The organism is Pseudofrankia inefficax (assembly GCF_000166135.1).
Taxonomy (GTDB): Bacteria; Actinomycetota; Actinomycetes; order Frankiales; family Frankiaceae; genus Pseudofrankia; species Pseudofrankia inefficax.
The window spans coordinates 458,573-919,945 of sequence record NC_014666.1; the positions used below are offsets into that span (position 1 = coordinate 458,573).

The following is a 461,373-nucleotide window of genomic DNA, read 5'->3' on the forward strand; positions in this document are numbered from 1 at the left end:
CAGCGCGGGCACGCTCGACCGGTCGGTGCCGCCCAAGCGGGTGTTCCGCAACCTCGACCTCGACCGGACGATCTGGAAGAACCTCCCGAACTGGAGCCCCGAGGACCAGCGCCTCTACGTCGACCGCCTCTACTACCGGCAGACCGCCCGGCGCACCACGCCGGCCAAGATGATCGTCGTCGTCGACCAGTCCGGCTCGATGGTCGACTCGATGGTGAACTGCACGATCCTGGCTTCGATCTTCGCCGGCCTGCCCAGGGTGGACGTCCATCTGATCGCGTACGACACCCGCGCGCTCGACCTCACACCCTGGGTGAACGACCCGTTCGAGGTGCTGCTGCGGACGAAGCTCGGCGGTGGCAACGACGGACCCGTCGCCATGGAGATGGCTCGTCCCAAGATCAGCGATCCACGTAACACCGTGATGGTGTGGATCTCGGACTTCTACGAGTTCGACCGGTCCCAGCCGCTGTTCGAGGCGATCGAGTCGCTGCATCGCGGCGGCGTCCGGTTCATCCCGGTCGGCTCGGTGAACAGCTCCGGCCGCGGCAGCGTCAACCCATGGTTCCGGGAGCGGTTCAAGGACCTGGGCACGCCGGTGATCTCGGGCCATATTCGCAAGCTCGTCGCCGAGCTCAAGAACTTCGTCGCCTGAGGCACGCGCCCCGGCCCTGACCTTCCTTGACTCACCCTGACTGGAGATCCGCGCATGACCGCCGAGATGCTGCGTGCCCCCGCCGAGGTCAAGTACGCCGCCGAGCTGGACTGGCTGGAGTCCGTCGACGGCGGGCCGAGGCCGTACTCGTGGCGGCTGAGCCCGCGGATGGTCCGGCTGTTCGTGCTCGGCTCGCGTCCGGCTGACGGCCTCGACCGGGACGTCGACCAGAAGTGGTTCGGTGACCCGAGCCTCGTCGAGCGAGCGATCGTCACCCTTGCGTCTGACCGCGGCCTGCTGCTGATCGGCGATCCCGGCACCGGCAAGAGCTGGCTCGCCGAGCTGCTCGCCGCCGCGATCAGCCGGGACTCGACGCTGGTCGTCCAGGGCACGGCCGGCACCACCGAGGACCACATCAAGTACTCGTGGAACGTCTCGATGGTGATCGCCAAGGGGCAGTCCAGGGAGTCGATGATCCCGTCGCCGATCATGACGGCGATGGAGCGTGGCGTGATCGGCCGGTTCGAGGAGCTGACCCGCTCGACGAGTGACGTGCAGGACGCGCTGATCTCGATCCTCTCCGAGAAGTACGTGTCGATTCCTGAACTGGACACCGACAGCATCGCGTTCGCGAAACCCGGCTTTTCGATCATCGCGACCGCGAACAGCCGGGACCGGGGCGTCAACGAGCTCTCCTCTGCACTCAAGCGGCGGTTCAACTTCATTCGCATCCCCGTCGTTACGAACAAGCGCAGCGAGGCCGACATCGTTCGGTTCCGCACCGCCGAGCTGCTGCGCCGCCATGAGATCGACCTGGACGTGCCGCCGACGCTGCTCGACATCCTGCTGCAGAGCTTCGCCGACCTCCGGGCGGCGTCCGCGGCCGCGACCAGCGACGACGAGAGGCTTGAGTCGGCGCTGTCGACGGCCGAGCAGATCGGTGTGCTCGAGGACGCGATCCTGCACAGCCGGTTCTTCGGGGATCGGGCGCTGACCGCCGGCACGCTCGCCGGCTCGCTGGTCGGTTCGCTCGCCCGGCGCAGTCCGGAGGATCTGGCAATTCTCAACAAGTACTGGCACGGCGTCGTAGAGCCGCGCAGCAAGTCCGACGGCGGGCTGTGGCCGGACTTCCTCGAAGGTGGCCGCCAGGCGATTGCCACCCTCTCGTGACGGTGTCGCCCGAGCTGGCGGAGCCGGCCGACGTCGCGTCGTTCGAGCAGCTCAGAGCGCGACTGGTCGAAGCGGCCGGCGCCTTCGCGGCGGACTCGGCCGCGCTGGCCGAGATCACGACCGGGCTCGTCGACGACGTCTCCTGGATGTTGCGGGAGCCGTTGGAGATCTTCCCGGTCTGCCACCACTCGCCAGCATCAGCGCTGGCGATGAGCCGGCGGCTGCGGGAGAAGCGGCCGCGGGTCATCTACCTGGAACTGTGTGAGGATCTGCGGCCGTTGCTCGGCGAGCTGCGCAACTGCCGGCTCCCCGTCGCGGTGCAGGCCTTCGCGCACGAGCTGGCCGGGTTCCCGACCGGTTGGGGTCCGCTCAGCGTCGTCGCGCCGCTCACCGAGGCGTCGGCCGAGTACCAGGCGATCGCGTACGCCCTGGACACCCCGGGAGTCGAGCTGGTCCTGGTCGACTGGTCGGCCGACCACGTCTTCCAGTGGGAAGCCCAGTCTGACGGGGCGACGGCGCCGGCAGGTCCGGACGATGCCGAGGGCCGGCCCGTCGACCCCGACCGGGCCGAGGAGGCGGCCCTGCACGGCGACGCCGTCGGTATCGAGATCGGTGACCTGCGGCCCCGGTTCGCCGAGCTGGAGGCGTTCCTGCTCGCGCATGGGCGGGTGCGGCACTGGTCCGAGTGGTGGGACCAGTACGCCGAACAGCCGCTTCTCGACGCCGACTATGGCGTCTACCGGCAGGCGATGGCGCTGATCGGGAGTCTGTTCCGCCGCCTGCGCCCGGGCGGTCCCGACGACCGGCTGGCCCGGGACGAGGAACGCGAGCGCCACATGTGGACTCGTATCCGTGAGCATCTGGCCAACTCTGGCGTCGACCGGTCAGATTGTCTGTACGTCTGCGGTGCGTTCCATGCCGTCAGCCGTGTGCCCGAGTTCGGCACGCTGCACGCGGCCGAACCGGCACCATTTCCGGAGCCATCGGTGCTGGCGAATCCTGCCCGGGAGACTGGGCTGGCCGAGCCCGCTGGCTACAGGATTCGGCCGGTGACGGCCACCTCCTGGCTGTACGGCTTGATTCCGTCGAGCCATTCGGCGATCGAAGCGCAGTTCGGGCTGGCCGGAGGATCGGTCTCGATCGCGCAGGCGACTTGGGCGAAGGCGCTCCAGCGTTCGGGAGCCACGCCGTTTCGGCTCGCTGGTAAGCCGGGCGAAGCCGGGCCGGGCAAGCGGCCGTCGGCCCGTGCCCCCCGTTCGGCGAAGGCAGGTTCCACTGGCAAAGACGGGTCCCGCGCGGCCTTGCTCGGCGGGCCGGCCACCGGCGCGCCCAGGGGCGGCGAGGCGGACGCTGGCCAGGCAGGTCTCGGCAGCGGGCCGACCGAGGTCTACATCGACCGGCTAGCCGGTTTCCTCGAACGGCCGCCAGCGCTGGACGCGCTCGACGAGGCGGAGTTGCTCGGCTGGAGTGTCGACATCGTCCGGCTCGCGCGGCGCGGTGGCTATCTCGCCAGCACCGCCGACGCGATCGCCGTATTCGAGACGTCGATCCTGCTCGCCGGGCTGCGCAACAGGGCCCGGCCCACGCCGTACGACTTCCAGGACGCGGCCGTCACCTGCATCGAGAAGGACGTCGTTCCTGGCCGCCGGGACGTGCGCCGGCTGTGCGAGATCCTGCTCGGTGGCGACCGCGTCGGTCAGGTCGGCTACGACGCCCTGCCTCCGCTGGCTCGCGACGTTCTGGACCGGCTAGCTCCGCTGGGCCTCGACCTTGAGAAACGCACCGTCCAACGCGCACTGCTCGACCTGACGGCGCGCCCAGAGCTGGCCGCCTGCTCGCGGCTGCTGTGGATGCTGCGTTACCTGCTGCCCGACGGGGCCATCCGGCCGATTCTCGGTGTCCGGCGGCTCGGCGAGACCTCGCCACAGGAGAGCTGGGACCTGGCGATCGGCCGCCACCAGCGAGCGATCATCGAGCTGGGCTACGAGGCCGTCACCGTCGAGCAGGCACTGGAGCAGCGGCTGCGTAAGGCGGTCTGGGCTCCGGACGCAACGGCGTCCCGCGCGCTCGCCGCGGTCGAGGACGCCATCCTGTTCCTGGGCGGCCGTCGCCTCGCCGACGAGCTCGGCGCTCGCGCCGTCGAGCTGCTCACCGCCGAACGGACCGTCGACGACGCGCCTGAGGTGCTGCGCCGCATCCGTCGGCTGCTCGACTACTACCGAGTCAACGGGCCAAGCCTGCCGGGATGGTGCGAAGAATTCGTCAAGGGCGGCTACGCCCACTACTGCACCCTGCTGCCGACGGCATTCGCCGCCGAGGACGTCGGTGTTCGCCAGGTCGCGTCGATGCTCGGGTTCCTGCTGACGATGGAGAACCTCGCCCTGGCACTCGGCTGCGACCGCGCCCAGCTGGACCTGGCCGTGCGCCAGTCGCATCCTGAGGCTCCGGACCGGGTGGCCCTCCTCTGGGCGGCGCAGTCGCGGCTTGGCCAGCTGTCCATGTACGAGCTGCGGGTTCGTTGCGACGACCTCATCGCAAACCCGCTGGTCATCCCGACATTCCCGCGCTATCTCGTGGGTTTCGTGCAGGCGGTCGAGCCAGTACCGGGGCTGGCCGCGTTCGTCGTCGAGGTGATCTCCAAGGCGTTCGCCAGCCTGCCCGACGCGGTGCTGCTTCCGTGGCTGCCGACGCTGATCGCGGCCTTGCGGAAGGACGCCGCCGACCACGTCTCGACGCTCGTCCGGGAGGCGGCCCGCACCTTCCCCTCCGGCCTCCCGGACCTGGACGCCTGGACGCCACCATGGTCGGAGCGCTCGCCGGTGGCTGGGCCGACGAGCGCCGCGGCCAGCTCGAACGTCGGCTCGTCGCCCGCTGGCACCGTGCGCCGCCCGACCGCCCCGACGGTGGTGACCCTGCTCGGCCGATACCCGGCTGCCACCGACGCGGTGGCCGCGTTGCTGGGAGTTACCGGCGAGTGGTCGGCGATCACCGCGACCAGGCACGAGCAACCTGTCGAATGGTCTGACCGAGCCGGCCGGAGCACGAACACCGTCGCGGCGCTTCTGGCCACCCATCCGGCGACCGCCGCCGCCGTGCACGGCCTGATCACGGGCTCGGCTTGAAGGTTCGAGACTGGGTCGAGAGCTAGCCGGCCTGCGCGTCGCCGGGAAGCGCGAAGACGCCCGGCGAGAGGACGACGGCGAGACCGTCGTCCAAGAGGCCGCGCAACGCGCGGTCGCGCTGGATGGGCTCGTCCCAGGCTGCGTCGAGCAGCGTCGCGTGGACCGGCCCGTCCGCCTCGCGCAGCACCGCGAGCAGACGGCCGCGGACCTGGCGGTCGGTTCCGGCGTAGCCCTGCGGCTTGCGGGCCGGGCCGTCGGCCGGCGGGCTGCCGGCGAGCAGCCAGGCGCACCGCTCCCGCACCGGACAGCCCGCGCACCGCGGTGCCCGGGCGACGCAGACGAGCGCCCCGAGCTCCATGAACGCGGCGCTGGCCCGGGCCGCCGTCTCCGCGTCGGCCGGCAGCAGATCCTCGACGAGGGCGAGATCCTTCCGGCTCACGGCAACTGGTCCTTCGGCCCGGCCCTCGATGGCCCGAGCGACCAGACGGCGGACGTTCACGTCGATCACCGGCTGCCGCTGTCGGAAGGCGAACGCTGTCACCGCCCGCGCGGTGTAGGTGCCGATGCCTGGCAGGGCGAGCAGATCATCCAGGTTGTCCGGGACCGCGCCGCCATGCCGTTCGACGATCGCGGTGGCCGCCTGGTGCAGGCGCAGGGCCCGACGCGGGTAGCCGAGCCTGCCCCACATCCGCACCGCCTCACCCGAGGGCTCGGCGGCGAGGGCGGCCGGATCGGGCCATCTGGCGAGCCAGGCCTCGTAGACCGGCAGCACCCGGTTGACCGGCGTCTGCTGCAGCATGACCTCGCTGACCAGCACCGCCCACGGCCCGGCCTCGGGCCGCCGCCAGGGGAGCTCCCGCGCGACCAGGCCAAACCACTCCAGCACCGGCTCGGCGAACGGTCGCTCGCCGTCCTCGGTCTTGTGAGCGCCGCCGAAGGTACCGGCGGCATCCCCGACGAGGCCGGCGGCTGGCAGGTGAGCGACGGCGGCGTCGGTGCGTCCGTCCTGGTTACCGTTCATCGTTTGCCATCGTGCCAGTACGCCCTGGGCCGGCCGGCAGGCCCTTGGCTCGGCCGGCGGGCGGTTGACTAGTCCGTCGACCGATCCGGCTGAGGTGGTCAACCCGACCCGTCGCCGATAGATAGATACGGACAAACAAGCCAAATCATGGCAATCCGAATATAGAACTCGCGAACATTCCGCCATCGGACGTCGCCTGCCGCTTCTTGATCGCCGTTTGAGCCCTCGGGTGGTTGCGATCGAGGCGTCTTTACGACCCATGGAGGGCCGAAACGGCGATCAAGAATGGGCTCTCCGGCGGGCCACGGCGTGGTGCGGTTCCGGTGTTGGCCGCGGCTCGGGGGTGCTAGGCGTAGCGCTCCAGGATGGAGGATTCGGCCAGGCGGGACAGGCCTTCGCGGACGGCCTTGGCGCGGGTCTCGCCCACGCCCTCGACAGCCTGGAGGTCGTCGACACCGGCGGCTAGCAGCTTCTGCAGCGTGGTGAAGTGGTCGACCAGGCGGTCGACGATCAGCCGGGGCAGGCGGGGGATCTTGGCGAGCATCCGGTAGCCCCGGGGGCTGATCTGGCGGTCCAGGGCATCCGCGCCCGAGCCGAAGCCGAGCGCGCGGGCCAGCGCCGTCAGGTCCAGCAGATCGGTGGCGGACATCGCGGCCAGGTCGGTGAGCACCTCGGCCGGGGAGCCGACCTTCGCGCCGACGGGCTGGTAGTCGCGCACCGTCAGCTCACGCTCGGTCTCGACGCCGGCCATCAGCTCCTCGAGCTGGAGCGACAGCAGCCGGCCGTCGGTGCCGAGCTCGACGACGTAGCCCTCGATCTCGTCCGCGATCCGGCGGACCATCTCGAGGCGCTGCAGCACCGAGATCGCGTCCCGGACGGTGACCAGGTCCTCGATCTCCAGCGCGGACAGCGTGCCCGCGACCTCGTCGAGGCGCTGCTTGTAGCGCTCCAGGGTCGCCAGCGCCTGGTTCGCCCGGGAGAGGATCGCGGCCGAGTCATCCAGCACGTAGCGGCGGCCGCCGACGTACAGCGCGATGATCCGCATCGACTGGCTCACCGAGATCACCGGCAGGGCGGTCTGGCGGGCCACCCGTTCGGCGGTGCGATGGCGGGTGCCGGACTCCTCGGTCGGGATCGTCGGGTCGGGCACCAGGTGGACCGCGGCCCGCACGATCCGGTTCAGGTCGGTGGAGACGACGATGGCGCCGTCCATCTTGGCCAGTTCGCGCAGGCGGGTCGCGGAGAACTCGACGTCCAGCTGGAAGCCGCCGGTGCAGACCCCCTCCACGACCTTGTCGTGGCCGAGGACGATCAGCGCGCCGGTGTGGCCGCGGAGGATGCGCTCGAGGCCGTCCCGAAAGGGGGTTCCCGGCGCCACCGCGGCGAGCGTGGTCCGGAAGGCCTCATCCCCGGGTGGTCCTGCCATCAGGTTCCTCTACTCCCTACCGAGACCCTCGGGACGACCCACTTTGTCTCGTCGACCGAAGGGTGATCTCCTGCCGCGGTGGTAATCGTATCCAGGCGCTCGGTACCACTACGGACGGCCTCCGACTCGGGTACTCCGGCGGGCCGCTGAACATCGGGCTGAATGCGCTGTTTGTGGTGACCTACAGGCTGTACGGAGCTCGTCGCTCGAGGATTTCCAGGCCTGTTCATCACGGGCGGGGGCGGACGGGTAACGGGAAGCCCACTAGAAGTACGGCGAGCGGGGTTGTTGCCCCGTCCTTCTCGCTATCCGTCGTACATGTTCGCGATCGCGGCATTGAGATCTGTCGCCTCGGTGACAGTCATGCCCTCCGGGACCAGCCCGGACAGGCGAGGGACGAGCGCGCGGCGGAACCCGAGACGCGCGGCGGCGGCGAGGCGGCGCTCGATGCCGCTGACCGAGCGGATCTCGCCGGTCAGCCCGACCTCGCCGAGGGCGATGAGGTCCGACGGGACGCCTCGGTCCTGGGCGGAGCTCACCATGGCCAGCGCGACGGCCAGGTCGGCGGCCGGCTCGTGCAGCTTCACCCCTCCGACCGACGCGGTGAAGATGTCCGCGCCGCCGAGCATCCCGAAGCCCGAGCGCTTCTGCAGCACCGCGGTGATCATCGCGACCCTGGAGCCGTCGAGCCCGGAGACGGCCCGCCTGGGCGGCGGGGGCGCGGGCGCGCCCGCGCCCCCGCGCCCGTAGCTCTGCGGTGCCACCAGCGCCTGCACCTCCGCGACCAGAGGCCTGCGTCCCTCCACCATGACCGTCACGCAGACGCCGGGCACGGCGCTCGCCGTCGCGCCCCGGGACAGGAACAGCCCGCTCGGATCGGCGATGCCCCAGATCCCGTTCTCGTTCATCTCGAAGCAGCCGACCTCGTCGGTCGGCCCATACCGGTTCTTGACGGAACGGATCATCCGAAGGGCGGTCTGCTGGTCACCCTCGAAATGCAGCACCACGTCGACGAGGTGCTCCAACAGCCGCGGCCCGGCCACCGAGCCGTCCTTCGTCACGTGCCCGACCAGGATCGTCGCCAGGCCCAGTGCCTTGGCCGCGCGGATCAGCGCCGCCGCGACCTCGCGGACCTGCGTGACGCCTCCGGCGACACCGTCCACCCCTGCGGCGGAGATCGTCTGCACCGAGTCGACGACCAGCAGCGTCGGCTGGACCTCCTCGACGTGACCGAGCAGCGCGCCGAGGTCGGTCTCGGCCGCGAGCCACAGGTCGGCGTGCAGGGTGCCCGTGCGCCCGGCCCGTAGCCGCACCTGGGCGACAGACTCCTCACCGGTGACGACGAGGGCCCGGTGGCCGGCCTGGGCACTGCGCGCCGCGACCTCCAGCAACAGCGTCGACTTGCCGACCCCGGGCTCGCCGGCGAGCAGGATGACGGCGCCGGGGACCACGCCACCGCCGAGCACCCGGTCGAGCTCGTCGACCCCGGTCGATCTGCGGGCGGCGGGCGACGGGTCGACCTCGGTGACCGGCTTGGCCGGCGTCGTCACCGTCGCCGGGGCGGTCGCGCCAGAACCCGCGACGGCGGCCCGGCGCGGCGGGGCCTTCTGCGCCTCGAGCGTGCTCCACGCCTGGCAGCGCGGGCATCGCCCGGCCCACCGGATCGACTCGGCCCCGCACTCGCTGCAGCGGAAGCCGCCGTCGGCCCGCGACCGGCCGGACGCGCCGCCGGCCGCCCGCCTGCTCGCCGACCCACTGCCGCTGGCCGACGCATTGCCGCTGGAACCCACAACCGCCATGCCGCTGACCGTAGCCGTCGGGTCCGACATGTCTGGCCGGCGCGGGCTCGGCCGATGCCACAAGCCGCTCGGCCCGCTCAGATGGCTGGCACGCCGCCAGGTCTGGCCGATACCGGGCCGGTCTGAGTCGTGCGCCGTCCGGCGCGTTCGGTCGACGAACTATCGACGGTGGCCCGCCAGCCCCGCCGGCGCTGAGCCGGCCGGAGCGGTGAGCGGCCCGGCCTGTTCAGCCGGCTGGGCCGCTCACGGCGTGCCGTGGGTTCAGGGAGTGGCGGTGACCGTCGGCGCGACGGTCGGGACGAGCCCGGTCGTCGCCGAGGCGCCGGCGGTCGGCGTCACGCCCGTGAGGGCCGTCCCGGTTGCCGTCGGGGTCGCGGCCGCGGTGGTGGCCGCGGCGGTCACCGACGGCGCGGCGGACGCGCCCGGCAGCGGTGCCTCGACCGGCACGTCCAGGGTGACGGCGCCCGCCTTGGCGAACGTGAAGGTCACCTTGGTCGCGGTGCCGATCGGCAGGTTCTTCTTCAGGCCGGTCAGCGTCGGGGCCGAGCCGTTGGCGATGTAGATCTGGCCGCCGGCCGGCGCCAGGGTCGCCGGGCTGCCCGGGGTGCCCCCGGTCGCGTCCGGCGACGAGATGGCGACCAGCGCGTCGTCCTGGCTTCCGCCGTTGAACAGGGCGGAGATCACCTGGGCGTCGCCGCCCTGGCTGACCGGGCCGGCCACGTAGACGTTGCGCAGGTTGATCGTGCCGACGGCACCGTTGGCGGTGTTCGTCGTCGTGCGCGCGAGGTTCGTCATCGCGTCGTTGCCGCTGGCGCACGCCGCGAGCGCGGGAGCGCCGAGCAGCGCGGCGGCGGCCAGCATCACCGCGCCACGCCGCAACGGATGGGCCGCGGCCCCCTCCCGTGTCTGGCCGTGCATGGCCGCGACGGCGGGCGAGGTGGGCAGGGCGGGCGAAACGACGGGACGGCGCGGGAAGGCTATGCTGCGCGCCCCCAGACGGCGGCTCACGGCTCGGTGACTCCTGTCGTGCGGGCGCCGGCACCCGGTCGGGCGCCCACGCTGGTCCAGTGGTGCAGCCGCGGGACCTTCCGGGCCGGTGCCACGGCCGCGCGGGGGGCGCCTTGGGCTGCTCGGCGCTAAGACTAGCCACCTGTTATCCGCACGCGCCTCGCGCTGGCGCTTCCAACGGGCGCGGTGTGATCCCAACCTCCCCGCCGGGGGGCAAAACTGACCCGGTGTGCCTCCCAGCTACCCCCGTGTCACCGTCTGGCAGACCGGGCGAGCGGGGCCCCGCCTAGCGCCAGGGGGGAGCAGGCCGGGTGGACCCTGGTGCCGGGTGGACCCTGGCGCTGGGCGGACTCCGGCCCGTGGGAGCGGCGCTGGACCCGGAACGGCGCTGGACCGGGCGAATCACGCACGGTGGTTGGGACGGCCAGGATCCGGGGCCACCAGGTCGGACTCAGCCCGGTGTGGCTCGGCGGGGTGGGGCTTGCCCGTCTGCCCCGCGTGCTCGGCGGCGTCAGCCATGCCTGGTGGGGCGATTGCCGGGCTTGGAGCGGCTCGGTCTGGGGGGCCGGCGGGATTCATTCCAGGCTGATTGCCGCCGCCGTGGATCGTCCTGTTCCCATGACCGGTCGATGACGTCGACCGATCAAGAAGCGAGCGGGCGACCGGATCCCGCGATGCTGGCTGACCAGTGGTTGGTCGGCGCGGCACAGAAATCCTGGTTTTGTCAACCACCTCGCTACACCCCGCAACCGTATTGCCGGCGCGTTCGGGGCTTGGGCTCGACGTCGCGCTCGTCTCGGGAATGTGACGCGCCGAAGTGTTCGCCGTGTTCGAGATCTCCGCGGCGTGCCGAGCGGCCGTGGGGGGATCCAGCTGCGACGGTGTAGGCGTCGGCCGAGCGGCGGTCCGCCTGGCCAGGGCGGACCGGGGCGTTGGCTGTCCCGACCGGTGTGGCGCGCGTTTCAGCAGGTCGGGGCCGAGATCGGACAGTTCGGTCAGTTCGGCCGGTGGTCCGAGACCCCTCGACGCGAGGCCGCGCCGGGGGGTGTTCGTGGTCTGCGGAGAGTGGTCAGAACGCTCCGGTGCGCCGGCCCGCGGCCGCTACTGGATCAACGCGACCCAGCATGCGTCTGACCTGCAGCGATGCGTGCGTGTTACGCTGGTAGAGGCGGAAGGGGCACGTGACACATGGCTTTCCAAGTCGGCGAGACCGTCGTTTACCCGCATCACGGGGCTGCTCTCATCGATGCGATTGAAACGCGCGTCATCAAAGGTGAAGAGAAACTCTATCTCGTGCTCAAGGTGGCTCAGGGCGACCTGACCGTGCGCGTACCGGCCGACAACATCGGCATGGTCGGCGTACGCGATGTCGTCGGCCAGGATGGGCTCGAGCGCGTCTTCGAGGTGCTGCGCGCGCCGCACACCGAGGAGCCGACCAACTGGTCGCGTCGGTACAAGGCCAACCTCGAGAAGCTGGCCTCCGGCGATGTCAACAAGGTCGCCGAGGTCGTCCGCGACCTGTGGCGGCGGGACCGCGAGCGCGGGCTGTCCGCCGGCGAGAAGCGGATGCTGAGCAAGGCCCGCCAGATTCTCGTCAGCGAACTGGCCCTCGCCGAGGGCACCAACGAGGACAAGGCCGAGGCGATGCTCGACGAGGTGCTTGCTGGTTGACGGATGAACCGTGCTCGCTGCCCTTCGGGCGGGTTCCCGGTTCGTCGATCAGCTGATGTCTGCCCCGGGGGGATGACTCTCGGACCTCCAGATGTCGGGCTTCGCTCGACCGCTCGGGCGTGAATAGTGGGACGCGGGTCACCTTCCGCCGGCATGGCCGACGGTAGGTGACCCGCGTGTCGTTTCGGGCGCCTTCGGCGAGGTCGGCTTCTCGGAAGCTCCGAGGGCCCGACTTCGACGACCCTCGGCCTCCGCGCGGTGGCGCATCCCGCGCCACAGGCGTGCGCTATGGCCGGGCCCGCGCACCTGATCGTGGTTTCGGCCCTCCTGCGGTCGTCAACCCGGCCGGTTAGCGACCGCGGGAGGGCATAACCGGCGATCAAGCCTTCGGTGACAACGCGGTGATCACGCGATCGGCGCCGATTCCGGTTCTGTTGGGTCGTCCGGCTGTCGGCTGGATTGGTCGGCGGCTTCCGTGGCTCGTTGCTGTTTGTGGGCGGATTTCGGTCCTGGGGTGGGCTGGCGTCCCGCCGGTGGTGGCCCGGGCGAAGCCGCTGGTGGCGGGTGGCGTGGCGGGTGGCAATGAGCTGGGGGGTTCGGCGTTTGTGGCGGGCGGGGGTGGCCGGTAGGTTCGGCTCACGTTTATCGGGTCGTCCGGTTCGGGGCGGCCGGCGGTCTGTCTGGTGGACTGGATGCTGGTGAGGTCTGAGATCGAGCGAGGACAGCGGTGACCGGGCCGGAGGCGCGGGTCGCTGTCGTGGTCCCGGCCGCGGGGCGTGGGGAACGACTGGGCGGCGGCGTGCCGAAGGCGCTGCGGCCGCTGGGTGGCCGGCCCATGCTCGTGCACGCCGTGCAGGCGCTGGCCGCGGCCGACCTGGTGTCGCAGATCGTCGTCGCCGCTCCGCCGACCCTGGTCGAGGTGGTCAGCCGGCTGCTGGGCCCGGACGTCCGGGTGCTGGCCGGCGGCGCCGAGCGGGTCGATTCGGTGCGCGGCGCGCTGCGGGCCCTCGACGACGACATCCGGGTCGTGCTGGTGCATGACGCGGCACGTCCGTTGACCCCTCCGTCGCTGGTCGACGCGGTCGCCGCGGCGGTGCTCGGCGGCCAGCCAGCGGTCATCCCGGTGCTGCCGGTCGCCGACACCGTCAAGGAGGTCGACGCCCAGGGCCGGGTGCTGCGCACGCCGACGCGGGATGGCCTGCGCGCGGTGCAGACTCCGCAGGGCTTCCGTCGTGAGGTGCTGGAGGCCGCCTACGCCAACTCCGACGACGGCCCGGCGGTGACCGACGACGCGGGCCTGGTGGAGCGGCTGGGGGTGCCGGTGACGACCATCCCCGGCGCCGAGGAGGCGTTCAAGGTCACCCGGCCGATCGACCTCGTCTTCGCCGAGGCTCTGCTGGCCCGCCGCCCGCTGGCCGAGTCGGGACGGTCCTGATGGCCGCCGGTGTGACGCCGGCGACGGCCGCCGCGATCGCGCTGCCCCGGGTGGGGGTCGGTGTCGACGTCCATCCGTTCGAACAGGGCCGGCCGTGCTGGGTCGCCTGCCTGCAGTGGGACGGCGAGACCGGTCTGGCCGGTCATTCTGACGGTGACGTGGCCGCGCACGCGGCCTGTGACGCGCTGCTGATCGCGTCCGGGCTCGGCGATCTTGGCAAGGTCTTCGGCACCGATCGTCCCGAGTGGTCCGGCGCGTCCGGCGCGGCGCTGCTCGGCGAGACGGCCCGGCTCCTCGCCGAGGACGGCTGGACGATCGGCAACGTCGCGGTCCAGGTCGTCGGCAACCGGCCGCGGATGGCCAAGCGCCGCGACGAGGCCGCGGCGGCCATGGCCACCGCGCTCGGTGGCGCGGTGGTCAGCGTCTCCGCGACGACGACGGACGGCCTGGGTCTCACCGGCCGCGGCGAGGGACTCGCGGCCATCGCGACGGCCCTTGTCGCCCGCCTCGCCGGCTGAGCCGGCGCGTCTCGGCGGCTGAGCCGGCGTGCGTCTCCGCGGCTGAGCGAGGGCCCGCCGACTCACCGCGACGGGCCAGATGCCAGGCTGGCATCGGGTCGTCGCGTTTCGCCGGTTCGACGGTGGAATCGTTGGCCTGATCGCGATTCGCGGCGCGGCGGGACTTCAGGAGCGTGTATGGGTGAACGGCTGCCGGAAAAGGTCAGGACGCTGGCGGACGCGCCGACCTACGTGACCTTGGCGACGTTGCAGTCGGACGGGTCACCACGGCTTACGGTGCTGTGGATCGAGCGGGACGGCGACGACCTGTTGCTCTCGACGGTGCGCGGCCGGGCCAAGGAGCGCGACATCGACCGAGATCCGCGCGTCGCCCTCATGTTCCTCGACCAGCACGACCCGTATTCCTACGTGGAGATCCGCGGCACGGCGACCCTGACCGAGGAGGGCGGCCGCGACCTGATCGACCGCCTGGCCGTCAAGTACACCGGCGAGCCCTACAAGTGGGACGGCCCGGACGCCATCCGCGTGGTCATCCGCATAAGCCCCACCCGCGTCCTCACCACCGGCTGACCCGACCCCGCGCCTGCCACCCGAGCGCAACCTGCCACCCGAGCGCGGCCTGGCTCCGAGCGCAATCTGGCCACGGTGCCAAGGCTGAACGAGCATCGGCCCAGATTTCCGGGCCCTGGACATCGAGTGCCGGAGGGCGCAAACCGCCCGACAGCGATCGTCGAGCGGGCGCGCAAGCGCCCTTCGAGACGATCGCCGCTACTCTTGACAGATGAGCCTGCACCTCTACGACACGCGTACGCGGCGCGTGCGGCCTTTTGAGCCGCTGCGCCCCGGCCACGTGGGCGTCTACGTGTGTGGGCCGACCGTTCAGTCCGCTCCGCACGTCGGCCATCTGCGTTCGGCGGTCGCGTTCGACCTGCTGCGACGCTGGCTGCTCGAGTCCGGCTACGCCGTCACCTACGTGCAGAACGTCACGGACATCGATGACAAGATCATCGTCAACGCGGACCGGGAAGGCGTCTCGGTCTGGGAGCTCGCGACCCGGGAGACCAGGTCGTTCGACGACGCCTACCGGGCCGTCGGCATCCTGCCGCCGACGATCCAGCCCCGCGCGACCGGCCACATCCCGGAGATGTTCGCCCTGATCGGCGAGCTGATGGCGGCGGGCTACGCCTACGAGGGCGACGGGTCCGTGTGGTTCCGGGTCGGCCGGTTCGGCGACTACGGCGCTCTGTCCAACCAGCGGCCGGACGCCATGCAGGCCTCGGCGGAGGTCGAGGCGGGCAAGGAGGACCCGCGCGACTTCGCGCTGTGGAAGGCGGCGAGGCCGGGCGAGCCGGCCTGGGACTCGCCGTGGGGCTCCGGGCGGCCCGGCTGGCACCTCGAGTGCTCGGCGATGGCCGGCAAGTACCTGGGTGACGTCTTCGACATCCACGGCGGCGGGCTGGACCTCGTGTTCCCGCATCACGAGAACGAACGGGCGCAGACGGTCTGCGCGTCCGCGGCGCGGGCCCATGACGGGTCAGGCGAGCCGGAGATGGCCCGGTACTGGATGCACGTCGGGCTGCTGACCACCGGTGGCACGAAGATGTCCAAGTCGCTGGGCAACTCGTTCTTCGTGACCGATGCGCTGGCCCAGGTTCGCCCGCAGGTGCTGCGCTACCACCTGTTGTCGGCGCACTACCGCTCGTCGTTGGAGTACAGCCCCGACGCGCTCGCCGAGTCGGCCGCCGGGTACGGCCGGGTGGAGACCTTCGTCCGCAACGCCCTGGACATCCTCGGCAGCCCGGAGGAGGCCGCCTCGCTCGCCGCGGAGGCATCGCCCGCGGCCGCGCCGCGCCCGGCCAAGAGCCGGGGAAAGGGCCGGCCGCAGGGCCGGGCCGCTGCCGGGCCAGCTGGCACGGCGTCTCCGGCGGCGGCCTGGGCGGCCTTCTCCGCCGCGCTGGACGACGACCTCGGGGTCAGCCGTGCGCTCGCCGCGCTGTTCGGGGCCGTGGCCGAGGGGAACCTCGTGCTGTCGAAGACCCACAGAGGGGAGCTCGCCGGTTGGCTGGTCGTCGTCCGCCGGATGCTGACCGTCCTCGGGCTCGACCCGGTGAAGCAGTGGCCGGCCGCCGGTGGCCAGGTGCGCGCGGCGCTGGACGGCGTCATGGAGATCGTGCGGGACCTGCGTTCGTCGGCCCGGGCCCGCCTCGACTACGCCGAGGCCGACTCGATCCGCGACCGCCTGCGCGACGCCGGCATCATCGTCGACGACACCGGCGAGGGCCAACGCTGGCACCTCGCCTGAACCACCAACCCGCCTGAACCACCAAAGGTAAAGGCCTCCACCCAGCTGGGTGGAGGCCTTTACCTTTTGGTTCGACTAACGGGCGCGGATGGTGATGCGGGTCCAGGCGCCCAGGTAGACGCGGTCGCCGTCCTGCAGCGGGACCGGCCCGTGGGGCTCGATCGGCTCCGGCTCGTCGTTCAGCCGGGTGCCGTTGGTCGAGCCCGGGTCCAGCAGCGCGTAGCCGCCGTCCGGCTGCCGCTCGAAGACCGCGTGCGCGCGCGAGATACCCGGGTCCTCCGGGGCGCCCGACAGGTCGATCTCCGGGTGGATGCCGCGGGACTCGCTGCGCCGGCCGACCAGCAGCCGCGGCCCGGACAGCGGGAACACCCGGCGCGGGTAGAACGACGGGAACGGGACCCGGTGGTCGTCGCCGCTGTCGTAGTAGTCCCGCTCGGCCTCGACGACGGCCTCCCAGGTGGTCGCGACCGGTGCGCCGCCTCCACCGTTCCAGTTGGCCGCGTTCCCGGTGATGACCGGCTCGCCGTAACCGCCGTCGACCGGTGGGTCGGTCTGGCGGCGGCCGGACCCGGCCGGGCCGGCACCCGGCATGTGCCCGGTGGTGAAGTCCAGGCCGCAGTTCTCGCAGAACCGAGCGCCGGGCTCGTAGTAGGCACGGCAGTTCGGGCACTGCGGGTACCGGCCGGCCGCGCGGGCACCACCCCGGTCGGCCACGCCGAGCGGGTCGGAGTCGTAGCCGCGTCCGCCGTCGCCGGCCGCCGCGTCCCGGCCGCCGCGCCCGCCGCCGTAGCCGTCACGGTCGTCCCGGCCGCCGCGCGCGTAGGCGGTCTCGCCGCCGTCACGGCCGTACTGGTCGCCGCCACGGCCGCCGAAGTCGTCCCGGCCGCCGCGCGATGACTGGTACCCGTCGGCATCGGCGGGAGCGCCGCGCCCACCGCCGTCGCGGCCGCCACGGCCATAGCCGGCGTCCGGGTCGTCCCGCCCACCGCGGGCTCCGCCGGCCTCCCGGCCCTCGAAGCCCTCGGCGGCGCGGCCATCCCGGCCGCCCCGAGGCGACCCGTAGCCGCTCTGGTCGTAGGAATCGGCGCCGTAGGACGACCGCGCCGGGCGGTCGTCATAGCCGGCTCCGAAACCGCTGTCGTACTGCTCCCCGCCGTACGGGTCGCCGCCGCGCGGCGTACCGCGACCGGCTGGCTCACCCCCGCGACGGATGCCTAGGGGGTCGTACCCGGCACCAGTGCCACCGCCGCCGCCGCCGCGACCCGAGCCGCCCCCGTAGGAGCCGACGGGCGCGCCACGGTCGTCAGACCGGTAGCCGTAACTGTCCTGACCACTCGTGATGCGGAGGCCGCACTGATCGCAGTAGTCGGGATCCTGGGACAGGTGCCCCTCCGGGCAGCGTGCGCTCACCTGATCACCTTCACCCGGACGGTCCTGGCCGGCCCTGCGACGGGAAGGCCCCCGTCACTCTGGCCGACCTCGATTCCTCTGACGAACCGTACCCGTTGTTGGATTGTCGATCTGCACCGGCATCTGTAGTAGCCGACGGGTTGCCTTGTTGCCCGCTGAGATGTCATAGCCCCTGCCGGCCTCGTGACGGACGCCGCCAGGTCAGCCGCCGGAACGGCCTCTAGTGTCGCAGTGGCCTTCCGGCGACCAACACTGGCCCACCCGTGCTCACCCGCACAGCCGGCCAGGTGACCTCCGGGTGACTGGCCTCTCAACGGTCCACGCGTGCCGTGATCACGGTGATGTTGTCGTGCCCACCCTGGTCGATCGCGAACTCGATGAGGTGGCGCCCGACCTCGACGGCCGTGGCGTCCGGTGGCAGCTGGTTGACGATGGCCGCCATGACGTCGGGCCGGGACGCGTAGTTCCACAGGCCGTCGCTGCAGACCAGGATCGTCGCGGGCGCCTCGATCGGGAAGACGGCCGTGTGCGGGGCCACGTCCTCGGCGTCGCCGCCGAGCCAACGGGTCAACGTGTGCGCCCTGCGGTGGGTCTCGGCCTCGGAGGCCGGGATGAGGCCGGCGCGGGCCGCCTCCGCCGCCCAGGTGTCGTCCGCGGACAGCCGCTCCGACCAGCGTGGGCCCAGCAGGTACACCCGGCTGTCGCCGACCCAGCCGATGGTCACCGTCCTGGGGCCGCCCGCGACCGGCGGCGAGATGATGGCCGCGGCGATCGTGCACGACGGTGCCATCCGGCCCTCCGCCGCGCTGAGCTGGGCGATCATGTCCTGGGCCGCGTGCACCGCGTGGTGCAGCGCCAGCTCCGCCTCTTCCGGGCCGAAGCCGCCGACGACCGCGGCCGGCAGCGTCACCGGGTCGTGGTAGTCGTCCTCGTCTCCCGGTTCCAGGACGTCGAGCACGTCACCGGGCCGGCCGACCGGGACCGCCCGGCCCGGGCCGTGCGCGCGCACCGCGTCGGCCAGGATCGTGGTCGCCGTCGCGGCCGCGGCCGCTGACGCCTCGCCGGAGCCCGGCGTCGTCGACACGCCGTCGCAGACGACGGCGATCATCGTCCCGAACACCTCGGCGACGCCCATGGCGTCCTCGTTGGTGGCGTGCCGGACGCCGCGGTCGCAGACCCCGGCGATCTGTCCGAGGTCTTTCTCCCGGTGATCCGAGTCGCCGCTGACCACTGGTGGGCCCTGCAGCGCGAAGCCGCAGGAGTCGCAGTACCGCGCGTCGCCGTAGAGGACGACGGCGCAGCGCGGGCAGCGGTTCGTGCGCTCGTCGATCAGGGACCGTCCTCTCTCCGGCATGCCGCGTTCAGGCAGGTCGTAGCCGGACCCGCCGTCGTAAGACCCGCCGTGATAGCCGGATCCGCCGACGTCGTAGCTTCCAGCGGCGTCGTGCTCCACGGTCATCCCGTTCTCAATCGGCGGACCAGGCGCCGCTCCGGGGCCCACCGCGACTCGCGGCGCAGCTGCCCGGGGCGCGGCGAGCAGGAGTTCCCGGCCCGGCGTCCCATACGTCGACTCTCTTGGCATCTCACGGTCGGGAGTTCCAGCGCGCGGGTGCCGCGCGGCCGGGCGGGGGATGGCAAAGCCGTCGGCGGCCGGCCCCCGCCGCGGCCAGACGGCGTGCGCGCCACCATTGTCGTGCCTCCCGACCGTCGCGGTTGATCCGGCGTCTCTCCGACCAGCCCGGGGAGCCGGGGCAGTCAGGGGAGAATCTTCGCAGCATAGGCCCAGGTCCGTCGATGGCCGCGATCAACCGGCGGGAATCCGTTGATGCAAGCGCGGTTTCGTTCCGCTTCCCGGTGCAGTCACGCTCGTTCGTGCGCCCACGGACACGTGCGCTGTGGACGGACGGTGGGCCCGCGGGCCGCGCTGGCATGTCGCCAATGATTACTGATCGTGGCGGAGATAGGCAATTTCTCCGGTATGCCCCGGGCCACGGTGGCCGACCGAGGCCGGGCGCCACCCGACCGAGGGCTGCCGGCGCGGGCTGACGGGCCCGGCCGGGGCGCCCCGGGTGACCGGCCGGGTAGCCTTGTGATTTCTAGGCTTGACGACGAAGGGTGACCCGACGATGGCGACGGCACGGCGGGGTGGGGGAGGCGTGGCGCGCGGCGGCCAGGGCGGCCGGGCGGCGAAGGCCGGCTCGCACCGCAAGGGCGCGTCGATCGGAAGCGGTGGCCAGCGGCGCCGGGCTCTGGAAGGCAAGGGCGCGACGCCGCCAGCCGAGATGCGCAAGGGCCACCCGGCGCAGCGGCGCGCGAACGCGGCGGCGCGGTCCGAGACCACGAGCACCCGTGCCGGGTCGACCGCGCGGCCAACCGGTGCCCGCGACGGTGGTCCGGCGCGGGCCGGCCACACGGGTCAGCGTGACGGTGGTCCGGCGCGGGCGGGCAACACCGGTCAGCGCGACGGGGCCGCCACCGGTCGCGGCGGGCCGGCTGGCCGGCGCCCCGGGGAGACCGACGAGCTCGTCGTCGGGCGTAACGCGGTCGTCGAGGCGCTAAGGGCCGGTATCCCGGCCGCGACGCTGTACGTCGCCGGAGGACTTGAGTTCGACGAGCGCCTGACCGAGGCCCGCAAGCTCGCCGGCCGAGCCGGCATGGCGGTCGTGGACATCGGCCGCTTCGAGCTGGACCGCCTCTGCGGGGTGGCGCCGCACCAGGGGCTCGCGCTGGTGGTCCCGCCGTTCCGGTACGCGCACCCCGACGACCTGTTGGCGCGGGCGCGGGCGAGCGACCCTGGCCTGCTGGTCGCGCTCGACGGGGTGACCGACCCGCGCAACCTCGGCGCCGTCGTCCGCTCCGCCGCCGCGTTCGGGGCGCAGGGCGTCGTCGTGCCCGAGCGGCGCGCCGCCGGGATGACCGCGGCGGCCTGGAAGACCTCCGCCGGAGCCGCGGCGCGGCTGCCGGTGGCCCGGGCCACCAACCTGAACCGGACGCTGCGGTCGTACGCCGACGGCGGCCTGGTCGTCGTCGGGCTCGCCGCGAACGCGGACGTCAGCCTCGACGACCTGGCGGCCGCGACCGACCCGATCGTGCTCGTGATCGGCTCGGAGGGTCGTGGCCTGTCCCGGCTGGTCGGGGAGAACTGCGATCTGCTGGTCCGGATTCCGATGGCCGGCGAGGTCGAGTCGCTCAACGCGGGGGTCGCGGCCGGCGTCGCTCTCGCCGAGATCGCGCGCCGCCGCCGCCAGACGTCCTGACGCCGGCGGCGGCACTGCGGGCGCCGGGCCTCAGGACCCGTTGTTCCAGCACGGGTGGTGGGCGGCGCCGGAGGTGGCGTCCGCGTCCTGCTGGGTCGCGCTGAGGGTCACCACGCCCGGGTTGGCGCCGGACTGGCAGGCGACGAGGGCCGAGAGCATGCGGGGCGCCGAGACGGCGGCACTGGCCGGAGTGGCCGCGGCCATGCCGGCGCTCACGCTGGCTACGACCGCCGAGGCGAACACGGCGACGCGGGCTCGTCGACAGAGGCGTTTCATCGCACTGGACACGAAGATTCCTTTCCACGGCTACAGGAATACGCCGGCGGATCCCGGCCCGCTGACCGCCCGCGGCTGGCGCGCGTAGCGCCTCTCACGGCCACGGCTGGCTCGGATCAGGGGTGCCCGCACCTCGGGGGAGCTGGGTGCCGAGCACCACGCGTCTCACGATGCCGGACGAATTCCACGGCGCAAAACCAGAGATCCGTGGTGACCCACCTCACGTCGTGGGTGCGCGGTTGGTTCCACACATCGCCCTGGGGGAATAACCGGAATCCGGCGCGGACCGTGGCCGGGTGCGTTGTCTTCGCATTCCCGGCCACTGCCGGTGGTGATCCGGATACGCCATTCTCCGCGGCGCGCCGGCTCGGTCGCGCATTGTCGAAGAACGTGACAACCGTCATAGATCGATTGCCATTCCCGGGCTAATCCGTTCGACCCGGGCAAATCGTCCGTCCGGTCTCGGTGACCTGCGCGAACGGTCAGCCGCCGGCCGCCAGCGACTCGGCCACGCGGATGCGGACGCAGCGGAACTGGGTCGGAGCGTCCTCCAGCACCCGGCGACGCGGGTCGGGGACCGTCAGGAACGGGTCGGCGACCAGCGACCGCAGCGGCGCGAGCCGTGGGTCCTGGAGGACCTGCCCGACCGCGCGCCGCTCGCCTCCGACGATCATGGCAGCGAGCCCGGGGACCGCGGGCAGCAGCAGCCCGGCCGCTGTGTCCGCCGCCGCGCCGAGCGCCACCCGGACCTGCCCCTCGCGGCGTCGGGCGAACCGCTGCTGCGACCAGCCGCCCGCGGAGCTGCGCCCGTGCACCTGCCGGGAGCCGACCTTCGAGGCCACCAGGCGGTCGCCCTCGAACACCCCGGCCGCATACCCGCCGAGCCGGACCAGCAGCACGCCGACCCGTCGCTCGACGCCGGCGTGCGCGGCCAGTGCTGCCCCGGGTGCCGTGCCGGGTTCGACGGCCAGCGGTGGAAGGGGGACCTGGCAGTCGGCGACGGCACCGTCCGCGGCGGTGGCGACGATCGTCACAGGGGAGATCGTCCAGGTCAGCGAGCCGTGCCGCTCGGCGAACCGGTCCAGCCAGCCGGCCACCCGCTCGGGCGCGACGTTCACCCAGCGCCCGCCGCCAGCGGCGGGAAGTCCAGGGCTCACCGCCACATCTTGACCGACCAGCGCCATGGCCGCGCCGGCCACCTACCTGGACCGCGGCCTGTCGATCTGCCGAATTGTCCTATTTTTGTGGTGGGTGGGACTTTCGGCTCATAGTGTTCGCCCTGAAATCGCCACCGGATCACAGGGCGTCGGACGTCACGGGAACTGTCCCCTTTGGTCGCGCACCAGTCGAACGCTGAGGCGCACCACCCGCTCGACCGCGACGCCGGGGCGGGGACGCATGGGTCACGGAAATGGCAGCGGCACGGCCGACCGGCAGTCTGGTCGACCCTGGCGGCAGGACGGCGCGCGCGAAGGCGCCACCGGCCGCCCACTGGGCGCGGCCTCCGCCAGCCGCGCCCGGGGTTATCGAGCTGGCCCCGATCCGGACCTCGAGGTCTGGGATGCCGAGATCGTCGACGAGCCGTGGGATCCGGCCGTCGCCCGCTCCGCCGAGGACGTCGAGATCATCGACGCCGCCACGCTCGACGCGATCGCCCAACGGCTGCGCGCCGCCGCCGGACCCAGCGCTGACGAACCCGTCGTCAGCCGCGCGCCCGCGCCGGACCCCGAACACCCGAGGCCGCCAGCCGAGGCGACCGGCCCGGTCCCGCGCCCGGCCTCGTCGGCGGCCCGGCGGCGGCATCGACCCCAGCCGGCCTGGCGGACCGGACTGGAGCGGCTGACCGCACAGGTGACGGCGATCGCGGCCCCGAGCCGCCTCGGGCGTGTCTTTCCGGCCGGCGGGACGCACGGGCGTCGCGGCGGGCGGGCTCCGCTGGCCGCCGTGGCCGGCGCCGTCGTGCTGCTGCTGGTGGTGGCGGGCCTCGCGATCGTCCTTTTCGGCCACCATTCCGGCTCCCGGACCGGTGCCACCGAGGGACGTGGCAGCGCCGGCCAGAGCGGCGGCGTCGACCTGGCGCCGGGTGGCCTCGCGCTCGCCGACGGCCCGGGAAGCCTGGCCGGCGCCGGCGCCGGCGGGAGCGGACCGGTCGGCGGGCAGGGCGCCGAGCAGGTGTCCGGCGTCCAGGCCGAACCCGTGCAGGGCCTGGGTGTGGGCGCGACCCCCGATCTCGCCACCACGGCGGCGCCCGATGTCGCCCGGACCACCGCTGGACCGACAGCCGGGGCCTCGGCCCGTCCGTCGTCCGGGGCCAGCGCCGCACCGTCCTCGCCGCCGACGGCCACGCCGACCGCACCGCGGTGCTACCGGGGCGGCCCGATCACGTCGCTCCTGCTCGCCGTCGTGGGCGTGCGCTCCTGCTGAACCGCCAAGCTGACCCAGCCGGGCTAAGAGAGCCGCCTCGCGGCTGGCAGCCGGAGCTCAGAGCGGCGGGATCCGCGCCGCGAGGTCGCGGAGATAGCGGTGCATCCCGTCGTAGGCGGCGACCGGCGGCAGGTAGGCCTTGGCGATCTTGGCGAGTGCGCTGTAGTTGACGTCGACCACGTTGGCCAGCGGGGCCTCGCTGATCTGGCTGAGCAACTGGTAACTGTCGAGCGTCTCCAGCCCGTACAGCTCCGACAGCCAGGTGACCATCTCCACCTGGCCGATCCGCCAGGCGTCCTCCAACGGCCGGCTTGAGCCGACGGTGATGAAGTGCGTGTCGCTTTCCAGCCGCGGCCATTGTGGCGCCCGGCCTTTGACGAGCTCCACGATCAGGGTCACGTCCATGGCGCCTTCTACAGCCGTGCCGCAGGCCTCGCCTTCACCCTGCCGGTAGTGCCCATCTCCGATGGAGAACAGCGCCCCATCGACGTTGACTCCGAGATAGCAGGTCGCGCCGGCCCGCATTTCCGGGGTGTCCATGTTCCCGCCAAACCGGTCCGGGACCAGCGCCGATCTGGCCTCCATAGCGGCCGGTGCGACGCCGACGGTGCCCAGCATGGGTGACATCGGCAGATCAACCTGGAACTCGCTGGACAGAGCGGTGAATGTGACCGTGCTCTTCGCCCGGTCGACCTCGTAGATCCAGGTGCGTTCCGGCAACGGCGGCGCGAGCGTGGCGGTGCGGTCCGTGCCGGTCAGGCCCCCGAAGAACGGGATCGTCGACGACGCGCCCCAGCCTCGGGCCGGGGTGAGCTCGACCAGGTGCAGCACGAGCGTGTCGCCGGGTTCGGCGCCCTCGACGTAGAACGGCCCCGTCTGTGGGTTGACGAACGGCATCGTCAGCGAACTGCTCGGCAGGTCGGAGGTCGTGCGCAGGCGCCCACCGAAGGCGTCCTCGGTCCACAGCCGCAGCACGGTGCCCGGCTTCACCGTCCGGATCGGGGCCACCCCGCCGAAGGTCCACGCGAACTGCGCGGGCCGCGGCCGGAACTCGACGACCTCCACGGTCGGCCTCCCTGCGTCCAGGCGCCCCGCTCCGGTGGCAACCGGCCAGCTGGGCAGCGCCGGCCCGAATCTAGGACGCCGCCGTTACGGTTCCGCTACGAGCTTCCCAACCGCGGCCGGTCCGGATCGGCCGACTGCCGCCGGCCGCCGGTTCTGTCGGAGGCGCACGGCATGCTGGCGTCGTGATCCCACCGGACGTCGCGATGCGGCGGGTGGCCGCGCAGCTGCTGGCCAGCCCGCTGCCGGCCCGGCCCACGGCCGCGCAGCGGGTGCGGACCGTCGTCCAGGTCGTCGGGCACGTGCTCGCGGTGCAGGCGCAGGACCTGCGCGGGCTGCGCCTCGCCATCCGGTCCCGGGCCGCCGGGCTGACCGTCGCGGACGTCGACCGTGCCTTCGCCGAGCGCCGACTCGTCGTGACCTGGCTGAACCGGGGCACCCTGCACCTGGTCCGGGCCGAGGACTACGGCTGGCTGCACGCGCTGACCGCGCCCCGTCAGGAGGTGAACGTCCGTCGCCGGCTTGGCGAGGAGGGCGTGTCACCCGCCGAGGCCGAGCGCGGCGTGGCCCTCGTCGAACGGGCGCTGGCCGACGACGGCCCACTGTCGCGAGCCCAGCTTCGGGACCGGCTCGCCGCGGCGGGTATTCCGGTCGCCGGGCAGGCGCTGATCCACATCCTGGGACTGGCGAGCCTGCGCGGGCTGCTGGTCCGCGGCCCGATCGTCGGGTCCGAACAGGCCTACGTCCTGGTCCGCGACTGGCTCGGCCCGGTGGCCGCAACCTCGGACGCACTCGACGCCGCGCCGCTGGCCGCCGTCGACGAGTCCCGGACGCCGCTGCCCGCGCAGGACGAGACTGGCGGAACGGAGAGTGACCGCGACACGGCGTTGGTGCGGCTCGCGGTGCGTTATCTCGCCGCTCACGGCCCGGCCGGCGAACGTGATCTGGCGAGCTGGTCCGGGCTGCCGCTGACCGACGCGCGCCGTGGGCTGGCCCTCGCCGCCGGCTCCGGCCTTACCGAGCCGATCGGTACCGAGCCGCTCGGTGCCGGGCTGGTGGACCTGGCTGGCCGCCCGCGCGGCCTGGGCGACCTGCCCTGGGACGAGGTAAGCCCGGATTCTCTGCCCACTCGGCTGCTCGGCCCGTTCGATCCGATCCTGCACGGCTGGGCGGCCCGCGACTGGGTGACCGGCCCATACCGCTCGATAGTCACCGTCAACGGCATCTTCCGCGCCATCGCGCTCGTGGCCGGCCGGGCGGCGGGCACCTGGACGATGCCGGCGGGCCAGGTGAGCCTCGCGTTGTTCGAGCCGCTGCCCGCGGCCGTCGAGCTGGCCCTGCGGGCGGAATCGTCAGATGTCCGACGTTTCCTCGCCGGCGACCCGGGCCTGGCTGCCGGCTGACCTAGGGGATTTCTGGCGGGTGCGTCTGCACCGGGGGTGCCGGCTCTATTACCGACGGACGCAGCCGTCGGCACCTTGGAGCGGTCTTGGCCGCCACCCCGCGGCCTGCCGTCTGCCCACCAGTAGGGTGCGGCCCTGAGGTTACCGCCCATACAGGGTGTTACCGACCCAGCGTCATTTCCTGTCCGATACCGGGACGATGCTCCTCCCGGCGGCCGGATGGGCCTGGCGCCGGCCCGCGCCGGCGTCTCGGAACGAGGAGGCCGGTGTGCGCTCTGAGTCGATGGTCGACATGCATGCGGGAGGCCGGCCGCTGAGCCGGATGGACCGCTACATGCTCGATTTCCAGCGGGCCTATCCGACCCGGCCGGTCAGCGTCACCTGTTACCTGCTGCGCGTGTCCGGAGCGCCGGATCTCGACGCGGTGCGGGCGGCGGTGCTGGAGCGCGTCGAGGCGTTTCCCGCCCTCACCGAGCGCCTCGTGGAGCGCCGTGGCCGCGCCCCGCGCTGGGAGCCGGGCGGTGGGATCGACGTGGCCAGCCAGGTGCGGGAGTACCGGCTGCCGGCGGACGCGACCGAGGACGACCTGCGGGCGATGGCCGCGCGGCTGTCCTCGATCGTGACGCCACTGGACCGGCCGGCGTGGGAGGTCGGCCTGGTCACCAGCCCCGGCGCCGATGACGTCCATGTCTTCTTCCGCTCCAGCCACGTCTGGGTGGACGGCCTCTCGCAGACCCGGGTGCTCACCTGTCTGTTCGGCGACCAGACGGCGCCGGCGCCCTGGGTCCGGACCGGGCGGCTGACGGCCCGCACGCTGGCGTCCGCCGCGGTGCGCCAGGCCACCACCTGGTCCGGGCCGTCCGCCGCGCCCGCGGCTCTCACCGAGCCGAGCGACGGGACCTGCACCGTGCACTGGGCGCATACCGACCTCGAACGGTTGCGCACGCTCGGCAAGGTCTACGGCGGCTCCGTCAACGACGTCTACCTGGTCACCGTGGGCGGGGCGATCGGCGCCTGGTCGGCTCCCGTCGGCCAGCGGCCGGTGCAGGCGGTGCTCTCGGTCAGCACCCGGCGCCCCGCGGAGCGAGCCGTGCTCGGCAACGCCTTCGTGGCCACCCGGGTCGCCTTGCCGACAGAGCCGGCCCCCCCGTCCGAGCGGTTCGCGATGATGCGCCAGCAGACCTCGTACTACAAGGGGGACTCGAACGCGGCCCTCGCCGAGCGCTTCTGGTCCGACCGGGTGCCCAGCCGGTTCGGGCACGCGACGATCGGTGGCGGTCAGGAGCTTCGCCGGGCCGCGGTCAACACGACGAACCTGGGTCCGATTCCCGGGCCGCTGACGGTCGCCGGAGCCCCGGTCACCGCGGCGCTGCCGGTGCCGGCCGTGCGCGAGGGGCGCCGGCAGGTGCTCGTCACGCTTGGTGGCGTGGGACGGACGGCCACCGTCGGCTTCACCGTGCCAGCACCACGCGGCGCCGAACTGGCCGGCCTGTGGCTGACCGAGATCGAGAATTTGGAGCGTGCCGCCGGCATCGTCCCGGTACCGGACCAGCACCTGCCTACGCTGGCTGGCGGACTGGAGACCCGCTGATCCGGATAGGACCCAGGTCGGCCGGTTCTGTCCCGGTTTGAGCTACCTGCGAGGATCGGATGGCGGGACCGACCGTTCTGCGCCGCTGGTCGAGGAGGGACGGGACGTGGTCGTGGAGTCCAGAGTGGCGGTATCCACGGCGTCGGCGTCCACGGTGACGAGGGCCGAAGCAATGGAGTCAAGAGCGGTGGATCCCAGCGTGATGGAGTCCAGCGCGGGCGCGGCGGCGGGCCGGACCGCTCGGTTCGGCGCGAGCGCGCAGTATGCGCTGCTGGCGGGCCCGCTGCTGACGATGCTCGACTCGTCGATCGTCAACGTGGCCGTCGAGCCGATCTCCCGCCAGACCCACACGTCGCTGCCGACGGTCCAGTGGATCATCAGCGGCTACCTGCTCGCCCTCGGCGCCGGGCTCGCGCTCACCTCGTATCTGGCCCGACGGTTTGGCACCATTCCCGCCTACACCGGGTTCCTCGCCGCGTTCACCGTGACGTCGGCGCTGTGCGCGGCCGCGCCGGGCACGGGTGTCCTCATCGCCGCCCGGGTGCTGCAGGGCCTGGCCGGGGCGCCGCTCGTCCCGTTGGCGATGTCGATGCTGCTCGGTGGATCCGGCGGGGCGAAGAGCCGGATGTCCCCGGCGGCCGGCATCCTGCTCTTCCTCGGCCCGGCGCTGGGCCCGAGCCTCGGCGGCCTGCTGCTGGGCGCCGTGAGCGGCGGGGACGGCTGGCGGGTGCTGTTCCTGATCAACGTGCCGATCGGCGCGCTGGCCATCGCCGCGGCCCGCCGGCTGCCGGCCGGCGTCAGCCCCCCGCCGCAGCCCGCTGCCCGGCCCGACCCGGTCGGACTGCTCCTGCTCGTCGCCGGGCTGGTCGGCGTGCTCTACGGCGTCGACCGCATCACCCGGGGCTCGTGGACGCCGCCCATGACCTGGGGTCCGGTGATCGGTGGCGTGGTCGTCCTCGTCCTCTACACGCTGCGGTCGCGCAGCGTGGAGCACCCCGCGCTCGACCTCTCGATCCTGCGCGACCGCAGCGTGGCACTGGCGTTCACGCTGTGTGGGACGGCGTCGGTGGCGGCGTGGTCGATCGTGTTCGTCGTGCCGGTCTTCCTCGAGTCGGCGCAGGGCCACTCCGCGCTGATGACCGGCGTCGCGCTGCTGCCGCAGGGGATCGTGACCGGGCTGAGCACGCTGGCCGGCGCGAGCGCTGGCGAGAAGATCGGCGTCCGGCCGACCGTGCTCGGTGGCTTCGCGTTGCTGGTGGTGGCGAGCGCCGGGCTGTTCGTCCTCGGCGACCAGACCCCGCTGTGGCTCACCGCGCTGATCCTCGCGGCCCGCGCGGGAGCGGTCGGCCTCACCATCACCCCGCTGGTGCTGGTGGCGACCGAGCCGTTGCGGCCGGAGCAGCAGGCGGACGCGAACACCGCGTTCAACGTCGTGCAGCGCATCCTCGGGTCGTTCGGGATCGGTCTCGTCGCGACCCTGTTCACCCGGCGGTCCGCCCACGCTGGAGCGGTTCCGGCGCTGCACACGGTTGCCCTGGTCATCACGGTGCTCGCCGGCCTCTCGACGTTCGCCGCCTTCTACCTCCCTCGGCCGCGCCGCTCAGGCGACGTCAGTCCTGTCGCGCTGCACTAGCGGTCGTAGGGGCGGGCGACCGGCGTAGCCGGCGCAGCGAGCGCGCGGCGAGGAACGCGAGCGGCACCGTCACGACCAGCACGACCGCGACCTGCGTCAGTCCGAGTGTCGTCAGGGTGGAGCGGGTGGCGTCGGCGGGCGTCAGGCGTGTCCAGAGCAGACTTGCCGCCCGCGTCGCCAGCACCACCGGCGCGATCAGAGCAAGGGCCAGCGCCGAAGCCGCGCCCTGACCTGCGGACCGGCGCGCGCGGCTGCTGAGATGGATGGCCGCGGCCGCCAGGAACGCGGCCGCGTAGATGGCCGGTTCGTCGACCAGGAGCCCACCGCCGAGGCGGGCGGCCGCGGCGCCGATCGTGCCGGCGAGTAGCGCGACATACGCGGCCATCCACCGGACGGGACGGCGGACTGGCGGGGCGTCGCGGTGAAAGCCGGCGACCAGAGCCACCACCGGGACGACGTTGAGCAGGATCGAGGCGACGAGCGTGCTCGCCTGAACGTCGACCGTCGGCTGGCCGTCGCGCAACGTCCACGCGTCGGCGAGGACGCGCAGCGCGGCGGGCAGGACGGCGATCAGGCCCAGCCCTCGGGCGATCCGCCGGTATCCGAGCAGGACCGCGCCGAACGCGGGAATCCAGACGAACCCTGCGTTCCACTGCTCGCGCCAGCCGATGTGGATACCGAACGCGGCCGGGTAGCCAGCCGGTGGCGCGAACCCGGGAATCCGGTCGTTGACCCAAAGCTGGCTCAGCACGTTGAGCGTCGCGAGGACGGCGTGGACAAGAAGTCCCGCGAGGGCGATCAGCCGGACAGCGTCCCCCCAGACCACGCTCGTGGGAGATGCTCCGGCTCCGCCCAGGCGGGAACGGACGAGGTCGACGCGCAGCCGGACAGCCAGCAGGACGACGCTGCCGACCTCGGGCCAGCTCGGCAGGGCGAACTCCGCGACGTCGGGGTCGTCGAGGTCCGTCACGCTGGACAGGAAGGTGGCGACCATGTCGTCTTCCCACAGCTGCCGGTAGCCGCGGGGGAGGACTTTCAGCACGGCGCGGTAGCGCTGTTCGAGCGGAGTCACGCGGACCCACCGGTGCCCGCGGGCCGTAGCGCGCGGAGCCGTCGCGAGGCGACCTGCGCGTTGGCCTCCTGCCGGCCGGCCTCCGCCGCCAGCGCCTCGCTGCCCGGCTCGGTCAGCCGGTAGTAGCGGCGCAGCCTGCCCTGCTGGATCTCTTCCCGGTCCAGCGCGACCAGACCGTCGGCGACGAGGCGTTCCAGCACCCCGTAGAGCGTGCCTACCTTGAGCTGCACCCTGCCCTGGGAGAGGTCCCTGACCTCGCCGACGATGCCGTAGCCGTGCCTGGGCGCCCCGACCAGCGCGGTCAGGACGAAGAAGGCGGGCTCGGTCATGGTTCGCCCGGTAGTCATGGCTGATATATATCGGCTGCCAGGATATTAGGCAACCGTGGATCCGGACCTGACCGCTCTCGCCAAGTGGCGTGCAATTTGCAAGACTGTGGCGGGCGATGCACGGGGGTGTCGCCCCGGCCCTGGGCTGTGCGGTTTCGAGGCGGTCGTCTTGCTGATCACGGTGTGGGTTGCGGCGCCGGCCGGGGTTCGGCGGTGAGCACCCGGGTGCGTCGCTGGGCGGGGCCGGCGGCGTTGGTCGCACTGCTGGTCGCCGGTGTCGCCGCCCTGGTGGCAGGCTCCGCGCAGGGCGTCGCGGCGCGGTCGGTGAGCCTGGATGACGTCTCCGCCTGGCTGCTGTCTCCGGCGGTCGGTGAAGCCGAGCTGGTCGACGGGAACAGCGGGGCGGTGGTCACGCGCGTCGAGCTCGGCGTAGGCGCGCTGACGGGGACCCAGTCCGGGACCGGCGAGTTCGTCGCGGACAGCGCCACCGGCAAGCTCCGCCGGATCGACGGGGCGACCTACCGGGTCTCCGCGCCCGCGACGTTCGGGAAGCCGGGCGAGGCGCTGGGGGTCTACCCGGCGGGCGAGACGGTGTTCGCCGTCGATCAGCCGACCGGGTTGGTCAGCCTGCTGGACCCGCGAACGCTGGCGGTCCGCCAGACCTACTCGCTGGCCGCGAAGGTGGCCGCCGGGGGGATCGTCACCCAGGGGGCCGACGTGCTGTGGGCCGTCGGCGCGACCACCGGGGACCTCGAACGGGTGGACGGTTCGGGCACGACCATCGTGCGGCACGCCGTCGACCCGGCCCGCACCACGCTGGTCACGGCCGCCGGCCTGCCGGTCGCGGTCGACCTGACCGCCCGCCAGGTGGTCAGGCTCGGCTCCCGCGGGGTCACCGGCGCCGGGACCTGCGTCGACGTCGCCGCCACCGACTCCAGCGTCCAGGTCGTCGGCTCGGCCGATCGGCCGGCGGTCTACGCCGTCAGTGGGAGCCGTGGCGTTCTGCTGGTCAGCGACCTGGCGACCGGGCGTTGCGGCGACGCGGTCAACCTCGGGGTGGCGGGGCATCGGCTCGGGCAGCCGCGCGAGGCCGCGGGCCGGGTGTTCGTCCCCGACTACACCTCCGGCCAGGTGCTGGTCGTCGACGTGACCGCCGGGCGGGTGATCGCCGATCCGACCGTGATGCCGCCCTCGACGGCGTTCGAACTGCGGGACGAGGGCGCTGTCGTGTTCTACAACGATCCCGCGACGGCGAAGGCCGGGGTGATCTCGCTCGACGGGGCGATCCGTCCGATCGAGAAGTACAGCCCGGCCACGGTCGGCACCGCCCCCGGCGGCCCGGCAAGCCTCGCCGGCAAGCTCCCGAGTGACGCGGCGGGTGGCTCCCAGCCACCGACCGGCGGCACCAGCCCGCCGTCAGGCGTCCAGCCGACCGCCGTGCCTACGCGCCCCGCCGCCACGCGGCCGCAGCGTCCGACGGCCCCCTTGACGACGATCCCGCCCGTGGGCGCCGGCCCCGCGGTCGCCTCGAACGACGGCCGGACAGCGCCCACCACCTCGACCACTACCGAGGCGCCGGCCACCGGTGGCGGGGCGCCGACCGTGCGGATCGCGGTCTCCGCGCCACAGGCTCGGGTCGGCACGGCACTGACGATGCAGGCGGTGCTGGTCGCCGCCGACGGGACGGTCACGGCCGGCAAGCTCGCACAGGTGTCGTGGTCGTTCGGCGACGGGGGCTCGGCGACGGGCTCCCAGGTCACGCACGCCTGGACGGCGAGCGGCGTCTACACGGTGTCGGCCGACGTTCGCCTCACCGACGGCACCTCGGCCGCGCCGGTCACCAGCGTCACGGTGGTCGCGCCCAACGTGCCGCCGGTGACGACGCCCCCGGTGACAAACCCGCCGGTGACAGTTCCGCCCGTCACGACACCCCCGACGACGAAGCCCGCGGTGTCCCCGTTGAAGGCCGTGCTGTCGGCCAACAAGGGCAGCTGCACCCAGGACAGCGCGAACGTCACGGTCGACGCCTCCGGTTCGGCGGGCGGTTCCGGTCCCCTGACCTATGCGTTCGACTTCGGCGACGGGACGACGGCCGGCCCGGCCTCGGCGGCGACCGTGGAGCATGGGTACTCGCAGACCGGACCGTTCACGGTGACAGTGACGATCACTGACGCGACAGGGGCCTCAGCGAAGGCGACCGCCACGGCCACGCTGCTACATCTCGCCGCGAGCGCGACGTCGGTGACCGTCGGGCAGTCCGTCACCCTCACGGGCACCGGCGTCTGCGCCGGGGCCAGCCTCGACCTGAACATCGGCGCTCAGTACGCCGGCGGGACCTCCACCAGCGGAAACATCGGACACAACGTCCATGAGCCCAACCCGTACACGTCCACCTGGGGCACCGGGACGACCACCGTCTCCGCGCACTGGTCGGAGTCCGATCCCTATTCGGACTCCAACCGCCTCACGATCACCGTCACCGACCCGGCGCCCCCGCCACCGCTACAGGTCACCGCAAGCTCGACGTCGATCACTCTCGGCCAGTCCGTGACCCTTACGGCGACGGGCGGCGTCCACGGCAGCGATGGCACGTATTCGTGGTACGGGGCGAATCCCAGCGGCCTCGGCACCAGTCTGTGCGGCACGACGGCAAGCTGCACCACCACGCCCGACACCACCGGCACCTGGAAGTACTCGGTCCAGGTCTACGACAACGCGGGCAACCGCGCGGAGTCCAACCAGCTCGCGGTGACCGTCAGCCCATAGCGGGGCCCCGGCTGTGGGCTGACCCGGTCAGGGCCTCGCGAGGACCTCGCCGTGCGGGATCGTGATCGCCGCTGCCGGGGTGGCCGCCCAGTCCCGCCACGCCCGGGAGATCCGCTCCAGGTCCTCCTGGCTGGCCAGGCCGCGGGCCAGCGCCTGGCCGGCCATGTCGGAGCGCAGGATCCGTTCGGCCCACATCTCGCCCCACCAGCGCCGGTCGGCGTCGGACTCGTATACCCAGTGACCGGTGGTCGCCGTGACGTCGGTGAAGCCCGCCTCCCGCGCCCAGCCGGCGAGGTGACGTCCCGCGTCGGGCTCCCCGCCGTTGGCCCGGGCCGCGCGCAGGTACAGGTCCAGCCACTCGTCCAGCTCGGGCGGCCGCGGCGTCCAGTCGAAGTCGCTGTAACTGCTGTCCCGGACGGCCACCACGCCGCCCGGCCGGCATACCCGGCGCATCTCACGCAGTGCCAGCACCGGATCGGCCACGTGCTGGAGGACCTGGTGGGCGTGCACGACGTCGAAGGAGTCGTCCGGGAACCGCAGGGCGTGCACGTCCGCGACCGCGAAGGTGATGGTGTGCGCGCCGCGTCGGGCCGCCTCCGCCCTGGGGAGCTCGAGCACGGACTCGCTGACCTCGACCGCCGTCACCTGGCCCGGTGCCACGCGCTCGGCCAGGTCGACGGTGATCGTGCCCGGCCCTGCGCCCACATCGAGCAGCGTCATCCCGGGCCGCAACGCCGGCAGCAGGTACGCGGCCGAGTTCTCGGCCGTCCGCCAGCGGTGCGAGCGCAGCACCGACTCGTGGTGGCCGTGCGTGTAGGTGTTGGACGGAGTCGCCATCTGGTCCGCCTTTCGGTGCCGGTCGAGCTATCCAGTGACGACGGTATCCCATATGTCAATACTGCTGTCTCAGAATATGAGACGTAGTGGTTGGCGGGGTGCTACGGCATTCCCGGGCCCCGGCTCGGGTCGGCGCCGCTTTAGGTCAGGATTCGACCGGAATCGGCCCTACGGTTCCGGGCATGACGACGTTGCCTGACCTGCGGCCGTTTCGGATCGACGTCCCGCGGCGCGACCTTGACGATCTCCGCACCCGGCTGGCCGCCGCCCGTTGGCCGGCCGAGGTGACCGGCGCCGGCTCCGACTACGGCATGCCGCTCGGGGTGGTCCAGCGGCTGGCCAACCGCTGGAGCTCCGGCTACGACTGGCGGGCGCAGGAGGCCCGGCTCAACGAGATCCCACAGTTCACGACGACCATCGACGGGCAGAACATTCACTTCCTGCACGTGCGGTCCGGCGAGCCGGGAGCGCTGCCTCTCCTGCTCCTGCACGGCTGGCCAAGCTCGGTGGCGGAGTTCCTCGGGATGATCGGGCCACTGACAGATCCGCGCGGCCACGGCGGTGGCTCCGCGCCGGCCTTCGACATCGTGGTGCCCTCGCTGCCCGGCTACGGCTTTTCCGGCCCTGTCACCGAGCCGGGCTGGGACAGCGCACGGATGGCCCGCGCGTTCGCCACGTTGATGGAACGGCTGGGCTATCGGCGGTGGGGCGCGGTCGGCGGCGACGCCGGCGCGCTGGTCGGGCGGGAGCTCGGCATTCTCGCCCCGGCGGGCCTGGTCGGGGTGCACCTTCTGCAGATCTTCGCGTTCCCGTCCGGCGATCCGGCGGAGCTGGCCGCGTTGTCGGAGGCGGACCGGGCGAGTCTGTCCGGCAGCACCGCGGACTTCCAGAGCAAGGCGGGCTACCAGAAGATCCAGCAGACCCGGCCGCAGACTCTGGGGTACGGACTCACCGACTCGCCGATCGGCCAGCTGGCCTGGAACGCCGAACTGTGGACCGGCTGGGGTGACTACGCCGACTACCTCGATGTCGACACCTACCTCACTCACGTGAGCATTTACTGGTTCACCCGGACCGGTGTGTCCAGCGCGCGGCACTACTACGAGGACGCGCACTCCGGCGCCGGCTACCGCGAGCTGCCGAACAAGGTGCCGACCGCCGTCGCGGTGTTCCCTGAGGACTACCGGACCGTGCGGGCCTTCGCGGAGCGGGCGAACAACGTCGTCCGCTACCGGGAGTTCGACCGAGGCGGGCACTTCGCCTACACCACCGACCCGGACCTGGTCGTCGACGACCTTCGCCAGTTCTTCGCCGACCTCGACTGAACCCACCTTCGGGACGGCGGCCGACACGGCGGGCGCGCCCGACCGGCGTCTGGGCGGGACGGATGGGCGCCGGGCCGGGACTGTGAGCTAGCCAACGCCGTGCGGGAAATTCCGTCCGGTGGTGCGGGAATGCCCGGTGCCGACGCTTCGACCGGGTGGGCGGAGATATCCCCAAAAATCGGGCAGATGCGAATCGCCAAGGTTTTCGTCCGCGCGCGAACGGTTAGATTAGGCCAATGTTCGGCCCATCCTGTCTACAGATCATTCCTACGGTTGGATTAGCGCTGCCTGGTTTCTTCTCGTCCGACCCTTTTAGTCGCGGGACGCCCGATATGGAGGGCGTGCGATGAGCAGGCTGAGGCGAGGGCGATGGGTGAGCGACCTGGCGCCGGTGGAGGCTCGGGAGCGGGACGCGGGCCGGTCGCGGCGTCGGCTGACGGCCTGGGCGCTCGTGGGGGCCATCGGGCTGGCCTCGGCCGGCGTGGCTGAGGCCGCGGGGCCGGCGCTGGCGACCGAGCCGCCGCCGGCTGCCGCCCCCGCACCGGCTCGGGCCGGTGCTCCGGCTCCGACGACGGCTCCGGCTGCCGCCCACGCTCCGGCTGCCGTACCGGCTCAGGGGTCGGCAGGTGCTTCCGGGGCCGCCCGGCAGCGGCCCGCCTACACCGTGCACCGGGTTCTTCCGAACGCGCCGGCCAACGCGATCGCGCTGACCTTCGATGACGGGCCGGACCCGACCTGGACGCCGCAGGTGCTCGCGCTGCTGCGGCAGTACGACGTGCGGGCGACCTTCTGCATCGTCGGGCGACAGGCACGCGCCTACCCGGACCTGGTCCGGCGGATCGTCGCCGAGGGGCACGCGATCTGCAACCACAGCATGACGCACCCCCTGCCGTTCTCGCACCGGTCCGCAGCCGCGATCGACGCGGAGATCGGTGGCGCCCAGTCCGCGATCACCGCCGCCGCCGGCACCGCTCCGCGCCTGTTCCGTGCGCCGGGCGGCGACTGGTCGCCGCCCGTGTTCAGCGCCGAGGCCAGCCGAGGCCTGACCCCGGTCGCCTGGAACGTCGACCCCAGGGACTGGTCCCGCCCCGGAACGCAGAAGATCGTCACCAGCCTGTTGGCGGCGAAGCCCGGGGACATCCTGCTCTGCCATGACGGCGACGGGGAACACCCGGCCGGCGTGGACCGGTCGGAGACGGTCCAGGCACTGCGGACGGTCCTGCCGCAGCTGAAGAGCAGGGGCCTGACCTTCGTGACCCTGTGACGCCGGCGACGTCTGCCCGGCGTCCTGATCGCTGTTTTCGCCCTCGGATGGTTACGAAACCTGCTGGGTCATGACCATCAGAGGGCCGAAACGGCGATCACGGGGACGCCGGAACCGGGCGAACCCCGTCGGAGACGACTCCTAGGTCAGCAGCCTCTCCGACTGGGGGTCGTAGCAGATCAGGTCCATCGATCTGGCGAGCCCGGCCGCGTAGGCGGCCACCTCGTCGGCCATGCTCCACGCGACGCAGAGGTAGAGGAACGGCCCGGCGGGCTCGGGCGTGACCGACCACGGGCCGGTCTCCTCATCCGGCCACCGACGAGACAACGCCTCGACGTACGCGATGATGCGCTCCGTCGGGGGTGCCTCGGCTTCCTCCTCGTCATAGCGCTGGACCAGGTCGTCGAAGGCGCGCCCGGCGGCCGGATCGTCCGCCGGCCGCTCGCCTTCCCAGATGGCGAGGTCGAAGCTCATGGCGACAGTCTGCCGCCCGGGTGCGACATTTCGGACCCCTGCCGGGCGCCAGAACTGAGTCGCCGACGCTGACCTGCGGTTTCACCCGGCTCGACGTAAACAACGGCATTCGGCTCCGTCGAGTCCTACCTCAGGTCGTCCGCACGCACCTTCTGACGATCATGGGGTATGACTGGGCTCCTTTGCCTGGCTTGCGCCGGCAGGGCGGGTGCTGGGCCTACCCCGGTGGTTCGAGTACGAGCAGTGGGATCTCGCGTGTGGTGCTGGCGCGGTACTCGGGAAAATGTGGCCACGCCGCGTCGGCTGTCTCCCACAGTGCGGCCTTCTCGGGCCCGGCTGCCTCCCGGGCGACCATCGACCTGAGCGTGTCGCCGTCGCGGACCAAAACCAATGGGTTCGCAATCAGGTTGTGATACCAGGAGGGATGGTTTGGCGCTCCTCCGTAGGAGGCCACCACGAGGTAGCCGGGACCGAGCTCGATCCTCATGACCGGTGTCTTGCGCAGTTTCCCGGATCTGGCGCCGCGATGGGTGAGGATTACGACGGGCCTGCCCTCCAGGGTCCCACCCTCCCGGCCGTCGGTCGCCTCGTAGAGCGCGACCTGGTCTCGAACCGAGGGAAACAGGCTGGGAACGTAGTCGTCTGGCTGCGTCACGGCTGTGCTCCCTAGAACTTCGGGCCGAGGAGGAAGCCGCCGGTCGCGTCGATGAACTGACCCGTGATCCACCGTGCGTCGGGCGAGGCGAGAAACGCGACGACGTCAGCGATGTCGGCCGGCTGGCCGAGCCGGTTGAACGCCGACCAGGACGCTGCCAGCTCGTTCATTCGAGGGTCGGACAGAAAGAACGCGATGTCGGTCTCGACGATGCCAGGCTCGACGGAGTTGACCGTGATGTTGCGTGGCCCCAGTTCCAGGGCGAGGGTGCGTGTCAGGGCGTTGAGCGCGCCCTTGGTCATCGCGTAGGCGACGAGCATGGGCGTCGCCAGCCGGGCGGCGCCCGACGAGATATTGATGACGCGGCCACCTTCGCGCAGCCGGTCGAGGCCGTGCTGGAGGATGAAGAACGGCGCCTTGGCGTTCACGGCGAAGACCTCGTCGAAGGTCTTGTCCTCGACGTCGGTGACGGTGGCGTAAAGAGCGATGCCGGCGTTGTTGACGATGACGTCCACCGCTGGCGAGTCGGTGTGTGCCCGGATGGCGTCATCGAAGGCGGACCACAGCGCTTCCGCGTCTCCCGCGTGGCCGAGGTGCGTCCGCAGCGCGAAGGCCCGGCCCCCGGCTGCGGTGATGGTGTCGACCGTGTCCTTGGCGGCGGCCTCGTTGCTCCCGTAGTGCACCGCGACCAGGGCGCCCTCGCGGGCCAGTCGCAGGGCGACGGCCCGGCCGATCCCGCGGCTCGCCCCGGTCACCAGGGCTGTCTTCGCTGCCAACGTACCCATGCTCGGCCTCTTCTCTAGCGTCCGCTACAAAACCAACGTAGCAGGTTCTGTAGCGCCCGCTATAGACTGTCGGCATGGACAGATCGCGTGGAGGACGGCCTCGGGAGTTCGACCGGGACGCCGCCCTCGAGCGCGCGGTCGCGCTGTTCTGGGAGCGGGGCTACGAGACGACCTCGATCGCTGACCTCACCGCCGGGATGAACATCGGGCCGCCGAGCCTGTACGCGGCCTTCGGCAGCAAGCGGGCGTTGTTCGACGAGGTCGTCGAGGCCTACTGCCAGCAGTACCGAGCCTTCATGGTGCTGGCCTTCACCGAGGAGCCGACGTTCCGGCGTGGCCTGGAACGGCTGCTGCGCGAGGCCGCCGCGGCCTACACGCAGCCCGACCGGCCGCCCGGCTGCCTCGTCGTCAGCGCGGCGGTCAACTGCGCCTCGGCCGAGGTCGCCGAGGCGCTCCAGGGGCTGCGTAACTCGGGAGTCGACCAGCTTGAGCGCCTTGCCGCCGCCGCGGTCCGTGCCGGCGAGCTACCCCCGGGCCTCGACGCGCGGGCCCTGGCCGTGTTCACCGGGGTGGTCCTTCAGGGCATGGCGCTGCGGGCCCGCGACGGAGCCGACCGGCGAGAGCTGGAGTCCACCGCCATGATCGCGTTTGAGGCCTGGCCGTGGCCGGCGGCCTGACCTGGACCGGAGCCTCGGTCGGTCGCGGGGAGCGTTTTCCGTGGCGCCGGTATGCCGGGATCGCCGTGGTTCCCTCCGAGGGGATACCGGCGCAACCTGTTGTGGCCCACGAAGTAGTCTCACCCAAAGCAGCCAAATGACTCCGGCCACCGACCGTCGTCGATAGCGTTTGGCGTGCCCTGTTGACCACCTGTCGGCCGCCAGACGGCGGCGCTGGCCCCTGACTGGCGGAACGATGACTGGCTGGGACTTCACGTCGGCTGCCTCTGACGACTCGCCGGGCGGTGCGCTCCCGGATCTGCGGACCGACCGGCCGACGCCGGCGCGGATGTACGACTACTTCCTCGGCGGCAAGGACAACTTCGACGTCGACCGGGAGGCCGCGGCGAAGGTCGACGCCGCGCTCGGGCGCACGGTGACCTATGACGTCGTCTGGGAGAACCGGCGTTTCCTGCAGCGGGCGACCCGCTACCTCGCCGCCGCCGGCATCGACCAGTTCCTCGACATCGGCACCGGGCTGCCCACCCAGGGCAACGTCCACGAGATCGCCAAGCAGGTCGTCGCCGCCCCGCGGGTGGTCTACGTCGACAACGACCCGATCGTGGCGGTGCACGGCCGTGCGCTCCTGGCCAGCGACCACACGACGACGATCATCACCGCGGACGCGCGGGAGCCGGCCGGAATCCTCACCCATCCCGACATGACGGCGCTGCTGGACCTCTCCAGGCCCGTCGCCGTCCTGCTGGTCGCCCTGTTCCACTTCATCCAGGACCACGAGAACCCGGCCGGTCTGCTGGCCGAGTTCATGGACGCGGTCCCGTCGGGCTCCTACCTGGTCCTGTCGCACCTGACGACGGACGGGCCGCCGGCCGAGGGCGTCGCCCGGACCGAGGCGGCCTATCAGAACGCCACGTCACCGATGACCTTCCGGCCGCGTGCCACGATCGCGAGCTACTTCGACGGCCTCGACCTGGTCGAGCCCGGCCTCGTGCGCCCCTGGCAGTGGCACCCCGGCGACGACGACAGCCCGCGGACCGACTGGCTGTACGCGGGCGTCGCCCGCAAGCCGTGACCCGGCGCGTCAGCCGTCACCGTCGGTGCCAAGCGCGACGGCCCGGCCGATGAGGTAGCGCCGCTCGGGGATGCTCGCGGTCAGCGCCGCGGCCTGCCGGTAGTCGGCCGCGGCCGCGTCCCGGTCGCCCGCCCGCTGCCTGAGGTGTGCCCGGGTGGCCAGAATCCGGTGGCTTCGCGCCAGGCGGCCGTCGGTCTCCAGCGAACTGACGATGTCGAGCCCGGCCGCGGGCCCGTGCACCATCGCGACCGCGACCGCCCGGTTCAGCGTCGTCATCGGGTTCGGCGCGGCGCGCTCCAGCAGGTCGTACAGGGCCAGGATCTGCGGCCAGTCGGTCTCGTCCATCGTGGGCGCCTCGACATACACAGCCGCGATCGCCGCCTGGAGCTGGTATGGCCCGACCTTGCCGACGGGCAGCACCTGGGAGATCAGGGCTAGACCCTCGGCGATCAATGCTGAGGTCCACAGCGACCGATCCTGCTCGGCCAGCGGGACCAGGGAGCCGTCACCGCGCGTGCGCGCCGGGCGTCGCGCGTCGGTCAGCAGCATCAGGGCCAGGAGCCCCGCCGTCTCACCGTCCGCGGGCAGCAGCCGGCGCAGCAGGCGGGTGAGCCGGATGGCCTCGTCCGACAGGCTCGGCACCATCAGGTCGGCGCCCGTGGTCGCGGTGTAACCCTCGTTGAAGATGAGGTAGAGGACGTGCTGCACCGTGCTCAGCCGTTCGCCCGCCGCCCGCCCGGGCATCTCCAGGCGCCGCCCGCCCGCCTCGATCGTCGCCTTCGCGCGGCTGATGCGTTGCGCCATCGTGGTTTCGGGCACAAGGAATGCCCCGGCGATCTGGGTCGTCGTCAGCCCGCCCACGGCGCGCAACGTCAGCGCGATCTGACTCGGCGTGGACAGCGACGGATGGCAGCACAGGAAGAACAGCTCCAACGAGTCGTCGTGCTGGCCAGCCTCGTGGAGACCGGCGAGCGCCTGCGACTGCGGCGTCGAGGCGTACGCCGCCTCCTCCCGCCGGCGCCGCGAGCCGTCCCGGCGTAGCTCGTCGACCAGAACGCGGTACGCGACCGTCTGTAGCCAGCCGCCAGGGTTTTCCGGGATCCCGTCGGTCGGCCACCGCCGCGCTGCCTTCAGCAGCGCCTCCTGGGTGGCGTCCTCGCAGGCGTCGAACCGGCCGTAGCGGCGGGTGAGGACACCGAGGACCTGCGGCGCCAGCTCACGCAGCAGGTCCTCGATGCGTGCATCCGTCATGCGTCAGCCCGAGAAAGGTCAGGCGTCGTTCGCCGACTCGTGCAGGATCGGCCAGACCTCGGTCGGGTTCTGGTCGGCCCAGGGCATCTCCGCCGCGAGCTCGTAGGCCCGCTCCTCGTTCTCCACGTCGACCAGGTAGAAGGTGGCCATGTACTCCTTGGTCTCGAGGAAGGGGCCGGCGGTGACGGTGGGGAGACCGTCCTTGCGCGTCACCAGCCTCGCCGCCGCGGCGTCCGCCAGCCCGTACCCGCCGAGCAGTTCGCCGGTAGCCGCGTACTTCTTGTTGTAGGCGTCCTGCTTGGCGATCTCGCTCGGCCAGTCCTCGGCCGGGATGCTGTCCCACTTCTCCTGGTTGCCGTAGATCATCAGCAGGTACTTCATCGCGGGTTCCTCTCGGCGGTGGTTCGCGGCCCCGGCGGGCCCCCTCGGCGCGGCCGGTGGGCGCGCGCTCACCCAGGAGACGGAGCCACGCCGCCGATCTCGACATGCCTCTCCCGAGCTTTCTCGTGACGGCTCGCGGGATCGATGTCGAGATGTGCCCGGCGGCGCCGTCATCCGGTCGAAGGCACCTCCCCTCGACCGGCCAGGAGAACCGCATGTCCACCTCGTCCATCTCCACCCGTCCCTCCGCCGCGTTTCTCGCGCGCCGGCCTGTCTGGCAGGTCAGCTACCTCGCCGGCCTCGCCGCGAGCGTCGTCGTCGAGCTCTGGGGACTGGCCGCGCGCATCGTCGGCGTGCCGATGAGGGCCGCTGGTCTGGGCTCGCATCACGCCACACCGATCACGGTCGGCATGTTCGCCATGGGAACCATGGTCGTCACGTTCTGGTTCACCTTCGTCGTCGTCCTGATGGCCCGCTTCGCCAAGAGCCCCGCGCGGACCTATCTCCGCACGACGGTGCCGCTGCTCGTCCTCTCGCTCGTCCTGCCGATCACGGCCGCGGACACGGCACTGACGACCGGGCTCACTCTCGCCGCCGCGCATCTGATCGCCGCGGCGATCATCATTCCGACGGTCCGGCGCCGGCTCTCGCAGCCGCGGTGAACGCCGAATCGTTCAGCCGGACGACGCCTTTGGCGCGCGCCACCTCGTTGTTTAGGGAGCAATCACGACGAAGAATCGGGTGTCGGCGATCCTCGCTGCCCACCACTGCTTACCCCCGCTGACCTGTCGCGCCCCGAACTTCCGACGCTGTGCGAGAACTTCATCAATGTCGATCAGAGCGGGCATCACTTCGTGACGGTTCCGCCGCCCGCGGCGCTCGACCGTGACGGCTACTGGTGCGGAGCCGAGCTTTAGACGCGCTGGCCCTGGGTGCCGGTGGCGACGTTCGGCGGACGAGAATCCATCACCGTCACCGAGCGCTATGAAGGGATGTTGCGGGAGTGATATCCCTGGAGGTGCGGCGGTCGTCCCGGTGCTGCCGGCCTGAGCTCCCCGATGTTCCAGCTGATGATCCGGTGCGGATGAAGACGGAGGATCCGCTGGCTGAAGCCGGGGACGAGCGGCGGATCCTGGGCCGTGATCTCGATTCGTCCACGGATCTCGATGCCGCGGCCGGTCTGGCCGATCGGGTTGGGAGTGTCGGACTGGTCGTCGACCACGAACGACACTCGCGGATCTGCCGTGACGTTACGGAATTTCTGGCTCCTGGGCAGCTCGGGGCCGCCGATCTCCACGAGGCGGCTGTCGGGGTTCACCCGGAAGGCGACGGGGTGTGCCTGAGGGGCGCCGTCTGGCCCGATCGACGCCAGACGCCCGAGCGGATGGTCGATCAGGTATTCAAGCTCGGCGTCACTGAAGATCATGCGGCCAGCCTAGAACCTGAAGCAGGCTTGAGGTCAAAGCCTCAGGTCGCCGGTGATGCGCAGGCTTTGGCTGCCGGTGGGCACTCCGCGATCACGAACAGAGCCGTGGCTTGCGTGGTTCCCGCCGACAGGTTGTCTGGCCCGCGGAACGGCCCGGGCTCGGTCACACCCACGTGTTGTGTGGGTGTGACCGAGGCTGGTCAGCGGCCGCGGCGCGCGCTGAACGTCGCGGCGCTGTGGGTCGGTCGCGACCTGGGACGCTCGGAGGACGACGGGCCGGCCTCGTGATCGGCTGAGCTGCCGCGAGCCGTGGCCGCGGCGGGTCGAGACGCGGTGGCCCGGCCGGCGGACGCCGTGGCCCGCCCGCCGCGCTGGCCGCTGGCGGGGCGGCGGCCGCGTCGCCTGCCCGCCCGAGGTGTCGGCTCGGTGCCGCGAGTGCCGGCGGCCGGCCTGCGTTGGGCCGGACTGGTCCTGGTCTCCGGTTCGGCCGTGACCGTGGGGCTGGTGAGCGACCGAACGCCGGGGGCGAGCGTGGAAAGTATCGGGTGATCGGCGGACGCGACCCGGGTGGTCGCCGGCTTGATGCCGGCGGTGCGGGCTAGTTGCGAGACTTCACGCAGCTGATCCGTGGTCGCCAGGGTGATGACGGTGCCACTGTTGCCGGCGCGCGCCGTGCGCCCCGAACGGTGCAGGTATGCCTTGTGGTCGGCCGGCGGATCGGCGTGGATCACGAGGGCCACGTCGTCGACATGGATGCCGCGGGCGGCGATGTCCGTGGCGACCAGCGCCGCGGCCCGGCCCGTCTGGAAGTCGTCGAGGTTGCGGGTGCGGGCGTTCTGGCTCAGGTTGCCGTGCAGTTCGACGGTCGGCACGCCGGCGCGGTTGAGGTGGCGGGCCAGAGCCTTGGCACCATGCTTCGTGCGGGTGAACACGACCGTGCGGCCCGGCGCGCTGGACAGGTCAACAAGGACGGGCAGCCGGCTGTCCCGCTCGACGTGCAGCACATGGTGCGCCATGGTGCCCACCGGCGACTGGGCGGAGTCGGCCTCGTGTACCGCGGGCTTGTTGAGGTACTGGCGGACGAGGGTGTCGATGGCCTTGTCCAGCGTGGCGGAGAACAACATGCGCTGCCCGCCGGACGGGGTCTGGCCGAGCAGCCGGCGTACGGCGGGCAGGAACCCGAGGTCCGCCATGTGGTCGGCCTCGTCCAGCACGGTGATCTTCACCTGGGCCAGCGAGCAGTGCCGCTGCTTGATGAGGTCCTCGAGCCGGCCGGGGCAGGCCACGACGATGTCGACGCCGCGGCGGATCGCGGCGACCTGCGGGTTCTGGCCGACGCCGCCGAACACGGTGCACGAGGTGAGGCCGGCCACCGCGGCGAGCGGTTGCAGCGCCGTGTCGATCTGCGCGGCGAGCTCTCGGGTCGGCGCCAGGATCAGCGCGCGCGGAGCGCCGGCCTGGGCCCGGGGCCCGCCGGACAGCCGGGCGACCACGGGCAGCAGGAACGCGAGTGTCTTGCCGGAGCCGGTGCGGCCCCGGCCGAGAACGTCACGTCCAGCGAGCGCGTCCGGCAGTGTCGCCCGCTGGATGGGGGTGGGGGTCTCGATGGCGAGACGGGTGAGAACGCTGGTCAGGCGCGCGGGCACGCCAAGATCGGTGAACGAAGACAAGAAAGATCGCTATCTGTGCGGGTGTCCCGCCGACAACCGGGGATTCGAGGAACTCGACCGGTTACACGCGGAGCGAAGGCCCGCTGTTGGGCAGCGGGTGCTACGACGCGCGGACAACTCGCGGCAGGAGCTCGACGAGCTGATACGGCCAGCATAGCTGGTCCGCGCGTCGCATCGGGTGCTGACCAGTGCGACCAGGCCGGCGGCGGCCCGCGGGCGACCGCCGATGACCGGGCCAGCGAGCTGAGGACGGCGTGCCCCGATGGGCCGCCGCACCCGGACGACGTCACTGGCGTCCGCCGTCGCAACTACCGCGCGCAGACCTGCCGGTGGCCCCGGCTGGGTCAGTGGGCCGGCGTGGAGGTGGCGCTGGCCGGTGGCGGGTCGGGGGCCGGTCCCCCCAGAAGCAGGTACAGGAGCCCGCCGAGTAGTCCTCGATCGGGCGAGGCCGGGGGAGTGGTCTGGGCTGGGGCGAGACTGGGTGTAACGGTGGCGCTGAGCTCCGTCGCCGGCACGGTGTGACTCACCGTCGTCGACAGGCGCGGCGAGGCTGAGACCTGCGGTGTGATGGTCGCCTGCGGCGCTTCGGCGAGGTTGGTGAGCGTCGGGGCCAGGGACGTGGACACGGCGCCGGTCGCGGCCAGCCCGTGCCGGTGACCGAGGACGAGGAGCAGCGCACCTACGAGGACCAGCAGTGTCGCCACCGCGCCGGCGGCGAGGATCCCGGCCGTCACGCGAGGAACGCGGCCGGCCGGGACCGTGCGGCTGGCTGGGGCGGGGATCTCGAGATCCTCGGTACTGGTCTCCTCGACCAGGTGGGTCCCCGGCTCGCGACCCCGTCGCGCCAGCGTCGTCGCGGCGGCCCTCCGGTAACTACTGATCTCGGCGGCGATGGTGTCGGGGAGCCAGCCTTCGCCGAGCAGGCCACGGTAGGTCGTTGGAACGGTGACGCTGTCGAGCCGTACCGCGAGCTCCATGGACAGCCTGCGACACAGGTCGATGATCTCTTCGCAGCTCGCGCGCTGCGCCGGAGCCTTCGCGAGGCAGCGCGTGAGGACCAGCGGCAGCGGCCACGGAACCTGATCCCAGTCGGGCTCGCCGTACTCGATGCGGTGAAACACGGTGCCGTCGCCGCCGAACGGATAGTCACCCGTCGCCGCGAAATAGGCGGTAGAGCCGAGGGAGAAGATGTCCGACGCACGGCCGACCTGGCCGTTCTCGACCTGCTCCGGCGACATGAACACGGGCGTGCCCACCGCCACTCCGGGCCGGCTGAGCTCTCGGCTCGTGCCCTCGGTCGCCCGGGCCAGACCGAAGTCGATGACCAGCGGCCCTTCCGCCGCGACCATGACATTGCCCGGTTTGAGATCACGGTGGATGACGCCGGCCTGGTGAATGGACTCCAATGCCTCCGCGACCCCGGCGAGCAGCCCGAGCACAGTACGGGCCGGCAACGGGCCAGCGTGCCGGACCGCTGCCGAGAGGTTCGGCGCGGGTATGTACGCCGTGGCGACCCAGGGGCGGGCGGCATCGGGATTGGCGTCGACCACCGGAACGGTGTACGCGCCCTGCACTCGCCGGGCGATGGCGACCTCCGCGGCGAACCGGCGCCGGAAATCGGCGTGGTCGGCGAACTCGGGCCGGATCAGCTTCAACGCGATCGGCCGTCCGGCCCGGCTGGTCGCCAGGAACACCGTGCCCATGCCGCCCTCACCGATCCGAGCGCGCAGCTCATAGCCGCTCACCACGCGCGGATCGGCATCCAGCAGGGGCAGGAAAAGCCGGTCGTTGGTCACCCGCCGTCCTCGGCTGAAAGGAGAATGGCTAGACCCGTCCGGGCTTCCTTGCCCGACGGGATCGGTCCGCGTGGGCGGGATCGTTGGCTCCTCACAGCCGGCTGACGCCCAAGGCCACCGTGGGGTCAACCCGCAGAACGGTCCGTTACCAGTCCGCCGTGGCCTACAGCGCGGCCAGGTCCCATCCAACCGGTCCGAACGGGTATGTCACGGATTGCACTGTATCGAACCCGCCGAGACACTGCTCCGTCGGTCGAAGCCGGGCGCGCCCCGGGCCGCAACGGCGAGCCCGTGGCGTCGTGGTGGCTTGAGCCTCGGCCGCTCCTCGTGCCGCAGCGGGCATGGTTAGCCTCGTCCCGAGACCAGCAAGATCGCTGCTTTCGCCCTCGCGTGGTTGTAACCACACGGGTTTTGTGACCATGCGAGGGCCGAAGTCGCGATCAAGCCACCGAGTTGGCCTCGCCGGACCCGGCACTGGCCACTGTCAGGCCTCCGGCCACCGTCCGAGAGCCTGCCTGACTGCGTCCGCGAGTCTGGCTGACCGCCGCCCGTACCCCGCCCGGTCGCGGCCGGCGGCGCGGCCGGCGGCCAGCCTGCGATCTCGGCGTGCCGTCTCAGGCCCAGCGTTGCTCCGGGACCATGCCACCTCGGGTACCGTGGACGACGATGCCGGTGTGGCGCAATTGGTAGCGCACTCGACTTGTAATCGAAAGGTTAGGGGTTCGAGTCCCCTCACCGGCTCCATCAGCATCGCGCTGGCCTGCGGGTTCGCGATTTCCTCTCAGTGACGATCGAATGTCTCCCGATCCCGTCTACATCTGTCTCCCGTTCTCACTTCCGAAGCCAGCCGAGCGCGAGATGGCAGGCGCCCGCGGTCCGGGGCCGGTCGCGTGGGGAGATCAGGTGGAAAGCCTCGTCGGCCCCGTCCAGGCAGCCTGCTGCCTCGACGAGCAGCTGTTCGCAGGCCCGCGGCTCGTGGAGTATCGCCTGGGCTTCCGCCGCGTGCAGCATGGCCAGACCCGCCAGAATCCCGCTCGCTCCCCGGGTGGCCTTGATGGCCCGGGCGGCGAGCGGCAGGACCGCATCTGGTCGCCGTTCCCCGTAGAGCGCCACGATCGTGGAACGCGGTAACGCCAGACCGTCGATCGTCGGCTTTCCCACCTCGCAGCCTGTCTGCGCGGCTCGATCCAGGTGCAGCTTGGCGCTGGCGTGGTCGCGGCGCTGGGAGGCATCCCACAGCAGCTGGCCCATCAGGATCGACGCCCCGCCTTCGACCACCAGCACCTCACGCCGCACCCGCGCGCCACCGGCCAGACCCCGGAGCTCCGGAGGCCGGAGGGAGGGTCCGCTGAGACACGTCCCAATTCGGCGAGCTCATCCCGCTTCTTCGAACGCGCTGAGCGAGGTCAGCCGGAAGGCTCGGGTTCACGCTGCGTGAGGTTACGCGAACCCAGCTTGGGTACTCACCGTAACCATGACAGCACAGAAAGCGAAGCGCTGGGAGGGTGGGGCGCGGATGAAGCCGCTGGTCCGCCTCGGCATCGGTGTGAGCTGTGCGGTGGCGGTCGCGGGGCTACCCACGCCCGCGCGGGCGGCGTCGGCCCCGACCAGTCGTCCGCCGACGATGGTGATATCCCAGCAGGACCGCACGTGGATGGTCGACTTCGCTCGGGGCAACCGCTTCGAGATCTATAGCGGTGGCCTCGCTGCCCGCAAGGGCGTCCGCCCCGACACCCGCGCGGTGGGCCGGCGGCTCGTATCCGACCACACCACGGCGCTCGCCGCGCTGAAGCAGCTCGCCCTCCAGCTGCGGGTCTCGCTGCCGACCACGCTGTCCGCCGACCAGCAGCGCGAGTTGCGCAAGCTCGGATCGCTGCACGGCATTGCGTTCGACCGCGAGTTCCTCACCTTCGAGATCGCCGATCATCGCAAGGTCATCGGCGCGACGGTCCAGGTCTCCCGGACTGGGACAAACCCACAGGTCAAGGCCTTTGCCCGCCACAACCTACCGACCCTGCGTACTCATCTCAGGTTGGCCCAGGACGCCCTGACGGAACTTCCACCGGTCCACTGACTGCGGCAGCGCTCAGCCGCTTGCACAGTCAGGCGCCCTCAGTCGGTGGCGGACGCGACTGCGCCCGCCACCGACTGAGGGTTGGTCATGTCGAATCCTGGGGAGCCGTTCGGCGGGCTCGGCGGTGACGCGGCCAGAGGCTTCGGGGCGCACTTCGAGCAGGCGCAGAAGATGCAGGCCGCGATGATCGACGCGCAACAGGAGCTCACGACACCTCAGGCGCCGCATTTGAGCTGGGCGAGGCGGGCAGCGAGCACGTCGGCGGGCTCTTCCGGCACCCGCACCTCCGAACACGCCACGAACCCGGAAGGCGGCTGAGACGAGGGCTATACCGCAGCAGCGCATCGACCTCCCGGTCAGGTTCTCGCCAGCGGCCCAGACCCATCCGTAGCCGATCAACGGCGTCGAAGAAGCCGGCGAGGACGGTTGGCGGCATTGAATTTCGACGAGGGTTCTCGACGCCCTCTCCCGGGATATCAGGCGGCTGCTAGCGGGTGTCGGCAGACGACCGTTTGCCGACAAGATCGAACGGTACGCGGGCCTACGGAGCGCGTGGCACAGCGCGAACCGCAGGTACCACGGCACCGCCACCGTGATCGCTCCAGGCGGGAACGGAACCCGGTGAACTCCGAGACCGGGACCGGCAAGCGAACACGGCAGCGACCCATCACTCGATCACGCCCGCCCGTCGAGACCGACCACGATCCCGATCCGCGCAACAGTCCTGTCGTCGGGCATCAGACGGGTTCTGGATCGGTCCCTGCGCAACTTCCCTCGCGTCCCTGTCGGAGTTGTGCCTGCCAACAAATACGTCCGGGTAGGTCAGACGGCATGTTCGTTCGAAGGTCAGAACTCTCTGCGGGGCGCTGCCGGGGATCGGCTGAACCGGTCGTCCGCGAAATCATGGACCGGGCCAAAGCGACCGGCCGCCGACCGTCCTTCCATGTCGCGCTCTGCCGCCCCGGCCAGGCCCGCCCGCTCCGTCGTGCCCGCCCGCTCCGCCCCGTGCCCGCCCGCTCCCGCTCAGGTCAGGACCGGGAACAGGTCGGCCGCGCTCCGACCGGTCGCGGCCTCGATGAAGTCGACCGGCGGTGCCATCTCGGCGAGCAGCGCCGTCGTATGCGCTAGGCCGTCGGCGGGTACGTTCGGCGCCTGGCCAAGCGCGCGATGAAGGTCGAGCAGGTGCACGGTCGCCTCCACGATGCCGATACTGACGGCCTCGTCGAGGCGGAGGATCGCCTGCCCGAAGTAGTCCACGGCGACGGGGCCTAGCTGGCGCGCGGTCGCGATCGCCCGCGGTCCGGCGCTGGCGAACTGCTCGACCATCTGCTCGGTGGTGTACTTGGCCGCGTCCTCGAGGGCACGGGCCGCGGACCAGTCCCGCAGGCGGTTGGCGCTTCCGTCCGGGGTGTTGAAGTCGCGTAGGAGCGCAGCGGCTGTGGCGTGCGTGGGTTCTGCGTCCCGGACCCGGTCGACCAGGCTCGTGAAGGCGAGCGGCCATGATCCGACATGCGCGTACAGGCTCCGCACGTCCCAGGTGCCAAGCCGAGTCGGCCGCACCCAGTGCTCGTCGGCCATCGCCAGGCCGTGTTCCGCCCAGACCGACCAGAGCGTGTCGAGCGTGGTGAGGCGATCCTCGATCGTCATGCCTAGATGCTACTGACGGGCGACGAAACTGCTGGAAAGTAGCCAGGCAAGGACTCGATAGTTGTCAACCGCAGCCGCGAGGACAGCTGAGCCTATCGGCGTGGTGTCCGTGCTGGTGGCGATGGTGGCATTGCCCTTCGGTATCGACGCTACGTACCGGCGAGTCAGCGGCCGGTCAACCGGGGCCTAGCCCGGACCTTTTCGTGTCAGGATCTGCAACCGACTCTGTTCCTGTCGAAAAATGCGTCCGGGCCGGTCAGGCGGCGTGTTGGTATTCGTGCAGAATGCCGGTGCAGCGATCATTTTGATGGATGAGGAGTTGGGTGAGTCGGCCCGGATCGCTGATCGGTTCGGGCGGTGGTTGGAGCGTTCGGGACCGACTCGGCGGCGGCGAGTCCGGCGCGACTCGCGCGTCGGCAAGTCGTCGGTCAATAGCTCGACGTGCGCGTTCGATCGGTTCCGCTCGCACACGACGGCGTACTGCGCGTTGGCGAGGAACAAGGCAGCCTGAATGTCGAAGGCAAATTGGGCCACGTCCTCCTTCGGGTTAATCGCCCCCTCAGCTCGCGCGTCGCGGGTGGCGCCTTCGATACGGGTGGACAGCCGAGCCGCGAAGCCGACCAGCGTCGGGCAGGAGCCTGTCGCCGAAGTCAACGATGCCCGCGAGGGTCCCGTCCGCGACGACGACGTTCGCGGGATGCAAGTCGCCGTGCACCCACATCCGCGGACCCTCCCACTCAGGAGCCGCCACCGCGTCGTCCCACACCGCCCGGATGTCGTCCTCGGCGACGCGGCCGAGGTCCACGGCGTGCAGGAAGCTCTCGAAGCCGTGCGTGCATTTCCTGGGGTGAGCGCCGACCTTGGTAGTGGTGTCGTCGGCGTTCACGGCCTCGCCTGCGGCGATGGCGCACTGGCGTCGACCTTCGCTCCGCCATGCCGCGCGTCGCCACACCGTCACCGTCGAACCCGGACCGGCGCACGACCCGCGGCCTCGTGACGAGACAGGAGAGTCGCCGGGGCGCGGGCAGTCTGGCTGCCGGTGGACGCGACCCGACTCGGCACGCTGAACCAACTCGCCGGCCGCGCCGGCACCCCCAGTTCCGACATCATTGACGCCGACGAGCAAACCCGTTCCCCCTCGGCCCCTGGACGACCGGCCGTGACACGCTCCGGCCACCCCCAGCACCGCCTGCCGAGCGGACTATGCCAGGGCATCGTTCTCCTGACTGCCATGCAACGCGCATGCTCAGGCCGGCAGGGTGAAATAGTGAGCGGCAGCGATGTACTACGCGGGTCCGAGGCGAAAAGGCTGCCGGGGGGTGGCGTGGCGGAGAGGCTCACCGATGAACAGGTGGAGACGCTCGCTCACCTGATCACCGACCCGTTCGCGGCCCGCCAGCTGGTCGCGGCAGCCGGAATCCCCATGGCCGATCAGCCGTGGAGCACGCACTCGCCACGGATGTTCTGGACGGAGGTCTCGGCCGCGTTCGCGAACGGCGCCGCCGTCGACGGAGCTCAGCGCCTACTGACCCTCGCGCGTGACCAGTTTCCCGCCAACATCGTTCTCGCAGGGCCGCCCGTGTTTGCGCCGGCCGGCGCAAACACGTCGCCGCGGCCCGCAGTCTGGAATATTCCGCCGCGACCGGCCCGCTTCGTCGGGCGTGCCGACCTGCTCACCGCACTCGCCGGCCATCTGAGCGTCGGGGGAGATACCCCGGGCATCGCGGCCGTCACCGGGATGGGCGGCGTAGGGAAGACCGCGCTCGCGATCGAGTACGCCCACCGTCAACGATTGGCATTCGACGTCGTCTGGTGGATACCCGCGCAGCGCGCCGAACTCCTGGACACACACCTCGCCGCGCTCGGCCAGCAGCTGGGATTGCCCGCCGACGCGAAACCACTCACGGTCCTCGCGCAGCTGCGGCGCACCGCTGTCACCTGGCTTCTGGTGTTCGACGACGTCGATGACCCTGCGACGGTGATGCCGTATAGGCCGACGGACGGACACGGCCGGATGCTCGTGACTTCCCGGCAGCGGGGGTGGCGCGGCATCGGCGCGGCGATCGACGTCCCGACACTCACGCGCCCCGAGTCGATCGCTCTCCTGACCGGCCACCTCCCCGACGCCGACCCGCCGGCCGCCAACCACGTGGCCGAGCTGCTCGGCGATCTGGCACTCGCTGTCGAGCAGGCCGCGGCCTTCTGCGAGCGAACCGGCATCCCGCTCGTGGACCTGGCCCATCTGCTAGTCGAACGCCTCGATGAGGCGTTGGCCCTCGGCGAAGTCGTCGAACGCCCCGAGGTCACCGTCGCCACGCTCTGGGACCTCTCGGTACGTCGCCTCGCCGCCGAGCAACCCGCGGCGGTCGCCCTGCTGGAACTGCTCGCACTGTGCGCACCCGACCCGCTGCCACTGGACCTGCTCGCCGAGCACGCCGAGCAGCTCAGCGACAGCCGGCTCTCGCACGCTGTCCGCGACCCGCTCACCTGGGCCCGCACGGTCGGCGCCCTCGTCAGCTACAGCCTGGCCACCCGCGACGACACCACCATCTGGGTACACCGCCTCGTCCAGGCCGCGACCCGCCGCCAGATGCACGATGCGCACCAGGAGCACCTTCTCGCCGACCTTCTCGCGCTCCTCGAGGCCGATCTGCCCGAGGACATCACGCTCACTCCGCAGAGCTGGCCTCGCTGGCGGCTGCTGCTCCCACACGTGCGTGCCGCACTGGCCCGGGCGAGCGTCCCCGCTGACCGAAACTGGACCACCGCGCCGTACCCACCAGCCACCCGCGACGCGATCTGCTCACTGTCGGACCGCACGGCGACCTACCTCACCGAGCACGGCCGCCCCACCGAGGCCCTGCCGCTCTACAACCAAAGCCTCGCCATCACAGAGACAATCCATGGCCGCGACAATCCGCGCGCCGCTCCGATCCTCCTTCATCTCGCATCGGCGCTGCGCGTCCTAGGGCGGTACAGGGAGGCCCTACCGCTGAATCAACGCGCCGTGACTCTGACCGAAACCACGTTCGGCACAGAAGACCCCCGGACGGGAGAGGCACGCAACAATCTCGCCGTAACACTAGGTAACCTGGGGCGTTTTGATGAGGCCCTGTCGTCGTACGAGAAGGCGCTTTCTATTGCCGAGGCCACCTATGGTCCCGACGATTTCAGGGTCAGTATTGTCCTGGGCAATATGGCGGGTGCGTTCTACCACCTGAAGCGCACCGACCAGGCGTTGCCGCTGATCAGGCGCGCAGCAGCCATCACCGAGAGCTGCCGTGGACCCGACCATCCTCAGGTCGCGGTCGCCCTGAACATGTTGGCGATGACGCTAACTCACCGACGCCACCACGGCGAGGTCATAGAGCTTTTGCAACGGGTCCTAGCCATCAACGAGGCGGCCTACGGACCCGGCCACCCCGAAGTCGCGGCAAACGTGAACAACCTGGCGCTGACCCTGCGCTATTCCGGACGAGCCGCCGAAGCGCTTCCGCTATTCGATCGGGCCCTGGCAATCTCCGAAGCCACCTTCGGCCCCAACCACCCCGAGGTCGCCCGCACCCAGCACAACCGCGCACTGGCGCTCGCCGACCTCGGACAAACAGCCGAAGCGCTCGCACTCGTGCGCCATGCTCTCACCATCGCGGAAGCCACCTACGGCCCCGAACACCCCTACAGCGCAGAAGCTCGCAACAACCTCGGAATTATCTACATCCGGCACCGGCACCCCTGGCTGCCGCGACTAACCAGAGCCGCGAAGCGCCGCCGCGGACCTGCACGGTCCTGATCTCAACCGCCCCGCCCCGGCGGACGCCCCGCCTCACAGCCCGCCACCGCGCGCCCTGTGGCTGCGTCTCCCCGGCACCGCACCGGCCGCCCGTCCGCCCGCACCGGCTGGCGTTCATCACCACCGACCGTGCGCCTTACAGGAAGTCCCGCCATGCGACTCGACCAGCACGCCGTCCGCTCGCCGACCACTCCCACACGGTGTTCGGCGCAGCGGCGACCCGAGACCAGCAGCGACGCCCGGCCGGCAGCCGCTACGCATCGTGACGGCAAACAGTCTCGATCTTGCGACTCTGCCAGCATCGCGGGCCTGCCCCGGTCCAGAAGGAGCAAGGAGCTCTGGGTGCCGGGCGAGGGGTCCCGCGCGGACTGATCAGCCCAGTGAGGCGGCTGCGGTGCGCAGCTCGTCCAGGGCAGCCAGCGCGTGCTGCGCCAGTCCTGTGCCGTCGTCACGGTCGCCCTCGGACCACCGGGTGTAGCCCCGCTTGAACGCGAGGATCCCCATTTCGCCCGCCAGGTGCGCAGTCGGCTCGGGGACGCCGCGGGCGATGAGCGCCGCCGTCATGGCGGCTGCGAGACCGACACTCTTGAGGGTGTCGCGCTCCTGAAGTTCGGTGCTGGCTGCCACGGCTGCCTTGAGGCGGGGGCCGAGCTCGCGGTTCGCCGGTCCCATCTCGCCCGATGCGCGCTCGAGGCCGGCCGCGACCGCATCGAGCGGGCTGGCGTTCGCGGGCGCCTCGATGATCCCGTCGGCGAGCAGCCTGCTCAGGGTCTCCTGGCCGGCGACCAGGAGTTCGCGCTTGTCGGAGAAGTGCCGGAAGAAGGTGCTCCTGGTCACCCCGGCGCGCTCGGCGATCTGCGCCACCGTGGTGGCGTCGTATCCCTGCTCGGCGAACAGGTCGACGGCCGCGGCAACGAGCCGCTGGGTCGCCCCCGGTTGCCATCGAGCCATGAGTGCATCATAGGTGACGGGACTAGTGTCCCGTCGCTTTGGTACAGTGATGGGACTGTAGTCCCGTTACTTCGGAGAGAGCCTCATGCATGTTTTCGTCACCGGCGGTACCGGCACCATCGGCTCCGCCGTCGTCGCTGAACTGCTCCGCAACGGCCACACGGTTCTCGCCCTGGCCCGCTCGGACGCCTCCGCGCGGACCCTCAAGGACGCCGGCGCAGACCCACTGCGCGGAGAGATCGCAGACCTCGACGTCCTGCGGGCCGGCGCCGCCCAGTCCGACGGCGTGATCAGCCTGGCGTTCAGCCGCGACTACAGCGACCCGGGCACGCTCGCCCAGGCCGTCGCTCAGGAGAGCGCCGCTCTCGCCGCACTGGGCAACGAGCTGACCGGGAGCGGCCGGCCGATCGTCACTGTTTCGGGCACGCCCTGGGTACCGGGCCGCGCCTCCACCGAGGCCGACCCGCTGCCGACCGACGGACCGGTGGGCGGGCGCGGCCGTTCCGTCAACGCGCTGCTGGAGCTGGCCTCGCGCGGTGTGCGGACCTCGGCGGTCCGCATGCCGCGCACCGTGCACAACAAGGGCAGGGGCGGATTCGCCGGCCTGCTGGTCGACCAGGCGCGCCGCACAGCAGTGGCCGGCTACCCGGGCGACGGCACCCAGCGCTGGCCGGCCGTGCACGCTCTGGACGCAGCGGTCCTGTTCCGGCTGGCCCTCGAGTCGGCACCAGCCGGGACGTCCTGGCACGCCGTCGCCGACGAGGGTGACGCGGTGCGAGACATCGCAGCAGTCATCGGCCGCCGCCTGGGCCTGCCGGTCGAGGCGATACCGGAGGGGGACTTCGGTCCGTTCGGCCCGATCTTCGCGATGGACCAGCCGGCGTCCAGTGCCCGCACCCGCGACGCCCTCGGCTGGCATCCGACGCACCCCGGCCTGCTCGAGGACCTGGAGAACATCCAGCCCTGAAGCCTGCGCGAGCTGAGGAAGTCACGGGTGATCCCAGCGCGGGGCGGATCGCTGCCGAGCCGCGGCGACAAGCACCCCGACACCTGCGTTCGACCTGATCCTCTGCGTGTGGGGGTGGTGATGGCCGCGTCCCGCCGGGTGTTGATGATGACGGTGTGCGTGACGTGGACGCCACGTCCGTCACTGGGTCGACGGTGCGGAGGTGCGCGAACCCACGTCAGCCATGTCCTGACCCACCACATCCTGGGAAGTGCCATCGGAACCTGGCAGGCCTGTATTGCGCCTGATGACACCAAGCCTGGGAATCGCCTGGCAGCGCGAGAAACCTGAATCGGGCAGACGTAATGGCGTCTTGCCGGCCGTCGAGGCGTCAACCGTGAGCCTCAAGCGGCTTGACCTCAAGCGCAGTTGAGGTCGGAGCCTAGGAGCCATGACCGCCACCGACGATCCCGCGACGATCGCACCCGGCTCCCGGGTGTTCAGCGACAGCGAACTCAGCTACCTCGCCGGCCAGCGGCTCGGCCGGCTCGCCACCGTGGCGCCCGACAACAGCCCACAGAACTCGCCGGTCGGCTTTCAGGTCCGCCCGGATGGCGTCGTAGAGATCTACGGCTACAACCTCGGCGCCTCCCGCAAGTTCCGCAATGTCGCGGCGACCGGCGTCGTCTCGCTGGTTGTCGACGACATCGCTTCGGTGGATCCGTGGCGGGTGCGGGGAGTCGAGATTCGTGGCACTGCTGCAGCGGTCACGGATATCGAACCGCCTCAGCCGTGGTTGAGCCACGAGGTCATTCGGATCCACCCGCGCCGGGTCCTGTCCTGGGGGCTCGACGCAGACGTCGAAGGCCTGCAGGCGCGCACCATAGCGGCCGACGCCTAGCCCGGCCGAGGAGCGGTCGGCCGATTGGGCCCAGGACTCGGCGCGGACCCAGTCGCGGCCTGTGCGCCGGTGTCGACCTAGGCTGAGATCAGGGACACCCAGCGATCGCAACCGGTCCGGCTGGGTGTCGGCGGCCCTACCGCTCGGCGGGAGCTGATGCGGTCCGCGGCCGCTCTGACACCGACGTCACCAAGGGCAGGCGATGACATGCCGACACCACCCAACCAGCTTGCCGACCGGAACCCGGCGGCCGCGCCCGACGCAGCGCGGTTGGAGGAGGTAAGGCCGGGCGTGCACGCCTGGGTGCAGCCGGACGGGTCCTGGTGGGTCAACAACGCCGGCGCGGTGGGCGGCGCCGAGGGCTTGCTGGTCATCGACACCTGCGCGACCGCGGACCGTACCCAGCGATTTCTCACCGCCCTGGCTGACGCCACCGGTGGCGCCCCGATCCGGCTGGCCGTGAACACGCACCAGCATGGCGACCACACCTACGGCAACAGCCTCCTGCCCGCGGCGACGGTGCTGATCGGCCATGAGGAGATGCGGGAGGGCCTGCGCACCGACTTCATCATCGACGGCTGCCCGGCGTTCTGGGCGCCGGTGCCCGACTGGGGGCCGATCGAGCGACGCCTGCCGGACGTCGCGATCACGGCCTCTACGACGGTGTACGTCGGCGAGCGGCGGGTCGATCTGCTCCACCCCGGCGGCCCGGCTCACACGACCGGCGACCTCGTCGCGTGGCTCCCCGACGACCGCGTCCTGTTCGCCGGTGATCTGGTTTTCGCCGGTCTGACCCCGTTGGTGTTCATGGGCTCGGTCACGGGAGCGCTTGCCGCGGTCGACTGGCTGGCCGACCTGGAGCCTGAGGTGATCGTGCCCGGTCACGGTCCGGTGCTGGTCGGCGGCGAGATCGACCGTGTTCTTAACGAGCACCGGCGGTACTACGAGTTCGTCCTGGCGCTGGCCGAAGGTGGTCTGGCGCGCGGCGCGACGCCGCTTGAGGTCGCGGGCGCCGTGGACCTCGGCGAGTTCGCCGGCTGGGCGGACGCCGAACGACTGGTCCTCAATCTGCATCGCGACTACGCGGATCGCGCCGGACAGGAGATCGACCTGGTCGCGGCGCTGTGCGACGCGGTGACCTGGCTCGGTCACCCCATGCCGACGTCCGTCTGAACGGCGGCGATCCGTGCGTTTCGTGACCTACGTCGATGATGACGGCGACCGCGTCGGTGTAGTCGCCGACGGCCAGGTGCACGCCCTGCCCTCGGGCGTCACGCTGCTGGATCTGCTCCGTGCCGAGGACGGTCTGCGGGAGGCCGGGGAACGGGCGCTCGCGTCGCCCAGTGCCGTGCGGCCGTACTCGGACGTGCGGCTACGCGCCCCGCTGCCCACACCGCCCACCGTCCGCGACTTCATGACCTTCGAGCGGCACCTCGAAGGGGTCCTCCTCCTGGGCGGCGCGACGGTCCCCGAACGGTGGTACGAGGCTCCGGCCTTCTACTTCACCAATCCCTACGCGGTACGCGGCCCGCACGACGACGTGCCGGTGCCGCCCGGCTGCCAGCTTTTCGACCTTGAGCTCGAGGTCGCCGCGGTGGTCGGCCGCACCGGCCGGGACGTGTCCCCGGAGGCGGGCGATTCCTACATCGCGGGGTACACGATCATGAACGACTGGTCGGCGCGGGACCTCCAGTTCGCCGAGATGGAGGTCAGGCTCGGCCCGACGAAAGGCAAGGACACCGCGACCACGCTTGGGCCGATGCTGGTCACGCCGGACGAGCTCCAGGACTGGGCGGCCGGTACCAGCTACGACCTGGCCATGACCGTTGAGATCAACGGCGAGCTGATCGGCGAGGACCGGTTGTCCTCGATGGCGTTCACGTTCGGCGACCTGGTCGCCTACGCCTCCCGTGGCACCGAGGTCCGGCCCGGCGACGTGCTCGGCTCCGGCACGTGCGGCGGAGGGTGCCTGGCCGAGTTGTGGGGTCGAAACGGCTTTGACGCCCATCCACCACTGCGACCCGGCGACCTCGTCACCGTCAGCGTCGAGCAGTTGGGCGCGCTGACCACCCGCATCACGGCCGGGACGGACCCGGTGCCGATCCCAGCGGCCCGACGCCGCGGATGACCGAGGCCGAGCCGGCTCGGTGGGGTGATGATGGGGCTGCGGGAGCACGCCGTGGTCCTGGCCGTGTCGTCGGTTGGCGCCGTGTCGTCGGTTGGCGCGGCTGGGAAACGCGAGCCGCGCCGCTATGGCGCATTCCATCCCGCATGGGTGTATAGCTGACGAGGTAGCCATGCGCCTCGGCGCCGGCAGGAGGTGGGCCCGGTGGGCGACCCGGCAGTGATCGGTCGCGCCGGCCACGTCACCGTCGCGACTCGCGGCCCCGGCGGTGCCGGTGAGGTGCAGGTGAGCGTGCGCGGCGGTGTCGAGACCTACCTCGCCTGGTCCGACGATCCGCTCCCCAAGGGCACCTCTGTCCTCGTGATCGGGACGCGAGGGCCTCGGACCGTCGACGTGGTGCCCTGGACGGACACCCTGGCACTCAAGTCTGATTGCTGACAAAGGGAGCACCTCATGTTCGGCTATCGAGTCCCCGCGCCTGACGAAGCGATGCTGATTTCGGGCGGCAAGCACCGCGGCGAATCTCCGTTCCGGGTCGTCACCGGGCACGGCGGCTTCGTGATGCCGTTCTTCCGCAAGGTGCGTTTTCTCTCGTTGTCGATGTACGAGGCCGAGGTCGCCGAGACCTGCGTGACCCATCAGGGCATCGCGCTGAACGTCCGGGCCGTCATCGCCTTCAAGGTCGCGCCGGACCCCGAGTCCATCGTCGCCGCCGGCCAGCGTTTCCTGTCCGACCAGGACCAGATGTCGGTGCTGGCTGGACGGATCTTCGCCGGCCACCTGCGTTCGATCATCGGCTCGATGACGGTCGAGCAGATCATCCAGGAGCGGCAGAAGCTCGCCACTGAGGTGCTGGACGGCTCCAAGGAGGAGATGGCGCGGATCGGGCTGACCGTCGACGCCCTCCAGATCCAGTCCATCGACGACGGCAGGCTCGGCTATATCGCGGCCATCGCGGCACCGCACAACGCTGCGATCCAGCGGCAGGCCCAGATCGCGCAGGCGCAGGCCAACCAGGCCGCGGCCGAGGCCGAGCAGGAGTCACAGCGCAAGCAGGCCGAATACGCGCGGCAGACCGCGATCGTGCAGGCCCAGTACCGGGCCGAGATCGACAAGGCCCAGGCCGAGGCGGCCCAGGCAGGGCCGCTGGCCACCGCCCAGGTTCAGCGCGACGTCATCGCCGCCCAGACCGAGCTCGCCCAGCGCGCCGCGGACCTGCGCCAGCAGCAGCTTGTCGCCGAGGTCGTCCGGCCGGCCGAGGCGGAGGCCGAGCGGGTGCGCATCCTGGCCCTCGCCGAGGCCGAGAAGATGAAGATCCAGGCCGAGGCCGCCGCGTCGTACAACCGGGTCGCACTCGACCGGATGCTGATCGACCAGCTGCCCGAAATCGTCAAGCAGGCGGCGTCCGGCCTGGCCGGCGCGAACGTCACCGTCCTCAACGGTGCCGAGGGCATCAGCGACATCGCGAGCGGACTCGTCGGCCAGGGCATGGCCATCTTCGAGGCGCTACGGTCCGGCATCGGGCAACCGGACTACGACGGCAAGGCCTCCTCGTCCGAGCTGGGGTGACCGCGAACGGCGGACCTCGTTCGCGGACGCCCGCACGCGGAGTCGGGCGCCGTCACCGCCGTGTATGCCGGCCCACCCGAGGGGTCAGGGCTGTTCGACCACCATCAACGTGTGGCCGGTCGGGTCGCGGAACCAGAACATCGGAGGAACGGGGTCGCCCATGCGCGACACCTCGGCGTCCACATCCACGCCCAGCGCCTTCATCGCGGCGTGGCTGGCGTCGATGTCGTCGGTGGTCAGGGTGATCCCGGTCAGCACGGGTGTCACCTCGCCGGCCCCGGGGGGCGGCGGCGCCAACGCGATGCCGGTCGAGCCCACCGGCGGGTAGAGCTCCACCCACCGGTAGCCGCCGCCGAACGGCGTGTCGGTCCGCTTCTCGAAGCCCAGCGACTCGTAGAAAGCGATCGCGGTGTCCTGCTCCACCGTCGGAACACACACCAGGCTGATCGTGCCGATCCGGGTAGCCGTGAGCGCCATACCGCACCTCCTGAGGTTGTGATGACACCACGTACGACCGGGAGCCACCCCGAAACTCACCGCTGGGCGGCCGACGATTCTCCATCGACCGGTAACCCTTCGTAGGGCACCGCCGAGTGGCCGCGGGCCTCATCGAGTCGCCTAATGCCTTACGGGCTCGCGGCGGTCGAAGGAGCGTTGGCGTCCAGGAAGGCGAGCAGGCGGGCGTTGACGTCGTTGCCGTGGTCGAACCCGGGGCCGTGGCCCACTCCCGGGAGGATCTCGGCCCGGCCGTTCGGCATCAGGGTGACTCGTGCCTGAGCGCGGTCCGGGTGCAGCAGCGGCGAGCGTTCGCCGATCAGGACCAGGGTGGGAGTCCGGATCCTTCGCAGCTCGTCGTCCTGGAGCGGCCGCGGGGCCGGCCGGCGCGTGCGGAACGAGCGGGCGCCGGTGAGCAGGACCTTCCTCAGCTCTGGGACGAGCAGGACCGGGTTGTCCAGGCGGACGGCGAGCCGGCGGCGTAGCGGTCCTGCGGTGAGACCGGCCAGCCCGTTGAGGTACATCTTCCAGAAGAACCGGGCGCCGACCTTCTCCAGGCCACCCGGGTCCAGCGCGGCGACGGTGACCAGTCGGTCGGGACTGTGCAGCGCCTGGTTGAGCGCGAGCCAGCCGCCGTACGAGTGGCCGATGAGATGTGCGCTGCCGATACCGAGCTCCGTGAGGGCCTCGTCGAGCCAGGCCGCGCTGGACGCCGGCTCGTGGATCGGCGCGCGGGCGATGCTGCGGCCCGGATCGCCCAGCGTGTCGAGGGCGACGACCGGGCGTCGCTCGCCGAGCGCGGCGACGAACGGGTACCACTGGACCGCGTTCGAACCCGCGCCGTGCAGGAGCACGATCGGCACCCCGCCCTCGGCGTCGGGAGGGCCGTACCGGTGCACGTGGGTGGTGCCGAAGCGGGTCTCGACGGCAGTCTGCGTCCAGGGCGTGGGCCACAACGCGAACGCCCGGTCGTACGCGGCGAGGAACCGGTCACGCTGGCGGTCACCGCGGAACCGGCCGATGGTCGGATCTTCACGTGTTTTCATGGTACCGTCGTACCACGAAAGGGAGCGATGCCGAAACGTGTCGACCACGACGCCCGACGACGACAGATCGCGGACGCCCTGCTGCGGGTGGCGGCCTCCCGCGGGCTGCACGCCGTGGGGTTCCGCGAGGTAGCGGCCGAGGCCGGGGTGTCGGTCCGGCTGGTGCAGTACTACTTCGAGACGAAGGAGCAACTGTTCCTCTTCGGCCTGCGCCGGGTCGGCGAGCAGTTCGGCGAACGCGTCGCGGCCCAGCTCGCTCCCCCTCTGTCGCAGGGGGCGTCGGCGGGGGAGCGGGCGGGCCGACCCGCGGAATCGGCCCGTGCCCGGATCGAACGGGTCCTGCTGGCGACCATGCCGTTGGACGAGGACAGCCGGCCGCTCTACGTCACCTACACCCAGTACTTCGCGCTCGCCCTCACCGAACCGGGACTCGCGGCCCAGCCCTACACCGGCGACCCGGACATCCTCGCGACCTGGCTGACCGACCAGCTCCGCGGCTGCCAGGGGGCCGGGCTGCTGCCGCCCACCGCCGTACTGACCGACGAGGCCACGGTCCTGCTGGCCCTGACCACTGGCCTGGGCACCGCGCTGCTCGCCGGCACCCGGTCTCCGGCGGAAGCCCGCCAGGCCCTCGCCCACCACCTCGACCGCCTGCTCGGGCCTCCCGTCGGCGTCTCCGTGGACGGAGCGCCTGGGCGCCGTGGATATCGGTGACCCCCGGGCAGAGCCCAGCGGATTTCTGGAGGAGAAGCCTGGGTTAGGCGATCGAGAGTGGGGTAGATCCGAGGCGACGCTCAACATCAACAGGCGGGAAATCGGACAGACGTTCCCCCGCGGTTCCCTCAGCCGATAGCCCACAGCCGATGGCTGAGGACGGCACACGGAAATCGGGGGAAGACACCATGACTCGCTGCGAGAAATGCACATGCGCACACCGCGTCCCGCGTGACCGGGAACGCGACAGGCCACGTCCCGGCGGCGTAGCTCCCGGCCGCCACGCTGGCTTGCCACATGGAGAGTGAGCAGACCGAGGAGTTCTGGATCGCACCCGATCCAGCGGCCATTCGCGACACGCGTCGCGCGGTGCTCCGGCTTTGCCGGGAAACGAACCTCCCCGCCGACACCCGCGAGACCGCCGTCCTGCTCACCAGCGAGACGGTGACGAACGCCATCGTGCATGGTGGTCCACCCGCGCGCCTGGTCATCCGGGTCTCGCCTGGTGTTATCCGCGTCGAGGTCACCGACAGCACCGACCGCCTTCCGGTGGTCGTTCCCGCTCGGCCCGACGCGACGAACGGCCGCGGCATCGGGCTGGTCGACGCGCTCGCCACTCGCTGGGGTGTCCAGCGGCATTCCGGCGGAAAGACCGTGTGGTTCGAGATCTCCCAGGCCTCGTCGCCCAGTCCGCCGCCGCCGTCGACTGGTTGACGGGACCGGCTGGTACCCGGGCCGACGGGTTTCGGGAACTTGAGTGTTTGGGTGGCCCGACAAGGTGGCATAAAGCTTCCGAAATCACGACGGGTGATCGTCGAAAGTGCTTTGTCTACCTGGAGGATCCCGTGGTCTGGACCATCATCTTCTGGCTTTTGCTCGGCCTGGTCGCCGGCGCGATTGCTCGTTTCCTTGTGCCCGGCCGTGACCCGATGGGCTGGGTCGGAACCATCGTCCTCGGCATCGTCGGATCGTTTCTCGGCGGATTCCTCGGTTACCTCATCTTCGGCAAGGACCTCAACGAGGGGGCGCTCCAGCCGTCCGGGATCGTCGGGTCCATCATCGGCGCCATCATCGTGCTGCTGGTCTACCGGGCCGCGACCCACCGCCGCGTCCTTCGCTGACGAGGTATGCGAGACCGATCCCCGTCAGCCCACCCACACGACTGATCGGCCGGCGCGCGCCTCGCGCCAGGCGGCCGGGTCCGTCGGCAACATCCACGCGAAGGGCGGCTGCGGTGCCCTCAAGGCCCCGCAGCCGCCCTTCGCGTGCGCCCGAGGTTCCCGGGCCGGACCAGGTCCGGCGAGAAGGTCTGTAAACGGGCTAACCGGACGGAACGTGGGTAAGGGGCGGGTATGACAACAGTCGACCCGGTGCCGGACCCACGGCCGCCCGAGCCAGTCGAAACGCCGCCCGTCGTCCAGCAGCATGTCGTGCGCTCGACGCGGACGAGTCAGGTCTGGTCGGCGGTAGTTCTGTTCGCCCTCGTCCTCCTGATTCTGCTGATCTTCATTTTGCAGAACGGCCAGCGGGTCAAGGTGTCGTTCCTGGGCTCCCACGGCCACCTGCCACTCGCGGTGGCGATGCTGTTCGCCGCCGTCGCGGGTGCGCTGCTGGTCGCCATTCCGGGAATCGTCCGCATGGTCCAGCTGCGCCGGGTGGCACGTCGTCACCGCGGCGCCGATGGTCCGGCGGCCGGCGAGAACGCATGAGGAGACCCTGAATGGCTGACATCGTCGATCTGGTCTACGCCGATCACGATTGGCTGCGGCGCCAGTTCTTCTACCTCGACTACGCGACCGGCAACGCCGAGTTGACGGCGGTGTGGGAGGCGCTCGCGACCCGGTTGGACACCCACGCGGACGCGGAGGAGACGGTTTTCTACCCGACTCTGCTGAAGAAGGGCGACTCCGGCGATCCTGAGGAGGAGACCGAGGACGCGATCGACGACCACAACAAGATCCGAGCGGCCGTGACGGACGCCCGCTCCCACCGGGTCGGCACCAAGGTCTGGTTCGAGGCGGTCGGCGCGGCCCGGACCGAGAACGGCAAGCACCTCGATGAAGAGGAACGCGAGGCGATCCCGGATTTCATCAAGAGCACCAGCCCCGAACTGCGCCACCAGCTGGCGATGCGGTGGCTCCAGTTCTATGCCGACCACCGGGACGGCGCGGGCGTGAACACGAAGAGCAAGGACGCCGCGGAATACATCGAGGCGAACAGCTGACTCCTTACCTCAGCCCGACGTCCACAGGCGCACCGTCTTGTCCCGGCTGCCGCTGACAAGGGTGTGCCCGTCGGGCGTGAACGCCAGCTTCGTGATCGTGTCGGTGTGGCCGGTCAGCGGGGTGCCGACCGGGCGCGGTGCGGTCGGGTCGGAGATGTCCCAGAACCTGATGGTGCGGTCGGCGCCCGCGGTGGCCAGAACGCGGCCGTCCAGCGTCAACGCGACCGCCCACACCTGGTTGGGCTGACTCGGAGCGGCGAGCAGCCGCGGAACCGACGGCACGGTGATGTCCCACAACCGCACGGCATGGTCGATGCTGCCGGTGATGAGGGTGTGCCCGTCAGGGGTGAAGGCCAGCGACTCGACAGCCTTGACGCCGTTGCCGGACTGGACGGGCAACGTGCCAAGCGGCTGTGGCTGCGCCTGCGGGTTGGAGACGTCCCACAGTCCGACCGAGCCGTCCTGGCCCGCCGTCGCGAGAATCGATCCGTCGGGCGAGAACGCCACGGACCACACCTGGCCGCCGTCGAAGTGGAACGGCTGGCCGGCCATGACCGGTGCCTGCGGGCTGGACACATTCCACACCCGCACCGTGCCGTTGCCGTCGCCGCTGGCGAGCAGGTTCCCGACCGGAGCGAAACCGACCGACCACGCCGGCCCGCCGCCCGCGGCGACGATCGGTGCGCCCAGTCGCCGCGCCGCCCCGGGGTTCGAGACGTCCCACAGCTGGACCGTGCCGTTCCGGCTGCCGCTGGCGAGGGTGCGCCCGCCCGGGGCGAAGGCCGCCGCCATCATCCCGGTCGTGTCACCGGTGGACAGGGACGGCAGCGCTCGCGGCTTCGCGGGCCGCGAGATGTCCCACAGCGTCACCGTGCCGTTCTGGCTGGCGGCCGCGAGGGTGCTGCCGTCGGGCGTGGTGGCCACACCCCACACCTGGTCCTTGGCGTCGGTCAGCCGGTCTCCCAGCGCGCGGAAGTTCCCGCTCGACGACGGCGTACCCGAGACGGACGTCGCTGGCTCGCCGCCTCCGTCACCGCCGCTGCCCTGAAGCGCGAAGGCGGTGACGGCCCCGGCGAGAACGACGACGACCGCCAGGCCGGCGGCGAGGACCGCGCGACGCCGTTGGCGCCGCGGACGGGGCCAGGGGCCCGGGTCCTGGTCGGTCACGTTCGCCGGGACAGCCTGGCGGCCGGGTCCCGGGTCGGCCAGGTGGGTGCCTGCCTCCGACATCCCGGTCGAGGAGCCGGTGTCGCCGCGCGGGCCGTCGTGCGTCGCCGGGCGCGGCGCGGGCGGCGACGCGGTGGCGCTCGCCGGCCGCGGGGTGGGCGGCGGGCCGGTCACCGGCGGTTGAGCGCGGGTGGCCGTCCGGTCCGGGCTGTAGGTGCTCATCTCCGAGGTCGGGGTCGGCGGTGGTGTATGGATCTGCCTGACCGCGTCGCCCAGCTCGGCCGCGGTGGGACGGGCGGCGGGATCCTTGGCCAGCGCGCGGGCGGCGAGCGGCCGCAGCGTGCCCGGGAGGCTGGTGAGGTCCGGGGTCACCTCGAGGACTTGGCGCATGACCTTCGGGATCGTGTCGCCGGCGAACGGGGCGTTGCCGGTGGCGGCGAACACGAGGACCGCGCCCCACGCGTGGATGTCGACGGCGGAGGTGACCCCCTCGTTGAGGACCTGCTCCGGGGCCATGAACGCCGGGGTACCGATGGCGCTCTGGGTGGCCATCGTGGTCGTGTCGAGGGCGCGGGCGATGCCGAAGTCGATGACGCGGGCGCCGAACGGGGACAGCAGGATGTTGCCGGGCTTCAGGTCGCGGTGGATCACGCCGGCGGCGTGGATCGCGCGCAGCGCGTCGGCGACCGCGCCGGCCAGCCACTCCAGCTGGGCCGCCGGCAGCGGCCCGTTGCGGCGGATCCGGTCGGACAGAGTCGGGCCGTCGACGTACTCGGTGACGAGATAGGGGCGGCTGCCCGTGATGTTGACGTCGAGGACCGCGGCCGTATAGGCGTTGTGGACACTCTGCGCGGCCCGCGCCTCGCGGGCGAAACGTTCCCGGAACTCGGCGACGGTAGCCAGCTCGGGGCGGATCACCTTGATCGCCAGCAGCGGCCCGGCCGTGGCCGGCTCCGTCACACTGTTCCCACCGGTGGCGGGATCCGCTGCGCCGGTCTCGGCGGCGGCTCGGCGGCCGAGGTAGACGGTGCCCATGCCGCCGTGCCCGAGCCGGCCCAGCAAGGTGTACGGGCCGAGCTGGTGTGGGTCGAAGTCGTCGAGTGGTTCCACGCCCGCCGGGACCTCGCTCACGTCACCCCCCTGACGCAGCGGGGCACCGCGCATGGCCTCCTGCCGGCGCGGCACCGTCGATACCGGGCCATGTATACCCTATCGATCTTCCCGTCCGGTAGGTCGGTTACGCGACGGGTCCGTCACGCGACGGCGTCCGTGGGGGACGACGCCCCATTTATCTGCCTGTTCCCAGGCAACCGTTCGCGCCCGCCTTGGCCTCTGGTGGGGCGAGGAGGTCGCATGGATATCGAGGACGACGCATTCGATGACTACTTCGTCGCCCGGCTGCCTGGACTGTTGCGCTTCGCCTACCTGCTGACCGGCGATTTCGGTGAGGCGGAGGATCTGACGCAGACCGCGCTCGCGCGCACCTTCCGGGTCTGGAAACGCGTGCGGTCGCACGACCGGCCCGACGCGTACGTGCGACGGGTGATGGTGAACGCGAACGCCCGGCGGTTCCGCCGACGGCGGCCGCACCAGGTCCTCGTGGCCCACCCGCCGGACCGGCCGGGCCGCTCGCCGGAGCTCGGCGCGGTGGAGGACCGCGCCGGCCTGGTCCAGGCGTTGGCCAGCCTGCCGCAGCGGCAGCGCGCTGTCGTGATCCTGCGCTACTGCGACGACCTGGCCGAGACAGAGGTCGCGGCCCTGCTCGGCTGTTCGGTCGGGACGGTCAAGAGCCAGGCGTCGAAGGGACTGGCCAAGCTGCGGACCCACCCGGCCCTGTCCGATCTCGGCCCGTCGTCACGGGCCCTGGCCGCCGCGTCCGGCAGCACCGCGCCCCGCCTCACCGATCCCCGGGTCACCGCGATCAGGAGGGAAGCACAGTGAACGACAGCCCGCGGTCGCGCGAGACGCGACAGACTCTCGAAGCCCCGACCCGCGAGGACGTCGCCGACTGGCTCCGGACGGCGGCGGACCAGGTGAGGGTCCGGCCAACCGCCACCACCTGGGCGGGGACCAAGACGCGGATCGCCCGTGAGCGGCGAAGCCGCACGATCCGGCGGGCCGGCCTGGTCGCCACCGTCGCCGCGGCGGTGATCGCCGTCGCCGTCCTCGGTGTCGGGCCACTCGACCTGCGCCACCGGACGACACCCGCCGGCGGCGCCGAATCGGCGGTGGCCGCCGCGGCGAAGCCGCCGCCACCGGTGCCCATCGAGGTGCCGGGGGCGGCCGGGCAGGCCCCCATCAAGATTCACCTGGTGGACGCGCCCCGTCCCGTGCCGCTGACCGAGGGCCAGAAGGCGACCCTCGTCCGCCGGTGCCAAATTCCTGGCGAATCGCCTGGGATCACCTACCGGGCGTTCGGAGCGTTCCAGGACAAGCAGGGATTCGTCGCCGTCCTCGCGAGCGAGACCCAGTTCCTGGTGTGCACGATCCCTACCGACGCGAACGGCGCCCCCGCCTTCGACCGCGCCACCGCCGACGAAGAGCAGACGGCGTTCGCCTATGAGCAGTACCTGCTGCCATCCACGGCCCCGCTCACCACGTTCTACTACCGGGGTGGCGACTGGGCCCACGCCCGGTACGGCGCCGGGCGGGCAGCTCCGGACGTGGCGATGGTGCTCGCCGTGTTCCCGACCGGCGAGAGCGTCGTAGTCCCCATTCTCGACGGCGGCGTATTCCTGGCCCGGTTCAAGGTCGAGGGCGCGAACTTCCCGGCCTGGGACCAGCACCTGACGTTCTACGCCTTCGACTCCACCGGACAGTTCCTCAGCCGGCTGGACGCGTGGGCGGACCCGCCAGGTGGAGGGTCGGACCTCACCCCGCAGCGGCAGAGCGCGATGGAACAGGCTTGCCTTCAGTCGGCGAGCCAGGCGCCGAACGGGCCGAAGGATCTGGAGGCCAAGGCGGCGCTCCATCCGGCGAGCCTGCCGCTTCCCGCGGGAGCGCCAGGTCGGGAGGGATGGATCCAGGTCTACGTCGGCCCGGTGACCGTCACCTGTACCGGCCCGGCGGACGCGTCCGGGTATTCAGTCCCGGCGACGCTGAAATTCCGGGCCTTCAAGACGGGGCTCACCGGATAGGGCCCCCGCCCGCCGCCGAACTCGACGCCCCCCGCGCCAGCCCGTCCAACGTCTGCCGCGGACGTTGGACGGGCTGGACCTGACCCTCGGATCGACCTCCGGCGGTCCGCGACGTCATCCGCCCGTTCCCGCTGTGATCACGACCACCGCGTACCGGCCTGAATCGCTGTAGAAAGGTCGCTGGGAACACCCACGGCAGCGGAGGTGGCGGGTGAAGCGCGACGGCACGCGCAACGGGCTGGAACCGGCACCGCGGCGGGACCGGGGCACGTTGATCACAGCGCCCGGCCGGGCCGTCGATGGATGACGACCCGTACGTCTGGCCGGGTACGGACTGCCTGCAGAACCTGCTCGGCATCCGGGACCGCGAGGAGTTCCACAAGGCCGAGCACGAGGTCGTGCGCGCCCGCAGGCTCCAGCTCGACACGGCGTTCCTGCCCGGCAACTACGACACGGATCACCTGCGGGGCTTCCACCGCTACCTGTTCCAGGACGTCTACGACTGGGCCGGCCAGTTCCGCCAGGGTGACATCTCCAAGGACGGCCAGCCGTTCACTCCCGGTGGGCAGCTCATCGAACGGCTCGACGCCCTGTTCGAGCGGGTCGCGGCCCGCAAGCTCCTCGTCGGGATGGACTGGGAACCGTTCGTCGGCGGGTTCGCCCTGGTGTACGGCGACCTGAACGCCATCCACCCGTTCCGCGAGGGCAACGGGCGAACCCAGCGCGCGTTCCTGCGCCAGCTCGCCGCGCACGCCGGCTGGACGGTCGACTGGAGCTCGCTCGGCCGCTTCGCGAATGCGCGCGCGTGCGAGCGCTACATGAAAACTGGCAAGCCGCACCATCTGGTGCGGGTCCTCGCCCCCATCATCGTGGCGCGCAACAAGCGCTAACTAAGGGGCGCGTCGCATCTCAGCCTGGGTGTCAAGGGCTGGACGCGCGACGCCGAATGCCGGTCCAGGCTGGGCCGGACCGGCATTCGGCGTGCTCGAAGTGGTGTTGCGCGGTGGTTGCGCGGGTCAGATCGCGGCGGGCTCCAGGATCGGCCGCGTGGTCGTCGCATCCGCTGTCGCCGGGGTGGCGGCGCTGGTCGGCCGGCCGGGGAGGACGAGCCCGGCCAGGGCGCCGGCGACGAGGGCTGCGACGCCGACCCAGAGCGCGGGGGTGATGCCGTTGATGAAGTGCTCCGGGTCGCCGTACCCGCCCCGGCTGGCGAACACCGAGGACAGCACGGCGATGCCGAGGACCCCGCCGAACTCGCGGACCGCGTTGTTGGTGCCGGAGGCGAGACCCTGCTGGTCGGGCCGGACGGAGCCGAGGGCGACGGTGGCGATGGGCACGATGAACAGCGACATGCCCAGACCGGCCAGGGTGAAGGCGGGCACCATCTGGCTGTAGCTCATCCCGGTGCTCATCGTGGCGGCGATCCAGGCCAGGCCGGCCGCCTGCAACAGCAGGCCGGTGACCAGCAGCGGCCGCCCGCCGATCCGGTCGGACAGCGGCCCGGCGAGCGGAGCGATCAGCAGCGGCATGGCGGTCCAGGGCAGGGTGCGCAGGCCGGCCTCAAGCGGCGAGTAGCCGAAGACGTTCTGCAGCGCCTGGGCCAGCAGGAAGATCGCGCCGAACATGCCGACCGAGAACAGGATCGTGGCGACGTTGACGGCGGCGAACCCACGGTTGCGGAACAGGCTCATCGGGAGCATCGGCTGGCCGCCGCGGGCCTCCAGGCGCCGCTCCCAGGCGACGAACGCCGCGACGGCGACGCCGCCGAGGATCAGGCTGGCCAACACCGGCGTACTGGTCCAGCCATGCCCTTCGCCGCGGACCAGGCCAAGGGTGACGCCGAAGAGGCCGGCCGCGCCGACGAGGACGCCCGGCAGGTCGAGCCGGGTGGACGGGCCGCGGGTCTCGTCGAGCCGCCGCAGGGCGAGCGGGATGGCGACGACGCCGATCGGGACGTTCAGCCAGAAGATCCACTGCCAGGCGGCGCCGTCGGTGATGGCTCCGCCGATGAGCGGGCCGAGCGCGACCGCCAGACCGGAGACCGCGCCCCACACGCCGAGGGCGGCGCCCCGGCGGTTCGCGGGGACCGCCGCGGACAGGATCGTCAGGGTGAGCGGCAGGACGAGCGCCGCGCCCGCGCCCTGCACGGCCCGCGCCGCGATGAGGACACCGATGGACGGGGCGAGGGCCGCCGCCGCGCTTCCGGCCGTGAAGACCGTCAGCCCGAGGGTGAAGATCCGGCGGCGGCCCAGCCGGTCGCCGAGGGCCGCGCCGATCAGCAGCAGGACCGCGAACGGCAGCGTATAGGCGTTGACCGTCCATTCCAGGCCTTCGAGGCCCGAGCCGAGGTCGGCCCGGATCTGGGGGAGCGCGAAGGTGACCACCAGATTGTCCAGCGACACCATGAACGCGGCCAGCGAGGTGATGACGAACGTCCAGACGGTTCGAGTCCGTGGGGTGGTCATCGGTCCGCCCTCCTTAGGTAGTGAGTCGTCACTGCATAGCGAGGTCAAAAAAAGGGGGCCAGGCTCGGCCCGATCGAACTGCGCCGCCTGCATGCGTGTTGCGACGGCGACCGCGCGGAGGCCAGCGCGCCGTTCGGTGGCGCGCATCCGGGTCCGACCGGATTCGGCTGTCGTCGCGGGCATGGCAGAAAGGTAGTGGTGACTCACTACCTTTGTCAACGGGTCAGGACCGATCGATCCCGGATCCGCGAGAGCCCAGGGGGCGGTCCCCCTGGGCTCTCGATCGTGGCTCTTGTGTGCTCGCTGCCTCGACGGCTACTGGCTCGACGGCTACTGGCTCGACGGCTACTGGCTCGACGGCTAGGTGTTCTTGCCGCGGCGGCGCTTCTCGCGGCTGACCAGGACGTCCAGGCCGGACTCGTCGGCGGGCGGGTCGGGTGTCGGGGCGCGGTGCAGGGAGTTCGACGTCGAGCGACCGCGGGCGGGGGTGGCCAGCGTCGACGCCGGGGCCGGCGGCGCGGTGGTGGGGTGGACCACCGCCCGGGGGCCGGTCGGGAAGGCGTCGGCGAGGGTCGCCCTGGTCGTGGCGGGGCGGCGGCGCTGCCCGGCCCGGTAGCCCTGGCGCCGGACGATCGGCGTCGTCACCGGATCGGCGGACCGGAAGACCTCGCCCTCGGCGTTAGGACCGGGCTCCCGGCGTCCCGTCCTCGGGGTGGAACTGGCCGCGGGCGCGGAGGGGGTGCCCGCGGCGTTCGGGGCGCCAGACCGGGTGCCACCGGCCCGGCCGGTCGTGGTCCGCCCGTTGGTCGAGCTCGACGCGTGCTGGTCCGTCGCCGCTCGCCGGCCGGACCGGGAGCGGGAGCCGCCCTCGGCCGCCGACCGCCCACTGCCGGCGCGGGCCGGCTGGTGGAACCAGTCGAAGGACGAGTTGCGGCCCCGCAGCGTCGTGTTCTCCGCCTGCACGATCACGAGCAGCGCGGTGGCGAAGGACGCACGGGTCCGGGCCTCCTCGAGCTGGCGTTCCAGCTCGGCGACGTAGGCCGGGTCGATCGGCGCCGCCTCCGGCTCCGGGGACGGGGCGCCGTCGGGGTCCACGGTCGTCCCGAACGCCTGCGTGTGCAGGTCGCGCAGGACGATGAGCTCGCTCGCCCGCAGTGGGTCGGTCGCGGGGAAAAGCAGGTCGACGTAGATCTCGACGACCCGCCATTCGATGGCCTTCTCGCCACGGAGCTGGCGGCTCAGATCCCGCGTCCGGGAACGCTGGATCTTGGTCGGTGCCTGGTCCGACCAGAGCTGGCGGGAAACCATTTCGTAGCTGACCCGATAAGGATTGTTGAGTTCGTTCAGCCGGGTCAGGAGGACTTTCTGCGGCCCATCCTTCAGATCTGGGCGTGGCCCTTTGGGGCGCGCTCCCGAGAGGCTCACCCACACACCGTCCGGGCTGAGGCCGGAAGGCTTGCGGAAGGATGGGTTCGCGGCACTGCGCAGGTCCTTTCTCCGGTCACTTCGCGTGTGCGCCGCCGGCGCGTCAGACGAGGCGATGGGCCTACCGGCGGGCTCCCCGACCACCCGCCCCGGTAGCTGCGAATGATACGGCCAAGGTGCCGCGGATGCGGGGATGTCGGGCATCTGACCATCGGGTTCGTTGCGATGGCAACGATCGGGGGCTATGGTGGCGGGCCGCATCGGCACGCCCGGACCGACCTGCGTGGTTCGGGTTGGTCCACCCCGGATGATGTAGACCGGGTCTCGCGAGCCCATAGCGCCGCGGACGCTCGTCGTCATCTTTCCCCTTTGCCTGCCTGGCATGCCGCGAACGGCCGCGGAACGCTGCAACGCCAGGAAACTCGGCGGTCTGATGCGCGGCAAGGCCGCTCGATCGGGACTCCGGGACAACCTCGCGGCGTCCGGCGCGCAGCCGCCACGGGCCGCGGGTCGCAAGATGCCGTCGCAATCCGCTGGTAAATCGAACGGGTCGGTAGGATTCCGTCGCCGCGGGTCGAAACGGTTTCCGAATCCGACTTCGTGTGACGCGAGTGTGTCGGTTCGCGTGGCGTTGCCCCCACGCGGGCCGGTCCGGTGGCCGGGGATGCGCCCGAGACGCGCGACATGCCGCCGCGGGCCGGCGGCCGGGTTTCCGTCAGGCGCTGCACCTGGCCGTACGGGTCACGGGTCGTGGTTAGAGCGCTGCCCACAGGTCGGTAATGGCGCGGGCGAAATCGGCCGGGGCCTCCTGCGGCGCATTGTGGCCGGCATTGAGCACGCGGTGGGCGACCAGGGCCGGGAAGTGGGGCTCATACGCGGCGCGCGGCTTGGGCGGCTGGACGGTGTCGTGCTCGCCGTCCAGCACGACGGTCGGCACGGTGATCGGGGGCTGGAGCGCCAGGGCGGCTTCGGTCGGCTCGTAGGCCGGGTCGCCGGCGACGAGTCCATAGCGGTGCCGGTAGGAGTGGACGACCACGTCGACGAAGTCGGGATTGTCGAAGGACCGCGCGGACGCGGCGAAGGCGGTCTCCGAGAAGCCCCAGGTCGGGGACCATTCGCGCCACAACTGCCGGGCGAACTCCGACCGGTAGGCGGCCAGGCCTCGTACGCCGCGCTCGCCGTGCAGGTAGTACTGGTACCACAGCCGCCTTTCCAACTCGGGTCGCCGGGGCGTCGACGAGGCCGCGATGTCCTGGATGTTGTAGCCGGTGGCCGTGACCAGCCCGCCCACCCGGCGCGGCCACAGCGCGGAGACGACGCACGCCGCCCGACCGCCCCAGTCGTAGCCGGCGACCAGCGGCGATTCCAGGCCGAGCACGTCGATCAGCGCCAGCAGGTCGTGCGCCAGCGCCGCCTGCTGCCCTGACCGCGGGGTCGAGGCCTGCGTGAACCTGGTCTCCCCGTAGCCGCGCAGGTACGGCACGACCACGTCGGCGCCCTCGGCCGCCAGCAGCCGCGCGACCTCGTCGTAGCACCGGGCGTCGTAGGGGAACCCGTGCAGCAGGACCACCGGCCGGCCGTCGCGGCTGCCGCTGCGCTCGAGTGTCACGTCGAGGACCCCGGCCCGAACCTGGATCCGCTCCGCGCCTGACGCCATCGATTCCCTCCGCGTCCGTGGACCGCCGTGGAGCAGGCCGTCCCCGAGGTGCTCAGCGTCTCAGACCGGTCGCATACCCGGCGAGGCTGACCCGGGGGCGGCGGCCTGGGCCTGCTCGGAGAACGGTCCGGCGCCGTCGAGGCTGCGCAGGAAAGCGCCGACCACCGGCTGCGGGTCGGGACGCCAGACCGCGTACACCCCGACGGTCGGTACCGGGTCGACGAGCCGCACGGCGGCCATGCCAGGGGTCGGCAGCGCCGCGCCGCGCGCCGTGGAGGCGAACCCGACCAGGTCGCGGGTCGTGACGACGAGGCCCGTGGCGCCGGAGTCGTCCACCTCGTCGGCGATGGTCAGCCGGATGCCGCTGAGGTCCGCGGCGGCGAGGATCGCGTCGTGCATCGCCGGGCTCTCGTGCCGGCGGAAGAGCACGCACCGCTGCTCGGCGAGCTCGCGGAACGCGACCTGCCCCCGGTTGACCCACGGATGCCGCCCGCCGACGACGGCGACCAGGGGCACGGTCAGCAGCCGCCGTGACCGCAGCGCGGCGGCGAGCGGCCCGGCGAAGGCGAGCGCGACGTCGAGCTTGCCGTCGGCGAGAGCCGTCAGCTGCGGCCCGCTGCGGGCCTCCCAGAGCTGGGTCGAGATCCTCGGATAATCCGCGTTCAACCGTCGCAGGGTCGGCTCCAGGATTCGCTGCCCGGCGGGGAAGTTGAACCCGATCGAGATCGAGCCGGTCCGTCCGGAGGCGGCTTCCCTGGTCACCCGGACCGCTCGATCGGCCTGATCGAGGAGACGGCGGGCCTCCAGTTCGAAGACGCGGCCGGCGGGTGTCAGCTTCACCTGGTGGGGAGCGCGCTGCACGAGCTCGACGCCGACGGAGCGTTCCAGTCGCTGCAGCTGTTGGCTGAGGGAAGGCTGACCCATATGGAGGCGGGCCGCGGCGCGCCCGAAGTGCAGCTCCTCGGCGATCGCCAGGAAGGCGGCGAGATACCGCAGCTCGAATCTGCTTTCCATGGCACCCTCCCGGGGCCACGCTACCGACCGAATCTAACGCCCGGTGAACGGGACGGGTGACTCCGCGTGCCGCGCGACTTCTTGACGAATGGCCAGGTCAGGGCAATGCGCGGAGCTGCGCGTCGCGTGTCGCATCCGGTGCGGTCCCGGTCGGGGCGAGCGCCCTGATCAGAGCCAGCGCGGCGACGAGGCCAAGCGTCAGCAGGCTGACGACGAATGCCGACCCGTAGATGTCGGCCGACACGAACGTTCTGCCGCCCACGGTGACCTTTCCCGCGGGCGGGGACAGAAAGCACCCGAGCAGTGGAAGGATGGGCGCCGCCCACACCACGCTCGGGAGGGCCCAGTGAGCCCGGGCGGCCGGTGGTGTCCGGGTGGCGGCCTTCTGCTCGACCAGCGCGAAGACCTGCGTGATGATCCAGCCGGTAAGCAGCCACCCGAGAAAGTTCGAGACGGGTACGCCGAAGTAGCCGCCCGGGTGGGTGTACCGGTACCGGGAATCGACCGTCGCGAACACCGCGTCGAAGGCGAAGTCCCAGCCGGTGAGGATCAGCGTCGCGACCAGAGGCGTGGTGAAGCGCTCGAAGCCCACCGACCGGGCCGGCGTGCCGCGTCCGATCACGCAGGCCAGCACCCAGGCGATCCAGCCGTATCCGAAGTAGGCCGACGGCACCACGAGCGGGATATCAAGAAGGCGGGGCCCGCCCGTGTTGTGCACGTAGAAGCCGAACGGGAAGCCGTACGCGACGCTGGTCGCCTCCAGGACGAACCCGACCGCGTAGCTGATCACGAAGAAGGTCCCGATACCGCGCCAGCCCACGGAGAGCGAACCGTGGACGATGCTGAACAGCAGCGCGACGCCGGTCAGCAGGCCCAGCGCGGCGTCGCCGACCGGACCGGTTCCCCCGACCGCCCCTGCCACGGCGGCGACCAGCGCGACGAGCGCCAGGACCCAGGCGGCGGTGACCCGTGGGCCGCCCCGGGTGGGCCCCTTGACCACCTCGGGCGCCGCGCTCTCGTTCGTGCCGACCGCGGCTGGTCCCCCTTGGGCCTCGATAGCCATCCGCTGCGACCTCATCTCACCTGGGATAGATATACATATTTTAGGGCCGGGCTCACGCACAGTCGCGCGTTTGGCGCCCGGCGGCCACGGCGCGGCGGCGCACCGCCAATCCGTCCGTGGGCCTTCGCCCGGCGGCCCGCGACACGCCACGGCCAGACCTGGACAGTCGCCGCAGGGCTGGCGATAGGCTCCAGTCCGCCCGAGCCCAACATCCTCGATAGGCGCTCCGTGTCGAGCCCAACATGTTGTGGTGCGGCGGTCTGGCCTGTCTGGGAATGGTGAACGGGAGGCGCTGGGTGGTCACCGGTACGCAGGAGCGACACATCGCGCGGCAGCGCGCGGCTGTCACCAGGTCCTTCACCGTCGGGGGCGCCCAGGGCTACCTGCTCACCTCGCGGTGCTCGGACGGCACGCCCGCGGACCTGCGACTCATCATGGGCCGGCCCGGCACGACGCTGCATGGCCTGCTCGACACGGTGGCCGTCGCGATCTCGACCGGCCTGCAGACCGGCATCCCGCTGGCCACGTTCGTCCGCCGGTTCGCCGACACGCGGTTCGAGCCCGCCGGGCTCACCGACGATCCGGAGATCCCCGAGGTGACCTCGGTCGTCGACTACGTGGTCCGCCGGCTCGCGCTGGACTACCTGACGCTCGAGGACCGCGTCCCGCTGGACGTCCTCACGCCCCTGGAGCGGGCCGCGACGAGACCACGCCACGCCGGCCCGGTCGGCTGGCGCGCTGGCCGGTCATGATCGGATGGCTTCGAGGTATCCCGGGCTACCTCGCATCCACCCGATCATGGACTAGCGGTGCCCCCAGGGATCTTCGGGAACTCGACCTGACGAGCCGCCGCCAGGACCCCGCCCATACGTCGGCGGGCGGGCGCGCCGGTCTGTGCCGGTCGCGCCCGCCCGCCGAGGGCTTGCTCGTCGTCACACGTTGGGCGCGCCTTCGCCCTTCTGGTGGGCGCCGCGCTCGAGGTGCTCGCGGTAGGCGGCGTCCTGCGCCGCCGTGGTGGTCAGGCCGTCCGCGGCGCGCATCGCCTCTTCGTCGATCGGACCGCCGTCCGCGCCGGTGACGGACTCGTCCCTGCGTCGGCCCTCTTTGGCCTCGGCAAGCGCATCGGGGTTACGGAAGTCGAGGTCGGGGTCCTGGTTCGACATCGAATCAGCTCCTCTTTCCGAAAGGCTGTGCCGGCTGGCTGTGCCCACCTGCCTGCGGACCTTCCCGGCGCCGGTGCCGTCAACCCGGCCGAACCGGTAATTCCGACCACCGGAGCGAGCCATTGACTCGCCGGATCATCCGGCGCATCGTGAACGAATGTTCAGAACGGACGTTCAGAACGAGCGGCCGGGGACCGGGCCGTTCGACGTGGCGGTGATCGGCGGTGGCCCGGCCGGCATGGCGACCGCGCTGCGGCTGCAGGCCGCGGGCGTCTCGACGGTGGTGCTGGAGGCCCATGGCCACGTCGGCGGCTGCGCGGGCTACTACCGCAGGCGGGGCTTCTCGTTCGACGTCGGCGCGACCACGCTCGTCGACTTCGCGCCCGGGGGAGTCGGCGCCGAGCTGATCGAGTCGGTGGGGCTGGGCCCACTGGACGCGCAGGAGCTGCCGGGCTACGTCGCGCACCTGCCCGATCGCCAGGTCGTGCTGCACCGGGACCAGGCGCTGTGGCACGCCGAGCGGCTGCGCGCGCTCGGCGACTCCGACCGCCACCGGCGCTTCTGGGCGCTGCTCGATCGGCTGGCGCGGACGTTCTGGCGGGCGAGCCGGGCCGGGGTGCGCCTCCCGGTCCGGGGGCCGGCCGACGCGCTGCACGACCTGCGCGCCGTCGGCCCGGCCGGCGTGCCGCTCGCGCGTTACATGACCTGGACGCTCGGGGACGCGCTGCGCCGGCACCGCCTGCGCGACGATGCCGCGCTCGTCGGGCTGCTCGCGATGCTGGTCGAGGACACCGTGCACGCGTCCGTCGACGACGCGCCGCTGATCAACGCCGCGCTCGGCGTGACGATCCGGGGCGCCGGGCTCAGCCGCCACGCCGGCGGCATGAGCGGCTTCTGGCGCGCACTCGTGGCGCACTACCGAAGGCTTGGCGGCCAGCTGCGGGCGGGCAGCCCGGTCTCGCGCGTCGACGGCGAGACGGGCGCCTACCGGTTGGCGACCCGGCGGGGCCCGGTCCACGCCCGCCGGATCGTGGCCGCGGTGCCCGCCGCGGCCACGGCCGCGATCTGCGCGGGCCTTCCGGTCGCCGGCCGGCTGCGTCCGTACCTGGACCGTGACGCGGACGCGCTCGGTGGCGCGTGCGTGATGTTCCTGGGCGTGCCCGACGGCGAGGTGGCCGGGCAGGAGCTCACCCACCACCAGTTCCTGCGGTCGTACGACCAGCCGCTGGGCGACGGGAACAACATGTTCCTCTCCGTCTCCGCGGCCGGGGACACCCTCAGCGCGCCGCCGGGCCACCGCGCGGTCATGATCTCCACCCACACCGATCTGGCCGGCTGGGCGGGGCTCGGCCCGGCCGAGTACGAGCAGCGCAAGAAGTGGATCGGCGAGGTGCTCGTCGCCTGCGCGCGGCGTGCCTACCCGGCGCTCGGGGAACGGGCCGTGATCGCCGAGACGGGCACCCCGCGCAGTTACGAACGGTTCGGGTTCCGGCCGGGTGGCGCGGTGGGTGGCGTCCGCCAGCGCCTGGGCAACTCCAACCAGCACGCCATCCCGCACGACCTGGGTGGCCGCGGCCTCTGGCTGGTCGGTGACTCGACCTGGCCTGGCCTCGGCACGGTGGCCTGCGTGCTGGGCAGCCGCATCGTCGCGGACGGGATGCTGCGCGAACGGGGATTCGCCTGACGACGTGTGGCGCGTCCTGAGCGCGCGACTCGCCCCTGACGCCTGGGCGTGCCCGGCGGGGGAGGATCATGCGGTCCGTGGCTGACACCCGCGGGCGCGTCCTCGACGCCACCCTCGCCTGTCTCGTGCGGCACGGCTACGGGGGCACGACGGCGCGGGCGATCGGGCAGGTCGGCGGCTTCGCCCCAGGGGTGATCTACTACCACTTCACCGACCTGGACGACGTCCTGGTGGCAGCCCTGACCACCACCTGCGAGGGGCGCGTCCAGCGTTACCGGGAGGCGCTGGCCGGCATCGACCGGGCCGGTCCGGCGGTGGAGGCGCTGCGCGCGCTCTATTTGGAGGACACCGAGGTCGGGCACATCGCCGCCGTCCAGGAGATCTACGCCGGGGCACGGCCTGGCTCGCGGCTCGCCGCCCAGCTCGCGCTGGAGACCCGCCGGTGGGAGGAGGTCGCCGTCGAGCTGCTCACCACCCTGCTGACCGGCAAGCCGTTCGCCACGGTGATCCGGATGCCCGTGCTCGCGAACGCGGCCGTCGCCTTCTATCTCGGCGCCGAGACGCTCGCCCACCTCGACGACGACTCCACCCGCATGACCGAGTTCTTCGACCAGGCCGCCCGGCTCGCCGTGTACTTCGACCGGATTCCCCGGCTGCGCAAGCGGGGCCAGCAGGCGCTCTGACGCCGGCCGGGCCGGGAGCCGATGCGCTCGCCGGCCGAGTTCTCGTCGCGGCGGGCGAGCGCACCGGCCGTGGCTCAGGACAGCAGCTGGTCCATCTGCTGCGCGCTGATCGGGCTGCCGCACTGCGGCTGGCCGTCGAACAGCGGCACGAACTGCTTGCCGTCCTTGCTGACCTGGACGAAGTAGTAGCAGGGCCTGGGCTGCTTGTAGTTCTGGGAGAGGTCGATGTTGCCGGGGACGAGCCCGGCGCCGTCGTAGTCCCGCACCGCGCGCAGCCCGGCGATGAAGGACTCCCGGGTCGGGCACGGCCCGGCGGCCTTCAGCCCGCGGACGAACAGGTCGGCGGACACGTACCCGTCGGCCCCGCTGTCCTGGTTCGGCGGCTGGATCTCCGGCGAATACTGGTTCATCGCGTCCAGGAAGGTCTTCTGCTCCGGGGTGTTCAGCTGCCACGGCCGGGTCTCGGTCGAGATCAGCGTCCCGGCGAGCGCGGGACCCTCCGTCTGGAGCAGCTTCGGGTCGTAGCCCAAGGGCATGATGACGACCTTGAGCTGGACACCGAGGGCGCGGGCGGCCGGAAGGATGTTGACGGCGGCATCCGGCAGCAGGACCCCGGCAAGAGTGTCGATGTTGTTCTGCTTCAGCTGCTGGGCCATGTTCTGATATCCGGTGCTCTCGGACACCGGGAATTCCTTGACGATCTGCACGTGTGCCGCGGCCAGGCTCGCGCTGTACTGGCGACTGAAGTCGAGCTCGGACTTGCTACCAGTGGTAATGAGCGCGGCGCGCGTTCCACCCTGGGCTCGAATGACGTCGCCGTAAACGGTACTGGAACCGTTACCGAGATAATAGAACGAGAACATGTTGGCCAGGCCTACCCAGCCGGGATCGCTGGCCAGGCCGGTGACCGGAACATTCCGTTGGCCGAGCCAGGCGACCGATCCGGTGGTGGCGCCGGGTGCCTCTATGATCCCGAAGACCTTTTCCTCGTCGACGAGCTGTCTTGCGCCGAGAAGGTTGATGTTCTGGTCCGACGCGTCGTCGCGCCAGGCATACGTGATCTTGCGTCCGTTGACGCCGCCTCGGTCGTTCTCCAAGTCGAGTCGCGCGTCAACCCCGGCCCGGAAGGCCCGCATGCTGCTGGCACCGCTCCCGCTGTCCCCCCACAGCAGGCCTGCCTTGATCTCGGTCTTCGTGACGCCGGGTGCCGAGGTCGAGCAGGAAACGCTGCCCGACGCGGTTCCGTCGCCCTGGCCGCAGGCGGTCAGGGCGACGGCTAAGCTGCTGACGCTGAGTGCCAGCGCGGCAACTCGCCGCGCTGTACTGGGCCTGGGTAACTCCATATCGCCGCTCCTCGATGGGGCCCAATCGCCGCAGGTGCCGTCCGTCGTCCCGCGCTTCATCGAAGCGCATCGACGGTGACTTGACTTTGCGCCGATAGATGGGTATTTGCTGAGTCGCAAAATAGGCCTGACGGGCCGAGGGTCATTGCCGGTGCCGTTGGTGCGACCTGACTACATCTCTATCTCTCGACCGTGGATTCCCGCTCGGGGCCGAAGTGCGTAGCGGCACCTTCGAGCCGGCTGGCGAGCCGGTGGGCCTACACGGATCCCGTCCGCGCCCGGCGCGGCCGCGCGGTCGAGGCCGGGCGCGGGCCACCCGAGCCGGCCGCGCGCGAGTCGTCTCGGCGCCGATCGACCGGCGTGGGGCCGTCACCAGGAGTTTTGTAGTCGGGACGTTTTCCGACATTGCCGGGAGGGTCAAATCGGACTATCAAGGCATCCTGTGACCTTCTACCCACGCAATGCCGCGTTACGTGTTGGCACCTTGTTGGGCGGGCCGGTGCTCGCCGCCGCCGTCCTCACCGCGTCGCCGGCGACGGCCGCGCCGGCGTCGCCCCAGGCGATCCCGCCGATCCTGCTGGCCGGCGACCAGTCGCAGACCGGCGCTGTCGACATCTCCCCGACCGGGGTGGTCGTCGGCACCACCCAGGCCCCACCGCCGGCGAACATCCCCGGCGGGACCTCGCCGAGCACGCCGCTGCGCTGGCTGCCCACCCCGACCGGCTACGTCAAGCAGACGCTCAGCCTGCCGGCCGGCGCCACCAGCGCGACCGTCACGGGCGTCACCGACCTCGGGGAGGCCGGGGGGACGCTGACCACGGCAGCCGGCCAGCAGCCGGTGCGCTGGTCCGTCTCCGGCCTGCAGACCACCGCGCTCGGGCCGCCCGGCAGCTCGACGACCACCGCCGTCGGCCCTGGCCACTGGGCGGTCGAGACCGGTGACACGATCAGCGGCACCGCGACGCTCTTCGCGCGGGACGGCAGCACGACCGCGCTGGCCGGAACGCCGGAGCTGGCGGGCGCCCGGATCGTGACCGCGGTGTCCATCGGCGGCCCCGGCACGGTCCTGCTCGGCGCGATCAGCGGTGTCGGGATGGGCACCACGGGCCGCGCGGTCGTGTGGCGGTCCGGCTCGACGGTGTCGCTGCCGGTGATCTCCGCCTTCTCGATCGGCTCGGCCTGCCTGTCGGCGATCCAGCCGGACGGTTCGGTCGCCTACAGCGGCGTCGTCATCAACCCGGCCCCCGCCCAGGTCATCGGGGTGCATCGCGGCGGCGTCCCCGGTACCGAGGTCGCGCTGCCGACCGGCGGCCGGACGGCGACGCTCGGGTGCTCGCCCGCGGGTGGGCCCGTGGACGCGCTCGCCAGTGACGGCTCCGTGGTCGGTCAGCTGCTCGCCGCTCCCGGACAGCCCGCCGAGGCCGCGCTGTGGCGCGACGGTGCGCTGGTGCCGCTCGGGGTGGCGGCCGGCGAGACCGCCACCACCGCGGCGGCCGTCGCGAGCGGCGGCCGGGTCATCCTGGTCGCGACGACCACGGCCGGCGTTCAGCAGCCCTACCTGTGGACGAACGGCGTCCGCGTCCCGCTGACGCTGCCCGCCGGCTGGACCCTGCGCACCATCGTCAAGTTCACCGACGCCGGCGCCGTCCTGGGAGCCGTTCAGAACGCGGCTGGCGACATTCGTCCCGTCGTCTGGCGCACCCGGGGCTAAGCGCGCGCGAGGGGCCCGGCCGGTCGGCCGGGCCCCTGTGCTCGTCTCTAACCGGTTGGCGCCTCGGCGTGGGTGGTCTCGGTAGGGGCATCAGGTGCCGTCGGCTTTGGCTTCTTCCGAAGCGGGCGACGGGGAAAGCGGCGCGTGTCGCGTGGTCGGGCGTACGGCTCGGTTTTCGCCGGATAGCCGCCGACGATGGCCCGCTGGCGCGCCAGCTCGGCGTCGAACTCCAGCCCGAGCAGGATCGCCAGGTTGGTCAGCCACAGCCAGACCAGGAAGATGATGACCCCGGCCACGGCCCCATAGGTCTTGTTGTACGAGCCGAAGTTGCTGACGTAGAAGGCGAAGGCGGCCGAGGCGACCATCCAGATGGCCAGGGCGAGCACGGTGCCGGGAGTCAGCCATCGAAAGCCCTGATGCCGGACGTTGGGCGCCGCCCAGTACAGGATCGCGATCATCAGGATGACGAAGACGACGAGGACCGGCCATTTGGCGTATGACCACACGTCGACCGCGGTCTGGCCGATACCGAGCGCCGATCCGGCCTGACGGGCCACCTTGCCGCTGAACACCACGATCACGGCGCTCAGGGCGGCCAGGACCATCAGCGCGACGGTCAGCCCGATGCGCAGTGGCGCGATCTTCCAGGCCGGGCGGCCCTCGGGGATGTCGTACACGGCGTTGGCGGCCCGGATGAACGCGGCGACGTAGCCGGACGCCGACCACAGCGCACCGGCGAGGCCGACGATGGCGAGCACACTGCCCGTCCCGGCGCTGCCACGAACGCCGTCGACCGCGCCGCTGACCACGTCCCGCGCCGAGGCCGGCGTCAGGTTCTGCAGGTTGTCCAGGACCGTCGTGGTCGCGGACTGGCCGATCACGCCCAGCAGCGACACCAGGACCAGCAGGGCGGGGAAGATCGCCAGGATGGAGTAATAGGTCAGCGCGGCGGCCCGGTCGGACAGCGCGTCCTCGTTGAACTCGGCGACGGTCCTGCGCAGCACCGCCCACCAGGATCCGGGCCGTAGCTCGGCCAGCCGGTCCGGCTCGGCCTCCTGGACCGCGGCGTCCGGTCCCGTGCCCACCGCGAGCTCGGTGGGCTGGCCGCGCCTTCGCCTGATCAACGCCATGTGGCGGCTTCTACCCCGGCGCCGGCGCGATAACGCGACTGGTCGGAGGGCCCGGCACCATCCGGCGGCTGGTCCCCGGCGGCAGCGGCTTGCCTGGGAGCGACGAGGGCCGCGCCAGCCTCAGTTGGGATACAGGCGGGTGTCCTCGATCTCGGCGATCGTCGCGTGGGGCGGTGGCAGGAACCCGAGCTGGACGACCTGCTCCGGAAACGCGGCGGCGAGCAGCCAGTCGCAGGCGACGTGAGCCCGGTTGGTGCCGGTGCCGAGAGCGAGCAGATGGTAGGTGCGGGTGACGAGGGCGGCCGGCGCACCCGAGAGGTGAAGGCCGAGCGGGTTGGCGACCGCGTCGCCGGCACCGAGGTCGACCACGAACCCGAGATCGCGGTGCCGGTACGGGCTCGCCTTGCCGTAGCCGAGTGAGGCGGCGATGTTGCGGCCGGCGGCGGCGCCCTGCCGGACCGCGTGCTGCGCGGTCTGCCCGGCCGGCGCGCCACCCCTGGTCACGTCGGGGACCGCCGCGGCGTCACCCAGCGCGAACACGCCGGCCGCGCCGGGGACGTTGAGCCTTTCGTCGACGACGAGCCGGCCCTTGCTGGTCTCGGTGCCGACCTTCTCCATCAGCGGGTTGGGGGTGACTCCCGTGCACCAGACGAGGGTGTGGGCCGGCACCGTCTCGCCGTTGCTCAGGGTCACCGAATCCGCGGTGACCCGGGTGACCGACGTCTGCGGCCAGACCTCGACCCCGCGGTCACGCAGGACCTTGAGCGCGCCCGCCCCGAGCGTCTCGTCGAGCTCGGGAAGCACCCGCGGGGCCCGGTCCAGCAGGATCCAGCGCACATCGTCGGCGGCCAGCCGGGGGAAGTACCTGAGCGCGTCGAGGGTGAATCGGCGCATCTGCGCGGCCAGCTCGGTTCCGGTGTAGCCGGCGCCGCAGACGACGAAGGTGCCCCTGGCCCGCCGTTCGGCCGGGTCCGGGCAGGTGCTGGCGTACTCAAGCTGCCGCAGGACGTGGTCGCGCAGGTAGACCGCCTCGGCGAGGTTCTTCAGGCCCAGGCCGTACTGGGCCAGTCCGGGGATGTCGAAGGTGCGGGTGAGCGATCCGGGGGCGAGGACGAGACGGTCCCAGCCGAGCCTGAACGAGCCGTTTCCGTCGACGACGGTGATCGTCCTGGCGGCCGTGTCGACGTCGACGGCGTGCCCGGTCCGCAGCGTCGTGCGCCGCAGCGACGCCCGCAGCGGGATCGCGAGGTGCCGCGGCTCGACCTCGCCGGCGCACACCTGCGGGAGCAGCGACGTGTACAGCAGATGGTCGGTCGGCGAGACCAGCTCCAGGTCGGCGGCGTCGGCAGGCAGCCGCGCCTCCAGGTGGCGCAGCACCCCGAGGCCGGCGAAACCGCCGCCCACGACGACGACGCGCGGCCGCCGGGTGTCCCTCGGCGGGGCACCGCCCGCGCTGCCGTCCTCGGGCCTGGCCGTGACGTCCTGCGCCTGGTCGGCTCCGCGCTGGCGGAGGGCCTCGATCATGCGGGCGGTGCGCGCTAGCGCGACGGAGTTCTTCACGATGCCGCTGTCCTCCTTGTCCGAGGGCGGAGTCGTCCGAGGCCGGAGTCCTCGTGGGGCCGGACCCGATCGGCGCCTACCCGCTGGAGGTGCCCGCACACTCCTGCCGACCCGCGGAGGTCGCTGGGCGCTCTGGCGTCGTCTTGATCGCGGCTTTGGCCCTGGAGTGGTCGTGGCAGGGGCGTTTCCGTCACCACTCCAGGGCCGAAACGGTGATCATGGTCGGTGCGGTGGCCCGTGCCGGCGTTGTCGACCTCCGAGGGACGATCATCGCCTGTGGCCGGCGTCTCTTGCGTGGACATGTGCCACCTCCTATGCGCTTCCGGTGCCCCCGAAAGGCCGCACTATGACTGTTAGCCGGCGAATCGCAGCGATCTCACTGAAAGTGTCCACATGGACACGTAATGCGGTTCGTGTCGGAGTGGTGGCCCGCGCGCCTCGTCGCCTCGCCCGCCGGGCCGGACCCGGGCCGCAAGGGCCGAAATTCCGCCGATTTCGGCTCAACCTCCGTGCCGGGGCTCGCGTTTGTAAGTGAGGCAACCGTGCCCCAGAGGAGGACGCGATGACGATGTCCGACCGATCAGGGAGAAATCTGATCGCCAGTTCTGCGCGAACCAGGTGGAAGAGACGTCTGACCGGGCTGGCCCTGCTTGTCGCCGGCGCCGCCGCGGTGATTCCCGCACAGGGAGCGCTGGCGGCCGGAAACGGGCCCCAGCCGCCTTCTACCCGGGTGGATGCCGCAATCAAGGCCGCCTACCTGCAGGCATTCACCGGTGGTCAGAATCAGGCCCACAATCTCGCCGCGGTCGAGGACGGCCCGGCGCTGGCCAGCACCCTCGCGCTGGCCGAGCAGAACTTCCCGGCGGCCACCAGCCCGTCCCAGGTGACGGTCTCGGGTATCAAGATCAAGGGGCCGGCGAAGGCGGCGTTGCGTTTCGACGTCGTCTACCAGGGCGGTTATGACATCGGCCAGCGGGACGGCACGGCCGTTGTCGTCGACCGTCAGTGGAAGGTCAGCCGGGACACCTTCTGCTCCGTGCTGAGCCTCGCGGGCGCCGTCTGCCCGCCGAAGGCGGGACGTCCGCCCCGCGACCCGGCCGCTGCCCGGCTGGCCATCCAGCAGGCCTATACGCGGGCGTTCACCGGTGGCGAGGACCCGGCCTACAGTCTCGGCGCGGTGGAGGACGGCCCGGCGCTCGCCGGCACGCTGGCGCAGGCGATGCAGAACTTCCCCGGTGCTACGTCGACCGCCGCGGTGACGACCGGCGACATCGTCTTCACCAGTCCGCGCAGTGCGGCGCTCCCGTTCCACATCACCTATCAACAGGGTGCCGACTTCGGCGTGCAGAACGGCACCGCCGTCATCGTCGGTGGCCAGTGGAAGGTCAGCCGGCAGACCTACTGCACCGTGATGGGCTGGGCCGGCGCCACCTGCCCGGCCCCGTGACGCCCCGCCAGGCGTGAGTTGACCGGCGGCGGCCCTCCGGGGTCGCCGCCGGGACGGCGCAAGAAAAAGCGGCGCGACCGTGTGGAACGGTCGCGCCGCCGAATCCCGCATGGGTAGGGCCGCCGTTCGGGCGGCCCTACCCATGCGAGCGGGATTTCCTAGCTGGAGAGCTTCCAGGGACCGTTGGGGTCGCCTGGTGCCTGGTTGCGGGTCCACCACTGGGCGACGTACTTCTTGCCCTGGTATTCGGCGACGTCACCGGTGTTGAAGACGCGTGACGCCGTCCACAGCGCGATGCCGTCGGGCGCGGTCGCGATCTGCTCCCACGGTCCGTTGGGGTCGCCAGGCGTCTGGTTCTGCGTCCACCACATCGCCTGCCAGGTCGAGCCGTTGTAGGTCACCGTGTCGGGGGCGTTGTAGACCTTCGAGGCGCTCCAGGCGGCCGGGAGCGGCGTCGCGGGGAGCGTCAGGCCGACGACGACCGGGTCATGGTCGGAGGCTGCGAACGGATCCGTGCCGTTGAACAGCTGCGTCGCGTTGTAGTTGTAGCGGCTGTACGCGAAGGCCACGGCCTCCTGGGCGTTGATCTGCCACACGTCCGCGCCGGTCACCATCGACAGTGCGGCCGGGTTGGCGAGCACGTGGTCCAGTGAGCCCTCGAGGCTGTTGTACGAGTAGGTCTGCTCCGCCGGGTCGAGCGTGCTGCCCAGGTCGACGTAGCCGGCGCCGTACAGCACCTGCATCGGGTCCTCACCCGTGTAGGCGTTGAAGTCGCCGAGCAGGAAGATCCGGTTCGTGCCGAGGCCCGCCGCCGTCTGCGTGGCGAACGCGCTCAGGTCGGTCACCTGGTGCACGCGGGTGGCGTTGAAAGCGCCCTGGTCGACCGCCGGGGACGAGGTGTCCTCCGCGTCGCCGGGGTAGAGGCCGGTCGCGTCGGCGCCCTTCGACTTCAGGTGGTTGGCCACCACGAGGAACGCGTCCTTGTCGGTGGCGCCGGCCTTCTTGAAGCCCTGCGCGAGCGGCTCCCTGGCGATCGAGAAGGGCTGGCCGTCCGCCGAGTCGCCGGTGAGCACCTTGGCGGCCCCGACCAGGGACACCGCGGCGGGCTTGTAGATGAAGGCGGTCCGGATGACGTCCTGCTGCGCCAGCGGAGGCAGCTGGTCGTCGGGCGGCGACGGGACGAACTCCCACACGTTCGAGCCCGCGGCGGCGTTGAGCGCGCCGACCAGGCCGGCCAGCGTGGTGTCCCGCGGCTCGCCGAACTTGCTGGAGTTCTCCACCTCCTCCAGCGAGACGATGCTCGCCCCGAGCCGGTTGATGCCGGTGACGATCTTCGACTGCTGGCGGGCGAAGCTGGCGTCGTTGGCGGCGCCGCGCGGGCCGGGGCTGCCGTCCGTGCCGGTGCAGGTGTTGACGCCGATCCGGTTGCCCTGCCGGTCCGTGTAGTAGGTGCAGGTGCCGAGACCCATCGAGACGTACTGCTCGCCGGTCATCGAGAAGTAGTTCTCGACGTTGAAGGTCGCCAGCCGGGCGCCGCCGCCGACGTTCGCCGGCTGCGCGTTCCCGGTCCGGGTGTCGCTGAAGGTCGCCACGGCGGCACCGTCGTCGGTGACCTGGGCCGTCGGCTGGAGGTTCCACAGCGAGAACCGGTAGTCCAGGACCAGCGGCTTGTGGAAGGTGACCTTCGCGCCGACGCTGACCGGGTTGGTCGGGGTGAGCCAGGGCAGCGGCGTGTTCGCGTTGGCGCCGGTCGAGTAGTTCACGCTCGACCCGTCGTCCAGGGTGATCATCCGGGCCGCGTTGTCGGCGGCGGCGGACTGGGCCGCGGGGCTGCCGGCGGTGCCGACGTCGGTCGGCTGGCGCAGCGGGGTGTCCCCGGCGGCCAGGGTGAACGAGCCGTACCAGTTGGCGTCGTAGTTGTCCGAGACGGTGAAGTCGCCCTGGGGCGCGATCAGCTCGCCCTCGTGCGCCTCCTTCTGCGCGTCCGTCGAGAGGTCGGACCAGGCGAGCTGGTCGGGCACGACAGCCGGCAGCGGGGTGTCCAGCTGGGTGACGGTCGGGCTGCCGATCTCGGTCTCGCCCTGGAACTCGGACACCTTGCCGGTGACGCGGACGCTCTCGCCGACGGTGACCTGGCCGGCCGAGACCGACCCGAAGACGAACACCGCGTCGGAGGTCCCGGGGGTCGCGTCCTGCGCCGCGGTCCCGCCGGCGCCGCCCGTCTCCAGGAAGAAGCCGTTGAAGCCGCCGGTCGGGTAGGCGGCGGTGACGACGCCCTCGGTGGTCACGGTCTGGCCGGCGAGCGGCGACGTGTCGGTGTTGGTGCCCTGGATCGCCGCGATCGGCGTGACGGTCGGTGCCGCGTCGACGACCTGGACGGTGAACGACACCGAGCCGGTCGCCGCGGTCGAGTCCGTGGCGGTCGCCGTCACGGACGCCGTGCCGGCCGCTGTCGGGGTTCCCGACAGGACGCCCGCCGTGGAGATCGCGAGGCCGGCGGGGAGGCCCGTCGCCGTCCAGGTGTACGGCGCGGTGCCCCCGGAGGCGGCCAGCGTGACGGGGGCGATCGCGGTGCCGACCGTCGCGTTCAGCGTCCCGGGACTGGCGACCGTGACCGTGCCGCCGCCGGTGGCGCCACCGTCACTGGCCGCGTTCTGCGGGGTCGGAGCCGCGACCGAGAAGTCCGCGGCGTTGTTGTCCGTGTCGGTGCCGGCGGCGTCGCGCTGGTAGCTCAGGACGACGGAGTTGCCGGTCGGCGCGGTTCCCTCGGGGGAGTTGCTGGTGCCCCAGCCGATCTTGTCGAGCACCGAGGCGTCGGTGGGCAGCACGCCCGCGGTGCTGGCCGCGAGGAACAGGGTGCCGCCGCCGGCGCCCGGGTTGATGCTGCCGCCGGTGCTGAGGTCCGGGGTGGGCAGCGGAGCGCCGGGGTTGGTCGTCGCGTTGTTGCTGGGCAGCTGGATGAGGAAGTGGCCGTGGGCTGCCACCGTGCCCGACAGCGCGAACACCTGCGCGCCGCTCGGGGTCACCGTGCTGGTGGGGGCGCGGTACTGCAGCGTGTCGCCGGTGAGGGCGACGGGGCTCGCGGTCGGGTTGAACAGCTCGACGAACTTGTTGAGATAGCTCGCTCCCGACGACCCGCCGTTCAGGTAGGCCTCGCTGATCACCAGCCCGGTGGCGCCCGGGTTCGCCAGCGCCGGGGCGGCGAGCGAGACGCTCCCGATACCTGCTGACAGCACGGCGGCTGCTATTCGCCTTCTGGGCACGCGTGGCATGGACCCGGCCTCCCGATAGTCGCGAGTTGGCGCCGCCCGTTGCGCGCGGGCCGATCCAGGACGCTAGGGCCCGGGCCTCGCCCGGCAGAGGACTGAGCCTGAACACCAGATGACGGGTCCCACCACGTTGGCGCAGCGACCCGCCGCCCGGCGAGACACGCCGGTCCTCTCGGGTCCGCGCGGGTGAGCCGGACGGGGCCACGGCCTCGGGCGACGCCGAGACGGAGGGTCCGCTGGCGTACGCGTCACACCCGCACCCGGCGCGCAACCATACCCTCACGTGAGGGTATGGTTGGCGCGTCCGAGGGGACGTGGTCCAGGGTCTCTTTCTCGCCCCGGAGGGCCCGACGCCCGCGGGAACCCCGGTTCACCTGGTGGTGGATCGCGCATGTGCACGCCCGGGCACGCGGTCCCTGTGCTCGGCAGGCTGACGATCGACAGACGGAGACGCTGCGATGACGGAATCCCGGGTACCTGAGGTCAGCATCGGGATTCCGGTGTACAACGGCGCTGACTTCCTCGGGGCGGCGATCGAGTCGCATCTGGCGCAGACGTTCGGTGACTTCGAGCTGGTGATCTCCGACAACGCCTCCACCGACGGAACCCAGGACCTGTGCCGGGCGTACGCCAAGGAGGACTCGCGGATTCGCTACGTGCGCCAGGCGGCGAACATCGGCGCGAACGCGAACTACAACGAGGTCGCCCGGATCTCGCGCGCACCCTTCTTCCGGTGGGCGGCCGACGACGACGTCCTGTTGCCGGAGTATCTGGAACAGACGTACAGACTGCTGAGCAACGACGACGACGCCGTCCTGTGCCACTCGTTCGCCGCGCACATCGACGAGAACGGCAAGCCGCTGGCGCCCGCCGCCGACGGCGTGGGGTTCGTCGACGACAAGGGCACCTACGTCGACGGGCCGGACCCGAACGTCGCCACCCGCAAGATGCGCTCCCCGTACCCGCACGTCCGTTTTCGCGACGTACTGCTGCACACGAAGTGGTGTTTCGAGATCTTCGGCCTGATCCGCCGGGACGTCCTGCTGGCGACCCCGCTGCATCAGAAGTTCTACGGGACCGACCGGGTCCTGCTCGCCGAGCTGGCGCTGCGGGGGACCTGGCGGGTCGTGGAGGAGCCGCTGTGGCAGCGCCGCTCGCACTCCGGGGCGTCGAACAACATGAGCGTCTGGCAGAAGGCTCAGTGGAGTAACCCGGACGCGAAGAAGAGCGTGCTGCCCCCGGTCACCAACATGATCCGGGGATACGCCGACGCCGTGCACCGGCAGCGGTTCCCGATCATCGAGCGGGAGCAGTGCTATGCCGCCATCGGGGTGCTCGCCGTCCAGCCGGACAAGTTCCGCAAGCTCCTGGTGCCCGGTCCGCACAACTACTTCGGCATCGGCAACAAGAAGTCGGACGCCTCGCACCGCCTCTGAGATTCAGGACAGCGATTCAGGACGGCACTGAGGGAGCGGTTCCCGCGGCCGGCTGGTCACAGCCCCCGGACGACGGCCTCGAGGACGGTGTCGAGGGCGCGGGCTCGCTCGTCGTCGGGAAGCTCGCGTAGCGGGCCGTCGATGATCAGGCTCGACAGGCCATGTACGGCCGACCAGGCCACGTACTCGGCGCCGGGTCGGCGTTCGGCTGGGATCGCGCCCACCCGGACCAGCTCGTCGAGCCCGGCGCCGAGCATCTCGTAGGGGCCGAGCCCGCAGTTCCCGACTCCTTCGCCGGGCTGGAACATGTGCGTGGTGCGCGGCACCGCGAACGCCGTCCGGAACCAGCCGGGTTCCGAGGTGGCGAACTCGACGTAGGCGCTGCCGAGCGCCCCGAGCCTGAGCCAGGCGTCCGCCACCGGGTCGCCCTCCAAGGGCACGGCGTCGATCCGGGCCTCCATGAGCTGGGCCAGCTGGCTCATGCATCGTTCGCACACGGCCCGCAGCAGCTCGTCCCGGTCGTCGAAGTGCCGGTAGGCCGCGTTGTGTGAGACCCCGGCGGCCCGCGTCGCCGAGCGCAGCACGACAGCCTCGGGGCCCCCGGTCCGGGCCAGCCCGACCCCGGCCTCGACGAGTGCCTCCCGCAGATGACCGTGGTGGTACGGGCGGCTCGGTTCTTCGGTTGGCATGTTGACAGTGTCCACTCTCCATGCGACTCTTGCCAATGTTGCCGCTGTCAACTTCCAAGGGATGTGGCCCCTGTGCCGTCCATGAGCCCCCGCCGCCGGCTCGCGGTCCTCGTGACCGTCTGCCTGGCCGTCTTCGCGATCAACCTGGACACCACGATCGTCAACGTCGCTCTGCCGGACCTCGCCCGCCAGCTCGGGGCGACCACCAGGGACCTGCAGTGGATCGTCGACGGCTACAACCTGGCCTTCGCCGCCCTCGTGCTCACCGCCGGCTCGATCGGAGACCGGTTCGGCCGGCGGCCGGTGCTGCTCGGCGGGCTCGTCGGCTTCGCGCTGATGAGCGGGATCGGGGCGCTGTGCGACGGCGCCGGCGCGCTGGTGGCGGTGCGCTTCGTCATGGGGGCGTTCGCCGCGCTGATCTTCCCGACGACCCTGTCGATCATCACCAACGCCTACCCCGACCGGGCCGAGCGGGCCAAGGCGATCGGCGTGTGGGGCGCCGTCACCGGCCTCGGCGTCGCGATCGGTCCCGTCACCGGTGGGCTGTTGCTCGCCCACTTCTGGTGGGGCAGCGTCTTCGTCGCGCTCGTCCCGGTCGCCCTGGTCGCGGCCGTGCTCGCGTTCGTGCTGGTGCCGGAGTCCTCCGACCCGGCCGCCGCCCGGCTCGACCTGCCCGGCCTGGTGACGTCCTCGGCCGCCATCGGGCTGCTCGTCTACACGATCATCGAGGCGCCGGACCGCGGCTGGACCTCGGCCCTGACCCTGGGCGGGTTCGCCGTCACCGCCGCCGTCGCGGCCGCGTTCGTCATGCTGGAGCGGCGCCACCCGGCCCCGATGCTCGACGTGTCCCTGTTCCGGACGCCGGCCTTCTCGGCCGCCAGCGGTGCGGTGACCGTCGCGTTCTTCGCGCTCTTCGGGTTCATCTTCCTGATCACGCAGTACTTCCAGTTCATCCGCGGGTTCGGCACCGTCTCGACCGGAGTCCGGATCCTGCCGGTGGCACTCACCATCGCGCTCGGATCGGTGACCGGCACCCTGCTGGCCGGCCGGCTCGGCACCAGGACCATCGTCGTCACCGGTCTGGTGCTGTTCGGCGGCTCGTTCGCGTGGATCGCGGTGTCCAGCACCTACCAGCCGTACCTGCAGATCGCGGCCCAGATGGTTCTCATGGGCACCGGCCTGGGCCTGACCACGGCCCCGGCCACCGAGTCGATCCTCAGCGTGCTGCCCGCCGCGAAGGCCGGTGTCGGGTCGGCGGTCAACGACGCCACCCGCGAGGCCGGGGGCACGCTCGGGGTCGCCGTCATCGGCAGCGTCTTCACCTCGATCTACACCCACCACCTGGCCGGCACGGCGGTCGCCGCGCTGCCGGCCCAGGCGGCGAACGCGGCGCGCGACTCCGTCGGGGCCGCGTTCCAGGTCGCCAGCCAGGCCGGCCCCGCGCTACGGGACCAGCTCGTCTCCGACGTCAACGCGTCGTTCATGAGCGGCCTGCACATCGCCTGCTTCGTCGCGGCCGGCGTCTGCTGGCTGGGCGCTCTCGGCGCGCTCGCGCTGCCCGGCCGCCGGGGCATGCACGCCCCGCAGGCCGAGCCGGCGGTGGCTCCCGAGGCGGCGGCCGCCGTCTGAAGCGCCAGCGGGTTGGTCCGCCTCCCCGGTCAGTGACCGGGGAGGCGGACCACGCTGACGAAGAAGTCGTCGATGTGGCGCACGACGTCGACGAACCGTTCGAAGTCGACGGGCTTCGTGATGTAGGCGTTGGCGTGCAGGTCGTAGCTGCGCAGCACGTCTTCCTCGGCCTCGGACGTGGTCAGCACGACCACCGGGATGCGGCGCAGCTTGTCGTCGGACTTGACCTCGGCCAGCACCTGCCGGCCGTCCTTGAGGGGCAGGTTCAGGTCCAGCAGGATCAGGTCGGGCCGGGGGCTGTCGGCGAACTCACCCTCGCCGCGCAGGAAGCTCAGCGCCTCCACGCCGTCGCTGACGACGTGCAGGTTGTTCTTGACCTTGTAGTCCGCGAACGCCTCCCGGGTCATCAGCACGTCGCCCGGGTCGTCCTCGACGAGGAGCACTTCGATCGGGACAACGGGCTCGGGAAGCGGATTCGTCACGTTGCTCCTTCATGCACGGCGACTTGGCGCGCCGTGTCAGCAATCGCGGGCAAGGTGGGGGCATTGTTCGGGAGTGTCCAACGAAAGGTCGTACCCGACTCCACAGCGGTATCCAACCAGATCGTTCCGCCGTGAAATTCGATGATCTTGCGTACGAGGGCCAGGCCGATGCCGGTTCCGTCGTAGCTTTCCCGGCGGTGCAGGCGTTGGAAGATGACGAAGATCTTCTCGGCGTAGTCGGCCTCGATGCCGATCCCGTTGTCCGAACAGGACAGTTCCCAGGTGCCGGACTGTGCCCCGACGGACTGGGCCACGACGCCGATGTGGATGCGGGGCGTCTCCGTCCCGCGGAACTTGATCGCGTTGCCGATCAGGTTCTGGAACACGGCGGCGAGCAGGGTCGGGTCCCCGGCCACGGTGGGCAGCGGATCGGCGGTGATCTCCGCCTCGGACGCCTCGATCGCCGTGGCGAGGGCCTGCCTGGCCCGGGCCAGCACGTCGCCCAGGTCGACCGGCACGAACTCGTCGGTGGTCCGCCCGACCCGGGAGAACGCCAGCAGGTCGTTGATGAGCTTCTGCATCCGCTTGGCCCCGTCAACGGCGAAGTCGATGTACTGCTGGCCACGCTCGTCGAGCTGGTCGCCGTAGCGCCGTTCGAGCAGCTGGCAGAAGCTGGCCACCTTGCGCAGCGGTTCCTGCAGGTCGTGCGAGGCGACGTAGGCGAACTGCTCCAGATCCCGGTTCGACCGGCGCAACGCGTCGGCCTGCTCCTCCAGCTTGGCCGCCGCCTCCCAGACCGTGCCGAGCTCGTGCACCAGCTGTAGCCGCATGTTCTCCACGCTGTCGGCCAGCGCGGCGAGGTCGGGCGGCCCGGCCCTGGCCACGGTGTGGGCGAGGTCTCCGCCCGCGACCGTGCTGGCGTCCTGGCTGATCCGCTCCAGCGGCCCGGTGACCCAGAGCCGCAGCGAGCGCCCGATGCCACCCATCAGCGCGGCGAACGCGAGCCCGATGACGATCAGGACCGCGATGAGCTGGTGCAGCGTCGAGGTCACCCGGCTGCGGGCGGCCAGTGCCCTGGTCGTCAGAGAGGTGTCGAGGCGGTCGTCGGCCGCTCTGACCGCGTCGAACGACGGCTTGCCGAAGTTCTCCGGGTCGATGGCGCGAGCGGCCGTGAGGTCGCCGCGCCGGGCCGCGGCTGCCACCGGGTCGGCGTACTCCCGGTGCCAGTCCGCGACCGTGGTCCGCAGCGCGCCGAGATCGTCGGAGAGGCCGGGCCGGCCGCCGACGAGCTGGTCGAGCCGGGTCAGGGCAGCGGTCTGCGCCTTGCCGCCGTCGTCGTAGGGCTGCAGCGCGTCGGCCTTGCCGTCCAGGAGGTAGCCGCGCAGGCCGGTTTCCTGGTCCACGAGGCTGGTCATCAGCGTGGCGGCCTGGGTCCGGGCCGGTGAGACGATGTCGGTCCGCTCGTGGATCGCGCGCTCCAGCTGGACCAGGCTGGCGGTCGTGAGGCCGACCCCGGTGAGCAGGATGACCGACGTCACGGTCAGCGCCGCCGCCAGCCGGCGCCGCAGCGGCCAGGACCGGGTGATCGCGCCGAGCCGCCCGCGCCGGCCGGGCCCGGGTGGCGCCACGTCTTCCCGCGTGGGTGGACTCACGGTCGCCTGGTCCGTCACGGTGTCGGCCCCCTCAGCAGCAGCAGCGCGACGTCGTCGGTGAGTGGGCCGCCGTTGCGTCGTTCGATCCGGTCGATGAGGACGTCGGGGAGGTTGTCGTCGCCGGGTGGTGGGTTGATGGTGGCGATCTCGGTGAGGACGCCGTTCCAGCCGAGGCGTTCGCCGGTGGGGCCGTCGCGGCCTTCGAGGAGGCCGTCGGTGGCCAGGAGTAGTTCCCAGCCGGGTGGCAGCGGAACCGTGATCCGCTCGCTGGGTAGGAGGTCGTCGAGCACTCCGAGGGCTGGTCCGACCTCCGTGTCGGGTAGTGCGGTCAGGTGTGGGTGGATCAGCGCGGGTGGTGGGTGGCCGGCGAGGCGCATGGTGAGCGTGGTGCGGTCGGGGGCGATGGCGAGGGTGCAGACGGTGGCGAACAGCTCCTCGTTGGTGCGTTCGCTGGCGAGGACGTCCTGGAGGTAGGTGAGGCGGTCGGGTTCGGGGATGCCGGACAGGACGAGGGTGCGCCAGGCGATGCGCAGGCTGGCGCCGAGTGCGGCCTCGTCCGGTCCGTGGCCGCAGACGTCGCCGAGCAGGACGTGGACGACGTGGTCGGGGGTTTCGACGATGTCGTAGAAGTCGCCGCCGAGGAGGGCTTGGCGGCGTCCGGGTCGGTAGCGGGTGGTGGGGCGTAGGCGGGTGTCGCGTAGTAGTGGGGTGGGGAGCAGGCCGCGTTCGAGGCGGGAGTTCTCCTCGGCGCGTAGTTGTGACTCGTGCAGGTCGCGGGCGGCCTGCTCGGCCGCGCGCCGTTCGATCGCGTACCGCAGCGCCCTGACCAGGGTCTTGCCGTCGGCTTCGCCCTTGACGAGGTAGTCCTGGGCGCCGGCGGCCATGGCCTCGATGCCACGGTGTTCGTCGGCGAGGCCGGTCAGGACGACGATGGCGGCGTCGGGGGCGATCCGGCGCAGCGTCTCCAGGGCGGACAGGCCGTGGCTGTCGGGCAGCCCGAGGTCGAGCAGGATGCAGCGGGCCCCGGCGGCCTTGGTGCGGGCCTCGGCGATCGTCGTGGCGCGCAGGAGCCGGACGGGGGCGGCGGTTTCCTGGAGCAGTTCCTCGACGAGGAAGGCGTCGCCGTCGTCGTCCTCGACCAGCAGGACGGGCCACGCGGTCTGGCTGGGCTCGGCCGCGGCCGGTGCCGGCAGCTCGGCCACGCTCTGCATCGGGCTCGGTGGTCCCTTCCGTGCTCGGTCCGATCTGTCCTGATACCGGGCGGATTGGACCTTTCGGCCCAGTTCCTACCGGCCTGGGCTGGTAGGCCAGCATGACACGCGGTAGCGCGTGTCGTGGCCGCCCTGCGGGAAGATTACGTCCGCCACTCGCCCGGTCAGACCCGCACGATCACGAGTCGGCGCCAGCCCACCGCGGGCCCGTGGTCTCGGCTGACGCGTCACTGGGCGTCCGCCTCGCCTCGCGCGGGCCGCCGGCGCGAGGCGGCTCGGTTTGTCGGACCGGCCCGCTAGCCTCCTGGCCATTCGCCACCGGTCAGGAGGGCAGATGACAACGCCGACCACCCGGCTCGACCGTCCCTACAGCGCGCCCAGTGCCGTCGCCGTCAGCTGGGAGCAGGCCGAGGCCGTGCTGCGTGACGCGGAACTCAGCTGGATCTCCACGGTGAGGCCCGACGGAGGGCCGCACGTGACCCCGCTTGTCGCCGTCTGGCTCGACGGGGCGCTGTACTTCCACACGGGCGCCCAGGAGCAGAAGTACGCCAACCTGCGGGCGAACCCGCGCGTCGTCCTCACCACCGGCGCGGCCACCTGGGATCACGGCATCGACGTGGTGGTCGAGGGCGAGGCCGTCCCCGCCACCGATGAGGCGATCCTCACCCGGCTCGCGGCCGCGTTCGCCACCAAGTGGGACGGCCGCTGGCGGCTCTCCGCCCGCGACGGGCACCTCGTCAACGCCGACATGGGCGGGGTCAGCGAGGCGTTCGAGGTCCGGCCGACGCGGGCGTACGCGCACACCAAGGGTGAGCCGTTCAGCCAGACGACCTATACCTTCTGACCGGCCGCCGCGGCCCGCAGGCGGTCAGCTCCGCGTGCCCGCTCGGCGGCGCGCGGCGATCTAACGGTTTGCCAGGCCGTGACGCGCCCGGGAGTATCCGCCCTATGGGGCATCTGGAAGTGGCGCACGTCGAGTACTACCTGCCGGACGGGCGGGTGCTGTTCTCGGACACGTCCTTCCGGGTGGGTGAAGGCGCGAAGACCGCCCTGGTGGGCGCGAACGGGGCCGGCAAGACGACGCTGCTGCGGCTGCTGGCGGGCGAGCTGAAGCCGCACGGCGGGACGGTCGTGGTCAGCGGCGGGCTCGGCGTCATGCAGCAGTTCGTCGGGTCGGTGCGCGACGAGCGCACGGTTCGCGACCTGCTGGTCTCCGTGGCCGAGCCGCGGGTCCGGGAGGTGGCCGGCCAGGTCGACGCGGCCGAGCTGGCCATGATGGAGCGCGACGACGAGGCGGCCCAGCTGCAGTACGCGCAGGCGCTGAGCGACTGGGCCGAGGTTGGCGGCTACGACGCCGAGACCGTCTGGGACACGTGCACGATGGCCGCGCTCGGCACACCGTACGAGCGGGCGCAGTGGCGCGAGGTCCGGACGCTGTCCGGCGGGGAGCAGAAACGCCTCGTCCTGGAGGCGCTGCTGCGCGGGCCGGACGGGGTGCTGCTGCTAGACGAGCCGGACAACTATCTCGACGTGCCGGGAAAGCGCTGGCTGGAAGAGCAGCTGAAGGCGACGCGCAAGACCGTGCTGTTCGTCTCGCACGACCGGGAGCTGCTGTCCCGCGCCGCCGAGAAGATCGTCAGTGTCGAGCCGAGCCCGGCGGGCTCCGACGTGTGGGTACACGGCGGCAGCTTCGAGACGTACCACGAGGCCCGTCAGCAGCGCTTCGAACGGTTCGAGGAGCTCGGCCGGCGTTGGGACGAGAAGCACGCCCAGCTGAAGCGGCTCGTCGCCGACCTGCAGCAGTACGCGGCGCGCAGCCCCGACATGGCGTCGCGCTATCAGGCGGCGAAGACCAGGCTGCGCAAGTTCGAGGAGATCGGCCCGCCGCCGGAGCCGCCGCGCCGCCAGGACATCCGGATGCGGCTGCGGGGCGGCCGGACCGGGGTCCGCGCGCTGACGTGCGCCGGGCTGGAGCTGACCGGGCTGATGCGCCCGTTCGACCTGGAGGTGTTCTACGGCGAACGGGTCGCGGTTCTCGGCTCGAACGGCTCCGGGAAGTCGCACCTGCTGCGGCTGCTCGCCGGCCAGCCTGTCGCGCACACCGGCCAGTGGAAGCTGGGGGCGCGCGTCGTGCCGGGGCACTTCGCGCAGACGCACGCCCATCCGGAGCTCGCCGGCCACTCCCTCGTCGACATTCTCTGGAAGGACCACGCCAAGAACCGCGGCGGCGCGATGAGCATGCTGCGCCGCTACGAGCTCGAACCGCAGGGCGACCTGCCGTTCGAGAAGCTGTCGGGTGGCCAGCAGGCGCGGTTCCAGATCCTGCTGCTGGAGCTGGCCGGCAGCACCGCCCTGCTGCTCGACGAGCCGACCGACAACCTCGACCTGGAATCCGCCGAGGCGTTGCAGACGGCGCTGGAGTCGTTCGAGGGCACCGTCCTCGCGGTCACCCACGACCGCTGGTTCGCGCGCACCTTCGACCGGTTCCTGGCGTTCGGCATGGACGGCCAGGTCCGGGAGACCGCGGAGCCGGTCTGGGACGAGGGCCGGGTCGAGCGCAGTCGCTGACCTACGCGCTGACCTATGAGGTGGGCTCGACCTGGGCCAGGAAACGGTTGGCCACGGCCTGTTTGGCGTAGCCGGCCGGGTCCCGGACGCAGTCGGGGCACCAGTGCCCGGCGGTGAGGACGAGACGGGGGCTGCCGGTGAACTCGTGCCCGTCGGCGCAGCGCCAGCGCAGCGGGGCCGCGACGTCGCCCGCAGGCAGGTTCTCGGACAGCAGTTCGCCGCCGCGGAAGTCGGCGGCGGCGGCGAAGTCGTCGTCGGTCCAGGCGGCCGGGTCCTTGGACTCGTCATAGCCGTGGTCAAGCAGGCGCGGGGACCGGTCCGGCGCCGGGATCCGGAAGGTGGACCAGTCGCCGATCGCCTCCCAGTCCGCGCGGGAACCGAAGTAGGCCCGAATGCGCGCGTCGTCGTCGGCCCGGATCCACGCCATGGTTCCTCGGGGCTGGCGGGTCAACGGGCCGATCACCAGGTTCTTCACGACCGTCGCCGGGATCCTCCCCGCCAGGCGCACCGAGCGCGGGCACGCCCGGACGGCTCGGGCGAGTGCGTCGTCGACCGTGTCCTGCCGGAACGGCACGAGGGCCTCCAACTCGTCGGAGTCGGTGTACCACTGGCCGTGGAAGTTGCGCGTGGCGAACCAGTCTCGGTCATACCAGCGCCGGATGTCCTTCACCCCGAGGGTGGTGCCCAGCCGGACCAGCATCTCCCAGTTGGTCAGCCGCCAGGCCTCGCCGCCGCCGATGTTGTAGACCCGGCCCCAGAAATGCTCGGGCACCCCGTCCTCGCAGATGTTGGCGAGCAGCCGGGCCGAGTCCTCGGCGGTCGCCCACTCCATCACGCCCGCGAACGGCACGTGGGTCATGATCGCGTCGCGGATCTCCAGCATTCCGGAGTGGAAGATCCCGGTCTGGCGCAGCCACACCCAGCGCGGCAGCCCGGACTCGACCAGGGCCCTCTCGGAGATGATCTTGCTCTGCCCGTACTCGTCGAACTGGGAGACCCGAAGCGGGTCGCCGACCCGGCCCCAGTGGTGCGGCGGGTTCCGGTCGCCGGTCTCGGCCACCGAACCGATCATGACGACGCTGGTCGCGCCGGGATCGGCCTGGGCCTGGACCGCCCTGATGATGTTCCGGGCGCCGCCGACGTTCACCCGGTGGGTGAGCTCCGGCTGGTCGTCGGCCTGCGGGGAGACGATGGCGCCGACATGCAGGACGTAGTCGCTGCCGCGCACACAGCGCTCGACGGCGTCGTAGTCCGTCAGGTCACCCCAGACCACCCGCAGGTTCGGCAGGTCGGCGAACTCGGCGATGGCGGCGCGCTCCCGCCGGGTCGGCAGCACCAGGGCCACGACGTCGAACCGGTCCGCCCGCCCGGCGAACTCGCGCAGGACCCGGCGGCCCCAGTTGCCGGTCGCGCCGGTCAGGAACACCCGCCGTTTTCGGCTCATCCCAGCCCGCTCTCCCCGCTCACCCAGCGACCTCGCGAAGCGGCTCCGCGCCCTCGGCGACCGCGCCGCCGCCTGCTGCTCTCGGGACACCCTGTTCCCGGGGACACCTTCGCACGCGGACACCCCCTCAGGGGCGCCGACCAACCCGCCCGTCACGGTGTCCAGGCGCGAACCGGACCACCCGCGATCCAGCCTCAGCTGACGGAACAACCGTGACGCTGGCGCTGAAACTCCTGCTCGCACCGCTGCTGGTCGTGGCGTCCTCGGTCGCCGGACGGCGGTGGGGGCCGGCGCTGACAGGCACGCTGGTCGCGTTGCCGGTCGTCGCCGGCCCGATCCTGCTCATCACCGACCTCCAGCACGGCCGGCAGTTCGCGGCGCAGGCCGCGAACGCCGCCCTGCTCGGACTGGTGACGCTCGCCTTGTTCGCCGTCGCGTTCGCCCGCGCGTCCCGGTCGCTGGGGTGGAAAGGCAGCCTCACGCTCGCCTGGTGCGCCTGCCTGATCGCCGACCTCGCCCTGTCGTTGCTCGTGGTGCCGCCCCCGATCGGACTGCTTCTCGCGCTGGCGGCGACCGGTGCCGCTGTCGCGGTGATGCCTGCGGCGCACCCGGTCAGCGCAGCGCCGACCCTGCCCAGGCCGCCGGGGTGGGATCTTCCTGGCCGGGCGCTCGCCACAGCCCTTCTCGTTCTTTCGCTCACGGGAGCCGCCGCCACCCTCGGCCCCCGCCTGACCGGCGTGCTCGCGCCGTTTCCCATCGCCACGAGCGTTGTCGCGGCCTTCACGCTGGCCCAGGCCGGCCACCAGCCGACGGCCACACTGCTGCGTGGCGTGCTGCGTGGCCTGGTCGGTTTCGCGGCGTTCTGCTTCCTGGTCGCGGAGCTCGTCGGCCCGGCCGGCACGTTCGTGGCGTTCGCCGCGGCGCTCGCGGCCGCCCTCCTCGTCCAGCTCGTCGTCGCCCAGCTATTGGCACGATCCCGCGGGCGGACCGGTGGGTAATGCGGATGGCTGGGCGCCCGTGACTGGTGCAGCTACGCCATTATCGATCTTCGCTGTCGGTCTCAGCTGCCGGATCCCCTGCCCAACTGGCGATCTTCGTGCAGTTCGGCGACCATCATCGCCGGCTGCGCAGAATAAAAGGGGCAAATCGGGGCATGGGACGCCAATTTCCCTGCGCAACGCGGGATCATTGGGTTTTGGGGGCCGATGATCGCCGGTTGGGCAGGGGAACTTGCGTTGGCGGGGCGGCGCCGGCCTTGCGCTCGGTTCTATTCCGGGCCGGCCGCGGTCTCCGGGCTGGGCGCCGGGACGGCGAGGGTGATGACGATGCCCGTGTCGCCGTAGGGGAAAGGGCCCTTGCCCAGGTGGCCGACCGTGTTGAAGAACTTCGTAATATGCACCATTACGCCGTATTTGGACCGGACCTTGGTCTGGATCGCGTCGAAGTCCGGGCCGGCCTGGGCCAGCTCGGCTGTTCCGTCGACCGGAGTCGTGTCGGCCTTGACACGGCCACGGTTGTCCGAGGGCTGCACCGTCACCCTGGGATTGTTGCGGAGCCGCTTGTACTTGCCGGAGGCGGACGAGGTCCAGAATCCCACCCGGCCGTCGTCGAGCGGCACGATCCAGGTCGGCGTGGAAACGCCGACGCTGTTTTTACGGAAGGTCGTGACCGCCACGTACTTCTCATCGCTGATCGCCATGGCGCCGCAGTCTAGGACCCCGTCTCACCAGGCAGCCGGCAGCCGCGCGAAAGCCGCCGGGTGTCCGTGAAACCACCCTGAGGCCACGGTGAAACCGGTGGGTCCCAGAGTTGTCCCTTGGGCCGGCCACACGGGAGCGGTCCGGAAGGAGCACCTCCATGACAGCCGCCGTCCACGCGCGTGGTCTGGTCAAGACGTTCGGCGACGTGCGCGCAGTCGACGCCATCGACCTTGACATTGGTGAAGGCGAGATCTTCGGCGTCCTCGGTCCCAACGGCGCCGGCAAGACCACGATGCTGAAGATGCTGGCGACGCTGCTGACGATCGACGGCGGCGACGCGTCGATCTTCGGTGTCGACGTTCGCCGCGAGCCCCACCGGGTGCGCCAGCTGGTCGGCGTCACCGGCCAGTACGCCTCCGTCGACGAGAACCTCACCGCCACCGAGAACCTCTGGATGTTCGGGCGCCTGCAGGGCCTGAGCTCGCGCAGGTCCCGCGAGACCGCCGCGGAGCTGCTGGAGCAGTTCGGCCTCACCGACGCGGCGAGCAAGCGGATCTCGCAGTTCTCCGGCGGGATGCGCCGTCGGCTCGACCTGGCCGCGAGCCTGATCACCCGCCCGCCGCTGATCTTCCTCGACGAGCCGACCACCGGCCTCGACCCCCGGACCCGCGGGCAGATGTGGGACACCATTCGCGGCCTGGTCGCCAGCGGCTGCACCGTCCTGCTCACCACCCAGTACCTCGACGAGGCCGACCAGCTCGCCGGCCGGATCGCGGTGATCGACCGCGGCCGCAAGGTGGCCGAGGGCACCCCCGACGAGCTGAAGACCTCGGTGGGCAACCTGACGCTGCGGCTGCGGCTGGCCTCGGGCGCCGACACCTCCCTGGCCACCGACGTGGTGCGCCGGCAGCTCGGCGAGGAGCCGGTCGTCACGCCCGAGGCCGGGCAGCTCAACGTCGCGCTGGAGACGTCCGACCGGGTCGCCGACGTGCTGATCGGGCTGCGCCAGGCCGGCGTCGAGATCGCCTCGGTGGGTGTGGACAAGCCGACGCTCGACGAGGTCTTCCTCGCCCTCACCGGCCACGACGCCGGCGAGGGCGAGCAGCCGGACCCGACCGTGCCCGGCCAGGCGCAGGAGAAGACGCCACAGGAGGTGGCCCGATGACCACGATCACTGCCGAGCCCCGGACCACGATCACGATCGACCCCCGGGAAGCGGTCGCCCGCACCCACCCCCGGGCCACCCCGGTGGACACGCTGCGCCAGACGCTGGTCATGGCCTGGCGGGCCACCAAGAAGATGCGCCGCAACCCGGAGCAGTTCTTCGACGTGACCCTGCAGCCGATCCTGTTCACGGTGATGTTCGCCTACGTCTTCGGCGGGGCGATCTCCGGCAACGTGAAGAGCTACCTGCCGCTGATGATCCCCGGCATCCTCGCCCAGACCGTGCTGACCTGCTGCATGGCCACCGGCGTGCAGCTGCGGGAGGACATGGACAAGGGGGTCTTCGACCGGTTCAAGTCGCTGCCGATGGCCCGGATCGCGCCGTTGGCCGGGCCGATGGTCGCCGACCTGATCCGGTACGCGATCGCCTCGACGCTCACCTTCACGATGGGCATCGCGATCGGCTACCGCCCCGGCGGTGGCGTGCTCGGGGTGGCCGGCGCGATCCTGCTGGCGATCTTCACCGGCTGGTCGCTGGCCTGGGTCTTCACCTTCTTCGGCACCATCGCCCGCAGCGCGCAGAGCGTCCAGGGCATGTCGATGATGATCCTGTTCCCACTGACCTTCCTGTCGAACGCGTTCGTGCCGATCGACACCCTGCCCGGCCCGCTGAAGGCGTTCGTCAAGGTCAACCCGGTCTCGCACCTGGTCTCGGCCGACCGGGACCTGGCCAACCACGCGCACCTGTCCGCCCAGGTGGGCTGGACGCTGGTGGCCTGCCTGGTCGTGATCGCGATCTTCGCCCCGCTGTCGGTGCGCAGCTACAAGCGTCACCTCTAGGCCTTGCGGGCGCTGGCCGCCGAGGTCGCTCCGGGTCCGGATGGCGGGCTCGGAGTGACCTCGGCGGTCCCGCCGTCCCGTCGCGCCGGTCCGCGGTCAGCCGAGCTGGTCGACGGCGCGCCGGGCCTGCGCGACCAGGGCGGGGCCCGGCTGGTCGCCGTACTCCGCGCGCAACGCCGCTATCGAGCCGGGCGCGAGTTCCTCGGCGCAGGGCGCGATCCGGTCCCAGGACATGGTCGGGATCATGCGGCTGTAGGAGAAACGCTCGGCCAGCACCAGCAGGCGCACGGCCTCGGCGGCGGGAACGGCGGACCGCAGCAGCCCCCAGGCGCCAAGCGCGAACAGCGCCATGCCGCAGACCGGGAAGTCGAGAAGGACGTCGTCCAGTCCCAACGCGCTCAACGTCCTGGCACGGCACGTCGCGAACAGCTCGGTGCCGTCGGCCTCGTCACCGGAGGTCCCGTGGTAGGCGAACGCGGTCAGCATGCTCGCGTCCGCGAACAGCAGCCAGGGCTCGACGCCGGTCGACTGGTGGCCCGGGAAGGCGAAGGCGCGCAGGCGCGCGGACGAGGCCCGGTAGGCCGCGAGCCCGGCGGTCGGGTCGCCGCGGGCCAGCGCGATCTCGGCCTCGGCGGGGCCGAGCGCGAGCAGGCCACCGAGGATGGCGTCGGAGCCCTTGAGCTGCTCGATCTCGTCGAGGTAGGCCGACGCCTCGTCGAGGTGTCCGGCCGCCACCTCGGCCAGCGCGACCACCGAATGGAGCTGCACCAGGTCGTCCGTCGCGCCGAGCCGGGCGAGCACCGGAATCGCGGCGCGGGCGTGCGGCACCGCGGTGACCGGACGCCCCAGCTGCATGTGGAGAGCGGCCAGATGGGCGTGCAACATCGCCGCCAGCCAGGGCCCGTCGAAGTCCTCCCGCATCAGGGACAGCGCGCGCTCGGCCCCGTCGATCGCGCTGATCGGGTCACCGGCGTTCTCGTGCAGGTGGCTGCGCCACTGCAGGGCGGCGATCGCCACCGCCGGGTCGGTGGACTCGGCCAGCTCGTCGAGCCGGGTGCCGAACGGCTCGCCGCTGCTCGGGTCGTGCGAGAGGAGAACCGTGACCATCGCGTTGATCCGGGGGTCGCCGTGCTCGTCCGTCCCGAGACGGACGAGCAGGTCGTGGATCGTCGCGTGCGCCTCGCTGGATGCCCCGATCATGGCGTTCTGCCGCACGATCACCAGCGCGGCCCGAGTGGCGTCCGCGAGCTCCGGAGGTGGGACCCAGCCGGCGACGGTCTCGGCGACCGAGCCCGCGAGCACGAACACCCTGGGGTGCTCACCGCGCACGGACCACAGCCCGCCCAGGCCGCACAGCAGCTGGATGGCGGTCTCCGGGTCGGCGGCGGCCAACGCCTGGCGCAGCACGTCGGCCAGGTTGATCTCCTCGGCGTCGAGCGCGTCGATGCCATCGAACTGGTGCGCGCCGAACATCTGCTGGGCCGCCGCGTTCGCGTAGTCGACCGCCCAGGCCCGCAGCGCGGCCAGCGCCTGGTCCTGCTCGCCGGCCTGCGCGAGGCGCATCCGGCCGAACTCACGGACGGTCTCCAGCATCCGGAACCGCACGCCGGCGGCCGTCTCGACCACGGTCAGCAGCGACTGGTCGACGAGCGCCTGCACGGCGCCCAGCGCGTCCGCGCCGAGAACCCGCTCCGCCGCCGTCAGGGTGACCCCGTCCTGGAAGACCGACAGCCAGCGCAGCGCGCGTCGTTCGCGCTCCTCCAGCAGGTTCCAGGACCAGTCGATGACGGCGATCAGGGTGCGGTGCCGGTCCGGCGCGTTCCTGACCCCGCCGCGCAACAGGGCGAACCGGTCCTCCAGCCGCCGGCTGATCTCCTCGACGGACATCACCCGCGCCTTGGCGGCGGCGAGCTCGATGGCCAGTGGGAGACCGTCCAGCCGGGCGGCGATGTCCATCACCGCGTCCACCGGAAGCTGGACGTCGGGCCGCGCCGCGACGGCGCGCTGCCGGAACAGGTCGGCGGACTCCACCGGGCCGAGCTCGCCCAGCGGATAGACCCGCTCCGCGCTGATCGCCAGGGGCGCGCGTGACGTGGTGACCACCCGCAGGTCGGCCGCGGTGGCGACCAGGAACGCGACCAGGTCGGCGACGGCGTCGACAAGGTGCTCGCAGTTGTCGAGGATCAGCAGGCTGGGCGCCGCGTTGAGGTGCTGGGCGATCCGCCCGCGCACGTCGGCGAGCTGCTGGGGGGTCAGCGTCCGGCGCCCGTGCACCGAGTCACGCACCCCCAGCGCGGAACCGACCTCACCGATCACGTCGTCCGGCGAGGTGACGCCGACCAGCCCGACGAAGTGCACGACCGGCTGTTCGGCCGCCCGCCCGAGCGCGTGCGCCAGCCTGGTCTTGCCCAGCCCGCCCGGCCCGACGATCGAGACCACGCGGGAGGTGCCGACCAGTGCCCGCAGCCGTCGGAGGTCGTCCGCGCGCCCGATCAGCGGGCTCGTGTCGTAGTGCAGGCCCACCCGGACCGGCCGGTCGAGGTGGAGCAGCTCGCGGTGCACCCGTTCGAGGGCCTCGCCGGGACTGACGCCGAGCCGCTCGCGCAGCTCGGACCGGTGGCGCTCGTACCGGTCGAGCGCCGCGGTCGTGCCGCGCACCGCCGCCTCGCTGCGCAGCAGGCACGCCAGCGCGGCCTCGTCCGACGGGTCCCGGTCGAACGCCTCGAGGAGACGCGGCAGCGCGGCCTCGTGCTCCCCGGCCAGGCTCAGCACCCGGCCCAGCAGCCCGGCGAGCTCGGCCCGCTGCGCCGTGGCGTCCCGCCGCAGCTCCGCCAACGGGTGGCAGTCCTCGTCCCGTGGCTCCACCAGCGTCTCGGCCAGCGCCATCGCCTCGGCCGCGGTCTCGCGCGCCGCGGCCAGGTCGTCGGCCGCGAGCAGGCGCCGGGCCCGCCGGGTCAGGTCGCCGAGGCGCAGCGCGTCGACCTGTTCGGACGGCACGCCGAGCCGGTAGCCGTGGCCATCGCGCACGACCGCGTCCGGGCCGCACTGCGACCGGGTGCGTGAGATCAGGACCTGCAGTGCCTTGCCGGCGTTCCCGGGCTCGTTCTCGCCCCAGACCACCTCGGCCAGCCGTTCGCTCGGCACGGCCTGGCCTCCGCCGACGACCAGCGCCGCCAACAGCGCCTGCGGACGCTCACCGACCACCGGCCGGCCACGCCAGCGCACGCCGTCGAGAACGGTCAGGACGATCGGCACTCGCCCAGTCTAGGGACGCACGACACGCCGGCGATATAACGCGGGAGCCTGGCAGGACAGGCCTCGTCGCCCGGGATCTCCGGCCAGTACCGGGCCGGCGGTCGGCCATGACCGGATACCGGTACCGGTCAGCGGAGCCGGACGGCGAACTCGTAGGCGTTTCACATGGTGAGGGGATCGGATTCGCAACGTGGGCTGGTGTTCTTGCGCGGCCGGCGCGGAAGGACCAGCGCTGTCCTGGACCGGGAGACCCGCGGTCCCGCGTCGGCTGCCTCCCGGCGGGCGCCCGCCGGGGAATGCCCACTCCCGATCCCGAAGGCAGGCGTCCACTCGTGACCATGCACGCTCCGATCCGTCGAGGTCTCGCCGTGGCCACCGTGGCCGGCGCGGCGCTGCTGCCGCTCGCCGGCTGCCAGCCAGCGGCCTCGTCCTCACTCGCGTCGGCGACGGTGTCGCCCGCGGCCGACTCGGCGACGGCCCAGCCGGCCGACCCGTCGACGGAGGGCTCCAACCTGCCGGCGCCCACGCAGACGGCACCCGTCGCGACCGCGACGGCACTGCCTACGGCGACGCCCGGCACCCCCAGACCCCGAATCCCGGCCGCCCGGGGCACCGGTGGCCCGGGCTCGGAGACCATCACGATCACGTCACCGGTGGCAGTCTCCGGCCATGTCGACACGACAGTGACCTGCGGGGTCACCGGCAACCACTACACGGCCTCGGCGAGTGCCGTGGTGCAGGGCTACACCGTCGCCGAGACCGTGGTCGCGGCGAACTATCACGCGCCGGGCACCTACACGATCCTGGTGACGGTCTCGTTGACCATCCCGGGCGAGGGCCGCTACGTGATCACCGCCGTCCCGGCCAGTGCTCAGATCACCGACACCGGCGGCTCGGTCTCGTTCTCGGCGACGTCCGACAGCGGGCGGACGCTGGCTGGGTCCATCGCGTGGGCCTGCTCGGTCTAGCGGCAGGTGCCGGTGATACCCGACGGACAGCTCGTGGCCGAGCCGGTCGGCGCGACGGTCGGCGGCGCTCGGCGCTGGCGCTGGCTCGTGGCGCTGTCACTCGTCGTCCTGCTCGGCTTGCTGCTGGCCGACCGGCTGCTGGTCGGCGTCGTCGAGGACCGGCTGTCGGCCCGGCTGTCCTGCCTGGGCGCGCTGACCGGAACCCGGACGGTGCACATCGGCGGATTCCCGTTCCTCACCCAGATGGCCGAGGGGCATTACCGGGTGGTGACGGTGACGGCTGACGGCGTCGGCGCGTCGGCCCGGCTGACCGACGTCGACGTGACCTTCCACGACGTCCGAATGCGGCCGTTGGCCGGCCTCGTCGGCCGGTCGGCTCCCGGCTCGATCACGGTCGGCTCGATCTCAGCGCGGGCCACGGTCATGTTTGGCTCGGCGGGCCCTGCCTCCGGACTCGGCGCGGGAGACGCGCTGCTCGACGCGGCCGGCTCGGGGCGACTCGACGAACCGATCGCGCGGTTGGCTGGCCTTCCGTTCCCGGTTCACCTTGACGGCGCCCAGCCTGTGCCGGGCGGGGTGCGGGTCGCGTTGTCGGTCCCGGGCACGGCGATCAGCGGCGTTGGCCGCTGCCAAAGCTAACGGTGTGCCTGCGAAGTCGGCCCGGCGCGTGTCCGCGACCATCCCAGGGCTCAAACGGCGATCAAGGCCGGTCTGATGGACCGCTAACGGGCGCCGGGCCGCTGGGAGGAGGCGAGCGCGTGCAGGGCGCCGAGCACCCCGGCGACGTTCGACCAGGTGGGTGGCGCCGGGTCGGTCAGAGCAGGCCGGTCGACCATGACGACCGGCAGGCCGAGGGCTCGGGCCGCGTCCAGCTTCGCCGCGGTCAGGGCGCCGCCGCTGTCCTTGGTCACCAGGACCCGGACGCCGTGGTCGCGCATCAGCCGGGTCTCGCCCTCGACCGTGTACGGGCCGCGGTCGAGCAGCACGGTGTGCCGGGGCGGCAGCACGTCGGTCGGCGGGTCGACCGCCCTGATCACGTAATGGCGGTAGGGGTCGGCGGCGAACGGCGCGAGCTGGCGGCGGCCGGTGGTGACGAACACGGCGCCACCCGGCGGGCACAGCGCGCGGGCCTGGTCGGCCGCCGTCCGGAGATCCGCGACGCGGTGCCAGCCGTCGCCGGGGCGCTCGGTCCAGCCCGGCCGGGCCAGCCGCACAAGCGGCACACCGGCGCCCGGCGCGGTTGGCGGCGCGTCGTCGGGCGGCCCGACGCACACGGCGACGGCGTGCTCGGACATCGTCGTGGCGAACGGGTGGGTGGCGTCGACGACGACGTCGATCGCGCGGTCGCGCAGGAAGGCGCGCAGCCCGGCGACGCCACCGAAGCCGCCGATCACGATCTCGCCGGCGGGCAGCGCCGGGTCGCGGACCCGGCCGGCGAGCGACGTGGTCACGACCATCCCCGGCTCCGCGACGAGCAGGGCGGCCAGGTCACGGGCCTCCCGGGTACCGCCGAGGATCAGGACACGCACGCGCGGTCTCGTTCCACCGAGTACAGGTGGCTGTCCCGGAAGCCCTCGGCCGCCAGCGCGGCGCCGACGATGATGACCGCGGCCCGGCGAATCCCGGCGGCGCGGACCGCGGGAGCGATGCCGTCGAGCCGGCCGCGCAGCACGACCTGGTCGGGCCGCGACGCCCAGGCGACCACAGCGACCGGGGTGTCCGCGCCGTAGACCGGGAGCAGCTCGGCGACGACCGCCTCGATCCGCTGCACCGACAGGTGGATGACCATCGTCGCCTGGGCGGCGCCGAGTGCCGCGAGCGTCTCCCCGGCGGGCATGGCCGAGGCGTTCTCGCTGGTCCGGGTCAGCACCACGCTCTGCGCGACGCCCGGGACGGTCAGCTCCCGGTTCAGCTCCGCCGCCGCCGCCGCGTACGCGGACACGCCCGGGCAGACGTCGTAGCGGACGCCGGCCGCGTCGAGCCGGCGCATCTGCTCGGCGACGGCGCTGAACACCGACGGGTCGCCGCTGCACAGCCGGGCGACGTCCTGCCCTGCGGCGTCGGCCTCGACGAGGTGGCCGACGATCTCGTCCAGGGTCAGCCGGGCGGTGTCGACCAGCCTGGCACCGGGCGGGCAGTGCGCCAGCACGGCCGGGTCTACGAGGCTGCCGGCGTACAGGCAGACCGGCGAGGCCGCGATCAGGTCACGGGCGCGCAGCGTGATCAGATCGGCCGCGCCGGGCCCGGCGCCGATGAAGTGGACGGTCATCGCGTCGCTCTCTTTTCTTGCGCGGTGTGGACCGGCGCGGTGTGGACCCATTGCGTGACGGGCAGCGCCGGTCGGAACGCGGTGAACGAACCGACCGGCTCGGCATGGGAGATCGCGATCCGGCGCAGCCGGCCGCCGGCGCGGCGGTGCCAGTCGGCGAGCATGGCCTCGGTCTCGATCGTGACCGCGTTGGCGACGAGGCGCCCGCCGGGCCGCAGCGCCGCGAGACAGGTCTCGATGACGCCTGCGACGCTGGCGCCGCCGCCGACGAAGACGGCGTCGGGCCTGGGCAGGCCGGCGAGCGCGGCTGGCGCGCGGCCCTCCACGACGCGTAGTCCGCCCGCCGCGGTGGCGAGGCCCGCGGTCTGTTCGACGGCACCGGCGAGCCGTTCGGCGTTCGCGCGCACATGGGCGGCCCGGTCGGCCCGCGGCTCGATCGCGACCGCTCGGCACCGGCGGTCGGCCCGTAGCCATTCGGTGGTGATGCCGCCGCTGCCGGCCCCGACGTCCCAGAGCAGCTCGCCGGGCGCCGGAGCGAGCGCTGCCAGCGTGACGGCCCGGACCTCCTGCTTCGTCAGCACGCCGTCGGTGGCGAACGTGTCGTCGGGCAGCCCTGGCGCCCGGCTGGCCACCGCCTGGCTCTCGTGCGTCGAGTCCGGCCCGCAGCGGACCGCGACGATGGCGAGCCGGTCGTGTGGCGGTATCCCGGGCCGACCTGGATGGCGCCCGACCCGTTCGCGCGGGCCGCCGAGGCGTTCCAGCACGGTGAGCTCGGCGTCGAGGCCGCGCTCGGCGACCAGCCGACCGACCCGGTCGGCGCCGTCCTCGTCGCCAGTCAGGACCAGCACCCGCGCGTCGGCGCGCAGCTCGGCGCCGACCGCGGCGTACGGCCGGCCGACCGCGCTGACGACGGCGACCTCCTCGACCGGCCAGCCGAGCCGGGCGCAGGCCAGCGAGATCGACGACGGGGCCGGCAGGACCCGGACCTGGCCCGGTCCCAGCGCCCGCGTGAGCGTGCCGCCGACGCCGTAGTGCATCGGGTCGCCGCTGGCGAGGACGGCGACCCGTTGGCCGGCATGGCTGTCGGGCAGCGCCGCCGCGGCGGCAGCCAGGTCGCGGGGCCAGGTCTCCACGGCCCGGACCCGGCCGGCCACGAGGCCCAGCTGCCGGGCGCCGCCGAGCACGACATCCGCGGCGGCGAGCGCCGCCCGGGCCGGTTGGCCGAGACCGTCCCAGCCGTCCTCGCCGATGCCGACCACCGTCACGCCGAACCCGCCGGTCACGCCGAACGCTCCCGAGCCGACGGCGGCTCCTTCGTCGACGGCGCCCCCCTGGACGGGCGCGGGCCCGGTGGGCTCGGGGCTGGCTGGCACAGGGGCGATTGTGCATGGCCGCGCCAGCCGCCGTCGCGCTGATCGCGGGAGCCGGGCCAGCGGGTGTTCGTGGTCACTGTCCCTCGGGCGCCCTCCCATGGCACCATTCCTGCCAGGCGATACGAGGGGAACTCCGGTGCGGCGCTGGGTGCCAAGACCGGGGCGGTCCCGCCACTGTGAGCCGCGGCCGGTCCGGCGCGGTGAGCCAGAACACCTCGATCGCCCGCCCGTGGGCGGCAGTTCCCGGGCCCGTACGAGCGGCAGGCGCGGACACTGCCGGTGCGAGGTGGTGCGCGCGTGCCCCTGTTCCCCTTCAGCGCGATCGTCGGTATGGACGATCTGCGGCTCGCGCTGGTCCTGAACGCGGTCTGCCCCGAGATCGGCGGTGTGCTGGTCCGGGGCGAGAAGGGCACGGCCAAGTCGACGGCGGTGCGCGCGCTCGCCGGCGTGCTGCCGCCGGTCGCGGTGGTGGCCGGCTGCCGGTTCTCCTGCGACCCGGCCCGCCCGGACAAGGAATGCCCCGACGGCCCGCATCCGGCCGCGGCCCCGGCCTCGCACCGGCCGACCCGGCTGTGCGAGCTGCCCGTGGGCGCGACGGAGGACCGCCTGCTCGGCTCCCTCGACATCGAACGGGCGCTGACCGCCGGCGTCGTCATGTTCGAGCCGGGGCTGCTCGCCGCCGCGCACCGGGGCGTCCTCTACGTCGACGAGGTCAACCTGCTGCACGACCATCTGGTCGACCTGCTTCTCGACGCGGCTGCGCTCGGCGTGGCCCACGTCGAGCGTGACGCGGTGTCGGTCCGGCACGCGGCCCGGTTCCTGCTCGTCGGGACGATGAACCCGGAGGAGGGCGAGCTGCGGCCGCAGCTGCTCGACCGGTTCGGACTGACGGTGCAGGTCGCGGCTCCGCGCGAGCCGGCGCTGCGGGCCGAGGTCGTCCGCCGCCGGCTGGCCTTCGACGCCGATCCCGACGCCTTCGCCGCCCGGTACGAGGACGCGGAGCGGGAGCTCTCGGCGCGGATCGCCGCCGCCCGCGCGGCGCTGCCGGCCGTCCGGCTGCCCGACCGGGAACTGACCCGGATCGCCGCCGTCTGCGCCGCGTTCGAGGTCGACGGGCTGCGGGCGGATCTGGTGACCGCGCGGGCCGCGGTCGCGCACGCGGCCTGGGCCGGGCGGGCCGAGGTCACCGAGGACGACGTCCGGGCCGCGGTCGAGCTGGCGCTTCCGCACCGCCGTCGCCGCGACCCGTTCGACGCGCCAGGCCTGGAGCCCGACGCGCTCGACGCCGCACTGGAGGCGGCCCGCAAGGAGCTCGACGCCCTCCCAAGCCAGGACGACGCGGGCCAGGACGATGAGGGCCGGGACGGCCCGAGCGAGGGCCAGGGCCAGGGCGACCAGGACGCGACCCACGACGCGGCGCCACCCACCGGGCCGGACGGCCAGACCGACCTGGACAGCGACCCGGATCCCGGCGGCCCCGGCGGCGGCGTTCCGGCCGCCGGCGCGGACGACGAGGGCCACCCCGCGCCCGAAGGGCAGGCCGGGGACCAGATGGCGCCACCGCCGGCCACCCGGCCGGCGGTAGGCGTGGTCGCGCCCGCGGCGACGTTCCGCGCCCGCCGGCTGGAGGTGCCCGGCGTCGGCGGGGGCGTGCCCGGCCGACGCTCTCGCGCGGCCACCCCGTCCGGCGCCGTGGTCGGCGCCCAGGTCCCGGCCGGCCGGCTGCGTGACCCGCACCTCCTTGCGACGCTGCTGGCGGCGGCGCCGCACCAGTTGGCCCGCGGCCGTGGCGGTCCGGGGCTGCGGCTGCGGCCCGCCGACCTGCGCCAGGCCAGGCGGGAGGGCCGCGAGGGCAACCTCGTGCTGTTCGTCGTCGATGCGTCGGGCTCGATGGCGGCACGGGCGCGGATGGGCGCCGTCAAGGCCGCCGTGCTCTCGCTGCTGCTCGACGCCTACCAGCGCCGCGACAAGATCGGGCTCGTCACGTTCCGCGGCGAGGACGCCCGGCTGGCGCTCCCGCCGACGTCGTCGGTGGACGTGGCGGCGACGCTGCTGGCGGACCTGCCGTCGGGCGGGCGCACTCCGCTCGCCGACGGCCTGCTGCTCGCGCACCGCGTGCTGGCCCGGGAACGGCTGCGCGACCCGAGCCGCCGGCCGTTGCTGGTCGTGCTGACCGACGGCAGGCACACCGCGGGGCCGCGGCCGGGCCCGGCCGCGCGGCTGTTGGCCCGCTCCGGCGTCGCAGCGGTCGTCGTCGACTGTGAGGCGGGACGGGTGCGCCTCGGCCTGGCGGGTGAGCTCGCCGCCACGCTGGGCGCCACGCTGCTCGGGCTCGCCGAGCTGGGCGCGCCCGGCACCGGGCCGGAGGCCGCCGGGCCAGGCGGCGGGCGCGGCAGGCGAGATCCAGCGGGCCTCGACTCCGCCGCCGCCGGCGCCGGGCTCGCGGCCACCGTCCGCGCGCTGCGGGACGCCGCCTGATGGCGCCGCAGGGCCAGGTCGAGAGCGTCCCCGCCGACGGGCTGACCACTCGGCAGCGGCGCAACCGGCCGCTGCTCGTCGTCCACACCGGCGACATGAAGGGCAAGTCGACGGCCGCCTTCGGGCTCGCGCTGCGGGGCTGGAACCAGGGCTGGCCGATCGGCGTGTTCCAGTTCGTCAAGAGCAAGAAATGGAAGGTCGGCGAGGAGAACGCGCTGCTGGCGCTCGGCCGGCTGCACGAGCAGACCGGCGAGGGCGGGTCCGTCGACTGGTTCAAGATGGGCTCCGGCTGGTCCTGGACCCAGCGTGGCCCGCAGGACGACCATGCCGCGGCCGCCGCCGAGGGCTGGGAGCGGATCAAGGCGGACCTCGCCGCGCAGACCTACGGCCTGCTGGTGCTCGACGAGTTCACCTACGTCATGGAGTGGGGCTGGGTCGACGTCGAGGACGTGGTCGAGACGCTGGCCGCGCGCCCCGGCTTCCAGCACGTCGTCATCACCGGCCGCCGGGCCCACCCGCGCCTCATCGAGGTCGCCGACCTGGTCGTCGAGATGACCAAGGTCAAGCACCCGATGGACGCGGGCCAGAAGGGCCAGCGGGGGATCGAGTGGTGACCGTGGGACCGCTCCCCGCGCCGCGAGCGACGCGGCCCCTCGCGCCGCCGGCCGCCGCGCCGGCCGGGCCGTGAGGATCCCGCGGGTCGTCCTCGCCGCGCCCGCCAGCGGCGCCGGCAAGACGTCCATCGCCACCGGTCTGCTCGCGGCCCTGCGGGCCAGGGGGCTCGCCGTCTCGCCGCACAAGGTCGGCCCGGACTACATCGACCCGAGCTACCACGCGCTCGCGGCCGGCCGGCCGGGGCGCAACCTCGACCCCTGGCTCGTCGGCGAACAGCGGGTCGCCCCGCTGTTCCTGCACGGCGCGCTGCATCCCAGGCGGGCCGACGTCGCCGTCGTCGAGGGCGTCATGGGGCTGTTCGACGGGCACGCGACCCGCGCCGGCTTCGGCTCGACGGCGCACGTGGCCACCCTGCTGGCGGCGCCCGTCGTCCTGGTCGTCGACGCGCGGTCGGCCGGGCGGTCGGTCGCGGCGACGGTGCACGGGTTCCGGTCGTTCGACCCGGCCGTGCGGATCGGTGGCGTCGTGCTCAACCAGGTCGGCACCGAGCGGCACGCCGAGATCCTGCGCGCCGCGATGGCCGAGATCGGCATGCCGGTGCTCGGCGTGCTGGGCCGGCGCCCCGACCTGGTCACCCCGTCGCGCCACCTCGGCCTGGTGCCGGCCGCGGAACGCGCCGCGCCGGCCAGGGACGCCGTCGCCGAGCTCGGCGCGGCGGTCGGTTCCGGCCTCGACCTGGACGCGCTGCTCGCGCTCGCCGCGACGGCCCCCGACCTGCCCGCCGAGCCGTGGGACGCGCGGGTCGCCGCCCTGGAGCCCGTCGGGTCGCCGGTGCCCGCCGGGCCGCGCCCGGTGGTCGCGGTCGCGGGCGGGCCGGCCTTCACGTTCGGCTACGCCGAGACCCCCGAGCTGCTCGCCGCAGCCGGTGCCGAGGTCGTCGGCTTCGACCCGACCGTCGACGAGGCGCTGCCAGCCGGCACGTCGGGGCTGATCATCGGCGGCGGGTTCCCGGAGGTGCACGCGGGCGCGCTCGCCGCGAACGCCGCGTTGCGGTCCCGGGTCCGGGCCTTCGCGGCGACCGGCGCCCCCGTCGCCGCGGAGTGCGCCGGGCTGCTCTACCTGAGCAGCGCGCTCGACGGCGCGCCGATGTGCGGGGTGCTCGGCGAGGTGACGGCGGCGATGACGCCGCGCCTGACGCTGGGCTACCGGGAGGCGGCCGCGGTGACCGACTCGGTGCTCGCGGCGCGCGGCACGACCGTGCACGGGCACGAGTTCCACCGCACGGTCGCGACCCCGGCGGCGGGCGGCTCGACCGGCGGCGACGCGCGTCGCGGTGCGGCCCCGGCGTGGCGCTGGCGGGACGCGAGCGGTGTCGAGGTCGCCGAGGGCTTCGTCCGTGGCGCGATCCACGCGTCGTACCTGCACACCCACTGGGCCGGGGTCCCCGGCGCCGCGCACCGCTTCGTCGCCGCCGCCCGCGCGGCCCACCAGACCGAGGCGTTCCGTGCCGCGGGCTGAGCGTCGGCGCGGGGTGGGCCCGGGCGGTGTCGCGGCGGCGATCGTCGCCGGCGCCGTCGCGGACCTCGTCTTCGCCGACCCGGGCCGGTTCCACCCCGTAGCCGGCTATGGCCGGGCCGCGGCCGTGGTCGAGCGGCGCCTCTACGCCGACTCCCGCGCTGCCGGCGCCGGGTTCGTCGCGGTGGCCGTCGGCGGCCCGATGCTCGCCGCCGCCGCGCTGGACCGCCTCGTCCCATCGCGCGCCCGCCCGGTGCTGCTGGCGGCGGCACTGTGGGCCGCGCTCGGCGGGACGTCGCTGCGCCGCGAGGGGGCGGTCATGGCCCGGCTGCTGACCTCCGGTGACCTCCCGGCCAGCCGGGACCGGCTCGGGCACCTGTGCGGGCGCGACCCGAGCGGGCTGGACGAGCCGGAGCTCGCCCGGGCGGCGATCGAGTCGGTCGCGGAGAACACCGCCGACGCGGTGCTCGGCCCGCTGCTGTGGGGGGCGGCGCTCGGCCTGCCCGGCGTCGTCGGCTACCGCGCCGTGAACACCCTCGACGCGATGGTGGGCTACCGGTCGCCGCGCTACCTGCGGTTCGGCTGGGCCGCGGCCCGCCTGGACGACGTCGCGAACCTCGTGCCCGCGCGGCTGTGCGCGGCCCTGACGGCGCTGGTCGCGCCCGTCGTCGGCGGCTCGCCCAGGCAGGCCTGGCGGACGTGGTGGCGCGACGGCGACAACCATCCGAGCCCGAACGCGGGCCAGTGCGAGGCCGCGTTCGCCGGCGCGCTGGGCATCACGCTCGGCGGCACCAACATCTACGACGGCGAGGTCGAGGCCCGCGGCCGCCTCGGCGACGGCGGTCCGGCGGCCGGCGCCGACGTGGCCCGTTCGGCGGACCTCTCCGGTGCGGTGGGCGCCGCCGCCGTCGTCCTCGCCGCGCTCGCGGGCGCGGTCCGGGTGACGGCGCGCCGGGGCGGGTCGTGAGCGGCGCGCTGCTCGTCGCCGGGACCACCTCGGACGCGGGCAAGTCCGTCCTGACCGCGGGCATCTGCCGCTGGCTGGCCCGCCAGGGCGTCCGGGTCGCGCCGTTCAAGGCGCAGAACATGTCGCTGAACTCGTGGGTGACCGCCGACGGCGCCGAGATCGGCCGCGCCCAGGTGATGCAGGCCGCCGCGGCCGGCGTCGAGCCGGAGGGCGCGATGAACCCGGTGCTGCTCAAGCCGGGGGCCGGGCACCGCAGCCAGGTCGTGCTGCGCGGCCGGCCGGTGGCCGAGGCGGGCGCGCTCGACTACCGGGCCCTGAAGGGCCGGCTGTTCACCGAGGTGCTCGCGAGCCTGGCCGACCTGCGCTCCCGGTTCGACGTCGTCATCTGCGAGGGCGCCGGCAGCCCGGCGGAGATCAACCTGCGGGCCGACGACATCGCGAACATGGGCCTGGCCAGGGCCGCGCGGCTGCCGACGCTGGTCGTCGGCGACATCGACCGCGGCGGGGTGTTCGCCGCCATGTTCGGGACGCTGGCCCTGCTGGAGCCGGCCGACCAGGCGCTGGTCGCGGGGTTCGTCGTCAACAAGTTCCGCGGCGAGCGGGCCCTGCTGGAGCCGGGCCTGGGCATGCTGTCGGGCCTGACCGGCCGTCCCGTGCTCGGGGTGCTTCCCTGGCGAGACGGGCTCGGCCTGGACGTGGAGGACTCGCTCGGCCTGCCGGGGCCGGGCGAGACGAGGGGCGACCTCGACGGGACGCTGCGGGTGGCGGCGGTCCGGCTGCCGTTCCTGAGCAACTTCACCGACCTGGACGCGCTGGCGGCCGAGCCCGGCGTCGCGGTCCGGTACGTCGACCGGCCGGAGGACCTCGACGCCGCCGACCTCGTCGTGCTGCCCGGCACCCGCTCGACCGTCGCCGACCTGGCCTGGCTGCGCGGGCGTCGGCTCGACGGCCCGCTCGCCCGCCGGGCCGCGACCGGCCGGCCAGTGCTCGGCGTCTGCGGCGGCTACCAGATGCTCGCCGAGACGATCGTGGACGAGGTGGAGAGCGGCGCCGGCCGCGTCGACGGCCTCGGGCTGCTGCCGGTGACGATCCGCTTCGCCGCGGCCAAGACGCTCGGCCGGCCGGACGGCGTCGCCTACGGCCAGCCCGTGCGTGGCTACGAGATCCACCACGGCGTGGCGTCGGTGCACGGCGGCGAGCCGTTCCTCGACGGCTGCCGGGCCGGCGCGGTCTGGGGCACCACCTGGCACGGCGCCTTCGAGAACGACGGCTTCCGCCGGGCGTTCCTCGCCGACGTCGCGGCCCGGGTGGGTTCACCGTGGCAGCCGCGCGGGGAGGTCTCGTTCGCGGCGGTCCGCGAACGGCGCCTCGACGTGCTCGGCGATCTGGTCGCGGAGCACCTCGACACCGACGCGCTGCTGCGGCTGCTCGCCGACGGCCCACCGGCCGGCCTGCCGTTCATCCCGCCCGGAGCCCCAACGGGCGCCGCCGGGCCGGCCCTCGCCGGTGGGGCTCCAGCCCCGCCTGTTACGGCCGGGCTGCCGGAAGCCGGCCACCTGCGTAGTTCTGTTCCAGACCTGGGGAGCCGACCGTGATCCTGCTGCTGTCGACGTCGGACACCGACCTGTCCTGCGCCCGTGCCTGCGGGGAGGACTACCGGCTGGGCAACCCGGCCCGCCTCGACGTCGCCGACCTGCCGGGGCTGCTCGACGGCGTCGACGTCGTCGTGCTGCGCCTGCTCGGCGGCCGGCGGGCCTGGCCCGAGGGCGTCGACGCGCTGCTGGCCCGGGGCCTGCCGGTTGTGGTTCTCAGCGGCGAGCTGATCCCCGACGCCGAGCTGATGGAGCTGTCCTCGGTGCCCGCCGGGGTGTCCGCGCAGGCGCACGCCTACCTCGCCCACGGCGGCCCGGACAACCTGCGCCAGCTGGCCCGGTTCCTGTCCGACGCGCTGCTGCTCACCGGCCTCGGGTTCGACCCGCCGGTGCCGACCCCCGCCTGGGGGCTGCGTCCCCGCCCGGACACGGCGGCGCCGGACGAGCGCCCGACCGTCGCGATCCTGTACTACCGGGCGCACGAGCTGGCCGGGAACACCGCGTTCGTCGACGCGCTGGCCGACGCCGTCGACGCTGCCGGCGGCCGGGCGGTCCCGGTCTTCTGCGCGTCCCTGCGCACCGCCGACACCGAGCTGCTCGCCGAGCTCGGCCGGGCGGCCACGCTCGTGACGACCGTGCTCGCCGCCGGCGGGGCGGCGCTGGGCGCCATCCCGGCCGAGGTCGGCGCCGGTGGCCGCGACGAGGACTGGGACATCGGCGCGCTCGCCGCCCTGGATGTGCCGATCCTGCAGGCGCTGGCCGTGACGTCGTCGCGGGAGCAGTGGGAGGCCAGCGACGACGGCCTCTCGCCGCTGGACACCGCGACCCAGGTCGCGATCCCCGAGTTCGACGGGCGGATCATCACGGTTCCGTTCTCGTTCAAGGAGATCGACGCCGACGGGCTGAGCCGCTACGTGCCCGACCCGGAGCGGGCGGCCCGGGTCGCCGGCCTCGCGGTGCGCCATGCCCGGCTGCGCCACGTGGCGAACGCCGACAAGCGGATCGCCCTGGTGCTCTCGGCCTACCCGACCAAGCACGCCCGGATCGGCAACGCGGTCGGCCTCGACACCCCGGCCAGCGTGCTCGCCCTGCTCGGCGCGCTGCGCGAGGCCGGCTACGACGTCGGGCCGGAGACCGGCCCCGGCGCGCTGCCCGGCCTCGAAGCCGGTGACGGGGACGCGTTCATCCACGGTCTGATCGCCGCCGGCGGCCAGGACGAGGACTGGCTCACGGCCGAGCACCTGGCCGGCAACCCCGTCCGGGTCCCCGCCGCCGTCTACCGAAGCTGGTTCGCGACGCTGCCGCAGGACCTGCGGTCCGCCGTCGAGCAGCACTGGGGCCCGGCGCCCGGCGACCTGTTCGTGGACCACGGCACCGACCCCGACGGCGAGATCGTGCTCGCGGCCGTCACCGCCGGCAACGTGGTGATCCTCATCCAGCCGCCGCGCGGCTTCGGGCAGAACCCGATCGCGATCTACCACGACCCGGACCTGCCACCGAGCCATCACTACCTGGCCGTCTACCACTGGCTGCGCAACGGCCAGGACGCCGCCGGGTTCGGCGCGCACGCCGTCGTCCACGTCGGCAAGCACGGCAACCTCGAATGGCTGCCCGGCAAGGCGGCGGCGCTGTCGGCGAGCTGCGCCCCGGACGCCGCGCTCGGCGACCTCCCGCTCGTCTACCCGTTCCTCGTCAACGACCCGGGCGAGGGCACCCAGGCCAAGCGACGCGCGCACGCCACGGTGATCGACCACCTCGTCCCGCCGATGGCCCGAGCCGACAGCTACGGCGACATCGCCCGCCTGGAGCGGCTGCTCGACGAGCACGCGCAGATCGCCGCCATGGACCCGGCGAAGCTCCCGGCGATCCGGGCCCAGATCTGGACCCTGATCGAGGCGGCGAAGCTGGACCACGACCTGGGCCTCACCAACCGGCCGCACGACGCCGAGTTCGACGAGTTCATCCTGCACGTCGACGGCTGGCTCTGCGAGATCAAGGACGCCCAGATCCGCGACGGCCTGCACGTCCTCGGGGCCGCGCCGACCGGCGACGCCCGGGTCAACCTGGTGCTGTCGATGCTGCGGGCCCGCCAGCTGTGGGGCGGTGCCGTCGCGCTCCCCGGGCTGCGCCAGGCGCTGGGCCTGGGCTCCGAGGAGGGGACGACCCGCACCGACGCGGTCGAGGCCGTCGCCCGGGAGCTGCTCACCGAGCTGGACGACCGCGACTGGGACCCGGCTGCCGTCGACGAGGTCGTCGCCGAGGTCCTCGGTGTGCCGGCGGAGACGGACGCGATCGACCGGGCCCCCGACGACCCGGACCTGGTGGACCGCGCCGCCGTCGCCGCCGTGCTGACGTTCGCGGCCACCGAGATCGTGCCGAGGCTCGCCCGCACCACCGACGAGATCGACCGGACCCTGCACGCGCTCGCGGGCGGCTTCATCCCGGCCGGGCCGAGTGGCTCGCCGCTGCGCGGGCTGGTCAACGTGCTGCCGACCGGGCGCAACTTCTACGCCGTCGACCCACGCGCGGTCCCCAGCCCGCTGGCCTGGGAGACCGGCCGCGCGATGGCCGACTCGCTGCTCGCCCGCCACCTCGCCGACACGGGGGAGTACCCCCGCTCGGTCGGCCTGTCGGCCTGGGGCACGTCGGCGATGCGGACCTCCGGGGACGACGTCGCGGAGATCCTCGCCCTGCTCGGCGTGACGCCGCTGTGGGACGAGGCGTCCCGGCGGGTGCGCGGCGTCGAGCCGATCCCGCTCGCCGAGCTGGGCCGGCCCCGGATCGACGTCACGGTCCGGATCTCCGGGTTCTTCCGCGACGCGTTCCCGCACGTCGTGGACCTGCTGGACGACGCGATCCGCCTGGTCGCCGACCTGGACGAGGCCCCGGAGGACAACTACGTCCGAGCACACGCCGACGCCGACGCGGCCACCCACGGGGACCGTCGCCGGGCCACGACCAGGATCTTCGGCTCGAAGCCGGGCGCGTACGGCGCCGGTCTGCTGCCGCTGGTCGACTCCGGCACCTGGCACGACGACGCCGACCTGGCCGAGGTCTACGCGGCCTGGGGCGGGTTCGCCTACGGCCGTGGCCTCGCCGGCCGGCCGGCCCGGGACGACATGACGGCGGCCTACCGGCGGATCAGCGTCGCCGTGAAGAACACCGACAGCCTGGAACACGACATCGCCGACTCCGACGACTACTTCCAGTACCACGGCGGCATGATCGCGACCGTCCGCGCGCTGACCGGGCGCGGCCCGCGCGCCTACATCGGCGACTCGACCAGGCCCGACGAGGTACGCACCCGCACGCTCGGCGAGGAGATGGCCCGGGTCGTCCGGGCCCGGGTGGTCAACCCGCGCTGGATCTCCTCGATGCGCCGCCACGGCTACAAGGGCGCCTTCGAGCTCGCCGCCACCGTCGACTACCTGTTCGGCTACGACGCGACGGCAGGTGTGGTGGCCGACTGGATGTACGAGGCCGTGACGGAGGCGTACGTCCTCGACGAGGAGAACCAGAAGTTCCTCACCGACTCGAACCCGTGGGCCCTGCACGGGATCGCGGAACGGCTGCTGGAGGCCGTCGACCGCGGGCTGTGGTCGGCCCCCCGGCCGGAGACCCTGGACGCGCTGCGCGAGGTGTACCTGCGCGCGGAGGGCGACCTGGAAGGGCGGGCCTAGATGGCCGCGGCCCGAGACCGCGTGACCGACCGCTGCCCCGGCGCTCTGGTCCTGCACGAGGCGGCCGACGGTGGCCTGGCCCGGATCCGGCTGCCCGGCGGCCTCATCGCCGGTGGCACCCTGGTCGCGCTCGCTGAGCTGGCCGAGTCGTTCGGTCCGCGGGGCGCCGTCGAGCTGACCTCGCGGGGGAACCTGCAGCTGCGCGGGGTGCCGGCCGGCCGGCACTCGGAGCTGGCCGACCGGGTCGCCGAGCTCGGGCTACTGCCGTCGGCGACCCACGAACGGGTCCGCAACATCGTCGCGGCCCCGTTCGCCGGTCTCGTCGGGACGGCTGGCGGCGCCGGGGATTCGGCGCTTGACGGCCTGGTGCGGGCCCTCGACCTGGGCCTGTGCGCCGACCCGGACCTCGCCGGGCTGTCCGGCCGGTTCCTGTTCGGCCTCGACGACGCCTCCGGGGCGGTCGCCGCCCTGGAGGCGGACGCCTGGGCGGTGCCGCTGGATGCGGGCCGATGGTGGGTCGGCCCCGCCGGGGTCGCGGTCGACGGTCCGGACGTCGTCGGCGAGCTGCTCGCCGCCGCCCGGGGCTTCCTGCGGGCCGCGGTCGACGCGGCCGTCAGCGCCGCGCCGGCCGGCCACCCGATCTGGCGGGTCCGGGACCTGCCGGATGGTGGCGCGGGGCTAGCGGCGGAGCTGCGAGCCGGCCGTCCCGAGGTTGCCCGGCCCGAACCGCCCCCGGGCCGGCGACCGGTGGGGGTGTGGCGTCGCCCGGACGGCGGCCACGCCGCAGCCGCGCTGGTGCCGCTGGGCCGGCTCAGCCGGGCCGGCGCCGAGATGCTCGCGGCCGCGGGCCAGGGGATGGATCCCGCGGCGGTGTCGCTGCGGGTCACGCCGTGGCGGTCGGTCGTCGTGCCGCGCCTCGCCGACCCGGCGTCCTTCGTCCCCGCCGCGCGCCGGGCCGGCCTGGACGCCGAGCCCCAGTCGCTGTGGGCACTGGTCACCGCGTGCGCCGGGCGGCCCGGCTGCGCGAGCGCGCTCGCGGACGTGCGGGCCGACGCGGCCGACGCGGTCGCGGCCGGCCGGCTCACTCCCGCCTTCGCCGCGCGGCCGCTGCCGCCGGGGGCGCGGGCGCACTGGAGCGGGTGCGCCCGCCGGTGTGGCCGTCCAGCCGGGTCATATGTGGATATCGTCGCCGGGCCCGACGGCTACCTGGTCCACGCCGCCGGCGCCGAACCGAAGGAGTCCTCACGATGGTGACCGGCAGCAGCCAGCGCCGCTACGACTACGAGCGCGACGGCGCGGCGATCTACCGGCAGTCGTTCGCGACGATCCGCGCCGAGGCGGAGCTGGCCGACCTCGCGCCCGACCTGGAGCACGTCGTCGTGCGCATGATCCACGCTTGCGGGATGGTGGACCTGCCCGCGGACGTCGAGGCGAGCCCCGGCGTCGTCGGCATCGCCCGGACGGCGCTGCGGGCCGGAGCGCCGGTGCTGTGCGACGCGCAGATGGTGGCCAGCGGGATCACCCGGCGCCGGCTGCCCGCCGCCAACGACATCGTCTGCGCGCTCGGCGACCCGGGCGTCCCGGAGCTGGCCGCCCGGCTCGGCACCACCAGGTCGGCCGCCGCCCTTGAGCTGTGGGCCGACCGGCTCGCCGGCGCCGTCGTCGCGATCGGGAACGCCCCGACGGCACTGTTCCACCTGCTGGAGCTGATCGGCGCGGGTGGGCCGCGCCCGGCCGCCGTCCTGGGGCTGCCGGTCGGCTTCGTGGGCGCGGCCGAGTCCAAGCAGGCCCTCGCCGACAACCCGTTCGGCCTGCCCTTTCTCGTCGTGCACGGCCGGCGGGGCGGCAGCGCGATGACGGTGGCCGCCGTCAACGCGATCGCCTCCGAGGCGCTGTGACCACGCAGCCACCCGCCGCCGGCACGCTCTACGGCGTCGGGGTGGGCCCGGGTGACCCCGAGCTCGTGACGGTGAAGGCCGTTCGGCTGATCGGCGCGGCCCCGGTCGTGGCGTACCACGCGGCGCGGCCCGGGCGGTCGCTGGCCCGGGCGAGCGCGGCGCCGTACCTGCGGCCCGGCGTCGTCGAGGAGGAGCTCGTCTACCCGGTGACCCGCGGTGTCACGCCGCACCCGGGTGGCTACCAGGGTGCGATCGAGGAGTTCTACGAGCGGTCCGCCGACCGCCTGGCCGACCATCTGGCCGCCGGGCGGGACGTCGTGCTGCTCGCCGAGGGCGACCCGACGCTGTACAGCTCCTTCACCCACATGCAGCGCCGGCTGGTCCCGCGGTTCCGGTGCGTGATCGTCCCCGGCGTGACGTCGGTGTCCGCGACCGCCGCCGCGGCGGGCGTCGCGCTGGTCACCGGGGACGAGACGCTCGCCGTGCTCCCGGCGACCACCCGGGCGGACCGGCTGCGCACGCTGGCCGGCACCGCGGACGGGCTCGTGCTGATGAAGGTGCGCGGGGACCTCGGTGGCGTCCGCCAGGCCCTCGCGGACGTGGGCCGGCTGGACGACGCGCTGCTCGTCAGCCGGGCCAGCCGGGAGGGCGAGCGCGTCACGGCGCTGCGCGACCTGGGAGGCTCGGACCAGGACGTCCCGTACATGTCGAGCGTCCTCGTCCCGGGCGCCTCCGCGGCTCGGCCGGCGACGCCAGGTCAGGCCGTGGCCGGCTCGGTCACCGTCGTCGGGCTGGGGCCAGCCGGCGCCGAGTGGCTCACCCCCGAGGCGGCCTGTGCCCTCGCGGCGGCCGACGACGTCGTCGGCTACGAGACCTACCTGCGGCGCGTCCCGCCCCGGCCCGGCCAGCGCCGGCACGGCACGGACAACCGGGTGGAGGCGGAGCGGGCCGCGTTCGCGCTCGACCTGGCCCGGCGGGGGTCCCGGGTCGCCGTCGTGTCGTCCGGGGACCCGGGCGTGTTCGCGATGGCGTCGGCGGTGCTGGAGACCCAGGCCGACGGCGGCTACCAGGACGTGCCGGTGCGCGTGCTGCCCGGGGTCACGGCGGCGAACGCGGTGGCGGCCCGGGTCGGCGCGCCGCTCGGCCACGACTACTGCGTCGTGTCGCTGTCGGACCAGCTCAAGCCGTGGCCACTGGTGCTGCGCCGGCTGCGCGCCGCCGCCGTGGCCGACCTGGTGCTCGCCCTCTACAACCCGGGCTCGAAGACCCGCCGGGCGCACATGGACGAGGTCCGCGCCTGCCTGCTGGAGGCGCGGGGCCCGGACACTCCCGTCGTCGTGGGCCGCGCGGTGGGCGCCGACGGCGAGCGGATCGAGGTCATCCGGCTGGCCGACCTGACCGCCGACCACGTCGACATGCGCACGCTGCTGATCATCGGCTCGTCCCGGACCCGCTGGGACGCCGCGACGGGCGCGGTGTTCACCCCGCGCCACCACGACGGGCTGCCCGGCCCGGTCACCGCCGACGCCGCAGCAGGTACACATCCATGATCCAGCCCTTGCGGGCGCGGGCCGTCTGCTTGGCCGTCGCGATCTCGGCGCCGACCTCGGCGAGCGGGCCGGCGATCGTGATCTCGTCGGCGCCGCCCAGGTAGGCACCCCAGTAGATGTCCCACCGGCTCGCGTCGAGGTCCAGCCAGGCCGTGGCGCCGTCGAGCATGACGACCACCGAGTCCTGGCCGCCCGCCTCGGCGGCCAGGCGCCGCCCGGTGGTGACGTGCACCGCCCCGCCGACCGTGTTGAGCGGGACCCGGTGCCGGGCGGCCAGCACCTGCACGCTGGAGATCCCGGGGATGACGGTCACCGCGACGTCGACCAGGCCGCGTGCCCGGATGTCGTCGAGGATGCGCAGCGAGCTGTCGTACAGCGCCGGGTCACCCCAGACCAGGAACGCGCCCCGGTCTGACTCGCCCAGCTCCGTCAGCAGGGCCCGGGACCAGACCTCGGCGCGGGCGGTGTGCCAGCGGCGCACCTCGGCCTGGTAGTCGTCGGGCGCCCGGTCCCGGTCCGGCTCGCTGACCTCGACGACCCGCAGCCCCGGCCGCGCGTGCCGGGCGCAGATCTCGGCCCGCAGCGCGTTCAGGTCGGCTTTCGCGGGCCCCTTGTCGATCGTGAACAGCACGTCGACGCCGGCCAACGCGGCGCTGGCCTCATGGGTGAGCGAGGCGGGATCGCCGACCCCCATGCCGATCAGCAGCACGGACCGGCGAGGCGGCGCGGCCGGGTCTGCCATGGTCGAGCCGTCGGGGTGGAGGCCGTCTTCAGGTGCTGCGGTGGTCACCGGACCGACGCTAGCGGCCCCTGCCAGGGTGGCGGCCCGCCCAGTGGCACGCCTGGCAGCGAAGCCCCGCCCACCCCGCGGCAGCCCGGCCCGCTCCACTCGGCGTTCATGATCGCCGTTTCAGCCCTCGAATGGTTGTTGCCAGGACCGATTCACGGCCACTTGAGGGCGAAAACAGCGATCTCCGTCGGCCCGGAAATGGGTTGCTGGCGTGGGCGGGGGTGCCTACTGTCTGGCGCGTGAGTCTTCGCCATGAATCGGCCCATGACCGGGAATCCGTGCGAGGCGTTGTCACGCGGGCGTTCGGCGGTGAGCACGGGGAGGTCGTCGCGGATCTCGTGGATGACCTTCGCGCCACCATCTCGCCCGGCACTGGCCTTTCGCTCGTTGCCGAGGATGACGGCGAGATCGTCGGCCACGCGATGTTCACCCGCAGCCTCCTCGACGCGCCGCGGCGGCTGGTCGAGGTCCAGGTCCTCAGCCCGTTGGCGGTCCTGCCCGAGTACCAGAAGCGCGGGCTCGGCTCGGCCCTTGTTCGCCATGGCCTGGAAATCCTCGCCGAGTCCTCGTCGCCACTCGTCTTCCTCGAAGGCGACCCGAGCTACTACCACCGCTTCGGCTTTGTGCCCGGCGGGGGCCTGAACTTCAGAAAGCCGTCGTTGCGCATTCCCGACGCGGGCTTCCAGGTTGTCACGCTCCCGGCCTACCAGCCGTGGATGACGGGAACCCTCGTCTACTCGGAACTGTTCTGGCGGCACGACGCGGTCGGCCTTCGCCAGAACGAGGCCGAGAAAGTCGCCCCGCCCGTTCCGGGGTCCGCGTGATCGCTGTTTCGGCCCTCTGATGGTCGTAACCCGGTCTGTTTCGTAGCCACCCGAGGGCGAAAACGGCGATCAGGGCGACGGTTGGATCTCGGCAGTCACGGGTACCAATTTGCGATCATGGTCTCCGGTGCGATGCGGGCCGACCCTGTCGGGGTGGCGCTAGGTCGGCCGGACAGGTGTGGTCAGACTGCCTCGCATGCGACGGAGAACCGGGCCTGGTGTCTCTTCCGCGGCCGTCTGTGCGGCCGTCTGTGCGGCATTGTTGCTGGTCGGGCTGGCGGGCTGTGGGAGGGCCGGACACCGCGGGGAGGTGACCCGTCGCCTGGTCGTGGACGGCAGAACCCGGACGTTCACGCTGCACCGTCCGGCCGCGGCACCCGCCGGGCGGCTGCTGCCGGTCGTCCTCGCCTTTCACGGCGGCTTCGGCAACGGGTCCGGGATGGCGGGGCTGACCCACCTCGACGCCGTCGCGGACCAGAACGGATTTCTCGCCGTCTACCCCGATGGCTATCAGCGCAGCTGGAACGACGGGCGGGGGAGCACCCCCGCCGACCGGGCCGGCGTCGACGACGTCGCCTTCGTCGCCGCGCTCATCGACGAGCTCGTCCGCGACGAGCGTGCCGACCCGCGGCGGGTGTACGCGACGGGCATCTCCAACGGCGGCATCTTCACCGAACGACTCGGCTGCGAGCTGGCGGACCGGCTCGCGGCGATCGCGCCCGTCGCCGGGCCGATGCCGGCCGATCTCGTCGCCGGCTGCCGTCCGGCTCGCCCGATCGGCGTCCTGGAGATCCACGGCACCGCCGACCCGATCGTCCCCTACTCGGGTGGGCACGTGAACGGACGCGGCGGTGGCGGGCAGGTGGCCTCCGTCGCCGCGACCGGCGAGCTGTGGCGACGGCTCGACGGCTGTGCCGCCCAACCTGACGTTCGCCCGGTGGCCGACCGCGTGTCAGACGGGACTCACCTTTCGGTGGCCACGGCCGTCGGGTGCCCGGACGGCGTCGGCGTCGTCGTGGACAGCTTCACCGGCGCCGGCCACACGTGGCCGAGCGGCCGCCAGTATCTGCCGAAAGCGCTCATCGGCAGGACCAGCCGTCAGCTCGACGCCAGCCGGGCCATCTGGGCCTTCTTTGCCGACTACCACCGTTAGGCGTCGGTTGATTCGTTACTCGGGCTTGGACGGCACGACGGCGTAGCCGAGAATCCGGATGCCCAGGCGCGCGAGGTCCGTGTCGGTCAGACCGGCGGACTGGCCGGCGGCGCGCAGGAACGGCTTCACGTCCGTGGCGTCGACGAGCATCGCGTAGAGGCGCGTCGTGATCCCCGGGTATCCGCCGTAGCTCAGGTTGTAGGGCGGAACCGTGAAGCAGTTCTCATCGGTCGTCGGCAGGTCGTCGCCGGGGTAGAAGCGGCCGTTACCCCGGTTGTGGTCCCTTGTGGAGTCGGTCGTGCTGGGATCGGCCCACGCGGCGAAGACCAGCCGCGAACTGCGCGGGACCGGTCCGCTGAGCCGGCCTCCGAAGGCCAGCGACGGATGCCAGGCCGGGTAGTAGGTGTAGCGCAGCTCGGTGACGCGCAGGCCGGCGGCGTCGGCCCCCGACTGGGCCACCACATCGGCCCTGGTCTGGAGCGGCAGGGAGTAGCAGCCCCTGGCGACGGGGGCCGGGCCGCGCGCCGCCGGGCTCTGGTCGATGCGGGGCGGGCCGATCCCGCCGACCGGCCAGGCCGCGCCGGGACCGCCGGGCCCCAGCGGCGGGGCCTGGCCTGGAAGAACGGGTCCAGGGCCCCCCGCCGGGGCGGCGTTCGTCGCGACCGGAGCGGACGGGGGCGCCGCGTCCCCGCGCACCGCGAAGTAGGTGATCAGCGCGGCGCCGGCGCTCGCGACGAGGGCGATGCCGGCGGCCAGGGACACCGTCCGCCAGGGTCCGGAACCGGACCGTCCCGGCCCCGCCGGCTGGCCCATCCCGGCGCCGCCCCGGGAACCGTCGAGCAGCGGGGAACCGCCGGTGACCCCAGCCAGGTTCGCCTCGGCCGCAGCGATCGGGTCCGCGTCGGTGTCGGTTCCCGCGAGACCGTCACCGGGTCCGGCCGGGTGGGCGTCGTCGTCGGCGGCCAGCGAGGCGCCGGCCCGCTCGGAGCGGGTCCGGACCCGCCGCCAGGCCGCCAGCCAGACGTCCCGGCGATGCGGGTCGTACGCCTCGACGATCAGGGTCAGGGTCTTCGCGGTCAGCCGTCTGCGCTCGTTGCGGACGTCGTTGACGGTGGTCTTGGACAGCCCGGTCCGCCGCTCGACGGCCCGGTCGTAGGAGTCGCCCAGCAGGGCGAGCACGGCGGCGCGCAGCTCGTCCTCGGTCGACACCGACGCGGGGTCTGGCGCCGGCTCCACCTGCGGCTCCGTCATCAGGTCGCGCTCCTTCGTGTCAGGTCCGACGAGACGCCGCCGTCGTCGAGCGCACGCCGCCGGCCGGTCGTCCGGTGCCCGGGTGGCGGACACGAGACGTACCTGTCGCGGGGGATTCTCCCAGTCTGGCCGGCGAAACAGGACGGGACGGGACAGCCGGGACGTCGTGTCGCCCGAAGGAGTGTTGTCGCAGCGTGGCGGGTGGATAACCTCGCTTCGCGGCACGGGGGGCCGCCGGTGGCCGGTCGCCGACCTCGGGAGTCTCGGGGTCGGTGGCCGGCCACGCGGCTTTCCAGCCCCCACCGCGCGAGGTCGCCGCGGGTTCTGGCCCACGGGCACGGCAGCCGGCCGCTCCGCGGCGGTCAGAACTGCTCCGAGGTCAGCCGTTCCGGCAGGATCGGCAGGGGCTCCGGGTAGTCGAGCGCGGCCCGCTCGCGGTCGGGCAGCCGCCACGGCCGGTGGACCTGGCGCCCCGGCAGGCCAGCCAGCTCCGGCACGTGCCGGCGGACGTAGACGCCGTCGGGGTCGAACCGCTCGGCCTGGCGCAGCGGGTTCAGGACGCGCCCTGGCCGGGTGTCGGTGCCGGTACCCGCGACCCACTGCCAGTTGAGGCTGTTGTTCGCCACGTCCGCGTCGAGCAGGTGCTCGGTGTAGTGGGCCGCGCCGGCGCGCCAGTCGAGGCCGAGGGTCTTCGTCAGGAAGCTCGCGGTGATCATCCTGGCCCGGTTCGGCAGCCAGCCCTCGGTCAGCAGCTGGCGCATGCCGGCGTCGACGATGGGGATGCCGGTGTGACCGGAGCGCCAGGCGTCCAGCGCCGCCGGGTCGTCGCGCCAGGTCCGGTGCGCGTCGCGGTAGTCCTCGTGCGCGGCGGCCGGCCGGGCGGCGAGGAGCTGGTGGAAGAAGTCGCGCCAGGCGAGCTGGCGGACGAAGTCGCGGGCGGCGTCGCCTGTTCCGGCCTGGGTCGCCAGCTCCAGGGCCGACAGGCAGCCCAGGTGCAGATAGGGCGACAGTCGGGACGTGGCGTCCGCCGCGAGCTGGTCTCGGCGCTCGTCGTAGACCTCGACGCCCTCGCGCAGCCATTCCTCCGCTCGCCGCCGGCCCACCGTCTCGCCGCCGTGGAAGCCGCCACCCGCGGACTCGCCGCCCGCCGGCCCGCCGATGGGCGGCAGCGCGCCCGGGTCGACCGCCGGCAGCCGGAGACGGGCCGGCGGTGCGATGACGCGTCGCCACCCGGCCGCCTCCCACCGTCGGTGGTAGGCGCCGAAGACGGCGTAGTGGTCCCGGCCGGCCGGGGTCACCCGGCCCGGCGCGACCACGACGTGCGCCTCGTCGTGGCAGTGCAGCGTCCGGCCGCGCTCCGCCAGCGCCGAGCGCAGCGCCGCCTCCCGCCGCTGCGCGTACCCCGAGCAGTCCGCGGCCAGGTGCACCGTGCCGGCGTCGACCTCGTCGGCCACCCGGCACACCTGCTCGACCGGGTCGCCCGCCCGGACCACCAACCGCCCGCCCAGCTCCCGCAGCGAGCGGTCGAGGTCGGCGAGGCTCTCGGCGAGGAACCGCTCGCGGGCGCCGGTCGCGAAGCCGGACCGTGCCATCGCCGCGTCCAGCACGAACAGCGGCACCGTGTGCTCACCCGCCAGGGCGGCCGCGGTGAGCATCGGGTTGTCGTGCACGCGCAGGTCGCGGGTGAAGACGGCGAGCGTCGTCACCACGGCTGGCCCACGGGCGCCGGGCGCTCGGCCGCGGCGGCGACGGTGTGTGCCATCCGGCCCAGGACGAGACCGCGCACCGGAGCGAAGGATTTCCAGCAGAGTTGGCCGAGCAGGCCGTGTGGCTCGAAGATGGCCCGTTGCCGGTAGACGGAGCCCTGGGCGGCGGGGGCGGCGGACAGTTCGAGCCAGGCCCGTCCGGGCAGGCGAAGCTGCGCGCGCAGCCGGAGCCGGCGCGGCCGCTCGGCGTCCTCGACCCGCCAGCCGGAAAGCGGGGCGTCGGCGGCCCCGGCGGGCCGGACCAGCCGGCGGCGCAGGGCCTCGGCAGACCGGGTGACGCGGCCGGGCCGGGCCGCGACCGCCCGCGCGGCGGGGATGACGTGCCGGCCGTTCTCGGCGCCGACGGTCTCGATCACCTGCCACAGCCGCGTCGGGTCCGCGGCCGTGGCCAGCTCGCGTACGTCCTGGTAGACGGTCCCGCCGGACCAGTCCGGGTCGGTCGGCAGCGGGTCGGACGGCGGGAGCGAGCGGGTCCGTGGTGTCGTCGCCCGGGCCCAGCGCGACGGCACGTCGGCCTCCCTGGTCCTGGCCAACGCCAGCGCGACGGCGTCGTCGTAGCCGGTCAGGCCGCTGGCCGGGTCGGGCACGTAGGCGGCGAGGTCGTGGTCGCGGCAGACGACCTCGTGGACGAGTGAGGAGATCAGCGGGACGGCGATGCTGCGCGGGACCGGCGTCACGAGGTTGACCCACTGGGCCGACAGCCACGGGGTGAGCAGCGGGACGGGGACCACGACCCGGCGCGGTAGGCCGGCGACGGTCGCGTAACGGCGCATCATCTCCCAGTACGTCAGGACATCGGGCCCGCCGATGTCAAAGCCACGGTTGACCTCGGCCGGTACCAGTTCGGCCGTCCGGGTCAGGTAGTAGAGCACATCACGGACGGCGATCGGCTGGACGCGCGACCGTACCCAGCGTGGCGTGACCATGGCCGGGAGCCGTTCGGTGAGGTAGCGGAGCATCTCGAAGCTGGCCGAACCCGAGCCGATCACCACCGCGGCCCGCAGCACCACGGTGGGCACCCCGGAGCCGAGCAGCGTCAGCCCGACCTCCTCGCGCGAGGCGAGGTGCGCCGATAGCCGCTGCCCGGCGGGGCTGATCCCGCCCAGATAGATGATCCGGCGGACCCCGGCCTCGCGGGCCGCGCGCGCGACCGTCTGGGCCGCGGCGCGGTCGCGCTCGACGAAGTCCCGTTGGTGCAGGGAGTGCACGAGGTAGTAGAGGACGTCCTGGCCCGCCAGCGCGGCGGCCACCTGGCCCGGGTCGCCGACGTCGGCCGTGACGAGGTCCACCTGGTCCAGCCACGGAGCACCCGCCAGCCGGTCGGGCCTGCGCGCGGCGGCCCGCACGGTGTGTCCTCGGGCGAGCAGCTCGGGGATGAGCCGGCTACCGATATAGCCGGTCGCACCCACCACGACGCATCTCATCCAGCAGTGCTTCCCCCCGCTGGTCGTCTCGACCGTGGCGGGCGGCGGGCCCGAACATTTTGACCGGATTGTTCGCGCACGGACCGGCGCACGGACCGGTAGACCGGGCGCCACCCGGAGTAGACGAGGCGACCGCGCGGTAAACCCCCGGGTGGGAGGTCAGTGCGATGGTGGGGACGGTCGAGTCGGGTGCGCGGGTGATCGAGCCGGACCGCAAGGTCACCGACCTGCTCGACGTCCTGCGCCAACACCTCGGCATGGACGTCGCGGCGCTGGCTATCTGGCAGGACCGGCAACTGGTCGTCCAGCTCTTCGCCGGTGACGGGCGGAGCTTCGGGCTTGTTCCCGGCATAACGATTCGGAATGGCGGCGAACTCTACCGGGACGTGCAGGATGAACGCATCCCCATGGTGTCCGGAAACGCCCATGGATACGCCCGTGCGCGGCATTCCTCCGCGCTGGACGAACTCGACGTCGGTGCCTACGCGATGACGACGCTGACCGACGGGCGCGACGAGCCGTACGGGCTGCTGTTCTGCCTGACGCACGAAGCCTGCCCGACGCTGCAGGAGCGCCACCAGCAGTTCGTCCAGCTCATCGCGACGTTCCTGCGGGACTCCCTGCTCGACCTGCGCGAGATGTGGCAGACCCGGAGCCAGATCTGGTCGGCGATCAGCGACGTCATCGACTCCGGCGGCCCGGGCATGGCGTTCCAGCCCATCGTGCGGCTCGACACGGGCGAGGTCGGTGCCGTCGAGGCCCTGGCCCGGTTCAGCGCCCGCAGTGGCGGCCGGATCCGCACCACCGAGGAATGGTTCCGCGACGCCCGCCTGGTCGGGCTGAGCACGGAGCTCGACCTGGCGGCGATCAGGCGTGCCGTCGCGGTGATTCCCGACCTTCCGCCGGGCCTGAAGCTGGCCGTCAACGCGTCGCCCAGCACGGTCGCCACCGTGCTGGGCGAGTTCGTCAAGGACCTGCCTCACCGTGACCGTCTGATCATCGAGATCACCGAGCACGAGAACTACACCGCCGGGCCCGAGACCGTGCTCGCCGTGGGCCACCTGCGCGACCTGGGTGTTCGCATAGCCATCGATGACGCCGGCACGGGCTATTCCGGCCTGGAGAAGCTCGTCCTGCTCCGGCCGGACGTCATCAAGATCGACCAGGTGCTGACCCGCGGCATCGACGTTGATCCGGCCCGTCGGGCGCTGACCGCCGGGTTGGTCGCGCTCGCGGGGGAGATCGGCGGGACCGTCATCGCCGAGGGAATCGAGACCCGGACGGAGCGGGACGCGATGCTGAGGTCGGGTGTCCACTACGGCCAGGGCTACTACCTCGGCATGCCGTCGCCGTCCTTGGTGCCGCGCACGCCGGCCTGGGTCGGCGTCGGCCCGAGCTGGCGCCGTGCGCCCTGACGGTGGGGCCGCCGGGCGGCGAGCGTGGGGGCACCGCCGCCCGGCGGGTCTCCCGTCTGTCGGCCGGGTCTGGTGGGGGTGAGATCCGGCCAGGCAGTCGCGGGGAGTGCTGTTGGAGCGGTTTCTAACTCTTCGATGCCTCGTCGCCGGCGGCGGCCGCGAGCGCTGCCGTGGCGAGCCTGGTCTGGTGCGTGGTGGTGAAGAAGTCCTGGTCGTTGGCGCGGGGGAACGGGGTCGCCGGGACCGGGACGTCGAGGAACGCGCAGAGCGGGCCCCAGCCCTCGGCCACGTCGAAGATCAGCAGCCGGTCGCCGGGGATCTGGGCGCGGACGGCCTCGATGTGCTCGGCGAAGATCCGCAGGGCGGTCTCCCGGTCCGGGACCTCGCCGCCGAACACGCCGTCCATCGTCACCCTTCTGATCATTGTGATCAGAGGAAGGACTTCCGGCGGAACCTGCGCCGGCACATTCGAGATTGCCCGAAAGACCGTGTTGCACATGCTCTCGTACCACTGCTCCGGATCGCGGAAGGTGAGAATCACCTTGGCTTCCGGGAAGTGCGCCGTGAGCTCCCGCCAGAAACGGGCACCGGGCCAGTCGACGGTCGACCGGTAGCCGTCATAGATGGCATCCCAGTCGACCGGCCTTCCGTCCGCCGCCTGGATCCAGTCGACCGCGGTCTCCCGGTGCGCGATCACCTCGTCGCCGTGGTGACAGGGGCCGAAGCCGAGCTGTTCGAGCGCGGATTTGAGTGACAGTGTTCCGGTCCGCCCGAATCCGACGCCTATGATGTCGAGCATTTTCCTCCTCCTTCGTCCTCCTCATGCGCCAACGCCGCCGGTGGCGATTGTCGCGATGGTAGCGTTTTGGGTGATTAGCTCTGAAAGGCAGGGTTCAGGGGCATCTGTCCGGTGATCCTGTTGGCTTGCCCGAGGGCCGGACCGGCTCGGCGGTGGCGGTGGGGTGTCGGCCGGTTGCCGCTACGAGGTCCTGAGCGAGGCATTCGCCTACGCGGTGGCGGCGGAACGTCGCCAGGCGTCTGCGGCGAGAAGCTCGGCGACCAGGGTCTCGGTGAGCAGCCGGACGCCGTCGTCCTCGTCATGCCGATACCGCAGCGTGTACGCGGCGTCCGGGGCCGGCGCGCCGACGGCGACGACCGTGCTGCCGCGCTCCTTCGTCCACCGGAACAGCTCGGGCTCCCAACGGGAACCGCCGCACAGCAGCAGCCGGTAGTCGGTGGTTTTGGTGAGATAGACGTCGACGTGGCTCCAGTCGCCGGTCTCGCAGGCAACCGCCGGCAGCCGTGGTCCTTCACGCAGCATCAGGGCCGACTGCTGCGCGGACGACAACCGGCGGGCCGGCGCCGCGACATGGGTGCCGTGCGGGCCGAGCAGCAGCTCGGCGGTCGTCGCCAGCCAGGTATCCCGCCGGGCCAGCAGGTCCTCCGTCGCTTCGGCCGCCTTCCCGACCGTCTCCGGCCACGGCGTCCGGCCGGCGAGAGCGGGCAGGGCGAGCAGGGTGGCCAGGGTGTGCTGGAAGGAGCGGCACGCGACGCCGCCCAGCTCCGTGCCGGCGAGCATCGGCACGGCGACGTCGCACGACGACTCCAGCTCGCTGCCGGCCCGGTTGGTCAGCGCGACGAAGGTGACCGCGCCTCCCGGATCGGCGTCCCGCAGCCTGCGGACGGCGTCGAGGGTCTCGGTCGACCCGCCGGACGCGGACACCGCGATCACCAGCGTGCCGGGCCGCGGCCGGGGCAGGAGGTCATTGCTGGCGATCTCGGCGACGGCGGGCGTGCCGGCCGCCCGCAGCCGGGCCGCCACGACACCGCCGGCGTAGTGCGACGAGCCCATCCCGAGCAGCAGGATCGGCCGGTCGGTGTCGACGCCGGCCCACAGGTGGCCGAGCTGGGCCGACAGCTCGCGCAGCCGCGCCGGCTTCGCCTCGAGGTCCGCTTGGAACAGCTCGGCGTCCATCAGGCGTCCTCGGGTCCGGCGGGTGGCGGGAACCGGCGCCGCAGCGCGGCTTCCGGTACGTATCGCCAGCGGGGCAGGTGCCGGTCGGCGTAGGCGAGCTCGCGGCACAGCTGCTGCCAGCCGTACGCCTCCAGCAACGACTCGTCCAGCAGGTCGCCCCGCCCCGCCGAGCCGAGACCGGCCCGGTAGCTGTCGAGGAACTCGGCCTGGACGGACGCGGTCCAGGTGGCGGCCGCGGCGGCGGGCACCTCGGGATTGTGGTGGCACACCACGTGCCCGACGTTCTCCAGCGACAGGAGCATCCCCGCGACGTCGAGCGCGGCCGGCTGCGGCGCGCGGCGCTGGCGCGGGGTCAACGTCGGGTTGCCGTCAAAGTCGATCACGAACAGCGGGCCGCCGGGCGCCCGGAGCAGCTGGCCGACGTGGAAGTCGCCATGGGCGGCGACCAGCGGTGTCCCGGCGGCCTGCCCGAGCGGGCCCAGCGCCGCGGCGATCGAGTCGCGGTGCGCGTCCAGCAGCGGCGAGCTCACCTGACCCAGCAGGTCCTCGGCCGCCTCCAGCCAGGACAGTGCCTCGTCGGGCGACGCCGTCGCCGGGGTCCGGTCGGCCAGCGCGAGGTGCATCGCGGCGGTGAGCGCACCCAGCTCCGCGCCGAACGGCCGGCCCACCCGGCCGTCGCCCTCGTCGCCGCGCGGAACCGGCGCCGCGGCGGGCGGATCTAGGGCCGCGAGCGCGTGCCTGGCCTCGTCGACGCACCAGGTCCAGCCGTCCTCCGCGCCGGGAACGAGATCGTTGACGGTCGCGACCGGCACCCAGTGCCCGTCCGGCGTGCGCCACTCGATCATTCCCCACAGCGCGGGCGTCCGGCTGAACCCGGCCGCGACGAGTCGGCGCAGCCGCTCCGGATCCGGCCCGACCAGCGGTTGGGTCGTCCACTTGACCACGGCGGCCTCGCCGATGATCCAGGACTCGTTGGTCTGGTCGGCCGTGACCCGCCGCTCTGTCGGCTCGAACGGCCGGCTGACCCCGCGAGTAATCCGGAAGCCGTCCGGAACGTCGCCATCGGAGCGCAGCAGCGCGAGCAACGCGACTCCCGCGCCGGGACCGCTGGGCCGGGCCCGCCAGGCGCCATCGACGAGCTCGACGACGAGCGGCAGCGTGGGGGAACCGTCAGCCACGGGCCGCGACGTGATCCAGCCCAACCCGCTCGATGACGTCGGCGCCGGTGCGCAGCCCGTCCCGCCCCCGGATCGCCGCGCCGACCGCGTCCAGCTTGGTACGCAGCGCGGTGTCGGTGAACAGGCGATCGACGGCGCCGGTCAGCTCGTCGTCGGCGAACCCGTAGGTCGGCAGCCGGATGCCGTAGCCACGCTCGTGGACCCGCTGCGCGTTGTCGTACTGGTCCCAGAACAGCGGGAGCAGGATCATCGGCTTGCCGAAGTGCATGCACTCGGTGGTCGTGTTGTTGCCGCCATGAGTGATCACCAGGTCCACCTGCGGGATGATCGTCGTCTGGGGCAGCATCGCGGCGCCGACCATGTTCGGGCCGAGCTTCAGCTCATCGGCCCGGGGGCCCAGGCTGACGATCACCTTGTGCCGGGTGGTGGCGAGAAGGTCGATGAGCCGCTGCATCAGGCCGACGTCGGCGCTCCCCAGCGATCCGAGGGACAGGTACACCAGCGCCTCGTCGGGGCCTCGGAAGGCGAACCGCGCGGGCAGCTCGTAGGCGTCGTCGGTCTCGCGGACGCTGGAGTCGAGGCGGTGCCAGGTGGAGTCGAGCGGCCGCGCGTCCGTGTAGTCGAGCTCGGCCGGGTAGACGTACAGGTTGGCGTGCGTCGAGGTCTCGATGTAGTCCCGCTCCGCCAGCGGCTTCGCGCCCTGAGCCTGCACCCAGTCGTTGAACTCGGCCCACATCGGCTGATGGGTCCGGTCGAACTCGGCGAGGAACGCGTCCCACTGTGACCGGTCGTCCGCGGCGTAGCCGGCGAACGCCGGCGCGACGCCTGCGCCACGGATCTCCAACGGGTTGCAGGACACGATCCGCACGAACGCACCGTCCGCGGTGGTCAGCGCCGGGAACGCGATCACGTTGTCCTCGACCAGCACGTCCGGCCGATGCTCGGCGATGATCGCCTTGAGCTGCGCCTCGCAGTACCTGGCGCCGTCGATGAGTGCCTGGTAGGTCGGCGCGACGAAGGTCTCCAGCTGCTCGATCGTCGGCTTGCGGAACTCGGGCGCGGTCTCGTTGATGAAGTCGATCCAGAACTGCCCGGCGACCTCGGCGCCCTGGTCCGCCTCACCCTGGTCCGTGGCCGGCGGCGCGAGGTCGACGAGCGCCTCGCCGAAGCCGAACGGCGCGAGCTTGCCCTCCCAGGACCGTTCGGCGGCGAAGACGACGGTGTGCCCCCGGTCGAGCAGGACCTTGCCCAGCCCGATGCACTGGTTGGTCGGGCCGTAGGCCGACTCGGGCACGAACAGCACGGTGAGGGGCATCGAACGTCCTCGCTAGCCGGGCGAACGGGCACGACGTCGCTGTCGCGGGCGTCCGGACTGTAGCAAAACCGTGTTTCCGCCCAGGTCAGCCCAGATCGGGCCGGAAAGCCGCTCCTGAGCCGGCTCCGTCCCGCGCGGGAGACGGCTCAGCCGGAGTCTCGATCGCCAGCCGGCGAACGTCAGGGGCGGCGCTGACGGCCTGAGCCTCGGCGGCGGTCTGCGCTTCGGGGACGGTCTTGGCGGCCGCCGTCGGGGTCGACCGTCGGCGCCGGATCAGCCGCACCAGCGTGAACGCCGTCGCGGCGAGGGCCAGCCAGCCGGCGCCGAGGGACCAGCCGGCGAGGACGTCGCTGGGCCAGTGGACGCCGAGGTACACCCGGGACAGGCCGACCGCGGCCGCGAGCACCACGGCCACGAGGCTCACGAGCGCCGTCGCCAGCCTTGACGCCGGTAGCAGCCGCAACAGCAGCAGACCGGCCAGTCCGTAGGCGATCGTCGCCAGGGTCGTGTGGCCGGACGGGAAGGCGTAGCCGTGCGCGCCGGTCAGCCAGACGGCCCTGGGCGGCCGCGGCCGGGCGATCGCGTGGCTGATCGCCAGCCGGACTCCCTGGCCGGCGCCGAGCAGCGCGACCGAGCACAGCGGCAGCACCCAGTTCCGGGTCCGCCACACCACCAGCGCGCCGAGCACGGCCACGACCCCGTAGGTGACCGGCGAGCTGCCCAGCACGGTGATCCCGCGGACGACCGGAGTCAGCCAGGACCGGCGGTAGCCGATGACGTCGTCCAGCAGCCGGGAGTCGGAGGTCGTGGCGCCGGTCGGGCCCTGGACGTTCTCGACGTCCTGGACGAGGCCGCCGAGCAGCCAGCCGCCGGCCACGAGCACCAGCACGGAGACGCTCAGCCAGCGGTCGGGCAGCTTGTCGCCGTGCCGGGCGAGCCAGGACTGCACCCGCTGCGACCTGCGGGCGACCTGGTGAAGCAGGACCAGCACGATCAAGGCGAGCAGCCCACCGGAGATCAGGCTCACCTGGTGCTCGGCCGCCTTGTAGCTGGCGCCCGCGACGTAGCCGATCAGGGCGGACATCGTGACCCAGGCGAGGCCGCCGACGATGTTGTACGGCAGGAAGGTCCGGTAGGGCAGCCGGCTGGTGCCGGCGAGCCCGGGCACGAGCGCGCGCAGCGCCGCGGTGAACCGCCCGATCAGTACCGCCCAGCCGCCGCGGCGGCGCAGCAGCGCCCGGCCCTGCTCCACGTGCTCGGGCTTGACCAGCCGCTTGGGCAGTCGCGCGAGCACCCAGTCGCCGTAGCGGGCGCCGACCTCGTAGCCGATGCTGTCGCCGATCACAGCGCCCAGGGTGCCCACGACGATCACCAGCCAGAGCGGCAGCTTGTGCGCGTGGGCCAGCACCCCGGCGACGATGATCGCGATCTCGCCGGGGAAGACGACGCCGACGAAGATCGACGCCTCCGCGGCGGGCAGCGCGAACGCCACCAGCAGAACCAGCCACGGCGGGAGGTTGATCAGCCCGTCGACGATGCGGCTCACTCGGCTTGACCACCTCTCCCGTCCCGGCGTCTCCCGCCTCGGCCCGGCCAGCGCTCAGCCTGCCACACGCGTGCGACAGGTCGATCTACTACAAACTACTACACCGCTGAGTCTTCGCCGGCCGGCCTCCGGTGTCGGCCGCGACACAGAAGCGGAGGACCTATCTCCGGTTGTGCTAGCGTAACTGAGACAAGATCGTCCGGTTCTGCTGGTGGGACGTGCCAGCGGCCGGATCGACGCCCCCCGGTGATCTCGACCCGAGGACCAGGACATGACCGAGCTGTCTACCCAGTCGGCCCAGCCCGCAGCCCAGGTGCCAGGCCGCGCGCCCACCGCCAGGACCGCGCCCCCGAAGAATGGCCGCGCGAATCTCCACCTGCTCGTCGTCGGCGCTGGCGCGCTCATGGTGTCGCTCTCGCAGTCGGTCCTGATCCCGGTGCTGCCGAGCCTGCCGACCACGCTGCACACGAGCGCGAGCACGGTGGAATGGCTGCTGACCTCGACGCTGCTGGTCGCCGCGGTCGCGGTGCCCGTGATGGGCCGGCTGGCCGACATGTTCGGCAAGCGCCTGCTGCTGCTGGTCGCGCTCGGGACGCTCGTCGTTGGTTCCGTCCTCGACGCCGTGACGAACAACATCCCGATCGTGATCGTCGGTCGGTGCTTCCAGGGCGTGTCGGTGGCGGCAGTTCCGCTCGGGATCAGCCTGCTGACCGTCCTGCTGCCCCGGGAACGGGTGGGCGCGGGGATCGCGACCATCAGCTCGATGCTGGGCGTCGGCGCCGCGGTCGGTCTGCCGCTGTCCGGGCTCGTGGCCCAGCACCTCGGGTATCACTCGCTGTTCTGGTTCATCGGCGCCGGCGGCCTGCTGACCTTCGTCGGCGTGCTCGGCCTCGTGCCGGAGGCCCCGAACCGCAGCGGCGGCCGGGTCGACGTCCTGGGCGCGGTGCTGCTCGGCCTGGGCCTGATGGCGATCATGCTGCCGCTGGCCGAGACCGCGAGCTGGGGCTGGGGGTCGGGCCGGGTCATCGGACTGCTCGTGGCCGGCGCCGTGGTGCTGGTGGTGCTGGGCTGGGTCGAGCTGCGGACCCGCGAGCCGCTCGTCGACATCGTCGCGCTGCGCCGCCGGCCGCTGGTGCTGACGAACATCGCCTCGATGCTGTTCGGGTTCGCGCTGTTCGCCTCGCTGCTCGGCACCGCGTCCTATGTCCAGGCGCCGAGCGAGACCGGCTACGGTTTCGGCGCGTCGATGCTCGTCGGCGGTCTGTGCGTGCTGCCCAGCGGCATCGGCATGCTGCTGCTCGCGCCGGTCTCGGCTCGGCTGGTCGCCTGGCGCGGCGCCGGGCAGACGCTCGCGCTCGGCGCGATCATCGTGGCGGCCGGCTGGGTGGTGCGCATCCTGGTGACCGGCGCGCTGTGGGAGATCATCGTCGGGACGACGGTGGTCGGCATCGGCACCGGGGTCGGCTACGCGGCCATGCCGTCGCTGATCAACAACTTCACCCCGCCGGCGGAGATCGCGGCGGCGAACGGCCTGAACACCCTGTTCCGGGCGGTCGGCAGCTCGCTGGCCAGCGCCATCGGTGGCAGCATCCTCGCTGCGCAGGTCATGCACCTCGGGCCCGCCGCGCTGCCCTCGCTGACCGGCTACCGCATCCTGTTCGGCATCTGCGCCTGCGCCGCCGTCCTCGCCGCGCTCGCCGCCCTCGCGGTCCCGAACCGCCGGGCGGAGGTCTGAGGCCTGAGAACGACCCGAACCCGAAAAAACGGTCGACGCCGACCGGAGGTGTCTGATCAGATCGGGACGTGCCGGCATCGGGTAGTACGGGAATGACCTTGGTGTTCGACGCGGATGACACGCTCTGGTCGAACAACGTCCGGTTCGAGCGGGTCATCCACGACTATCTCGACTGGCTCGCCCACCCGACGTTGGACCGGGACGCGCTGTACGCGCTGCTCCTGGACATCGAGGCGGCGAACACCGTCGCCCACGGCTACGGCACGAAGGTCTTCCTGCGCAGCCTGCACGAGCTGTTCGAGCGCCTGCGGGACCGTCCGGCCGACGAGCGGGAGCGCCGCGAGATCGCCGAGCTCGCCGCCGCGCTGGCGGACCACCGGGTGGAACCGATGCCGGGGGTGGCCGACACGCTGCGCGAGCTGGGCGGGCGGCACCGGCTGGCGCTGCTGACCAAGGGCGCGGTCGACGAGCAGCAGGGCAAGATCGATGCCTCCGGCCTGGCCGGATTCTTCGAGCTCGGCACCCACATCGTCAGGGAGAAGCACGTCGATGCCTACCGGGGGCTCGCCGAGCGGCTGGAGCTGGACCCGACCGGCACCTGGATGATCGGCAACTCGCCGAAGTCCGACATCCTGCCCGCGCGGGCGGCCGGCTGGCGCGCGGTGCACATCCCGGACGAGAACGGCTGGGCGCTGGAGCACGCCGACCTCGACCCCGCCGACCAGGGCGTGCTGCGCCTGCGTTCCTTCCAGGACCTACTGCGCCACTTCTGAGGTCCCGTTCTGAGGTCCCGGCGTGGGCTTCGGGAATCCAGTACATGTGACCTCGTCGAAAGTTGCTCTCGCGTGGGCATAACCGTGCGATGGACCGACTTGGTCTCTACAGACGCTCACCTCAAGGCGCGGCGAGGTGTGCGGCTGGGGGGATGGTCAGTCGTGCCGAGCGCGTCCGACCTGGCCTGAGCCAGGCAACACCGGACACCTGACCGCAGGAGCCGGACATGGCCACTCAGCACCCGCCGCTGCCGGCGGCCACCCGCCGACGTCGCTTTCGCCTCGGGATCGCGCTGCTGGTCAGCTGCGTCGCTCTCGTCGCCTGGATCGCCGACTTGTCCGTCAGCCTGCCGATGCACTACGAGACCGAGGGCTGGCGGCTGGCCTGGACCGGTTACGACGTCGCGGAGCTCGGCGCGCTCGCGACGACGGCCTACTGCGCGCTGCGAGACCGCTGGGCCCTGATCCCCGCCTCGGTGGTCACTGCCACTCTTCTTCTTTGTGACGCCTGGTTCGACATGGCGCTGTCGTCCGGGACCGATGACTTCTTGATCAGCCTGGCGACCGCGCTGCTCGTCGAGATCCCAACGGCGACCGTGCTCCTCCTGGTCGCCTGGCGCCTCACCCGGCGGCTGCGGGACAAGGCGACCGATGCCGTCCAACCGGGCGCGGCGACCCTGGACGTCGCGCTGCGCGACGCGGCGTTCGGGGCCGAGTTGCGCGCGATCCTGGACGGGCCGAGCATCGCCACGCTCGCCATGATCGGCACCGATGGCGAGCCCCATTCGCGCGTCGTGGGGCTGCACCGCGAAGGCGACGCGCTGCTGCTGTCGATCGTGGCCCCGCGGCAGCCGTCCAGTGATCTGGCGAAGGACGCCCAGGTGAGCGTCTCGGTCTTCGATCTGACCAACCCGCGCACCGCCGTCGAGATTCGAGGGATCGCACGGCTCCTCGCGGACGGCGAGCGACCCGGGCCCGTGGCACTCGCGCGCGAAGCCGAGCCCACGCCGACGCCGCTCGCGCGCACGTCGGAACCTCCGGAACTGCTGGATCCGGCGGACCCCTCCGGGATTCGTCTCGTCGCCAGACTCTTCCCCACCGCCATCACCCGCCTGGCGTCCTGACCGGGCCCGGCCCCGTCCCGCCGGGCACATGATCGTGACTTCAGCCCTCGGCTGGTCGTAATCGAGGCCGCTCTACAACCACCCGAGGACCAAATCGGCGATCATGTCCACTGGGCGCCTGGCTAGCGCTTACGGAAGTCCTGGCGGACTGCATCCCCGTGCCGTTCGAACGCGGCCCGTACCGTCATGCCAACCGCTACGTCCTCCGGCGCGCATCCGACGATGTTGCCCACCACCCGCAGATCGTCCTGCTCGGCGAGCTGAACCACGGCGATGACGTAGGGCACCGGCAACGTCGGGTGGAATGGGTGGTGATTGACGGTGAAGGTGAAGACCGTCCCGTCACCGCTCACCGGCTCCACCCCCAACTCGCCCCCGCACGCGGAACAGCGAGCGGCCTCCGGATAGGTCCAGCGCTCACAGGCCAGGCACCGCTGGACCAGCAGCCTGTCGCCCGCGTCGAGCCGCGACGTCGTCATGGGACCCCCAAACATCCGGGCAACGCGAACCGAACCGGTGAGCCGGACGCCGGCTCTCCGACCGTAGGCCCAGCAGGCCCCCCGGGATCCGACGTGGCGGGGTGAACCAGGTCGCTTCCGGTGACCGGGTCACTCTCCAGGTCATAGCGTCGCCCGTATGACGGGACTTCCGGAGCGGCGCGCCATCATCTCCGGCATCGGGATCTCCCGGATCGGCCGGCGCACCGGGATCCCCGGCCTCGACCTGACGGTGGAGGCGTCCCGGCAGGCGATCGCCGACGCGGGCCTGCGACCAGAGGACATCGACGGCGTCGCGACGCTCGGGGACACCCCGGTCAAGGCGGCCTGCGACGCCCTCGGGCTGGCGCCGGACTATCTGGGCGGCGGCATCGACACCGGCGGCCTGCTCTCGCCGGTCATGTCGGCCGTCGTCGCGGTCGGCACCGGGCGGGCCCGGCACGTGCTCGTCTACCGGACGGTTCAGATGATCGGCGGCGCGGTCCTCCCCGACGGCGCGGCGCCGCACCTTGAGGGGGCCGGTCTGGGCCCGACCCCGGACGGCGACTCAGGCTCCGTCTATCCGGCGCGTGACGGCCTGGCCGGCGGGATGGACGAGCTGATGGGCGCACACGCCTACTCGGCCGCGAACTGGCTGGCGATGCACTGCCGCCGGCACATGCACCTGTATGGCACGACGAAGCAGCAGCTCGGCGCCCTCGCCGTCAACAGCCGGCGCAACGCGGGGCTCAACCCGGCGGCCGTGTTCCAGACCCCGATCACGCTGGACGACTACCTGTCGGCCCGGCCCATCTCCGAGCCGTTCGGCCTGCTGGACTGCGACGTGCCCATCGACGGCTCCATCGCGCTGGTGGTATCCGTGGCGGATCACGCGACCGGCTGCGAGCATCCCGTCCAGGTCGAGGCGATGGGCGGCTCGACCGGGCCAGGCGGCTGGTACCTGCGGCCCGACTACCCCAGGATGGCGTCCAGCGACGCCGCGGCGCAGCTGTGGTCGCGGACCGACCTGCGGCCCGCCGACGTCGACTTCGCCGAGCTCTACGACGGCTTCACGTTTCTCGCCCTGGCCTGGCTGGAGGCCTTCGGGTTCTGCGGCGAGGGCGAGTCCGGCCCGTTCGTCGAGGACCCCGGGCGGATCGCCCTGGAGGGCTCGTTCCCGATCAACACCTACGGCGGCCAGCTGTCCGCCGGCCGGATGCACGGCTACTGGATCGTCCACGAGGCGTGCCTCCAGCTGCGCGGGCAGGCGGGCGATCGCCAGCTCGGCCGTCACCGGGTGGCCGCCGTCGGCGCCGGCGGCGGCCCCATCGCCGGCGCGCTGCTCCTGACGGCCCACTAGCTCACGCGGCCCGCCAGCTCACCTCAGGCGCCCAGAGAACTCAGGCGCCCAGAGAACTCAGGCGCCCAGAGAACTCAGGCGCCCGGGGACATCGCCTGGGCGCTGAGCAGGTGCGCGGCGGCGCGGACCTGCGCGATCGCGACGCGCCAGGCGGCGTCCACGATCGAACCGACCGCCTCCGGCGCGGGCCACAGCAGGCAGGACGGCGGCAGGCAGATCCGGTAGGCGAGCGTCCCGGACTTCTCGTGCGCGATCCATGCGCCACAGGTCTGCGCGGGCGCGAGCGTGGAGATCGCGATCAGCGCGGCGGTGAGCTCGGCGTCGTCAGCCGGCCGGCCGGCGCCGCTGGGCACCCCGGCGTCGTCGAACGTCCCGAGGCGGTCGAGCTGCCCCATCCGGCTGAGCTCGCCCAGCCGTTCGAGGTCGCCCGGGCGCAGCAGCCCGGGATCCAGATGGGTGTCGAGGATCATCGTGCCGGCGCCGTAGAACGGGTGATCGCCCGGAGTGGGCGGGGCCAGCCGGGCGATGGTCGCCGGCGCCCGGCGGCCCAGCCCCACCTCGTCGTCGGCCGTGAACGAGAACTCGGGGTCGGCGCCGAGCCCGAACCCGGAGGCCTCGCCGTCCGCCGTGTCCAGTGAGCCGGTGGCCGACGCCTCGGAACGGCTCGCCGGCTGGGTCTCGCCCTGCTCACCCGGGGCCAGCGGCTCGGCCAGCACCAGGAAACCCGTGCCGTGGCCGTCGTCGGCGATCTGGCCGTCGAACAGCAGCCGGCCGAGCGCGTCCCGGACGTGCGCGTCCCGGAACGCGTTGCCGAGGTGACCGGGCACGGTCAGCGGCTTCGCGCCTGGCCGGCCCGGGTCGGGCGGGACGCTGAGATCGGGCAGCCAGGTCCGGCTGCCGGCGGCCAGCGCGGTCAGCAGCAGCGCGAGCGGGCCGCGCAGGCCGTCGAGCGGCGCGTCGAGCCGGGTGACCAGCCGGGGCCGGCTCGGCTCGCTGATCGGCTCGGCCAGCCGAGGCCAGCTCATCAGCTCCTCGTGCACCGGCGGGGTGACCGGCCGGGTCCACTCGACGACGACCGTCTCCGACCGGGCGTCGTCGCCCACCGGGGTCGCGGCCGTGAGCGAGAGGCCGGCGGGGTAGTCGAGGACCGCGCGGAACGCGCCGAACAGCGACGGCAGGCCCGCGGCCAGCTCGGCCACCGTGCGCGTGTCCGAGAGCGGCGCGACCGGCGAGTCCGCCAGGCTGACGAAGACGATCCACTGCTGGTAGCGGACCAGCCGGCCCAGCGCTCCGGCGATCTCGTCCGGGTGGTCGCCGAGCATGGTCTCGGGGAAGAACCAGGTGGTCAGGCAGGGAGCGTCGGTCGCGTCCAGGCCCCACCCGCCGACCACGGTGAGGTCGTCGGCCGAGGTCTCGGCCAGCAGGGCGCGGTTGCGGTCGTTGCACCAGGCGGCCCGTTCGTCGACGTCGCCCGGCAGGTAGTCCAGACAGGTGCGGACCCGGATGCCGAGGCCGAGGTCCTGATGGTCGGTGACGGTCAGCTCGGACCGGCAGCGCGCGGCCGGGCCGGACGGGTCGTAGGTCCTCGTCCACCACTCGGCGGTCAGCGTCCGGCCCGGCTCGTGGCCGGTGACCCGGTGCGGCGGCGCCATCAGCGCGGTCAGCGTGATCGGAAGCACGAGCGGGCGCACGGCGTCGTCGCCGTTCATCGCCTCCTGGGCACCCAGCCGGATGTCCGGCAGGGCGTCGAACAGGATGTCCCGGCTCGGGCGCGGGCCGTTGGTCGGGTGCGCGGACCCCGCCGGGACGGCGCCGCGGGCCGGGCCGCCGAGGCCGACGAGCGCGCTCGCGGCCTCGTCGGCGCGAATCAGCTGGTCCACGGCGACGAGCCGCGCCCAGGACCGGTCCGGCGACCAGAGCGACGGCCCGAGGTGCACCCGGGCGACCGCCTCGACCGTCCCCGCCACCGGGTCGAGCACGAGGGCCGACCGGCCGTCGTCGGCGTTGCGCCGCGCGAGCAGCCGCAGGACGTCGGGGGACGCCGGCACCTTGCTGGCCACCTCGGTCGAGATGCGCAGCGAGCCGGCCCGGCGGTCGTCCGGCGCCGGGCGCGGGGTGACCCGCAGCCGCTGCCGGCCCTGGTAGGGCCACCAGTCGAAGCCGGCCGAGCCCAGCACGGACCACTCGACGTCGGGCCCGACCAGCGAGGCGTACAGCGCGTCCAGGGCCAGGGCCGGCTCGTCGCAGGCGGTCGAGCTGGCGGCGAAGGCGAGGCCGGCCGGCCGGCGCGAGGCCGGGCCGATCGGGTAGCGGTCGGCGGGGGTGAGGTCCTCGCCGGTCAGCAGCACCCGGCGGGCCAGCATCGACGCGCCGGCCGCGGCCAGCAGCACCTCGCGCAGCAGGGTCACCGTCGTGCGGGTGCCCGCGGCCATGACCGCGTTCGGCAGGAAGACCGTCCAGGTCGGTGCGCCGCCGCGCAGCACCCAGGCCCCGACGCCGTGCGCGGCCCCGGGGTCGCGGGCGTCCTGGATGTTGAGCGCCGTCAGCACCCCGGCGACGTCGTCGCTCGGCCGGACGGTGACCGGCGTGCGCATGGTGATCAGGAGGCCCTCGCCGGCCTCGGGACGCGGGTCCTGCCGGCTCGCCAGCACGACGCTGGTCAGCAGCCCGGCCGGGGCCGGCTCCGGCGCGGTCACCACCTCGACCGGACGGTCCTCCGGCGTGAAGAACGGCCCCCAGCTGAACGGGACCTCGCACCGGAAGCCCCGGCCGTCGCCGGCGCCCCAGACCGGGCCGCCGTCGCTCTCCTGGTCGTAGCGCAGCCCGTCGAACGCCGCGAGCAGAGCGCGCCAGAGCGGGGTGTTGTCCGCCTCGGCGCCGGCGTGCAGCAGGTCGTGGTACCGGGTGACGCGGTGGCGGCCCGGGCGGGCCTCGCCGTCGGCGTCGCGGGCGACGAACGGCACGCCGGCGACCTCGTCGTGCAGCCCGTCGCCGAGCGCGGCCACCGCTGTCGCGATCTGGTCGCCGACCGCGGCCACGGCCAGCCGGGCCAGGGCCGCGCCGCCGGGCGCGGTGTCGTCCGCCTCGTCGTCGGAGTCCTCGTCGGGGTCGTCGTCCTCGTCCTCGTCGTCGTCACCCTGCTCGAGACGGCCGACGACGAAGGAGCACGACAGGTACAGCGCGTCCGGGTCGAGGTCGGTGGACTCGTCCAGAAAGGCTTCCAGCGCCAGCCGGTCAGACAGGTCGAGGTCAGCCGACCGGGCCGGCGCTCCGGGCTCCGTGCCCGCCTCGGCGCCGGTTCCAGGCTCGGCTTCCGTCCCTGTCTCGGCTTCGGGGCGCGCCTCGGTTGCCGTTGCCGTCTCGGCCTCGGGGCCCCCATCGGCCCCGGTGGCCGCCGCCCCGGCTTCGGGGCTTGCCTCGGCTGTGGGGCCCGCCTTCGCCTTGGTGGCCGGCGGGATGGTGCCGGCTGGCTCGACCCGTGCCGTCGGTTGGGTCGGGTCGTCGGCCAGGCTGGGGTGATCGGCCGCCTCGTCGTCCTCGTCCTCGTCGGCGTCCGGGTCGGGACGGTCGGGGATGGCCGGCCACGGGCCGGCGATCCAGCGGTTCAGGGTGATCTCGGCGTTCAGCCGCTGGCACAGGGCCCGCGCCCGCGCCGGGTCGCCGATCGTCGAGACCGGTGTGGTGACCCGCAGCACGGCGACGGCGGAGGCCCCGTCGGGCACCGGGAGCAGCTCCAGCAGTGTCCCCAGCTCGCTGTGACGCCAGAGCAGACCGGTGCCGTCCGGGCCCGGGCCGATCCACTCCTCCTCGGCGCCCAGCTGGCTGAGCAGGTGGGTCCGCAGGTCGGCGGCGAGCGGAAGGCCGGTGTTGAACGCGACCGCGTCACTCACCGTTGCCGCCGTGGGAGGCGGGAAGATCGTGCGGGTCCGGCGTGGCGCCCCCGGCCGCCGGGTCGGCCTTGCGCGGCGCAGGCGGACCACCGGCCGTCGGACCACCCGCCGTCGTGCCGTTCGGGGTCGCGCCGCTGTCCTCCGTCGGCGTCGCGGCGGTGAGCTCCCGCGCCCGCGCGATCGCCGCGGTCTCCGACTCCTCGGCCGCGAGTGCCCGGACCGCGTCGGCCACGAGGATCTCGTGCGCCTCGCTGACCGGACCGGAGCCGTCGGCCGCGGCGCGCGCCTCGTCGGTCGCCGGCAGCCGGTCGGTGTCCGCCGCCTGGGTGTCGGTCGCCGCGTGCACGGCGTGCGCCGCCCTGGCCGCCTCGGCGCGGCGGGCCGCGGCCGCCGGGTTGGGCAGCGGCTTGGTCAGACGCGAGCTACGCCAGCCGAACTCGCGCGGCGCGACCAGTTCGTCGCACGGCACCACGGACAGTGCCGTCGGAGTCCACTCGACGACGGCGTCCTGCTCGAACTCGGCGCCGAGCGCGCGGGCCCGTGCCCTGGTCAGGCCGGCGACGGCGATGCTCGTCTGCGCCTGCCGGCCGCCGCCGACCGCGGGCCACGAGGGCAGGCCGGTCGTCGCGACCCGGCCCGCGAGCGCGCGCTGCCGGTTGGCGTTCTCGTGCGGGCGCAGCCGGCGGGAGCGCGGGTTGAACGCGGTGAGTACGTGCACCCGCTCCACGCCGGGGAACGGGAACTCCCCGCTGGCGGTGCCGGCGGGCGCCGAGCGCACGACCACGGTGGTGTCCTCGACGCCGATCTTGACCTCGGCGCACGGGTAGTCGTCGAGCCGGCTTTCGAGATCCGTGGCGGCGCGCAGCCGGGTGAAGGCGTCGTCCAGCCGGGCCACCTCGGGACGGCGGTGGTCCGGGTCGGAGGCCAGCAGCTCCCGACGCCGGGAAAGGTAGGAACGGCAGATGGCCGCGACGGAGGTCTCCGGCTGGGCCCCGAGCAGGGCCAGCAGGTCAGCGCGGGTGGGGTTCGGGCGCTTGGACACGTCAACCTCCGGGGGCCTCGGTGGACCCCCGCGACCGTGCCCGGTTCGGGAGATCCGCGTTACCGCTACCAGTTGTCACCGGCGGCGATCAGGTCGTTCCTGGGGCACCTTGCGCGAAGGTTGCCGGACGGCGAGCCAGGCCTTGACGCAGTCCTCTTGACCACGAGCCAGGTTAGAACCTCCGTATACGTCTCGCAAGATTCAGCCGTCGGTGCCGAGGTCGTTACTGAATGCGTGACAATGCTACCGGCGGGAACCGACGATTCTGGCGCCGTCGCCGGACTCGCTCCCGGCAACCTGCGCCTGACGGACGGCAGCCGCCCGGTAGAAGGACGCGCCTGCCGGCTCGCGCTGCGTCGGCGGCCGAGCGGCTCGACCAGCCGGGCCGGTGTCAGGCCGTCGCCGAGGCGGGCGGAGACGGCGAGGTCGGCCCGGTCGGGGGAGGCGAGGTCGGCGGTGGGGACGGCGAGGTCGGCGGCGAGGTCGGCGAGTCGGCGGCCTTCGCTACCACGAGCGTGACGTTGCTCCCGCGGCCGATCATGGCGCCCGGGGTGGTCGACTGCGTCAGCACGGTGCCGGGCGCGGCGCTGCTCGACTGCTGCGTCACCGTGACGGTCAGGCCGTAGGAGGTCAGCAGCCGCTCGGCGTCGGCGCGCTGGCGGCCCCGCGCGTCCGGCATCGCGACCTGAGTGCTGACCACGGTGATCGTCACCTCGGCGTGCACCGGCACCTTCGAGCCGGGCGCGGGATCGACGGTCTCCACCAGCCCAGCGGTGATGGTCGACGGCCCCGGGTCCTGCCTGACGGTGGCGACCAGCCCGGCCTGCGCGAGGGCGGCCTCGGCGTCGGCCTGGGTCCGGCCGGCGACGTCGGGAACCGCGGTCTGGCCCGGGCCGGTGGACACCGTCAGCGTCACGGTCGCGTTCTTGGCCGTCGTCGTGTTGGCGGCCGGGTCGCTGGCGGTGACCGTGCCGGCCGGTTCCGAGGCGGCGACGGAGGAGATCGCGATGTCGGTGAAACCGGCCTTGTGCAGGGCGTCCTGCGCGTCGTTCGTCGTCATCCCGATCACGTTCGGCACGCTGGCCAGCGACTTCGTGCCGGCCGGCACGACGACCAGGATCGTGACGCTGGACCCAGGCGGAACCTCCACCCCAGCAGCGGGGAAGATCGCCGCCACGTGGCCGGGACTGACGCTCGCCGGCCCGCTGATCGACCGCACGACGACGGTCAGGCCCGCGTCCTGCAGGTTGGACCGCGCGGCGCTGTCGGTGAGCCCGACGACCTGGGGGATCTTGACGGAATCCAGGCCCGCCGAGACGACCAGCGTCACCGTGTCGCTCGCCTCGATCTCGATGCCCTCGCCCGGCTGGACGCTGAGGACGGTGCCCTTCGGCTTGAGGTCGGGCGTCATCTCGAACTGCAGGTGAGCGAAGCCGGCCGCGTGCAGCCGGGCCTCAGCCTCCTTGACGGAGAGGCCCACCAGGTTGTTCGGGATGGTCAGCTGCGCGGCCAGCGTGGCATTGGCGGACCGGCCCGAACTGTCCACCGCGGCCGCGGCCGCCACCCCGACGGCCGCCAGTGCCACGATCACGCTGAAGGCGCTGATCACGGTTGTCCACGGGATCCGGCCGCCGGGCGCGAAGCCCGGGAACCACCGGGCGAGCGCCGCCAGCGGGCCGCGCCTGCGGGGCGGCGGCCAGGTCGACCGGCCTGAGTCGTCGAGGCCGTTCAGCGACAGGGTCTCCAGAGTGCGTCCCGGGCCGCGTGGCGAGTCACCGCGTAGCGTGACCGTCCGCTGGCTGATCCGGTTGACGCCGCCGGAGCCGTCGTCGAAGTCGGCGTACTCCAGGCCGTCGGAGTCCAGACCGGAGGCCGAGTCGAAATCGGTGTAGTCCAGGTCGCGGAAGCCGTGGTCGTCGGAGTCGTCCAGCTCCTCGCCGACGGAGCCGAGTCGGGCCAGGTAGCCGACGGTGAGCTCGGTGCCGTCGTCACCCCAGACACTCAGGTCACCGAAGGTGAAGTCGTCGTTCAGGCCGGCCACGGGTATCGGACCGCTGCCGACCGTCGGCGGGTCCTCGTCGTCGCCGGCCATGTCCGCGCCGGGCTCGCTCACGGCGTCGTCGGCGGGCCCCTGAGAGTCGTCGGCCGTGGCGGAGACGTGTGCCCCGGCGTCGGCCGCGCTGGCACCGTCACCGAGCGTGCCGTCGCCCAGCGAGCTGTCCCCGACCGAGCTGTCGCCCTGCGAGCCGTCCTCGGCCGCGTCGGCCCCCGGCGACCCGGCTGCCGTGCCGGTCCGAGCGGCACTGCCCGCGCCGGTGCCGGCCTGGTCCGCGTTGGCGGCCGGATCTGTGCCGTCCTGGGCCGCGGCGGCCGACACCACGCCCGCGGCCGGGGTGCCCGCGCCGGCGTCAGACGTGTCGGAGCTGGCCGCGTCCGTGCCGTCGGCCGCAGGAACCCCGGTAGCGGCCGCCTCCGCGCCGGCCGAGCTCCCGGCGTCGGCCTCCGACTCCGCACTGGCTGCCGACTCACCTGCGGCCCCGGCGTTCACGGCCGGGGCGTCCTCCCCGAGGCCGCCACCGGACCCGTCGGCGGGCGTCACGGGCTCGGCGGCGCCGCTGCTCGCCGCGTCGGAGCCGGCCGCGTCCGTGCCCGCCGAATCGGCGGCCGGCGCGGCACCGTTCGGTTCGGCACCGTTCGCGGCGGTGCCCGCCTGCGCGAGCGCGCCGCTCTCGGCGGCCACTGGCTCGCTGGCCGGGGGAGTGACCCAGATAGGCGTCGTGGCCCGGATCGTGCTCAGTGCCTGGAGCCGGTTGACGATCTCCGCCGCGGTCGGGCGCTCGGCCGGGTCCCGCCGCATGGCGTCCCGCACGACCTCGGTCAGCCCCTCGTCGAGCCCGTCGAGGTCCGGGTCCGAGTTGACGATCCGGTACAGCACGGCCGGCACCGCTCCGCCGCCGAACGGGCGCCGCCCGGTCGCCGCGAAGATGATCAGGCCGCCCCAGGAGAAGATGTCGGCGGCGGACGTCACCCGCTGGCCGCGAGCCTGCTCCGGGGCCATGAACGCGGGAGTGCCGACGACCAGGTCGCGGGTCACCGCGACGCTGTCCGGCGCCCACGCCACACCGAAGTCGATCACCCGGGGGCCGAACTGCGAGAGCAGGACGTTCGACGGCTTGAGGTCGCGGTGCACCAGGCCGGCCGCGTGGATCACGGTGAGCGCCGAGGCGACGCTGACGGCGACCCGCTCCACGTCGGCCGATCCGAGCGGCCCCCGCCGCGACACCGTCTGGGACAGCGGCGGCCCGTCGACGAACTCCGTCACCAGGTAGGGCGCGCCGTCCGGGGGATCGACGGCGTCGAGCACCTCGGCGGTGCAGTAGCGGGCGACCCGGCGGGCGACCTCGGCCTCACGCCGGAACCGGGCCCGGTACTCGGGGTCGTCGGCCAGCTCGGCGCGCACGATCTTGACGGCGACCCGACGGCCGGTCGGGGATCGGCCCAGGTAGACGGTGCCCATGCCGCCCTCGCCGAGGCGGCGCAGCAGCTGGTAGCCGTCGAGCTCGCGCGGGTCCGACGGGCGCAACGGGCTGCCCGGCAGCTGCGTCGCCCGCGCCGGTGGGCGCGCCAACGCACGCGACGCGCCTCCGCGTGAGTCCACGTCCCCCCCGTTGACCAGAGAAATGTCGGACGGCCGCGCGTCCCACTGTGAGGACGCCCCAGGCGACAGTTTGGTTGTCTTCTGTCGTATACCTGACACGTCCGACAACCCCTGACACCGACTCGCCGGGAGGCCCCCGCCGGCCACGCTGCGTGTCCGACAAGGAGCGTGCGCCGCCGCCGGGGTCGTGCGGAACCGGCCGTGGGTCAGGCCGGTTGGATCATGTCCCAGCGGTTGCCGGCGAGGTCGAGGAAGACCACGACCCGGCCGTACGGCTCGTCGCGCGGCTCACCGAGGAAGGTGACGTTCGCGGCCAGCATCCGCTGGTAGCTCGCCTCGAAGTCGTCGACGTGCAGGAAGAAGCCGACGCGACCGGCCGCCTGGTGACCCACGGCAGCGGACTGCGCCGGCCCGTCGGCACGCGCGAGCAGGATCGAGGTCTCGGCGCCTGGCGGGCGGACCACCACCCAGCGCTTGGGCCGCCCGTCGTTGGTCGTCGCCGGCGAGTCCTCGACCAGCTCGAAGCCGAGCACCTCGGTGAAGAAGACGATCGCGGGGTCGTACTCGTCGACGAGCACCATCACCTGGGCGAGCTTCACCGCACGACCCTAGCCAAAAGGCACCGGGCGGCGCGCGGGTCAGGGAGCGCCGGTGGCCTGGGCGGCGAAGTCGAAGACCAGCCGGTCGGGTTTGGCCAGCTCGGTCACCCGGTAGCCGGCGACGCCCGAGAGGCCGATGCCGAAGTGGACGTAGCCCTCGAAGTCGCCGGCCAGCGCGATCTGCCGCACGGCCGGCAGGCCACCACCGTCGATCGGGCTCGTCACGGTCGGCTGGCCGGCAGCGTCGTGCGCGGCGGCCGGGGTCAGCACGATCTGGAAGAACGCCTGCCCGGCGAGCGCCATCGCGGTGCCCTGGCCTGGCTTGAGCACCTGGTTGACGTACTGCGCGGTGTAGCCCGGCAGCCCGCCGGTGAACTCGAACACCACCCGGTCGAAGCTGAGCCCGTCCGCGATGTCGTGCCCGGCGGTCACGTTGACCAGCTCGGGCGGCGGTGTCGTCGACCGGACCTTGGACGTCGGCCCGCTCGGCCAGGCCGGCGCGCTCGGCGCCTGCGCCTCACTGGGGCTCGGCCGCGGTGTCGCGACCTGGCTGGACGTCGCCGTCGGGCCGCCGCTGGACGTGGCCGGCGTCGAGGGCGCGGCTGAGCCGCCGCTGGAGCAGCCCGCGAGGACGCCGACGACGAGCGCCAGCACGGGCAGAACGGCGCGGGCGCCTGGCCGTCGGGCCGCCAGGACCCGCGTCGCCGGCGCGGTCGGAGGCGGGGAGGCGAGCGAGCGGGTCCGTGAGCTGGTTGACGGCATGACGGCCTCCGACCTGATGCCCGGCCCGCCGAACCGGCGGCTCCCGGGAGCGCTGAGGGTACGCCCGCGGCGGCGCCCATACGGCGGGAATGTCCTCATGCTGACGGCCGCGGCACCGCCGGGCCAGGCCCGGACGGCCCGTCCTCGCCCTACCCTGCGGACCCGGTCTTCGCTCATGGCGCCGCGGCCACCGCGATGACCCGGGTACCGGCCGCGGCGGTCGCCCCGGTCGTGATGGCGTCGCCGAAGGCCTGCGCGCCGCCGGCGGTGTCAAGGAGCCAGTAGCCGCGGCCGCTGGGGGTGGCCGCGATGCCGACGACGGTGCTCGACCCGGACGCCGAGCCGTAGCCGCCGGCGCCACCGTGCGCGCTGACGAGGCCGGCCGCGGTGACCGTCCAGTAGCCGGCCCCGGTCGGTGACGCGGCGATGCCGACGGACCGCTGCGGGCCGGTCGCCGGGCCGGTCGGCTGCGCGCCAGGGGCGATCGCCTCGGCGTCCCCGAACGGGTAGACCCCGCCGGCGGCGTCGAGGAGCCAGTAGCCACCGCCGGTCGGGGTGGCCGCGATGCCGACGACCGGCGCCCCGGGCGCCGAGAGCAGCGACCCGTAGCCGGTCAGCGTGCCGTGCGGGACGACGGTGCCGGTGGCGGTGACCGTCCAGTACCCGCCACCGGTCGGCCCCGCGGCGGCCGCCACGACCGTGCCGGTGCCGGCCGCGGCCGGCACGGCGGGCGCGTCGCCAACCGGTCGGCCGGCGCCGGTGGCGTCGACCAGCCAGTAGCCCCGGCCGGTCGCGGTCGGCGCGATCGCGACAGCGCCGGGGTCGGCGCCGGTGCTGGCGACCGCCTGGGCGGTGCCACGGGCGAGCACCGTGCCGTCGGCGGTGAGCAGCCAGAACCCCGGTGGCCGTGGCGAGCCCTGGTCGGGCGGGGTCGGCGCGTGGCCCGGAGACGGAGTCGGCGTCGCGGGGCCGGTCGGATGGCCTGGCGCGCCGGCCGAGCCGCTGGGCGGACCGGTAGGCGCGGGCGCCGTCGTCGGCTGGGCCGCCGGCGGGTCGGCGGGCCCCGGTGCCCCGTCCCCGGCCTGGTTCGGCGACTGTCCGTCGACGCCCGCCCCGGACGCCGCCTGCGAGCCCCCGGTGCCGACACCACCGCCCGCACCGGCCTGGTCGGTGCCGCCGGTCTGGCCGCCGCCGGGTCCGCCCGAGCCCGTCGGCTCGCCCGGCGTCTGCTGACCGGCGGTCGGCTCCGGCTGTGGCGGGGCCGCGGTGTTGCTGGCCGGCGGCTCGGGCTGGCCGGGGCCCGTCGGCCGGTTCCCGGTCGGCTCGCCGGTCTGCCCACCCGGCTGTCCGCCGCCACGGCCGTTTCCAGCCCCGGTCCGGTCGTCGCCCCGCCCGCCGGTGCCCCGGCCCGTGCCGTCCGCTCGGCCGCCGCCGTCGCCTCGCGTACCGGGTCGGCTGGACGGGGTCCAGCCGGGCCAGATCAGGCCCGGCCGGCCGCCGGACCCCGTGCCGCCTGCCCCCGTGCCGCCGCCCTGGGACGACGACTGGCTGGCCGTCGGCGTCGGGCCGGGTGGCAGCGGGCGCGGGGTGTTCGTGCGGAGGCCTCCCGGCAGGGCCGCGCCGAACTTCAGCAGGGTCCGCCGGCTGGCGCCGTTGACCAGGACGACGGTCGGGCCGGTCTCGTCATTGATCCAGAGCTGGCCGCTCTGGACGTCCAGGCTGATCCGCGACGGGGTGCCGACCGGCGCGACCGGCACCGGCGCGGCGAACCGGGCCGTCTTCGGGTCGAAGTCCCAGACGACGCCGGCATTCGAGTCGGGCACGTAGACCTGGCCGTCGTGGGAGACCGGCGCTCCGACCTGGTGCCCGGCGCCGGTGCCCGTGCCGGTCGCCGCCGCGAGGGCGGACACGTCGACGTCCGCCGCTCCGACGGCCGGCAACGTCGTCGTGCTGACCCGCCCGGTGGCGAGGTCCGCGAGCAGCAACTCGCCGTTCGCCGGCTGGGCGAGCGCCAGGACCTGGCCGTCTGTGCTGGTCGGCAGGAGCAGCCGGGCCGCGGCCCCGGAGGTCGCCGGGGCGTCCGGAAGCCGGATCGCGGCGTCGGCGTGGTCCATCGCGAGGCGGACGACCGTGCCGGCCGTCTGGTCGACGACCACCGCGGACCCGGCGACCGTCGTGACGTCGAGCCGGTCGCCCGCCGGCGCCACCGGAACCGGCGTCCCCGGCGTCCCGGCGCGGACCGGGACGACCGTGCCGGCACTCGCGACCGGCACCCACAGCGTCCCGTCCGGCGTCTGGGCCGCGGTCCCCAGCCCGGCCGGGAAGGTGATCGGCGCGCCGAGCTGGGCCAGCGTGCGCGGGTCGAGGCGGATCACCCGGCCGGTGGCGGCGTCCACCGCGTAGGCGTCCCCGGCCGCGGCGAGCACGACGGCCCCGGGCGGCAGCGCGACCGAGGCGCTGATCGTCAGCAGCGACGGGTCGACCAGCCAGACGGTGCCCGCGAGATCGTCCACGACGATCACGGCTTCGGCCTGGTCCGACGGCCAGCCGGCGCCGAGGTCCGCCGCTGCCCCGGTAGCGGCGGCTCCCGGCGCCCGCGCGGCGGCGGCCGACGGGGTCGGCGTCGTGGCGGACGCCGACGGGCGGGTCCCGGCCGGCCCGGACGGCGCCGCGTCGGTGGGAGCCGCGGCGGCCGGCCGGGCGAAGCCGGTCAGCACGGTCAGCGGGTGCCCGGCCGCGCCGGGGAGCGTCACCGCCGCGTCGGCCTGCCCGGACGGCCCGTTGACGTGGAACAGCAGACCGAGCCGCTCGCTCGCGAGCCAGCCGCCGCCGTCCGACAGCGTCAACGCCACCGAGTGGGAGCCGCGGCCGAGCGCCGCCGCGCCACCGACCGCGACAAGCGCGAGCGCCGCGGCGATCGACGTCAGCCGGCGGGCCCGGCCCGACGGTGCCGGCTCGTCCCGCGGCCCGCCATTCTGTTCGGCGTGCTCGTCGCCGGGCGCCGCGGCCGGACCCGCGAGCGGGCCGAGGCCCGCCAGCCCGCTGGAGCCGGGCGTTCCGACGGGGCCGGCCGAACTGGGCGCGGGCGGTCCGCTTCGCGGTGTGCGGGTCACGGCACGTGTGACGGCCGGCCAGCCAGACGGGTTGCGAGCCGCGCGGGACCAGATGCTCGTCGGTAGCCGGCTCACGGGCGGGAGCTGCCGAAATCACCGAGCGGTCAACTTTCTCGGGCGTCGGAGACAACGAATGCCGGGGCGTCCTCGTCTGAACTGAGCGAACCGACTCGGGCCGCGGGGAAACCCGGCGGGCGCGCACACCGAGCCGGTTCCGGGCGGCTCCCCCCGCCGCCCGTGCGGGCGGGTCGCGCCGGCCGTCCCCCTCGGACGGTGCGACCCGCCTGCCACTCGCGGCGAAGCCGCGCGTCACGTCCGCCGGCCGCCGTGGCCTTCGGTAGCCGACAGCGTTCCCGCGACCCACGCAGCTCCCGCAGCCCACGCAGCTCCCGCAGCCCACGGAGGGAACCGCACCGTGACGATCCCCGGCCCGATCCGCGGTGGCGCCCGATGAGCGCCGAGCTGGACATCTTCGCGACGGCCTTCTCCGACGTGGTCACGAACGTCGAACGGGTGATCCGCGGCAAGCGGGAGGCGATCGAGCTCGCGGTCATCTGCCTGTTCGCGGAGGGCCACCTGCTCGTCGAGGATGTGCCCGGCCTGGGCAAGACCACGCTGGCCCGCAGCCTCGCGGCGTCGGTCAACGCGAGCTCGCACCGGATCCAGTTCACTCCCGACCTGCTGCCCTCCGACATCACCGGCACCACGGTCTACAACCAGCGCCTCGGCGAGTTCGGCTTCCGGCCCGGCCCGGTCTTCGCGAACCTCGTCATCGGCGACGAGATCAACCGGGCGTCCCCGAAGACGCAGTCGGCGCTGCTCGAGGTGATGGAGGAGCGCTACGTCACCGTCGACGGCACCCGCTACCCGGTGCCGCTGCCGTTCATGGTCGTGGCGACGCAGAACCCGGTCGACATGGACGGCACGTACGCGCTCCCGGAGGCCCAGGTCGACCGGTTCCTGATGCGGCTGCGCCTGGGCTACCCGAGCACCGAGGCCGAGCTGGAGATCCTGGAGAGCCGGCAGGTCGGCCGCCGGGTCGAGGACCTGTCCCCGGTGATGCGCGCCGAGGACGTCGTCACCCACAGCGAGCGGACCCTGTCGGTGCACGTGGCCCCGGCGCTGCGCCGCTACATCGTCGACCTGGTCGCCTCGACCCGGCGCATCCCGGACGTGCTGCGCCTCGGCGGGAGCCCGCGGGGCAGCGTCGCCCTGCTGCGGGCCGTCCAGGTGCGCGCCGCCTCGACCGGCCGGGAGTTCGCCACCCCGGACGACGTGAAGGCGCTCGCCGCCCCGGTGCTCGCGCACCGGCTGGTCCTCAGCCCTGAGACGGAGCTGAAGCGGGTCACCGCCGAGGATGTCGTCGCCGAGGTGCTGCGGGCGGTCCCGTCGCCGCGTCGGCTCATCGGCGTCTGACCGGTGGGCGCGGGAGCGGATACGGCGAGCCGACAGGCCCGAGACGAGGCGGCGACGGATGAGGTGCCGTCGACCGGCGTCGCGGCGGTCGCTCTGAGCGCGGACGGACTGGCGCTCGGCGGCCCGGCGGCGGCCCCGAAGGAGGCGCCCGAGCAGCGGCCGACGGTGGTCACCCGGGTCACGCCGTTGGGCGTCGGAGTCCTCGCCACCGCCGTGGTGCTGGCGGCGGGTGCCTTCGTGCTGCGCTACGCCGAGCTCGCGGCCCTCGCCGCGGCGGCCCTCGCCGCGCTGCTGATCGCGGCGTTCGCGGTGGCCCGCCGGCCCCGCCTGCGGGCCACGTTGCGGGTCGGCCCCGCCGGGGTTCCGCGCGGCGAGCCGGCCACGCTCGTCGTCGAGCTGCGCAATCCGCACCGGCGGCCGTCGCCGCGGGTGCGGGTCGAGATCCCGTGGAGCCACGGCGCCCGTGGCGCGGTCCCGGCGGCGGGTGCCGCCGGAACGATCGTCGTGGACGTTCGTCGGCTTGACGGCGCGAGCAGCCGGGCGGTGGAGCTGCCGCTCGACACCCAGCGCCGCGGGGTGGTCGGCTTCGGGCCGGTCCTGGTCCGCCGGTCCGACCCGTTCGGCCTGATCAGCTCGGCGACCTGGCTCGCGGCGGCCGACGTGCTGCGGGTGCGGCCGCGGGCCGTCCCCCTGGGCGCCCCACCGGCCGCCCCCGCCCGTGACCCGGACGGGCGGACCGCCGATGGCGCCGCCGGCGGGGTGATCTTCCACGGGCTGCGCGAGTACGTCAGCGGCGAGGACCTGCGTTTCGTGCACTGGCCGTCCAGCGCCCGGACCGGCGTGCTGATGGTCCGCGAGCACGTCGAGCCGAGCGAGCCGGCGTCGACGGTCGTTCTCGACACCCGGCCGGCGGCCTACCCACCCGGCGAGGTCGGCGCGGACACGTTCGAGGAGGCCGTCGACGTCGCCGCGTCGGTGCTGCTCGGCTGTGCCCGGGAGTCGCTCGGCGTCGTGCTGCTCACCACCGCGGGGGTCCGCCGGTCCGGGCGCGGCCGGGCGCCGGAGACCTACGCGCTGCTCGACGACCTCGCCGAGGTCGACCTGGATCCGGCCGGCACCCTCGACGTGCTGGGCACGGTGCGCCGAGGCGGCGTCGGCACGTTGGTCGTCGTCACCGGCGGCTTCGACGACGGGCAGCTGCGCGCCGTGGCGCCGGTGGTGCACCGCTTCGGCCAGGTGGTGGTCGTGCGGGTCGGTGCCCGCAGCCTCGCGGCGGCCCGGGCCCGGTCCCGGCGGACGCCGGCCGATCGGCCCCGGCTGCGCCGCGCGTCCTCGGCGCCCGACGCCGCGACGCTGCTCGGGCGGTTCGACCTGATCGGCCGGCCCAGCGAGATCGGTACCAGCGTGGCCGGCCGGCTGCGCGTCGTGGACATCCCGGACGCCGCTCGGCTGGCCGAGGTCTGGCCCGTGGGCAGCCGGGGCCGGGCCGCCGGGGTGCGGTCCAACGCCCGAGCCGGCTACTTCGGCGGCGGTGCCGTGTGAGCGGGGGCCGGCGATGACCGGGCCCGAGCGCCCGGACCTGGTGGAGTCCGCGCGGCGCCGGGAACGCCGTGGCAGCTCGCCACGGCGCGCGTCGCCGGTCGGCGGGTCGGTCGACGGGCCCACCTCGCCGACGGTGCCGATCGTGCAACGCTCCGAGGCGGACACGGTGCGTGTCCCGGTGCCGGCGCTGCCCGCGCCGCGGCCTCCGGACGGCCGAGGCAGGTCGGCGCGGAACCCGGCGCCCGAGAGCGGCCGGGAACCCGAAACCCAGGGACCGCGGTCGCGCGGGCCGCGGTCGGGCAGACCCGAGGCGCCCAGGCCGCAACCGCGTACATCGGAGCCGCGTGCATCGGATCCGCGTGCACCGGAGCCGCGTGGGCCCGAGCCGCGTGGGCGAGGCGAGGGTCGGCCGGGAGATGGCGGAGCGGCCGGGCGGGCGGACTCCAACCCGGTACCCCTTGCCCGAGTCCGGCCTGTCCCGGCGCCCGTGCCGGCCGAGCCGGCCGCTCGGCGCGCCACGTCGCTCCTGCTGGTGGTGGCGCTCGCCCTCGTCGACGGGTGGGGGTTCGTCCGGCTTTTCTCGGCAGCCGACCTGCGGCTGCTCGTCCCGGTCGCCGCGGTCGCGCCGGTCCTGCTGGTCGTGGCGGCGTCGTGGGGCCGGCGCCGGCCGGCGCCGTTCGCGCTGTCCGCGTTGCTGTGGACCGTGGGGTTCGTCCTGGTGGCGGCCGCGCTCGTGACGGCAAGGGCCGGGGGGCCGGTGGCCCGGCTCGCGGAGGTCCGGACGGGGGTGCTGGCCGGGCCGACGCGGCTGCTCGACGTCGCCGTGCCGGCACCCGGAGACGCCGACCTGCTGGTGGTGCCATTCCTGGTCACCTGGCTCGCCGCCGCGCTTGGCGCGGAGCTGGTCGTGCGGACCAGGACCCGGCTGCTGCCCGCCTTCCCCGCGCTGCTCGCCCTGCTCGCGGCGACCGCCGCCGCGGTGCCGGGGCAGGGGTCGAACCTCGCCCCGGCGACGGCTCTGGCCGCGGTCGCGGGCCTGCTGGTGCTCGTCCGCCGGCCAGCCGCCCTGACGGGAACCCCCGCCTCAACGGGAAGCGCCGCCCCGACGGGAACAGCGGCCCCGACGGGAACAGCGGTGCCCGGTACGAGCGCCGGCCCGGGTGGCCTGCCGGACCCGGGGCCGCGCTCGACGCGGCTCGCCGACGGCTCCGCGCCGGGACCGGCGGGCGGCGAAGCGACCCCGAGCAAGCCCGAGGACGGCTTGACGCCGGCCCGGCCGACCCGGATCACGCTGGGCCCCGGCCGGCCGTCCCGGCCGCTCGCGGCGGCCCGGGCGCTGGGTGCGCTGACCGTCGTGGTCGCCGCGGCCGTCACGGCCGGCGCGGTGCTGCCCAGCGCCTTCGCGGCCGGCGGCCCGGTGGACCCGCGGGCGTACCGGGCGACGCCGGCCGACCAGGTCGCCGGGCTGAACCCGCTGTCGGCGCTCGCCGGCTGGACCACCCGGCCGGACGACAAGCTGTTCACGGTCCGGCTGACGGGCCAGGCGGCCGGCCCGGTGCCGCTGCGGCTCGCGGTGCTCAGCGACTTCGACGGCGCCAACTGGACCTCGTCCGCGCGCTACACCCGCGCCGGCCAGACCATCCCCGCCGGCCGCGACCAGCCGGCCACCGGTGGCGCGCCGGTCACCCAGGAGCTCACCGTCGCAGGCCTGACCGGAACGCAGCTGCCGACGCTGGACCGCCCCGTCCAGGTCGGCTCGGCCACGGACGCCGGGCTCGCCGCCGATCTGGCCGACGGGCTGCTGCTGCGGACGGCGCCCCTCACGACGGGCGAACACCTCACCGTGGTGTCACGGCCGGCGCCGGCCCGTGCGGTGGCCCAGCTGGCGACGCTGACCAGTGGCACGGCGGCGACCGCCGAGCAGGACGCCGAGTACCTGGCCCTGCCGGCGAACGTCCCGCCGGTGCTGCGGGCCCTGGCCCGGGTCGCCGCCGGCCAGGGCACCGGCCCGTTTCAGCAGGCCGCGCTGCTGCAGCACTACCTGGCGACCAACTTCCAGTTCGACCCGCGGGTGCCGCCCGGCCACTCGCTCGCCCACGTCGAGCACTTCGTCGCCGACACCCGGCGCGGCACGTCGGAGCAGTTCGCCACGACGTTCGTGCTGGCGGCGCGCGTCCTCGGGTTGCCGGCCAGGGTGGTCGTCGGGTTCACCCCGGCCGCGCCTGCCGGGGCGGCGACCGTGACGGTGACCGGACGCCAGGCACTGGCCTGGGCGGAGGTCCGGTTCGACGGCGCCGGCTGGCTGCCGTTCTTCCCGACGCCGTCGGCGGTCGACGCCCGCGGTGCCGCGCTGGCCGGCTCCACCCAGGGTGAGTCCGACGCACAGGCGGCGCTGGTCGACGCGGCCGTTCGCGGTCCGCTGGCCGTGCCGGCGGCCGTGAACCGTCCGGCGGCGACCGCCGCGACGCCATCCGGTCGGGCCGGGCACCTCCGTGGCCTGGTGGAGTGGGTCGCAGCCGGGCTCGGCGCGTTGGCGGCTGGCTACGTCGCGGTCGCGTTGGCGCGGCCAGTGGCGCGTCGCCGCCGACGGCTGTCCGCCCGGCGCTCGCCCCGGGAACGGGTGGTGCTCGCCTGGGAGCATGCCGTTGACGCGCTGCTAGCCGTGGGCGTGCCCGTACCGGTCTCGGCGAGCCCGGCGGAGGTCGTCCAGCTTGGCGCGGACGCCGTCGGGGGCGAGCGTGCCGACGGCAGACGGGCAGGCGCTGCCGGCGCGGGCGCCAGCATGAGCGCGCTGCGCGGTCTCGCGCACCTGGCCACGCTCGCCCTGTTCGGGCCGGATGACGGCGCCGGCCGAACCGGAGCCGGGGCCGTGCTGGTGGCCGGCGCGACCGTGATGCCGGTGCCGGTGCCGGTGCCGGGCACCGGCCCGATCCCCACGCACCGGCATGGCCCGACTCACGCGGCCGGCCGCGCCTCGCGCGGGCTTCCCGCCGGCCGGACCGGACCGCTGGCCCTGCCCGCGGGCCGGACCGGACCGCTGGCCCTGCCTCCTGGCCGGACCGGCCCACTCCCGCTCCCGAGCGGCCGGACCGGCCCGCTCCGGAGTGGCGGGACGGGTATGGGTCCTCGGTCCAATGGCCGGACGGGTCCGGGTCCGGAGCCGGCGGCGAACGGTCGGACGGGCGCGCTCGCGCTGGCCGATGGCCGGCGGACCGGTCCGTTTGGGCTGCCCGCTGGCCGGACGGGCCCGCTGGCGTTGCCGGGTGGACCCGGTGGGGTTGAGCCTTCCGTCGCGGCGGGCGCCGGCGCGACGGGCTGGGACGGCGTGGCCGGTCGTCGGGCGGCCGACGAGGCTCGGCGACTCGCCCTGACGGTCGAGCAGGCGGCCTGGCGGTCGACACCCTGGCGCCGCCGGCTGACCTCGCGGCTTTCGCCCCGGGCGGTTCTCACCGGCCGATGGCCGTCGGCCAGCGGCTGACCGCGCGCCTCGGCTGGAAATGGGGCTCGTCAGAGGCTGACGGGCTCCATGGCGTGCAGGGCGGCCACGGTCGCCGCGTACAGCCTGGACTTGATCACGCCGAGGGCCGGTGACGCCTTGCCGGTGAGCGGGCGGGCGATCTCGATCGCCGTGGTTTCGACCGCGCGTTCCGCCTCGCTGGCGTCCGTGACACCCGCCGCGGCGATCGCGTCGACGATGCCGGCAGCCAGGGCGTCGGCCCCGCCGTACCGGCGACCGGTGACCATCGCCTCGGCCGCGGTCCTTGCTGGCAGTCGTGCGGAGATCAGGCTGGACATCCCGACGGAGAACGGCAGCCGCAGGTCGACCTCGGGCAGGCACCAGAAGCCACGGTCAGCCCGCATCACCTGGAAGTCATGTGCGAGCGAGAGCATCGCGCCCCCGGCGAAGGCATGGCCCTGCAGCGCGGCGACCGTGACCAGCGGCAGCGTCAGGACTCGGGCGAACAGAGCCTGGACGGAACCGAGATAGTCGGTCAGCTCATCGGTGTGGGCGATCATCCAGTCGAGATCCAGCCCATTCGACCAGATCTTGCCGCGAGCGACCGTGACCAGCGCTTTTGGCCCATCCGTCGCCTCGATCTCGGACAGCAGTGCCTCGACCTCGACAAGCCAGTCCTTGGTGAACCGGTTCTCGCCGTCGCCGAGATCCAGCACGTACACCTCGCCGTCGTGCTCCAGCTTCGGCATCGTTGCTCCTCGCCGCGTCGTGGTCCGTCCTGTCATCGTCGCCGATCCGGGTCCGCTCGCCGGTCGATCAGACGTCGACCGTGCGAAATGCCGGCGGCGATCCAGCTTGGGCTTTTCGAACCCGCACCTGCTCGGGTCGACCGATCGACGGGCCTCGCGCCCGGACCGACCGCTACCGAACCCACCGACCTGCCGGCTGCGCCAGTTCGACCACATCCCCCACCCCACGCCCCCAAGCAGCCGCTACCCGACCCCCACCCCCAGCTCCAGCCCTCACGCCCGGCCCCAGCCTCACGCCGGGCCCCAGCTCCAGCCCTCACGCCGGGCCCCCAGCCTTCACGCCGGGCCCCAGCCCTCAACGCCCTCCAGCCCTCGCTTCAGCCCCCCATCCACCCCCGATCGGCCCAATTCCCCTGCGCAGTCAGTGATCAAGTCGAGCCTCGCGCCGCATCGGAACGCCTTGATCACTCGTTGCGCAGGCAATGCGGCGTCTCGTGCCCCAATTTGTCCACTCTTTTCCTGCGCAAGCCTCGATCAAGGTCTAGCAGCATGCTCCGCTGGCCGGCTGATCGGCGTCTGCGCAGGCAAGCCGGCGCCTCGAACCGGCCGGGTCGGGGTGCGCTCGGTTCGACCGGACACACGGTCTCAAATGCGCCGAACCGGTGGAGGCGGCCGTCAAAGCCGAGCTAGGCGGCCGGTAAAGCCCGGCTACTGGCCCGATCTCCGGGTACCTGGCGGAACGAGGCAGGAAAAGCAGGACGAGGCAGGGAGGGGACGATGACGACTCCGACCAGTGCGCCGGCCGGCCGCGGGCAGACCGCCCAGCACGCCGACGCACGCTCCGGCAAGGTCGCCGCCGGGCCGGCTCGCGGTAGGACCGCCGAAGCCGGCGAGGGCGCGACCGACCAGGAGATGACCAGGCAGGTATTCCGGCAGACCGCGTCCGACCGGGCGGTCGAGCCCTTCTTCGAGCGGGAGCGGGATGGCGCCGCCACGGAGGTGGAGGCCGCCAAGGCGGACGCCGACGAGCTCACCTGACCCCCGTCGCCGCTCCGCCGGGCGACGGCCCAGTCGCGGGTTCGTCGCCATACGGCGCTCGGGTCGCGGTTTGGGCTGCGCGAGCCGGGAACGCACCGACAACGAGAAGCCCGACACCGGGTCGGGACCGATGAGGACACTCGACACGCAGGCAGCGACGCGGAACTGACCGTCGGTCGACCGTGCAGGGCACGGGGCTCGTCGGCGGTGGAACCGACCAGGGCCGGGTTCGCGTTCCGGCCCCGCCGGCCGGCTTCGATCCAGGATTGGCGACCGGCCATACCGAGCCGCGCTGCCTGGCACGGCGTCCACGGACACCAGCACCGATCGATGGCCGACGGAGCGGGCAATGTCCCTGGGACCCGCGTCCCAGGTATCCGCGGAAGCCGCCCGACGGCCGCGGACTTCGATTCCTGTGCCGACGAAATCCCAGCCCCCAGCGATCTCGATACCCATAGCCAAGAGGTGATGCAGATGGCGACGAAGACGACGACCGACAAGCTGCGCGCAGGCGTGCCATCGGCGATCGCCAAGTCCGACGACGCGACGGTGGTGGCCTGGAAGAAGGCACACGACGCCGCCGTCAACGAACTCGGGGCGGGCCAGCGGGCGAATCTGGTCGCGTATGCCAAGCTGCGGCACACTCACGAGAAGATCGGTGACCACTGGGAGCACCGGCACGGCGACCCGCCGACGGCGAAGCCCACGGCGACCCGGTCCCGTCAGCCGCGGGCGACGGTCTCGGGCGGCGCCATCAAGCCGCTGGCCGGCAAGTCCGCGCCCGCTCCCAAGGCGACGTCGGCGAAGCGGTCCGGCACGGTCCGGCCGGCCGCGCCGCCGGCCGCGTCGGCTCCTCGCAAGACCGCGAACCCCCGCGCCTCGACGGCGGTCGCGAAGCCGGCGAAGCCCGCGGCCCGCGCGCCGTCCACGCGTCCGGCGGCCAAGCCCGCGGCGCGGGCGAGCTCACCAGCCCGGTCGACAGCCCGCGCGACCTCGGCCACCAGGCCGGCGACGCGTACCAGCCCGACGACCCGGGCCACGAGTGGCAAGTCGGCGGCGGCTGACAAGTCCGGTTCCGCTGGCAGGTCGGCGTCATCCGGCAGGTCCGCGCCGGCCGGCAAATCAGCGTCGGCGAGCAAGCCGGCGCCGGCCGTCACATCCAGGTCGGGGAGCCGGTCCGTATCGGCCCCAAAGCCGGCGTCCGTCCCAAAGTCGGCGTCCGTCCTAAAGTCGGCGTCCGTCCCAAAGTCGGCGTCCGTCCCAAAGTCGGCATCCGTCTCAAAGCCGGGGTCGGCCGCCAAATCCGCACCGGCCGGCAAATCGGTGTCGGCCAGCAAGTCGGTGTCGGCCAGCAAGTCGGGATCGGCCAATAAGGCGGGGTCGGCCAGCAGGCCCGCATCATCCGGTAAGGCTGCATCGGCTGGTAAACCCGCGCCGAGCGAGAGGCCCGCCGCGGCCAGCAAAGCGGCACCCGCTATGAAATCACGGGCATCGACCAGCCCCAGGGCAGCCAGGGGCCAGGCGCCGGCAGCCGTCAAGGTCGTCGAGAAGCCGGTCGTCGTCGAGATCGAGAAGCCGGTTCTCAGGACGAAGGTCATCGCAAAGCCGATTGTCATCGAGGTTGAACGGCCGGTGCTGCGGCAGAAGGTCGTCGAAAAGCCGGTGGTGATCGAGATCGAACGTCCGGTGCTGCGCCGGAAGATTGTCGACCGGCCCTTCGACGTCGAGATCGAGAAGCCGGTCATCCGGCAGAAGGTCGTGGAGCGGCCGGTAGTCATCGAGATCGAGAAGCCGGTGATCACGGAGAAGGTCGTCGAACGGCGGGTGGTAGTCGAGAAGATCGTAGAGAAGCCTGTCTTCAAGGAGAAGATCGTTGAGAAGCCGGTCGTTGTCGAGAAGGTCGTCGAGAAGCCCGTGGTTCGCGAGAAGGTCGTCGAGAAGCCGGCCGGCGGGCCCGGCGTTCGGCCGTCCTCCGGCGTCGGCGCGGATCCGGTTCGCAAGGAGCCGCCGCCCGTCCCGAAGGCTCCGCTGACGGGCGGGGCCCCGGCGCACCTGGCCCCCAGGCCGACGCCACCGCCCCCAGCGGGGCCGAAGCCGGCGGCACCCAAGCCGGCGCCACCGAGGCCGTCGGGGCTCGTCCGGCCGCCTGGCGCGCCGCCCGCACCACTCGCTCCGGAGCTCGCCGCGACCGGCAGGCCGCCCGCCGCCGGCTCTGGCCCTCGGTCTGGTCCGGACCCGAACGCTCCACGGCCTGCTCAGGCGAGTCAGCCGGCCGGCGGTGTGAGCTTCGTGGCTCCGACCGGCGGCGGGCCGCCCGATCGGGGCGGGCCCGCGAGCGGGCGGCTGGATAATTCGACGCCGATCGCCGACCTTCGGTCCGCCGCGCGCGAACTGTCGGTCAACGGCTGGGCCCGGCTGCCGAAGGATGAGCTGGTAGAGGCGATCCGAAAGGTCAACCGACGCTGACCGCGCCGCGGGGCGAGACGGCGACCAAGGCCGACGGTCCGGCCGACCGAACCTGATCCGGCCGGACCGTGGCGTGTTGCGAGCTGGTTTCGCGGGTGGCCGCGCGGTGGCTCCGGGCCGATCCCGCCGATAGGCTCGCAAGGCGACAGGAGGCGGAAGGCCGAGAGTCGTAACGGGGTTGTGGTTGACGGCAGGGGCCATGACTGATCGTTCTGTGTAACGCCAAGTCGTGGTGGACAGGGCGTCGCGTCACGGGACTCCGTTGATCGAAGATGTGGCGCACTTCACGAATACGACCGTGAATGACAGATCGCGTACGGACTGTTTCCGACTGGGCCAGCCGCCGACTGTGACTTGGGTAGCTGGTGGCAGGCCCGCCGTGACCCAACTACACACTGCTAGCCAACTACATACTGTGCCGCTCACACCCGCGCGGGAGAGTCCCGGGCAAACCAGCCTGTGGCGCCGAAGGAGCAAGACCTCCCCACAAACTCTCAGGCACCCAACCGCCGGGTCAGGCAACTCTGGAAAGCGGACGCCTCGCGGTGTCCCGCCGACGGTGCAAGCCGGGCACGGAAGTCCGCCGAGGGCGCCTCAGTCGCGCCCGGGCGGGCCACCGGTCCGGCGAAGCTCTCAGGCCGATGACAGAGGGGGAGACGAGGCGGTCCGCCGCCGTCCGGCCAGAGCCATAGGCCGGCGCGCGGCCGGTGCCGCCGTCTCCCGGGGCGCCCGCCCCGGACCCCGACGTGGAGCCCGGCGCCCGCCGAGTCCCGCCTGACCCACCGGAGTGGCCACCATGACCGAGAACGCCACCGGCACGCCGACGCTGCCGGCCACCTCGTATCCGGTGTTCGCCGATCGGCACATCGGCCCGGATCCCAGCGCTCAGGCCACGATGCTCGCCGAGCTCGGCTACCCGACGCTCGCCGCGCTCACCGACGCCGCCGTCCCGGCCGGCATCCGGTCCGGCGCCCTCGCGCTGCCCACGCCGATCCCGGAGAGCGCGGCGCTCGACGAGCTGCGCGCGTTGGCGGGCCGCAACCGCAGGGTGACCACGATGATCGGCCTGGGCTTCCACCCGGCCGTGATGCCCGGGGTGATCCAGCGCAACGTGCTGGAGAACCCGGCCTGGTACACCGCCTACACCCCGTACCAGCCCGAGATCTCCCAGGGGCGCCTCGAGGCCCTGCTGAACTTCCAGACGATGGTCACCGACCTCACCGGCCTCGCGACCGCGGGGGCCTCGCTGCTGGACGAGTCGACCGCCGCGGCCGAGGCGATGCAGCTCGCCCACCGGGCCGACAAGGCCAAGCGCTCGACCTTCCTGATCGACGCCGACACCCTGCCGCAGACGATCGAGGTCGTGCGCACCAGGGCCGAGGCGCTCGGCCTCGACGTGCACGTCGCCGACCTGCGCGTCGGCCTCAGCCCGATCCCGTCGCCCGCGCCCGGCGAGGGGCCCGTCGAGGCGCTGCCCGCCGAGCCCGGCGAGGAGCCGCAGGAGGCCGCCGGCGCGCTCCCGGCGGACGTGCTCGCCGACACGTTCGGGGTCCTGCTGTCCTACCCGGGCGCGAACGGCGAGGTGCGCGACCTGCGCGGCGTGATCGCCCAGGCCACCGGCCGCCGGATCGTGGTGACGGTCGCCGCCGACCTGCTCGCCCTGACGCTGCTGACCTCGCCAGGCGAGCTTGGGGCGGACATCGCCGTCGGTACCACCCAGCGGTTCGGCCTGCCGGTGATGTTCGGCGGCCCGCACGCGGGTTACCTGGCCGTCCGCAAGGGCCTGGAGCGCAACCTGCCCGGCCGCCTGGTCGGCGTGTCGGTCGACGCCGACGGCAAGCCGGCCTACCGGCTGTCCCTGCAGACCCGTGAGCAGCACATCCGCCGCGAGAAGGCCACCAGCAACATCTGTACCGCCCAGGTGCTGCCGGCCGTGCTCGCCTCGATGTACGCCGTGTACCACGGCCCGGCCGGCCTGGCCGGGATCGCGGCGACGGTCCACGATCACGCGGTGCGGCTCGCCGCCGGGCTGCGCGCCGGGGGCGTGGAGGTCGTCCACGGCTCCTTCTTCGACACCGTGCTCGCCCGGGTGCCCGGCCGCGCGGCGGACGTCGTCGCGGCCGCGCTCGACCACGGCGTCAACCTGCGCCTCGTCGACGGCGACCACGTCGGGATCTCCTGCAACGAGGCGACGCTGGACGCGGACCTCACCGCGGTCTGGTCCGCCTTCGGGGTGGCCGCCCCGGACAGCCAGGCGCAGGGCGCCCTGGCGGTCCCGGCGGAGCTGGTCCGCACGTCGGCCTACCTGGAGCACCCGGTCTTCCACAGCCACCGGTCGGAGACGGCGATGCTGCGCTACCTGCGCCGGCTGTCCGACGTCGACTTCGCCCTCGACCGGGGCATGATCCCGCTCGGCTCGTGCACGATGAAGCTCAACGCCACCGCCGAGATGGCCGCGGTGACCTGGCCCGAGTTCGCCGAGATCCACCCGTTCGCACCGGTGGAGCAGGCCGCCGGCTACCTGGAGATGATCTCGGATCTGGAGCGCTGGCTCGTCGAGGTCACCGGCTACGCGGGCATCTCGCTGCAGCCGAACGCCGGTAGCCAGGGCGAGTTCGCGGGCCTGCTGGCGATCAGCTCGTACCACCGCGACCACACGCCGGCCGGCGCCCCCGCGCGGGATCTCTGCCTGATCCCGTCCTCGGCGCACGGCACGAACGCCGCGAGCGCCGCGATGGCCGGCATGAAGGTCGTCGTCGTCGCCTGTGACGACGACGGCAACGTCGACCTGGCCGACCTGGCGGCCAAGGCCACCCAGCACGCCGAGCGGCTCGCCGCGCTGATGGTCACCTACCCCTCGACGCACGGCGTCTACGAGGAAGGCATCGGCGAGGCCTGCGCGATCGTCCACGCGGCCGGCGGTCTGGTCTACGTCGACGGCGCGAACCTCAACGCGCTCGTCGGCCTGGCCAAGCCGGGTGAGTTCGGCGCCGACGTCAGCCACCTGAACCTGCACAAGACGTTCTGCATCCCGCACGGCGGCGGTGGCCCCGGCGTCGGCCCGGTCGCGGTCGGCGAGAAGCTGCTGCCCTACCTGCCGAACCACCCGCTACGCCCCGAGGCCGGCCCCGCGACCGGTGTGGGCCCGATCTCCGAGGCGCCCTGGGGCTCGGCCGGCATCCTGATGATCCCGTGGGTCTACCTGCGGCTGATGGGTGCCGAGGGCGTCACGGCCGCCACCTCGGTCGCGGTGCTGAACGCCAACTACGTCGCCAGCCGGCTGCGGCCGCACTACCCCGTGCTCTACGCCGGCCAGAACGGCCTGGTCGCGCACGAGTGCATCCTCGACCTGCGCCAGCTCACCAAGGACACCGGCGTGACCGTCGACGACGTCGCCAAGCGCCTGATCGACTACGGGTTCCACGCGCCGACGATGTCGTTCCCCGTCGCCGGAACGCTCATGGTCGAGCCGACCGAGAGCGAGGACCTCGGCGAGATCGACCGGTTCTGCGACGCGATGATCGCGATCCGGGCCGAGGCGGACAAGGTCGCCGACGGCACCTGGCCGAAGGACGACAACCCCCTGCGCAACGCTCCGCACACCGCCGAGATGGTCACCGGCGACGCCTGGGACCACGCCTACCCCCGCTCGGTGGCCGCCTACCCGGTGACGTCGCTGCGCGCGGCGAAGTACTGGCCCCCGGTCCGCCGCATCGACGGCGCCTACGGCGACCGCAACCTCGTCTGTACCTGCCCCCCGCCGGAGGCCTTCGCCACCGACCTGACCCTCACGGATGCCGCCCCCGCGACCCTCCCAGACGCCCGCACCGCCCTCACCCCAGTCGGCGCCGCCGGCTAGCCCCGAAGACACAACGCCAAACCTCCGCGGCTAGGTCGCTCATACCGGAGCGCGGGCGGCTGGGCGCCCTGATTAGCAGCCTTCCATATTCAGGCTATGCTCATGATTCCTGATTATGGAGGACGTCTTGGGTGAGCTCCTGCGTCGTCGCTGGGAGAGCGATCTCGGCGCCGGCATGTCGCGGCGGGATCGAATGTCCTGCGAGTACGACGCCTACCTGCCAGATCCGCTGGTGGCGCGGGAGTTTCGCTTCGACGGGCGGACGGTCGCCGACCTCGTGGACGCGGAGCACGCGATCGTCTCGCTGAACCGGGAGGCCATTGCCCTGCGCGGCACAGAGGTGCTCGCCCGAATGCTGCTGCGGGCGGAGTCCGTCGGCTCGTCCTGGATCGAAGGGCTCGAGGTCGGGGGCCGTCGGGTGCTCCGAGCGGAGGCTGGCCGTGAGCTGGGCGAGCCGGTGACGGACGTGACCGCTTCCGAGGTGCTCGGCAACATCGACGCCATGGCCTACGCGACCGAGCTAGTCAACGTCGGCGACCCGATCACGACGGACGGGCTGCTCGAGATCCACCGGCGCCTGCTCGCCGGCAGCAGGCTACAGGAGCACGGAGGCCGGATCCGGGCCGCTCAGAACTGGATCGGTGGCAGCAGCTACAACCCGTGCGCCGCGGCGTTCGTTCCACCGCCACCGGAGGCCGTCCCCGCGCTGCTGGACGATCTGGCTGCCTTCTGCGTTGAGGACGAACTGCCGGCCGTCGCACAGGCGGCGATCGCACATGCGCAGTTCGAGGCGATCCATCCCTTCGTGGACGGCAACGGGCGAACCGGACGGGCGCTGATCCACATGGTGCTGCGCCGCCGCGGCCTCGCGACGGATGTGCTGCCGCCGGTCTCGCTGATCCTCGCCACCCGGTCGCGGGATTACATCCAGGCGCTGTCCCGTACCCGCTTTGTCGGCCCGGCTGATTCCGAGGAGGCCCGCGCCTCGGCCGACGAGTGGATCTCCCTGTTCGCCGGCGCCTGTATCCGCGCCTGCGCCGACGTGACCGACTTCGAGGCGCGCATCGACGAGATCCAGCGTGGCTGGCGCGAGCGGCTCGGCGAGATCCGACCCGACTCGACACTGGAGCGGCTCCTGGGCCTGCTGCCCGCCGCGCCGGTCCTCACCGTGCAGTCGGCCGCGAGGCTGCTCGGCCGGTCCGCGCAGACGGCCAACCAGGCGGTGAGTCGGCTCGTCGACGCCGGCGTGCTGCGACAGGTGACGGTCGGTCGGCGAAACCGGGCATTCGAGGCCCCGGAGGCCATCGACGCGTTCACCCTCCTGGAACGACGCCTGGCGAGCCCACAGAGCGACACCCTGACCAGCCCACCGACCCGCCGGGTGCCCCGCAGACCGTGAGCGGCCGGTCTGGGGCGGGTGGGGCTGAGGCGGGCATGTGGGGCGCAAGGTTGGGATACTGCTCGCCGCGGCCACTGCGTCGATCTGGGCCGGCGCCCCGACCGGGAACCGTGCGTCGACGCCGTGGGCAAGCCAGCCAGGGCCCTGGCTGGGCTGATCTAGGAGGAGCGCGATGGGCAGCATCATCCAGGGGATCGACGGCGCCAAGGCGCTCGCCGGGCAGGACTGGGGGACGAGCAACTGGGTTGAGGTGACCCAGGAGCAGGTCAACACCTTCGCCGACGCGACCGGTGACCACCAGTGGATCCACGTCGATGTCGAGAAGGCCAAGTCCGGCCCGTTCGGCGGCCCGATCGCCCACGGTTTCCTTACCCTGTCGCTGATCCCGGTGCTGTTCCACGACGTGGTGCAGGTCGAGGGCATCTCGATGGCGGTCAACTACGGGCTGAACAAGGTGCGCTTCCCCGCGCCGGTGCCGGTCGGCTCGAAGCTGCGGGCGCAGATCAAGAACCTCACGGTCGAGGACGTCACCGGCGGCGTCCAGGTCGTCAACCAGGTCACGATCGAGCGCGAGGGCGGCACCAAGCCGGTCTGCGTCGCCGAGTTCATCTCCCGCTACTTCGCTTAGGCGGCGGGCGTCGGGACGGGCGCTTGCGCGTCCGCCCGACGCCCGGGCCCGGAGCGGTCAGCCGATGGCCGCCGGCTCGTCGTCAGTGATCTTCCCGCGCGGTGCCGGCAGGTCGACCGTCTCCGTGGCCGGTGTGGCCTGGTCGCCGTGGAGGTCGATGTGGGGGAGGAGGCGGTCGAGCCAGCCGGGGAGCCACCAGTTGGCGCCGCCGAGCAGGGCCATCGTCGCCGGGACCAGGACCATCCGGATGACGGTCATGTCGACGAGGACCGCGACGGCCATGCCGAGACCGAGCATCTTGACCGTGACGTCCGGGTCCAGCGAGAACCCGGCGAACACCGCGATCATGATGAGGCCGGCGCTGGTGATGACGCGGCCGGTCTTCGCCAGCCCCCGCACGACGCTGCCGCGGGCGTCGCCGGTGGCCTTCCAGTCCTCCCGGATCCGGGAGAGCAGGAACACCTCGTAGTCCATGCTGAGGCCGAACAACACGACGAACATCAGCAGCGGCAGCCAGCTGGACATCGGCACCGCGTGCGGCAGCCCGAGCGCCCGTACTCCCCAGCCCCACTGGAACACGGCGATGATCACGCCGTAGGCGGCGGCGATGGACAGCAGGTTCATCACCGCGGCCTTGAGCGCGACCACCGGCGCCCGGAACATCACCAGCAGGAGCAGCAGCGAGACGCCGACGACGAACCCGACGACCACCCAGATCCGTCCCGCCAGGTACGCGGAGATGTCGGTGAAGGCGGCGGTCCAGCCGGTGATCCTGACGCCGGGCGGCAGCACGTCGGCGCGCAGGTGGCGGACCAGCGCGGACGCCTTCGCGTCGCTCGGGCCGACCGTCGGCTCGGCGACGATCACCGCGGTGGAGCCGTCGGCGGAGACGATCGGAGCCTGGACGTCGGCGATGTCGCCGGTCGTGCGCAGCGTCCGGACGAGCGGGTCGAGCTGGGTCCTCGGTAGCTCCCGCAGGTCCGCCACGATCAGCAGCGGCCCGTTGGCGCCAGGACCGAAGTTGGCCGCGACGAGGTCGTAGGCACGCCGTTGGGTGGTCGAGGTCGGCTGGCTGCCGGCGTCCTGCGGCCAGGTGCGCATCGCCAGCACCGGAGCCGCGAGCGTCAGCAGCAGTACGAGGGCCGCCAGTGCCCAGGGCAGCGGTCGGCGGCCGATCCGCGCGGCCCAGCGAGCGGTCAGCCCCCCGCCGGCCGGGCTCGCGGCACTGGTGTTCTCGGCCTGGCCGGCATTCTCGGCCCGGCCGGTGCTCTCGAGCTGGCCGGGAACGGGTGCCATCATCCTGGCGGCGCGGCGGCGGGCCCGGCGCCCCAGCAGGCGGTGCCCCGCGAGGCCGCACAGCGCCGGGACGAGGGTCAGCGAGGACGTGACGACGGCGACGACCACGACGGCGGTGGTGAATCCCGTCGAGGCGTAGGTGGTCAGCCGGACCAGTCGCAGCCCCATCAGGGCGAGCACCACGGTCGCGCCGGCGAAGACCACCGAGGTGCCGGCGGTCGCGGTGGCGCGCGCGGCGGCCTCGCGGACCGGCAGCCCGGCCCGCAGCCCCTCGACGTGCCGGGTGACCAGGAGCAACGCGTAGTCGATGCCCACCCCGATGCCGACCATCGAGCCGAGCGTCGGCGCGATCGTGCTGACGTCAGTGGCGGCGGCGATCAATGTGATCCCGGCCGAGCCGACGCCGAGACCGAGGAACGCGACGGCGAGTGGCACCCCGGCGGCGATCACCGAGCCGAACGCGGCCAGCAGGATGGCCAGCGCCACCACGATGCCGATCGCCTCGGCCTTCCCGTCGACGGAGTTGATGTTCTCGGAGACCTGGCCGCCGATCTCGGCCCCCAGCCCGGCGGCCCGCGCCGGCGCGAGCGCCGTCTCCAGGTGGTCGAGCGCCTTCTTGCCGCCGACGTCGGTCACCGGGCGGTCGTAGTAGACGGTGATCAGCGCGGTGTCGCCGTCGTCGGACAGCCGCGGCGGGGCGACCAGGTCGACGTACTGGACGCCGCGCAGCCGCCCGCCGACGGCACGCAGCTCGGCGGCGTCGAGCCGGCCGTGCGCGCTGTGCAGCACGACGCGCGCGTCGGCACCGGCGAACTGTGGGAAGCCGGCCCGCAGCAGGTCGGTCCCCTGCTGGGATGGCAACCCAGGGGTGTCGTAGTTGTCCTGCGGCGTTCCGCCGGACAGGCTGGCCAGCCCCAGCGCGAGCACCAGGGCCACAACCCAGGTGCCGATCACCCGCCACGGGTGGGCGGCGCAGGCCCCACCCACTCGGCGCAAGAACCCGGACATCGTCTCGTCCCCTTCTCCGGTTGTCGTCCCGGACATGACGAGCCGGGCCCTCGGACTGTGACGTCCGCACCCGCCACCGGGCAGTCGCCTGCGCGACCGCCGTGCTGCCAGAACACCGACGGTTCTGTCGGCGACCAGACGCGTTCACAGCCCACGTAGCGCGCTGAGTGGTGGCTCACGGACGGCCGGTGGGTTTGCTGGTCCCTAAGGGACTTATTCGAACGTTGAGTGAGCGTACCTGCACAAGAGGGGCCCAAAGGTGTCACATGTTCCTTCCCCGCAGCTATACGAAGAGCGACGACTCGGTACGGTTGGGTTGGAACCTGCGGTTTGCCCACTCCCAGTGGCGAACATTCGCTCCCGGTGGGTAGCGCGCCCGACTGACCCGACACCGGGTCACGGGGACAACGGCCCTCCCGGCCATCAGGAAGACATGCGAAAGGCTGCGCATGGCCCCGGCCCATGACCTACGCCGAGCCCGCCCGGAACCGATGGCGCCGTCGCCGCACTCCGGGCCCGGCCCGGCCGGCAGTCAGCCGCCGAGCCCGGTCGGGCTGACCAGCTCGGCGTCCGCCGCACGCGCCATGATGACGGCGGCCCCGTGGACGGGCTGGCTGTGGCTCGGTTACCTGGGCGCCGGCGCGGTGGCCGCCTTCGGCTACAGCGCGGTCCCGGCCTCCGGCGGCTGGCTGGTCGCGCGGATGGTCGGTGGCTGTGGCATCGGCGCCTCGTCGGTCGTCGCCGTGTTCGTCGGCCTGCGCCGCCACCAGCCGCGGCCGCGCCGGCCCTGGGTGCTCATCGGGCTCTCCCAGCTGCTGTTCACGAGCGCCAGCGTGGTCTTCTACGCCGCCGAGTTCCTGTCGGCTGACCAGCGGATTCTGGGCGTGTCCATCCTGCTGTACCTGGCGCACTACCCGGTCCTGGCCGCCGGGCTGCTGCTGATCGTCCGTCGACGCGCACCCCGCGGTGACCTGCCGGCCCTGCTGGACGGGCTCCTGGTGGCCACCGGAGCGACCACGCTGTCGGTGCTGCACCTGATCGGGCCGGGCCTGCACGAGGACATCCCCCGCCTGGTCACCTGGACCGCGACCGGCTACCCGATCGCCGATCTCGTCCTGCTCACGATCGGGGTCCGGCTCGTCGCCAGTGCGGGCTTCCGGCCGCCCGCGTTCATCCTGCTGAGCGTCAGCCTGTTCGCCATCCTGGCCGCGGACACCGGCTACGGACTAAGGCAGCTGCACGCCATCTACGCGGTCGGTGGCCCGCTCGACGGCATCTGGCTCGCGGGGAGCCTCGCGCTGGGCGCGGCGGCGCTGCATCCGACGATGGCCGGGGTCGCCCAGCCGTCGTCCAGACCTGCCGGGCTGGGCCGCGCCCGGCTGTGTGGGCTTTACCTGGCCGGCATCATCCCGCCGCTCTCGCTGGTCGTCCCGCGTGGGGCCGCCAACGGGGTGACGGAGCTGGTCAGCGCCATAGCCATGGTCATCTCGACGGCCCTCATCATGATCCGGATGAGGTACGCCGAGGTGAGCCAGCGGCGGCTGGCCAACACCGACGTACTCACCGGCCTGTGCACCCGGCGCTTCCTGGAGACGCGGCTCGCGCTCGCCTCGGTCCGGGCCAGCCAGCCGGGCGCCACGCTCGCGCTCCTGCTCATCGACGTGGACCACTTCAAGGCGGTCAACGACCGATTCGGCCATCCGGCCGGCGACCGCGCGCTCGCCGAGGTCGCGCGCCGGCTGCGCGAGGTCGCCCGGTCCGCCGATGTGGTGGCCCGTTACGGCGGCGAGGAGTTCGCGCTGCTCACCACCTACCTGGGCCAGGACGACCTGTACGTGCTCGGCGAGCGGCTGCGCCTCGCGGTCGCCGCGAGCCCGGTCGCCGTCGACGACGGCATCGTGCTGCCGGTCACGGTGTCGGTCGGTGCCGCCGCCACGACGCTGCCGGCCAGCCCGGCCGAGCTGATCGACCGCGCCGACCGCGCGCTCTACGCGGCCAAGTCCGCCGGCCGCGACTGCTGCGTCCTCGCGTCGCCCGCGCCCCAGCCCGACGCGGGCCGGGCCGCGGCCGAGGCCCACTGCTCATCGTCGGCGGCCTGACTCCCGCGCCCCGCTCGCGCCGCGACAGGCCGACAGGCCGCTGCCGTCAGGACGGCGGGGTCGCCAGCGGTGCCTCCAGCGGGCGCCGGCGGATCCGCGGGAGGTAGGGCGTCAGCTCGTCCGGGTCGAACCGGCTCAGTCTGATCGACCACCAGACGGTCCTGACGGAGTCGGCGTCACGGTCCTCTGAGGTCTTGTACGAACCGTCGGGGAACAGCGCCGTCCACCGGTTGCCGGCCAGCCCGAGCATCGTGGCGAGCTCCCGGCTTCCGTCACTCCGGTGACTGTCGCCGACCTGCCACAACCGGGCGGTGCCGTCGGCGCCGCCGGATACCAGCACGTCACCCGCCGCGTTGAACGCGACCGACCGGATCTCCTCGGTATGCCCGGCCAGACGAGCCAGCTCGCTGCCGGTGCCCGGATCCCAGAGCCGGACGATGCCGTCCTCGCCGCCGGCCGCGAGCAGCCGGCCGTCCGGGGCGAAGGCGATGGTCCGTACCCGGCCGCCGTGGCCGACGAGGCGATTGCGCAGCACCCCGGTGGCGGCGTCCCAGATCCGCACCGTGCCCGACCCCGAGCCGCTCGCGAGCAGCTCGCTGTCGGGGGAGAACGCCACCGCGTTGACCCAGTCCGAGTGGCCGACGAGGCGGCGGGCCGCCGCAGCCGACCCGCCACGCGCCCCCACCGCGTCCCAGACGTGCACCGTACCGGTGTCGGTGCCGGCCGCGAGCCGCTCGCCGTCCGGTGAGAACGCGACCGTGAGCACCCGAAGGCCGCCGGCCTTCAAGGTCGCCATCGGATGGCCGGTCCACGGGTTCCAGAGGCCCACGGTCCCGTCGGGATGACCGACCGCGAGGATCGTCGTGTCCGGGGAGAAGGCGAGCGCGCGCACGGGGGTCCGCCTGGTGTTCAGCCGGCGCACCGGCGTGTCCAGGTCGCTTCGGCCGTCGCCGGCCCGGCCGGGGGACAGCTCGTAGATCCGGACCAGGCCGTCACCGCCACCGGCGGCGAGCAGGGTGGCGTCGTCGGTCAGGCTCATCGCGTAGCACCAGGCCTTCTCGCCCGAGCCGATGTGCACCTGGGCGGCGGTCCTGGTGTCCCAGAGCCGCAGCGAGCCGTTCTCGCTGGCGGCGGCGACCAGCGACTGTTCGGGCACGAAGGCCGTGGCGAGCACGTCCGCGGTGCGGCCGGTGAGCAGCGTCCGTCCCGGCGGGGCGCCGTCGGTGACCTTCCAGACCTGGACGGTTCCGTCCCTGGTGCCCGCGATCAACGCCTTCCCCTCGGCGCCGACGAACTCCAGGATCGTCACCCAGCCGCGGGCCGCGCGCAGCGTCGTGCGCAGGCTGTCGCCGGCCAGGTCCCACACCCGGATCGTGCCGTCGTCGGCGCCGATCGCGACGAGCGAGCCACTCGGGTCGAACGCGAGGGCGCGGGCGAAATGATGGTCGCCGCGCCGGCGGCCCACCTCACGCCCGGCGGCGAGGTTCCAGACCCGGGCCGTGTTCTCCCCGTTGACCCAGGCCAGCAGGGTTCCGTCTGGGGAGAAGCGCAGCGTGCGCGCCTGCTCGGTGGGCTTGCCGAGCACCGAGAGGTCGCTGCGGGTGCGCACGTCCCAGAGGCGTACCTCGTCGCCGTAGGCCAGCAGCGTCCCGTCCGGGGAGAACTGCAGCGTCTTGATGCGGTCCGCCGACTTGTGCAGCGTCGCGACCCTGGTCAGCGTGGCCAGGTCCCAGACGTGCACCCTGCCCTCCCAGCAGCCGGTCGCCAGCAGCGAGCCGTCAGGGGAGAACGCGAGCGCGCGCACCCGGCTGGCGTGCCCGACGAAGCTCGCGACCTCCTCGGCCGCGGCGACGTCCCAGAGCTGGATGCCGCCGGCGACGTCGCCCGCCGCGAGCCGCGAGCCGTCGGCGGAGAACGCGACCGCGCGGATCCACTCGCCGCGCCCGCGCAGCACCGCCAGCACGTGCCCGTCGGCGAGGTCCTCCAGCGCGACGTGGTGCCCGGTTCCGTAGGCGAGCAGGTCGTGGGACGGCGAGAGCGCCTGGGTCCAGCGCAGGCCCGAGTCGATGACGACCTCCACGGGGTCGCGGCCCGGGACCGCGGCGGCGGCGAGCTCTGGGGCCGTCCGTGCCCGGTCCGGCGGGGTCGCGCCGAGCAGCGCGGCCCGTTCCCACTTGCTGCCGGTGAGGACGGTGCCGGTCAGGTCGGGGTCGGTGAGGCGGGCCCGGCGCAGGTCGGCGTCGGTGAGGTTCGCGCCGGTCAGCCGCAGGCGGCGGGCGCGGACTCCGGTCAGCCGCGCCCCCGTGAGGTTCGCGCCGGTCAGGTTCGCGTCGTCGAGGTCGGCGTCGGTGAGGTTCGCGCCGGCCAGGTCGGCGTCGCTGAGGTCGAGGCCGGTCAGGTCGGCGCCCTCCAGATGGGCCCCGCCGAGCCGCGCGCCGCGGGCCGCCGTCGGGTCGGCGCGGCGCGCGATCGCGAGCGCGTTCGCCCGGGGCGCCTGGCCGGCCTCCGGCTCGGCCAGAGCTCGCCGCGCCCAGGCTGTCGCCGCGGCGTCACCGGCCACGCCGCGCAGGAAGTCGACCATGAGCGGCGACATCACCCGCGCGCCCAGCACGTCGCCGCCACCGCCCAGGTCGTCGACGTCGGCGAGCCGCTGGGCGGCCGCCGCGGCGACCAGGTACTCCATCACCGACTGGTGGATGAAGGTGAAGCCGCCGTCGTCGGCGCGGACCAGCAGGCTGCCCGAGCCGACCATGTGCGCGGCCTGGCTGGAGTCGAGCTGGCCGGCGTCGACCCGGTCCGTCATCGCGTCGAGGGCCGTGCTGGTCGTCGCGGTGAGCTCTGAGAGGTTGATCACCTGGTCGGTCGTCCGCCAGAGCCGCAGCGCGAGCGCGGTGACGGCCTCCCGGCGCTCGCCGGCCGTCAGCGCCGGCCCGGCGCCGGGCGGGCGGGCCCGGCGTTCCTCGTAGCGCAGCCACTCCTCGATCAGCTCGCCGTACAGGTCCGCTGAGCTGATCACACCGGTTCTGGCCTGGACGGCACGCAGCCGGTTCGTGTCGAGCGACGCGATGAAGCCGAGCATCCGCGGGTTGTGGGACAGCCCGAGCAGGTCCCTGATGTCGTGGATCAGTTCGAGCCGCTCCCGAGCCCGCGCGGCGTCGCCGTGGTGCAGCCGGACGAGGAACTCCTCGATCTGGCGCTCGGTGAAGTCGCCGACCTCGGCGATCCGGCTGGCCGGCAGCAGCTCGACCCGGGCGCCGAGCGCCCCGCGGACCTGGCCGTGGGACAGGAAGTGCTGGGTCCGGCTGGTCACGACGACCTTGGCCTGGCCCTCGACGGCGTCCAGCAGCCGGCCCAGGTGCTCGGCAGCGGTCTCGTAGGTGACCCGCAGCGCGAGCTCGTCGAACCCGTCGAAGAGCAGCACCAGCCGGCCGCGGCGCAGCATGTACCGGAAGACCGACACGTCGACCCGCTGCTCGCCGGAGGCGACCAGGTGGGCCGCGACCAGCTCGTCGACGCTGTGCGCCTTCTCCATCGCGCGCAGGTCGATCAGCAGCGGGATCAGGTGTGGGCGGCGTTCGGGCAGGGTGCGGGCCAGCTCGTGCAGGCAGAACGTCTTGCCGCGGCCGAAGTCGCCCAGGATCAGGACGAACCGCGCCGAGTCGGCGGTCAGCCAGTCGACCAGCTGGCCGAGCAGGTCACCGCCGTCGGGGCCGCTCGCCTGGTCGGTGCTGCCGTCGCCGGTTGGCACCATCCCGTTGAGCGTGCCGTCGAGCATGGTGTCGGCTGGGGTGGTGTCGGCCGGGGCGGCGTCGGTCGGGTCGGCGGTGACCGGGCCGCCGTCGATCACCCGGAACCGCTGCGGCAGGTAGAGCGCCGGCGGGTAGAGCCGGTCCGCGGCCAGCCGGTCGCTCTGCCGGCGCAGGTAGCCGCGCAGGTCCAGCAGGCCCTGGTACTCCACGAAGCTGCGCAGCCGCACACCGCGCACGGACGCCTGGCGGACCAGCTCGTCGGGCGCCGGCAGTGGGCCGCCGTAGACGAGGTCGGAGGTCAGCTGGGGGTCGGTCGCCGCGTACTGGCGGTGCACATGCTCGACGAACCGGTCCACGGCGCTCTCGTCGACGCCGTCCTCGGCGATCCCGACCGGGCGCTGCTCGAACACCGGCCCGTGTGGCACGGTCACCCTCAGGTACTCGGGGGCGACGCCGGTCGGCGAGATTCTGGTGATCGTCGCGCCGGGGGAGGAGAGCTCGGCGATCTCCGCGACCCGGTCGGCGAACGTCTCGCCGCGCCGCGGGCCGGGCCCGTCCGCACTGTCCGGGTCGTCGGTGCGGTGCTCGCCGGTGGGCTTGCGCCCGTTGCTCGAGCGTGCGGCGGCCTTGCCGGCCGAGCCGGGGCCCTCGATGGCCGGTGGCCGGCGGGTTGGGCGGGGGAACGTGGTGGCGGCGTGCTCCCAGCGGGTCCGGTAGGTGACGGTCCCAGCGGCGCCGACCTCCTCGGCGGGCCGCCAGGCGCCGGCCCGGCGGGAGAAGCGCCGGTCCAGCCTGGTCACCTCCGCGCGGCTGATCCGCAGGATCTGGTAGCGCAGCGCGGTGTCGGCGGTGGGCACCGGGTGCGGCGGGTGCGCGCTGATCAGCGTCGTCCCGGAGCGCGGCAGCCGGGTCGGCACCGCCGGCAGCGGGCCGTCCGGCGTCGGCGCGCCGTGCCCGTGCGCGGCGAGCAGGAGGTTGACGTGCCCGCCGAGGATCAGGTCGACCCCGTAGGCGTCGGTCGCCTTCGCCGAGTGGACCCGGTCGGCGGCCAGCGGTGGGTGGTGGCCGACGGCGAGCCGGAACCAGCCGGCGCGCTCGTAGCCGGCGAGCCGGTCGGCGAACCAGCGGGCCTGGGCCTGGCCGACCTCGCCGCGGTCATCCGCCTGCAGGTGGCTCATCGCCATCGTGGAGTTCAGCCCGGCGACGACGAGCCGCAGGTCCGCCATCGGGTAGAGCGTCCACTCCTGCCCCACCGCGAAAGTCCGCTCACCGAGCTCCCGGTAGAGGTTCGCGTGGAAGTCGACGAAGTGCCGCCACTTGCGCCAGTACGGTGCCGTCGGCTCGATCTCCTCGTCCTCGCAGGCGGCGAAGTAGGCGCGGGCGGCCGCGGCGCTCACGTCGCCCCGGCCCGGGACCAGGGCGATCCGGTCGACCGGCAGGCCCAGCCGGTCGGCGAGCAGCGCCAGCCGCACCGCGGCCTGCTCGTACTCGCCACGCCGGCCCTCCAGGGCGACCCCGGTGACCACGACGAGGTCCGGGGTGAGACCGGGGCTGGCGGCGAGCACGGCCAGGTCGTCGAGCAGCGGGGCGCCGAACGGTTCCGGGCCGGTGTCCGGCGCGTGCCCGGGCCGCGTCGGCGCGGCGAGCGCGGGCAGGTGCAGCAGCGTGATCGACGTCCGCTCCCCGCCGCGGTCGGCCGCGGCGAGCGTGGCATCGGCTCGTGGCTCCGGCAGGGCCGGCACCGACGCGGTGAAGCCGGGCGTCGACGCGGTGAATCCGGGCGTCGGCGTGGTGGGGCCGAGAGCCGGCATGGTGGGGCCGAGTGCCTCAGGCGGCCCGGCCATCAGGGCGGGTAGCGCGGCCGCGCCGGCCGGCAGCGCGAGCCGCTGGGCCGGCCCGGCGATCTCGTAGCCCGGGAAGGGCGGCTCGTGCTCCGGCTCGGGCCGGCCGGTCGCCGGCTCGACCAGCCCGCGCAGCACGGTCTGCACCGCCTTCGCGCGGTCCAGGCCGAGCAGCACGATCATGTTGATCGTGCCGAGCAGTGGCGGCAGGTCGCACTGCTCGACCAGCACCGGCAGCAGGAAGCCGTCGCGGGTGTGCGCCAGCCGCATGCCCGCCTGCCATTCCTCCCGCACCCAGGAGGACCGGTCGAGGTAGGCCGGCGAGACGACCGCGATCATCCGGTCGGCCCGGGTGAGCGCGGCGTCTATCTGGTCGACGAAGTTGGCGCCGAGCGGGAACGAGCGCCGGTAGAAGTCGACCTCGTAGCCGGCGTCGCGCAGCACATGATCCAGCCAGCTGCCCCAGCGCTCGTCCGGCCCCGCCACGCTGAGAAAGATCCGCCGCACCTCACCCGCGGTCGGAGCAGACTCTCCCCACACGCCCCGATAGTCCCAGAATCACGCAACCCACAAGGGAAATCGGCAAATGCGTGTCCCAAGAGCCGCGACACCGCCGGCTCCAGCGCTCCGATCAGGAGCCGGCATCGGGTTGCTGGTCCCACCACGGCGGGTCGGGTATCGAGGCGGAAGGGATGTCGGCTGCCGGTGGCTCAGGCCAGGCGGGCCGAGTCGGTGCGTCCTTGTCCGCCTCGCCCGGATCGGCCTGGGCCGGCTCGGGGTCGAACAGGTGATCGTCTCCTGCCACCAGCTCGGCGCGGGGCCGGAAGCCGTCTACGGGGGCACCGCGCTGGGCGCCCTCATCTGCTCGGTCCAGGAAGGCGGCTCCCCGATCGCGTCGGACGCCACGTTCGGTCTCCCGCTGGGCGGCGTCGTAATCGAGGTCGTCGACCCGCTGCTCGTTCCGGCGGAGGCGCCTGAGCCGGTCGACATCGATCTGGGCGCGGCCCTGTTCGAGCTCGCCCTGCAGCTCCTCGAAGCCCGCCGGCGGATGAACGATGACGTTGTCGATCCAGACGACCAGCCCGCTGCCGATCGTGAAGCCGACACCGCGCTTGGCATCGATCAGGTCCTGCACCAGCCGGGCCGAGCCCGGCTCGATCGAGCGCGTGATATCGGAAAGGATCGACCGCGTGATCCGGTCGCAGTGCCCGACGGGGGCGAGCGGGGCTCGCAGGAATTCTATGGGCGAATATATGCACCACCGGGCGGCGACCACCAGGCGGAACCGTGAAGTGTTGGCGGAGCTCGCCGATTCGGTTTCGATGTTCAGCCCGTAGGTCTGATTGTCGACGAAGTAGTAATTACGCCAAATAACCTTGTCCAGCTTCTCGCCTGGCGGTAGCTCCAGAAAGTTCCCCCGGTTGTCGGCGTATACGACGCGCCAGCCCAGCCGGGGCGCAGGCAGGCCGAAGAAGGGGACCGTGTAGCGCGGGCTGACCGGTGAGGCCGGCGCGTTCCAGCCTGGATGATACTGCCAGCCGGTCTGACCGCCGTTCCAGCCACGGGGGTAGTTGTTATAGACCACCGCTGTCTCCGTTCGTGGACCTCTCGATCGTTGCGAGGACGACCTGACACGTGCGTGGCCAGCGTTTCTCCCAGCGGCGGAACTCTCGTTGGAGTCGGTCGAAATCGGCACGGCTGCGCAGCGACTCCCAGACAAGATGCGCGAATGTCGTCCGGGCGAGGTCGTCGTCCGCCTCGGTGTCCGCGGTCCACTGCCGCAGGCAGTCGAGGGCCAGCTGGTTAGTGGCCGGCTCGTCGAGCGCCCGCCGCCACAGCTCAGCGATCCGACGCAGCGTGAGCCGGTCTCCGCGGCCGGGCATGCACAGCGTGAGCAGCGCCGGGCTGCCTTGGCCAGGACTGTCGACTCCAAGGCGGAGATGAAGTGCGAGTCGCAGAAAGGCGAGGATGCCGGCGAACCGCTGGGTCGGCCCGCTGCCGGGCTCGGTCCACACCCCGAGCCGACGCAGCACCGCGTCGGTGGCGCCGCCCGGTCGCGTCGGCCGGTCGGTCTCACCGTGCACGGCGATCAGCGGAGCGGAGAAAATCTCGAAGACACTCAGAGAGACGTTGTCGATCACGTTGAGATCGACGTCCTCGGGATTCTCATCTTCCTCTGCGTCTTCCAGCGGAGCCATCAGATACGCCAGCTGATCGAGCGCGACGTCTGGGTCAAACGGCCCCAGACTCGTTCCCCAGACCCGGATCGCCGCCAGGCGTCTTGCGGGGTGCTGGGTGTGCATCTTCCAGTCGCGGAGCATCTCGATGACCACCGGCGCCAGCCCGGGGCGCCAGTCCAGCGCCAGGCTCAGCGCGGCGGCGACGGCGCCCCGCTGCCAGGGCAGGTCGTCGTCCGCCCACGGCAGGAGCACCCGCAGCAGGATCTCGTCGAAGGACCAGCTGGCCAGCACGCCGACCGCGGCGGCGGCGTGCGCCCGGACCGCTGGGTCGGTGTCCTCGCCCAGCGCCGCCAGCCACCTGAGTAGGACGGAGTGCAGCGCGTCCTGCTCCGTCCAGAGCCAGAACAGAATCCGCGACGGGTAGTTGGCACAGGTGAAGGCCACGACCTCGGTCTCGGTTGAGCCATATCGGGTGGTCTCTGTGCCGACTCTTACCTCGGCGGACGCCGCCGCGAGCCGACCCGACCGCGGCCGGGTGAACAGCGGCTGGCTGGCGTACGGGTCGGATCGCTCGTGCGGAGCGGGGTCGAATCCCCAGGTCTCGAGAGGGGCGGGACGCAGGAAACGACGGGAGGCGATCAGCATTCGGTCTTCGAGATCGCGCGCAAGGCGAGTGACCTTCGCGTAGGGCATTCCATCGAAGACGGCAAGGGCGATTACAAACGCGCGATGTTCCGGGTCCTGCCCAGGCGCCGCCAGCCAGTCCGCGAAGCGGGCCTCGATGAAGTCTGTGACCCATTGCCGCAGCGTGTCGGTTGCCTTCTGCGAGCCTCGCTCGGAACCCTGTTCGGCCCAGATCCGTCCGAGCTGGGCGAGCCCGGCAGCGCTGTAGCCCTCGCCGACCAGCTGGTCTACGAGCCCGCTCAGCTCCGTGCTCTCTCGCGCCTCGTCGAGTACGTCCGGATACGGCCGGCCGAGGCGCCGCGCGGCATGCCGGGCGACCACCCGGATGGCTGGTGGCGGCTCGTCCGCGTCGATGAGAAACTCGTCGAGCTCGTCGCCGAAGACTGTACCCGCGTCGACCGTGACCACCAGGTAGTCGCGGTTCGCGCGAAGCACGTTCGCCAGCCGTTCGAGGTCGCTGCCGCGGAGCAGGCCGGCGCCGTGCGGCGTCGCGACATCAAGAAGAAGGCCCCCCGGCTGCGGATTCTCCTCGTCGCCGGCTGGCCGGAGATGGTCTGAAGTCAGTCCACGCAGGTCGGTGCTGGCATTGAGCCGGCTAATACGGACCTGGGCGACTGCTGCTGGGTGAAGGTCCAGGCCGCGCGGGACGGGCGACGGGGGATGGCCCGACGAGGTCGTGAGGCACTCGTACAGCAAATACTCCGCAGTGGCGGTGCGCCCCCAGCCAGGGGCGGCACGCAGGACCACCAGATGATTGTCCGCCAGCTTCTTGTACAGCTGTCCGTGACAGGGCGCGGCAACGAACGCCCCGACGACCCGGGCCAACTCGGGCTGGCTGATGATTCCAGGGACTCCACCGGAGCCGGCGCCCGCCGCGCCCGCCGTTCCCGTGAACTGGCTCCCGAAGTTGAGGTTGCCACCGGAAACCTTGAAGACGACCCGCGCCGCGTGCAGCGCCGCGCCGAACATCGCGGCAGACTCGGCGCTTTCCCGATCGTTGACCTTGTCTCGGGCCTGTCCCCACGGGTCGGGTCCGCCGTCGGGCTGCGCGCCGCGCTGGTGACCACCAGCCGGCCCACCTTCCGGTCCGGGTGCCGGGTCGCCCCCACCCGCGGGGCCTCCTGGCGGACGACCATCGCCACCTACGGGACGTCCCGCACCGGGCCGCGCGCCGCCGGGACCCCGTAGGTTGTCACCCGCCGCGGGTCGCGCTGGACCGCCGCCAGCCGCCTCGCGGTCCGCCGGGGTCACCGGCGTCCAGACCCGGACGAGGGCCCAGCGGCGCAGGCGGAGTGGTGACGGACTGGCACGCTTTCGACGCCGTGAGTCATACGCACCCCCGTGTTTTTTACGCTGCGGCGCAATGTCAGGATATCGTCCCCGCATCCGAGCGTGACGACTGTGTGGCAGTCAGTCGGAGCCGGGTTGTCCGGCGAGAGGGACGAGAGCGGTGACGCAGCAGCTGTCTGATCTGGAGCTGAGAACGCTCGCCGAGGTCTACTTCGATCGATGGGCCGGGGGGGAGCTCCTCAAGCGGGCCGGCCTTTCACCTGCTGACCAGCCACAGGGTGCCGGGATCGTGCTGGATTTCTGGCGCCAGGTGAACGCCTCGCTCGGCGCCGGCATCCTGGCGGACGGCCGGCGCCGGATCCTCGCCGCCGCGGCGGCCGACTACCCGGCCAATGAGGTCTTCCGGCGTGGGCTCTCGGACGCAGCGACGTCGGGCCGGCCGGGTGGCGATCCGGCTACCCCGGTGTCGCGCGGCGACCTCGCGTCAGAGCCGGACGAGGCCGGCGGCGCCGGCGCAACGCTGCGTGCGGCGCGGATGGAGTTCAAGGTCTCCGGCGGCAACGTCAACTTCGGCCATCAGGGCAGGGTTGTCGGATCCAGCGCGCCGGTCTCGTCCCGTGAGGGCCTAGACGCACGGGCACGGTCGCAGCGGCATCCAGACAGTGGCTCTCCTGACCGGACCGCGCCGGATGTCCTGGTGCTGGCCGACGCGGAGGACGAGAGCTGGGGCCAGTGGGTTGCCTGGCACCTGCACGCCGACGGTTACCGAGTGGAACTCGACGACTGGTCCCAGTACCTCGCTGATCAGGCCGGTCTCCTTCTGGCCGACGCGGTCCGCGCGACAAGCCTGACCATTCTCGTGCGCGGCCATGGGGATCCCGTCTGGTCTGCCTCCTATTTCCAGCTCGCCGGTTTTCAGGAGCTCGCGGTGAAAAAGCGAGGAAGAATCGTCGGCGTGCGCGTCAGCGCCCACGCCGCTGACGTCGTTCCCATGGATGGAGTGACCTTTGTCGATCTAGTCGGGCTGGGTGAGAACGAGTCCGCGGCACGGTTGACGGCGGCGGTTCGTCGCCTGCTCACCGGTTGGGAGCCGACGGCCGTGAAACCGGCCTTCCCTGGTGATGGGCCCTAAGGAACACCTCGGTGCCTCCGGCTGATGCTTGGTCGATAGGTGTGTCCCGTCGTGGTTGTGAATGCTCGGTGAAGGCCGCCATGCGAGGACCGAGTACGTGATCAGATCGATGATCACCGCCGCCGGGCGCGCTCAGGCAATAAGAGAGCGGGCAGAATCCCAGGGTCACGAGGCTGTAGAAGAAGATTTTTCCGTTAGCCCCAGGTCGGGCTCGGCGCTGGGCCTGGGGACGGCGACCGTTTCCGGAGCCGTTGGGCCCGCGGCCGGGCCGCCTTCGCTCAGGCCGATCCGGTTGTGCAGCCGGCGCAGCGGGGCGGGCGCCCACCAGTTGACGTCACCGGCGACCCGCATGAACGCGGGAACCAGAACGCCACGCACCAGGCTCGCGTCCAGGACGATGGCCAGCGCCGTCGCCAGGCCGAACATCTGCATGAACCGGACCGAGCCGGTCGCGAACGCCGCGAAGGTCACGGCGAGCAGCAGGGCGGCGGTGGTGACGATCCGGCCGGTGCGGGCGAGGCCCGCGGCGACGGCCTCGGCGTTCGGGGTGCCGGCGTCGTGCTCCTCCTTGATCCGGGAGAGCAGGAAGACCTCGTAGTCCATCGACAGGCCGAAGGCGATGCAGAACAGCAGCACCGGCATCGAGGTGTCCAGCGGTCCCGGGGTGAAGCCGAACAGGCCGGAGAGGTGCCCGTCCTGGAAGATCCAGACCGAGACGCCCAGGACGGCGCCGAGTACCAGGCCGTTGAGTACCAGCGCCTTCAGCGGGAGCACGACGCTGCCGGTGAACAGGAACAGCAGCACGAACGTCGCCAGCGCGATCAGCCCGATGGCCAGCGGGAGGCGCGAGCCGATCGCGTGCTTACCGTCGACGAGACCGGCCGAGACTCCGCCGACCAGGACCTGGGTGCCGGGTGGCGCGGGCAGCGCGCGGGCGGCGTGGGCCATCCGCTCGCCGCTCGCCGACATCGGGTCGATCGAGGGGACGACCTGCAGGTAGGTCGCGCCGTCGGCCGCGAACCTGGCGTCCGCTGGGCCGGGCGGACTCGTGCGCGCTCCGTGCTGGAAGGCGCCCGCGGCGCTGTCGACGCGGCCGACGCCGGGCAGCCGGGACAGTGCTGCGGCGTAGCTCGTGAGGGTCGCCTCGCTGGTCGGGCCGTTGACGACGATGTTCATCGCCCCGCTGACGTTGGACCCGAAGTCCGCGCGCAGCACGTCGCCGACCTGCCGGCTCGGCGCGGCGTTGAGCACGCGGTCGTCCGGGGTGGCGAAGGAGACGTGCAGCACCGGCGCGGCGAGCAGGAGCAGCAGCGCGACCACCGGCAGGCCGGCGAGCAGCGGCCGGCGCATCACCCTCGTCGCGACGCCCCGCCAGAACGGCGACTCCGTGGCCTCACGCGGGACGTCGCTGGCCGCGCCCCGCTCGGCGGTGCGCTGGCGGCGGACCAGGCCGATCAGCCCCCTGACCGGCAGCGCGTTGACCCTCTCGCCAAGCAGCAGCAGCACCGCCGGCAGCACCAGCACCGCGGTCAGCATCGTGACCAGGGTGACGGCGATGCCGGCGTAGGCCATGGACTTCAGGAAGTACGGCGGGAAGACGAGCATCACGGCTAGCGCGACGATGACGGTCGCGCCGCTGAACAGGATGGTCCGGCCCGCGGTGCGCACGGTCGCGATCACGGCCGCCCGCTTCTGGATGCCGGTGAGGGGCTCCGCGGAACCGCGCCGCACGGCGGCGAGCTCCTCGCGGTAGCGACTGACCATCAGCAGGGCGTAGTCGATGCCGAGGCCCAGGCCCATCGCGGTGGCCAGGTTGACGGCGAAGATCGAGACATCCGTCAGGGAGCCGATCACCGACAGCGCTGCGAAACCGCCGAGGATGCCGATGAGCCCGACGCCCAGCGGCAGCGCCGCAGCGACCACGCCCGCGAACGCGACGACCAGCAGCACCAGCGTGATCGGGATCGCGATGGACTCGGCGGTGCTGAGGTCCTTGGTCACCTGGGCGTTGACGTCCCGGTTGACGCCGGCTCGCCCGCCCGGTCGCACGGTGACCGGGCCGTCGTCGGCGGCCTTCTCGATCTTCGTGGCGACGGCCTTGGCGTGGTCGTCGTCCACCGACGCGACGACGAGCGCCTCACGCCCGTTGGTGGAGCGCAGCGCGGCCCCGGCTCCGGTCCAGTACGAGACGACGCCCCGCACACCGGGCTCCTTGCCGAGCTCGGCCGCCAGTGAACGCCCGGCGGCGGCCACGGCCGGGTCGTCGACGCTGCCCGAGCGGGCGGTGACGAGCAGGACGAGGTTGGGAGTGCCGCCGAAGCGGGTGTCCACCTCGTTCGCCGCGCGGGTCGAGTCGGACTTCGGGTCGTCGAAGCCGTTGGACAGCAGCTTGCCGAACGCGCCGACACCGAGCACCGCGGCGCCGAGGACGAACAGCAGGGCGACGGTCAGGACGATCCGGGGCCGGCCGGTCACACCCCGGGCAAGACGAGCGAACACTGTTGCCTCCTGAGAGCTACACTCGCTGGAGAGAACACTGTTCGCTTGCGTGAGCCCTGTCAATACCGTGAACGCTGGCAATAGAAAAGTTGGGCCCTTGCTGGAAAGATGGCCGAGATGAATCCACTGGCCCCCCGCCGCGAGCGGTTGCGCGCAGCGACGATCGCGGAGATCAAGCAGGCCGCGCGCGACCAGGCCGCCACGGGCGGGGTCGGCGCGATCTCGTTGCGTGGCGTGGCCAAGGCCATGGGGATGGCGCCGTCGGCGCTGTACCGGTACTTCGACAGCCATGACGTGTTGGTCACCGAGCTGTGCGCGGACGCCTTCGCGTCACTCGCGGACGCGCTGGAGGCGGCGTACGTCGTCGAGCGGGACATCGACCATGCCCGCCGGTGGCTGTCGCTCGCCCGTGCCTACCGCCGCTGGGCACACGAGCACGAGACCGAGTACATCCTGCTGTTCGGCCCGCGCTCGACCCTCGACCTGGACGACAAGTCGGGCCGCTGCGGGGCCGAGATGCGCCGGGCGGTCGGCGTGCTGTTCCAGTGCATGATCACGGAGATCGCCGCGGGCGTCATCGACCCGTCCCATCTGGACGCGGGCCTCAAGCCGGAACTGCGGGAGCGGCTGGCGGCCTGGGGGGTCGAGGAGGGCGCGCCGATCTCCTCGGCCGCGCTGGCCGGCTGCCTGATCGTGTGGACCCAGCTGCACGGTTTCCTGTCGCTGGAGCTGTTCGGCCACCTGCCGCCCATTCTCGGGGACGTCTCCGACCTCTACGACCAGCAGATGCTGGACGTGATCGTCCGGATCGGCTACCGCGAGCCCATCGACCTGGCCGCCGTGACGGCCCCCGGCCCGGACCCGGTGACGGTGGCCACCGGGTCCGGGGTCTGAGCCGGTCGGTCTGAGCTGGTCAGGCCGAGGTGCGCATCTTGCGCCCGAGGCTGTCGAGGGCCGCGTGCCGGGCGGCCGCGATCTCCGGCATCCGGGCCTGGTAGGCCGGCGAACTCGCCAGCGGTGGGTAGAAGCCGAGCCGCGGCACGAAGTCGACCTGGTCGTAGCCGGGCGGTCGGCGCAGTGCGTACTGACGACCCGGGAACAGCAGCCCGTAGTCGTCCGCGATCTCGCAGACCGTGGCCAGCGGATCGGTCCGCCGACGCTGGAAGAACGCCTCCAGCACGTCGACCGTGAAACTTATCTCATGAAACTGCTTGACCAGGTCGTGGTAATGCTGGCCGACCTGGTATTTGATCGGCAACTCCACCTGGGCGTATTCCTCCGGCGCCAGCAGGTCCATGGCCAGCACCTTCACGGACGTCTCGACGCCGTAGCCCCGGGAGAACGCCAGCGCGGCGAAGACGTCAGCGTCGAGGGCGAACTCGCCGATCAACGGCTGAACCGTGCTGGTGATGGCCGGAACATAGCCGGACAGCTGCTTCGCGTAGAGCGAGCGCAGCATCTCGGTGGTGCGTCCGCCCGGCTGGCCGCTGCCGGTGAGCCGGGGCGACGCGCCGTTGACGAACATCAGACCCTCGTCCGTGGTCATCGCGGCGGCGAGGCGGCCGACGGTGACTGGGTCGTAGTTCTCCAGGTCCGAGTCGTGGAAGATCAGCCGGCTGCCGAAGGCCAGGTAGGCCAGGCTGCGCATGGCGCCGGCCTTGCCGCCGAACGCCGCGGACTCCGGCCCCGCGTGCCGCGCGAGCACGGCTTCGCCGCGCACCGCCCAGCTCGCGCCGGCTTCCTCGGCGATCTCCACCAGGCCATGCTCGTCACCGTCGGAGGTCGGGTCGACGACGACCCCGATCTCGTCCAGGACGTGCCGGTCCCGCATCCATCGATCTCGGATTCCCGCGATCATGTTGCCCAGGGTGTTGGCGGATTCCGGCCCTCGGGCCGGAATCAGCAGGCTCAGGGTGATGCCCTTCGCGAGCCTGTCCTCCTCGATCGCGTCGAGGTCGAGGGTGGTGGGATCGAGCGTTTGCACGGACGCCCCTCTCTGGTGACCTTGTGTGCCCGGGAACATCCCCCTCCGACCGGCTAACGGGTGAGTCGCATCTGGTGTCGAAACCCTGCTGGCACGGGGGTCGGCCACCAGGTGTGAGTCGCGCCGAACTCCCACCACCCCGCGCCGCGGCACGTGTTACGACAACGTCCGCCTTCGCCCGGCCCAGCGCACTCGTGCGCGGGGCTCGTTGCACCCGCCGACCGAAACAGGCCCTCTCCTTCTGACGGTGCGCTCGTCGACCGTCGCGCGTCGTCGACAACATGCGGAACGTCAAAGTATCCGCTTCGACCCATTGGTCCCAGCCGGGCGCGACGCGGGCAACATCTCTCACAACACAAGCTCGGACCGTTGACGGTCTTGGCACCGTGGTCACCGCATCGTCACGGCTGGACCTCGACTGTCGCGCTTCGTCGCAATGGGACGGCCGTATCCGGAGTTCCGGTGCGCGTTACGGCGTACCCGCCTTGCCTGGATCGATGCGTCCCCGATCGGTGTTCGTCCATCGATCTTCCGTTGATCATTTGATTGTGTCGAGACCCCAGGGCCTTCTTGATGGTCTCCCCGCGACGCCGGGGCACCGAGATCTGACGCCAAGCCGACATCGAGTCGCCACCTGGCGTCCTCTGGGCAACGCGAGACCCCGGCCGCGCCGAGAGGGCGGACCGGGGCTGTCGGAGGCTGCGGCGGCCGGCGCGGAGCTGGTCGGGGTACCGGCGGGGCTCAGGCGGCGGAGACGCCGGGCTTGCCGGGATCGGGTTCGGTGGCCGGAGCGGGAGTGACCACGAGGTCGAACCACAGGTACTTGCCGTGATCGGCCGTGACCGCGCCCCAGCTGCCGGCGAGGGCGTCCAGCACGAGCAGGCCGCGGCCGCCCTCCGAGTCGTCGTCGACGGCGCGCCGCTCGGGCAGTGAGGTCGAGGTGTCGGAGACGGAGGCGTGCACCAGGCCGGGGCGTAGCTCGACCAACAGCCAGACCGGGGGCTGGCCGTACTTCACCGCGTTGGTCACCAGCTCGCTGACGAGCAGCTCGGCGACGGCGGTGGCGTCCTCGTCCAGCCCGGCGCTCCGCAGCGACTCGCGCAGCACGTGGCGCGCGCGCGGGACCGCGGACGGCAGATACGGCAGTTCCGCCAGGATGTGGGTCGCCTGTGGCGTTGTCGAACCTGCCCGGCGCACCACGTCCACCGACACCAGCTCCCCCTTGGACTCCGCGCGCGGTACCGGTGTCATAGCGCACGGGCCGGCGACAGCGTGCCTGAAACCGGAGGGGGTTCCTGCGGCACGCTCATCGACCACCACATCGCAGCGAGGACATCCGGAACGTTGTACCCGGTCAGGACGGTCCGGAAGCATCCGGGAGGATCCGAGTTTCGGTTTCCGCTCCTGACCCGCTCCACCGGCAGTCCGACCACCCGCCGGACGGCCCGGCACGGTCTGCCCGGGTCCGGCCAGCCAGAACGCGGGTGACAATGTCGGCTTCGTCCTGGTAACGCCTTGTCGGCCTTTCGGGAATGACGGTCGGTCATCACCGGCGGGCCACTGACAGCCTCCTACCCCGCTACCCCCCGTCGCAACCACCGGCGCAACATCGCTACGGAGAGTCGCGATCGGTGGACATCTTGCCCGGCAAAACGGGACGCAACGGACCTGATCGCGAATCCCGGCCCGGTACCACCTTTGGGTAGGTGGGTCACTCCTAGTAGCTGCTAGCCGGAGGCCGGGGTGCGCAGGACGACGATCGCGACATCGTCGCGCAGGTTGCCGCCGGCGAACCGGTCGGCCGCCGCCCTGACGCGGTCGGCGATGCCCTGCGCCGAGAGGCCCGCGCAGTCGACGACCGCCTCCAGCAGCCGCTGTTCGCCAAGCAGCTCCCGGCCGGCCCGGGCCTCGACCACGCCGTCGGTGTAGAGCACCAACGCGTCCCCCGAGCACAGCTCGACGTCCACCGACGGGAAGGTCACCTCGTCGTCGTCCAGGACGCCAAGCAGCGTCCCCGGCACGCCGACATACGACGCGGTCCCATCGGCGCGCAGCAGGACCGGCTGGGGGTGGCCGGCCAGGTGCAGCACGAGGTGGACCCCGCGCTGCGTCGGCTCGGCCAGGCTCGCGGTCGCCAGCGTGCAGAACCGCGGCTGGCCGTGTGGGTACGCCGTCGCCGTGTCGCGCAGCGTCCGGTTGAGATCGCCGAGGATCTGGCCGACGGGGGTGGCCTGCCCGGTGAGCAGCCGCAGCACCGCGCGGGCCACTCCGGTCACGGTGGCCGCCTCGGCGCCCTTCCCACAGACGTCGCCGATCGCGACGGTCCAGCCGTTCGGCCCCGGCATCAGGTCGAAGAAGTCGCCGCCGACGTCGAGGCCGGCCGACTGGGCCGCCCCGTAGGCCGCCCCGAGGTCGAGCCCCGGGATCTCGGGCAGTACCGGCGGGCGCAGACCGGCCTGCAGGCCGTCGGCCAGCTCCACCTGCCGGCTGTAGAGCCGGGCGTTGTCCACCGCGAACGCGGCCCGGCGGGCCAGGTCGGCGAGCAGGTCGGCGTCGTCGGCGGTGAAGGAGCCGCCGACGTCGCGGCCGACGGCGACCATGCCCAGGACCCGGCGGCGAGCGCGCAGCACCGCCACGAGGACAGGGCCGTCCGGGGTGCTCACCTGCCGCACCGGGGTGGTGCCCGCGCCACGGACCGCGATCATCAGCGGGCCGGTCAGATCGGTCGCGGTGTCCGACAACGCCGGCTCCGCGGCCTCCTCGGCGTGCGCGACGGCGGCCAGCGTCGGGTTGCCGTCGTCGCGGCGCAGGTACACGGCGCACCAGCGGCCCAGCCGGGGGACCGGCAGGTGGGCCAGCATCGACAGGGTGTGCTCCAGCTCAAGGCTGCCGGCGAGCAGGTCGGACGCCTCGGCCAGGAACGACAGCATCCCGATCCGGCGCTCCTCGGCCTGGCGCATGTCGCCGCCGCCGAGCGCCAGCGCCATCCAGCGGGCCACCAGCTCGACCCGTTCGAGGTCGACCGCGCCCGGCTGGCCGAGGTAGCCCGGCTGCGTCGGGTCCGGCCAGAGCAGCACCTCCCCGAGGGTGTCCTGGGTCGGGTCGAGCGGGATCGCCACCGCCGCCCCGGCGTCGCCCAGGCCGCCCAGCGAGGCGACGACCTCGGGCCGCGGGTCGTCCTGCGACGGCCGGTGCACCAGCCCACCGGTGACCGGCTGGGTGTCGACGAGCTGGGCGAGCAGTTCGGCGACCTCGCCCTCGGCCGTCAGCGCCCGGGCCGTCGACCGGGAGACGATCCGTGGCACCCGAGGGACCGGCCCGGCGGGCGCCTTGTCGAGCAGCACCGGCGCCCGCCTGCCGGGGCCGCCGCCCTCGGCTCCGGTCGTGGCGGTATGGGTCGTGGCGGGGCCGGAGCCGTTCGTGCCGTGGCCGGGTGGGAACGCCGCCGGGGGCGGGGGATCGGTGGGTACCGCGGTCGGCAGGGTCGGGCCCGCGATCGGGTTGGCCGCCGGCACGGCCCCGGCTCGGGCGGCCTCGGCGCCGGTGCGCTCGCCCGATCCGGCCTGCCGCGGCGTCGACGCGGCCACGGTCGCCGTCGACGTGGGCGTGGATGTGTCGAGAGTCACATCGGTGTCAGGCCCGCTTGGGCCGTCCTGGGGGACGTTCCCGCTCCCGGTGAGCGGCTCGCCGGGCTCGTCCGGTGCCGGCTGGGCAGCGGCGGTAAGGCGGAACCACACGCTCTTGCCGCCGGCCCCGTGCGCCGTCCCCCAGCTGCTGGCCAGCGCGTCGACCAGGGCGAGGCCGCGGCCGTCCTCGCGTAGCCCGCCGAGCCCCGACTCGCTGAACGGGTCGTTCGCGCTGTCCGACCCGCCATTGCCCGGCCGGTGCCTGGCCGCCCCGATCCGCACCGGGTGCAGGTCACGGACCTGGATGGTCAGCTCCCCGACGGGCTCGGCGGTGACGTCGACGGTGGCCGGCGTGCCGGCGTGGACGACCACGTTCGTGACCAGCTCGGTGACCAGGAGCAGGGCGGAGTCGAGCGTGTCCTCGTCCACGGTCCCGCGCAGCGCGGAGAGCAGAAAACGGCGAGCGGACCGGGGCGATTCCGCCGCGGGCGGCAGTGTGATGGTGTGGTGGGGTGGCCGTCCGTCCAGCCCTGCGCCGTCCATGTCGGTCAGTCTCTCCTGTGATGTCCCCGGTAAGGCGGATACTGGCGCCGGGTGTGACCTGCCGAGGGACGAATAGCCACCGCCGGTGTGCTGCCGTAGACCCCGAGGAGACAGATGAGCCTCGACCGTGACCACGAAACGCCGGATGCGCGCCAAGATGATGGTGCCTTGCCCGGTTCGTCGACCAGCCCGAAGGCCGGCTCGGCAGTGGCCGGACACCCGGGGACTACGGACGGCGCGCAGCCGGACACCATGACGACCACCAATGGGCCGGCCCCGAACGGCGGCCCGGGCTCGAACGGGGAGCAGGTGGCGGAGGTCCCCGCGGCCGGCAACGGTGTCGCGACGGGCCTGCTCGACCCGCCCGGGGACGGCCTGGGATCGGGCGGCGGCCCCGTCTCCGTCGACATGCTGCTGTCCGACCTGCTCGCCGGGCTCTCGGGCCTGTGCGACGGCGACTTCACCGTCCGGCTCGGGCACCGCGACGGGCTCGGCGGCGAGGTCGCCCGCCGGTTCGACGAGCTCGCGGCGACGCAGGAGCGGCACTCCCGCGAGCTGGAGCGGGTCAGCAACGTGATCCGCCGAGACGGCCGGCTGACGCAGCGGATGGACGACCTGGGCGGCCGGGACGGCTGGCGCAGCATCACCCGCTCGGTGAACTCGCTGATCGACGACCTGGCCCGCCCGACCCACGAGGTCGGCCGGGTCATCGCGGCCGTCGCCGAGGGCGACCTCTCCCAGCACATGCCGCTGGAGATCGCCGGCCAGCCGGTGCGCGGCGAGTTCCTGCGCATCGGCACGACCGTGAACACGATGGTCGACCAGCTGTCGTCGTTCGCCGACGAGGTGACCCGGGTGGCCCGCGAGGTCGGCACCGACGGCGCGCTGGGCGGCCAGGCGAACGTCAAGGGCGTCTCCGGCGTCTGGCGTGACCTGACCGAGTCGGTGAACTCGATGGCGGGCAACCTGACCACCCAGGTCCGCAACATCGCCCTGGTCACCACCGCGGTGGCCCAGGGCGACCTGTCGCAGAAGATCACCGTCGACGCCCAGGGCGAGATCGCCGAGCTGAAGTCGACCGTCAACACGATGGTCGACCAGCTCTCCGCGTTCGCCGACGAGGTCACCCGGGTGGCCAAGGAGGTCGGCACCGAGGGACGGCTCGGCGGTCAGGCCCAGGTCAAGGGCGTCTCGGGCGTCTGGCGGGACCTGACCGACTCGGTCAACGTCATGGCCGGCAACCTGACCACCCAGGTGCGTGGCATCGCCGAGATGGCGGCCGCCGTGCAGCGCGGCGACCTGACCCGCCAGATCACCGTCGACGCCCGCGGCGAGGTCGCGGCGCTGGCGCACACGCTGAACACGATGGTCGACCAGCTCTCGTCGTTCGCCGACGAGGTCACCCGCGTGGCCTGGGAGGTCGGTACCGAGGGCAACCTGGGTGGCCAGGCGCACGTGCGCGGGGTCTCCGGGGTGTGGCGGGATCTGACCGAGTCGGTGAACTCGATGGCGGGCAACCTGACCGCCCAGGTCCGGAACATCGCGCTGGTCGCGAAGGCGGTGGCCGGCGGCGACCTCTCGCAGAAGATCACCGTCACGGCGCAGGGCGAGATCGCCGAGCTCAAGGAAACCCTGAACACGATGGTCGACCAGCTCTCGTCCTTCGCCGACGAGGTGACGAGGGTCGCCCGCGAGGTGGGTACCGAGGGCAACCTCGGCGAGCAGGCGCACGTGCGCGGGGTCTCGGGGGTCTGGCGGGACCTGACCGAGTCGGTGAACTCGATGGCCGGCAACCTGACCGCCCAGGTCCGCAACATCGCGCTCGTGACGACCGCGGTCGCCAACGGCGACCTGTCCCAGAAGATCACCGTCAACGCCGAGGGTGAGATCGCCCGGCTCAAGGACACCGTCAACACGATGGTCGACCAGCTCTCGTCGTTCGCCGACGAGGTCACCCGGGTGGCCCGCGAGGTGGGCACCGAGGGCAAGCTGGGCGGCCAGGCGACGGTCACCGGGGTCGCCGGCACCTGGCGCGACCTGACCGACAACGTCAACCAGCTCGCGTCCACGCTGACCACCCAGCTGCGGGCGATCGGCGACGTGTCCACGGCCGTGACCCGCGGTGACCTGACCCGGTCGATCTCGGTCGAGGCCGAGGGCGAGGTCGCCGAGCTCAAGGACAACATCAACCAGATGATCACCCGGCTGCGCGAGACGACCGATCTCAACGCGCAGCAGGACTGGCTGAAGTCGAACCTGGCCCGGATCGGCAGCAAGATGCAGGGCCAGCGCGACCTGTACGCGGTCTGCCAGATGATCATTTCCGAGATGACCCCGGCGGTGAACGCCCAGCAGGGCACGGTCTACCTGCTCGACTTCATCGAGGGCGACAAGCTGCGCTACGTCGCCGGCTACGGCTCGGTGCCCCGGCGGCGCTCGGACGGCACGTTCCTGTTCGGCGAGGGCCTGATCGGCCAGGCGGCGGTCGAGAAGACCCGGATCCGGGTCGAGAAGGTGCCGCCGGGCTACCTGACGATCCGCAGCGGCCTGGGCAGCGCGCCGCCGAGCGACCTGGTCGTCGTGCCGGTGCTGTTCGAGAACCAGGTGCTCGGCGTGATCGAGCTGGCCAGCTTCACGCCGTTCTCCGACCTGCACCTGACGCTGGTCGACCAGCTCGTCGACACCATCGGCGTCGTGCTCAACACGATCATGGCGAACGCCCGGACGGAGGAGCTGCTGGCCCAGTCGCAGCGCCTCACCCAGGAGCTGCGCAGCCAGTCGGTCGAGCTGCAGCGCACCAACGCGGAGCTGGAGGAGAAGGCCCAGCTCCTGGAGGAGAAGAACACCGAGATCGAGCAGGCCCGCACCGGCCTGGAGGAGAAGGCCGAGCAGCTGGCCCTGTCCTCGCAGTACAAGACCGAGTTCCTGGCCAACATGAGCCACGAGCTGCGGACCCCGCTGAACAGCCTGCTGATCCTGGCGAAGCTGCTGGCCGACAACCAGGACGACAACCTGACCTACCAGCAGATCGAGTTCGCCAGGACGATCCACTCGTCCGGCTCCGAGCTGCTCATGCTGATCAACGACATCCTCGACCTGTCGAAGGTCGAGGCCGGCAAGATGGACGTCGAGGCGACGGCCGTGGGCACCGCGGCCATGTGCGACGCCCTCGCCCAGGCGGTCCGGCCGGTGGCCGAGGTGAAGGGCCTCACGTTCGAGGTCCAGGTCGCGGACGACGTGCCGGCCGAGTTCGTCACCGACGAGCAGCGCATCCAGCAGGTGCTGCGCAACCTGCTGTCGAACGCGGTGAAGTTCACCGACTCCGGCACCGTGCGCCTCGACGTCACGGTCGCCTCGTCCGACGGCCCGTTCATCGTGCCGAGCCTGCGCTCGGCGCCGACGGTGCTGTCGTTCGCCGTCTCCGACACCGGCATCGGGATCGCGACGGACAAGCTGCGCATGATCTTCGAGGCCTTCCAGCAGGCGGACGGGACGACGTCACGGCGCTACGGCGGCACCGGCCTCGGCCTGTCGATCAGCAAGGAGATCGCCCGGCTGCTGGGCGGCTCGATCGCGGTCTCCAGCGTGCTGGGCCAGGGCAGCACGTTCACCCTGTACGTCCCGTCCGTGATGCCCGCCGACCAGCCGTTCTACGGACCGATCCCCGGCGAGCCGGACGACGTGCTGATCATCATCGGCGGTGACGGGGCGCTGTCCACCGCGGGTGTGCCCTACGGGTCACCCCTCCAGGCTCTCGGCAGCGGCACCGGTGGCGATCCGTGGATCGCGGACCCGGCGCAGGCCGCGCCGTTCACGGGGTCCGCGCCGGTGGCGGCGCCCGCTGGGACGCCGGAGCTGGGCGCGCCATGGCACCCGACCGGCGACCTGGTCGGCGCGGGCGCCAGCCGGCCCAAGCTCGAGTCCTCGATACCGGAGCCGGTCGGCACGCCGTTCCTGACCGAGACCTCGCGGCCGCGCCGGGAGCTCGGCCCCGACGAGGTCGACCCGCTGCAGGGCGCGACGGTGCTGGTCGTCGACGACGACGTCCGCAACGTGTTCGCGCTCACCAGCGCGCTGGAGATGTTCGGCATGCGGGTGCAGTACGCGGACAACGGGCACGACGCCATCAGACTGGTGCAGCAGGCGTCGGTCGCGATCAGACTGGTGCTGATGGACGTGATGCTGCCCGGCATGGATGGCAACGAGACGACGTCGACCATCCGCGCGATGCCGGCGTTCGCCGACCTGCCGATTCTGGTGCTGACCGCGAAGGCGATGCCGGGCGATCGGGAGAAGAGCATCTCGGCCGGCGCGAGCGACTACATCACGAAGCCGGTGGACCTCGACCATCTTCTCTCGGTCATGCGTTCCCACATGTCGGACCGTCCCTAGACGGGCGAATCCGTACAAATCGCCTAGGTTTGCTGTCGTTGGCCGACGTGGGCGCTGCCGGCTGGTGAGGTTTGTGAGGGGGCGGTGGTGACCGGTTGGCGGCGATCGGCGATGGTTGGTGTGTCGGCGGCCGGTGGCGGACGATCCTGGCGACCTCATGACACGCGGCTGATACGACGGTGAACACAAACTGGCGAACATGACCTGGCGAACATGACCTGAAGGAGGAGGACGGCGGGTGACCGAGCGGACCGGCGGTCCTGTCGACCCAGGAGGCGGGCCGAGCACGGAACGGCCGCGGAGCAAGATCCTGTTGGTTGACGACCGGCCCGACAACCTGATGGCGCTGGAGGCGATCCTCGCGTCGCTGGACCAGGAGCTCGTCACCGCCTCCTCTGGCGAGGAGGCGCTCAAGCGGCTGCTCGTCGACGACTTCGCGGTGATCCTGCTCGACGTCCAGATGCCCGGCATGGACGGCTTCGAGACGGCCCACCGGATCAAGCAGCGCGGCCGGACCAGGGATACCCCGATCATCTTCCTCACGGCGATCGACCGCGAGCCGCATCATGCCTTCCGCGGCTACGCCGTCGGCGCCGTCGACTACATCGCCAAGCCGTTCGACCCGTGGCTGCTGCGGGCGAAGGTGAGCGTCTTCGTCGAGCTGTTCGAGAAGAACGAACGGCTCGGCGAACTCGTCCACCAGCGCGGCCAGGATTTCGACCTGATGACCGAGGTCGCCGAACGGCTGATCGCGTTGGACGTGCTGCTGGAGGGCGCCCGGGACGCCTCGCCCGAAGAGATCATCGCCGCCGCCGGCGCCGAGGTCCGCGGCCTCGTCGCCCGCATGAGCCCCTTCGCCCGCTCCACCCCGACCACCTGACCCGACTGGCCCGGCGCCCCGCGGCGCTTCGTCGCGCTCAAGATCGCTACTTCGGCCCTCTGGTGGTCGTAAAACCGGCCTGATGACGACCACCAGAGGGTCAGATCGGCGATCACGGGCGGCGGTCCGGTGCGGGAAGGCTGGCCGCGCGGTGTCGTCAGGAGCGGACGAGGCGGGCGATGGCGGCGCTCGCTTCGCGCAGTTTCGCCTCGGCGACCGGCCCGCCCTCGGCGGCGGCGTCCGCGACGCAGTGGCCCAGGTGGTCCTCCAGCAGGCCCAGGGCCACGGACTGCAGGGCGCGGGTCACCGCGGCTACCTGGGTCAGGATGTCGATGCAGTACTTGTCATCGGACACCATCCGCTGCAGCCCGCGGACCTGGCCCTCGACCCGGCGCAGCCGGGCCAGGTAGTCCTCCCGGTGGTGGCTGTAGCCATGCGGGGGCGCCGGTTCCGCGACGGCTGACGTCGCGCCGGCGGCTGGGTCCGCGCCGGGACCGGGCTCCGTGCTGGCGACTGGGTTCTGGCCGGTAGGTGGGTTCCGACCAGCGGTTGGGTCCACCTCGCCGCCCGTGCGCGGGCTCGTCGACATGCCACACCCCGTCCCGATGCCCGTGAGTACCCCCCGAGAGTACGCAGGGACCTCGGAACGGGGTGTGGCACACAGCCGCCGACCGGGGCCGTAGCGTGCCGCGCTCCTCCCGGCCCGGAGAGGTCAGGCGTTGACCGGCGCGCCGACGGACGCCAGCAGGGCGTCCGAGGTCGCGACGGCGCCGAACACGCCACCCTGCATCTTGACCATGTTCAGGGCGGCCAGGTAGTTGCCGTAGTCGGTCGCGCCGGTGCAGTCGGACAGCAGCAGGCACTCGTAGCCGCGGTCGTTCGCGTCCCGCATCGTGGTGTGCACGCAGACGTCGGTGGTGATGCCGGTGAGGATGATGTGCGTGATCCCGGCCCGGTTCAGCACGAGGTTGAGGTCGGTCGCGTAGAAGGAGCCCTTGCCCGGCTTGTCGATGACGACCTCGCCCGGCAGCGGCGCGACCTCGTCGACGATCTCCCAGCCGGGCTCGCCGCGGGTGAGGATCCGGCCCTGCGGGCCCTCGTCGCCGATGCCGGCGCCGATGTTCTTCGAGCGCCACAGCTTGTTCGGCGGGCAGTCGGACAGGTCAGGCCGGTGGCCCTCGCGGGTGTGGATGATGAAGAAGCCGAGCGGGCGCAGCGCCTCGAGCAGCCGCGCGGTCGGGGCGAGCCCGGCCCGGGTGAGCTCCAGGTCGTAGCCCATCGCGTCGACGTAGCCGCCCTTGCCGCAGAAGTCGACCTGCCAGTCGATGTTGATGACGGCGGTCGTCGCGGCGGTGAACGTGCCGTTGTACGGCCAGGCGTAGGGCTCAGCGTCCACCGTGCCGAACACAGCTGGCCCGTTCGTGGCCCCCGATGTCGCAGTCGCGGTCTCGGTGTCGGTCATCGTGGTCCTTTCGCTGGCCCGGCGCTCGCCGGCGGAGATCAGGTCAGCCGAGGCGCCGGATGGGAGTGATCGCCGTTTTCATCCTCAAGTGGTCGTGAATCGGGTCTTCTCGCGACCATTCGAGGGCCAAAACGGCGATCAGGTTTGGGGTCGGAGCGGGCGGCCGGTCGGCCCGCGCCGTCCGGTCCCTGCGTGGGACGGCGACGGCGCGGGCCAGCGGGCGGATCAGGGCAGCCGGGTGGTGGGACCCGGTGGGATCAGGACTTGGGGAGCTGGCCGACGACGCCGTCGACGAAGTAGTCGATGGTGTCCAGCGTCGCGTAGTCCGGCACCGTTCCGGCGGGAATTCGGACTTTTCCGTCCTGGTCGGTGACCGGTCCGACGAACGGCGAGCCGTCCGCGGCCGAGATCTTCGTCTTGGCCGCCGCGATGGCGTCCTTGGTCTCCTGGGTGACCGACGGGCCGAACGGCGACTGGATGAACGGGTTCTCACCGTTCTTGTAGCCGACCCGGTAGTTGGCGTTGTACTTGCTGCCGGTGAACGTGCCGGCCTCCGCCGTCTTCACGATGTCGGTGTAGAGCGGGCCCCAGGCCCACTGCGAACCGGTGAGCCAGCCCTTCGGCGCGAGCGACGAGGCGTCCGCGTGGTAGCCGACGGTGTAGGCGCCCGCGGCCTCGGTGGCCTTGATGACGGTCGCGGTGCAGTCCTGGTGCTGGGTGATGACGTCGACGCCCTGCGACAGCAGGCTCTGGGTGGCCTGCGCCTGCTTGGCCGGGTCACACCAGTTCGACGTGTTGACGGTGTAGGTCTTCGCGGCCGGGTTGACCGACTTCGCGCCGAGCTCGAAGGCGTCGATGTTCGCGATGGTCTGCGGGATCGGGAACGCGTAGACGTAGCCGAGCTTGTTCGTCTTGGTGGCCTTGCCGGCGGCGATACCGGCGAGGTAGACGGGCTCGTACACGGTGCCGAAGTAGGTGCCGACGTTCGCCGTGACCTTGCCGTTGGCGATCACGTTGCCCTGCTGGACGACCACGACGTCCGGGTGCTCGGCCGCGACCTTCAGGGCCGCGTCCAGGTGCCCGTAGCTGGTGGCGAAGATGATTTTCGCGCCCTTCTGGATCATGGAGTCCATGACCCGGGCCGCGTTGTCGTCCTCGGGGACGTTCTCGGCGGTGATCACCTGGAGGTCCGGGAACGCCTTCTTGACCTCCTGGCTGCCCTCGTAGGCGGCCTGGTTGTAGCCGTAGTCGTCCTTCGGGCCGACGAAGATGAAGCCGACGGCCTTGCTGCCCTTGCCGGGCGCCGACGATCCGGACGCCCCGCTGGTGGTGGAGTCGTGCGACGCGGCGCTGCTGCAGCCGGCGGCCGCGAGGGTGAGCGCGGCAGCCAGCGCGGTGCACGCGACTGTCGCACGCCGGAAGCGGAATCTCATGCGAGTGGGTCCTTTCCCATGGCAGGCAGGGAAGTGGGGAGCCGAGAAGCCTCGGCTGTTTGCTGGAAAGCAAAGGCGGGTGCCGGGGACAGGCAGGCACGGACGGGCGGTGGAGGTGCCTGCCCCGGGCGGCTCCGGGGCAGGCGGCGAGAACCGGTTCAGCTCGCGGCTGATCGGTGGGGGAGAGCGGGGTCTAGGTCGTTCTGGTCTCGAAGACGCGGCGCAGCTCGTCCGGAGCGGCCAGCAGCGTGCGTTTCCCGAGGATGGCCAGGACGAGGATCGTGACGACGAACGGGATCGCGTCCAGCGCGAACTGGTTGATCCCGTAGCCGCGGGCCTGGAGCGCTGGGGAGAGCGCCAGCGCGGCGCCGAACAGGTACGAGCCGGCCATCACCCGCAGCGGGTTCCAGGTGGCGAAGATGACCAGCGCCACCGCGATGAAGCCCCGGCCGACGGTCATGTTCTCGAACCAGGCGTTCGAGTAGGCGATCGACAGCTGGGCCCCGCCGAGCCCGCACAGGCCGCCGCCGACGATCACCGAGACGTACCGGACCGCGCTGGTCGAGTAGCCGTGCACCAGCAGCACCTCGGAATGCTCGCCCGCCGTGCGGACCAGCAGGCCGACCCGGCTGCGGTAGAGCACCCACCACACGGCCGGCGCCACGAAGTACGACAGGTACGTCAGTGGGTCATGGTCGAACAGGATCGGCCCCAGCCACGGGATGGACGCCAGGCCCGGCACCTTCCACGGGTTGAGCGCGTGGATCTGCCGGCCCACGTAGGCGGCGCCGAACAGGGAGGTCAGGCCGAGCGCGAAGAACATCACCGTCAGGCCCGACGCGAACTGGTTGGCCTTGCGCGCGATGACCAGGATCGCGTGCACGGCCGACAGCGCCGCCCCGGCGCCGATCCCGGCTAGGACGCCGACCCACGCGCTGCCCGAGGTCGCCGTCGCCGCGTACGCGGCCAGGGCGCCGCCGAGCATGCTGCCCTCGGTGCCGAGGTTGATGACGCCGGCCCGCTCCGAGATGGTCTCGCCGAGCCCGGCGTACATGATCGCCGTCCCACCGCCGACCGCGCCGGACAGCACGTCCACCGCCAGGTTGCTCATCGCGCCGTCCCGTTCTTGCGCCGGGCCGTCCAACCGAGAACGGCGATGAGCACGAGGCCCATGAGGATGTTGACCGTCGCGGCCGGCAGCCCCGAGTCGAGCTGGAGGCTGTCGCCGGCGACCGTGATCGCCGCGAGCGCCACGGCGGCCACGACGACGCTCACCGGGTTGTGGCGGGCGAGCCAGCTCGCGAGGAACGCGATGTAGCCGAAGTTGGTGGTGATGCCGGTGCGCAGCTTGTACTCGACGCCGGCGTAGTGGACCATCCCGCCGAGGCCGGCCAGCGCCCCGCCGACGAGCATCGCCGAGAGCAGCAGCATCGCGACCGGGAGCCCGGCCCGCCGGGCGGCCTCCGGGTTGCCGCCGATCACCCGGAGCCGGAAGCCCCAGGTGGTGTAGCGCAGCAGCGCCCAGACGACGGCCGTCGCGATCAGCGCGAAGACGATCCCGATGTGCACCGACGTGGTGCCGAGGTAGGGCAGTTTCGCGGTGTCGGCCAGCTCCGCCGTGGTCGGCTGCCCGGTGCCGTGCGGGTCCTTCCACGGCGAGTAGATCAGGTAGAGCAGCACGTCGAGCGCGATGTAGTTCAGCAGCAGCGTGCTGACGGCCTCGTTGATCCCCACCGTGAGGCGGAGCACGGCCGCGAGGCCGGCCCAGGCGGCGCCTGCCAGCATGGCCGCGACGGCCATCAGGAGCATGGCGAGGCCGCCGCTGAGCTTGTCCCCGAGGGAGATGCCGATTCCGCCGGCGGCGACCGCGCCGATCACGATCTGGCCCTCGCCGCCGACGTTGACCAGCCCGGCCCGCGCCGGCACGACGACGGCCAGCGCCCCGAGCAGCAGCGGCGCCGCCTTGATGAAGATCTGCTCGATCGACTGCGAGTTGGTGAAGGTCGACGTCCAGACGTTCGCGTAGACGCTGGCCGGGTTCGCGCCCTTGGCCAGCAGGAGCACGGTGAAGATGGCGATCGCGCCGGCGAGCGCGAGCGCCCAGCGGGCCGTCGCGCGCCCGGCGCCCGCGAGTCGGCTCTCAGCCGGCGCGGCCACCACGGGCCCAACCGGGGTGGTCGCCTTCGTGAGGACCGTGCCGCCCTCGTCCGGGCTGAACTGCGCCGGAATCGTGGTGTCGGTCATGACTGCTCGCCCCCCGTCTGAGCGTCCGTCTGGGTGCCGCTCGCGGCCGCGGCGGCGGGTGTGGTGTCGGCTGGCTGGTCGGTCGCCGGCCCGGTCGCGGTCATCAGCGCGCCGAGCTCCTGGCGGTTGGTGGTCGCGGCCGCCACGACGCCGGTCAGCCGGCCGGCGCAGAACACCGCGATCCGGTCGGCGACCGCCATCAGCTCGTCGAGGTCCTCGGAGACCACCAGCAGGCCGGCCCCCTCCGCGCGCCTGGCCAGCAACAGCTCCTGGGTGCGCCGGGTGGTGGCGATGTCCAGGCCCCGGCTCGGGTACGCGGCGACGACCAGCGGCGCCTCGCGGCCCAGCGCCCGGGAGAGCATGACCCGCTGGATGTTGCCGCCGGACAGGTCGGCGACCCGGCGGTGCGCCGGGGCCATCCGCAGCTGGACCTTCTCGTTGATGTCGGTCGTGTGCTTGCCGGCCCGCCGCCAGTCCACGCCGATCCGGCGCAGGAACGCCTTCAGGTGAGACAGGGCCATGTGTTCGAGCACTGTCAGCGTCGGGACCACCGCGTCGTTGACCGGGTCCTCCGGCACGTCAACGGCTCCGGCCGCGATCCCCGCGGTCGGGCCGCCGCGGCCGAGCTCGCGGCCGTTCACCCGGACGGTTCCGGCCGAGACGGACCGGGCGCCCACGGCGACCTCGCACAGCTCGCGCTGGCCGCTGCCGGCCACCCCGGCCACCCCGACGATCTCGCCCGGGTTGACGGTGAGGGTGACGTCCCGCAGCGCGGTGACGCCCCGGTCGCCGAGCGCGCTGACGTCGGTCAGCTCCAGGGCCGGCGGGGCGTCGGAGGTGACGGTCGGCCGCTCGGCCGGGAGCGCGGCGACCGTCTGCCCGACCATCGCCTCGATCAGCTCGGCGTCCGTCATCGGCTTCGGGTCGACCCCGGAGAGCACGACGCGTCCGCCGCGCAGCACGGTCACCCGGTCGGCGATCGCCCGGACCTCGGCGAGCTTGTGGGTGACGATCACGATGCCCAGGCCCTGCGCGCGCAGCCCGTTCACCATCGCGAACAGCGCCTCGACCTCGGTCGGAGCCAGCACGCTCGTCGGCTCGTCGAGGATGACGATCCGGGCCCCCGACATCAGCACCTTGAGGATCTCGGTGCGCTGCCGCTCGCCGATGGACAGGTGCCGCACGAGGGCGGTCGGGTCGACGGCCAGACCGTAGGTCTCGCTCGCCTCGGTGATGCGCCTGCGCAGCTCGGCCTGGCGGATCGTGATCCCGGACGTGGCCAGCGCCAGCGCGTAGTTCTCCGTGACGGTGAACGCGGGCACCAGCCGCAGGTCCTGGAAGACCATGCCGATGCCGAGCGCGCGTGCCTGCGTCGGCGAGCCGACGGCGACCTGCTCGCCGGCGACCCGCAGCTCCCCGGAGTCCGGCTTGTACATGCCGTAGATGAGCTTGAGCAGCGTCGACTTGCCGGCGCCGTTCTCGCCGATGAGGGCGTGCACCTCGCCGGGCCGGACGTCGAAGCTCACGTCGGAGTTGGCGAGCACCTCGCCGAACCGCTTGGTGAAATCGGTGACGCGCAGGAGCGGCTCGGCCGTGGCCGTCTGGCCGTCGGGCGCCGTCGCGGTTACCGCTGACACGGCCGGCTCCCGGTGACGGCGTCGATCCGGCCGCGGCCGCCGGCCCGGCTGTGCGGCCGGTCGGCTGGCGGTCGGGACGGGTTTCCGGCGGCGGGCGGTCGAGGGATTGTTTCGGGCCAACGCCCGAACGTGGCTGACATCGCGACCCTTCTTCTGGCGCCTGTACGTGGCCCAGGAGCGCGTCGGGCGAGGCCAGACCGGATTGCCGGGCAGCCGCCGAGCGCGCGACCGATCAGCCGGCTACCGGGATTTCTGCGTCCGGGCAGCCGACAACGGCGACGAGCAGGGTGGCGATGTCACGGCTTCAGCGCGGCGAGCGGCCTCGGCGGAGCGCCATCTGGGTGATTGCGCTAGCGGCCCGCTTCTCCACGACCTCCATCGACTCGCCGACGTGGTTGCGCAGCTTGCGCACCGCCTCGGGCAGGTCGCCGCCGAGCACCGTCTCGACGATGTCGAGATGCTGCTCAATGGTCATGTGGATGCGGTCTTCGGTGAGGAAGTCGTGCATCCGAACGGGCCGGATCCTGGCGTTGATGGCGTCGAGCATGTTGGCCAGCTCGACGTTGCCAGACGCACGGCAGAGTGTGAGATGGAATCCTTCGTCAAGCGCGACAAAGGAGGGGTCAGGGTCGGGCGGCGCCTGACGCAGCGCCTCCCAGTTCTCGCGCAGCGGTTCCAGCAGCGCGGGGTCGTGCGGGACGCCGGATTCCAGCGCGCGTTCCAGGCTGTGTAGCTCGAGGACGACCCGAATCTCGTAGAGGTCGCGCAGGCCGTCGAGATCCGGCTCGGCCGGGTAGTAGCCCCCGTCCAGCCGCTTCTCGACCAGCCCGTCCCCGGCCAGCCGGGTGAGCGCCTCGCGCACCGGCGTCCGGGAGACCCCGAGCAGGGCCGCGAGCCGCTCCTCGGTCAGCCGGTCGCGGAAGGAGAACTCGCCCGCCATCAGCCGCTGTCGCAGCCCGACGTAGGCGTGTTCCCGCAGGTTGCCGGTCGTGGCGTTGCGGGCCGATGGCGGTCGCGGGGTGAATCGCTCGGTGGGCGCCTGCGCAGTCGACGGCCGCCCCGCGGTCGGTTGCGCACTCGACGGTCGGGCCGTCGGCGGCTGCGTCGGTGTCATGACGCCGAGCATCCGCCATCGAAGACCGACCTGTCGCCGCCGCGTGCCTGATCGAGGCCCGCGCCGGACCGGTCCGGCCGAGCAGCGGCCCCCGAGCGAAGTCGGCCCGACGAGGGCCCACCGCTCGACGACCGCCGGCCCGCCGCCGCGGCGGCGGACGGGAAACTTCGGACACTGCGCAACACCCGTCCCCCCGAATACGAGCCTGTATACAGGCTCGTGTACATGCAGGTGACGGTAAAGATTCCCGTGTTTCCGATCAACCAGCCGATTGTTACGTTCCTGGGTCGGCCCCGCCGGCCCGGGAAGCCGCCCGGACCGGCGGCCCGATGATGTCGAGGGCCCGGCGCGTGGCCACACCGCGCCCGCGGGACGCCCGACGCCGACGGGCTCCCGGTGGGCGACCGGACGGCCCGCATGACGGATGGTCAGGACGAGAGGTGTGACTGTGGGGACGATCACGGCCAGAACGACGCCCGCTCCGTCGTTCCTGCTGCTCCACGGGGCGGCGACCACGGGCGCGATCTGGGCCGGCGTGCGCCGCGCGCTGGGGGACCGACCGGCGTTCGCGCCCGACCGGCCGTCCAGCGGCGATCTCGACAGCGAGCTGGCCGCGGTCCGCGAGGCCGTCGCCCTGGCCGCCGCCGCGACGCCGGCCGCCGCCCGCTCCGTCGACGCCCCCGCGCCGCCCCGGCTGGCCGCGGGCGCGGCCGTCACCACGACCAGGGAGGGGCCGCGGGCAGTCGTGTTCGGCGGGGTGAGCGGTGGCGCGACGCTGGGCCTGGCCGCGCTCGCGACCGGCGTGCCGCTGGCCGCCGCGGTCCTGCACGAGCCGGCCGTCGGCTCGCTGCTGCCGGGGCTGCTCGCGCCGATGGCCGCGGCCTACGCGAGCGGCGGCGTCGCCGCCTTCGCGAGCGCGCTCTACGGTCCCAGCTGGCGGCCGACCGACGGGCCGGCCGATCCCGACGCCGTGGCGCGCGATCTGTCGATGTTCCTGCGCTTCGAACCGGCCGCCCCCGGGCCCACCCCGGGCCCGGTCGTCGTCACGGTCGGCGAGCGCTCACCGGAGATCCGGCACCGCGCGGCGGCGGCGCTGCACCGCGAGCTCGGGCTGGAGGTCCGGGTGCTGGCGGGCTGTGGGCACGCGGCTCACCTTGAGGCCCCGGCTCAGTTCGCCGACCTGCTCGCCGAGATCGCCGCCACGCTGGGCTGACCGCGCCGGCTGGCCGCAGCCGTTGCCCGCGTGACCCGTGCCGCCTGCGCCGGTCCGCCGGGCCGGGTCAGTGGTCGACGTGATGCGGGGGGACGTCGTCGAGCAGCCGGGCGAGGTTGTCGGCCCGCCCGGCGCGCGAGTCCTCGGGGTCGAGCCCGTGCACTGGCTCGTTGTCCCAGTCGAGGTCGCTCGGCCGGAGCCGTGGCCGGGCACCGGCAGCCGCCGACCGAGTGGTGGCCGACGGGCCCGCGGCTTCGCCGGATCCGGGCCCGGGCCCGGGCCCGGATCCGCCGGCGGGGCGGGCGGCGGCATCAACGACAGGGGAGTCGTTACGGGCCTCGTTCTCGCTCGTCATAGTCCGATCCTGCTCATCGCCCGGACGATCCGTCGCGGCGGTTGGCACGGGGATTCCGTCCGGTTGAATTGCTATACCGCAAAACAGTACCTAGCGCCTATCTGGCGTCAGAGCAAAGTGGCTACGATGTCCGCCGTGGACGACGGTGAGCAGTTGGTCGGCATCGGGGACATCGCGTTCCAACTGAAGATCACGCGGCAGGCGGTTGACTACTGGACCCGTAAGGATCCGCGGTTTCCGGATCCGGTGCAGGTCATCAACGCCCCTGCGGGCAGCGGTGCCAAGGGAACGCGGGTCTGGCGCAAGCGCGAGGTCGACGCCTGGATCGTCGAGCACTACCGGCGTCGAAAGCCCTAGCGCGCACTTCCCGCACTCGGCCGCCCTCTTCCGAGAGCCTCGGTGGCTTCGCGTCGTGGCGGCCACAAAGCCGCCCCGCGCGCTCTAAGCGACCGCCGAGACGTCTCCGGGAAGCCGTGCCATCGGCCTTCCCGCTGGCCGTCCGAGGCCTTCTTTGCTTGGCGTCTGACGTCTTTGGTCGACCTGTTAACGGAAGCCCGGCTACCGGTTTAGCTGCTCCGTGGCGGAACGCTGCCTCGAAAGAGGCGCAAAATGTCCCGACTGCGGCATCTGGCTGGATTAGTCTGCCGGCGGCCCACCACGGTCGACCAGGACCGGGTCCCGTGGCGGCGCGGTCGCGAACAGCGGTGCCGAGGCGGTGAGGCCTCGGCCCGTGGCGAGCGGCGGCTGGCGCGGCGGTGGGTCAGGCCGCGCTGGCGGAGGACGTGGCGCTGGTCGAGCCGCTGGTGGCAGGCGCCGCGGCCGGGGCCGGGCTCGTGGTCGACGGCGAGCTGGCGGCGTCGGTCTTCGGCGCCTCCTTGCTCCCGGTGTCGGCCGTGCCGTCCTTCCGCTGCGCGGGCGCGGTCGCCGACGAGCCGGACCGGCTGTCGGTCTTGTAGAACCCGCTGCCCTTGAACACGAGGCCGACCGAGCTGAACACCTTGCGCAACTGGCCCCCGCAGACCGGGCACTCGGTCAGTGCGGCATCGCTGAAGCTCTGCACGGCCTCGAGGTCGTTGCCACAGGCGGTGCAGCGGTACTGGTAAGTGGGCACGGTCTCCCTCGCTGTGTCTATCCGGCCAGGTGCCGGCCTTGTAGATCTGGCCAGTGTCGGACCCGGTCGATCCGGCCGTTTGGCACTCGTAGCTAGCGACTGCCAACTCTAACCGCTCGACCCCCGCTCGCGTTCCGGCTCGGGCCGACGAACCTGTATCCGAACCGTCACACCGAGCCCTGACCAGGCCGGTCTCGGGCCGCAGGCCTGCCGGCCGCGGCTCACTGACCGACCCTCGTACTCATCCCAGGATGCACCGCCACGGCCGCGAGCACTCCGGCGCCCGCGCGGGTGGGCTGTCGTCCTACCGGCAGCGAAGGAGCCTGGTCGGCGTGACGATCACGGAGACGGACCGGTCGTGCGCGGCGACGGGTACCGCCTCGACGATCGCGTGCTCGTCGACGAGGGCGACCAGCGTCGCGGCGTCGCGGACCCGGCGCAGCGCGCGGTCGTAGGAGCCGCCGCCGCGGCCGAGCCGATGGCCGCGCGGGTCGACGGCCACCGCCGGGACCAGGACGACGTCCGCGCTCGCCAGGTCGACCGTCGCGGCCGCCCGTGGTGGCTCCCGGGTGCCCAGCGCGCCCGGCACGAGGGTGCCGGTGTACTCGCGGAAGTCGAGGTCGAGATCGCCGCGCACCGCGGGCAGCAGCACGTGCACGCCGCGCGCGCGCAGCGTGTCCAGCAGGGGCAGCGTGCTGGGCTCGCCGGGCAGGCTCACGAACGCGGCGATCCGGTCGGCCGCGGTGACCTCCGGGAGGGACAGGACGCGGCGCGCGATCTGGGCGCCGTCCGCCGCCTCCTGGGCCCTCGGCTGAGCTCCCGTCTGGATCGACGGGCTCGGTCCGGCCGGTTCGCGGTCCGACGCCGCCCAGGAGCCGGGCAGGCCGATCACCGGGCCCGGCCCGGGACGTGGGCCGACGCCCCTGCGGCAGGCGGCCAGCGCGCGGCGCAGGTCGGATTTCGCGCGGGCGATGGCGTCGTCCGCGTCCTGCTCGCCCACCCGCCAAAGACTGCCCGAAGTCGAGGTCGGGCGGGAGAACTCCGGCCGCGAGGGTCACCGACGACCACGTCGGCGGGATGACCGGATGTCATCCGAGGCCTGTCCGGACCGTGGACGAACGGTCTCGCTGGGCGATCGAACGGGCGGCTCGGCCGGTCGCCAGGCGGGCCGCCGGATGGCCCCGCGCGGCCCGGTGTGGTGTTAACCGATCTGTGCGCCCATGGCTGTGCCGCCGACAGTTGAGCCGACTAAGGTTTCGGCTATGCCAGTGACGAAGGCGGTTATTCCGGCTGCGGGCCTCGGGACCCGGTTCCTTCCGGCGACGAAGGCCGTGCCGAAGGAGATGCTGCCCGTCGTAGACCGCCCGGCCATCGAATACGTGGTCGAAGAGGCCGCCCGCGCCGGCCTGCGGGACGTTCTGCTCGTCACCAGCCGGTCGAAGAAGGCCGTCGAGGACCACTTCGACCGCGATGCGGAGCTGGAGCTGGCGCTGGAGCGCAAGGGCGACGGGGCCCGGCTCGCGCGGGTGCGTGGGTCCGCGGAGCTCGCCGAGGTGCACTCGGTCCGCCAGGGCGCGCCGCGCGGCCTCGGGCACGCCGTGCTGTGCGGCGCCCCGCACGTGGGTGACGAGCCGTTCGCGGTGCTTCTCGGCGACGACCTGATCGATGAGCGGGATCCGCTCCTCGAGGAGATGCTCGCCGTGCAGGAGCGGTTCGGCGGCAGCGTGATCGCGCTGATGGAGGTGCCGGAGGAGGTCGTCTCGCTCTACGGCGTCGCCACCGTGGATCCGGCGCCGGTCGCGGCCGGCGGGCGTTACGAGACCGTCCGCATCCGCGACCTGGTCGAGAAGCCGCCGGCCGACGAGGCGCCGAGCAATCTGGCGATCATCGGCCGCTATGTGCTCGCGCCCAAGGTCTTCGAGGTGCTGCGCCGCACGCCGCCCGGCCGCGGCGGCGAGATCCAGCTGACCGACGCGCTGCGGGAGCTGGCGCAGGCCGCCGACGAGGTCGGCGAGCCCGTGCACGGCGTCGTGTTCACCGGGCGTCGCTACGACACCGGCGACCGGGTCGACTACCTGAAGGCCGTCATCCGGCTGGCCTGCGAGCGGGCCGACCTGGGCCCCGAGATCTACCCGTGGCTGGAGGAGTACGTCGCGAACGGCGGTCCGAAGGCGGACAACTAGTCCGCACCGGACTCACGATTGACCAGCACCCCGCTGGTGGCTCCGCAGCGTGTATGCCCGCCGGGCGCGTGACCTGCTCTCCTAAGACACAACGGGCCGTCGGTATCCCTTGACGCTGGCGGTGCCGGCCGGAACGCTCCGATGTCTGGGACATGCGACAGTCTGTGATGTGTGATCGTTCGGACCGCCAGCGCACCGCGCGGCCGGCCGGTCGTGCCTTGTGACGGACGCCGCGAGAGAGGCCGGTCGCCCAGGCCAGCCACGAAGTTCCGTGGTTCTTCAGGGAGCGGGGCAAGCGCCGATGAAAACGGTCGACGAGCATATTTCGGACATTCTGGAATCCGTCGGGGTACTGCCCGCACGGCGCCTTCCGCTGGCGGCCGCGCATGGTTGCGCCCTGGCCACCGATGTTCGCGCGACAATCGCGCTCCCCGGTTTCGACAACTCGGCGATGGATGGTTACGCGGTGCGCGCCGCGGACGTCGAGCAGGCCAGTCCTGAGTCGCCGGTCCTGCTTCCGGTCACCGGCGAGATCGCCGCGGGTGCCGCGCTTCCGGACCTGGTCGCCCCGGGAACCGCCGTGCGGATCATGACGGGCGCCCCCTTCCCGCCCGGCGCGGACACGGTCATTCAGCTCGAATGGACCGATGGCGGCACCGAGACGGTCGCCGTGCACCGGGCGGCCCGGCGCGGCCTGCACATCCGCCGGGCCGGCGAGGACGTCACCCCCGGCAGCCTGGTGCTCCCGGCCGGCAGCGTGCTCGGGTCCACGCAGATCGGCCTGCTCGCCGCGATCAACGTCGCCCGGCCGCCGGTGCGCCCGCGGCCCCGCGTCGCCGTGCTGTCGACCGGCAGCGAGCTGGTCGCCGTCGGCAACGCCGTCGGCCCCGGCCAGATCGTCGACTCGAACAGCCACGCGGTCGCCGCGGCGGCCCGCGAGGCCGGCTGCGAGGTGCGGCGGCTGACCGGCGTGCCCGACGACCCGGCCCAGTTCGAGGCCGCGCTGCGGGCGATCCTGCCCGAGGTGGACGCGGTCGTGACGACCGGCGGGGTGAGTGTCGGCGCGCACGACGTCGTCAAGGAGGTGCTCGCCGCGACCGGCGAGGTCCGGTTCGAGCGGATCGCCATGCAGCCCGGCCAGCCGCAGGGCTTCGGTGTCATCGACGGCGTCGCCGTCTTCACGCTGCCGGGCAACCCGGTGAGCGCGCTGGTCTCGTTCGAGCTGTTCGTCCGGCCGGCGTTGCGCCGGATGCGCGGCCTCACCGGCCCGGACCGGCCCCGGCCGGTCGTCACCGTGGCCGAGCGGCTCACCTCGCCGCCGGCGAAGCGCTCGTTCCTGCGGGTGCTGGTGGGCCGTGGCGCCGACGGTGGGCTCGTCGCCCAGTCGGCCGGTGGGCAGGGCTCCCATCACCTGTCCGCCGCCGCCGGCGCGAACGCGCTGCTCGTCGTCCCCGAGGACGTGACCGTCGTCGAGCCCGGCGACCAGCTGACCGCCATCCTGCTCGCGGCCGACCCGGCCGACGAGCTGCTCGCCGGCCCGGTGGTCGACGCCGTGCCCGCGGGCGCCGTGGCCCCGCTGGAGGCGAACGTCTAGATGGACGCCCCCGCGCGGCTGACCCACGTCGACGAGACCGGCGCCGCCCGCATGGTCGACGTGTCGGCGAAGGACGTCACCCAGCGGGTGGCCACCGCCGGCGGCCGGCTGCTGGTCAGCCCCGCCGTGGTCGAGCTGCTGCGCGGTGCGGGGATGCCCAAGGGGGACGCGCTGGGCACCGCCCGGATCGCCGGGATCATGGGCGCCAAGCGAACCTCCGACCTGGTGCCGCTGTGCCACCCGCTGCCGATCTCCGGGGTGAGCGTCGAGCTGACCGTGGCCGACGACGCGGTCGACATCGTCGCGACCGTGCGGACCACCGGGCGCACCGGCGTCGAGATGGAGGCACTGACGGCCGTCGCGGTCGCCGGCCTGACGATGCACGACATGGTGAAGGCGGTGGATCCGGCCGCGGAGCTCACCGGCGTCCGGCTGTTGGCCAAGTCGGGCGGCCGCAGCGGAGACTGGCGTCGCGACGAGGCGGCCGGGCACGGTGGGCCGGCCGCGGACCGTGGGCCGGCCGGGGAGAATGGCGCCGCGCCGGCCAACGGGAGGTCGGGCGACCTTCGGGAGGAGACTGGGTGACCGGGCCGGCACAGGTGCCGACTGGCGCGCGGGCCAGCGTCGTCACCGTCTCCGACCGGGCGTCCGCGGGCACGTACGCGGACCGCTCCGGACCGTTGCTCGCGGCCGGGCTCGTCGAGCTCGGCTTCGCCGTCGACGGCCCGGTCGTGGTGCCCGACGAGCGGGGCCGGATCGTCGCGGCGCTGCGCGCGGCCCTGTCCGCCGGCGCGGATCTCGTCGTGACGACCGGTGGCACGGGACTGGCCCCCCGCGACGTCACGCCGGAGGCGACGGCCGAGGTCGTCGAGCGGGACGTTCCAGGCCTCGCCGAGGCGCTGCGGGCCGCGGGCCGGGACAAGGTGCCCACGGCGATGCTCTCGCGCGGCCGGGCGGGCGTCGTCGGCCGGGCGCTGGTGGTGAACCTGCCCGGCTCGACCGGCGGGGTGCGCGACGGTCTCGGCGTGCTCGGCGCGGTCGTCGGCCATGCCCTCGACCAGCTTCGCGGCGGCGACCATCGGCCGTCGGACGGCCCCGGCCCCCAATCCCGGCGGCCGGACCCGAGCCAGTGAACCCGCCCGGCTGGCCCGCGCGGCTGGCCGACGGGCCGGTCGCGGTCCGCCCGCTGCGGATGCGCGACGGGCCGGCGTGGGTGGACGTGCGGCGGCGCAACGGGGACTGGCTCGCGCCCTGGGAGGCCACCCCACCGGGGATGACCGGGATCCGGGTCGGCTGGGCACAGCGCCAGACCCTCGGTGTCTACAGCCAGATGCTGCGTGGCCTGCGCCGGGCGGCCAGGTCCGGCTCGGCGCTGCCGTTCGCGACCGTCTACGGCGGCGCGCTGGTCGGGCAGATCACCGTGTCGACCATCGTGCGCGGCGCCTTCAACAGCGGCCATGTCGGCTACTGGGTCGACCAGGGGCACGCGGGCCGGGGTATCACGCCGACCGCGCTCGCACTCGTCGTCGACCACTGTTTCGGCCCGGCGGGCCTGCACCGGCTGGAGGCGAACGTGCGGCCCGAGAACGCCGCGAGCCGCCGCGTGCTGGAGAAGCTCGGCTTCCGCGAAGAAGGCATGCACCGCCGTTACCTCGCCATCGACGGCCAGTACCGCGACCACGTTGGCTACGCGCTCACCACCGAGGATGTCCCCGAGGGGCTACTGCATCGCTGGCACGCGACTCGCTCCGTCGAAAGACGGCCGTAGCCAAGGGTTCCCGGACGGCGTAGCAACGCGGAGTGAGCCGCCGAATTGAGCCGGCGGAGGTCCGCTGAACGTCGTGGCCGGCGTCGGCCGGCACCTTCGCTTCCCGCCCGGTCAAACGCCAGGTGACGCGGCCCTGGTTGAGCGTCCGGACACCACGGAGTGCTTGACAGGAGTCGCTGTTGCGCGACACGCGGTCTTGTGGTCGGTGACCGGACGGTTTTCCCTCACTAGCGTCAAGCTCGAAATCGGAAACCCACCACCTCCAGGCCGGCAGGACAAGCCGGCAGGTCGGTTGGTTCGACGGAGACCCGGTGGCCCCACCGGTGACGGGTCTCGCGCAGACGTCTGACAGACGAGGAAGGCGGCGGCACATGGCCGGCACTCCCGCGCTCCGTGCGCGTTCGGCGTCGCATTTTCGACGCCGGCACGGTTCGTGGGTGGCGGCCGGAGCTCCGGCCGCGGGCCAGGTGCCGCTGACCGGCGTTGCCCGTGACGTGCCCGGGGCCGATGCCGCCGGGAACGGCGGCCGGGACCCGGTGATCTCCCCGTGAGCGCCCTTATCTGGCTCGCCATCGTCGGCGTTTGGGGATTCGTTCTCATCCCGATGTGGCTACGGCGCCACGACGGCGCGCTTGAGCAGCGATCGGCCGATCGCTTCTCTACCGCGATGCGGGTACTTTCTCGCCGCGGCGGCCGTGCCCAGCCGGAACGGCACCCAGAGACCGACCTCGGCGACGGGTTGGCCGACGAGGACGACGAGGCGGACGACGCCGACGACCTCGAATCGACGATGGAGCTGCAGACGCGGCCCGCCGCCGCGGACGACGCCCCCGACGGACGTCAGGCGACGGCATCTCGCCCGGCCGGCGACCCGAGCGGGCCCACGGCGGGCCGCGTGACGGCTGGCCCGGCGGTGCCTACCCGCGCCGACGTCCCGGTACCCAGCCGCGGCGCTGTCCCCGCGCGCCCGGCCACCCGGTCTCAGGCCGTGGCCCGCGACGCGCGGGGGGAGCAGGACGAGACGGCGCACACGGTCCCCGTCGGCGCGGCCAGGCCGGTGCCGCCGTCCCGGCCCGTCGACCCGGAGCGCCATGCCCTGCTGCGGCTGCGCCGGCAGCGGCTGTACGTGCTGCTCGCCGCCGTGCCGGTCACCGTCGGCCTGGCCATCGGGCTGGCCGGGATGTGGATCGTCGTGCAGGCCCTCGTCGACGTCGGCCTCGGCGCCTACGTCGCGCACCTGCGCCGCTCCGCGCGGACCGAACGCCGGCTGGCCGCGTCGCGGGCCGCCCGTGACCGTCGGATCGCCGCGGATCGCGCCGCCCGCCGCTCGAACTGGGCTGGCCCGGCGCACGGCACGGCCGGGGTCCCCGGCGCTCGGACAGCGGCCAGCCCGGCCCGGGCGACGCCGCCGGCCGCGGTCCGCCAGGGCCGCCCGGCGGACCCCGCCACCGCGGGGCCCGCGGGCCGGCCACACGTGTCGGCGGGAGGCCGGGCCGCGGCGTCTCCCGAGTACGCGCCCGTCCGCCTCTCCGACGACCACGCGGCCCCGCTGTCCTCGGAGGAGCTGGCCACCGCGCGGGCCGAGACCGTCGAGATCGCGACCCCGTCGCCGGCGTTGCCCGTCGCCCCGGAGCCCGCCGCGGTGGACGACGGGTACACCAACAACGTGCGGGTGACGGCGGCCAGGCCGACCGGTCGGCCGACCGTCCGCCCGCCGACGTCGCGGCCCGGCCGGGTCCAGGTCAACCCGCCTGGCACCCACGGCGGCCTCACCGCGCCCCCGCAGCCCGCGGCGGCCGCGCCGGCGGCGACCCCACCAGCCGAGCCCGGGACCGCGCAGGACGGCACACCGACCGACGCCGAAGTCGCGGCGGTCCGCCTCCTGCGCCCGGCCGTGGGCAACTAGCCGCGTCCCGCCGCATCGTCGGGCCAGCGCCGGGCCCGCCAAGGTCGGCCCGTTGGCGTGATCGTCGTCTGGATCGGGAAGTCGGCGCGCGGCGCCCGGTCCCGCGGCGCGCGGGCCACCGCGCCGGCCATGATCGCCGTTTGAGCCCTGGGGTGGTCGTGGAAACGCCTTCGTCACGACCATCTCAGGGCCAAAACCGCGATCTTGCTGGTCTTGGGCCGCGGCCGGCCTCGTCGGCTGCTGGCCTCCGCGATCGCCGGGGCCGCCTGTGAGGAGCGTCGCGTTCGGGTGCGGGCTGTGACCGGGGAGGCGCCCAGGGCCGCCGGCGATCCGGACGTATCCGGCGTCCCGGTCCCGGGCAGCTCCTGGACCTGGGTGTTTCGTGGCGGCTCGGGTGGTTCGTGGCAGGCGCGGCGCGGGCGTCCCGTCGGGAGGCGGCAGCGGCGGCTGTGCATAATGGAGCCGTGACCCACCGTGTGCGGCCCAGCCTCGCGCCACTCGGCGCCGTGGCCAGCGCGCCCTGTCCGCGGTGTTGTCGTTGTCGACGCCCTCGCGTCCGCTGACGCCCGCGCTCTGATCACCGCCGCGGCGCCGTCCTAGCGCCGCCGGCCCCCTCCAGGGGCTGATCCGGCGGGGCGCGAGGGGTTTCGAAGCATCTGACGTAGACCACCCCCGTTCCGCGCGCCCTACCCGTCCCGCGGGCCGGGCAGCCGGATCGGAGTCGTTCCGGCCCGAGCCAGGCACGCCCTGGGCCGTCGTCACGTCGAGCCGAAAGCCCGGTCCTTCCCGCGAGCCCCGCTGCTGGGCCCGTCGCGGCGTTGCCCGAGCCGTTCGGTGACGTGGCCCGGCCGCGGGCGAGGTGCCGGCCGCCCCGGAGCCGAGTCCCGGGACCGGGGGCAGCCGTGGTCGCCCACCCACCATCGAAAGGCAGTCGCCGTGACGTTCGAAGCCTGGCTTGGCCGGCTGCGGAACGACGGATACCTGCTCTGCCCGGCCAGCACCGCCGTACCGGTGGAACTGCGCGCCGTGCGTCCGGACGGCTGGGGTCTGCACCTGCGCTGCCGCGGCGTCCACGTGCGCCTCGGGCTCTACCGGCCCGGCCGCCCGGCCTGGCAGGTGCCGCTGCGCGACCGGCACGTCATCCCCGAGGAGGCCCTGGAGCTCTGGGAGCACCGCCCGCTGCGCCAGGCGGCCGACCCCGGTGCCGGCCTGCCCGCCGGGACCAGGATCGTCTTCACCGGCGCCGAGGACCTTCCTGACCACCAGCTGGTCTTCGACGGCTCCCGGGAGCATGGCTGGCGCGGCCACGAGGCCGGCCTGCTCCGTGCCCCCGCCGCGGCCGAGATCTTCGCGACGCTGCTCGCCGCGGCCGAACCTGAGCTTGACCGCTGGCGCCCGTCGGTGGCCACTGCCGGCGGCCTCCGGCTGTCGCCGGCCTCGCTGTCGGCGGCTGAGGCCGCCCCGCGCAAGGGGGCGGCGGTCCCGTCCGCGCGCGTCGCCGCCTCGGCCCGGCCGACCGTCGCCGCGGGGGCCGACCAGGCCAGATCCTGACCGGTGCGCCCTGGAAAATCCCAGTCCGCCCCGGCCCCACACCCCCTTGCCCGTCCTGTAAGCTGCGAAGTGCTTCAGGGGGTGTAGCTCAGCCTGGTAGAGCGCCTCCCTCGCACGGAGGAGGCCAGGGGTTCGAGTCCCCTCACCTCCACCCCTGATTGCGTGGGCTTTGGCCCTCATCGTCGCCACGTTCCAGTGGCGACGTTTCCATTTCGTGCACAGATTCGTGCACAGCGGGTTTTTCTCCTCCCCCCGGGTCCGGGCCGAAAATGACCCCGGCCACCGGACCAGCTGCCGCCTCGTCCATCCCCGGGATGACATGGCTGTAGATCCGCAGCGTGAAGCCGACATCGGCGTGTCCGGGCCGCTCGCTGACGACCTTGGGGTGAACGCCGGACTTCAGCGCTGCGGTGGCGTAGCTGTGCCGGACGTCGTGCAGCCGGGTCACCGGTAGGCCAGCGGCCCTGACGCGCTTCTGGATCCAGTCGGTGACCGAGTCCGGGTGAATGTCGGTTCCGTCCGGGTGGCAGAACAGCAGCTCGTTGGTGTGCCCGACGTCGGCACGATTCTTCTCCCACCGTTCGATGTGGGTGCGCGGCGCGGCCAGCGTCACCGGGTCCAGCGCGCGCGGGCGTAGCCCGTTCTCGGTCGTCGTGCCCGAGGTCGCCGTCTGCCCGTCGACCACGATCCGCGGGACGTTCGGTACGACCGTGCCGGCGGCCAGGTCGACGTCCTGGCGGCGCAGGCCGACGAGCTCGCCGCGACGCATCCCGGTCGTCACCGCGAGCAGGTAGAGCGCGTAGAGCCGTCCCCGCGGATGTGGGCGACGAACGCCCGTAGCTGCTCCGGCGTGCAGACCGTCGCCGCGCGGCGGCCGACCGACGGGGGCTGGGCCTCCTCGGCGACGTTGCGCGGCAGGTAGCCCCACCGCACCGCGTCCCCGAGGGCCTGGCGCAGCACCCGGTGCACGGTCGCGACCGTCGCGGGCGAGAGGCCCGGGGCCTGCTTGGCGCGGCGGCGTACCCGGCCCTGTTTGAGCAGGTGCCCGTAGAGCAGGTTCAGCCGGACCGGCGTCAGGTCCTGCAACGCCGTCTCGCCGATCACCGGGACCACGTAGGCGTCCTTGCACAGCCGGTACTTCGCCGGCGTTTTGGGCCGCACCGAGTCGGCCGTCGCCGCGCACCACTCGTCAGGACCGTCCTGCGGCCGAGTTGTTTGGGGTGCGCCGGGGGCTCCGTCCCTCGGACCCCGGCATTCCCTCCGGAGGTAGCCGGATTTTCGTGGTCGATCAGGTGTTTGTGATGGTTGGGTTCGCTGGCCCCCTCCGCCGGTCGGGCGCCCGAGCGCTACCCCGGAACCTCCGATCGGTCAAGGGCCGGTAGATCGGCCTCGGGTCCAGTGGGGCGGGCGGCCCTTGCCCGGCCGAGGAACCCGGGGTAGGGCAGAGCCCGCCCGACCGACGGAGGAAGCCAGCTCGGCCTGCCTTTGACAGCCCGGTTCGGTGGGCCGCCTTCGGTAGCCGGGATTTCCATGGGGCGCAGCCCGCCCAATGCGTGGAGGAAGATCCGTCCCAGCGTTCAAGGTCGACAGCGTATGGAATTGACGCTAGCCGACACACCATTAATGACCTTGTCGCAGCGTGGTTCCCTTCCGCCCCGGATGCGCATGGATGGTGTAGGGAGTAACTTGAGGAAGAGGGCGGCCGACCAGTAGCAGTTGATACCCGTAAGGAGACAATTTATGCCTTTCGATGTCAGGGGAAACTGGCAGATAGTCCAGACTAGCGGGCACATAGTGGACATGAATGTCCCTGACGAGAATCCGGATGGAACGTTTGACTACGGCGCGACTGCCCATGAAAAGCTTAGCGGCAATGGCACGCTTAGCGACGCCAGGGCGAGTGATAGCGAGGCCGTCTTCTTGATCTCCTGGTCCAATGGGGCGCGAGGACGGTACTCTGGGCATTTCGACTTCCAGGGCCGGCTTACGGGTGTGTGTCACGATGAAACGCATCCGTCCTCTGTTGCTTCATGGTACGCGAAGAGGGGAAATGGCGATCTGTTCGGGCCGATGTGATTAGCTCGTCCAGTCTTTTCGGTCGCTTCGCTAGGCAAGCGATTTCGGGTGCCCGCAGCTCGCGAGGCGAACAAGCGCCGATAAGGTGCATCCGTCCGCTACGCTTGGTGGTTCGCGAACAAGTCGCGTAATTTTGAGGATCTGTAGTGGCTGCGTCGGCCGCTCCGTCAGCGCATCCCGCCACCGGGCCGTGTAGGCCGTACCCCGGCGCACACGGCCAGGATCGCCCACGGCTCGCCCTCGCGCGCCAGGATGTATCACGATGCCAGCGTGAACGAATCCGTGCACGACGATCCCCGGACTACCCTGACGGGGCGCGACCGCGGGTGTCTGACGACCTCCGACGGCGGGAATCGTGCGGTGGATACTGCGGCTCTATCACGCCGAGCGCCACATGGGCCAACTCGCACGGAGGAGGCCAGGGGTTTCGAGTCCCCTCACCTCCACCCCTGATCATTGTCGAATCCGCGAGCTGTGGTCTTGTGCTTTCTACAGCGGTACGGCTACACCTGTTCACCTGGATTTGCGCAGATCGTAGGATCGAAAAGTGCAGGTAGGACGTTGATCGTGATTCGCCCCTGGAACTTTCGCGCCCCGCTGACCGGCGAGTGGTATTGATCTTCTCCCTCGTCCGGTCGGAGCGGCTGGGAACGGGCAGCTGGTGGCCCAGCGTGCGCCGACTCGGCTGAGTTCTGTTCACCCGGCGCCTTCGGCGGTTGGTAGATGCGGACGGCGAGCGGACGGGCGATGGTGCACCGCCCGGTCGCCAGCCTGCCGGCTCCGTCCTGTTCGTGGACCTTGATCGCTTCAAACGGGTCAACGACGCGTTTGGGCACGTGGCTGGCGACGAACTCCTGAAGATCGGTGCGGCTCGGCTGCGGGAGGGCGCCTGTGCCACCGACACGATTGCGCGTCCCGGTGGCGACGGTTCGCCGTCCTGCTGGGCGGCGCCAGCCCCGAGGGGCCGGTCCGTGTCGCTGAGCGGCTCGCGACCGCGGTGCCCCGGACGGACCCGAACCGTCGAGGGTCTTCCGTAAGCGTGTCCACCACCGTCCGGTCGCCGGTGTCCTAATTGGGGACAGATCGGCGGAGGGAGGACATCCATGCCGGACGGTGGCGCACAGGCGCGCCGTGACGATCGGTCGTTCGAGGAGTTCGTGGCGGAGCGGGGCACGGCGCTACTGCGGACCGCGGTGTACCTGGCCGGTGACCGGCAGGCCGGTGAAGACCTGCTGCAGGACGTGCTGCTGCGTGCCTACGGCCGTTGGGTGAAGGTCGACGAGCCGGAGGCCTATACCCGGCGCGCTTTGGTGAACGCGGCGACGAACCGGCGGCGCGGTTACCGCCGTTCCCGTGAGGACCTCGTCGACCTTTCCGACAGCCCGGTCGAACGGCCGACGCTCCCCGGGGGCAGGGGTGACCTGGCGGGCGTGGTGGGTGACCGACATGACCTGCTTGGCGCCCTGCGCCAGCTCCCGCCCCGGCAGCGGGCAGTGATCGTGCTGCGCTACTTCGACGACCTGACCGAAGCGGAGATAGCGGCACAGCTCGGCTGCCGCCCCGGATCGGTGAAGACCCACGCCGCCCGGGGCATGTCGCGGCTGCGGGAACTGCTCGGAGCGTCGACCGTAGCGGATCGGATGGGCGGGGTAGTAGGTCCTGACCAGGTAAGAGAGGCCTCGGCATGAGCGGCGAGCATCGGCCCACGACAGCTCCACCGGTGGACGACGGGTTCGCGACATGGCTTCGGGCCGCACTTGCGGCGCAGGCCCTGGACATCGAACTGCCCGCGACGGCCGGATCGAGTCTGCTCGCCCGCGCAGGTGCCGGCGACGACCCACGGCTCCGGACAGCACCCGCCGCGAGGTCGCCGCGGCGGCGCTGGGTTGCCACGGCGGTGGTCGCCGCGGCCGTCCTGCTGGTGACCGTGGGCGCGGCCACGCTGCCAAGGGCGCTGCGCGGCCACGGGGACCAGGTGGTCCCCGCCAGCGTGCCGGACATGGTCGCCCCGACGTTCTATGGCGTGCGGGTCGGCTGGCTTCCGGGCGAGGTACAGCTCTACCGCGACTTCCTCAGCGCCGGGATCCAGATCGGAGGCATCGCCACGCCAGGTGAGGCGATGAACATGGAGAGCGCTGAATGGGCCACGCCTGCCGCAATCCGCGCTCGCTCGGATTCCGGCAGCGCGGCGAGCGGCGGATACTCGCTACTCGTGATCCGGGCGGTGGCCAACGGCGGGAACGTGCCCAGCGTCAAAGCCGACACATCGACAGAACAGACGACCACGGTTCGCGGACACATCGCAGTGTGGGCCAGCTCGAGGTCGCCGGGCAACGCCGGGGGCAGCCTGACCTGGACCGTCGACTTCCCCGCCGGCACCGGTGGGAAAGCGACGGACCATGTCTTCGTCCAGGTCCTCGGGCCGGACGAGACCGTCGTGCGCCGGATCGCCGACAACCTGTCGGTCGGCCCGCGCCCGTCGGGTCCCACCGACAAGGCCAGCGCGGTCGCGGCGATGGCAGCCTCGGCCAGCGCCGCGTTCGATGGTGCCAGCGGGGTCGCGATGGCCGACGCGGTCGACGACCCGCAAGCGGTACTCGACGGGATCGGCGCGGCCCTGCGCACGAGACCTGACGCGCTGCATGCGGTCTCCTTCGCGGGCGTCGGCCCCGCCCCGGCGGGCAGCCAGCCGGACCCGCGCATGCCGCAGTCTGTGGTCGTGTTCCTGTCTGACACCGAGGCCCAGCTGTCCGGGGTGTGGATCGGGGGGACTACGAAGGAGGAGCTGGCCCCCGCGACCGTGCCGCCGAATACCACCCCGCCGGGAATGATCGACGCCACGATCCGTTTCACGCTCACATCGCGCGGGTGGAAGGTCGGCCGGGCGTCCTTCTGCGGCGCACTGGTCGGCGTCGTCACCTGCCCCACCAACCCATAGCGGCCGGACCAGGACAGGGGCGAGGGATGCTGGCTCGTCGGCTGCGCAGAGATCGAGCGGCCGGCCGCCGATGTCCTGCGGGCGCGCCAGACCGGGCGATTCGCGCGGACTGGCCGGCCTACCGGACCGCTATGCGACGCCAGACGGTTGATCACTGCGACCCGCCGCGCGGAACCGCGTCGCCGGCCACTCGTCTCGCGGCGGTGCTGGACCGCCGCGCAGGGCGCGGCTCAGCGATCAGCGGGCTGGTGCCGTGTCTGTGCAGGTCGCGGTCCCGCCGACGGCACCGGCGACGCTGATCACCGGGCCCGGCAGAATCGGGTAGCGGTTCGCATTGTGGTCAATCAGGTCCACCAGAGTTGCCAAGTTTGAATCATGATCTTGGCTGTTTTGGTCCCCTGGAGAAGGCGCGCCGTTCGGGTGAACCCCGGGCGGCGTTTTGCTGTGCGCGTTAAGGGGTCCAGCGGCGTGGTGGGTTGGTGTGGTCGTGGCTGCGTGGGTCTGACCGGTCGGCGTCGCCTGGGTGGGCGCTGAGCGTTGATCAGGTGCTCGGTGCCCAGCCTCCGGCCATGATCTCCGTTTAGGCCCTCTCATGGTCGTGGACCGGCCACGGATACAACCATCGGAGGGCGCAAACGGCGATCACCGCGGGTGGCGAACGCCGAGAGGCCCGCCGGAGCGAGTTGGCGCCCGGATAGTTGCGGCAGCGGTGCCTGCGTCGAGCCAGGTGCGGATCGACGTGGCGCGTTCGAAGGACGACTCGACCGGCCCGCCGCCCGGCGGGCCTCTCGGTACGGAGTCGGCTGTCGCGCGGGCCCAGGGTGCCGCCGAAGCGCTGAAGAGGCGTACGGGCGGCTCGTCGGTGGCCGACCGGAGGTCATCGTCCGGGCGCTGTCCCACTCGGCTGTGGGATTGTGGGGGACCTGCTGCCTCGGCCCGGCGAGCCAGGAGAGAATGCGGGCATGTCGGCCACCGCACCAGTGGCGCTGGTAGGCCGTGAGCCCGAGACGGAGCTCCTCGCTGGCCTGCTTGAGCGCATCCGTGATCAGGGCGGCGCGATGCTGGTGCGGGGCGAGGCCGGAATCGGCAAGTCGGCCTTGCTGACCGAAGCGGGCCGGATCGCCGCAGCGGGCGGGATGCGGGTCCTGACGACGGCGGGCGCCGAGTCGGAGGTGCAGCTGGCCTTCGCCGGGCTGCATCGGCTGCTGCGCCCGCTGCTCCCGTACGTCGACGAGCTGCCTGGGCCGCAGAGTGAGGCGATCCTCGCGGCGTTCGCGACGGGCGAGGCCGGAGCCTCGGACTTCTTCCTCATCGCGCTGGCGACGCTGAACCTGGCGGCGGTGGCGGCCGCCCGCGCGCCGGTCCTGCTGATCGTCGAGGACGCCCACTGGCTGGACCGCGCGAGTGCCGACGTGCTTCTCTTCGTGGCGCGCCGGCTGGCCTTCGAGCCGATCATGCTGCTGGCCGCGGTGCGGGACGGCTTCGAGAGCTCGATGGACAACACCGGCCTGCCCGAGCTGTCGCTGAAACGGCTGGACGACGCGGCCTCGGCGACCCTGCTGGACTCCCGGTTTCCGGATCTGCGCCCGCCGGTCAGGGCTCGGATTCTGGGGGAGGCGGGCGGCAACCCGCTCGCCCTGGTCGAACTCCCCGTGACCGTCGCGGGGACGGGCAGCGCCGAGGCGTTGCCGGCGTGGCTGCCGCTGACGACCCGGCTGGAGCGGGCCTTCGCCGAACGGGTGTCCGGGCTGTCCGTCGCCACCCGCACGCTGCTGCTCGTGGCCGCGCTCAACGACGGCGACACCCTGGCGGAGACCCTGGCCGCCGGCACGGTCGTCGCCGGCGAGCAGCTCAGCCTGGACGATCTGGCGCCCGCGCTGGCCGTCCACCTCGTCGACACGACCGGGGAGAGGCTGCGGTTCCGGCACCCGCTCATGCGCTCAGCGATTCGCCAGCGCTCGACCATCGGGCAGCGGCAGCGGGTGCACGCCGCGTTGGCGCGGGTCCTCGCCGAGGACTCCGACCGCGGTGTCTGGCACGCGGCGGCGGCCAGCCTCGGCCCGGACGAGGTCATCGCTGCCGAGCTGGAGGCCGTGGCGACCCGGGCCCAACGGCGTGGCGCGACGACCGAGGCCGTCGCGGCGCTGGAGCATGCGGGCCGGCTCAGTGAGGATCCCGGCCACCGGCGCGAACGGATGCTGCGGGCGGCGGAGTGCGCGGTCGAGCTGGGGCGCCCTGACGTCGTCGTCCGGCTGTTGCACGAGGCCGGGCCCGACGAGCTCTCCGAACGGCACCGGGCCCGGCGGATGCTGATCGGCGGTGGCTTCGACGACGGCATCCGCGACGCGAACGACGGCGCGGTGGTGCTCGCCGAGGCCGCGACGCGGGTCGCGGCGGACGGAGACGTCGCTCTCGCGCTGCGGCTGCTGTGGGGCGCGGCCCTGCGGTGTTTCTGGGCTCAGCCCGGTCCCGAGGCGTCGGCGCGGGTCATCGCCGCGGCGGAGGCGCTGCCGGTCGACGAGCTCGACGCGCAGCTGTTGGCGATCTTCGCGTTCGCCGCTCCGATCGAGCGGGGCGCGGTCGTGATCGACCGGATGCGCAGGTCGGCGGCGTCCTGGAACGGCGACGCCCAGACGGCTCGGATGCTGGGCGACGCGGCCCTGTTGGTCGGGGCCTGGGATCTCTCCCTGCAGTTCTGCACCGCCGCGCTCCCCGAGCTGCGGGCCCAGGGCCGGCTGGGCCTGCTGGCGAGAGCCCTCGGGGCGCAGGCGTGGAGCGCGGTCCGCCTGGTCGACCTGGGCGTGGCGATCCCCGCGGCCGAGGAGGCCAGCCTGCTCGCCCAGGAGACCGCGCAGCCGCTGATGTACGCGACGGCGCAGTCCGCGGCGGCGCTGCTCGCGGCGGTGCGCGGTGACGAGGACCGGCTGGAGGAGGTGGCGGCCGAGGCCGAGCGGGTGGCCATCCCTGTCGACGCCCACCCGGTGCTCGCGACCGTGCAGCTCGCCCGTGGTCTCGCCGCCCTGGGCGACGGCCGGCACGACTACGCCTACGAGCAGCTGCGCCGGATGCACGACCCAGCCGATCCGGCCTACCACGCGGGGCTGCGCTGCCACGGGGTCGGGGAACTCGTCGAGGCCGCCGTGTACAGCGGGAACGGCGACGCGGTGCGCCCCGTCGTGGCCGAGATGGAGGAGATCGCCCGGGCGACGCCGGCGGCCGCGCTGCACATCGATCTGCGCTACGCGCGTGCCCTGCTGGCCGCCGACGCCGATGCCGAGCCTCTTTTCCTCGCCGCCCAGAACGCCGAGCTGGTCCCGTGGCCGTTCGCCCGCGCTCGCGCGCAGCTCGCCTATGGCGCCTGGCTGCGCCGGCAGCGCCGGGCCGCCGACTCGCGCGCGCCGCTGCGCACCGCGCGCGAGACGTTCGACGCACTCGGCGCCGTGCCCTGGAGCGAGCGCGCGCGCCAGGAGCTGAGGGCCTCCGGCGAGGTGAGCCGTGGCCGTGCCCCCGACGCGCGTGACCAGCTCAGCGCCCGCGAGCTGCAGATCGCCCAGATGGTCGCCCAGAACCTGACCAACAAGGAGATCGCCCAGCGGCTCTACGTCTCGCACCGGACCGTCAGCTCGCATCTGCATCGGATCTTCCCCAAGCTCGGGGTCACCTCACGATCCGCGCTGCGCGCCGCGCTGGAGCCGCCCGCCTGACCTGGGGCGTTACGACCCTGGGCGTTACAGCCCCTGCTTGCGCAGCCAGTCCAGCGACGCGTCCGCGACGTCGCGCCAGCCGTGGTCGATCGTCAGCGAGTGCCCACGGTCGGCGAAGTCGAGGATGTCGGTGACCGCGCTGGAGTGGCGGTACTGCTTCAGGGTGGCCCGGGTGACCACCTCCGGAACGGTGTGGTCCTTCCCTCCGGCGATCAGCAGGAGCGGGCCGCGGCCCTCGTTCTTGGTGTTGACCGCCGCCGGCGAGTGGGGGTCGAAGTTGGCCGCGGCGGCCTCGAACAGGGGCTTGCCGGGCGCCGGGATGACCCAGGTGTCGAACAGCTGCTGGGACTCGTCCTCGGGAATGGTGTTCCCGAAGGCGTACCGGAACTGCTCCGCCGTCAGCGGGACGGTCTTGTTCCTGTTGCTCGGGTTCTTGAACACCGGCAGGGTCGCGCGCAGCGCCGAGAGCGGCAGCGGCAGCACGCCCTTGATCTGGGCGGCATCGATCGCGACCGCCGCGGCGGCGAGATCCTGGCCGAGCAGGCGCTGGGCGATCATCCCGCCGAACGAGTGCCCGACCAGGATCGGCTTCACCGGCAGGTGCGAGATGATCTCCGCGTAGTGGGCGACGACGTCGTCGATGCCGTGGCCGGCCATGGCCTGCGAGTCGGCCCTGGCCTCGTCCACCGTGTCGGGGTCGCCGGGCCAGCCGGGGGCCGAGGGGTCGTAGCCGGCGGTGCGGAACAGGTCAATCCAGGGGCCCCAGGACGAGGCGTGCAGCCAGAGCCCATGGATGAAGATCACGGGAGTGGGGGTTGCCATGCGGGCGCTCCTTAGCGGCTGGACGTCCGAATCCGGTTGTGGAGTCCGGGACGTCTTCTGACCGGAACGGTAGGGCAGGACGGGCGGTGGTCGCGTACGTCAGATGACCGCATCGACGGCGCCGGCGGTCACCCCGGGGCCGCGGCGGGGCCGGTCACGGTCACGTTCATCGTTCGGGTTCCGAAGGCGCCGGAGGCGTACTGGAACTCCAGGAAGACCTGGTAGGTGCCCGGCGCCGTGTACGTGTGCGTCGCCGTGGGCGCGGTCTGCCAGCCGGTGCCGGGGGTTCCGTCGCCGAATCCCCAGTCGTAGGTCGCGCCGGCCTGGCTGGCGACGACCTGGGCCTCGACCGTGAGCGGAGCGGGACCCGACGAGGGAGTCACCGTCCAGACGGGGTCGACCACGACGTCCGACGAGTTGACGTACTTGCCGCCGACCGCGTCCGTCACCGTCACGCTCAGCGCGTACTGGCCGGGCGCGGTGTAGGTGTGGGTGACGGTCGCGCCCGTCTGCGGGCCGACCGAGGCCGAGCCGTCGCCGAAGCTGAACGTGTAGTGCAGGGTCCCGGTGCCGCTGGAGGCGGAGGCGTCCGCGGTCGCGGTGAGCGGAGGGCCTTGGCCCGAATCCGGGCGTACGTCGACCCAGGCGGCGCCCGCCGGCGCGACGAGGACCGATTCCTCGACCGCGTCCGTCGCCCCGGTGGCATCGGTGACGGTCAGGCGAACCGGGTAGGTGCCGGTCGCGGCGTAGTCGTGTCTGGCGGTGACGCCAGCCTGCGGGCCGACGGCGGCCGTGCCGTCGCCGAAGTCGAACGTGTATCGCAACGCTCCGGAGCCGCTGGAACCGGTCGCGTCCGCGGCGACCTCCAGCGGTACCTGCTGACCCGACGACGGGGTGGACTGCTGCGCGAAAAGGGCGGCCTTCGGTTTCGCGGCCGGAGTCGTCGGCGGCGTCGTTGGCCTCGACGACGGCGGCGGTGACACGGGAGTCGTCGACGGGCCGGTGATCGGCGGCGCCTGGGCGGTGATCGTGATGACGGTCGAGGCGGCGGTCGACGTCCCGTCCCGCAGCCGGATGGCCGCGCCGACCTGGTAGGTGCCGGCCGCAGCCCACGCGTGGCTCACCCGCACGCCGCCACCGGTGGCACCGTCGCCGAACGTCCAGGCGGTGCTGGTGATCCGGGCGTCCGACACCTGGCCGTTCGCTCCGACTAGCACCGCGTGCAGGGTGAGCGGGTCCGCCATCCTCGCCCGCGGAGCCGAGACCTCGATGCGCGCGCCGGGAGCCGCGGCGGCCGGCGTCCGGCCATCGAGTGGGACGGCCGTTTGCAGCGAGCCTCCGACGGTGGCCGGGCCGTTCGAGGGCTGGACGCTCGACCGGCCGGTGACCGGGGTCGTCGGCGTCGGCGTCGGCCCCGGTGTCACGGGTCCGGTGGGACCACTGACATCCGCGGCGGTAAGCGGGTCCGACCCGCCGCTCGGGCCGCTCGAACCGCTGTGGCCGCCCGCGGACGAGCCGGGGTTGGCCGCGTCGTACTTCTGGACGGCCCGGACGGTGCCGTCCAGGGAGATGATGCCGGCGCGCGCGGTCGACGGGTCGTTGAAGAACGTGATCGAGCCCTGCGAGGCCAGCTCGAACAGGGTGCCGGGCGGCAGCACGGTCGGGCTAGCGATGACCCGTCCGCTCGCCAGGTCGGCGACGATCACCTGGCCGGTCGTGTAGTCGGGGACGAAGAGGCGCCGCGCGGTCTCGACCGCCTGGCCCAGCCGGTGGCCGGCGACGCCGAGGTCGATCGCACGACCGCAGCGCCCGGTGGCCAGGTCGCTGATGAGCAGCACACCGCGCTGGCCGGACGTGACGTAGACCTGCTCCGCGCTGGTCGCGGGGACGACGGACACCGTGGTGTCACCGACGGCCGTGTCGACGCAGGCAGCGGGACCGCCACCCCCGGAGGCTGTGATCGTGACGGCGCGCCCCGCGGTGAGGTCGACGGCCACCGCTCGCCCGGCGGCGGTGACGAGCTGGGTGTGGGCCGGGTCGACGGCGTGGCGCCGGATCGTGGTGCCCGACGGCCCGACGTGGGCGAGATCGCCCGTGGTGGCGTCGATCGCCCACAGGCCGGTGTTGCCGTCCGCGGCGACGCCGCCGACCGGCATTCTGGCGGACAACGACGCCGTGTAACGGGTCGTGAGTCGCTCCGGGTCGGCGGCCGTGACGAGGCCGGTCGTCCGGTTCGCGATGAACAGAGTGCTCTTCGTCGGGTAGACGGTCAGCGGCTCACCCGGCCGACCCGGCCTGACCGCTGCCGAGACGCGGTAGGTGGCACCGTCGACGCGGCGGACGGTGCCGCCGCCGGTGTCGGCGACGACCTCGTCGGCGCCCGACTGGGCTCCCGCGAGCTGCCCGGCGCCCAGCGTCACGCGGGTGATGACGGCGCCGGTATTCCCGTCGACCAGCTCGGTCTCGCCGATCGTCGGCGACAGGAGCCAGGCCGCGCTGTCCTCCAGGCTGACGGAGCGGGCCGCGGCCCCCGCGCCGTTCCCCGCGATGACGGCGCATGCTCCGGCGAGAACCAGGACGGCCAGCAGCAGCCGCGGCGCCCAGCGGAGAGCGGGGCCGGCCGCGTGGCGAACCCGCGACGCGCCCAGCCCACTTGTGCCGCTCACGGTGCCGTCGCTCCCGTTGGTCCACGGCCCGCTCTCGATGCCGCCGCCGTGGGGCCATTGTCGCAGTACGAATCGGTTCCGGCGCAAGAGTGAAGTCGGCCAGCCGACCGCCCGGAGGCCGCCTCCTGGTGGAGCGGGCGACCCGTCGGGGTGTGGGTGGCGGTCAGCCGTGGAAGCGGTCGGGATCGGCGGCGGCCCAGTCGGTGGCCCAGTCCGCCGGCGGCTCGGCGAGGAGCTGGCCGGGCTCCAGCCAGGTGTACAGCTCGGCGTAGCTGCGGGTCGTCACATGATCGACCCGGCGCATGATGTGCGCCGGGCGCAGGGCGTCGGGGCCGGGGCATCCCATCGACGCGATGATCTGTGCCGCCTGCGCGACGGTCGCCTCCTGGTAGCGCCGGACCCGTTCGCTCTTGTCCGGGACGTCGATCGCCTTGGCGCGGGCCTGGTCCTGGGTCGCGACGCCGACCGGGCACAGGTTCGTGTGGCACCGCTGCGCCTGGATGCAGCCGATCGCCATCATCATCGCCCGCGCCGCGTTCGTGTAGTCGGCGCCCTGCGCGAGCCGTTTGACGATGTCGGTTCCCGTCGCGACCTTGCCGCTCGCCCCGACGCGGATCTGGGACCGCAGGCCCACCCCAACCAGGGCGTTGTGGACGGCGATCAGGCCTTCGGTCAGCGGTGTGCCGACATGGTCCTCGTACTCCAGCGGCGCCGCGCCCGTCCCGCCTTCCGAACCGTCCACCACGATGAAGTCGGGCGTGACCCCTTCGGCGAGCATCGCCTTGCAGATCGCGAGCAGTTCCCGGCGCGAGCCGACGCACAGCTTGAACCCGGCCGGCTTGCCGCCCGCGAGCTGGCGCATCCGGGCGATGAACAGCACGAGTTCCCGGGGCGTGCCGAAGACCCGGTGCGACGAGGGGCTGACGCACTTCTCACCCCGGGGAACGCCGCGAGCGTCGGCGATCTCCGCCGTCACCTTGGCCGCGGGCAGGACCCCGCCGATACCGGGCTTGGCGCCCTGGCTCAGCTTCAGCTCAACCATCCGCACGGCCGGGTTGGCCGCCTTGTCCGCGAACAGGTCCGGATCGAAGTCGCCGTCCTTGGTCCGGGCGCCGAAATAGCCGCTGCCGATCTCCCAGACGAGGTCCGCGCCGCCGCGCAGGTGGTATTCGGTGAGGCCACCCTCCCCGGTGTCCTGGGCGAAGCCGCCGCGGGCCGCCCCGTGGTTCAACGCGAGCACCGCGTTCGCGGACAGCGCCCCGAAGCTCATCGCCGAGACGTTCAGCAGCGCCATGTCGTAGGGCACCGTGCAGTCCGGGCCGCCGATCCGGACCCGGGGCTGCGCGCCGTCCGGCACCGCCAGGGGGACCGTCGAGTGCAGGAGGTACTCGTAGCCGACCGCGCCGACGTCGCGTTCCGTCCCGAAGGCCTGCTCCCCGTGGATGCCTTTGGCCCGCTCGTAGATGACCGTCCGGACATCCCGGTCGTACGGCCGCCCGTCGTAGTTCCGCTCGATGAAGTACTGCTGGATCTCCGGGCGGATGCCTTCCAGCAGGAAACGCGCATGGCCGAGGACCGGGTAGTTCCGCAGGATCGCGTGCCGCCGCTGCGCCAGGTCATGGACCGCGACGACGGTGAGGGCCGCCGCCACCCCGGCCAGGACCCAGCCGGCCCACCCCACCGTGAGCCCGATCGCCACCCCACCCGCCGTCAGCAGGGTCAGCGAGCCGAGCGTTGCCGGCCTGAACATCGAGTTCCTCCATCCAGGCCACGCATGCGGGCGTCGGCGCCAGTCGCCACCTTCCCGCAAAATCGAGCCCAAACCCACTCCAAGCACCAACGTTCCGACCACATCGCCACTGGGAATCGATCCCGCCACGCCGGGTGGCCAGGGCAGAACGCGCCGCGATGATCGGATTTAGCCGGCGCGGACCGAGGCAAGGTGAGGATCCGGAGGGACGACGGGGCGGGCACCCCGGCCCGGCCGGCGCGTATCACCGGTAACCGGTGCCGGATCTTGCCAAATCTGAAGACAGCCTGGACCTTTACGGGCGCCGAATTCATTTTTCGGAGCACTCACCCACAGGAGACCGCGATGAGCATGGTCGACAAGGCGCGCCCGTCGCATAGCACAGGAGCGCGGCGCCCCGGAGCGTAAGAGACGAAACGAGACAGAGGGCGGGGTGCGAATCTCACTTAGCTGAGTACTCTGGTTATGTGTTCTCGCAGCGAGGGTGGCGACACTGACGGCGCGGCGCGATGACGCCCGCCGTAACCGGGAGACGATCCTCCGGGTCGCCGACGGGGCGTTCGCGGACGGTTCCGACGCGGTACCGCTCGACGAGATCGCCCGCCGGGCCGGGCTCGGACGGGCGACCGTCTACCGCCACTTTCCCGACCGGCACGCGCTCGCCGTCGCCGTGGCGGCCCAGAACCTCGAAGCGCTGCGGGAGGTCGTCCGCGCGGACGGGGACGACCGCTGCCCCTTCCGGGACATTCTCGGGATGGTGTTCTCGACGCAGGCGTCCATGCGCCCGCTGGTCGCGCTCATGCTGGAGCTACCGGTCCGGGAGCAGCTTCAGTACACCGAGGCGCTGATCGAGGCGCTGACGCCGCCGTTCCGCCAGGCCCAGGCCGACGGCGAGCTGCGTCCCGACGCCGAGCCGGCGGACCTGGCGCTGGTCATGGCGATGATCAATACGGCGGTTGACGCGGTGCCTGTCGGCCTCGACCACGGCGCGGCACTGCGGCGCATCGTCACGACGATCCTCGACGGCCTGTTCGGGCCGTCCACGCCGGTCGATGATCAGGATCGGGCGGATGGTCCGGAGGAGCCGGCGGCAGCCGGATCGCGGTGTCGGACGCGTCGGTTCGTCTGAGGTCGAGGTAGGCGCGGACGCTGGCGAGCGCGGGGTGCGGATTGTCGCCGCGCCAGATCAGTGACAGCGGGTAGACCGGGGCCGGGTCGCGCACCGGTATGCGCCGCAGGTCATAGCTGTCCGGCCACAGCTACCGCGAGTTCGCGCCGAGCAGGGTCGCCAGTTCGGCGGAGTCGGCGATCTCGTCCAGGAAGGCCTCGTTGCCGAACACGGGCCCGACCATGTCGATCGTGAGCCCGAAGGCGGCCGCGACGAACGTGCGCACGGCGTCGAGATCCACGCGTCGGAACCTACTGACCCAACAACAGGTTGTGGCTCGCCGAGAGTTCGGTTGTTTGCTCGCTTTTCGCCGGCTTGCTTGGATCGGGTTGATCAACGACGGGTTGTACCAGCGAAGGTTGGAGCCTTGGTGGCGCGACGGTCCCTGGGTCGGCGGTTCGGCTGGCTGTGGGCGGCCTACGCCGTCAGCGCCTATGGGTCGGGGCTGGCGCTGGGAGCGTTTCCGCTGATCGCCGTGCTGGTGCTGCGAGCCGGCCCGGCCAAGGTGTCCGCGCTGTCCGCGGTCGGACCGGCCATGGGCGCCCTGATCGCGCTGCCGCTCGGGCCGTGGGTCGAGTATCGCCGCAGGCGGCCCGTGATGATCTCGATGGACCTGGCCCGGTTCGCCGCCCTGATGACGATCCCGGTCGCCTATGCGTTCGGCCGGCTCAGCTTCGCCCAGCTGCTGGTGGTCTCGGCCGTGGTCGCGGCGGCCAAGATCGCGTTCAATGCCGCCGCCGGGGCCTACGTGAAGGCCCTCGTCCAGCCGCGGGATCTGCTGGTGGCGAACGCGCGGTTCGAGTCGACGACCTGGAGCTCGATCGCCGTCGGGCCACCGCTGGGCGGGGCGGCCATCGGAGTGTTCGGACCGGTTGTCAGCGTGGTCGCCGACGCGCTCAGCTATCTGCTCTCCGCGCTGGGGATCACCGCGATTCGTGGCCGGGAGGAACGCCCGCGGCGAACCGAGAGCAGCCGGATGCGGGCCGGTGACCTGCTGGACGGCTGGCGGTACATCCTGGCCCATCCCGGGCTGCGGGCGCTCTACGCCAACACCGTGCTCGTCAACGGGTTGATCATGGCCACCGAGCCGCTGTTGGCGGTGCTGCTGCTCGGCCAGCTCGGGTTCCCGCCCTGGCAGTACGGTCTCGCGTTCGCCGTCCCGTGCGTCGGCGGCCTGGTTGGCTCACGCCTGGCCCGCCGGGTGGTCACCCGCTACGGCCAGGCCCGGGTCCTGCGCACGGCCGGCATGCTGCGAGCCGTCTGGCTCATCGGCCTTGCCTTCATCCGCCCGGGCATGCTCGGCCTCGTGACCGTGATCGCCGTCGAGTTCGCCATCATCGTCAACATGAGCCTGTTCAGCCCGGTGCTCGCGACCTACCGGCTCGAACACACCCCGAAAGACCGGATCGCCCGGACCCTGTCCGCCTGGTCGATCAGCAGTGGTCTTTCCATCGCCCTGTTCACCGCCCTCGGCGGGCTGCTCGCTGACGCGACCAGCCCACGTACGGCGCTGACGGCCGCGGGGGTGCTCATCCTCGCCAGCCCGCTGCTGCTGCGCCGGCCGGACAGCTTTGGACGGGTGTCCGGTCCGGAGCTGCCGACGGAAGGTCGCCAGCCGCAGGTCGCCAGCGTCTCGGGCGAAACCGGATAACGCAGGCGCGCTCGATACCACCACGGCCGCGCGTACCCGATTTTGGGCGAATAAACCCGGCCTTCCCATCGCGTCAATGACGGCCTGGTGCGGCGGGCCGGTCGCTTTCCGTCCCACCTCCGAGAGTCGTCACGCCCAGGCCGTCGGCGACTCGGTTTGAGGTCGGAACTCCCGGGTAGGGCGCCATTATCATCTTCACGGGAGGCTCGTAATGCCGCTTATTATCGCGATCCTGATCGTCGCGCTGCTGTTCGGTGGTCTGGGTTTCGCCGTCCACGCTCTGTGGATTGTCGCCCTGGTGGTCTTCGTGGCCTGGATCCTCGGTTTCGTCCTGCGTTCTGGCAGCAGCACCGGTAGCAGGGGCCGCTGGTATCGCTGGTAACTCCGACGTAGCCGCGGGCGAAAGTCGAGCTTCAAAGACTCCCGTCTGGTAATTGGCGAACAGCAGGCCCGCGTCTCGAGCGCGAGAGTTCGCCCGGCTAATGATTGCCGTTTCGGCCCTCGGGTGGTTGCGATCGAGCCTGGATCACAACCACGCCAGGGCCGAAACGGCGATCAGGTCCGCTGAGGTCAGTTGATGTCGCGCGTGGGCTGGGCGGCGGCGTGGCGGCCGGCCCGGTACCCCATCACCATGCTGGGGCCGACGCAGGAGCCGCCGCCAGGGTAGGTCCCGCCGAGGACGGACGCCGCGGTGTTGCCCGCGGCGTAGAGGCCGTCGATGATCGGCGTCTCGGTGCCCAGCACGCGGGCGTCGGCGTCGATCTTCGGACCGCCGCTCGTGCCCAGCGTCCCCGGCCACTGCAGGATCGCGCCGTAGATCGGCCCGAGAACCGGCTTGAGGCTCGTGGTGTCGGGGCCGGTGGCGGAGCGGACCTGCTGGGGGTCGCCCCAGTCGGGGTCCTCGCCCTTCTCCGCGAACTCGTTGTAGCGGGCCACGGTCTCCTCGAGGGTGTCCGGGTCGACGCCCATCTTCTCGGCGAGCTCGCGGATGCTGTTGGCCACGAGGAGCCAGGACGGAGCGGGCTGGCCGTTCGGCCCGACGATGACGCCGTCGACGACGTGGCCGCCGAAGACGCCCTTCCCCTCCCACTTCGCCGCGCCGAAGACGCACCAGCCGGGGGCCTTGTTCGTGAAGCCCGGGTTGCGCTGGTCGAAGAAGTTGAAGGGGTGCGAGAAGTCGTTGTACGTGTAGCCGCCGTGCATGAAGCGCTTGCCCTGCTGGTTTACGATGATCGTCCCCGCGCCGAGGCCCATCTCCATCTGCGGCAGCGGGTTGCCGTCGCGGCCGATCTCCCAGGGGTCGTGCATGACGCCGTAGCTGAAGAAGGACGTCATCAGGCCGAGCTTCGCCCCGGCGCGCATCGCCATCCGGTGGCCGTCCCCGGTGTTGGTCCACGGGGTGCACGGCTTCACGTCGTAGCCGAGGAAGGTCTTCACCATGTCCTCGTTCCACTCGAACCCGCCGGTGGCGAGGACGACACCCTTGCGCGCCCCGAGCCGCTGGAGCGCACCGTCCTCGCCGGCGACGACGCCGATGACGCCACCGGCCTCGTTCGTCACCAGGTCGCGCCCCGGGGTGGACCAGCGAACCGAGACACCGCGGTCGAGCAGCGCCTTCAGCAGCGGGGCGACGAGGCCACCGCCCTTGGCCCGGTACCCCTCGGCGCGGCGGCGCAGCAGCTCCTCGCGGGGGACCACCTCGATCGCCTCGGCGTAGGCCACCTCCGGCGGCTTCACCCAGGGGCTGGGGTTCACCCGCGCGGCCCACTCGGCACCGAGCTCGGCCACCGCCGGGTAGGGCTGGCAGGAGACCGACCGCGGGACGTCCTTCGTGCCGGGGATGCGGCCGGGAACGACGGCGTAGTAGTCGGGCAGCCCCTTGTGCGCACGGGTCACGAGCCCGGTGTGGGTCTCCAGGTAGTCCAGTGCCTCCGCGGCGGTGTCGACATAGACCTCGATGAGGTGCGGGTCGTAGGCACGGCCGTCGGAGAGGCGGGTGACGTAGTCGATCGCCTCCTCGCGGGTGTCCTGGTCGGCGATGTGCCGGTTGCACGGGATCCACATGTCCCCGCCGGAGGCCGCCGTCGTCCCGCCGATGTACTCGGACTTCTCGACGACGCAGACGCTCGCGCCACCATCGGCGGCGAGCAGTGCCGAGGTGAGGGCACCCGCGCCGCTTCCCACTACGACGACGTCGAAGACCTCGTCCCACACTTGTGCGCTCATGCCCCGGATTCTCGGTTTCCTGTACCGACCGGTCAAGATGTGCGGCCGATGCGGTTACCCGTACCCCGGCCCGGCTGCCCTGCGTCGAGGACCGGCGCCGGCGCGTGGTACCTCGGCACCTTGCGCGTAGATCGTCTCCGGGGTCCGGCCGCGACGCGGGGAAGCGGCCGACCGGCCGGGTCGGATCCGGCCCGCCGTGGGTACCGAGCGGTCCACGGGGGCGCCCAAAGGTGTCAGTCGATGGTCCTTCGGACCTGGGACCACAGTCCGGCAACCTTATCGGCAACATCACCGGAGCCTGCCGTTTTCCGACTTAACGGACATAAGTGGCCCAACCCCGTCACCTAGGTGCCATTAGGCGCAGTTCAAATCCTCGTTACGTTCTGCGCCAATTCCGGCCCCCAGCCGGGATGGCGCCCGAACCCCCTCCGGGCGGCCAGCGACGAGGAAGGTGCTCGCGACGATGGCATTGAAGACAGGAACCCTCATCTCGTTCGTGGCGATGGCCGCGGCGGCGACCGGCGGCGGCCTCGCCGGTTGTCCCGGGCCAAGCGGCGGGTCGGGCTCGAACCCGGCCAACCCCGCAGGCTGTGCCGACGTCGAGGTGGTCTTCGCCCGCGGCAGCGGTGAGCTGCCCGGCCTCGGAATCACCGGCACCCCGTTCGTCAGCTCGTTGACCTCCGATCTCGCCGGCAAGTCGGTGACCTCGTATGCCGTGAACTACGCGGCCGACCTCGCCCAGACCTCGGCCGGAGCCGGTGCCACCGACATGTCGAACCACGTCGTCTCGGTGGCCGCGAAATGCCCGAACACCGAGTTCGTCCTCGGCGGGTACTCGCAGGGCGCGAGCGTCACCGACATCGCGATTGGCATTCCCACCCTGCTGGGCAGCGGCACGACGATCCCGGCCAGCCTGGCCCCGCGGGTCGCCGCCGTCGTCGTCTTCGGCAACCCGTTGGCGCTGTACGGGCAGCACATCCCGACCGCCAGCTCGCTCTACGGCTCGAAGGCCCAGGAGTTCTGCGCCGCGGGCGACCCCGTCTGCGCGAACGGCGCCAATGGCGTCGCCCACCTGAGCTACCCGACCAACGGGATGACCACGCAGGGCGCGGCCTTCGCCGCCGCCAAGGTCAAGAGCTCCTGACCGTCCGGCCCGGCGGCGCGGCGGCAGCCAGCGCCGCTCCGCCGGGCCGCCGGCCAGGCCCGCGCGGGCCCATACCCTGGCAGGGTGACGCCGGAGGACCTCGCCAACCTCGCGCACCTGCGTCGCGCCCGCGACCTGATGGACCGCGAGTACGCCAGCCCGCTCGACGTGGCCGCGCTCGCCCGGGCCGCGCTGATGTCGACCGCGCACTTCTCCCGGCAGTTCCGGGCCGCGTACGGGGAGACGCCCTACTCCTACCTGATGACCCGGCGCATCGAGCGGGCGAAGGCGCTGCTGCGCCGGGGCGACCTGTCGGTCACCGACGTCTGCATGGCGGTCGGCTGTACCTCGCTCGGCTCGTTCAGCGCGCGCTTCACCGAGCTCGTCGGCGAGACCCCGACGGCCTACCGGGCCCGCGACCACGGCGCGCTCGCGGGCGTGCCGGGCTGCGTCGCCAAGGACCTGACCCGCCCGAGCCGCCGACCGAGCAGGATCGGAGAAGCGCGCGGGCCTGCGGTTCCTTAGCGTTGCGGCCATGGAACTCACCTTTGCCCGCTGCTTCGTCCAGATCAACGACGCCGACCTCGCTCTGGCCTTCTACCGGGACGCGCTGGGCCTCGAGGTGCGCAAGGACGTCGCCAACGAGGGCTTCCGCTGGATCACCGTCGGCGCCGCGTCCCAGCCCGGCGTCGAGATCGTCCTGACGAACTTCGTGCAGGGCAGCCCGTCCGACGTCGACGTCATCGCGGCCCTCGTCGCCAAGGGCGCGATGGGCGGCGTCCACTTCCACACCGACGACCTCGACGGCACCTTCGAGAAGGTGCGCGCGACGGGCGCCGAAGTCGTCCAGGAGCCGACCGAGCAGTTCTGGGGCACGAAGGACTGCGCCGTGCGTGACCCGTCCGGCAACCTGGTACGCATCGACCAGCTGCCCGCCGCCTGAGCACAGAGCCGCCTGAGCATCCGGAGCCCCGGCCAACAGATGAGGACGCGATGAGCATGGCCACGAGGACAGGTACACAGTCGCCGGCGCCCCACGTCGCCGACAGCCAGGACCTGATCCGCGTGCACGGCGCGCGCGTGAACAACCTCAAGGACGTCACCGTCGAGATCCCGAAGCGCCGGCTGACGGTCTTCACCGGCGTCTCCGGCTCGGGCAAGAGCTCCCTGGTCTTCGGGACGATCGCCGCGGAGTCGCAGCGGCTGATCAACGAGACGTACAGCGCGTTCGTGCAGGGCTTCATGCCGACGCTGGCTCGGCCCGAGGTCGACGTGCTCGAAGGGCTGACGACGGCGATCATCGTCGACCAGCAGCGGATGGGTGCCGACTCCCGCTCGACGGTCGGCACCGCCACCGATGCCAACGCCATGCTGCGCATCCTGTTCAGCCGACTCGGTCAGCCGCACATCGGCTCGCCCAACGCGTTCTCCTTCAACGTCCCCTCGGTCCGGGCGAGCGGCGCGATCACCGTCGAGCGCGGCGGGCACAGCCAGGCCGTGAAGAAGACCTTCACCCGGCTCGGCGGCATGTGCCCGCGCTGCGAGGGCCGGGGGACGGTCTCCGACATCGACCTGGCGGAGCTCTACGACGACTCCAAGTCGCTCGCCGACGGAGCCCTCACCATTCCCGGCTACCACGCGGGCGGCTGGAACGGCCGGCTGTACACCGAGTCGGGGTTCGTCGACCCCGACAAGCCGATCCGCGACTACACCAAGAAGGAACTGAACGACTTCCTGTACAAGGAGCCGGTCAGGATGAAGATCGCCGGCATCAACATGACCTACGAGGGCCTGGTCCTGCGGGTCCAGAAGTCGATGCTGTCCAAGGATCCCGACGCGCTCCAGCCGCACATCCGGACCTTCGTGGACCGGGCGGTCACCTTCATGGTCTGTCCCGAGTGCGCGGGCACCCGGCTGGCCGAGTCGGCTCGGTCCTCGCGCATCGAGGACCTCAACATCGCCGACGTCTGCGCGCTGCAGATCAGCGACCTGGCCGGGTGGGTCCGCGGACTGACCGAGCCCTCCGTCGCGCCGCTGCTGGCGTCGCTGCTGCGCACGCTCGAGTCGTTCGTGGAGATCGGGCTGGGCTACCTCTCGCTCGACCGGCCGTCGGGCACGCTGTCCGGCGGCGAGGCCCAGCGGGTCAAGATGATCCGCCAGCTCGGCTCCTCGCTCACCGACGTCACCTACGTCTTCGACGAGCCCACCACCGGGCTGCACCCGCACGACATCCAGCGGATGAACGAACTGCTGCTGCGGCTGCGCGACAAGGGCAACACGGTGCTCATCGTGGAGCACAAGCCGGAGATGATCGCGATCGCCGACCACGTCGTGGACCTCGGCCCCGGCGCAGGCAGCGGCGGTGGCACGGTCTGCTTCGAGGGCACCGTCGAGGGACTGCGGGCGGGCGACACCGTCACCGGCCGTCATCTTGACGACCGGGCCTCGATCAAGGCCTCGGTGCGCCAACCGACCGGCAAGCTGGAGATCCGCGGCGCGACGACCCACAACCTGCGCGACGTCGACGTCGACATCCCGCTCGGGGTACTGGTCGTCGTCACCGGGGTCGCCGGCTCCGGGAAGAGCTCGCTCGTGCACGGCTCGATTCCGGCCGGCGCGGGCGTCGTGTCGGTCGACCAGGGCGCGATCCGCGGCTCGCGGCGCAGCAACCCGGCGACCTACACCGGGCTGCTGGAGCCGATCCGCAAGGCGTTCGCGAAGGCCAACGGCGTGAAGCCCGCCCTGTTCAGCGCCAACTCCGAGGGCGCCTGCCCGACCTGCAACGGCGCCGGCGTCATCTACACCGACCTCGGGATGATGGCGGGCGTCGCCACCACCTGCGAGGACTGCGAGGGGAAGCGGTTCGACGCCTCGGTGCTGGAGTACCGCTTCGGCGGCCGGGACATCAGCGAGGTGCTCGCGATGTCGGTGACGGAGGCCGCGGAGTTCTTCGGCGCCGGCGAGGCGCGCACGCCGGCCGCGCACGCCATCGTCGACCGCCTCGCCGACGTAGGGCTCGGCTATCTGACCCTGGGCCAGCCGCTGACCACGCTCTCCGGCGGCGAGCGGCAGCGGCTGAAGCTCGCCACCCATCTGGCGGAGAAGGGCGGCGTCTACGTCCTGGACGAGCCGACCGCCGGCCTGCACCTCGCCGACGTCGAGCAGCTGCTCGGCCTGCTCGACCGGATCGTCGACTCCGGCAAGTCGGTGATCGTCGTGGAGCATCACCAGGCGGTGATGGCGCACGCCGACTGGCTCATCGACCTCGGCCCCGGTGCCGGGCACGACGGCGGCCGGATCGTCTTCGAGGGAACCCCGGCCGACCTCGTCGCCGCCCGCTCGACCCTCACCGGCCAGCACCTCGCCGACTACGTCACACCCCGCGCCGCCTGACGGCCGCCGGCGGGGTGAGCCGGGCTGTCCACTGACCGACAGCCCCTGGTCAGCGGCCTGCGCGGCGCGGTGTCATCGACCACCCGGTCGAAGTCTGGACCGCGGGGTGGCGGAGCATTGCACCGAGGAGCCGTGGCTCGCGCCGTCTCAGGGGAACGACAGGTGGAGGTAGCCGCGTGATCCCAGATGATCTTCTCGCGTCCGCGCGGGAGAGCACGGGTCTGGACGACTTCGGTGACGACGAGCTCTTCGGCGGGGATGGCTGGCGGGACGGGCTCGCGCTCCTGCTGCGCTGCATCGAGGACGAGGCGAGGTTCAGCGACCTGGGGCAGATGGCAGCCGGGTTCGAGCTGTCCTCCTACCTGGCGAACCGGCTGCGGATCGTCAAGCATCCCTACCGTCTTTCTTGGGTCGACTCGGGCCGGTCGTAGGGTCCGGGGGCCCAGGGGTGTCGGGTATGGCTTTCAAGCATCTGCCGTACGAGTGGCTTCACATGATTGGCCGCCCGGCGCCCCCTCGACGACTCGGCCGCTGATTGAGAATTGCGATCTGATCGCTGCGTAGGGATGAGCCGGCGAGGTCGTCTGTGGACAACGTGCTGGTCAGAGCAGGGAGACACGGGTGGAGCGTGTGTGGGCCGGGGTGGACATCGGCAAGGAGCACCACCATGTGGTGGTGATCGACGCCGACGGCGCCCGAATGCTGTCGCGCCGGGTAGCCAACGACGAGCCGACGCTGCTGGATCTACTCGGCCAGGTCACCGCGTTGGCCGAGCGGGTGCACTGGGCCGTCGACCTCAGCACAGGCGGAGCCGCGTTACTGCTGGGGCTGCTGGTCGCACACGGACAGCAGGTGTTCTACCTGTCCGGCAATCAGGTCAGCCGGGCGGCCGGCGGCTACCGGGGCGAAGGCAAGACCGACGCGAAAGACGCCGCGATCATCGCCGACCAGGTCCGCATGCGCCGGGACCTGGCCCCGATGCGCGTCGACGACGAACTGATCGTCGAGCTGCGGATGCTGGTCGCCCGCCGCCGCGACCTCGCCGGCGACCGGGTTCGCCTGGTCAACAGGCTGCACGAGCACCTGCTGGGCATCAGCCCCGCCCTCGAACGCGTCCTGAACCTGACCAACCGCGGACCGCTGGTCCTGCTCACCCACGTCCAGACCCCGGCCGCCATCCGCCAGCTCGGCCCGGCCGGGCTCGAACAGTGGCTGCGGTCGCAGAAGGTTCGCGGCGCCGCCGCACTGGCCGCCACCGTCACGGCGGCAGCGAACTCCCAACGCACCACCCTGCCCGGCGAACAACTGGCCGCGCAGCTCGTCGCGGACATGGCGAAGGGGGTGATGTCCCTCGACGAGCAGATCGCGCAGACCGACACGCTCATCGAGGGCCGGTTTCACCGCCACCGACACGCCGCCGCCCTGCTGAGCATGCCCGGCATCGGGGTCCTACTGGGCGCGGAATTCCTAGCCGCGACCGGCGGCGACATGGCCGCGTTCACCTCCGCCGACCACCTCGCCGGCTACGCCGGCCTGGCCCCGGCCCCACGCGACTCCGGCCGGATCAGCGGCAACCTGCACCGTCCCCGCCGCTACCACCGCGGCCTGCAACGCGTCTTCTACACCTCCGCGCTGGTCAGCATCCGCTACAACGACCAGTCACGAACCTTCTACGACCGCAAACGATCCGAGGGCAAACGCCACACCCAGGCCGTCCTCGCGCTCGCCCGCCGTCGCGTCAACGTGATCTGGGCGCTCCTGCGCGACAACCGTTGCTACCAACCAGCCCCACCGCCCCTGATCGCGGCCGCAGCCTAGCTTGATCATTTGACAACTTCATTGAGAATCATCGCGAGAACCCGGAGATCCGGGACCGCGACATCGTCCCGCCCGTGGTCATCGTCGGGCAGGCCCGCACCGGCACCACCCTGCTGTTCGACCTGCTGGCCCAGGACCGGGCCCACCGGGCGCCACTGACCTGGGAGGTCGAGGTGCCCCTGCCGCCGCCGCGCACCCAGACCTACTACTCGGACCCACGCATCGACGAGGCCGAGGCATTGATCAGCGTGACGGACACCGTCATCCCCGGGTTCCGCGCGATCCACCAGCTCGGCGGCCGGCTCGCCCAGGAATGCGGCCGGATACTGGGCAGCGCGTTCACCAGCACGATCTTCGCGAACCAGTACCGGGTGCCGAGCTACCTGCGCTGGTGGCTGCACGACGCGGTCCGGGACGGCCACGTCGCGGCGGCCTACACCTGGCACCGCCGGTTCCTGGAGGTGCTGCAGAGCGAGCACCCGGGCGAGCGCTGGCTGCTCAAGTGGCCGTCGCACGTGTGGACGCTGCCGCAGCTGATGGGCGAGTACCCGGACGCCCTGCTCGTGCAGACCCACCGCGACGTCGCGACCCTGGTGGCCTCGAACACCAGCATGGTGGCCGCGCTGCGCCGGCTGTACTCGGACGACGTCGACCGGGACGAGGTCGGGCCCGAGTTCGCGGAGCTGCTGCTGGAGGGGTCGGAGCGCACGGTCGACGTCCGGCTCGACGGCACGGTGCCGGCCGGCCAGGTCGTCGACGTCCCGTTCGCCGAGCTGATGGCCGACCCGCTCGCGACCGTACAAACGATCTACGACCGGTTCGGCTTCGAGCTGCCCGACCCGGCCAGGGCCCGGATGGCCGGCTTCCTGCGGGACAACCCGCGGGCGGCGAGCGGCCACAGCTACACCTTCGCCGACACCGGCCTGGACCTCGCCGACGTCCGGGCCAGGACCGCCCGGTACGCCAAGTACTTCGACGTCGCGCCAGAGCTCGGCTAGGGCCGGCCCGGCGGCTGGCCTCGCCCGGCCCGGCCCCGGCGGCGATCGCCGGGGCCGGGTGCGGAGCTCAGAACGTGATGGGCAGTTTCGCGTAGCCGCGGACGGTGCTGGTGTGCACCCGCACGGCGTTCGCCTGGTCGACGTCCCAGTTCGGGAACCGGAGCAGGGTCTCCTCCACCGCCACCCGGCTTTCCATCCGGGCGAGCCCGGCGCCGAGGCAGAAGTGGATGCCGTGGCCGAACGAGACGTGGCTGTCGACCACGCGGTGGATGTCGTACCGGTCGGCGTCGGCGTACTTGCGTTCGTCCCGGCCGGCGGAACCGGTGAGCAGCAGGACCTTCGAGCCGGCCGGGATGGTGGTCCCGTGCAGCTCGACGTCGCTCTTGGTGAACCGCCCCTGGACCGGTGACGGCGCCTCGTAGCGCAGCGTCTCCTCCAGCGCGTTCCTGATCAGCGACGGGTCGCCGACCAGTTCGGCGCGGGCCGCCGGGTGCTCGGCCAGCAGCGCACCGGTCCAGCCGAGCAGCCGCGCGACCGTCTCGGTACCGGCGCTGATCAGCAGGTTGGTGAAGTCGGCCGCCTCCGAGGTCGACAGCCGGCGGGTGCCGCCGTCGGGCGTCTTGATCTCCGCCTCGGTGAGGGCGGTCATCATGTCGTCGCGTGGCTTCTTGCGCCGGGCCTCGATCTGCTCGGAGAGGTACGTGTGCATCTTGATCTGCGCCGCGAACGAGATGTCGTTGATCATGCCTTTGTCGTCGTCGATGTGCAGCGACTCGTCGATCGTGAGCCGGATCTCCTCGCGGTCCTCCGGGTCGACGCCGATCAGCTCGGAGATCACCATCGACGGCAGCAGCGCCGCGAAGTCCTGGACGTAGTCGAAACCACCGGAGCCGACGAGCGGGTCGAGCAGCTCGGCGGCGATCGCGCGGATCGCGCCCTCCATGCCGCCGACGCGGCGCGGGGTGAACGCTCGGGACACCAGCACCCGCATGGTCGTGTGGACGGGCGGGTCCATGAAGATCATCTGCCCGACGTCCATCGGCTCCGGGCTCATGATCTCCAGGACGGTGCCGTGCGCCGAGCTGAACGTCGCCGGGTCCAGGTGCGCGCCGTCGACGTCGGCGTACCGGGACAGCGCGTAGAAATCGAACTTGTCGTTGCGGTAGACCGGAGCCTCGTCCCGCAGCCGGGACCACACCGGGTGCGGGTCGGCGTCGATGTCCTTGTCGAACGGGTCCCAGTACAGCTCAGTCACGGAAGCCGGCCTCTCTCAGGGCGCAGGTCGAGCCGTCGGTGTCGGCACTGCCTCCGACGAGTTTGACTTACTGTTCCAACTTGTCGAACGGCTGGTGTCTGGGTCAAGTTCGGCGGGACCGGCGCTGTTCGAGGTTCGCGACCAGGCGGCTCATCGCGGCGCGGGCCTGCTCGTGCGCGGTCTCGCGGCCGGCCACCTCGTCCGCCACGAGCCCGAGCGCCAGGCCCTGCATCGTGGTGGCGAGAAGCGCCGGCGGGAACACGTCAGGGTCAAGGCCGTACTCGGTCTGGATCTTGTCCAGCACGGCCATCTGCATCTGCCGCACCACCCGGGCGACCTCGCCGACCTCCGCCCGCAGTGCCGGCCGGTGGTTCGCCGCCGCGAGGAACTCGATGAGCAGCGCCGTGCCGCGGGGGTCGGAGGCGAGATCCCACCACGCCTGCAGGGGCCGGGGCGAGGCCAGCGCCGCCTCCATCCGCTCGACGGTGCGCTCGGAACGCCGGCGCAGCAGCGCGACGAACAGGTCGTCGATGGTCGGGAAGTAGTAGTGCAGCAAGGGCGCCTTGAGGCCGATCCGCTCGGCGACGTTGCGGGAGGTCACCGCCGCGTAGCCCTCGCGCAGCATGATCTCCTCGGCGGCGTCGAGGACGCGGGTCACCTTCTCCTCGGTCGCCGCGCGGCGACGGCGGGGCTCGGCCATCCACCCCTCCCTCGCTCGACACCGGCTCTTCCATCCTGCCCGAGGGCCGCGCTTTTCTTGACACCATCTGGCGGCTGATTTTGAATAGCTGTTCAAACTCAGCTCGACAGGTGGCGCGTCGCCGGGAGGTGTCCGAGTGAGCAACCCGAGCCCGGTGTACTGGGATCCGTTCGACCGTGAGATCGCCGAGGATCCCTACCCGACCTACCGGCGGCTGCGGGCCGAGGCGCCGCTCTACTACAACGACCGCCACGACTTCTACGTGCTCAGCCACTGGGACGACGTCAACCGGTCACTGGTCGACTGGGCCACCTTCTCCTCGGCGCGGGGCCCGATCCTCGAGGTCATCAAGGCGAACATCAAGATCCCGCCGGGGACGCTGCTCATGGAGGACCCGCCGATCCACGACCTCCATCGCCGCCTGCTCGCCCGGGTCTTCACGCCGCGGCGGGTGATGTCGCTGGAATCCGAGATCCGGGACTTCTGCGTCCGGTGCCTTGATCGTCTCGCCGGGTCGGCGAGCTTCGACCTGATGGCCGAGTTCGCCAACGAGGTCCCGATGCGGGTCATCGGCATGCTGCTCGGCATCCCGGAGGCCGACCAGGCCGCGGTCCGGGAGCGGGCCGACGCCAAGCTGCGCACCGAGCCCGGGAAGCAGATGAAGGTGTCCGCGAAGGCGCTGATGGACACCGACCTGTTCGCCGACTACATCGACTGGCGGGCCGCCCATCCGTCCGACGACCTCATGACCGAACTGCTGAACGCCGAGTTCGAGGACGAGACGGGGACGACGCGCACGCTCACCCGTGAGGAGATCCTGACCTACGTGACCGTGCTGGCCGGTGCCGGCAACGAGACGACCGCCCGCCTGATCGGCTGGCTGGTCGCCCTGCTCGACCGGCACCCCGACCAGCGCGCGGACCTGGTCGAGAACCCCGGGCTGATCCCGAACACCATCGAGGAGACGCTGCGCTTCGAGCCCACCGGCCACGCGATCGCCCGCTACGTCACGAAGGACGTGGAGCTCTACGGCCAGACGGTCCCGGCCGGCAGCGCGATGATGTTGCTGCTGGCTTCCGCCAACCGTGACGAGCGGCGTTGGGACGGCGGCGAGTGTTTCGATGTTCGTCGCAAGATCGACCAGCACATCACCTTCGGAATCGGCACTCATTACTGCCTCGGCGCGGCGCTGGCTCGACTCGAAGGCCGTATTGCGCTCGAGGAGATCCTCGCGCGTTTTCCCACCTGGGACGTCGACTGGGACAACTCGGCGCTGTCCTCGACCTCCACCATGCGCGGCTGGGAGCACCTTCCCATCAGCGTCGGCTGACCGCCGCGACTTTTCGCAGGCACTGCAACCGCCACCAAGACCCGAGACCGAGCCGACCGACGCCGGGCGGTCGGTCGACACTGGACGGAGAACCCGATGGGAAAGCTCGACGGCAAGGTCGCCTTCATCACCGGAGCGGCCCGCGGGCAGGGCCGTAGCCACGCGGTGCGGCTGGCCGAGGAGGGCGCCGACATCATCGGCATCGACATCTGTGCGCAGATGGAGTCGGTCCAGTACCCGATGGGCACCCAGGCTGAGCTGGACCAGACCGTCAAGGAGGTCGAGGCGCTCGGCCGGCGCATCGTGGCGTTGAAGGCGGACGTCCGTGACGTTGCCGGGCTCCAGGCGGCATTCGACGAGGGCGTGGCCGCGCTCGGGCCGGTCGACATCGTCGTGGCGAACGCCGGCATCGGCGCCGGCGGCAAGGCGATCGCCCCGGAGACGGAATGGGACGAGGTCGTCGCCGTCAACATGACCGGCGTGTGGAACACCGGCCGGGTCGCGATTCCGTCCATGCTCCAGCGCGGTAAGGGCGGCTCGATCATCCTTACCAGCTCCACCGGCGGCCTCGTCGGTGTCGGCATTCCCACGTCGGGATTCCTCGCCTACACCGCGGCGAAGCACGGCGTCATCGGGCTGATGCGTTCGTGGGCGAACTTCCTGGCCCCGCACATGATCCGGGTCAACAGCGTCGCGCCGACCGCGGTACGCACCCCGATGGCCGGCGACGGCGACCTCAAGGCGATCATGGAGCGCAACCCGGCGCTCGCCAACGCGCTGACCAACGCCATGCCCGTCGACCTGGTCGAGCCCCTCGACGTCTCGAACGCGGTCCTGTGGCTGGCCTCCGACGAGGCTCGCTACATCACCGGCACCGTCGTCCCCGTCGACGCCGGCCTCATCAACAAGCGATAGCCGGCACGCCCGCGCGGCGAGCGATCCTGGCCACGGACACCGCGCCGGGCCTGATCGTCGTCTTGGCCCTGGGGCGGTTATGGAAACGCCCGCATCACGACCGCCCCAGGGCCAAATCCGCGATCAAGATGACGCGAGCGCACTGAGCTGTCAGGGGCCCGAAACCGGTCGGACCGGGTCCGAGGCGCCGCTAGTACATTGCGTTACACCATGGGTCGTTGTCGGGCAAGAGGGGCGCGGGTTGGCCGGCGGCGGCTGCTGCCGCTCCTGGTGCTGGCGTTGGCGCTCGTGGCCGGCTGCGGGCGGGTCGACCCGAACGAGGGCTTTCCCGGATTTCAGGACACGCTGGCGCCGTCGGGGCAGGCGGCCGGCGGTGCGGACGCCGCGTCGTCCGACTCCGGCGCTGGTCAGCCGACGGACGCAGCCGACCAGGGCGCGCCGCGGCCCGTCGCGACCCCGGGCCCGGGGTCCGCCCCGTCGGCCGGCTCGAATGGCGCCGCCGGCGCCGCCGCGACCGCGTCGGCGAAGGTGAGTCCGTCGGGCACGGCGGCCAACCACGGCCCGACCGCGGCGGTCACCACCAGCTCGATCAAGCTCCCCGTCGAGACCACCACTCCCGCCGCCAAGCCGACGACCGCGAAGCCGACCGGCGGCATCGTCCTGCCGCACTGATCGTCCTGCCGCACTGATCCATCTGTCGCACTGATCCACCTGGCGCACGGATCCGCCCGGCGGCCTCCGGACCGGTCGGACGACGCCTGAACGGTCGGTGGTCCGGTCTACCCTGACGGACAGAACGGACCTCAGGGCGACCCCGGGCGAACAGGGGAAGAACGATGACCACACTGGCGGACCGGCCCAACACGGCGCTTCTCGTGGTGGACGTGCAGACCGAGGTCGTCGCCGCGGCCTATGACCGGGACGCCGTCGTGGCGAACATCCGTGAGCTCGTCGACGAGGCCCGGCGGGCCGGCGTGCCGGTGGTCTGGGTCCGGCACTCCGACGAGAGCCTGGTGCGCGGGTCGGCGGGCTGGCAGATCGTCGCGGAGCTGGTTCCCGACGGTGGTGAACCGCTCGTCGAGAAGAGCTACGGCGACGCCTTCGAGGCCACCACGCTGGAAGACGTGCTGGCGGGGCTCGGGGTAGGGCGGCTGGTCGTGGCCGGCGCCGAGACCGATGCCTGTATCCGGTCGACGTTGCACGGTGCCTTCACCCGGGGCTACGACGCGGTCCTCGTCAGCGACGCGCACACCACCGGCGACAGGAGCGCCTGGGGTGCGCCACCGCCGGAGCAGGTCATCGGGCACACCAACCTGTACTGGACCTACCAGACCGCCCCCGGCCGGACCGCCGGCACCGTCGCGACCAAGGACGTCGGCTTCGGCGCCGCGCACTGAGCCGAGCGTGCCCGAGCGGCTGGGGGCTGGGGGCCGGACGGTGCCAGGGAGGACGACGCGGTGAGCGATGACGCGACGGGCGCCACCCGGCGGCGGGCCCGCGAGCCACGGCGCGTCAAGCGGCTGCTGGTGGTGGGCGCGGCCGTCGGGCTGCTGGCCGTCGGCGGTGGGTTCGGATTTCTCGGCGGCCGGCTGTCCGCCCCGGCGGGGCGGTCCGCGGACCGGGCGGTCCGGCCGCAGGAGAAGGTCCAGCACGCCGCGGCCGTCCGCTACGGCAACCTGACGTTCCGCCCGACCGGGCTGACCTGCGGGATGCGGTGGGCCTTCGGCACGCACGCGGAGCTGGAGGCCAAGGGCCAGTACTGCCGGCTCGGCGTCGTCGTCGAGAACATCGACTCGACCTTCCATGACCTCGTCACCGGGAGGCAGCGCCTGGTGGACTCCGCCGGAAAGGCGTACGCACCGAGTTTCGACGTCATGCGGGCGAAGCGGCAGCCGGACTCGATCACCCTCGGTGCCCGGGATGCGGTCGAGATCGACCTCTGGTTCGACGTGCCGGCGGGCGGCCGGATCGACGCCGCCCGCCTGGTCGGTGACGACGACCCGTCCGGCATCGACGTCGTCGTCAACACCCCGCGTCCGTCCGGCGGCGCTCGCGTCCCGTTGACGATGTAGGCGGCCCGGACGGCGTCGTCCGGACCTTGGGCACCTGGCATCCTCGGGTGACGGTTGCGTGGGGTCTTGTCCGGAGAATCACCCTGGAGGCGGTCAGATTCTTCGCCATGCTCGGATAGAGGCCGTGGTCGGCTTGGCCAGGCGTCAGGAGGGTGGATCCGATGGGTGACGCGACGGCGGGGAATCCGGGCCGGCCGGGCGGAACGGTGGGTTGGAACGGGTCCTCGAATCTCGCGTGCCGGGTGGACCCGGATGCCGATCCGACGAACCGGGTCGGCCGCGAGCCACCTCGGACCAGGGTCTACCGGGCCGGCAAGCTGGAGGCCGAGGGCTTCCCGGTCGCCCGGGTCAGCGACTATCTGGAGGAGCCCGACACCGTCGTCTGGCTCGACCTGTGCGCGCCGCGACCGGACGAGCTGCACGTCATCAGCGAGGAGCTGAACCTCTCGTCGCTGGCGGTCGAGGATGCCGTCAGCCCGCGTGAGCGCCCGAAGCTGGACCGGTACGACAGCCATCTGTTCCTGAACGCCTACTCGGTGAGCTTCGACCGGGACAGCGGCGAGGTGGCCACGCACGAGGTCGCCGCGTTCATCACGCAAAAGGCGCTGGTGACCGTGCGCCAGGACGAGGGCTTCGACGTCGACGGCCTGCTCGCGCACTGGGGCGAGGTCGGCCAGGAACTCGGCCAGTACGGCGTCAGCTACCTGGTGCACGGGCTGCTCGACTTCATCGTCGACCAGCATTTCGCCGCCGTGCAGAGCCTCGACACGGAGATCGAGACGCTGGAGGACCTGCTGTTCGACGACGCGCCGCACGACGGCGCCGTCCAGCGGCGCAGCTACGAACTGCGCAAGAGCCTGGTGCTGCTGCGCCGGGTGGTCCTCCCGATGCGCGAGGTCGTCAACACGATCATGCGTCGGGACCTGCATCTGGTCAGCCCCGAGATCGCGCCCTACTACCAGGACGTCTACGACCACGTGCTGCGCGCCACGGAGTGGACCGAGAGCCTGCGGGACCTGGTCACCACGATCCTGGAGACGAACCTGACCATCCAGGGCAACCGGATGAACCTCATCATGAAACGGCTGAGCGCCTGGGCCGCGGTTATTGCCGTGCCCACCGCGATCACCGGTTTCTACGGCCAGAACGTTCCCTATCCGGGCTTCGGCAAGGAATGGGGCTTCGCCGTCAGCGTCGGCGTCCTTCTCGGCTGCGCTGGCTTTCTCTACGTCGCCTTCAAACGCCGCGACTGGTTGTAGCCTCACCACGGATTTTCGATGCTCCAGGCCCCGGGCGAACGTCACGGGAACTTCGGATGACGTCTCGGCTCGAACCGGCCATCGGGCCCGCCCGGCCGCCTAGATTTCGCCGGTGCGACGAAGGTGGATGCTTGTCGTAGGCGGTGTGGTGGTCATCGCCGCCGTGGGCGTGACGCTGGGACTGACCCTCGGCCGGGGCGGCTCGGGCGCGTCCGCGGAGCAGCCGGTGAGGTCGCCGCGGATCTCGATCGGGCTGAGCGGCTGCGGGACGGGCTGGACGAAGCCGGCCGCCGGCCAGCAGGACTTCCTGCTCGTCAACACCGACCTGCGCAACGGCGACGCCCAGCTCATCGACCCGGCCAGCGGCGCCGTCTACGCCGAGGTGGAGCCGCTGGGCTCCGGCGCCAGCGCGCACCTGCGGATCATGCTCGGTCATGGCAGCTATGCGTTCCGCTGCGTGATGGAGGACGACACCGCGATCACCGGGCCGACCGTGACGATCGGTGGCACGCTGCGGACCCCCGTCGCGCCGGTGCTTCCGGTCACCCGGAACGATCTGGTCCCGGTCGCCAGGGCCTACGAGACGTACGTCAACAACGCGCTACCGGGGCTGATCGGCCTGACTCGGACGCTGAGCGCCGACATCGGGCGCGGTGACCTGGCCGCCGCCCGACGGGACTGGCTCCCGGCCCACCTCGCCTATGAGCGGCTGGGCGCTGCCTACGGCGCCTTCGACACCGCGGACTCGGCGATCAACGGCCGTCCCGACGGGCTGCCCGACGGGCTCCAGGACTCGGGCTTCACCGGGTTCCACCGCCTCGAGTACGGGCTGTGGCATGGCGAGAGCGCCGCGAGCCTCGGTCCGGCCGCGGACGCCCTCGTCACGGCCGAGACCGACCTCCAGTCCGCGTTCCCGCAGGCCCAGATCGACCCGCTCGACATCGCGATCCGGGCCCACGAGATCACGGAGAACACCCTTCAGTTCACGCTGACCGGGCACGACGACCTCGGCAGCGGCTCCGAGCTCGCGACCGCGCGGGCGAACCTGGACGGCACGCGAACGGTCCTGGGACTACTCCGGCCCCTGCTGACGAGCCGTTACCCGGCCCTTCCCGCACTGGACCCGCTGATCGCCACCACCGACCGGGACCTCGCCGCGTTCCAGCATCCGGACGGCACCTACCCGGCGTTGGCGGACCTGAGCGTCCCCGACCGAGAACGGGTCGACAGCGACTTCAGCGAGCTGAGCGAGCAGCTCGCCCCGATCGCGTCGATCTGCGAGCCAAGGCGGACACAGTGAGTGACCTGACCGGCGACGGTACGGCGGGCGTGGACGGCGGCGGCGCCCGCGGGTGGGGGTCCCCGGAGCGGGGCCGCCGGCTGGACCGGCGTTCCCTGCTGCGCGGCTCGGCGCTGGCCGCCGCCGCCGCGACCGCGGGTGGCGGCGCCACGGCGGCGGCCGGCACCGCGGTGGCGCAGGCGCCCGCCGCCGCCGTCCCGACCGGCGCGACGGTCCGGCCGGCCCGGTTCGTGGCGTTCCACGGAACCCACCAGGCCGGCATTCTCCTGCCCGCGCAGGCCTACTCGGTCACCGCCGCCTTCGACGTGACGGCCCGCTCCAGGGGCGAGCTCACCGACCTGCTGCGCGCGTTGACCGACCGGACCCGGTTGCTCGCCACCGGCGGAGTCCCGCCGAACGACGGGATCTCCGCGCCGCCGGCCGACTCCGGCGTGCTGGGCCCGACCCTCACCGGCACCGGCCTGACCGTCACGGTCGGCGTCGGGGCGTCCCTGTTCGACGGACGGTTCGGGCTCGGCCCGGCCCGCCCGCGCCGGCTGACGACGATGCCGACGTTCCCGAACGACAGCCTGGACCGCGCCCAGTGCGACGGTGATCTGGTCGTGCAGATCTGCGCCGACGCCCCTGACTCCCCGCTGCACGCGATACGTGACCTCACCCGGCACACCAGGGGCGGCATGCAGGCCCGCTGGCGGGTCGACGGCTTCCTGTCGCCGCCGCGCCCGGACGGCGCGCCGCGCAACCTGATGGGCTTCAAGGACGGCACGGCGAACCCCGCGGTGGCCACGCCGGCCGTCGCCGACCGGCTGCTGTGGGCGGCCCGGGACGAGCCGGCCTGGGCCACGGGTGGCAGCTACCTGGTCGTCCGGCTGATCCGGATGCTGGTCGAGTTCTGGGACCGGGTGACGATCTCCGAGCAGGAGCGCATGATCGGCCGCCGCCGCGACTCGGGCGCGCCGCTGTCGGGCACCGTCGAGGCGGACACGCCCAGCTACTCCGACGACGCGACCGGCGGGAAGATCCCGCTGGACGCTCATATCCGGCTGGCGAACCCGCGCACCCCCGAGACCGCGGCGAGCGTCCCGCTGCGGCGCGGCTACAACTACGACCGCGGTCTGGACAGCAACGGCAACCTGGACATGGGCCTGGTCTTCACCGCCTTCCAGCAGGATCTGGAGCGGCAGTTCGCGGCGGTGCAGGGGCGGCTGGCCGACGAGCCGCTGACGGACTACATCGTGCCGTTCGGGGGCGGGTACTTCTTCGCGCTGCCCGGCGTGCGGGACGGCGCCGACTGGTTCGGCCGGGCACTGCTCGCCTGAATCGGCGGCGGCCGGAAAGCGGTAACGGACACACTGGTCCGACCAACCCCGGAGCCTCTACTCCTTTGTAGATTAAAAGCGGATCCGTTGTAACTAATGTAAACCTGACCTAATGGTCACGGTATTGGTGCCGTTCACGGTTACTGGACGGAAAGCGTTCGCTTTCTCGTTGGTTGGCTGGCGCCGTCAGGCCGTCTGAGAGGACGACGCTGCCTCGCTGGGCACTTCGGCGGCCGGCCTTGTCGCCGTCCGATGGAGGTGATCCGAGGGGCCCTGACGAGAGGAGAAATGCGTGACCCTCAGTACGCGCCTGCGGCGTGGCGGCATCGCTGCCGCCGCCGCGGTCGCAACGGCGGCAGGCATCGCGATCTTCCAGATGCAGCCGTCCTCGGCGACCCAGCCAGTGGACCGGTCGGCATCCACCACCACGCCGATCAAGCACGTGGTTGTGATCTTCGACGAGAACGTCTCCTACGACCACTATTTCGGGACGTACCCGTTCGCGACGAACACCGACGGCACGAAGTTCACCCCGCGGCCGTTCAGCCCGTACGACAACAACCTGCTGTTCAGCGGGGCGCTGTTCAAGAACCCGAACACCTACTCCCCGGCCCGGCTGACCTCGGCGCAGGCGCTGACCTGCGACCAGAACCACGGCTACGGCGCCGAGCAGAAGGCTGTCGACGGCGGGAAGATGGACCTGTTCCCGCAGAGCGTCAGCGTCGACACCTGCAGCGGGAACCTGTACGGCACGCCGGGCCTCGCGATGGACTACTACGACGGGAACACCGTCACCGGGCTGTGGAACTACGCCCAGTACTTCGCGATGAGTGACAACTCGTGGGACACCACGTTCGGCCCGTCCACCCCGGGCGCGCTGAACCTCATCTCGGGCCAGACCCACGGCGTGACCTCGCACGACCCGAAGACGGGCGCGCAGACGGCAACCCCGGACGCCTACACGGTCCTCTCGCCGAACGCGAGCGGCGTCGGCACCGTCATCAACGACCCTGACCCGTTGTATGACGACTGCGCCGACAAGAACCACACGGCGACGAACGCGCTCGCCTCGATGTCGGGCAAGAACGTCGGTGACCTGCTGAACGCCAAGGGCGTGACGTGGGGCTGGTTCCAGGGCGGCTTCAAGCCGACCACCGCCTACGCGGGTTCCGGCACCTACGCGGTCTGCGGCGCCACCCACACCAACATCGGTGGCAACAGCTCGGTGGACTACAGCCCGCACCACTCGCCGTTCGAGTACTACGCCTCGACCTCGAACCCGCACCACCTGCCGCCGACGTCCGTCGCCGAGATCGGCCACACCGACCAGGCGAACCACAACTACGACCTCACCGACTTCGACGCGGCGCTGTCGGCGAACAACCTGCCGGCGGTCAGCTTCCTGAAGGCGGCGGAGTACCAGGACGGGCACGCCGGCTACTCGGACCCGGCCGACGAGCAGACCTTCCTGACCTCCACGATCAACAAGATCCAGCAGTCCAAGGACTGGAGCTCGACCGCCGTCGTCATCGCGTACGACGACTCGGACGGCTGGTACGACCACGTCGCGCCGACGATCCTGAACGGCTCGACCGACGCGGCCAGCGACTCCGCGGTCTGCGCGACCGCGAAGGCCAAGGCCGCGGGCGGCTACCTCGACCGGTGCGGTCCCAGCCAGCGGCTCCCGCTGCTGGTGATCTCGCCGTACTCGAAGGCGAACTACGTCGACCACGGCTACACCGACCAGACCTCGGCCCTGACCTTCATCGAGAACAACTGGTCGCTCGGCCGGCTCGGAGACGCGTCGTTCGACACCCGGACGTCCGGCCTGGGCAGCTTCTTCAACTTCGGCGCGCGACCGTCGCGTCAGCTGCTGCTCAACGCCAACGGATCGGTCAAGTCCGTCCACCTCTGAGATCCACCCGGACGGCCGGGCCAGCTGACTCTGGTGGTCCGGGCCGGTGAAAGTGCCTGACAAGCGTCCCCCGAGCCTCGCTCGGGGGACGCTTCGTCGGTTGATCGGGCCGGTTCAGTTGCCGGCCTCGGCGACCCGGATCTCGTGGTTGGCCTTGACCACCCCGCGCGGGTCGACGCCCGCCCGGACGGCCCGCAGCCGGGCGTAGGCGTCCGCGGGGAACAGCTCGGCCGCGTCGACGGCCGTCTCGACGAAGTTGAGGTACTGGCCGCTGGCCAGCTCCGCCAGCGACTCCTTCGCGGCCGCGAGCGCCCGGTGCACCGGCGGGACGCTCTCGGGCACCGGGGTCATGCCGACGCCGAAGAAGATGTAGGAACCGGGCATCCGGGACAGCGCCCCGCTCCCGGGCCGGACCCGGTCCAGCTCGCCGCCCAGGTGGCGGATCTCGGCGCTGACCAGCGGGGAGCCGGAGCCCGGCCCGGTGGCGGCGACGAACCGGTCGACGGCCTCGGGGGTGAGGTCGGCCAGCACCTGGCTCTCGCCCTGGTAGGGCGAGGGGGTCGGCGGGTCCATGTGCAGTTCGGCGATGCCCGCGGGCGCGACCATGGCGAACGTGTCCAGGACCGGGCCCAGCGCGCGCAGCGGCTCGATCAGCCGCGCGCCGGCCTCCTCGTCGCCGAGGAAGACGCCCTCGACCAGCACGAAGGACTTGCCGCGCAACGGCTCCGGGATCTCCTCGAACGGCGGGAACTGCAGGATGCGGCCGACGGAGGTCATCTCGTCCGGCACGGTCCTGGTCCAGCGCTCCCAGGCGTGCAGCACCTCGGACGACCGCTCCCACGGGAAGAACAGCACTCCGGCGTAGACCTCGGCGACCGGGTAGAGCACGAACTCGATCGCGGTGACGACGCCGAAGTTGCCGCCACCGCCGCGCAGCGCCCAGAAGAGCTCCGGCTCGACGTCCGGGTCGACCCAGCGCGGCTCCGCGCCCGGCGTCACGACCTGGATTCCGGTGACGCTGTTGCACGCGAGGCCCAGCGCGCGGGCGTACCAGCCGAGGCCGCCGCCGAGGGTGTAGCCGACGACGCTGACGTCAGGGGTCGAGCCGTGCAGCGCGGCCAGGCCCAGCTCGGAGGCCCGCGGGACGACGTCCGCCCACTTCGCGCCGGCCCCGACCAGGGCGCGGCGGCGGCTTGCGTCGATGCGGACCTCTCGCAGAGCGTCGGTGCGCAGCAGGATCGTCCGGTCGAGCGAGCCGAGTGGTGCGGCGTTGTGGCCGGTCCGCTGCGGGGCGACGCGCAGCCCGGACAGGTCGGCGAAGCGCAGCACGGCCGCGACGTCGGCCGCGTCGGCCGGGATGGCGATCAGCCGGGGCCGCTGGTCGATGACGAGGTTGAAGGCGCCGCGCGCCGCGTCCCAGCCGGGGTCCCCGGGCTCGAGGACGACGCCGCGGACCGCGGCCCGCAACGCGGCCACCTCGGGCTCGCCGGTCAGGGTGAGGCCGGCGAACAGCTCGGCGTCGGAATCGGAGACGGTGCTCGACATCGTGCACATCCTTGGGGTCCGCGGGTTCTGCTGTGAACCTCGTGCCTCATTGGTACGCGGACGTTCTGTTCTTTTCCAGAAATGACGTGGACCGGACACCGAAGACGCCTACGGCTGGCGGAAAGCTGACAGAAAGCGCCCCTGACGTGCGGCTCGACCGTGATATTCGGTGGCGGCCAGACAAACGATCCGAGGCGTGGATGGGTGTCACCCGAATCGTGCGGGGAGTTTTCAGGAAGGGCTCCCACCGTATTTCCATGAAGGGGATGGTGGGGCTACTACGAATGTCGCGGTGGTGGTGGCGAGAAGACGTCGCGGCGGCGTGTTCCGGGTCACTCGTTTCGGGGCCGCCCCGCGCCGCCGGAGTTGCGCGAGTCGCGTCGCCAGTCCATGCGGCGGCGGTCTGTCGGCTGCTGTACAGGCGCGGCGTTGGCGGAGCGTAGCGATCAAAGGGCGGTCTGGCACCCGACTTGTGGTGATCCACACACCCGGTCGTATTGGGTGGATTGTCGGGAAGTAGACTTGCCGCGATCGACGTACATAATTGGGGCCTTTGGTCCGAATGTGATCGAGTGTCATGGTCGGCGGTCTCGTCGTGGGGGCGCTGGGCCGCTACCTCCTGGGAGACACGCGGTGGGACTCGGACTGGCCGCTCGCCCGCTCAGCACGGCCTTCAATCGGTCTGGTAACAGCCTGAACATGATTCGGCTGTTACTGGCCGCGACCGTGGTCATCTCGCACAGCCGGACGATCGCCGGCCACGGCGACGGCATCAGCATCGGGCACGGCGAGATCGCGAAGTTCGCGGTCGACGCGTTTTTCGTGATCAGCGGTTTCCTCATCACCGGCAGCCGGCTCGGTCTTCCGACCGGCCGGTACCTGTGGAACCGGATACTCCGGATCTTTCCCGCGTTCTGGGCGGCACTGCTCGGCACCGCGTTCCTCGCCGCGCCCATCGCCTGGTACCACGACCACAACTCGCTCGGCGGCCTCTTCACCGACGCGCACGGCCCGGTCCAGTACGTGCTGCGCAACTGCCTGCTCGACATCGGGTTCTGGGATGTCGCGGGCACGCCGGCGCACGTCCCGTTCCCGGCCGTCTGGGACGGCTCGATCTGGACGCTGCGCTGGGAGGTCGCCTGCTACCTCGGTATCGCCGCGCTGGGAGCGGTCGGGCTGCTCGCCCGGCGTGGAGTCGTGCTCGGCATCTTCGGCGTGATGTGGGCGGCATACGCGTTCCACGACGTCGCGCCGTCGGTCGCGGGAGGTGCCTTCGCGCACCAGCAGACGGTGACCCGGTTCGCGCTGCTGTTCCTGTCCGGCACACTTATGTGCCTCTTCCAGGACAAGATCCCGTTCTCGGACGCACTCGGCGCCCTCGCGCTGGTGGAGGTGGCCGTCGCCTACGTGGCCCTCGACCACGCCTACATCTGGGCCGGTCCGCCGCTGGCGTACGCGTGCCTGTGGGTGGCGACCCGGGTGCCGATGCCCAAGCTGCTGCGCAACGACTTCTCCTACGGTCTGTATATCTTCACGATGCCGGTGCAGCAGCTCCTCGCTGTGTTCGGGCTGGCCAAGGGAAGTCTCACGGTCTACACCGTCCTCAGCCTGTCTGGCGGCCTCGCGCTCGCGGCCCTCAGCTGGTTCGGCCTGGAGAAACGTGTCTTGAAGCTGAAGAACTTCACCCCTGGTTTCCTGAAGGACAAGGGTGCGGCCGCCGGCGCCCACCGGCGGCTGCGGCGTCCGCCCGGCATGCGCGCGTCCACGATGGTCATCCCGATGCCCGAGGAGATCCGGTCGGCCATGACCGGGTCCGGCCGAGCCGAGCCGAGCCGGCGTGGCGCCAGCCGGCCGGCCCAGGCGCCGGCGCCGGCCCAGGCCGAGTCGGGCAGGTCCCGGTCTCGGCGTCGGTCGGGATCGGACCGGCCGGTGCCGCCGGCGCCCCCGCCCCCGCCAGGGCGCGTCGATGAAACGATGCTGCTGCTCCCGGCAAGCGGAGTGGAGGAGACCATGCGGCTCCCCCCGCAGCCGTCGGTCGACGACACGGTGCGACTCCGCCGCGGCCGCCAGCGCTGACCGCGGTTGTCGCACGGCCAACATCGCGCCATGGCCGGGTCGGGGGAGGCTCTTTCGGGGTGCTACAGGCGGGGGTCTACGGCCTCGGACTCCAGGGCGAGGATGGCGAAGACGCATTCGTGCACGCGCCAGAGGGGCTCGCCGGCGGCCGCCCGCTCCAGCGCCTCCAGCCCGAGCGCGAACTCGCGGAAGGCCAACGAGCGCTTGCGGCCCAGGCCGCGCACGCGTAGCCGGTCCAGGTTCTCGGGCCTGGTGTAGTCGGGGCCGTAGATGATCCGCAGGTACTCCCGGCCGCGGACCTTGATGCCCGGCAGGGCCAGGCCGCGTGAGCCCCGGGCCAGGCCGGCGGCCGGCTTGACGACCATGCCCTCGCCGCCGGCCCGGGGGTCGGTCAGGTCCTCCCACCAGGTGACGGCCGCGGCCACCGACGCCGGGTCGCTCGCGCGCACCGCGTACCTGCGGGTGGTGACGACCAGCTCCGGGTCGGCGGCGACGAGACGGTCGGCGAGGGCCAGCTGCCAGCTGTGCGGGTGATCCACCTGGGTGGCGCCGGCACCGCTGGCCGGGCCGGCGGCCAGGAGCTGGAACGGGGCGATCTTCAGCCCGTCGAGGCCGTCGACCGGCCAGCAGTACCGGCGATAGGCGTGCGTGAACGCGACCGCGTTGTCCAGCCGGTCGCGCGTCTTGGCCAGCAGGTCGGCCACGTCGATGCCGCGTTCGGCCGTGGCCGCGAGCGCCGCGACCGCCGCCGGCAGCGCGCCGCGGGCGGCCGCTCCGGCCGCCGCGTACTGGCGGGAGATCAGCTCGGTGGCCTTGGCGGACCAGGGCATGATCTCGGCGTCGAGCACCAGCCAGCCGGCGTCGAGCTGCTCCCAGAGCCCGGCCACCGTCGCCGCCGCGCGCAGCCGGGCCAGTACCTGCTCGGTGAGCTCCGGGGCGAAGAACGGCCGGCCGGTCCGGGTGACGATCGCGCCCGTGGTGCCGTCGCCCGCGCCGAACCGGGCCGTCGCGACCCCCTGGTCCCGGCAGACGACGACCGCCGCCCGGGAGCCCATGTGCTTCTCCTCGCAGAGAAGATCGTCGACCCCGTCGGCGCGGTAGGTCTCGAAGGCCTCGAGCGGGTGTTCCAGATAGCCGGGCAGCGACGAGGTCGGCGGCGGGCTCATCGTCGGCGGGAGGTAGACCAGCCAGCGCGGGTCCACCGCGAACCGGCTCATGACCTCCAGCGCCGCCAGCGCGTTCTCCGGCTGGACCTGGACCCGGCCGCCGTGCCGTGTCTCGACGATCCGCCGCCCCAGCACGTCGGTGATGTCGAGCAGGTCGTCCGCACGGTGCCCGGCGGGCCGCGCCGCGGCGGGAAGCGCCGGGCCGAGGGGAGCGAGCAGCGCCTCGGCCGAGGCCGGGTCGACATCCACCGACGGCGCGGCCTCGCTCAACCCTGGGGAGTCCGTGGGCGGTGGCTGGTCGGCCAGCGGGCGGGCCGGCTCGAAGTAGACGCGGGCAGCCGGGAGGGAGACCAGCTCGCGCTCGGGGTAGCGCAGGGCGGTGAGCGCGCCGCCGAAGACGCAGCCGGTGTCGAGACAGAGGGTGTTGTTGATCCACTCTGGCTCGGGCACCGGGGTGTGGCCGTAGAGCACGGTCGCCTTGCCCCGGTACTCGTTGGCCCACGGATATCGCACCGGCAGGCCGTAGGCGTCGGTCTCGCCGGTGGTGTCGCCGTACAGGGCGAACGAGCGCACCCGAGCGGACGCCCGGCCGTGGTAGACCTCCTTCAGCCCGGCGTGGGCGACGACCAGCCGGCCCCCGTCCAGGACGTAGTGCGCGATCAGCCCGTCGCAGAACTCGGTGGCCTGCGCGCGGAACTCGGCGCTCTGCGCCCCGAGCTGCTCGAGTGACTCGGCGAGGCCGTGCCCGATCGTCACCTTCTTGCCGGCCAGGGCCCGGACCAGCTTGTCCTCGTGGTTGCCCCGGACGGCGAACGCGGTCCCGTCGGCGACCATGCCCATCGCCAGGCGCAGCACGCCGGGGGTGTCCGGCCCGCGGTCGACCAGGTCGCCGACGTAGATCACCCGTCGGCCCTCGGGGTGGCTCGCGCCGACCGGCCGGCCGGCGTCGTCGCGGCTCAGCTCGTAGCCGAGCTTGACGAGCAGCCCCTCCAGCTCGGCGCGGCAGCCGTGGACGTCGCCGATCACGTCGAACGGCCCGGTCTCGTGGCGCAGGTCGGTGAACAGCCGGGTGTAGCTGATCGTCGCGGCGGCGACCTCGGCCTCGGAGCGCAGCACGTGGACCCGCCGGAAGCCCTCCCGGGCGAGGCCCTTCATCGACCGGCGCAGCTCGGAGCGCTGGCGGCGGATGACCGCCGCCCCGAAGTCGCGGTCCGGCCGGGCGGAGTTGCGCGCGAGGCACACCTGCTCGGGCAGGTCGAGCACGATCGCCACCGGCAGCACGTCGTGCCGCCTGGCCAGCTCGACCAGCGGCTGGCGGGCGCGGGACTGGACGTTGGTCGCGTCGACGACGGTGAGCCGGCCGGCCGCGAGCCGCTTGCCGGCGATGTAGTGCAGCACCTCGAAGGCGTCGCCGGTCGCGGCCTGGTCGTTCTCGTCGTCCGCGACCAGGCCGCGGCAGAAGTCGGACGAGAGCACCTGGGTCGGCGCGAAATGGGTCCGGGCGAAGGTCGACTTCCCCGACCCCGAGACGCCGACGAGGACGACCAGGCAGGTCTCGGGGATGTCCAGCGCCACCGGCGTTGCCGGCTCGGGTCCTTCGGTCATCTTTTCGGGCTCTTCCAGGGTCATGTGGGCCTCACGCGACCCGTTCGAGGACCGCGAGCTGGGTGGGGGTGCCGAGCGCGGGATCGGCGGTCCCGATGCCGCCCAGGCGGGCGGTGTAGGGGTAGCGGGTGAGAAGGTCCTCGACCCAGGCGGCGAACTCGGCCCGGGTCCACTCGAACCGGTGGTCGCGGTGGCGTGGCGCGCCCGGAGCGAGACCCTCGTAGCGGACGTTGAACTCGACGTTGGGCGTCGTGATCACCACGAGCCGGGGGCGGGCCTCGCCGAGCACGGCCGCGGCCAGGGCCGGGAGCCTCGGCGGGTCGACGTGCTCGATCACCTCGCAGAGCACGGCGGCGTCGAGGCCGGCGATCCGCGCGTCCCGGTAGGTCAGCGAGCTGGCGACCAGCCGCAGCCGGGCCTGGACTCGCTCGGGCATCCGGTCGATCCGCAGCCGGCGCGCGGCCGTCTCCAGCGCGCGGTGCGAGACGTCGACCGCGACGACCTCCGTGAACCGCGCGTCCGCGAGCAGCTCGCCGACCAGCTTCCCGTCGCCGCAGCCCAGGTCGGCGACCCGGCGGGCGTCGGCCGCCCGCAGAACGTCCATGATCGCTCGCCTGCGCTGGACGGCCAACGACGGCGGCCGGGACGGCTCCGGCGTCTCGGCCGCGCGCTCGGCGACGGGCGACGCCGCCTCGGCCGGAGCGTCCGGGCCGGGCTCTGGCGCGGCCTGGTCGCCGGTGGCCGCGGCCCCTGGCGCCGCCGGGTCGTCGGGCGTGAGGTCGGCGTCCGGATCCTGGTCGACCGCGACCAGTCCTGGTTCGAAGCCGGCCGAGACCGCGTCGACCGGGACGTCCTCGACGGTGCCGAGCTGGGCGAGCGCGGCCGAGGCCAGGCCGGCTCGGTGAGCGAGGTAGCGACGGGCGATGAGGTGGCGTTCGGGGTGGCCGGGCAGCCAGCTCGCGCCCTCACGCACCAGCTTGTCGATCTCGTCGCGCCCGACGTAGTAGTGCTTCCCGTCGTCGAGCACGGGCAGCAGCACGTAGAGCTGGGTGAGCGCGTCGGCGAGCCGGACGGTGCCGGTGAACGTCACGTCGTGGTGCGGGGCGTCGCCCCACTCGGGAAAGGCCGGGTCGAGCGGCGCCGTGACGGCGTCGACCCGCCAGCCGAGCGGGGCGAACAGCCGCTCGGCCAGCGCGGCGCCGCCCCGCCGGCAGGGCAGCGCCGGGACCCGGATCTCCAGGGGCAGTGGCGTTGCCGCGAGCTCCGGCCGGGACTTGCAGATGCCGGCCATGGCGGTCGAGAACACCGCGGCCATCGCGACCGCGAGCAGGCTGGACGCGGCATAGGGCCGGTCGTCGACGTACTGGGCCGCCGTGGTGGCCCGGCTGTTGCCCTTGCCGCGGACCAGGCCGACCGGGTCGACGTCGAGCAGGAGCGCCGCCGTGCAGCGGGCCGCGGTGGCCTCCGGGTAGAAGACGTACGCGCCGCCCGCGGCCGTGTCGAACCGCTGGGCCCGGTCCGGATGCTTGTGCAGCAGGAAACCAAGATCGGTCGCGGGAGCCGCCGTTACCGGGTGCCCGGTTGCTGAGGGACCGCCGGATGGGGGCCCTGTTGCCGCGGGCGCGGTCGTGGTCAGGGTCAGCAGCATGGCCGGTATTCTGCCCGACCGGGATGGCCGATGTCACGTCGTTTTTCCGCTTTCTCGCGGGTCCGCGAAACGGGCGCCTCGGCGGTTCATTGGTTAATCGCCATTACGGCCTGAAGCCGGCCGCGAGGCCGGAAGGGCCCACGTCACAGGCTCGTCAACGGGCAGCGCACGACGGCTGGAAGGACACTGGGCCTCGCGACCGCAGTGCCGACGACCGAGATTCCACGAGGGCTTCCGCCAATTCACTGGAAATACCGCCCAAGCCGGTGAGTGTGCACTGCGGGTCGCTATGGTCGGGCAACTAACGGCCACGCCCAGCTAATCGCGACAGAACTGTATTTCGAGAGGCGGCCGGTGATGTACGGAAGCCAACCGGCCGCGAGGCACCGCGCCGTCGCGGTGCCGTCGCCTTCGACGCCTGGACGGGAGACGGGCTCGGCCGGGCCCGGCCAGGCTCCGCCCGGATCGCCCGACCCGACGCGTGGCCCCGGCAGCGGGATGGCCCCGCGGCTGGGCCTGGTGGGGCTGACCTTCGTCTCGCTCGGCTCGATCATCGGCTCCGGCTGGCTGCTCGGAGCGCTGACCGCGGCCCGCGTCGCCGGCCCGGCCTCGCTGGTCGCCTGGGCGCTCGCCGGCGTCCTGATCCTCGGCCTGGCGCTCGTCCACGCCGAGCTGGGAGCGAGCTACCCGGTCGCCGGCGGCAGCGCCCGCTACACGCACCTCGCGCTCGGCCCGCTGTCCGGCTTCGTGGCCGGCTGGCTCGCCTGGATCCAGGCGGTCGCGCTCGCCCCGATCGAGGCCGAGGCGGCCTTGTCCTACCTGAACAACGTCTGGCCCGGCCTGATCAGCCCGCAGGGCACCCTCACCGGGAAGGGCCTCGCGCTGGGCGCCGCGGCGCTCGGGGTCTGCACCGTGGTGAACGTCCTCGGCGTCCAGCGGCTCGCGGACACCAACTCGGTCGCGGTGATCTGGAAGTTCCTGGTGCCGGTGCTGACCGTCATCACGCTGATGGCCGTCGCCTTCCACCCCGGCAACTTCCACGCGGGCGGCGGGTTCGCCCCGTTCGGCGCGCACGGGGTGTTCGCCGCGCTGCCGGCCGGCGTTGTCTTCGCGCTGCAGGGCTTCGAGCAGGCCGTCCAGATGGGCGCCGAGGCGCGCGACCCGGGCCGCGACGTCCCGCGCGCGGTGATCCTCGCGACCGTGCTCGGCACCGCCGTCTACCTGCTGCTCGCGATCGCCTTCCTCGGCGCGCTCTCGCCGGCGGGTATCGCGGGCGGCTGGTCGCACCCGGTGGGCAACGGCGACTACGGGCCGTACGCGACGATCGCGACCGGGCTGGGCCTCGGCTGGCTCGCGGTGCTGCTGTACATCGACGCGGTCGTCTCGCCGGGCGGCACGGCGCTGATCTACGTCGGCACGTCGGCCCGCCTCGCCTACTCGATGGGCCAGACCGGCTACCTGCCACGCGCGCTGCGCCGCCTCGACCGGCGCGGCACGCCGGTGGTCTCGATCCTGCTCGCGTACGCGATCGGGCTGGTCATGTTCCTGCCGTTCCCCAGCTGGCAGCAGCTGGTGACCCTGATCAGCTCGGCGACCTTCCTGACCTACGCGTTCGCGCCGGTCGCGCTGATGGTGCTGCGCAAGGTCGACCCGGACCGTCCCCGGCCGTTCCGGTTGCCGCTGGCGCCGCTGCTGGCCCGGGTCGCGTTCACCACCTCGAACCTGATCGTCTACTGGGCCGGCTGGGAGAACGACCAGAAGCTGGCGGTGGCGATCTTCGCCGGGCTGGTCTGTTTCACCGGGTACCGGGCCACCCAGCCGCCCGGCCGCTGGCCGCCGCTGGAATGGCGATCCGCGCTGTGGATCGTTCCTTGGCTGGGAGGTCTGACCATCATCTCCTGGCTGGGCCAGTTCGGCAGTGGGCGCGGTGTCATCCCGTTCTGGGTCGATCTCGGCGTGATCGTCGTCTTCAGCCTCGCCGTCTTCGAGCTGGCCATCCGCGTCACGCCACCCGCCGCTCGATCCCGGGCGCTGCTCGAGACCGAGCTGGCCTGACGCCGACCGGACGCGGTTCGATCGAACGATGACCTCCGAGACGTCCGCCCTGGCCCGGCTGACGGCCGAACGTGCCGACGCCGCCGCCGCGCTGGCGGCGCTGCGAGAGCGCTTCGCGTCGCTGCTCGACGACAGCTACGTCAACACCGACGACGAGCACGACATCGAGGGGACGTCGATCCCGTTCGAACGCGAACAGGTCCGGGCCACGCTGCGCGAGGCGACGACCCGTCTCGCCGAGATCGACGCCGCGCTGGCGCGCCTCGCCGCCGGCCGTTTCGGCAGCTGTGAGACCTGTGGCGGCCCGATCGAGCCGGGACGGCTCGACGCCCGCCCGTGGGTGCGGTCCTGCATCGGCTGCGCGTCCCGTCCGGGCCGGCGGTAGGCCCCCCGAAGAGCGCGTGTTGTCAGGTCTGCTGGGCATCTCGCCACCTGCCCGTTCATCATGGGGCAGACGCGGGCAAACCGGCGGGCGCGCCGAATCGGGGGATTCACGATGACCACCAAACCCTGGGCTGAACCAGGCCCACCAGCCTCGACAGGCCAGGCCGAGCCGGTGACGACGGCCCAGCGCCGACTCGTCCGGGGCGAGGCCCGGGCGGGTGGCTATCGCCCGCTCGTCGCGGGACCGGGGGAGCCGGTCCTCGTCCGGACCGACCTGCTCGCCGAGGCTCCAGGCGCCACACCGGCGGGTGAACGTCGGACCCTGCTGGCCTTCGCGCACCTGTCGGACCTGCACGTCGTGGACCACCAGTCGCCGGCTCGGGCCGAGTTCCTCGAACGGGTCGGCGACCCGGACTCGCCGTTCTGGGAGAAGGTCCAGGAACTCGGCGCGTACCGGCCGAACGAGGCGTTCGCCGCGCACGTCGTCGAGGCGATGGTCCAGACGGTGAACGCGCACGCCCAGGCCACGCCGCTGGCGTTCTCGATCGTCACCGGCGACGCCACCGACAACTGTCAGGCCAACGAGCTGTCCTGGTACCGCGACGTGCTCGATGGCGGCGGCGACGTCCAGGTCGACTCGGGCAGCCCGGCTCGCTACCACGGCGTCGCCGACGACGACCACTACGACGTCCGCTTCTGGCACCCGGACGGCACCCCACCCGGCCGGCCCGACGACCAGGCCCGCGCCGAGTACGGCTTTCCCGAGGTGCCCGGAGTGATCGACGCGGCCCGCCGCGCCTTCGCCGCCACCGGACTCGCGACGCCCTGGTACGCCGTGCACGGCAACCACGACAACCTCGTCCAGGGCACAGCGGTCCCCGAGGAGCCGATCCCGACGCTGGCCGTGGGCGACGCGAAGATCTACGACCTGGCCCCCGGCGCCGACCTGACGACGGTCGGCCGGGCGGTCGACACCGGTGATCTCGAAGCGTTCGCGGTGCTCCTCGCCGGCCCGACCCGGACCGTTCCGGCCGACGAGCGGCGCCGGCCGGTCCGCCGTGCCGAGCACATCGCCGCGCACTTCGACACCCGCGGGCTCCCGGTCGGCCACGGCTACACCGAGGCCAACCGCGCGGACGGCACGGCCTACTACACGTTCACCGCCGCTGCCGGCCTGAACGGCCTGCCGCCCGTGGTCGGGGTCGTACTGGACACCGTCAATCCCTACGGCGGCTGGCAGGGCGCACTCGACGAGGCCCAGCTCACCTGGCTCGAAGGCGTCCTTCAGCGGGGCTCGGCCCGCTGGCTCGCCGAGGACGGGTCCATCGCGACCGGCACCGGCCCCGACAGCCTGTTCATCCTGTTCAGCCACCACCCGCTGGACTGTCTCGTCAACGATCAGGCGCCCGACGACGCCCCCCGGGTGCTGCTGTCGCGCGTGCGTGACCTGCTCCTGCGCTATCCGAACGTGATCGGTTGGGTCAACGGGCACACCCACCGCCACACCGTCACCCCGTACGCCCGCCCGGCCGGGAGCCCTGTCGCGGGCGGCTTCTGGGAGATCACGACAGCGTCGCACATCGACTGGCCGCAGCAGTCCCGGCTGATCGAGCTGGTCGACAACGGCGACGGGACCCTCGCCTTCGTCGCCACCGTGCTGGACACCGCGGCCCCCGCGGCCGCCGACTACGACGAGTTCCGCGGCTACGCCCAGACCAGCGCGGTCCTCGCCACCGGGGCCGAGCGGGAGGCCGGTCCGGTCGACCCGCTGGCGCTCGCCGCCCTGTCCCGGGAACTGGCCGCCAACTACTGGCAGCGCCGCCCCGGCAACGACGCCGACCCGGACCCGGGTGGCGGGTCCGGCGCGGGCACCGTCCTCGACCGCAACGTGGACCTGCGGCTCCCGGCACCCGTCCCGCTGCCCTGACCCGGCCGGACCAGCGCCGAAGTTTCGTGCTGGTTCAACCGGATGTCATCGGCTGGCCGTCGCGGCGGCGGACGCTGGGACGATGAACGCTGCGGGGCCGGTGACCATGCTCCACCTCGGCGATCTCGCCCTGCCCGCGATCTGGTTGCGGGACGCGTGCGGCTGCGCCGAGTGCCGGTATCCGGCGACCGGGCAGCGGCTGGTCGGGTCGGCGCGGGTGGCGCGGCTGTACCCGGACCTGGCGGTCGAGCGGCACGCGGCACGCGACGGCCGGCTGACGGTCGTCTTCGCGCCGGACGGGCACGAGTCGGTGTTCGAGCTGGCCTGGCTGGAGCAGCACGCGCCCGGCCGCGGTGCCCGGCTCGGGGACCAGTCCGCCCAGGCCCGGGTCGCGTGGACGGCGACCGACCTGCCCGTCGGCCCGCCGCGGGTGGCCTGGGACGCCTACCTGCGCTCGCCGGTCGCGATGGCCACGGCGCTCGGCGCCGTCGAGAAGCTCGGCGCCGCGGTGATCACCGAGGTGCCGGCCCGGCCCGGGATGGTTCTCACGGTCGGGCGCAGCCTCGGCCACGTCCGGGTGACCAACTACGGCGAGCTCTTCGACGTCCGCGTCGAGCCGGACCCGGAGCACCTCGCGTACACCGGCCTGGCGCTCGCGCCGCACACCGACAACCCGTATCGGGACCCGGTTCCGACCGTGCAGCTGCTGCACTGCCTGCGCGCCGCCGGCGCGGGTGGCGACACGACGCTCGTCGACGGCTTCGCCGCCGCCGACCGGCTGCGCGAGACCGACCGGGCCGCGTTCGACACCCTGACCCAGGTCTGGCTGCCGTTCAGCTACGACGGGCCGACGTCGGTCCTCACCTGCCGCGCACCGGTGATCTCCGTTGACGACGAGGGCGCCGTCACCCAGGTCCGCTGGAACGACCGGGGCCTGCAGCCCCCCGACGTCGCCCCGGACCGGATCGGTGCGGTGTACCGGGCGCTCGCCGCGTTCGGGGAGGTCCTGGACGAGGCCGACCTCGCCGTCTCGCTGCGCCTCGTCCCGGGCGACTGCCTGATCTTCGACAACACCCGCGTCCTGCACGGCCGGTCCGCCTACGGCCCGACGGCCACCGGCGAGCCAGGGTCGGGCGGTCGGCATCTGCAGGGGTGTTACGTCGACATGGATGGCCTGCGCAGCACCCTGGAGGTGCTGCGTCGCGACGGCACCCGGGCCGTGCCGACCCAGGCCGGTCCGGCCGGCCGCGGGCGGGCACCGAGGGTCGTCGCGACCCGCGCGTCCGCGCGTCCGATCGCGGCAGCCCGATGAGGGACGGTTCCGGAGTCGGCCCGGTGGGAGAGGCGTCCGCCGCCTTCGCCGCCGCGGCGCTGGCGGCGGTCCACGGCGCCTTCGGAGCGGCCGCCGCTTCGGAGTACCTGGGCGAGTCGGTGACCGTCGCGCACCACCAGTTGCGGACGGCCGCCCGCGCGGTGGCGGCGGGAGCGGCCCCCGCGCTCGTCGCCGCCGCCCTGCTGCACGACGTCGGCCACGTCATCGATCTGGACTCGGCCGACGCCCTGCACCGTGGCGAGGACATCCGGCACGAGGAGACGGGCGCGGCCTGGCTCGCACGCTGGTTCGGCCCCGAGGTGACCGAACCGGTTCGCCTGCACGTCGAGGCCAAGCGCTACCTGTGCGCCGTCGATCCCGGCTACTACGACCTCCTGTCGCCGATCTCGAAGAAGACGCTCGCGATGCAGGGGGGACCCCTGAACGGCGCCGAGCTCGCCGCGTTCCGGGCCGGCCGTTACGCGCAGGACGCGGCGAGCGTCCGCCGGTGGGACGACGCCGGCAAGGACCCCGACGCCGTCGTCCCGCCACTGGCCGCCTACGACGACCTGCTCGCCAGCCTGGTCCGCGCCCCCGCCAAGGACTAAGCGGATCCCGGCCTCGCCACCCGGGCTCGTCAGTCGACGGGGCGGGCGCAGACCGTCGGGATCCAGCCGGACTCGGGGTCGGCGGACGTGGTCCTGGCTGGCTGGGAGCCGGCGGGGCAGGCCCCTCCGGCGGGCACGAGCGCCACGATCTGGGTTGCCAGGTACTGGTCGGTGCACGCGCGCCGCTCCGGTGGGCGGCCCGCGCTGAAGGTGTTCGAGTCGACGCACTCGCCGGCGCCGGGCAGCCAGCCGCCGGCCTTCGCCACGCAGAGGATCGGGTCGCTCTTGGCGTCGATCCTGATGGCGTAGGTCGCGTCGGGTCCGCACTGGGCCTTCGCGGCGGTCCGCGCAGTGATCTTGCCGAACCACTCCTTGCCGAGGGTCACCCCGTCGACGGTCCAGTCCTGGTCGGTGCACGGCACCTCGGCCAGATTGTTCGTGTAGGTCGGGAACACCTGCAGGCAGTCGCCGGCCCGGATCAGACCACCACCGCCGCCCGCGTCGCCGGGATGGGGCGCGGCGAGGTTACGCAGGCAGCCGGTCCGCTTCAGGATGCTGAAACTGTTGGTCAGCGTGACGATCTCGTCGGTGTCCTGCGGGCACCCGACGTCGGCCACCGAGGACGTTCCGCCGCCGAACGGAGCCGCCGTCGCCGCGTCCGCCACGTCCAGGGCGGTGATCTTCGCGTAGGCGGACGTGTCGCCACAGCCGACCGGGCCGTACTCGGGCGCCGACTTCAGCTCGCCGTTGACCGGGTTGCTCGCCAGCACCCGCGGTTGCTGGGTGATCTTCACGCAGCCGCCGACGGTGAACGTCGAGCTCGCGGCGGACGAGGACGGCGAGGAACCGTGGTGGCCGGAGTGGTCGATGGCCTCGTGGATGCCGAAGCGAACCGCGCCCGCGACGAGCAACGCGCCGAGGCCGCCGAGCACCCGCAGGGCCACCACCCGGCCGCCCCGGCGCCGGCCCTGCGGCGCGGGCGGGCCGAGCGGCATCGGAGCCTGGCCGGCTGGGCCGCCCGCGGCCTGCCCACCGGGAGCGGCCGGCCACGGAGTGGGCCCGGCCAGGCCCGGAGGCCACGCGCCGCCGGTCGGCGGACCGGACGGCAGGGGACCGGGCGGGACCTGCCCCGGCTGGTTCGCGCCGGGCGGTACGGCGGAGACCGGCGGTCCGGTCGGGGGCGCCCAGTTCGAGGCTGCCGGCGGTCCGTCGTCGGGCCGGGGGCCGGGCGGTGGTGGCGTCTCGTCGTCCATGGCTGCCTCGCGGGGTCGGACCTGCGGAATGCCCCGTGGGACGACCGTCCCCATCCCGATTACTGCTGGTTCGCGCCTAATCGGCGTGTTTGCCCGGCCATGAAGGTAGACCTGGGTCCCGGCCTGGATAGACCGGGGGTCACCTGTGGATTACGTCCCGACCTGGATAGATCTCTCAGAGTGGTCGAATCGCGACAGGTGGTATGGGTCGCCGTCGTGGGCATGACGAGTGAGCGGCTGCCTGACCTGGGCGGATCGGTCCGGCGCCGGGGACGTCCCGCCGGTCAACGCCCCGGCCCCCGCGGCCCCCGTCGTGAGGGAAGGAAGGAGCCGTCGATGAGCGCGGGTACCCCGGCGCCGCCCATCCGGGGCGCGGACATCTCGACCGCGCTGCTGGCGGAGGCCGCCGGCCACCGGCTCTCGGCCGACGGGGACTCCGCTCCGATCGAGCGGATCCTGGCGGGCCGGGGCGCGACCCACGTCCGGCTTCGGCTGTGGGTGGAAGGCCCGGCCGGCTACGGCGACGAGGCCTCGGCGCTGACGCTCGCCCGGCGGGCCTGGGACGCGGGCCTGCGGATCTACCTGGACTTCCACTACTCGGACCGGTGGGCCGACCCGAGGCACCAGGAGATCCCGCCCTCCTGGCGCGGCGACGGCCTCGCGGCGCTCGCCCGCCGGGTCCACGGCTACACCCGTCAGGTCGTCGCGGACTTCGCCCGCCAGGGCACGCCCGCGGACCTGGTCCAGACGGGCAACGAGATCTCGGCCGGAATGCTCTGGCCGCTCGGCCGGCTCGGCCCCGACCGGGCCGACGGCGGCTGGCCCGGTCTGCTCGGCCTGCTGAGCGCCGCCATCGCCGGAGCCCGTGACGGCAGCCCGCCGGGCCATCGGCTGGCGGTCGTGCTGCACACCGACCGCATCGGCGACCCGACCGGCAGCAGGGCCTTCTTCGACCGGGTGCGAGCGGCGGGCCTCCCGTTCGACGTGATCGGGCTGTCCTACTACCCGTTCTGGCACGGGCCGCTGGCACTGCTGCGCTCGACGATGACCGACCTCGCCGGGCGGTACGGCACCGACGTCCTCGTCGCCGAGACCGGCTACCCGTGGACGATGGCCGGCGGCGACCCCGTCCTGGGCGTCGCCGACGCCGCCAGGCTCCCCGAGGCCGGCCTGTTCCCGCCCACGCCATGCGGGCAGCGTGCCTACTACCGGGCGCTTCGCGACGTCATCGGTCAGGTGCCGGACGGCCGTGGCCTGGGCGTCGTCGTCTGGGAACCCGGCTGGCTGGCCGGCGTCGGCTGGGAGCCCGGCGCGAGCGCCCCCTTCACCAACCTCACCCTCTTCGACCGGTCCGGCCGCCTGCTCCCCGCGGCGACCGCGGCCTTCGCTCCGGCGACCCGCTAGCCGCCTGAATCGCCGGACCGTCCCGAAGACGCGGCAAACCCCGGGCTGTCGCGCCTTCGACCGTGCTGGCCGGTTGACGGGCGTGACGACCCGGGGGTGCTGATGCGGTGGATCAGGCCGCGCGGGCGGCGAAGGCCTCCTGGACCTGGCGCTGGAGCGGCTCGACGTCCGGCTGGGCCGGGACGGCGGGGGTCATCGCCGGGCGGCCTGGGGATACGTACGTCCAGCCGGCCGCGCGCCAGCGGGCCGAGTCGAGCGTGTGCCGGGCGTCGATGATCGTGTGCGCGGCGGCGAGCGTGGCGAGCTCGGCCGGGTCGAGCTCGCCGAACTCGGCCCACTCGGTGAGCAGGACCGTCGCCTTCGCCCCGCTGACGGCCTCGGCGGCCGACGTCGCGTAGGTCAGCTCCGGCCGGGCCCGGCGGGCGTTGTCGAGCGCCATCGGGTCGTAGACCGTGACGGTCGCGCCGGCGCCGTCGAGCAGCGCGGCGACCGCGAGCGCCGGCGAGTCCCGGACGTCGTCGGAGTTCGGCTTGAACGACGCCCCGAGCACCGCGACCGGCTGCCCGGCCAGCGAGCCGCCGACGGCGGTCCGCGCGAGCTGGACGATCCGGTCCCGGCGGCGCAGGTTGATCTCGTCCACCTCGGACAGGAACGTCAGGCTGTGCCCGACGCCCAGCTCGTCGGCCCGGGCGCGGAACGCCCTGATGTCCTTCGGCAGGCAGCCGCCGCCGAAGCCGACCCCGGGCCGCAGGAACTTCCCGCCGATCCGCTCGTCGAGCGAGAGCGCCTGGGCCAGCGTCGTCACGTCGGCGTCGACGGCCTCGCAGACCTCGGCCATCGCGTTGATATAGGAGATCTTGGTGGCGAGGAAGGAGTTCGCGGCGACCTTGACCAGCTCGGCCGTGGCGAAGTCGGCCACGATCACCGGGGTCTCGTACTGGTTGGTGATGGGGGCGTAGACGGACCGCAGAATCGTCTCGGCCGGGGTGGACGCGACGCCGAAGACGAGCCGGTCGGGCCGCAGCGTGTCCTCGACGGCGAAGCCCTCGCGCAGGAACTCCGGGTTCCAGGCCAGCTCGACGCCCGGCGCCTCGACGGCCAGCCGGTCGGCCAACGCCGCCGCGGTGCCGACCGGGACCGTGGACTTGCCGACCACCAACGAGCCGCGGCGCAGGTGCGGCGCGAGCGCGGTCACGGCCGCGTGCAGGTACGAGAGGTCGGCGTTCTGCCGCCCGGGCAGCTGTGGGGTGCCCACGCACAGGAAGTGGACGTCACCGAAGCGGGCCACCTCCTCGAACGACGAGGTGAACCGCAGCCGGCCGGCCGCGAGGTTCGCCTGGAGCAGCTCGTCCAGCCCGGGCTCGAAGAACGGGACCTCGCCGGCCGCGAGCCGCTCGATCTTCGTGGTGTCGACGTCGACGGCGAGCACGTCGAAGCCCAGCTGCGCCATGCAGACGGCGTGGGTCGCCCCGAGATAGCCGGTGCCGATGACGGTCAGCCGCGGCCGTCCGGCCGTCGCGTTGGTGCCCGACCCGACCTGCTTGGTGCTCGTCCTCACCTGGATCCCCCGATTCCGTTGGTGGCGTGCTGGCTGGTGCTGGTGCTGGTGCTGGTGCTGGTGCTGATGTGAGTGCGGTCGTCGAACGGCCCAGGTTCGTAGCCGTTCGGGTTGAGGCGCTGGAACTCCCAGGCGTCGCGGCACATGGCGGCGACGTCGCGCGAGGCGGTCCAGCCGAGCAGCCCGGCCGCGAGCGCCGGGTCGGCGACCAGCTCGGCCACGTCGCCGGCCCGGCGGGCGGCCACCCGGCTCGGCAGCGCGCGCCCGCAGGCGGCCGAGAACGCGTCGAGCAGCGCGCGCACCGACGTGCCCCGGCCGGTGCCCAGGTTGATCACTCGATGGCCGGCGGCGTCGTCGAGCGCGGCGAGCGCCAGCCGGTGGCCCTCGGCCAGGTCCACGACGTGCAGGTAGTCGCGGACGCCGGTGCCGTCGGGCGTCGGGTAGTCGTCTCCGAAGATCGACAGCTCGGACCGGCGGCCGACCGCGACCTGGGCGATATACGGCAGCACGTTGTTCGGGATGCCGCGCGGGTCCTCGCCCAGCAGGCCCGACGGGTGGGCGCCGGCCGGGTTGAAGTACCGCAGCGAGGTCACGTGCCAGTCCGAATGGCGCCGGCAGACGTCGGCGAGGATCTGCTCGCACATCCACTTGGTGCGCGCGTACGGGTTGGTCGGCCGGGCCGGCGCGTCCTCGCGGATCGGCACGGTCGTGGCGTCCCCGTAGATCGAGCAGCTGGACGAGAAGACCAGCCGGTTGACGCCCCGGTCGAGCATCGCGGCGACCAGGCTGAGCGTCGCGCCGACGTTGGTGTCGTAGTAGTCGAACGGGAACTCGACCGACTCGCCGACGGCCTTCTTCGCGGCGAAGTGGATCACCGCGTCGACCGGCCGGCGGCCCAGCAACTCGGTGAGGCCGGCCCGGTCCCGCAGGTCCAGCTCGACGAACTCGAAGGCCCCGGTTCCCTCGGCCAGCTTGTGGATCCGCTCGACGGCGCCGGGCGAGCTGTTCGCGAAGTTGTCGACGCCCAGGACGTCGTAGCCCGCGGCCACCAGGTCGACCGTCGTGTGCGAGCCGATGAAGCCGGCGGCTCCTGTCACTAGGACCGTGCTCATCGGGAAACCCCTTCCAGCAGGTCGAGTGGGTTCGTCTGGGTGGCGTCGAAGGCCAGCCAGGTGCTCGTCGCCGCGGCGGCGCACAGCGCGGCCAGAACGGCGACGACCAGCAGCGGGACCGCGATCGTCCCCGTCAGCGCGCCCGCGCCGGCCCCGGTGGCCCGACGGGTCTCCACCGCGTGCATGGCGGCCACCGCGCCGATCACCGCCAGGTAGGCGAGGCCACCAAGCAGGCTGAGGACGACGTAGCCGAGCGCGTGATGCACCCGCGAGCCGTACAGCGCGGCGCCGAAGGCGACCAGGCAGACCGCGATGTACGGAGCGAGCAGCCTGGTCGGCAGCTTCTCGACGCCACGGTCACCCTTGGGCGTCACCTTGAAGGTCACCGCCTTGGGCCGCACCTTCTGCAGCAGCCCGGCGACGCAGCCCCAGCCGACGTACGGCCAGCGCACCATCGCGAACAGCCAGCTCTCCCAGCCGGTGAGCTTCGCCCGCGCCGGCCGGAACAGCCGCCGGCGGCGCAGGTAGCCGTTCAGCCCGAGCATCACCGCCGACGCGAGCAGCCACAGCGCCAGGAAGTGCAGGTAGCTGACGTTCACCCACCGCAGCCCGGTCAGGCAGGCGACCGGCGCCAGGAAGAGGCCCGCGGCCGTCGTCACCGCCAGGAGCGGGTAGTAGCTCAGCGAGAACAGGAACCTGGCCTGCAGGAGCCTCGGCAGCTGGCGGGCGTGCCGCCAGAAGGTGTCCATGAACAGCACCATCAGGCTGCGCGACCACTGGAACTCCTGGGTGAGCGCGGCGGCGAACGTCGCCGGGCCGTCCCCGTGCGCCTCGGCGTCCAGGGCGAAGGCGCCCTCCCAGCCGGCCGCGTTCAGCAGGTAGCTGGTCGAGAAGTCCTCGGCCAGCTCCGGGCCGATGCCGCCGATCTCGCGCAGCGCCGCGGTCCGCACCGCGTAGTGCGAGCCGAAGCAGACCGGCGCGAGCCAGCCGTTCGACCCGACCTGGACCGGGCCGTGCAGGTTGGCCTCCCGGTAGAGCCGGCCACGGGCCGCCCACGAGTCGGCGGCGTTCGCGTCGCACACGCTCGGTGCGGCGACGTAGCCGATCTTCGGGTCGGCGAACGGACGGACCATGTGGGCCAGGTAGTCCGGCGCCGGGACGTGGTCGGCGTCGAGCTGGGCGACCACGTCGTAGCGGTCGTAGCCCCAGTGGTCGTAGAAGAAGGCGAGGTTGCCTTCCTTGCATTTCGTCCGGCGGGGCCAGGTGTCGCGGTGGTAGTCGGCGGCCCCGCGCCGGGTGGAGACCCGGACGCCGTGCTGGCCGCACCAGTCGTAGGTCGTGGCGTCCGGGTCCTCGTCGCAGAGCCACACGTCGTACGGGTGTGGATAGTCCTGGGCGAGCATGCCGGCGAGCGTCGTGCGCACGACCTCCCAGGGCTCCGACGGCGCCTTCGTCACCACGAACGCGACCCGCTGCCCCCGCAGCGCCAGCCTCGGGTTGACCCGGCGCAGCCGCAGCGACGTCAGCACGAAGTAGACGGGCAGGTAGCACAGGTAGCCGAGCAGCGCCGTGTTCAGGACGAAGCCCGGCACCGTGACCAGGTGCGCCGGGTCGAACCACCAGCCCCAGAACAGCCCCAGCGCGGCGAGCCAGGCGAGGACGAACAGGCCCCGCACGGCCCGGTCGGTGCGGCCGAACATCGGCACGAACGTCGCGTCGTTCCGCTGTTCGCGCCCGCCCCCGAGCTGACCCAGCGGACCGGCCCGGTGCCGCATCAGGCGGCTCGCGAGTGGGCCGCGCCGACGAGCTCGCGCTCGAGCCACTCGATGGTGCGCGCGAGGCCGTCGCCGACGGCGACCTTCGGCTCCCAGCCGAGTTTCCCGCGGGCGATCGTGATGTCCGGCTGGCGGACCGTCGGGTCGTCGACCGGGCGCGGGATGAACGTGATCGGCGCCCGCGAGCCGCACAGGTCACGGACCAGCACCGCGGTGTCGAGGATCGACAGCTCGTGCGGGTTGCCGATGTTCACCGGGCCGGGCAGGTCCGACCACAGCAGCCGCAGGATGCCCTCGACCAGGTCGTCCACGTAGCAGCAGGACCGGGTCTGCGAGCCGTCGCCGGCCACGGTGATCCCCTCGCCGCGCAGCGCCTGGGAGATGAACGTCGGGATGGCGCGGCCGTCGTCGGCGCGCATCCGGGGGCCGTAGGTGTTGAAGATCCGGACGATGCCGGTGTCCACACCCCTGGCCTTGCGGTAGGCCATGGTCAGCGCCTCGGCGAACCGCTTCGCCTCGTCGTACATGCTGCGCGGGCCGACCGGATTGACGTTGCCCCAGTAGGACTCGGGCTGCGGGTGGACCTTCGGGTCGCCGTACGCCTCGGACGTGGAGGCGAGCAGGAACCGAGCGCCCTTCGCCTGCGCCAGGCCGAGCGCGTTGCGGGTGCCGGCGGAACCGACCATCAACGTCTCGATCGGCAGCCGGTAGTAGTCCACGGGGGACGCGGGAGACGCGAAGTGCAGCACGGCGTCCAGTGGTCCGGGCACGTGCAGGAACTCGGTGACATCCCGGTCGATGAGCCGGAACCGTCGGTTGGTGAGCAGATGCTCGACGTTCTCCGGCCGGCCGGTGACGAAGTTGTCGACGCAGATCACCTCTGCGCCGTCGGCCAGCAGCCGTTCGCACAGGTGACTGCCCAGGAACCCTGCTCCACCGGTGATTGCGACGCGCGACATCACGTCCCCCTTCGTGAATGACCTCGTCGAACCGTCGGTCAGACGGCCGTGTACGGCGGTCGGCATCCGAAAGCGCGCGCGGCGGCGCGGACGGGCGGATGTCAGGGTGAGGTCTTGGTCGAGACCGCCAGGGCGCGGGACTCCTGTCCCGGGCCGGACCGGTCGCCCTCCTGACGCGGAGAAGCGCTGGTCGCGAGGCAGCCATCGGATGCGGGTCCGCTGCTCCCGACGCCTTGACGTCCGGGACGGTGTCGCGACCCTGCTGGCGACGATGCCGGTCGTGCCGATGCACCTCGTCGCTTACTGATGGTACGCATCGGAGTAGCGATCTGTGCCGGTAGTCGGGCCGGACGGCCGTGGTGCTCGTCTCAGGTGAAGGGGATCTCGCTTTCTGTCACCGACCCGTCGGGGACGTCGCATGGCCTCCGCCTTACGTGATGCTTCGAGCGCGGGGCGGCGGCCCGACGGCGCGCGTTGATCGCGTCGTGCGATCTTCCGCTGGCGGGCTCGGATTGTCGGAGGGCGATGCGATGCTGGGATTCGTGTCCGGGTTCGTCATCCCCAGGTCCCGGGTGACCGCCCTCGCGGCCGCCCTGCGCACCGGTGCTGTCACGACGGCGGTCGTCATGGCCGCGGTGCTCGCGAGTTTCGGCAGCGCGCTGGGCGTCGAGCACGCCGCGGGGCTGTCCGTCGGCGTCGTCATCCAGGCCGTCGTCCTCACCATCACCGTCTCCCGCACGGAGCGCCGCCGGGCCGCACGGGCAACGCCCGCCGGGCGCCGGCTGCTGCCCGTGCTCGGGCGGCTTCTGCTGCTGCCCGCCGTGGCGGTGGCGGCGAGCGAGGTCGGGACGCTGATGCTGCGGCACCCGAACCTCGGCGACACGCTGTTCGTCCTGGGGCTCAGCGGCGCGATCTGGATCCGGCGGTTCGGCCCGACCGCCGTGCGCGCCGGCACCCTGGCGACGCTGCCGTTCATCGCGCTGCTGATCGTCCCCGCCGCCGCGGGTCCCGGCGAGGTGTCCCGCTGGTGGTCGGTGCTGATGGCCGTGATCGCGTCCTTCTGGGCGATCACGCTGCACGAGCTGGCCGACTGGGCCGGCCTTTTGCCGTCGGGCACTGGAACCGGCGGCGCCGCGCCCCCGGTTCCGCCGACGCAGGCACCGGCAGCGACCCCTCAGGCCGGATCGACGGACCTCCGGCGCCTGGTCCCCAAGAACCTGGTGCCCAAGAAGCTGCAGCCCAGCACGAAGATGGCCGCGCAGATGGCGGTCGGGCTGGGCGCCGCGTTCGCCGTCGGGCGGTGGGCGTTCCCGGACCACTGGCCCTGGCTGGTGGTCACCGCGTACATCGTGGCCGCGGGCAACCGTGGGCGCGGTGACGTCGCGGTGAAGAGCCTCTCCCGGCTCGCCGGCGGCGCGGTCGGAACGGTGGCGGCGACGGTCGCGGTCAGCGCGGCCTCCGCCCACAGCCCCTGGACGGTTGTCGCGATCTTCGTGGTGCTCGCCGTGGCGCTCGCGCTGCGCAACCTGCACTACGCGTTCTGGGCGGCGGGCGTGACCTCGATGCTCGCGCTGCTGTACGGCTACTTCGGCCTGACCAGCACGCACGTGCTGGACGAGCGGCTGGAGGCGATCGCCGTCGGCTCCGCGCTGGCGGTCGCGGCGAGCTGGCTGGTGCTGCCCATCCGGACCAGGGACGTCACTCGGTCCCGGGTCGCCAAGGCGGCCGCCGCCCTGACGGACACGCTGCTCGCGGTCGCCCGCGACGAGGCGGCGACGCTGGCCGACCGGAGGGACGCGTTCCGCGCCGCGGTCGACGAGCTGGGCCTGATCGCCGAGACGCTCGCCGTGCGCCGCCTGGTCTGGAAGGCGCTGCGCCGGCCGGGTCCGTACCTGGCCGACGCCGTCACCGCGGTAAGACGATGCCAGGAGCCCCTCGACGCCCTGGTCGGGGCACTCGACGAGGCGCCCGGAGCGCTGGCGAACGGCGCGAACCGGCGCCGGGCCGGCGGACTGGCCCGCCAGCTCGGTGGCGTGCGCCGCGCGATCGCCGGCCGCCCGGAGCCCGCGGCCGAGGTTCCCCGCCAGAGTGCTCCCGGCGGCCGGCCCGCCGGAGCGGCGGCGCCGGATCTGGTCGCCGCCGCGCTCGACGAGCTCGCGGACGCGGTCGCCATCCTCCAGGTGGTCTTTCCGCCCCGGGCGGCGCCGCCCGGTCAACCGACTCCGGCCGAGCGGCCTGACGCTGGCACGGCCGTGCCGCCCGTCCCGCGCTCGGCGCCGGCTCCGGACGTCCCGGCCGGCGGTCCGCTCCCGGACGCGCGGCCGGCGGAACTGTCCTAGGCCCGCCGTAGTCTGCGGCCATGACGGTCGAGCGGCTGACGGCGGGACAGGCGCGGCGGCTGGCGCTGGCGACGCAGGGATTCGCGCGGGCCAGGCCGGCGGCGGCGAAGCCGGCCGACCGCAGGCAGCTGCGGTGGCTGTTCGACCGGGTGGGCGTCCTGCAGATCGACTCGGTCAACGTCCTGAGCCGGTCGCACTACCTGCCGGGCTGGTCGCGGCTCGGCGGCTACGCGCGGCCGGCGCTCGACGACTACGTCCACCGCCATCGGCACGCCTACGAGTACTGGGCGCACGAGGCGTCGTTCGTGCCGATCGGCTGGGAGCCGCTGCTGCGCTGGCGGGCCGCGGGCGCGCTCGCCGGCGACGGAATGTGGAAGGGGCTCGCCCACTTCGGCCGGGAGCGGTCGGACTACGTGGCCAAGGTGCTCGCCGAGGTCGAGGCCGGCGGCCCGGTGACCGCCTCCCAGCTGTCCGAGCCCGGGACCGGCCGGGGATCCTGGTGGGGCTGGGCCGACGGGAAACGGGCGCTGGAGTTCCTCCTGTGGACCGGCCAGGTCTGCGCCGCCGGGCGGCGGACGACGTTCGAACGCACCTACGACCTGCCCGACCGGGTGCTGCCGGCCGTCGTGCGGGCCACGCCCAACCCGGATCCGGCGGACGCGCACCGGGCGCTGCTGCTGCACGCCGCCGACCGGCTCGGCGTCGCCCTCGCCGCCGACCTGCGCGACTACTTCCGGCTGCCGGCCGCGGTCGTGCGGCCTCGGCTGGCCGAGCTGGTCGAGGCCGGTGACCTGGTCGCGGTGGCGGTCGACGGCTGGCCGGCTCCCGCGTACCTGCGGCCGGGGCTGACCATCCCGCGCCGCGTGGACGCGGCCGCGCTGCTCTCGCCGTTCGACTCCCTGATCTGGGAACGGGCCAGGACCCGCCGGCTGTTCGGCATGGAGGTCAAGCTCGAGGTCTACACGCCCGCGCAGGACCGGCGCTACGGCTATTACGTGCTGCCGTTCCTGCTCGGCGACCGCCTGGTGGCCCGGGTCGACCTCAAGGCCGACCGGGCCGCCGGCGTGCTGCGGGTCCAGGCCGCCTGGCTGGAACCGCCGGAGCACCAGCCGGACGCCCTGACCAGGGCAGCCGCCAAGGCCCTTCCCGGCCCCGGCGTCGTCGCCGCGGCGTTGGCCACCGAGCTGACCGGCATGTCCCGATGGCTAGGCCTCGGCCCGGTCGAGGTGGCGCCCCGCGGAACCCTCGCCGCCGACCTGACCCGCGCCCTCGCGGCCCGGGAGATCCTGGACCCGGCACCCGTACCAGGCGTCCCTCTGCCGACGGCCGGACCGCAACTGGGCCCGGAACTCTCCGCACCCGCGCACTGACGTCGCGGCCCGGGTCTGTCCGGACCGCGGCGCGTGTTGCGCGAAACGCGGAGATCTGCTTTTGCCCGAGCGGCTACGTGGCTGCCCGCCGGCCTGCCTCGTCGGCGAGGGAGACCGCGAGCAGCCGGGTCAGTGCCGGCGTGTCCTGGGCGTCGAGCATGGCGAGGTAGGCGGGTCGCTGGGCGACCTGAATGATTGCCGGGAACCCGAACCGGCGAATGGTCTGGTAAGCGATGATCGCGCGGCCGGTGCGGCCATTGCCGTCGGAGAACGGATGGATGCGTTCGAACGCGATGTGGGCCCCGGCGATCGCTTCCAGCAGGGCCTCATTGTCAAGATTGGCGGTCTGCCACTCGGACTGGTCGGCCCACTGGAGCATGAGCTCCGGGACGCGGTCAGGTGGCGCTGGCCGCCAGGAGGCGCCGGCGACGATGTTGCTCGCCGTCTTGTACTGACCGTGGTCGTGGGTCAGGTGATCCATCAGCGCGGAGTGCAGGTCCCTGACTAGACCGGTCGTCAGAGGCTCGTTGGACGAGATGGCCCGCAGCACGCGGGCGAGGGCTTGGTAGTGGTTGGCGACCTCGTAAAGCTCCCGCATCGGCGTGCCGGCCACGGGCGCACGCTCGTCGACCAGCAGCGTGATGGCGTCCGACAAGGTGAGGGTGTTGCCCTCGATTGCCGTCGAATGGTGCGCCAGGCGCACCAACACGTCGTCGGCGTAGGCCGGTGCCAGCACCCCGGTCCCGGCGACGTCGGCCAGGAACTCCTGCCTGGTCCACGTCATGACCGGGTCCGGGCCGCGTTGATCACGGCGAGCAGTTCGGGCAGCGAGGAGTTCTCGTGCTGGCTCACCGCCCGGACCTCGAGTACCCCGGCGCGGAAGGTCGCCTCGACAGTGTCTCCGGGACTGACGCCCAGCGCGCGCAGCTCGGCCGGGCTGATCGTGATGCCTGCCGAGTTCCCGATCGTGACGACCTTCTTGCGCATACGAACACGATACTTCAGGTACGAACTCGACATGCGCCACGGCGAGATCCCCGGCGACGTGATTCGCCGTGCACCTCGATTTCTCGACCGTGAGGTGTGGCTCGCCAAGGTCCACTCGCTCCGCACCTTGATCATGATCGCGGGTTCAGCCCTCGAATGGTTGTGACCGGGGCCGATTCACGACCATCCGAGGGCGAAAACGGCGATCATCGCGCAGGTGTCACGTGGGAACGCTGCGGCTCACCGCCTGCTCAGGGGTGCGTTCCAGTCGGCGGACGGCAGGGGGTCGGCCGTGACGACTCGGCCGCCCAGCCACTCGAAGCGGACCGTCGTGGCGCCGCCGGTCGGGCAGCACATCGGGTCGTCGGGGCGGTAGAGCTGGTACTGCAGCGCGACGGTGTCGTTGGTCGACCACACCCAGGATGTGGACGCGCTCGCGACGCCCGCGTCGACGCCCACGTAGCGGCCGTCATGGAAGAGGAAGGCCTGCTGCGGGTGCCCGTCGGCTGAGCCGGTGAGTATGCCGATGATCACACTCAGGCTTCGGCCGGGGTCGTAGCCGGACGTGTCGGCCGGGGTGTAGCCGGCTGCCTTGACCGCTCCGATGGCGAGGTTCAGGCCGGCGGCAGGCGACCGGCCGGAGGCCGGCGGGCTGGCGGCACCGCTGGCGACGCCAGGACTGGCGAACCAGGCGAGGCCACACAGCGCGAGGCCGCAGGCCACCTGCCGACCGCGGGATCGACGTCCAGCGGGCTCGTCCCCAGTGCGCCGGCCTCGTCGAGCCAGGTCTCGAATCATGGGTTTGGCCATGGTCCGCCTCCTGCCGGAGTGGGGTGCCCGGTCCTGGCTGGCGGAGTCGCCGGCTGGCCGGGTCGCGCCGACCGCTGGGCCTGGCGAGCCCGAGAAGCAGGGGCAAGGTCGCGGCGGTCGCGAGGCAGGTACCCCAGAGCGCGCGGCGTCATCCAGTAAACGGGCGCCTGGTCCCGTGTGCGGCTCTTCGCTCCGGCCCGGTTTCACCGGTTTGTCGGGCGGTGTCGGGCTGGCGACGGGAGGGGAGCAGCGTCACGCGGCAGCTGCGGCCCATCCGCGATAGTGTTAAGTTAACCTAACCTGATCTATCCCGGCTGGTGTGTTTCGTGTGGAGGTGTCGGTGTGGCCGCTGTCCCTGAGCCGCGACGGTTGCATGCGTTCGGCGACGTGTCCACAGATGTCCTCAGGACCGCGAGCGGTTCTAGGACCGCTCCTGTCTCCAGGACCGCGAGCGGTTCCGCGACCGCGACTGTCCGCGGGACCGCGACGGCGTACACCGTGTCCACCGGGCGCCCGGACGCGCCCGGCGTCGAACGGGCGAGCCGATGACCCAGCTTAACGAGGTCGCCCCGCATCACTCCACGCGCTGCGGCACCCAGTCCCGGTCGGCCGCCGAGGACATCAGGGGCACCGTGCCGGATGTCGGGGCGTACTGCTTCCTGCCGTCCGCGGGGCCGTGGCCGCACCAGGTCCCGCCGGCTGACCCGGGCCTCTTCCCAGAGCTGCCCGGCGCCAGAATGCAGCTCTACCGCCCGTACCCGGGCCAGCCGACCAACGAGCCGGCGTTCTTCTGGGACACGACCCGGCGGCGGATCTACCGCGCGTCGCGGGGTGGCTGGCAGGCTGCCGGCCCCAGGGAGTGGTTCCTCGGCGTCTGCGTGCACGGCCGGCACGACACCTGCTGCGGCCTGCGTGGCGGTGGCTTCCTGCGCCGGGTCAAGACCCTCGCCCCCGAGGCCCCCGTGTACGGCGTGAGCCACCTCGGCGGGGACCGTTTCTCCGCGACCGCGATCCTGCTGCCCGGTGGGTACCTGCTCGGCCGGCTGGACGAGCTGGACGACGAACAGGTCCGTGACCTGGTCGAGCACGGCCTGCTGCCGCTCGGCCACGTGCGTGGCCGGCTCGGGTCGACCCAGGCCGAGTCCGTGGCGGAGATCTGGTACCGGGAGCTGTTCGGGCACCGGGATCCGCTGACGCCGCCCACGACCACCGTCGTCAGCGTGCCCGGCGACCGGGGCTGGTCCGAGGTGGTGGTCGAGGCGCACGAGGGCAGGTGGCGGCTGGCGATCTCGCGCGAGCAGCGCGGCGAGCGGCCGATCCAGTACACCTGCGCCGCCCCGCTCAGCCGTCCTGTCTACGGCTGGGAGGTCGACGTTCTGGAGGAGGCCGGAGCGGCCTGAGCCGCGGCCGCGACGACCTGCGTCACGGACCGGCGACCTTGGCCGTCACCCCGACGAGGGGTGACGACGGGCCGGCTCAGCCCAGCCTCCGCTCAGCCCAGCTTCCAGGGCGTCCCACCGGTGACCAGCCCGGTGTAGCCGGCGGCCAGCTCGGGGGTCAGCCCGACGCAGATCCCCTCCCGGACGAACACGCGCGCGAGCGGCCGGACGTCGAAACCGACCCGGGCCTCGGCGGCCGCCAGATCCACGGGGCAGCCACTGAGCAGCAGCTCGATGGCGGCCGCGGCCCGGTCGCGAACGGTGATCTTCCTGCCGCCCGCGTAGACCACCAGCTGACCCTCGGACCGCTCCACGTGGGGGGCGAACTCGGTGACGCAGACGACGACCTCGGGCTCGTGCGCCGAGGGCAGCGTCGGCGCGTGCCGGGCCGGCGGCCGGGTGCGTTCCCGCGCGGTCAGGAACGCCGCCGGCGGCAGCGAGCGCACCAGCTCGATCGCCGCGTCCTGCAGGCGCGCGCGTTCGGCCTCCCGCTCCGCGGGTGACCGGGTCAGGTCCGTGCGGAAGAGCTCCTGCTCCCGGGCCTGGTCGGCGATCCACGTCAGCCAGTCCACCCCGGTCCGCCGGGTGAAGCCGAAGGTGAGGTGCAGACTGACCGGGTCGTCATGCTCGACCCGGGTCGCCTGGTGCCAGTAGCCGCGCGGGATGTGCAGCACCTCGCCGGCCCGCAGCACTCCCTGCCAGACGGCCTCGGAGCTGGCCACCTCGTTCGGCACGGCGTCGCGGAACATCGGCGCCGACCGGGTGCTGCCGCGGACGTCCCAGTTCTTCTCGCCGGCCAGCTGGACGATGAGGACGTCGTGGTCGTCCCAGTGCAGTGGGAAGCCGTCGGCTGACCTGGTCGTCAGGTAGGCGTTCGTCTGCACGAGCTCGCCCGACCACCAGCGCAGCGCGCGGGTGGCGACCTCGACGATCGGGTCGAACGTTTCAAGCCCGTCCAGCACGAGCGTCACGCCCGCATCCAGCAGTGCTGTCACGGATGTCGGGTCCAGCGTGCGGACAGCGGGCCGCCGCCGGTTTTCCTGAACTCGCAGGTATTCGGAAGGATGAAGCTCCCGGCTGTCCTGGAAAAGGCGCAGCCGGGGCGGCTCCACAAATCGACGGGTGACGATATCCAATATTTTGGACGGCGTCATAATTCGTTCGACCAATGACTGGTCGGCGAACCGTCCAGTCGCGAACTCCCGGCCTAGCGGAGTCGCGTCTGGCCAACCAACCGCGCCCTCAATTTCTCGGACGAGAAGGTGGTCCAGTGCCTGTGACCCGCGATACAAATTCGTCAACTCTGGTTAGTGGCTGGCCGCTTACGGCCAATTCCTCGCGAACTCAGCCGTCGCTGCCGTCGGGGTCCGCCCGCTCGGCGTCGTAGCGGTCCCGTACATCGTCGAGAATTTCGACGGAGACCACGAGATCGTCATCGTTGGAGTGCTGACAAGGGTTCACTGAAGCCCTCCCACCGATAGTCGCGCCTTTGGTGTGGGCGCGTCGCAGCAAAATGATAGAGGCCGTAAACCCATTGGCGCAACCAGCCCGTGGCGACGAATTCCCCGCCGCCGAAAGTCAAGCCCCCCGGGCGGGTGCCGCGTCGCGCCCGCGCGTTATGCCCGCCTCGCCCCGTACGGTGGGCAGCGGCCCGCGTCCCCGCAGGTCAGCCGGCCCCCGGCGCGCGGGGCGGGCCTCGCGCCGCGACGTCGGCGGCGAGCGGTGGGTGGCGAGGAGAGGCTCAGGATGGCGATGACCGACACGGCGGCGCAGGCGGAACCCGGTCCCGGGCCGGAGGGCGGGGCGCCGGGGCCGAGCGGGGCCCGCGGGCCCGGGTGGGCGGTCCTCGTCGTCTGTTGCCTGGCCCAGTTCATGGTCGTGCTGGACGTCTCGATCGTGAACGTCGCGATGCCGTCGATGCAGAGCGAGCTCGGGCTCTCGCCGAGTGGCCTGCAGTGGGTGGCCAACGCCTACACCCTCGCGTTCGCCGGGCTCCTGCTGTTCGGCGGCCGGGCCGGGGACCTGTTCGGCCGCCGCCTCGTGCTGATCGTGGGCCTGGTGCTGTTCACGGTGGCGAGCCTGGTCGGCGGCCTGTCGCAGGGCCCGGCGACGCTGATCCTCGCTCGCGCGGCGCAGGGGGTGGGCGCCGCGGTGCTGACGCCGGCCACGCTGAGCCTGCTGACGACGTCGTTCACCGAGGCCCGGGAGCGGGCCAGGGCGATCGGACTGTGGGGCGCCACGGCGGCGGGCGGCGGCGCGTGCGGCGCCTTCATCGGCGGCGTGCTGACCGACCTGGCCAGCTGGCGCTGGGTGCTCTTCGTCAACGTCCCGATCGGCGTGCTGCTGCTGGTCGGTGCCAGGATCGTGCTCGCCGAGTCGCGCGGCCAGGTCAGCCGGCTGCGCGACCTGGACGTGCCGGGCACCCTGCTCGTCACCGCCGGGCTGGGCGTGCTGGTCTTCGGGATCGTGCATGCCGAGGACCACCCGTGGGGATCGGCGGGGACGGCCGGCTGCCTGGCCGGTGGGGCGGCGCTGCTGGCGGCGTTCGTCGCGGTCGAGGCACGCGGCGCGAACCCGCTGGTGCCGCTGTCGATCTTCCGGATGCGCGCGCTCACGGTCGCGAACCTCGTGGTGCTGTTCCTCGGCGCGGCGACGTTCGCGCTGTTCTACTTCCTGACGCTGTTCCTCCAGGAGGTACGGGGGATGAGCCCGCTGGCCGGTGGAACCGCCCTGCTCGTGATCCCAGTCATGATCATCACCGGTTCGCAGATCGCCTCCCGGCTGGTCGGCCGGGTCGGCGCCCGGCCGCTGATCCTGGCCGGCTCCCTGGTCGGGACGGCCGGGTTCGGGTGGCTCACCCAGATCTCGGCGGACGGCTCCTACTGGACGCAGGTGCTCGGCCCCGGGCTGCTGATCGGCCTGGGCGCCGGCACCAACATGGTCGCGACCACCAGCGCCGCCACGACCGGCGTCCCGGGGCGGCTGGCCGGGCTGGCCTCCGGCCTGATCAACACCGGCCGCCAGATGGGCGCCGCGATCGGGCTCGCCGTGCTCACGACGGTCGCCGCGAGCCGGACGGCGTCGCTGCGCTCCCACGGCGTGGCCCGCCCGGTGGCGCTGACCTCCGGCTATGCCCGCGGCATCGCGGTCGCCGCGGGCCTGATGGTCGCGGCCGGGCTGCTCGCGCTCGCCCTGCCGCGTCGTGCCGCGACACCGCGGGTCGTCGTCACGCCGTCGGCCGACGCCGACCCCGCGCTCGCCGCCGAGGCGGGCTGAGCGCCGGCTAGACCTCTTCCGGCCGCGGCGGCAGGACGCGCAGCATCGCGACGCACTCGAAGACCGCGCACAGCCGGCCGTCGGCCCGGAAGACCTCGCCGCGCCCCAGCACCCGGCCTCGCCCGGCATGCGGCGAGGACACCCGCACCAGATGCCACTCCCGCGCGTCCAGCTCCTCGACGAACGTGACGGTCTCGGCGATGATGTTCGCCGCCAGCCGAGACCCCGGGGCGATCCTGACCTCGCCGCGCGCCACGTGGTCGGCCATCACCCGAGGGACCAGCAGTGGTTCGCTGGCGTACGCCGCGAGTGCCCGGGCCACCGTGGGGTCGTCCGGCGCCGCCGGAATCCGCTGCCAGTGGTCGACCGAGAACGGTGTCGGGCCCGGGCCGGTGCGGACCTCCCACGGCATCATCGGGTGGTCGACCGGCCGGGCCGCCTCGGGCCCGGTCCACCCCTCGGGCCGGTCGGGCTCGTGCCGCACGAAGTCCGGCCCGTCCGCGGCGAGCAGCACGTCGCTGCGGCTGATGGCGCGGCCGTCCTGGCGGAAGGTCAGGGTCAGGTTCGCGAACGTCCGGCCCGCCTGCAGCCATTCGAAGTCGGCGTCCACCGGCCGCTCCCAGCGGCTGGGGTTCGGGAAGACCGCGTGCAGCGTCTGGACGCTCCTTCCCGGCGCCAGCCGTTCGGCGAGCACGATCTGCTGCGCGAGCTGCTGGGCGCCCAGCACGCCGCCGAAGGCGTTCGGCAGTGAGCGCACCGGCACCGGGGGCGTGACGTCGCCGGCGAGGTCGAGTACCGCGAGCACCTCGGCGAGCGTGCCGAACTGGCGGAGCCCCGCCGCCGGTTCGGAATGGCGAGGCAGCGGCAGGTCCGGCCCGCTCGTCGCTGTCGCGGCGAGCTGGGCCATGGCGGCGACCAGCTCGTCCGTGCCCGCGCTCTCCGCGTCGACAGTGCTCGCGCTCAACGGACCCCCATCCCGCTTCCAGGCGCGGCGCGAGGAGCGGCGACGTCGCCGGAAGGCCACCAGAACAGCCGGAAGCCCGCGCGTGGCCGGTGCGGCCTGGCGGCGGGCACGGCCTCCACTATCTGGGCCGTGCCGCGATGGGCGACGCGCTCAGTGACCGAACCCACGCGTCGTCCCGCCGCCGCGGACGGCCCGCGGCGGACGGCGGCGGGACTGGCCGCGGGACCCTAGGCGCCGGTGTCGCTCGGGCGCAGGGAGCGCAGCATCGCGGCGCTGGCGCGGTCGACCCCGGTCAGCACGGCGACGCTGCCGCGCTCCTCGTAGCGGTGCAGCACATCGTCGAGCGCGGCGGCGGCCGCCGAGTCGAGCACGTCCGCGTCGGACAGGTCGATCACCACTCTGGCCGGATCGTGACCGAAGTCGAACGCCGTCGCCAGATCGTTCGTGGACGCGAAGAACAGCGGTCCCTGGACGGCGTAGATCCGCTCGGTGCCGTCCGGGTCCAGCACACTCGTCACGTTCGTCAGGTGCGCGACCTTGCGGGTGAACAGCAGGGCCTCCAGCACGACGCCGACGACCACCCCGTAGGCGAGGTCGTGGGTCGGCACGACGACGGCGACGGTCGCCACCATCACGAGCGTCTCGGTAACCGGTACTCGACGCAGCGTCGCTGGCCGCACGCTGTTCCAGTCGAACGTCATCGCCGCGACGATGACCATGACGGCCGCCAGAGCCGACATCGGGATGAGCCGGACGACGGAGTGCAGCGGCAGGACCAGCAGCAGCAGGAAGCCGCCCGCCGCGAAGGTCGACAGCCGGCGCCGGCCGCCGGTGGACACGTTGAGGATCGCCTGGCCGATCATCGCGCAGCCGCCCATGCCGCCGAAGAAGCCGCTGACCACGTTGGCGATGCCCAGGCCCCACGCCTCCCGGTGCGGGTTGTGGGTCGAGTCGGTCATCTTGTCGATGATCTGGGCGGTCAGCAGGGTCTCGAGCAGCCCGACGGCCGTCAGCGCCAGCACGTACGGAAGGATGATCCGCACGGTGTCCCAGTCCATCGGGACGTGCGGCAGGGTGGGCGTCGGCAGGCCGGTGGGCAGCTGGCCCTCGTCGCCGACGGTGGGCACCTTGAGGTGGAAGGTGGTCGTCGCGAGCGTCAGCAGGGCCACGGCGACCAAGGGCGCCGGCACCGCCTTCGTCAGCCGGGGCAGCGTGACCAACACGAACAGGCCAACCGCGACCAGCGGGTACACCCGCCAGCCGTGCCTGAACACGTGCGGCATCTGCGCGGTGAAGATCAGGATCGCGAGCGCGTTGACGAAACCGATCATGACGGTGCGTGGCACGAACCGGATCAGCCGCGCGATGCCCACCAGGCCGAGCACGAACATCAGCACACCGACGGCGATCGTCGTCGCCAGCAGGTACTGGAAGCCGTGCTGGCGGACCAGCGGGGCGGCGACGAGCGCCATCGAGCCGGCCGCGGCGGAGATCATCGCCGGGCGCCCGCCGGTGAAGGCGATCACCGTGCAGATGATGAACGACGTGAACAGGCCGACGGCCGGGTCCACGCCGGCGACGACCGAGAAGGAGATCGTCTCGGGGATCAGGGCCAGCGCCGTCACGAGTCCGGCCACCAGCTCGACGCCCGCGACCCGAGGCCCCGGCACCGCCCGGCGCAACGCGGGGAGCGCGTCACGCAACAGCGGCAGCGTGGCCAGTGCGCCGCGGGGCGGCTGCCGGGCCGGGGTCGACGGCACCGGGGCGGAGCCGGGCAGTGCGGACATCTGAGAAACCTCACACGAGCGGCGGCACCGGTAGCAAGGCGTCCCGGGCGGACGTGCACGGCGCCCGGCGGTGCTGAGCGGACCGGTCTGCGGCGGGAGGACCGGCTCCGGCCGAGGGCGTGGGGCATGGCGCCCCTCGTCGCAGCGCCGGGCGAGCGACCCGTCGAAACGACCAGAAGCGTATCTAATGCGCAACCGCTGATCATCTACTGACGTCCGCGCCGGTCCGTCCGGACATCTCCCGCCGCAGGTCGCGCCGTCGGCGGCGAGGGTCGAGCCGGCGCCGGGCCGGCGCTACGCCTGCGGGGCGCCGAGGCGCTGCAGGTCGAACTCCATCTGCTGGATCTCGGCCGACTGCACGACGACCATCGCCTTCGCCAGCGCGCGCACCTTGTCCTGGTCCGCGTGCTGGGCCGCGTACTGCGCCATCAGGACCCCGCCGCGGTGGTGGTGGATCATGAGGGTGAGGAACCGCACATCGGAGTCCCGGCCGGTGGACGCCGCGAGCCGCGCCAGCTCCGAGTCGCCGGCCATCCCCGGCATCCGGACCCCGTCGGTTCCTACCGGGGTGCCCAGCGAGCCGCCACCCGCCATCCCGGGCATGTGTGCCATGTCGTCGGCGGCCGTGCCGGTGCCACCCATCCAGATCATCGGCGCGCCGACGGTCGACTGGGTGAGCCCCCAGTCGGCCAGCCAGGACCCCATGACGCCGATCTCGCGCTGCTGGGTGAGCGCGATGTCCTGGCCCATCGCGACCGACTGCGGGTCGGCACCGTGGCTGAACTCGAGCATGCCCATCTGCACGGCCTGGCCGTGGTGCTCGGACATGTCGCGCAGGAAGCCGGCGTCCACCGAGCCGTTGCCCGGCGCGCCGTTCGTGAGCCCGCGCAGCCCGAACCCGGCGGCGACCAGAGCGGCCGCCAGTACGACCACGAGCGGTGCCCAGACCAGCCGGGAGCGACGCCCCCGGGCCGGCGCCGCGTCGTCCGCCCGCACGTCCCGCGCTGGCAGGTCGCCGGCCCGCCCCTCGGTCACCGGCCGGTCGGTCGCCGGCACGTCGTCGGGCGGCGCCTCGGTGCGCTGCGCGGAAACCATCCCGTTGTCTGCCACGGCGACCAGGCTAGTCCCGTCGGCGCCGCGGCCGCCCTCGGCGCGGTCGTGGTGGCTCGGTCGTGGCGGTACGGGCTCAGACGTTGACCTGGCCGTTGAAGACGAAGGTCCGCTTGCCTACCTGGACACGGGTGCCGGAGACCAACGGGGCCGGCTGGTTCGGCTCCAGCGGGGTCCACACGGTCGCCTCGGGCGGGGCGATGTAGGTGCCGTTCGCCGAGCCGCGGTCGGTGATCACCGCGTCCCAGCCGCTCAGGGTGATGACGGCGTGCACCCGGGAGACCGCGCTCTCGCCGTCCTCGACGGCCAGCGGCCGGGCCTTCCCGGCCCGCACGGCGTCGTCCCGGTCGGGCTGGCGGCCGATCACCAGGTCGATGTCGAGCGGGATCGTCTGGCCGTCGTCGAAGACCAGGACACCGATCGACGGGCGCGGCCGCCACACCGACTGGCCCTCCTGCGCCGACAGCGACGCGCCGCAGTCGGCGCAGTACGGGGCCTGCGGGTGGTTGAAGTGCCCGTTCGGGCACAGCACGCCCTCGACCTGCGCCTGGCCGTTGTCCGGCAACATCGTCGGCGCGTCGTCGTCCTCGATCAGGTCCGAGACCGTGAACGTCTGGCCCGGCAGCTGGGTCAGCGCCTCGCTGTCGTCGTCCTCGGTCAGCTCGCCGTGCGCGCGGGCGTCGTCGTGGTGGGCCGCGCCTCCCACCGGGCGGGCGAGCTCGGTCGGCGGATCCTCGTCGTACTCGTCGAACTCCAGCTCGTCGAAGTCGGCGGCCTGGGTCGGCTCGGAGCCGGACTGCGCCCGGTGCGCCTGCTCCTCCTTGGTCAGCAGCGGGGCCAGCGGCGGCGGGGCGACCGACTGCTGCTCGGGGATCCGGTCGGCCGGCAGCGGGATGCGCTCCGCGGCGGTCGCCGGCTCCCGGGGCGAGCCGTAGTTGGACAGCAGGTCGCCGGCGGCCGACCGCGGGGTCGGCAGCGGAGCGTCCCGAGCCGGCAGCAGGCTCGCGCCGACGCCGGGCACCGCGCCGACCCGCAGGTCGAGCGGGAAGCCGAGACCGGTGCCCGTCACCTCGGAGCCCTCGCCGCCGGGCCGGCCGGAGCCGTCGGACAGGTCGCTCGGGGCGATGTGCAGGTGGGTGATGCCGTCCGGCAGCAGCCGGTCCACCCAGGTGGCCGACTCGACTCCGGACAGGGTGATCGGGCTGGAGCCCCCGGCCGCGACGTCCATCGCGCCATGCACCAGCGCGGCGATCCGCTCGCCGATGGCGGTCAGCAACGCGAAGTCCGGCACGTCCTCGGGGTCCGCGGCGGCGAGCAGGCCGGCGACCCGGCGAACCAGGCGACGGCCGGTGCTCGCCGTGTCACCCGGCTCGGCGGCGACCTCGGCGCACAGGTCGAGCAGCCGGCGGGCTGTGTCAGCCGTCCGTGGCCGGCCCACCCTGGCGACGATGAGGACACCGGGAAGTCGGACCACCACGCCGGTCTCCTGGCCGCGGCCCGCCTCCACGACCACCCGGAAACGGTCCAGTCCCACCATCGTTCCCCTCCGCGCCCGTCGGACCGACGGTGGCCGGCCCTCGCCGCCCGGGCCTTGGGGCGGCCCGGGCTGTCGTTGCGTGCTCGATCCGTGTGCTGCCGCCGCGCCGCCGGCCCGTTCCCGGGTGGCGCCGACGGCGTCACGCGGGCACCCTGCTCGACTCACCCGGCCCTGGGCGCGTGCGATCTTCAGGGATCAGGTTATCGGTCCGACGAGCGGTTTTCCGTATCTTCCACCGTCGGCCGCCCGGGCGGATGCTGTCGGCTGCACGCCAGCGCGCCGACGGGGTGCCGGCACGGTCGTGGGATGCCGGCGCGGGTGTGGGGTGCCGGCGCGGTTGTGGGGCGCCGGTCAGCCGGTGCCGTACGGGCCGGGGCGACCGGCCGGCGGGTAGCCGCCGGTGCCGTTCATGCCCGCGGGCATCGAGCCCGTCATCGAGTTGTTCATCCGAGGCTGCTCCGTCATCGCCTGGCTCACCTTGGACGCGATCGCCTCGGTCAGTCGGATTGCCTGGGTGAGCGAGAGGTTGAGCACGATCTCGCTGTCATCGGTCATCGCGAAACGCACCGATACATCCGCCATCTTGATTCCTCTCGATCGCCGTCCCCGATGTCGGGGCAGGCAACGCCCTGGATCCCCCCGATATGCCTCCGGGCGCGCACGACGGCCTGAGGCCCCGCCCGACGGCGGGACCGGCCGCGGGACGTGGTGACCGGCTCCACGATCCCCGACGGTGTCGGCAAGGATCCAGCGACCCCCCGGTTAGCCAGCCCGATTCGGCGGCCGATGATCGCCCATTGGACACCCTTGGTTATCGGTCACTCGCTCTGAGGTTTGAAATCGAGCGGGACGGCGCTGATCTGTTGTCATTTCATGCCAGCTGGACACTGTGCGTTCCGCGCTTTGGAGGGGGTAGACGAGACTGCGTGACCGAGCACACCGTCAAGCCGGAGCGATACCCGGCCACCCACCCCACTTCCGAGGCCGCCGACGGCCCGCCCACCCATGGCGGCCCGGCCCAGACGGTCCGTCCCCGCGCCGCCGAGCCCGGGCCGCCCGCGGCAGCGGGACGGGACCAGCCGCTGGTGTCCGTGGTGATGCCGTGCCTGAACGAGCGTGACTCGGTCGGGCGCTGCGTCCGCGCGGCCCACGCGGGGCTCGCCGCGGCCGGGCTGCCAGGCGAGGTGGTCGTCGCCGACAACGGCTCCACCGACGACTCGCCGCGGGTCGCGGCACAGGCCGGAGCCTGGGTGGTGCGCGAACCGCGCCGCGGCTACGGCAACGCCTATCTGACCGGGTTCGCCGCCGCCCGCGGCCACTACCTGGTGATGGGTGACTCCGACTGCTCGTACGACTTCGGCGAGCTGCCCCGGCTGCTGGACCCGCTGCGCGCCGGGGGAGCCGACTACGTGCTCGGCTCCCGGTTCGCCGGCGACATCAGGCCCGGAGCGATGCCCTGGACCCACCGGCGGATCGGGAACCCGGTGCTCACCCGGATGCTCAACCACCTGTTCGGGCTGCGTACCACCGACGCGCACTCTGGCATGCGGGCGTTCACCCGCGCCGCCTACGAGCGGATGGCGCCGCGCCAGGGCGGAATGGAGCTGGCCTCCGAGCTGGTGGTCGCGGCGGCGGCCAGCGGGCTGCGGGTCAGGGAGGTACCGATCACCTACCACCCGCGGGCGGGAACGTCGAAGCTGCACTCGCTGCGCGACGCGGCCCGTCATGTCCGCTTCATGGTCGGCTATGCCGCCCGCCTGCAGCGCAGGGATGCCGCCTGCCTGCACGCAGGGAAACTAAGTGGATCCGCGTCCGTAAACTGAGCCCCGTGGCACACGAGGACGCGCGCGACGGCGCACGCCAGGGGCAGAAGGTCTCGCTCACCGGGATCAAGCCGACCGGCGAGCCGCATCTGGGCAACTACATCGGGGCGATCCGCCCGGCACTGGAGATGGCCTCGTCCTACGAGTCGATCTACTTCATCGCCGACTACCACGCGCTGACCTCGGTCCGGGACCGGGCCTCGCTGGCGGGCTGGACCCGGTCGGTGGGAGCGACCTGGGTCGCCCTCGGCCTGGACCCGAAGCAGACGATCTTCTACCGGCAGTCGGACGTACCGGAGATCTTCGAGCTGACCTGGGTGCTGTCCTGCGTCACCGGCAAGGGCCTGATGAACCGGGCCCACGCCTACAAGGCCGCCCGGGACCGCAACGCCGAGGCCGGCATCGCCGACCTGGACGCCGGCATCAACATGGGCCTGTTCAACTACCCGGTGCTGATGGCCGTCGACATTCTGATCATGAACGCCGACGTGGTGCCGGTCGGACAGGACCAGGTCCAGCACCTGGAGATCGCGGCCGACGTCGCCGGGTCGTTCAACCACCTGTTCGGCGACGTCTACGCGCTGAAGATCCCGGAGGCGGTCACGCCGCCCGGCGACACCGGGCGGGTGCTGCCCGGCCTCGACGGCCGCAAGATGAGCAAGTCCTACGGCAACACCATCCCGCTGTTCGCCCCGGAGGCCCGGCTTCGCAAGCTGGTCCGATCGATCAAGAGCGACAGCACCCCGGTGGAGGAGCCGAAGGCCCCGGACACCTCGGCCGCCTTCCAGCTGTACGAGAACTTCGCCACGCCCGGGGACGTCGCCGACATGCGGCGCCGGCTCGAAGCGGGCGGAACCGGGTGGGGTGAGCTGAAGAACGCCCTGTTCGAGGCGATCAACACGCGGCTCACCCCGCTGCGCGAGCGCTACGAGGAGCTCATGGTTCCCGGCAGTGAGCTCGACACCATCCTCGCCGACGGCGCCGAGCAGGCCCGCGACCGCGCCCGGCCCGTGCTCGCCGGCGTCCGCCGCGCCATCGGCATCGACGCTCTGTGAACCTCGGCCCGCGAGGGCGGGCCGGTCAGCAGGAGCGCTGGAGCGTCAGGGCCTTCAGGGTGGCGGCCCACTCGTAGGCGACCATGTAGGCCCAGGTCGGGCGGTTCGGAGGGTCGACGCCCATTACCCGCACGCTGCCGTCGTAGCAGCGGCTCAGCCGCAGCCGGGCGCGGGTGTCCTGGGGCGTGGAGGTGATCACGATGATCGACCGCCAGCCTCGGGCCCGGGCGGTCGCGCCCGTCCAGCGAGCCTCGCCCTGGGTGGTCAGCGGCTTCGGATGGAAGCAGAGGACCTCGACACCGGGGATGGTGTCCGGCGGGCAGGGATCGGACGGCGTCGGCTGGGAGACGGCCAGCACCGGGGCGTAGCCGTTGCGGGCCAGGGTCACCGCCAGGTCGAGCCGCCCGGCGCTGCCGGCGAACATCACGATCGCGTCGACGGGCACCGGAGCGTCCCGTTTCGGGAACACGTACAGCTTCGCGGTCGTCAGCAGGAAGCCGACGATGAGCAGCCCGGCCGTGCTGCGCAGCAGCCGGCGCCGCCGCAGCCCGCGTGGCGCCGGGCCGGGGGGCGTCCCCGGGGCGACGGGTGTCGGCGCCTCCCGGACGCCAGGCAGCGCCGCGGTCGGTCCGGCCGGCATCGCCACCTCCCAGCTCTCCTGCTCGCACCAAGTACAACCGCTCGGCCCCATGGTCGCCCGGTGTGGCGCGGTCTCGGCGAGCCCCGGCGGTCTCCCGGTGGTCAGGACGGGACCGGGGGCGCGAGCCGGGTCAGTGGTAGGTGCGCGGGGTGAAGCCGGGGTTGGCGGTGCGGGCCTGCCAGCGCGGGTGGGCGAACCGGGCGCGGGCACCCTCGCGGGGCCAGACAGTCCAGGAGGCGCCGGACTGCCACTGCACGATCGGGATCTGGTGACCGACCTGCAGGCCCGTCGTCTCGTCGAGGCGGAACCGGCCGAGCAGCGTCGTGGTGTCCATGCCCCGGGCGGCGGCGAGTACCGCCGAGTCGTCGACCGTGCCGGCCCGGCGGATGCACGCGCCCAGGATGAGCCCGGACACGTAGGTCCAGGCGGCGGTCGCCGTGGGCGGGGTGCCGTGCAGCGCGTGGAACTCGCCGGTGAACTGCCAGGCCGTCGGCCCGGTGGCGGTCTCGGCCTTGCTGTCCGGCAGCCAGCTGCCCGGGGCGAGCAGGCCGTCACTGGCGTCGCCGAAGCTCGTGGCGACCTGGGTGCTGACGGCGGTGGAGAACGCCGCGGCCCGCCAGGGCCGGCGCAGCAGGGCGCTGGCGGCCGTCAGCTCGTCGTCGGGGCCGGCGTGCACGATCAGCACGTCGGCCGACGGCAGCCGGCTGGCCGCGAGAGCCGCCTGGCCGGGGCCGAACGTGCTGGTCGTGACGTCGAAGCCGAGCGAGCGGCCCGCCGCCTTGATGCTTGCCGTGGTCTCGACCGCGAAGTCGCCGGCCGCGAGCAGCACGGCCGCCTTGCGCGCGGTCCGGTCCGCGGACCGGACCAGCGCGAGCACCTGGCGCGGCCACGTCGACGAGGGCGCGGCCACGTTGATGACCTTGGGGTACGTCTGCCGCATGAACCGGGTGATCGGCGCGCCGACGTTGAACACGACTCTGTCGGTCGCGGCGACGGCGGCCAGCGCCGCGCGCCGGCCGAACGGGCCGAGGATGGCCGCCGGCCGCCCGGCCGCGGCGGTGCGCATGGCCGCGGCGGGATCCGGGTACGCGTCGTAGGCCGTCACGCTGATGTCGGTCCAGGGCAGGGGCACGTGCTCGTCCCGCGCCCACAGTGTCAGGCCGCGCAGGCTGGCCAGGCCCTGCGCCGCGTCGGGACCGGTGAGAGGCGTGACAAGTGCGACGGTCAGAGCGGTCATCGGCATCCGTGTAGCAAGCGACCCATGGAAAGTGGCATCCCCGATGGTGGCAGGGCGGCCAGATCCCGAGGATCTGGCCACACGAGGACCGCCACTCACGACCCATAGGATCTACGAGGCGCGCGAACAGCCGTCCGTCCGAAGGGTATCCCGGGCCTCCACAGGCCTGTGAAGGCAGGTGCTCTGGCCTTGGACGAGGTGATCAGGTGGCAGAGGTGACGACGTGAGTGGCGCGAACGCGCGGGCGAAGGACACCGGCCGCAAGGGGGATCCGCCGCCACCGCCGGAGCCGCTGGACATCGAGATCATCGACAGCCACTGCCATCTCGACCTGATGGACGCCGCCCCGGCCGACGCGGTCGCCGCGGCGCGGGCGGTCGGCATCCGGCGGATGGTGACGGTCGGCGTGGACCTGGCGACGAGCCGGTGGCAGGCCGAGGTCGCCGCCGAGCTCGCGGACGTCTACGCCGCGGTCGCGATCCATCCCAACGAGGCGGCCCGCGGGGTCGACGAGGCGACCTTCACCGAGCTGACCGCCCTCGCCCGGCGGCCCGAGGTCCGGGCGGTCGGGGAGACCGGGCTCGACTACTTCCGCACCCCGCCGGAGCAGCACGCGGCCCAGCAGGCGAGCTTCCGTCGCCACATCGCGATCGCGAAGGAGACCGGCCGGCCGTTGATGATCCACGACCGGGAGGCGCACGACGACACGCTGCGCATCCTGGCCGAGGAGGGCGCGCCGGCGACGGTCGTCTTCCACGCGTTCTCCGGCGACGCCGAGCTGGCGAAGGCCTGCGCGGCGGCCGGCTACGTGATGTCGTTCGCCGGCAACGTCACCTTCAAGAACGCCGAGCAGCTGCGCGAGGCCGCGGCCGTGGCCCCGCGCGAGCTCCTGCTGGTCGAGACCGACGCGCCGTTCCTGACCCCGATGCCGTTCCGAGGCCGGCCGAACGGCCCCTACCTGGTGCCGCTGACGCTGCGCGCCATCGCCGAGGTGCGTGGCGAGGCTGTCGACGAGCTGGCCGCGACCGTGGCCGCGACCGCCGAGCGCGTCTTCGGGCCCTGGTAGACCGGCCGACGTGGCAGAGGCTGGAGCCAGACCGCGGGGCACCGCGCTGACGGCCGGGCCCGGGGACGGGCTGCTGTCGGCGGCCGACATCCGGGCGATCGCGGCCGCCCTGGACCTGCGACCGACGAAGCGGCGCGGGCAGAACTTCCTGGTTGACCCGAACACGGTCCGCCGGCTGGTACGGCTGGCCGGCATCGGGCCGGACGACGTCGTCCTGGAGGTGGGCCCGGGGATCGGCTCGCTCACGCTCGGCCTGCTCGGGGCCGCGCGCCGGGTGCTCGCCGTCGAGGTCGACCCGGCTCTGGCCGCCGCCCTGCCGGCGACCGCCGCCGCCCGGCTGGACCCGGCGACGGCGGGACGGCTGACCGTGCTGACCAGGGACGCGCTGCGTCTCGTCCCCGCCGACCTGCCCGGTGAGCCCGACCAACCCATCGGCGCCGCCGGCCCTGCCAGCGCGTCCGGCGTCGCCGGCCCTGCCAGCGGTGCGGGCGCGGGCAGCCCTGGCGGCGCGGCTGGGGCTCCGACGGTGCTGGCCGCCAATCTGCCTTACAACATCGCCGTTCCGCTGTTGCTCGGGCTGCTGGAACGGTTTCCGTCGCTGGAGCGTGGCCTGGTGATGGTCCAGGCCGAGGTCGCCGACCGGCTGACCTCCCCACCCGGCGGGCGGGTCTACGGGGTGCCGAGCGTCAAGCTCGCGTGGTACGCCGGGTCGCGCTCGGCCGGGGCGGTGCCGAGGTCGGTGTTCTGGCCGGTGCCGAACGTCGACTCCGGCCTGGTCGCCTTCACCCGCCGGCCAGCCCCGGCACCGTCGGAGCTGCGCGCTGACGTCTTCGCGGCGATCGACGCCGCCTTCGCCCAGCGCCGCAAGACCCTGCGCACCGCGCTCGCCGGCTGGGCCGGTTCGCCCGCCGCCGTCGACCGGCTGACCCGCGCCGCCGGCGTCGATCCCGGTGCCCGCGGCGAGACCCTCGACATCGCCGCCTACTGCCGGCTGGCCGCCGCCCGCGCCGAGGCCGCGACCACGCCGAACCCGCCCTGAGCCGCATTCCTGATCTTCAGGCCAGGCCGCCGCCCCGAATCCCATACCCAACTGGCCATCTTCGGTCGATCTCAGGCGCCTGATCGGTCATGATCGCTAGCCGGGTATGGATAAAGGGCGCCTATGCCTGGTCCGGCCAGGTCCTCCCGCCGACTTGATCGCCGTTTCAGCCCTCACGTGGTCACAAAACCGCTGCGGTTACAGCCATACGAGGGCGAAGACGGCGATCTTGCCGGCCTCGGGACGAGGCGAACGTTGCCAGATATGGCGCTGGCCGCCAGAGGGCTGGCGGCTGGGTAAAGCTCCCGCAACGCCGTGTGGTCGACGGACCGGGCCGAGTGCTGGTCAGCGGCCGGGAGAGCGCCGGCTCGCCTCGTCGCCCGCGCGGTTGACGACCAGAGCCTCGTAGACGGCCGCGCGGCTGACGCCGAAGCGGTCCATGACCGCGCGGCGGGCCTCGGCCCGGGAGAGCCCGGCGGCCTCGTGGTGGGCCACCGCCGCGGCGAGTTCGGCGGCGGTCGGGGGGCCAGGAGGCCGAAGGTCACCGAGGATCGGCTCCTGCCCGACCGCTGACGTCTCGTCTGCGCCTTCCGGCAGGGGGTCCGCCGCCTCGGCCGGGCCGGCGGCCCCGGAACCGTCGGGTGAGCCGTCGACCGCCGGCTCCGAGCCGCCGGTGGCGGCGCGCCCGGCGGCGACGGGGGCGCGGGCCGCGCTGGCATCCGCCCTGTCCGCGCTGGTGGCCAGGTCGGCGAAACCGAGCCTGCGCGGGCCGACGGCGGCGCCCGCGACGACGAGGGTGAACTCGCCGCGGATCTCGCGGCCGTCGGTGGCCCAGGCGACGAGCCGGCCGAGGTCCCCTCGGACGACCTCCTCCCAGGTCTTGGTCAACTCGCGGCAGGCGACGGCGGCGCGCTCGGTGCCGAAGACGGCGGCCAGGTCGGTCAGGCTCGACGCCAGCCGGTGCGGGGCCTCCAGGAAGACCATCGTGCGCCGCTCGGCCGCGAGCTCGCGCAGCCTGCCGCGGCGTTCCCCGCCGCGGCGAGGCAGGAAGCCCTCGAACGTGAAGCGGTCGCTGGGCAGCCCGCTGACCGCCAAGGCCGCCGTCACCGCGGACGGCCCTGGCACCACCGTGACCGGTACGCCGGCGGCGGCAGCGGCGGCGACCACGCGGAACCCGGGGTCGGAGACGGCCGGCATCCCGGCGTCGGTGATCAGCGCGACCGTCTGGCCCGCGAGCAGGTACTCGGTCAGCGTCGCGGCCCGCGCCCCCTCGACGGCGTCGTAGCAGGACGTCACGCGCCCACCGATGGTCACGCCGAGGGCGTGCGCCAGCCGGCGCACCCGCCGGGTGTCCTCGGCGGCGACGACATCCGCGGTTGCCAGCACCTCGGCGAGCCGCGGGCTCGCGTCCCGCGGCTCGCCGATCGGCGCCCCGCACACGATCAGCACCCCGGTCATCCCAGCTCGCTCCCGCTCCACGTTGACGCGACGCCCGCCGCCCCGGGGTTGGCGCCCGTCCGCCGCGCGGACCTCACACGTCCTGACCGCTGGAGGCCAAGCCTAGGCAGAGCCCCCGCCCCGGTCGCCGCGGGAGCCAGCGGTGTCACTGTGGGCCGCCGTCCGCCGTCCGCCGTCCGCCGTCCGTCGCCCGTCGCCCGTCGCCCGTCGCCCGTCGCGTCGAGCGTCATGCGTTTGGCGCCCCAGATCGGGGAGCGACTCCGGGGGCTGACAGACGTCCGTCCTACCCTGTCTGCGTGACGGTGACGACGACGGCCCGCCTGACCCACGGGGACGACGGTCCGGGCGCTTCCGCGACGGGAACCCCACCGGACGGGTCGGCACCCTCGTCGCCGCTGCGGGATCGGCTGTGCCCGCCGATGCCGACCGATCGGGTCCTCGGCTGGCTTTCCGCCGGGGTGATCACGGTCATCGCCGGTTTCCTCCGATTTTGGCGGATCAGCGAGCCCAAGAAGATCTACTTTGACGAGGTCTACTACACCCGCGACTCCTGGGGCCTGCTGACCAAGGGCTACGAGGTCAACACCCAGGGATGGGGTGGCAAGGCGGGGACCGGCTGCATCGGCCCCGGGTATGTGGTGCATCCGCCGCTGGGCAAGTGGTTCATGGCCGCGTCGGAGAAGCTGTTCGGCTACATCGACTGCACCGGCCAGGCCCACGGCAATCCCTGGCTCGGCTTCCGGGTCGCGTCGGCGTTCGCCGGGACGGTCGCTGTCCTGCTGCTCATCCGGGTGGCGCGGCGGATGTTCCGGTCGACGTTGTTGGGTTGCTTCGCGGGGATCGCGTTTGGTTTCGATGGGTTGGAGTTCGTCCAGAGCCGGATCGGGATTCTGGACATCTTCTTGATGTCGTTGCTCGTGCTCGCGTTGGCGTGTCTGGTGCTGGATCGGGATCAGGGCCGGGCGCGGCTGGCTGATCGGGTGGCGGCGCTGGGTCTGGGGCCGGACCTGGTCGCGGGCGCGGTGGCCGCGGAGAACTCGGGCACCCGGGTGGCGCCCGCCCTCGCGCGGGACCTGCGGTACGGGCCGGGGCTGGGATTTCGCCCGTGGCGGCTGGCGGCAGGGCTCTTCCTGGGCGCGTCGATGGGCGTGAAGTGGAGCGGCCTGTACACGCTGGTCGGGTTCGCGGCCCTGGCGATCGCGTGGGATGTGGGCGCTCGTCGGACGGCCGGGGCGAAGGCGCCGATCCGCGGTGCGCTGCGCCGGGACCTGTCGGCCTGGTTCGGCTGCTACGTGCCGCTGCCGATCGCGACCTTCCTGGCGACGTGGACCGGCTGGTTCGCGACGGACGGTGGCTATGACCGTCATCTGTACGGCAACGGCTTCACCGCGATGTGGCGGGGCTGGTGGGCCTACCAACGGGCGATCCTGAACTATCACGAGCATCTGGACGCCCCGCATCCAGCCAAGTCGGCGCCGTTCAGCTGGCTGGTGCTCGGCCGGGCGGTTCCGTACGACTACATCGGCACCGGCTACGGCCAGAAGACGCAGTACGGCGGGCAGACCTGCCACGCCGCGGACAGCTGCTCGCAGGAGATCCTGGCGATCGGCAACCCGGCCGTCTGGTGGGTCGGGACCGCCTGCCTGCTGGTGATGATCGGGCTCTGGGTGTGCCGGCGGGACTGGCGAGCGGCCCTGGTCGTCGTCAGCTTTGGCGCGTCGTTCCTGCCGTGGGAGCTGTTCCCGAGCCGGACGATGTTCCTCTTCTACGCGCTGCCCCTGCTGCCGTTCCTGGTCCTCGGCATCACGGCGACCGCGGGCCTGGCCATCGGCCCGCGGGAGGCCTCCGATACCAGGCGCCTGTTCGGCGCGCTCGCGCTCGGGGTCTACCTGATCACGGTCGTCCTGCTGTTCGCGTACTTCTACCCGATCATGACCGACCAGATGATCTCGCTGTCCGGCTGGCGCGCCCGCATGTGGTTCCCAGGCTGGGTCGTCTCCCGCTGACGCGCGGCGGCGCGACACCGGCCAACCAGGCGCGGCAGCGGCGGACACCAATCCAGCACAGAGGCGATCGGTGCAGCCCCATTAGGCTATCGCCGTGACGATGGCGACGACGGTCCAGCCGACCCCGGTCGAAGACGTCTCGCCGGGGACGCGGACCCAGCCCGGCGCGGCCGTGTCCGCGTTACGGGACCGGCTGTGCCCGCCGATGCCGACCGACCGGCTGGTCGGCTGGCTGTCCGCGCTGGCGATCACGTTGGTCTCCGGTGTGCTGCGGCTGTGGCGGATCACCGAGCCCAAGCGGATTTACTTTGACGAGGTCTACTACACCCGGGATTCCTGGGGCCTGCTGACCCACGGCTATGAGGTCGACACCCGGGACTGGGGCTCCAAGACCGGCTGCGACCCCGCGTCGGCCGGGTATGTGGTGCATCCGCCGCTGGGCAAGTGGTTCATGGCCGGGTCGGAGAAGCTGTTCGGCTACATCGACTGCACCGGCCGGGTCCACGGCGATCCCTACCTGGGCTGGCGGTTCGCGTCCGCCTTCTTCGGCACGCTGGCCGTCCTGGTGCTCATCCGGGTGGCGCGGCGGATGTTCCGGTCGACGTTGTTGGGTTGCTTCGCGGGGATCGCGTTTGGTTTCGATGGGTTGGAGTTCGTCCAGAGCCGGATCGGGATTCTGGACATCTTCTTGATGTCGTTGCTCGTGCTCGCGTTGGCGTGTCTGGTGCTGGATCGGGATCAGGGCCGGGCGCGGCTGGCTGATCGGGTGGCGGCGCTGGGTCTGGGGCCGGACCTGGTCGCGGCCTCGGTGGCCGCCGAGGGCCGGACCCTCGACCGTGCGCTGGCCCGGGACCTGCGGTTCGGTCCGCGGCTGGGGCTGCGGCCGTGGCGGCTGGCGGCAGGGTTCTTCCTGGGCGCGTCGATGGGCGTGAAGTGGAGCGGCCTGTACACGCTGGTCGGGTTCGCCGCGCTGGCGATCGCGTGGGACGTCGGCGCCAGGCGGACGGCCGGCGCGAAGGCGCCGATCCGCGGTGCGCTGCGCCGGGACCTGCCGGCCTGGTTCGGCTGCTACGTGCCGCTGCCGATCGCGACCTTCCTGGCGACCTGGACCGGCTGGTTCGTCACCAATGGCGGCTACGACCGCCATCAGTACGGCAACGGCTTCACCGCGATGTGGCGGGGCTGGTGGGCCTACCAGCGAGCGATCCTGCAGTTCCACGAGCATCTGGACGCCCCGCACCCGGCCAAGTCGGCGCCGTTCAGCTGGCTGATCCTCGGCCGGCCAGTGCCGTATGACTACGTCGGGACGTCGACCGGGCAGAAGTCGCAGATCGGCGGGATGGTCTGCCACGCCGCCGACGGCTGCTCGCAGGAGATCCTGGCGATCGGCAACCCGGCCGTCTGGTGGGTCGGGACCGCCTGCCTGGTCGGGATGATCGTGCTGTGGGCGTGGCGCCGAGACTGGCGAGCGGCGCTGGTCGTCGTCAGCTTTGGCACGTCGTTCCTGCCGTGGGAGCTGTTCCCGAGCCGGACGATGTTCTTCTTCTACGCGCTGCCCCTGCTGCCGTTCCTGGTCCTCGGCACCACCGCGATGGCGGGCCTCGCGCTCGGTCCGAGGGACGCCAGCGACGGCAGGAGGCTCGTGGGCGCGCTGACCGTCGGCATCTACCTGATCGCCACGGTCCTGCTGTTCGCGTACTTCTACCCGATCCTCTCCGACCAGATGATCCCGCTCTCCGGCTGGCGCGCCCGCATGTGGTTCCCCGGCTGGGTCTGAACCAGCGGTTAGGCGTCGCCGCCGAAGAGGCTGGTGACGGAGCCGTCCTCGAAGACCTCGCGGATGGCGGCGGCCAGCAGCGGGGCGATCGACAGCTCGGTGATCTTGTCGATCTGGGCGTCGGCCGGCAGCGGCAGCGTGTTGGTCAGCACGACCTCGCTGATGGGGGAGTTCTTCAGCCGGTCGATGGCCGGGCCGGACAGTACGCCGTGGGTCGCCGCCGCGATCACCGTCGCGGCGCCGTTGGCCTTCAGCGCCTCGGCCGCCTTGGTGATCGTGCCGGCGGTGTCGATCATGTCGTCGACGATGACGCAGGTCCGCCCGGCGACCTGGCCGACGACCTCGAACATCTTGACCTGGTTCGGGACGTCCTTGTCCCGGCGCTTGTGGATGATCGCCAGCGGGCAGCTCAGCCGGTCGGTCCAGCGCTCCGCGACCCGGACCCGGCCCGAGTCGGGCGCGACGATGGTGACCTCGGTGGCGTCGACCTTGCGCTCGATGTAGTCGGCGAGCAGCGGCAGCGCGAACAGGTGGTCGACCGGGCCGTCGAAGAAGCCCTGGATCTGCGCGGTGTGCAGGTCGACGGACATCAGCCGGTCCGCTCCGGCGGTCTTGAACAGGTCGGCGATCAGTCGGGCGGAGATCGGCTCCCGGCCGCGGTGCTTCTTGTCCTGCCGCGCGTACGGGTAGAACGGCGCCACCACGGTGATCCGCTTGGCCGACGCGCGCTTCAGCGCGTCGACCATGATCAGCTGTTCCATCAGCCAGGTGTTCACCGGGGCCGAGTGCGCCTGCAACACGAACGCGTCGCAGCCGCGCACCGACTCCTGGAACCGAACGAAGATCTCCCCGTTCGCGAAGTCGTAGGCGCTGGTCGGCACCGTGCGTACACCCAGGGTCGAGGCCACCTCGGCCGCGAGCTCCGGGTGGGCTCGGCCCGTGAAGAGCATCAGGTTGCGCCGGTTCTCCGTCTGGTAGCCCACCGCGTTACTCCTTGACGTGTCCTCCGGCCCATGTAGGCCACGACCAGCCATCTAGGTTTCCGTGGACCGCGGCGGTAAGCCAGCGATCCAGGACCGTAGACGAGTGATGTGCCCTAGTTCATGGTTAGCGGCTCGGTGGCCGCGGGTGCCTCTTTTGTCGCCGACGTCTCCTGCGCCCGGCGGGCAGCGAGGGCGGCCGCCGTGCCTGGCCGGGAGCGTTCGACCCAGCCTTCGATGGTGCGCTGACGGCCCTCGGTGATGCCGAGGGCGCCCGGCGGGAGGTCCTGCTTGATGATGGCGCCGGCACCGGTGTACGCGCCGTCACCGACGACGACGGGCGCGACCAGCACCGTGTCGCTGCCGATCTTGACGTCCGAGCCGATCACGGTCCGGTGCTTGTGCACCCCGTCGTAGTTCGCGAAAACCGTGCTGCAGCCGATGTTCGACCGCTCTCCGATGGTGGCGTCGCCGACGTAGGCCAGGTGCGGCACCTTCGTCCCGGCGCCGATCTCGGCCGCCTTCGTCTCCACGTAGGCGCCGATCCTGCCGTTCGCGCCCAGCCGGGTTCCCGGCCGCAGGTGGGCGTAGGGCCCGACGCCGGCGCCCGGCCCGATCCACGACCGGGTGACCGTGCTGCGTTCCACGAAGGCGTCCGCCTCGACGGTCGTGTCGGTCAACGTGGTGTCCGGGCCGACGACGCTTCCCGCCGCGAGATGGGTCGCGCCGCGCAGGTGGGTGTTCGGCAGCACCGTGCTGTCCGGCTCGAAGGTCACGTCGGCGTCGATCCAGGTCGTCGCCGGGTCGACGATCGTGGTGCCCGCGAGCATCGCGGCCCGCGCGAGCCGGTCCCGCAGCGCGGCCCCCGCCGCGGCCAGCTGCACCCGGTCGTTCACCCCGGCGGTCTCGGCGGCGTCCGGCGCGACGTGCGCCGAGACCGTCTCCCCGTCGGTGACGAGCAGGCCGATCACGTCGGTGAGGTACTCCTCGCCCTGCGCGTTGTCCGTCGTCAACCGGCCCAGCGCCGAACGCAGCGCGCCGACGGTGAACACGTAGACGCCCGCGTTGATCTCGCGGATCGCCGCGGTCGCCGGGTCGGCGTCCCGCTGCTCGACGACGGCCCGGACCGAGCCGCTCGCGGTGGCCCGGCTCGCGGTGGCCTGGTCCTGGCTTTGGCCGGGCGTGGCCTGTGCCTCGCTCACCGGGGCGTCGGTCTGGGCGCGGGGCCGGGCGACCGTCGCCTGCGCGCGGACGATCCGGCCGTAGCCGGTCGGGTCGTCCACCAGCGCGGTCAGCACGCTCGCCGCCGCCCCGCTCTCCGCGTGCAGCCGCAGCAGCGCCGCCAGCGTCGCCGACGTCAGCAGGGGGGTATCCCCGGGCAGCACCGCCACCAGGTCGGCGGGGCGCAACCCATCCAGCACCCCCAACGCCACCCGCACCGCGTGCCCGGTGCCGGCCTGCCGGTCCTGTACGACCGTGCGCAGCCCCGGACGCCCCTCCACGGAGGCGGCCACCGCCTCCCGGCCGTGTCCGACGACCACGACGCTGTGCGGAGCACCGAGCGGCGCCGCCGCGGCGAGCACATGATCAAGAAGTGTCCGCCCGGCGACGCGGTGCAGCACCTTCGGCGTAGCGGACCGCATCCGCGTCCCGGCGCCCGCGGCAAGGACGATGGCGGCCGACAGACGTGCCTGGGTCACGAGCGCTCCCGTAGAGATCCGCGCCGGGGACGACCCCGGCTCCGCGACGGTCAACCAGCGCGACAGGTCAACCAAGGAGTGACGGTCAAAGCGTCCATGGCGGGCGCGAGGGGCCACGGCCGCCCACCGGCACCACCTGCCTCGCGGGGCCGCGCCGCCGCCGACGCGTCACACCCTACTAGCGAGGTACTCCCGGACCGGTGACCTCGTCGCCCTTTTCGCCGGGCCGCGCTGAGCCCGGCCGCGGGCGGCCCGATGCGCGCTCCGAGTCCCGCCAACCCGGTCCGCTAACGCGAGCCACCGCACCCTTCATGATCGCGGTCTGAGCCCTGGGATGGCTGTGGAAACGTCCCTACTACGACCACGCCAGGGCCAAAACTGAGATCAAGGCCAGACAGACCACCCAGCCGCCCCGCAGATCGGCGCGACGCCGGTTTCGATACCAAGCTGGCGATCATCGACGGTCGCAGGCGTCCTCGGGTGCGGTGATCGCCAGTCAGGTATCGAAATAGTCGCGTCGCGCCCTATATGCACCTTTTATCCATACCGGGCTCGCGATCTTGCCGAATGCGCCGTCCGGACGACACCGAAGATCCGCGATCGGGTATGGAAATCGGCGCCACCGCCAACCTGAAGATCCACGGGAGGCGGTGTGGCAGACCTCCAGCCAACCCTCGCCGGGCCACCGGCACGCCCGCGTCGTGCGGCGGGGTCCGGGGGCATGGCGCGCTCCCCGTCACCTCTGTCGCGTGTGCGGGATGTCTATGCGGCGCCTTTGGTGATCTTGCCCCGCCGCCATGGGTGACGACTCGATCAACGAGGTCCGTGGGCGGGGCTCGCTGGGGGCGGGCCTCGCCCTGGGGGGCGCCTCGGGCGCCCCGGCGGTCCCGTCGACGGGTCTGGCCGGATGTGATCGGCCGCCGCCGCGGCTACGTCCGTGCGGCCGGCCCGGTGCGCGGCGGTAAATTCTGTACCCTCGATCGGGCGATGGTAGACTTCTTCTGATTTCACGGTCCGCCGTAGTGTAATCGGCAGCACAGGAGATTTTGGTTCTCTTAGTCCACGTTCGAGTCGTGGCGGCGGAGCTGGCCTTCCTGGTTTGCCGGCCCCTGGTCGGCCGCGCTGGCGGCTTCGGATTGTTCCCAGGGCCGGAGGTGGGTGCCCAGCACAGGGGATTCGCTCGTCGGGCCTAATCCCACTCGTCGGTAGACGCTCGTCGGCGGCCCTCGTTGCTCGGCCTTCCCCGCGCTTCGATCAGCGTTAGCCAGTAGCTACTGGGCTTTTTTCGACCTGGGCCGCGGTGGATCCTTTCGGGGCTGTGGTTCGTATGCTGAGCAAAGCGGCCCGTGCCTCGGTGCTTGCTTGTGGCCAGCAGCGCCACGGCGCTGTTACCCGCAAGTAGGCCATCGTCCGGCGCCTTGTCGGATGTCCCCTCGCGTTTGGGTCGAGTTCGTCCCGGCCGTTCCGCGGCTGTGGCGCAGGCGGGTTGTCTGGTGTGGCGCCTTGGTCAGATCGGTGGCCGAAGTAACGATTTTGCGGTATACGGGCCGTTGGCAGGATGTTCGGGCGGGTACACAACGTCACTACCAGCTCGTATCTCCAGGCGGGCGGTAACGGCGCGGGGGACGGGTAGTAAGAGGCCACAAGAGGACCGAAAGAGTTTGCGTGACGGTTGCCGGCACGCGCACGGGCGCACCCCGGCGACCGTTACCGTGAGCCCAAGAGGACCAATGTGTGGACCTGCCGCGACAGACAGGATGCCGCGATGAGCACGACCGAGACGGTGCAGCCTACGGATTCCAGCCCGCCGGATCGGCGAGGTGGAGTGGACCTGAGCGCGGTTCCCGCCGCGGGCGCCGCCAGCGCTCCCTCCAACGAGCACACCAGCGCCCCCCGCTGGATGATCAAGGCCCGGACCGAGCAGGTGGTGCTGGCCAGCATCATCCTCGTTCCGATCGCGGCGCTGATCGCCGCGGTCCCGCTGCTGTGGGACCACTGGATCACCTGGCACGACCTGGTGATCGCCGCGTTCATGTACGCCATCACCGGCCACGGCGTCACGGTCGGGTTCCACCGGTACTTCACCCACCGCGGCTTCAAGACCTCGCGGCCGGTCCGGATCGCGCTCGCCGTCTTCGGCAACATGGCGATCGAGGGCCCGGTCATCCGCTGGGTCGCCGACCACCGGCGCCACCACGCCCACAGCGACCAGGCCGGCGACCCGCACTCGCCGTGGCGCTACGGCCCCGGCACCCGGGCGCTGACCAAGGGCCTGTGGCACGCACACATCGGCTGGCTCTTCGACGTCGAGCAGACCGACCAGCGCAAGTACGCGCCGGACCTGCTGGACGACAAGGACATCGTGCTCGTCAGCCGGACGTTCGCCTTCTGCGCGTTCGTCAGCCTGGCGTTGCCGGCCCTCATCGGCGGGCTGTGGGACGGCTCCTTCGAGGGCGCGCTGCGGGCCTTCTTCTGGGGCGGCCTGGTCCGGGTGGCGCTGCTGCACCACACCACCTGGTCGGTGAACAGCATCTGCCACGTCGCCGGCAAGCACCCGTACAAGTCGCGTGACCGCTCCGGCAACGTGTGGTGGATGTGCCTGCCGTCGATGGGCGAGTCCTGGCACAACCTGCACCACGCCGAGCCGACCTCGGCCCGCCACGGCGTGCGGCCCTGGCAGATCGACTCCAGCTTCTACATCATCAAGACGATGGAGCTGACCGGCCTGGTCCGCGACGTGCGCCTTCCCACCCGCGACCGCCTGGCCAAACTCGCCGCGACGGCCCCTGCTAACTAACCCCAAGGTCTGCAGCGGGACTCAGCCAAGAACCCGACCCTGGAATGGCGCCTGCCCCGTATGTCGGCGCCTGCTGAGAACCAGATGGGAGAGGGCGCTCAGCGCCCGAACCAGGCGGACCGTCCGAAGGGCGCTCAGCGCCCGGTTCCGGACGGTCGCCATAGGCTGGTGGAGTGGCCCATCTACTTGGCGCGGAAGCACTGCATCTGGAGTATCCGACCCGCGTCGTCTTCGACTCGATCACCCTCGGTGTCAACGAGGGTGATCGGATCGGGATCGTCGGCCAGAACGGCGGCGGCAAGTCCAGCCTGATCGGCATGCTGTCGGGCCGGATCACACCCGACGAGGGCCGGGTCACCCGCCGGGGCGGGGTGCGGGTCTGCGTGCTCGACCAGGCCGACACCCTCGACCCGGCGCAGACCGTCGGCCAGGTGATCGTCGGTGATCGTCCGGAGCACGAGTGGGCCGGTGACCCCGCGGTTCGTGACGTCATCGCGGGCCTCGTCACGGACGTCCCGTGGGCGGCCACCGTCGGGACCCTCAGCGGAGGGCAGCGCCGCCGGGTCGCGCTCGCCGCCCTGCTCGTCGGCGACTGGGACGTGATCATCCTCGACGAGCCGACGAACCACCTCGACGTCGAGGGCATCACCTGGCTCGCCGACCATCTCAAGCGCCGCTGGTCGCGGACGGCCGGCGGGCTGCTGGTCGTCACGCACGACCGCTGGTTCCTGGACGAGATCTGCACCGCCACCTGGGAGGTGCACGACCAGATCGTCGAGCCCTTCGAGGGCGGCTACGCGGCCTACGTGCTGCAGCGGGTCGAACGCGACCGGCAGTCGGCGGCCAGCGAGGCCAAGCGGCAGAACCTGATGCGCAAGGAGCTCGCCTGGCTGCGCCGCGGCGCGCCGGCCCGCACCTCGAAGCCGAAGTTCCGGATCGACGCCGCGAACGCGCTCATCGCGGACGTCCCGCCGCCGCGCGACCGGCTGGAGCTCTCGCGGCTCGCGACGGCGCGCCTCGGCAAGGACGTCGTCGACCTGCTGGACGTCTCGGTCTCGTTCGACGGCCGGCCGATCCTGCGGGACATCGAGTGGCGGATCGGGCCCGGCGAGCGGACCGGCCTGCTCGGCGCGAACGGCGCCGGCAAGTCCACGCTGCTCTCGCTGGTCGCGGGCACGCTCGCGCCGACCGCCGGGACGGTGAAGACCGGCAAGACCGTCCGGATCGGCGTCCTGGACCAGGGGCTGCGCGAGCTGGACGAGGTCGCCGGCGACCGGGTGCGCGAGGTCCTGGCCCGGACGAAGACGACCTTCATGATCGACGGCAAGGAGCTGACGCCGGGCCAGCTGCTGGAGCGGCTCGGTTTCGCCCGCGAGCACCTCTCGGCCCGGGTCTTCGACCTGTCCGGTGGCCAGCGCCGCCGGCTGCACCTGCTGCTCGTGCTGCTGGCCGAGCCGAACGTCCTGATCCTTGACGAGCCGACGAACGACCTCGACGTCGACATGCTCGCGGTGATGGAGGACGTCCTGGACTCCTGGCCGGGCACGCTGCTGGTCGTCTCGCACGACCGGTACTTCCTGGAGCGGGTGACCGACCAGCAGTACGCGATCCTGGACGGCCGGCTGCGGCACCTGCCGGGCGGCGTCGACGAGTACCTGCGGCTGCGGGCCGCCGGCGCCTCGTCGACCGCGGTGGCCCCCGCGAAGGGCGGCGCCCCGGACGGGAACGGCCGCGGCGGGAGCGCGCCCGCGGCGCCGAAACTGGCCGGCGCCGAGCTGCGCGCGGCGCAGAAGGAGCTCACCGCGACGGAGCGTCGCCTCGACCGGCTCGCCGGCCAGGTCGCGACAGCCCACAAGAACCTGGCCGACCACGACCCCGCCGACTACGAGGGTGTCCTGCGCATCACCAAGGCGGTCGGCGACCTGGAGGCCGAGATCGTCGCCCTGGAGGAGCGCTGGCTCGAACTGTCCGAGCAGGCAGGTTAGGACACTTCCCGGGGATCTTCGGCCGCGAGGGCGACCAGGATCCCCGGGAGGGGGCGCCCTACAGCACCGTCGCGCCGGGGGCCGGCGCGGACGCCTGACGGACGGCGCGGGCCAGGCCGCTCGCCGCGAGTCCGGCGGCGAGCTCGGCGCCGTGGGCCGCGTCGCGGGCGAGGAAGGCCGTCGTCGGGCCGGAGCCGGAGACCAGCGCGCCGAGCGCGCCGAGCGCCCGGCCTTCGGCCAGCACGTCGCCGAGCGACGGCCGCAGCCTGATCGCCGGCGCCTGAAGGTCGTTGCACAACGCGGCGCCGAGCACGGCCGGGTCGCCGGTGGCGACGGCGGTCAGTACCGCGTCGGCCGGAGTCGGCGCGGTACGGCCGTCGGCCGTGCGGCCCTCGGTCGCGCCGCTGTCGAACTCCCGGTAGACGGACGGCGTCGACAGGCCGCCGTCGGCGAGCGCGAACACCCAGTGGTACTCGCCGGCGGTGGCGACGAGGGAGAGCTGCTCGCCGCGGCCGACGCCGAGCGCGGTGCCCCCGGTCAGCGGGAACGGCACGTCGCTGCCGAGGCGGGCGGCGAGCTCGGCGAGCGTCTGGACGGGCAGGCCCGTGCCCCACAACGCGTCGCAGGCGACGAGCGCGGCGGCGCCGTCGGCGCTGCCCCCGGCCATCCCGGCGGCCACCGGGATGCCCTTGGCCATCTCGAGGTGAATCCGGCGGCCGCGCAGGCCGGCGGTCTCGGCGACCAGGAGCGCCGCGCGGACCGCGAGGTTGTCCGCGTTCGTCGGGACCACGGCGGGGTCGCCCGCCGGCCCGACGGCACCCTCGCCGCTGATCTCGACGGTCGCGGTGACCGCCGGTCCGTCGTCGGAGCCGTCGGTCGGCTCCAGGTCGGTGACGGTCAGCTCGTCGTACAGCCCGACGGCCTGCAACACGGTGATGACCTCGTGGAAGCCGTCGGCGCGACGAGGCCCGACCCCCAGATGCAGGTTGACCTTGGCCGGCGCGCGGACGGTGACGCGGCTCGGCGAGGACTCGGGCGACAACGTCGATCCGGTCGAAAGCTCGGTGGACATCGCTCGGCTCCTTGCGGGTGGCGGCCTCGCCCGAGAACCTATCCGGCCCGGCCGGGGCCGCTTGCCCAGCCGGTCCTGGCGCGGTGCGAGCGCTACCGAGCGCAGCCGAGCCCGGGTGCCGCGGCCGGCCGCCGCGGGCGTTCGAGGTACGTCGGCAGGGGAGGGGCGTGGCGTGGTGACGACTGTCCGGTACTGTGAAGAGCCGGAATCCTGGTGACGTCCACGATGTGGTGTCTGCGTCGTGGTGTCCGCGTCCGGTCTCGCGCCCGCAGTCTCGTGCCGTAGCTCGTGATCGAGAGCCGTTCCGTCTCGACGAGTCGCAGTCCCGTGCGGTGGGCCGGGGTCCCGCTGACCCGGCGGCCACGCGTCGGTCCCCACCGACCCGCCGTCGCCTGGATCCGCTAGCACTGAGTCAGTCGAGAGGATGAGCACCGCCATGTCCGAGGTCCGCATCGTCGCGGAGCCGCGCACCGAGTTCGGGAAGGGCGGCGCTCGTCGCACCCGACGGGCCGGCAAGGTTCCGGCTGTCCTTTACGGGCACGGCCAGCCGCCGCGACACATCGCACTTTCCCAGCGTGAACTGCTGCACGCGTTCAAGACCGACGCCGGCACGAACGTGCTGCTCACCGTCGACCTGGGCGACGGCACCGAGCTGGCGCTTCCGAAGGACGTGCAGCGTCACCCCATCAAGGGCAGCTTCGAGCACGTCGACCTGGTCATCGTCCGCAGGGGCGAGAAGGTCACCGTCGACGTCCCGGTGAACATCACCGGCGAGCTGCACCCGGACGCGATCCTGGACCAGCCGAACACCACAGTCTCGGTGTCGGCCCCGGCGACCGCGATTCCGGACTCGCTCACGGTCGACATCACGGGCATGGGCCCCGGCTCGCACTACACCGCCGGCCAGCTCGAGCTTCCCGACGGTGTCGAGCTCGAGGGCGACCCCGAGACGATCATCGCGTTGGCGCTCACGAAGCCGACCGCGGCTCAGCACGAGGCCGGCCTCGGTGAGACCGGCGAAGGGGCTGAGAGCACGGGCGAGGCGGCTACCGCCGAGTCCGAGTAGTTCGTCGGCGGCCCGGGACTGGTCCAGGGCCCGCCGCGGCGTTCACGGCGCGGATCGCCTATCGACGATCCGCGCCGGGGCGCCGTATTTTCAATACTGACGGTGATGACTCACCCAAAAGCAGACAAGATAGCGGCGGGACGGCGGATGGCTGGCGAGGACGACGGAGCCTGGCTGGTTGTCGGGTTGGGTAATCCGGGTCCGGAGTACGCGAGTACCCGCCATAACGCCGGGTTCCTCGTCGTGGACCTGCTCGCCGAGCGACACGGGGCCAGGCTGCGGTCGCACAAGGCCCGCGCCGACGCGGCGCAGCTGCGGCTCGCCGGTGTCTCGGCCGTGCTGGCCCGGCCCCGGACGTACATGAACGTCTCCGGTCCGCCGGTCGCGGCGCTGCGCTCCTTCTTCAAGGTCGACCCCGCGCGGGTGATCGTGGTGCACGACGAGCTCGACATCCCGTTCGGCGCGGTCCGGCTCAAGCGCGGCGGCGGCGACAACGGACACAACGGCCTGCGGTCGATCACCTCGTCACTCGGCACCAGGGACTACCTGCGCGTCCGCTTCGGCATCGGGCGCCCGCCCGGCCGGATGGACCCGGCCGACTTCGTCCTGCGTGACTTCGCCGTCCCGGAGCGCAAGGAACTGCCGTTCCTGGTCGACCGGGCGGCGGACGCCGTGGAGGCGCTGGTGGCCGAGGGCCTCGAGCCGGCCCAGAACCGCTTCCACGCCCTGGCCTGAGCTCGTCGGCCGCGCCCCCCGCCAGGCGGCCGGGCTCGTCAGCTGGTGGCCGGTCGGCCCGGCAGCTCGTCGCGAATCCGCCGCAGCAGAGTGGTGTGGTCCAGCGTGCGCAGCACGTAGTCGCGCCCGGATCGGCCCAGGTCGGCGGCCCGGACCGGGTCGGCGAGCAGCCCCCGGACCGCCTCGGTGAACGCCGCCGGCTCGTCCGCGACCAGCAGGTGGGTCGACGGCGTCATCTCCGGGACGGAACGCGCGGACTGCCAGCTCAGGCCCCGGCTGCCCGTCCGGGTGCTCACCACCGGCGTACCGGCCGCCATCGCCGCGATCGCCTTGATGTTCACCCCGGAGCCCGACCGCATCGGGTTCACCGACACGACCGCCGTTCCCACGTACTCGTCGATGCTCGGCACGTCGGTGTGCAGCTCGACGCTGGGGATCCCGCGCAGCCAGTCGGCCAGACCCGGCTCGGGGCGGCGGCCCACCACGCGCAGGACGGCCGCCGGTTGACCCGCCCGCACGCCGTCCCAGCAACGGTCCAGGAACCAGCGCAGCGCCTCGACGTTCTGCGCGGTGTCCAGCGAGCCGACGAACACGACCGTGCCCGGGACCCGGCGGTCCCGCGTCGCGGCCGGTCCGGCGGACGCGTCGTCCGCGAGTGCGCCCACCGGCAGGAACGGCGGCAGGTGGAAGGTGGTGACGCTGGCCCGCTGGCGGCGCCACTCGTGGTCCTCCAACGAGATGTCGGCGATCGCGGTGACGAGCGGCGAGTGGCCCAGCGACCGTTCGGCGAGCTGGAGCTTGCGGTACTCCAGCTCGTAGGCCGCCGCGCGCGGGCCGGACGAGCCTCGCGCCATCGCCCGGAAGAACGCCGACTCGATGTTGTGCGCCCGCACCAGGTGGGGCAGCCGCCAGACCCGGGCGATCTCCTGGCCGAGCCGGGCCGCCCGGTAGCTGTAGCTGATGACCGCGTCGGCGCGCGGCGGCGTGGCGTGCAGCGCCCGGCGCAGCGGCCCGACCGGGCGTGACGCGTACATGTACGGCGTCACGCGCAGATGGGCCAGTGGGCTGTCATCCCGGGGCAGCGGGATCACCGCGGCGCCGGGAACCGCCTTCTCGACCGCGTCGACGTCCAGCGCGCTCTTGGCGGGGACCAGGACCTGCATCCGGATGCCGGCGTTCGACGCGGCGGTGAGGAACCCGAAGGTCTCGACCCGGCCGCCGGCGTCCATCGGAAGGAAAGGCTCCTCGACGACGACGATCCAGCGTTCGGCACCGCTCACGGCGCTCACTGTAGCCGGGGGGCCGAAACGCCCGACCTGGCCGCGCTGGGCCGGGCGTGGCCCGTCCCCGGGCGAGGCAGCGGCAGGCCGGCCGGGCGCGGCGCCGGAGGTCGACCATAGTTGTCGGTGTCGCTAAATGACCCGCCTAAGTGGGACATCGCCGCCGCCGCTTGTCCCGAGGTGCGACATTGCGGGATTACCCTGCGTGTCTGGTTGCTCGGATACGCAATTTCCGCGCGCAACCCGCCGGGCGGTGGCCCCATCGACCAGTCATGGACAGGCCCCCGTTACGGTTATTGCCCATGGCAGCAGTTCGGGCCCTCGGCCGTGGCGCGACCGTCGCCCTTCTGGGAGCGGCCACCGTGTACGGTCACGTTCTGTACCCGGTCTACATCGGACTGAAAAGCCGAGGCCTTACCCCAGAGGTTCCGGCTGACCCGGCCGAATGGCCCTCGGTGAGCGTCGTCGTCGCGGCCTACCGAGAGAGTGCGATCATCGGGGCCAAGCTGGACGACCTGATGGCCATCCCGTACCCCGGGCCCATCGAGATCATCGTGGTCGCCGACGACGAGGAGACCGCCGCCGCGGCCCGCCGGGCCGGCGTCCGGGTGCTCTCCACCGGCGAGCGGCTCGGCAAGGCGCGCGCGGTCAACCGCGGTGTCTCCGCCGCCACCAACGACATCGTGCTGCTGACCGACGCGAACGCGACGGTCGCGCCGGACGCGCTGTGCGCCGCGATGCGGCACTTCGTGGACCCTGGCGTCGGCGCCGTCGCGGGTGAGAAGCAGGTCGAGGACCCGCAGGGCGCGCAGGGCTTCTACTGGCGGTTCGAGTCGTGGCTCAAGCGGTGCGAGTCGGCGACCGGCGCGACCATCGGAGTGGTCGGGGAGTTCCTGGCCTTCCGCCGCGCGGCCTTCCGCCCGCTGCCCGCCGACACCGCGGTCGACGACGCCTGGCTCGCCCTCGACCTGCTGGAGGGCGGCCTGCGGGTGATCTACGAGCCCGAGGCGTACTCCGTCGAGGGCCCGTCGCCCTCCTTCCAGGACGAATGGGAACGGCGCACCCGGATCGTCGCCGGCAATCTGGACATGATGTGGCGGCGCCGCGACACCCTGTCGCCCGGTGCGCTGCCGGTCACCCCGCAGCTGTGGGGCCACCGGTTGGTCCGTTCGTCGGTCGGGCCGGTCGCCCACGTCGCCCTCGTAGCGCTGAGCGTCCCCGCCGCGCGGCACAGCTGGACCGCGCGGCTCTTTCTGGCCGGCAACGCGGCCGGCGCGGCCAGCGCGGTGGCGTTGACGACCGGGCGGCAGCTGCCCGGTCCGGCCCGCCTGTTCGCCCAGGTGTTCTTCCTGCAGGCGGTCGCGCTGGGCGGTGTCCGTCGTTTCCTGTCCGGCGACCGGCCGGCGGTCTGGCCGAAGCCGGACCGGCTGCCCGAGCCCGGACGGCCCCCCAGCCCGGACGGCTCCACGGCGGACGGGCCGGCCGGCGCCGGGTACCCGTCCCAGCGTGGCGGCCTGGGCATGGGCGAGCCGGTGATCGGCCCCGAGGCGGCGGCCACCGGCCCGATCATCCTGCCGCCGGGGTTCGGCTCCGGGCCGGGTTACGACGCGCAGCGGCTGAACCAGGCCTACGACCCCGCCGACCCGCTCGGCTCGGCCAGGACCTACGGGCCGGCGCAGACCTACGGGCCGGCGCAGACCTACGGGCCGGCGCAGTGACCGCGGCGGCCAAGGTGATCGCGGGCGGCTCCCGGATCGCGGCCGGCCTGGTGAGCGGGAGCAGCCGGTGAGCGCCGTGATGCGGGAACGCGACGAGCCGGCCAGCGACCCCCGGTGGGCCTACGAGGTCGTCACCGTGAGCTTCCACAGCCGCGGGCAGCTGGAGCAGATGATCGCCGGGCTGCCCACGGACATGCCTGTCGTGATCGTCGACAACGCCAAGGGGGCCGACCGGGTCTGGGAGCTGATCGCCGACCGGCCGAACGGGCGTTACGTCGACTCCGGCGGAGGCAAGGGCTTCGCCAAGGCCGCCAACATGGGCATCAGGTCGTCCGTGTACGAGTACGTCATCCTCGGAAACCCGGACAGCCGGCCGGACGCCAAGATCATCGATTCTCTCGTCGACGACCTGCGCGCAGACCAGGAACTGGTCTGCAGCGCGGCGACGATGCAGGGCCACGACGGCCGGCCCGAGCTGGGCAACGGCGGCTGGGAGCCGACCCCGCGCCGGGTGCTGCTGCACGTGCTCGGCGCGCACAAGCTCATCCCGACGTCGGCCCTGTTCGCCAGGCCCACGCCGGGCCGGGAGATGGCGCCGGAGTGGCTGACCGGAGCCTGCATGGCGCTGCGCCGTCGCACCTTCCTCGACCTCGGCGCCTTCGACGAGACGTTCTACGTCTACAACGAGGACATGGCGTTCGGCCGGGCGATCCGGGAGGCCGGGCTGCGCCAGAAGCTGCGCACCGACCTTCTCGTGCCGCACGGCGCCGGCGGCTCGGGCGCCGCGAAGACCTGGATGCTGCAGATGCGGGGCGCGTCGATGATCCGCTACCTGCGCAAGCACAACGCGCCGCTCAAGGTCAACGCGATGCGCGCGATGCTCGTCGCCGGCTATGCCGGCCGGACGGTGCTGTCCCGCGCCAGCGGCAAGGAAGCGACCGCGCAGGAGCACGCCGCGTACATCAAGGGCCTGCTCGTCGGCCCGCCGAAGCCCTGACCGCCAGACCGCGTCATAACAGCCAGTCGCCGGCCCGATGTCGGGTTCGGGACCAGCCGCGCCCGAAGGCCGATCGCTGTGGAAAACTGCCGGAATCCGCAGACGTCCACAGTTGGCGGCATCGTGCTCCCTGCCTGGTGCGCACCGCACCCGCCGTTCACGAGGCCCGTACGGGACCAGACATGACACAGGGGGCGGGTCCGTGTTCCTCGCGCCGTCCCGGCGGGCGCCGCTCGGGCTGCTGCTGACGGCGCTGTGCGCCGGCGCACTGGTCATCGGGCCCGGGCTGGGTGGGTCGCCCGCGCTGGCCGCGCAGCCCAGCGAGTCCTGGTATGCCCGCGCGCTGCGGCTCGACGACGCCCACAAGCTCTCGACCGGGAGCGGCATCGTGGTGGCCGTCGTCGACGGCGGCGTGGACCCGACCGTCCCCGCGCTCGCCGGCCAGCTGGTGCCGGGTGCCGGCATCGGCGCGGACGCGGCGACGGACGGCCTGCGCGACGACGACCCGGACGGCCATGGCACCTCGATGGCCGGCATCATCGCCGCGCGCCCGGTCGGGCCGGACGGCGCCGCCACCGGCTTCCTCGGCGTGGCGCCGGACGCGAAGATCCTCTCGATCTCCACCGGCCGGGAGACCGACCTGTCCGAGGTCGCCGAGGGCATCCGGCTCGCGACCGACCGCGGCGCGAAGGTGATCAGCCTCTCGCTCGGCTCGCCCGGCCTGGCCGACTCGGACGAGCGTTCGGCGGTCGCCTACGCCCTGTCCCACGACGTCGTCGTGGTCGCCGCGGCCGGCAACGTGGATTCCGGCGACACCGACCCGCTCGACCAGCAGATCAACGCCCCCGCGAACATCCCCGGCGTCATCGCGGTGACCGGCTCGGACTCCGGCGGGAAGTTCTGGGCCGGCTCGGCCTCAGGCCAGCGGGCGGTGCTCGCGGCGCCGGCCGCGCTCATCCGGGCGCCCGTCCCGGTCGCGCTGGCGCCGAGTGGCTCCGAGGTCATCGACGGCACCAGCAACTCGACCGCCATCGTCGCCGGCGTGGTCGCGCTGGTCCGAGCCGAGCATCCCGCGCTGAACGCCCCGAGTGTGATCGAGCTGCTCACCAGGACGGCGGACGACAAGGGCCCGCGCGGCTGGGACCGGCAGTTCGGCTACGGGATCGTCGACCCGGTGGCGGCGCTCACCCAGCCACCGGTCCCGGTCGCGGACAACCCGCTGCTGACCGCCCCGCCGGGGGCCGGCGGCGGCACGCTCGCCACCGACGAGGACGCGCTGCTGGCCGCCGCGGGCGTGACCGTGCCGCTTCCGGGGCCGACCGGGTCCACCGACCGGCCCGTCCCGACCCCGCCCGCGGGCGCGCCGGTCTCCGCGCCCAGGCACCACGGGCCCGGCAGGCTGGTCTGGGCCGGCGGCCTCGCGGTCGCCGTGCTGCTCGGGATCGCCCTCGGCGTCGGCACGTTCGCGCTGCGCCGGGCGCTTTCCCCGCCAGCGGACGGCGGCGCTCGACGGCCCGACGGCACCGCACCGCCCGTGGCGCCCGTGGTGGCCGCCGCGCCGCCGGCCCTCGACGCCGCGCCGCCGGTCGCGGCCGGTGTGCCGGTGGCCGCGGCCCCGCAAGCGCCGCCCGACCCGCCGTCCCTCGTCCCGCCGACCGGCGGGGGAGCCGGGCGTTACAGGTGATCACGGTTGGCTCGGCGCCGGTAGCATGAGGGAATGACGAGCGCGCTACTCGACGAGCTGTCCTGGCGTGGGCTGATCCACGACAGCACCGACGCCGCGGAGCTGCGGAACCACCTCGACAGCGCGGCGCGGCGCGCCTACATCGGCTTCGACCCGACGGCGCCGGGACTGACGATCGGCCACATGTTGCCGATCACCCTGCTGATCCGGGCGGCCCGCGCGGGCATCCGGCCCGTGGCCCTGTTCGGCGGCGGGACCGGCCTGATCGGTGACCCGTCCGGCAAGTCGGTCGAGCGCCAACTGCTGTCCCCGCAGGACGTCGCCGCCAACGTGTCCCGCCACCAGGAGCTGATGCGCACCATCTTCGCGCGCGCCCTGCCGGCGGACCAGATGCCGATCTTCGTGGACAACTCCGCGTGGCTCGGCGGCCTCGGGCTGATCGAGTTCCTGCGCGACGTCGGCAAGCACTTCCCGATCGGCGAGATGACGAAGCGGGACAGCGTCCGGCGCCGGCTCGAGGACCCCGACGTCGGCCTGTCGTACACCGAGTTCAGCTACATGCTGCTGCAGGCCTACGACTTCCGCCGGCTCTGCGAGGACCACGGCGTCACGGTGCAGATGGGCGCCTCCGACCAGTGGGGCAACATCGTCGCGGGTATCGACTACATCCGCCGGGTGCTGCGGACCCAGGCCCACGGGCTCACCTGCCCGCTGCTGCTGCGCTCCGACGGCACCAAGTTCGGCAAGTCGGAGAAGGGCGCGGTCTGGATCTCGGCCGACGGCACCTCGCCCTACACGTTCTACCAGTTCGTGATCAACCAGTCGGACGAGAACGCCCGGCAGTTCGCGCTGTTCTTCTCGCTGGCGGACCGGGAGTCGCTGGAGAAGCTGTTCGCCCAGCATGCCGAGACCCCGTCCCGCCGGGCGCTGCAGCGCTACCTGGCCCGGGAGATGACGACCCTGGTGCACGGCGAGGAGGCCACCGACGCGGCCGAGGCCGCCTCCGAGGCCCTCTTCAAGGGCGACGTGCGCGCGATCAGCCCACAGCTGTTCGGCGACGTGTTCACCGACGTCCCGAGCATCGAGGAGCCACGCTCACGGCTGGACGGGGACGGCTGGCCGGTGGTCGATCTGCTGATCGCCGTCGGCCTGGCCAGCAGCAAGAAGGTCGCCCGCGAGCACCTTGGTAACGGCGCCATCTCGATCAACGGCGACAAGGTGTCCGACCTCGACGCCAGGGTCACCGCCGCGGACCTGCTGCACGGCTCGGTCCTGCTGGTCCGCCGTGGCCGGCGCGAGTGGCGCCTCGCGCGCTTCGCCTAGGCGGACGTCCCCCGTGGCCCTCGCGTGGGCCGCCGGCCGGCCTCCCGGGCGGCCCGGGCAGCGGGTGCCACGCTGGCTCCACCTGTGAGGTGGAGGAGACGCGCATGAAGGTGCTGGTCACGGGCACGGAGGGCTACCTCGGCAGCCTGCTCGCACCCGAGCTGCTGCGCGCCGGCCACGACGTCGTCGGCCTCGACACCGGCTACTACAACCAGGGCTGGCTCTACCGCGGCCCGGACCGGGCGCCGTACACGCTGCGTAAGGACCTGCGGCACGTCACCGCCGAGGACCTGGCCGGCGTCGACGCCGTCGTCCATCTGGCCGAGCTGTCCAACGACCCGCTGGGCGAGCTCGCCCCCGAGGTCACGTACAAGATCAACCATCAGGGCTCGGTCCGGCTGGCCCTGCTCGCGAAGCGGGCGGGGGTCGGGCGGTTCGTCTACATGTCCTCGTGCAGCGTCTACGGGGTCGCGACCGGCGGCGACGTCACCGAGACGTCCCCGGTCAACCCCCGGACCGCGTACGCCGAGTGCAAGGTGATGGTCGAACGGGACGTCGCGCCGCTGGCGGACGACTCCTTCTCGCCGACGTTCCTGCGCAACGCGACCGCCTACGGCGCCTCGCCACGGATGCGGTTCGACATCGTGCTGAACAACCTGTGCGGTGTGGCCTGGACCGTCGGCGAGATCGCGATGACGTCCGACGGCACGCCCTGGCGGCCGCTCGTGCACGGGCTGGACATCGCCAAGGCGATCGGCTGCGTCCTGGCCGCTCCCCGGGACGCGGTGCACAACCAGATCTTCAACGTCGGGGACAGCGCGCAGAACTACCAGGTCCGCGAGGTCGCCGACGCCGTCGCGGCCGTCTTCCCCGGCTGCCGGATGAGCTTCGGGGACAGCGGCGGCGACGACCGCAGCTACCGGGTGAACTTCGACAAGATCCACCAGCGGCTGCCCGGCTTCAGCTGCGACTGGGACGCCTCGCGCGGTGCCCGCCAGCTGTTCGACCTGTTCAGCCGGATCGAGCTGGACGAGCCGACCTTCACCGGCCGCGGCCACACCCGGCTCAAGCAGCTGCAACACCTGATCGCCACCAAGCAACTGGACGCCGACCTCTTCTGGACCTACTGAGCCGACGTTCGGGGGCCGGGGGCCGGGGGCCGGCGTTCCGGGGAACAGGGGCTGGGACGATGGGCCGGTCCACTGATCCACGCCTTGGAGGCCATTAGTGATCATCGCGCCGGCCGGGCTCGACGGGGTGTTCATCGTCGATATCGAGCCGTTCTCCGACGATCGCGGACTGTTCGCCCGGACGTTCTGCCGTGAGGAGTTCGCCGCCGCGGGGCTCGACGTCGACGTCGCCCAGTGCAGCGTCGCCTACAACAGGCGGGCCGGCACGGTCCGCGGCCTGCACTGGGCCGGCGCGCCGGTCCAGGAGACCAAGCTGGTCCGGGTCACCAGGGGCGCGCTGCTGGACGTGGTGGTCGACACCCGGCCTGGCTCGCCGACCTTCCTGCGCCACGTCGCCGTCGAGCTGTCAGCGGACAACCACCGGGCGCTGTTCATCGGCGCGGGACTGGCCCACGGCTACCAGACCCTCGTCGACGACACCGAGGCCAGCTACCAGATGAACGTCCCCTTCCGGCCGGGCTTCGACCGGGGCCTGCGCCACGACGACCCGGCGCTCGGGATCGCGTGGCCACTGCCGGTATCGGTGATCTCGGACAAGGACCGGGCCTGGCCCCTCCTAGGTGAAGCCGACATGATCGCCGTTTGAGCCCTGGAATGGTCGTGAGAAGCCTCCCGGCGCGACCATCTCAAGGCCAAAACGACGATCAAGGCCACGCCGGGCCCTGCTACGGCGGCGCAAAGCGTGCATAGCCGTACTGCTCGCTTACCCACGGCGTCCAAACCGCTTGTGCTCGGCATGTGTGTGCGCTGATGTCCGTGTGGCGGGCGATACCATGACCTGCCGAGAGAGTGCGGATCGTTGTCCCCGGAGGGGGCCCGGCGGCCGGCCAACTGGTAACTGCCGGCACACGTTCGGCGTGGCCGGGTCTACAGACCGCGAGGCCCGGCTGGGACCGGGCGGTGAGGCAGGGGAGAGCGCATGTCAGGGGCCACCGAGGTGACCACGTGCCGGTCGTGCGGCGGCGATCGGCCGCGGCCGTTCCTGTCGCTCGGGTCCACGCCGGTGGCCAACCGGCTGGTCCGCGCGGACGCGCTGGACGCCGTCGACCCGACGTTCCCACTCGGGGTCGGCTTCTGCGAGCGCTGCGCCCTCGTCCAGCTCACCCATGTGCTGCCCGCCGATGAGATCTTCGACGCGGACTACCCGTACTTCTCGTCGTTCTCGGACATGCTCGTGCGGCACTCCGAGAAGAACGTCGTCGAGCTGATCGAGAGCCTCGGCCTCGGGCCGGACAGCCTGGTCGTCGAGGTGGCCAGCAACGACGGCTACCTGCTCAAGGCGTTCGTGGAGCGCGGCATCCCGGTGCTCGGCATCGAGCCGACACCCGGCCCGGCCGCCGCGGCCCGCGAGGTCGGGGTGCCGACCCGCGAGGAGTTCTTCGGCGCCGAGGTGGCTCGCCGGCTGGTCGACGAGGGCCTGCGCGCCGACGTGATCATCGCGAACAACGTGATGGCGCACGTCCCGGACCTGAACAGCTTTGTCGAGGGCTTCTCGATCCTGCTGAAGGACGAGGGCGTCATCAGCGTCGAGAACCCGGGGGTCGGCGCGCTGCTGGACCACACCGAGTTCGACACGATCTACCACGAGCACTTCTGCTACTTCTCGACGATCGCCGTGGACGCCCTGCTGCGCCGGCACGGCCTCGAGCTGGTCGGCGTCACCGAGTTCCCCGAGCTGCACGGCGGCACGCTGCGCTGGCGGGCGGGCCGGGCCGGAGCGGCGGGCCGCCCGGATCCGTCGGTCGCCCGGGTGCTCGCCGCGGAGCGGGCCGCCGGGCTGGACTCGTTCGACCGGTACGGCAGCTTCGGCGCCGAGGTCGGCGCGCTGCAGGACGAGCTGCGCACGCTGCTGTCCGGCCTGAAGGCCAAGGGCGCGACGATCGCCGCCTACGCCGCCGCCGCCAAGGGCGCGACGCTGCTGAACTCGACCGGCATCGACACCCGGCTCGTGGACTTCGTCGTCGACCGCAACACCCACAAGCAGGGCAGGTACATGCCGGGGGCCCGGCTGCCGATCCTGGCGCCGGAGGCCCTGCTCGACCGCCAGCCGGATTACCTGCTGCTGCTCGCCTGGAACGTGAAGAACGAGATCATGGCGCAGCAGGCCGAGTACGCGGCCCGAGGCGGCTCGTTCATCGTCCCCGTGCCCCGCCCGGTCATCCTGTAGGCGCGGCGATGGAGCGGCCTGGGCGGCCGCCGGCCCGGGCCGAGGGTCCGGAACGGACCGGGGACCCGGAACGGACCGGAGACCCGGGGCAGACGGGGGACCCGGGATGGACCGGGCGCGTCGAGCCCGGCGGCGGCGACCACTGGGTTCCCGACCGGGTGACGCCCGCGGGCAGGCCCCCGGAGGTCCGGTGGACGCAACGCCGGCCTGAGCGAGGCTGGCAGCGGCCGGCCCAGCCGGACTGGGCCGAGCCCGGCCGCTCCCGCGACGGCCGCTCCTACGAAGGGCGGCCCCACGAGGGGGTCGACCTGCTGCTGGGGCAGCTGCAGAGCGGCTTCATGGGCAGCGTCACCCAGACGATCGACCTCTCGATGCTGCACCGGCTGCTCGCCGACGAGCAGGTCCGGCGCGACCTGGCCGGCCGGGCGGGCGGCGCGCCGCGCGGCTGGGTTCCCGACCCCGATGACCCGGAGGGCACCCAGGCGCTGCGCCTGCGGCCCCGGCCAGGCGACCGGGACGGCTCCCGCCCGGACGGCTCCCGCCCGGACCCGGAGGGCACCCAGGTCTTCGTCCGCAACCGGGCCGGCGAGGACCCGCGCCGGGCCAGGACCGATACCGAGGGCACCCAGCTCCTGCGCCGGGACGGCCTGCCCGCTCGCCCGCCCGAGCAGCCCGGCCCGGACGCGGACGGCACCCAGCTGCTGCGTCGCCCTCCGTCCCACCGCCACCGGCAGGACCGGTCGGGTCACGAGGACCGGCGGCGGCGCGAGCCGCTGCTGCGGGATCTCGACGAGGCCGACCCGCCGCGCGAGCCGGCGCCGGCCGCCTGGGCCCGTGACGAGGCCGCGTCCACCCCGGCGAAGGGCACCCCGCGCAGCCGGGCCCTCTGGACCCTGGCCGACCAGCTCATCTCCAGCGGCACCAACTCGGTGCTGATGTTCGTCGTCGCCCGCGAGGTGTCGAGGGTCGACTTCGGGGCGTTCTCCGTCGCGTTCGCCGTGTTCGCGGTCATCATCGGGTTCTCCAAGGCGGCCGGCGCGCAGCCGTTGAGCATCCGGTACTCCGGTGCCCCCGAGGCGGTGTTCGCGCGCGCCGCCGCGCGGGCGACCGGCGCGGCGCTGCTGCTCGGCCTGATCGTCGGCGCCGGCTGCGCGCTGGCTGGCGCGGCGATCGGCGGCCTGACCGGGTCGGCGCTGGTCACGTTGGGCCTCGTGCTGCCCGGCCTGCTGGTGCAGGACCAGTGGCGGCAGGTCTTCTTCGCCCAGGGCCGTCCGGCCGCCGCGGCGGCGAACGACGCGGTCTGGGCCGTGGTCCAGCTCATCGGGGTGACGCTGCTGCTCGCGCGGCACGTCACGCTCGCGGCGCCGATGCTGCTGGCCTGGGGAGCGTCGGCGGCCGTCGCTGCGCTGATCGGCGTCGCGCAGGCCGGGTTCTGGCCGGCCCCCGGCCGGGCCCTGGACTGGGTGCGGGAACATCGCGACATCAACGGCTATCTGGCGCTGGAGTTCATCACCATCCAGGGCGCGCTGAACGCGAGCCTGCTGATCATCGGGGTGATCGGCGCGGTGGAGCTGGTCGGGGCGCTGCGGGGCGTGCAGACCCTGCTCGGCCCGACGACGGTCCTCGCGATGGGCCTGGTCAGCTGGGCGATCCCGGAGTTCTCCCGGCGCACGGACATGACCGCGGCCGCCCGGATGCGCGCCGCCTACCTGCTGTCCGCCGCCGTCGCGTCGGTCGGGATCGTCTGGGGCCTGGGCTTCCTGTTCCTCGGGACGGTCCGCGTCGGCGGGCATCAGCTAGGGCAGTCGCTGCTGGGCGACACGTGGTCCGAGACCCACCACCTGCTGGCCCTGTCGATCCTGCAGCAGGCCGGCGCCGCTTCCACCGTCGGTGTGAGCTGCATGCTGATCGCCCTCGGCCAGGCGAAGAACACCTTCCGGCTGAACGTGATCGCGGCGCCGCAGCTGCTGCTCTACCCGGTCATCGGCGTGGCGCTCGGCGGCGGTACCGGCGCCGTGCTGGGCTTCACGGTGGCTAACTGGATCATGCTTCCCTTCTGGGTCCGGATGCTGCGCGATGCCGCGAAGGAGGCCGAGCGTGCGAGCAGGGCCGCCCGACGTGGGCGGGGTGACCGTTCGAGCGGGACGGGAGAGCGGCGAGACCAGCGTGCCGGGCCGGTCCGCCAGCCGGCCGCGCGGCGGGGCGCGCCGGCGACGAAGAACCTGAGCGTGGAGTGACTCGATGAGGTTGTACGTGGTGTGCCGATCGGTGGGTTCCGAGAACGCGAAGAACCGGCCCGATTTTTACAGCAAAACCATCGCATTGGCCTCGTTGCTGCGTTCGGTCGAAAATGTCGGTATTCCGACAAGGGTGGTCTTCGCGAACGACGGCCCGATCCCGCCGGACCGGCTGGCGATGATGGCGAGCGCCGGCGAGATGCTCCCGATCCGGTGCGGCACCAACCGCTCGTCCTACCGGCTGATGCTGTGCCTGCCCAGGGCCCGGGGCTGGGCGCCCGACGACCTGGTGTGGTTCGCCGAGGACGACTATCTGTACACGGCGGACGCGCTGTCCGCCGTGGTCGCGGCCGCCGAGAAGCTCCCCGAGGCCGACTACTTCACGATCTACAGCCGGCTGCGGTTCGGGACCGACGCGACCAGGCGCAATCCCACGTACTCGCCGCTGGACCGGGCCGACGGTGACGGCGACGCCGTCGAGATCGGCCGGGTTCGCTGGTACCGCGCGGTCAGCTCGACCAGCACCTTCGGCGCCTGGGTGCACACGATCGTCGCGGACGAACGGCTGCTGCGGTCAGCGCCGTTCGTCGGCGGGGCGTTCGATCACGCGACCTGCCTGGCCTACCAGGGCTACCGCCCGTTCGGCCTGGGCCAGCTCAGCGGCGAGCCGGTGGAGCCCGGCGAGCACCCCGCGCTCAAGCGGGTTGCCCGCCGGGTCGCGCTGACGGGGCTGCGCGGCGCGCTCAACGTCGCCGCGCTGGCCAGGCCCGAGCACGACCGGCGCGTCCTGGTCGCGCCCGACCCGGACCTGGCCACCCACCTGGAGGCCGGTCACCTCGCGCCGGGCACCGACTGGGCGGCGGAGGCACGTGACGTGGCGGACTGGCTACGCGCCACCCGGCCCGGTGGCGGGCGCCGATGACGAGGTCCCGTGCCCCGCTCTCCGGGCCCGCTCACGGTCTTGATGTAGCGGCCCGCTCTTGCTCCAGATGCCACGGCAAGAAGTGCGGTGAACGGGTGACTGGGCGTATTGGCGCGTCGTAACCGCCCAGGGGTTTGGCGCTTGCCCGTCTGAGTTATGCTCGCATTCCAGCCTTCACGTTCGGTAAATCGGGCGGCCCGGGCTGATCTGGTGACTGATCGCCGGCACGACCGATCGCAAGCACGACTGGATCGCAAGCACAGAGGCGGAGCGCGTGAGCTCAGCGGGTTCGCAGAGCAGCGACGGGCGGAACGCGCCCGCGCTGTCCCTGCTGCGCGTCCTCGGGCGGCGCTGGTTCCACATCGTGATCGCCATGGTCGTCTGCGGTGTCCTCGGGCTCGCGGTGAGCCTGATCTCCACCCCGACCTACCAGGCCAGCGCGCGTGTCTTCCTCACCCTCGACCCGAACTCCGACCACACCCGGACGCTGGAGACCCAGGCGGAGCTGGCGACCTCCACCCAGGCGATCTCCGACCTCGCGACGAGGCTGCGGGTCTCGGAGTCCTACATCGCCGCGCACCTCACGGCCACGCCCGCCGCCGCCGCGGACTACTTCACGATCACCGGCACGTCGAACAACCAGAAGAAGGCCGACGAGCTGGTCATCGCCGCGCGGGACGAGTACCAGGCGCTGCTGGTGACGTACAGCGGCGGCGGCCAGGCCAGGATCGACGACCTGACCGCCAAGCAGGAGGCGCTGCAGAAGGAGGCGAACGGGCCGAAGGACCCGTCGGGCGCCATCGCGGACGCGGCGAACCGGCTGCTGGACCAGATCACCACCGCGGAGGTCGCGCAGGCCACCGCCACCAGCATGATCGGGCTGGCCGAGCCGCCCAGCGAGGCCGGCAAGATCGCGCCGAAGCCGTTCACCAACCTGCTCATCGCCATGCTGGTCGGCCTGTTCCTGGCCGTCGCCTTCGTCTGGATCCGCTACCTGCGCCGCCCGACGGTGCTCGACGGCCGGGCCGCCGCCGACGCGCTCGGCGCGCCGCTCATCGTCGGCGGCTCCGGGCCCGCCGCGCCGAGCATCGACACGATCGTGTCCGCCATGGCCGCCGTGCTCTCCCCGACGGTCAAGGTGGTCTCGCTGACGGCCGCGGCCCAGGGCGACCTGACCTCCGACACGGTCGCCGGCATCGCCGCGAGCTGGTCGGACGACCAGGGGGTCGTGCTGGTCCTCGACGCGTCGCCGAGCTCGGACGTCCGCGCGGTGCTGGAGCGCCTGCCACCGGCGACCTCGGGGGCGCTGCCACGGTGGGCCCACGAGGCCACCTGCATGGCCCGCTCGTCCGGCGGCGGCCGAGGTCACGTCCTCTACAACCGGGTGTCCCCATCGCGGGCATCGCGGCCGGGCGGGCTCGCGCCGATCCTCGCCGACCGGGCCCGGGACGTCGACCTGGTGCTGCTGCTCACGCCGCCGCTGACCGACCTGCCGATGACCGCGGCCTCGGCGCTGCAGGCCGACGCGGTCGTCGTCGTGACCTCGGCGTTCACCCGCACCGACGAGCTGGCCGCCGTGGCGCGGGACTGGCCGGCGCTGTCCGACCGCATCGTGGGCGTGATTCACGGCGACCGGGGCGGCTTCCGCCCGTCGACGATCGCGGCCGAGAGCCGGGCCGCGAACCGCTCCAGCCCTTCGGGCTCGGCGGACCGGGGCCGCGACCGGGACCGGGACTACGACCGCGGCGACGCCGAGGTGGACTCGACGGACCGCTTCGCCCGCCCGCGGTACTGAGCCCGCCCCGCGGGCGAACAGTTACGGAGTAGTTGGTGGCATACCGGCCGGGTTCGGCGTCGGAGATGGTGACGACGCTGACCACCCGCATTCCGCGGACCTGGGTCATCCCGACCCCGGAGCCGGCGGAGCGCGACACCGGGGCCGACGCCGCGACGCTACGGCTGCTGACCGTCCTGCTGGCCTGCGAGCTGTTCCTGCAACGCCTGGTGGTACCAGCCGGCGGCACCGGCGTCCCGGTGATCATGCCCATCACGCTGGTCGGCACGATCATGTTGGTGCGGCGCGGCCAGCTGCGGACCAACCTGGTCCGCAGCCGGGCCTACCTGATCGCGATGTCGGCGTGCGTCTTCGTCGCGTTCGTCTCGTTCGCCCGCGGTGAGCAGGACGCCTCACTGAACTCGCTGCTGCTCCTGGTGGTGTCCTACGCGCCGTTCGCCCTCGGCCTCGGCCGGGAGCAGGCCAGGGTGCTGCTGCCCCGGATGCTGGACCGGTTCGTGGTCATGACCCTGTTGCTCGCGACGCTCGCCGTCGCGCAGTTCGGGCTGCAACTGGTCGGCGTCCACTACGTCGACGTGCTCGCCAAGATCGTGCCGTCCAACTTCCTGGCGCAGAACTTCAACACGTCGTACCCGGTCCAGTACGGCTCCGGCCTCTTCAAGTCGAACGCCTTCGTCGGCCTGGAGCCGTCCTACGCCTCGCAGTTCCTCGCCGCCGGGCTGATCGTCTCGGTGCTGCGCCGGCCCCGGATCTGGCAGATCACGCTGTTCCTCGCGGCCATCCTCTCGACGGTCTCGGGCACCGGCATCCTGCTGATCGGCTTCGCCAGCGTGCTGCTCGCCGTCCACAAGGGCCTGCGGTTCACGCTGACGGCGCTCGCGGTGCTCGTGGTCCTGGTCGGCGCGCTGTCGCTCACCCCGGCCGCGAAGATCTTCGCGTCCCGGGCCACCGAGACGAAGTCCAGCGGGTCCAGCGGCAACCTGCGGTTCGTGACGCCGTACGTGCGGACCTACGACAACCTGTCGGCGCGCCCGGAGCGGGCCCTGTTCGGCAACGGCCCCGGCTGGTCGGACCGGGACTCCCAGGCGTTCACCGCCCGGACCGGCCTTCCGCTGAACTACGCGCTGCTGCCCAAGCTGCTGCTGGAGTACGGGCTCGTCGGCGGCATCGGGTTCCTCGTCTTCATGGCGGCGGTGTTCGTCCGGGGCTCGCCGTCGTTCGTGCTGACGGGGACGATGCTGTTCTTCTACGTCGTGCTGTCCAGCAGCCTGCTGAACCCAGTGGTGGGCTACCTGGTGCTGCTGTTGCTGAGCTGGTTCTGTGAGGACCAGCACCCGCTGGCGGCCGACCGGCCGGCCCAGCGCAATCTCCCGCTGCCCGTCCAGCGCGGGTACGCCGACCTCGCCGGCCACCGCTGACGGAGCGGTCCCGGGCGGCGACCCGGCTACCCGGCGATTCTCATCCCTCACGTAAGGTGAGAGTTGTGCTGCGAGCTTCCCGGGCGCGGGACGCGGGTCCCGCTCTGGTCGTCGCGCTGCTGCTGGTCGTCGCCGGGCTGAGCGCCTGTTCGCACCCGGCGCCCAGGCGGCCGTCCGCGCCGGTGGCCGTCGCGAACCCGTCGGTCGCGGGCACCGGCGTGCGCTGGGCCTCCGGGGCCAACGGCAACTTCCCGGACGAGATCCAACCGTGGGCCGCCTGGACCGGCCGGCCGGTCGACCTCGCCATGATCTTCACGTCGCGCACCGACTGGAACTCGGTCGAGGCGCCGGACTGGCCGCTCAACGCCTTCACCCGGGCCGCCTGGCCCGGCCAGATCTCGATCGCCCAGCCGTTGTGGCCGGACAGCGGCGGCAACGAGCGCGACTGCGCTGCCGGCGCCTATGACGAGCACTGGCACCAGTTCGGCGAGAACCTGCTGAAGTACGGCCGGGGCGACGCGATCGTCCGGCTGGGCTGGGAGTTCAACGGCGACTGGTACGACTGGTACCCGCGGAACGTCGACGTCTGGAAACGGTGTTACCAGCGGACAGTGACGGCGCTGCGCGCCGCCGCCCCCGACGTGCGGATCGACTGGACGATGACCATGCATCGGGACGACCTGCCGCGCGGCGGCGACGTCTGGTCCGCCTACCCCGGCGACGCGTACGTCGACATCATCGGGATCGACTACTACGACATGTCCCCGCCGGCCCCGACCCAGGGGCTCTGGGACCGGCTGTGCGTCGCCCCGTCCGGCCTCTGCACGGTGATCCAGCAGGCCCGGGCGCGCGGAAAGAAGTTCTCCGTCCCCGAATGGGGTGTTGTGAGTGGGGCCGGCGGGGGCGGCGACAACCCGTTCTTCGTCCAGAAGATGTACGCGATGTTTCAGGCAAACGCGGGCATTCTCGCCTACGAGGCGTACTTCAACAACGCGGACGCGGACAACGTGCGCTCCTCCCTGCTGAATCCGACCCTGAACCCGCGGTCCGCGCAGCGCTACCTGCAGCTGTTCGGCCCCGGTTGACGCGGTACGGCCGCCGGATTCGGCGCGGGCCTCCTCCGATACGCTTTCGCCGTCTTTTGGCGGTGCCCGGCCACTGGGGCCCCTGAGTGACTAGGGTTCCTGGGCGGCCGGCTGACACGGAGGAGTGACCGGATGAGCGAAATCGCGGCCGCCCGGCTGACCGGCGCCGCGGCCACCGTGCGCCGTTCGATGAGCCCCGGAGCACTGCGCGAACGGGCGCTGCTCCCGGCGCGGTCGCTCTATCGGCGGGCCTGGATGCGCCGGGGCCGGGACATCACCCGGGCCATGTCCAGGGCGTCCTGCCTCGTGGTCGCGCCCCACCCGGACGACGAGACCGTCGGCTGCGGCGTGGCCATCATGCGCAAGCGGGAGACCGGCACCCACGTCACGGTCGTCATCGTCAGTGACGGCGCCGCCGCCGAGCCGGCGCCGATGCCGCCCGCCGAGCTGGCCGCGCTGCGCAAGGAAGAGGCGTGCCGCGCCGTCACCCGGCTCGGGCTGCGCCCCGCCGACGTCCGCTTCCTCGACGTGCCGGACACGAAGGTCGCCGAGCACGTCGACGAGATCGCCGACCGGCTGGCCGAGCTCATCAGGGAGCTGGCGCCGGACCAGGTGCTGATCCCGACGTCCTGCGACGGTCACCCGGACCACGACGCCACCAACGTCGCCGCGCTGGAGGCCGTGCGCCGCGCCGATTTCGCCGGCCAGGTCCTGGAGTACGGCGTCTGGCTGTGGACGCACTGGCCGTGGACCCGCGGCTACGGCACCGAGGGCTACACCGCCCGCCGGCTGCTGCGCGACCCGGTGGACCGGATCCGCGAGGTGCGCCCGCTGCTGGTCGCGGCGAAGGGCTACCGGTCGCGCCAGGCCTACGCGCTCGCGGCGCACGGCAGCCAGGTCGGCCCGGCCGTCGGCGGCGGTTCCCTCCCGCCGTCCCTGCTGGCGGCGACGAGGACGCCGTTCGAGCTCTACCTGGAGGTCGGCGCGCTCGCCCACCTGAACTTCGTCCCCACGGCCCGGTCCGGCGCCGACGACGAGCCGTCATCCGTCCCCCTCGCCGACGCCCCGGCGGGCGACTGACCCGGCGGGCGACTGACCCGGCGGGCCCGCCGAGGCGAGGCCGGGCGCCGGGCCGGCGCCTAGCGAGCTGAGGCGGCCCGGGCCTGCCCGAACGAGGCGACGGCCTTGCGGTAGACCGCGACCCGGTCGCCGGCGATCTGCGCCGGGTCCAGCCGGGCGGCGCCGGCCCGCCCGTTACGGCCGATCCGCTCGGCCAGGTCGAGGTCGGTCAGGTAGGGCTCCAGGGCGTCCGCCAGCGCGGTCGGGTCCTCCGGCGCGACGACGGTGCCCGCCTCCCACTCCGCCAGGAACGGCGCGATGCCGGTGCGGGTGGTGGTCACCACCGGCCGGCCCGACGCCATGCCCTCGACGGCGGCGATCGAGAAGCTCTCGAACCGGCTGGGCACGGCGACCACTCGTGCCTGGCCGTAGACGTCGACGAGCTCGCGCTGGCTGAGGTGGCCGGCGAACACGGTCGGCACGCCCAGCTCCTGGGCCCGCCGCTCCAGCCAGCGCCCGGTCGGCACCCCGTCGAGGTGGCCGGACGTGCTGCCGGCCAGGATCAGCTTCGCGTCGGTCCCTCGGGCCGCGACCAGTGCCAGCGCGTCCAGCAGCACGTCGAGGCCCTTGTTCGGCTCCAGCCGGCCGACCGCGGCGACCACGGCCCCGGTCCGGCCTACCGCCGGCACCCCCTGCCACGGGCTCGCGTCGAACGGGTTCGGCACGATCGCCACGTCCTCGCGGCGTAGCCAGCCGTACGGGCGGACCGTGTCGACCAGGAGCTGGGACGGCGACGTCACCATGGTGGCCCGGTCGGCGGTGATCCGGTCCAGCCGGTCGGCGATCCGGCCGCGCACCGACAGCGGTGGCCCGGCCAGCCGCAGGGTCAGCATCGTCGGGGCGTGCATGTGCACGACGACCGGGCAGGACGGGGCGACCACCTTCATCAGCGCTCGGGTCTCGCCGTCCTGCGTCTCGATCACGTCCGGCTTCAGGCCGAGCTGGCGCAGGTAGAGGGCGTAGGAGAAGGTCAGGCTCGCCCGCAGCGCCAGCGAGTCGCGCGGGTAGTTCGGGCCGGTCAGGTGGCGGGCGTACTTGCCGAGGACCCGGCTCAGCGGTATCCGCAGCAGCGGCCGGCGGTGGACGTGCACCCCGTCGACCTCTTCGTCGACGATCCGGTGGCCCTGCGCGCAGATGACGTGCACCTCGTGGCCGAGCGCCGCGAGCGCCGCCGAGAGCACCGCCGTGTAGATCCCGGCGCCGTCCCAGACGACCGGCGGGTACTGCTCACAGAGGAACGTGATGAGCAGCTTCCCGTCGACGGTCACGTTCCCTGCCCCCGTGGTCGATGGCCCGGTGGTCGATGGCCCCAAGTTCGATGGCCCCAGATTCGATGGGCCCAAGTTCGATGGCCCCAAGTTCGATGGGCCCAAGTTCGATGGGCCCATGTCCGACGGCTCCGCGGTCGGCGCGCTCGGGCCGGGGTGGGCGCAGGTCGCGACCGGGGTGAGGTCGGCGAGGTCACTGTACAGTTGGCCGCTTTGCCTCGCGCCCGCGGGAAACGGCGCGCGTGGGCCGTTTCGTCATCGGACGGGCGCGGTGTGGCCTCGCCTGCCGCGGCGCGGCCTGTCCGGCCATCAGTAGGACTTCTTGGCTGGCCGCAGGTGGACCTCGGTGATCTCCGCGTTCGCCGGCAGCGTGAGCACCCCGGCGACCACCTCCGCCACGTCCTCGGCCGCGAGCAGCAGGTCCGGCCGGTAGGACCGGCCCTCCTGGGCGAACAGCGCCTCCTGCCGCGGGGTCGCCGTCCGGCCGGGATGCACGCCGCACACCCGGATCCCGTCGGCGTTGATCTCCTGGCGCAGGCTGTCGGTGACCGCCCGCATCGCATGTTGGGTGGCGGCGAACTGGCCCAGGTTCGGGCCCGCGTGCAGCCCCTGCGACGAGTTGATCACGATGACGTCCCCGCCGCCGGCCCGCAGCGCGGGCAGCAGTTCCTGGGTGAGCGCGTAGGGCGCGCGGACGTTGGCGGCGTACAGCCAGTCGAGGTCGTCGAGCGGCGCGTCGGCATGCGGGCCGTTGGTGTAGCCACCGGCGCTGTGCACCAGGATGTCGACCCGAGGCCCGGCCAGGAGCCCGGCGACCAGGGCGCCCCGGGCGTCGTCGTCGGTCAGATCCGCCTGTGCCTGGCGCAGCGAACCCGGGCACCCGGCGGGCGCGACCTCGGCGGCGGCCGCGGGCAGCGCGTCCAGCCGGGACTTGTCGCGGCCGACCGCGGTCACCCGCGCCCCCTCGGCGACCAGCCGCAGCGCGACCGCCCGGCCGATGCCGCTGGAGGCGCCGGTGACGACGGCGACCCGGCCCGCGAGCCGGAACTCGCCGGGCCTCCCGGCCGGCCTGGTCGTCGTGGTGCCGTCCCCTTCAGCCACGGTCACCCGATGCCCAGCGGAGCCTGCGCCTTGAGCGCGGCGTCGCCGAAGACGAGCAGGGCGTCCGATTTCGGCGGGACCTGGTCGTACTCGAGGCAGAGCTGCTCGGGCAGCGTGGTGAGGTCGGTGGCGCGCAGGTAGTCGCGCATCGTGGTGCCGGTGCAGGCCGAGTCGACGTTGGCGGCGCCGCGGTGGCCGACCACGTCGGCGTGGTGCACGGTCCGGAAGTCGATGCTGAAGCGGGTGCGCCCGGTGCTGTTGGGTACCGACGAGTGCAGCTGCTGGGCCGAGAAGATCATCATTCCGCCCGAGGGCGCGGCGACCCGGGTCTGGGGGAAGAGCTCGATCTCCTCCTGCGGCTTGGGCTGCACCCGGGTGTCGCTCTTGATGTGTTTGGCAGCCGAGCCGCGGTTGGTGGCGTTCCACTCGTAGTAGTCGTAGGTCTCGGAGTTGTTCAGGACCGGGCCGGCGAAGTACTTCGGATGGAAGGCCAGGCCGTTCTCCGGGACGATGTCGAAGATCGGCATCCACCAGTTGAGCTGGCAGAACGGCGCCGAGTACCAGGTGTCCCGGTGCGGGTGGAAGGCGTAGGCGATCCCCGACGTCAGGTAGTCGTCCGAGGTCGACGTGCGCAGCCGGGGCACGTCGAAGTACGTCTCGGCCGGATCGGCGCCGTGCTCGACCAGCAGCTCGCGGATCAGCTCCTTGCAGCGCGGATGGTGGATGAACCGCGGCTTCAGCTCCGCCAGCAGCGCCGCGTAGTCCTCCACGGCCATCTCGTACTGCGCCTTCTCCGGGTCGAGGCCGCCGAACGCGTCGCGGATCATCGCCCGGGTGAACTCGACGAGCGCCAGCGTCGACGGCTTCGGCGCGTAGACGAAGATGTCGCCGGCGAACAGCCTGGCGCGGCGCTCGTCATCGGACAGCGTGGACTCGACCAGAACCGTGCTCATCGATCGTCCTTCCCGGTCATGCGGAACCCTTCGGTTCGCCGGCGAGCAGCCCGACCCCGGCGAGGGCGTCGACGGCCGCGGTGACGGCGTCGAACGGGAGCTGCGCCCGCGCGGCGATGTCGAGCAGGTCGCGGCTGCCGTCGGCGAGGTTCAGCACCCAGAGCAGGCCCATCTCGATCGCCTGCCGGTTCATCGTCGCGCCGATCGCCCGGTACAGCCCGCGGCGGCCGAGCTGGGGCTCCCCGTACGGGCTGGTGTTGCGCCAGACGGCGTTGCGTTCACAGATGTCGATGATCCTCGTCAGCACGGCGAAGGAGCCGGCCAGGCTCTCCGGTGTCACGAACGCCAGGTCGTCGGCCGACGTGTGGTACTCGGGGTAGTCACCGTGTTGGCCCCGCCCGAGCCGGCCGACCGGAAGGTCGAAGCCGGGGGAGCAGAACTGCCGCTCGTCGTAGCCGTACGGCGAGAAGTCGACCAGCCGGTGCTCGGCGCCGCTCTCGGCCAGCGCGACGGCGGCGGCCCGGTCGACGGTGCTGTCGCCGCGCCGGCTGCGCTTGTAGGTGAACGCGGACCGGTCACCCAGGCCGGTCAGCACGAGGCCGTGCCGGATGCGGCCGACGAGGTCCCGGTTGCGGGCCAGCCAGGTGATCGAGCCGATCGTGCCGGGGATGAACAGCAGCCGGAAGGTATGGCGGCGGCTCGGCAGCGCGGCCAGGTGGCGGGCCAGCTCGGTGAGGACGGCGATGCCGGAGCCGTTGTCGTTCGCCATCGCCGGATGGCAGACATGCGTCGTCACCAGGAACTCACCTGGTTCGCCTGGTTCGCCTGGTTCGCCTGGTTCGGTCGCCGGGAGCACGATCTCGGCGTAGGTGAGCGAGCCGTCCTCGAGGGACGTGTCGATCACGACCTCGTACTCGCCGTCGGGCAGCGCCCGCAGCACGGTGTCGGGCAGGCAGAAGCCCCAGTTCTCGTTCCAGTAGGAGGTCCGGTACGGGATCCAGTCCGGCCGGTCCGGCAGCGAGAACAGGTGCTCGCGCAGCTCGTCCAGCCGCAGCCTGGCCCGGGTCGGGACGCTGTAGCCCAGCAGGTGCAGCGGATGGTCTGCGACGTCCGCCACCCGCGCACCGTCCGGCCCGACCAGGTAGCCGGCACGGACGTTCCACTCCTTCGGCACCGTCCAGTCGAGCACCGGTGTGCCCGACGGCACCTCGTGCACCTCGAACGGGACGGCGGCACCCGCCAGCGCCTTCTGGACGAGGTCGAGGGCGGCGCGGACGCCGTCGCCGGTGATGGACCGCACCGGAGCCGCCGCCAGCTGGGCGACCAGCCCGTACAGCCGCTCGCCCAGCCCGGCGTCCCGGCCGCCATCCGCGCCTTCAGTCATGGTGGTGATTGTCGGCCCCTGCCATCCATCGGCGGTGGGAGGGCGCTCGGCGCCCGTCTTAGTCGGCCCAGACCCGCCAGGGTGCGGCTCCGGAGTCCCACAGCTGGTTGAGTTCGGTCCAGTCGCGGAAGGTGTCCATGCCCATCCAGAATCCGTCGTGCGGGTGGAGGGTGAGCTGCCCGTCGCGGGCCAGCTGCTGCAGCGGCGCGCGTTCCAGCATCATCCCCGGGTCGTCGTCCATGTACTTGTCGACGAACTCCCGCTCGAAGACGAAGAACCCACCGCTGACCCAGCCGACCTTCGGCGGCTTCTCGGCGAACAGGGTGACCGTGTCGCCCTCGGTCTGCAGCTCGCCGTAGCGGCTGGACGGGCGCACCCCGGTCACCGTGCCGATCCGGCCGCCGCGCTCGTGCGCGTCCCACAGGTCGGCCACGTCGATCGCGCCGACTCCGTCACCGTAAGTGAGCAGGAACCGCGGCCCGGTCAGATAGTCCCGTACCCGGCGCACCCGGGCCCCGGTGCCGGAGAGCAGGCCGGTCTCGGCGAACGTGACCTCCCAGTCCTCGTCGCCGATGGTGTTGTGAAAGGTGGGCGTGTGGTCGTCGGCGAGCTTCAGCGTGAAGTCCGCGACCTGCTCCCGGTAGTTGAGAAAGTAGTTCTTGATGACGTCGCTCTTGTAACCGAGGCACAGGATGAAGCGGCGGAAACCATAGTGGCCGTAGGTCTTCATGACGTGCCACAGAATTGGCTTGCCGCCGATGTCGACCATCGGTTTCGGCAGCTTCTCGCTGGCTTCGCGGATCCGCGTGCCCATGCCGCCACAGAGGATGACGACCGGGATGTCCGCGGCGCCGGGGACGGTGCGGGGTGGCCTGGAAGCCGAGCTCGGGGATGTCACGGCTGTTGTCTCCCATCGACGCAGGATGCCGGCTCCCGCGCGGCGACGCCCCGGACGGACGCCCGGGACACCGCCGAAACAACCGTACCGTACTGAACTTCTCCCACCGCGCAGGAAGCACCGAGGCCCGCGGGCGGGTGACCTGCGACTTTTAGTCACCCGGACCGGCGGAAAGTACCTGCGGCCGGCTTGGACCGGCCCGGTCGCGGGGCTTCGACAACGGTTTTTCGGGTGGCCCCGCGGCGGGCCGACCGTTCGTCTCCGTCGACCCGGTGGGCTTTTCATACCGGTTGATTCGTGTCCGGACGGTGTCGCGCCGGCACCGGCCGTTGTGCGTGGGAAGGGGAGGGCTGCCCAGGGCCGGCCCGCCTCGGTATCTGTCCGGATCACCCGGTTGGCGCGGCCTGCCGCCGCTGGACGGGCATGCGCCCGACTGCGGGACGTATGCGCGGATTATCGTCGTTGTCCAGCCTGTCCCGCGGCCGTCGCGGGGCGGTGTCGCGCCGCGACGGAGGTGGACGTCGGTGCCCCAGCGCGGGACCCAGGAGCGCACACGCGAGGCCCGCTCCGGCCAGCAGCCGCCGAGCGGCTGGTACGACCGGCTGGTCGAGCTGTCCGGCGGCCCGGAGCGGTTCCGCGGCCGGGTGCTGCCGGGCGTCGCGCTCGCCCTCGTCGCCGTCCTCGGTCTGACCGCGTGGGCGGTCACCACCCGCTCGGGCTCGAACGGCGGCGGCTTCGTCGCCGTCGCGCCCGCCACCACGTCGGCACCGACCGAGGACGCCGCGGCCGGGCCGGACCAGGCGGCCGCGCCCACCCGGGCGAAGGCCCGTCCCGCCGCGACCACCGGCGCCTGGCCGACCGGGGTGAACAGCGGGGACACGATCACCGACGCGAACGCGTTCGCCAGGTTCCGGGGCCGGCCGAACGACGTCGTTGTGCTGTTCACCGCCCGTGACAGCTGGTCCTCGATCACCGACCCGTGGATCGGCAAATCCCCGGAGAAGTTCGCGAACTTCCCCGGTACCTGGTCGATCAGCTACCCGCTGTTCCCCGACCCCGCGGTCGGGACGCCGAAGTCCCAACTGCCCCAGTGGTCGGCGGATCACATGGCCGCCTGCGTCCAGCACCAGTACGACGGCTACTTCCGCCAGATCGGCGCCTGGCTCAACTCGCAGCCGAACCGGGCGAACTCGTTCGTCCGCATCGGCTGGGAGTTCAACGGCGACTGGTTCTCCTGGCAGGCGACTGACCCGGACACCTACAAGCAGTGCTTCCACAACGAGGCGGCGGCGCTGCTGAGCGTGGATCCGCACGCGCGGATCGACTGGACGGTCAACGCCCACACCACCCTGCCGAACAGCACGCACGGCGACCCGTTCCGGGCCTACCCGGGCGACGACGTCGTCGACGTGATCGGAGTCGACACCTACGACCAGTACCCGCCGAGCCCGACGGTGTCGGCGTTCGACGAGCAGTGCGGGATGCCGAGCCCGACCCCGGGCCTGTGCACGGTGATCGCGTTCGCCTCGAAGCACCGGAAGTTGTTCTCGGTGCCGGAATGGGGCGTCGTCGGCAAGGACAGCGGGGCTGGCCGGGCGGGCGCCGCCGGTGGTGACAACCCGACCTACATCGCGCAGATGGCCGCGACCTTCCGGCAGTACAACTCGATGCTCGCCTATGAGGCGTACTACAACAACAGCGAGCCGAACAACGTCCGCTCGTCGCTGGCGAACCCGCAGTTGCAGCCCCGCGCGGCCCGCGCCTACCAGTCCCTCTGGAACTGACCCGTGGACCGGGCGGCGCGGCGCCGGCCCGCCGGTCCGGCCGCCCGACCCGCCGGCTTCCCCGGTCCCGTAGGCTGACCATGGTGGCTGACCGGACCTGGCCCTGGCTCTCGCGAGGTAGTCGAGAGGCGCCTGGGTAGCCGAGGCGACGCGGACGGCGCGCTCGTGCCAGGCAGTGCAAGCCTTGCGCCCGGACAACGGCGCTGACCGACATCCGCCGTCCGGCGAGCCGCCGCCGGACATGGAAGAGGCCCGGGACGGATTCGATGACCCTCGCGCCGCTGCTCGACGCTCTCACTGCCCGCCCGGGCGGCGAACCGGCGCTGGCCCGTGTCCAGGACGCCGTCACCGCCTCAGGAAACGCCGGCTCGGCTTCGGTGGGTATCAGCCCGGTCGACCTGTCGGGCCCGCCCGGGCTGCGGCCGTTCGCCGTCGCGGCGCTGGCCCGCTCGGGGCGCACGATCCTGGCGGTCACCGCGACCGACCGCGAGGCCGACGACCTCACCGAGGCTCTGAGCAGCCTGCTGGACCCGAGGTCGGTCGCGCTCTACCCGAGCTGGGAGACGCTCCCGCACGAGCGTCTGTCGCCGGGCGCGGACACCGTCGGGCGCCGGCTGGCCGTGCTGCGCCGGCTCGCCCACCCGGAGATCCTGGCCGCCAGCGGTCCGGCCGACGCCGCGGCCAGCCCGCTGTCGGTGGTCGTCGCCCCCGTGCGAGCGGTGCTGCAGCCGCAGGTCAAGGACCTCGGCCAGCTGGAGCCGGTGCTGCTGCGCAGCGGCGACAGCGCCGATCTCGCGGACGTCGTCGAGCGGCTGGTCGGGATCGCGTACCACCGGGTCGACCTGGTCGAGCGCCGCGGCCAGATCGCGGTCCGCGGCGGCATCCTGGACGTCTTCCCGCCGACCGAGGAGCACCCGCTGCGGGTCGAGTTCTTCGGCGACGAGATCGAGGACATCCGGCCGTTCGCGGTGGCCGATCAGCGCGCGCTCGACGTCCCGGCCAGCGGGGGCGGCTACGCCCTGTTCGCGCCGCCCTGCCGGGAGCTGCTGCTGACCCCGGAGGTGCGGGCCCGGGCGGCCCGGCTCGCCCGGGAGCACCCGGATCTCGTCGACATGCTCGACAAGATCGCCTCCGGCATCCCGGTGGAGGGCATGGAGGCGCTGGCGCCGGTCCTCGTCGACGACCTGGCGCTACTGCTCGACGAGCTGCCCGCCGGCACCCAGGTGCTGCTGTGCGACCCCGAGCGGGTCCGGTCCCGGGCGTCCGAGCTGGTCCGCACCAGCCAGGAGTTCCTGAACGCCTCGTGGAGCTCTGCCGCGCTGGGGTCCCAGACCCCGATCGACCTGGGCTCGGCGGCCTACCGCACGCTGGCCGACGTCCGGTCTCGAGCCGCCGAGCTCGGCCTGCCCTGGTGGACCGTCAGCCAGTTCGGCGTGGTGGCCGGCGCCGACGGCACGGACTCGGCTGACGAGCCGGTCGCCTTCGACGTCCCCGACGAGGCGGTGGTCACCAGCCTGCGCCCGCCGCCCGCCTACCACGGCGACACCGCCCGGCTGCTCGCCGACGTCAAGGGCTGGCTCAACGACTCCTGGCGCGTCCTGCTGGTCACGGCTGGCCACGGCCCGGCGCAGCGGCTGGTCGAGCTGCTGCGCGAGGCCGACCTCGGCGCCCGGCTCACCGACGACGCCGAGCTCGCGCCGTCCGTCGTCACGGTCACCCAGGGTCAGCTGGTCACCGGCTTCACCAGCGACCTGCTGCGCCTGGCCGTGCTGACCGAGACCGACCTGGCCGGTGCCCGCGGCGTCACCACCAAGGACATGCGCCGGATGCCGAGCCGGCGGCGCAAGGGCATCGACCCGCTCGCGCTGGCCGTCGGCGACCTGGTCGTCCACGAGGCGCACGGCGTCGGCCGGTACATCGAGATGGTCACCCGCACGGTGGCCGGGGCCAAGCGCGAGTACCTCGTCCTGGAGTACGCGAAGGGCGACCGGCTCTACGTCCCCACGGACGCCCTGGAGCAGGTCACCCGCTACGTCGGCGGCGAGGCGCCGACGCTGGACCGGATCGGCGGGGCCGACTGGGCCAAGCGCAAGAGCCGGGCCCGCAAGGCGGTCAAGGAGATCGCCGGCGAGCTGATCCGGCTCTACAGCGCCCGGATGGCCGCCCCCGGGTACGCGTTCGGCCCGGACAACCCGTGGCAGCGCGAGCTGGAGGATGCCTTCCCGTTCCGGGAGACCCCCGACCAGCTCTCCGCGATCGACGAGGTCAAGCGGGACATGGAGCGCGCGGTCCCGATGGACCGGGTGATCTGCGGTGACGTCGGCTACGGCAAGACCGAGATCGCCGTGCGGGCCGCGTTCAAGGCGGTGCAGGACGGCAAGCAGGTGGCAGTGCTGGTGCCGACCACGCTGCTCGTCCAGCAGCATTTCCAGACGTTCTCGGAGCGCTACGCGGCGTTCCCGGTGATCGTCAAGGCGATGAGCCGCTTCAACACGGCGACCGAGCAGAAGGCGGTGCTGGCCGGCCTGGCCGACGGCACCGTCGACGTCGTCATCGGCACCCACCGGCTGCTGTCCAACGAGACCAGGTTCAAGGACCTGGGCCTCGTCATCGTCGACGAGGAGCAGCGCTTCGGCGTCGAGCACAAGGAGCACCTGAAGAAGATGCGGACGGCGGTGGACGTGCTCACGATGAGCGCCACCCCGATCCCGCGGACGCTGGAGATGTCGATCACCGGCATCAGGGAGCTCTCCACGATCGACACCCCGCCGGAGGAGCGCCACCCGGTGCTCACCTCGGTCAGCCCCTACGACCAGCGGCAGGTCGCCGCCGCGATCCGCCGCGAGCTGCTGCGCGAGGGCCAGGTCTTCTTCATCCACAACCGGGTCGAGTCGATCGACCGGGCCGCGGCCCGGCTGCGCGAGCTGGTCCCCGAGGCGCGGATCGCGACCGCGCACGGCCAGCTCTCCGAGGACGTCCTCGAGAAGGTGATGGTCTCCTTCTGGGAGCGCAAGTTCGACGTCCTGGTCTGCACGACGATCGTCGAGTCCGGCCTGGACATCTCCAACGCGAACACGCTGATCGTCGAGCGGGCCGACAACTTCGGCCTGTCCCAGCTGCACCAGCTGCGCGGGCGGGTCGGCCGCGGCCGGGAGCGGGCCTACGCCTACTTCCTCTACCCGCCAGACCGGCCGCTGACGGAGACCGCGCACGACCGGCTCGCCACGATCGCGCTGAACACCGACCTCGGCGCTGGCATGGCGGTCGCCATGAAGGACCTGGAGATCCGCGGCGCCGGCAACCTGCTGGGGGGTGAGCAGTCCGGGCACATCGCGGCGATCGGCTTCGACCTGTACGTCCGGATGGTCGGCGAGGCGGTCGCGGACTTCAAGGGCGCCGCGCCCGAGGAGCTGCCCGAGGTCAAGGTCGAGCTTCCCGTCGACGCGAGCCTGCCGCACGACTACGTCGGGGCCGAGCGGCTGCGCCTCGACGCCTACCGCCGGCTGGCCGCCGCGTCCAGCGAGGAGGATCTCGCCGAGGTGCGCGCCGAGCTGGTCGACCGGTTCGGCCCGCTGCCGGAGGTGGTGGAGAACCTGTTCGCCGTCGCCTCGCTGCGGGTGCTCGCCCGTGGTTACGGCCTGTCGGAGATCACGCTGGCGGGCAAGCAGATCCGGTTCGCCCAGCTCGAGCTGCGGGAGAGCCAGACGCTCCGGCTCCAGCGTCTCTACAAGGGGGCGCTGACCAAGCCGGCCGCCAAGACCGTCCTCGTCCCGGTGCCGACCCAGACCGGCCGGATCGGCTCGCCGGCCCTGCGGGACAAGCCGTTGCTGGCCTGGGCCGCCGACCTTCTCTCCGCCATCCTCGGCGATTCCATCAGCGCGGCCGCGAACGCCGCCGCCACCAACCGCCCGTAAAAGTCGGTTGTCCAGGCTTCGCCACGTTTCCGCGTCAACGTCTTCGGCCGAAACGCGCAGGTCAGGTCGTCTGCCCACCGTTTCGGCCCGCTCGACGTCTGTCTCGTGATGTGGTGGCTCGCGGCGCGTGAGTGCAACTGAACGTAACAGCGGGGCCGGGTGGTTTATGCTACTTGCCTGATTGCAGGTTGCGAACTCGCCATGTGCTGGGGCGTGCCCGGGGCGCAGGGGGCTGAGCGCGAACACGAGGGGGGGCGCCATGCCCGAGTACTCTCCTGACCCGGCGGTACAGCGGCGCCGCCTCCGCAGCGAGCTGCGTAAGGCTCGGGAGGCGGCGGGAAAGACGCAGAAGGCCGTCGCGGAGGAGATGGACTGGTCGCCGTCGAAGCTGATTCGGATCGAGACGGGCCTGGTCAACATAAGCACGAACGACCTGAGGGCTCTCCTGCAGAGCTATGACGTCTCCGCTGACCGGATCCCCGGCCTCATCGAGACCGCGAAGGCCGCGCGGGAGCAGACTCCCTGGAATGCCTACCGGGGTGTGGCGTCGCCGGAGCTCATCGCCTTCCTGGGCTACGAATCGTCCGCGTCGATCATCCGATACTTCGAACCGGTGCTGGTCCCCGGACTGCTCCAGACCGAGGAGTACGCCAGAGTCGTCATCTCGACCATTCTGGAGCAGCCGCCGGAGTCACAGGACGTGAACGACCTCGTGGAGCTCCGCGTGGACCGTCAGGAGCGGGTCCTGCACGGTGGCTCACCGCCTGAATGCCACTTCCTGCTGGACGAGCCCGTGATTCTGCGCGCGGTCGGCGGCAAGGACGTCATGCGCAGGCAGCTCCGTCACCTGAGAGAGCAGATGGAGCAGTCGAACATAACTGTCCGCGTCGTTCCCCTTTCCTATGGCCTATACGAGCACGTGCGCGTCCCGTATACCCTGCTTGAGTTCCCGGACCCAGCCGACGAGGACGTGCTGTACCTGGAAGACGCTGTAGACGAGCTCATTGTTCGAGAGAACTCGTTGGACGAGACAACCAAGATCACACCGATTACTCCCGCGCACTATCTCCAGCACTTCTGGGAGTTTGAGCAGGAGATAGACAAGGCTAGTGCGCCGGCCGCCATCGAACGGGCGATTGCTCTCTTTGAATGACTGGTCTGCCAGTGTCTGAAGGGCTTCCTCGCGTAACGGCTGCTCACACGCTGCGGTACCACTGACTGCCGTAGCCCTCGGCGATAACTAGCCGACTGCGCGGCGCCCAGCTGCCACATGGCAGACGGCCCTGATACGGCGGTTTCTCGCTGCTCGGAGGTCTGGGCAAGCGGGCCTTTCCGGGGCGTGACGACGCGGCCTCGATGCCCGGGAGCGGACAGAGACCACACCGTGCACCGTGGTACACGGGGTGGTCTCTGCCTGCGCTACTCTTGACCGGTCGAGCGGGCCGAAGCTGGTTACGGGCTGCCGACCTGCAAGATCAATTAATAATTGCAACCCATATGACCTGGGCCAACGTCGACCCATGCACAGGTGGCTGGCGGGTCCTTAAAATCGGGATAAGGACAGATTGGCATGGATGCGCGAGAAACTGCGTCGGAGGGGGCCGGGGCAAACCCCCTTCTTGCGTGGCGGAAAAGTTCGGCGAGCGGGTCGGGTGGTTGCGTCGAGGTAGCTGCCACCGCGAGCGAGATCTTCATCCGAGACTCGAAGAACCGCTCCGGGGCAGTTCTTCGGTTCACCAACGTCGAATGGCTGGCATTTCTGGCCGGTGTTCGCGGGGGCGAGTTCGACCTCGGGCTAGCGCCCTAGAGAGCCGGACTTGACGGTATGAGCGTCGCCAGCGCCTGTTTGTGTCTACGAGCTACGAGCTACGAGCCGGGAGGACCGGCCTCGCGGCCCGCGCGCCTCATCCGAATCAGGTAGCTGATCCGATCCTCGTCGGTGACTCTGTAATAGCTGAGAAGCGCCTTGAGGTCCGTGGTGGAGATGCCGACTTCCCCTTTCTCGATCCGATAGATCTTGGACTCGGACCAGTCCATTTCGTCGGCGACCTCGCGCTGCGTGCGCCCCGCTTGTCTCCGCTCCTCGCGCAGCTCGTGTGGTAACGGCGTTCTAACACTAGTCGAGGTCCTGTTCGCGGCCACGCTAGCTATCCTTTCAAACAGACGGCTAATATCCGTAGGTGGGGGTCTTCTGGAGGTCGGACCCCCACCTACGGGGCTTACGGGCTGGATATCCGCTACCTCATGGCACCGAGCAGTGCCACGGCCGAAGCCGGGCCTCCGTGGATCACTGCTGTCACTGTAACGGCTATTACAATGACGTCACCGCAGAGGCTCAGGTTCTTTGGCAAATCGCGAACCGCCCTCCTCGCGAGCCTTGTCGCCTGTCTCGGAATCTGCACTTTCTACTCACCTCCTCTCAATGCGAGACTATCCCTGGGATCCCCCGCGTACTACCCGCTGATGGGGTGCCCCGGACAGACGCACATTGCGACGACATCGATAGGCGGGCGCCGTTGCGGGATATTCCAGGTGGATGCCGCTCGCTTTACAAGCGTCCACTCGGACGGGTCGCAGGCGGGCGACGCGCCGTCGGTCGTGTGCCCCGACGGGTGACGGCGGTGCACACGGTGGCGCAACGCCACTTGGCGGTACGCCATCTGCAGGTGCATGATGTGTCTGCTGGATATCCGCTGTTCTTGGTGACAAGCAGCGTCGGCTCCGCCCTTAGCGGCTACTAGCGGCGGGCCAAGGAGGGTGTCCTCAAGACCTTGAAGGTCTTGAGGACACCCTCCTGCTTTCGGGCGGTTTACGCAGTCAGGCCCCGCCTGAGCGACGCCCCCGAGGGCCCGCTGCCGGCCCGTGACCAGCGGCATCGCGGCCGATCGTGGCGGCGTTGGGCTCGGCGCGACGGCCGCGGCCACGCCACCGGCACCGCCGCGGCCAACGGGGGCCGCCTCGACGGACCGGCGTAGCTCGGCGGTCGGACCTACGTTGGGTGGGGTTAGCTGCATCACGCCACGCGCTCCGACTAACGTGGCGTCTGTACTGGTCTCGCCTCTGGGGGGACGTCCCCGTCGGGAGTTTTGTCCGTGAAGCGTGCTCGGATGCTGGGTGCCGTGGTCGGGCTGGTCGCACTGGCGGTAGCCGGGTGTACCAGTCACGCTGGTGCGGCCGCGCAGGTCGACGACAAGACGATCGGCACGGATACCGTGCGTGGCATCGTCGACCGCGGCATGTCCGCGTACACCGCCTTCGCCGCCGCGCATCCCGACGCCGCGTCGCAGCAGACCCCGGTCACCCGGGACGACCTGCAGCGCCGGACGCTGGGCAACCTCGTCGAGTACCAGCTCGACCTGACCGAGGCGCGCAAGCGTGGCATCACGCTCAGCCCGCAGGAGGCCGACGCCTACTACCAGTCGTACGCGATCTTCGGGTCCGGTAGCGTCGCCGCCTTCGAGCAGGCCGGAGCCTCCGCCGGGTTCGCGCCCGAGGACCTGCGGACGATCATCCGGACGTACGCGCTGGAGTCCAAGATCGAGGACGCGATCGCGCCCGACCTGGTCGCGTCGAGCGCCGACGTCACGTCGGCCTACACCAGCGCGCTCACCCAGTTCGGCGTGAAGTCCCTGCCGCTCAGCCTCACCGAGGCCAGCCCGTTCCTGGCCCGCCAGTTGATGAACCAGCAGCGGGACGCGAAGCTGCGGCCGATCCTGGCCCAGACCGCCCGCACCGACCACGTCTCGGTGAACCCGCGGTTCGGCGTGTGGAGCGCGGACGACATCTCGGTGCTCGCGGCCGACGGCTCGATCGCGACGAAGGGGACGCCGGTGCCGGAACTTAACCTGGCTTCGTGACACCTCTGGTAACGCTGCTCGAGACCAGCGCCCGGGTCGCCCCCGGGCTGCTCACCGCCGACGCCTGGGACCTGGTTCGCCGGGTCCCGGTCTGCTGCGCCGATCCCGCGCATCCCCAGCTCGCCGCGCTGCGCTCCGCGGGAGTCGACGTCACGGTGCTCGCCGAGCTGGCCGAGGTGCCGTGGTCGGACGAGCCCGGCGGGTGCCCGCTCGGGCCGGTCCGGTCCGTAGCCACGGCGGCCGGCGCGTCCGAGGTCGTGTGGCTGCCGGAGCCGGCGGGTGCCTGGCCCGGCCCGACGGCCGCCGTCGACGCGCACCTGCGTGCCCACGCGACCGGCGAGCCGCGGGACGGGGTCCGCCTGCTCGCCGGCACCCACGACCTGCCCGGGGCGCGGCTGCTGGACGTCGTCGCCGTGATGGACCGGCTTCGGTCGCCCGGTGGCTGCCCGTGGGACGCCGAGCAGACCCACCTCTCGCTCGCCCCGTACCTGCTGGAGGAGGCGTACGAGGCGTACCAGGCGCTGGAGGACGCGAACCCGGCCGACCTGCGTGAGGAGCTCGGAGACGTCCTGATGCAGGTCGTCTTCCACGCTCGCGTCGCCGAGGACGCCACCGACGGTCCCGTCGACGCGGGCGGCGGCCGGTTCGACGTCGACGAGGTGGCGGCCGGGCTCGCGAGCAAGCTGGTCCGCCGTCACCCGCACGTGTTCGGCGACGTCGACGTGGCCGGGGCCGACGAGGTGGTCACCAACTGGGAGGCCATCAAGAAGGCGGAGAAGGGCCGGCGTTCGGTCACCGAGGGGGTGCCGCTGACCCAGCCGGCGCTCTCGCTCGCCGCCAAGCTGCAGAAGCGCGCCCGCAAGGCCGGCCTGCCCGCCGACCTGGTCGTCACGGCGGCGCCGAATCCGGCAGGGGCCACCCGGGGCCCCGGGGCGCCACCGGCGGACGCGGACCTGGCCGCCGTCGTCGCGTCCTACGCGGGAGCCGACAAGCTGGACGAGCACGGCGTCGGTGAGCTCCTGTTCGCGGTCGTCGCGCTGGCCGCGGCGGCCGGCGTCGATCCCGAGGTCGCCCTCCGAGCCCGGGCCCGCGCCTTCCGGGACCTGCTGTCCGCCGCCGAGGAGTCGGCCCACACGGACGGCGTCGAGCCGGCCGAGCAGGACGCGGCCGGCTGGCGGACCCGGTGGAGCCCCGCCGGCTCCTGACCGGTGCCCAGCCGGCGAGACCGCCGGACCCGTCGTCACCGTCGGTTGCGATTTGGTTGGGTTTCCGATGTGCCCGGCTGGGCGAGTCGGGGTGGTCATAGCCTCGGGTCCATGGAGACGACGCCTCGTCACGCGCTGGCCGAGATCCGTGCGTTGGCCGCGCGGCGGAACGCCCCGCTGATCCTCGAACTGGACCTGACCACCGACCCGGTCGAGGGGATCGTCGACGACCCGCTCACCGCGCGGTTCGGCCGACGGCGCCAGACCCTGCGCGAGATCGTCGACGGCCTGCGCCGCGCCGCGCTCGACCCCAGGACCCGGGTGCTGGTCGCGCACGTCGCGAGCTGCGGGATGCCGATCGCCCGGGTGCAGGAGATCCGCGACGCGGTCGGTGAGTTCCGGGCCGCCGGGAAGTTCGCGATCGCCTACGCGGACACGTTCGGCGAGTTCGGCGGCGGCACCGTTCCCTACTACCTGGCCTGCGCGTTCGACCAGATCTGGCTCGCCCCGCCCGGGGACCTCGGGCTCACCGGCGTCGCCAGCCACACCCCGTTCCTGCGCGACGCCCTCGACCGGCTCGGCGTCGCGGCCGAACTGGGCGCCCGGCACGAGTACAAGAACGCCGTCAACACGTTCGTCGAGCGAGGCTTCACCGCCGAGCACCTGGAGGCGACGACCCGGGTGGTGGAGTCGTCCGCTGACGAGATCATCGCGGGCATCGTGGCCGGCCGAAGGCTGCCCGCCGACCGGGTGCGCCGGCTGGTTGATGCCGGGCCGCTGTCGGCCCAGGTGGCGCTGCGGACCGGCCTGGTCGACCGGCTTGGCTACCGGGACGAGGTCTACGCCGCCGTCCGGCGCCGCGCCGCGGCCAGCGACCCGACCGGAGCCCTGCCGGAGCTCCCCGGCCCGGCCGCGGGCGGCGCGCGTGATTTCGGCGAGATGGCGCAGCCCAAGCCGGCCCCAACGGGCGCCGGGCCCGCGGACCCGGCAGCGGGCGACGGCCCTGCCGCCGCGATCCGGGCGGTTCCGGCCGCCCCGGCCGCCCCGGCCGCCCCGGCCGCCCCGACAGCCCCGACAGCCCCGACAGCGCCAGCCGCCCCGGCCGCCGGTTCGGCCGATCTCGGCATCGTGACGGCGGCCTCCGCCGGAGCCGACGCCGGCCAGCCGTCCACGGGGGCGGACCCCAGCGCCGGCCCGGCGGGTACCGACCAGGCGGAGGCACCCGCCGCCGAGCCAGCTCCAGCCGCCGCCGAGCCGACCGCGGGCGCCGCGGTTCCCACCGCCACCGAAGTCCCCACCGCGCCCCCGGCCGCCGCGGCCGCCCAGGCCGCCCTGGATCGGCGGGCGGCGCCGGTGCCCCTGTACCTGGGCGCCTACCGCAGGTCCGCCGCCCGTAAGGAGGCGTCCCCGCTGCGGCGGGCGGCCCGCTCGTCCGGCGCCGCCGTCGCGTCGCTGCTGGGCCCGGACCGGCGCGAGACGCGTCGCGCCGCGGCCGGCCCGGCTCCGACCGGCCTCGGGGACCTGGACGAGGCCGTCGCCGTCCCGGCCGACCGCGACCCCGACACCGCCGCCGTCGCGCTCATCCACGGCACCGGGCCGGTGGTACTGCGCCGTACCGGGCCGCCCGTCGGTGGGTCGGTGCTGGCGGCCGACGCGGTGTGCGCGGCCTTCCGGGCGGCGGCCAAGGACCCGGACATCGCCGCCGCGGTCTTCCGGGTCGACAGCCCCGGCGGCTCCTACGTCGCGTCCGACCTGGTGCGCCGGGAGGTGGAGCGGTTCCGGGCGACCGGCAGGCCGGTCATCGTCTCGATGGGCGCGGTCGCAGCCTCGGGTGGCTACTTCGTCGCGCTCGCGGCGGACACGATCGTCGCCAACCCCTCGACGCTGACCGGCTCCATCGGCGTCTACGGCGGCAAGCAGGTGATCAGCGGGCTGCTGGACAAGCTCGGGGTGGCGATCGGGGAGGTCGCCCAGGGCGAGCACGCGCTGATGATGTCGGCCCGCCGGCCGTTCAGCCCCGGCGAGCGGGCCAAGCTGGACGAGTTCCTCGACCGGGTCTACGCCGACTTCGTCGGCAAGGTCGCGACCTCCCGCGCGATGCCGCTGGAACGGGCGGACGAGCTGGCCCGGGGCCGGGTCTGGACCGGGGCCGACGCCCACCGGCACGGGCTGGTCGACGAGCTCGGCGGCCTGGAACGCTCGCTGCGGCTGGCCTGGACCGCCGCCGGGCTGCCGGGCACCCGGCCGTCACGGATACGGCTCCTGCCGCACCGCTCCCTGGTCGACCACGTCCGGCCGGCGCGGTCGAGCGAGGACACCGCCGCCGCCTTCGGGGACGGATCCGGTGCGAGCCTGGTCGGCGACCTGGTCGGCGCGGCGCTGGGGCGGGCGGGACGGTCCGCGGGCGGCTCGCTCGTGGCCGGCGGGATGGACGCGGCGCTGGCCGGCGCGCTGGAGGCGCTGGCCGGCGGCTGGGCAGGCGTCCTGTCCGGCGGGCACGCCGGAGGCTGGGGCCCGCTCGCGGGGCTCGCGGCCCGCGCCGGACTGCCCGCCGCCGGACCGCTCCTGATGCCGCCGATCGGCCCGGTCGGCTAGCCCGACAGGGCCCGCCCAGGCCGGCTTCCGCTGTGGCGTCGGCGGTGTTTCGGCGTGTGCTGGTCCCGTGCGCGCCGGGACGGCGATAGTCTCCCCCCGGCCGGATTCGTCCGGACCTCGTAGCTTGTCCCGTCCGAGCTGGCCCACCCCGGCCGCCGACCCGCGTCGGCTTCCGGCGGGCCGCCTGCCGACCCGGGGGCGACCCCCGACGTCGAGCGTCGCTCGACCGCCACGTCCACCTGGAGGGAACCGTGCCGTCCATCGAGGCTGTAGCGGCCCGCGAGATCCTCGACTCGCGTGGCAACCCGACCGTCGAGGTCGAGGTCATGCTCGACGACGGTACCGAGGGCCGCGCTGCGGTCCCCAGCGGCGCGAGCACCGGTGCGTTCGAGGCCGTGGAGCTCCGCGACGGCGACGACCGCTACGGCGGCAAGGGCGTCACCAAGGCCGTCGAGGCCGTCATCGACCGGATCGGTCCCGCGCTGATCGACCTGGCGCTCGACGCCACCGAGCAGCGCCTCATCGACGCCACGATGATCGATCTGGACGGCACCCCGGACAAGTCGGGCCTCGGCGCGAACGCCATCCTCGGCGTCAGCCTCGCCGTCGCGAAGGCCGCGGCCGCCTCCAGCGGCCTGCCGCTGTTCCGCTACCTCGGCGGCCCGAGCGCGCACCTGCTGCCGGTGCCGATGATGAACATCCTCAACGGCGGCGCGCACGCGGACTCCAACGTCGACATCCAGGAGTTCATGATCGCTCCGATCGGCGCGAGCACCTTCGCCGAGTCGGTGCGCTGGGGCGCCGAGGTCTACCACTCGCTCAAGAGCGTGCTGAAGGGCCGGGGCCTCGCCACCGGCGTCGGCGACGAGGGCGGCTTCGCCCCGAGCCTGCCGGCGAACCGGGAGGCGCTCGACCTGATCGCCGAGGCGATCCAGAAGGCCGGGTTCACGCTCGGCGACGACATCGCGCTCGCCCTGGACGTCGCGTCGACCGAGTTCTTCGCCGACGGCTCCTACACCTTCGAAGGCGCGAGCAAGAGCGCCGCCGAGCTGATCGACTACTACGCCGACCTGGTGGCCTCGTACCCGATCGTCTCGATCGAGGACCCGCTGGCCGAGGACGACTGGGACGGCTGGGTGGAGATCACCACGCGACTTGGCTCGAAGGTCCAGATCGTCGGCGACGACCTGTTCGTCACCAACCCGGAGCGCCTCGCCCGGGGCATCGCGGCCGGTGCCGCCAACGCGCTGCTCGTGAAGGTCAACCAGATCGGCACGCTGACCGAGACGCTGGACGCCGTCACGCTGGCGCACCGGTCCGGCTACAAGGCGATGATGTCGCACCGGTCCGGCGAGACCGAGGACACGACGATCGCCGACCTCGCGGTGGCCGTCGACTGTGGGCAGATCAAGACCGGCGCCCCGGCCCGCAGCGAGCGGGTCGCGAAGTACAACCAGCTGCTGCGGATCGAGGAGGAACTCGACGCGGCCGCGCGCTACGCCGGGGCGAGCGCCTTCCCGCGGCGGGCGGCCGGCTGAGGCCCGCCGGCCCGGGCTGATCTCGCCATGCCGCGCCTGCCCCGGCGGACCACGCTCACGACCCGAGCCACCCTGCTCGCGGTGGTGATCTGCGTGCTCGTGCTGACGCTCGCCTACCCGCTGCGCCTCTACCTCCAGCAACAGGCGGAGAACGCCGCGCTGGCCAAGCAGAACGCGGCGGCGCAGGCACGCGTCGACGCGCTGAAGGCCGAGGTCGGCAAGTACGGCGACGACGCCTGGGTCCAGGACGAGGCGCGGCGCCGGCTGCACTACGTCCTGCCCGGGGAGAAGACCTACGTCATGCCCGTCGCGCCGTCGCCGAGCCCGGCGGCGGGCAACGGGCGTGGCCGGTCCCGCCCGGACGAGGCCTGGTACAGCCAGCTCTGGTCGCAGACGGTCCCGTAGCTCGACGGTCGGCGGGGGCGGTCGGCCCGCCTCGTCGCGGACCGGGGCACGCGGGCAGGTCGATAGACTCGGCCGTCGGTCTGGATTTCTCGGCTGGGGGCGGTGCGGGTGGCGGGCGGCGATGCCGCGGCGGAGACGGCGGCTCCCGAAGGCCCGGCGCCTGACGGTCGGGCGCCTGACGGTCCGCCGGCGGACGGCCTCACGTCGGCGGACGAGGACCGGGCCGCGGACCTCGCCGTCGTCGAACGCCAGCTCGGCCGCCGGCCGCGGGCGGTGCTGCGGGTCGCGCACCGCTGCGCGTGCGGGCTGCCGGACGTCGTCGAGACGGCGCCCCGGCTCGAGGACGGCACGCCGTTCCCGACGCTGTACTACCTCACCTGCCCGCGAGCGAGCTCCGCCGTGGCCCGGCTGGAGAGCTCGGGCCTGATGCGGGAGATGACCGCCCGGCTCGGCACCGAGCCGGAGCTCGCCGCCGCCTACCGGTCCGCCCACGAGGACTACCTCGCCCGGCGGGACTCCCTCGGCGGCCCGCTGCCCGGCGACCCGGGCGCGGGCGGGATGCCGGACCGGGTCAAGTGCCTGCACGTGCTGGTCGCGCACAGCCTCGCCTCCGGGCCGGGCGTCAACCCGTTCGGCGACGAGGCCATCGCCGCGGCCGGCGACTGGGCCGCCCGCGGCCGCTGCGTCCCCGACGAGCCTCCCGGCGACCTGCCCCGCGACCCGAGAGGAGCACGCGCATGAGCCGCGTGGCCGCCATCGACTGCGGCACCAACTCGATCCGGCTGCTGGTCGCCGACATCGCGCCGGGCCCGTCCGCCGGCGCGGCCGGCAACGGCGCCGGCGGCCCGAAGCTCGTCGAGCTGACCCGCCGGATGGAGATCGTCCGGCTCGGTGCCGGCGTGGACCGGACCGGAGCGCTCGCCCCCGAGGCGCTGGACCGCACCTTCACCGCACTGCGCGACTACGCCGCCGAGATCGAGCGGCTCGGCGCCACCAGGGTCCGGATGGTCGCCACCAGCGCCACCCGGGACGCCAGCAACCGCGCCGAGCTGGTCGACGGCGTCCGCGCGATCCTCGGCGTCGACCCCGAGGTGATCACCGGGGACGAGGAGGCGGCCCTGTCCTACGCGGGCGCCGCCGCCGAGCTGCCCGACGCGGCGACGCCGATCCTGGTCGCCGACATCGGTGGCGGGTCCACCGAGCTGGTGCTCGGCGACGCGACCGGCGTCCTGGCGGCCCGCTCGGTCAACATCGGGTGCGTCCGGATGGCCGAGCGGCACCTGCGCGCGGACCCCCCGGATCCGGCCGAGGCCGCGGCCATCGTCGCCGACGTGCAGGCCGCCCTGGATCTCGCCGAGGAGGTGGTCCCGCTGCGGCGGGCGGCCACCCTGGTCGGCGTCGCCGGCACCGTCACCACCGTCGCGGCTCTCGCCGCCGGGCTGCCCGAGTACGACTCCGAGCGCATCCACCTGCTCAGCACCCCGGCCGACGCGGTCGCGGAGGTCACCGAGAAGCTGCTCGCGATGACGCACGCCGAGCGGGCCGCGCTGCCGGTGATGCACCCCGGGCGGGTCGACGTCATCGCCGCGGGTGCCCTGGTCCTGCGCACCCTGGTCGAGCGTGTCGGCCTTCCCGCGGTGATCGCCAGCGAGCGCGACATTCTCGACGGCATCGCGTTCTCCCTGGCTCGATGACCGGGCGCGCCCCCGCCTCCGCGCGCGATCGGGATGCCTGACGACGAGCGGGGCCCGGTCGCGGCGGGGACGGGCTGGCCGGGGGACCCGGCGACCGCGACGACGCCGGTCGCGCTGACCGCCGGTGACGTCGTCGCGCTGGCGGGAGCGGCCGGCGGCGCGGACGAGCTCGACGCGTGCGCCTCGGTCTGCCGGGCCTGCCCGCGGCTCGTCGACTGGCGCGAGGAGGTGGCCCGGGTCCGGCGGGCCGCCTACGCGGGGGAGCGGTACTGGGGCCGGCCGATGCCGTCGTTCGGTCCGCCGGACGCGCGGGTGCTGGTGGTCGGCCTCGCGCCGGCCGCGCACGGCGGCAACCGGACCGGCCGGATCTTCACCGGCGACCGCAGTGGCGACTGGCTGTTCGCGGCGCTGTACCGGGTCGGTCTGGCCGCGTCGCCGACCTCGACGGCCGCCGGTGACGGCCAGCGGCTGCTCGACGCCCGGATCACGGCCGCGGTGCGTTGCGCGCCACCGGCGAACAAGCCGACCCCGGCCGAGCGGGACGTCTGCCGGCCCTGGCTGGTCCGCGAGCTGGAACTGCTGCGTCCTCGGCTGCGGGCGATCGTGGTGCTGGGCGGGTTCGCCTGGCAGGCGCTGTGGCCGGCGCTCGCCGACGCGGGCTTCGGGCTCCCGCCCCGGCGCCCGGCCTTCGGTCATGGCGCCCGCGTGGAGCTACCGGCGCTCGCCGGCGCGCCGGCCGGCCCGCTGCTGCTCGGCTGCTACCACCCGAGCCAGCAGAACACGTTCACCGGCCGGGTCACGGCGGCGATGCTCGAGGACGTCCTCGGCGCCGCGGCGCGGCACGCGGCCTCCGGCGGGGATCAGGATGCTTCGGCCCGAACCGTGCAATCCCGGTCATCAGCGCTCGACCCGACGGAAGGGTCGTAAGCGCGTGCTCACCGGCGCGTGACGGTCGGACGGCGCAAAAGGTTCCGGAAGGCGTCCGCCGGACCGACGAAATACCCCAAGGTCATATCGCAGCCGGGCCTAGGGTCCCGGGCGATCGTGGGCCAAATCACCGGTCACTAGTCTGGCTGGCCTTGACCCGCGCGGTGGGTGGATCGGGGTAAATGCGTATTCGTGGCCCACGTCACTCCGGTGTGGTCCGCCTCGCGGCGCATCGCCGCGTGCCCGCCGGGGATGTCGGGCGTACCAGCGTGTGGCCACGGGTACCGCCTTCCCATGGCAAATGGCCGGGCTCCTGACATCCGAGCAAGACCGGCTCCTGACCCCGGAGCAAGATCGGCTCCGCGCATCCTCGTCGTCGGTGGCGGTTACGTCGGGATGTACACGGCCCTCCGGCTGCGGCAGCGGCTGCGGCCCGGTGAGGCGACGTTGACCGTGGTGGAGCCCCACTCGTACATGACCTACCAGCCGTTCCTGCCGGAGGCGGCGGCCGGCAACCTGGAGCCTCGCCACGTCGTCGTCCCGCTGCGCAAGGTGCTCCGGGGGTGCGACGTGGTCAGCGGCCGGGTGACACGGGTCGCACACGCCGAGCGCACGGCGACCGTGCGCACCGTCGGCGGCGACGAGTACGACCTCGGCTACGACATTCTCGTGATGGCACCCGGGTCGGTGGCCCGGACACTTCCGATCCCGGGCCTGAGTGATCTCGGCGTGGGATTCAAGTCGGTTGCCGAAGCCATTTATCTGCGTAACAAGGTGATTGGCCACCTGGACGCGGCCGCGTCCACCCGGGATCCGGCCGAGCGTTCTCGCGCCCTTACCTTCGTATTCATCGGCGGCGGATATGCGGGAATAGAGGCCCTCGCCGAACTCGAGGACATGGCGCGCTACGCCTGCTCCTATTACCCCAACATCTGCCCGGACGACCTTCGCTGGGTCCTCGTCGAGGCGACCGGCCGCATTCTGCCCGAGGTCTCGCCGGCAATGGGCCTTTACACGGTGAAACAGCTGGAGCACCGCGGCATCGAGGTCAGGCTGAACACCCGGGTCACCAGCCTGCGGGACGGCCGGGTCGAGCTCGACGACGGTGCCGCGTTCGACGCCGACACCGTCGTCTGGACCGCCGGGGTGCGGGCCCATCCGATGCTCGCCCGCACTGATCTCCCGCTGGACGACAAGGGCCGGCTGCGGGCCAACCCCTTCCTGCAGGTCGACGGCGTCGAGGACGCCTGGACGGCAGGCGACTGTGCCGCCGTCCCCGACCTGTCCGGGCCGGCGGGCTCGTTCACCAGCCCGTCCGCGCAGCACGCGGTCCGCCAGGCTCGCCGGCTCGCCGAGAACCTGGTCGCCCACCTGCGCGACCGGCCGATCGAGCCGTACTGCCACCGGTACGCGGGCAGCGTCGCCTCGCTGGGCCTGCACCGCGGCGTCGCCGACGTCTACGGCATCAAGCTGCGCGGCTGGCCAGCCTGGTTCATGCACCGCACGTATCACCTCAGCAGACTGCCGACCTTCAACCGCAAGGCCCGGGTCCTGGCGGACTGGACGCTGGCGCTGTTCTTCAAACGTGAGACCGTCTCGCTCGGCTCGTTCGCCGACCCGCGCGCCGAGTTCCGCCGGGCGACCGCCAGCGAGCCAGCACCCCGCGTCGCGGCCGCCCGCCCGACGGCGGTCGGCCGGGCCGCCGCGGGGCCGATCGGGCCGGTCTGAGTGGCGGGCAGGCGGCTGCGCCGTCATGGGAACACCGACCCTGGGGCCCGCCCGCCCGCCGGGTGGTTTCGCGGCAGCGGTCGACCAGAAAGGCGCTGGGCCGGCGGAGCCGGGGCACCGTTGGCCGCCCATCCATGGCTTCGCCAAGGGGCTCCACACGGCCGGTCAATGGTTCGTCCGTCCGCCCGGGTCTTAGCCCACCGCGTCGGCGAGAGGAGGCCTGACTGTAATGATCACGCAACAAGCTATGACGGTCCGCGCTGATGTGTCCGCGCGTTGTTCACCTGTGCGTCACGAAGGGTGACGGGCGCGCTGTCCGTCCGACGCCCGCGTGATTTCTCCACGTTGTGTTATTCCCAGAACGTACGTAGCGTGGTAGAAATACCAGCGATGTAGGCGAGCCGGTGTATCCCAACAGGTAGAGGAGGCTGTCCTAAAAACAGCTCGAGTGTCGGTTCGACTCCGACCACCGGCACGCGATCGGGGTTCGCGGGTTCGTGAGCCTTGCGGCACGCCCCCGATCTCTTGCACCGCCTTCGTCTTTGCTCGTTCGTGCGCCTTGCCGGGCGTCGCTCGGCTCCTGAGTTGACATTGCCATCGCTTCGCGGGCCCACTCGTCGGCGGGCGCCTTCGCCTGCCGGGTCTCTTTACATTTCTTGACTCTGCGAACACGGGCCTTTATAAGGCGCCCGTCGCTTTTGGCTGCCGGATGCGTGGTGACGCGGTTTCACCAGCGTTCCCCGCGGCCTGCGGGCTGCCCTCAATCGTGCGTAGAGTGAGGATCTGGCTGCCCTGGGCGATCTGGTGCCGTTCTGTGGCGACCGCCATTCGGCCGGCCCCCCAGTCGGCGGGCCCGCGTTCAGGAAGGTCGTCCCTGTGCGGACGGTCCCCGGAGCCGCCCTCCGCTGCGCCGCCCACAACGGTCGTCCCGGCGCGATGATCGCCGTTTTCGCCTTCCGGTGGTCGTGAATCGGGCCTGGTCGCAACCGTTTGAGGGCCAAACTCGCGATCATGATCAAGGGATGGGGCAGGCGAGTCCTGGGGGGAGCGGCAGTTGTTCGGCGCCGTCCCGCCGTCGTCGGGGCGAGGCCTTCTGGGACGCGGCGGGACAGCTTGGGGCGGTTGGGGTTCGTGGAATCCGCGCCGACGATTATCGTGTCCAGTGGGTGCTGGGCGGGGCGGCTGCGGGCGCGTCGCGGGCGGCAGAGCGCCACCCGGCTGGCCAGCGCGAAGGGGAGCAACGATCCACATGGCGAGGACCCGATCGAGCAACCCGGTGTTCACCCACCTGCGGTCCGGGCCGCCGGCCTCCGACCAGCTCACCTGGCCGCCGTCCGCGCAGGGCACGCCGCCCGGAACGCCGACGCCTGAGGAACTGGCCCGGGCCTACCGGCAGCCGAGTTCGCTCACCATCGATGACGTCGTCATGCACACCCTCGGCCTGTTCGCCATCGCGGGCGTGGGCGGCGCCGTCGGCTGGTACCTCGTGGACAGCGCGCCCGGCCTGGTCTTCGGCGCGGGCATCGCCGCGTTCGTCCTGAGCCTCGTGATCCGGTTCACCGGCCGGATCAACCCCGCGCTGGTGGTCGTCTTCGGAGTCCTGTCCGGCCTCATGGCCGGCGGCGTGTCGAGGCTCTACGCGAACGACTACGCCGGGATCATCCCGCAGGCCATTCTGGGCACCGCGGTGATCTTCGTGACGATGCTGCTGGCCTACCGCAGCCGGCGCCTGCGCGCCACGCCCCGGATGGCCCGGATCGTCGGCAACGTCCTGCTGGCCGTCGTCATCATCAGCATCATCGACGTGGTGCTGCGCCTCACCACCGGCAGCCACCTGCCCGTCATCAACGACGCCACCCCGCTGGGCATCCTGTTCAGCGTCGTCGTCCTGGTGATCGCGAGCCTGCAGTTCATCCTCGACTTCGACGCCATCGAGCGGATGATCGCCGCGCGGGCGCCCCGGTCGGACGCCTGGGTGTGCGCCTACGGCCTGCTGATCGGCTTCATCTGGGTCTACCTGGAGATGCTGCGGCTGCTGTCGAAACTGCGCCGCTAGGCGCCAGGGCGCCGGCCGGTCGGCCAGCGGGGAGCCCGGTAGCGAATACCGGGCTCCCCGCTGGCCGTTCTCGCGTGCGGAGGCCTCAGACCTTGATCGCCCTGCGGCGGAGGTCTGCCTCGTGGACGAGGGCCGCGGCGTAGTTGTGCGGAAGGTTGTGCTCGTCGCGCAGCCAGTTCACGCGTTCCGCGAACCGCAACAGGCCTGGACCTTCCTCGACGCGCTGGAGCCAGTGGGCCAGATCATGGCCGGTGACCTTCGGAAGGCGGTCGATGAGACTTTCGTGGGTCTGCTGGGTCTGTACGGAGCGGAACTGAGACATGCGCGCCTCCTGGCTGAACCCGGCGTCAACGGACCATGAAGGGAGGGTGCATCACGACGAACGGTAGGGCAAGCCCCGGCGCCGTCCCCGTCAGGTAACCTGCCCGGATGTCGGAATCGGTGCCCGCACCCCTGAGCACACCCGGCTCCAATCTGACGAGCAAACCCGGCTCCGACATGACGAGCAAACCCGGCTCCGACCCGACGAGCAAACCCGGCTCCGGCCTGACGAGCAAACCCGGCTCCGGCCTCACCCGAGAGGTCAACCGGCTGCTCAACCGGCTGCGAAGCTGGAGCCCGGCCGCCTGGGACGTCGCGGCCGCGGCGGGCGGCACCCGCGCCCAGCGGACCGCTGCCCTGGCCCAGGATCTCGCCCGGCTCGGCCGGGACGCCGGATCGGGAGCGCCCGCCGGCCTGCGACCACCGGCGCTGGCGCCACATGGCCTCCCCGACCAGATCACCCTCCTCGCTGAGGAGCTTCTCGACCTGCTGGGACGCGTCGAACTCGCCCCGGCTCGGCAAGCGGCACTGCTGGCCGAGGCCCGCGAGGTGGTCACCGCTGCCCGGCTCGACCTGGAAGGCCCCGGCTTCGGCTTCGCGACCACCCCGCCGCGCTGACCGAGTCTCATCGGCAGGTGGATACCCGTTGCCCGGCCCCGCCACCCGCGCTACCCGGGGTCGGGCGGGACGACGGGCGCTACCTGGGATTCCCCGATGGCGGCGGGGTGAGGCGGAAGTCCGAGGCGAGCCTCGCTAGCACCGGAGCGGCGACGATCCTGGACCCGTCCAGCGTGTAGTGCACCCCGTCGCGGGTTCTGGCCAGGACGGACTGGCCGGCGGCATCCCGCAGGTAGTCGCTGTAGTGCCCGTGGTCGGACAGCTGGGCGCCCAGGTCGAGGAACGCGGTCCCGGGAACCTGGTGGACCGCGTCCGCGACCGCGCCGTTGAGCTGCTGGAAGTAGCCGTCCATCCGGCCGGACCGGGCCGGGGGCAGGCTCACCCAGTACACCCGGCGGTGCCCGCCGTCGGCCCAGATCCGGAGCACCACGAGGGCCCGGCGGCGGTACTCGTCGACCCAGCCAGGCGAACCGGCCGGCAGGACCTGGCCGTTCGGCATCGTGATGCCCTGGGCGTCGTTGGCACCGAGCGCGACGACGACGACCTCCGGGTCGCGGGTCGCGACCTGCTCGCGGGCGTGGCTGGCCCAGTCGAAGAAGTCCGGGCGCACCAGTCCGGTGCCGTAACGGGTGTCCGTCTGCGCGCGTACCGTCGCCGGCGCCGTGTTGGCGATCGTGGGACCAAGCGACTCGGTCAGCGAGTCGCCGGTGACCAGCACGCGCAGTGGGTCGGCGACCGTCGGCACCCGTGGCGCCGTGAGCGCGGGCGGGGCCGCGGTCGGCCCCGCGCCGGTCGCGGCCGCACCCGGAGACGTGCCGGGGCCGGCGGCGGGCGGCACGAGGCTCGCCGCGGTCGCCAGCTCGGAGGCCGCCGGATCGGCGCCCGTTCCCGGGATGGGATGCCCGAACAGCGCGCTCAGCCGCTCGTCGGGCCAGTCGAGCCCCACCGCCCGGGTGAAGCGGTCCAGTGGGCGGGCCAGCGCCAGGACGACGTCACGGGCCCGGCCCTGGTTCATGCCCTCGCCGGTGTGCACCGCCGCCGGCGCGCGCAGTAGCGCCACCGCCACGAGCGTCCCGGCGACCAGCACGAACGCCCGCCGCGCCGGCACCACCGCCATCGACGCGTTCCCGGCCGGTGCCGCCGTCGCGGTGGACGCCGGTCCGGCCGCGCCCGGCTGGCCAGGCGGTCCCGGCGCGGCCGGCGGCTGGTCCGGGTGGGGTGCCGCGTCGTCGGCCCGGAGGGCCAGGGCATCGGCTGCCCTGACCGCGGGGACCTCGTCCGCCTGGGTGTCCACGGCTCACGAGCCTGCCATGCGACTACGTATCGTGTGCATTAGCGACACGGATAGTTACTGTTCATCGTGCTAGATCTGGAACCGGAACTCGACCTAGAACCGGAAATAGATGAACGGCGCGACGTCCTGGTGCCCGACCGCCGCATACATGACCAGCAGGAACGCGACGACCGCGGCAACCTGGGCCGGCAACGGCAGCCGGTCGAAGGCCCCCTGCGCCGCCGCCCACCACCGGCCGGGCACGGCCGCGAGCCCGAGGCCGACCGCGATGGCGACGATGACCGTTGGCGTCACCAGGCCGGTCGCGACCCCGCCGGTCCCGAGCCGGCGCAGGATCTCGCCCGCGGTCGCCAGGTCGGGGGACCGGAACAGCACCCAGGCCGCGCAGACCAGATGAAAGGTGAGCAGTCGCCGGGCCCACCGCCCTGCGCCTCGCCGAGCCCCGCTCGTCCGCCGGGTCGGCACTTCGGACGCGGGACCGGACCCGCCTGCGCCGCCGACGAGCCCGGCCGCCGTCCCGCCGGGGGAGTACAGCGGTTCGAGCCCCTCGGTCGCCGCCGCTGGCCCCGGGGAGCCGGCCAGGCCCCGCGGGCCGGCCGGGGCCGGCAGTGGGCTGAGTTGTGCCGTGCGGGGCAGCGGGATGGCGACGGCGTGCGCGACGGCGACAGGTGGCTCGGGAGCCGGTGCCGACCCGGCCCGCCTGGCTCGGCGCCGGTCGAGCGAGCGTTCGGCGGCCAGGCCGGCGCCGTGCAGGGCGCCCCAGCAGACGAACGTCCAGGCGGCGCCGTGCCACAGGCCGCCGAGCACCATCGTGACCAGCAGGTTGAGCTGGGTCCGCCGCGGCCCGCGCCGACTGCCGCCGAGCGGGATGTAGACGTAGTCGCGCAGCCAGCGCGACAGCGTCACATGCCAGCGCCGCCAGAAGTCCTGCAGGCTGGTCGCCGCGTACGGCCGGTCGAAGTTGTCCGGGAACCGGAAGCCGAGCAGGAGCGCGATCCCGATCGCGATGTCCGAGTAGGCGGAGAAGTCGCAGTAGATCTGCACCGCATAGCCGTAGATCGCGACCAGCACCTCGACCGACGAGTGCTGCCCCGGGGTGTCGAAGACGGGGTCGACGAGCCGGCGGGCCAGCAGGTCCGCGAGGACCACCTTCTTGACCAGGCCGCCGCAGATCAGGAAGACGGCCCGGGTCGCCGGGACGGCGCGGCGGTCGCGGGGACTGGCCAGCTGCGGGATGAACTCCCGGGCCCGCACGATCGGCCCGGCGACCAGATGCGGGAAGAACGCCTCGTAGACCGCGAAGTCGATCAGCCTGGCCGGCTGGGTGTCACCGCGATAGACGTCTATGACGTACGACAACGCCTGGAAGGTGAAGAACGAGATCCCGATCGGCAGCGCGACCTGCAGCAGCGGCAGCGGGGCCGCGATCCCGAGGTCACCGAGCGTGCGGTCCACGGACAGCGCGAAGAACCCGTAGTACTTGAACCAACCGAGCAGGCCCAGGTCGGCCACGATCGCCGCGGCGAGCACGCCGGACCGGCCGGAGCGGCGGCGGGCGAGCGCGACGGCCGCCGCCTGGTTGATCAGTGTCGAGCTGGCCAGCAGCAGGACGAAGCGGATGTCCGTGTAGCCGTAGAAGAAGTAGCTCGCCGCGAGCATGAACGGCTTCCAGTACCCCGGCCGCGGCATGAGCAGCCAGGACGCGGCGAGCACGACCAGGAAGAAGGCGGCGAAGTCGATCGTCGGAAAGATCACGTGCCACCACCCTCGTCACTGTCTGTATTGAGCACACCTTACTCAAAGTGACGTCATGGATGCGTATGGCGCCCCGGGAGGCGGGTGCGGTGCCGATGGGTCCGGGCGTTGGTGCCCTCCGGTGTTCGTCCTCCCGAGCGTGGTCGGTAGCGTCGTCCCATGCCGCACAGTGGGGCGTACGGACTGATACTCGCGTTGCACGTTCTGGCCGCGATGCTGGTGATCGGCCCGCTGGTGTTCGGCGGGCTGTTCCTGCCCGCGCTGGCCTTCGTCGGGCTGCGCGCGCTACCGGTGCTGAAGCCCGCGCCCCTGCTGCTGCGAATCGCCGGGGCGGCGTCGCTCGGCGTCGTCGGCCTGGGGGCCGCGCTGGTGCACCGGGGGCCGTTCGGCAGCGTCCGAGGCTATTCCGACGGCTGGATCACCAGCTCGATCGCGCTCTGGGCGATCGCGACGCTCATCACCGTGACGATCCTGGCCGGTGGCGTCGCGACCGCCGTCGCGGAGATCGAGCAGACCGGCATGACCGCGCGGCACCGCCTGCCCTGGCTCGCCCTCGCGGGCGTGGTCAGCACGGCTTGCTGGATCGGGATCGTCTTCCTGATGGTCATCAAACCGGGCATGTAACCGGGCGCTGGTCGGGCGCGCGGCTCGCGTCACCGTCCTCACAGCTGGATGGCGTGCTGGTAGAGCTGGCGGATCGACGGGCCGAACGAGGTGCCGTAGATCGTGTTGGGGTCGGACGAGTAGGCGTAGCTGACCACCGCGTCGAGGGTGCCGGTGCCGTTGTGGAACCCGGACAGCCAGGCGCCGCCGCTGGCGCCCGCGGTCATCGGGCACGGCAGGCCGAGCGAGTGGCCGCCGCGCGGGTCCGGCGTGGTCGTGCCCGTGCAGGTCATCAGGGTCGCGCCGTCGAACGGCGGCAGCTTCGGGTAGCCGAGCACCGTCTGCGGTCCGGCGAGCGAGCCGGCCGTCGTCCCGTTGGTGAAGGCGATCGGGAACGCGCCGCCGACCACGTCCTGCAGGTTGCGGCCGCCGACCGGGCGGAACGTGGCGAAGCCGGCGTCCTCGTCGAAGGAGCGCTGGTAGCCCCAGCCGGCGGTGACGGTCAGCTGGCTGGCGTGCCAGACGCCGTAGGGCGCGGAACCGTTCGAGTAGCCGGGGATGAAGATGACGTTGGTCGCGAACGAGCCGGACAGGCCGCCGGAGTGCAGGCAGTGGCCGGCGGTCATCACCAGGTCATGGCCCGGGCTGTCCACCACCGAGCCGGAGCAGGCGTAGTCGCTGCCGTTGATCGTGGTGAACAGGGCGCCGTCGAGCCGGACCGCCGCGCCGCCGCCGGCGTACGGCGTCACCACGTCGTCCGCCAGCGGCTCACGCTCCAGCGCGGCCAGGGGCGCTCCTGCCGTGAGACCCACTCCTGGCGCCGTGCCGGCCGGCATCCCGGTTCCGACCGACTCCCCACCGGTGGTGCGGGTCAGCACGTTGGCGTCGATCGCGTTGACGAGGCGCGCCGGCGTCCAGTACCGGGCCAGCTCCTCGTCGCTCTGGGACTGGCGACGGGAGTCGATCGCCCCGCCGGTCGGCGGCTGGGTCGTCTCGGCCGGGGCTCCCGGGGCCAGCGTGGGCGTGGCGCTCGGCGTGGCCAGCAGGCTGAACAGCGCCGCGACCGCCGCGGCGAGCGTCCCGAGCAGCGTCAGCCGACGCCGCCGGTCGCCCCGGCCTGGGCGCTGCTGGGTCGGCCGCCGCGGACCGGGCCGCCCGCGGCCACGCCGCCGATCACTGGGGCGCCGATCACTGGGCCGCCGATGGCTGGGCCCGTCGCCCGCGCGGCGGGTCGGACGGCTGGGCTGGCTGGAATCGCGGCTGGGCCGGCGGCGCGGCCCGCGGTGCCGATGGGGACCCGGTCGTGGGTTCCCGGGCGCGCCTACGGCGCCTAGCCCGTCCCCGGCCCGCGAAGATCCCACCCCGATCTGTGAGGACATGAAAGCGGAAGGTAGCAGCGGCCCGCGGCGGCCCGCGGGTTTCCCGGGCCGGGCCAGCCCGGGCCACGAGGGGGCAACCGCCCGAAGCCTCCGCGGCCAGAAGTTCCGACACCGCAGGGCCTCACCCCCGTCGGGTGACGAGGGGCGCGGCTCTAACGGTTGACCCGCCGGCCGCCGCGGGCCCGCAGGTAGTCGTGGACCACGTACTGGCCGAGGGCGTTCGGGTCGGGAGACAGCACCCGCCCGCCGTTGCGCCGGGCCATCTCCTCGACGAACCGCACCAGCCGCGGCTCGGTGTCAAGCATGAAGACGTTGATCCCGACGCCGCGCCGGGTCAGCCGGTCGACCTCGGCGAGGGTGAGTTCCAGGGTCTCGGGCATCGGCGGCCAGGAGAAGGCCGCCGACCCGTCGCGCAGCAGATGGGCGGTCGGCTCGCCGTCGGTGACGACCATGATCACTGGCTCGGACTCCGGGTACTTGGACAGCAGCCGCCCGGCGATCAGCAGCGCGTGCTGCAGGTTCGTGCCCTGCACCATCTCCGAGTCCAGCCCGGCCAGCTCCACCGGCCGCAGCTCGCGGGCGTAGTCTGAGAAGCCGATCAGGTGGATCTTGTCCTGCGGGAACTTTGTCGTCACCAGCGTGTGCAGGGCCAGCGCGGTCGACTTCGCGATCCCCCACGTCCCGCGCAGCGCCATCGAGTAGGACAGGTCGACGAGCAGGCAGACCGCGGCCGACGTTCGCCGCTCCGTCTCGGAGACGGCGAAGTCCTCGACCTTCAGCTTGATCGACATACCCGGCCCGGGCGGCCCGGCCCGCAGCACCGCGTTGCGCACGGTTCGCACGACGTCCAGCGGCTGGGTGTCACCGAACTCCCAGGCGCGGGTCGTCCCGATCAGCTCGCCAGCGCCGCCTGCGTCGGTCTGGGCATGATCCCCACGGGCGCCGGAATGGAGCTGCCGGAAGATCCGCGCCAGCGCGGTCTGGCCGATCCGGCGCACGGCCCTCGGTGTCAGCTCCAGCCGCCCCGACTGCCGGGTCAGGAACCCGGCCCGCTCCAGCTCGCGCTCGATCTGCTGGAGCTGGCGCAGGTCGTCGACGGCCGAGCGGCCGAGCGCCGCCGTGATCGCGTCCGGGTCGACGTCGTCCAGCGAGGCACCCGGATAGTCCTGGCTCAGCGTGGCGGCCAGCTCGTCCAGCTCGGCGAGCTCCTCCAGCGCCGACGTCGCGTCGCCCAGGCCGAGGCCGCCCTCGCCGCCCCTCCCGTCACCGAAGCCGTTCGGCCGGCCGGACGGGCGCGCCCCCCAGTTCAGGTTCGGCCGGGCGGACCGCAGCGCCTCCCCGAGCTGGGCCAGCTCGTCGCCCAGGCCCAGGCTCTCGACGGCGGCCGCCATCAGCTCGGCCAGCTCCTGGCGCTGCTTGGGGGAGAGCCCGGCGAGCAGGCGGGCGGCGGCGGCCGAGCGCCGGGCCAGGGTGTCGATCAGCTCGTCGAGGCTTTCCGGCCCCTCGGGGAAGAACTCCCCGAACTGCTCCATGAACTCGTTGAACGCCTGGTCGGTGTCCTCGCCCCGGGCGTCCTTGGCGAGCAGTTCGTTGAGCGCGCCGACCATGTCGCGCACCCGGGCCATGTCCTCGGGCGTGGCGCCTTCGAGCGCCTGCTTCATGCCGCGGAACTGGGAGTCGAGCACCTCGCGGCGCAGCAGGTCGGCGATCTGCTCGTAGGTCTCCCTCGCCTGGGGCGAGCGCCAGTCGTAGTCGGCCAGCTCGCGCACCGCCCGCGACGCGTCGTTGGGCAACGCGTCCAGCTCCGCCTCGCGCATCCGGGCCTCGTCGGCCGGGTCGGGGAACAGCGCCGCCCGTTCCTGGCCGATGGCCGTGTCCAGCAGCCGGCGCACCTCCTGCAGGGTGCCGTCGAGCCGGCCCCGGGAACGCACCTCGCGGCGGCGCCGGTCGACGGCGCGGCGCAGGTCGTCGAGGCCACGCCGGCCGTTCATCCCGCGGCGCAGCAGCGAGTCCAGCGCCTCACGCGGGGTGCGGCCGTCCAGCACCTGGCGGGACATCTCGTCGAGGGCGTCGGTCGCCGCGAACGGGGACTCCAACGGGTCCGGCCCGCCCGCCCATGGCCCATACCGGAAGGAGCTGGTGCTCACCGTTGCATCCCGTGCCTCTGTGTCGATTGGGCCAGACGCGGGCCTGGTAGACGCGGCCGGACCCGGGCCTAGCCGCCGTAGACGGTCCTGCCTGGCAGTTCTTCCTTGGCGAGCCGGCGGTTGAGGTGCAGGCCCTCCATCGCCAGCTCCAGCGCCGCGGCCGCCAGGCCCGGCGACTCCGCGCCGTCCACCCCGAGCTTGGTGAGCATTCCGGCCAGGCCAGGAACCGGGCCGACCCGGCGCAGCAGCTCCGCCGCGGTCACCAGATCCCCGGTCTCCACCGGCCCTTCGCCGTCGAACCGCTTCTGCAGGCCGGCGAGGTCGGTGCCGGCCAGCCGGGCCCGGTACGTCTCGGCGATGGCGCGGCGCAGCAGGTGGGTGAGGATCTCGTCCTCCCGGCCCTCCTCCAGCGCCTCGAACTCGACCTTGCCGCGCACCGCCGGGACGATCGAGGCCAGGTCGACGACGCGGGCCGTCGGCACGTCCTCGCCGGTCAGCGCCGCCCGGCGGACCGCTGAGGCGGCCACCGTCTCGGCCGCCGCGACCGCGAGCCGGGCCGACACGCCCGAACGCTGGTCGACCTGGGGCGCGTCGCGGACCAGCCGGGTGAACCGCGCGACGATCTCGACCAGGTGGTCGGGCAGGACGGGCGAGCCCAGCGGCGAACCCGCCCAGGCCAGCACGGCCTCCTGCTTGATCAGCCGGAGCTCGTCGTCGAGGCGAAGCGGGTAGTGGGTGCGCACCTCGGCGCCGAACCGGTCCTTGAGCGGGGTGATGATCCGGCCCCGGTTGGTGTAGTCCTCCGGGTTCGCCGACGCGACGAGCAGCAGGTCCAGCGGCAGCCGCAGCAGGTAGCCGCGGACCTGGATGTCCCGTTCCTCCAGCACGTTGAGCAGTGCCACCTGGATCCGCTCGGCCAGGTCGGGAAGCTCGTTGACGCTGAAGACGCCACGGTTGCAGCGGGGGACCAGGCCGTAATGCACGGTCTCCGGGTCGCCCAGAGTGCGGCCCTCGGCGACCTTCACCGGGTCGACGTCGCCGATCAGGTCGCCGACGGACGTGTCCGGCGTCGCGAGCTTCTCGCCGAACCGTTCGTCGCGGTGCCGCCAGGCGACGGGCAGGTCCTCGCCGAGTTCGGCGAGCAGCGCCCGGCATCGGCCGCAGACCGGTGCGTACGGGTGGTCGTTGATCTCGCACCCGGCGACCGCGGGCGACCACTCGTCCAGCAGGCCGACGAGGGTCCGGATCAGTCGGGTCTTGCCCTGGCCGCGTTCGCCAAGGAAGACGATGTCGTGCCCGGCCAGCAGCGCGCGTTCGACCTGCGGCAGCACGGTGTCGTCGAAGCCGACGATCCCCGGGAACCGGTTCTCGCCGGCCGCCATGCGGGCCAGCAGGTTGTCGCGCAGCTCCGTGCGAACCGAGCGGTGCACGTGGCCGGTGGCGCGCAGCTCGCGCAGCGTGGTCGCGGCTGGCTGTCGCCCGGCCGGGTCGCCGGCCGCCGGCGCGAAGGCCTTCGGCACCGCGCTGGCCTGCGACGGGGATGCCGGCGTCGGGGTTGCCGGCGTCGGGGTTGGACGGGGCGGGACCGGCAGATCTACCACCCCTACGACGCTACCGCCCGCCTGCGCCCAGGCCGGCGTGGTTCGCAAAGTCGCCCCGACTTGCCCACCCACACGACCGGCCCCGCAGCCCTAAACCCCAGCACACACCAACAGCGGGACGTCACCATCCAAATTGGGAAACCACCACGACATGTGCGGCAACAGCTGCCCGTTCCGCCCGTTTCGGCGGGGGCCGAGGACCGCGACCGGCGGGCGGGCCGCCGGGTCCTCGGCGCGCGCGGGCGCTACCGGACGTACGGGACTGGTCGTGCGGAACTACAGGACGTACGGAGCCACCGAGACGATCTCCACCGAGGCGTTGCGGCCGTTCGGCAGGGTGTAGGTGACCTTGTCGCCGGCCTTGTGGCCGGTGACGGCACCGCCGAGCGGGGACGCGGGGGAGAAGACGTCGATCGGCGCGCTGTGGTCCTCGCGTGAGCCGATCAGGAACTTCTCGGTCTCTTTGTCACCCTGGAAGCGGACCTCGACGACCGTGCCAGGCCCGGCCACGCCGGTGCTGGCCGCGGCCTCGCCGACCTTGGCGTCGCGGAGCAGGTCGTTCAGCTGGCGGATGCGCGCCTCCTGCTTGCCCTGCTCCTCCTTGGCGGCGTGGTAGCCACCGTTCTCCTTGAGGTCACCCTCCTCCCGAGCGGCCTCGATCTTGTTGGCCAGCTCGGTGCGGCCGGTGGTCGTCAGGTAGTCGAGCTCGGAGCGAAGCCGGTCGTAAGCCTCCTGGGTGAGCCAGGTCTGCTGGGTCACGCGTCACGCTCCTCGTAGCAAAGCAAATAGTCAGGTTATCAGGACGATCTAGAATCTCGAAGACGACACGCGGTGCCCACGGCTGACGCGCGGGCCCTTCCGTCGCCGCCCTTGTCGGTGGTCGTCGGAAAGCCGCGCCGACCGCAGTCGCGCCGCGAACCTCCCGGATCGATGACCCCGTCTCCGACCCGGCAGGGACCCCGTCGGTCCCCTCCCCAGGTGCGGGGGTGGTGACACTGACGGTCATGCGGCGCCTGCCCTGTGTGGCAGGGTGGCGGCGTCGCCGGTGCACCGCACCGTGACCCTGTCGGCTGGGACCTCCCGGCCCGTCGGCTGGCCTTCCAGGCGCGCCGACCGACCTCACGACCCCGCCCGGACCTCACTGTCCAGGGACGCGTGCGCGGACGGTGCATTGTGCCACGGCGTTCGGTGACTTTTCCACATGGACCGTGAACTCGGCCACATCGCCGCGGGCCGACTCGCCACGCCGGTCCGGCGTGGCGCGGCCGACTCGCCAGGCAGAAGCCTGCCCGAGGTGGCATGACGTCCGCCACATGCGGCGGCGTCGGGGCCGGGCCGCCCTCGCGTGGCGTCGGACTGTCCTAGGGATCAGCCACAATGGATTTCATGCCGGTGAACCCGGGGGCAGCTCCCTCCTATGACGACTTGCCGGACCAGCACAGCGTGTCGGCCCGTGGCGACCTGTCCGCCGACGGCGAGTCCGTCGCCGGTCCCGCGACGGGCGGGGGCCTGGCCGCCTCGCCGCACGCGCCGGGCCACGGCCTGCGGCTGATGGCCGTGCACGCCCACCCCGACGACGAGTCCAGCAAGGGCGCCGCCAGCATGGCGCGCTACGTCACCGAGGGCGCCGAGGTCCTCGTCGTCACCTGCACCGGGGGCGAAGCGGGCAGCATCCTCAACCCGGCGATGGACAAACCGGAGATCCGCGACCGGATCACCGAGGTCCGCCGGGAGGAGATGGAACGCGCCCGCGCGATCCTCGGTGTCCGGCAGACCTGGCTGGGCTTCCTCGACTCGGGGCTGCCCGAAGGTGACCCGCTGCCGCCGCTGCCGGAGGGATCGTTCGGCACGCTCGACCCCGAGGCCGCGGCCGGCCCGCTGGTCCGGCTGATCCGCGAGTTCCGTCCACAGGTCATCACGACCTACGACGAGAACGGCGGCTACCCGCACCCGGACCACATCATGACCCACAAGATCAGCGCGGTGGCGTTCGAGGCCGCCAGTGATCCGGAGCGCTTCCCTGAGCATGGCGTCGACGCGGGCCTGGAGCCCTGGCAGCCGCTGAAGCTCTACTACCACCTGACCTTCCACAAGGCGCGCATCCTGGCGCTGCACGACGCGATGAAGGCGCAGGGGCTCGAGTCCCCGTACGCCGAGCGGCTGGAGACCTGGATCGACCGGGCCGAGGACAGCAACCGGCTGACGACCCAGGTCGAGTGCGGGGCCTTCTTCGAGGTGCGCGACCGAGCGCTGCTGGCGCACGCGACCCAGGTCGATCCCGAGGGCCCGTGGTTCCGCGTCCCGCTCGACCTGCAGCGCGAGGCCTGGCCGACGGAGGACTACCAGCTTGCTCGCTCCCTCATCGAGGTCGGGACTCTCCCCGAGAACGACCTCTTCGCCGGGATCCGCTGACGGCCGCCTCGCCAGGTCGCGCCGTGCCGCCCGAGGTGGAATTGCCTGAGTCCGCCCGCGGTCGGTCGTGGCGTAGGGTCGAGCCGTGAACGAGGTGTTTGCGGGGCCCGTACTGGCGGCCAACGAGATCAGCGCTGGCACCGCCGGGCTGTTCGTCGTCGTGCTGCTCTGCATCGCGTCTGGCTTCATCTTCTACTTCATGTCCGGCAGCCTTAAGCGGATGCGCGGCCACGTCGAGGACGGCGACTTCGCGGCGGCCGACGCGCGCCGCCGTGCCGCGAAGTCGGGCGAGGACGAGCCGGCCGAGGTCAGCCAGGCCCAGACCGCCACCATCCCGGCCCAGTCGACGGGCGCGCCTCCGGACGCCTGACGGCCTGTCCACCGGTCGCGGCGCACGGCTCGATATTCGGTCGCACCGGTACCCTCGGAGAGAGACGATCTCGACGACGGACCAGCCGAGTGGATGCGACAACGATGACCGACAAGGCCCAGAGCGGCGCGGCCGAGGGCGCGACGACACCCTCCCCAGCGGAGACCGAGCTGCCGTTCCGCTACGGCCCGAGGCTGGCCGGCGAGATCGAGAGCCGTTGGCAGAGCTGGTGGCGGGAGCACGGCACGTTCGCCTCCCCGAACCCGATCGGCCCGCTGTCCGACGGGTTCGACGAGGTCAAGGGCCTGGACCCCTTCTTCGTCCTGGACATGTTCCCGTACCCGAGCGGCGCGGGCCTGCACGTCGGACATCCGCTGGGCTACATCGGTACCGACGTCTACGCGCGTTATCTGCGGATGACCGGCAGGCACGTGCTGCACAGCTTCGGTTATGACGCCTTCGGGCTGCCGGCCGAGCAGTACGCGATCAACACCGGCCAGCACCCGCGGGTGACCACCGAGGCCAACATCGCGAACATGCGACGCCAGCTGGGCCGGCTGGGCCTGGGCCACGACACGCGGCGCGAGATCGCCACCACCGACGTCACGTACTACCGGTGGACCCAGTGGATCTTCAAGAAGATCTTCGACAGCTGGTACGACGAGAACCTGGACCGGGCTCGCCCGATCGCCGAGCTGGTCGCCGAGTTCGAGGCGGGCACCCGGACGCCCGCCGGGACGCTGCCGTGGTCCGAGCTGGACGCGACCGAGCGCCGGAAGGCCGTCGACGGCCACCGGCTCGCCTACCTGGCCGAAGGCCTGGTCAACTGGTGCCCCGGCCTGGGCACCGTGCTGGCCAACGAGGAGGTCACCGCCGACGGCCGCAGCGACATCGGCAACTACCCGGTGTTCCGCCGCCCGCTGCGCCAGTGGACCCTGCGGATCACCGCCTACGCCGAGCGGCTGATGGCCGACCTGGACCTGGTCGACTGGCCCGACTCGATCAAGCAGATGCAGCGCAACTGGATCGGCCCCTCCGACGGCGCGCACGTCACGTTCGCGGCCTTCACGGGTGATCCCGACGGGCCGCCCAGACCCGCGCTGGCCCTGGACGTCTACACGACCCGGCCGGACACGCTGCCAGGCGCGACGTTCATGGTGCTGGCGCCCGAGCACCCGCTGGTCGACGCGCTGACCGCGTCGGAGTGGCCCACGGGCACCCCGGCGGAGTGGACCTTCAACGAAGGACGCCCTGCCGGCACCTCCGACGCCGACTGGACCCCGGCCGCCGCCGTCGCCGCCTACCAGGAGTTCGCCGGCACCCGCAGCGACCGCCAGCGCGGCGAGGAGGTCGACCGCACCGGCGTCTTCACCGGTGCGTACGCCCGCAACCCGGTCACCGGCAAGGCCATCCCGATCTTCCTGGCCGACTATGTGCTGCTGGGCTACGGCACCGGCGCCGTGATGGCCGTCCCCGCGCACGACCAGCGTGACTTCTCCTTCGCCCGCGAGTTCGGCCTGCCGACCCCGCCCGTGCTGGCCCCGAACGACGACTTCCTGGCCGAGCACGGGCTGTCGTCGAACGACTCGGTCGACGTCTGGCCGGTGGCCTTCTCCGGCGAGGGCGAGTACCTGCCCGCTCCGCCCGGAGCCCCGGTGCTGACCGGCCTGTCGAAGACCGACGCCGTGAAGGCCACCGTCTCCTGGCTGGAGGCGGCCGGCACCGGCAGGGCGGCCCGTTCCTACCGGCTGCGCGACTGGCTGTTCTCCCGGCAGCGCTACTGGGGTGAGCCGTTCCCGATCGTGTACGACGAGACCGGCCTGCCGATCGCCGTGCCCGACGACGTGCTGCCCGTCCAGCTGCCCGAGATGACGGACTTCCGCCCGACCCCGATGGCGGAGGACGACACCTCCGACCCGGTGCCGCCGCTGGCCCGCGCGTCCGACTGGACCACGGTGACCCTGGACCTGGGCGACGGCCCCAGGCAGTACCGGCGCGAGACGAACACGATGCCCCAGTGGGCCGGCTCCTGCTGGTACTACCTGCGCTACCTGGACCCGACGAACGCCGAGCGGTTCGTCGACCCCGAGATCGAGCGGTACTGGATGCCGTCCGTCGACGGGCCGGACGGCGACGGCGGCGTCGACCTGTACGTCGGCGGCGTCGAGCACGCCGTGCTGCACCTGCTGTACGCCCGGTTCTGGCACAAGGTTCTGTACGACCTGGGCCTGGTGTCGACCAGGGAGCCGTTCAAGCGGCTGTTCAACCAGGGCTACATCCAGGCCGACGCCTTCCTGGACGCCCGGGGCATGTACGTCCCGGCCGTCGAGGTCACCACCGAGGCGGACGGGACGCTGCGCTACGAGGGTGAGCCGGTCTCCCGCCGTTCCGGGAAGATGGGCAAGAGCCTGAAGAACAGTGTGACGCCAGACGAGATGTACGACGCCTACGGCGCCGACACACTGCGCGTCTACGAGATGGCGATGGGCCCGCTGGACGCCGACCGTCCCTGGCGCACCGACGACATCGTCGGCCCGCACCGGTTCCTGCAGCGGCTGTGGCGCAACCTGATCGACGAGGAGACCGGCCAGCCCCGAGTCGCCGACGCGGACCTGGACGACGAGGCGACCCGCACGCTGCACCGCACGATCCTGGCGGTGCGGGCCGACTACGCGGGGATGCGGTTCAACACCGCGGTGGCCAGGCTGATCGAGCTGACCAACTTCGTCAGCAAGCACCACTCGTCCGAGGCGAAGCGGCCGCCGCGGGCGCTGGCCGAGGCGATGGTGCTGATGCTGGCCCCGCTGGCCCCGCACATCACCGAGGAGCTGTGGACGCGGCTGGGTCACGACGGCTCGCTCGTCCGCGAGCCGTTCCCGGTCGGCGACGAGGCGCTGGCCGCCGAGTCGACGGTGACGCTGCCGGTCCAGGTCAACGGCAAGGTCCGCTTCACCCTGTCCGTCCCCGTCGGAGCCGGCGAGGACGAGGTCAAGGCGGCCCTGACGGCCCATGAGGACTACGCGAAGCACACCGACGGCAAGACGGTGAAGCGCCTGATCGTCGTCCCCGGCCGCATCATCAACATCGCCATCGCCTGAGGCGTCGGCCAGAGACGGCGCTTCACGCCTCTGGCCGATCGCCGGTGCCGACGATCGGCGTTGGCGTCGCCGTCGCCGTCGGGCGCCCTCCCATCCGGTCCCTCGGATTTCGAGGCCCGGTCCGGCCTACTCCGAGGCGACGACTTGCCCTGCGCAGACGCCGATCATCCGGCTGACTGGGCAAGCTGCTGCGCCTTGATCGCTAACTGCGCAGGATAAAGGCGGACAAATTGGTGTACCCAGCGCCGTTTTGCCTGCGCAACGAGTGATCAATGCGTCGTGCTGGGGCGCGAGGCCATCTTGATCACTGGTTGTGCAGGGGAATTTGTACCCGTGTGGGCCGGGAGTGGATGGCTGCTGGACGTGGGCATGAGGTCGGGCTTGCTGCGCTGGTCAACCGAGGCCGTCACCCGGCCGATTTCCATACCAGGTTGGCGATCAAGCCTGGCGTCGAGCCCGGTCAGGGCGCATGATCGCCAACCTGGTATGCGGATCGTCGTTTGATGACCGATTTGCGCCCTTTTTCGATACGTGGTTAGCGATCAAGCCGCGCCAGTGGCTCGATCGGCCGAGAAGATCAGCGTCTGGGTATGGAAATCGGCACTCCATCCCGAGCAGGGACCCGCGAGCGGCCTCGGAGCACGGGGGCGGGCCGAGGAGGTGGGCCGCCGGACGCGTTAGCGGCGTTGGAGTTCGTGTGGTCGTCCTGGACAAGCCGCGCCGACTGATCATCGGCGAGGCCGAGGCACATGCTCAGGGTGAGGCACGTGCTCAGGACGAGGCACGTGCTCAGGGAGATGTCGCGTCCGGTTCGGCCCGGGATGCGCCTGATCGTCCGGGTACCCCATAATTGCGCTCCCCACGAGTCGAAAGATGCCGAGTGAGCGCCGAGCCGAACGCACAGCCAACACCCCAGACCTCAGCCGCCGATGCCGTGGCCGAGCCGGAACCGCCGGCCCCGCTCTCGGCGCCGCCGACGCTCCCGGCCTGGCCGGCACCCAGCCCGCCCGCTGCACCCGGCCTGCCGGCAGCGGCCGACCCGCCGACCGCCGGGCCGCCGACCGCGGCGGATCTGGTGGCGCGCTGGGCGACTCCCGACCCCGGCCCGCCCCAGGGGAACGACCGGACCAGACTGACGAAACCCGGCGCGGCGCCCGCGCCCCACGAGGCGGTTCCACCGGGCTCGGCGCCCGCGGCCGCGGCCACCGCCCCGACCCCGGCCTGGGCCGCCCTCACGCCCGAGGCCGGCACCGGTGTCGCGGCCGTCGCCGATGTGCAGCCCGTTGCTGGAACCGCGCCCGGGGTCACGTCGGCCAGCGCTGCCGGCCCCTGGCCGACCGCGTCCGGCCAGGTCCCGGCACAGGTGCCAGCGCCACCCGCTGGCGGCCGGACGCCCTTCCCCGCGGCGGCCAGACCCGCGCGACCGGCACCGCTGGCGGCCAAGACCCCGCGAAGGCTCGTGCTTGCCGGTCTGTCGACGGCGAACGTCCTGATCTACACGGTCGTCGGCTTCATGCTCCTGGGATTGCTGTGGATCATCATCAAGGGCCCGGACGCCAGCCCCGGCAGCCCGACGGCCGCTGGCGAGCCGACGGCGACCCCGGTCGGGCCCACGGGCGCGCCGACCCCCGCGCCCGGGCAGGCCGACCCGTTCCAGCGCCTGGACCTGTCGAAATACGGCCCCGGCGAGGACGGGATCGTTCTGCCGGCAGCGGCGCCAGCCGGCGGGTTCGGCGCCGCGGAGGTGGGACGCGACCTGGACCTGTCCAAGCAACTGCTGGTGGCGGCTCTACTGGACGACCGAACGCTGGCGGGGGATCCGGCCGACTACTACCAGCTCCTCCCGCCGGATTCGGCCAAGGACATTCGGGACTGGATCGCGAGCATCCCGACCGGCAGGGGGAACTCGACGATGTTCACGATCCTGGCGCCCGGCGTATCGCTCGCCGATCCGAAAATCCCCATCGCGTCCACGATCACCTTTGACGCGGAACCCTACGAGGGGTACGAGACCCTTCAGGTGAAGACGAACCTCGCCGTCGTCTATGAGCTGCGGCGAGGCACCGACGTGCGCGTCGTCGTCCGCCAGTTCGTCCAGAACTTCACCTTCTACCACCCGCAGGACGTCGCCGACGGGGCCAGCGGCCCGTACGTCTCGAGCCCGGGTGGCGGGGGCTTCTGCCTCGACGAGTACGAGTTCGGTCGCGGGCTGATTGCCGGCGACGCCACCGAGGCGGACCCGACCTGCGCGGGGGGCGTCCTTTCGGCCACTCCGACGCCGGCCTGAGCGCGGGCGATGGAGGGCCCCGGCGCGCGGTCAGTCGGAGTCGGCGTTGCCGGCGCGGCGGGTGCGTTTGGTGTCCGAGCGCTGGCGTTTGGCGGCTAGCCGGCGCTCGACCGAGCCTTTGGACGGCTTCGTCGGGCGTCGGCTGCGGGGTGGCGGGGCCGTCGCCTCGCGCAGCAAGTCGACGAGGCGACCGAGCGCCGCCTCCCGGTTGCGTAGCTGGGCCCGCTGCTCGGACGCGGTGACGACGAGAACCCCGTCCACCAGGCGGCCATCGAGCCGGGCGAGCGCCCGGGCCCGCAGGTGCTCGGGGACAGCGGGCGACCGGGCCAGGTCGAAACGAAGCTCGACCCGGCTGTCCGCGGTGTTGACGCCCTGCCCGCCTGGGCCCGACGAACGGGAGAAGCGCCACCGCAGCTCACCGTCGGGCAGCACGAAGCCCGACCGGATCTCCCGGGAGGCCGTCTCCCGGGTCGGCCGCGGGCTCAGTTCGTCGGGCACAGGTTCATGGTGCCATCGACGCCCCGCGACCGAAACCGGATAGATCGCCCGACAGCCGGCTGGCTTGATCGTCGTTTCGGCCCTCGCATGGTCGCAAAAGGAGGCGGTTACAGCCATGCGAGGGCGAAAACGGCGATCTTGCTGGCCCCGGGGCGAGGACGGACCTGGCCGGACACGGCACTAGCTGGCCCCGCGACGGCGATCGCCCCCGTCGGCTGGGCCGGCGGGGGCGATCGTCGTGCGTGCGTCAGGGGTGGTGACGCGGGTGGGCTAGCCGTTCAGGCGCTCGACGAGGGCCTGGTGCTCGGACCAGAGCTCCGCCGGGAGATGGTCGCCGAAGGTCTGGTAGTGCTGTGGAATCAGGTCGGCCTCCTGCTTCCAGACCTCCGTGTCGAGGGTCAGCAGGGTGGTGAGGTCCGCCTCGTCGATGTCCAGGCCGTCGGTGTCGAACGCCTCGAGGGTCGGGTGCACGCCCAGCGGCGACTCGACGCCGTCCGCCTCACCCTCGAGCCGGCCGACGATCCAGGCGAGGACGCGGCTGTTCTCGCCGTACCCCGGCCACAGGAACTTGCCCTCGGGGCTCTTGCGGAACCAGTTGACGTAGTAGATCCGCGGGAGCTTCGAGGCGTCGGCCTTCTGGCCGGTGGCCAGCCAGTGACCCATGTAGTCCGCCATGTTGTAGCCGCAGAACGGCAGCATGGCGAACGGGTCGCGCCGCAGCTGGCCGATCGCGCCGGCCTGGGCCGCCGTCGTCTCCGAGGAGACGATGGAGCCGTAGAAGACCCCGCGCTGCCAGTCGGGCGCCTCGGTGACCAGCGGCACCGCGGTGGCCCGGCGGCCACCGAAGAGGATCGCCGAGATCGGCACGCCGCGCGGGTCCTCCCACTCGGCCGCGATCGTCGGGCACTGGCCGGCGGGAACGGTGAACCGGGCGTTCGGGTGGGCGGCCGGCGTCGGCGAGTCGGGCGTCCAGGAGGCGCCCTTCCAGTCGGTCAGGTGGGCCGGCTTGTCCTTCGTGAGGCCTTCCCACCAGATGTCGCCGTCGTCCGTCATCGCGACGTTCGTGTAGATGGCGTTCCCGTACAGGGTCTCGACCGCGTTCGGGTTGGTGTCAGCCCCAGTACCAGGCGCGACGCCGAAGAAGCCCGCCTCCGGGTTGACGGCGTACAGCCGGCCGTCCTCGCCGAAGCGCATCCAGCAGATGTCGTCGCCGACCGTCTCGGCCTTCCACCCGGGGATGGTCGGGATCAGCATGGCGAGGTTGGTCTTGCCGCAGGCCGACGGGAACGCGGCCGCAATGTAGTGGACCGCGCCCTCCGGGGAGGTCAGCTTGAGGATCAGCATGTGCTCCGCGAGCCAGCCCTCGTCCCGGGCCATGACCGACGCGATCCGCAGCGCGTAGCACTTCTTGCCGAGCAGGGCGTTGCCGCCGTAGCCCGAGCCGAACGACCAGATCTCCCGAGTCTCCGGGTAGTGGACGATGTACTTCGTGTCGTTGCAGGGCCACGCCACGTCGTCCTGGCCCGGCTCCAGCGGGGCACCCAGCGAGTGCACCGCCGGCACGAAGAAGCCGTCCTCGCCGAGCTGCTCCAGCGCCGGGGCGCCCATCCGGGTCATCGTCCGCATCGAGATCGCGACGTACGGCGAGTCGGTGATTTCGACGCCGAGCGCCGAGATACGCGAACCGAGCGGACCCATGCAGAACGGAACGACGTACATCGTCCGCCCGCGCATACATCCGCTGAACAGGCCGTTGAGCGTTCCGCGCATTTCTGCCGGCTCGACCCAGTTGTTTGTCGGGCCGGCGTCTTCACGCTTGGCGGAGCAGATGTAGGTGCGGTCCTCCACTCGGGCGACATCGCTCGGGTCGGAGAGTGCGAGGAAGCTGTTGGGACGTTTTTCCTCGTTCAGTTTCACCAACGTCCCGCGCTCGATGAGAAGATTGGTGAGCCGATCGAATTCTTCGGTGGAGCCATCGCACCACTCCACCTTGTCCGGCTGAGTGAGTTCGGCGATCTCGCGCACCCAGGCGAGCAGCCTGGCGTGCTTGGTCGGGGCGGCATCCAGCCCGGGAATCTGTGCCGCGGTCGTCACAGCTCACACCTCCGGTCGCGTCGAACCTGCCGCGTTCTCGCCTCGGTATACAGGTGCAGCTTGCGTGTAGCTTGCGCACCCGAACGCCCCCCTGTACGGGTGGTGACAATCCACCGGTGAGCCGGCGCTGACCGCCGGTGCAGTGTCCGCCAGTACCGTGTCCACCAGTACTGTGTCCGCCCGTACAAGGGGTACGTTCGAGGCCGCGTTCAGGATCATTAGACTGTACCGCTCTTTCCGTGCGCAGTCGCGCGGTACAGCGGGGCGGAAACGTTGGTTCCATCACGCATCGGGATCGTTCGGACCCGCTGGCACGCCGGGGCGTGCGACGCTCCGGAGGCCCGCGCGGTTATCGTTCTGACGTGGTCACTCACGGAGCGACGCAACCGACCGCCGCCGGTCCGCAACCGGTCTCTGGCGACAACCGCCCTGATGGCAACACAGCCGACATCCGGGCCCACCCACGTGACCTGGTGCGACCGCGCATGCGGGGATGGCTACATGCCGGAGCTTTTCCGGTAAGCGTGGCACTTGGCGTGGTGGCCGTAGCGCTGCCGACGACCTTGGGGGCCCGGCTCGCCGTCGGGGTTTACGCGATCAGTATTGCGGCGCTCTTCGGGACTAGCGCCCTCTACCACCGGACCCTGTGGTCCACCACCCGGGCGCGGGCGCTGATGAAGCGCCTCGACCATTCGATGATCTTCGTTTTCATCGCGGGTACCTACACGCCCTTCGCGTTGCTGGCGATGCCGCGCCACATCGCCCAGCCGATCCTGATCGTGGTGTGGTCCGGGGCGACCCTCGGTGTGCTGCTGCGGATGCTGTGGCTGCACTCGCCGCGCTACCTGACCGTGCCGCTCTACATCGCGCTCGGCTGGGTGGGGGTGTTCGTCTTCCCCGAGGTCGCGCACACCGCCGGGGTCGCGACGCTGACGCTGCTGCTCGCCGGTGGTGTCTGCTACAGCGTCGGCGCGATCGTCTACGCCATGCGCCGGCCCGACCCGGCGCCCAAGATCTTCGGCTACCACGAGGTGTTCCACGCCTTCACGCTCGTGGCCGCCTGCTGCCACTACATCGCGCTCATGCTGGCCGTCTACCGGTGACGACCGCCCGGTAGGGCCCCGCCCCGGCGCCGGGGCGGGGCGCTCGCGCGGATCCCGGGTGGCGTCAGCCGTGGGACACCGCTGCCCGGGAGGGTTCAGGCGCCCCATAGCGTCAAAGAACCCCATAGCGTCAGAGAACGCGGACCGGCTCCGTGACCCGAGAAGGAGTTTTCCGTGGCGAACAGGCTTGCCGACCAGACGTCCCCGTACCTGCTCCAGCACGCGGACAACCCCGTCGACTGGTGGCCGTGGGAGCCGGCGGCGTTCGACGAGGCGGCCCGCCGCGGCGTCCCGGTGCTGCTGTCGGTCGGCTACGCGTCCTGCCACTGGTGCCACGTCATGGCGCACGAGTCGTTCGAGGACGAGGCCACCGCGGCCTTCATGAACGAGCATTTCGTCAACATCAAGGTCGACCGCGAGGAGCGCCCGGACGTCGACGCCGTCTACATGGACGTCACCGTCGCGCTCACCGGGCACGGTGGCTGGCCCATGACGGTCTTCCTGACCCCGGCCGGCGAGCCGTTCTTCGCCGGGACCTACTTCCCGCCCCAGGGCCGTCCGGGCATGCCGGCCTTCAGCCAGGTGCTCCAGGCCCTCTCGGAGGCCTGGGTCACCCGCAGGGACGAGATCGAGTCCTCCGGCGCGGACATCGCCCGCAAGCTCGCCGAGGCCGCCGAGTCGCCGGTCGGCGGGCGGGCGGGCACCCGGCTCGACGCCGACCTGCTCGACCGTGCCGTCGACCAGCTCGCCGGCCGGTTCGACCCGCGCAACGGCGGCTTCGGCGCGGCGCCGAAGTTCCCGCCGTCGATGGTCGCCGAGCTGCTGCTTCGCCACCACGCGCGCTCCGGCGACGCCCGGGCCCTGGACCTGGTCGCGCTCACCTGCGAGCGGATGGCCCGCGGCGGCATCTACGACCAGCTGGCCGGCGGCTTCGCCCGCTACAGCGTCGACGCGACGTGGACCGTTCCGCACTTCGAGAAGATGCTCTACGACAACGCCCAGCTGCTGCGCGTCTACCTGCACCTGTGGCGGGCGACCGGCAGCGGGCTCGCGGCCCGGGTGGTGCGCGAGACGGCCGAGTTCCTGCTGGCGGACCTGCGCACCGCCGAGGGCGGCTTCGCCTCGGCCCTCGACGCCGACGCGGTACCGCCCGCCGCCCCGGATGGCCCCGGCGGCGCCGAGAGCGGCCCCGGAGACGAGCACGGGAGTCACCCCGTCGAGGGCGCCAGCTACGTGTGGACCCCGGCGCAGCTGGCCGCGGTCCTCGCGCCGGACGACGCGGCCTGGGCGGCCGAGCTGTTCGCGGTGACCCCGGAGGGCACGTTCGAGCACGGCTCGTCGGTGCTCCAGCTGCCCGCGGACCCCGCCGACCCGGCACGGCTCGCCCGGGTCCGCGACGAGCTCGCCGCCGCCCGCGCGCTGCGGCCCCAGCCGGCCCGCGATGACAAGGTCGTCGCCAGCTGGAACGGCCTGGCGATCGCGGCCCTCGCCGAGGCGGGCGCGCTGTTCGAGGTGCCGGCCTGGATCGAGGCGGCCGAGCGGGCCGCCAGCCTGCTGCGCGACGTGCACCTGGTCGACGGCCGGCTGCGCCGGACCAGCCGGCACGGCAAGGTCGGCCCGAACGCGGGCGTGCTCGACGACTACGGCAACGTCGCCGAGGGCCTGCTGGCCCTCTACCAGGTGACCGGCGAGCTGGCCTGGCTGGAGCTGGCCCGGGAGCTGCTCGACGTCGCGCGGGCCCGGTTCCGCGCCCCCGACGGGGGTTTCTACGACACCGCCGACGACGCGGAGACGCTGCTGCGCCGGCCCCGGGAGATCTCCGACTCGCCGACGCCGTCCGGCCAGTCGGCGTTCGCCGGCGCGCTGCTGACGTACGCGGCGCTGACCGGCTCGGCCGACCACCGCGAGGACGCGGAGGCCACGGTCGGCCTGCTCGCCGCGCTGCTGGCCCGCGACGCGTCCTTCGCCGGCTACGCCGGGGCCGTCGCCGAGGCGCTGCTCGCCGGACCCGCGGAGGTCGCGGTCGTCGGCCGGCCCGATCTGGAGCGGCTCGCCCGGCTGGGTACGGCTCCGGGCGCGGTCGTGGTGACGGCCGGACCGCTCACCGACCACCGGCCCGAGCCCGGCGTCTACGTCTGCCAGCACTTCGTCTGCGAGCGGCCGGCCCGCACCGAGGATGAGGTCCGCCGTTTGCTGGGTGTCAAGCTAGCCGCGGGTTCTGATCACTCGGCGTGATGGTGTGCCCCGCCCGGTCGCGATCGGGACCGGGCCCGGAAGTGCGCTCGATGGTCACCCTGTGATCGGATCATGATCTCTGGGTGATCGTCGGGTGGCCGAACTCACGGTGACGATTGCGCGAGGCCCTCGCTCGACTGGCGGCCGGCCTCGCGACCGGCACGTTCACTACGGCTGCGTACCGTGACGATCTGGGTCCGAAGCGGGCCTGACGGGGGCCCGGTGCCTATCCCGGTCACAGAAGGCGTTGACGTACGTTCGCCACGTGTTCGGCGAAGTGGGTCGCCAACCCACCTACCTGCGGCTACCGTGATGCCTCGACGTCTCAAATCGTGGTCCGGCGTAGGGCTGGACCGCTGGGGAGGCCCCTCGGTGCCGCTTTCGCGACAACGCCAGGAGGCCGGGACCCGGCCCCTGTGGGGCCGTATCCCGGACAACTCCGAGTAAGCGGGTGGGCGTGTGCCACGAACGCATGTCGTCGACACAAGCGTGCTGCTGTCTGACCCTCGCGCGCTGCTGCGATTCGCGGAGCACAACGTCGTGCTCCCCCTGGTCGTAATAGGGGAGCTGGAGGCAAAGAGGAACCACCCCGAGCTGGGCTGGTTCGCCCGGGAGGCCCTGCGCATCCTGGACGACCTGCGCATCCGGCACGGGCGTCTCGATCACCCACTGCCCCTCGAGGGCGGCGGAACGCTGCGGGTAGAACTCAACCACACCGACCCGACGGTGCTGCCCCCGGGGTTCCGGGTTGGCGACAACGACTCCCGGATCCTGTCGGTCGCGCTCAACCTGGCGGCTGAGGGCGACGACGTGGTGCTGGTCAGCAAGGACATGCCGCTACGGGTGAAGGCCTCCGTCCTCGGCCTGCAGGCCGAGGAGTACCGGGCGCTGCAGCCCGTGGACACCGGCTGGGGCGGCATGGCCGAGCTCAGCGTGGGCCAGGAGGAGCTCGACCGGCTGTACGCGGGTGAGCACCTCATGCTGACGGAGGCGGCCGACCTGCCCTGTCACACGGGCCTGGTGCTGACGTCGTCCGGCGGCAGCGCCTCGGCGCTCGGCCGGATCTGCGCCGACAAGACGGTCCGGCTGGTGCGCGGCGACCGGGAGGCGTTCGGGCTGCACGGCCGCAGCGCCGAGCAGCGGGTCGCCCTCGACCTGCTGGCCGACCCGGAGATCGGGATCGTCTCGCTCGGCGGGCGCGCCGGCACCGGCAAGTCGGCGCTGGCGTTGTGCGCGGGCCTGGAGGCGGTGATGGAGCGCCGGGCGCACCGCAAGGTCGTGGTCTTCCGGCCGCTCTACGCCGTCGGCGGCCAGGATCTCGGGTACCTGCCCGGCAGCGAGAACGAGAAGATGGCGCCCTGGGCCCAGGCTGTCTACGACACCCTGGGCGCCCTCGTCTCCGAGGACGTGATCGACCACGTCGTCGAGCGCGGCATGCTCGAGGTCCTGCCGCTGACGCACATCCGCGGCCGTTCGCTGCACGACTCCTTCGTGATCGTCGACGAGGCACAGTCGTTGGAGCGCGGCGTGCTGCTGACCGTGCTGTCCCGGTTGGGCGCCGGGTCGCGGGTCGTGCTCACCCACGACGTGGCCCAGCGGGACAACCTGCGGGTCGGCCGGCATGACGGCGTCGCGTCGGTGATCGAGACCCTCAAGGGCCACCCGCTGTTCGCGCACATCACGCTCACCCGGTCCGAGCGTTCCCCGATCGCGGCTCTCGTGACGACGATGCTGGAGGACCTCGTCCTGTAGGCCGGCGGCACCTACGCGAGGGGTGGTTCGTTCCTGGGGAACGGACCACCCCTTCGCGCTGTTGTGCGGGGTGAATCTCGCCCTGGCCTTCCGGCCTTCTGGCCGAGGGCGGGCCTGTTACCGGAGGTGGTTCACATGCTGTTCGGACGGCGCGCGGCGACCATGGTCTCGCCCGAGCAGGCGCTGCCCGGGCACGAGCGGCGGCTCTACGGCGTACCTGAGCGGCACGCGGTGCTCGGCACCCCGCTCGAGGGCCCATTCCCCGAGGGCCTGGCGGTCGCCGTGTTCGGCCTCGGCTGTTTCTGGGGCGCGGAGCGCAAGTTCTGGGAGACCCCGGGCGTCTACTCCACGGCCGTCGGTTACGCCGGCGGCTTCTCGCCGAACCCGACCTATGAGGAGACCTGTTCCGGCCAGACCGGGCACACCGAGGCCGTCCAGGTCGTCTACGACCCGGCCCAGGTCTCCTACGACAAGCTGCTGTCGGTCTTCTGGGAGTCCCACGACCCGACCCAGGGGATGCGCCAGGGCAACGACGTCGGCAGCCAGTACCGCTCGGCGATCTACACCTACTCCGACGAGCAGGCCGCCGCGGCCGCCCGCGGCCGCGACGCCTACCAGCAGCGGCTGACGGCGGCGGGCCATGGCGAGATCACCACCGAGATCGCGCCGGCCGGGCCGTTCTACTACGCCGAGGACTACCACCAGCAGTACCTGCACAAGGTCCCGAACGGCTACTGCGGCCTCGGCGGCACCGGCGTCAGCTGCCCGGTCGGCCTCGCGGCGGCCGAGGGCTGAGCCCCGGCACCAGAGCCTGACCCGAACGAAGATCTGGGGTGTCCGCGGTCGTCACGGCGACCGCGGACACCCCAGAGCCTTTTGGGCAGGGCACGGGCCGCGACGGTTGGACCGTGGAGTTCCGGCGTCAGCTCAGCTGCCAGAGCTGGATGCTCTGGTCCAGGTTGGGGCCGGCGTTGGCCACGGCGAGGGTGTGGCTGTCAGCGGAGATCGTCACCGAGGTCACCTGGTCGGTGGGGTTGGTCGACGGCTGGCGCAGGGACGTGGGGTGCGCGGGGTCGGCGACGTTCCAGAGATGGACTGTGCCGTCGCGGCTGCCCGCGGCGAGCGTGCGGCCGTCGCGGGAGATCGCCACCGCGGTGACGCCCTCGTCGAGCCCCGCGACGAGCTGACCGAGAGGTGCGGGGTGGGCGGGGTCGGTGACGTTCCACAGGTGGACCTCGCTGTCGTCGCCTCCGGCGGCGAGCGTATGGCTGTCGGGGGAGATCACCACCGAGGTCACACCGCCGACCGGGACGCTGAGCGGGTTGCCGAGGAGCGCGGGGTGGTCGGGGTCGGTGATGGACCACAGGTGGACGGTGCCGCCGACACTTCCAGCCGCGAGGATCCGGCCGTTCGGGGAGATCGCCACCGAGGTCACCGTGTTGCTGGGGCCGGTGAGAGTGGTGACGGCGGTGGCATGCGCCGGATCGGTGATGTCCCAGACGTGGACCGTGCCGTCGTCGCTGCCGGCGACGAGGGTGCGGCCGTTGGGGGAGAGGACCACGGAGGTCACCGGCTCGGTGGTGTCGGTCAGGAGCTGGCCGAGGGGCGTGGGCTGGGCGGGGTTGGTGAGATTCCACAGGCGCACCGACCCGTCGCGGCTGCCCGCCGCGAGAGTCCGGCCGTCGTGAGACATCGCCACCGACGACACCCTGTCGGTGGAGCCGGTGAGGACAGGGATGACCTCGGCGGGGTGGGCCGGATCGGTGATGTTCCACAGGTAGACAAAATCTCCGCTGCTGGCGGCAAGCGTGCGGCTGTCGGGGGTGACATCCATCGAGGTCACCGGGTCCATCGGCCGGACGAGGGGCGCACCGAGTGGCGTGGCTTCGGCGAGGTCGTGCCCGGAGTCGCCACCGGCGAGCACGACAGCGGTGGGGACGGTGACCGCGACGACGACGGCAGCGGCCGCGGCGGCAAGGCCGCGCCAGCGGCGGCGCCACCAGGGCACCCCTGGGGACGAGCCCACCGGTCCTGCCGTCGTCACAGGTCCGGCTGGCCTCGGTGGCCACAGGTCAGGACGGACCTGGGTCATCGCGGTCGCGGTGAGCGACGGGGCGGCCCGAACGGGAGGTGGACCGTCTACAGGCGGCGGCGAGGACGCGCTGTCGGCCGGTAGTGGACGATCGGCCGGGGCTGCCGGGGCTGCCGGGGCTGCCGGGGCTGCCGGGGCTGCCGGGGCTGCCGGGGCTGCCGGGGCTGCCGGGGCTGCCGGGGCTGCCGGGGCTGCCGGGGCTGCCGACGGCCGGGTGCCCGGGTCGTCGCGTTCGGGGGTTGCCTTTCCGGCGGTCTCGGTCGCCTGGGCACCGGGGATGGGCCCGAGCGTCGGTGCGGGCGCCGGCCCGGCGCCGGACAGGGCGTCGACGAGCTGGTCCGCGGTGGGCCGGTCAGCGGGGTCCTTCGCCAGGGCGCGGGCGGCGAGGTGGCGCAGAGAATCGGGAAGGGGCCCCGGGTCGGGGGTCTCGTCGACGATCTGCCGCATGATCGTGTGAATGGTGCCGCCGTCGAAAGGGACGCGGCCGGTGGCGGCGAACAGCAGGATCGCGGCCCAGGCGTGGATGTCGGTGGCCGGGGTGATGTCCCCGTTGAGGACCTGCTCGGGCGCCATGAAGGCAGGCGTGCCGATCGCGCCCTGCGTCGCCATGGTGGTCGCGTCGAGTGCGCGGGCGATCCCGAAGTCGATCACCCGGGCGCCGAACGGCGAGAGCATGATGTTCGAGGGCTTGAGGTCGCGGTGGATGACTCCGGCCGCGTGGATCGCGCGCAGCGCCTCGGCGACGGCCCTGGCGAGCCAGACCAGGTCGGTCGGGGACACGGGCCCGTACTCCCTGACCCGGGCGGTGAGCGTCGGGCCCTGGATGTACTGGGTGACCAGGTAGGGCCTGCTGCCGGCCGTATCGACGTCGACAACGGCCGCGGTGTAGGCGTCGTGCACCCGCTGGGCGGCTCGCGCCTCATGCTCGAACCGGGCCCGGAACTCAGGGATACCCGCCAGATCTCCCCGGATCACCTTGATCGCGACCAGTGGAGCGTCGCGGGTGCCGTCCGCGGCGCCATCCCGACGCCCCAGGTAGACGCTGCCCATACCGCCATGGCCCAGTCGGCCCAGCAGGGCATAGGGGCCAAGCCGAACCGGGTCGAACTCGTCGAGCGGCGCGACTCCCGCCGGCACCTCGACCATGCCAACCCCCCGGTGCGGAAGACCACGCCCGACTCGATCCGCCGAAGGGAGTAAACCTCCCGAGCCGGGTTATATCGCACCGATCGCGCAACTGGCCGGCTCGCCCGGCCGCCCCTTCCCCCGCCCGGCTCCGGCGAGGCCACTCCCGCCAGCCGAGGGAGAATGTGCCGGTTCCTCGTCGTGGCTTGGCGGCGAAAGTCGTGAGACGCTGGCTACGCTTGCCGTGAAGGATCAAGCTGGTTTCGCGCGCTCTGGGAGGTGCGTCATCACCGCGGAGATGATCGCTCCGGCCTGGATGCACGAGCAGATCACGGCCGAGCAGTACGACTCGTGGTCCGAGGAGCAGTGCGCGGGCATCGAGGTCGTGGACGGGATGGTCGTCGTGGTCCCCAGCGCGTCCAGGCGGCACAACCGGCTGGCCAAGACGGTGGCGATCGCCCTGGAGGCGGCTGGTGCTCCGGACTGGTTCGCGGATCTGGATTTCGACGTCCGGCTCCAGGACCTGCCGTTGATCAACCGCCGTCCGGACGTCATCGTGTACCGGGCGAGCACGATCGACATCATGCCGGCTCGTCCTGAGCACATCCTGCTGGTGGTGGAGATCGTTTCTCCGGGCTCCGAGACCACCGACCGGCTCGTCAAGGTCCAGGAGTACGCCCGAGCCGGGATCGCGTACTACTGGCGCGTAGAACAGCCTGTCGGCGGTGTCCCGCTGGTCTACACCCACGTCCTCGACCCGGCGACCAGGACGTATCGGGATGGCGAGATCCACGCCGGGGTCGTCGCGGTGACGGCGCCGTTCGCCGTGAAGGTCGATCTCACCCAGGTCTGAGCTCCTTGACGACGCACGCTCGCTCGCGGGCCGGGCTGGAACCCTCATGGGGCTCCTGGACCAGGGCGTCGGTCACGGCCGCGGCAGGTCATCCGGGGCTGTCCGCACCTGTCCTTCGGGGGGATGTCGCGAAGGCGACGGGTGTTCCCACCAGCCGGTTCTCTGATCGTCCCGGCGATGTGGTGCGCTAATGGCATGGCTGACAACCTGATCTTCCGTCTCCCGCCGAGTTTCGAGACCGTCGAGGAGGAGCGCCAGCACCGCAAGGAGCGGCTCGCGGCGGCGTTCCGCATCTTCGGCTGGTTCGGCTACGAGGAGGGGGTCGCCGGGCACATCACGGCCCGCGACCCCGAGCTGACCGACCACTTCTGGGTCAACCCCTTCGGCATCCCGTTCTCGCACATCCGGGTCAGCGACCTGATCCTGGTCAACTCGAACGGCGAGACCGTCGAGGGCCGGTACCCGGTCAACCCGACGGCGTTCGCGATCCACTCGCAGGTCCACCAGGCCCGCCCCGACGTGATCACGGCGGCGCACAGCCACGCCGTCCACGGGCGGGCGCTGTCGACGATCGGCCAGCTGATCGAGCCGATCACCCAGGACTCCTGCGCGTTCTACGAGGACCACGGCCTGTTCCCCGGATTCGGCGGGGTCGTCCTCGACCTCGACGAGGGCAAGCGGATCGCCGCGGCCCTCGGCGGCTACAAGGCTGTCATCCTGGCCAACCACGGCCTGCTGACCGTCGCGGACAGCGTCGACGCGGCTGCGTACTGGTTCATCGCGGCGGAGCGGTCGGCGCAGGTGCAGCTGCTGGCGAAGGCCGCGGGAACCGTCACCCACATCCCGCACGACGAGGCCAAGCTGACCTGCCAGCTCAACGGCAACCCCCTGACCGGCTGGCTGAACTTCCAGCCGCTCTACGACCGGATCGTCCGCCGGGAGCCTGACCTGCTCGACTGAGCGGCCGCACGCGCGACCCCGTCACCAGGGCCGTGAGGTGGCCAGATGGCATCCCTTCCCCTACGTCACACCACCGGAGCCCACGAACGCTGGAACGGTGGGAAAACTCGTGGCCGCGACCGCGACGGCGGACCACTGTGTAGGACAACGTGAACCCGAGGCTGTGCGTCTGTCCTTGTGGCGGCCCCCTGGGCCGGCGGCGGCGCGATCGATGATCTGATCGCGCCCGCCGCCCCGGGGCTGGCCCCGGCGCGACACAGAGGAAACACGACAGGGAGCCAGGGGAGCCGGGGTGGCGGGTCGGCGCAAGGAATATCGGACCTGGGAGGAGCTCAGCGGCTCCGAACGGCGCCGTGGGTTGGTGATCCTCGGCGGCGCCGGGGTCGTCGTCGTCGGCGCGGTCGTGTGGGTGTTCGGCCCGACCGGCGGTGGGAGCCCGGCCGGCGCGCCGCGGCCGGTGCTGGCCGCCGGCGTCGCGGGAGCACCCCAGGCCGCGGGCTCACCGCCGGCCGTCGGCGCGACGTCGCCGGCGCCGGATCTCAGCGGCTGGTACGCGGCGATCGCGGGCCCGCGCGGGGACGTCACGTCGGCGGAGGCGGCCGTCCGCAAGGCGATCGCCGACCTCGACGGGATGGCGCTGCAGCCAGCCTGCGTGCTGCTCGACTCGAAGGCCGTCGACGCGCAACACGCGGGTGACGTACCGGACGGGGACGAGGGCCAGGCCTGGACGACGGGCCTGACCGACTACCAGCAGGCGGCACGGTGGTGCGCCCAGCTGTTCGACGGGACGCAACTGCCTCCCGAGACGCTGCGGACCAACACGAGCGCCGCGCTCGACTCGGCGGACACCGCCTGGGCGTCCGTCGGCTCCGCCTCCGCGACACCGGTCAACGCGGCCGGGACCGTCGCGGCGGGCTCCGGCCCGACCGGGATCGCCGCCGCCTCTCCCGCTGGCTAGCCAGGCCTCCGCCGGCTAGCCAGGCCCACGGGCTCGCCGGCTAGCCAAGCCAGCGGGGGAGCGAGCCGGCCAGGCGGCCATCCGGCCGCCTGGCCGTTCCGGCCGCCTGGGCTGCCAGGCGGCCGGCCACTCAGGACGTCGGGGTCGACTCCGGCTTCGGGGTGCTGGAAGCCTTCGCCGTGGCCGCCACGGTGGCGTCGGGCGCGGTGGTCGCCCCACCGAACGGGTTGTGCAGGCTCGGGCCGATCGTGATCCCGGGCAGCAGCGACGTCGAGGTGGGCGAGGGCGTCGCGCCGGTGCCGTCGGTCGGCGTCGCGGAGCCGCTTGGCCGGATGATCGGGCCGTTGGCGCGGTCGAGCAGGGTCACCGCGGGATTCGCGGCTGTCAGGGTGCCCTGCACCGGGGCGAACAGGAACGACGCCTGCGGCAGGTAGTCGGCGTCGAGGAAGAACGCCCGCTCGATCGACTCGATCTGCACCTTCGCCTTGGTGTCACGGCCCGCGCCGACCACCCGGATCGCCCGGATCTGCTCGATGTCGTCCGCGACGGAGCCCGGCGGCAGCGCGATCGCGGTCGCGGCAGGCTCGTCGCGGCGCAGCGACCACTTGGCCACCCCGAGGTCCGACCGGTAGATCGTCGGGTTGCCGGCGAGCTTGATCCCGATGGTCACCCCGACCCAGGCGTTGTCCGTGTTCGGCGTCGTGCCCTGGGTGGACTTGCGCAGCACCAGGTAGAGGTAGGACCGCGGGTCGCCGGCGGACTTGGTCGGGTTGGCGGACGGGTCGTCCAGCGGGTCCTCGGCGGTCTTGCCCTCGCGGATCAGCTCCTGCGACATCATCCAGTACGTCCACGGATTGTTATCCATGATCGACTCTGGGGCCTCGTTCTCCGGGTCGATGTTGTCGACCACGGAGAGCGTGTAGCGCATCTGGCCGTCGGTCTTGCCACACACGTCGTTCGTCAGGCCGCACGTCTGGATCACCGGGTGGGTGCCCTCGAAGCCACCCGTGTACGGCACGGTCGACCCGTCCTGGCCACGCACCATGGCGCTGCCCGGGACGGCCTTGCCGGAGGCGTCGACCTCGACCTGGTAGACCCAGTTGATCTCGGCGCTGCGGCCCCACTGGGCCAGCATCTCCGGCACGGACGTGGCGCCGTCCTCGTCCGAGTAGACGACCGAGTACCGGTAGATGGTGTCGCCGGGCGTCGTCGACTGGGTCTCGGTGTGGAAGGCGACCATCGGCGTGTCGGTGACCGCGGTCTGGAACGGGCCGTTGATGTCGGCCGTCGCCCCCTGGCCACTGCGTCCGTAGACGATCGGCGCGAACTGCGAGGCGGTGTAGCCGGCGTCGGTCGCGGCGAGGGTGCTGAACTTCAGGTCGGTGACGTTCGCGGTCTTGGTGCCGCTGGGCGAGCGGTCGTCGTCGAACTTCACGGTCAGGGTGTGGCTGCCGGCCGTCAGGTCGCCCAGGTCGATGCTGCGCGAGGCGGCGAACTTCGTCGCGATGACCACATCGGACGTGTACTTGTTGTCCACGGAGAGCGACAGGACCGCGGACTCGCTGCCCATCGTCCCCCAGGACGCCTCCGGCGAGGCGGTCTTCATGGTCAGGATGACGTCGCCGCCGGCCGAGGAGAACGGCACCGACGTCTGCTGGCCGCGGGTGACCGAGAGGCCGACCGGCCCGGTCGGCTTCGCCTTGTGGCCGCCGCAGGCGGCGACGGTGAACGCCAGCGCGCCGACCGCCAGCCCGGCGCCGAGGTGCCGGAAGGTGGTGCCGGCTCGGCGGGCCGACCGGCCCGTCCCGCTCGCCTTCCGGCCGGGAGGTCCGCCTGGAGCGGCGAAGCCCAGATCGGTCGCACCGATCCGGGAGGTCCGCTGGGAGGTCTGCGCCGGTGTGCCGGTCACTCGTTCCGCCTTCCGCCTCCGTGGCCTGTGCGCACCGCGCTCCGTGCCTGCGCGCCGGGTCGTCCCGCGGGCGAGCCGGGTGCTTCCGGCTGGCCGCGATGGGTGCCCGGCTCGCCTCGGGCGTCGGTGCCCGTGCGGACCGCGTCTAGGGGCGCTTCGGGTCTGTCGCCCCAGTACCTCATCCTGGACTGTCCGAATCGGACGCCTTCAGCCGGCTCCTGGTCGGCTGTCCGGTCAGTCGCGAATGCCGTCGTCCGAGGCCGCGGCGGGCCTCGGAGACCGAATGCCCGGTCTGCCTGGTGGCCCGTCGTGCCAGAACTGGCGCACAGTGTCCTGATCTCCCGTCGACCTGTTACCGGGTTGGTGCGCCAGTCGTTCTCCGGTGGTTGTCCACGGCTGTTCGTAGTCCGACGGTTTCCGCGCCGACGGCCCCGTCGGCGCGGACGATGGAGTGACCTCGCCGGATGTGGCCGGTCCGGGCCGTCGGCGTGATCCACTGGGCGGTGAGCGCGGGCGCGGGTGTGCGCCAGCCTGGCGACACCTTCGAGACACCGAGGAGCGGTATTGGGCGCGGACAAGGCGGAGAAGGCCGGCGAGGCTGCCGGGACGCCGACCCGGCTGTCGAAGGCGGACGCCGACGCGGAGCTCGCCCGGCTGCAGATCGAGCTGGTCCGGATGCAGGAGTGGATCGTGCATTCCGGGCAGCGCGTCGTCGTGGTCCTGGAAGGCCGGGACACCGCGGGCAAGGGCGGCACCATCAAGCGGATCACCGAGCGGCTCAACCCGCGGCACTACCGGGTCGTCGCGCTCACCACGCCGACCGAGCGGGAGCGCGGCCAGTGGTACTTCCAGCGCTACGTCACGCATCTTCCCGCCGCCGGCGAGATCGTGTTCTTCGACCGCAGCTGGTACAACCGCGCCGGCGTCGAGCACGTGATGGGCTTCTGCACGGACGACGAGTACGAGGACTTCCTGCGTACCTGCCCGCAGCTGGAGCGGGCCTGGGTCCGGTCCGGGATCCTGCTGCTCAAGTACTGGCTGTCGGTCAGCGACGAGGAGCAGGAACGCCGGTTCCACGCCCGGATGAAGGATCCCGCCAAGCGCTGGAAGCTGTCAGAGATGGATCTTGAGGCGCGCGCCCACTGGGTCGACTACGCCGAGGCGAAGGACGAGATGTTCGCCTACACCGACCTGCGGGACACGCCGTGGTTCGTGGTCGACGCCGACGACAAGCGCACCGCGCGGCTGAACCTCATCGCCCACCTGCTCTCTCAGGTGCCCTACCAGGAGGTGCCGCGCCCGCCGGTGCGGCTGCCGCCGCGTCAGCAGCGGGCCTACAAGCGTCCGCCCATCGACAGCCAGACCTGGGTTCCCCAGCGCTACACGGTGGACTGAGCCAGGCCCGGCTGAGCCAGGCCCGACCAGGAGTTCCGTTGACCAGGCAAGTCCCGGACGAGGGGGTGTGGCGGTGCGCAAGTACGTCATCATGGGAGTTCAGGGCAGCGGTAAGGGAACGCAGGCACGGTTGCTCGCGGCCGACCTGGACCTGGTCCACATCAACGTCGGCGACATCTTTCGCTGGAACGTGCAGAACCACACCAAGATCGGTGCCCAGGTCCGGCGCGCCGTCGACAGCGGGCATCTGGTCGACGACGAACTGGTCGAGCGGGTCGTCCGGGAACGGCTCACCAACCACGACTGGAACTACGGCTTCGTCGTCGACGGCTTTCCGCGCAACGCCCGGCAGGCCGAGTTCTTCCTGGAGAGCTACGACATCGACGGCGTCATCTACCTCGACCTGACCGACGACGAGGTGGTGCGCCGGGTGCTGGCCCGGCGGCTGTGCTCCCGGTGCGGGCTGGACTACAACCTGATCGCCAGCCGGCCGAAGGTGCCCGACGTCTGCGACGTGTGCGGGGGAGCGCTGGTGGCCCGGCCGGACGACAACCCGGAGGCCCTCGCGGTGCGGCTGCGCGAGTACCACGGCAAGACGCGGCCGGTGCTTGAGATCTTCCAACGCAAGGAGTACGTGGCCGTGGTCGACGCGAGTCAGCCCGTACCGGCGGTGAACGCCGAGATCCGGGAGAGGCTGCGGCTGCCCCCGGCCGGCGTTACCAGCTGAAGCCGCCGGACGCCACGGTCCGGTCCCGGCGCGCGGGCGTGGCCGCCCCGGGCCGAAATCCGCTGCCGGTGACTTTCGGTGATTCTCGCGCTGCTATGTCCCCAATTCGGACACTATGTGTAATTAGAGCGCCTACGACGGGATCGAGCAGCACAAATCATTGAGCGATTTGATTGGTCGACGGGCCTTTGGGCTCAGATCTCGGGACCTTAGTCCCGGGTGAATCGGTTGACGATGCGTAGAGCTAACGCATTTCAACCGTAAAGTTTGCCCACAGTGTCTGGCGAACGGTGTGGATCGGGCCGACGGGCGGTACCTTCCCTCTCGTGTCGGTGACGAACAACGCAGTGGTCAGCGCCGCGCTCGGCTATGTGGAAGCCAACCCGGCCGAACTTGAAGCGGTCCGTGATCTCGTGATCCTGTCCCTGCTCGGCCCGCGGATCACCTTGCGTCACACGCTCCCGGCACACCTCGCCTGTCGCGCGGTCGTGGTCACCCCCGACTGGCACCTGCTGCAGGTGGATGACGCGGTGCGGTCCTGCTGGCAGCTTCCCGGTGGCCATATCGCCGAAGAGGACTCATCCCTCCTCGGGTCGACGCTTCGCCAGCTGCGGTGCCTCACCGGGATCGATCCCGACGCGCTGCGGCCGGAGTCGACGCTGCCGCTGGACGTCGACGCCGTCCCCGTCGAGCCGGTGCCGTCGCTCGCCGAGCCGGAGCACGTCCACTACGACTTCCGGTACCTGCTCCACCTGCCCAGCCGGGACCTCGTCGCCGGGGACGCGGGACTGCGCTGGGTCCCGGTCGACGACGTTCCTGGAAGACTGGGCACGAAGCTCCGGCGCTGCTCACGCGACGCGCCCGCGCTGCGATAGCCGCGGGGCGCCCCGGCGCGTTCGACCGGCCGAAGCGGAGGTCCAGACGATGGCGCACGACGACCCGGCGGACGACGGCCCGGCAGACGGGGGCCCGGCAGGCGGGGGCACGGCCGGACGGAAGGGCGCGAGGGCCGAGTCGTTCGGCCTGGTCGTCGAGTCGTCGGCCCCGGCGAGTGCCGTCTTCGCCCTGCTGGCCGACGGCGGGGGCTGGGCGGCGTGGGCTGGGCCGCTGGTGCCGCGATCCCGCTGGTACCGCACCGGAAACCCGGCGCCCGGCGGTGTCGGAGCCATCCGCGAGCTCGGGCTGCGTCCGGTCTTGAGCCGCGAGGAGATCCTCGAGTACGTGCCGCCACGGCGGATCGTGTACACGATCGTCTCGGGCATCCCGGTCGACGGCTACCGGGGGACTGTCGAGCTCGACCCGCTGCCCGGCGGCGGCACCCGCATCACCTGGCGGTCGTCGTTCGTCCCGACCCATCGGGGCACCGGCCCGGCGCTGCGACTGTTGGGTGTCACGATCGTCCGCTCCATCGCTCGCCACCTGGCCCGGGCCGCGCTCACCCACGTGCCCACGCCCGCCCCGGGAACGAGCCTCGAGAGCTGATCCCTCGCGGGCTGATCTCTCGCGAGCTAGCCGAACGGGGCCGGACGGTCGATCTCTTCTGTTAAGAATCAGTGCTACGCCGGTCTGTCATTCGGTCCGTTTCGTTTAGGTTTACAGCGATTGAAATCGCGCTCCGGCCAATGATTACCACGTATCGTGACAAATATTTTCGGAAACCGTAACGCCGTGCAAACATCAATGCAGGCACAACGGCCGTACAAACGGGGGCATGGCGCTTTCGCATGGCCGTTCGGGCTGTTCTCACCGCATCCGCAGATCTCGGCGTGGCCGGGCCCCGCAGATCGTTCTGACGGTCGGTACCGGGATCACCTTCACCGCGGTGGTTCTCGCGTCCGGCGCCACCGCCGCCTCGGCCGGGTCCGGCGCGGCCCGGGCCACGGCCGTACCCTCCATCAGCTCGCTCATCGCGTCTCCAGCGTCATCGGCGACACTTCCCGTGCCGGCGCTGACCACCTCCGCTCCGACCGTGGCGACGCAGCCCACCGCCACCAGCCCGATCCCGCGCGCCACCGCCACGACGGCCGCGACGTTCACCACCGCGCTCACCGCGGCATGGCGGTCCTACCTCGCCGGCCGACCAGGATCGATCAGTGTTGCCCTCTATGACGAGAACAGCGATCAGACCGTCTACGTCACGAAGAACCGGCGCACCGGCTGGGAGACCGCGAGCACGGTAAAGCTCGACATTCTCGCCGACCTCCTCTCGAAGACCGGCACTGCCGGGACGCTGCCCGCGTCACAGCTGGCCCGGGCCAAGCCCATGATTTCTGTGAGCGACAACAACGCGGCCAGCGCGCTCTGGCGGACCGCCGGCGGGACTGCCGGGATGAACGCCTTCTACCGCAGTCTGGGAATGACCTCGACCACCGCGGGGTCCGGCGGTTACTGGGGCCTGACCGAGACGACCGCGCTCGACCAGCTCAAGGTGCTGCGCGCCGTCTCCTACCCGGGCCCGTACCTCTCGGCGAACGCCAGGTCCACGGCTACCAGCCTGCTGAACACGGTGATCCCGGCGCAGCGGTGGGGGCTGACCGCGGGCGTCCCGGCCAGCGTCTCGGTCCAGCTCAAGAACGGCTGGCTGCCGCACGGCCCGGGATGGGTGGTCAACAGCCTCGCCCACGTGCACGGCGCCGGCAAGGACTACGTCATGGCCGTCTACACCCGCGACAGCGCCACCGAGCAGACCGGCATCAACACCATCGCCGGTCTTTCACGGATCGCCTGGTCAGCCGTGCCGACCGGCCGCTGACCCACCGACTCTCACCTAAGGTCAGTATTCCGACGCCGAGAGTCGCGTCAGCAAGGGCCCGACCAGCGCCACAAGGATCTGCGTGGCATTGTGTGATCCCGGATCTCGCAGGTGAGGCTGGGGAGGGCACATGGTCGGGGCCCCGGAGGGGCCGGCGGCGGAGGTCACCGGGGATGTCGACGAGCTCGTCGACGGGGTTGCCGACGTGCCGGAGACGGGGTCGGATGCCTCGTCCGCTGAGGAGCCTCAGCGGGCGAAGCTGTTGCGGCCACGACAGATTCGGCCAACCGAGGCGGTCCTCGCCGTGGCGGTCGTCGCCCTGCTCGTGGCCGCGACCCTGGTAGGGGCGAGGGTGAGCAGCGGGCACAAGGCGAAGGCGCCCGTAGCCAGGGCGACGACGTCGGTGCGCGCCGCCGCGCCCCCTGCCCAGATCGCCGGGGACGCGGTACTCAACTGTTCGCTGCTGACGGGCCTCTCCGGCTGGAAGGCGTCATCCGACACCGGGCACGTCCAGCTGACGCGGGTGAGCGGACCGCCCTCGCCGGCCGGTCTCCCGACCGCCGCGGACGTCGTGTCGCCCGGCCCCACCGGGAAATGGGCGATGGTTCTGATCGCGCTGCGCGAGCCCGTGGCGTACTTCCAGGTCGGCAGTACTTACCGGATGCAGCTCTGGGAGCGCGACGTGACCGGGTCCGGCGCGGGCCTGATCCTCGTGCTCGCGAACCAGAACTACCGGGCCCGACCGACCACGGCGAGCATGGACGCGGCGCACAAGGACACCGACTGGCACCTGGTCTCCCGAACGTTCGTCGCGACCGCACCAGGTGGCGAAGACACGGGCTTATACGTGCAGCTGCCGACGGACCAGGCCTTCCACTACCAGCTGACGGGCGCGAGTGTGGTCCCGGTCGTCGTTCCGGCGGTGCCGCGGGTCGACGGTCCGCCGGCCCAGGTGGTCTCCTTCGACGGTCCCGCGGGCAGCCCGCCGAACCCGGCGCAGTGGAACCGGGAGGTCGGGGGGAACGGCTGGGGGAACGGAGAGCTGGAGACCTACACGAGAAGCGTCTCCAACGCCCAGCAGGATGGCGCCGGGCATCTCGTGATCACCGCCCGGCGGGAGACGAAGACGGGCCCGGACGGTATTCGCCGGGATTACACGAGCGCCCGGATCAACACCCAGGGGAAGGTCGTCGTCCAGCCCGGGTCCTATGTGGAGTCGACGATCGACGTCCCGGTCGGCGACGGGGTCTGGTCGGCCTTCTGGCTTATCGGAAGCAATTTTCCGCAGGTCGGCTGGCCGGCGTCCGGTGAGCTGAACGTGATGGAGGTCGCGGGCGCCGACACGACCTGGGTGCACACGGCCGCCCACATGGCGGCGGTGGGAGACCCGCGGCAGCTGGAAGAGTTCGGGTGGGGCGACGCGGGCGGGTCCACCGACCTGGGGCCGGACCTTCGCGCCCGGCCGCATTCGTACGGCGTGTATTTCGACGGCCAGACCGTGCGGTTCTACATCGACCGCAAGGAGCACATGGCGGTCTGGGCGCAGGACGCGCAGACCGCCGGCTGGGACTGGCCCTTCGGCAAGCCGGAGAGCCTGGTCCTGAACATCGCCGTCGGAGCAGGGGATCCGACGAACACGCCCTTCCCGCAGACCATGACCGTCGGCCCGATCTCGATCTGGCAGGGCGGTACGCCGTTCTAGGCCAGCACGCCGATGTCGAGGCGGCTGACCCGGCGCCCGGCGGGCTCGGGGTCAGCCGCTGAAACGGGCCACCGCCCGCATCTTGTTCATGGCGTCGAGAGCCGCCACCTTGTAGGACTCGGACAGCGTGGGGTAGTTGAAGACGCTGTCGACGAGGTAGTCGATGGTGCCGCCGCAACCCATCAGCGTCTGGCCGATGTGCACGATCTCGGTGGCGCCGGTGCCGAACACGTGGACGCCGAGCAGCTTGCGGTCGTCGGGGCTGACCAGCAGCTTGAGCATGCCGTACGAGTCGCCGACGATCTGGCCGCGGGCGAGCTCGCGGTAGCGCGCGATGCCGACCTCGAAGGGCACCGAGCCCTCGGTCAGCTCGTCCTCGGTCTTCCCGACATAGGAGATCTCGGGAATGGTGTAGATCCCGATCGGCATCAGCTCGGCGCGCATCGCGTGCACCTCCTCGCCACAGGCGGAGTAGGCGGCGAGGCGGCCCTGCTCCATCGACGTCGCGGCGAGCGCCGGGAACCCGATGACGTCGCCGACGGCGTAGATGTGGTCGACCTCGGTGCGGAAGTCCGAACCGACCTTGATACGGCCGCGGTTGTCGGCGGCCAGGCCGGCCTTGTCGAGGCCGAGGCCGTCCGTCAGGCCCTGCCGTCCCGCGGAGTACATCACCGTGTCCGCCGGGATCTTCTTGCCGCTTTCGAGCAGCGTGAGAGTTCCACCATTGTGCCGTTCCACCGAGACGACCGACTCGCGGAACCGGAATGTGACGGCGAGGTCGCGCAGGTGGTATTTCAGCGCCTCGACGATCTCCAGGTCGCAGAAGTCGAGCATGCGGTCGCGGCGTTCGACGACCGTCACCTTCGTTCCGAGCGCCGCGAACATCGACGCGTACTCGATACCGATGACGCCGGCGCCGACGACGACCATCGAACCGGGCAGCTTGTCAAGATTGAGGATCTGGTCGCTGTCGACGACGGTCCGCCCGTCGAAGTCGACCGTCTCGGGCCGCGCCGGGCGAGTCCCGGTCGCGATGATGACCTTTTCCGCGGTGACGTGCCGGCCGTCGATACCGGCGGCGCTGGTGATGGAAAGGGTGTGCGGGTCGATGAACGCGGCCGTGCCGGTGAGGATCGACACGTGGTTGCGGCTCAGCTGGCTGCGGATGACGTCGACCTCGCGGCTGATGACGTGCTGCGTGCGGGTCGTCAGGTCCCCGACGGTGATGTCGTCCTTGACCCGGTAGCTCTGCCCGTACATCTCCCGCTGCGACAGCCCGGTGAGATAGAGCACCGCCTCACGCAGCGTCTTCGAGGGGATCGTCCCGGTGTTGATGCAGACGCCGCCCATCATGTCGCGGCGATCCACGATCGCGACCCGGCGCCCGAGCTTGGCGGCGGCGATCGCCGCCTTCTGGCCGCCCGGCCCGGACCCGATGACCAGCACGTCGTAGTCGTACACGCGGGCTCCCCCTGTTGCCGAACACCAGGTTGCTGTGCGCCAGGTAGTCGTGCGCCAGTGACCCGCTCCCGGGTCATTCGATCGCAGACCTGCAAACAGAGGGTATCTGGATGGACAAGGGGCAAAGTACCCGCTGCCAGTATTGTTACCGCGTCTTTCCGCGACGGTTCCAACGACGACACTATCGGCCGACCGTTCGAGAGCTCGCTCTGCCGCGAGCCCCGGACGAATGCCCCAGACGGGCGCGGGAGACCGCAAACGGTACAGTGATCACATGATGCCAGTGTGTGTTCGCGGCGGCGGGACGAGAGTTTCGAGCCGGCGTCGCGACCGGCGTCGCGCGACGGTGCTCACGACCATCGCGGTCTGCGTCGGCCTTCTCGGCTGCTCCCAGGCATCGCAGAAGCCCTCGGCGTCCCAGACCCTGGGCGGTGACCACGGACTGGCCACGACCGAGACCGCGCCAGGGGAGACCTCGTCCGCCACCGTGGTCCTCTCGTCGTCGGCGTCGGCCAGCGCGTCGGGCGCCCAGCCCGTCGTCAGTGCGACACCGTCACCGGTCGCGTTGGCGGCCGCCCCGGCGCCGGCCGCGAGCCGGGTGCCCGCCCCGGCGAGCAGGCCCGCGGCCGCGGCGGCGCCGGCGGGAAGCGCGGACGGCTGGGGCAGCCCGGCGCAGGTCGAGACGTTCGACGGCACCGCGCTCACCGCGTCGCACTGGTACATCTACGACTCGCCGGATGCGCGTGCCTACCCCCGGGAGGCCAGCCGGAGCGTCGTCTCGGGCGGCCAGCTGCGGCTTACCGGCGGCGTCGACTCCGCCGGCCGGGATGTGTCCGGCGGGGTGGCGTCGACCTTCAACCAGCTGTACGGACGCTGGGAGGCCACGTTCCGGGTCGACCAGGGGAAGGGCTACTCGGCCGTCGTCCTGCTCTGGCCGCGCTCGGAGAACTGGCCGACCGACGGCGAGATCGACGCCATCGAGGTGTGGGACGGCGGTCGCCAGTCCGGTGGCGTGAACATCCACAACGGGTCCGCGAACCACGTGGTCGGTGGCGGGATCTCGGCGGACTTCACCCAGTGGCACACCATCGCCGTCGAATGGCTGCCGCAGCGGATCACGGTGCTGCTCGACGGCACGCCGCGTTACACGCTGAACCGGCCGGCCTCCGGCTTCGACCCGATCCCGTCCACCTCGCCGATGCATCTGGCGCTTCAGCTCGACAAGGGCTGCGTGGCGACGCTGCCGTGCCGGGACGCGTCCACGCCGCAGTGGGTGACGATGTACGTCGACCAGGTACGGATCTGGACGGCCCCGCCGGCCCTGCTGGGCTGAGAAGGCCCATCCTCTGGGACGCGGGCGGGCGGCGACACCCCGCGAGGGTGCCGCCGCCGACCGTGCCACGGCGGAACCGCCGTGGCGTCGTCGACCTCGAGCCGACCGCGGCCGCGTCGGCTGCGGCTGGTCGGCTCGGTGTGGTCGACTACGGGTGGGTCATCGAGAGGACGTCCAGTGCGGCGTCGAGCTGCTCGACCGTCAGCTTGCCGTCCTCGACGTAGCCGCGCTCCAGCACGACCTCGCGGATCGTCTTCTCCTGCGCGAGGGACAGCTTGGCGACCTTGGCCGCCTCCTCGTAGCCGATGTACTTGTTCAGCGGCGTGACGATCGACGGCGAGGACTCGGCGTACCGGCGGCAGCGCTCGACGTTGGCCTCGACACCGTCGATGCAGCGGTCCGCGAACAGCCGGCTGATCGTCGACAGGATGTGGATCGACTCCAGCAGGTTGCGGGCGATCACCGGCAGCATGACGTTCAGCTCGAAGTTGCCGGCCGAGCCACCGAAGGCCACCGCCGCGTCGTTGCCGACGACCTGCGCGACCACCTGGCAGACCGCCTCGGGAATGACCGGGTTCACCTTGCCCGGCATGATCGAGGAACCAGGCTGCAGGTCCGGCAGGTGGATCTCGCCGAGCCCGGCGCGCGGCCCGGACGAGGCCCAGCGCAGGTCGTTGGAGATCTTGTACAGCGAGATCGCGATCACGCGCAGCACGCCGGACGCCTCGACGAGCCCGTCCCGGGACGCCTGGGCCTCGAAGTGGTTACGCGCCTCGGTCAGCGGCAGGCCGGTGCTGGCCGCGAGCTCCGAGATCACGGTCGCGGAGAAGCCGGGCGGGGTGTTGATCCCGGTGCCGACCGCCGTGCCGCCCAGCGGAAGCTCGCCGATCCGGGGCAGTGCCGCCTTCAGCCGCTCGATCCCGAGCGTCACGGCCGCGGCGTAGCCGCCGAACTCCTGGCCGAGTGTCACCGGCGTCGCGTCCATCAGATGCGTACGGCCGGACTTGACCACGTCCGCGAACTGCTCGCTCTTGCGCGACAGCGACGCGGCCAGGTGCTCCAGCGCCGGGATCAGCTCGGTGACGATGCCCTGCGTCGCGGCGATGTGGATCGACGAGGGGAACACGTCGTTCGACGACTGCGAGCAGTTCACGTGGTCGTTCGGGTGCACCGCCCGGCCGAGCCGCTCGGTCGCCAGCGTCGCGATGACCTCGTTCGTGTTCATGTTCGACGACGTCCCGCTGCCCGTCTGGAACACGTCCAGCGGGAACTGGTCGTCCCAGTCACCCCGGGCGACCTCGGCGGCGGCGGACGCGATCGCCTCGGCGATCTCACCGTCCAGCACCCCGAGCTTGGCGTTCACGGTCGCGGCCGCGGCCTTGATCCGAGCGAGGGCTTGGATGTGCGCGCGGGAGATCCGCATTCCGGAGACCGGGAAGTTCTCGACCGCCCGCTGGGTCTGCGCCCGCCACTTCGCGCTGGCCGGGACCCGGACGTCCCCCATGCTGTCGTGCTCGATCCGGTACTCCTGCTCGGTCATGTCCCGCTACTCCTCGTCCTGGACCGGCGCGTCGTCCTGATGATGCTGCCACCGGTCATCTTCGATCAGGCGGGTGCCGGCGCGCACGGGCTCCCGGACCGGCTCGCCTGGCCGCGCCGACGACAAAGGCCGCGCACCTGGCGCGGCCCTTGTGTGTTGCAGAGTCTTCCGCTCGCTCAGCTGGTGGCGGCGCTTTCCTTCATGCGGCGCATGTCACGGCGCAGCTCCGGCGGGAGCGCGAAGAGCAGGTGCTCCTCGGTGGAGGTGACTTCCTCCACATCGTTGAAGCCGTGCTCCGCGAGCCAGGACATCAGCTCGGTGACCAGCTCCTCCGGCACGGACGCACCGCTGGTGACGCCCACGGTCTCGACGCCCTGGAGCCACGCGTCGTTGACCTGCTCGCAGTTGTCGACCAGGTAGGCCGCCGGCGCGCCGGCGTCCAGGGCGACCTCGACGAGGCGGACCGAGTTCGACGAGTTCGGCGAGCCCACGACCAGGATCAGGTCGACCGCGTTCGCGATCTCCTTCACCGCCACCTGGCGGTTCTGGGTCGCGTAGCAGATGTCCGAGTTCGGCGGCCCGGTCAGATGCGGGAACCGCTCGCGCAGCGCATCGACCGTGGTCATCGTCTCGTCGACGGACAGCGTCGTCTGCGAGAGGTAGGCGACCCGCTTCGGGTCACGCACCTTCACGTCCGCCGCGTCCTCCGGGCCGTCCACCAGGTGGATGCGGTCCGGCGCCTGCCCGGTGGTCCCGACTACCTCCTCATGGCCCTCATGGCCGATGAGCAGGATGTCGTAGTCCTCCCGGGCGAACCGGCGCGCTTCGGAGTGCACCTTGGTCACCAGCGGGCAGGTGGCATCGATCGTCCGCAGCTTTCGCTCAGACGCCTCCTCGTGCACGGTGGGTGCTACCCCATGCGCGGAGAACACGACGGTGGCACCGTGCGGCACCTCTTCCGTCTCCTCGACGAAGATCGCGCCCTTCGCTTCCAACGTCTTGACGACGTGGGCGTTGTGCACGATCTGCTTACGCACGTATACCGGAACGCCATACAGCTCCAGTGCCTTCTCCACGGTCTGAACCGCTCGATCGACACCGGCGCAGTAGCCGCGCGGCTTGGCCAAAAGGACCCGCCCCATGTCTCGGCAGTCTACGCGGCACAGCCCCGGCGGGAAGACCGGCCGCCGGTGCGTCACGCGTTGACGCGATCCGTCCCACACAGCGTTGGTCCCGACCGCCTAACGTGCAGGGGTGACCATGACCTCGACGCCCGAAGAACCGCTGCCAGTGCGGACGGTGTCGCGCGCGCTCGGGGACTGGATCAACCGGCTGGGCCGGATCTGGGTCGAAGGCCAGGTCACGGAGATCTCCCGCCGGCCTGGGATGAGCACCGCGTTCCTGACGCTGCGCGACCCGGTGGCGGATGTCTCACTGCGGCTCACCTGCCCCCGGACGGTGCTCGACGCCGTCGGGCCCGCGCTGACGGACGGCGCGCGGGTCGTCGTCTGGGGCAAGCCGTCCTTCCACCCGGGGCGGGGCACGTTGGCCCTTCAGGTCTTCGAGATCCGCCCGGTCGGGGTCGGCGCGCTGCTCGCCCGGCTGGAGGCGTTGCGTCAGCTGCTGGCCGCCGAGGGGCTGTTCGCCGCGTCCCGCAAGCGCCGGCCGCCGTTCCTGCCCGGCGCGGTCGGCCTGATCACGGGCCGGGCCAGCGCCGCCGAGCGGGACGTGGTCGAGAACGCCCGCCGCCGCTGGCCGGCGGTCCGGATCGTCACCCGCGAGGTCGCCGTACAGGGGCCGCTGGCGGCGGGCCAGGTCATCGACGCGCTGCGCGAGCTGGACGCCGACCGGGAGGTCGAGGTCATCGTGATCGCGCGCGGCGGCGGCTCGCTGGAGGACCTGCTGCCCTTCTCCGACGAGGCGCTGCTGCGGGCGGTCGCCGCGGCCAGGACCCCGGTGGTGTCGGCGATCGGACACGAGCAGGACAGCCCCCTGCTCGACTACGTCGCCGACGTCCGCGCCTCCACGCCGACCGACGCGGCCAAGAAGGTCGTCCCCGACGTCGGCGAGCAGGCCGCGCTGGTCGCCCAGTTGCGCGGGCGGGCCCGCCGCGTCGTCGAGCACCGGCTCGACCGCGAGAGCCGGGCGCTGACCGACCTGCGTGGCCGGCCCGCGCTGGCCGCCCCGCTGCGTGATCTCGACCGCCGCTCCGAGGCGGTGGAGGCCCTGACCCGGCGCGCCTTCCGGTGCGTCACGCACGCGGTCGACGTCGCCGGGCGCGATGTGGCACACGCGGCCGCCCGGCTGCGGGCGCTGTCGCCGGCCGCGACGCTCGACCGGGGCTACGCCCTCGTCCAGGACGGGTCCAGCGGGGCGATCATCCGCGACCCGGTGGACCTGACCGCCCACCAGACGCTGCAGGTCCGCGTCGCGCGGGGCTCGTTCGCCGCGACGGTGGCGGACCCGCTGCCGTCCCAGCCGCCGCCGGACGCCGCATCCCAGTTGACCGCCCCAAGCTCCGGGAGACCCTCATGACCGAGCCGACCGCCACGCGGCCAGGTCCGCCCACCTACGAGGCCACCCGCGCCGAACTGGAGGACGTGGTGCGCCGGCTCGAGGCCGGCGGGATCACCCTCGAGGAGTCGCTCGCCCTCTGGGAGCGCGGCGAGGCGCTGGCCCGGACCTGCCAGGACCTTCTCGACGGGGCCCGTGCCCGCATCGCCGCGGCCCAGCCGGACCAGGCCGCCGGAACCGCCGCCAACTGACGAGCGCCAGGCTCGGCGACGAGGGCCGCCCGCTGGCTTGATCGCCGTTTCGGCCCTCCCGTGGTCACAAAACCGCTGTGGTTACGACCACGCGAGGGCCAAAACAGCGATCTTGCCCGCCTCGGGCCGTGGCCGGCCCTGTCGACGCGGCGACAGTTGCAGTCGTCAGGACGTGGCGGCCTGGACGGGGCGCAGTGAGGCGGCGAGGGCTTCGAGGTCGGCCCGGTCGGCGCCACCGGCACCGGCACCGTCGTCGACGATGATCGTGGCCGCCCCGACGACGCGGGTGAGGGCCAGGTGCCCGTCGTTGTCCGGGCGCAGTTCCCAGGGCTGGCCGCCCAGCGTCGTCGTCCCGGTCACCGGCCGGTTGCCGAGTACCTGTTGCACGGCGTTCGGGTCGTTCGTGACCTCGTACCGGGCGAAGGTCTGGTCGTTCTTGCGGTCGATGACGTAGCCGATCGTCAGCATGGCCTGGTGCGCCTGGCCCGCGACCGAACCGGGCACCTGCATCCGCAGGGAGGTCGGCTTCCAGAGGTTCTGGCCGAGACCGGTCGGCGCGAGCACCGGATAGGGCGCCTGCCGGGCGAACGACTGGACGGAGGTGGTCGCGTCGGAGACCACCTTGACCTGCTGCCCGTTGCCCCTCGGCATCACGAAGAGGAAGAACAGGAGCACACCAGCCATCACCACGGCAAGCGAGAGCACCATGTCCCGGACGGTCTCCTGACCACGCGCACGTGCCACACCCCCATCATCCCGGTCACGCCGCCGCGAGGCGGACCGGGGAGCGTGGCGCCCGCCACGCACCGAACGCGGACGCAACCATTCGGGGTCCTTCGGCGTCTGAAGCGGAGCGGGGGTGACCGTCACGCGGAGGGGGCGTGACGGCCACCCCCGCCCCGTGGCTCCCGCCCGGACCCCGTCAAAGACGGGATGGTTCCCGTCAAGGACATTGGGCGGCCATCACAAGTGTGGGCCGGGAACGGGCCGGACCACTACGCTTCTGCCGTGGCACATGAGAGCGGGGCCGTCCCCGAACCGCTTGCCGTCCAAGGCCAGGCGCCGGACCGCAACCTGGCGCTCGAACTGGTCCGGGTCACCGAGGCCGCCGCGCTCGCTGCCGCTCGCTGGGTGGGCCGTGGCGACAAGAACGGGGCGGATGGTGCCGCCGTCGACGCGATGCGCCGTCTGGTCGGCACCGTCTCGATGCGTGGCGTCGTCGTCATCGGGGAGGGCGAGAAGGACGAAGCCCCGATGCTGTTCAACGGCGAGGAGGTCGGCTCGGGCGAGGGTCCCGAGTGCGACGTCGCCGTCGACCCGGTCGACGGGACCACGCTGACGTCCAAGGGCATGAACAACGCCGTCTCGGTGATGGCCGTCAGCGAGCGCGGCACGATGTACGACGCGAGCGTCTGCTTCTACATGGACAAGCTCGTCACCGGCCCCGAAGCGGCGTCCGTCGTGGACATCACGGCCTCGGTCGAGGACAACGTCCGCGCGGTCGCCAAGGCCAAGGGCATCCTCCCGCGCGACGTCACCGTCGTCGTCCTCGACCGCCCGCGCCACGCCGACCTGGTCGACGAGATCCGCGCCACCGGCGCCCGCGTCAAGCTGATCTCCGACGGAGACGTCGCCGGCGCCGTCATGGCGGCCTCCGACGACACCGGCGTCGATCTCCTGCTCGGCGTCGGGGGCACCCCGGAAGGCATCATCACGGCCTGCGCCGTGACCTGCCTGGGCGGTGTCATCCAGGGCAGGCTGTGGCCGACCGACGACGCCGAGCGGGCGAAGGTCACCGCCGCCGGCCTCGACGTGAACCGGGTGCTGTCCACCCGGGACCTGGTCAACAGCGACAACGTCTTCTTCGTCGCCACGGGCATCACCGACGGCGAGCTGCTCGCGGGCGTCCGCTACCGCCCCGGCGGCGCCAGCACGTCCTCGCTGGTCATGCGTTCCCGCAGCGGAACCATCCGCCGGGTCGACAGCCAGCATCAGCTCACGAAGCTGCAGGCCTACTCGACCGTCCCGTTTTAGGAAACGGCTCGTTCCAGGACGGCGGGCCCGAGCGAGCGCACCGGCTCCAGCCGGAGCGCGGTGCGTCGCTCGGGACTGACCACCTGCGGGGTCGCCGCGGTCAGGCTGGGCGCCGGTACGACTCCTCGACCGGTGCCGCCTTCTCGGCGAGCTTGCGGCGCAGCTGAGCTCGCCCGTACGCCGCTTCCAGCAGCACGCTTCGGGACAGCGGACGGAACGCCTCGACGAAAATGGTCCGTAGGACGCGCATGCCATCCGAGAACGCATTGAGGTTCGTGACGCCCATGAGGCGCGGGTGCTCGTAGCTCGGGACCTCGACGATAGTCAGCCCGCCGCGCGCCGCCCGGATGTTGATGAGGGTCTCGACCTCGAAGCCGTCGCCCCACTGCGGTTCCTGGCCCTTCTCGCCGGGGCGCAGGTCCAGCACCGGCAGGCAGTACGACCAGAACGCGTTGTAGCCGTAGCAGAGATCCGTGAACCGGTGCCGCAGCAGGATGTTGACGAGGCCACTCAGCCCGTGGTTGCCGCGGGCCCGTAGCCGGGTGATATCGCTGCTGCCGCCACCCTTGATGAAGCGGGAGCCCTTGGCGAAGTCCGCGCCGTCGACGAGCACCTGGACGAAGTCCTTGATCTCGCCGGGATCCGCGGAACCGTCGGCGTCGAGCATGACGATGATGTCGCCCGTCGCGGCGGCGAACCCGGCCGCCAACGCGTTTCCCTTGCCCTTCCTGGTCTGATGCACAACGACGCAGTCCGGACGCAGGGCGCGCGCGACCTCCTCGGTGCCGTCGGTGGAGCGGCCGTCGACCAGGACGATCTCCGCGTCCCGCGGCAGGATGCGGAAAATGTGTGGCACGTTTCGAGCCTCGTTCAGCGTCGGAATGACGATGCTGATCGCCGGCACTGAGCCTGTCGCGGTCAAGTTCCTTCCCCCCTGGAATTTCGCGCGCGACGCCTCTGTCGGGCGAGCCTCATACGTACCGGCCCTGCCCCCGGAAGTCGGAGTTATCTGGTCCTCTCGGCCGACGGTCCCACGATCACTCACGCCTGAAGCCTGGGTGACTGTGCGACGTAGCCGTATGCCGGAACGAGGTGGCAGCCGTCCGACGTTCTGGTGACAATTCTGGCCCGCACCGGCCCCCGCCTCCGGTGCTTCTCATGCTCGCTATTTCCGTGCTGTCGTTTCTGCGTTGTCCGGCCTGTGATGCGAGGCCTGTGTTGTCAGGCCTGACCGCCATCGCGCAGTAACGGTAGCATCCGCCCGCGGTGGCTCATCCGCCGCTGTGAGGGGTGCGATACGGGCCTCGACCCGTCGGTGCCGGTTCATTTCGGAGCGCGGTCGGCCGAACGCGGGTCGCGACGGTTGTCGGAGCAACCAGCTATCGGCCATGCTCGGAGAAGTGGCCGAAGGTGCAGGTGGCGGCGGTGCCCGAGCAGCGATGCCGGCTCCGGTTCGCGCAGGACGGCCGGGGTTCGCGCAAGGCGGCCGGGCCTCTCGGCGCCATAGCCGTGAGGCGGGGCGGGGCGCACGTCAGCCGGCTTGCTTCTCGACAGGAACCTGCTCGCGCGGACCTGGTCGGGCGATGGGCCCGGCCTGTCCGGGGCGCCGCCGCATGCCCGGCTGGCGACATTTCTCGCGGTCCATGTGCCGGGCACGGCGCTTCCGCCCACGCGCCCGGACGCGTGGTTATGGGGTATTTCGCCGGAAACGCGAAAATTTGCCACACTCGCACAATCCGCAATCGGTGCCCGCGCGATAGTGCTGGTGCGCCTGGAAAATATGGCCGCAGGTACAGGTACGCAACCAGGCAGCCAGCCCACTGCGCTTCCCGGACCACAGGCACATAACACGTTGATAACACGGCGCGTGGCCGCGCATCGCCAGGATCCGTCGCTCGGACGCGTCGGCCGCACCGCTGTGCCGGTCTGGTGGTCAAGCGACGCCAGGTTGCTGAACGCCCTCGTTACGGCGCTCGCGCCGCCCGTTCTGGCCTGCCCGCCCGTTCCGGCCTCGCCGCCCCTGCCGGGCTGGCCGGCGGCGCGGGTGCTTCCCCCACGCCGCACGGCGGTCGGTCCGTCAGCGAGGCGTGAAGTCGTCGCGGTCGCGGCGGGTGCGGCTGGCCAGGGCGCGGGCGCGTTCCCGCCGGGCGACCGTCGCCCGCCGGGCGCGGACGAGGGCGACGAGGATGACCAGAAGTTCGGCGATCAGCAGGCTCGGAGCCCGCAGGATCAGCTCGGACCCGATGTCGATGGCCTCGGTCCGCAGTCCGCCGCCGCTGCCGGACGCCGGGTGCAGGAAGCCAACGGCGACAGTGATCACCGCGTAGATCAGCGGCGGCATGATCGCCACTCCGACCAGGTCATCGACGTGGGTACGCAACGCGCTGGCCACGCAGGCGAGCACGAACAGCACACCGAAGATCCAGCTCAGGTTGCCGAACACGGCGACGTCCGCGGCCGCGCCCACCGCACTGATGATCAGCACGATCAGCGACGCGCCGAAGGCGGTCAGCCCACGACGGTTCTGGCTGACGACCGTCGTGGGTTGCACGGTGGGACGCCGTCGGCCGACGGAGGCTCGGTCGGTTGACCCGCGCGGACGCTCGGCGCGACCGCGCGAGCCCGCGGGTTCCCGGTCGGGGAGGCTCACGGGGGCAACGTACCGCTCCGGCTTTAAGAAAACGTCAGAGCGATACGTCGCGGCCGTACCATCCGCCGATCTTGCCGGCGATCCGTGTGACTTCAGGCACTCCGTGAAGTGCTGTCGGCACCAACGGTGTCCGCGCCGCCCGGAACCGTCGCGGCGGGGACGGAGGATACGAGCCCCACCATGGCGGGCTCCGAGGCTCGGGCCGCCGCCGGGGAGCCGGTCGCATCCAGGACGATGCCGACCGCCGGCCCTACCTCCGCGTCGAGCCTTAGCTCGGGAGCGGTGACCGGGCGGACACCGAGCTCGACCGGCCGTGGGCTGGCGAGCTCGTCCTCGACGAACTCCATCGCGGCGAGCCGGCGTGCCTGCACCAGCACCCGGCTCTCCAGCGAGCCGACGGTCGCGTTGTAGCTCTCGACCGCCCGCCCGAGCGACGTGCCCAGCCGATCGACGTGCTCGCCGAGCGTCCCGAGCCGGTTGTAGAGCTCCTTGCCGAGGTCGTAGACCTCCTTTGCCCGGGTGGTCAGCGCCTCCTGAGTCCAGGCGTAGGCGACCGTGCGCAGCAGCGCGATCAGGGTGGTCGGGGTGGCGATCACGACATTGCGCCCGGCCGCGTATTCGAGCAGGCCAGCGTCATGGTCGAGCGCGGGCGCGAGGAAGGCCTCGGCCGGGATGAACAGCACCACGAACTCGGGCGAGTCGAGCCGGCGCCAGTAGGCCTTCGAGCTCAACTGGTCGACATGGGTGCGGACGTGGCGGGCATGCGCGGCGATCCGCTCGGCACGTACGGCCTCGTCGGTGCTCTCGGCCGCCTCGAGGAACGCGGACAGCGGGACCTTCGAGTCCACGACGATGCTGCGCCCGCCGACCAGGTGAACGACCAGGTCCGGCCGCTGGGTCGCCTCGGCGCCGTCGCCGGTCATCGTCAGCTGCTCGGTGAAGTCACAGCGGTTCAGCATGCCGGCGACCTCGACGACGCGGCGCAGCTGCAGCTCGCCCCAGGCGCCCCGGGCCTGCGGCTTGCGCAGCGCGGTCACGAGCTGCGCCGTCTGGGTGCGCAGCCCGTCCGACGCCTCGCGCACCGAGCGAACCTGCTCGACGAGCGTCGCGTAGGCCTCGGTCCGGGCCGTCTCCAGCTCGCGCAGCCGGTCCTCCATCTTGGTCAGCGTGTCCCGCAGCGGCGCGACCAGGCTCTCGACGGCGGCGCGGCGAGCCTCCAGATCACCCTGGGCGCGGGTTCCCGCCTCGTCGAAGCGGGCCGAGGCGAGCTGAAGGAACTGTCGGCTCGCCCCTTCGAGCGCCCGCGCCGACAACGCCTCGAAGGTCTCGGTGAGCCGCCGCTGGCTGTGCTCGACGAGCTCGACCCGCTCCGTGGCCGAACGGCGCTCGTACTCCAGCGCCGTCCGCATGCCGGCCACGTCCGCCGTCGCCTGCTGGCGTGCCGCCTGCCGCCCCACGAGATAGCCACCCGCGGCCCCGAGCGCGAGGCAGAGCAAGGCGAGCAGCACCCCGGTGGCGTCCATGCCCACAGGCAATCACGCACCACCGACAAAACTCCCCGCAGCCCGCAGCCCGCAGCCCGCAGCCCGCAGCCCGCAGCCCGCAGCCCGCGCACGCTGCCTGCTGCCGCCAGGCAGTTGATCGCCGTTTGAGCCCTCCCATGGTCGTGATCCGCGCGTTCCTACAACCACGACGGGGCCCAAACGGCGATCACCGCCCCCAGCTCCTCGACGCACGCCGAGGCCAACCCAGATCCCACGTGCCGATGTCAGCCCCCGGCCCGGCACCCCAGCCCGGTGAGCCGGCGCGGTAACCCGGCCACGATCACCGCGGCCGTCCAGGCCGCAATCGCGACGCACCCACCACGCCCAGGTCGGGAAGGCGCGGCCCGCCTGTGCGCCCCGACCTCGTTCTGGCCGGGGGCAGCGCTCAGCGTGTGCCGTTGACGGCGGCCGTCCAGGCCGCAATCGCGGCGCACCCACCACGCCCAGCTCATCAAGCCGCGACCCCGCCTGTGCGCCCCGACCCCGCTCCAGGCAGAGGGCGCGCTCAGCGCGCCCAGATCACGCGGCCGTCCAGGCACGCGTGATCGTAGGATTGGCCTATGGGTCTGTCGATCGGCATCGTCGGGCTGCCCAACGTCGGCAAGTCGACGCTTTTCAACGCGTTGACCCGTAACGACGTGGTGGCCGCCAACTATCCCTTCGCGACGATCGAGCCCAATGTCGGCGTCGTCGGCGTGCCGGACTCGCGTCTCGCGGAGCTGGCCAAGCTGTATGGCGACCCACGGGTGGTTCCGGCGACGGTGAGCTTCGTCGACATCGCGGGCCTGGTGCGCGGCGCGGCCGAGGGGCAGGGCCTGGGCAACAAGTTCCTCGCCAACATCCGCGAGTCGGACGCGGTGTGCCAGGTGGTCCGGGTGTTCTCGGACCCCGACGTCGTGCACGTCGAGGGCCGGGTGGACCCGGCCGATGACATCGCCACGATCAACACCGAGCTGATCCTCGCCGACCTGCAGACCGTCGACAACCGGCTGCCCCGCCTGGCCAAGGAGGCCAGGATGGACAAGTCCAAGCAGGCCTTGCTGACCGCCGTCGAGGCCGCGCGAGCCGTGCTGGACGCGGGGCGGCCCCTGTCGTCAGAGCCGAAGATCGACCTGGTGGCGCTGCGTGAGCTGTTCCTGCTGACGGCCAAGCCCTTCCTGTACGTCTTCAACGTCGATGAGGACGTCCTGTCCGACGACGCGCGGTGCAAGGAGCTCACCGGGCTCGTCGCCCCGGCCGACGCGGTCGTGCTGTGCGCGAAGGTCGAGGCCGAGCTGGCGGAGCTGCCCGAGGAGGACGCGGCGGAGCTGCTCGCCTCGCTCGGCCAGAGCGAGAGCGGCCTCGCCGCGTTGGCCAGGATCGGTTTCCACACCCTTGGGCTGCAGACCTATCTCACCGCGGGCCCGAAGGAGGCGCGGGCCTGGACCATCCGGAAGGGTGCCACCGCGCCCGAGGCCGCCGGGGTGATCCACACCGATTTCCAGCGCGGCTTCATCAAGGCCGAGATCGTCTCGTTCGACGACCTGATGGCCGCCGGCTCCATGGTGTCGGCCCGCGCCGCTGGCAAGGTCCGGATGGAAGGCAAGGACTACGTCATGGCCGATGGTGACGTCGTCGACTTCCGTTTCAACGTCTGACCCTCCAAGCCGGCGGGCTGAGCGTCGTGGCGTAATCTTCCGTTACTGCCTGGTTGCCAGGTCCGCGACGCACGCCGGAGGTTGGCCTCTCCAGGGCAGGCTCCCTTGGGCGCGCCCGCGGGCGTTGCCATGACCCAACGTTCGGTCCGGACTGAGTCAGCGCGCGACGGAGCGAGCGGAGGAGGCCGTATGAGCACGGTGAGTGTGGTCGTCTGTAGTCACCTGGTCTCGCGTTTCCCGTTGCTGGTCGCGGCCCTGGACTCGCTCCGGACACAGACCTGTGGCCCTGTCCAGGTTGTCGTCGTCGTCGACGGCGACGACGATCTGCTGAAGAAGTTGCGCGACCGCGATGGTGACGAGCTGATCCTGTCGACCGGTGGCCGGACGGGTCTGTCGAATGCCCGGAACACGGGGCTGCGAGCGGTCACGACGGATCTTGTCGCTTTTCTGGATGATGACGCGACGGCGGAGCCGACCTGGTTGGAGTCGTTGATCGCCGCGGTGGCGGGTTCCCCGGATGTCCTGGGTGTGGGTGGGCGGACGGTACCGGCCTGGGAATCCCGGCAGCCGGAGTGGTTCCCGGACGAGTTGCTGTGGACGGTCGGCTGTAGCCATCGGGGCCTGCCGAAGGTTCGCCAGCCGGTCCGGAACGTGTTCGGCGGTTGCGCGTTGTTCCGGCGTGGTCTCTTCGATGAGGTCGGTGGTTTTGACGACCGCCTGGGCCGTAAGGCGAAGGGCGCGGCCGGGTGCGAGGAGACGGAGTTCTGTATCCGGGCGCAGCGGCTGCATCGGGGCGGCAGGTTTCTGTACGAGCCGGCGGCCGTGATTCACCATCGTGTGCCGCGGGAGCGGAGCTCGGCGTCTTATGTGTTGCGCCGGTGTTGGGAAGAGGGCCGTTCGAAGGCGATTCTTCGAATGATTACCCGTGATGAGGGTGGCCCGGTGCGGGTGGGGCGTCGCGGATCGGCGTTGGGTCCCGAGCAGGACTTCCTGTTGCGGGTGCTGCCGGCCGGCGTCGTCGACGGGCTGAGGCAGGCGGTACACGGCCGGCCCGCCGCGGCCGGGCGGGCGCTGCTGCTCCTGGTGGGCTCGGTCGCCACCGTCGTCAGCTTCGCCGCGGCCGCGCTCCAGTCGGCTGGCCGTGGCCGGGTCGCGGCGCCGGCACCGCGGCCGGTCGCGGCGCACGCCCGCGACCTGTAGAACTCCGGGGCCCGGCGTCGCGGCACGGGAGTCACTCGGTCGCGACCGCGCCTCGGCGGGTGGCGGCCCGGGCGGCCGCGGCGACGGCGGCCTCGAGGGGTCCGCGGCGGCGGGTCGCCCGCCAGGCACTGGCGAGGACGAGCGCCACCACGACCTGCAGGACGTAGGAGCGGTTCGGGTCGTCCGGCAGCGCGTCGGTCGCGAGCAGCGCGGCGTGCAGGGTGTACCAGGTCAGCGTCATCGAGCCGACAGCGGCGAGCGGCCAGAGCAGAATCCGGCCCAGCCGTCCGTCGGCGCCGAGCCGGGCCACCAGCAGCGCCAGGCCCAGCAGCGCGATCGCCGTCCCGGTGGTGTGGGCAAGGTCGAGCGGCGTCGTCGCGTGTGGTGAGGAGACCGCGAGCCACCACCAGCTCTGGGTCGGCGTGCTCCCATAGAGCCCGGCGGCGAGCAGCCGGGAGGCCTGTTCGGGCCCCACCGGCCCGATCCCCGGCAGCACCGCGTTCGTGGCGAGAATCGCGGACCGCCCGCCGAGCGGCCCGAGCAGGAACCAGGACAGGGTCTTCGCCGCCACGGCGGTCGCGGCGCCGCCGACGAGCAGCCAGCCGGCGGTCCGGGCCGACCGCAGGTCGAGCCGGCCGACGAGCATCCCGACAGCCAGGTACCCGACCCACGCCAGCGCCGGGTAGTAGCCGGTCAGCAGAAGGGTCAGCACCAGTCGACCCGGCGCGGTCGCCAGCGTGCCGAACGAGGGGTTGGCCGTGATCGGCGCCGGCAGGTGCGGGCGGACGAGCTGGCTCAGCCACGGCTCGCCAGCCAGCGTGACCGCGGCGACGACGGCCAGGGCCCAACGGGGCGCCCGCAGCAGCGGGAGCACGAGCAGGAAGAACACCGCGTAGTAGACCAGGATCACCGCGAGTGGCGTGCGCGTCTCGCCCAGGACCAGCCCGACCAGCCCGATGCACAGCGCCCGCACCAGCGTCGCGAGGTGCGGCCGGGGCGTCCGGGCCGCCACGAGGGCGAGCGCCACCCCGGCGAGCACGGCGAACGCCGCCGCCGACCGTCCGGCCGCGATCCGGAACGCCCAGGTCAGGTGGCCCTGGGAGTCGAAGTCGGGCAACACGTGCGTCGCGGCCATCCCGAGCAGTGCCGCGCCGCGCGCCGCGTCGACGCCGACGATCCGTCCGGGGCGCGGTCGGGTGACCCAGACGACGGTCGGCGAGCCAGGCGAGGGCGAGGCGGCCGACCGGATGGCGGGGGAGTCCCGCTGCCGAACCACGGCGCTGGGCGGGCAGTCCGGCGGCGACGTCCTCGGAAGCGGCAGGACCCCGGGGAAGTGTGGCTCTCCGGATGCCGGCGCCGGGAGCTCCGGCATGTCGGGCATGGCCTCACCCTCTCACCGACTGGCCGCCCGCGACCGGCGTGGGCGCCGCGAGGCCATAGGTCCCAGTTCGGATGGGGTGGCTATACCCAATGGGGTCGCGTTCTGGGAAAGTCAAGAGCTATGAATCCCGAGCCGGATGCGGGCCGCACCGCCGGGGCCGATTCGGTGCTCGGTGGCGGTCTGGTGACCGGCCCCGCCGCTCGGGCCGGGGCGGCCGGCGGTCGTTCGGCGAGGCACCCCGGTGCGACCCGCGCCGCGGGCTCGGATGACACCGCCGGCGGCCGGGCCGCGGTCAGCTCGGCGGCGAGCCGGGGCCGGCTGGTGGTGGCGATCGCGCTCCTCGACGACACCCGGCGCGTCCTGGCCGCCCGCCGCACGTCCCCGCCCGCCTACGCCGGGATGTGGGAGTTCCCCGGCGGCAAGGTGGAGCCCGGCGAGAGCGAGCTGGCCGCGCTGGCGCGGGAATGCCGCGAGGAACTCGACGTCGAGATCGAGATCGGCTCGTTCCTCGGCCAGGCGGATCTCGCCAGCCCCGGCTGGCGGCTGCGGGTCTGGTTCGGCCGGATTCTGGCCGGCACGCCCCGCGCGGTCGAGGGCGGCGAGCTGCGCTGGCTGACCGTCGCCGAGCTGGACGACGTCTCCTGGCTGCCGGCGGATCTGCCGCTGGTAGAGGCGATGCGCGGCAGGCTGCTCGATCCGGCTCCGCTGACGGCCGGCGACTGACGTCACAACCCGGGTCCGAGCCCGTGCCGCTCGGGCGGGACAGGTGACCGGTGCCACATGTCCGTCGCCGATCGGGCCCGACGCAGGGCGTGCAGGGACAAGTTGTTGTTGAAATCTCGCCGGCCGGTGGGTGTCCAGACTCTCGCGCCAGGTAAGCCCGCCAGTCGAGTCCGTACGATGGAACGGAAGCCCGAGTCGGTCCTCGTTCTCGACGTCCGTGTTTGTCGCGGTCCGAGTTGTCGGCGCCTGAGTTCGCGATTCGCGAGTCCTCGACGTCGGAGATCTCGTCGGTCGAGCCGCCCGGGCTGTCGGCACGCCTGGCTTGGCGCGTAATCGCGCCCCGTCACGTCGGACCCGGGCGTTCCAGCAGTCAAGCCCATCTCGGGGTCGAGCGCCCCCTGTCCGCCCCGGAGCCCGCCACCGTGCCCACCAGCACTGAGCAGACCAGCACCGCGACCGACGCCGTGCCCGCCAGCACCGAGTCCGCCGCGGGCGAGGTCCGCAGCCGCAACGACCGTCGGAACATCGCGATTATCGCGCACGTCGACCATGGGAAGACAACCCTCGTCGACGCGATGTTGCGCCAGTCCGGTGCCTTCAGCGCCCACGCCAGCGAAGACCTCACCGACCGGGTGATGGACTCGATGGACCTGGAGCGCGAGAAGGGCATCACCATCCTCGCGAAGAACACCGCGGTCCGCTACGGCGACACGACCGTCAACATCATCGACACTCCGGGCCACGCCGACTTCGGCGGCGAGGTCGAGCGGGGCCTGGCGATGGTCGACGGGGTGCTGCTGCTGGTCGACGCGAGCGAGGGCCCGCTGCCGCAGACCCGGTTCGTGCTGCGCAAGGCGCTCGCCGCCCGGCTGCCGGTCATCCTCGTCATCAACAAGGTCGACCGCTCCGACGCCCGGATCGCCGAGGTCGTCGACGAGGCCTACGAGCTCTTCCTCGACCTCGACGCGGACGAGGAGCAGATCGACTTCCCGATCGTCTACTGCAACGCGAAGGCCGGCCGGGCCTCGATGAGCCGCCCGGCCGACGGCGACAGCCCGGACTCCCCGGACCTCAAGCCGCTGTTCGACCTGCTGCTGGAGACCATCCCGGCGCCGACCTATGTCGAGGGCGCGCCGCTGCAGGCCCTGGTCACCAACCTGGACGCCTCCCCGTACCTGGGCCGGCTCGCGCTGTGCCGGGTGCACAACGGCACGATCCGCCGCGGCCAGCAGGTCATGCTCTGCCGCGCCGACGGCACCCAGGAGCGGGTCAAGGTCAGCGAGCTGCTGGTCACCCAGGCGCTGGACCGGGCGCCCGCCGAGTCGGCCGGCCCCGGCGACATCATCGCCATCGCCGGCATCCCGGACATCACGATCGGTGAGACGCTGGCCGACCCGGAGGACCCGCGCCCGCTGCCGGTCATCACCGTCGACGAGCCGTCGATCAGCATGACGGTCGGCGTCAACACCTCGCCGCTGGCCGGCAAGTCAGGCAAGAAGCTGACCGCGCGGCTGGTCAAGGCCCGCCTCGACGCGGAGCTGGTCGGCAACGTGTCGATCCGGGTGCTGCCGACCGAGCGGCCGGACACCTGGGAGATCCAGGGCCGAGGCGAGCTGCAGCTGGCCGTCCTGGTCGAGCTGATGCGCCGGGAGGACTTCGAGCTCACCGTCGGCAAGCCGCAGGTCGTCACCCGCGAGGTCGACGGCAAGCTGCACGAGCCGGTCGAGCGCCTCACGATCGACGCGCCCGAGGAGTTCCTCGGCACGCTGACCCAGCTGCTCGCGGTCCGCAAGGGCCGAGTCGAGCAGATGATCAACCACGGTACGGGCTGGATCCGGCTGGAGTACCTGGTGCCGGCGCGCGGCCTGATCGGCTTCCGCACCGAGTTCCTCACCGAGACCCGCGGCACCGGCCTGCTGCACCACGTCTTCGAGGGCTACGAGCCCTGGTTCGGCGAGCTGCGCACCCGGGCGACCGGCTCGATGGTCGCCGACCGGTCCGGCCCGACCACCGCCTACGCCCTGTTCAACCTGCAGGAGCGCGGCACGATGTTCGTCCCGCCGATGATCGACGTCTACGAAGGCATGATCGTCGGTGAGAACTCCCGGGCCGACGACATGGACGTCAACCCGACCAAGGAGAAGAAGCTCACCAACATGCGCTCCTCGACCGGCGACGAGCTGGTCCGGCTGACCCCGCACCGCCAGCTCACCCTGGAGCAGGCGCTGGAGTTCTGCCGCGAGGACGAGTGCGTCGAGGTCACCCCGGCCACGGTCCGAATCCGCAAGGTCGCGCTCCTCGCGGCTGACCGGGAGAAGCTGCGGGCGCGGCGTCGGTCTAACTGAGTTTCTGGTTCGCTCCGTCCGGGCGCGGCGCTCCGCGGCCGTCCTCGCCTGGCGGCTCGGACGACCACTCCGCGCCGCGTCCTCCTCCGCTCACGGGCGCTCCGGCGACCTGCGCTGCGGCCCAACCCCCTTCGCTTCGCTCGGGGGCCGGGCCTCCGCGCAGGTGCGCCTGCGCGCCGTTGTGGCCGGGGGTCGACTATGCGGTTCGCTGACGCAGGCGCGCCTGCGGGGTTTCTGCTGGATCGCGGCAGCGATCTGGTAGGTCAGGTCTCCGGTCACGGGAGTTGTGGCCCGGTCACGTTCGCTTCGCTCCGTGGACGGGCCTCCGCGCCTGCGCGCCGCCGGGGCCCGGGGGCTGCCTCAGGTTTCTGGGGGCCGGTGTACCCGGGGCCGTGAGCGGGGCGGGGCGGTCGGTACCGTCAGAGCCGGGCAGAAGTGCGTATCCGGGGGTGGGGGTGCCGCCGGACCGACGAGACGGGTGATCTGTGTCAGCTGCGGACAAGACGGTGCTGGTGACGGGGGCGGCCGGGTTCATCGGGTCGCACACCTGCGTCGATCTGTTGACGGCCGGCTACCGGGTCGTCGGTGTCGACAACTTCGCGAACAGCTCGCCGCGGGCCGTCGAGCGCATCCGGGAGGTCGCGGGCGAGGCCGGCGCGAACCTGGAGTTCGTCGAGCTCGACGTGCTCGACGCGGTGGCGCTCGGCAAGCTGCTCGCGGCGACGCCGTTCGAGGCTGTGATCCACTTCGCGGCCCGCAAGGCGGTCGGCGAGTCCGTGGCGATGCCGGTCGAGTACTACGACACGAACCTCAACGCGACGCTGCGGCTCGTCGAGGCGCTGCGCGAGCACGGCCCGCGCAGGCTGATCTTCTCCTCGTCCTGCTCGATCCACGGTGACGTCGACGTCCTGCCGATTCGGGAGGACGCGCCGGCCCGCCCGACCAACCCCTACTCGCGCACCAAGTGGATGTGCGAGCAGATCCTCGCGGACGTCTGCGCGGCCCAGCCCGACTGGCACGTGACCGCCCTGCGCTACTTCAACCCGGTCGGTGCCCACCCGTCGGGCCTGCTCGGTGAGGACCCGCGGGGCATCCCGAACAACCTGATGCCCTACCTGCAGCAGGTCGCGGTCGGGCGCCGGGAGTACCTGTCGGTGTTCGGCGACGACTACCCGACCGCCGACGGCACCGGCGTCCGCGACTACATCCACGTCGTCGACCTCGCCGAGGGCCACCGGGCCGCGCTGGAGCACCTCGACGACGAGGCCGGCTACCGCGTGGTCAACCTCGGCACGGGCGTCGGCACGTCGGTCCAGCAGTTGCTGACGGCGTTCGGCGCCGCCTGCGGCCGCGAGCTTCCGCACCGGGTGGTCGCGCGGCGCGACGGGGACGTCGCCGCCCTCTACGCCGATCCGTCGTACGCGGCCGAGACGCTCGGCTGGCGGGCCAGCAGGGGGCTGGACGAGATGTGCCGCGACGCCTGGGAGTTCCAGCGGCGCAACCCGGGCGGCTACGACGGGGCGGCGGCGTGACAGCCGCCGAGCAGTCCGTCCCCGCCGAGACGGCACCGACCCCGGCGCGCCGGGTGATGTTCGTGCACGCCCACCCGGACGACGAGATCATCGCGACCGGGATCTCCATCGCCCACTACGCGGCCACGCCCGACACCCACGTCACACTGGTCACCTGCACCCTCGGCGAGCTCGGCGAGGTTCTCGTCCCCGAGCTGGAGCACCTGCGCAGCGACCTCGGCGACCAGCTCGGCGGCTACCGGATGTCCGAGCTGGCGGCGGCCTGTGTCGCCCTGGGCCTCGACGACCAGCGCTATCTCGGTGGCCCGGCCCGGTTCCGGGACAGCGGCATGATGGGCACGCCCGGCAACGACGACCCGCGCTGCTTCTGGCAGGCCGACCTCACCGAGGCGACCGCCGAGCTAGTCCGGATCGTCCGTGAGGTCCGGCCACAGGTCCTGGTCAGCTACGACTCCAACGGCGGCTACGGCCACCCGGACCACATCCGCGCGCACCAGATCACGGTCGCGGCGTTCACCGCGGCCGCCGACCCGGACTTCGCTCCCGACGCGGGCGAACCCTGGGCACCGTCGAAGCTGTACGAGACGGCGCTGCCGAAGTCGTTCGTCCAGCGCGCCGTCGAGCGGTTCTCCGACGTCGAGGGAACCCCGTTCCACGGTGCGACCAGCGCCGACGACGTCCCGATGGGCGTGCCGGACGAGGTCATCACTACCCGGATCGAGGCGCCCGAGTACCTGGACGCGAAGCTCGCGGCGCTGCGGGCGCACCGCACCCAGATCGCCGTCGACGGGTTCTTCTTCGCCCTGGCCGACGGGGTCGGCCAGCCGGCGTTCACCGTCGACCACTATGTCCTGACCCGGGGCGAGCCCGTCCCGACGAACGGGCCGGACGGCACCGCGTACGAGACGGACCTGTTCGCCGGCCTCGATCTCTGACGCTACGGCAGCGGCCCGATCGGGTGATCCGGTCGCGGCACCCCGGACCGGTAGCCCCGGGCGCCGGAACCCGGTGCGGCGCCTGAGCTGCCGACCGGCGAGCCGCCGTGCCACGGCGCCTGGCGGGCCGGTCCGGCGGCTGGCTACTGTCGAGGTATGCCTCGCCCCAGCACAGGCCCGCGCTCGCCGGCACCCGGCGGGCCGGACGCGGGCGCCGCCGGCGCGCGACCGGAGGACTCGATCGCGGCCCGGGTGACGGGGCTCGGCTCGACCGACCGGTTGCCGGCAAACCCGCCGCGGCTCTTTCTCGCCGCGGCTTACGCGCTCGGGCTCGTCCTCGGGTTCGTGCTCGGCCTCTACGGCGTCGTCTGGGTGCCGGAGGGGCTGCGGCTGGGGGGCGTCTTCCTGTCCGTCGGGCTGCTGCTCGCGCTGGTCGGCAACACCGCCGTCGCGCTGCTGGTCCGCTGGCTGACCGGGACCCGCCTGGGCGCCCTCGTCGTGCTGATCGGCTGGGCCCCGGTCGTCCTGGCGCTCGGCTCGTCCCGGCCGGAGGGGGACCTGATGCTGCGGGCCACCACCACCGGCTACCTGTTCCTCGCCCTCGGCGCGCTCGCCCCGGTGACGGTGGCCGTCGTCGGGACGGCCAAGCGCGGCCTGACGGCGTTCACGCTGCCGCCGCCCGGGTCGTCCAGGTAGTTCGGGGACGCGCGCCGCTCGGGGCTGACGCCGGGAGCGGGCCGCGGCGGGCCTCAGCTCGACGCTGACGGCACCGAAGCCCTTGTTGGGCACTCGCCCAACAGGACGGCTAGTTGAGCCGGGAGCGGGCCGCGCGGGCGGCGGCACGGGCCGCCGCGGCCGCCGTCGGCTCGGCCGCGTCCACCGCGTCGGCGAAGGTGGCGAGGTCGCGGGCGCCGCCGAGGTAGTCGCCCCGGCGGATACGCAGTTCGCCGCGCTCGCGGCGCAGGCTCGCGGGATGGTGCGGGAGCAGCAGGGACAGCTCGACCGCCCACAGCCTGGTCGACGTCGAGTCCGCCCTGGCGGCCAGGACGCGGATGTTGCCCAGCACCCGGGCGAGCAGGTCCTCCCGGTTCATCGGGGCGAGCTGGGCCCGGCTGAACGGGACACCGGCCGCCCGAACCCGGGCTGCCGCGTCGTGGACCGTGATCCGCCGCCCGCCGGCGAACGGATCCACCAGCACGTTCTCGCGCGGAGTCCCGATCGCCACGACCATGTGGCCCGGTAGCCCGACCGGGTAGGCCGGCACCCCCAACCGGGCGGCCACCTCCAGCCAGATGACCGAGAGCAGGATCGGCAGGCCGTGCCGTCGGCGCAGCACCTCCGGCAGCAGCGACGAGCGCAGGTCGTCGTAGTCGCCCTGCAGGCCCGAGTAGCCGCCGCGCAGCCCGAGCGACTCGTGCAGCGCCTCGGCGGCGTCCAGCGGCTCCGACGTCGCCATCGTGTCCCCGGCCTGGCCGCCGGCCGCGCGGGCCCGGGAGACCTTGGCGGCGAGGACCGGCCGGGCCTCGTCGGTGAGCCGGTCGAGCGCCCCGAGGACGTCGGCGGTCTCGGCCTCCGGGTCGGCCTCGGCGGCGATCAGCTGGCAGGCGAGGGCGAGGTCGATGGGAGTCCTTCTGACGACATCGGTGAAGCGGGCTCGGCTGCGGGCGCTCATCGACGGACCTCCAGACCCCTGTCCTCCGGATCCGGCGGGTCGGGCTCCGGCCGGCGCCGGTCAGGTCGCGGTGGGACGACCTTGGCCGCGACGAGATCGGCCTCCGCGACCCTGGTGACCTCGCCATTCGCGTCGACGACCGTGAGCACCCCGGCTGTCCAGGACTGGAGGGTTCCGATAACGTCCGTCAGCGGCACCGGCCCCGCGATGCGGCGCCGGATCACGACCCGCGCGCCGATGTCGGCCAGAGTGATGCGGACGACATACACGACCAGCGAACGCCCTTGCTGTCGACACGGAACGGTCGAGGTCGATACTAAGGAATCAGTCGCCCGTGAGCCGAGGAGGAACATCCGGTGACCTACGTCATCGCCGAGCCCTGTGTCGATGTTAAGGACAGGGCTTGCATCGAGGAGTGCCCGGTCGACTGCATCTACGAAGGCGGACGGATGCTCTACATCCAGCCTGACGAGTGCGTCGACTGCGGTGCATGTGAGCCGGTCTGCCCGGTTGAGGCCATCTACTACGAAGACGATGTGCCCGAGCAGTGGAAGCCGTACACCGACACGAACGCGAGCTTCTTCGAGGAGCTCGGCTCGCCCGGTGGCGCTTCCAAGGTCGGCGCACTTGACTACGACCCGCCGGCGGTTGCCGCGCTGGCCCCCCAGGGCGAGCACTGAGCGCAGGAGGTAACGAACGGAGGTCCCGTCGTCGGGGTCCCTGCCGGATCGGCGAAGCCGATCTGGGAGGTCCGGAAGCGAGGACGGGGCCGGAGTTCGTTGCCGACGGAGCGAGGGCGCGGCCTTGACCAGCCCCACCGGCGTACCCCGCACGACCCGGGCGGGCGGCCGGGCGAAGGTCCGGCTGCCTGACTTTCCCTGGGACACGCTGGCGCAGTACAAGCAGAAGGCCAGCCAGCACCCGTACGGCCTGGTGGACCTGTCCGTCGGCACTCCGGTAGACCCGGTGCCGGCGGTCATCCAGCGCGCCCTCGCCGCCGCCGCGGACTCTCCCGGCTACCCCCAGGTGTGGGGTACGCCGGAGCTACGGGACGCGGCGGCCGGGTGGATGGCCCGGCGGCTCGGCGTTCGCGTCGACCCGTCGGCCGTGCTGCCCGTGCTCGGGACCAAGGAGCTGGTCGCCCAGCTGCCGACCCAGCTTGGCCTCGGCCCGGGTGACCGGGTCTGGGTGCCGACTCCGGCGTACCCGACGTACGAGGTCGGCGCGCTGCTCGCCCGCTGCGAGCCGGTCTACGGGCCGGCGGACGGCGTGGCGCTGGTGTGGCTGAACTCACCGTCCAACCCGACCGGCCGCTGCATGAGCGTCGAGGAGATGCGGGCGGTCGTCGGGTGGGCCCGGCAGCGAGGCGTGATCGTCGCCAGCGACGAGTGCTACATCGAGCTCGGCTGGGAGAACCGGGCCGTCTCGGTGCTGCACCCGGACGTCTGCGGCGGCTCGCACGAGGGCCTGCTGGCGGTGCACTCGCTGTCTAAGCGGTCGAACCTGGCCGGCTACCGCGCCGGGTTCGTCGCCGGCGACCCGGTGCTGGTCCGGGAGCTGCTCGAGCTGCGCAAGCACTCGGGCTTCATGCTGCCCGGCCCGGTCCAGGCGGCCATGACGGCGGGGCTCGCCGACGACATGCACGTCGCCGACCAGCGGGCCAGGTACGTCAACCGGCGCACCGTGCTCGCCGCGGCGCTCGCCGTCGCCGGGTTCACGATCGAGCACAGCGAGGCCGGCCTGTACCTGTGGGCCACCCGCGGTGAGGACGCGTGGGCGACGGTGGACGCGCTGGCGAGCGTCGGCGTGCTGGTCGCGCCGGGAACGTTCTACGGCGAGGCCGGCCGGCGGCACGTCCGGGTCGCGCTGACGGCGCCGGACGCCCACGTGGCGACGGTGCCCGAACGCATGGCCATGCTGCCGCCACCCCGCTCGGCCGCGCCGGCCACCGGCCCGCGCACCGGCGGGTACGCCTATCCGCCAGCCGGGCAGGCACCGCCGACCGGTCCTGTGCGCATCACCGGCCCGGGAGGCGGCGCACCCGGCGGCCACCAGCCCCCCGCGCCCGGCCGCGGTCCCGCCGGTCAGGGGCAACCCGGGTACGGGCAGTCACGGCCAGGTGCCGGGCCGCCAGGCCCACCGCCCGGCTATGGCCAGGCTGACCACGGTCAGGGTGGTTATGGCCAGCCGGACCATGGTCAGCTCGACCGTAGTCAGGCCGGTTACAGCCAGCCCGACCACGGTCAGGGTGGTTACGGCCAGCGGGCGCCCGGCCAGCCCGACCCCGCCCGTCAGGGCCCGGACCGTCAGGGCCCGGACCGGCAAGGGGTCTTCGACACCTTCGCGGGTCTCGCGGACACCTACGGAGGCCCGGACGAGCAGGACGGTCCAGCCGACCTGAGGTGATCACCCGGCCCAGGGTCAGGAGTACTGGACCTGGGCCGGCCGGGGTCTGGCGCCGGATCTGGCCAGGCTGGCCTCGTCGCGAGACCAGCAAGATCGCTGTTTCCGCCCTCGTATGGCTGTAACCGCAGCGGTTTTGTGACCGCGCGAGGGCCGAAACGGCGATCAAGTCGGCGGGCGGACCTCGCCGGGCCCGGCACTAGGTAGCAATCGCTTGTCTTGGGCAGCGGTCGCCTGGGCCAGCGGTTGTCTTGAGCGCCGTGTCAATTCTGGGCGGTCGCCTCTCCGCGGCCGCCGTTTCCCCTGCGCAATTGGCGATCATCGCGCCCTGGCGCCGGCCCAGTTCTTCATGATCGTCGGTTGGGCAGGGGGAATCGTCGTTCGGTGCCCCGGTTTGTCGCATTTATCTCTGCGCAACTGGCGATCATCGTCGTGATCCACCGCCGGATCGTTCGAAGATCGCCAGATGGGTGGGCGGTTCGGCGGCTCGAACCGTCGCTCGCCTGAAGGACTAACCGTCCATCGCTTGAGCGATCGCCAGGGCGCCCCGGCGCCCGCCGCGTTCCGCGGTGCGGGTGATCTCTGTGTTCCGTGGTGCGGGTGATCTCTGCGGCAGCGAGTGGCTTTGGTTTTCCGGGGTGGGGGCGGGCTCGGCTAGGGTCGGGCTGGTGAGCACTTCATCCTTCGTCTCTCCGCTGGACTCGGGCATCGACGAGCTCTGGGCGCGCCGGGCGGACATCACCCCGGCCGACGCGGACGCCCGCAAGGCCGTCGTCGCGGCCGTGGACGCCATCGACGCCGGCGAGGCTCGGGTCGCGTTCGTCGCCGCCGACGGCTCGGTGGTCGTCGATGAGCGGGCCAAGCACGCGATCCTGCTGTCCTTCAAGGTTCTGCCCATGGGCGAGTCGAACGCCGGCGACTTCCGCTACAACGACCGGATGCCGCTGAAGACCCGGTTCGACGGCGTCCGCGTCGTCCCCGGCGCGATTGTCCGCTGGGGCGCCCATATCGCCCCCGGCGCCGTGCTCATGCCGAGCTACACCAACATCGGCGGCTTCGTCGACTCCGGCTCGATGGTCGACACCTGGGCCACCGTCGGCTCCTGCGCGCAGGTGGGCAAGAACGTGCACCTGTCCGGTGGGGTCGGCCTCGGCGGCGTGCTGGAGCCGCCGAACGCGGTGCCGGTCATCGTCGAGGACGACGCCTTCGTCGGCAGCCGCTCAATGATCATCGATGGTGCCCGGGTGCACCGTGGCGCGAAACTCGGCGCGGGCTCGATCCTCACCGCATCCACTCACGTCTTCGACGCGAACACCGGGGAGGAGTACCCCCGCGGGGAGATCCCCGAGCGAGCCGTCGCCGTCGGCGCGAGCCGGGTCAAGAGCTTCCCCGGGGGAGATTTCGCGATGCCCTGCATGCTCGTGCTGCGCACCCTGGCCGAGGGGCAGATCCACGACAAGCTGGCGCTGAACGACATCCTGCGCGAACACGGCGTCGCCACCTGAGCCGGTGGCCGGGCTCGTAGGGTCTCTGGCATGGGACTTGATGTCGCGGTGCCGGCGGGGGAGCTGACCGGGGCGCTGGTGGACTTCGCGTCGGTGAGCGGTTCCGAGGGGCCGCTCGCCGACGCGGTCGAGGCGGCGCTCGTTGGTCTGCCGGGGCTGACGGTCGACCGGGACGGCGACGCGGTGGTGGCGCGCACGAGCCTCGGGCGCCCCACCCGGGTGGTGCTCGCGGGGCATCTCGACACCGTGCCGATCGCCGACAACGTGCCGTCGCGCCGGGAGGGCGACCGGCTCTACGGGTGCGGCACGTCCGACATGAAGTCCGGCGTCGCCGTCATGCTGCACCTCGCCGCCACCGTGGCGGCGGAGTCCCTGGTGCACGACCTGACCTGGGTGTTCTACGACAACGAGGAGGTCGACGCCTCCCGCAACGGGCTGCGTCGGCTCGCCGAGCGGCACCGGGACTGGCTGGAGGGCGACCTCGCGGTCCTGATGGAGCCCACGGGCGGGGAGATAGAGGCCGGCTGCCAGGGAACGTTGCGGGTGATCGCGACCCTGCCCGGCCGCCGCGCCCACTCGGCCCGTTCCTGGCTCGGGGACAACGCCATCCACCGGGCCGGAGACCTGCTCACCCGGCTCGCGGCCTACCAGCCGCGCACGGTCGAGATCGACGGCTGTGCCTACCGGGAGGGGCTGTCCGCCGTGCGGATCTCGGGTGGTGTCGCCGGCAACGTCATCCCGGACCGGTGCGAGGTGACGATCAACTTCCGGTTCGCCCCGGACCGGGACGTCGCCGGCGCCCTGGCCCACGTCCAGGAGGTGCTCGCGGGCTACGAGCTGGAGCTCACCGACAGCTCGGGCGGCGCCCTGCCGGGCCTGTCGGCCCCGGCCGCGGCGGCGTTCGTCACCGCCACAGGGCGCCAGCCCCGGGCCAAGTACGGCTGGACCGACGTCGCCCGGTTCGCGGCGCTCGGCATCCCGGCGCTCAACTACGGCCCCGGCGACCCGAATCTCGCGCACACCCGCGACGAGTACGTCGAGCTGCCCCTGGTCGAGGAGGCAGAGCGCGTCCTGCGCGCCTACCTCACCACCAGGTCATAGATCCCCACCTCTAGTAATCGAAAATGGGATTCGTCACAACGTGTACCGCCGTTCCGGCGACCGTTTAGGGACGTAACGGCGCGAACGCGGCCCTCGGCGCCGCCCGTGGTCACGATGCGGATCCCGGCGGCGCCGGTCGGTCGACGTGGGCCGCCGCCGGGCCCAACCGGCGGTCCGGCCCCGCCTCCCGGTGGCCTATGGTGCCGAGGTGACACCCATCAAGCCTGGTGAACCGGACCCGACGCCGGCCGACAGCCTCGCCCGCGCCGCGGCCGAGGCGGCGGCCGTGCTGGACGAGACGGCGGTACTGGACGAGACGGTGGCGCTGGGCGCTCCGGTACCGCCGAACGACGGTCCGCGCCGGTACGAGCCGGGCGAGTTCCCGACCCCGCCGCCGGAGCAGCGCCGCGGCCCGCAGCTGGCCCGCCGCAGCCAGATCCGGCACTCCACCTCCGACGAACGGCTGCTGGCCAACCGCGGCTCCGGGGACTTCACCCACGCGGACCCGTGGCGGGTGCTGCGCATCCAGAGCGAGTTCGTCGAGGGCTTCGACCTGCTCGCCGACCTGCCGCGCGCGGTGACCGTCTTCGGCTCGGCCCGGGTGCCGCGCGACCACCCGGACTACGAGGTCGGCCGCCGGCTGGGTGCCGCGCTGGTCGAGGCGGGCTTCGCGGTGATCACTGGAGGCGGGCCGGGCGCGATGGAGGCGGCGAACCGGGGTGCCCAGGAGGCCGGCGGCCTCTCGGTCGGCCTCGGCATCGAGCTGCCGTTCGAGCAGAAGCTCAACGACTGGGTGGACCTCGGCGTCAGCTTCCGGTACTTCTTCGTCCGTAAGACGATGTTCGTGAAGTACGCCGAGGCGTTCGTCATCCTGCCGGGTGGGCTCGGCACGCTTGACGAGCTGTTCGAGGCGCTCACCCTGGTCCAGACCGGCAAGGTCCGCAGGTTCCCGGTCGTGCTGCTCGGCACCGACTACTGGCGCGGCCTGCTCGACTGGCTGCGCGGCACCGTCGTCGGCACCGCCCGGATGAAGGACACCGACCTCGACCTGTTCTCGCTCACCGACGACGTCGACGAGGCCGTCCGGCTGGTTGTGGACGGCATCGCCTCCAGCACGCCGCCCCAGCCCCGGGGCCGGTAGAAAGCCGGGTTCATGAGGATCTGCGTCTACTGTTCGTCGTCGGAGCGGATCGACCCGGGGTACGTCCTGCTCGCCGGCCAGGTGGGCACGGAGCTCGCGGCGCGCGGCCACTCGCTGGTCTCCGGCGGCGGCTCGATCTCCTGCATGGGCGCGGTCGCCCGGTCGGCGCGGGCCGGCGGGGCGAGCACCCTCGGGGTGATCCCGCGCAAGCTGCTCGACCTGGAGGTCAGCGACACCGACGCCGACGAGCTGATCGTGACCGAGACCATGCGGGAACGTAAGGCCATCATGGACGAGCGGGCCGACGCCTTCCTGGCGCTGCCCGGTGGCCTCGGCACCCTCGAGGAGCTGTTCGAGATCTGGGTGGCGGCCATGCTGGGCATGCACGCCAAGCCGATCGTCGTGCTCGACCCGGACGGCGTCTTCGCCCATCTGCACACGCTCGTCGACGGCCTCGTCGACCGGGGCTTCGTGCGTCCCGAGGCCCGCGCGCTGCTGCGGTGGTCGACCACCCCGGCCGAGGCGCTGGACTTCCTCGAAGCCGCCGGCGTCGGCTCGGCCGTCAACCCCACCGTCGGCGAGGCGATCGAGGCGGCGGCACCCCCGATCGACTGAGCCGAGGCCTACGCGAGCCCGCGGCGCGCGACGGTGAGGTCGGCGTCGCCGCGGATCGCCGCGACCATCCGCAGGGCCCGGCGGGTCGCCGCGACCTGGTGGGCTCGGAAGATCCGGGCACCGAGCCAGGCGCTGACGGCGGTGGCGGCCAGCGTGCCCTCCAGCCGCTCCTCGACGGGCGTGTCGAGGGCCTCGCCGACGAAGTCCTTGTTGGACATCGCCATGAGCACCGGCCAGCCGGTGGCGACGAGCTCGTCGGTCCGCCTGGTCGCCTCCATCGAATGGCGGCTGTTCTTGCCGAAGTCGTGCCCCGGGTCGATCACCACCGCGTCCGGGCGCACCCCGAGCGCGACGGCCCGCTCCGCGAGGCCGCAGGTGGTCGCGACGATGTCGGCAACCACGTCCTGGTAGGTCATCCGGTGCGGCCGCGTGCGTGGCGGCAGGTGCCCGGCGTGGGTGCAGACCAGGCCCACGCCGCCCGCGGCCGCCACCTCGGCGAGTTCCGGCTCGACACCGCCCCAGGCGTCGTTGAGCAGGTCCGCGCCCTCCGCGACGACGACCCGGCCGACCTCGGCCCGATAGGTGTCGACGCTGATCACGACGTCCGGGTGGGCCGCGCGCACCCGGGCGACGAACCCGCCGATCCGGCGCAGTTCCTCGGCCGCGCTGATCTCGGCTCCCGGAGCGGCCTTCACCCCGCCGATGTCGATGATGCCGGCGCCCTCGGCGATCGCGCGCTCGACGGCGGCGAGCGCCTCGCTCTCGCCGTAGGTCGCGCCCTTGTCGAAGAAGGAGTCCGGCGTCCGGTTCACGATGGCCATGACGACCAGCTCGGCCGGCCCGAACACGCGCCGGCCGAGCCGCAGCGGCCCAGGTAGTGGGCCCCTGTCGTCCGGCGCGGGGCCGGCCGGGCGGGTAGGGAGGTCTGCGGGCGGAGCGACGTCGTGCGGCACGACTGCGAGCCTGCCAGACGTCGACGGACGCGGCGTTACGCCCGCGGAGGACCCGGCCCTGGGGTGGCGCCGTCGGTCCGGTTTCGACCTGAGACGGGTGCCGTCGCCCGCTTTCCGCGCCGTCCGGGTACGCGGGGGACGCCCGACGGGTTGGCCACTATGGCCCCGACCGTACGATCGGGGCGTGGTGCTCGCTATCGAGATCCTCGTCGTCGCCGCGCTGGTGTTCGTCGTCGCGGCGCTGGCTGTCGGCTGGTTCGACCGGATGGCCCCCGCTCCGCCGGACGCGGCGCCAACCGGCCTGCCCGCCGCCGGCCCGGTCGGCGCGCGCGAGGTCGGTGGTGTCCGGCTCAACCTCGCCTTCCGCGGCTACCGGATGGCCGAGGTGGACGCGCTGCTCGCCCGGCTGGCCGGCGAGCTGGCCTGGCGGGACGAGGAGCTGGCCCGCCGTGACGACGAGCTGGTCCGGCTCGCCACGTTCGCGCACGCCGACGCGACGCAGGGCCCGGCCGGGGGTGCCGAAGGCGCCACACCCGGCGCCTCGCCCGGGACGCCCACCGACGGCCACACCCAGTGGACCGGCCTCGACGGATAAGGTCGCGAACCCCCAGCCCGGACGCGTGACCGGCGCGGTGCGGGCTCAGAACGCCCCGCGGGCCGCACGAGCCGCCAACCATCCCGGTCGGCCGCTGATTTCCGCTCCGTGGTGCGGTGAGCGTGGGGAGGGCGCCCAGCGCCCGACATGTCGGGCCCCCTAGGGCCCGACAACATCGGCCGCCGACCGTTGTGGTTCTGCGGAGGGCCGTGTTTCGGTTTGCTGCCCTGACTACGGGATAATCGTCGGCAGACGTAGGTCCGACGGCAGGAAGAGGTGCACCGATGGCGGCCATGAAGCCGCGGACGGGTGACGGTCCGCTCGAGGTCACCAAGGAAGGGCGGGGGATCGTGATGCGCGTCCCGCTCGAGGGCGGCGGCCGGCTCGTCGTCGAGCTCACCGCCGACGAGGCGAGCGCGCTGGGCGACGCCCTCAAGACCGCGGTCGGTTAGCGCGGGTCGGCCCGGTTCGCCGCCCGTGGGTGGCCGGCCGGGTGCCTCGCCGTATGGCCCCGGGACCTGTTCCCGGGACAGTTCAGGACGCCCGGCGTCGAGCCAGCCTCGACCTGGGCGCTTCGGTGTTGACGCCGCCGGCCGTCGCGGCTGACCGTACGGGTGGGCACGTCGTCGTGCTCCTCGGTCGCCCGCTGCCTCGCTCTGGGTCTGGGAAGGTGTGGCTATCTCCATCCGTACGGAGTCAGGGAGTGGGCGCGTCCCGGTCGTCACCCTACGGCCCGGCGGGCCGGCCGCGCCGGAATCGTCCGTGCTCGCAGTGGTCGTCCTGTCGTCTGCCCAGGCCGACACGGCCGACGGGACTATCGCCGCGGCCGGCGGCCCGGCGGTGGGCGACCAGAACGGCGCCTCGCCGGCCGGTACCACCGTGGGCATCGTCAGCCCCGCGGCCGCCGGAGCCTGCGCCGACCTCGGCCTCGATCTCGACACGCTGCTGACCGCGCACAACGTCGGTGGTGATGCCGGCTCGGTGCTGGTGGTCCCGCTGGCCCGAGCCGAGGCGCCGACCCGGCTGCTGCTGGTCGGCGCGGGCGGCGGCGGCCTCGGGGAGTGGCGGACCGCCGGAGCGGCCCTCGCCCGCAGGGCCGGCAGTGGCGACCGGGTGGTGGCCCTGGTCGCCGACCCGGAGCCGGCGCAACTCGCCGCGCTCACCGAGGGTCTGGCACTGGCCGCCTACAAGCAGCCCAAGGGCCCGGGCGAGCCCATCGCGACGGATGACCTGGACGCCGACGGCGACCACACGGACGGTGCCGAGCGCGGCGCGGCGGACGTCGAGGCGGGTGACCTCTCGGCCGGCACGACCGACCTGACGGGTGCCGAACGCGACGCCGACGGCGCGGCCGAGCCCGCTGGCGAGACCGACGAGCTCCCGCCGGCCGCGGCCGAGAGCGCGCCGGCGGCAGCGGGCGGCCCGGGCCTCGACGAGGTCATCGTCTGGTACTCGGGTGCGCTGACGTCGACCGAGCTGGCCGAGGCCACCGAGGCGGTCCGCCGGGCGTCGGTGCTCGCGCGCGCCGTGTTGACCGCCCGAGACCTGATCAACACCCCCAGTCTGGTCAAGTCCCCGGAGTGGCTCGCGCGACGGGCGATGGCGGCGGCCCGCGCCGCCGGGCTCGACGCGGCCCTGCTGGACGCCACGGAGCTCGCCGCCGGCGGGTTCGGCGGGCTGACCCACGTCGGTGGTGGCTCGTCCCGGCCGCCGTATCTGGTCGAGCTGCGCTACCAGGGCCCACCGGCCGAGGACGGCCCGGCCGCCCGGCACCGGGTGCTCGTCGGCAAGGGGATCACCTTCGACTCCGGTGGTCTCTCCCTCAAGCCTCCCGGGTCGATGACCAGCATGAAGACCGACATGTCCGGCGCGGCGGCCGTGCTCGCGACCATGGCCGCGCTGCCGGAGCTGGGCGCGCCCGGCAAGGTCACCGGCCTGCTCTGCATCGCCGAGAACATGATCGGCGGCGCGGCCGTGCGGCCGGGCGACGTCATCAGCTGCTGGGGCGGGACGACCGTCGAGGTGCTCAACACCGACGCGGAGGGCCGGCTGGTGCTCGCCGACGGGCTCGCCTACGCCGCCGGAGCGCTCGGCGCCGAGGTGCTCGTCGACCTCGCGACCCTGACCGGAGCGGTCTCGATCGCGCTCGGCCGGCGGACGGCCGGGCTGTTCGCGAGCGACGACGCGCTGGCCGGCGAGCTGACGGCCGCGGCGGAGCTGGCCGGCGAGCGGGTCTGGCGGCTGCCGCTGGTCGAGGAGTACCGCCCGGCGCTCGAGTCGACGGTCGCCGATCTGGCCAACATGGGCTCGGCCCTCAACGTCGGTGGCGGGTCGATCGCGGCCGCGCTCTTCCTGCGTGAGTTCACCGCCGGCCTGCCGTGGGCCCACCTGGACATCGCCGGCACCGCCCGGTCGGATGCCGACGACGCCGAGATCACCCGCGGCGGCACGGGCTGGGGTGTGCGCACACTGCTGCGCTGGCTGACCGCCGACCCCACGCTGGCCGAGTAGGCCTCCGGGTCCCGAATAGGCCTCCGGGTCCTGACCTAAGTCTCCGGGTCCTGACCTAAGTCTCCGGGTCCTGATCTAAGTCTCCGGGTCCTGACCTAAGTCTCCGGGTCCTGACCAGGGCCCCCGAACGTCCCGACAGGGCCGGGCCCGTCGGCCCGCCAGCCGGGTCGACCTGCCTGGTTCGGCGGCGGCCCGGGTGGGAACGCCTGGTTCGTGAACATCCGTGACTTCTACGCGGCCGACCCACAGCGTCAGGAGTCCGAGGAGGTCTCCTTCGGCGCCGGCTGGACCGACCACACCGACGCGGCGTCGACCTTCCGGCTGAGCTGGGTCGCGCGGACCAGGGAGCTGTACGCGGTCCGTGAGCCGCATCCCGGCGGTGGGCTGCTCGCGCCCGTATTCGATCACTACAACGTGCATCAGGCCGGGATCGACGAGCTGAGGGTGGAGATCCTGGCCGTCGCGGACCTGCCGGCGGTCGAGGAGGCCCTCGCCGGTTGGCGGCAGGTCATCACCGATCACGACAGCCTGCGCTGGGCCCGCAAGCGCGTCGCCGCCCTGCCGCGACCAGCGGCGGGGTCCGGGACTGAGCCGGCCGAGCCCGAGTACCAGCCGCCGCGGCTACACGCCGAGAGGGCGGGGATCTTCCACCGTTCCCGGTCGCCGCACGACGACCATTAGCGCAGGCCGCGAGCCAGGCCCCGTGGTCGTGGCAAGCCGCGATCCACAACCGCGACGGCTGACCCGACGGCCGACGCCGACCGACCCGACCGGGGCCGCGGTCAGGCGGCGGGCGGCGGGGTGGCGAGAGAGGTGAGCGCCGTCTCGTAGGCCTGCGCCTGGGCCTGGGTCAGGTATCTGGAGAGTCGCAGGACCACGCCGTCCTGTCGGAAGTCGACCTCCTGGGTCAGCTGCCCGCCCGCTGCGCTGATCTGGCGCAACTGCTGGAGGCGGGCGTCGGCGCTGGTCGCGTCGGCGAACACCTCGATGCTGCCGCCGATCTCGACCGGGTCCTGGCTGGTGACTCCGTTCAGGTTGACGCCGGTCCGCGCGTCGGCGAACTCGATTTTGCTGGTGTAGCCGCCGGGCTTGCCGAACAGCTGGTTCGGGTCGCTGCCGGCCGTGTACACCCGCACAGTCCTCAGCGGCAGCCCGGTGCCAGCCAGCTTGATCGCGACGACCTCCGCGGTGAGGCCGGTCAGGGCGCTGGGGGCCGTGGGGGTCGCGGTCGCGGTGCTGGCGGTCGTGGGCGTCGAGGTGCCCGAGCCGCCATCGCTCAACGTGACCTTGCGGACGCCGTAACCGGCGAGGCAGGCGACGACGGCGACGACGACAAGAAAGACCGCCATGGAGGCGTTCCCGCTGCCCCGGTCGCGCTCCGACCGCCGGCTGCCAGACATGCTCGTCCCCTTGGAATTGCCGCGTACTGTCCGGTGACCAGGCCGCCGGTCCGGCTGTGAGAGGTGCCTTCTCGGCCGGGCGGCCCGCGGCGAACGGGTCATTCGGATCGTATGTCGGAAATCCGACAGCCTTACCCGCGCTTCAGGTGACCGTAAGGCGCCGGGGGTGAGGTGAACGCATGACCGCACCACCGCCGGCCCGCCCGGGCAAGCTATCCGACCGGATAGGACTTCGCGACGGCGGCAACCAACAGTCCGTCGCCGGAGTTCAGCAACATCGGCGTCAGACGGGCATCGTCGCGCACAGCGGTCGCCAGCTCGCGGATGGCCATGATCTCCGGGTTGCGCACCGCGGGGTCGGCGGCCAGGCCGTCGATCAGGATGCCGGCGAACGCCACCACGCCACCCGGGCGCAGCAGCCGCAGCGCCTGGATGAGGTACTCGGTGCCCTCGCGCCGGTCGGCGTCACAGAACACCAGGTCATAGGCCCCGTCGGTGAGGCGGGGAAGCACGTCCAGCCCGCGGCCGGTGATCAGCCGGCTCCGGTTGGGCGCCATCCCGGCGTCCGCGTAGGTGCGCCGGGCCAGGCGCAGATGCTCGGCCTCGACGTCGATCGTGGTCAGCGTGCCGTCCGGCCGCATGCCCCGCAGCAGCCAGGTACCCGAGACGCCCGTCCCGGTACCGATCTCGACGACGGCACGCGCGCCCACGGACGCGGCGAGGAATCGCAGCACCGCACCGGCTCCGGGGCTGATCGGGAGAATCCCGACCTCCTCGGCGCGGGCGCGGGCAGCACGAAGAATCGGGTCTTCCAACAGGAAGCCCTCGGCGAAGGCGGCGGCTCGATCTTGTGCGCCGATGTCGGTGTCCGGCATGACAAGCGCAGCCTACGGGAACGGCGCCGTACGAAGGCGCGTTGCTCCCGTCAACAGATGTCGTGTCGAGTCAGGCCCAGCGCCGCCAACGTGTCGTTCTAGCTGGACGAGGGGAGAAGCACTCGTGTCCGCAGCGGGAATTGCCGCGCCGTGGCCGGCCCGTCGAGTACGGTCATCGTCCCGGACCGATCGAGAGGCCACCGTGACTGGACTGGACGCCACGTCGTCCACCCAGGCGGCCCAGCCCACGGTCGCGTCGGCGCAGGAGGCGACGGCCTGGGTGCCGCCGTCCTGGGATGACGTCGTGCGCGAGCACGGCAACCGGGTCTACCGGCTGGCCTACCGGCTCACCGGCAACGCGCACGACGCGGAGGACCTGACGCAGGACGTCTTCGTCCGGGTCTTCCGCTCGCTCGCCGACTACACGCCCGGCACCTTCGAGGGCTGGCTGCACCGGATCACCACGAACCTCTTCCTGGACCGGATGCGCCGGCAGCAGAAGATCCGGTTCGACGCGCTGCCGGAGGACACCGAGCGGCTGGCCGGTCGTGAGGCGAGCCCGGAGGCCGTCTACGCCGAGGCGCATCTGGACGCGGACATCGAGGCGGCCCTCGCCGCCCTGCCGCCGGACTTCCGGGCCGCCGTGGTGCTGTGCGACATCGAGCAGCTGTCCTACGAGGAGATCGCGCAGACGCTGGGCGTCAAGCTCGGCACCGTGCGCAGCCGGATCTCGCGCGGCCGGGCCATGCTGCGGGCGGCGCTCGCGGACCGTGCCCCACGTGAGTCGCGGGCCGTCGACCTCGACGAGGAGGCCATCGCGGCCGTGCCGGCCCAACTGCCGGACCCGGTGGCGCTGCTGGCCCCGGCCGACTCGACGCCCGACCCGTCCCCGGTGCCCACCAGCCGGGAAGGGGGAACGCGACCCCGAGGCCGCCGGCGGCGCGCCGCGGTCAACGCCGGCGTCGAGGTCGGCGCGGAGAGCCGGGCGTGACGGGACACCTCGGCGAGCGGCTCTGCCCGCTCGTGGACGGCCAACTGCGGCACGACGATCGGGACAGGGCGCTGGCCCATCTGGCGCACTGCCCGACCTGCCGGCTACAGGTGGCCGAGTACCGCAGGATGAAGCAGCGGCTTGCCGGTCTCTGGGATCCGGCCCTGCCGGACCAGCTGGCCGATCGGCTGCGCGGGCTGGGCGTCGGCCTACCCGGCGCGGGGCCGGCCGAAGGCCGCGGTCCCGACGATCTCGCGTTGGTCGCGGGTAGGCGTGCCGCCGTTTTGACGCAGCCGCGGGTGCCTGTGGCGGGCCCGGCACACGCCGTCGCGTTCGGGCCGTCGCCGCGTCAGCGCCTGGTACTGGTCGGCCCGCCAGGACGGGGCGACCGGACGGCGCCCGCCGGTGGGCTCGTGCGCCCGGGGCGGATGCCGCCGCTCGTTGGCGGCCTGGTCCGGCCGGCTCGGCGGTCCCGGGTCCGCAGGACACTGATCAGCTCGGCGGCGCTCATGGTGCTCACAGTGACCGGTGCCGCCGCGTCGGACCACGCGAGCGTGGCCGGCGGCAGCCCGTCGAACGTTCGGCCGTCCGCCCCAGCCAGCCAGCTACCGGTGGCCAACGGCGGTCGGGCGACGCCGCAGATCACGCCCGTCTCCTACGCGCTGCGGCGCTGAGACCCGGCCCGGCGTTACCGGGAGATGACGCTCGGGGCGCGGTTTTGTCACGGTGTGCCCTACACCCGGCCAGTCGGCCTCCCGATGTGGGTCGGCTGTCCAGGCGCTGTGGGGGAGTTCACGAACAGGCCTTACCGTGTATTTCGCACACACCGTCCTGGGCGGGCCGGCCCAGGGGATCGGGAGTTCTCCGAGCGGCGTGGGCGTGATCGGAGGGCGCGTGGGCGTGACCGACGGCGAGCCTGTGGGCAGCGATGCCGCCGCGCCGAACGCGCTGGGCCGGGTCGCGGCGCAACGTGCCCAGGCGCTCGCGGGGGCGGTACGGGCGGCGGACCTCTCCGGCCGGCCCGACCCGCTTGGCTCCCGGGGATCCGGCGCTCGCCCCGTGGCCCGGACGCCCAGCCCCGCCCTGACGTCCGGCCCGGCCACGACCGGTTCGCCGGGGCCAGGAGAGCCCGAGCTCGACCCGGCCGACCCGCTCGGCCTTGGCGCGAAGCCGGCCGCCGCCGTCGAGCCGGCCACACCCGAGAATCGCGGGCCGCGGACCGGTAAGCCCGAAGGTCCCAGGCCCGAGGTCCCCAAACCCGCGGCGCCGGCACGTCCCCGCCGGCTGGAGGCGGACGCCACGCCTGCCCCGGTGGAGCCCGAGGCTCCCGCGGCGCGAGGTGTACCGACGGTGGCGCAGCCCACCGAGCGGGACGACCCCGACGAGGCGGCGGCGGATCAACCGACTGACAACGAGCCGTCGGGGCGCCCGCCACGGCCGCAGCGGCCGCCCTGGTATCGCCAGACGCCCGCGGAGCCGGCGCCAGATGACCAGGACCCTGCGGCGACCGAGCAGGCCGCGGCGACCGGGCAGCCGGCGCCGGCGGCGCCGGCCGGGGCGACGACTCCGGCTGGGACGGCGGCCCAGGCCGGCTCGTCCCGCCAGCCAGGGGCGACGGCCCAGGCGGGACCGGCCGCGCAGGCCTCGTCCCCCACGAAGGCTGGGTCGTCCGTGAAAGCCGGGCCGCCCGCGAAGGCTGGGCGGTCGGCGGATACGAAGGCCGAGCCGGCCGTGCGGGACTCGGCTGGTCAGGTGACCGACGCGCGCTCGCCGTCCGCGGCGAAGCCCGCGCCGCCCAGGAGCCCCGAGCCCGGTGCCGCCACGTCGAGAGCGCGGGTCCAGCCGATCTCTCCTCAGCCGGGGGAGACGACGCCGTGGACGCCCGCGGTGGCGGGCGGCGGTTCGGCTGGTCGGGACCAGCCGGCGGCGCGGGCGCAGACACCTCGGCCGCCGGTCGCGCCGCCTACCGAGCGCCCCACAACCGACCGCTCCACAACCGAGCGCCCCACAACCGAGCGGCCTGCACACCAGCACCAGCACCGGCGGCCGCCGTCCGAACAGGCCGCGGTGGGACGGCCGTCCCGCGGCGTCCCGGCTGTCGGTACGCGGGTCGAGCGGGTCGAGCCGGCCGATCGGGACGAGGCGCAGCCCGCCGCCGCGAACGACGGACGCCGGCGACGGTTCAGCGGGCGGGCGCTCGCCACGGCCGCGCTCGTCGCCGGGGTGCTGGGCGGCCTGGTGGGTGGCGGGTTCGCCGCCTGGCTCGCGCCCCACGATGCCGGCTCCGGTGGCGCCGGAATGATCGTCAGCGCGACCGTGCCCGTGACCGGCGCGGGGTCGGTCGCCGACGTGGCCTCGAAGGCGCTGCCGTCGGTCGTCACCGTCGAGGTACAGGGCCACGACGGCAGCACCGGCGCCGGCGTCATCATCCGGTCGGACGGCTACATCCTCACCAACGCGCACGTCATCGCCTCCGCGACCGGCGGCGACAAGATCGTCATCAGCCGCTACCAGGACGTCACCCAACTGCCTGCGCACCTCGTCGGCCAGGATCCGAAGACCGATCTCGCCGTGATCAAGATCGATTCTGGCGCCTCGCTGCCGGCGGCGACGCTCGGCCAGTCGGCGCCGCTGCGGGTCGGCGACCCGGTGATCGCGATCGGCGCCCCGCTCGGCCTGTCCGGCACGGTCACCACCGGCATCGTGAGCGCGCTGGACCGCAGCCCGACGGAGCCGGTGGCCGGCGGGGCGACGACGGTTCTCGCCGGCGCGATCCAGACCGACGCGGCGATCAACCCGGGCAGCTCGGGCGGCCCGCTGCTGGACGCGCTCGGCCAGGTGATCGGCATCAACACCGCGATCGGCGCGGTTCCAGGTGCTCCCGGCGGCGCGGACGGGCAGACCGGCAGCATCGGCGTGGGCTTCGCGATCCCGATCGACTACGCCCGCTCGATTGCCCAGGAGATCATCCAGACGGGGCACGCGACCCATCCGTACCTCGGCGTGTCGGCCGACACCGTCACGGCGGCGGCCGCGGCCAGCAGCGGCCGGGTGCCGGGCGCGCTGATCCGCGATCTCGACCAGGGCGGCCCGGCCGCGTCGGCGGGCCTGCGGGTGGGCGACGTGGTGACGAAGATCGACGGCAAGACGGTCACGACCGCGGACCAGCTGCTGGAGACGGCCCGGCTGCACCACGTCGGCGACCGGCTGAGCGTCAGCTATGTCCGGGCCGGCCACTCCGCCACCACGCAGGTGACCTTGGCCGAGCAGCAGTCCTGAGCCCCTCGCGGGTTCGCCGGCACCGTTCCGCGCAGACGGCTGCCCGGGGCCGGACCTGGAAATGAATCGAGACCCTTACCAGAGCGTCATGTTCGGGCGCTTCGCGGGCGAGGGTGGCGGAGGTACGCTCGGCCGGTGTTCAACGGGCTTGGATGGGGTGAAATCGCTGTCCTGCTGGTGATCGGACTGTTCGTCTTCGGTCCGGACAAGCTTCCCAGGGTGGCGCGCGATGCCGGCAGGCTGATTCGACAGCTCCGGCAGATGGCGACCGGGGTGACCAACGACCTGCGGGCGGAGCTGGGCCCGGAGTACGCCGATCTGGACATCCGGGACCTGCACCCGAAGACGTTCGTCCGCAAGGCGCTGCTGGAGGACGACGACGAGCTCTTCCCGTCGATCCTCGACAAGCACGGCAAGCTCGATCTTTTCGGTGACGACACCCCGTCGGGCCCGCTCCTGACGAAGGACCGGAGCCCCGGCGGCGCCACGTCGCTGTCGAAGAACAACGGCGCCAAGGCCACCACGAAGGCGAGCCCGAGCTCGCCCGCGGCCCAGCCGGAGCCCGCCGACACCCCCTGGGACACCGACGCGACCTGAGTCGAATAGCTGGGCGAGCGGCGCCGCTACGCGGTCTGGCCGCAGCCCGCGGCGCCGGCGGTCTCGCCGCAGCCGCCCGCCTCGTCGCCGGTGGCCAGCCGGCCCAGCAGGTCGCCGAGCAGCTCAAGCTCGGCCGGGGAGTAGTGCGACAGCACGTTGCGCGCGACCCCGCGCAGGTGGGTCCCGGACGCGTCGCGCAGCCTGGCCAGCCCGGCGGGTGTCAGCACGGCCAGCGTGCCGCGCAGGTCGGACGGGCAGGACCGGCGCTCGACCAGGCCCTCCTTGACGAGCCGGTCGACCAGCCTCGTCAGCCCGCTGCGCGACAGCAGCACCGCGTCGGCGAGCTCGCTCATCCGCAGCGCGCCGTCCGGGGTCTCGGCCAGCTGGACCAGGACGTCATAGGACGCGAGCGGCAGGCCGTGCGCCTCCTCCAGCTCGGCCTCGAGCACCCTGGTGACCTGGGCGTGCGCGCGCAACAGATTCCGCCAGGCACGCATCCCCCTGGCGTCGACCCGGTCGCTCGCGACCTCCGTCACGCCGGCCTCGTCGGTGGCTGACTCGTTCTGGGCGGACTCGTCCTCGACGGCCGTGGCGTTGGCCTCGGACAAGGACGTTGGCTGGGTGAGCATGGGGCTAGCTCGAACCTTCTGGCCGCGCGAGGCTCGACCTCGGGGCGCCGGGCCAGGCTGCCCGAGGTGTGGTGACCGGTGCGAGCGCGGGCGTGACGGACCGGCGGCGGCGCTGGGCCGCGCGCGGGGGCATCGTCATCGACCCGAGCAGGCACACTCGATCAGGGTACGTCCGGCGTGGCCGGGCATGCCGGCCGACGCGGGCGGGCGGCGTCACAGTCCGGGCCCCGTCGCACCGCCCGACGCGAGAACCGCTGCCCGGTAGGGCGGCCGGCGCGGCCACGGTCTCGACGGCGGCCCGCGTGGCCGCCACGGCGGGCTATGGTGGAGTTCCGAGACGCCGTCGTCGGCGTGCCGCCCGGCACTACTCCCGGGCACCACCACCCGGCAGCGTCCTGATGTCCGTTCGATCGGGTCTCCAGTTCGATCGACAACCGCCGCTACCGCCGGCCGGCGGCAGCCAGACGGCCGAGGTTTCGTTGTCAGCTCCCACTTCCTCATCCGACGCCGGGGTCCTTCCTGGTTCGGCACAGCCAACCCAGGAAGCCGTTCAGGCGGCGCTGGCCACCGTGCTCGACCCCGAGATCGGCAAGCCGATCACCGAGCTGGACATGGTCGAGGCCATCCAGGTCCGTGGTGACGGGTCGGTCGACGTCGTGGTTCTGCTCACGGTGTCCGGCTGCCCGATGCGGGACGAGATCACCAACCGGGTCGACCGCGCCGTCCGCGGTGTCGCGGGGGTCACCGACGTCCGCGTCGTGCTGTCCGTGATGAGCGACGCGCAGCGGTCGGGCCTGCACGAGAAGCTGCGCGGCGGCACCCCGACGCGGGTGATCCCGTTCGCGCAGCCCGGTTCGCTCACGCGGGTCTACGGCGTGGCCAGCGGCAAGGGCGGCGTCGGCAAGTCGTCGGTCACCGTCAACGTGGCCGTCGCGATGGCCCAGTCGGGCCTGAAGGTCGGCGTCCTGGACGCGGACATCTACGGCCACTCGGTGCCCCGGATGTTCGGCATCGACCGGGGCCCGACGCAGGTCGACAAGATGATCATGCCGCCGCAGGCGCACGGCGTGAAGGTGATCTCCACGGGGATGTTCACCCGAGGCAACGCCCCGGTGACCTGGCGCGGGCCGATGCTGCACCGCGCGCTGGAGCAGTTCCTCTCCGACGTGTTCTGGGGCGATCTCGACGTCCTGCTGCTCGACCTGCCGCCCGGCACGGGCGACATCGCCATCTCCCTGGCGCAGCTGGTCCCGTCGTCGGAGCTGCTGGTCGTCACGACCCCGCAGGTCGCGGCCACGGAGGTCGCCGAGCGGGCCGGCACGATCGCCGCGCAGACCCGACAGAACGTGGTCGGCGTCCTCGAGAACATGGCCTACCTGCCCTGCCCGCACTGTGACGAGCGGATCGACCTGTTCGGGGCCGGCGGCGGCGCCGCGGTGGCCGAGCGGCTGACCACGGTGCTCGGCCACGACGTCCCGCTGCTGGCGCAGATCCCGCTGGACGTGCGGCTGCGCGAGGGCGGCGACGCCGGCGTGCCGCTGGTCGTGTCCGACCCGGACTGCGAGGCCAGCAAGCAGCTGCGGACGGTGGCCGACCGGCTCGGCCACCGCTCCCGTGGGCTTGCCGGCCGGTCGCTCAACCTGTCGCCGTCCCGGGGGCTGGCCGCGACGCCGCCCCACGCGCACTAGGACGGCTCGCCGGGTCCGAAGGGCCGTCGGCACGGGGTAGCGCCTCGTGCCGACGGCCCTTGCGCGTGTGGCTGCCCGCTGTCCGGCGAGGTTGCGCCGGGTCGGGGCCGATACGTGACAGTTCGAGAGTCGCGCGGTAGTGATGTTGCCCGCGAACGCCTGCGCGTGGCCCGCGCCGCCGCCTACGCTCCCCCCTTACGAACGGTCGGTGGCCCGTGGCCCGGCCGGCTCGTCCCGGAACGTCTGGTCAGGGGAGGGCGCATGCAGTTCGGCCGGTACTACGAGGAGTTCGAGGTCGGTGCCGTCTACAAGCACTGGCCAGGCAAGACGGTCACGGAGTACGACGACCATCTGTTCTGCCTGCTCACGATGAACCACCACCCGCTGCACCTCGACGCGCATTACGCCGAGGAGACGACCCAGTTCAAGCGGAACGTCGTCGTCGGCAACTACGTCTACTCGCTGCTGCTGGGCATGTCGGTGGCCGATGTCTCCGGCAAGGCGATCGCGAACCTCGAGGTCGAGTCGCTGCGTCACGTCAAGCCGGTCTTCCACGGCGACACGATCTACGGCGAGTCCACCGTCCTGGACAAGGTCGAGTCGAAGAGCAAGGACGACCGGGGCATCGTCACCGTCGAGACCCGGGGCTACAACCAGGACGGCGTCGTCGTCTGCGTCTACCGGCGCAAGGTGATGGTCCCGAAGCGGTCCTACGGCGAGGCGCGCGGCGGCGAGCAGCCGGGCCGTCCGGTCCCGGCCGAGGCCTGAGCCTCCCGGCTCCCGAACCGTCCTCCCGAATAGCGCGGTCCCAAACCGTGCTCGCCGGTTTGTCGAGGCTGAGCGGTGGCAACACCTTGAGTGCGGGACGTAACCCACTGTAGGTGGTCCCGGGATACTTGAGGAGAAATTCGGGAGGAGCCAGGTGACAAGCGCACCCGCCTGTCCCCGCTGCCTCGGCCAGCTAAGGCCGCCTGACGTGCGGAGCGACCAGTGGCGGTGCGACGTGCACGCCGCCGTGGCTCCCTGGCGTGAGGCGACGACGGCACCGGAGGAGGCTCTGCGCCAGCTCGCCGGCTCGGCCGCCGTGCCCGTCTGGGTGCCGACGCCGATGCCGGTGCACTGGTACGTCGGCGGCGTCGGCTGGGCCGGAGACGACCGGACCGGTGCCCGGGCGACCGCCCTGGCCACGGCCGGGCCGTCGCCGGTCGGCGGCCCCGCCGACATGCTGCTGGTGGCCGAGTCGCCGGGCACCGGCCTCGGCGCCCGGTTCGCCGGGATCGCCGGGCCCGACCCCAACCAGCTCGACACACTGCCGGAGGCGAAGGTCGAGGCGGCCGGGCATCCGACCGCGCTGTGGCCGGTGCGGTCACCGCCGGACCGGGCCGCCTTCGTCGGCGAGGCCGGCGGCGTCTGGCTGTGGGTGCTGCTCTGGCCCGCGGACGCCGCGCTGCTGCTGCTGGAGCACCTCGTGCTGGCGGACCTGGGTGACCAACAGACGCTGACCGACCGCCTGACGTTCGGCGCGCCCACCGATCGGCTGGGGACGAGAATGGCCTCCTCCGCGGCCTGAGCCCTCCGGACGGGCCGCGCGCCCATAGGGCGTTCTCGTCCGGCCCCGTCTGCTCGTAGGCTCTGGCACACCCGGGCGCCGCCCGAGGCGAACCCGAGCGAGAGGCGATCGGCCGCCATGACCGAAACCGCGGACCCCGCGCCGGCGGTCCCGGCCGCACCAGAGGACGCGCCGGTCCAGCTCGACCGGCTCCGGGTGATCGTGAACCCGAGCGCCGGCCACGGCCGCGCCGGGAAGGTGCTGCCCGCCGTCGAGGCGGCGCTGCGCGGCTGGGCCACCGAGGTCGAGGTGTCCCCGACCAGGGACATCGCGCACGCCGACGAGCTGGCCGCTGCCGCTGCCGCCGCCGGGCAGGTCGCGGTCGCGCTTGGCGGGGACGGCCTGGTCGGCCGGGTCGCGGGTGCCACCGCGGCTGCCGGGGGCGTCCTGGCCGTGCTGCCCGGCGGCCGCGGCAACGACTTCGCCCGCGGCCTCGGCATCGACCGTGACCCGGCCGCCGCCGCGACGGCGCTCGCCACGGCGGTGGAGCGTCGCGTCGACCTGCCGGAGGCGGGCGGCACCCCGTTCATCGGCATCGCGAGCCTCGGCTTCGACTCCGAGGTCAACGCGCTGGCGAACCGGACACGCTGGCTGCGCGGGCAGAGCGTGTACACGTACGCGGTGCTGCGCTCGATGGTGTCGTGGCGCCCGGTGAGGTTCACCGTCAGCGTCGACGGCGGCGAGCCCGAGCAGATCGTCGGCTGGACGGTGGGCGCCGCGAACGCCGCCTACTACGGCGGTGGCATGCGGATGGCCCCGGGTGCGGACATCGCCGACGGCAAACTAGAGGTGATCTTCATCCACCGGTGCGGCCGGCTCACCCTGCTCGCCCTGTTCCCCCGGGTCTTCTCGGGCCGGCACGTCGACACGAAGCACGTGACCGTGCGCCGGGCCACCCGGCTGACCGTGGACGCCGACCGGCCGTTCCAGGTCTACGCGGACGGCGACCCGGTCGCGGACCTCCCGGCCGAGATCCTCGTCCGTCCCGGCGCCCTACGCCTCCTCGCCCCGTCCGTCAGCTAGCCCCGCGTCCCGGTGGAGTCCGCCGGAGGCTTGCGCTCAGGTCAGGCGGGCCTCCCGGCGGGTGGGGTCGCGCAGGTCCAGCTCGTCGGCCAGCCAGCGCTCCCGCAGGGCGCCGGCGCCGTGGACCCGTTTGAACGCGGACTCGTTCGCCGTCATCGGGAACAGCGGCAGGAAGCGGACCGGCGCCGGCTCCCCGGCCGAGGCCCCGGGGCCGTCCGGGCTGGCGAGGCTGCCCGACTCCGCGGGGTCGGTGGGGTCGGTGGTCGGCAGGTCCGGTATCAGGCCGCCCGGCTCGCCGACCAGCACCGCGTGGAAGCGGGCGTCGTCCCAGAGCGGTTCGCCGAGGTCGAGACCGGAGCCGGCGACGACCGGCACGCCCTCGATCGCGGGGATCGCGGCCAGCACCGCGAGCCGGCGCACCACGCTGTCGCGCGGTGTTCGCAGGGAGAGGACCAGCTCGGCGCGCGGGCCGGCCGGGTCGCGCACGGCCACCGTCGGGTCGCTCATCGGCTCCGCGGACATGCCGACCGTCGCGTACCGGAAGAAGCCGTCCGGCTGAGGGCCGAACCGCAGCACGTCGATGGGGTCGGCGCCCAGGAACGTGACGCCGGCGCGGCCGGTGATCGGCCCGAACGTGGCCACCAGGTGCCGTTCGACCGCGGCGCGTAGGTCCACGCGCCTGATCCTACGGTCGGGCGCCGGGCACCCGATCCGTCAGCCGCCGGGCGTCCCCGGTGTGGACGCGGACCTGCCGGGTACTGCGGTGTACTGGCTGGGGAGCAACGTCTGGCCAGCAGGCAAAGCCGGTTGCGCGGTCCGGCGGCGAACGGTCTGTCTGGCGACATTCGTTGAGGCCGGGTGGGGTTGTGCGGCACGCTGAGGCGCGGTTGGGCGGTGGGCGCTGTCGCGGCGTGGGCGGCATCTGGAACGATCGAGGCCGCTGGTCGCGTTGGCCGGGGGAGTACAGGCGAGACGGAGGCAACCATGGCTGGGGTGCTGAGCAAGGGGGCGAACGCGCCGCTGCCGACGCCTGACGTGCGGGTGGAGATCTCCTCGTCGACGCCGCTGGACATCGCCGCGCTGCTCGTCACCGCGTCCGGGCGGGTCCGCTCGGACGCCGACTTCGTCTTCTACAACCAGCCCAGCGGCCCCGGGGTACGGCTGCGACCGCCGTCGACGCTGGAATTCTCGCTCCAGGCGGTGCCGCCGGACATCGACAAGGTGGTCGTGACGGGCAGCCTGGATGGCTCGGGGCCGCCGACCTTCGCCGCGGTGAACGGGCTGAGCGTCGCGGTGCTCGCCAGCCAGGGCGGCGCCGAGATCGCCCGCTTCGACCCGTCCGACCTGCGGACTGAGACCGCCCTCATCATGGTCGAGCTCTACCGTCGCGCGGGTAGCTGGAAGGTGCGCGCGGTCGGCCAGGGCTATGCGTCCGGGCTCGCGGGTATCGCCACCGACTTCGGCATCAGCGTCGACAGCGACGCCCCCGCGGCCGCGCCGCAGGCTCCGCCCGCGCCGCCGACCCCAGCGCCCCCGCCGCCGCAGCCTCTGACGCGCCCGAGCGCGCCGGCGGCGCCGCCCGCCCCGGCAGGTGGGCCGGGACGGTGGGGCGAGGGCGACTACGAGGCTCCGACCCAGCTGGTCCGGCCGGACCAGCCGCCGACTCCCGCCTCCCCGTCGTCGCGTGGCGCGGCCACCGGGCCGCCGCCCGGCGGACCGGCGCAGGGC

At 72.5% G+C, this 461,373-nt stretch carries 359 protein-coding genes, 3 tRNA genes and 2 riboswitches (2 of these 364 only partly in view); of the genes, 212 read left to right on the forward strand and 150 right to left on the reverse strand.

The window, feature by feature from the left end; all coding sequences use genetic code 11:
• The 3 genes in view from FRAEUI1C_RS01870 to FRAEUI1C_RS01880 are tightly spaced (at most 54 nt apart) and all read left to right on the forward strand, a layout consistent with a single transcriptional unit that may run on beyond the window.
• Positions 1-655: the 3' portion of a vWA domain-containing protein gene (locus FRAEUI1C_RS01870; RefSeq protein WP_013421581.1), read on the forward strand. 719 nt of this gene lie to the left of the window's left edge; the window shows 655 of its 1,374 coding nt (coding positions 720-1,374); its start codon lies off the left edge, out of view; its stop codon occupies positions 653-655.
• A gap of 54 nt (positions 656-709) precedes the next feature.
• Complete coding sequence (locus FRAEUI1C_RS01875) at positions 710-1,825, forward strand: ATP-binding protein (protein WP_013421582.1); 1,116 nt, start codon at positions 710-712, stop codon at positions 1,823-1,825.
• Positions 1,822-4,947: a DUF5682 family protein gene (locus FRAEUI1C_RS01880; RefSeq protein WP_013421583.1), complete on the forward strand. Its 3,126-nt coding sequence runs from the start codon at positions 1,822-1,824 to the stop codon at positions 4,945-4,947. The genes FRAEUI1C_RS01875 and FRAEUI1C_RS01880 overlap by 4 nt, the downstream gene beginning before the upstream one ends.
• A gap of 22 nt (positions 4,948-4,969) precedes the next feature.
• On the opposite strand, the gene FRAEUI1C_RS01885 is transcribed toward FRAEUI1C_RS01880, so the two are convergent.
• From FRAEUI1C_RS01885 to FRAEUI1C_RS01900, 4 genes are all read right to left on the reverse strand, one after another.
• A complete protein-coding gene (locus FRAEUI1C_RS01885; protein WP_013421584.1) occupies positions 4,970-5,968 on the reverse strand; it encodes an HhH-GPD family protein in 999 nt (332 codons plus the stop codon).
• Between the two features lie 346 nt (positions 5,969-6,314).
• The gene (gene disA, locus FRAEUI1C_RS01890) at positions 6,315-7,394 is read right to left on the reverse strand and encodes a DNA integrity scanning diadenylate cyclase DisA (RefSeq protein ID WP_013421585.1); all 1,080 of its coding nucleotides are present in this window, start codon (positions 7,392-7,394) and stop codon (positions 6,315-6,317) included.
• Between the two features lie 305 nt (positions 7,395-7,699).
• A complete protein-coding gene (radA, locus tag FRAEUI1C_RS01895; protein WP_041259965.1) occupies positions 7,700-9,193 on the reverse strand; it encodes a DNA repair protein RadA in 1,494 nt (497 codons plus the stop codon).
• 261 nt (positions 9,194-9,454) lie between these two features.
• A complete protein-coding gene (locus tag FRAEUI1C_RS01900) occupies positions 9,455-10,111 on the reverse strand; it encodes a copper chaperone PCu(A)C domain-containing protein (protein ID WP_232425265.1) in 657 nt (218 codons plus the stop codon).
• Positions 10,112-11,389: 1,278 nt separating this feature from the next.
• On the opposite strand from FRAEUI1C_RS01900, the gene FRAEUI1C_RS01905 reads away from it, so the two are divergent.
• From FRAEUI1C_RS01905 to cysS, 5 genes are all read left to right on the forward strand, one after another.
• Positions 11,390-11,872 carry a CarD family transcriptional regulator gene (locus FRAEUI1C_RS01905; RefSeq protein ID WP_007512332.1) on the forward strand — a complete coding sequence of 161 codons (483 nt, stop codon included), beginning with the start codon at positions 11,390-11,392 and terminating at the stop codon, positions 11,870-11,872.
• Between the two features lie 727 nt (positions 11,873-12,599).
• Positions 12,600-13,307 carry a 2-C-methyl-D-erythritol 4-phosphate cytidylyltransferase gene (gene ispD / locus FRAEUI1C_RS01910; RefSeq protein ID WP_013421588.1) on the forward strand — a complete coding sequence of 236 codons (708 nt, stop codon included), beginning with the start codon at positions 12,600-12,602 and terminating at the stop codon, positions 13,305-13,307.
• Positions 13,307-13,825 (forward strand): 2-C-methyl-D-erythritol 2,4-cyclodiphosphate synthase, encoded by a 519-nt coding sequence (gene ispF, locus FRAEUI1C_RS01915; RefSeq protein ID WP_013421589.1) that lies wholly within the window; start codon positions 13,307-13,309, stop codon positions 13,823-13,825. The genes ispD and ispF overlap by 1 nt, the downstream gene beginning before the upstream one ends.
• A gap of 177 nt (positions 13,826-14,002) precedes the next feature.
• Positions 14,003-14,395, forward strand: coding sequence for a PPOX class F420-dependent oxidoreductase (locus tag FRAEUI1C_RS01920; RefSeq protein WP_013421590.1), 393 nt, complete (start codon positions 14,003-14,005; stop codon positions 14,393-14,395).
• Between the two features lie 211 nt (positions 14,396-14,606).
• Complete coding sequence (cysS, locus tag FRAEUI1C_RS01925) at positions 14,607-16,127, forward strand: cysteine--tRNA ligase (protein ID WP_013421591.1); 1,521 nt, start codon at positions 14,607-14,609, stop codon at positions 16,125-16,127.
• 75 nt (positions 16,128-16,202) lie between these two features.
• Here the strand turns inward: cysS and FRAEUI1C_RS01930 are convergent, their stop codons facing one another.
• Together FRAEUI1C_RS01930 and FRAEUI1C_RS01935 are read right to left on the reverse strand one after the other, a co-directional pair.
• The gene (locus tag FRAEUI1C_RS01930; RefSeq protein WP_013421592.1) at positions 16,203-17,537 is read right to left on the reverse strand and encodes an FHA domain-containing protein; all 1,335 of its coding nucleotides are present in this window, start codon (positions 17,535-17,537) and stop codon (positions 16,203-16,205) included.
• A gap of 310 nt (positions 17,538-17,847) precedes the next feature.
• Complete coding sequence (locus FRAEUI1C_RS01935; RefSeq protein ID WP_013421593.1) at positions 17,848-18,996, reverse strand: PP2C family protein-serine/threonine phosphatase; 1,149 nt, start codon at positions 18,994-18,996, stop codon at positions 17,848-17,850.
• A gap of 667 nt (positions 18,997-19,663) precedes the next feature.
• On the opposite strand from FRAEUI1C_RS01935, the gene rlmB reads away from it, so the two are divergent.
• Complete coding sequence (gene rlmB, locus FRAEUI1C_RS01940; protein WP_041258701.1) at positions 19,664-20,794, forward strand: 23S rRNA (guanosine(2251)-2'-O)-methyltransferase RlmB; 1,131 nt, start codon at positions 19,664-19,666, stop codon at positions 20,792-20,794.
• A 30-nt stretch (positions 20,795-20,824) separates the two neighbouring features.
• Here the strand turns inward: rlmB and FRAEUI1C_RS01945 are convergent, their stop codons facing one another.
• Together FRAEUI1C_RS01945 and FRAEUI1C_RS01950 are read right to left on the reverse strand one after the other, a co-directional pair.
• Positions 20,825-21,082 (reverse strand): hypothetical protein, encoded by a 258-nt coding sequence (locus FRAEUI1C_RS01945; protein WP_013421595.1) that lies wholly within the window; start codon positions 21,080-21,082, stop codon positions 20,825-20,827.
• Positions 21,083-21,552: 470 nt separating this feature from the next.
• The gene (locus FRAEUI1C_RS01950) at positions 21,553-22,227 is read right to left on the reverse strand and encodes an acVLRF1 family peptidyl-tRNA hydrolase (protein ID WP_232425266.1); all 675 of its coding nucleotides are present in this window, start codon (positions 22,225-22,227) and stop codon (positions 21,553-21,555) included.
• Between the two features lie 241 nt (positions 22,228-22,468).
• Between FRAEUI1C_RS01950 and FRAEUI1C_RS01955 the strand changes: the two genes are divergently transcribed.
• Positions 22,469-23,494, forward strand: coding sequence for a hypothetical protein (locus FRAEUI1C_RS01955; protein ID WP_013421597.1), 1,026 nt, complete (start codon positions 22,469-22,471; stop codon positions 23,492-23,494).
• A gap of 57 nt (positions 23,495-23,551) precedes the next feature.
• Here FRAEUI1C_RS01955 and FRAEUI1C_RS01960 read toward each other — a convergent pair whose 3' ends face one another.
• Positions 23,552-24,559 (reverse strand): acetamidase/formamidase family protein, encoded by a 1,008-nt coding sequence (locus FRAEUI1C_RS01960; RefSeq protein WP_013421598.1) that lies wholly within the window; start codon positions 24,557-24,559, stop codon positions 23,552-23,554.
• 203 nt (positions 24,560-24,762) lie between these two features.
• Between FRAEUI1C_RS01960 and FRAEUI1C_RS01965 the strand changes: the two genes are divergently transcribed.
• From FRAEUI1C_RS01965 to FRAEUI1C_RS01975, 3 genes are all read left to right on the forward strand, one after another.
• A complete protein-coding gene (locus FRAEUI1C_RS01965) occupies positions 24,763-25,959 on the forward strand; it encodes a winged helix DNA-binding domain-containing protein (RefSeq protein WP_013421599.1) in 1,197 nt (398 codons plus the stop codon).
• Positions 25,960-26,227: 268 nt separating this feature from the next.
• Positions 26,228-27,550 (forward strand): wax ester/triacylglycerol synthase domain-containing protein, encoded by a 1,323-nt coding sequence (locus tag FRAEUI1C_RS01970; RefSeq protein ID WP_013421600.1) that lies wholly within the window; start codon positions 26,228-26,230, stop codon positions 27,548-27,550.
• A gap of 187 nt (positions 27,551-27,737) precedes the next feature.
• Positions 27,738-29,183 (forward strand): MFS transporter, encoded by a 1,446-nt coding sequence (locus FRAEUI1C_RS01975; protein ID WP_232425268.1) that lies wholly within the window; start codon positions 27,738-27,740, stop codon positions 29,181-29,183.
• Here FRAEUI1C_RS01975 and FRAEUI1C_RS01980 read toward each other — a convergent pair.
• A complete protein-coding gene (locus FRAEUI1C_RS01980; RefSeq protein WP_013421602.1) occupies positions 29,161-30,255 on the reverse strand; it encodes a hypothetical protein in 1,095 nt (364 codons plus the stop codon). The genes FRAEUI1C_RS01975 and FRAEUI1C_RS01980 overlap by 23 nt on opposite strands.
• Positions 30,252-30,584, reverse strand: a complete 333-nt coding sequence (locus FRAEUI1C_RS01985; RefSeq protein ID WP_013421603.1) for a PadR family transcriptional regulator — start codon at positions 30,582-30,584, stop codon at positions 30,252-30,254. Before FRAEUI1C_RS01985 ends, FRAEUI1C_RS01980 begins: the two co-directional genes overlap by 4 nt.
• Before the next feature lie 213 nt (positions 30,585-30,797).
• Here FRAEUI1C_RS01985 and FRAEUI1C_RS01990 point away from each other — a divergent pair, with 213 nt between their 5' ends.
• Positions 30,798-33,350 carry a PKD domain-containing protein gene (locus tag FRAEUI1C_RS01990; protein ID WP_157734779.1) on the forward strand — a complete coding sequence of 851 codons (2,553 nt, stop codon included), beginning with the start codon at positions 30,798-30,800 and terminating at the stop codon, positions 33,348-33,350.
• 27 nt (positions 33,351-33,377) lie between these two features.
• On the opposite strand, the gene FRAEUI1C_RS01995 is transcribed toward FRAEUI1C_RS01990, so the two are convergent.
• The gene (locus tag FRAEUI1C_RS01995) at positions 33,378-34,187 is read right to left on the reverse strand and encodes a class I SAM-dependent methyltransferase (RefSeq protein ID WP_013421605.1); all 810 of its coding nucleotides are present in this window, start codon (positions 34,185-34,187) and stop codon (positions 33,378-33,380) included.
• Between the two features lie 182 nt (positions 34,188-34,369).
• Here FRAEUI1C_RS01995 and FRAEUI1C_RS02000 point away from each other — a divergent pair, with 182 nt between their 5' ends.
• Positions 34,370-35,512, forward strand: a complete 1,143-nt coding sequence (locus FRAEUI1C_RS02000; protein ID WP_013421606.1) for an epoxide hydrolase family protein — start codon at positions 34,370-34,372, stop codon at positions 35,510-35,512.
• Positions 35,513-35,885: 373 nt separating this feature from the next.
• Positions 35,886-36,776 (forward strand): polysaccharide deacetylase family protein, encoded by an 891-nt coding sequence (locus FRAEUI1C_RS02005; RefSeq protein WP_232425269.1) that lies wholly within the window; start codon positions 35,886-35,888, stop codon positions 36,774-36,776.
• Positions 36,777-36,917: 141 nt separating this feature from the next.
• Here the strand turns inward: FRAEUI1C_RS02005 and FRAEUI1C_RS02010 are convergent, their stop codons facing one another.
• The 3 genes from FRAEUI1C_RS02010 to FRAEUI1C_RS02020 all read right to left on the reverse strand — a co-directional run bounded on the left by FRAEUI1C_RS02010 (position 36,918) and on the right by FRAEUI1C_RS02020 (position 38,690).
• Complete coding sequence (locus FRAEUI1C_RS02010; RefSeq protein WP_013421608.1) at positions 36,918-37,250, reverse strand: hypothetical protein; 333 nt, start codon at positions 37,248-37,250, stop codon at positions 36,918-36,920.
• Positions 37,251-37,467: 217 nt separating this feature from the next.
• The gene (locus FRAEUI1C_RS02015; RefSeq protein ID WP_013421609.1) at positions 37,468-37,905 is read right to left on the reverse strand and encodes a nitroreductase family deazaflavin-dependent oxidoreductase; all 438 of its coding nucleotides are present in this window, start codon (positions 37,903-37,905) and stop codon (positions 37,468-37,470) included.
• A gap of 11 nt (positions 37,906-37,916) precedes the next feature.
• Entirely contained in the window at positions 37,917-38,690 is a 774-nt protein-coding gene (locus FRAEUI1C_RS02020; protein WP_013421610.1) for an SDR family oxidoreductase, read from the reverse strand.
• Positions 38,691-38,764: 74 nt separating this feature from the next.
• Here FRAEUI1C_RS02020 and FRAEUI1C_RS02025 point away from each other — a divergent pair, with 74 nt between their 5' ends.
• Positions 38,765-39,367 (forward strand): TetR/AcrR family transcriptional regulator, encoded by a 603-nt coding sequence (locus tag FRAEUI1C_RS02025; RefSeq protein ID WP_013421611.1) that lies wholly within the window; start codon positions 38,765-38,767, stop codon positions 39,365-39,367.
• Between the two features lie 235 nt (positions 39,368-39,602).
• A complete protein-coding gene (locus tag FRAEUI1C_RS02030; RefSeq protein ID WP_013421612.1) occupies positions 39,603-40,439 on the forward strand; it encodes an SAM-dependent methyltransferase in 837 nt (278 codons plus the stop codon).
• Between the two features lie 9 nt (positions 40,440-40,448).
• Here FRAEUI1C_RS02030 and FRAEUI1C_RS02035 read toward each other — a convergent pair whose 3' ends face one another.
• Positions 40,449-41,690 carry an RNA polymerase sigma factor gene (locus tag FRAEUI1C_RS02035; protein ID WP_013421613.1) on the reverse strand — a complete coding sequence of 414 codons (1,242 nt, stop codon included), beginning with the start codon at positions 41,688-41,690 and terminating at the stop codon, positions 40,449-40,451.
• 18 nt (positions 41,691-41,708) lie between these two features.
• The gene (locus FRAEUI1C_RS02040; protein ID WP_013421614.1) at positions 41,709-42,071 is read right to left on the reverse strand and encodes a YciI family protein; all 363 of its coding nucleotides are present in this window, start codon (positions 42,069-42,071) and stop codon (positions 41,709-41,711) included.
• Positions 42,072-42,286: 215 nt separating this feature from the next.
• On the opposite strand from FRAEUI1C_RS02040, the gene FRAEUI1C_RS02045 reads away from it, so the two are divergent.
• The gene (locus tag FRAEUI1C_RS02045) at positions 42,287-42,733 is read left to right on the forward strand and encodes a DUF6069 family protein (RefSeq protein ID WP_013421615.1); all 447 of its coding nucleotides are present in this window, start codon (positions 42,287-42,289) and stop codon (positions 42,731-42,733) included.
• Between the two features lie 320 nt (positions 42,734-43,053).
• Here the strand turns inward: FRAEUI1C_RS02045 and FRAEUI1C_RS02050 are convergent, their stop codons facing one another.
• The 3 genes from FRAEUI1C_RS02050 to FRAEUI1C_RS02060 form a co-directional block, all read right to left on the reverse strand.
• The gene (locus FRAEUI1C_RS02050) at positions 43,054-43,497 is read right to left on the reverse strand and encodes a PPOX class F420-dependent oxidoreductase (protein ID WP_013421616.1); all 444 of its coding nucleotides are present in this window, start codon (positions 43,495-43,497) and stop codon (positions 43,054-43,056) included.
• A gap of 200 nt (positions 43,498-43,697) precedes the next feature.
• Positions 43,698-45,167, reverse strand: coding sequence for a DEAD/DEAH box helicase (locus FRAEUI1C_RS02055; protein ID WP_013421617.1), 1,470 nt, complete (start codon positions 45,165-45,167; stop codon positions 43,698-43,700).
• A 344-nt stretch (positions 45,168-45,511) separates the two neighbouring features.
• Complete coding sequence (locus FRAEUI1C_RS02060) at positions 45,512-46,963, reverse strand: serine/threonine-protein kinase (protein ID WP_013421618.1); 1,452 nt, start codon at positions 46,961-46,963, stop codon at positions 45,512-45,514.
• 668 nt (positions 46,964-47,631) lie between these two features.
• Between FRAEUI1C_RS02060 and FRAEUI1C_RS02065 the strand changes: the two genes are divergently transcribed.
• Positions 47,632-47,707 (forward strand) — tRNA-Thr (locus tag FRAEUI1C_RS02065).
• Between the two features lie 87 nt (positions 47,708-47,794).
• On the opposite strand, the gene FRAEUI1C_RS02070 is transcribed toward FRAEUI1C_RS02065, so the two are convergent.
• A complete protein-coding gene (locus FRAEUI1C_RS02070; protein ID WP_013421619.1) occupies positions 47,795-48,259 on the reverse strand; it encodes a hypothetical protein in 465 nt (154 codons plus the stop codon).
• Between the two features lie 220 nt (positions 48,260-48,479).
• Here FRAEUI1C_RS02070 and FRAEUI1C_RS02075 point away from each other — a divergent pair, with 220 nt between their 5' ends.
• Together FRAEUI1C_RS02075 and FRAEUI1C_RS02080 are read left to right on the forward strand one after the other, a co-directional pair.
• On the forward strand, positions 48,480-49,037 hold the full coding sequence (locus FRAEUI1C_RS02075; protein ID WP_013421620.1) for a DUF4142 domain-containing protein: 558 nt from the start codon (positions 48,480-48,482) through the stop codon (positions 49,035-49,037).
• Between the two features lie 87 nt (positions 49,038-49,124).
• Complete coding sequence (locus FRAEUI1C_RS02080) at positions 49,125-49,355, forward strand: hypothetical protein (protein ID WP_013421621.1); 231 nt, start codon at positions 49,125-49,127, stop codon at positions 49,353-49,355.
• 705 nt (positions 49,356-50,060) lie between these two features.
• Here the strand turns inward: FRAEUI1C_RS02080 and FRAEUI1C_RS02085 are convergent.
• From FRAEUI1C_RS02085 to FRAEUI1C_RS38875, 3 genes are all read right to left on the reverse strand, one after another.
• On the reverse strand, positions 50,061-50,684 hold the full coding sequence (locus FRAEUI1C_RS02085; protein ID WP_013421622.1) for a maleylpyruvate isomerase N-terminal domain-containing protein: 624 nt from the start codon (positions 50,682-50,684) through the stop codon (positions 50,061-50,063).
• A 186-nt stretch (positions 50,685-50,870) separates the two neighbouring features.
• Positions 50,871-51,218 (reverse strand): hypothetical protein, encoded by a 348-nt coding sequence (locus FRAEUI1C_RS39285; RefSeq protein ID WP_157734780.1) that lies wholly within the window; start codon positions 51,216-51,218, stop codon positions 50,871-50,873.
• A 25-nt stretch (positions 51,219-51,243) separates the two neighbouring features.
• Positions 51,244-51,570: a phosphotransferase gene (locus FRAEUI1C_RS38875; RefSeq protein WP_232425270.1), complete on the reverse strand. Its 327-nt coding sequence runs from the start codon at positions 51,568-51,570 to the stop codon at positions 51,244-51,246.
• Positions 51,571-51,951: 381 nt separating this feature from the next.
• On the opposite strand from FRAEUI1C_RS38875, the gene fxsT reads away from it, so the two are divergent.
• Positions 51,952-54,474 carry an FxSxx-COOH system tetratricopeptide repeat protein gene (fxsT, locus tag FRAEUI1C_RS02095; protein ID WP_198318691.1) on the forward strand — a complete coding sequence of 841 codons (2,523 nt, stop codon included), beginning with the start codon at positions 51,952-51,954 and terminating at the stop codon, positions 54,472-54,474.
• A gap of 372 nt (positions 54,475-54,846) precedes the next feature.
• Here fxsT and FRAEUI1C_RS02100 read toward each other — a convergent pair whose 3' ends face one another.
• Positions 54,847-55,425, reverse strand: a complete 579-nt coding sequence (locus tag FRAEUI1C_RS02100; protein WP_013421624.1) for a TetR/AcrR family transcriptional regulator — start codon at positions 55,423-55,425, stop codon at positions 54,847-54,849.
• A gap of 85 nt (positions 55,426-55,510) precedes the next feature.
• On the opposite strand from FRAEUI1C_RS02100, the gene FRAEUI1C_RS02105 reads away from it, so the two are divergent.
• From FRAEUI1C_RS02105 to FRAEUI1C_RS02130, 6 genes are all read left to right on the forward strand, one after another.
• Positions 55,511-56,392 (forward strand): SDR family oxidoreductase, encoded by an 882-nt coding sequence (locus FRAEUI1C_RS02105; RefSeq protein WP_013421625.1) that lies wholly within the window; start codon positions 55,511-55,513, stop codon positions 56,390-56,392.
• A 430-nt stretch (positions 56,393-56,822) separates the two neighbouring features.
• Positions 56,823-57,272 (forward strand): PPOX class F420-dependent oxidoreductase, encoded by a 450-nt coding sequence (locus tag FRAEUI1C_RS02110; protein WP_013421626.1) that lies wholly within the window; start codon positions 56,823-56,825, stop codon positions 57,270-57,272.
• A 207-nt stretch (positions 57,273-57,479) separates the two neighbouring features.
• Entirely contained in the window at positions 57,480-58,445 is a 966-nt protein-coding gene (locus FRAEUI1C_RS02115; RefSeq protein WP_013421627.1) for an MBL fold metallo-hydrolase, read from the forward strand.
• Positions 58,446-58,458: 13 nt separating this feature from the next.
• Entirely contained in the window at positions 58,459-59,400 is a 942-nt protein-coding gene (locus FRAEUI1C_RS02120) for a fumarylacetoacetate hydrolase family protein (RefSeq protein ID WP_013421628.1), read from the forward strand.
• A 201-nt stretch (positions 59,401-59,601) separates the two neighbouring features.
• On the forward strand, positions 59,602-59,835 hold the full coding sequence (locus FRAEUI1C_RS02125) for an NfeD C-terminal domain-containing protein (RefSeq protein WP_013421630.1): 234 nt from the start codon (positions 59,602-59,604) through the stop codon (positions 59,833-59,835).
• A gap of 15 nt (positions 59,836-59,850) precedes the next feature.
• Positions 59,851-60,966: an SPFH domain-containing protein gene (locus FRAEUI1C_RS02130; protein ID WP_013421631.1), complete on the forward strand. Its 1,116-nt coding sequence runs from the start codon at positions 59,851-59,853 to the stop codon at positions 60,964-60,966.
• An 84-nt stretch (positions 60,967-61,050) separates the two neighbouring features.
• Here the strand turns inward: FRAEUI1C_RS02130 and FRAEUI1C_RS02135 are convergent, their stop codons facing one another.
• Positions 61,051-61,443 carry a VOC family protein gene (locus FRAEUI1C_RS02135; protein WP_013421632.1) on the reverse strand — a complete coding sequence of 131 codons (393 nt, stop codon included), beginning with the start codon at positions 61,441-61,443 and terminating at the stop codon, positions 61,051-61,053.
• A gap of 149 nt (positions 61,444-61,592) precedes the next feature.
• Entirely contained in the window at positions 61,593-62,507 is a 915-nt protein-coding gene (locus tag FRAEUI1C_RS02140) for an alpha/beta fold hydrolase (RefSeq protein ID WP_013421633.1), read from the reverse strand.
• 27 nt (positions 62,508-62,534) lie between these two features.
• Here FRAEUI1C_RS02140 and FRAEUI1C_RS02145 point away from each other — a divergent pair, with 27 nt between their 5' ends.
• From FRAEUI1C_RS02145 to FRAEUI1C_RS02165, 5 genes are all read left to right on the forward strand, one after another.
• Entirely contained in the window at positions 62,535-63,221 is a 687-nt protein-coding gene (locus FRAEUI1C_RS02145) for a TetR/AcrR family transcriptional regulator (RefSeq protein ID WP_013421634.1), read from the forward strand.
• 297 nt (positions 63,222-63,518) lie between these two features.
• Positions 63,519-63,935, forward strand: coding sequence for an ATP-binding protein (locus tag FRAEUI1C_RS02150; RefSeq protein ID WP_013421635.1), 417 nt, complete (start codon positions 63,519-63,521; stop codon positions 63,933-63,935).
• Positions 63,936-64,066: 131 nt separating this feature from the next.
• The gene (locus FRAEUI1C_RS02155) at positions 64,067-64,342 is read left to right on the forward strand and encodes a GlsB/YeaQ/YmgE family stress response membrane protein (protein ID WP_013421636.1); all 276 of its coding nucleotides are present in this window, start codon (positions 64,067-64,069) and stop codon (positions 64,340-64,342) included.
• A 231-nt stretch (positions 64,343-64,573) separates the two neighbouring features.
• Positions 64,574-64,930 (forward strand): lipopolysaccharide assembly protein LapA domain-containing protein, encoded by a 357-nt coding sequence (locus FRAEUI1C_RS02160; protein ID WP_013421637.1) that lies wholly within the window; start codon positions 64,574-64,576, stop codon positions 64,928-64,930.
• 11 nt (positions 64,931-64,941) lie between these two features.
• Positions 64,942-65,445, forward strand: a complete 504-nt coding sequence (locus tag FRAEUI1C_RS02165; protein ID WP_013421638.1) for a hemerythrin domain-containing protein — start codon at positions 64,942-64,944, stop codon at positions 65,443-65,445.
• 9 nt (positions 65,446-65,454) lie between these two features.
• On the opposite strand, the gene FRAEUI1C_RS02170 is transcribed toward FRAEUI1C_RS02165, so the two are convergent.
• Complete coding sequence (locus FRAEUI1C_RS02170; RefSeq protein WP_198318692.1) at positions 65,455-67,743, reverse strand: WD40 repeat domain-containing serine/threonine protein kinase; 2,289 nt, start codon at positions 67,741-67,743, stop codon at positions 65,455-65,457.
• Between the two features lie 222 nt (positions 67,744-67,965).
• On the opposite strand from FRAEUI1C_RS02170, the gene FRAEUI1C_RS02175 reads away from it, so the two are divergent.
• The 3 genes from FRAEUI1C_RS02175 to FRAEUI1C_RS02185 all read left to right on the forward strand — a co-directional run bounded on the left by FRAEUI1C_RS02175 (position 67,966) and on the right by FRAEUI1C_RS02185 (position 70,639).
• On the forward strand, positions 67,966-68,553 hold the full coding sequence (locus FRAEUI1C_RS02175; RefSeq protein WP_013421640.1) for a SigE family RNA polymerase sigma factor: 588 nt from the start codon (positions 67,966-67,968) through the stop codon (positions 68,551-68,553).
• A complete protein-coding gene (locus FRAEUI1C_RS02180; protein WP_013421641.1) occupies positions 68,550-69,749 on the forward strand; it encodes a hypothetical protein in 1,200 nt (399 codons plus the stop codon). The genes FRAEUI1C_RS02175 and FRAEUI1C_RS02180 overlap by 4 nt, the downstream gene beginning before the upstream one ends.
• 299 nt (positions 69,750-70,048) lie before the next feature.
• Positions 70,049-70,639: a Fic/DOC family protein gene (locus FRAEUI1C_RS02185; RefSeq protein ID WP_013421642.1), complete on the forward strand. Its 591-nt coding sequence runs from the start codon at positions 70,049-70,051 to the stop codon at positions 70,637-70,639.
• Positions 70,640-70,765: 126 nt separating this feature from the next.
• Here FRAEUI1C_RS02185 and FRAEUI1C_RS02190 read toward each other — a convergent pair whose 3' ends face one another.
• The 5 genes from FRAEUI1C_RS02190 to FRAEUI1C_RS02210 form a co-directional block, all read right to left on the reverse strand.
• Positions 70,766-72,214, reverse strand: coding sequence for a DHA2 family efflux MFS transporter permease subunit (locus tag FRAEUI1C_RS02190; protein WP_013421643.1), 1,449 nt, complete (start codon positions 72,212-72,214; stop codon positions 70,766-70,768).
• Positions 72,215-72,574: 360 nt separating this feature from the next.
• Positions 72,575-73,639 carry a hypothetical protein gene (locus FRAEUI1C_RS02195; RefSeq protein WP_157734782.1) on the reverse strand — a complete coding sequence of 355 codons (1,065 nt, stop codon included), beginning with the start codon at positions 73,637-73,639 and terminating at the stop codon, positions 72,575-72,577.
• 754 nt (positions 73,640-74,393) lie between these two features.
• Positions 74,394-75,296, reverse strand: a complete 903-nt coding sequence (locus tag FRAEUI1C_RS02200; protein WP_013421645.1) for an alpha/beta fold hydrolase — start codon at positions 75,294-75,296, stop codon at positions 74,394-74,396.
• A 60-nt stretch (positions 75,297-75,356) separates the two neighbouring features.
• The gene (locus tag FRAEUI1C_RS02205; RefSeq protein WP_013421646.1) at positions 75,357-76,310 is read right to left on the reverse strand and encodes a LysR family transcriptional regulator; all 954 of its coding nucleotides are present in this window, start codon (positions 76,308-76,310) and stop codon (positions 75,357-75,359) included.
• A gap of 97 nt (positions 76,311-76,407) precedes the next feature.
• A complete protein-coding gene (locus FRAEUI1C_RS02210) occupies positions 76,408-77,373 on the reverse strand; it encodes a carotenoid biosynthesis protein (protein ID WP_013421647.1) in 966 nt (321 codons plus the stop codon).
• 296 nt (positions 77,374-77,669) lie between these two features.
• Between FRAEUI1C_RS02210 and FRAEUI1C_RS02215 the strand changes: the two genes are divergently transcribed.
• Entirely contained in the window at positions 77,670-78,125 is a 456-nt protein-coding gene (locus FRAEUI1C_RS02215) for a TSCPD domain-containing protein (RefSeq protein WP_013421648.1), read from the forward strand.
• Between the two features lie 180 nt (positions 78,126-78,305).
• On the opposite strand, the gene FRAEUI1C_RS02220 is transcribed toward FRAEUI1C_RS02215, so the two are convergent.
• The gene (locus FRAEUI1C_RS02220) at positions 78,306-78,536 is read right to left on the reverse strand and encodes a hypothetical protein (RefSeq protein ID WP_013421649.1); all 231 of its coding nucleotides are present in this window, start codon (positions 78,534-78,536) and stop codon (positions 78,306-78,308) included.
• A 157-nt stretch (positions 78,537-78,693) separates the two neighbouring features.
• On the opposite strand from FRAEUI1C_RS02220, the gene FRAEUI1C_RS02225 reads away from it, so the two are divergent.
• Together FRAEUI1C_RS02225 and FRAEUI1C_RS02230 are read left to right on the forward strand one after the other, a co-directional pair.
• A complete protein-coding gene (locus tag FRAEUI1C_RS02225; RefSeq protein WP_013421650.1) occupies positions 78,694-80,220 on the forward strand; it encodes a phytoene desaturase family protein in 1,527 nt (508 codons plus the stop codon).
• Positions 80,221-80,288: 68 nt separating this feature from the next.
• Positions 80,289-80,903 (forward strand): TetR/AcrR family transcriptional regulator, encoded by a 615-nt coding sequence (locus FRAEUI1C_RS02230; protein ID WP_013421651.1) that lies wholly within the window; start codon positions 80,289-80,291, stop codon positions 80,901-80,903.
• 74 nt (positions 80,904-80,977) lie between these two features.
• Here FRAEUI1C_RS02230 and FRAEUI1C_RS02235 read toward each other — a convergent pair whose 3' ends face one another.
• A complete protein-coding gene (locus FRAEUI1C_RS02235; RefSeq protein WP_013421652.1) occupies positions 80,978-82,246 on the reverse strand; it encodes an ABC transporter substrate-binding protein in 1,269 nt (422 codons plus the stop codon).
• Positions 82,247-82,688: 442 nt separating this feature from the next.
• Between FRAEUI1C_RS02235 and FRAEUI1C_RS02240 the strand changes: the two genes are divergently transcribed.
• Positions 82,689-83,957: a hypothetical protein gene (locus FRAEUI1C_RS02240; RefSeq protein ID WP_013421653.1), complete on the forward strand. Its 1,269-nt coding sequence runs from the start codon at positions 82,689-82,691 to the stop codon at positions 83,955-83,957.
• Between the two features lie 47 nt (positions 83,958-84,004).
• On the opposite strand, the gene FRAEUI1C_RS02245 is transcribed toward FRAEUI1C_RS02240, so the two are convergent.
• Entirely contained in the window at positions 84,005-85,087 is a 1,083-nt protein-coding gene (locus FRAEUI1C_RS02245) for a YihY/virulence factor BrkB family protein (protein WP_013421654.1), read from the reverse strand.
• Between the two features lie 120 nt (positions 85,088-85,207).
• Complete coding sequence (locus tag FRAEUI1C_RS02250) at positions 85,208-86,647, reverse strand: NAD(P)/FAD-dependent oxidoreductase (protein WP_013421655.1); 1,440 nt, start codon at positions 86,645-86,647, stop codon at positions 85,208-85,210.
• A 730-nt stretch (positions 86,648-87,377) separates the two neighbouring features.
• On the opposite strand from FRAEUI1C_RS02250, the gene FRAEUI1C_RS02255 reads away from it, so the two are divergent.
• Positions 87,378-88,094 carry an MTB12 C-terminal domain-containing protein gene (locus FRAEUI1C_RS02255; RefSeq protein WP_232425271.1) on the forward strand — a complete coding sequence of 239 codons (717 nt, stop codon included), beginning with the start codon at positions 87,378-87,380 and terminating at the stop codon, positions 88,092-88,094.
• A gap of 158 nt (positions 88,095-88,252) precedes the next feature.
• On the opposite strand, the gene FRAEUI1C_RS02260 is transcribed toward FRAEUI1C_RS02255, so the two are convergent.
• Positions 88,253-91,330: an ExeM/NucH family extracellular endonuclease gene (locus FRAEUI1C_RS02260; RefSeq protein ID WP_198318693.1), complete on the reverse strand. Its 3,078-nt coding sequence runs from the start codon at positions 91,328-91,330 to the stop codon at positions 88,253-88,255.
• 491 nt (positions 91,331-91,821) lie between these two features.
• Here FRAEUI1C_RS02260 and FRAEUI1C_RS02265 point away from each other — a divergent pair, with 491 nt between their 5' ends.
• Positions 91,822-92,799: a glycosyltransferase family 2 protein gene (locus FRAEUI1C_RS02265; RefSeq protein ID WP_013421659.1), complete on the forward strand. Its 978-nt coding sequence runs from the start codon at positions 91,822-91,824 to the stop codon at positions 92,797-92,799.
• A 56-nt stretch (positions 92,800-92,855) separates the two neighbouring features.
• Here the strand turns inward: FRAEUI1C_RS02265 and FRAEUI1C_RS02270 are convergent, their stop codons facing one another.
• Positions 92,856-93,488 (reverse strand): TetR/AcrR family transcriptional regulator, encoded by a 633-nt coding sequence (locus FRAEUI1C_RS02270; protein WP_013421660.1) that lies wholly within the window; start codon positions 93,486-93,488, stop codon positions 92,856-92,858.
• 81 nt (positions 93,489-93,569) lie between these two features.
• Here FRAEUI1C_RS02270 and FRAEUI1C_RS02275 point away from each other — a divergent pair, with 81 nt between their 5' ends.
• A complete protein-coding gene (locus FRAEUI1C_RS02275) occupies positions 93,570-95,117 on the forward strand; it encodes an MFS transporter (RefSeq protein ID WP_041258720.1) in 1,548 nt (515 codons plus the stop codon).
• Positions 95,118-95,146: 29 nt separating this feature from the next.
• Here the strand turns inward: FRAEUI1C_RS02275 and FRAEUI1C_RS02280 are convergent, their stop codons facing one another.
• From FRAEUI1C_RS02280 to FRAEUI1C_RS02290, 3 genes are read right to left on the reverse strand one after another with little or no spacing between them, the layout of a single operon-like run.
• Positions 95,147-95,599, reverse strand: coding sequence for a response regulator (locus tag FRAEUI1C_RS02280; RefSeq protein ID WP_013421662.1), 453 nt, complete (start codon positions 95,597-95,599; stop codon positions 95,147-95,149).
• Positions 95,596-97,251 (reverse strand): sensor histidine kinase, encoded by a 1,656-nt coding sequence (locus FRAEUI1C_RS02285; protein WP_198318694.1) that lies wholly within the window; start codon positions 97,249-97,251, stop codon positions 95,596-95,598. Before FRAEUI1C_RS02285 ends, FRAEUI1C_RS02280 begins: the two co-directional genes overlap by 4 nt.
• A gap of 14 nt (positions 97,252-97,265) precedes the next feature.
• A complete protein-coding gene (locus FRAEUI1C_RS02290) occupies positions 97,266-98,462 on the reverse strand; it encodes a PP2C family protein-serine/threonine phosphatase (protein ID WP_013421664.1) in 1,197 nt (398 codons plus the stop codon).
• Between the two features lie 334 nt (positions 98,463-98,796).
• Between FRAEUI1C_RS02290 and FRAEUI1C_RS02295 the strand changes: the two genes are divergently transcribed.
• Together FRAEUI1C_RS02295 and FRAEUI1C_RS02300 are read left to right on the forward strand one after the other, a co-directional pair.
• Positions 98,797-99,306: a pyridoxamine 5'-phosphate oxidase family protein gene (locus FRAEUI1C_RS02295; protein WP_013421665.1), complete on the forward strand. Its 510-nt coding sequence runs from the start codon at positions 98,797-98,799 to the stop codon at positions 99,304-99,306.
• Between the two features lie 104 nt (positions 99,307-99,410).
• Entirely contained in the window at positions 99,411-101,030 is a 1,620-nt protein-coding gene (locus tag FRAEUI1C_RS02300; protein WP_013421666.1) for an ABC-F family ATP-binding cassette domain-containing protein, read from the forward strand.
• Positions 101,031-101,043: 13 nt separating this feature from the next.
• On the opposite strand, the gene FRAEUI1C_RS02305 is transcribed toward FRAEUI1C_RS02300, so the two are convergent.
• Entirely contained in the window at positions 101,044-102,474 is a 1,431-nt protein-coding gene (locus FRAEUI1C_RS02305; protein ID WP_013421667.1) for an NAD-dependent epimerase/dehydratase family protein, read from the reverse strand.
• Positions 102,475-102,686: 212 nt separating this feature from the next.
• Here FRAEUI1C_RS02305 and FRAEUI1C_RS02310 point away from each other — a divergent pair, with 212 nt between their 5' ends.
• Positions 102,687-103,472, forward strand: a complete 786-nt coding sequence (locus FRAEUI1C_RS02310; protein ID WP_013421668.1) for a hypothetical protein — start codon at positions 102,687-102,689, stop codon at positions 103,470-103,472.
• Positions 103,473-103,741: 269 nt separating this feature from the next.
• Here FRAEUI1C_RS02310 and FRAEUI1C_RS02315 read toward each other — a convergent pair whose 3' ends face one another.
• Positions 103,742-104,173, reverse strand: a complete 432-nt coding sequence (locus FRAEUI1C_RS02315) for a PPOX class F420-dependent oxidoreductase (protein ID WP_013421669.1) — start codon at positions 104,171-104,173, stop codon at positions 103,742-103,744.
• A gap of 158 nt (positions 104,174-104,331) precedes the next feature.
• Between FRAEUI1C_RS02315 and FRAEUI1C_RS02320 the strand changes: the two genes are divergently transcribed.
• Together FRAEUI1C_RS02320 and FRAEUI1C_RS02325 are read left to right on the forward strand one after the other, a co-directional pair.
• Positions 104,332-105,339, forward strand: coding sequence for a daunorubicin resistance protein DrrA family ABC transporter ATP-binding protein (locus tag FRAEUI1C_RS02320; protein WP_013421670.1), 1,008 nt, complete (start codon positions 104,332-104,334; stop codon positions 105,337-105,339).
• On the forward strand, positions 105,336-106,178 hold the full coding sequence (locus FRAEUI1C_RS02325) for an ABC transporter permease (RefSeq protein WP_013421671.1): 843 nt from the start codon (positions 105,336-105,338) through the stop codon (positions 106,176-106,178). Before FRAEUI1C_RS02320 ends, FRAEUI1C_RS02325 begins: the two co-directional genes overlap by 4 nt.
• Positions 106,179-106,274: 96 nt before the next feature.
• On the opposite strand, the gene FRAEUI1C_RS02330 is transcribed toward FRAEUI1C_RS02325, so the two are convergent.
• On the reverse strand, positions 106,275-109,433 hold the full coding sequence (locus FRAEUI1C_RS02330) for an ATP-binding protein (RefSeq protein ID WP_013421672.1): 3,159 nt from the start codon (positions 109,431-109,433) through the stop codon (positions 106,275-106,277).
• Between the two features lie 338 nt (positions 109,434-109,771).
• Here FRAEUI1C_RS02330 and FRAEUI1C_RS02335 point away from each other — a divergent pair, with 338 nt between their 5' ends.
• Positions 109,772-110,401: a hypothetical protein gene (locus FRAEUI1C_RS02335; RefSeq protein ID WP_083819703.1), complete on the forward strand. Its 630-nt coding sequence runs from the start codon at positions 109,772-109,774 to the stop codon at positions 110,399-110,401.
• A gap of 33 nt (positions 110,402-110,434) precedes the next feature.
• Positions 110,435-111,040, forward strand: coding sequence for an LmeA family phospholipid-binding protein (locus FRAEUI1C_RS02340; RefSeq protein ID WP_041258723.1), 606 nt, complete (start codon positions 110,435-110,437; stop codon positions 111,038-111,040).
• An 83-nt stretch (positions 111,041-111,123) separates the two neighbouring features.
• Here FRAEUI1C_RS02340 and FRAEUI1C_RS02345 read toward each other — a convergent pair whose 3' ends face one another.
• The 3 genes from FRAEUI1C_RS02345 to cbiE are packed head-to-tail and all read right to left on the reverse strand — an operon-like array spanning position 111,124 to position 114,043.
• Positions 111,124-111,930, reverse strand: a complete 807-nt coding sequence (locus FRAEUI1C_RS02345) for a cobalt-precorrin-6A reductase (RefSeq protein ID WP_013421675.1) — start codon at positions 111,928-111,930, stop codon at positions 111,124-111,126.
• Positions 111,918-112,670 carry a precorrin-4 C(11)-methyltransferase gene (gene cobM / locus FRAEUI1C_RS02350; protein WP_013421676.1) on the reverse strand — a complete coding sequence of 251 codons (753 nt, stop codon included), beginning with the start codon at positions 112,668-112,670 and terminating at the stop codon, positions 111,918-111,920. Before cobM ends, FRAEUI1C_RS02345 begins: the two co-directional genes overlap by 13 nt.
• Positions 112,667-114,043: a precorrin-6y C5,15-methyltransferase (decarboxylating) subunit CbiE gene (cbiE, locus tag FRAEUI1C_RS02355; protein WP_157734785.1), complete on the reverse strand. Its 1,377-nt coding sequence runs from the start codon at positions 114,041-114,043 to the stop codon at positions 112,667-112,669. The genes cobM and cbiE overlap by 4 nt, the downstream gene beginning before the upstream one ends.
• A 297-nt stretch (positions 114,044-114,340) precedes the next feature.
• On the opposite strand from cbiE, the gene FRAEUI1C_RS02360 reads away from it, so the two are divergent.
• The 9 genes from FRAEUI1C_RS02360 (at position 114,341) to cobJ (ending at position 128,338) form a co-directional block, all read left to right on the forward strand.
• On the forward strand, positions 114,341-116,521 hold the full coding sequence (locus FRAEUI1C_RS02360; protein ID WP_013421678.1) for a VWA domain-containing protein: 2,181 nt from the start codon (positions 114,341-114,343) through the stop codon (positions 116,519-116,521).
• A complete protein-coding gene (gene cobO, locus FRAEUI1C_RS02365) occupies positions 116,521-117,135 on the forward strand; it encodes a cob(I)yrinic acid a,c-diamide adenosyltransferase (RefSeq protein WP_013421679.1) in 615 nt (204 codons plus the stop codon). The genes FRAEUI1C_RS02360 and cobO overlap by 1 nt, the downstream gene beginning before the upstream one ends.
• A gap of 70 nt (positions 117,136-117,205) precedes the next feature.
• Positions 117,206-118,654, forward strand: a complete 1,449-nt coding sequence (locus FRAEUI1C_RS02370; RefSeq protein WP_013421680.1) for a cobyrinic acid a,c-diamide synthase CobB — start codon at positions 117,206-117,208, stop codon at positions 118,652-118,654.
• Positions 118,641-119,618, forward strand: coding sequence for a cobalamin biosynthesis protein (locus FRAEUI1C_RS02375; protein WP_013421681.1), 978 nt, complete (start codon positions 118,641-118,643; stop codon positions 119,616-119,618). The genes FRAEUI1C_RS02370 and FRAEUI1C_RS02375 overlap by 14 nt, the downstream gene beginning before the upstream one ends.
• Entirely contained in the window at positions 119,615-121,213 is a 1,599-nt protein-coding gene (locus FRAEUI1C_RS02380) for a cobyric acid synthase (RefSeq protein WP_013421682.1), read from the forward strand. The genes FRAEUI1C_RS02375 and FRAEUI1C_RS02380 overlap by 4 nt, the downstream gene beginning before the upstream one ends.
• Complete coding sequence (gene cobN, locus FRAEUI1C_RS02385) at positions 121,210-124,890, forward strand: cobaltochelatase subunit CobN (RefSeq protein ID WP_013421683.1); 3,681 nt, start codon at positions 121,210-121,212, stop codon at positions 124,888-124,890. The genes FRAEUI1C_RS02380 and cobN overlap by 4 nt, the downstream gene beginning before the upstream one ends.
• Positions 124,891-126,144 carry a ferredoxin-like domain-containing protein gene (locus FRAEUI1C_RS02390; protein WP_013421684.1) on the forward strand — a complete coding sequence of 418 codons (1,254 nt, stop codon included), beginning with the start codon at positions 124,891-124,893 and terminating at the stop codon, positions 126,142-126,144.
• Complete coding sequence (locus FRAEUI1C_RS02395; RefSeq protein WP_013421685.1) at positions 126,138-126,788, forward strand: precorrin-8X methylmutase; 651 nt, start codon at positions 126,138-126,140, stop codon at positions 126,786-126,788. The genes FRAEUI1C_RS02390 and FRAEUI1C_RS02395 overlap by 7 nt, the downstream gene beginning before the upstream one ends.
• Positions 126,785-128,338, forward strand: a complete 1,554-nt coding sequence (gene cobJ / locus FRAEUI1C_RS02400; protein ID WP_013421686.1) for a precorrin-3B C(17)-methyltransferase — start codon at positions 126,785-126,787, stop codon at positions 128,336-128,338. The genes FRAEUI1C_RS02395 and cobJ overlap by 4 nt, the downstream gene beginning before the upstream one ends.
• Here the strand turns inward: cobJ and cobF are convergent.
• Positions 128,304-129,128, reverse strand: a complete 825-nt coding sequence (gene cobF, locus FRAEUI1C_RS02405; RefSeq protein WP_232425272.1) for a precorrin-6A synthase (deacetylating) — start codon at positions 129,126-129,128, stop codon at positions 128,304-128,306. The two genes, cobJ and cobF, sit on opposite strands and share 35 nt — an antisense overlap.
• Positions 129,129-129,331: 203 nt before the next feature.
• Here cobF and FRAEUI1C_RS02410 point away from each other — a divergent pair, with 203 nt between their 5' ends.
• A complete protein-coding gene (locus tag FRAEUI1C_RS02410) occupies positions 129,332-129,952 on the forward strand; it encodes a GNAT family N-acetyltransferase (protein ID WP_232425273.1) in 621 nt (206 codons plus the stop codon).
• A gap of 310 nt (positions 129,953-130,262) precedes the next feature.
• Positions 130,263-131,105, forward strand: coding sequence for an extracellular catalytic domain type 1 short-chain-length polyhydroxyalkanoate depolymerase (locus FRAEUI1C_RS02415; RefSeq protein ID WP_013421689.1), 843 nt, complete (start codon positions 130,263-130,265; stop codon positions 131,103-131,105).
• Positions 131,106-131,120: 15 nt separating this feature from the next.
• Here FRAEUI1C_RS02415 and FRAEUI1C_RS02420 read toward each other — a convergent pair whose 3' ends face one another.
• The 3 genes from FRAEUI1C_RS02420 to FRAEUI1C_RS02430 form a co-directional block, all read right to left on the reverse strand.
• A complete protein-coding gene (locus FRAEUI1C_RS02420) occupies positions 131,121-132,356 on the reverse strand; it encodes a hypothetical protein (protein WP_013421690.1) in 1,236 nt (411 codons plus the stop codon).
• 362 nt (positions 132,357-132,718) lie between these two features.
• Positions 132,719-134,062 carry a cryptochrome/photolyase family protein gene (locus FRAEUI1C_RS02425; protein WP_013421691.1) on the reverse strand — a complete coding sequence of 448 codons (1,344 nt, stop codon included), beginning with the start codon at positions 134,060-134,062 and terminating at the stop codon, positions 132,719-132,721.
• Positions 134,059-135,546, reverse strand: a complete 1,488-nt coding sequence (locus FRAEUI1C_RS02430; protein ID WP_013421692.1) for a DUF2867 domain-containing protein — start codon at positions 135,544-135,546, stop codon at positions 134,059-134,061. Before FRAEUI1C_RS02430 ends, FRAEUI1C_RS02425 begins: the two co-directional genes overlap by 4 nt.
• Before the next feature lie 167 nt (positions 135,547-135,713).
• Here FRAEUI1C_RS02430 and FRAEUI1C_RS02435 point away from each other — a divergent pair, with 167 nt between their 5' ends.
• Positions 135,714-136,961 (forward strand): EAL domain-containing protein, encoded by a 1,248-nt coding sequence (locus FRAEUI1C_RS02435; RefSeq protein ID WP_013421693.1) that lies wholly within the window; start codon positions 135,714-135,716, stop codon positions 136,959-136,961.
• 124 nt (positions 136,962-137,085) lie between these two features.
• Here FRAEUI1C_RS02435 and FRAEUI1C_RS02440 read toward each other — a convergent pair whose 3' ends face one another.
• From FRAEUI1C_RS02440 to FRAEUI1C_RS02460, 5 genes are all read right to left on the reverse strand, one after another.
• Positions 137,086-137,760: a sulfotransferase family protein gene (locus FRAEUI1C_RS02440; protein WP_013421694.1), complete on the reverse strand. Its 675-nt coding sequence runs from the start codon at positions 137,758-137,760 to the stop codon at positions 137,086-137,088.
• A gap of 207 nt (positions 137,761-137,967) precedes the next feature.
• Positions 137,968-138,936 (reverse strand): SIS domain-containing protein, encoded by a 969-nt coding sequence (locus tag FRAEUI1C_RS02445; protein ID WP_013421695.1) that lies wholly within the window; start codon positions 138,934-138,936, stop codon positions 137,968-137,970.
• The gene (locus FRAEUI1C_RS02450; RefSeq protein WP_013421696.1) at positions 138,936-140,114 is read right to left on the reverse strand and encodes an aminoglycoside phosphotransferase; all 1,179 of its coding nucleotides are present in this window, start codon (positions 140,112-140,114) and stop codon (positions 138,936-138,938) included. Before FRAEUI1C_RS02450 ends, FRAEUI1C_RS02445 begins: the two co-directional genes overlap by 1 nt.
• A complete protein-coding gene (locus FRAEUI1C_RS02455; RefSeq protein WP_013421697.1) occupies positions 140,107-141,429 on the reverse strand; it encodes a nucleotide disphospho-sugar-binding domain-containing protein in 1,323 nt (440 codons plus the stop codon). Before FRAEUI1C_RS02455 ends, FRAEUI1C_RS02450 begins: the two co-directional genes overlap by 8 nt.
• 85 nt (positions 141,430-141,514) lie before the next feature.
• Complete coding sequence (locus tag FRAEUI1C_RS02460) at positions 141,515-142,975, reverse strand: bifunctional DedA family/phosphatase PAP2 family protein (protein WP_013421698.1); 1,461 nt, start codon at positions 142,973-142,975, stop codon at positions 141,515-141,517.
• Between the two features lie 271 nt (positions 142,976-143,246).
• Between FRAEUI1C_RS02460 and FRAEUI1C_RS02465 the strand changes: the two genes are divergently transcribed.
• The 3 genes from FRAEUI1C_RS02465 to FRAEUI1C_RS35845 all read left to right on the forward strand — a co-directional run bounded on the left by FRAEUI1C_RS02465 (position 143,247) and on the right by FRAEUI1C_RS35845 (position 146,607).
• Positions 143,247-144,710, forward strand: coding sequence for an MFS transporter (locus FRAEUI1C_RS02465; protein ID WP_013421699.1), 1,464 nt, complete (start codon positions 143,247-143,249; stop codon positions 144,708-144,710).
• Between the two features lie 92 nt (positions 144,711-144,802).
• Positions 144,803-145,483: an HAD family hydrolase gene (locus FRAEUI1C_RS02470; protein ID WP_041258732.1), complete on the forward strand. Its 681-nt coding sequence runs from the start codon at positions 144,803-144,805 to the stop codon at positions 145,481-145,483.
• 227 nt (positions 145,484-145,710) lie between these two features.
• Positions 145,711-146,607, forward strand: coding sequence for a pyridoxamine 5'-phosphate oxidase family protein (locus FRAEUI1C_RS35845; RefSeq protein ID WP_013421701.1), 897 nt, complete (start codon positions 145,711-145,713; stop codon positions 146,605-146,607).
• A 122-nt stretch (positions 146,608-146,729) separates the two neighbouring features.
• Here the strand turns inward: FRAEUI1C_RS35845 and FRAEUI1C_RS02480 are convergent, their stop codons facing one another.
• Positions 146,730-147,086 (reverse strand): Zn-ribbon domain-containing OB-fold protein, encoded by a 357-nt coding sequence (locus tag FRAEUI1C_RS02480; RefSeq protein ID WP_013421702.1) that lies wholly within the window; start codon positions 147,084-147,086, stop codon positions 146,730-146,732.
• Positions 147,087-147,243: 157 nt separating this feature from the next.
• On the opposite strand from FRAEUI1C_RS02480, the gene FRAEUI1C_RS02485 reads away from it, so the two are divergent.
• Positions 147,244-148,443, forward strand: a complete 1,200-nt coding sequence (locus FRAEUI1C_RS02485) for a thiolase family protein (RefSeq protein WP_013421703.1) — start codon at positions 147,244-147,246, stop codon at positions 148,441-148,443.
• A gap of 74 nt (positions 148,444-148,517) precedes the next feature.
• Here the strand turns inward: FRAEUI1C_RS02485 and FRAEUI1C_RS02490 are convergent, their stop codons facing one another.
• The 6 genes from FRAEUI1C_RS02490 to FRAEUI1C_RS02515 all read right to left on the reverse strand — a co-directional run bounded on the left by FRAEUI1C_RS02490 (position 148,518) and on the right by FRAEUI1C_RS02515 (position 161,507).
• The gene (locus FRAEUI1C_RS02490; protein ID WP_013421704.1) at positions 148,518-152,333 is read right to left on the reverse strand and encodes a hypothetical protein; all 3,816 of its coding nucleotides are present in this window, start codon (positions 152,331-152,333) and stop codon (positions 148,518-148,520) included.
• Complete coding sequence (locus FRAEUI1C_RS40050) at positions 152,326-153,375, reverse strand: DUF3293 domain-containing protein (protein WP_013421705.1); 1,050 nt, start codon at positions 153,373-153,375, stop codon at positions 152,326-152,328. The genes FRAEUI1C_RS02490 and FRAEUI1C_RS40050 overlap by 8 nt, the downstream gene beginning before the upstream one ends.
• A gap of 51 nt (positions 153,376-153,426) precedes the next feature.
• Positions 153,427-153,537, reverse strand: a riboswitch (SAM riboswitch).
• Positions 153,538-153,766: 229 nt separating this feature from the next.
• Positions 153,767-157,033, reverse strand: coding sequence for a PASTA domain-containing protein (locus FRAEUI1C_RS41805; RefSeq protein ID WP_438270012.1), 3,267 nt, complete (start codon positions 157,031-157,033; stop codon positions 153,767-153,769).
• A 206-nt stretch (positions 157,034-157,239) separates the two neighbouring features.
• Positions 157,240-157,632 carry a VOC family protein gene (locus FRAEUI1C_RS02505; protein WP_013421707.1) on the reverse strand — a complete coding sequence of 131 codons (393 nt, stop codon included), beginning with the start codon at positions 157,630-157,632 and terminating at the stop codon, positions 157,240-157,242.
• 39 nt (positions 157,633-157,671) lie between these two features.
• Entirely contained in the window at positions 157,672-158,394 is a 723-nt protein-coding gene (locus FRAEUI1C_RS02510) for an AMIN-like domain-containing (lipo)protein (RefSeq protein WP_013421708.1), read from the reverse strand.
• Between the two features lie 173 nt (positions 158,395-158,567).
• On the reverse strand, positions 158,568-161,507 hold the full coding sequence (locus tag FRAEUI1C_RS02515; RefSeq protein ID WP_013421709.1) for an NHL repeat-containing protein: 2,940 nt from the start codon (positions 161,505-161,507) through the stop codon (positions 158,568-158,570).
• A 450-nt stretch (positions 161,508-161,957) separates the two neighbouring features.
• Here FRAEUI1C_RS02515 and FRAEUI1C_RS02520 point away from each other — a divergent pair, with 450 nt between their 5' ends.
• From FRAEUI1C_RS02520 to FRAEUI1C_RS35850, 3 genes are all read left to right on the forward strand, one after another.
• The gene (locus tag FRAEUI1C_RS02520; protein ID WP_013421710.1) at positions 161,958-162,923 is read left to right on the forward strand and encodes an AAA family ATPase; all 966 of its coding nucleotides are present in this window, start codon (positions 161,958-161,960) and stop codon (positions 162,921-162,923) included.
• 63 nt (positions 162,924-162,986) lie between these two features.
• A complete protein-coding gene (locus FRAEUI1C_RS02525; RefSeq protein ID WP_013421711.1) occupies positions 162,987-164,465 on the forward strand; it encodes a DUF58 domain-containing protein in 1,479 nt (492 codons plus the stop codon).
• A gap of 487 nt (positions 164,466-164,952) precedes the next feature.
• Positions 164,953-167,943: a transglutaminase TgpA family protein gene (locus FRAEUI1C_RS35850; protein ID WP_013421712.1), complete on the forward strand. Its 2,991-nt coding sequence runs from the start codon at positions 164,953-164,955 to the stop codon at positions 167,941-167,943.
• A 29-nt stretch (positions 167,944-167,972) separates the two neighbouring features.
• Here FRAEUI1C_RS35850 and FRAEUI1C_RS02535 read toward each other — a convergent pair whose 3' ends face one another.
• Positions 167,973-168,671 (reverse strand): enoyl-CoA hydratase/isomerase family protein, encoded by a 699-nt coding sequence (locus FRAEUI1C_RS02535; protein ID WP_013421713.1) that lies wholly within the window; start codon positions 168,669-168,671, stop codon positions 167,973-167,975.
• A gap of 777 nt (positions 168,672-169,448) precedes the next feature.
• Between FRAEUI1C_RS02535 and FRAEUI1C_RS02540 the strand changes: the two genes are divergently transcribed.
• Entirely contained in the window at positions 169,449-169,709 is a 261-nt protein-coding gene (locus FRAEUI1C_RS02540; RefSeq protein WP_013421714.1) for a hypothetical protein, read from the forward strand.
• A gap of 722 nt (positions 169,710-170,431) precedes the next feature.
• Here FRAEUI1C_RS02540 and FRAEUI1C_RS35855 read toward each other — a convergent pair.
• Positions 170,432-171,307: a hypothetical protein gene (locus FRAEUI1C_RS35855; RefSeq protein WP_157734788.1), complete on the reverse strand. Its 876-nt coding sequence runs from the start codon at positions 171,305-171,307 to the stop codon at positions 170,432-170,434.
• 34 nt (positions 171,308-171,341) lie between these two features.
• Between FRAEUI1C_RS35855 and FRAEUI1C_RS41540 the strand changes: the two genes are divergently transcribed.
• The 4 genes from FRAEUI1C_RS41540 (at position 171,342) to FRAEUI1C_RS02565 (ending at position 178,061) form a co-directional block, all read left to right on the forward strand.
• Positions 171,342-172,175: a Rho termination factor N-terminal domain-containing protein gene (locus FRAEUI1C_RS41540; protein ID WP_013421716.1), complete on the forward strand. Its 834-nt coding sequence runs from the start codon at positions 171,342-171,344 to the stop codon at positions 172,173-172,175.
• A gap of 422 nt (positions 172,176-172,597) precedes the next feature.
• A riboswitch (glycine riboswitch) is annotated at positions 172,598-172,694 on the forward strand.
• 277 nt (positions 172,695-172,971) lie between these two features.
• Positions 172,972-176,034 (forward strand): aminomethyl-transferring glycine dehydrogenase, encoded by a 3,063-nt coding sequence (gene gcvP / locus FRAEUI1C_RS02555; RefSeq protein ID WP_013421717.1) that lies wholly within the window; start codon positions 172,972-172,974, stop codon positions 176,032-176,034.
• A 115-nt stretch (positions 176,035-176,149) separates the two neighbouring features.
• Positions 176,150-177,433 carry a Fic family protein gene (locus FRAEUI1C_RS02560; protein WP_232425275.1) on the forward strand — a complete coding sequence of 428 codons (1,284 nt, stop codon included), beginning with the start codon at positions 176,150-176,152 and terminating at the stop codon, positions 177,431-177,433.
• 172 nt (positions 177,434-177,605) lie between these two features.
• Positions 177,606-178,061, forward strand: coding sequence for a MaoC family dehydratase (locus tag FRAEUI1C_RS02565; protein WP_013421719.1), 456 nt, complete (start codon positions 177,606-177,608; stop codon positions 178,059-178,061).
• A gap of 57 nt (positions 178,062-178,118) precedes the next feature.
• Here the strand turns inward: FRAEUI1C_RS02565 and FRAEUI1C_RS02570 are convergent, their stop codons facing one another.
• Positions 178,119-180,365: an MMPL family transporter gene (locus tag FRAEUI1C_RS02570; protein ID WP_013421720.1), complete on the reverse strand. Its 2,247-nt coding sequence runs from the start codon at positions 180,363-180,365 to the stop codon at positions 178,119-178,121.
• Between the two features lie 449 nt (positions 180,366-180,814).
• On the opposite strand from FRAEUI1C_RS02570, the gene FRAEUI1C_RS02575 reads away from it, so the two are divergent.
• Positions 180,815-182,464 (forward strand): GGDEF domain-containing protein, encoded by a 1,650-nt coding sequence (locus FRAEUI1C_RS02575; RefSeq protein WP_013421721.1) that lies wholly within the window; start codon positions 180,815-180,817, stop codon positions 182,462-182,464.
• A 46-nt stretch (positions 182,465-182,510) separates the two neighbouring features.
• Here the strand turns inward: FRAEUI1C_RS02575 and FRAEUI1C_RS38885 are convergent, their stop codons facing one another.
• From FRAEUI1C_RS38885 to FRAEUI1C_RS39290, 3 genes are all read right to left on the reverse strand, one after another.
• Positions 182,511-188,540 carry a pentapeptide repeat-containing protein gene (locus FRAEUI1C_RS38885; protein ID WP_049806803.1) on the reverse strand — a complete coding sequence of 2,010 codons (6,030 nt, stop codon included), beginning with the start codon at positions 188,538-188,540 and terminating at the stop codon, positions 182,511-182,513.
• Between the two features lie 145 nt (positions 188,541-188,685).
• Positions 188,686-189,639, reverse strand: coding sequence for a hypothetical protein (locus FRAEUI1C_RS02585; RefSeq protein WP_013421723.1), 954 nt, complete (start codon positions 189,637-189,639; stop codon positions 188,686-188,688).
• The gene (locus FRAEUI1C_RS39290; protein WP_013421724.1) at positions 189,629-191,887 is read right to left on the reverse strand and encodes a hypothetical protein; all 2,259 of its coding nucleotides are present in this window, start codon (positions 191,885-191,887) and stop codon (positions 189,629-189,631) included. Before FRAEUI1C_RS39290 ends, FRAEUI1C_RS02585 begins: the two co-directional genes overlap by 11 nt.
• Before the next feature lie 481 nt (positions 191,888-192,368).
• Between FRAEUI1C_RS39290 and FRAEUI1C_RS02595 the strand changes: the two genes are divergently transcribed.
• Positions 192,369-193,340, forward strand: coding sequence for a toll/interleukin-1 receptor domain-containing protein (locus tag FRAEUI1C_RS02595; protein ID WP_013421725.1), 972 nt, complete (start codon positions 192,369-192,371; stop codon positions 193,338-193,340).
• 165 nt (positions 193,341-193,505) lie between these two features.
• On the opposite strand, the gene FRAEUI1C_RS02600 is transcribed toward FRAEUI1C_RS02595, so the two are convergent.
• Positions 193,506-195,839: an MMPL family transporter gene (locus FRAEUI1C_RS02600; protein ID WP_013421726.1), complete on the reverse strand. Its 2,334-nt coding sequence runs from the start codon at positions 195,837-195,839 to the stop codon at positions 193,506-193,508.
• Positions 195,840-195,956: 117 nt separating this feature from the next.
• Here FRAEUI1C_RS02600 and FRAEUI1C_RS02605 point away from each other — a divergent pair, with 117 nt between their 5' ends.
• Positions 195,957-196,733 carry a TetR/AcrR family transcriptional regulator gene (locus FRAEUI1C_RS02605; protein ID WP_013421727.1) on the forward strand — a complete coding sequence of 259 codons (777 nt, stop codon included), beginning with the start codon at positions 195,957-195,959 and terminating at the stop codon, positions 196,731-196,733.
• A 19-nt stretch (positions 196,734-196,752) separates the two neighbouring features.
• On the opposite strand, the gene FRAEUI1C_RS02610 is transcribed toward FRAEUI1C_RS02605, so the two are convergent.
• The 3 genes from FRAEUI1C_RS02610 to FRAEUI1C_RS02620 form a co-directional block, all read right to left on the reverse strand.
• The gene (locus FRAEUI1C_RS02610) at positions 196,753-197,823 is read right to left on the reverse strand and encodes a glycosyltransferase family protein (RefSeq protein WP_013421728.1); all 1,071 of its coding nucleotides are present in this window, start codon (positions 197,821-197,823) and stop codon (positions 196,753-196,755) included.
• Positions 197,824-198,564: 741 nt separating this feature from the next.
• Positions 198,565-199,074, reverse strand: a complete 510-nt coding sequence (locus tag FRAEUI1C_RS02615) for an ATP-binding protein (protein WP_013421729.1) — start codon at positions 199,072-199,074, stop codon at positions 198,565-198,567.
• Between the two features lie 476 nt (positions 199,075-199,550).
• Positions 199,551-201,992, reverse strand: a complete 2,442-nt coding sequence (locus tag FRAEUI1C_RS02620) for a SpoIIE family protein phosphatase (protein ID WP_013421730.1) — start codon at positions 201,990-201,992, stop codon at positions 199,551-199,553.
• A 114-nt stretch (positions 201,993-202,106) separates the two neighbouring features.
• Between FRAEUI1C_RS02620 and FRAEUI1C_RS02625 the strand changes: the two genes are divergently transcribed.
• Complete coding sequence (locus tag FRAEUI1C_RS02625) at positions 202,107-206,384, forward strand: hybrid sensor histidine kinase/response regulator (RefSeq protein ID WP_013421731.1); 4,278 nt, start codon at positions 202,107-202,109, stop codon at positions 206,382-206,384.
• 238 nt (positions 206,385-206,622) lie between these two features.
• Positions 206,623-207,264 carry a response regulator gene (locus FRAEUI1C_RS02630; RefSeq protein ID WP_013421732.1) on the forward strand — a complete coding sequence of 214 codons (642 nt, stop codon included), beginning with the start codon at positions 206,623-206,625 and terminating at the stop codon, positions 207,262-207,264.
• A gap of 157 nt (positions 207,265-207,421) precedes the next feature.
• Here FRAEUI1C_RS02630 and FRAEUI1C_RS41545 read toward each other — a convergent pair whose 3' ends face one another.
• The 7 genes from FRAEUI1C_RS41545 to FRAEUI1C_RS02665 all read right to left on the reverse strand — a co-directional run bounded on the left by FRAEUI1C_RS41545 (position 207,422) and on the right by FRAEUI1C_RS02665 (position 215,154).
• Positions 207,422-207,853, reverse strand: a complete 432-nt coding sequence (locus FRAEUI1C_RS41545; RefSeq protein WP_013421733.1) for a metal-sensitive transcriptional regulator — start codon at positions 207,851-207,853, stop codon at positions 207,422-207,424.
• 123 nt (positions 207,854-207,976) lie between these two features.
• Positions 207,977-208,726, reverse strand: a complete 750-nt coding sequence (gene biuH / locus FRAEUI1C_RS02640; RefSeq protein WP_013421734.1) for a biuret amidohydrolase — start codon at positions 208,724-208,726, stop codon at positions 207,977-207,979.
• 257 nt (positions 208,727-208,983) lie between these two features.
• Positions 208,984-210,159 (reverse strand): BMP family ABC transporter substrate-binding protein, encoded by a 1,176-nt coding sequence (locus FRAEUI1C_RS02645; protein ID WP_013421735.1) that lies wholly within the window; start codon positions 210,157-210,159, stop codon positions 208,984-208,986.
• A 193-nt stretch (positions 210,160-210,352) separates the two neighbouring features.
• Entirely contained in the window at positions 210,353-211,270 is a 918-nt protein-coding gene (locus FRAEUI1C_RS02650; RefSeq protein ID WP_013421736.1) for an ABC transporter permease, read from the reverse strand.
• The gene (locus FRAEUI1C_RS02655) at positions 211,267-212,403 is read right to left on the reverse strand and encodes an ABC transporter permease (RefSeq protein WP_013421737.1); all 1,137 of its coding nucleotides are present in this window, start codon (positions 212,401-212,403) and stop codon (positions 211,267-211,269) included. Before FRAEUI1C_RS02655 ends, FRAEUI1C_RS02650 begins: the two co-directional genes overlap by 4 nt.
• Positions 212,400-214,040 (reverse strand): ABC transporter ATP-binding protein, encoded by a 1,641-nt coding sequence (locus FRAEUI1C_RS02660; RefSeq protein ID WP_013421738.1) that lies wholly within the window; start codon positions 214,038-214,040, stop codon positions 212,400-212,402. The genes FRAEUI1C_RS02655 and FRAEUI1C_RS02660 overlap by 4 nt, the downstream gene beginning before the upstream one ends.
• Before the next feature lie 304 nt (positions 214,041-214,344).
• Positions 214,345-215,154: a GntR family transcriptional regulator gene (locus tag FRAEUI1C_RS02665; RefSeq protein WP_013421739.1), complete on the reverse strand. Its 810-nt coding sequence runs from the start codon at positions 215,152-215,154 to the stop codon at positions 214,345-214,347.
• Positions 215,155-215,596: 442 nt separating this feature from the next.
• Between FRAEUI1C_RS02665 and FRAEUI1C_RS02670 the strand changes: the two genes are divergently transcribed.
• A complete protein-coding gene (locus tag FRAEUI1C_RS02670) occupies positions 215,597-216,367 on the forward strand; it encodes an alpha/beta fold hydrolase (RefSeq protein WP_232425276.1) in 771 nt (256 codons plus the stop codon).
• 67 nt (positions 216,368-216,434) lie between these two features.
• Here FRAEUI1C_RS02670 and FRAEUI1C_RS02675 read toward each other — a convergent pair whose 3' ends face one another.
• Positions 216,435-216,722, reverse strand: a complete 288-nt coding sequence (locus FRAEUI1C_RS02675; protein WP_013421741.1) for a hypothetical protein — start codon at positions 216,720-216,722, stop codon at positions 216,435-216,437.
• A gap of 126 nt (positions 216,723-216,848) precedes the next feature.
• On the opposite strand from FRAEUI1C_RS02675, the gene FRAEUI1C_RS02680 reads away from it, so the two are divergent.
• Positions 216,849-217,079 carry a hypothetical protein gene (locus tag FRAEUI1C_RS02680; RefSeq protein WP_013421742.1) on the forward strand — a complete coding sequence of 77 codons (231 nt, stop codon included), beginning with the start codon at positions 216,849-216,851 and terminating at the stop codon, positions 217,077-217,079.
• Positions 217,080-217,482: 403 nt separating this feature from the next.
• Here FRAEUI1C_RS02680 and FRAEUI1C_RS02685 read toward each other — a convergent pair whose 3' ends face one another.
• Together FRAEUI1C_RS02685 and FRAEUI1C_RS02690 are read right to left on the reverse strand one after the other, a co-directional pair.
• On the reverse strand, positions 217,483-217,833 hold the full coding sequence (locus tag FRAEUI1C_RS02685; RefSeq protein WP_013421743.1) for an FmdB family zinc ribbon protein: 351 nt from the start codon (positions 217,831-217,833) through the stop codon (positions 217,483-217,485).
• 304 nt (positions 217,834-218,137) lie between these two features.
• The gene (locus FRAEUI1C_RS02690; protein ID WP_013421744.1) at positions 218,138-218,833 is read right to left on the reverse strand and encodes a 5-formyltetrahydrofolate cyclo-ligase; all 696 of its coding nucleotides are present in this window, start codon (positions 218,831-218,833) and stop codon (positions 218,138-218,140) included.
• Between the two features lie 262 nt (positions 218,834-219,095).
• On the opposite strand from FRAEUI1C_RS02690, the gene galU reads away from it, so the two are divergent.
• From galU to FRAEUI1C_RS02730, 8 genes are all read left to right on the forward strand, one after another.
• On the forward strand, positions 219,096-220,016 hold the full coding sequence (gene galU / locus FRAEUI1C_RS02695) for a UTP--glucose-1-phosphate uridylyltransferase GalU (RefSeq protein ID WP_013421745.1): 921 nt from the start codon (positions 219,096-219,098) through the stop codon (positions 220,014-220,016).
• Between the two features lie 301 nt (positions 220,017-220,317).
• A complete protein-coding gene (gene glp, locus FRAEUI1C_RS02700; protein WP_013421746.1) occupies positions 220,318-221,610 on the forward strand; it encodes a molybdotransferase-like divisome protein Glp in 1,293 nt (430 codons plus the stop codon).
• A complete protein-coding gene (gene moaC / locus FRAEUI1C_RS02705; protein ID WP_013421747.1) occupies positions 221,611-222,195 on the forward strand; it encodes a cyclic pyranopterin monophosphate synthase MoaC in 585 nt (194 codons plus the stop codon).
• The gene (locus FRAEUI1C_RS02710) at positions 222,192-222,743 is read left to right on the forward strand and encodes a MogA/MoaB family molybdenum cofactor biosynthesis protein (protein WP_013421748.1); all 552 of its coding nucleotides are present in this window, start codon (positions 222,192-222,194) and stop codon (positions 222,741-222,743) included. Before moaC ends, FRAEUI1C_RS02710 begins: the two co-directional genes overlap by 4 nt.
• Complete coding sequence (locus FRAEUI1C_RS02715; RefSeq protein ID WP_013421749.1) at positions 222,740-223,378, forward strand: GNAT family N-acetyltransferase; 639 nt, start codon at positions 222,740-222,742, stop codon at positions 223,376-223,378. Before FRAEUI1C_RS02710 ends, FRAEUI1C_RS02715 begins: the two co-directional genes overlap by 4 nt.
• A 547-nt stretch (positions 223,379-223,925) precedes the next feature.
• The gene (locus tag FRAEUI1C_RS02720; protein ID WP_013421750.1) at positions 223,926-225,284 is read left to right on the forward strand and encodes a SepX/GlpR family protein; all 1,359 of its coding nucleotides are present in this window, start codon (positions 223,926-223,928) and stop codon (positions 225,282-225,284) included.
• A gap of 936 nt (positions 225,285-226,220) precedes the next feature.
• Positions 226,221-226,835 carry a hypothetical protein gene (locus tag FRAEUI1C_RS02725; protein ID WP_013421751.1) on the forward strand — a complete coding sequence of 205 codons (615 nt, stop codon included), beginning with the start codon at positions 226,221-226,223 and terminating at the stop codon, positions 226,833-226,835.
• Positions 226,836-226,912: 77 nt separating this feature from the next.
• Positions 226,913-226,986: transfer RNA gene (locus FRAEUI1C_RS02730), tRNA-Ala, on the forward strand.
• Here FRAEUI1C_RS02730 and FRAEUI1C_RS40710 read toward each other — a convergent pair.
• Both FRAEUI1C_RS40710 and FRAEUI1C_RS40715 read right to left on the reverse strand, forming a co-directional pair.
• Complete coding sequence (locus tag FRAEUI1C_RS40710; protein WP_232425277.1) at positions 226,978-227,616, reverse strand: tyrosine-type recombinase/integrase; 639 nt, start codon at positions 227,614-227,616, stop codon at positions 226,978-226,980. The two genes, FRAEUI1C_RS02730 and FRAEUI1C_RS40710, sit on opposite strands and share 9 nt — an antisense overlap.
• Positions 227,613-227,996 (reverse strand): hypothetical protein, encoded by a 384-nt coding sequence (locus FRAEUI1C_RS40715; RefSeq protein ID WP_041258747.1) that lies wholly within the window; start codon positions 227,994-227,996, stop codon positions 227,613-227,615. The genes FRAEUI1C_RS40710 and FRAEUI1C_RS40715 overlap by 4 nt, the downstream gene beginning before the upstream one ends.
• 1,706 nt (positions 227,997-229,702) lie before the next feature.
• On the opposite strand from FRAEUI1C_RS40715, the gene FRAEUI1C_RS37345 reads away from it, so the two are divergent.
• The 4 genes from FRAEUI1C_RS37345 to FRAEUI1C_RS02755 all read left to right on the forward strand — a co-directional run bounded on the left by FRAEUI1C_RS37345 (position 229,703) and on the right by FRAEUI1C_RS02755 (position 235,553).
• On the forward strand, positions 229,703-229,948 hold the full coding sequence (locus tag FRAEUI1C_RS37345) for a diguanylate cyclase (RefSeq protein WP_368411155.1): 246 nt from the start codon (positions 229,703-229,705) through the stop codon (positions 229,946-229,948).
• Between the two features lie 66 nt (positions 229,949-230,014).
• Positions 230,015-230,599, forward strand: a complete 585-nt coding sequence (locus FRAEUI1C_RS02745; RefSeq protein ID WP_013421753.1) for a SigE family RNA polymerase sigma factor — start codon at positions 230,015-230,017, stop codon at positions 230,597-230,599.
• Complete coding sequence (locus FRAEUI1C_RS02750) at positions 230,596-231,849, forward strand: hypothetical protein (RefSeq protein ID WP_013421754.1); 1,254 nt, start codon at positions 230,596-230,598, stop codon at positions 231,847-231,849. Before FRAEUI1C_RS02745 ends, FRAEUI1C_RS02750 begins: the two co-directional genes overlap by 4 nt.
• A gap of 962 nt (positions 231,850-232,811) precedes the next feature.
• Entirely contained in the window at positions 232,812-235,553 is a 2,742-nt protein-coding gene (locus FRAEUI1C_RS02755) for an ATP-binding protein (protein WP_013421755.1), read from the forward strand.
• A gap of 24 nt (positions 235,554-235,577) precedes the next feature.
• On the opposite strand, the gene FRAEUI1C_RS02760 is transcribed toward FRAEUI1C_RS02755, so the two are convergent.
• From FRAEUI1C_RS02760 to FRAEUI1C_RS02770, 3 genes are all read right to left on the reverse strand, one after another.
• The gene (locus tag FRAEUI1C_RS02760) at positions 235,578-236,375 is read right to left on the reverse strand and encodes an alpha/beta hydrolase (protein ID WP_013421756.1); all 798 of its coding nucleotides are present in this window, start codon (positions 236,373-236,375) and stop codon (positions 235,578-235,580) included.
• A 128-nt stretch (positions 236,376-236,503) separates the two neighbouring features.
• Positions 236,504-239,041 carry a PKD domain-containing protein gene (locus tag FRAEUI1C_RS02765; protein ID WP_013421757.1) on the reverse strand — a complete coding sequence of 846 codons (2,538 nt, stop codon included), beginning with the start codon at positions 239,039-239,041 and terminating at the stop codon, positions 236,504-236,506.
• Between the two features lie 163 nt (positions 239,042-239,204).
• Positions 239,205-240,791 carry an FMN-binding glutamate synthase family protein gene (locus tag FRAEUI1C_RS02770; protein WP_013421758.1) on the reverse strand — a complete coding sequence of 529 codons (1,587 nt, stop codon included), beginning with the start codon at positions 240,789-240,791 and terminating at the stop codon, positions 239,205-239,207.
• Between the two features lie 484 nt (positions 240,792-241,275).
• Here FRAEUI1C_RS02770 and FRAEUI1C_RS02775 point away from each other — a divergent pair, with 484 nt between their 5' ends.
• Positions 241,276-241,920: a TetR/AcrR family transcriptional regulator gene (locus tag FRAEUI1C_RS02775; protein WP_013421759.1), complete on the forward strand. Its 645-nt coding sequence runs from the start codon at positions 241,276-241,278 to the stop codon at positions 241,918-241,920.
• Between the two features lie 130 nt (positions 241,921-242,050).
• Here FRAEUI1C_RS02775 and FRAEUI1C_RS42130 read toward each other — a convergent pair whose 3' ends face one another.
• A complete protein-coding gene (locus FRAEUI1C_RS42130; protein WP_198318696.1) occupies positions 242,051-242,200 on the reverse strand; it encodes a hypothetical protein in 150 nt (49 codons plus the stop codon).
• 129 nt (positions 242,201-242,329) lie between these two features.
• Between FRAEUI1C_RS42130 and FRAEUI1C_RS02780 the strand changes: the two genes are divergently transcribed.
• Entirely contained in the window at positions 242,330-243,610 is a 1,281-nt protein-coding gene (locus FRAEUI1C_RS02780) for an MFS transporter (protein WP_013421760.1), read from the forward strand.
• A gap of 211 nt (positions 243,611-243,821) precedes the next feature.
• Positions 243,822-243,992 (forward strand): hypothetical protein, encoded by a 171-nt coding sequence (locus FRAEUI1C_RS02785; RefSeq protein ID WP_013421761.1) that lies wholly within the window; start codon positions 243,822-243,824, stop codon positions 243,990-243,992.
• A 188-nt stretch (positions 243,993-244,180) separates the two neighbouring features.
• Here the strand turns inward: FRAEUI1C_RS02785 and FRAEUI1C_RS02790 are convergent, their stop codons facing one another.
• Positions 244,181-245,836, reverse strand: coding sequence for an FAD-dependent oxidoreductase (locus FRAEUI1C_RS02790; RefSeq protein WP_013421762.1), 1,656 nt, complete (start codon positions 245,834-245,836; stop codon positions 244,181-244,183).
• Between the two features lie 463 nt (positions 245,837-246,299).
• On the opposite strand from FRAEUI1C_RS02790, the gene FRAEUI1C_RS02795 reads away from it, so the two are divergent.
• The 7 genes from FRAEUI1C_RS02795 to FRAEUI1C_RS02825 all read left to right on the forward strand — a co-directional run bounded on the left by FRAEUI1C_RS02795 (position 246,300) and on the right by FRAEUI1C_RS02825 (position 253,189).
• The gene (locus FRAEUI1C_RS02795; protein ID WP_013421763.1) at positions 246,300-246,980 is read left to right on the forward strand and encodes a cutinase family protein; all 681 of its coding nucleotides are present in this window, start codon (positions 246,300-246,302) and stop codon (positions 246,978-246,980) included.
• A gap of 84 nt (positions 246,981-247,064) precedes the next feature.
• Positions 247,065-247,505: a helix-turn-helix transcriptional regulator gene (locus tag FRAEUI1C_RS02800; RefSeq protein ID WP_013421764.1), complete on the forward strand. Its 441-nt coding sequence runs from the start codon at positions 247,065-247,067 to the stop codon at positions 247,503-247,505.
• Between the two features lie 10 nt (positions 247,506-247,515).
• On the forward strand, positions 247,516-247,923 hold the full coding sequence (locus FRAEUI1C_RS02805) for a VOC family protein (protein ID WP_013421765.1): 408 nt from the start codon (positions 247,516-247,518) through the stop codon (positions 247,921-247,923).
• A 50-nt stretch (positions 247,924-247,973) separates the two neighbouring features.
• The gene (locus FRAEUI1C_RS02810; RefSeq protein ID WP_013421766.1) at positions 247,974-250,373 is read left to right on the forward strand and encodes an ATP-binding cassette domain-containing protein; all 2,400 of its coding nucleotides are present in this window, start codon (positions 247,974-247,976) and stop codon (positions 250,371-250,373) included.
• Positions 250,374-250,549: 176 nt separating this feature from the next.
• Entirely contained in the window at positions 250,550-250,804 is a 255-nt protein-coding gene (locus tag FRAEUI1C_RS02815; protein ID WP_041258754.1) for a hypothetical protein, read from the forward strand.
• Between the two features lie 190 nt (positions 250,805-250,994).
• Positions 250,995-252,191, forward strand: a complete 1,197-nt coding sequence (locus tag FRAEUI1C_RS02820; RefSeq protein ID WP_013421767.1) for an IS110 family RNA-guided transposase — start codon at positions 250,995-250,997, stop codon at positions 252,189-252,191.
• Positions 252,192-252,265: 74 nt separating this feature from the next.
• Positions 252,266-253,189 (forward strand): sulfotransferase family protein, encoded by a 924-nt coding sequence (locus tag FRAEUI1C_RS02825; RefSeq protein ID WP_049806804.1) that lies wholly within the window; start codon positions 252,266-252,268, stop codon positions 253,187-253,189.
• A 67-nt stretch (positions 253,190-253,256) separates the two neighbouring features.
• Here the strand turns inward: FRAEUI1C_RS02825 and FRAEUI1C_RS02830 are convergent, their stop codons facing one another.
• Together FRAEUI1C_RS02830 and FRAEUI1C_RS02835 are read right to left on the reverse strand one after the other, a co-directional pair.
• A complete protein-coding gene (locus FRAEUI1C_RS02830) occupies positions 253,257-254,444 on the reverse strand; it encodes a cytochrome P450 (RefSeq protein ID WP_013421768.1) in 1,188 nt (395 codons plus the stop codon).
• Between the two features lie 103 nt (positions 254,445-254,547).
• Entirely contained in the window at positions 254,548-255,144 is a 597-nt protein-coding gene (locus tag FRAEUI1C_RS02835) for a TetR/AcrR family transcriptional regulator (RefSeq protein WP_013421769.1), read from the reverse strand.
• Between the two features lie 136 nt (positions 255,145-255,280).
• On the opposite strand from FRAEUI1C_RS02835, the gene FRAEUI1C_RS02840 reads away from it, so the two are divergent.
• From FRAEUI1C_RS02840 to FRAEUI1C_RS02880, 9 genes are all read left to right on the forward strand, one after another.
• Entirely contained in the window at positions 255,281-256,474 is a 1,194-nt protein-coding gene (locus FRAEUI1C_RS02840; RefSeq protein ID WP_013421770.1) for a cytochrome P450, read from the forward strand.
• Between the two features lie 96 nt (positions 256,475-256,570).
• Entirely contained in the window at positions 256,571-257,389 is an 819-nt protein-coding gene (locus tag FRAEUI1C_RS02845) for a mycofactocin-coupled SDR family oxidoreductase (protein ID WP_013421771.1), read from the forward strand.
• 210 nt (positions 257,390-257,599) lie between these two features.
• Positions 257,600-258,061 (forward strand): hypothetical protein, encoded by a 462-nt coding sequence (locus tag FRAEUI1C_RS02850; protein ID WP_157734791.1) that lies wholly within the window; start codon positions 257,600-257,602, stop codon positions 258,059-258,061.
• 164 nt (positions 258,062-258,225) lie between these two features.
• Complete coding sequence (locus FRAEUI1C_RS02855; protein ID WP_013421773.1) at positions 258,226-258,786, forward strand: isochorismatase family protein; 561 nt, start codon at positions 258,226-258,228, stop codon at positions 258,784-258,786.
• 60 nt (positions 258,787-258,846) lie between these two features.
• Positions 258,847-259,461 (forward strand): hypothetical protein, encoded by a 615-nt coding sequence (locus FRAEUI1C_RS02860; RefSeq protein ID WP_013421774.1) that lies wholly within the window; start codon positions 258,847-258,849, stop codon positions 259,459-259,461.
• Between the two features lie 161 nt (positions 259,462-259,622).
• Positions 259,623-260,720 carry a magnesium transporter CorA family protein gene (locus tag FRAEUI1C_RS02865; protein WP_013421775.1) on the forward strand — a complete coding sequence of 366 codons (1,098 nt, stop codon included), beginning with the start codon at positions 259,623-259,625 and terminating at the stop codon, positions 260,718-260,720.
• A gap of 127 nt (positions 260,721-260,847) precedes the next feature.
• Entirely contained in the window at positions 260,848-262,020 is a 1,173-nt protein-coding gene (locus tag FRAEUI1C_RS02870) for an EfeM/EfeO family lipoprotein (protein ID WP_063747968.1), read from the forward strand.
• The gene (gene efeB, locus FRAEUI1C_RS02875; protein ID WP_013421777.1) at positions 262,017-263,339 is read left to right on the forward strand and encodes an iron uptake transporter deferrochelatase/peroxidase subunit; all 1,323 of its coding nucleotides are present in this window, start codon (positions 262,017-262,019) and stop codon (positions 263,337-263,339) included. Before FRAEUI1C_RS02870 ends, efeB begins: the two co-directional genes overlap by 4 nt.
• Positions 263,340-263,631: 292 nt before the next feature.
• The gene (locus FRAEUI1C_RS02880) at positions 263,632-265,254 is read left to right on the forward strand and encodes a phospholipase C (RefSeq protein ID WP_013421778.1); all 1,623 of its coding nucleotides are present in this window, start codon (positions 263,632-263,634) and stop codon (positions 265,252-265,254) included.
• Positions 265,255-265,368: 114 nt separating this feature from the next.
• On the opposite strand, the gene FRAEUI1C_RS02885 is transcribed toward FRAEUI1C_RS02880, so the two are convergent.
• A complete protein-coding gene (locus tag FRAEUI1C_RS02885; protein WP_013421779.1) occupies positions 265,369-266,799 on the reverse strand; it encodes an FAD-binding oxidoreductase in 1,431 nt (476 codons plus the stop codon).
• 699 nt (positions 266,800-267,498) lie between these two features.
• Here FRAEUI1C_RS02885 and FRAEUI1C_RS02890 point away from each other — a divergent pair.
• Complete coding sequence (locus tag FRAEUI1C_RS02890) at positions 267,499-268,875, forward strand: acyltransferase family protein (protein ID WP_049806806.1); 1,377 nt, start codon at positions 267,499-267,501, stop codon at positions 268,873-268,875.
• A 62-nt stretch (positions 268,876-268,937) separates the two neighbouring features.
• Here FRAEUI1C_RS02890 and FRAEUI1C_RS02895 read toward each other — a convergent pair whose 3' ends face one another.
• Together FRAEUI1C_RS02895 and FRAEUI1C_RS02900 are read right to left on the reverse strand one after the other, a co-directional pair.
• A complete protein-coding gene (locus FRAEUI1C_RS02895; RefSeq protein ID WP_198318698.1) occupies positions 268,938-271,646 on the reverse strand; it encodes a polynucleotide kinase-phosphatase in 2,709 nt (902 codons plus the stop codon).
• 31 nt (positions 271,647-271,677) lie between these two features.
• On the reverse strand, positions 271,678-273,294 hold the full coding sequence (locus FRAEUI1C_RS02900; RefSeq protein ID WP_013421782.1) for a 3' terminal RNA ribose 2'-O-methyltransferase Hen1: 1,617 nt from the start codon (positions 273,292-273,294) through the stop codon (positions 271,678-271,680).
• 498 nt (positions 273,295-273,792) lie between these two features.
• Here FRAEUI1C_RS02900 and FRAEUI1C_RS02905 point away from each other — a divergent pair, with 498 nt between their 5' ends.
• The 5 genes from FRAEUI1C_RS02905 (at position 273,793) to FRAEUI1C_RS02925 (ending at position 279,580) form a co-directional block, all read left to right on the forward strand.
• Complete coding sequence (locus FRAEUI1C_RS02905; RefSeq protein ID WP_071587924.1) at positions 273,793-275,349, forward strand: APC family permease; 1,557 nt, start codon at positions 273,793-273,795, stop codon at positions 275,347-275,349.
• A gap of 28 nt (positions 275,350-275,377) precedes the next feature.
• Entirely contained in the window at positions 275,378-275,734 is a 357-nt protein-coding gene (locus FRAEUI1C_RS02910; RefSeq protein WP_013421784.1) for a TraR/DksA family transcriptional regulator, read from the forward strand.
• A 111-nt stretch (positions 275,735-275,845) separates the two neighbouring features.
• Positions 275,846-277,660, forward strand: a complete 1,815-nt coding sequence (locus tag FRAEUI1C_RS02915) for a TIGR03767 family metallophosphoesterase (protein ID WP_013421785.1) — start codon at positions 275,846-275,848, stop codon at positions 277,658-277,660.
• A gap of 82 nt (positions 277,661-277,742) precedes the next feature.
• Positions 277,743-278,972, forward strand: a complete 1,230-nt coding sequence (locus tag FRAEUI1C_RS02920) for a TauD/TfdA family dioxygenase (protein ID WP_013421786.1) — start codon at positions 277,743-277,745, stop codon at positions 278,970-278,972.
• Positions 278,973-278,995: 23 nt separating this feature from the next.
• Positions 278,996-279,580: an HD domain-containing protein gene (locus tag FRAEUI1C_RS02925; protein ID WP_013421787.1), complete on the forward strand. Its 585-nt coding sequence runs from the start codon at positions 278,996-278,998 to the stop codon at positions 279,578-279,580.
• 29 nt (positions 279,581-279,609) lie between these two features.
• On the opposite strand, the gene FRAEUI1C_RS02930 is transcribed toward FRAEUI1C_RS02925, so the two are convergent.
• A complete protein-coding gene (locus FRAEUI1C_RS02930; RefSeq protein WP_013421788.1) occupies positions 279,610-280,833 on the reverse strand; it encodes a hypothetical protein in 1,224 nt (407 codons plus the stop codon).
• A 336-nt stretch (positions 280,834-281,169) separates the two neighbouring features.
• Here FRAEUI1C_RS02930 and FRAEUI1C_RS02935 point away from each other — a divergent pair, with 336 nt between their 5' ends.
• Positions 281,170-282,237 (forward strand): glycoside hydrolase family 53 protein, encoded by a 1,068-nt coding sequence (locus FRAEUI1C_RS02935; protein ID WP_013421789.1) that lies wholly within the window; start codon positions 281,170-281,172, stop codon positions 282,235-282,237.
• A gap of 112 nt (positions 282,238-282,349) precedes the next feature.
• Here FRAEUI1C_RS02935 and FRAEUI1C_RS02940 read toward each other — a convergent pair whose 3' ends face one another.
• The 4 genes from FRAEUI1C_RS02940 to FRAEUI1C_RS02955 form a co-directional block, all read right to left on the reverse strand.
• The gene (locus tag FRAEUI1C_RS02940) at positions 282,350-283,795 is read right to left on the reverse strand and encodes a UDP-glucose dehydrogenase family protein (protein WP_013421790.1); all 1,446 of its coding nucleotides are present in this window, start codon (positions 283,793-283,795) and stop codon (positions 282,350-282,352) included.
• Entirely contained in the window at positions 283,792-284,907 is a 1,116-nt protein-coding gene (gene galE, locus FRAEUI1C_RS02945) for a UDP-glucose 4-epimerase GalE (RefSeq protein ID WP_013421791.1), read from the reverse strand. Before galE (FRAEUI1C_RS02945) ends, FRAEUI1C_RS02940 begins: the two co-directional genes overlap by 4 nt.
• The gene (locus tag FRAEUI1C_RS02950) at positions 284,904-286,607 is read right to left on the reverse strand and encodes a glycosyltransferase family 2 protein (RefSeq protein ID WP_198318699.1); all 1,704 of its coding nucleotides are present in this window, start codon (positions 286,605-286,607) and stop codon (positions 284,904-284,906) included. Before FRAEUI1C_RS02950 ends, galE (FRAEUI1C_RS02945) begins: the two co-directional genes overlap by 4 nt.
• 74 nt (positions 286,608-286,681) lie before the next feature.
• The gene (locus FRAEUI1C_RS02955) at positions 286,682-287,641 is read right to left on the reverse strand and encodes a UDP-glucuronic acid decarboxylase family protein (RefSeq protein WP_013421793.1); all 960 of its coding nucleotides are present in this window, start codon (positions 287,639-287,641) and stop codon (positions 286,682-286,684) included.
• Positions 287,642-288,183: 542 nt separating this feature from the next.
• Here FRAEUI1C_RS02955 and FRAEUI1C_RS02960 point away from each other — a divergent pair.
• Positions 288,184-289,980, forward strand: coding sequence for an FUSC family protein (locus FRAEUI1C_RS02960; RefSeq protein WP_198318700.1), 1,797 nt, complete (start codon positions 288,184-288,186; stop codon positions 289,978-289,980).
• A 20-nt stretch (positions 289,981-290,000) separates the two neighbouring features.
• Positions 290,001-291,350: a winged helix-turn-helix domain-containing protein gene (locus tag FRAEUI1C_RS02965; protein WP_013421796.1), complete on the forward strand. Its 1,350-nt coding sequence runs from the start codon at positions 290,001-290,003 to the stop codon at positions 291,348-291,350.
• 73 nt (positions 291,351-291,423) lie between these two features.
• On the opposite strand, the gene FRAEUI1C_RS02970 is transcribed toward FRAEUI1C_RS02965, so the two are convergent.
• Together FRAEUI1C_RS02970 and FRAEUI1C_RS02975 are read right to left on the reverse strand one after the other, a co-directional pair.
• Positions 291,424-292,134, reverse strand: coding sequence for a Fic family protein (locus FRAEUI1C_RS02970; protein WP_013421797.1), 711 nt, complete (start codon positions 292,132-292,134; stop codon positions 291,424-291,426).
• A complete protein-coding gene (locus tag FRAEUI1C_RS02975; protein WP_157734792.1) occupies positions 292,131-292,337 on the reverse strand; it encodes an AbrB/MazE/SpoVT family DNA-binding domain-containing protein in 207 nt (68 codons plus the stop codon). The genes FRAEUI1C_RS02970 and FRAEUI1C_RS02975 overlap by 4 nt, the downstream gene beginning before the upstream one ends.
• A 31-nt stretch (positions 292,338-292,368) precedes the next feature.
• Here FRAEUI1C_RS02975 and FRAEUI1C_RS41550 point away from each other — a divergent pair, with 31 nt between their 5' ends.
• The gene (locus tag FRAEUI1C_RS41550) at positions 292,369-292,503 is read left to right on the forward strand and encodes a hypothetical protein (protein ID WP_269724389.1); all 135 of its coding nucleotides are present in this window, start codon (positions 292,369-292,371) and stop codon (positions 292,501-292,503) included.
• Positions 292,504-292,577: 74 nt separating this feature from the next.
• On the opposite strand, the gene FRAEUI1C_RS02980 is transcribed toward FRAEUI1C_RS41550, so the two are convergent.
• Positions 292,578-293,060, reverse strand: a complete 483-nt coding sequence (locus FRAEUI1C_RS02980; protein WP_041258761.1) for an LppP/LprE family lipoprotein — start codon at positions 293,058-293,060, stop codon at positions 292,578-292,580.
• 632 nt (positions 293,061-293,692) lie between these two features.
• Here FRAEUI1C_RS02980 and FRAEUI1C_RS02985 point away from each other — a divergent pair.
• Positions 293,693-294,547, forward strand: a complete 855-nt coding sequence (locus tag FRAEUI1C_RS02985; RefSeq protein ID WP_013421800.1) for a sucrase ferredoxin — start codon at positions 293,693-293,695, stop codon at positions 294,545-294,547.
• Positions 294,548-294,639: 92 nt separating this feature from the next.
• On the opposite strand, the gene FRAEUI1C_RS02990 is transcribed toward FRAEUI1C_RS02985, so the two are convergent.
• Positions 294,640-295,581 carry a JmjC domain-containing protein gene (locus tag FRAEUI1C_RS02990; RefSeq protein ID WP_232425278.1) on the reverse strand — a complete coding sequence of 314 codons (942 nt, stop codon included), beginning with the start codon at positions 295,579-295,581 and terminating at the stop codon, positions 294,640-294,642.
• A gap of 751 nt (positions 295,582-296,332) precedes the next feature.
• Here FRAEUI1C_RS02990 and FRAEUI1C_RS02995 point away from each other — a divergent pair.
• Positions 296,333-297,862, forward strand: a complete 1,530-nt coding sequence (locus tag FRAEUI1C_RS02995; protein ID WP_013421803.1) for an MFS transporter — start codon at positions 296,333-296,335, stop codon at positions 297,860-297,862.
• A gap of 7 nt (positions 297,863-297,869) precedes the next feature.
• Here FRAEUI1C_RS02995 and FRAEUI1C_RS03000 read toward each other — a convergent pair whose 3' ends face one another.
• From FRAEUI1C_RS03000 to FRAEUI1C_RS03020, 5 genes are all read right to left on the reverse strand, one after another.
• Entirely contained in the window at positions 297,870-298,826 is a 957-nt protein-coding gene (locus tag FRAEUI1C_RS03000) for an acyl-CoA thioesterase (protein ID WP_013421804.1), read from the reverse strand.
• Positions 298,827-299,053: 227 nt separating this feature from the next.
• Complete coding sequence (locus FRAEUI1C_RS03005; RefSeq protein WP_013421805.1) at positions 299,054-300,613, reverse strand: SulP family inorganic anion transporter; 1,560 nt, start codon at positions 300,611-300,613, stop codon at positions 299,054-299,056.
• A gap of 294 nt (positions 300,614-300,907) precedes the next feature.
• Positions 300,908-301,708, reverse strand: coding sequence for a DUF305 domain-containing protein (locus tag FRAEUI1C_RS03010; RefSeq protein WP_013421806.1), 801 nt, complete (start codon positions 301,706-301,708; stop codon positions 300,908-300,910).
• 91 nt (positions 301,709-301,799) lie between these two features.
• Positions 301,800-303,260, reverse strand: a complete 1,461-nt coding sequence (locus tag FRAEUI1C_RS03015; protein ID WP_013421807.1) for an FHA domain-containing protein — start codon at positions 303,258-303,260, stop codon at positions 301,800-301,802.
• 351 nt (positions 303,261-303,611) lie between these two features.
• Positions 303,612-303,842, reverse strand: coding sequence for a hypothetical protein (locus tag FRAEUI1C_RS03020; protein WP_013421808.1), 231 nt, complete (start codon positions 303,840-303,842; stop codon positions 303,612-303,614).
• A 344-nt stretch (positions 303,843-304,186) separates the two neighbouring features.
• Here FRAEUI1C_RS03020 and FRAEUI1C_RS40065 point away from each other — a divergent pair, with 344 nt between their 5' ends.
• Positions 304,187-305,083 carry a glycosyltransferase family 2 protein gene (locus tag FRAEUI1C_RS40065; protein WP_013421809.1) on the forward strand — a complete coding sequence of 299 codons (897 nt, stop codon included), beginning with the start codon at positions 304,187-304,189 and terminating at the stop codon, positions 305,081-305,083.
• Between the two features lie 5 nt (positions 305,084-305,088).
• Positions 305,089-306,138: a tryptophan--tRNA ligase gene (locus FRAEUI1C_RS03030; protein ID WP_013421810.1), complete on the forward strand. Its 1,050-nt coding sequence runs from the start codon at positions 305,089-305,091 to the stop codon at positions 306,136-306,138.
• A gap of 25 nt (positions 306,139-306,163) precedes the next feature.
• Here FRAEUI1C_RS03030 and FRAEUI1C_RS03035 read toward each other — a convergent pair whose 3' ends face one another.
• A complete protein-coding gene (locus FRAEUI1C_RS03035; protein ID WP_013421811.1) occupies positions 306,164-306,778 on the reverse strand; it encodes a YdcF family protein in 615 nt (204 codons plus the stop codon).
• 130 nt (positions 306,779-306,908) lie between these two features.
• Complete coding sequence (locus FRAEUI1C_RS03040) at positions 306,909-308,015, reverse strand: ABC transporter substrate-binding protein (protein WP_013421812.1); 1,107 nt, start codon at positions 308,013-308,015, stop codon at positions 306,909-306,911.
• 223 nt (positions 308,016-308,238) lie between these two features.
• Here FRAEUI1C_RS03040 and FRAEUI1C_RS03045 point away from each other — a divergent pair, with 223 nt between their 5' ends.
• A complete protein-coding gene (locus FRAEUI1C_RS03045; protein ID WP_013421813.1) occupies positions 308,239-309,081 on the forward strand; it encodes a TatD family hydrolase in 843 nt (280 codons plus the stop codon).
• Between the two features lie 10 nt (positions 309,082-309,091).
• Positions 309,092-310,120 carry a ribosomal RNA small subunit methyltransferase A gene (locus FRAEUI1C_RS03050; RefSeq protein ID WP_013421814.1) on the forward strand — a complete coding sequence of 343 codons (1,029 nt, stop codon included), beginning with the start codon at positions 309,092-309,094 and terminating at the stop codon, positions 310,118-310,120.
• Between the two features lie 345 nt (positions 310,121-310,465).
• Here FRAEUI1C_RS03050 and rsmI read toward each other — a convergent pair whose 3' ends face one another.
• On the reverse strand, positions 310,466-311,578 hold the full coding sequence (gene rsmI, locus FRAEUI1C_RS03055) for a 16S rRNA (cytidine(1402)-2'-O)-methyltransferase (RefSeq protein ID WP_013421815.1): 1,113 nt from the start codon (positions 311,576-311,578) through the stop codon (positions 310,466-310,468).
• A gap of 296 nt (positions 311,579-311,874) precedes the next feature.
• Between rsmI and FRAEUI1C_RS03060 the strand changes: the two genes are divergently transcribed.
• Together FRAEUI1C_RS03060 and FRAEUI1C_RS03065 are read left to right on the forward strand one after the other, a co-directional pair.
• The gene (locus FRAEUI1C_RS03060) at positions 311,875-313,584 is read left to right on the forward strand and encodes a dolichyl-phosphate-mannose--protein mannosyltransferase (protein WP_438270013.1); all 1,710 of its coding nucleotides are present in this window, start codon (positions 311,875-311,877) and stop codon (positions 313,582-313,584) included.
• 100 nt (positions 313,585-313,684) lie between these two features.
• Positions 313,685-315,361, forward strand: a complete 1,677-nt coding sequence (locus FRAEUI1C_RS03065; protein WP_041260034.1) for a dolichyl-phosphate-mannose--protein mannosyltransferase — start codon at positions 313,685-313,687, stop codon at positions 315,359-315,361.
• Positions 315,362-315,369: 8 nt separating this feature from the next.
• Here FRAEUI1C_RS03065 and FRAEUI1C_RS03070 read toward each other — a convergent pair whose 3' ends face one another.
• A complete protein-coding gene (locus tag FRAEUI1C_RS03070) occupies positions 315,370-316,344 on the reverse strand; it encodes a ribose-phosphate diphosphokinase (protein ID WP_013421818.1) in 975 nt (324 codons plus the stop codon).
• A 113-nt stretch (positions 316,345-316,457) separates the two neighbouring features.
• Positions 316,458-318,041: a bifunctional UDP-N-acetylglucosamine diphosphorylase/glucosamine-1-phosphate N-acetyltransferase GlmU gene (gene glmU / locus FRAEUI1C_RS03075; RefSeq protein WP_013421819.1), complete on the reverse strand. Its 1,584-nt coding sequence runs from the start codon at positions 318,039-318,041 to the stop codon at positions 316,458-316,460.
• Between the two features lie 1,765 nt (positions 318,042-319,806).
• On the opposite strand from glmU, the gene FRAEUI1C_RS03085 reads away from it, so the two are divergent.
• Both FRAEUI1C_RS03085 and FRAEUI1C_RS03090 read left to right on the forward strand, forming a co-directional pair.
• Positions 319,807-320,838, forward strand: a complete 1,032-nt coding sequence (locus tag FRAEUI1C_RS03085; RefSeq protein ID WP_013421820.1) for an acyl-CoA desaturase — start codon at positions 319,807-319,809, stop codon at positions 320,836-320,838.
• A 173-nt stretch (positions 320,839-321,011) separates the two neighbouring features.
• Positions 321,012-322,823 (forward strand): ABC-F family ATP-binding cassette domain-containing protein, encoded by a 1,812-nt coding sequence (locus FRAEUI1C_RS03090; RefSeq protein ID WP_013421821.1) that lies wholly within the window; start codon positions 321,012-321,014, stop codon positions 322,821-322,823.
• 58 nt (positions 322,824-322,881) lie between these two features.
• On the opposite strand, the gene FRAEUI1C_RS03095 is transcribed toward FRAEUI1C_RS03090, so the two are convergent.
• Positions 322,882-323,895 (reverse strand): 4-(cytidine 5'-diphospho)-2-C-methyl-D-erythritol kinase, encoded by a 1,014-nt coding sequence (locus tag FRAEUI1C_RS03095; RefSeq protein ID WP_013421822.1) that lies wholly within the window; start codon positions 323,893-323,895, stop codon positions 322,882-322,884.
• Between the two features lie 436 nt (positions 323,896-324,331).
• On the opposite strand from FRAEUI1C_RS03095, the gene FRAEUI1C_RS03100 reads away from it, so the two are divergent.
• Together FRAEUI1C_RS03100 and pth are read left to right on the forward strand one after the other, a co-directional pair.
• Positions 324,332-324,961, forward strand: a complete 630-nt coding sequence (locus FRAEUI1C_RS03100) for a 50S ribosomal protein L25/general stress protein Ctc (protein WP_013421823.1) — start codon at positions 324,332-324,334, stop codon at positions 324,959-324,961.
• Positions 324,962-325,108: 147 nt separating this feature from the next.
• Positions 325,109-325,696: an aminoacyl-tRNA hydrolase gene (gene pth / locus FRAEUI1C_RS03105; protein WP_013421824.1), complete on the forward strand. Its 588-nt coding sequence runs from the start codon at positions 325,109-325,111 to the stop codon at positions 325,694-325,696.
• A gap of 38 nt (positions 325,697-325,734) precedes the next feature.
• On the opposite strand, the gene FRAEUI1C_RS03110 is transcribed toward pth, so the two are convergent.
• The gene (locus FRAEUI1C_RS03110) at positions 325,735-326,976 is read right to left on the reverse strand and encodes a glycosyltransferase (RefSeq protein ID WP_041260037.1); all 1,242 of its coding nucleotides are present in this window, start codon (positions 326,974-326,976) and stop codon (positions 325,735-325,737) included.
• Between the two features lie 302 nt (positions 326,977-327,278).
• Between FRAEUI1C_RS03110 and FRAEUI1C_RS03115 the strand changes: the two genes are divergently transcribed.
• The 13 genes from FRAEUI1C_RS03115 to FRAEUI1C_RS03175 all read left to right on the forward strand — a co-directional run bounded on the left by FRAEUI1C_RS03115 (position 327,279) and on the right by FRAEUI1C_RS03175 (position 344,592).
• Complete coding sequence (locus FRAEUI1C_RS03115) at positions 327,279-328,694, forward strand: glycosyltransferase family 2 protein (RefSeq protein ID WP_013421826.1); 1,416 nt, start codon at positions 327,279-327,281, stop codon at positions 328,692-328,694.
• A gap of 79 nt (positions 328,695-328,773) precedes the next feature.
• Entirely contained in the window at positions 328,774-329,691 is a 918-nt protein-coding gene (locus tag FRAEUI1C_RS03120; RefSeq protein ID WP_013421827.1) for a glycosyltransferase, read from the forward strand.
• A gap of 202 nt (positions 329,692-329,893) precedes the next feature.
• Positions 329,894-331,375, forward strand: coding sequence for a S8 family serine peptidase (locus FRAEUI1C_RS03125; protein ID WP_013421828.1), 1,482 nt, complete (start codon positions 329,894-329,896; stop codon positions 331,373-331,375).
• Positions 331,376-331,408: 33 nt separating this feature from the next.
• Positions 331,409-332,698, forward strand: coding sequence for a tyrosine--tRNA ligase (tyrS, locus tag FRAEUI1C_RS03130; protein WP_013421829.1), 1,290 nt, complete (start codon positions 331,409-331,411; stop codon positions 332,696-332,698).
• Positions 332,699-332,802: 104 nt separating this feature from the next.
• Positions 332,803-333,828, forward strand: coding sequence for an NAD-dependent epimerase/dehydratase family protein (locus tag FRAEUI1C_RS03135; RefSeq protein WP_013421830.1), 1,026 nt, complete (start codon positions 332,803-332,805; stop codon positions 333,826-333,828).
• A gap of 97 nt (positions 333,829-333,925) precedes the next feature.
• Positions 333,926-334,474 carry a dTDP-4-dehydrorhamnose 3,5-epimerase family protein gene (locus FRAEUI1C_RS03140; RefSeq protein ID WP_013421831.1) on the forward strand — a complete coding sequence of 183 codons (549 nt, stop codon included), beginning with the start codon at positions 333,926-333,928 and terminating at the stop codon, positions 334,472-334,474.
• Between the two features lie 333 nt (positions 334,475-334,807).
• Positions 334,808-336,055, forward strand: a complete 1,248-nt coding sequence (locus FRAEUI1C_RS03145; RefSeq protein ID WP_013421832.1) for a class I SAM-dependent methyltransferase — start codon at positions 334,808-334,810, stop codon at positions 336,053-336,055.
• 8 nt (positions 336,056-336,063) lie between these two features.
• Positions 336,064-338,292, forward strand: coding sequence for a hypothetical protein (locus FRAEUI1C_RS35875; RefSeq protein ID WP_013421833.1), 2,229 nt, complete (start codon positions 336,064-336,066; stop codon positions 338,290-338,292).
• Positions 338,293-338,425: 133 nt separating this feature from the next.
• Positions 338,426-339,214 (forward strand): hypothetical protein, encoded by a 789-nt coding sequence (locus FRAEUI1C_RS03155; RefSeq protein ID WP_232425280.1) that lies wholly within the window; start codon positions 338,426-338,428, stop codon positions 339,212-339,214.
• A gap of 274 nt (positions 339,215-339,488) precedes the next feature.
• Complete coding sequence (locus FRAEUI1C_RS03160) at positions 339,489-341,009, forward strand: Wzz/FepE/Etk N-terminal domain-containing protein (protein ID WP_013421835.1); 1,521 nt, start codon at positions 339,489-339,491, stop codon at positions 341,007-341,009.
• Between the two features lie 35 nt (positions 341,010-341,044).
• The gene (locus FRAEUI1C_RS03165) at positions 341,045-342,427 is read left to right on the forward strand and encodes an O-antigen ligase family protein (RefSeq protein ID WP_013421836.1); all 1,383 of its coding nucleotides are present in this window, start codon (positions 341,045-341,047) and stop codon (positions 342,425-342,427) included.
• Between the two features lie 65 nt (positions 342,428-342,492).
• A complete protein-coding gene (locus tag FRAEUI1C_RS03170) occupies positions 342,493-343,512 on the forward strand; it encodes a glycoside hydrolase family 26 protein (RefSeq protein WP_013421837.1) in 1,020 nt (339 codons plus the stop codon).
• A gap of 132 nt (positions 343,513-343,644) precedes the next feature.
• Positions 343,645-344,592, forward strand: coding sequence for a PIG-L deacetylase family protein (locus FRAEUI1C_RS03175; RefSeq protein WP_013421838.1), 948 nt, complete (start codon positions 343,645-343,647; stop codon positions 344,590-344,592).
• Positions 344,593-344,651: 59 nt separating this feature from the next.
• Here the strand turns inward: FRAEUI1C_RS03175 and FRAEUI1C_RS03180 are convergent, their stop codons facing one another.
• From FRAEUI1C_RS03180 to FRAEUI1C_RS03200, 5 genes are all read right to left on the reverse strand, one after another.
• Positions 344,652-345,899 carry a glycosyltransferase family 4 protein gene (locus FRAEUI1C_RS03180; protein WP_013421839.1) on the reverse strand — a complete coding sequence of 416 codons (1,248 nt, stop codon included), beginning with the start codon at positions 345,897-345,899 and terminating at the stop codon, positions 344,652-344,654.
• 309 nt (positions 345,900-346,208) lie between these two features.
• A complete protein-coding gene (locus FRAEUI1C_RS03185) occupies positions 346,209-347,000 on the reverse strand; it encodes an SDR family NAD(P)-dependent oxidoreductase (protein WP_049807095.1) in 792 nt (263 codons plus the stop codon).
• Between the two features lie 2 nt (positions 347,001-347,002).
• A complete protein-coding gene (locus tag FRAEUI1C_RS03190; RefSeq protein WP_013421841.1) occupies positions 347,003-347,953 on the reverse strand; it encodes a phytanoyl-CoA dioxygenase family protein in 951 nt (316 codons plus the stop codon).
• A 16-nt stretch (positions 347,954-347,969) separates the two neighbouring features.
• Positions 347,970-349,337: a DUF4910 domain-containing protein gene (locus tag FRAEUI1C_RS03195; protein ID WP_013421842.1), complete on the reverse strand. Its 1,368-nt coding sequence runs from the start codon at positions 349,335-349,337 to the stop codon at positions 347,970-347,972.
• 58 nt (positions 349,338-349,395) lie between these two features.
• Positions 349,396-350,235: a glucose-1-phosphate cytidylyltransferase gene (locus tag FRAEUI1C_RS03200; protein WP_013421843.1), complete on the reverse strand. Its 840-nt coding sequence runs from the start codon at positions 350,233-350,235 to the stop codon at positions 349,396-349,398.
• A gap of 524 nt (positions 350,236-350,759) precedes the next feature.
• Here FRAEUI1C_RS03200 and FRAEUI1C_RS03205 point away from each other — a divergent pair.
• The 4 genes from FRAEUI1C_RS03205 (at position 350,760) to FRAEUI1C_RS37350 (ending at position 357,740) form a co-directional block, all read left to right on the forward strand.
• Positions 350,760-352,019 (forward strand): glycosyl hydrolase, encoded by a 1,260-nt coding sequence (locus FRAEUI1C_RS03205; RefSeq protein WP_013421844.1) that lies wholly within the window; start codon positions 350,760-350,762, stop codon positions 352,017-352,019.
• Between the two features lie 266 nt (positions 352,020-352,285).
• A complete protein-coding gene (gene mfd / locus FRAEUI1C_RS03210) occupies positions 352,286-355,933 on the forward strand; it encodes a transcription-repair coupling factor (protein WP_013421845.1) in 3,648 nt (1,215 codons plus the stop codon).
• A gap of 259 nt (positions 355,934-356,192) precedes the next feature.
• Positions 356,193-357,086: a helix-turn-helix domain-containing protein gene (locus FRAEUI1C_RS03215; protein ID WP_013421846.1), complete on the forward strand. Its 894-nt coding sequence runs from the start codon at positions 356,193-356,195 to the stop codon at positions 357,084-357,086.
• Positions 357,087-357,503: 417 nt separating this feature from the next.
• Positions 357,504-357,740, forward strand: coding sequence for a DUF397 domain-containing protein (locus tag FRAEUI1C_RS37350; RefSeq protein WP_013421847.1), 237 nt, complete (start codon positions 357,504-357,506; stop codon positions 357,738-357,740).
• Between the two features lie 59 nt (positions 357,741-357,799).
• On the opposite strand, the gene FRAEUI1C_RS03220 is transcribed toward FRAEUI1C_RS37350, so the two are convergent.
• On the reverse strand, positions 357,800-358,075 hold the full coding sequence (locus FRAEUI1C_RS03220; protein WP_013421848.1) for a helix-turn-helix domain-containing protein: 276 nt from the start codon (positions 358,073-358,075) through the stop codon (positions 357,800-357,802).
• Between the two features lie 965 nt (positions 358,076-359,040).
• Between FRAEUI1C_RS03220 and FRAEUI1C_RS03225 the strand changes: the two genes are divergently transcribed.
• The 11 genes from FRAEUI1C_RS03225 to FRAEUI1C_RS03275 all read left to right on the forward strand — a co-directional run bounded on the left by FRAEUI1C_RS03225 (position 359,041) and on the right by FRAEUI1C_RS03275 (position 371,938).
• The gene (locus tag FRAEUI1C_RS03225; protein ID WP_232425281.1) at positions 359,041-359,790 is read left to right on the forward strand and encodes a SurA N-terminal domain-containing protein; all 750 of its coding nucleotides are present in this window, start codon (positions 359,041-359,043) and stop codon (positions 359,788-359,790) included.
• The gene (mazG, locus tag FRAEUI1C_RS03230) at positions 359,787-360,995 is read left to right on the forward strand and encodes a nucleoside triphosphate pyrophosphohydrolase (protein WP_013421850.1); all 1,209 of its coding nucleotides are present in this window, start codon (positions 359,787-359,789) and stop codon (positions 360,993-360,995) included. Before FRAEUI1C_RS03225 ends, mazG begins: the two co-directional genes overlap by 4 nt.
• 111 nt (positions 360,996-361,106) lie before the next feature.
• Positions 361,107-363,590: a S49 family peptidase gene (locus FRAEUI1C_RS03235; RefSeq protein ID WP_013421851.1), complete on the forward strand. Its 2,484-nt coding sequence runs from the start codon at positions 361,107-361,109 to the stop codon at positions 363,588-363,590.
• A 251-nt stretch (positions 363,591-363,841) separates the two neighbouring features.
• A complete protein-coding gene (eno, locus tag FRAEUI1C_RS03240; protein WP_013421852.1) occupies positions 363,842-365,128 on the forward strand; it encodes a phosphopyruvate hydratase in 1,287 nt (428 codons plus the stop codon).
• A gap of 27 nt (positions 365,129-365,155) precedes the next feature.
• Complete coding sequence (locus FRAEUI1C_RS03245) at positions 365,156-365,533, forward strand: FtsB family cell division protein (protein ID WP_013421853.1); 378 nt, start codon at positions 365,156-365,158, stop codon at positions 365,531-365,533.
• Between the two features lie 108 nt (positions 365,534-365,641).
• Positions 365,642-366,274, forward strand: coding sequence for a DUF501 domain-containing protein (locus tag FRAEUI1C_RS03250; RefSeq protein WP_013421854.1), 633 nt, complete (start codon positions 365,642-365,644; stop codon positions 366,272-366,274).
• A complete protein-coding gene (locus tag FRAEUI1C_RS03255; protein WP_013421855.1) occupies positions 366,271-367,227 on the forward strand; it encodes a Ppx/GppA phosphatase family protein in 957 nt (318 codons plus the stop codon). The genes FRAEUI1C_RS03250 and FRAEUI1C_RS03255 overlap by 4 nt, the downstream gene beginning before the upstream one ends.
• Before the next feature lie 33 nt (positions 367,228-367,260).
• On the forward strand, positions 367,261-368,154 hold the full coding sequence (locus tag FRAEUI1C_RS03260; RefSeq protein ID WP_013421856.1) for a uracil-DNA glycosylase: 894 nt from the start codon (positions 367,261-367,263) through the stop codon (positions 368,152-368,154).
• Positions 368,155-368,550: 396 nt separating this feature from the next.
• The gene (locus FRAEUI1C_RS03265; RefSeq protein WP_049806807.1) at positions 368,551-369,882 is read left to right on the forward strand and encodes an NAD(P)/FAD-dependent oxidoreductase; all 1,332 of its coding nucleotides are present in this window, start codon (positions 368,551-368,553) and stop codon (positions 369,880-369,882) included.
• Between the two features lie 400 nt (positions 369,883-370,282).
• Positions 370,283-370,357: transfer RNA gene (locus FRAEUI1C_RS03270), tRNA-Leu, on the forward strand.
• A gap of 774 nt (positions 370,358-371,131) precedes the next feature.
• A complete protein-coding gene (locus FRAEUI1C_RS03275) occupies positions 371,132-371,938 on the forward strand; it encodes a Bax inhibitor-1/YccA family protein (protein ID WP_013421858.1) in 807 nt (268 codons plus the stop codon).
• 85 nt (positions 371,939-372,023) lie between these two features.
• Here FRAEUI1C_RS03275 and FRAEUI1C_RS03280 read toward each other — a convergent pair whose 3' ends face one another.
• Complete coding sequence (locus FRAEUI1C_RS03280) at positions 372,024-372,260, reverse strand: DUF4287 domain-containing protein (protein WP_013421859.1); 237 nt, start codon at positions 372,258-372,260, stop codon at positions 372,024-372,026.
• A 107-nt stretch (positions 372,261-372,367) separates the two neighbouring features.
• Here FRAEUI1C_RS03280 and FRAEUI1C_RS03285 point away from each other — a divergent pair, with 107 nt between their 5' ends.
• A complete protein-coding gene (locus tag FRAEUI1C_RS03285; RefSeq protein ID WP_013421860.1) occupies positions 372,368-372,877 on the forward strand; it encodes a hypothetical protein in 510 nt (169 codons plus the stop codon).
• Positions 372,878-372,956: 79 nt separating this feature from the next.
• On the opposite strand, the gene FRAEUI1C_RS03290 is transcribed toward FRAEUI1C_RS03285, so the two are convergent.
• Together FRAEUI1C_RS03290 and FRAEUI1C_RS03295 are read right to left on the reverse strand one after the other, a co-directional pair.
• A complete protein-coding gene (locus tag FRAEUI1C_RS03290; protein ID WP_013421861.1) occupies positions 372,957-374,171 on the reverse strand; it encodes an SGNH/GDSL hydrolase family protein in 1,215 nt (404 codons plus the stop codon).
• A gap of 93 nt (positions 374,172-374,264) precedes the next feature.
• Positions 374,265-375,926, reverse strand: a complete 1,662-nt coding sequence (locus tag FRAEUI1C_RS03295; protein ID WP_013421862.1) for an MBOAT family O-acyltransferase — start codon at positions 375,924-375,926, stop codon at positions 374,265-374,267.
• A 159-nt stretch (positions 375,927-376,085) separates the two neighbouring features.
• Here FRAEUI1C_RS03295 and FRAEUI1C_RS03300 point away from each other — a divergent pair, with 159 nt between their 5' ends.
• Positions 376,086-376,550: a hypothetical protein gene (locus tag FRAEUI1C_RS03300; RefSeq protein WP_013421863.1), complete on the forward strand. Its 465-nt coding sequence runs from the start codon at positions 376,086-376,088 to the stop codon at positions 376,548-376,550.
• Positions 376,551-376,588: 38 nt separating this feature from the next.
• Here FRAEUI1C_RS03300 and FRAEUI1C_RS35880 read toward each other — a convergent pair whose 3' ends face one another.
• The 4 genes from FRAEUI1C_RS35880 to greA form a co-directional block, all read right to left on the reverse strand.
• The gene (locus tag FRAEUI1C_RS35880; RefSeq protein WP_013421864.1) at positions 376,589-377,908 is read right to left on the reverse strand and encodes a trypsin-like serine peptidase; all 1,320 of its coding nucleotides are present in this window, start codon (positions 377,906-377,908) and stop codon (positions 376,589-376,591) included.
• A gap of 152 nt (positions 377,909-378,060) precedes the next feature.
• Positions 378,061-380,055 carry a vWA domain-containing protein gene (locus FRAEUI1C_RS03310; RefSeq protein WP_013421865.1) on the reverse strand — a complete coding sequence of 665 codons (1,995 nt, stop codon included), beginning with the start codon at positions 380,053-380,055 and terminating at the stop codon, positions 378,061-378,063.
• A 68-nt stretch (positions 380,056-380,123) separates the two neighbouring features.
• Positions 380,124-381,575: a magnesium chelatase ATPase subunit I gene (locus FRAEUI1C_RS03315; protein ID WP_013421866.1), complete on the reverse strand. Its 1,452-nt coding sequence runs from the start codon at positions 381,573-381,575 to the stop codon at positions 380,124-380,126.
• A gap of 357 nt (positions 381,576-381,932) precedes the next feature.
• A complete protein-coding gene (greA, locus tag FRAEUI1C_RS03320) occupies positions 381,933-382,415 on the reverse strand; it encodes a transcription elongation factor GreA (protein WP_013421867.1) in 483 nt (160 codons plus the stop codon).
• Between the two features lie 792 nt (positions 382,416-383,207).
• Between greA and mca the strand changes: the two genes are divergently transcribed.
• The 4 genes from mca to FRAEUI1C_RS03340 all read left to right on the forward strand — a co-directional run bounded on the left by mca (position 383,208) and on the right by FRAEUI1C_RS03340 (position 389,823).
• Positions 383,208-384,068 (forward strand): mycothiol conjugate amidase Mca, encoded by an 861-nt coding sequence (gene mca, locus FRAEUI1C_RS03325; protein WP_157735287.1) that lies wholly within the window; start codon positions 383,208-383,210, stop codon positions 384,066-384,068.
• An 85-nt stretch (positions 384,069-384,153) separates the two neighbouring features.
• Entirely contained in the window at positions 384,154-384,438 is a 285-nt protein-coding gene (locus FRAEUI1C_RS03330) for a hypothetical protein (protein WP_013421869.1), read from the forward strand.
• A 104-nt stretch (positions 384,439-384,542) separates the two neighbouring features.
• A complete protein-coding gene (locus tag FRAEUI1C_RS03335; RefSeq protein WP_013421870.1) occupies positions 384,543-387,536 on the forward strand; it encodes a leucine--tRNA ligase in 2,994 nt (997 codons plus the stop codon).
• Positions 387,537-388,416: 880 nt separating this feature from the next.
• Positions 388,417-389,823, forward strand: coding sequence for a hypothetical protein (locus FRAEUI1C_RS03340; protein WP_157734796.1), 1,407 nt, complete (start codon positions 388,417-388,419; stop codon positions 389,821-389,823).
• Between the two features lie 30 nt (positions 389,824-389,853).
• Here the strand turns inward: FRAEUI1C_RS03340 and arfB are convergent, their stop codons facing one another.
• Both arfB and FRAEUI1C_RS03350 read right to left on the reverse strand, forming a co-directional pair.
• Positions 389,854-390,321 carry an alternative ribosome rescue aminoacyl-tRNA hydrolase ArfB gene (arfB, locus tag FRAEUI1C_RS03345; protein ID WP_013421872.1) on the reverse strand — a complete coding sequence of 156 codons (468 nt, stop codon included), beginning with the start codon at positions 390,319-390,321 and terminating at the stop codon, positions 389,854-389,856.
• 270 nt (positions 390,322-390,591) lie between these two features.
• Positions 390,592-392,415, reverse strand: coding sequence for a phosphoenolpyruvate carboxykinase (GTP) (locus FRAEUI1C_RS03350; RefSeq protein ID WP_013421873.1), 1,824 nt, complete (start codon positions 392,413-392,415; stop codon positions 390,592-390,594).
• 485 nt (positions 392,416-392,900) lie between these two features.
• Between FRAEUI1C_RS03350 and trhA the strand changes: the two genes are divergently transcribed.
• The 4 genes from trhA to msrA all read left to right on the forward strand — a co-directional run bounded on the left by trhA (position 392,901) and on the right by msrA (position 398,300).
• The gene (gene trhA, locus FRAEUI1C_RS03355) at positions 392,901-393,518 is read left to right on the forward strand and encodes a PAQR family membrane homeostasis protein TrhA (protein ID WP_041258771.1); all 618 of its coding nucleotides are present in this window, start codon (positions 392,901-392,903) and stop codon (positions 393,516-393,518) included.
• Between the two features lie 174 nt (positions 393,519-393,692).
• Positions 393,693-395,753 carry a thioredoxin domain-containing protein gene (locus FRAEUI1C_RS03360; protein ID WP_013421875.1) on the forward strand — a complete coding sequence of 687 codons (2,061 nt, stop codon included), beginning with the start codon at positions 393,693-393,695 and terminating at the stop codon, positions 395,751-395,753.
• Between the two features lie 459 nt (positions 395,754-396,212).
• Positions 396,213-397,505 carry an RNA 5'-3' helicase PhoH2 gene (phoH2, locus tag FRAEUI1C_RS03365; RefSeq protein ID WP_013421876.1) on the forward strand — a complete coding sequence of 431 codons (1,293 nt, stop codon included), beginning with the start codon at positions 396,213-396,215 and terminating at the stop codon, positions 397,503-397,505.
• 135 nt (positions 397,506-397,640) lie between these two features.
• Entirely contained in the window at positions 397,641-398,300 is a 660-nt protein-coding gene (gene msrA, locus FRAEUI1C_RS03370; RefSeq protein ID WP_013421877.1) for a peptide-methionine (S)-S-oxide reductase MsrA, read from the forward strand.
• Positions 398,301-398,427: 127 nt separating this feature from the next.
• On the opposite strand, the gene FRAEUI1C_RS39295 is transcribed toward msrA, so the two are convergent.
• Positions 398,428-400,743, reverse strand: a complete 2,316-nt coding sequence (locus FRAEUI1C_RS39295) for a WD40 repeat domain-containing serine/threonine protein kinase (RefSeq protein WP_013421878.1) — start codon at positions 400,741-400,743, stop codon at positions 398,428-398,430.
• A 277-nt stretch (positions 400,744-401,020) separates the two neighbouring features.
• On the opposite strand from FRAEUI1C_RS39295, the gene FRAEUI1C_RS03395 reads away from it, so the two are divergent.
• The 3 genes from FRAEUI1C_RS03395 (at position 401,021) to FRAEUI1C_RS03405 (ending at position 403,493) form a co-directional block, all read left to right on the forward strand.
• Entirely contained in the window at positions 401,021-401,575 is a 555-nt protein-coding gene (locus FRAEUI1C_RS03395) for a Uma2 family endonuclease (RefSeq protein ID WP_013421879.1), read from the forward strand.
• Between the two features lie 195 nt (positions 401,576-401,770).
• Positions 401,771-402,535, forward strand: coding sequence for a class II aldolase/adducin family protein (locus FRAEUI1C_RS03400; protein WP_157734797.1), 765 nt, complete (start codon positions 401,771-401,773; stop codon positions 402,533-402,535).
• A 292-nt stretch (positions 402,536-402,827) separates the two neighbouring features.
• A complete protein-coding gene (locus FRAEUI1C_RS03405) occupies positions 402,828-403,493 on the forward strand; it encodes a hypothetical protein (protein WP_013421881.1) in 666 nt (221 codons plus the stop codon).
• A gap of 130 nt (positions 403,494-403,623) precedes the next feature.
• On the opposite strand, the gene FRAEUI1C_RS03410 is transcribed toward FRAEUI1C_RS03405, so the two are convergent.
• Positions 403,624-405,402, reverse strand: coding sequence for a hypothetical protein (locus FRAEUI1C_RS03410; protein ID WP_013421882.1), 1,779 nt, complete (start codon positions 405,400-405,402; stop codon positions 403,624-403,626).
• A gap of 564 nt (positions 405,403-405,966) precedes the next feature.
• Between FRAEUI1C_RS03410 and ppk2 the strand changes: the two genes are divergently transcribed.
• The 4 genes from ppk2 (at position 405,967) to FRAEUI1C_RS35890 (ending at position 409,006) form a co-directional block, all read left to right on the forward strand.
• On the forward strand, positions 405,967-406,797 hold the full coding sequence (ppk2, locus tag FRAEUI1C_RS03415) for a polyphosphate kinase 2 (RefSeq protein ID WP_013421883.1): 831 nt from the start codon (positions 405,967-405,969) through the stop codon (positions 406,795-406,797).
• 73 nt (positions 406,798-406,870) lie between these two features.
• Positions 406,871-407,524 (forward strand): adenylate kinase family protein, encoded by a 654-nt coding sequence (locus FRAEUI1C_RS03420; protein WP_013421884.1) that lies wholly within the window; start codon positions 406,871-406,873, stop codon positions 407,522-407,524.
• 332 nt (positions 407,525-407,856) lie between these two features.
• Positions 407,857-408,399 (forward strand): NUDIX hydrolase, encoded by a 543-nt coding sequence (locus tag FRAEUI1C_RS03425; RefSeq protein WP_232425282.1) that lies wholly within the window; start codon positions 407,857-407,859, stop codon positions 408,397-408,399.
• 49 nt (positions 408,400-408,448) lie between these two features.
• Positions 408,449-409,006 (forward strand): SRPBCC family protein, encoded by a 558-nt coding sequence (locus FRAEUI1C_RS35890; protein WP_013421886.1) that lies wholly within the window; start codon positions 408,449-408,451, stop codon positions 409,004-409,006.
• 261 nt (positions 409,007-409,267) lie between these two features.
• Here FRAEUI1C_RS35890 and FRAEUI1C_RS40720 read toward each other — a convergent pair whose 3' ends face one another.
• Positions 409,268-409,432 carry a hypothetical protein gene (locus FRAEUI1C_RS40720; protein WP_232425283.1) on the reverse strand — a complete coding sequence of 55 codons (165 nt, stop codon included), beginning with the start codon at positions 409,430-409,432 and terminating at the stop codon, positions 409,268-409,270.
• A 61-nt stretch (positions 409,433-409,493) separates the two neighbouring features.
• Between FRAEUI1C_RS40720 and FRAEUI1C_RS03435 the strand changes: the two genes are divergently transcribed.
• Complete coding sequence (locus tag FRAEUI1C_RS03435; protein ID WP_232425284.1) at positions 409,494-410,276, forward strand: serine hydrolase; 783 nt, start codon at positions 409,494-409,496, stop codon at positions 410,274-410,276.
• A 130-nt stretch (positions 410,277-410,406) separates the two neighbouring features.
• Positions 410,407-411,978, forward strand: coding sequence for a glycoside hydrolase family 16 protein (locus tag FRAEUI1C_RS35895; protein WP_013421888.1), 1,572 nt, complete (start codon positions 410,407-410,409; stop codon positions 411,976-411,978).
• A 51-nt stretch (positions 411,979-412,029) separates the two neighbouring features.
• Here FRAEUI1C_RS35895 and sthA read toward each other — a convergent pair whose 3' ends face one another.
• A complete protein-coding gene (gene sthA / locus FRAEUI1C_RS03445) occupies positions 412,030-413,439 on the reverse strand; it encodes a Si-specific NAD(P)(+) transhydrogenase (RefSeq protein ID WP_013421889.1) in 1,410 nt (469 codons plus the stop codon).
• A gap of 346 nt (positions 413,440-413,785) precedes the next feature.
• Between sthA and FRAEUI1C_RS03455 the strand changes: the two genes are divergently transcribed.
• Entirely contained in the window at positions 413,786-414,772 is a 987-nt protein-coding gene (locus FRAEUI1C_RS03455) for a glycoside hydrolase family 16 protein (RefSeq protein WP_157734800.1), read from the forward strand.
• Positions 414,773-414,920: 148 nt separating this feature from the next.
• Here FRAEUI1C_RS03455 and FRAEUI1C_RS03460 read toward each other — a convergent pair whose 3' ends face one another.
• Together FRAEUI1C_RS03460 and FRAEUI1C_RS03465 are read right to left on the reverse strand one after the other, a co-directional pair.
• The gene (locus FRAEUI1C_RS03460) at positions 414,921-416,312 is read right to left on the reverse strand and encodes a class II fumarate hydratase (protein WP_013421891.1); all 1,392 of its coding nucleotides are present in this window, start codon (positions 416,310-416,312) and stop codon (positions 414,921-414,923) included.
• A 176-nt stretch (positions 416,313-416,488) separates the two neighbouring features.
• On the reverse strand, positions 416,489-417,454 hold the full coding sequence (locus FRAEUI1C_RS03465; protein ID WP_013421892.1) for a 4-hydroxy-3-methylbut-2-enyl diphosphate reductase: 966 nt from the start codon (positions 417,452-417,454) through the stop codon (positions 416,489-416,491).
• A 112-nt stretch (positions 417,455-417,566) separates the two neighbouring features.
• On the opposite strand from FRAEUI1C_RS03465, the gene xseA reads away from it, so the two are divergent.
• Positions 417,567-418,847 (forward strand): exodeoxyribonuclease VII large subunit, encoded by a 1,281-nt coding sequence (gene xseA / locus FRAEUI1C_RS03470; RefSeq protein WP_083819368.1) that lies wholly within the window; start codon positions 417,567-417,569, stop codon positions 418,845-418,847.
• On the forward strand, positions 418,844-419,077 hold the full coding sequence (locus FRAEUI1C_RS03475; RefSeq protein ID WP_013421894.1) for an exodeoxyribonuclease VII small subunit: 234 nt from the start codon (positions 418,844-418,846) through the stop codon (positions 419,075-419,077). Before xseA ends, FRAEUI1C_RS03475 begins: the two co-directional genes overlap by 4 nt.
• Before the next feature lie 165 nt (positions 419,078-419,242).
• On the opposite strand, the gene FRAEUI1C_RS03480 is transcribed toward FRAEUI1C_RS03475, so the two are convergent.
• Positions 419,243-419,821, reverse strand: a complete 579-nt coding sequence (locus FRAEUI1C_RS03480; RefSeq protein ID WP_013421895.1) for a DUF4245 domain-containing protein — start codon at positions 419,819-419,821, stop codon at positions 419,243-419,245.
• Positions 419,822-420,085: 264 nt separating this feature from the next.
• Here FRAEUI1C_RS03480 and glpX point away from each other — a divergent pair, with 264 nt between their 5' ends.
• Positions 420,086-421,111, forward strand: a complete 1,026-nt coding sequence (glpX, locus tag FRAEUI1C_RS03485) for a class II fructose-bisphosphatase (RefSeq protein WP_198318703.1) — start codon at positions 420,086-420,088, stop codon at positions 421,109-421,111.
• A 100-nt stretch (positions 421,112-421,211) separates the two neighbouring features.
• Here the strand turns inward: glpX and FRAEUI1C_RS03490 are convergent, their stop codons facing one another.
• The 3 genes from FRAEUI1C_RS03490 to FRAEUI1C_RS03500 form a co-directional block, all read right to left on the reverse strand.
• Positions 421,212-422,033, reverse strand: a complete 822-nt coding sequence (locus FRAEUI1C_RS03490) for a glycosyltransferase family 2 protein (protein WP_013421897.1) — start codon at positions 422,031-422,033, stop codon at positions 421,212-421,214.
• A gap of 1,155 nt (positions 422,034-423,188) precedes the next feature.
• Positions 423,189-423,662: a DUF6542 domain-containing protein gene (locus tag FRAEUI1C_RS03495; protein WP_013421899.1), complete on the reverse strand. Its 474-nt coding sequence runs from the start codon at positions 423,660-423,662 to the stop codon at positions 423,189-423,191.
• Positions 423,663-423,853: 191 nt separating this feature from the next.
• Positions 423,854-425,284, reverse strand: a complete 1,431-nt coding sequence (locus FRAEUI1C_RS03500) for a DNA recombination protein RmuC (RefSeq protein ID WP_041258802.1) — start codon at positions 425,282-425,284, stop codon at positions 423,854-423,856.
• 581 nt (positions 425,285-425,865) lie between these two features.
• Between FRAEUI1C_RS03500 and ychF the strand changes: the two genes are divergently transcribed.
• Together ychF and FRAEUI1C_RS03510 are read left to right on the forward strand one after the other, a co-directional pair.
• Entirely contained in the window at positions 425,866-426,942 is a 1,077-nt protein-coding gene (ychF, locus tag FRAEUI1C_RS03505; protein ID WP_013421901.1) for a redox-regulated ATPase YchF, read from the forward strand.
• A 189-nt stretch (positions 426,943-427,131) separates the two neighbouring features.
• On the forward strand, positions 427,132-428,142 hold the full coding sequence (locus tag FRAEUI1C_RS03510; protein ID WP_013421902.1) for a glycosyltransferase family 2 protein: 1,011 nt from the start codon (positions 427,132-427,134) through the stop codon (positions 428,140-428,142).
• Between the two features lie 31 nt (positions 428,143-428,173).
• Here the strand turns inward: FRAEUI1C_RS03510 and FRAEUI1C_RS03515 are convergent, their stop codons facing one another.
• Positions 428,174-429,523, reverse strand: a complete 1,350-nt coding sequence (locus tag FRAEUI1C_RS03515) for a heparan-alpha-glucosaminide N-acetyltransferase domain-containing protein (RefSeq protein WP_013421903.1) — start codon at positions 429,521-429,523, stop codon at positions 428,174-428,176.
• A gap of 120 nt (positions 429,524-429,643) precedes the next feature.
• Here FRAEUI1C_RS03515 and FRAEUI1C_RS03520 point away from each other — a divergent pair, with 120 nt between their 5' ends.
• The 5 genes from FRAEUI1C_RS03520 (at position 429,644) to FRAEUI1C_RS03540 (ending at position 435,754) form a co-directional block, all read left to right on the forward strand.
• The gene (locus tag FRAEUI1C_RS03520) at positions 429,644-430,246 is read left to right on the forward strand and encodes a (deoxy)nucleoside triphosphate pyrophosphohydrolase (RefSeq protein WP_013421904.1); all 603 of its coding nucleotides are present in this window, start codon (positions 429,644-429,646) and stop codon (positions 430,244-430,246) included.
• Between the two features lie 464 nt (positions 430,247-430,710).
• Complete coding sequence (typA, locus tag FRAEUI1C_RS03525; RefSeq protein WP_049807096.1) at positions 430,711-432,591, forward strand: translational GTPase TypA; 1,881 nt, start codon at positions 430,711-430,713, stop codon at positions 432,589-432,591.
• Between the two features lie 485 nt (positions 432,592-433,076).
• Positions 433,077-434,123, forward strand: a complete 1,047-nt coding sequence (gene galE / locus FRAEUI1C_RS03530; protein WP_198318704.1) for a UDP-glucose 4-epimerase GalE — start codon at positions 433,077-433,079, stop codon at positions 434,121-434,123.
• 56 nt (positions 434,124-434,179) lie between these two features.
• The gene (gene mshB / locus FRAEUI1C_RS03535; RefSeq protein WP_049807097.1) at positions 434,180-435,058 is read left to right on the forward strand and encodes an N-acetyl-1-D-myo-inositol-2-amino-2-deoxy-alpha-D-glucopyranoside deacetylase; all 879 of its coding nucleotides are present in this window, start codon (positions 434,180-434,182) and stop codon (positions 435,056-435,058) included.
• Positions 435,059-435,214: 156 nt separating this feature from the next.
• The gene (locus tag FRAEUI1C_RS03540; protein WP_013421908.1) at positions 435,215-435,754 is read left to right on the forward strand and encodes a DUF6113 family protein; all 540 of its coding nucleotides are present in this window, start codon (positions 435,215-435,217) and stop codon (positions 435,752-435,754) included.
• Positions 435,755-435,863: 109 nt separating this feature from the next.
• On the opposite strand, the gene FRAEUI1C_RS03545 is transcribed toward FRAEUI1C_RS03540, so the two are convergent.
• Both FRAEUI1C_RS03545 and FRAEUI1C_RS03550 read right to left on the reverse strand, forming a co-directional pair.
• Positions 435,864-436,730: a transglutaminase family protein gene (locus FRAEUI1C_RS03545; RefSeq protein WP_013421909.1), complete on the reverse strand. Its 867-nt coding sequence runs from the start codon at positions 436,728-436,730 to the stop codon at positions 435,864-435,866.
• Positions 436,727-437,083 (reverse strand): putative acetyltransferase, encoded by a 357-nt coding sequence (locus FRAEUI1C_RS03550; RefSeq protein WP_013421910.1) that lies wholly within the window; start codon positions 437,081-437,083, stop codon positions 436,727-436,729. The genes FRAEUI1C_RS03545 and FRAEUI1C_RS03550 overlap by 4 nt, the downstream gene beginning before the upstream one ends.
• A 3-nt stretch (positions 437,084-437,086) precedes the next feature.
• Here FRAEUI1C_RS03550 and fdxA point away from each other — a divergent pair, with 3 nt between their 5' ends.
• The 6 genes from fdxA to FRAEUI1C_RS03580 all read left to right on the forward strand — a co-directional run bounded on the left by fdxA (position 437,087) and on the right by FRAEUI1C_RS03580 (position 443,495).
• On the forward strand, positions 437,087-437,410 hold the full coding sequence (fdxA, locus tag FRAEUI1C_RS03555) for a ferredoxin (RefSeq protein WP_013421911.1): 324 nt from the start codon (positions 437,087-437,089) through the stop codon (positions 437,408-437,410).
• A gap of 124 nt (positions 437,411-437,534) precedes the next feature.
• Positions 437,535-439,136 carry a succinyldiaminopimelate transaminase gene (dapC, locus tag FRAEUI1C_RS03560; RefSeq protein WP_013421912.1) on the forward strand — a complete coding sequence of 534 codons (1,602 nt, stop codon included), beginning with the start codon at positions 437,535-437,537 and terminating at the stop codon, positions 439,134-439,136.
• A gap of 665 nt (positions 439,137-439,801) precedes the next feature.
• Positions 439,802-440,638, forward strand: a complete 837-nt coding sequence (locus FRAEUI1C_RS03565) for a 2,3,4,5-tetrahydropyridine-2,6-dicarboxylate N-succinyltransferase (protein WP_013421913.1) — start codon at positions 439,802-439,804, stop codon at positions 440,636-440,638.
• A 30-nt stretch (positions 440,639-440,668) separates the two neighbouring features.
• On the forward strand, positions 440,669-441,739 hold the full coding sequence (gene dapE / locus FRAEUI1C_RS03570; protein WP_013421914.1) for a succinyl-diaminopimelate desuccinylase: 1,071 nt from the start codon (positions 440,669-440,671) through the stop codon (positions 441,737-441,739).
• Between the two features lie 208 nt (positions 441,740-441,947).
• A complete protein-coding gene (locus FRAEUI1C_RS03575) occupies positions 441,948-442,880 on the forward strand; it encodes an LOG family protein (protein WP_232425285.1) in 933 nt (310 codons plus the stop codon).
• A gap of 12 nt (positions 442,881-442,892) precedes the next feature.
• On the forward strand, positions 442,893-443,495 hold the full coding sequence (locus FRAEUI1C_RS03580) for an LOG family protein (protein WP_013421916.1): 603 nt from the start codon (positions 442,893-442,895) through the stop codon (positions 443,493-443,495).
• 8 nt (positions 443,496-443,503) lie between these two features.
• Here FRAEUI1C_RS03580 and folP read toward each other — a convergent pair whose 3' ends face one another.
• On the reverse strand, positions 443,504-444,448 hold the full coding sequence (gene folP / locus FRAEUI1C_RS03585; protein ID WP_013421917.1) for a dihydropteroate synthase: 945 nt from the start codon (positions 444,446-444,448) through the stop codon (positions 443,504-443,506).
• A 184-nt stretch (positions 444,449-444,632) separates the two neighbouring features.
• Between folP and FRAEUI1C_RS03590 the strand changes: the two genes are divergently transcribed.
• The 4 genes from FRAEUI1C_RS03590 to FRAEUI1C_RS03600 all read left to right on the forward strand — a co-directional run bounded on the left by FRAEUI1C_RS03590 (position 444,633) and on the right by FRAEUI1C_RS03600 (position 448,235).
• Complete coding sequence (locus tag FRAEUI1C_RS03590; protein ID WP_013421918.1) at positions 444,633-445,043, forward strand: DivIVA domain-containing protein; 411 nt, start codon at positions 444,633-444,635, stop codon at positions 445,041-445,043.
• A gap of 284 nt (positions 445,044-445,327) precedes the next feature.
• Positions 445,328-445,495, forward strand: a complete 168-nt coding sequence (locus FRAEUI1C_RS37355) for a DUF3117 domain-containing protein (RefSeq protein WP_007511639.1) — start codon at positions 445,328-445,330, stop codon at positions 445,493-445,495.
• Positions 445,496-445,805: 310 nt separating this feature from the next.
• Positions 445,806-447,554 carry a leucyl aminopeptidase family protein gene (locus FRAEUI1C_RS03595; RefSeq protein WP_013421919.1) on the forward strand — a complete coding sequence of 583 codons (1,749 nt, stop codon included), beginning with the start codon at positions 445,806-445,808 and terminating at the stop codon, positions 447,552-447,554.
• A gap of 213 nt (positions 447,555-447,767) precedes the next feature.
• Positions 447,768-448,235 (forward strand): hypothetical protein, encoded by a 468-nt coding sequence (locus tag FRAEUI1C_RS03600; protein WP_013421920.1) that lies wholly within the window; start codon positions 447,768-447,770, stop codon positions 448,233-448,235.
• 101 nt (positions 448,236-448,336) lie between these two features.
• Here FRAEUI1C_RS03600 and FRAEUI1C_RS35900 read toward each other — a convergent pair whose 3' ends face one another.
• Positions 448,337-448,954 (reverse strand): hypothetical protein, encoded by a 618-nt coding sequence (locus tag FRAEUI1C_RS35900; protein WP_013421921.1) that lies wholly within the window; start codon positions 448,952-448,954, stop codon positions 448,337-448,339.
• A 212-nt stretch (positions 448,955-449,166) separates the two neighbouring features.
• Entirely contained in the window at positions 449,167-449,829 is a 663-nt protein-coding gene (locus tag FRAEUI1C_RS03615) for an O-methyltransferase (protein WP_013421922.1), read from the reverse strand.
• A gap of 211 nt (positions 449,830-450,040) precedes the next feature.
• Here FRAEUI1C_RS03615 and sigE point away from each other — a divergent pair, with 211 nt between their 5' ends.
• The 4 genes from sigE (at position 450,041) to tatB (ending at position 454,696) form a co-directional block, all read left to right on the forward strand.
• The gene (gene sigE / locus FRAEUI1C_RS03620) at positions 450,041-450,820 is read left to right on the forward strand and encodes an RNA polymerase sigma factor SigE (RefSeq protein ID WP_232425471.1); all 780 of its coding nucleotides are present in this window, start codon (positions 450,041-450,043) and stop codon (positions 450,818-450,820) included.
• Positions 450,817-451,494, forward strand: coding sequence for an anti-sigma factor family protein (locus FRAEUI1C_RS03625; protein ID WP_013421924.1), 678 nt, complete (start codon positions 450,817-450,819; stop codon positions 451,492-451,494). The genes sigE and FRAEUI1C_RS03625 overlap by 4 nt, the downstream gene beginning before the upstream one ends.
• 220 nt (positions 451,495-451,714) lie before the next feature.
• Positions 451,715-454,099, forward strand: coding sequence for a S1C family serine protease (locus FRAEUI1C_RS40725; RefSeq protein WP_013421925.1), 2,385 nt, complete (start codon positions 451,715-451,717; stop codon positions 454,097-454,099).
• A gap of 135 nt (positions 454,100-454,234) precedes the next feature.
• A complete protein-coding gene (tatB, locus tag FRAEUI1C_RS03640) occupies positions 454,235-454,696 on the forward strand; it encodes a Sec-independent protein translocase protein TatB (protein WP_013421926.1) in 462 nt (153 codons plus the stop codon).
• 26 nt (positions 454,697-454,722) lie between these two features.
• Here the strand turns inward: tatB and FRAEUI1C_RS03645 are convergent, their stop codons facing one another.
• Complete coding sequence (locus FRAEUI1C_RS03645; protein ID WP_013421927.1) at positions 454,723-455,325, reverse strand: MarR family winged helix-turn-helix transcriptional regulator; 603 nt, start codon at positions 455,323-455,325, stop codon at positions 454,723-454,725.
• A gap of 479 nt (positions 455,326-455,804) precedes the next feature.
• On the opposite strand from FRAEUI1C_RS03645, the gene FRAEUI1C_RS03650 reads away from it, so the two are divergent.
• From FRAEUI1C_RS03650 to FRAEUI1C_RS03665, 4 genes are all read left to right on the forward strand, one after another.
• Positions 455,805-457,013: an Mrp/NBP35 family ATP-binding protein gene (locus FRAEUI1C_RS03650; RefSeq protein ID WP_013421928.1), complete on the forward strand. Its 1,209-nt coding sequence runs from the start codon at positions 455,805-455,807 to the stop codon at positions 457,011-457,013.
• A 261-nt stretch (positions 457,014-457,274) separates the two neighbouring features.
• Positions 457,275-457,781 carry a MaoC family dehydratase gene (locus FRAEUI1C_RS03655; RefSeq protein ID WP_013421929.1) on the forward strand — a complete coding sequence of 169 codons (507 nt, stop codon included), beginning with the start codon at positions 457,275-457,277 and terminating at the stop codon, positions 457,779-457,781.
• Positions 457,782-457,935: 154 nt separating this feature from the next.
• On the forward strand, positions 457,936-458,583 hold the full coding sequence (locus FRAEUI1C_RS03660; RefSeq protein ID WP_013421930.1) for a DUF6758 family protein: 648 nt from the start codon (positions 457,936-457,938) through the stop codon (positions 458,581-458,583).
• Positions 458,584-458,700: 117 nt separating this feature from the next.
• Positions 458,701-459,645 (forward strand): diacylglycerol/lipid kinase family protein, encoded by a 945-nt coding sequence (locus FRAEUI1C_RS03665; RefSeq protein WP_013421931.1) that lies wholly within the window; start codon positions 458,701-458,703, stop codon positions 459,643-459,645.
• Between the two features lie 36 nt (positions 459,646-459,681).
• On the opposite strand, the gene FRAEUI1C_RS03670 is transcribed toward FRAEUI1C_RS03665, so the two are convergent.
• Positions 459,682-460,320 (reverse strand): suppressor of fused domain protein, encoded by a 639-nt coding sequence (locus tag FRAEUI1C_RS03670; protein WP_013421932.1) that lies wholly within the window; start codon positions 460,318-460,320, stop codon positions 459,682-459,684.
• A gap of 309 nt (positions 460,321-460,629) precedes the next feature.
• Between FRAEUI1C_RS03670 and FRAEUI1C_RS03675 the strand changes: the two genes are divergently transcribed.
• Positions 460,630-461,373, forward strand: the start of a protein-coding gene (locus FRAEUI1C_RS03675; protein WP_013421933.1) for a TerD family protein. It continues 939 nt past the right edge of the window; only the first 744 of its 1,683 coding nucleotides appear in the window; its start codon is at positions 460,630-460,632; the stop codon falls past the right edge of the window.

Excerpts from the sequence above, each read along its gene's own strand:
- FRAEUI1C_RS02625 (WP_013421731.1), top strand. The coding sequence starts at position 202,107 with ATGAGCCTCGACCGTGACCACGAAACGCCGGATGCGCGCCAAGATGAT.
- FRAEUI1C_RS02905 (WP_071587924.1), top strand. The coding sequence starts at position 273,793 with ATGGCCCCGCGGCTGGGCCTGGTGGGGCTGACCTTCGTCTCGCTCGGC.
- FRAEUI1C_RS03255 (WP_013421855.1), top strand. The coding sequence starts at position 366,271 with ATGAGCCGCGTGGCCGCCATCGACTGCGGCACCAACTCGATCCGGCTG.
- FRAEUI1C_RS35845 (WP_013421701.1), top strand. The coding sequence starts at position 145,711 with ATGGCCACTCAGCACCCGCCGCTGCCGGCGGCCACCCGCCGACGTCGC.
- cysS (WP_013421591.1), top strand. The coding sequence starts at position 14,607 with ATGAGCCTGCACCTCTACGACACGCGTACGCGGCGCGTGCGGCCTTTT.
- FRAEUI1C_RS03225 (WP_232425281.1), top strand. The coding sequence starts at position 359,041 with ATGCTGGGTGCCGTGGTCGGGCTGGTCGCACTGGCGGTAGCCGGGTGT.
- FRAEUI1C_RS02080 (WP_013421621.1), top strand. The coding sequence starts at position 49,125 with ATGTCGAATCCTGGGGAGCCGTTCGGCGGGCTCGGCGGTGACGCGGCC.
- FRAEUI1C_RS02835 (WP_013421769.1), bottom strand. The coding sequence starts at position 255,144 with ATGGCCGAGCCCCGCCGTCGCCGCGCGGCGACCGAGGAGAAGGTGACC.
- FRAEUI1C_RS02270 (WP_013421660.1), bottom strand. The coding sequence starts at position 93,488 with ATGCCAACCGAAGAACCGAGCCGCCCGTACCACCACGGTCATCTGCGG.
- FRAEUI1C_RS02315 (WP_013421669.1), bottom strand. The coding sequence starts at position 104,173 with ATGGCGATCAGCGATGAGAAGTACGTGGCGGTCACGACCTTCCGTAAA.
- mshB (WP_049807097.1), top strand. The coding sequence starts at position 434,180 with ATGTTCGTGCACGCCCACCCGGACGACGAGATCATCGCGACCGGGATC.
- FRAEUI1C_RS01900 (WP_232425265.1), bottom strand. The coding sequence starts at position 10,111 with ATGCACGGCCAGACACGGGAGGGGGCCGCGGCCCATCCGTTGCGGCGT.
- FRAEUI1C_RS02645 (WP_013421735.1), bottom strand. The coding sequence starts at position 210,159 with ATGAGATTCCGCTTCCGGCGTGCGACAGTCGCGTGCACCGCGCTGGCT.
- FRAEUI1C_RS02535 (WP_013421713.1), bottom strand. The coding sequence starts at position 168,671 with ATGCCGAAGCTGGAGCACGACGGCGAGGTGTACGTGCTGGATCTCGGC.
- FRAEUI1C_RS02795 (WP_013421763.1), top strand. The coding sequence starts at position 246,300 with ATGGCATTGAAGACAGGAACCCTCATCTCGTTCGTGGCGATGGCCGCG.
- rsmI (WP_013421815.1), bottom strand. The coding sequence starts at position 311,578 with ATGACCGGGGTGCTGATCGTGTGCGGGGCGCCGATCGGCGAGCCGCGG.
- FRAEUI1C_RS02540 (WP_013421714.1), top strand. The coding sequence starts at position 169,449 with ATGACGACTCCGACCAGTGCGCCGGCCGGCCGCGGGCAGACCGCCCAG.
- FRAEUI1C_RS02025 (WP_013421611.1), top strand. The coding sequence starts at position 38,765 with ATGGACAGATCGCGTGGAGGACGGCCTCGGGAGTTCGACCGGGACGCC.
- pth (WP_013421824.1), top strand. The coding sequence starts at position 325,109 with ATGGCTGGCGAGGACGACGGAGCCTGGCTGGTTGTCGGGTTGGGTAAT.
- FRAEUI1C_RS02430 (WP_013421692.1), bottom strand. The coding sequence starts at position 135,546 with ATGAGATGCGTCGTGGTGGGTGCGACCGGCTATATCGGTAGCCGGCTC.
- FRAEUI1C_RS02970 (WP_013421797.1), bottom strand. The coding sequence starts at position 292,134 with ATGACGTGGACCAGGCAGGAGTTCCTGGCCGACGTCGCCGGGACCGGG.
- FRAEUI1C_RS01965 (WP_013421599.1), top strand. The coding sequence starts at position 24,763 with ATGCGGCGGGTGGCCGCGCAGCTGCTGGCCAGCCCGCTGCCGGCCCGG.
- FRAEUI1C_RS03275 (WP_013421858.1), top strand. The coding sequence starts at position 371,132 with ATGGCGAGGACCCGATCGAGCAACCCGGTGTTCACCCACCTGCGGTCC.
- FRAEUI1C_RS02040 (WP_013421614.1), bottom strand. The coding sequence starts at position 42,071 with ATGAAGTACCTGCTGATGATCTACGGCAACCAGGAGAAGTGGGACAGC.
- FRAEUI1C_RS02420 (WP_013421690.1), bottom strand. The coding sequence starts at position 132,356 with ATGACGGAGCCGCAGGTGGAGCCGGCGCCAGACCCCGCGTCGGTGTCG.
- FRAEUI1C_RS02320 (WP_013421670.1), top strand. The coding sequence starts at position 104,332 with ATGACAGCCGCCGTCCACGCGCGTGGTCTGGTCAAGACGTTCGGCGAC.
- FRAEUI1C_RS02750 (WP_013421754.1), top strand. The coding sequence starts at position 230,596 with ATGAGCGGCGAGCATCGGCCCACGACAGCTCCACCGGTGGACGACGGG.
- FRAEUI1C_RS02115 (WP_013421627.1), top strand. The coding sequence starts at position 57,480 with ATGCCGACACCACCCAACCAGCTTGCCGACCGGAACCCGGCGGCCGCG.
- FRAEUI1C_RS02470 (WP_041258732.1), top strand. The coding sequence starts at position 144,803 with ATGACCTTGGTGTTCGACGCGGATGACACGCTCTGGTCGAACAACGTC.
- trhA (WP_041258771.1), top strand. The coding sequence starts at position 392,901 with ATGCGGGGATGGCTACATGCCGGAGCTTTTCCGGTAAGCGTGGCACTT.
- FRAEUI1C_RS02680 (WP_013421742.1), top strand. The coding sequence starts at position 216,849 with ATGTCCGCCGTGGACGACGGTGAGCAGTTGGTCGGCATCGGGGACATC.
- FRAEUI1C_RS02930 (WP_013421788.1), bottom strand. The coding sequence starts at position 280,833 with ATGGACGACGAGACGCCACCACCGCCCGGCCCCCGGCCCGACGACGGA.
- FRAEUI1C_RS02665 (WP_013421739.1), bottom strand. The coding sequence starts at position 215,154 with ATGACACCGACGCAGCCGCCGACGGCCCGACCGTCGAGTGCGCAACCG.
- FRAEUI1C_RS02850 (WP_157734791.1), top strand. The coding sequence starts at position 257,600 with ATGGGTCGTTGTCGGGCAAGAGGGGCGCGGGTTGGCCGGCGGCGGCTG.
- FRAEUI1C_RS02760 (WP_013421756.1), bottom strand. The coding sequence starts at position 236,375 with ATGGCAACCCCCACTCCCGTGATCTTCATCCATGGGCTCTGGCTGCAC.
- FRAEUI1C_RS03540 (WP_013421908.1), top strand. The coding sequence starts at position 435,215 with ATGCCTCGCCCCAGCACAGGCCCGCGCTCGCCGGCACCCGGCGGGCCG.
- FRAEUI1C_RS03065 (WP_041260034.1), top strand. The coding sequence starts at position 313,685 with ATGGCGACGACGGTCCAGCCGACCCCGGTCGAAGACGTCTCGCCGGGG.
- FRAEUI1C_RS03580 (WP_013421916.1), top strand. The coding sequence starts at position 442,893 with ATGAGGATCTGCGTCTACTGTTCGTCGTCGGAGCGGATCGACCCGGGG.
- FRAEUI1C_RS03665 (WP_013421931.1), top strand. The coding sequence starts at position 458,701 with ATGACCGAAACCGCGGACCCCGCGCCGGCGGTCCCGGCCGCACCAGAG.
- FRAEUI1C_RS02010 (WP_013421608.1), bottom strand. The coding sequence starts at position 37,250 with ATGAGCTTCGACCTCGCCATCTGGGAAGGCGAGCGGCCGGCGGACGAT.
- FRAEUI1C_RS03335 (WP_013421870.1), top strand. The coding sequence starts at position 384,543 with ATGACCGACAAGGCCCAGAGCGGCGCGGCCGAGGGCGCGACGACACCC.
- FRAEUI1C_RS02465 (WP_013421699.1), top strand. The coding sequence starts at position 143,247 with ATGACCGAGCTGTCTACCCAGTCGGCCCAGCCCGCAGCCCAGGTGCCA.
- FRAEUI1C_RS02910 (WP_013421784.1), top strand. The coding sequence starts at position 275,378 with ATGACCTCCGAGACGTCCGCCCTGGCCCGGCTGACGGCCGAACGTGCC.
- FRAEUI1C_RS02520 (WP_013421710.1), top strand. The coding sequence starts at position 161,958 with ATGAGCGCCGAGCTGGACATCTTCGCGACGGCCTTCTCCGACGTGGTC.
- FRAEUI1C_RS02335 (WP_083819703.1), top strand. The coding sequence starts at position 109,772 with ATGCACGCTCCGATCCGTCGAGGTCTCGCCGTGGCCACCGTGGCCGGC.
- ychF (WP_013421901.1), top strand. The coding sequence starts at position 425,866 with ATGGGTCTGTCGATCGGCATCGTCGGGCTGCCCAACGTCGGCAAGTCG.
- FRAEUI1C_RS02220 (WP_013421649.1), bottom strand. The coding sequence starts at position 78,536 with ATGTCGAACCAGGACCCCGACCTCGACTTCCGTAACCCCGATGCGCTT.
- FRAEUI1C_RS02560 (WP_232425275.1), top strand. The coding sequence starts at position 176,150 with ATGGAGGACGTCTTGGGTGAGCTCCTGCGTCGTCGCTGGGAGAGCGAT.
- FRAEUI1C_RS35880 (WP_013421864.1), bottom strand. The coding sequence starts at position 377,908 with ATGTCCTCACAGATCGGGGTGGGATCTTCGCGGGCCGGGGACGGGCTA.
- FRAEUI1C_RS03615 (WP_013421922.1), bottom strand. The coding sequence starts at position 449,829 with ATGCCGGACACCGACATCGGCGCACAAGATCGAGCCGCCGCCTTCGCC.
- FRAEUI1C_RS02510 (WP_013421708.1), bottom strand. The coding sequence starts at position 158,394 with ATGCCGTCAACCAGCTCACGGACCCGCTCGCTCGCCTCCCCGCCTCCG.
- FRAEUI1C_RS03040 (WP_013421812.1), bottom strand. The coding sequence starts at position 308,015 with ATGACCGCTCTGACCGTCGCACTTGTCACGCCTCTCACCGGTCCCGAC.
- msrA (WP_013421877.1), top strand. The coding sequence starts at position 397,641 with ATGCTGTTCGGACGGCGCGCGGCGACCATGGTCTCGCCCGAGCAGGCG.
- FRAEUI1C_RS02995 (WP_013421803.1), top strand. The coding sequence starts at position 296,333 with ATGGCGATGACCGACACGGCGGCGCAGGCGGAACCCGGTCCCGGGCCG.
- FRAEUI1C_RS35895 (WP_013421888.1), top strand. The coding sequence starts at position 410,407 with ATGGTCGGGGCCCCGGAGGGGCCGGCGGCGGAGGTCACCGGGGATGTC.
- FRAEUI1C_RS02395 (WP_013421685.1), top strand. The coding sequence starts at position 126,138 with ATGGTGACCGGCAGCAGCCAGCGCCGCTACGACTACGAGCGCGACGGC.
- FRAEUI1C_RS02900 (WP_013421782.1), bottom strand. The coding sequence starts at position 273,294 with ATGCTGCTGACCCTGACCACGACCGCGCCCGCGGCAACAGGGCCCCCA.
- FRAEUI1C_RS02785 (WP_013421761.1), top strand. The coding sequence starts at position 243,822 with ATGCCGCTTATTATCGCGATCCTGATCGTCGCGCTGCTGTTCGGTGGT.
- FRAEUI1C_RS02130 (WP_013421631.1), top strand. The coding sequence starts at position 59,851 with ATGTTCGGCTATCGAGTCCCCGCGCCTGACGAAGCGATGCTGATTTCG.
- FRAEUI1C_RS02950 (WP_198318699.1), bottom strand. The coding sequence starts at position 286,607 with ATGTTCGGCCGCACCGACCGGGCCGTGCGGGGCCTGTTCGTCCTCGCC.
- FRAEUI1C_RS02620 (WP_013421730.1), bottom strand. The coding sequence starts at position 201,992 with ATGGACGGCGCAGGGCTGGACGGACGGCCACCCCACCACACCATCACA.
- FRAEUI1C_RS01955 (WP_013421597.1), top strand. The coding sequence starts at position 22,469 with ATGGGTCACGGAAATGGCAGCGGCACGGCCGACCGGCAGTCTGGTCGA.
- FRAEUI1C_RS02110 (WP_013421626.1), top strand. The coding sequence starts at position 56,823 with ATGACCGCCACCGACGATCCCGCGACGATCGCACCCGGCTCCCGGGTG.
- FRAEUI1C_RS41545 (WP_013421733.1), bottom strand. The coding sequence starts at position 207,853 with ATGTCGACGAGCCCGCGCACGGGCGGCGAGGTGGACCCAACCGCTGGT.
- FRAEUI1C_RS02030 (WP_013421612.1), top strand. The coding sequence starts at position 39,603 with ATGACTGGCTGGGACTTCACGTCGGCTGCCTCTGACGACTCGCCGGGC.
- FRAEUI1C_RS02150 (WP_013421635.1), top strand. The coding sequence starts at position 63,519 with ATGGAGAGTGAGCAGACCGAGGAGTTCTGGATCGCACCCGATCCAGCG.
- FRAEUI1C_RS03395 (WP_013421879.1), top strand. The coding sequence starts at position 401,021 with ATGATCGCTCCGGCCTGGATGCACGAGCAGATCACGGCCGAGCAGTAC.
- FRAEUI1C_RS40720 (WP_232425283.1), bottom strand. The coding sequence starts at position 409,432 with ATGAGCGAGCTGATGGAGGGTACGGCCGTGGCCCGGGCCGCGCCGGAC.
- FRAEUI1C_RS02845 (WP_013421771.1), top strand. The coding sequence starts at position 256,571 with ATGGGAAAGCTCGACGGCAAGGTCGCCTTCATCACCGGAGCGGCCCGC.
- FRAEUI1C_RS03005 (WP_013421805.1), bottom strand. The coding sequence starts at position 300,613 with ATGTCCGCACTGCCCGGCTCCGCCCCGGTGCCGTCGACCCCGGCCCGG.
- FRAEUI1C_RS02480 (WP_013421702.1), bottom strand. The coding sequence starts at position 147,086 with ATGACGACGTCGCGGCTCGACGCGGGCGACAGGCTGCTGGTCCAGCGG.
- FRAEUI1C_RS02805 (WP_013421765.1), top strand. The coding sequence starts at position 247,516 with ATGGAACTCACCTTTGCCCGCTGCTTCGTCCAGATCAACGACGCCGAC.
- FRAEUI1C_RS02075 (WP_013421620.1), top strand. The coding sequence starts at position 48,480 with ATGAAGCCGCTGGTCCGCCTCGGCATCGGTGTGAGCTGTGCGGTGGCG.
- FRAEUI1C_RS39290 (WP_013421724.1), bottom strand. The coding sequence starts at position 191,887 with ATGTTCGGCGCGGCGCTGCACGCGGCGCGGGTCGTCTTCAAGGTTTCC.
- FRAEUI1C_RS02915 (WP_013421785.1), top strand. The coding sequence starts at position 275,846 with ATGACCACCAAACCCTGGGCTGAACCAGGCCCACCAGCCTCGACAGGC.
- FRAEUI1C_RS02105 (WP_013421625.1), top strand. The coding sequence starts at position 55,511 with ATGCATGTTTTCGTCACCGGCGGTACCGGCACCATCGGCTCCGCCGTC.
- FRAEUI1C_RS03175 (WP_013421838.1), top strand. The coding sequence starts at position 343,645 with ATGAGCGAAATCGCGGCCGCCCGGCTGACCGGCGCCGCGGCCACCGTG.
- FRAEUI1C_RS03655 (WP_013421929.1), top strand. The coding sequence starts at position 457,275 with ATGCAGTTCGGCCGGTACTACGAGGAGTTCGAGGTCGGTGCCGTCTAC.
- FRAEUI1C_RS35855 (WP_157734788.1), bottom strand. The coding sequence starts at position 171,307 with ATGACCTTCGTCCTGAGAACCGGCTTCTCGATCTCGACGACGACCGGC.
- FRAEUI1C_RS37355 (WP_007511639.1), top strand. The coding sequence starts at position 445,328 with ATGGCGGCCATGAAGCCGCGGACGGGTGACGGTCCGCTCGAGGTCACC.
- FRAEUI1C_RS02445 (WP_013421695.1), bottom strand. The coding sequence starts at position 138,936 with ATGGACGCCGAGCTGTTCCAAGCGGACCTCGAGGCGAAGCCGGCGCGG.
- FRAEUI1C_RS35900 (WP_013421921.1), bottom strand. The coding sequence starts at position 448,954 with ATGTCTGGCAGCCGGCGGTCGGAGCGCGACCGGGGCAGCGGGAACGCC.
- FRAEUI1C_RS03500 (WP_041258802.1), bottom strand. The coding sequence starts at position 425,284 with ATGGACGCCACCGGGGTGCTGCTCGCCTTGCTCTGCCTCGCGCTCGGG.
- galU (WP_013421745.1), top strand. The coding sequence starts at position 219,096 with ATGCCAGTGACGAAGGCGGTTATTCCGGCTGCGGGCCTCGGGACCCGG.
- FRAEUI1C_RS35890 (WP_013421886.1), top strand. The coding sequence starts at position 408,449 with ATGGCGCACGACGACCCGGCGGACGACGGCCCGGCAGACGGGGGCCCG.
- FRAEUI1C_RS03520 (WP_013421904.1), top strand. The coding sequence starts at position 429,644 with ATGAATCCCGAGCCGGATGCGGGCCGCACCGCCGGGGCCGATTCGGTG.
- FRAEUI1C_RS03510 (WP_013421902.1), top strand. The coding sequence starts at position 427,132 with ATGAGCACGGTGAGTGTGGTCGTCTGTAGTCACCTGGTCTCGCGTTTC.
- FRAEUI1C_RS02390 (WP_013421684.1), top strand. The coding sequence starts at position 124,891 with ATGGCCGCGGCCCGAGACCGCGTGACCGACCGCTGCCCCGGCGCTCTG.
- FRAEUI1C_RS02035 (WP_013421613.1), bottom strand. The coding sequence starts at position 41,690 with ATGACGGATGCACGCATCGAGGACCTGCTGCGTGAGCTGGCGCCGCAG.
- FRAEUI1C_RS03235 (WP_013421851.1), top strand. The coding sequence starts at position 361,107 with ATGGAGACGACGCCTCGTCACGCGCTGGCCGAGATCCGTGCGTTGGCC.
- FRAEUI1C_RS41550 (WP_269724389.1), top strand. The coding sequence starts at position 292,369 with ATGCGCCACGGCGAGATCCCCGGCGACGTGATTCGCCGTGCACCTCGA.
- FRAEUI1C_RS02165 (WP_013421638.1), top strand. The coding sequence starts at position 64,942 with ATGGCTGACATCGTCGATCTGGTCTACGCCGATCACGATTGGCTGCGG.
- FRAEUI1C_RS03285 (WP_013421860.1), top strand. The coding sequence starts at position 372,368 with ATGTCGGAATCGGTGCCCGCACCCCTGAGCACACCCGGCTCCAATCTG.
- FRAEUI1C_RS02275 (WP_041258720.1), top strand. The coding sequence starts at position 93,570 with ATGAGCCCCCGCCGCCGGCTCGCGGTCCTCGTGACCGTCTGCCTGGCC.
- FRAEUI1C_RS02745 (WP_013421753.1), top strand. The coding sequence starts at position 230,015 with ATGCCGGACGGTGGCGCACAGGCGCGCCGTGACGATCGGTCGTTCGAG.
- FRAEUI1C_RS02175 (WP_013421640.1), top strand. The coding sequence starts at position 67,966 with ATGGATATCGAGGACGACGCATTCGATGACTACTTCGTCGCCCGGCTG.
- FRAEUI1C_RS01875 (WP_013421582.1), top strand. The coding sequence starts at position 710 with ATGACCGCCGAGATGCTGCGTGCCCCCGCCGAGGTCAAGTACGCCGCC.
- FRAEUI1C_RS02235 (WP_013421652.1), bottom strand. The coding sequence starts at position 82,246 with ATGGAGTTACCCAGGCCCAGTACAGCGCGGCGAGTTGCCGCGCTGGCA.
- gcvP (WP_013421717.1), top strand. The coding sequence starts at position 172,972 with ATGACCGAGAACGCCACCGGCACGCCGACGCTGCCGGCCACCTCGTAT.
- FRAEUI1C_RS03300 (WP_013421863.1), top strand. The coding sequence starts at position 376,086 with ATGCCGCACAGTGGGGCGTACGGACTGATACTCGCGTTGCACGTTCTG.
- FRAEUI1C_RS03095 (WP_013421822.1), bottom strand. The coding sequence starts at position 323,895 with ATGTCCACCGAGCTTTCGACCGGATCGACGTTGTCGCCCGAGTCCTCG.
- mca (WP_157735287.1), top strand. The coding sequence starts at position 383,208 with ATGGCCGTGCACGCCCACCCCGACGACGAGTCCAGCAAGGGCGCCGCC.
- FRAEUI1C_RS02855 (WP_013421773.1), top strand. The coding sequence starts at position 258,226 with ATGACCACACTGGCGGACCGGCCCAACACGGCGCTTCTCGTGGTGGAC.
- FRAEUI1C_RS03475 (WP_013421894.1), top strand. The coding sequence starts at position 418,844 with ATGACCGAGCCGACCGCCACGCGGCCAGGTCCGCCCACCTACGAGGCC.
- FRAEUI1C_RS03085 (WP_013421820.1), top strand. The coding sequence starts at position 319,807 with ATGAGCACGACCGAGACGGTGCAGCCTACGGATTCCAGCCCGCCGGAT.
- FRAEUI1C_RS03010 (WP_013421806.1), bottom strand. The coding sequence starts at position 301,708 with ATGGTTTCCGCGCAGCGCACCGAGGCGCCGCCCGACGACGTGCCGGCG.
- FRAEUI1C_RS39295 (WP_013421878.1), bottom strand. The coding sequence starts at position 400,743 with ATGGTCGAGGTGCCGGCGGGAGTCGCGCCGCTCGACGAGTTCGACCCG.
- FRAEUI1C_RS02955 (WP_013421793.1), bottom strand. The coding sequence starts at position 287,641 with ATGTCGCGCGTCGCAATCACCGGTGGAGCAGGGTTCCTGGGCAGTCAC.
- FRAEUI1C_RS02185 (WP_013421642.1), top strand. The coding sequence starts at position 70,049 with ATGGATGACGACCCGTACGTCTGGCCGGGTACGGACTGCCTGCAGAAC.
- FRAEUI1C_RS02190 (WP_013421643.1), bottom strand. The coding sequence starts at position 72,214 with ATGACCACCCCACGGACTCGAACCGTCTGGACGTTCGTCATCACCTCG.
- FRAEUI1C_RS02975 (WP_157734792.1), bottom strand. The coding sequence starts at position 292,337 with ATGCGCAAGAAGGTCGTCACGATCGGGAACTCGGCAGGCATCACGATC.
- FRAEUI1C_RS01920 (WP_013421590.1), top strand. The coding sequence starts at position 14,003 with ATGGGTGAACGGCTGCCGGAAAAGGTCAGGACGCTGGCGGACGCGCCG.
- FRAEUI1C_RS02045 (WP_013421615.1), top strand. The coding sequence starts at position 42,287 with ATGTCCACCTCGTCCATCTCCACCCGTCCCTCCGCCGCGTTTCTCGCG.
- FRAEUI1C_RS02295 (WP_013421665.1), top strand. The coding sequence starts at position 98,797 with ATGACAACGCCGACCACCCGGCTCGACCGTCCCTACAGCGCGCCCAGT.
- disA (WP_013421585.1), bottom strand. The coding sequence starts at position 7,394 with ATGGCAGGACCACCCGGGGATGAGGCCTTCCGGACCACGCTCGCCGCG.
- FRAEUI1C_RS37350 (WP_013421847.1), top strand. The coding sequence starts at position 357,504 with ATGGATGCGCGAGAAACTGCGTCGGAGGGGGCCGGGGCAAACCCCCTT.
- FRAEUI1C_RS02050 (WP_013421616.1), bottom strand. The coding sequence starts at position 43,497 with ATGATCTTCAGTGACGCCGAGCTTGAATACCTGATCGACCATCCGCTC.
- galE (WP_013421791.1), bottom strand. The coding sequence starts at position 284,907 with ATGAGCACGGTCCTAGTGACAGGAGCCGCCGGCTTCATCGGCTCGCAC.
- FRAEUI1C_RS02300 (WP_013421666.1), top strand. The coding sequence starts at position 99,411 with ATGGGGCATCTGGAAGTGGCGCACGTCGAGTACTACCTGCCGGACGGG.
- FRAEUI1C_RS03195 (WP_013421842.1), bottom strand. The coding sequence starts at position 349,337 with ATGACTGAAGGCGCGGATGGCGGCCGGGACGCCGGGCTGGGCGAGCGG.
- cobM (WP_013421676.1), bottom strand. The coding sequence starts at position 112,670 with ATGACCGTCCACTTCATCGGCGCCGGGCCCGGCGCGGCCGATCTGATC.
- FRAEUI1C_RS02810 (WP_013421766.1), top strand. The coding sequence starts at position 247,974 with ATGAGCATGGCCACGAGGACAGGTACACAGTCGCCGGCGCCCCACGTC.
- FRAEUI1C_RS02485 (WP_013421703.1), top strand. The coding sequence starts at position 147,244 with ATGACGGGACTTCCGGAGCGGCGCGCCATCATCTCCGGCATCGGGATC.
- FRAEUI1C_RS02325 (WP_013421671.1), top strand. The coding sequence starts at position 105,336 with ATGACCACGATCACTGCCGAGCCCCGGACCACGATCACGATCGACCCC.
- FRAEUI1C_RS02650 (WP_013421736.1), bottom strand. The coding sequence starts at position 211,270 with ATGAGCAACCTGGCGGTGGACGTGCTGTCCGGCGCGGTCGGCGGTGGG.
- FRAEUI1C_RS01995 (WP_013421605.1), bottom strand. The coding sequence starts at position 34,187 with ATGGCGACTCCGTCCAACACCTACACGCACGGCCACCACGAGTCGGTG.
- FRAEUI1C_RS02440 (WP_013421694.1), bottom strand. The coding sequence starts at position 137,760 with ATGCTCGACATCATAGGCGTCGGATTCGGGCGGACCGGAACACTGTCA.
- FRAEUI1C_RS02890 (WP_049806806.1), top strand. The coding sequence starts at position 267,499 with ATGATTCGGCTGTTACTGGCCGCGACCGTGGTCATCTCGCACAGCCGG.
- FRAEUI1C_RS03020 (WP_013421808.1), bottom strand. The coding sequence starts at position 303,842 with ATGGCGGATGTATCGGTGCGTTTCGCGATGACCGATGACAGCGAGATC.
- FRAEUI1C_RS01935 (WP_013421593.1), bottom strand. The coding sequence starts at position 18,996 with ATGACCGTGGAGCACGACGCCGCTGGAAGCTACGACGTCGGCGGATCC.
- FRAEUI1C_RS02865 (WP_013421775.1), top strand. The coding sequence starts at position 259,623 with ATGGGTGACGCGACGGCGGGGAATCCGGGCCGGCCGGGCGGAACGGTG.
- FRAEUI1C_RS02770 (WP_013421758.1), bottom strand. The coding sequence starts at position 240,791 with ATGTTCAGGCCGGCAACGCTCGGCTCGCTGACCCTGCTGACGGCGGGT.
- FRAEUI1C_RS03545 (WP_013421909.1), bottom strand. The coding sequence starts at position 436,730 with ATGAGCGCCCGCAGCCGAGCCCGCTTCACCGATGTCGTCAGAAGGACT.
- FRAEUI1C_RS03145 (WP_013421832.1), top strand. The coding sequence starts at position 334,808 with ATGTCAGGGGCCACCGAGGTGACCACGTGCCGGTCGTGCGGCGGCGAT.
- FRAEUI1C_RS02145 (WP_013421634.1), top strand. The coding sequence starts at position 62,535 with ATGCCGAAACGTGTCGACCACGACGCCCGACGACGACAGATCGCGGAC.
- moaC (WP_013421747.1), top strand. The coding sequence starts at position 221,611 with ATGGACGCCCCCGCGCGGCTGACCCACGTCGACGAGACCGGCGCCGCC.
- FRAEUI1C_RS02290 (WP_013421664.1), bottom strand. The coding sequence starts at position 98,462 with ATGCAGAGCGTGGCCGAGCTGCCGGCACCGGCCGCGGCCGAGCCCAGC.
- FRAEUI1C_RS02200 (WP_013421645.1), bottom strand. The coding sequence starts at position 75,296 with ATGGCGTCAGGCGCGGAGCGGATCCAGGTTCGGGCCGGGGTCCTCGAC.
- FRAEUI1C_RS02965 (WP_013421796.1), top strand. The coding sequence starts at position 290,001 with ATGACGGTCGAGCGGCTGACGGCGGGACAGGCGCGGCGGCTGGCGCTG.
- FRAEUI1C_RS02305 (WP_013421667.1), bottom strand. The coding sequence starts at position 102,474 with ATGAGCCGAAAACGGCGGGTGTTCCTGACCGGCGCGACCGGCAACTGG.
- FRAEUI1C_RS03265 (WP_049806807.1), top strand. The coding sequence starts at position 368,551 with ATGTACACGGCCCTCCGGCTGCGGCAGCGGCTGCGGCCCGGTGAGGCG.
- FRAEUI1C_RS02020 (WP_013421610.1), bottom strand. The coding sequence starts at position 38,690 with ATGGGTACGTTGGCAGCGAAGACAGCCCTGGTGACCGGGGCGAGCCGC.
- ispF (WP_013421589.1), top strand. The coding sequence starts at position 13,307 with ATGGCCGCCGGTGTGACGCCGGCGACGGCCGCCGCGATCGCGCTGCCC.
- FRAEUI1C_RS02575 (WP_013421721.1), top strand. The coding sequence starts at position 180,815 with ATGGCCCCGGCCCATGACCTACGCCGAGCCCGCCCGGAACCGATGGCG.
- FRAEUI1C_RS03120 (WP_013421827.1), top strand. The coding sequence starts at position 328,774 with ATGCGGGAACGCGACGAGCCGGCCAGCGACCCCCGGTGGGCCTACGAG.
- FRAEUI1C_RS02085 (WP_013421622.1), bottom strand. The coding sequence starts at position 50,684 with ATGACGATCGAGGATCGCCTCACCACGCTCGACACGCTCTGGTCGGTC.
- tyrS (WP_013421829.1), top strand. The coding sequence starts at position 331,409 with ATGACGAGCGCGCTACTCGACGAGCTGTCCTGGCGTGGGCTGATCCAC.
- FRAEUI1C_RS02135 (WP_013421632.1), bottom strand. The coding sequence starts at position 61,443 with ATGGCGCTCACGGCTACCCGGATCGGCACGATCAGCCTGGTGTGTGTT.
- FRAEUI1C_RS02920 (WP_013421786.1), top strand. The coding sequence starts at position 277,743 with ATGAACGCTGCGGGGCCGGTGACCATGCTCCACCTCGGCGATCTCGCC.
- glp (WP_013421746.1), top strand. The coding sequence starts at position 220,318 with ATGAAAACGGTCGACGAGCATATTTCGGACATTCTGGAATCCGTCGGG.
- FRAEUI1C_RS02605 (WP_013421727.1), top strand. The coding sequence starts at position 195,957 with ATGAATCCACTGGCCCCCCGCCGCGAGCGGTTGCGCGCAGCGACGATC.
- FRAEUI1C_RS02790 (WP_013421762.1), bottom strand. The coding sequence starts at position 245,836 with ATGAGCGCACAAGTGTGGGACGAGGTCTTCGACGTCGTCGTAGTGGGA.
- FRAEUI1C_RS03645 (WP_013421927.1), bottom strand. The coding sequence starts at position 455,325 with ATGCTCACCCAGCCAACGTCCTTGTCCGAGGCCAACGCCACGGCCGTC.
- FRAEUI1C_RS02570 (WP_013421720.1), bottom strand. The coding sequence starts at position 180,365 with ATGTCCGGGTTCTTGCGCCGAGTGGGTGGGGCCTGCGCCGCCCACCCG.
- FRAEUI1C_RS02455 (WP_013421697.1), bottom strand. The coding sequence starts at position 141,429 with ATGCCCCTCACCGTGCTGTTCGTGCCCGAGTCGGCCTACGGCCCGACC.
- FRAEUI1C_RS02225 (WP_013421650.1), top strand. The coding sequence starts at position 78,694 with ATGTTCAGAACGGACGTTCAGAACGAGCGGCCGGGGACCGGGCCGTTC.
- FRAEUI1C_RS02205 (WP_013421646.1), bottom strand. The coding sequence starts at position 76,310 with ATGGAAAGCAGATTCGAGCTGCGGTATCTCGCCGCCTTCCTGGCGATC.
- FRAEUI1C_RS03550 (WP_013421910.1), bottom strand. The coding sequence starts at position 437,083 with ATGTTCCTCCTCGGCTCACGGGCGACTGATTCCTTAGTATCGACCTCG.
- FRAEUI1C_RS02565 (WP_013421719.1), top strand. The coding sequence starts at position 177,606 with ATGGGCAGCATCATCCAGGGGATCGACGGCGCCAAGGCGCTCGCCGGG.
- FRAEUI1C_RS03280 (WP_013421859.1), bottom strand. The coding sequence starts at position 372,260 with ATGTCTCAGTTCCGCTCCGTACAGACCCAGCAGACCCACGAAAGTCTC.
- FRAEUI1C_RS35875 (WP_013421833.1), top strand. The coding sequence starts at position 336,064 with ATGGAGCGGCCTGGGCGGCCGCCGGCCCGGGCCGAGGGTCCGGAACGG.
- FRAEUI1C_RS02435 (WP_013421693.1), top strand. The coding sequence starts at position 135,714 with ATGGTGGGGACGGTCGAGTCGGGTGCGCGGGTGATCGAGCCGGACCGC.
- FRAEUI1C_RS02245 (WP_013421654.1), bottom strand. The coding sequence starts at position 85,087 with ATGGCGTTGATCAGGCGAAGGCGCGGCCAGCCCACCGAGCTCGCGGTG.
- FRAEUI1C_RS03400 (WP_157734797.1), top strand. The coding sequence starts at position 401,771 with ATGGCTGACAACCTGATCTTCCGTCTCCCGCCGAGTTTCGAGACCGTC.
- FRAEUI1C_RS03515 (WP_013421903.1), bottom strand. The coding sequence starts at position 429,523 with ATGCCCGACATGCCGGAGCTCCCGGCGCCGGCATCCGGAGAGCCACAC.
- FRAEUI1C_RS03460 (WP_013421891.1), bottom strand. The coding sequence starts at position 416,312 with ATGACCGAGCAGGAGTACCGGATCGAGCACGACAGCATGGGGGACGTC.
- FRAEUI1C_RS02985 (WP_013421800.1), top strand. The coding sequence starts at position 293,693 with ATGACCCAGCTTAACGAGGTCGCCCCGCATCACTCCACGCGCTGCGGC.
- FRAEUI1C_RS03260 (WP_013421856.1), top strand. The coding sequence starts at position 367,261 with ATGCCTGACGACGAGCGGGGCCCGGTCGCGGCGGGGACGGGCTGGCCG.
- FRAEUI1C_RS03135 (WP_013421830.1), top strand. The coding sequence starts at position 332,803 with ATGAAGGTGCTGGTCACGGGCACGGAGGGCTACCTCGGCAGCCTGCTC.
- FRAEUI1C_RS02755 (WP_013421755.1), top strand. The coding sequence starts at position 232,812 with ATGTCGGCCACCGCACCAGTGGCGCTGGTAGGCCGTGAGCCCGAGACG.
- FRAEUI1C_RS02675 (WP_013421741.1), bottom strand. The coding sequence starts at position 216,722 with ATGACGAGCGAGAACGAGGCCCGTAACGACTCCCCTGTCGTTGATGCC.
- FRAEUI1C_RS02870 (WP_063747968.1), top strand. The coding sequence starts at position 260,848 with ATGCTTGTCGTAGGCGGTGTGGTGGTCATCGCCGCCGTGGGCGTGACG.
- mfd (WP_013421845.1), top strand. The coding sequence starts at position 352,286 with ATGACCCTCGCGCCGCTGCTCGACGCTCTCACTGCCCGCCCGGGCGGC.
- FRAEUI1C_RS01885 (WP_013421584.1), bottom strand. The coding sequence starts at position 5,968 with ATGAACGGTAACCAGGACGGACGCACCGACGCCGCCGTCGCTCACCTG.
- FRAEUI1C_RS03015 (WP_013421807.1), bottom strand. The coding sequence starts at position 303,260 with ATGGTGGGACTGGACCGTTTCCGGGTGGTCGTGGAGGCGGGCCGCGGC.
- FRAEUI1C_RS03190 (WP_013421841.1), bottom strand. The coding sequence starts at position 347,953 with ATGAGCACGGTTCTGGTCGAGTCCACGCTGTCCGATGACGAGCGCCGC.
- cobO (WP_013421679.1), top strand. The coding sequence starts at position 116,521 with ATGGCGCCGCAGGGCCAGGTCGAGAGCGTCCCCGCCGACGGGCTGACC.
- FRAEUI1C_RS01985 (WP_013421603.1), bottom strand. The coding sequence starts at position 30,584 with ATGACCGAGCCCGCCTTCTTCGTCCTGACCGCGCTGGTCGGGGCGCCC.
- FRAEUI1C_RS02140 (WP_013421633.1), bottom strand. The coding sequence starts at position 62,507 with ATGAAAACACGTGAAGATCCGACCATCGGCCGGTTCCGCGGTGACCGC.
- FRAEUI1C_RS03215 (WP_013421846.1), top strand. The coding sequence starts at position 356,193 with ATGCCCGAGTACTCTCCTGACCCGGCGGTACAGCGGCGCCGCCTCCGC.
- FRAEUI1C_RS03245 (WP_013421853.1), top strand. The coding sequence starts at position 365,156 with ATGCCGCGCCTGCCCCGGCGGACCACGCTCACGACCCGAGCCACCCTG.
- FRAEUI1C_RS02895 (WP_198318698.1), bottom strand. The coding sequence starts at position 271,646 with ATGACCGAAGGACCCGAGCCGGCAACGCCGGTGGCGCTGGACATCCCC.
- FRAEUI1C_RS02885 (WP_013421779.1), bottom strand. The coding sequence starts at position 266,799 with ATGTCGAGCACCGTCTCCGATTCCGACGCCGAGCTGTTCGCCGGCCTC.
- FRAEUI1C_RS03100 (WP_013421823.1), top strand. The coding sequence starts at position 324,332 with ATGTCCGAGGTCCGCATCGTCGCGGAGCCGCGCACCGAGTTCGGGAAG.
- FRAEUI1C_RS02265 (WP_013421659.1), top strand. The coding sequence starts at position 91,822 with ATGACGGAATCCCGGGTACCTGAGGTCAGCATCGGGATTCCGGTGTAC.
- radA (WP_041259965.1), bottom strand. The coding sequence starts at position 9,193 with ATGGCGGTTGTGGGTTCCAGCGGCAATGCGTCGGCCAGCGGCAGTGGG.
- FRAEUI1C_RS02100 (WP_013421624.1), bottom strand. The coding sequence starts at position 55,425 with ATGGCTCGATGGCAACCGGGGGCGACCCAGCGGCTCGTTGCCGCGGCC.
- FRAEUI1C_RS02615 (WP_013421729.1), bottom strand. The coding sequence starts at position 199,074 with ATGACACCGGTACCGCGCGCGGAGTCCAAGGGGGAGCTGGTGTCGGTG.
- FRAEUI1C_RS02230 (WP_013421651.1), top strand. The coding sequence starts at position 80,289 with ATGCGGTCCGTGGCTGACACCCGCGGGCGCGTCCTCGACGCCACCCTC.
- FRAEUI1C_RS02160 (WP_013421637.1), top strand. The coding sequence starts at position 64,574 with ATGACAACAGTCGACCCGGTGCCGGACCCACGGCCGCCCGAGCCAGTC.
- FRAEUI1C_RS02655 (WP_013421737.1), bottom strand. The coding sequence starts at position 212,403 with ATGACCGACACCACGATTCCGGCGCAGTTCAGCCCGGACGAGGGCGGC.
- FRAEUI1C_RS02000 (WP_013421606.1), top strand. The coding sequence starts at position 34,370 with ATGACGACGTTGCCTGACCTGCGGCCGTTTCGGATCGACGTCCCGCGG.
- rlmB (WP_041258701.1), top strand. The coding sequence starts at position 19,664 with ATGGCGACGGCACGGCGGGGTGGGGGAGGCGTGGCGCGCGGCGGCCAG.
- FRAEUI1C_RS03115 (WP_013421826.1), top strand. The coding sequence starts at position 327,279 with ATGGCAGCAGTTCGGGCCCTCGGCCGTGGCGCGACCGTCGCCCTTCTG.
- biuH (WP_013421734.1), bottom strand. The coding sequence starts at position 208,726 with ATGACCGACACCGAGACCGCGACTGCGACATCGGGGGCCACGAACGGG.
- FRAEUI1C_RS03035 (WP_013421811.1), bottom strand. The coding sequence starts at position 306,778 with ATGCCGGCCGGACCGACCGCGGCGCTGCCTGGCGTCCGGGAGGCGCCG.
- dapE (WP_013421914.1), top strand. The coding sequence starts at position 440,669 with ATGGGACTTGATGTCGCGGTGCCGGCGGGGGAGCTGACCGGGGCGCTG.
- FRAEUI1C_RS01905 (WP_007512332.1), top strand. The coding sequence starts at position 11,390 with ATGGCTTTCCAAGTCGGCGAGACCGTCGTTTACCCGCATCACGGGGCT.
- FRAEUI1C_RS02210 (WP_013421647.1), bottom strand. The coding sequence starts at position 77,373 with ATGGCTATCGAGGCCCAAGGGGGACCAGCCGCGGTCGGCACGAACGAG.
- FRAEUI1C_RS03465 (WP_013421892.1), bottom strand. The coding sequence starts at position 417,454 with ATGGGGCGGGTCCTTTTGGCCAAGCCGCGCGGCTACTGCGCCGGTGTC.
- FRAEUI1C_RS02935 (WP_013421789.1), top strand. The coding sequence starts at position 281,170 with ATGAGCGCGGGTACCCCGGCGCCGCCCATCCGGGGCGCGGACATCTCG.